The organism is Aminobacter anthyllidis (genome assembly GCF_018555685.1).
GTDB lineage: Bacteria > Pseudomonadota > Alphaproteobacteria > Rhizobiales > Rhizobiaceae > Aminobacter > Aminobacter anthyllidis.
The window spans coordinates 1-461,373 of record NZ_JAFLWW010000004.1 but is presented as its reverse complement, the minus strand read 5'-3'; the positions used below and the strand labels follow the sequence as shown (position 1 = coordinate 461,373).

At 62.3% G+C, this 461,373-nt stretch carries 405 protein-coding genes and 7 pseudogenes (1 of these 412 only partly in view); 184 read left to right on the top strand and 228 right to left on the bottom strand.

Annotated features, from left to right (window positions below; genetic code table 11):
- On the bottom strand, nt 1-386 hold the start of the coding sequence (locus J1C56_RS15995) for a helix-turn-helix transcriptional regulator (RefSeq protein ID WP_214391047.1). The gene continues 523 nt to the left of window position 1, outside the view; only the first 386 of its 909 coding nucleotides appear in the window; the start codon lies at nt 384-386; the stop codon falls past the left edge of the window.
- A gap of 402 nt (nt 387-788) precedes the next feature.
- Between J1C56_RS15995 and J1C56_RS15990 the strand changes: the two genes are divergently transcribed.
- The 3 genes from J1C56_RS15990 (at nt 789) to J1C56_RS33460 (ending at nt 5,329) form a co-directional block, all read left to right on the top strand.
- Nucleotides 789-3,050, top strand: a complete 2,262-nt coding sequence (locus J1C56_RS15990; RefSeq protein WP_338001448.1) for a TonB-dependent siderophore receptor — start codon at nt 789-791, stop codon at nt 3,048-3,050.
- Nucleotides 3,051-3,177: 127 nt separating this feature from the next.
- Entirely contained in the window at nt 3,178-4,218 is a 1,041-nt protein-coding gene (locus J1C56_RS15985; RefSeq protein WP_420797405.1) for an ABC transporter substrate-binding protein, read from the top strand.
- Between the two features lie 28 nt (nt 4,219-4,246).
- Nucleotides 4,247-5,329 (top strand): DUF2218 domain-containing protein, encoded by a 1,083-nt coding sequence (locus J1C56_RS33460; protein ID WP_338001447.1) that lies wholly within the window; start codon nt 4,247-4,249, stop codon nt 5,327-5,329.
- A 67-nt stretch (nt 5,330-5,396) separates the two neighbouring features.
- Here J1C56_RS33460 and J1C56_RS15975 read toward each other — a convergent pair whose 3' ends face one another.
- The 3 genes from J1C56_RS15975 to J1C56_RS15965 form a co-directional block, all read right to left on the bottom strand.
- The gene (locus J1C56_RS15975; RefSeq protein ID WP_214391045.1) at nt 5,397-6,875 is read right to left on the bottom strand and encodes an EAL domain-containing protein; all 1,479 of its coding nucleotides are present in this window, start codon (nt 6,873-6,875) and stop codon (nt 5,397-5,399) included.
- A gap of 229 nt (nt 6,876-7,104) precedes the next feature.
- A complete protein-coding gene (locus J1C56_RS15970) occupies nt 7,105-8,163 on the bottom strand; it encodes a GlxA family transcriptional regulator (protein ID WP_214391044.1) in 1,059 nt (352 codons plus the stop codon).
- Nucleotides 8,164-8,289: 126 nt separating this feature from the next.
- The gene (locus J1C56_RS15965; protein ID WP_214391043.1) at nt 8,290-9,153 is read right to left on the bottom strand and encodes a LysR substrate-binding domain-containing protein; all 864 of its coding nucleotides are present in this window, start codon (nt 9,151-9,153) and stop codon (nt 8,290-8,292) included.
- Nucleotides 9,154-9,277: 124 nt separating this feature from the next.
- Between J1C56_RS15965 and J1C56_RS15960 the strand changes: the two genes are divergently transcribed.
- The 4 genes from J1C56_RS15960 (at nt 9,278) to J1C56_RS15945 (ending at nt 14,819) form a co-directional block, all read left to right on the top strand.
- Nucleotides 9,278-10,477: an aromatic ring-hydroxylating oxygenase subunit alpha gene (locus J1C56_RS15960; protein ID WP_214391042.1), complete on the top strand. Its 1,200-nt coding sequence runs from the start codon at nt 9,278-9,280 to the stop codon at nt 10,475-10,477.
- A 23-nt stretch (nt 10,478-10,500) separates the two neighbouring features.
- A complete protein-coding gene (locus J1C56_RS15955; protein WP_214391041.1) occupies nt 10,501-11,457 on the top strand; it encodes a PDR/VanB family oxidoreductase in 957 nt (318 codons plus the stop codon).
- A gap of 77 nt (nt 11,458-11,534) precedes the next feature.
- Nucleotides 11,535-13,958 (top strand): GcvT family protein, encoded by a 2,424-nt coding sequence (locus J1C56_RS15950; RefSeq protein ID WP_214391040.1) that lies wholly within the window; start codon nt 11,535-11,537, stop codon nt 13,956-13,958.
- Nucleotides 13,959-14,030: 72 nt separating this feature from the next.
- On the top strand, nt 14,031-14,819 hold the full coding sequence (locus J1C56_RS15945; protein ID WP_214391039.1) for a DeoR/GlpR family DNA-binding transcription regulator: 789 nt from the start codon (nt 14,031-14,033) through the stop codon (nt 14,817-14,819).
- A gap of 50 nt (nt 14,820-14,869) precedes the next feature.
- Here the strand turns inward: J1C56_RS15945 and J1C56_RS15940 are convergent, their stop codons facing one another.
- Complete coding sequence (locus J1C56_RS15940) at nt 14,870-15,529, bottom strand: dihydrofolate reductase family protein (RefSeq protein WP_214391038.1); 660 nt, start codon at nt 15,527-15,529, stop codon at nt 14,870-14,872.
- 206 nt (nt 15,530-15,735) lie between these two features.
- Here J1C56_RS15940 and J1C56_RS15935 point away from each other — a divergent pair, with 206 nt between their 5' ends.
- Nucleotides 15,736-18,213, top strand: a complete 2,478-nt coding sequence (locus J1C56_RS15935; RefSeq protein ID WP_214391037.1) for a GcvT family protein — start codon at nt 15,736-15,738, stop codon at nt 18,211-18,213.
- A gap of 62 nt (nt 18,214-18,275) precedes the next feature.
- On the opposite strand, the gene J1C56_RS15930 is transcribed toward J1C56_RS15935, so the two are convergent.
- Entirely contained in the window at nt 18,276-18,605 is a 330-nt protein-coding gene (locus J1C56_RS15930; RefSeq protein ID WP_214391036.1) for a DMT family transporter, read from the bottom strand.
- 2 nt (nt 18,606-18,607) lie between these two features.
- Nucleotides 18,608-19,234 carry a glutathione transferase GstA gene (gene gstA, locus J1C56_RS15925; protein ID WP_214391035.1) on the bottom strand — a complete coding sequence of 209 codons (627 nt, stop codon included), beginning with the start codon at nt 19,232-19,234 and terminating at the stop codon, nt 18,608-18,610.
- 138 nt (nt 19,235-19,372) lie between these two features.
- On the opposite strand from gstA, the gene J1C56_RS15920 reads away from it, so the two are divergent.
- Together J1C56_RS15920 and J1C56_RS15915 are read left to right on the top strand one after the other, a co-directional pair.
- Entirely contained in the window at nt 19,373-20,284 is a 912-nt protein-coding gene (locus tag J1C56_RS15920) for a LysR family transcriptional regulator (protein WP_214391034.1), read from the top strand.
- 112 nt (nt 20,285-20,396) lie between these two features.
- The gene (locus tag J1C56_RS15915) at nt 20,397-20,777 is read left to right on the top strand and encodes a YciI family protein (protein WP_214391033.1); all 381 of its coding nucleotides are present in this window, start codon (nt 20,397-20,399) and stop codon (nt 20,775-20,777) included.
- Between the two features lie 395 nt (nt 20,778-21,172).
- Here the strand turns inward: J1C56_RS15915 and J1C56_RS15910 are convergent, their stop codons facing one another.
- Nucleotides 21,173-22,045 carry a LysR substrate-binding domain-containing protein gene (locus J1C56_RS15910; protein ID WP_214391032.1) on the bottom strand — a complete coding sequence of 291 codons (873 nt, stop codon included), beginning with the start codon at nt 22,043-22,045 and terminating at the stop codon, nt 21,173-21,175.
- Between the two features lie 141 nt (nt 22,046-22,186).
- Here J1C56_RS15910 and J1C56_RS15905 point away from each other — a divergent pair, with 141 nt between their 5' ends.
- The 8 genes from J1C56_RS15905 (at nt 22,187) to J1C56_RS15870 (ending at nt 33,463) form a co-directional block, all read left to right on the top strand.
- Nucleotides 22,187-23,854 carry a Na/Pi cotransporter family protein gene (locus tag J1C56_RS15905; protein ID WP_214391031.1) on the top strand — a complete coding sequence of 556 codons (1,668 nt, stop codon included), beginning with the start codon at nt 22,187-22,189 and terminating at the stop codon, nt 23,852-23,854.
- Between the two features lie 131 nt (nt 23,855-23,985).
- Nucleotides 23,986-25,188 (top strand): 2-aminoethylphosphonate--pyruvate transaminase, encoded by a 1,203-nt coding sequence (locus J1C56_RS15900; RefSeq protein WP_214391030.1) that lies wholly within the window; start codon nt 23,986-23,988, stop codon nt 25,186-25,188.
- A 27-nt stretch (nt 25,189-25,215) separates the two neighbouring features.
- Nucleotides 25,216-26,472 carry a phosphonoacetate hydrolase gene (gene phnA / locus J1C56_RS15895; protein WP_214391029.1) on the top strand — a complete coding sequence of 419 codons (1,257 nt, stop codon included), beginning with the start codon at nt 25,216-25,218 and terminating at the stop codon, nt 26,470-26,472.
- Nucleotides 26,473-26,485: 13 nt separating this feature from the next.
- Nucleotides 26,486-27,943, top strand: a complete 1,458-nt coding sequence (gene phnY / locus J1C56_RS15890; RefSeq protein ID WP_214391028.1) for a phosphonoacetaldehyde dehydrogenase — start codon at nt 26,486-26,488, stop codon at nt 27,941-27,943.
- A gap of 163 nt (nt 27,944-28,106) precedes the next feature.
- Entirely contained in the window at nt 28,107-28,943 is an 837-nt protein-coding gene (locus J1C56_RS15885; protein ID WP_214391027.1) for a DMT family transporter, read from the top strand.
- A gap of 227 nt (nt 28,944-29,170) precedes the next feature.
- Complete coding sequence (locus J1C56_RS15880) at nt 29,171-30,193, top strand: putative 2-aminoethylphosphonate ABC transporter substrate-binding protein (RefSeq protein ID WP_214391026.1); 1,023 nt, start codon at nt 29,171-29,173, stop codon at nt 30,191-30,193.
- Between the two features lie 77 nt (nt 30,194-30,270).
- A complete protein-coding gene (locus J1C56_RS15875) occupies nt 30,271-31,449 on the top strand; it encodes a putative 2-aminoethylphosphonate ABC transporter ATP-binding protein (protein ID WP_420797400.1) in 1,179 nt (392 codons plus the stop codon).
- 1 nt (nt 31,450) lies between these two features.
- Complete coding sequence (locus J1C56_RS15870; RefSeq protein WP_214391025.1) at nt 31,451-33,463, top strand: putative 2-aminoethylphosphonate ABC transporter permease subunit; 2,013 nt, start codon at nt 31,451-31,453, stop codon at nt 33,461-33,463.
- Nucleotides 33,464-33,465: 2 nt separating this feature from the next.
- Here the strand turns inward: J1C56_RS15870 and maiA are convergent, their stop codons facing one another.
- From maiA to hmgA, 3 genes are read right to left on the bottom strand one after another with little or no spacing between them, the layout of a single operon-like run.
- Nucleotides 33,466-34,101, bottom strand: a complete 636-nt coding sequence (gene maiA / locus J1C56_RS15865; RefSeq protein WP_214391024.1) for a maleylacetoacetate isomerase — start codon at nt 34,099-34,101, stop codon at nt 33,466-33,468.
- 5 nt (nt 34,102-34,106) lie between these two features.
- On the bottom strand, nt 34,107-35,123 hold the full coding sequence (locus J1C56_RS15860; RefSeq protein ID WP_214391023.1) for a fumarylacetoacetate hydrolase family protein: 1,017 nt from the start codon (nt 35,121-35,123) through the stop codon (nt 34,107-34,109).
- A 13-nt stretch (nt 35,124-35,136) separates the two neighbouring features.
- Entirely contained in the window at nt 35,137-36,486 is a 1,350-nt protein-coding gene (gene hmgA, locus J1C56_RS15855; protein ID WP_214391022.1) for a homogentisate 1,2-dioxygenase, read from the bottom strand.
- 84 nt (nt 36,487-36,570) lie between these two features.
- On the opposite strand from hmgA, the gene J1C56_RS15850 reads away from it, so the two are divergent.
- Nucleotides 36,571-37,026 carry a MarR family winged helix-turn-helix transcriptional regulator gene (locus J1C56_RS15850; protein ID WP_214391021.1) on the top strand — a complete coding sequence of 152 codons (456 nt, stop codon included), beginning with the start codon at nt 36,571-36,573 and terminating at the stop codon, nt 37,024-37,026.
- Here J1C56_RS15850 and J1C56_RS15845 read toward each other — a convergent pair whose 3' ends face one another.
- Nucleotides 37,027-37,494, bottom strand: coding sequence for an Lrp/AsnC family transcriptional regulator (locus tag J1C56_RS15845; protein ID WP_214391020.1), 468 nt, complete (start codon nt 37,492-37,494; stop codon nt 37,027-37,029).
- Between the two features lie 124 nt (nt 37,495-37,618).
- Between J1C56_RS15845 and hppD the strand changes: the two genes are divergently transcribed.
- A complete protein-coding gene (gene hppD, locus J1C56_RS15840) occupies nt 37,619-38,728 on the top strand; it encodes a 4-hydroxyphenylpyruvate dioxygenase (RefSeq protein ID WP_214391019.1) in 1,110 nt (369 codons plus the stop codon).
- Nucleotides 38,729-38,800: 72 nt separating this feature from the next.
- Here the strand turns inward: hppD and J1C56_RS15835 are convergent, their stop codons facing one another.
- The 10 genes from J1C56_RS15835 to J1C56_RS15790 all read right to left on the bottom strand — a co-directional run bounded on the left by J1C56_RS15835 (nt 38,801) and on the right by J1C56_RS15790 (nt 46,431).
- Nucleotides 38,801-39,064: a hypothetical protein gene (locus J1C56_RS15835; protein WP_214391018.1), complete on the bottom strand. Its 264-nt coding sequence runs from the start codon at nt 39,062-39,064 to the stop codon at nt 38,801-38,803.
- A 9-nt stretch (nt 39,065-39,073) separates the two neighbouring features.
- A complete protein-coding gene (locus tag J1C56_RS15830) occupies nt 39,074-39,772 on the bottom strand; it encodes a hypothetical protein (protein ID WP_214391017.1) in 699 nt (232 codons plus the stop codon).
- A 60-nt stretch (nt 39,773-39,832) separates the two neighbouring features.
- Nucleotides 39,833-41,230: an APC family permease gene (locus tag J1C56_RS15825; RefSeq protein WP_214391016.1), complete on the bottom strand. Its 1,398-nt coding sequence runs from the start codon at nt 41,228-41,230 to the stop codon at nt 39,833-39,835.
- Between the two features lie 10 nt (nt 41,231-41,240).
- The gene (locus J1C56_RS15820) at nt 41,241-41,408 is read right to left on the bottom strand and encodes a hypothetical protein (RefSeq protein ID WP_115734510.1); all 168 of its coding nucleotides are present in this window, start codon (nt 41,406-41,408) and stop codon (nt 41,241-41,243) included.
- Nucleotides 41,409-41,419: 11 nt separating this feature from the next.
- Nucleotides 41,420-41,803, bottom strand: a complete 384-nt coding sequence (locus J1C56_RS15815) for a hypothetical protein (RefSeq protein ID WP_214391015.1) — start codon at nt 41,801-41,803, stop codon at nt 41,420-41,422.
- Between the two features lie 10 nt (nt 41,804-41,813).
- Nucleotides 41,814-42,131 carry a hypothetical protein gene (locus J1C56_RS15810; RefSeq protein WP_214391014.1) on the bottom strand — a complete coding sequence of 106 codons (318 nt, stop codon included), beginning with the start codon at nt 42,129-42,131 and terminating at the stop codon, nt 41,814-41,816.
- 382 nt (nt 42,132-42,513) lie between these two features.
- Nucleotides 42,514-43,440 (bottom strand): esterase-like activity of phytase family protein, encoded by a 927-nt coding sequence (locus J1C56_RS15805; RefSeq protein ID WP_214391013.1) that lies wholly within the window; start codon nt 43,438-43,440, stop codon nt 42,514-42,516.
- Nucleotides 43,441-43,451: 11 nt separating this feature from the next.
- Nucleotides 43,452-44,264, bottom strand: a complete 813-nt coding sequence (locus tag J1C56_RS15800; protein ID WP_214391012.1) for a polyphosphate polymerase domain-containing protein — start codon at nt 44,262-44,264, stop codon at nt 43,452-43,454.
- The gene (locus tag J1C56_RS15795) at nt 44,242-44,826 is read right to left on the bottom strand and encodes a DUF4956 domain-containing protein (protein ID WP_214391011.1); all 585 of its coding nucleotides are present in this window, start codon (nt 44,824-44,826) and stop codon (nt 44,242-44,244) included. Before J1C56_RS15795 ends, J1C56_RS15800 begins: the two co-directional genes overlap by 23 nt.
- A gap of 228 nt (nt 44,827-45,054) precedes the next feature.
- The gene (locus J1C56_RS15790) at nt 45,055-46,431 is read right to left on the bottom strand and encodes a S8 family serine peptidase (RefSeq protein WP_214391010.1); all 1,377 of its coding nucleotides are present in this window, start codon (nt 46,429-46,431) and stop codon (nt 45,055-45,057) included.
- A 178-nt stretch (nt 46,432-46,609) separates the two neighbouring features.
- Between J1C56_RS15790 and J1C56_RS15785 the strand changes: the two genes are divergently transcribed.
- Together J1C56_RS15785 and J1C56_RS15780 are read left to right on the top strand one after the other, a co-directional pair.
- Nucleotides 46,610-47,149, top strand: coding sequence for an RNA polymerase sigma factor (locus J1C56_RS15785; RefSeq protein WP_214391009.1), 540 nt, complete (start codon nt 46,610-46,612; stop codon nt 47,147-47,149).
- Nucleotides 47,146-47,928 (top strand): anti-sigma factor family protein, encoded by a 783-nt coding sequence (locus J1C56_RS15780; RefSeq protein WP_214391008.1) that lies wholly within the window; start codon nt 47,146-47,148, stop codon nt 47,926-47,928. The genes J1C56_RS15785 and J1C56_RS15780 overlap by 4 nt, the downstream gene beginning before the upstream one ends.
- A 6-nt stretch (nt 47,929-47,934) precedes the next feature.
- Here the strand turns inward: J1C56_RS15780 and J1C56_RS15775 are convergent, their stop codons facing one another.
- The 3 genes from J1C56_RS15775 to J1C56_RS15765 form a co-directional block, all read right to left on the bottom strand.
- On the bottom strand, nt 47,935-48,582 hold the full coding sequence (locus J1C56_RS15775; RefSeq protein ID WP_214391007.1) for a LuxR C-terminal-related transcriptional regulator: 648 nt from the start codon (nt 48,580-48,582) through the stop codon (nt 47,935-47,937).
- Between the two features lie 80 nt (nt 48,583-48,662).
- Entirely contained in the window at nt 48,663-49,967 is a 1,305-nt protein-coding gene (gene glyA / locus J1C56_RS15770; RefSeq protein ID WP_214391006.1) for a serine hydroxymethyltransferase, read from the bottom strand.
- 40 nt (nt 49,968-50,007) lie between these two features.
- A complete protein-coding gene (locus tag J1C56_RS15765) occupies nt 50,008-52,716 on the bottom strand; it encodes a phosphoenolpyruvate carboxylase (RefSeq protein WP_246591432.1) in 2,709 nt (902 codons plus the stop codon).
- A 367-nt stretch (nt 52,717-53,083) separates the two neighbouring features.
- Here J1C56_RS15765 and J1C56_RS15760 point away from each other — a divergent pair, with 367 nt between their 5' ends.
- Complete coding sequence (locus J1C56_RS15760; RefSeq protein ID WP_214391005.1) at nt 53,084-53,458, top strand: BRA0787 family protein; 375 nt, start codon at nt 53,084-53,086, stop codon at nt 53,456-53,458.
- Nucleotides 53,459-53,618: 160 nt separating this feature from the next.
- Here the strand turns inward: J1C56_RS15760 and J1C56_RS15755 are convergent, their stop codons facing one another.
- The 8 genes from J1C56_RS15755 to J1C56_RS15720 form a co-directional block, all read right to left on the bottom strand.
- Nucleotides 53,619-54,251, bottom strand: coding sequence for a sarcosine oxidase subunit gamma (locus J1C56_RS15755; protein WP_214391004.1), 633 nt, complete (start codon nt 54,249-54,251; stop codon nt 53,619-53,621).
- Nucleotides 54,244-57,306 (bottom strand): sarcosine oxidase subunit alpha family protein, encoded by a 3,063-nt coding sequence (locus tag J1C56_RS15750; RefSeq protein ID WP_246591429.1) that lies wholly within the window; start codon nt 57,304-57,306, stop codon nt 54,244-54,246. Before J1C56_RS15750 ends, J1C56_RS15755 begins: the two co-directional genes overlap by 8 nt.
- A 2-nt stretch (nt 57,307-57,308) precedes the next feature.
- Nucleotides 57,309-57,617 (bottom strand): sarcosine oxidase subunit delta, encoded by a 309-nt coding sequence (locus tag J1C56_RS15745; RefSeq protein WP_214391003.1) that lies wholly within the window; start codon nt 57,615-57,617, stop codon nt 57,309-57,311.
- A gap of 16 nt (nt 57,618-57,633) precedes the next feature.
- On the bottom strand, nt 57,634-58,887 hold the full coding sequence (locus J1C56_RS15740) for a sarcosine oxidase subunit beta family protein (RefSeq protein ID WP_214391002.1): 1,254 nt from the start codon (nt 58,885-58,887) through the stop codon (nt 57,634-57,636).
- An 83-nt stretch (nt 58,888-58,970) separates the two neighbouring features.
- Nucleotides 58,971-60,314: a type III glutamate--ammonia ligase gene (glnT, locus tag J1C56_RS15735; RefSeq protein WP_214391001.1), complete on the bottom strand. Its 1,344-nt coding sequence runs from the start codon at nt 60,312-60,314 to the stop codon at nt 58,971-58,973.
- 27 nt (nt 60,315-60,341) lie between these two features.
- A complete protein-coding gene (locus J1C56_RS15730; protein ID WP_184773602.1) occupies nt 60,342-61,670 on the bottom strand; it encodes an FMN-binding glutamate synthase family protein in 1,329 nt (442 codons plus the stop codon).
- 8 nt (nt 61,671-61,678) lie between these two features.
- The gene (locus J1C56_RS15725) at nt 61,679-62,416 is read right to left on the bottom strand and encodes a GltB/FmdC/FwdC-like GXGXG domain-containing protein (RefSeq protein WP_214391000.1); all 738 of its coding nucleotides are present in this window, start codon (nt 62,414-62,416) and stop codon (nt 61,679-61,681) included.
- Nucleotides 62,417-62,420: 4 nt separating this feature from the next.
- Nucleotides 62,421-63,317, bottom strand: coding sequence for a class II glutamine amidotransferase (locus J1C56_RS15720; RefSeq protein WP_115734724.1), 897 nt, complete (start codon nt 63,315-63,317; stop codon nt 62,421-62,423).
- Nucleotides 63,318-63,630: 313 nt separating this feature from the next.
- Here J1C56_RS15720 and J1C56_RS32925 point away from each other — a divergent pair.
- Nucleotides 63,631-64,191, top strand: a pseudogene (locus tag J1C56_RS32925) (transposase); the annotation flags it as partial.
- Nucleotides 64,192-64,302: 111 nt separating this feature from the next.
- On the opposite strand, the gene J1C56_RS15710 reads toward J1C56_RS32925, so the two are convergent.
- Nucleotides 64,303-65,868, bottom strand: coding sequence for a methyltransferase domain-containing protein (locus tag J1C56_RS15710; RefSeq protein ID WP_214390998.1), 1,566 nt, complete (start codon nt 65,866-65,868; stop codon nt 64,303-64,305).
- Between the two features lie 97 nt (nt 65,869-65,965).
- Nucleotides 65,966-70,411: a glycoside hydrolase family 99-like domain-containing protein gene (locus tag J1C56_RS15705; protein WP_214390997.1), complete on the bottom strand. Its 4,446-nt coding sequence runs from the start codon at nt 70,409-70,411 to the stop codon at nt 65,966-65,968.
- A 685-nt stretch (nt 70,412-71,096) separates the two neighbouring features.
- On the opposite strand from J1C56_RS15705, the gene J1C56_RS15700 reads away from it, so the two are divergent.
- From J1C56_RS15700 to J1C56_RS15680, 5 genes are all read left to right on the top strand, one after another.
- Nucleotides 71,097-72,203, top strand: coding sequence for a DegT/DnrJ/EryC1/StrS family aminotransferase (locus tag J1C56_RS15700; protein WP_214390996.1), 1,107 nt, complete (start codon nt 71,097-71,099; stop codon nt 72,201-72,203).
- Nucleotides 72,200-73,138 carry a glycosyltransferase family 2 protein gene (locus J1C56_RS15695; RefSeq protein WP_214390995.1) on the top strand — a complete coding sequence of 313 codons (939 nt, stop codon included), beginning with the start codon at nt 72,200-72,202 and terminating at the stop codon, nt 73,136-73,138. The genes J1C56_RS15700 and J1C56_RS15695 overlap by 4 nt, the downstream gene beginning before the upstream one ends.
- Nucleotides 73,135-74,088 carry a WxcM-like domain-containing protein gene (locus J1C56_RS15690; protein ID WP_214390994.1) on the top strand — a complete coding sequence of 318 codons (954 nt, stop codon included), beginning with the start codon at nt 73,135-73,137 and terminating at the stop codon, nt 74,086-74,088. Before J1C56_RS15695 ends, J1C56_RS15690 begins: the two co-directional genes overlap by 4 nt.
- Nucleotides 74,089-74,200: 112 nt before the next feature.
- On the top strand, nt 74,201-74,455 hold the full coding sequence (locus tag J1C56_RS15685; protein ID WP_214390993.1) for a hypothetical protein: 255 nt from the start codon (nt 74,201-74,203) through the stop codon (nt 74,453-74,455).
- Nucleotides 74,449-75,963, top strand: coding sequence for a glucosyltransferase domain-containing protein (locus J1C56_RS15680; RefSeq protein ID WP_214390992.1), 1,515 nt, complete (start codon nt 74,449-74,451; stop codon nt 75,961-75,963). Before J1C56_RS15685 ends, J1C56_RS15680 begins: the two co-directional genes overlap by 7 nt.
- A 308-nt stretch (nt 75,964-76,271) precedes the next feature.
- On the opposite strand, the gene J1C56_RS15675 is transcribed toward J1C56_RS15680, so the two are convergent.
- Nucleotides 76,272-76,991, bottom strand: coding sequence for a hypothetical protein (locus J1C56_RS15675; protein ID WP_214390991.1), 720 nt, complete (start codon nt 76,989-76,991; stop codon nt 76,272-76,274).
- Between the two features lie 47 nt (nt 76,992-77,038).
- Between J1C56_RS15675 and J1C56_RS15670 the strand changes: the two genes are divergently transcribed.
- Nucleotides 77,039-78,382: a glycosyltransferase family 4 protein gene (locus tag J1C56_RS15670; protein WP_246591424.1), complete on the top strand. Its 1,344-nt coding sequence runs from the start codon at nt 77,039-77,041 to the stop codon at nt 78,380-78,382.
- 721 nt (nt 78,383-79,103) lie between these two features.
- Here the strand turns inward: J1C56_RS15670 and J1C56_RS15665 are convergent.
- From J1C56_RS15665 to J1C56_RS15655, 4 genes are all read right to left on the bottom strand, one after another.
- A complete protein-coding gene (locus J1C56_RS15665) occupies nt 79,104-79,337 on the bottom strand; it encodes a hypothetical protein (RefSeq protein WP_214390989.1) in 234 nt (77 codons plus the stop codon).
- Nucleotides 79,334-79,471, bottom strand: coding sequence for a hypothetical protein (locus J1C56_RS32920; protein ID WP_246591422.1), 138 nt, complete (start codon nt 79,469-79,471; stop codon nt 79,334-79,336). Before J1C56_RS32920 ends, J1C56_RS15665 begins: the two co-directional genes overlap by 4 nt.
- An 80-nt stretch (nt 79,472-79,551) precedes the next feature.
- Nucleotides 79,552-80,016: a glycosyl hydrolase 108 family protein gene (locus tag J1C56_RS15660; protein ID WP_246591420.1), complete on the bottom strand. Its 465-nt coding sequence runs from the start codon at nt 80,014-80,016 to the stop codon at nt 79,552-79,554.
- A 724-nt stretch (nt 80,017-80,740) separates the two neighbouring features.
- The gene (locus J1C56_RS15655) at nt 80,741-81,934 is read right to left on the bottom strand and encodes a polysaccharide pyruvyl transferase family protein (RefSeq protein WP_214390988.1); all 1,194 of its coding nucleotides are present in this window, start codon (nt 81,932-81,934) and stop codon (nt 80,741-80,743) included.
- Between the two features lie 769 nt (nt 81,935-82,703).
- Here J1C56_RS15655 and J1C56_RS15650 point away from each other — a divergent pair.
- From J1C56_RS15650 to J1C56_RS15640, 4 genes are all read left to right on the top strand, one after another.
- Nucleotides 82,704-84,650 carry an acyltransferase family protein gene (locus tag J1C56_RS15650; protein WP_214390987.1) on the top strand — a complete coding sequence of 649 codons (1,947 nt, stop codon included), beginning with the start codon at nt 82,704-82,706 and terminating at the stop codon, nt 84,648-84,650.
- Nucleotides 84,647-84,967: a peptidoglycan-binding protein gene (locus J1C56_RS33455; RefSeq protein ID WP_338001462.1), complete on the top strand. Its 321-nt coding sequence runs from the start codon at nt 84,647-84,649 to the stop codon at nt 84,965-84,967. Before J1C56_RS15650 ends, J1C56_RS33455 begins: the two co-directional genes overlap by 4 nt.
- Nucleotides 84,968-84,989: 22 nt before the next feature.
- Nucleotides 84,990-85,844: a methyltransferase domain-containing protein gene (locus tag J1C56_RS32915; protein WP_214390986.1), complete on the top strand. Its 855-nt coding sequence runs from the start codon at nt 84,990-84,992 to the stop codon at nt 85,842-85,844.
- A gap of 87 nt (nt 85,845-85,931) precedes the next feature.
- The gene (locus tag J1C56_RS15640; RefSeq protein WP_214390985.1) at nt 85,932-86,615 is read left to right on the top strand and encodes a ferredoxin reductase domain-containing protein; all 684 of its coding nucleotides are present in this window, start codon (nt 85,932-85,934) and stop codon (nt 86,613-86,615) included.
- A 246-nt stretch (nt 86,616-86,861) separates the two neighbouring features.
- Here J1C56_RS15640 and J1C56_RS15635 read toward each other — a convergent pair whose 3' ends face one another.
- The 7 genes from J1C56_RS15635 to J1C56_RS15605 all read right to left on the bottom strand — a co-directional run bounded on the left by J1C56_RS15635 (nt 86,862) and on the right by J1C56_RS15605 (nt 94,473).
- Complete coding sequence (locus tag J1C56_RS15635) at nt 86,862-87,602, bottom strand: helix-turn-helix domain-containing protein (protein ID WP_214390984.1); 741 nt, start codon at nt 87,600-87,602, stop codon at nt 86,862-86,864.
- 160 nt (nt 87,603-87,762) lie between these two features.
- A complete protein-coding gene (locus J1C56_RS15630; RefSeq protein ID WP_214390983.1) occupies nt 87,763-89,064 on the bottom strand; it encodes a glycerate kinase type-2 family protein in 1,302 nt (433 codons plus the stop codon).
- Nucleotides 89,064-90,032, bottom strand: coding sequence for a 2-hydroxyacid dehydrogenase (locus J1C56_RS15625; protein ID WP_214390982.1), 969 nt, complete (start codon nt 90,030-90,032; stop codon nt 89,064-89,066). Before J1C56_RS15625 ends, J1C56_RS15630 begins: the two co-directional genes overlap by 1 nt.
- 165 nt (nt 90,033-90,197) lie before the next feature.
- The gene (gene sucD, locus J1C56_RS15620) at nt 90,198-91,097 is read right to left on the bottom strand and encodes a succinate--CoA ligase subunit alpha (RefSeq protein ID WP_184770564.1); all 900 of its coding nucleotides are present in this window, start codon (nt 91,095-91,097) and stop codon (nt 90,198-90,200) included.
- Nucleotides 91,098-91,108: 11 nt separating this feature from the next.
- Nucleotides 91,109-92,293, bottom strand: a complete 1,185-nt coding sequence (locus J1C56_RS15615; protein WP_214390981.1) for a malate--CoA ligase subunit beta — start codon at nt 92,291-92,293, stop codon at nt 91,109-91,111.
- 13 nt (nt 92,294-92,306) lie between these two features.
- The gene (locus J1C56_RS15610; protein ID WP_184770562.1) at nt 92,307-93,272 is read right to left on the bottom strand and encodes an HpcH/HpaI aldolase/citrate lyase family protein; all 966 of its coding nucleotides are present in this window, start codon (nt 93,270-93,272) and stop codon (nt 92,307-92,309) included.
- Nucleotides 93,273-93,282: 10 nt separating this feature from the next.
- Entirely contained in the window at nt 93,283-94,473 is a 1,191-nt protein-coding gene (locus tag J1C56_RS15605; RefSeq protein ID WP_214390980.1) for an aminotransferase class V-fold PLP-dependent enzyme, read from the bottom strand.
- 285 nt (nt 94,474-94,758) lie between these two features.
- On the opposite strand from J1C56_RS15605, the gene J1C56_RS15600 reads away from it, so the two are divergent.
- A complete protein-coding gene (locus J1C56_RS15600; RefSeq protein ID WP_214390979.1) occupies nt 94,759-96,009 on the top strand; it encodes a S41 family peptidase in 1,251 nt (416 codons plus the stop codon).
- 5 nt (nt 96,010-96,014) lie between these two features.
- On the opposite strand, the gene J1C56_RS15595 is transcribed toward J1C56_RS15600, so the two are convergent.
- A complete protein-coding gene (locus J1C56_RS15595) occupies nt 96,015-97,340 on the bottom strand; it encodes an NAD(P)/FAD-dependent oxidoreductase (protein ID WP_214390978.1) in 1,326 nt (441 codons plus the stop codon).
- Nucleotides 97,341-97,475: 135 nt separating this feature from the next.
- Between J1C56_RS15595 and J1C56_RS15590 the strand changes: the two genes are divergently transcribed.
- The 3 genes from J1C56_RS15590 to J1C56_RS15580 are packed head-to-tail and all read left to right on the top strand — an operon-like array spanning nt 97,476 to nt 100,157.
- The gene (locus J1C56_RS15590; RefSeq protein WP_214390977.1) at nt 97,476-98,417 is read left to right on the top strand and encodes a nucleoside hydrolase; all 942 of its coding nucleotides are present in this window, start codon (nt 97,476-97,478) and stop codon (nt 98,415-98,417) included.
- Between the two features lie 10 nt (nt 98,418-98,427).
- Nucleotides 98,428-99,027, top strand: a complete 600-nt coding sequence (locus J1C56_RS15585; protein WP_214390976.1) for a TetR/AcrR family transcriptional regulator — start codon at nt 98,428-98,430, stop codon at nt 99,025-99,027.
- Between the two features lie 32 nt (nt 99,028-99,059).
- Nucleotides 99,060-100,157, top strand: a complete 1,098-nt coding sequence (locus J1C56_RS15580) for a pyridoxal phosphate-dependent aminotransferase (RefSeq protein WP_214390975.1) — start codon at nt 99,060-99,062, stop codon at nt 100,155-100,157.
- 106 nt (nt 100,158-100,263) lie between these two features.
- On the opposite strand, the gene secD is transcribed toward J1C56_RS15580, so the two are convergent.
- The 4 genes from secD to J1C56_RS15560 all read right to left on the bottom strand — a co-directional run bounded on the left by secD (nt 100,264) and on the right by J1C56_RS15560 (nt 107,154).
- Nucleotides 100,264-102,798, bottom strand: a complete 2,535-nt coding sequence (secD, locus tag J1C56_RS15575) for a protein translocase subunit SecD (protein WP_214390974.1) — start codon at nt 102,796-102,798, stop codon at nt 100,264-100,266.
- A 101-nt stretch (nt 102,799-102,899) separates the two neighbouring features.
- Nucleotides 102,900-103,289 (bottom strand): hypothetical protein, encoded by a 390-nt coding sequence (locus tag J1C56_RS15570; protein WP_214390973.1) that lies wholly within the window; start codon nt 103,287-103,289, stop codon nt 102,900-102,902.
- A gap of 140 nt (nt 103,290-103,429) precedes the next feature.
- Nucleotides 103,430-104,134 (bottom strand): response regulator, encoded by a 705-nt coding sequence (locus J1C56_RS15565; RefSeq protein WP_214390972.1) that lies wholly within the window; start codon nt 104,132-104,134, stop codon nt 103,430-103,432.
- Nucleotides 104,135-104,199: 65 nt separating this feature from the next.
- Entirely contained in the window at nt 104,200-107,154 is a 2,955-nt protein-coding gene (locus J1C56_RS15560) for an ATP-binding protein (RefSeq protein ID WP_214390971.1), read from the bottom strand.
- 353 nt (nt 107,155-107,507) lie between these two features.
- Between J1C56_RS15560 and J1C56_RS15555 the strand changes: the two genes are divergently transcribed.
- The 4 genes from J1C56_RS15555 to J1C56_RS15540 all read left to right on the top strand — a co-directional run bounded on the left by J1C56_RS15555 (nt 107,508) and on the right by J1C56_RS15540 (nt 109,775).
- Nucleotides 107,508-107,873, top strand: coding sequence for a hypothetical protein (locus J1C56_RS15555; RefSeq protein WP_214390970.1), 366 nt, complete (start codon nt 107,508-107,510; stop codon nt 107,871-107,873).
- Between the two features lie 115 nt (nt 107,874-107,988).
- On the top strand, nt 107,989-108,228 hold the full coding sequence (locus tag J1C56_RS33650; protein WP_214390969.1) for a DUF1127 domain-containing protein: 240 nt from the start codon (nt 107,989-107,991) through the stop codon (nt 108,226-108,228).
- Nucleotides 108,119-109,093, top strand: a complete 975-nt coding sequence (locus J1C56_RS15545) for an alpha/beta fold hydrolase (RefSeq protein ID WP_246591417.1) — start codon at nt 108,119-108,121, stop codon at nt 109,091-109,093. Before J1C56_RS33650 ends, J1C56_RS15545 begins: the two co-directional genes overlap by 110 nt.
- A 445-nt stretch (nt 109,094-109,538) precedes the next feature.
- A complete protein-coding gene (locus J1C56_RS15540; protein WP_214390967.1) occupies nt 109,539-109,775 on the top strand; it encodes a DUF1344 domain-containing protein in 237 nt (78 codons plus the stop codon).
- A 120-nt stretch (nt 109,776-109,895) separates the two neighbouring features.
- Here J1C56_RS15540 and J1C56_RS15535 read toward each other — a convergent pair whose 3' ends face one another.
- The gene (locus tag J1C56_RS15535; protein ID WP_214390966.1) at nt 109,896-110,342 is read right to left on the bottom strand and encodes a DUF983 domain-containing protein; all 447 of its coding nucleotides are present in this window, start codon (nt 110,340-110,342) and stop codon (nt 109,896-109,898) included.
- Nucleotides 110,343-110,703: 361 nt separating this feature from the next.
- Here J1C56_RS15535 and J1C56_RS15530 point away from each other — a divergent pair, with 361 nt between their 5' ends.
- The 4 genes from J1C56_RS15530 to J1C56_RS15515 are packed head-to-tail and all read left to right on the top strand — an operon-like array spanning nt 110,704 to nt 114,229.
- Nucleotides 110,704-112,134 carry a cytochrome ubiquinol oxidase subunit I gene (locus J1C56_RS15530; protein WP_214390965.1) on the top strand — a complete coding sequence of 477 codons (1,431 nt, stop codon included), beginning with the start codon at nt 110,704-110,706 and terminating at the stop codon, nt 112,132-112,134.
- Between the two features lie 4 nt (nt 112,135-112,138).
- Nucleotides 112,139-113,146, top strand: coding sequence for a cytochrome d ubiquinol oxidase subunit II (gene cydB, locus J1C56_RS15525; RefSeq protein ID WP_214390964.1), 1,008 nt, complete (start codon nt 112,139-112,141; stop codon nt 113,144-113,146).
- Nucleotides 113,146-113,289, top strand: a complete 144-nt coding sequence (locus J1C56_RS15520; protein ID WP_184770540.1) for a DUF2474 domain-containing protein — start codon at nt 113,146-113,148, stop codon at nt 113,287-113,289. The genes cydB and J1C56_RS15520 overlap by 1 nt, the downstream gene beginning before the upstream one ends.
- Before the next feature lie 16 nt (nt 113,290-113,305).
- Nucleotides 113,306-114,229, top strand: a complete 924-nt coding sequence (locus tag J1C56_RS15515; protein ID WP_214390963.1) for a hypothetical protein — start codon at nt 113,306-113,308, stop codon at nt 114,227-114,229.
- Between the two features lie 3 nt (nt 114,230-114,232).
- Here the strand turns inward: J1C56_RS15515 and J1C56_RS15510 are convergent, their stop codons facing one another.
- Nucleotides 114,233-115,621, bottom strand: coding sequence for an aminotransferase-like domain-containing protein (locus tag J1C56_RS15510; protein ID WP_214390962.1), 1,389 nt, complete (start codon nt 115,619-115,621; stop codon nt 114,233-114,235).
- 352 nt (nt 115,622-115,973) lie between these two features.
- Here J1C56_RS15510 and J1C56_RS15505 point away from each other — a divergent pair, with 352 nt between their 5' ends.
- Both J1C56_RS15505 and ftsZ read left to right on the top strand, forming a co-directional pair.
- Nucleotides 115,974-116,663, top strand: coding sequence for an alpha/beta hydrolase (locus J1C56_RS15505; protein ID WP_214390961.1), 690 nt, complete (start codon nt 115,974-115,976; stop codon nt 116,661-116,663).
- Nucleotides 116,664-116,866: 203 nt separating this feature from the next.
- Nucleotides 116,867-117,901, top strand: coding sequence for a cell division protein FtsZ (gene ftsZ / locus J1C56_RS15500; RefSeq protein WP_214390960.1), 1,035 nt, complete (start codon nt 116,867-116,869; stop codon nt 117,899-117,901).
- 53 nt (nt 117,902-117,954) lie between these two features.
- Here ftsZ and J1C56_RS15495 read toward each other — a convergent pair whose 3' ends face one another.
- Together J1C56_RS15495 and J1C56_RS15490 are read right to left on the bottom strand one after the other, a co-directional pair.
- On the bottom strand, nt 117,955-118,362 hold the full coding sequence (locus J1C56_RS15495; protein WP_214390959.1) for a group II truncated hemoglobin: 408 nt from the start codon (nt 118,360-118,362) through the stop codon (nt 117,955-117,957).
- 130 nt (nt 118,363-118,492) lie between these two features.
- The gene (locus J1C56_RS15490; protein ID WP_246591492.1) at nt 118,493-119,155 is read right to left on the bottom strand and encodes a 5-formyltetrahydrofolate cyclo-ligase; all 663 of its coding nucleotides are present in this window, start codon (nt 119,153-119,155) and stop codon (nt 118,493-118,495) included.
- Nucleotides 119,156-119,279: 124 nt separating this feature from the next.
- Between J1C56_RS15490 and J1C56_RS15485 the strand changes: the two genes are divergently transcribed.
- A complete protein-coding gene (locus tag J1C56_RS15485; protein WP_214390958.1) occupies nt 119,280-120,122 on the top strand; it encodes a LysR family transcriptional regulator in 843 nt (280 codons plus the stop codon).
- A gap of 25 nt (nt 120,123-120,147) precedes the next feature.
- Here J1C56_RS15485 and J1C56_RS15480 read toward each other — a convergent pair whose 3' ends face one another.
- The 4 genes from J1C56_RS15480 to J1C56_RS15465 form a co-directional block, all read right to left on the bottom strand.
- On the bottom strand, nt 120,148-120,468 hold the full coding sequence (locus J1C56_RS15480) for a hypothetical protein (protein WP_420797399.1): 321 nt from the start codon (nt 120,466-120,468) through the stop codon (nt 120,148-120,150).
- 47 nt (nt 120,469-120,515) lie between these two features.
- The gene (locus J1C56_RS15475) at nt 120,516-120,824 is read right to left on the bottom strand and encodes a hypothetical protein (protein WP_214390957.1); all 309 of its coding nucleotides are present in this window, start codon (nt 120,822-120,824) and stop codon (nt 120,516-120,518) included.
- 32 nt (nt 120,825-120,856) lie between these two features.
- Nucleotides 120,857-121,204, bottom strand: a complete 348-nt coding sequence (locus tag J1C56_RS15470; RefSeq protein WP_214390956.1) for a hypothetical protein — start codon at nt 121,202-121,204, stop codon at nt 120,857-120,859.
- A gap of 377 nt (nt 121,205-121,581) precedes the next feature.
- Nucleotides 121,582-122,433, bottom strand: a complete 852-nt coding sequence (locus J1C56_RS15465) for an alpha/beta hydrolase (protein WP_246591412.1) — start codon at nt 122,431-122,433, stop codon at nt 121,582-121,584.
- 283 nt (nt 122,434-122,716) lie between these two features.
- Here J1C56_RS15465 and J1C56_RS15460 point away from each other — a divergent pair, with 283 nt between their 5' ends.
- The 7 genes from J1C56_RS15460 (at nt 122,717) to J1C56_RS15430 (ending at nt 129,866) form a co-directional block, all read left to right on the top strand.
- Entirely contained in the window at nt 122,717-124,342 is a 1,626-nt protein-coding gene (locus J1C56_RS15460; RefSeq protein WP_214390954.1) for an AMP-binding protein, read from the top strand.
- Nucleotides 124,339-125,175, top strand: coding sequence for a tryptophan 2,3-dioxygenase (gene kynA, locus J1C56_RS15455; protein WP_275945153.1), 837 nt, complete (start codon nt 124,339-124,341; stop codon nt 125,173-125,175). Before J1C56_RS15460 ends, kynA begins: the two co-directional genes overlap by 4 nt.
- A 42-nt stretch (nt 125,176-125,217) precedes the next feature.
- Nucleotides 125,218-126,354 (top strand): ABC transporter substrate-binding protein, encoded by a 1,137-nt coding sequence (locus J1C56_RS15450; protein ID WP_214390953.1) that lies wholly within the window; start codon nt 125,218-125,220, stop codon nt 126,352-126,354.
- Between the two features lie 165 nt (nt 126,355-126,519).
- Nucleotides 126,520-127,440, top strand: a complete 921-nt coding sequence (locus J1C56_RS15445; RefSeq protein WP_214390952.1) for a branched-chain amino acid ABC transporter permease — start codon at nt 126,520-126,522, stop codon at nt 127,438-127,440.
- 29 nt (nt 127,441-127,469) lie between these two features.
- The gene (locus tag J1C56_RS15440; protein WP_214391245.1) at nt 127,470-128,441 is read left to right on the top strand and encodes a branched-chain amino acid ABC transporter permease; all 972 of its coding nucleotides are present in this window, start codon (nt 127,470-127,472) and stop codon (nt 128,439-128,441) included.
- Nucleotides 128,434-129,183 (top strand): ABC transporter ATP-binding protein, encoded by a 750-nt coding sequence (locus J1C56_RS15435; protein WP_214390951.1) that lies wholly within the window; start codon nt 128,434-128,436, stop codon nt 129,181-129,183. The genes J1C56_RS15440 and J1C56_RS15435 overlap by 8 nt, the downstream gene beginning before the upstream one ends.
- Nucleotides 129,180-129,866 carry an ABC transporter ATP-binding protein gene (locus J1C56_RS15430; protein WP_214390950.1) on the top strand — a complete coding sequence of 229 codons (687 nt, stop codon included), beginning with the start codon at nt 129,180-129,182 and terminating at the stop codon, nt 129,864-129,866. The genes J1C56_RS15435 and J1C56_RS15430 overlap by 4 nt, the downstream gene beginning before the upstream one ends.
- 46 nt (nt 129,867-129,912) lie before the next feature.
- On the opposite strand, the gene kynU is transcribed toward J1C56_RS15430, so the two are convergent.
- The 4 genes from kynU to J1C56_RS15410 form a co-directional block, all read right to left on the bottom strand.
- Complete coding sequence (kynU, locus tag J1C56_RS15425) at nt 129,913-131,160, bottom strand: kynureninase (RefSeq protein ID WP_214390949.1); 1,248 nt, start codon at nt 131,158-131,160, stop codon at nt 129,913-129,915.
- An 18-nt stretch (nt 131,161-131,178) separates the two neighbouring features.
- Nucleotides 131,179-132,102 carry an ABC transporter permease gene (locus J1C56_RS15420; RefSeq protein ID WP_214390948.1) on the bottom strand — a complete coding sequence of 308 codons (924 nt, stop codon included), beginning with the start codon at nt 132,100-132,102 and terminating at the stop codon, nt 131,179-131,181.
- 5 nt (nt 132,103-132,107) lie between these two features.
- The gene (locus tag J1C56_RS15415) at nt 132,108-132,887 is read right to left on the bottom strand and encodes an ABC transporter ATP-binding protein (protein WP_214390947.1); all 780 of its coding nucleotides are present in this window, start codon (nt 132,885-132,887) and stop codon (nt 132,108-132,110) included.
- Nucleotides 132,888-132,951: 64 nt separating this feature from the next.
- On the bottom strand, nt 132,952-133,938 hold the full coding sequence (locus J1C56_RS15410; protein WP_214390946.1) for an ABC transporter substrate-binding protein: 987 nt from the start codon (nt 133,936-133,938) through the stop codon (nt 132,952-132,954).
- 150 nt (nt 133,939-134,088) lie between these two features.
- On the opposite strand from J1C56_RS15410, the gene J1C56_RS15405 reads away from it, so the two are divergent.
- The 3 genes from J1C56_RS15405 (at nt 134,089) to J1C56_RS15395 (ending at nt 136,456) form a co-directional block, all read left to right on the top strand.
- Complete coding sequence (locus tag J1C56_RS15405; protein WP_214390945.1) at nt 134,089-134,868, top strand: GntR family transcriptional regulator; 780 nt, start codon at nt 134,089-134,091, stop codon at nt 134,866-134,868.
- Nucleotides 134,865-135,833, top strand: coding sequence for a pyridoxal-phosphate dependent enzyme (locus J1C56_RS15400; RefSeq protein WP_214390944.1), 969 nt, complete (start codon nt 134,865-134,867; stop codon nt 135,831-135,833). Before J1C56_RS15405 ends, J1C56_RS15400 begins: the two co-directional genes overlap by 4 nt.
- A 98-nt stretch (nt 135,834-135,931) precedes the next feature.
- Nucleotides 135,932-136,456 carry a MarR family winged helix-turn-helix transcriptional regulator gene (locus J1C56_RS15395; RefSeq protein WP_214390943.1) on the top strand — a complete coding sequence of 175 codons (525 nt, stop codon included), beginning with the start codon at nt 135,932-135,934 and terminating at the stop codon, nt 136,454-136,456.
- A gap of 7 nt (nt 136,457-136,463) precedes the next feature.
- Here the strand turns inward: J1C56_RS15395 and J1C56_RS15390 are convergent, their stop codons facing one another.
- Nucleotides 136,464-137,438, bottom strand: coding sequence for a GlxA family transcriptional regulator (locus tag J1C56_RS15390; RefSeq protein WP_214390942.1), 975 nt, complete (start codon nt 137,436-137,438; stop codon nt 136,464-136,466).
- 105 nt (nt 137,439-137,543) lie between these two features.
- Between J1C56_RS15390 and J1C56_RS15385 the strand changes: the two genes are divergently transcribed.
- From J1C56_RS15385 to pcaF, 9 genes are all read left to right on the top strand, one after another.
- Nucleotides 137,544-138,092, top strand: a complete 549-nt coding sequence (locus J1C56_RS15385; RefSeq protein WP_214390941.1) for a cysteine hydrolase family protein — start codon at nt 137,544-137,546, stop codon at nt 138,090-138,092.
- A gap of 175 nt (nt 138,093-138,267) precedes the next feature.
- The gene (locus J1C56_RS15380; protein WP_214390940.1) at nt 138,268-140,595 is read left to right on the top strand and encodes a bifunctional salicylyl-CoA 5-hydroxylase/oxidoreductase; all 2,328 of its coding nucleotides are present in this window, start codon (nt 138,268-138,270) and stop codon (nt 140,593-140,595) included.
- 2 nt (nt 140,596-140,597) lie between these two features.
- Nucleotides 140,598-141,374 (top strand): SDR family NAD(P)-dependent oxidoreductase, encoded by a 777-nt coding sequence (locus tag J1C56_RS15375; RefSeq protein WP_214390939.1) that lies wholly within the window; start codon nt 140,598-140,600, stop codon nt 141,372-141,374.
- 2 nt (nt 141,375-141,376) lie between these two features.
- The gene (locus tag J1C56_RS15370; RefSeq protein WP_420797398.1) at nt 141,377-142,219 is read left to right on the top strand and encodes an enoyl-CoA hydratase family protein; all 843 of its coding nucleotides are present in this window, start codon (nt 141,377-141,379) and stop codon (nt 142,217-142,219) included.
- A 3-nt stretch (nt 142,220-142,222) separates the two neighbouring features.
- Nucleotides 142,223-143,416, top strand: a complete 1,194-nt coding sequence (locus tag J1C56_RS15365; protein ID WP_420797397.1) for an acyl-CoA dehydrogenase family protein — start codon at nt 142,223-142,225, stop codon at nt 143,414-143,416.
- Nucleotides 143,417-143,426: 10 nt separating this feature from the next.
- Nucleotides 143,427-143,843 (top strand): acyl-CoA thioesterase, encoded by a 417-nt coding sequence (locus tag J1C56_RS15360; protein ID WP_214390937.1) that lies wholly within the window; start codon nt 143,427-143,429, stop codon nt 143,841-143,843.
- Entirely contained in the window at nt 143,836-144,231 is a 396-nt protein-coding gene (locus J1C56_RS15355; RefSeq protein WP_214390936.1) for a RidA family protein, read from the top strand. Before J1C56_RS15360 ends, J1C56_RS15355 begins: the two co-directional genes overlap by 8 nt.
- A gap of 6 nt (nt 144,232-144,237) precedes the next feature.
- On the top strand, nt 144,238-146,217 hold the full coding sequence (locus tag J1C56_RS15350; protein WP_214390935.1) for a 3-hydroxyacyl-CoA dehydrogenase NAD-binding domain-containing protein: 1,980 nt from the start codon (nt 144,238-144,240) through the stop codon (nt 146,215-146,217).
- The gene (gene pcaF, locus J1C56_RS15345) at nt 146,214-147,416 is read left to right on the top strand and encodes a 3-oxoadipyl-CoA thiolase (protein WP_214390934.1); all 1,203 of its coding nucleotides are present in this window, start codon (nt 146,214-146,216) and stop codon (nt 147,414-147,416) included. Before J1C56_RS15350 ends, pcaF begins: the two co-directional genes overlap by 4 nt.
- Nucleotides 147,417-147,704: 288 nt before the next feature.
- Here pcaF and J1C56_RS15340 read toward each other — a convergent pair whose 3' ends face one another.
- The 15 genes from J1C56_RS15340 to J1C56_RS15270 all read right to left on the bottom strand — a co-directional run bounded on the left by J1C56_RS15340 (nt 147,705) and on the right by J1C56_RS15270 (nt 165,512).
- Nucleotides 147,705-148,532: an HpcH/HpaI aldolase/citrate lyase family protein gene (locus J1C56_RS15340; protein WP_214390933.1), complete on the bottom strand. Its 828-nt coding sequence runs from the start codon at nt 148,530-148,532 to the stop codon at nt 147,705-147,707.
- On the bottom strand, nt 148,529-149,746 hold the full coding sequence (locus J1C56_RS15335; RefSeq protein ID WP_214390932.1) for a CaiB/BaiF CoA transferase family protein: 1,218 nt from the start codon (nt 149,744-149,746) through the stop codon (nt 148,529-148,531). Before J1C56_RS15335 ends, J1C56_RS15340 begins: the two co-directional genes overlap by 4 nt.
- A complete protein-coding gene (locus tag J1C56_RS15330) occupies nt 149,743-150,798 on the bottom strand; it encodes an ABC transporter ATP-binding protein (RefSeq protein WP_214390931.1) in 1,056 nt (351 codons plus the stop codon). Before J1C56_RS15330 ends, J1C56_RS15335 begins: the two co-directional genes overlap by 4 nt.
- 74 nt (nt 150,799-150,872) lie before the next feature.
- On the bottom strand, nt 150,873-152,981 hold the full coding sequence (locus J1C56_RS15325; RefSeq protein WP_246591410.1) for an ADP-ribosylglycohydrolase family protein: 2,109 nt from the start codon (nt 152,979-152,981) through the stop codon (nt 150,873-150,875).
- A 17-nt stretch (nt 152,982-152,998) separates the two neighbouring features.
- A complete protein-coding gene (locus J1C56_RS15320; RefSeq protein ID WP_214390930.1) occupies nt 152,999-154,183 on the bottom strand; it encodes an ADP-ribosylglycohydrolase family protein in 1,185 nt (394 codons plus the stop codon).
- Complete coding sequence (locus J1C56_RS15315; RefSeq protein WP_246591408.1) at nt 154,170-155,594, bottom strand: extracellular solute-binding protein; 1,425 nt, start codon at nt 155,592-155,594, stop codon at nt 154,170-154,172. The genes J1C56_RS15320 and J1C56_RS15315 overlap by 14 nt, the downstream gene beginning before the upstream one ends.
- Before the next feature lie 48 nt (nt 155,595-155,642).
- Nucleotides 155,643-156,539, bottom strand: coding sequence for a carbohydrate ABC transporter permease (locus tag J1C56_RS15310; protein ID WP_214390929.1), 897 nt, complete (start codon nt 156,537-156,539; stop codon nt 155,643-155,645).
- Entirely contained in the window at nt 156,539-157,516 is a 978-nt protein-coding gene (locus tag J1C56_RS15305) for an ABC transporter permease (protein ID WP_214390928.1), read from the bottom strand. Before J1C56_RS15305 ends, J1C56_RS15310 begins: the two co-directional genes overlap by 1 nt.
- A gap of 6 nt (nt 157,517-157,522) precedes the next feature.
- The gene (locus tag J1C56_RS15300) at nt 157,523-158,566 is read right to left on the bottom strand and encodes a LacI family DNA-binding transcriptional regulator (protein ID WP_214390927.1); all 1,044 of its coding nucleotides are present in this window, start codon (nt 158,564-158,566) and stop codon (nt 157,523-157,525) included.
- A 406-nt stretch (nt 158,567-158,972) separates the two neighbouring features.
- Entirely contained in the window at nt 158,973-159,887 is a 915-nt protein-coding gene (locus J1C56_RS15295; RefSeq protein ID WP_214390926.1) for a carbohydrate kinase family protein, read from the bottom strand.
- On the bottom strand, nt 159,884-160,921 hold the full coding sequence (locus tag J1C56_RS15290) for an ABC transporter ATP-binding protein (protein ID WP_214390925.1): 1,038 nt from the start codon (nt 160,919-160,921) through the stop codon (nt 159,884-159,886). Before J1C56_RS15290 ends, J1C56_RS15295 begins: the two co-directional genes overlap by 4 nt.
- The gene (gene argH, locus J1C56_RS15285; protein WP_214390924.1) at nt 160,921-162,435 is read right to left on the bottom strand and encodes an argininosuccinate lyase; all 1,515 of its coding nucleotides are present in this window, start codon (nt 162,433-162,435) and stop codon (nt 160,921-160,923) included. The genes J1C56_RS15290 and argH overlap by 1 nt, the downstream gene beginning before the upstream one ends.
- 3 nt (nt 162,436-162,438) lie before the next feature.
- Nucleotides 162,439-163,290, bottom strand: coding sequence for a carbohydrate ABC transporter permease (locus tag J1C56_RS15280; protein WP_214390923.1), 852 nt, complete (start codon nt 163,288-163,290; stop codon nt 162,439-162,441).
- On the bottom strand, nt 163,287-164,225 hold the full coding sequence (locus tag J1C56_RS15275) for a carbohydrate ABC transporter permease (RefSeq protein WP_214391241.1): 939 nt from the start codon (nt 164,223-164,225) through the stop codon (nt 163,287-163,289). Before J1C56_RS15275 ends, J1C56_RS15280 begins: the two co-directional genes overlap by 4 nt.
- Nucleotides 164,226-164,243: 18 nt before the next feature.
- On the bottom strand, nt 164,244-165,512 hold the full coding sequence (locus J1C56_RS15270; protein WP_214390922.1) for an extracellular solute-binding protein: 1,269 nt from the start codon (nt 165,510-165,512) through the stop codon (nt 164,244-164,246).
- 288 nt (nt 165,513-165,800) lie between these two features.
- On the opposite strand from J1C56_RS15270, the gene J1C56_RS15265 reads away from it, so the two are divergent.
- Genes J1C56_RS15265 through J1C56_RS15255 form a run of 3 tightly spaced genes read left to right on the top strand, consistent with a single transcriptional unit; the run spans nt 165,801 to nt 170,337 of the window.
- Nucleotides 165,801-167,015: an ROK family protein gene (locus tag J1C56_RS15265; protein ID WP_420797396.1), complete on the top strand. Its 1,215-nt coding sequence runs from the start codon at nt 165,801-165,803 to the stop codon at nt 167,013-167,015.
- Nucleotides 167,016-167,039: 24 nt separating this feature from the next.
- The gene (locus tag J1C56_RS15260) at nt 167,040-169,445 is read left to right on the top strand and encodes a PIG-L family deacetylase (protein ID WP_214390920.1); all 2,406 of its coding nucleotides are present in this window, start codon (nt 167,040-167,042) and stop codon (nt 169,443-169,445) included.
- A gap of 7 nt (nt 169,446-169,452) precedes the next feature.
- On the top strand, nt 169,453-170,337 hold the full coding sequence (locus tag J1C56_RS15255; protein WP_338001461.1) for a DMT family transporter: 885 nt from the start codon (nt 169,453-169,455) through the stop codon (nt 170,335-170,337).
- Between the two features lie 110 nt (nt 170,338-170,447).
- On the opposite strand, the gene J1C56_RS15250 is transcribed toward J1C56_RS15255, so the two are convergent.
- The 5 genes from J1C56_RS15250 to J1C56_RS15230 all read right to left on the bottom strand — a co-directional run bounded on the left by J1C56_RS15250 (nt 170,448) and on the right by J1C56_RS15230 (nt 174,648).
- Complete coding sequence (locus J1C56_RS15250) at nt 170,448-171,248, bottom strand: ABC transporter ATP-binding protein (RefSeq protein WP_214390918.1); 801 nt, start codon at nt 171,246-171,248, stop codon at nt 170,448-170,450.
- 38 nt (nt 171,249-171,286) lie between these two features.
- Entirely contained in the window at nt 171,287-172,051 is a 765-nt protein-coding gene (locus J1C56_RS15245) for an ABC transporter permease (protein ID WP_214390916.1), read from the bottom strand.
- A gap of 72 nt (nt 172,052-172,123) precedes the next feature.
- Nucleotides 172,124-172,666: a VOC family protein gene (locus tag J1C56_RS15240; RefSeq protein WP_214390914.1), complete on the bottom strand. Its 543-nt coding sequence runs from the start codon at nt 172,664-172,666 to the stop codon at nt 172,124-172,126.
- A gap of 26 nt (nt 172,667-172,692) precedes the next feature.
- Nucleotides 172,693-173,691 (bottom strand): ABC transporter substrate-binding protein, encoded by a 999-nt coding sequence (locus J1C56_RS15235; RefSeq protein ID WP_214390912.1) that lies wholly within the window; start codon nt 173,689-173,691, stop codon nt 172,693-172,695.
- A gap of 45 nt (nt 173,692-173,736) precedes the next feature.
- Nucleotides 173,737-174,648, bottom strand: coding sequence for a fumarylacetoacetate hydrolase family protein (locus J1C56_RS15230; protein WP_338001446.1), 912 nt, complete (start codon nt 174,646-174,648; stop codon nt 173,737-173,739).
- 129 nt (nt 174,649-174,777) lie between these two features.
- Between J1C56_RS15230 and J1C56_RS15225 the strand changes: the two genes are divergently transcribed.
- Complete coding sequence (locus J1C56_RS15225; protein WP_214390908.1) at nt 174,778-175,587, top strand: glutathione S-transferase family protein; 810 nt, start codon at nt 174,778-174,780, stop codon at nt 175,585-175,587.
- Nucleotides 175,587-176,198, top strand: a complete 612-nt coding sequence (locus J1C56_RS15220; protein WP_246591404.1) for a malonic semialdehyde reductase — start codon at nt 175,587-175,589, stop codon at nt 176,196-176,198. The genes J1C56_RS15225 and J1C56_RS15220 overlap by 1 nt, the downstream gene beginning before the upstream one ends.
- 90 nt (nt 176,199-176,288) lie before the next feature.
- Here J1C56_RS15220 and J1C56_RS33645 read toward each other — a convergent pair whose 3' ends face one another.
- The 3 genes from J1C56_RS33645 to J1C56_RS15205 form a co-directional block, all read right to left on the bottom strand.
- On the bottom strand, nt 176,289-176,414 hold the full coding sequence (locus J1C56_RS33645; protein ID WP_420797404.1) for a RidA family protein: 126 nt from the start codon (nt 176,412-176,414) through the stop codon (nt 176,289-176,291).
- Nucleotides 176,415-176,687: 273 nt separating this feature from the next.
- A complete protein-coding gene (locus J1C56_RS15210; RefSeq protein ID WP_214390904.1) occupies nt 176,688-177,602 on the bottom strand; it encodes a dihydrodipicolinate synthase family protein in 915 nt (304 codons plus the stop codon).
- 5 nt (nt 177,603-177,607) lie between these two features.
- Complete coding sequence (locus J1C56_RS15205; RefSeq protein ID WP_214390902.1) at nt 177,608-178,564, bottom strand: alpha/beta hydrolase; 957 nt, start codon at nt 178,562-178,564, stop codon at nt 177,608-177,610.
- Nucleotides 178,565-178,760: 196 nt separating this feature from the next.
- Between J1C56_RS15205 and J1C56_RS15200 the strand changes: the two genes are divergently transcribed.
- From J1C56_RS15200 to J1C56_RS15180, 5 genes are all read left to right on the top strand, one after another.
- Nucleotides 178,761-179,165, top strand: coding sequence for a VOC family protein (locus J1C56_RS15200; protein ID WP_214390900.1), 405 nt, complete (start codon nt 178,761-178,763; stop codon nt 179,163-179,165).
- A gap of 103 nt (nt 179,166-179,268) precedes the next feature.
- The gene (locus J1C56_RS15195; protein ID WP_214390899.1) at nt 179,269-180,204 is read left to right on the top strand and encodes a 2-hydroxyacid dehydrogenase; all 936 of its coding nucleotides are present in this window, start codon (nt 179,269-179,271) and stop codon (nt 180,202-180,204) included.
- An 81-nt stretch (nt 180,205-180,285) separates the two neighbouring features.
- Nucleotides 180,286-180,936: a GntR family transcriptional regulator gene (locus tag J1C56_RS15190; RefSeq protein ID WP_214390897.1), complete on the top strand. Its 651-nt coding sequence runs from the start codon at nt 180,286-180,288 to the stop codon at nt 180,934-180,936.
- Between the two features lie 334 nt (nt 180,937-181,270).
- The gene (locus tag J1C56_RS15185; protein ID WP_214390895.1) at nt 181,271-182,224 is read left to right on the top strand and encodes a sugar ABC transporter substrate-binding protein; all 954 of its coding nucleotides are present in this window, start codon (nt 181,271-181,273) and stop codon (nt 182,222-182,224) included.
- Between the two features lie 112 nt (nt 182,225-182,336).
- Entirely contained in the window at nt 182,337-183,140 is an 804-nt protein-coding gene (locus J1C56_RS15180) for a sulfite exporter TauE/SafE family protein (protein ID WP_214390893.1), read from the top strand.
- A gap of 18 nt (nt 183,141-183,158) precedes the next feature.
- Here J1C56_RS15180 and J1C56_RS15175 read toward each other — a convergent pair whose 3' ends face one another.
- Nucleotides 183,159-184,037 (bottom strand): MBL fold metallo-hydrolase, encoded by an 879-nt coding sequence (locus J1C56_RS15175; protein WP_214390891.1) that lies wholly within the window; start codon nt 184,035-184,037, stop codon nt 183,159-183,161.
- A gap of 3 nt (nt 184,038-184,040) precedes the next feature.
- Nucleotides 184,041-185,522 (bottom strand): aminotransferase class V-fold PLP-dependent enzyme, encoded by a 1,482-nt coding sequence (locus J1C56_RS15170; protein WP_214390889.1) that lies wholly within the window; start codon nt 185,520-185,522, stop codon nt 184,041-184,043.
- Nucleotides 185,523-185,630: 108 nt separating this feature from the next.
- On the opposite strand from J1C56_RS15170, the gene J1C56_RS15165 reads away from it, so the two are divergent.
- Nucleotides 185,631-186,101, top strand: a complete 471-nt coding sequence (locus J1C56_RS15165) for an Lrp/AsnC family transcriptional regulator (protein WP_420797395.1) — start codon at nt 185,631-185,633, stop codon at nt 186,099-186,101.
- 69 nt (nt 186,102-186,170) lie between these two features.
- Here J1C56_RS15165 and J1C56_RS15160 read toward each other — a convergent pair whose 3' ends face one another.
- Complete coding sequence (locus J1C56_RS15160; RefSeq protein ID WP_214390885.1) at nt 186,171-186,845, bottom strand: GntR family transcriptional regulator; 675 nt, start codon at nt 186,843-186,845, stop codon at nt 186,171-186,173.
- 243 nt (nt 186,846-187,088) lie between these two features.
- Here J1C56_RS15160 and J1C56_RS15155 point away from each other — a divergent pair, with 243 nt between their 5' ends.
- On the top strand, nt 187,089-188,120 hold the full coding sequence (locus J1C56_RS15155; protein WP_214390883.1) for a trans-3-hydroxy-L-proline dehydratase: 1,032 nt from the start codon (nt 187,089-187,091) through the stop codon (nt 188,118-188,120).
- A 3-nt stretch (nt 188,121-188,123) separates the two neighbouring features.
- Here J1C56_RS15155 and J1C56_RS15150 read toward each other — a convergent pair whose 3' ends face one another.
- On the bottom strand, nt 188,124-188,744 hold the full coding sequence (locus J1C56_RS15150; RefSeq protein ID WP_214390874.1) for a helix-turn-helix domain-containing protein: 621 nt from the start codon (nt 188,742-188,744) through the stop codon (nt 188,124-188,126).
- A gap of 226 nt (nt 188,745-188,970) precedes the next feature.
- Between J1C56_RS15150 and J1C56_RS15145 the strand changes: the two genes are divergently transcribed.
- The 7 genes and pseudogenes from J1C56_RS15145 to J1C56_RS33640 all read left to right on the top strand — a co-directional run.
- Nucleotides 188,971-190,545 (top strand): ABC transporter substrate-binding protein, encoded by a 1,575-nt coding sequence (locus J1C56_RS15145; RefSeq protein WP_214390872.1) that lies wholly within the window; start codon nt 188,971-188,973, stop codon nt 190,543-190,545.
- 65 nt (nt 190,546-190,610) lie between these two features.
- A complete protein-coding gene (locus J1C56_RS15140; protein ID WP_214390869.1) occupies nt 190,611-191,552 on the top strand; it encodes an ABC transporter permease in 942 nt (313 codons plus the stop codon).
- Nucleotides 191,549-192,418, top strand: coding sequence for an ABC transporter permease (locus J1C56_RS15135; RefSeq protein WP_214390867.1), 870 nt, complete (start codon nt 191,549-191,551; stop codon nt 192,416-192,418). Before J1C56_RS15140 ends, J1C56_RS15135 begins: the two co-directional genes overlap by 4 nt.
- Nucleotide 192,419: 1 nt before the next feature.
- A complete protein-coding gene (locus tag J1C56_RS15130; protein ID WP_246591399.1) occupies nt 192,420-193,433 on the top strand; it encodes an ABC transporter ATP-binding protein in 1,014 nt (337 codons plus the stop codon).
- Complete coding sequence (locus J1C56_RS15125; RefSeq protein WP_246591397.1) at nt 193,430-194,443, top strand: ABC transporter ATP-binding protein; 1,014 nt, start codon at nt 193,430-193,432, stop codon at nt 194,441-194,443. Before J1C56_RS15130 ends, J1C56_RS15125 begins: the two co-directional genes overlap by 4 nt.
- A gap of 29 nt (nt 194,444-194,472) precedes the next feature.
- Nucleotides 194,473-196,275, top strand: coding sequence for an aminopeptidase P family protein (locus J1C56_RS15120; RefSeq protein ID WP_214390863.1), 1,803 nt, complete (start codon nt 194,473-194,475; stop codon nt 196,273-196,275).
- Nucleotides 196,276-196,331: 56 nt separating this feature from the next.
- Nucleotides 196,332-196,810 (top strand): annotated as a pseudogene (locus J1C56_RS33640) (hypothetical protein); the annotation flags it as partial.
- Between the two features lie 47 nt (nt 196,811-196,857).
- Here the strand turns inward: J1C56_RS33640 and J1C56_RS15115 are convergent.
- Complete coding sequence (locus J1C56_RS15115; protein WP_214390861.1) at nt 196,858-197,739, bottom strand: LysR family transcriptional regulator; 882 nt, start codon at nt 197,737-197,739, stop codon at nt 196,858-196,860.
- A 90-nt stretch (nt 197,740-197,829) separates the two neighbouring features.
- On the opposite strand from J1C56_RS15115, the gene J1C56_RS15110 reads away from it, so the two are divergent.
- Nucleotides 197,830-198,243 (top strand): VOC family protein, encoded by a 414-nt coding sequence (locus J1C56_RS15110; protein WP_214390859.1) that lies wholly within the window; start codon nt 197,830-197,832, stop codon nt 198,241-198,243.
- Here the strand turns inward: J1C56_RS15110 and J1C56_RS33880 are convergent.
- Nucleotides 198,212-199,057, bottom strand: coding sequence for a Rossmann-fold NAD(P)-binding domain-containing protein (locus J1C56_RS33880; RefSeq protein ID WP_476561156.1), 846 nt, complete (start codon nt 199,055-199,057; stop codon nt 198,212-198,214). The genes J1C56_RS15110 and J1C56_RS33880 overlap by 32 nt on opposite strands.
- 147 nt (nt 199,058-199,204) lie before the next feature.
- On the opposite strand from J1C56_RS33880, the gene J1C56_RS15100 reads away from it, so the two are divergent.
- From J1C56_RS15100 to J1C56_RS15090, 3 genes are read left to right on the top strand one after another with little or no spacing between them, the layout of a single operon-like run.
- Nucleotides 199,205-199,540 (top strand): hypothetical protein, encoded by a 336-nt coding sequence (locus tag J1C56_RS15100; protein WP_214390850.1) that lies wholly within the window; start codon nt 199,205-199,207, stop codon nt 199,538-199,540.
- A gap of 6 nt (nt 199,541-199,546) precedes the next feature.
- A complete protein-coding gene (locus J1C56_RS15095; protein ID WP_214390848.1) occupies nt 199,547-200,278 on the top strand; it encodes a 2Fe-2S iron-sulfur cluster binding domain-containing protein in 732 nt (243 codons plus the stop codon).
- Complete coding sequence (locus J1C56_RS15090) at nt 200,278-200,499, top strand: ferredoxin reductase domain-containing protein (RefSeq protein WP_214390846.1); 222 nt, start codon at nt 200,278-200,280, stop codon at nt 200,497-200,499. Before J1C56_RS15095 ends, J1C56_RS15090 begins: the two co-directional genes overlap by 1 nt.
- Here the strand turns inward: J1C56_RS15090 and J1C56_RS15085 are convergent, their stop codons facing one another.
- Nucleotides 200,500-201,417, bottom strand: coding sequence for a DUF6929 family protein (locus J1C56_RS15085; RefSeq protein ID WP_214390844.1), 918 nt, complete (start codon nt 201,415-201,417; stop codon nt 200,500-200,502).
- A 66-nt stretch (nt 201,418-201,483) separates the two neighbouring features.
- Nucleotides 201,484-201,951 carry a homoprotocatechuate degradation operon regulator HpaR gene (gene hpaR / locus J1C56_RS15080; RefSeq protein WP_214390842.1) on the bottom strand — a complete coding sequence of 156 codons (468 nt, stop codon included), beginning with the start codon at nt 201,949-201,951 and terminating at the stop codon, nt 201,484-201,486.
- Between the two features lie 150 nt (nt 201,952-202,101).
- Here hpaR and J1C56_RS15075 point away from each other — a divergent pair, with 150 nt between their 5' ends.
- From J1C56_RS15075 to hpaI, 6 genes are read left to right on the top strand one after another with little or no spacing between them, the layout of a single operon-like run.
- A complete protein-coding gene (locus J1C56_RS15075) occupies nt 202,102-202,488 on the top strand; it encodes a 5-carboxymethyl-2-hydroxymuconate Delta-isomerase (protein ID WP_214390840.1) in 387 nt (128 codons plus the stop codon).
- An 11-nt stretch (nt 202,489-202,499) separates the two neighbouring features.
- Nucleotides 202,500-204,017, top strand: a complete 1,518-nt coding sequence (gene hpaE, locus J1C56_RS15070) for a 5-carboxymethyl-2-hydroxymuconate semialdehyde dehydrogenase (RefSeq protein WP_214390838.1) — start codon at nt 202,500-202,502, stop codon at nt 204,015-204,017.
- 15 nt (nt 204,018-204,032) lie between these two features.
- Nucleotides 204,033-205,013, top strand: coding sequence for a 3,4-dihydroxyphenylacetate 2,3-dioxygenase (gene hpaD, locus J1C56_RS15065; protein WP_214390829.1), 981 nt, complete (start codon nt 204,033-204,035; stop codon nt 205,011-205,013).
- Nucleotides 205,014-205,021: 8 nt separating this feature from the next.
- On the top strand, nt 205,022-205,894 hold the full coding sequence (locus J1C56_RS15060; protein ID WP_214390827.1) for a fumarylacetoacetate hydrolase family protein: 873 nt from the start codon (nt 205,022-205,024) through the stop codon (nt 205,892-205,894).
- Nucleotides 205,891-206,697 carry a 2-oxo-hept-4-ene-1,7-dioate hydratase gene (hpaH, locus tag J1C56_RS15055; RefSeq protein ID WP_214390825.1) on the top strand — a complete coding sequence of 269 codons (807 nt, stop codon included), beginning with the start codon at nt 205,891-205,893 and terminating at the stop codon, nt 206,695-206,697. Before J1C56_RS15060 ends, hpaH begins: the two co-directional genes overlap by 4 nt.
- An 8-nt stretch (nt 206,698-206,705) precedes the next feature.
- Nucleotides 206,706-207,512: a 4-hydroxy-2-oxoheptanedioate aldolase gene (hpaI, locus tag J1C56_RS15050; RefSeq protein WP_214390796.1), complete on the top strand. Its 807-nt coding sequence runs from the start codon at nt 206,706-206,708 to the stop codon at nt 207,510-207,512.
- A 115-nt stretch (nt 207,513-207,627) separates the two neighbouring features.
- Here hpaI and J1C56_RS15045 read toward each other — a convergent pair whose 3' ends face one another.
- The 6 genes from J1C56_RS15045 to J1C56_RS15020 all read right to left on the bottom strand — a co-directional run bounded on the left by J1C56_RS15045 (nt 207,628) and on the right by J1C56_RS15020 (nt 214,938).
- Nucleotides 207,628-209,031, bottom strand: a complete 1,404-nt coding sequence (locus J1C56_RS15045) for an aldehyde dehydrogenase family protein (RefSeq protein ID WP_214390794.1) — start codon at nt 209,029-209,031, stop codon at nt 207,628-207,630.
- Between the two features lie 69 nt (nt 209,032-209,100).
- A complete protein-coding gene (locus tag J1C56_RS15040) occupies nt 209,101-210,693 on the bottom strand; it encodes an ABC transporter ATP-binding protein (RefSeq protein ID WP_214390792.1) in 1,593 nt (530 codons plus the stop codon).
- Nucleotides 210,690-211,499: an ABC transporter permease gene (locus J1C56_RS15035; protein WP_338001445.1), complete on the bottom strand. Its 810-nt coding sequence runs from the start codon at nt 211,497-211,499 to the stop codon at nt 210,690-210,692. The genes J1C56_RS15040 and J1C56_RS15035 overlap by 4 nt, the downstream gene beginning before the upstream one ends.
- A gap of 3 nt (nt 211,500-211,502) precedes the next feature.
- Complete coding sequence (locus J1C56_RS15030; protein ID WP_214390790.1) at nt 211,503-212,483, bottom strand: ABC transporter permease; 981 nt, start codon at nt 212,481-212,483, stop codon at nt 211,503-211,505.
- An 18-nt stretch (nt 212,484-212,501) separates the two neighbouring features.
- Complete coding sequence (locus J1C56_RS15025; RefSeq protein WP_214390783.1) at nt 212,502-214,031, bottom strand: ABC transporter substrate-binding protein; 1,530 nt, start codon at nt 214,029-214,031, stop codon at nt 212,502-212,504.
- A 130-nt stretch (nt 214,032-214,161) separates the two neighbouring features.
- Nucleotides 214,162-214,938 (bottom strand): FadR/GntR family transcriptional regulator, encoded by a 777-nt coding sequence (locus J1C56_RS15020; RefSeq protein WP_214390781.1) that lies wholly within the window; start codon nt 214,936-214,938, stop codon nt 214,162-214,164.
- A 163-nt stretch (nt 214,939-215,101) separates the two neighbouring features.
- Here J1C56_RS15020 and J1C56_RS15015 point away from each other — a divergent pair, with 163 nt between their 5' ends.
- Genes J1C56_RS15015 through J1C56_RS14965 form a run of 11 tightly spaced genes read left to right on the top strand, consistent with a single transcriptional unit; the run spans nt 215,102 to nt 225,515 of the window.
- Entirely contained in the window at nt 215,102-216,541 is a 1,440-nt protein-coding gene (locus J1C56_RS15015) for an NAD-dependent succinate-semialdehyde dehydrogenase (protein ID WP_214391237.1), read from the top strand.
- An 11-nt stretch (nt 216,542-216,552) separates the two neighbouring features.
- Nucleotides 216,553-217,806, top strand: coding sequence for an amidohydrolase family protein (locus J1C56_RS15010; RefSeq protein ID WP_214390772.1), 1,254 nt, complete (start codon nt 216,553-216,555; stop codon nt 217,804-217,806).
- Nucleotides 217,807-217,817: 11 nt separating this feature from the next.
- Entirely contained in the window at nt 217,818-218,117 is a 300-nt protein-coding gene (locus tag J1C56_RS15005) for a hypothetical protein (protein ID WP_214390770.1), read from the top strand.
- The gene (locus J1C56_RS15000) at nt 218,114-218,524 is read left to right on the top strand and encodes a Rieske (2Fe-2S) protein (RefSeq protein ID WP_214390768.1); all 411 of its coding nucleotides are present in this window, start codon (nt 218,114-218,116) and stop codon (nt 218,522-218,524) included. The genes J1C56_RS15005 and J1C56_RS15000 overlap by 4 nt, the downstream gene beginning before the upstream one ends.
- On the top strand, nt 218,521-220,182 hold the full coding sequence (locus J1C56_RS14995) for an FAD-dependent oxidoreductase (protein WP_214390765.1): 1,662 nt from the start codon (nt 218,521-218,523) through the stop codon (nt 220,180-220,182). The genes J1C56_RS15000 and J1C56_RS14995 overlap by 4 nt, the downstream gene beginning before the upstream one ends.
- 41 nt (nt 220,183-220,223) lie before the next feature.
- On the top strand, nt 220,224-221,249 hold the full coding sequence (locus J1C56_RS14990; RefSeq protein WP_214390763.1) for an amidohydrolase family protein: 1,026 nt from the start codon (nt 220,224-220,226) through the stop codon (nt 221,247-221,249).
- A gap of 50 nt (nt 221,250-221,299) precedes the next feature.
- Entirely contained in the window at nt 221,300-222,316 is a 1,017-nt protein-coding gene (locus J1C56_RS14985; RefSeq protein ID WP_214390761.1) for a DODA-type extradiol aromatic ring-opening family dioxygenase, read from the top strand.
- The gene (locus tag J1C56_RS14980) at nt 222,313-222,975 is read left to right on the top strand and encodes an RraA family protein (protein ID WP_214390759.1); all 663 of its coding nucleotides are present in this window, start codon (nt 222,313-222,315) and stop codon (nt 222,973-222,975) included. Before J1C56_RS14985 ends, J1C56_RS14980 begins: the two co-directional genes overlap by 4 nt.
- The gene (locus J1C56_RS14975; RefSeq protein WP_214390758.1) at nt 222,972-223,628 is read left to right on the top strand and encodes an RraA family protein; all 657 of its coding nucleotides are present in this window, start codon (nt 222,972-222,974) and stop codon (nt 223,626-223,628) included. Before J1C56_RS14980 ends, J1C56_RS14975 begins: the two co-directional genes overlap by 4 nt.
- Nucleotides 223,625-224,293: a 4-carboxy-4-hydroxy-2-oxoadipate aldolase/oxaloacetate decarboxylase gene (locus tag J1C56_RS14970; RefSeq protein ID WP_214390756.1), complete on the top strand. Its 669-nt coding sequence runs from the start codon at nt 223,625-223,627 to the stop codon at nt 224,291-224,293. The genes J1C56_RS14975 and J1C56_RS14970 overlap by 4 nt, the downstream gene beginning before the upstream one ends.
- Before the next feature lie 46 nt (nt 224,294-224,339).
- Complete coding sequence (locus J1C56_RS14965) at nt 224,340-225,515, top strand: 4-hydroxybenzoate 3-monooxygenase (protein WP_214390754.1); 1,176 nt, start codon at nt 224,340-224,342, stop codon at nt 225,513-225,515.
- Between the two features lie 128 nt (nt 225,516-225,643).
- On the opposite strand, the gene J1C56_RS14960 is transcribed toward J1C56_RS14965, so the two are convergent.
- A complete protein-coding gene (locus tag J1C56_RS14960; RefSeq protein WP_214390752.1) occupies nt 225,644-226,828 on the bottom strand; it encodes an amino acid aminotransferase in 1,185 nt (394 codons plus the stop codon).
- Nucleotides 226,829-227,144: 316 nt separating this feature from the next.
- Here J1C56_RS14960 and J1C56_RS14955 point away from each other — a divergent pair, with 316 nt between their 5' ends.
- The 3 genes from J1C56_RS14955 to J1C56_RS14945 all read left to right on the top strand — a co-directional run bounded on the left by J1C56_RS14955 (nt 227,145) and on the right by J1C56_RS14945 (nt 231,041).
- A complete protein-coding gene (locus J1C56_RS14955) occupies nt 227,145-228,812 on the top strand; it encodes a thiamine pyrophosphate-binding protein (RefSeq protein ID WP_214390750.1) in 1,668 nt (555 codons plus the stop codon).
- A gap of 73 nt (nt 228,813-228,885) precedes the next feature.
- Nucleotides 228,886-229,851: a PDR/VanB family oxidoreductase gene (locus J1C56_RS14950; RefSeq protein ID WP_214390748.1), complete on the top strand. Its 966-nt coding sequence runs from the start codon at nt 228,886-228,888 to the stop codon at nt 229,849-229,851.
- Between the two features lie 14 nt (nt 229,852-229,865).
- Nucleotides 229,866-231,041, top strand: coding sequence for an aromatic ring-hydroxylating dioxygenase subunit alpha (locus J1C56_RS14945; RefSeq protein WP_214390746.1), 1,176 nt, complete (start codon nt 229,866-229,868; stop codon nt 231,039-231,041).
- A gap of 47 nt (nt 231,042-231,088) precedes the next feature.
- Here J1C56_RS14945 and J1C56_RS14940 read toward each other — a convergent pair whose 3' ends face one another.
- The 3 genes from J1C56_RS14940 to J1C56_RS14930 form a co-directional block, all read right to left on the bottom strand.
- Entirely contained in the window at nt 231,089-231,853 is a 765-nt protein-coding gene (locus tag J1C56_RS14940) for an IclR family transcriptional regulator (RefSeq protein WP_214390744.1), read from the bottom strand.
- Nucleotides 231,854-232,009: 156 nt separating this feature from the next.
- Nucleotides 232,010-233,089 (bottom strand): porin, encoded by a 1,080-nt coding sequence (locus J1C56_RS14935; RefSeq protein ID WP_214390741.1) that lies wholly within the window; start codon nt 233,087-233,089, stop codon nt 232,010-232,012.
- 314 nt (nt 233,090-233,403) lie between these two features.
- Entirely contained in the window at nt 233,404-234,096 is a 693-nt protein-coding gene (locus J1C56_RS14930; RefSeq protein ID WP_214390739.1) for an antitoxin Xre/MbcA/ParS-like domain-containing protein, read from the bottom strand.
- 481 nt (nt 234,097-234,577) lie between these two features.
- Here J1C56_RS14930 and J1C56_RS14925 point away from each other — a divergent pair, with 481 nt between their 5' ends.
- From J1C56_RS14925 to J1C56_RS14890, 8 genes are all read left to right on the top strand, one after another.
- Nucleotides 234,578-235,252 carry a Crp/Fnr family transcriptional regulator gene (locus J1C56_RS14925; protein ID WP_280222453.1) on the top strand — a complete coding sequence of 225 codons (675 nt, stop codon included), beginning with the start codon at nt 234,578-234,580 and terminating at the stop codon, nt 235,250-235,252.
- A 211-nt stretch (nt 235,253-235,463) separates the two neighbouring features.
- Entirely contained in the window at nt 235,464-237,443 is a 1,980-nt protein-coding gene (locus J1C56_RS14920) for an AMP-dependent synthetase/ligase (protein ID WP_420797394.1), read from the top strand.
- Entirely contained in the window at nt 237,440-238,219 is a 780-nt protein-coding gene (locus J1C56_RS14915; protein ID WP_214390737.1) for an ABC transporter ATP-binding protein, read from the top strand. The genes J1C56_RS14920 and J1C56_RS14915 overlap by 4 nt, the downstream gene beginning before the upstream one ends.
- 111 nt (nt 238,220-238,330) lie before the next feature.
- Nucleotides 238,331-239,305 (top strand): branched-chain amino acid ABC transporter permease, encoded by a 975-nt coding sequence (locus J1C56_RS14910; RefSeq protein WP_214390735.1) that lies wholly within the window; start codon nt 238,331-238,333, stop codon nt 239,303-239,305.
- A gap of 4 nt (nt 239,306-239,309) precedes the next feature.
- A complete protein-coding gene (locus tag J1C56_RS14905) occupies nt 239,310-240,386 on the top strand; it encodes a branched-chain amino acid ABC transporter permease (RefSeq protein WP_214390733.1) in 1,077 nt (358 codons plus the stop codon).
- Between the two features lie 48 nt (nt 240,387-240,434).
- The gene (locus J1C56_RS14900) at nt 240,435-241,763 is read left to right on the top strand and encodes an ABC transporter substrate-binding protein (protein WP_214390731.1); all 1,329 of its coding nucleotides are present in this window, start codon (nt 240,435-240,437) and stop codon (nt 241,761-241,763) included.
- 62 nt (nt 241,764-241,825) lie between these two features.
- Nucleotides 241,826-242,662 carry an ABC transporter ATP-binding protein gene (locus tag J1C56_RS14895; protein WP_214390729.1) on the top strand — a complete coding sequence of 279 codons (837 nt, stop codon included), beginning with the start codon at nt 241,826-241,828 and terminating at the stop codon, nt 242,660-242,662.
- Between the two features lie 83 nt (nt 242,663-242,745).
- Nucleotides 242,746-243,981, top strand: a complete 1,236-nt coding sequence (locus J1C56_RS14890; protein ID WP_338001444.1) for a phenylacetate--CoA ligase family protein — start codon at nt 242,746-242,748, stop codon at nt 243,979-243,981.
- Between the two features lie 357 nt (nt 243,982-244,338).
- Here the strand turns inward: J1C56_RS14890 and pdxR are convergent, their stop codons facing one another.
- On the bottom strand, nt 244,339-245,817 hold the full coding sequence (gene pdxR, locus J1C56_RS14885; protein WP_214390725.1) for a MocR-like pyridoxine biosynthesis transcription factor PdxR: 1,479 nt from the start codon (nt 245,815-245,817) through the stop codon (nt 244,339-244,341).
- Between the two features lie 159 nt (nt 245,818-245,976).
- Here pdxR and tauA point away from each other — a divergent pair, with 159 nt between their 5' ends.
- The 8 genes from tauA (at nt 245,977) to pta (ending at nt 254,611) form a co-directional block, all read left to right on the top strand.
- Nucleotides 245,977-246,996, top strand: coding sequence for a taurine ABC transporter substrate-binding protein (tauA, locus tag J1C56_RS14880; RefSeq protein WP_214390723.1), 1,020 nt, complete (start codon nt 245,977-245,979; stop codon nt 246,994-246,996).
- 85 nt (nt 246,997-247,081) lie between these two features.
- The gene (locus J1C56_RS14875; protein WP_214390721.1) at nt 247,082-247,894 is read left to right on the top strand and encodes a taurine ABC transporter ATP-binding protein; all 813 of its coding nucleotides are present in this window, start codon (nt 247,082-247,084) and stop codon (nt 247,892-247,894) included.
- Nucleotides 247,887-248,714 (top strand): ABC transporter permease subunit, encoded by an 828-nt coding sequence (locus tag J1C56_RS14870; protein ID WP_214390719.1) that lies wholly within the window; start codon nt 247,887-247,889, stop codon nt 248,712-248,714. Before J1C56_RS14875 ends, J1C56_RS14870 begins: the two co-directional genes overlap by 8 nt.
- A gap of 148 nt (nt 248,715-248,862) precedes the next feature.
- Nucleotides 248,863-249,255: a nuclear transport factor 2 family protein gene (locus J1C56_RS14865; RefSeq protein WP_214390717.1), complete on the top strand. Its 393-nt coding sequence runs from the start codon at nt 248,863-248,865 to the stop codon at nt 249,253-249,255.
- 23 nt (nt 249,256-249,278) lie between these two features.
- Nucleotides 249,279-250,679 carry an NAD(P)/FAD-dependent oxidoreductase gene (locus J1C56_RS14860; RefSeq protein ID WP_214390715.1) on the top strand — a complete coding sequence of 467 codons (1,401 nt, stop codon included), beginning with the start codon at nt 249,279-249,281 and terminating at the stop codon, nt 250,677-250,679.
- 47 nt (nt 250,680-250,726) lie between these two features.
- A complete protein-coding gene (xsc, locus tag J1C56_RS14855) occupies nt 250,727-252,502 on the top strand; it encodes a sulfoacetaldehyde acetyltransferase (protein ID WP_214390705.1) in 1,776 nt (591 codons plus the stop codon).
- 76 nt (nt 252,503-252,578) lie between these two features.
- Entirely contained in the window at nt 252,579-253,613 is a 1,035-nt protein-coding gene (locus J1C56_RS14850) for a YeiH family protein (protein ID WP_214390703.1), read from the top strand.
- Nucleotides 253,613-254,611 carry a phosphate acetyltransferase gene (gene pta, locus J1C56_RS14845; RefSeq protein ID WP_214390701.1) on the top strand — a complete coding sequence of 333 codons (999 nt, stop codon included), beginning with the start codon at nt 253,613-253,615 and terminating at the stop codon, nt 254,609-254,611. Before J1C56_RS14850 ends, pta begins: the two co-directional genes overlap by 1 nt.
- A gap of 21 nt (nt 254,612-254,632) precedes the next feature.
- On the opposite strand, the pseudogene J1C56_RS14840 reads toward pta, so the two are convergent.
- The 24 genes and pseudogenes from J1C56_RS14840 to J1C56_RS14725 all read right to left on the bottom strand — a co-directional run.
- Nucleotides 254,633-255,328 (bottom strand): annotated as a pseudogene (locus tag J1C56_RS14840) (helix-turn-helix domain-containing protein); the annotation flags it as partial.
- Nucleotides 255,329-255,386: 58 nt separating this feature from the next.
- Nucleotides 255,387-255,989: a HupE/UreJ family protein gene (locus J1C56_RS14835; RefSeq protein WP_214390699.1), complete on the bottom strand. Its 603-nt coding sequence runs from the start codon at nt 255,987-255,989 to the stop codon at nt 255,387-255,389.
- 45 nt (nt 255,990-256,034) lie between these two features.
- Nucleotides 256,035-256,910 (bottom strand): urease accessory protein UreD, encoded by an 876-nt coding sequence (locus J1C56_RS14830; protein ID WP_214390697.1) that lies wholly within the window; start codon nt 256,908-256,910, stop codon nt 256,035-256,037.
- A complete protein-coding gene (ureG, locus tag J1C56_RS14825) occupies nt 256,907-257,554 on the bottom strand; it encodes an urease accessory protein UreG (protein WP_214390695.1) in 648 nt (215 codons plus the stop codon). Before ureG ends, J1C56_RS14830 begins: the two co-directional genes overlap by 4 nt.
- 4 nt (nt 257,555-257,558) lie before the next feature.
- Nucleotides 257,559-259,271, bottom strand: coding sequence for an urease subunit alpha (gene ureC / locus J1C56_RS14820; protein ID WP_214390693.1), 1,713 nt, complete (start codon nt 259,269-259,271; stop codon nt 257,559-257,561).
- Between the two features lie 14 nt (nt 259,272-259,285).
- On the bottom strand, nt 259,286-259,981 hold the full coding sequence (locus tag J1C56_RS14815; protein ID WP_184773554.1) for an urease subunit beta: 696 nt from the start codon (nt 259,979-259,981) through the stop codon (nt 259,286-259,288).
- A gap of 15 nt (nt 259,982-259,996) precedes the next feature.
- Nucleotides 259,997-260,680 carry an urease accessory protein UreF gene (locus J1C56_RS14810; protein WP_184773556.1) on the bottom strand — a complete coding sequence of 228 codons (684 nt, stop codon included), beginning with the start codon at nt 260,678-260,680 and terminating at the stop codon, nt 259,997-259,999.
- Nucleotides 260,677-261,129, bottom strand: a complete 453-nt coding sequence (gene ureE, locus J1C56_RS14805) for an urease accessory protein UreE (protein WP_214390691.1) — start codon at nt 261,127-261,129, stop codon at nt 260,677-260,679. The genes J1C56_RS14810 and ureE overlap by 4 nt, the downstream gene beginning before the upstream one ends.
- Nucleotides 261,130-261,201: 72 nt before the next feature.
- A complete protein-coding gene (gene urtE / locus J1C56_RS14800; protein WP_214390689.1) occupies nt 261,202-261,897 on the bottom strand; it encodes an urea ABC transporter ATP-binding subunit UrtE in 696 nt (231 codons plus the stop codon).
- Complete coding sequence (gene urtD / locus J1C56_RS14795) at nt 261,890-262,684, bottom strand: urea ABC transporter ATP-binding protein UrtD (RefSeq protein WP_214390687.1); 795 nt, start codon at nt 262,682-262,684, stop codon at nt 261,890-261,892. The genes urtE and urtD overlap by 8 nt, the downstream gene beginning before the upstream one ends.
- A 3-nt stretch (nt 262,685-262,687) precedes the next feature.
- A complete protein-coding gene (gene urtC, locus J1C56_RS14790; RefSeq protein ID WP_214390685.1) occupies nt 262,688-263,794 on the bottom strand; it encodes an urea ABC transporter permease subunit UrtC in 1,107 nt (368 codons plus the stop codon).
- A gap of 25 nt (nt 263,795-263,819) precedes the next feature.
- Nucleotides 263,820-264,710, bottom strand: a complete 891-nt coding sequence (gene urtB, locus J1C56_RS14785; protein WP_214390683.1) for an urea ABC transporter permease subunit UrtB — start codon at nt 264,708-264,710, stop codon at nt 263,820-263,822.
- A gap of 71 nt (nt 264,711-264,781) precedes the next feature.
- Nucleotides 264,782-266,029: a transporter substrate-binding domain-containing protein gene (locus J1C56_RS14780; protein ID WP_214390674.1), complete on the bottom strand. Its 1,248-nt coding sequence runs from the start codon at nt 266,027-266,029 to the stop codon at nt 264,782-264,784.
- Between the two features lie 504 nt (nt 266,030-266,533).
- Nucleotides 266,534-267,142, bottom strand: coding sequence for an ANTAR domain-containing response regulator (locus J1C56_RS14775; protein ID WP_214390672.1), 609 nt, complete (start codon nt 267,140-267,142; stop codon nt 266,534-266,536).
- A 13-nt stretch (nt 267,143-267,155) separates the two neighbouring features.
- The gene (locus J1C56_RS14770; RefSeq protein WP_214390670.1) at nt 267,156-268,310 is read right to left on the bottom strand and encodes a transporter substrate-binding domain-containing protein; all 1,155 of its coding nucleotides are present in this window, start codon (nt 268,308-268,310) and stop codon (nt 267,156-267,158) included.
- A gap of 280 nt (nt 268,311-268,590) precedes the next feature.
- Nucleotides 268,591-269,853, bottom strand: coding sequence for an ArgE/DapE family deacylase (locus J1C56_RS14765; protein ID WP_214390662.1), 1,263 nt, complete (start codon nt 269,851-269,853; stop codon nt 268,591-268,593).
- Entirely contained in the window at nt 269,853-271,100 is a 1,248-nt protein-coding gene (locus J1C56_RS14760) for an allantoate amidohydrolase (RefSeq protein ID WP_214390660.1), read from the bottom strand. The genes J1C56_RS14765 and J1C56_RS14760 overlap by 1 nt, the downstream gene beginning before the upstream one ends.
- Nucleotides 271,101-271,125: 25 nt before the next feature.
- Nucleotides 271,126-272,034, bottom strand: a complete 909-nt coding sequence (gene puuE / locus J1C56_RS14755) for an allantoinase PuuE (protein WP_246591391.1) — start codon at nt 272,032-272,034, stop codon at nt 271,126-271,128.
- Nucleotides 272,035-272,078: 44 nt separating this feature from the next.
- Nucleotides 272,079-272,822 (bottom strand): aspartate/glutamate racemase family protein, encoded by a 744-nt coding sequence (locus J1C56_RS14750; protein ID WP_214390658.1) that lies wholly within the window; start codon nt 272,820-272,822, stop codon nt 272,079-272,081.
- A gap of 9 nt (nt 272,823-272,831) precedes the next feature.
- Nucleotides 272,832-273,548 carry an ABC transporter ATP-binding protein gene (locus J1C56_RS14745; protein WP_214390655.1) on the bottom strand — a complete coding sequence of 239 codons (717 nt, stop codon included), beginning with the start codon at nt 273,546-273,548 and terminating at the stop codon, nt 272,832-272,834.
- Nucleotides 273,545-274,315: an ABC transporter ATP-binding protein gene (locus tag J1C56_RS14740; protein ID WP_214390653.1), complete on the bottom strand. Its 771-nt coding sequence runs from the start codon at nt 274,313-274,315 to the stop codon at nt 273,545-273,547. The genes J1C56_RS14745 and J1C56_RS14740 overlap by 4 nt, the downstream gene beginning before the upstream one ends.
- Entirely contained in the window at nt 274,308-275,342 is a 1,035-nt protein-coding gene (locus tag J1C56_RS14735; RefSeq protein WP_214390651.1) for a branched-chain amino acid ABC transporter permease, read from the bottom strand. Before J1C56_RS14735 ends, J1C56_RS14740 begins: the two co-directional genes overlap by 8 nt.
- Before the next feature lie 7 nt (nt 275,343-275,349).
- Nucleotides 275,350-276,210, bottom strand: a complete 861-nt coding sequence (locus J1C56_RS14730) for a branched-chain amino acid ABC transporter permease (RefSeq protein WP_214390649.1) — start codon at nt 276,208-276,210, stop codon at nt 275,350-275,352.
- A gap of 115 nt (nt 276,211-276,325) precedes the next feature.
- Nucleotides 276,326-277,534: an ABC transporter substrate-binding protein gene (locus J1C56_RS14725; protein ID WP_214390647.1), complete on the bottom strand. Its 1,209-nt coding sequence runs from the start codon at nt 277,532-277,534 to the stop codon at nt 276,326-276,328.
- A gap of 175 nt (nt 277,535-277,709) precedes the next feature.
- Here J1C56_RS14725 and ehuR point away from each other — a divergent pair, with 175 nt between their 5' ends.
- Nucleotides 277,710-279,119: a MocR-like ectoine utilization transcription factor EhuR gene (gene ehuR, locus J1C56_RS14720; RefSeq protein ID WP_214390645.1), complete on the top strand. Its 1,410-nt coding sequence runs from the start codon at nt 277,710-277,712 to the stop codon at nt 279,117-279,119.
- A gap of 23 nt (nt 279,120-279,142) precedes the next feature.
- Here the strand turns inward: ehuR and J1C56_RS14715 are convergent, their stop codons facing one another.
- Nucleotides 279,143-279,514 (bottom strand): 6-pyruvoyl trahydropterin synthase family protein, encoded by a 372-nt coding sequence (locus J1C56_RS14715; protein ID WP_246591389.1) that lies wholly within the window; start codon nt 279,512-279,514, stop codon nt 279,143-279,145.
- 215 nt (nt 279,515-279,729) lie between these two features.
- Here J1C56_RS14715 and J1C56_RS14710 point away from each other — a divergent pair, with 215 nt between their 5' ends.
- Nucleotides 279,730-280,260 (top strand): putative pterin-binding protein, encoded by a 531-nt coding sequence (locus tag J1C56_RS14710; RefSeq protein WP_214390643.1) that lies wholly within the window; start codon nt 279,730-279,732, stop codon nt 280,258-280,260.
- Nucleotides 280,261-280,270: 10 nt separating this feature from the next.
- Nucleotides 280,271-282,688, top strand: coding sequence for a putative bifunctional diguanylate cyclase/phosphodiesterase (locus tag J1C56_RS14705; RefSeq protein WP_214390641.1), 2,418 nt, complete (start codon nt 280,271-280,273; stop codon nt 282,686-282,688).
- A 68-nt stretch (nt 282,689-282,756) separates the two neighbouring features.
- Here J1C56_RS14705 and J1C56_RS14700 read toward each other — a convergent pair whose 3' ends face one another.
- The 10 genes from J1C56_RS14700 to J1C56_RS14655 form a co-directional block, all read right to left on the bottom strand.
- Nucleotides 282,757-283,209, bottom strand: a complete 453-nt coding sequence (locus J1C56_RS14700; protein WP_214390639.1) for an urease accessory protein UreE — start codon at nt 283,207-283,209, stop codon at nt 282,757-282,759.
- Nucleotides 283,210-283,282: 73 nt separating this feature from the next.
- On the bottom strand, nt 283,283-283,975 hold the full coding sequence (locus J1C56_RS14695) for an ABC transporter ATP-binding protein (RefSeq protein WP_214390637.1): 693 nt from the start codon (nt 283,973-283,975) through the stop codon (nt 283,283-283,285).
- Complete coding sequence (locus J1C56_RS14690; protein ID WP_214390635.1) at nt 283,968-284,696, bottom strand: ABC transporter ATP-binding protein; 729 nt, start codon at nt 284,694-284,696, stop codon at nt 283,968-283,970. Before J1C56_RS14690 ends, J1C56_RS14695 begins: the two co-directional genes overlap by 8 nt.
- Nucleotides 284,693-285,724 carry a branched-chain amino acid ABC transporter permease gene (locus tag J1C56_RS14685; RefSeq protein ID WP_214390633.1) on the bottom strand — a complete coding sequence of 344 codons (1,032 nt, stop codon included), beginning with the start codon at nt 285,722-285,724 and terminating at the stop codon, nt 284,693-284,695. The genes J1C56_RS14690 and J1C56_RS14685 overlap by 4 nt, the downstream gene beginning before the upstream one ends.
- Nucleotides 285,721-286,587 carry a branched-chain amino acid ABC transporter permease gene (locus J1C56_RS14680; protein ID WP_214390631.1) on the bottom strand — a complete coding sequence of 289 codons (867 nt, stop codon included), beginning with the start codon at nt 286,585-286,587 and terminating at the stop codon, nt 285,721-285,723. Before J1C56_RS14680 ends, J1C56_RS14685 begins: the two co-directional genes overlap by 4 nt.
- A gap of 74 nt (nt 286,588-286,661) precedes the next feature.
- Nucleotides 286,662-287,909, bottom strand: a complete 1,248-nt coding sequence (locus tag J1C56_RS14675) for a transporter substrate-binding protein (RefSeq protein ID WP_214390629.1) — start codon at nt 287,907-287,909, stop codon at nt 286,662-286,664.
- Between the two features lie 82 nt (nt 287,910-287,991).
- Nucleotides 287,992-289,029: an alpha/beta fold hydrolase gene (locus J1C56_RS14670; RefSeq protein WP_214390627.1), complete on the bottom strand. Its 1,038-nt coding sequence runs from the start codon at nt 289,027-289,029 to the stop codon at nt 287,992-287,994.
- A 312-nt stretch (nt 289,030-289,341) separates the two neighbouring features.
- Nucleotides 289,342-289,911 carry an ANTAR domain-containing response regulator gene (locus tag J1C56_RS33305; RefSeq protein ID WP_214390625.1) on the bottom strand — a complete coding sequence of 190 codons (570 nt, stop codon included), beginning with the start codon at nt 289,909-289,911 and terminating at the stop codon, nt 289,342-289,344.
- Between the two features lie 145 nt (nt 289,912-290,056).
- Nucleotides 290,057-291,166, bottom strand: a complete 1,110-nt coding sequence (locus J1C56_RS14660) for a transporter substrate-binding domain-containing protein (RefSeq protein WP_214390617.1) — start codon at nt 291,164-291,166, stop codon at nt 290,057-290,059.
- 277 nt (nt 291,167-291,443) lie between these two features.
- Nucleotides 291,444-292,358, bottom strand: coding sequence for an ABC transporter substrate-binding protein (locus J1C56_RS14655; RefSeq protein ID WP_214390615.1), 915 nt, complete (start codon nt 292,356-292,358; stop codon nt 291,444-291,446).
- 153 nt (nt 292,359-292,511) lie between these two features.
- On the opposite strand from J1C56_RS14655, the gene J1C56_RS14650 reads away from it, so the two are divergent.
- The 3 genes from J1C56_RS14650 to J1C56_RS14640 are packed head-to-tail and all read left to right on the top strand — an operon-like array spanning nt 292,512 to nt 294,637.
- Nucleotides 292,512-293,315, top strand: coding sequence for a substrate-binding periplasmic protein (locus J1C56_RS14650; protein ID WP_214390613.1), 804 nt, complete (start codon nt 292,512-292,514; stop codon nt 293,313-293,315).
- Between the two features lie 27 nt (nt 293,316-293,342).
- Nucleotides 293,343-293,987, top strand: a complete 645-nt coding sequence (locus J1C56_RS14645; protein ID WP_214390612.1) for an ABC transporter permease subunit — start codon at nt 293,343-293,345, stop codon at nt 293,985-293,987.
- Nucleotides 293,984-294,637, top strand: a complete 654-nt coding sequence (locus tag J1C56_RS14640) for an amino acid ABC transporter permease (RefSeq protein WP_214390610.1) — start codon at nt 293,984-293,986, stop codon at nt 294,635-294,637. The genes J1C56_RS14645 and J1C56_RS14640 overlap by 4 nt, the downstream gene beginning before the upstream one ends.
- A gap of 329 nt (nt 294,638-294,966) precedes the next feature.
- Here the strand turns inward: J1C56_RS14640 and J1C56_RS14635 are convergent, their stop codons facing one another.
- The 8 genes and pseudogenes from J1C56_RS14635 to J1C56_RS14605 form a co-directional block, all read right to left on the bottom strand.
- Nucleotides 294,967-296,100: an aminomethyl transferase family protein gene (locus J1C56_RS14635; protein ID WP_214390608.1), complete on the bottom strand. Its 1,134-nt coding sequence runs from the start codon at nt 296,098-296,100 to the stop codon at nt 294,967-294,969.
- Between the two features lie 204 nt (nt 296,101-296,304).
- Complete coding sequence (locus J1C56_RS14630; RefSeq protein ID WP_338001443.1) at nt 296,305-296,922, bottom strand: HupE/UreJ family protein; 618 nt, start codon at nt 296,920-296,922, stop codon at nt 296,305-296,307.
- A gap of 50 nt (nt 296,923-296,972) precedes the next feature.
- The gene (locus J1C56_RS14625) at nt 296,973-298,019 is read right to left on the bottom strand and encodes an arginase family protein (RefSeq protein WP_214390606.1); all 1,047 of its coding nucleotides are present in this window, start codon (nt 298,017-298,019) and stop codon (nt 296,973-296,975) included.
- A 25-nt stretch (nt 298,020-298,044) separates the two neighbouring features.
- Nucleotides 298,045-299,118: an agmatinase family protein gene (locus tag J1C56_RS14620; protein WP_214390604.1), complete on the bottom strand. Its 1,074-nt coding sequence runs from the start codon at nt 299,116-299,118 to the stop codon at nt 298,045-298,047.
- A gap of 26 nt (nt 299,119-299,144) precedes the next feature.
- Complete coding sequence (hypA, locus tag J1C56_RS14615; RefSeq protein ID WP_214390602.1) at nt 299,145-299,534, bottom strand: hydrogenase maturation nickel metallochaperone HypA; 390 nt, start codon at nt 299,532-299,534, stop codon at nt 299,145-299,147.
- Nucleotides 299,535-299,544: 10 nt separating this feature from the next.
- On the bottom strand, nt 299,545-300,270 hold the full coding sequence (hypB, locus tag J1C56_RS14610; protein ID WP_246591387.1) for a hydrogenase nickel incorporation protein HypB: 726 nt from the start codon (nt 300,268-300,270) through the stop codon (nt 299,545-299,547).
- A gap of 42 nt (nt 300,271-300,312) precedes the next feature.
- Nucleotides 300,313-300,531 (bottom strand): annotated as a pseudogene (locus tag J1C56_RS32900) (hydrogenase nickel incorporation protein HypB); the annotation flags it as partial.
- 2 nt (nt 300,532-300,533) lie between these two features.
- The gene (locus tag J1C56_RS14605) at nt 300,534-301,286 is read right to left on the bottom strand and encodes a TetR/AcrR family transcriptional regulator (protein ID WP_214390598.1); all 753 of its coding nucleotides are present in this window, start codon (nt 301,284-301,286) and stop codon (nt 300,534-300,536) included.
- A 656-nt stretch (nt 301,287-301,942) separates the two neighbouring features.
- Between J1C56_RS14605 and J1C56_RS14600 the strand changes: the two genes are divergently transcribed.
- The 4 genes and pseudogenes from J1C56_RS14600 to J1C56_RS33630 all read left to right on the top strand — a co-directional run bounded on the left by J1C56_RS14600 (nt 301,943) and on the right by J1C56_RS33630 (nt 304,215).
- On the top strand, nt 301,943-302,134 hold the full coding sequence (locus J1C56_RS14600) for a hypothetical protein (protein WP_214390596.1): 192 nt from the start codon (nt 301,943-301,945) through the stop codon (nt 302,132-302,134).
- A complete protein-coding gene (locus J1C56_RS14595; protein WP_214390594.1) occupies nt 302,134-303,549 on the top strand; it encodes a purine-cytosine permease family protein in 1,416 nt (471 codons plus the stop codon). The genes J1C56_RS14600 and J1C56_RS14595 overlap by 1 nt, the downstream gene beginning before the upstream one ends.
- A 115-nt stretch (nt 303,550-303,664) precedes the next feature.
- A pseudogene (locus J1C56_RS33635) lies at nt 303,665-303,913 on the top strand (helix-turn-helix domain-containing protein); the annotation flags it as partial.
- 38 nt (nt 303,914-303,951) lie between these two features.
- Nucleotides 303,952-304,215 (top strand): cupin domain-containing protein, encoded by a 264-nt coding sequence (locus tag J1C56_RS33630; protein WP_420797393.1) that lies wholly within the window; start codon nt 303,952-303,954, stop codon nt 304,213-304,215.
- 93 nt (nt 304,216-304,308) lie between these two features.
- On the opposite strand, the gene J1C56_RS14580 is transcribed toward J1C56_RS33630, so the two are convergent.
- Nucleotides 304,309-307,494, bottom strand: a complete 3,186-nt coding sequence (locus tag J1C56_RS14580; RefSeq protein WP_214390589.1) for an efflux RND transporter permease subunit — start codon at nt 307,492-307,494, stop codon at nt 304,309-304,311.
- The gene (locus tag J1C56_RS14575; RefSeq protein WP_246591384.1) at nt 307,491-308,729 is read right to left on the bottom strand and encodes an efflux RND transporter periplasmic adaptor subunit; all 1,239 of its coding nucleotides are present in this window, start codon (nt 308,727-308,729) and stop codon (nt 307,491-307,493) included. The genes J1C56_RS14580 and J1C56_RS14575 overlap by 4 nt, the downstream gene beginning before the upstream one ends.
- 191 nt (nt 308,730-308,920) lie before the next feature.
- Between J1C56_RS14575 and J1C56_RS32890 the strand changes: the two genes are divergently transcribed.
- Nucleotides 308,921-309,487, top strand: a complete 567-nt coding sequence (locus J1C56_RS32890; protein ID WP_246591383.1) for a hypothetical protein — start codon at nt 308,921-308,923, stop codon at nt 309,485-309,487.
- Nucleotides 309,488-309,592: 105 nt separating this feature from the next.
- On the opposite strand, the gene J1C56_RS14565 is transcribed toward J1C56_RS32890, so the two are convergent.
- The 10 genes from J1C56_RS14565 to J1C56_RS14520 form a co-directional block, all read right to left on the bottom strand.
- Nucleotides 309,593-310,555 (bottom strand): dihydrodipicolinate synthase family protein, encoded by a 963-nt coding sequence (locus J1C56_RS14565; protein ID WP_214390587.1) that lies wholly within the window; start codon nt 310,553-310,555, stop codon nt 309,593-309,595.
- Between the two features lie 11 nt (nt 310,556-310,566).
- Entirely contained in the window at nt 310,567-312,282 is a 1,716-nt protein-coding gene (locus J1C56_RS14560) for an IlvD/Edd family dehydratase (protein WP_214390585.1), read from the bottom strand.
- 53 nt (nt 312,283-312,335) lie between these two features.
- Complete coding sequence (locus tag J1C56_RS14555; RefSeq protein ID WP_214390584.1) at nt 312,336-313,208, bottom strand: SMP-30/gluconolactonase/LRE family protein; 873 nt, start codon at nt 313,206-313,208, stop codon at nt 312,336-312,338.
- Complete coding sequence (locus tag J1C56_RS14550; protein ID WP_214390574.1) at nt 313,198-313,848, bottom strand: 2-dehydro-3-deoxy-6-phosphogalactonate aldolase; 651 nt, start codon at nt 313,846-313,848, stop codon at nt 313,198-313,200. The genes J1C56_RS14555 and J1C56_RS14550 overlap by 11 nt, the downstream gene beginning before the upstream one ends.
- A complete protein-coding gene (locus tag J1C56_RS14545) occupies nt 313,845-314,783 on the bottom strand; it encodes a 2-dehydro-3-deoxygalactonokinase (protein ID WP_214390571.1) in 939 nt (312 codons plus the stop codon). Before J1C56_RS14545 ends, J1C56_RS14550 begins: the two co-directional genes overlap by 4 nt.
- Nucleotides 314,784-314,790: 7 nt before the next feature.
- Nucleotides 314,791-315,573 carry an SDR family oxidoreductase gene (locus J1C56_RS14540; protein WP_214390570.1) on the bottom strand — a complete coding sequence of 261 codons (783 nt, stop codon included), beginning with the start codon at nt 315,571-315,573 and terminating at the stop codon, nt 314,791-314,793.
- The gene (locus tag J1C56_RS14535; protein WP_214390568.1) at nt 315,570-316,448 is read right to left on the bottom strand and encodes an aldose 1-epimerase; all 879 of its coding nucleotides are present in this window, start codon (nt 316,446-316,448) and stop codon (nt 315,570-315,572) included. Before J1C56_RS14535 ends, J1C56_RS14540 begins: the two co-directional genes overlap by 4 nt.
- A gap of 1 nt (nt 316,449) precedes the next feature.
- Nucleotides 316,450-317,400, bottom strand: coding sequence for an L-arabinose ABC transporter permease AraH (gene araH / locus J1C56_RS14530; protein WP_214390566.1), 951 nt, complete (start codon nt 317,398-317,400; stop codon nt 316,450-316,452).
- Between the two features lie 11 nt (nt 317,401-317,411).
- Nucleotides 317,412-318,923, bottom strand: coding sequence for an L-arabinose ABC transporter ATP-binding protein AraG (gene araG / locus J1C56_RS14525; RefSeq protein ID WP_214390564.1), 1,512 nt, complete (start codon nt 318,921-318,923; stop codon nt 317,412-317,414).
- A 68-nt stretch (nt 318,924-318,991) separates the two neighbouring features.
- Nucleotides 318,992-319,984, bottom strand: a complete 993-nt coding sequence (locus tag J1C56_RS14520) for an arabinose ABC transporter substrate-binding protein (RefSeq protein WP_214390556.1) — start codon at nt 319,982-319,984, stop codon at nt 318,992-318,994.
- A 198-nt stretch (nt 319,985-320,182) separates the two neighbouring features.
- Here J1C56_RS14520 and J1C56_RS14515 point away from each other — a divergent pair, with 198 nt between their 5' ends.
- Together J1C56_RS14515 and dgoD are read left to right on the top strand one after the other, a co-directional pair.
- Complete coding sequence (locus tag J1C56_RS14515) at nt 320,183-320,926, top strand: FadR/GntR family transcriptional regulator (RefSeq protein ID WP_214390554.1); 744 nt, start codon at nt 320,183-320,185, stop codon at nt 320,924-320,926.
- Nucleotides 320,927-320,958: 32 nt separating this feature from the next.
- Complete coding sequence (gene dgoD, locus J1C56_RS14510) at nt 320,959-322,107, top strand: galactonate dehydratase (protein WP_214390552.1); 1,149 nt, start codon at nt 320,959-320,961, stop codon at nt 322,105-322,107.
- Between the two features lie 60 nt (nt 322,108-322,167).
- On the opposite strand, the gene J1C56_RS14505 is transcribed toward dgoD, so the two are convergent.
- Nucleotides 322,168-323,349, bottom strand: a complete 1,182-nt coding sequence (locus J1C56_RS14505; protein WP_214390550.1) for a M20 aminoacylase family protein — start codon at nt 323,347-323,349, stop codon at nt 322,168-322,170.
- Nucleotides 323,350-323,504: 155 nt separating this feature from the next.
- On the opposite strand from J1C56_RS14505, the gene J1C56_RS14500 reads away from it, so the two are divergent.
- The 8 genes from J1C56_RS14500 (at nt 323,505) to J1C56_RS14465 (ending at nt 334,959) form a co-directional block, all read left to right on the top strand.
- The gene (locus J1C56_RS14500; protein WP_214390548.1) at nt 323,505-324,659 is read left to right on the top strand and encodes a M20 aminoacylase family protein; all 1,155 of its coding nucleotides are present in this window, start codon (nt 323,505-323,507) and stop codon (nt 324,657-324,659) included.
- A 224-nt stretch (nt 324,660-324,883) separates the two neighbouring features.
- The gene (locus J1C56_RS14495; protein WP_214390546.1) at nt 324,884-325,621 is read left to right on the top strand and encodes an IclR family transcriptional regulator; all 738 of its coding nucleotides are present in this window, start codon (nt 324,884-324,886) and stop codon (nt 325,619-325,621) included.
- A gap of 18 nt (nt 325,622-325,639) precedes the next feature.
- Nucleotides 325,640-329,491, top strand: coding sequence for a hydantoinase B/oxoprolinase family protein (locus J1C56_RS14490; RefSeq protein WP_214390544.1), 3,852 nt, complete (start codon nt 325,640-325,642; stop codon nt 329,489-329,491).
- An 82-nt stretch (nt 329,492-329,573) separates the two neighbouring features.
- Nucleotides 329,574-331,145, top strand: a complete 1,572-nt coding sequence (locus J1C56_RS14485; protein WP_214390542.1) for an ABC transporter substrate-binding protein — start codon at nt 329,574-329,576, stop codon at nt 331,143-331,145.
- Between the two features lie 57 nt (nt 331,146-331,202).
- A complete protein-coding gene (locus tag J1C56_RS14480; protein ID WP_214390540.1) occupies nt 331,203-332,210 on the top strand; it encodes an ABC transporter permease in 1,008 nt (335 codons plus the stop codon).
- Nucleotides 332,207-333,103, top strand: coding sequence for an ABC transporter permease (locus J1C56_RS14475; protein ID WP_214390538.1), 897 nt, complete (start codon nt 332,207-332,209; stop codon nt 333,101-333,103). The genes J1C56_RS14480 and J1C56_RS14475 overlap by 4 nt, the downstream gene beginning before the upstream one ends.
- Nucleotide 333,104: 1 nt before the next feature.
- A complete protein-coding gene (locus J1C56_RS14470) occupies nt 333,105-334,142 on the top strand; it encodes an ABC transporter ATP-binding protein (protein WP_214390536.1) in 1,038 nt (345 codons plus the stop codon).
- Nucleotides 334,135-334,959, top strand: a complete 825-nt coding sequence (locus J1C56_RS14465; protein ID WP_214390528.1) for an ATP-binding cassette domain-containing protein — start codon at nt 334,135-334,137, stop codon at nt 334,957-334,959. The genes J1C56_RS14470 and J1C56_RS14465 overlap by 8 nt, the downstream gene beginning before the upstream one ends.
- A 290-nt stretch (nt 334,960-335,249) precedes the next feature.
- Here the strand turns inward: J1C56_RS14465 and J1C56_RS14460 are convergent, their stop codons facing one another.
- Nucleotides 335,250-336,428, bottom strand: coding sequence for an RHE_PE00001 family protein (locus J1C56_RS14460; protein WP_214390527.1), 1,179 nt, complete (start codon nt 336,426-336,428; stop codon nt 335,250-335,252).
- A 197-nt stretch (nt 336,429-336,625) separates the two neighbouring features.
- Here J1C56_RS14460 and J1C56_RS14455 point away from each other — a divergent pair, with 197 nt between their 5' ends.
- Nucleotides 336,626-337,810 (top strand): site-specific integrase, encoded by a 1,185-nt coding sequence (locus J1C56_RS14455; protein WP_214390518.1) that lies wholly within the window; start codon nt 336,626-336,628, stop codon nt 337,808-337,810.
- Between the two features lie 8 nt (nt 337,811-337,818).
- Here the strand turns inward: J1C56_RS14455 and J1C56_RS14450 are convergent, their stop codons facing one another.
- The 8 genes from J1C56_RS14450 to J1C56_RS14415 form a co-directional block, all read right to left on the bottom strand.
- Nucleotides 337,819-338,337 (bottom strand): RES family NAD+ phosphorylase, encoded by a 519-nt coding sequence (locus J1C56_RS14450; RefSeq protein ID WP_214390516.1) that lies wholly within the window; start codon nt 338,335-338,337, stop codon nt 337,819-337,821.
- Nucleotides 338,330-338,701, bottom strand: a complete 372-nt coding sequence (locus tag J1C56_RS14445) for an antitoxin Xre/MbcA/ParS toxin-binding domain-containing protein (protein WP_214390514.1) — start codon at nt 338,699-338,701, stop codon at nt 338,330-338,332. Before J1C56_RS14445 ends, J1C56_RS14450 begins: the two co-directional genes overlap by 8 nt.
- Nucleotides 338,702-338,796: 95 nt before the next feature.
- Nucleotides 338,797-340,008 carry a plasmid replication protein RepC gene (repC, locus tag J1C56_RS14440; protein ID WP_214390505.1) on the bottom strand — a complete coding sequence of 404 codons (1,212 nt, stop codon included), beginning with the start codon at nt 340,006-340,008 and terminating at the stop codon, nt 338,797-338,799.
- A 259-nt stretch (nt 340,009-340,267) separates the two neighbouring features.
- Nucleotides 340,268-341,323, bottom strand: a complete 1,056-nt coding sequence (gene repB / locus J1C56_RS14435; RefSeq protein WP_214390503.1) for a plasmid partitioning protein RepB — start codon at nt 341,321-341,323, stop codon at nt 340,268-340,270.
- An 11-nt stretch (nt 341,324-341,334) separates the two neighbouring features.
- Nucleotides 341,335-342,528: a plasmid partitioning protein RepA gene (gene repA, locus J1C56_RS14430; RefSeq protein WP_214390501.1), complete on the bottom strand. Its 1,194-nt coding sequence runs from the start codon at nt 342,526-342,528 to the stop codon at nt 341,335-341,337.
- Between the two features lie 375 nt (nt 342,529-342,903).
- The gene (locus J1C56_RS14425) at nt 342,904-343,149 is read right to left on the bottom strand and encodes a WGR domain-containing protein (protein ID WP_214390499.1); all 246 of its coding nucleotides are present in this window, start codon (nt 343,147-343,149) and stop codon (nt 342,904-342,906) included.
- Nucleotides 343,150-343,246: 97 nt separating this feature from the next.
- Nucleotides 343,247-346,729: an indolepyruvate ferredoxin oxidoreductase family protein gene (locus J1C56_RS14420; protein WP_214390497.1), complete on the bottom strand. Its 3,483-nt coding sequence runs from the start codon at nt 346,727-346,729 to the stop codon at nt 343,247-343,249.
- 9 nt (nt 346,730-346,738) lie between these two features.
- Nucleotides 346,739-348,142 carry an FAD-binding oxidoreductase gene (locus J1C56_RS14415; RefSeq protein WP_214390495.1) on the bottom strand — a complete coding sequence of 468 codons (1,404 nt, stop codon included), beginning with the start codon at nt 348,140-348,142 and terminating at the stop codon, nt 346,739-346,741.
- 143 nt (nt 348,143-348,285) lie between these two features.
- Here J1C56_RS14415 and J1C56_RS14410 point away from each other — a divergent pair, with 143 nt between their 5' ends.
- Genes J1C56_RS14410 through J1C56_RS14400 form a run of 3 tightly spaced genes read left to right on the top strand, consistent with a single transcriptional unit; the run spans nt 348,286 to nt 350,878 of the window.
- Complete coding sequence (locus J1C56_RS14410; RefSeq protein ID WP_214390493.1) at nt 348,286-349,035, top strand: FadR/GntR family transcriptional regulator; 750 nt, start codon at nt 348,286-348,288, stop codon at nt 349,033-349,035.
- A gap of 29 nt (nt 349,036-349,064) precedes the next feature.
- Entirely contained in the window at nt 349,065-350,057 is a 993-nt protein-coding gene (locus J1C56_RS14405) for an MDR family oxidoreductase (protein WP_214390491.1), read from the top strand.
- Between the two features lie 11 nt (nt 350,058-350,068).
- Nucleotides 350,069-350,878 carry an enoyl-CoA hydratase/isomerase family protein gene (locus J1C56_RS14400; RefSeq protein ID WP_214390489.1) on the top strand — a complete coding sequence of 270 codons (810 nt, stop codon included), beginning with the start codon at nt 350,069-350,071 and terminating at the stop codon, nt 350,876-350,878.
- A 12-nt stretch (nt 350,879-350,890) separates the two neighbouring features.
- Here J1C56_RS14400 and J1C56_RS14395 read toward each other — a convergent pair whose 3' ends face one another.
- Both J1C56_RS14395 and J1C56_RS14390 read right to left on the bottom strand, forming a co-directional pair.
- Nucleotides 350,891-352,588: an AMP-binding protein gene (locus tag J1C56_RS14395; protein WP_214390487.1), complete on the bottom strand. Its 1,698-nt coding sequence runs from the start codon at nt 352,586-352,588 to the stop codon at nt 350,891-350,893.
- Nucleotides 352,588-353,346, bottom strand: coding sequence for a FadR/GntR family transcriptional regulator (locus J1C56_RS14390; protein ID WP_214390485.1), 759 nt, complete (start codon nt 353,344-353,346; stop codon nt 352,588-352,590). Before J1C56_RS14390 ends, J1C56_RS14395 begins: the two co-directional genes overlap by 1 nt.
- A 170-nt stretch (nt 353,347-353,516) precedes the next feature.
- On the opposite strand from J1C56_RS14390, the gene J1C56_RS14385 reads away from it, so the two are divergent.
- From J1C56_RS14385 to J1C56_RS14355, 7 genes are all read left to right on the top strand, one after another.
- Nucleotides 353,517-354,551 (top strand): ABC transporter substrate-binding protein, encoded by a 1,035-nt coding sequence (locus J1C56_RS14385; protein WP_214390483.1) that lies wholly within the window; start codon nt 353,517-353,519, stop codon nt 354,549-354,551.
- Between the two features lie 75 nt (nt 354,552-354,626).
- The gene (locus tag J1C56_RS14380) at nt 354,627-355,727 is read left to right on the top strand and encodes an ABC transporter ATP-binding protein (RefSeq protein WP_214390481.1); all 1,101 of its coding nucleotides are present in this window, start codon (nt 354,627-354,629) and stop codon (nt 355,725-355,727) included.
- Nucleotides 355,709-356,611 carry an ABC transporter permease gene (locus J1C56_RS14375; protein ID WP_246591380.1) on the top strand — a complete coding sequence of 301 codons (903 nt, stop codon included), beginning with the start codon at nt 355,709-355,711 and terminating at the stop codon, nt 356,609-356,611. Before J1C56_RS14380 ends, J1C56_RS14375 begins: the two co-directional genes overlap by 19 nt.
- A complete protein-coding gene (locus tag J1C56_RS14370) occupies nt 356,608-357,423 on the top strand; it encodes an ABC transporter permease (protein WP_214390479.1) in 816 nt (271 codons plus the stop codon). The genes J1C56_RS14375 and J1C56_RS14370 overlap by 4 nt, the downstream gene beginning before the upstream one ends.
- A gap of 238 nt (nt 357,424-357,661) precedes the next feature.
- Complete coding sequence (locus J1C56_RS14365) at nt 357,662-358,528, top strand: ABC transporter substrate-binding protein (RefSeq protein ID WP_246591379.1); 867 nt, start codon at nt 357,662-357,664, stop codon at nt 358,526-358,528.
- 63 nt (nt 358,529-358,591) lie between these two features.
- Entirely contained in the window at nt 358,592-359,515 is a 924-nt protein-coding gene (locus J1C56_RS14360; RefSeq protein ID WP_214390477.1) for an amino acid ABC transporter permease, read from the top strand.
- Entirely contained in the window at nt 359,512-360,315 is an 804-nt protein-coding gene (locus J1C56_RS14355) for an amino acid ABC transporter ATP-binding protein (RefSeq protein ID WP_275945151.1), read from the top strand. Before J1C56_RS14360 ends, J1C56_RS14355 begins: the two co-directional genes overlap by 4 nt.
- Before the next feature lie 134 nt (nt 360,316-360,449).
- Here the strand turns inward: J1C56_RS14355 and J1C56_RS14350 are convergent, their stop codons facing one another.
- The 3 genes from J1C56_RS14350 to J1C56_RS14340 form a co-directional block, all read right to left on the bottom strand.
- Nucleotides 360,450-360,617, bottom strand: coding sequence for a Thivi_2564 family membrane protein (locus tag J1C56_RS14350; RefSeq protein ID WP_214390475.1), 168 nt, complete (start codon nt 360,615-360,617; stop codon nt 360,450-360,452).
- Between the two features lie 58 nt (nt 360,618-360,675).
- Nucleotides 360,676-361,032, bottom strand: a complete 357-nt coding sequence (locus J1C56_RS14345) for an ElaB/YgaM/YqjD family protein (protein WP_214390474.1) — start codon at nt 361,030-361,032, stop codon at nt 360,676-360,678.
- Nucleotides 361,033-361,180: 148 nt separating this feature from the next.
- Nucleotides 361,181-361,978, bottom strand: coding sequence for a SapC family protein (locus tag J1C56_RS14340; protein WP_214390472.1), 798 nt, complete (start codon nt 361,976-361,978; stop codon nt 361,181-361,183).
- A 140-nt stretch (nt 361,979-362,118) separates the two neighbouring features.
- Between J1C56_RS14340 and J1C56_RS14335 the strand changes: the two genes are divergently transcribed.
- Nucleotides 362,119-362,418, top strand: coding sequence for a DUF6916 family protein (locus tag J1C56_RS14335; RefSeq protein ID WP_246591378.1), 300 nt, complete (start codon nt 362,119-362,121; stop codon nt 362,416-362,418).
- Nucleotides 362,419-362,423: 5 nt separating this feature from the next.
- Here the strand turns inward: J1C56_RS14335 and J1C56_RS14330 are convergent, their stop codons facing one another.
- The 6 genes from J1C56_RS14330 to J1C56_RS14305 all read right to left on the bottom strand — a co-directional run bounded on the left by J1C56_RS14330 (nt 362,424) and on the right by J1C56_RS14305 (nt 378,684).
- A complete protein-coding gene (locus J1C56_RS14330; RefSeq protein WP_214390470.1) occupies nt 362,424-362,981 on the bottom strand; it encodes a GNAT family N-acetyltransferase in 558 nt (185 codons plus the stop codon).
- A complete protein-coding gene (locus J1C56_RS14325; RefSeq protein WP_214390468.1) occupies nt 362,981-364,435 on the bottom strand; it encodes a DUF8189 domain-containing protein in 1,455 nt (484 codons plus the stop codon). Before J1C56_RS14325 ends, J1C56_RS14330 begins: the two co-directional genes overlap by 1 nt.
- A gap of 29 nt (nt 364,436-364,464) precedes the next feature.
- Complete coding sequence (locus J1C56_RS14320) at nt 364,465-364,992, bottom strand: phage tail protein (RefSeq protein ID WP_214390466.1); 528 nt, start codon at nt 364,990-364,992, stop codon at nt 364,465-364,467.
- Between the two features lie 9 nt (nt 364,993-365,001).
- A complete protein-coding gene (locus J1C56_RS14315; RefSeq protein WP_214390464.1) occupies nt 365,002-365,505 on the bottom strand; it encodes a phage tail protein in 504 nt (167 codons plus the stop codon).
- A gap of 12 nt (nt 365,506-365,517) precedes the next feature.
- Nucleotides 365,518-366,036, bottom strand: coding sequence for a phage tail protein (locus tag J1C56_RS14310; protein ID WP_214390462.1), 519 nt, complete (start codon nt 366,034-366,036; stop codon nt 365,518-365,520).
- Nucleotides 366,037-366,174: 138 nt separating this feature from the next.
- A complete protein-coding gene (locus tag J1C56_RS14305) occupies nt 366,175-378,684 on the bottom strand; it encodes an inverse autotransporter beta domain-containing protein (RefSeq protein WP_246591377.1) in 12,510 nt (4,169 codons plus the stop codon).
- A gap of 390 nt (nt 378,685-379,074) precedes the next feature.
- Between J1C56_RS14305 and J1C56_RS14300 the strand changes: the two genes are divergently transcribed.
- Nucleotides 379,075-379,563, top strand: a complete 489-nt coding sequence (locus tag J1C56_RS14300; protein ID WP_246591376.1) for an invasion associated locus B family protein — start codon at nt 379,075-379,077, stop codon at nt 379,561-379,563.
- A gap of 55 nt (nt 379,564-379,618) precedes the next feature.
- On the opposite strand, the gene J1C56_RS14295 is transcribed toward J1C56_RS14300, so the two are convergent.
- Nucleotides 379,619-382,078, bottom strand: coding sequence for a DNA translocase FtsK (locus J1C56_RS14295; RefSeq protein ID WP_214390457.1), 2,460 nt, complete (start codon nt 382,076-382,078; stop codon nt 379,619-379,621).
- A gap of 333 nt (nt 382,079-382,411) precedes the next feature.
- Between J1C56_RS14295 and J1C56_RS14290 the strand changes: the two genes are divergently transcribed.
- The 6 genes from J1C56_RS14290 (at nt 382,412) to J1C56_RS14265 (ending at nt 389,230) form a co-directional block, all read left to right on the top strand.
- Nucleotides 382,412-384,094 (top strand): putative bifunctional diguanylate cyclase/phosphodiesterase, encoded by a 1,683-nt coding sequence (locus tag J1C56_RS14290; RefSeq protein ID WP_214390455.1) that lies wholly within the window; start codon nt 382,412-382,414, stop codon nt 384,092-384,094.
- 150 nt (nt 384,095-384,244) lie between these two features.
- Complete coding sequence (locus J1C56_RS14285) at nt 384,245-384,754, top strand: ubiquinone biosynthesis methyltransferase UbiE (protein ID WP_246591375.1); 510 nt, start codon at nt 384,245-384,247, stop codon at nt 384,752-384,754.
- Complete coding sequence (locus tag J1C56_RS14280; protein WP_214390453.1) at nt 384,751-385,941, top strand: class I SAM-dependent methyltransferase; 1,191 nt, start codon at nt 384,751-384,753, stop codon at nt 385,939-385,941. Before J1C56_RS14285 ends, J1C56_RS14280 begins: the two co-directional genes overlap by 4 nt.
- The gene (locus J1C56_RS14275) at nt 385,938-388,310 is read left to right on the top strand and encodes a SpoIIE family protein phosphatase (protein WP_214390451.1); all 2,373 of its coding nucleotides are present in this window, start codon (nt 385,938-385,940) and stop codon (nt 388,308-388,310) included. Before J1C56_RS14280 ends, J1C56_RS14275 begins: the two co-directional genes overlap by 4 nt.
- Nucleotides 388,311-388,314: 4 nt before the next feature.
- Entirely contained in the window at nt 388,315-388,872 is a 558-nt protein-coding gene (locus J1C56_RS14270) for a slr1658 superfamily regulator (RefSeq protein ID WP_214390449.1), read from the top strand.
- A gap of 19 nt (nt 388,873-388,891) precedes the next feature.
- Nucleotides 388,892-389,230 (top strand): slr1659 superfamily regulator, encoded by a 339-nt coding sequence (locus tag J1C56_RS14265; RefSeq protein WP_214390447.1) that lies wholly within the window; start codon nt 388,892-388,894, stop codon nt 389,228-389,230.
- 81 nt (nt 389,231-389,311) lie between these two features.
- Here J1C56_RS14265 and J1C56_RS14260 read toward each other — a convergent pair whose 3' ends face one another.
- The 3 genes from J1C56_RS14260 to J1C56_RS33450 all read right to left on the bottom strand — a co-directional run bounded on the left by J1C56_RS14260 (nt 389,312) and on the right by J1C56_RS33450 (nt 393,939).
- Entirely contained in the window at nt 389,312-391,507 is a 2,196-nt protein-coding gene (locus tag J1C56_RS14260) for an esterase-like activity of phytase family protein (RefSeq protein WP_214390445.1), read from the bottom strand.
- 176 nt (nt 391,508-391,683) lie between these two features.
- The gene (locus tag J1C56_RS14255; RefSeq protein WP_214390443.1) at nt 391,684-392,589 is read right to left on the bottom strand and encodes a hypothetical protein; all 906 of its coding nucleotides are present in this window, start codon (nt 392,587-392,589) and stop codon (nt 391,684-391,686) included.
- Between the two features lie 264 nt (nt 392,590-392,853).
- Nucleotides 392,854-393,939, bottom strand: coding sequence for a helix-turn-helix domain-containing protein (locus J1C56_RS33450; protein WP_214390441.1), 1,086 nt, complete (start codon nt 393,937-393,939; stop codon nt 392,854-392,856).
- A gap of 488 nt (nt 393,940-394,427) precedes the next feature.
- On the opposite strand from J1C56_RS33450, the gene J1C56_RS14245 reads away from it, so the two are divergent.
- Nucleotides 394,428-395,855, top strand: coding sequence for an ISNCY family transposase (locus J1C56_RS14245; RefSeq protein WP_214390439.1), 1,428 nt, complete (start codon nt 394,428-394,430; stop codon nt 395,853-395,855).
- A 272-nt stretch (nt 395,856-396,127) separates the two neighbouring features.
- Here the strand turns inward: J1C56_RS14245 and J1C56_RS14240 are convergent.
- Nucleotides 396,128-397,638 (bottom strand): annotated as a pseudogene (locus tag J1C56_RS14240) (winged helix-turn-helix domain-containing tetratricopeptide repeat protein).
- 135 nt (nt 397,639-397,773) lie between these two features.
- On the opposite strand from J1C56_RS14240, the gene J1C56_RS32880 reads away from it, so the two are divergent.
- From J1C56_RS32880 to J1C56_RS14230, 3 genes are all read left to right on the top strand, one after another.
- The gene (locus J1C56_RS32880) at nt 397,774-397,980 is read left to right on the top strand and encodes a DUF1127 domain-containing protein (protein ID WP_246591374.1); all 207 of its coding nucleotides are present in this window, start codon (nt 397,774-397,776) and stop codon (nt 397,978-397,980) included.
- A gap of 101 nt (nt 397,981-398,081) precedes the next feature.
- Nucleotides 398,082-399,269 (top strand): MFS transporter, encoded by a 1,188-nt coding sequence (locus J1C56_RS14235; RefSeq protein ID WP_214390437.1) that lies wholly within the window; start codon nt 398,082-398,084, stop codon nt 399,267-399,269.
- 64 nt (nt 399,270-399,333) lie between these two features.
- Nucleotides 399,334-399,873 carry a chloramphenicol phosphotransferase CPT family protein gene (locus J1C56_RS14230; protein ID WP_214390435.1) on the top strand — a complete coding sequence of 180 codons (540 nt, stop codon included), beginning with the start codon at nt 399,334-399,336 and terminating at the stop codon, nt 399,871-399,873.
- Between the two features lie 54 nt (nt 399,874-399,927).
- Here J1C56_RS14230 and J1C56_RS14225 read toward each other — a convergent pair whose 3' ends face one another.
- The 5 genes from J1C56_RS14225 to J1C56_RS14205 form a co-directional block, all read right to left on the bottom strand.
- Complete coding sequence (locus tag J1C56_RS14225; RefSeq protein WP_214390433.1) at nt 399,928-400,662, bottom strand: 5'/3'-nucleotidase SurE; 735 nt, start codon at nt 400,660-400,662, stop codon at nt 399,928-399,930.
- 8 nt (nt 400,663-400,670) lie between these two features.
- Nucleotides 400,671-401,831, bottom strand: a complete 1,161-nt coding sequence (locus tag J1C56_RS14220; RefSeq protein ID WP_420797392.1) for an MBL fold metallo-hydrolase — start codon at nt 401,829-401,831, stop codon at nt 400,671-400,673.
- Nucleotides 401,828-402,907, bottom strand: coding sequence for an ABC transporter ATP-binding protein (locus J1C56_RS14215; RefSeq protein WP_214390431.1), 1,080 nt, complete (start codon nt 402,905-402,907; stop codon nt 401,828-401,830). The genes J1C56_RS14220 and J1C56_RS14215 overlap by 4 nt, the downstream gene beginning before the upstream one ends.
- Entirely contained in the window at nt 402,895-404,556 is a 1,662-nt protein-coding gene (locus tag J1C56_RS14210) for an ABC transporter permease (RefSeq protein WP_420797403.1), read from the bottom strand. The genes J1C56_RS14215 and J1C56_RS14210 overlap by 13 nt, the downstream gene beginning before the upstream one ends.
- Before the next feature lie 163 nt (nt 404,557-404,719).
- On the bottom strand, nt 404,720-405,706 hold the full coding sequence (locus J1C56_RS14205; protein ID WP_214390420.1) for an ABC transporter substrate-binding protein: 987 nt from the start codon (nt 405,704-405,706) through the stop codon (nt 404,720-404,722).
- A 287-nt stretch (nt 405,707-405,993) separates the two neighbouring features.
- Here J1C56_RS14205 and J1C56_RS14200 point away from each other — a divergent pair, with 287 nt between their 5' ends.
- Entirely contained in the window at nt 405,994-406,950 is a 957-nt protein-coding gene (locus J1C56_RS14200) for a sugar-binding transcriptional regulator (protein WP_246591373.1), read from the top strand.
- 17 nt (nt 406,951-406,967) lie between these two features.
- Here the strand turns inward: J1C56_RS14200 and J1C56_RS14195 are convergent, their stop codons facing one another.
- Both J1C56_RS14195 and J1C56_RS14190 read right to left on the bottom strand, forming a co-directional pair.
- A complete protein-coding gene (locus tag J1C56_RS14195) occupies nt 406,968-407,336 on the bottom strand; it encodes a hypothetical protein (protein ID WP_214390418.1) in 369 nt (122 codons plus the stop codon).
- Nucleotides 407,337-407,444: 108 nt separating this feature from the next.
- Entirely contained in the window at nt 407,445-408,461 is a 1,017-nt protein-coding gene (locus J1C56_RS14190; protein WP_338001441.1) for a sugar-binding transcriptional regulator, read from the bottom strand.
- A 161-nt stretch (nt 408,462-408,622) separates the two neighbouring features.
- On the opposite strand from J1C56_RS14190, the gene J1C56_RS14185 reads away from it, so the two are divergent.
- On the top strand, nt 408,623-409,402 hold the full coding sequence (locus J1C56_RS14185) for a hypothetical protein (RefSeq protein ID WP_214390416.1): 780 nt from the start codon (nt 408,623-408,625) through the stop codon (nt 409,400-409,402).
- A 12-nt stretch (nt 409,403-409,414) separates the two neighbouring features.
- On the opposite strand, the gene ptsP is transcribed toward J1C56_RS14185, so the two are convergent.
- From ptsP to J1C56_RS14160, 5 genes are all read right to left on the bottom strand, one after another.
- Entirely contained in the window at nt 409,415-411,397 is a 1,983-nt protein-coding gene (gene ptsP / locus J1C56_RS14180; protein WP_214390414.1) for a phosphoenolpyruvate--protein phosphotransferase, read from the bottom strand.
- Nucleotides 411,398-411,445: 48 nt separating this feature from the next.
- Nucleotides 411,446-411,826, bottom strand: coding sequence for a PTS glucitol/sorbitol transporter subunit IIA (locus tag J1C56_RS14175; RefSeq protein WP_214390412.1), 381 nt, complete (start codon nt 411,824-411,826; stop codon nt 411,446-411,448).
- A gap of 114 nt (nt 411,827-411,940) precedes the next feature.
- On the bottom strand, nt 411,941-412,948 hold the full coding sequence (srlE, locus tag J1C56_RS14170; RefSeq protein WP_214390410.1) for a PTS glucitol/sorbitol transporter subunit IIB: 1,008 nt from the start codon (nt 412,946-412,948) through the stop codon (nt 411,941-411,943).
- Between the two features lie 16 nt (nt 412,949-412,964).
- A complete protein-coding gene (gene srlA / locus J1C56_RS14165) occupies nt 412,965-413,723 on the bottom strand; it encodes a PTS glucitol/sorbitol transporter subunit IIC (protein WP_214390408.1) in 759 nt (252 codons plus the stop codon).
- Between the two features lie 52 nt (nt 413,724-413,775).
- A complete protein-coding gene (locus J1C56_RS14160) occupies nt 413,776-414,210 on the bottom strand; it encodes a transcriptional regulator GutM (protein WP_214390406.1) in 435 nt (144 codons plus the stop codon).
- A gap of 192 nt (nt 414,211-414,402) precedes the next feature.
- Between J1C56_RS14160 and J1C56_RS14155 the strand changes: the two genes are divergently transcribed.
- Entirely contained in the window at nt 414,403-415,041 is a 639-nt protein-coding gene (locus tag J1C56_RS14155; protein WP_214390404.1) for a hypothetical protein, read from the top strand.
- A 94-nt stretch (nt 415,042-415,135) separates the two neighbouring features.
- Nucleotides 415,136-415,804, top strand: a complete 669-nt coding sequence (locus tag J1C56_RS14150) for an HAD family hydrolase (RefSeq protein WP_214390402.1) — start codon at nt 415,136-415,138, stop codon at nt 415,802-415,804.
- Nucleotides 415,805-415,831: 27 nt separating this feature from the next.
- Here J1C56_RS14150 and J1C56_RS14145 read toward each other — a convergent pair whose 3' ends face one another.
- The 4 genes from J1C56_RS14145 to J1C56_RS14130 are packed head-to-tail and all read right to left on the bottom strand — an operon-like array spanning nt 415,832 to nt 419,798.
- Complete coding sequence (locus J1C56_RS14145) at nt 415,832-416,971, bottom strand: DmpA family aminopeptidase (protein ID WP_214390400.1); 1,140 nt, start codon at nt 416,969-416,971, stop codon at nt 415,832-415,834.
- On the bottom strand, nt 416,968-417,798 hold the full coding sequence (locus J1C56_RS14140) for an ABC transporter permease (RefSeq protein WP_214390398.1): 831 nt from the start codon (nt 417,796-417,798) through the stop codon (nt 416,968-416,970). Before J1C56_RS14140 ends, J1C56_RS14145 begins: the two co-directional genes overlap by 4 nt.
- A gap of 10 nt (nt 417,799-417,808) precedes the next feature.
- Nucleotides 417,809-418,702, bottom strand: coding sequence for an ABC transporter permease (locus J1C56_RS14135; protein ID WP_214391221.1), 894 nt, complete (start codon nt 418,700-418,702; stop codon nt 417,809-417,811).
- Between the two features lies 1 nt (nt 418,703).
- Nucleotides 418,704-419,798 carry an ABC transporter ATP-binding protein gene (locus J1C56_RS14130; protein WP_214390396.1) on the bottom strand — a complete coding sequence of 365 codons (1,095 nt, stop codon included), beginning with the start codon at nt 419,796-419,798 and terminating at the stop codon, nt 418,704-418,706.
- 152 nt (nt 419,799-419,950) lie between these two features.
- On the opposite strand from J1C56_RS14130, the gene J1C56_RS14125 reads away from it, so the two are divergent.
- On the top strand, nt 419,951-421,033 hold the full coding sequence (locus J1C56_RS14125) for a polyamine ABC transporter substrate-binding protein (RefSeq protein ID WP_214390394.1): 1,083 nt from the start codon (nt 419,951-419,953) through the stop codon (nt 421,031-421,033).
- A gap of 36 nt (nt 421,034-421,069) precedes the next feature.
- Complete coding sequence (locus J1C56_RS14120) at nt 421,070-421,924, top strand: MurR/RpiR family transcriptional regulator (protein WP_214390392.1); 855 nt, start codon at nt 421,070-421,072, stop codon at nt 421,922-421,924.
- Between the two features lie 59 nt (nt 421,925-421,983).
- On the opposite strand, the gene J1C56_RS14115 is transcribed toward J1C56_RS14120, so the two are convergent.
- The 16 genes and pseudogenes from J1C56_RS14115 to J1C56_RS14040 form a co-directional block, all read right to left on the bottom strand.
- The gene (locus J1C56_RS14115) at nt 421,984-423,345 is read right to left on the bottom strand and encodes an acetoin dehydrogenase dihydrolipoyllysine-residue acetyltransferase subunit (protein WP_214390390.1); all 1,362 of its coding nucleotides are present in this window, start codon (nt 423,343-423,345) and stop codon (nt 421,984-421,986) included.
- Between the two features lie 3 nt (nt 423,346-423,348).
- Entirely contained in the window at nt 423,349-424,347 is a 999-nt protein-coding gene (locus J1C56_RS14110; RefSeq protein WP_214390389.1) for an alpha-ketoacid dehydrogenase subunit beta, read from the bottom strand.
- Nucleotides 424,347-425,381, bottom strand: coding sequence for a thiamine pyrophosphate-dependent dehydrogenase E1 component subunit alpha (locus J1C56_RS14105; RefSeq protein ID WP_214390387.1), 1,035 nt, complete (start codon nt 425,379-425,381; stop codon nt 424,347-424,349). Before J1C56_RS14105 ends, J1C56_RS14110 begins: the two co-directional genes overlap by 1 nt.
- Nucleotides 425,378-426,703 (bottom strand): annotated as a pseudogene (locus J1C56_RS14100) (NAD(P)H-dependent oxidoreductase). The gene J1C56_RS14105 and the pseudogene J1C56_RS14100 overlap by 4 nt, the downstream one beginning before the upstream one ends.
- 384 nt (nt 426,704-427,087) lie before the next feature.
- Nucleotides 427,088-428,020: an ABC transporter permease gene (locus J1C56_RS14095; RefSeq protein ID WP_214390385.1), complete on the bottom strand. Its 933-nt coding sequence runs from the start codon at nt 428,018-428,020 to the stop codon at nt 427,088-427,090.
- Entirely contained in the window at nt 428,013-429,095 is a 1,083-nt protein-coding gene (locus J1C56_RS14090; RefSeq protein ID WP_214390383.1) for an ABC transporter permease, read from the bottom strand. Before J1C56_RS14090 ends, J1C56_RS14095 begins: the two co-directional genes overlap by 8 nt.
- Entirely contained in the window at nt 429,092-430,651 is a 1,560-nt protein-coding gene (locus J1C56_RS14085; protein WP_338001440.1) for an ABC transporter ATP-binding protein, read from the bottom strand. The genes J1C56_RS14090 and J1C56_RS14085 overlap by 4 nt, the downstream gene beginning before the upstream one ends.
- Nucleotides 430,648-431,667: a BMP family protein gene (locus J1C56_RS14080; RefSeq protein WP_214390381.1), complete on the bottom strand. Its 1,020-nt coding sequence runs from the start codon at nt 431,665-431,667 to the stop codon at nt 430,648-430,650. Before J1C56_RS14080 ends, J1C56_RS14085 begins: the two co-directional genes overlap by 4 nt.
- A 239-nt stretch (nt 431,668-431,906) precedes the next feature.
- Nucleotides 431,907-432,776, bottom strand: a complete 870-nt coding sequence (locus J1C56_RS14075) for an aromatic ring-hydroxylating oxygenase subunit alpha (protein WP_214390379.1) — start codon at nt 432,774-432,776, stop codon at nt 431,907-431,909.
- Nucleotides 432,777-433,074: 298 nt separating this feature from the next.
- The gene (locus J1C56_RS14070) at nt 433,075-433,866 is read right to left on the bottom strand and encodes an AraC family transcriptional regulator (RefSeq protein WP_214390377.1); all 792 of its coding nucleotides are present in this window, start codon (nt 433,864-433,866) and stop codon (nt 433,075-433,077) included.
- Nucleotides 433,867-433,998: 132 nt separating this feature from the next.
- A complete protein-coding gene (locus tag J1C56_RS14065; protein WP_214390375.1) occupies nt 433,999-435,039 on the bottom strand; it encodes a porin in 1,041 nt (346 codons plus the stop codon).
- A 332-nt stretch (nt 435,040-435,371) separates the two neighbouring features.
- On the bottom strand, nt 435,372-436,646 hold the full coding sequence (gene glyA / locus J1C56_RS14060; protein ID WP_214390373.1) for a serine hydroxymethyltransferase: 1,275 nt from the start codon (nt 436,644-436,646) through the stop codon (nt 435,372-435,374).
- A 75-nt stretch (nt 436,647-436,721) separates the two neighbouring features.
- Nucleotides 436,722-437,681: a 2-hydroxyacid dehydrogenase gene (locus J1C56_RS14055; RefSeq protein WP_214390371.1), complete on the bottom strand. Its 960-nt coding sequence runs from the start codon at nt 437,679-437,681 to the stop codon at nt 436,722-436,724.
- 9 nt (nt 437,682-437,690) lie between these two features.
- Nucleotides 437,691-438,896, bottom strand: coding sequence for an aminotransferase class V-fold PLP-dependent enzyme (locus tag J1C56_RS14050; protein ID WP_214390370.1), 1,206 nt, complete (start codon nt 438,894-438,896; stop codon nt 437,691-437,693).
- Between the two features lie 147 nt (nt 438,897-439,043).
- The gene (locus J1C56_RS14045; protein ID WP_214390368.1) at nt 439,044-439,919 is read right to left on the bottom strand and encodes a methylenetetrahydrofolate reductase; all 876 of its coding nucleotides are present in this window, start codon (nt 439,917-439,919) and stop codon (nt 439,044-439,046) included.
- A gap of 129 nt (nt 439,920-440,048) precedes the next feature.
- Nucleotides 440,049-441,305: an aminomethyl transferase family protein gene (locus J1C56_RS14040; protein WP_214390359.1), complete on the bottom strand. Its 1,257-nt coding sequence runs from the start codon at nt 441,303-441,305 to the stop codon at nt 440,049-440,051.
- Between the two features lie 46 nt (nt 441,306-441,351).
- Here J1C56_RS14040 and J1C56_RS14035 point away from each other — a divergent pair, with 46 nt between their 5' ends.
- Nucleotides 441,352-441,690 (top strand): hypothetical protein, encoded by a 339-nt coding sequence (locus tag J1C56_RS14035; RefSeq protein ID WP_214390348.1) that lies wholly within the window; start codon nt 441,352-441,354, stop codon nt 441,688-441,690.
- A 172-nt stretch (nt 441,691-441,862) separates the two neighbouring features.
- Here J1C56_RS14035 and J1C56_RS14030 read toward each other — a convergent pair whose 3' ends face one another.
- Together J1C56_RS14030 and recQ are read right to left on the bottom strand one after the other, a co-directional pair.
- Nucleotides 441,863-442,219 carry a cupin domain-containing protein gene (locus J1C56_RS14030; RefSeq protein ID WP_214390346.1) on the bottom strand — a complete coding sequence of 119 codons (357 nt, stop codon included), beginning with the start codon at nt 442,217-442,219 and terminating at the stop codon, nt 441,863-441,865.
- A 275-nt stretch (nt 442,220-442,494) separates the two neighbouring features.
- Nucleotides 442,495-444,294, bottom strand: a complete 1,800-nt coding sequence (gene recQ / locus J1C56_RS14025; RefSeq protein ID WP_214390344.1) for a DNA helicase RecQ — start codon at nt 444,292-444,294, stop codon at nt 442,495-442,497.
- A 1,600-nt stretch (nt 444,295-445,894) separates the two neighbouring features.
- Here recQ and J1C56_RS14020 point away from each other — a divergent pair.
- Complete coding sequence (locus J1C56_RS14020) at nt 445,895-446,356, top strand: Ros/MucR family transcriptional regulator (protein WP_246591372.1); 462 nt, start codon at nt 445,895-445,897, stop codon at nt 446,354-446,356.
- A 36-nt stretch (nt 446,357-446,392) separates the two neighbouring features.
- On the opposite strand, the gene J1C56_RS14015 is transcribed toward J1C56_RS14020, so the two are convergent.
- Nucleotides 446,393-447,115: a GGDEF domain-containing protein gene (locus tag J1C56_RS14015; RefSeq protein WP_214390343.1), complete on the bottom strand. Its 723-nt coding sequence runs from the start codon at nt 447,113-447,115 to the stop codon at nt 446,393-446,395.
- 629 nt (nt 447,116-447,744) lie between these two features.
- Between J1C56_RS14015 and J1C56_RS14010 the strand changes: the two genes are divergently transcribed.
- Nucleotides 447,745-448,497, top strand: a complete 753-nt coding sequence (locus J1C56_RS14010) for a thermonuclease family protein (protein ID WP_246591371.1) — start codon at nt 447,745-447,747, stop codon at nt 448,495-448,497.
- 80 nt (nt 448,498-448,577) lie between these two features.
- On the opposite strand, the gene J1C56_RS14005 is transcribed toward J1C56_RS14010, so the two are convergent.
- Nucleotides 448,578-448,778 carry a hypothetical protein gene (locus J1C56_RS14005; protein WP_214390340.1) on the bottom strand — a complete coding sequence of 67 codons (201 nt, stop codon included), beginning with the start codon at nt 448,776-448,778 and terminating at the stop codon, nt 448,578-448,580.
- Between the two features lie 645 nt (nt 448,779-449,423).
- Between J1C56_RS14005 and J1C56_RS14000 the strand changes: the two genes are divergently transcribed.
- Complete coding sequence (locus J1C56_RS14000; RefSeq protein ID WP_214390338.1) at nt 449,424-451,112, top strand: ABC transporter permease; 1,689 nt, start codon at nt 449,424-449,426, stop codon at nt 451,110-451,112.
- On the top strand, nt 451,096-452,307 hold the full coding sequence (locus J1C56_RS33445; protein WP_214390336.1) for a PAN domain-containing protein: 1,212 nt from the start codon (nt 451,096-451,098) through the stop codon (nt 452,305-452,307). Before J1C56_RS14000 ends, J1C56_RS33445 begins: the two co-directional genes overlap by 17 nt.
- A gap of 363 nt (nt 452,308-452,670) precedes the next feature.
- Here J1C56_RS33445 and J1C56_RS13990 read toward each other — a convergent pair whose 3' ends face one another.
- From J1C56_RS13990 to J1C56_RS13975, 4 genes are all read right to left on the bottom strand, one after another.
- The gene (locus J1C56_RS13990; RefSeq protein WP_214390334.1) at nt 452,671-455,775 is read right to left on the bottom strand and encodes an AAA family ATPase; all 3,105 of its coding nucleotides are present in this window, start codon (nt 455,773-455,775) and stop codon (nt 452,671-452,673) included.
- Nucleotides 455,772-456,473, bottom strand: coding sequence for an ABC-three component system middle component 1 (locus J1C56_RS13985; protein ID WP_214390332.1), 702 nt, complete (start codon nt 456,471-456,473; stop codon nt 455,772-455,774). The genes J1C56_RS13990 and J1C56_RS13985 overlap by 4 nt, the downstream gene beginning before the upstream one ends.
- Nucleotides 456,470-458,974, bottom strand: coding sequence for an ABC-three component system protein (locus J1C56_RS13980; protein WP_214390330.1), 2,505 nt, complete (start codon nt 458,972-458,974; stop codon nt 456,470-456,472). Before J1C56_RS13980 ends, J1C56_RS13985 begins: the two co-directional genes overlap by 4 nt.
- A gap of 857 nt (nt 458,975-459,831) precedes the next feature.
- Nucleotides 459,832-459,996, bottom strand: a complete 165-nt coding sequence (locus J1C56_RS13975; RefSeq protein ID WP_214390328.1) for a hypothetical protein — start codon at nt 459,994-459,996, stop codon at nt 459,832-459,834.
- Nucleotides 459,997-460,137: 141 nt separating this feature from the next.
- Here J1C56_RS13975 and J1C56_RS13970 point away from each other — a divergent pair, with 141 nt between their 5' ends.
- Complete coding sequence (locus J1C56_RS13970) at nt 460,138-460,791, top strand: hypothetical protein (protein WP_214390327.1); 654 nt, start codon at nt 460,138-460,140, stop codon at nt 460,789-460,791.
- Between the two features lie 110 nt (nt 460,792-460,901).
- On the top strand, nt 460,902-461,373 hold a 472-nt coding region (locus tag J1C56_RS13965), incomplete at its 3' end, for a transporter substrate-binding domain-containing protein (protein WP_214390325.1).

Here is a 461,373-nt window from a genome sequence, read left to right as displayed (position 1 = left end):
GCGAGATTGTCCTTGAGTAGAGCCTTGGCCTGGCGTTCGTCGCCGATCTCTTCCATGGCGTCGATGTTGAGCCATTCGGGCGTGGCTGTGACCACGAGATGGCGGACATGCTGACGTCCAGCCGACGCCCGCTTGAAACTCTCACGGCCGGAACTCATGATGGCGGCACCTTGCATTGCGTTGCGCAGGTCGCCCTTGAAAGCGAAACTGCGGTCGCCGATCCGAAGGTCGATCTCGCCATCGAGAAAGAAGATGCAAGACAGCTCTTCGCGCTGGCGCGAGGTTACGGTGAATTCGCGCTTCTCGACAGCGTCGCTGACATGCAGGAACAGACCTTGCCGAAGCTCCTGGTGCAGATATGCGCCCTCGATCAGCGTATCGTCCATGGACAACCGGTCATCTCGGCTATCCAGGACAACGCCGTCCATCCGCATGAAATCGCTGACCCGGACGCGCTTGCTGGCGTCTGGAGCCGAGGCATGCTGGTTTGAGCCCGACCTCATTGATTATGCCCTTTCTGTCACGAGCATGTTTAGCCTGACGTGGCCTAACAGGCCTGCGCGACCGTGGCTTTGCGGTGCGATTTCGTTGGACCGCAAATGTTTCTGATCGTCGCGCAAAGGTCGCTGCGTTGTCAGCCATGCCATGGTGCCTTAGTGAATAGGTTAACTTGATCACAATTGTCAAGTTTATGACGCAACGGCACCAAGGCCATGCGCAAAACGATGACGAGAGCGTTTGGGCGCGTCCGTATGGACACCCGGCGCTCTGAAGAAGGGCGACGACACGTGGGCGGTACAGAGACTTTGCAGGACCATTCGGCGATAGGTAAACAGGGCCGGCGCGCCAGCCGCGCGCTGCTTCTGGCGTCTACCGTGCTGAGCGCGATCCTTGCCCTGCCCGCCTATGCCCAGCAGGCCAAGCCTGCCAAAGCGGACGGCAATCCGCTGGTTCTCCAGACCATCGAGGTCGGCACGGAAAGCCCGCGCGGGCCGGACAGCGGCATCGTTGCCAAGCGCAGTGCGGCTGCATCCAAAACCAACACGCCGCTCCTTGAAACGCCGCAGGCAATCAACGTCGTCACCCGCGACCAGATGAGTGCGCAAGGCGTCAATTCTGTAGCCGAGGCGCTGCGCTACACTCCAGGTGTGTTGCCCGATCCCAATGGCTACGACCTGCGTTACGACTGGCTCTATGTCAGGGGGTTCAACAGCTATGGCACGATGTGGTTGGACGGCTTGGCCGTCGCGGGCGACCCGCTGAACTATGCCACGCCGAGCATCCATCCCTATGCGCTGGAGCGCGTCGAGGTCATCAAGGGGCCGGCCTCCGTCCTGTACGGCCGCGCCGTGCCGGGAGGGCTGGTCAACCAGGTGAGCAAGCGACCGCAGGCCGAGACCTATCGCGAGGTTTCGGTCGAGACCAGCGGCTTCGGCGGCATACAGGGCGCGGTGGACATGACCGGTGCGCTGACCGAGGACGGCGACTGGCTCTACCGCTTCACGGGCCTTGCCAAGAACATGAACACCCAGATCGACATGGAGCGCGATCGCAAGATCATGCTGGCGCCAAGCCTGACATGGAACCCCAGCGATGACACCTCACTGACGCTTTATGCCTACTACCAGCGCGACCGCGACATCTTCAGCCCGCGCTTTTATCCCGCTGTCGGCACGTTGCTGCCCAATCCGGCTGGCCAGATCCCGCGCGACCTCTTCCTTGGCGACACCAATGCCAATGAATTCAACCGCGACTATGGCCATGTCGGTTACGAGTTCTCGCACAGCTTCAACGAGACCTGGACCGTCAGGCAGAACCTGCGTTACGGCTATTCCCAGCAGGACATGTTCCTGGCGCTGGTCAACCCGGCCTTTGCCTATACCGGCGCGCCATCGAGTCAGCTCGACCGCGTGTCGGCCGTTTCCGATGACTGGACTTCGACCTTTGCCGTCGACAGCCAGGCCGAAGCCAGTTTCCAGACGGACGACGTCGCCCATACCGCCCTGTTTGGCATTGACTATGTCCGCGGCGTCTCCGACACCAATTTCGGCAACTCCCCCAGGGGGGTGCCCGTGCCCGGCATCGACTTCAACAATCCAATCTACGGCCTGCCAATCCCGATGGCGCCGGTAACCACCTCGGCCCATCAGCGGCAGAACCAGATCGGCCTCTACGCTCAGGATCAGCTGCGCTACGGCAACTGGGTCGGCACGTTCGGCCTGCGTTATGACTTTTCAGACATCGACACTGACAATCGCATCACCAAGGCAGCAGCGGTCGAGACCACGGATCGAGCTCTCACTGGTCGTGTCGGTCTGACTTATCTGTTCGACAATGGCCTGGCACCTTATGCCAGCTATTCGACCGCCTTCCTGCCACTCCTCGGCACCGACAAGGATGGCAATGCTTTCGTTGCCCAGGACGCCAGGCAGTATGAGATCGGCGTCAAGTACGAACCGGTTGACGGGCGAGGCCTGATTTCGCTGTCGCTGTTTGATATGACACTCGAAAACGCACTGACACCTGCCCTGACCGACCCGAACCCGACAAAACCGACGCTGTATGTCCAGACAGGCAAGCAGCGCGTGCGCGGCGTCGAAATCGAGGGCAAATATGAGCTGACGCCTGAAATCGACCTGCTCGCCTCCTATGCCTATTCGCACTCCGAAGTGCTGAGCTCCAACAATCCTGTCTCGGTCGGGCGCGAGATGCTGCGCCTACCCGAGCATCAGGGTAGCTTGTGGGTCCACTACAGCCCGACCTATGCCGAGGGACTGTCGCTGAGTGCCGGCGTTCGCGCCATGTCGTCCTACCAGACCGACGCCACTTATCTCGATAAGCTGCGCATCCCCGGCCGCGCACTGGTCGACATCGGCGCCGAGTTCGATTTCGGTGCGCTGAAAAAGGAATTCGAAGGCACGAGGCTGCGCGTCAACGTCACCAATCTGTTCGACGAGACTTATGTATCGCACTGCCTCAACATGACCGGTGGCAGCTGCAATTATGGCGCGGGACGCGCGATCACGGCGAACCTGAAAACCACGTGGTGATCGTGTGCTCGATGGACAGCTGAAGCAGATCACTGGCAGGCAAGCGGGCCGAAACCGTTTCGGTCTTGTTGCCGTGCTTTGCTGCCTGGCGGCGTTGGTTTTCGCGTCCCAAGTGCATGCCGAGGTAGTGTTGCGTGACGCCGCCGGCCGCCAGATACGGCTCGAAGCGCCGGCGAAACGTATCGTCACCAACGAAGCGCTGCTACTGTTGTCGCTGGCATTGATCGATCCAGAGCCGGTGTCCAAACTCGCAGGCTGGGCAGCACCGCAGCGCTTCGATCGCGGCATGTATACCGCCTTCCGAAAGCGCTTCCCTGCAATCGACAACATTCCCGTCACAGGGGAGGTGATGCCGGCCAATGTGTCGGTCGAATCCATCCTGAGTGCGGACCCGGATTTGTTCGTGGTCAGCCTTTGGCAACCCGGCTGGGAAAGTGCCGTGCAGCTGCTCGATGCCGCCGGCGTACCGGTGATCTTTCTCGACGGTCCCGAAAACGACGCTCGGGGCCCAGCCGAAGCGACTAGTTTTTCGATGCGGCTGTTGGGACAAGCTATCGGCCGAGAGGCCGAGGCCAACGCCTTCGCCGATTTCGTCGGGCAACGCTACCAACTGGTGACCGAAAGACTGAAGGGTGTTGTCGAGCGCCCGGAAGTGCTGATCGATGCCCATGCCGGCACACTGTGCTGCGCCATCCCCGGCGCGCACAACCGCATCACCGAAATGATGCGTTTGGCCGGTGGCCACAGCATCGGCTCGGACGATGTCCCGGGATATGACGGCCAGATCAATGCTGAGTTCGTGCTCGGTGTCGATCCACACGTCTATATCGGCACCGGCGGACCGCATCTTGCGGCACAAGGCGGGCTCGTTGTCGGCGGGGGTGTCGATGCAGCGGACGCGCGCGCCTCGCTGAAATCGGTGACTGGCCGCAACTTGCTTGGCCAACTCAGCGCCGTGCGCGATGGCCGCGCCTTTGGTGTCTCGCACCAGCTTTCGATCTCCGCTCTCTCGGTGCTGGTGTTCGAATGCTTCGCAAAATGGAGCCATCCCGAGCTTTTCGCCGATCTCGATCCGGCGCGAACGCTGGCCGAGATCAACAGCCGGTTCATGGCCGTGCCACTCGAAGGCAAGTTCTGGATCGGGCTCGACCAGACTACAGGGCCATGAAGCTGACAGCATTACAGACGGAGTTTCGGTGAAGGAATTTGTCACACAGGCCCGCATCGCACTGGCCGATCCCGACACGCTGATCGCGGCCTTCTGCGAACACATGGTCGAGCATGGCGCCAAGGTGGAGACTTCAGGCGACGAGCGTACTGTACGCTTTGACCGAGCCCATGCCCGTATCTCGCACGATACCGATGCCATCCAAATCGATGCCAGCGCTGGCAGTCTGGAAGATCTCTATTTCCTCCGCCTCACCGTCGCCTCGCACATTATCGAACTCGCCAAAAATGGCGCCCCCATCATTGCCTGGACCGGCGATGGCAACGAAACTGGGCGGCCACCAAACTTTCAGATCCTTGAGGTAAAGGCGGTTCGCGACGTGACGCCTCACATGCGCCGCATCACATTCGCCGGCGAGCATGTCAGCCGTTTCGCGCCGATGAGCGCGCTGCACCTCAACATACTGATCCAGCATCCTGACCTCGCCGCGCCGCAATGGCCAAGCGTCGGCAGCAATGGACTGGTCGCGTGGGAAGATCCCGCGCGGCGGCCCTCCTTGCGCAAATACACGGTCCGCGCGTTCGACCTTGCGGCCCGTACCCTCGACATCGATTTCGTGCTGCATGCCGATGCCGGGCCGGGGTCGGCCTTTGCCGAGGCTGCGCGCCCAGGCGACCGTGTCGGCATTTTCGGCCCCGGTGGCGGTGGGTTGGTCGAGGCCGACTGGTATCTTCTGGCAGGCGACGAGACCGCGCTGCCGGCAATCTCGCGCATGCTGGAACACCTGCCGGCAACGGCGTACGGAACCGCCCTGATCGAGGTGGCCGACGCAAGCGAGATTCAAGAGGTAGAGACTAAGGCGGCGATCCCCATCGAATGGCTCTGCCGCAATGGCTCAACGCCCGGCGCGCTGTTGACCGAAGCGGTACGCGGCGTGAATCTGCCAGGCGACGGCACCCGCGTCTTTGTCTGGGCCGGCTGCGAGTTCGACGCCTTTCGCGACATCCGCGCCTATCTGCGCAAGGAGCGCGGCCTGGCCAAGCATGAGCATCTGGTGGTGTCTTACTGGCGCAGTGGTAAGGCCGAAGACCAGAACGGAACGGAACAGTGACGGTGTCCGTCTACCAACGGGCACAAGTGTCTAACGTTCAGAAAGGCTCCACAGCGATGCCCGAAATCTATCCGGGGGGAGCCTGCTTCAGCGTCTGCAACAAGGGATCGATGGGCATCGGGCGACCGAAAAAATAGCCCTGGAGGTACTGCACGCCACGCTCGCTGAGATAGTCCCGCTGCTGGGTGCTCTCAACGCCCTCGGCCACGACATCGAGATTGAGCCTGTTGGCCAAGTCGATGATGTTGTCCAGTATATGCCGTGACAGCACGTCCGATCCGGCCATGGCCACGAAGCTGCGGTCTATTTTCAGGGCATCGATGTGGAATTTCTGCAGATAGGCCAGGCTGGACTGGCCAGTGCCGAAGTCGTCAATGGCGATCTTGACACCCAAGCCGCGTAGCTCGGCAAACAGCCGATCGGTCACATCGGTCGGTTCAATCAATTCGCGCTCGGTCAGCTCCAGCACCAGGACAATACTTCCGGCCGGGAAGGCACTGAGGAATTGCCGGCACTGATCGATCAGGCGCAAGTCCATGCAATGCGCGGCCGAGATGTTTATGCCAATATGGAAATCTGGCGGCAGCCGCTTTGCATGGGGCGCGAGTTCGCGGCAGGTTTGTATCATCAGATGCTCAGTCATTGGCACGATCAGGCCAGAGCGTTCGGCGTAGGGTATGAACAGGTCAGCAGGGATGAGCCCATCTGTTGGGTGCTTCCAGCGCATCAGCACTTCCAGTCCGCACCATTCATAGTCGTCACCCCGGACTAGAGGCTGGTAATACGGTACGAATTCGCCTGCCGAGAGCGCACGTCCCATTTCCACGCGCGGAGAAAGTGCGCGCAGTCCCAGCTTGTAGGCCCCAACACCCGCCAAGGTGCCAAGCAAGGCCAAAAGGCCGAGTTGCGGCAGATAGTGCTCCATCAGATAACGCAATCGCATTCCGTCAGGATTAGCCGCCTGCATCGTGAAAGGGTATTTTCGGGAGCTCGTCGCGATCGGTCTGACCAAATGCCGGTTCGGCGCGAATTCGCTGACCATACCATCGCCCCCCATCCTGCTATCTCCTATCAGCAGGCTGACTGTGGCAAAGTCGGCGCTTACCAACTGCAGTATGTTTTTGAGGTGTTGACCATCGATGCCAACAAGAACGCTTTTGGATTTCTCGGGCAACCTGTAGATCAACACCGCTCGGTCGGGGGTAACGTCGTTGCCAGCCATCAAGCGTAGGCGGCCACCTGCGTAGGCATTGGCCTCCTCGGCATCGCGAACGCTTCCGTTCAAGGACGTGCAATAAATCACGCCATTTTCTGTGAGATTGACGGAGCGTACGAAAGGGCGTGACGTCGCCTGCAATCTCAACGCCCGTTCGGCTTCGGCGCACGGTTTGCCCGAGAGTTGGGAAACCGCATTGGCTGCGAGATCGGCGCTGTCGAGCATTGTTTCGATGTGATTGAGCGCAAAACGGCTGGCTTCGATCGCACGGGCTTCCAAGGCGTTTTCAGACTGATGAATCATTAGCGGAAAGCCCAGCAACAGGGGCAATGCAGCAACCAGGCACGCCGCCAGTACACGACGTAATCGCCCGGCACTACCACTCGCTCCGGACCAGACACGCGCAGCTCTTGGTTGTGTGAAGCTTATGTTCAGCGCTCCCCTTTCCACGGGAATATTTGCCGTGCACGGTCAAACCTAGGTCAGCACGCTAAAATAAGCGTTTACGGCCTCCTCAGATATTTTGAATTGCTGGCGAGTCGCAATTCTTGCTGGCCACCTACACCACTGCGCGGACCTTGCTCGGCAGCACCTTGAAATGGTCGCGAAAGCTCTTGGAAAAATGCGATGACGACACGAAGCCGCAGGCAACGGCAACGTTCATGATCGGCATCGGCGTCAGCTCGATCAGCTGGCGCGCCTTGGTCAGCCTGAGTACCAGATAATGCTGCCACGGCGTGGTTGAGAGATGGCGTTCAAACAGCCGCTCGATTTGGCGGCGCGACAGCGACACCTGGCCGGAGATTTCCTCCAGCGACAGCGGTGCTTCGATGTTTTTTTCCATCAGCTGCAGGATGCGCAAAAGCTTCTTGCCGGTGCTGCCATAGCGCAGTCCCGGCGGCACCGACTGGCAGCTTGCACCATCGCGCCAGCGGTCGGCTGTGACATGCTGGCAGATACTGCGCGAAAGCTCGGTGCCGCAGCGCTCCTGAACCAGTTCCAGCGCGAGGTCGAAGGCGGCAAGTTCGCCGGCGCAGGTGACGATCTGGCCATCGCGGACAAACAGCGCGTCGTCAATGGCGAGGTCGTAGAAGGTCTCCTGGAGTGCCGCCATCTTGCCCCAGTGGATGGTGCATTTGATGTCATCAAGCAATGCCGCCTCGGCAAGCAGCCAGGTCGCGGTGCCCAGGGCGTAGATCGGAACATGGGCGCGAAAGGCGCGGCGCAAGAAAGCGCGCAGTTCGTGCGAACCGTGCTTTTCGACGCCTTCGCCGGCGCAGATGACGATCGCGCAGCGCGGGTCGAGCACCATTGTTTTCTGCTGCTCGACGAAGCTGGCTGATGCTGCGATGGAAAAGCCGCTGGCGCATTCGACCGGCAAGCCGTCGAGACTCATCAGCCGCCACCGGAACTGGCTGCGGCCTGACAGCGAATTGGCGATCCTGAGCGGGTCGATCAGCGATGACAGGCAGAGCTGGGAAAATCCGGACAAAACCAGCACCAGGAACTCGGCGGGGGCCTCAACGTTCGCCCCTAGGGGCAAATTGGCGGGCAATGCCCTGGCACCGGGCCAACAGGCCTCGACGTTGAAGGCTGAATGCTTGTTCGGTGCGTTCATGTGCCCCTCCGACTCCATCAGGAACCGATTGCCTCAAATGAGACTGCAGGATCACAAAATGGCAATAAATGACACAAAATGCAACATGGTAAAATGTGGCTTCAGTAGCGCTTGGTGCACTAGGGGTCAGCCGGCGGCTGTTTCGGTCGCCTGCACCATGCTCATCAGCCAGTCGCGGAAGGCGATGACTTTCGGGGTTTTTGCCTTCTGCGGCGTCGCCAGAAACCAGTAGGATCCGGCGCCGCGCAGTCTTTGTTCGAAAGGCGCAACCAACAGTCCTGTCGCCAGTTCGCGTTCAACCAGCGCCGAGCGGCCGAGCAGCACGCCCTTGCCTTCGATTGCTGCACGGATCGCCATGATCGACTGGTCGAAGAACGAGCCCGCTGAGGTGTCGATGCCGCTCACGCCGACATGCGCAAGCCAGGTGTCCCAGTCCTCGGCATAGCCAGGCACATGCAACAGGTTGCGCGCCTGCAGGTCGTTGGGCGAGGAAAGGCCGGCGGCATATTTCGGCGCGCAGACCGGGAAGGTTTCGTCGCGCAGCAAAAGCGTTGCCTCGCGCTTGGGCCAGTTGCCCCAGCCGAATTCGATTGCTGCGTCGACCTTGCCTTCGCCGTGGTCGAGCGCGGTCAGCCTCAGGTCGATGGTCGGATGCTGGGCGCGAAACAGGTCGAGCCGCGGTGCGATCCATTGGCTGGCAAACGAGGTCGGCACATGTACGACCAGCATTTCGCGCGTGCCCCGCCCAGCGAGCTTGGCTGTCGCCTCGTCGATCAGCGCAAAAGCCCGGCCAAGGTCTTCGGCATAGATGCGGCCACGGTCGGTCAGCCTCACGCCATTGGCATGGCGGTCGAACAGCTCCTTGCCGAGGCGCAGTTCCAATGCCCGGATGTGCTGGGATATCGCTGACGGGGTGACGTTGAGCTCGCTGGCAGCGCCGGCAAAGCTGCCGAGCCGAGCGGCAGCCTCGAATGCCCGGAGCCAGTTCAAAGGAGGTCGGGCAGCTGCCATAGTACCATTAGTTTTTCTTGGTCTTCCCCCAAGGTAATCGCGTTTGCCGGCACAGACAAGAACAATTCTAATCTGCCTCAAACAAGCACTGGGAAGCGCCGCAATGAATGTCCACTGGCTGAATGGCTACCGTCCGGGTTACGGCCTGCCGCGCGATTTCTACACCAACGCGGACATCTTCGCCGAAGAGCAGGAACGGATCTTCCGCAACAACTGGTTCTTCGCCGGGCATTCCATCGAGCTGCCCAAGTCGGGTGACTACATGACGCTGAATGTCGGCGGCGCGCCGGTTGTGGTGGTGCGCGATCGCGACGGCAAGGTACATGCCCACCACAATGTCTGCCGCCATCGCGGTTCGATCATCTGCACCAAGGAAAAGGGCAAGGCGACGCGGTTGGTCTGCCCCTATCATTCCTGGTCTTATGCCCATGACGGTCAGCTTGTCGGCGCCCCGATGATGGGAGAGAGCTTCGACAAGGCCGAGCATGGTCTCAAGGGCGTGCACGCCGAGGAGTTCGACGGGCTGATCTTCGTCAACCTCTCCGACACGCCCTCGCCGTTTGACGAGCTGCGCGACCACCTGTCGCCGATCCTGAAGTCGCAAGGCATGAACCGGGCCAAGATCGCGCTGATCCGCGATTACGAGCTCGACCTGAACTGGAAGCTCGTCGTCGAAAACAACCGCGAGTGCTACCACTGCGAGGCCAATCACCATGGCTATGTATCGGTGCAGTACGACACCGAAAACGACAACCCAGACCTCAAGGGCGAGATAACGGAGCGCCTCGCCGACTGCGCCATCCGTTGGGAAAAGGCCGGTCTCGACACCGCCCGCGTCAACACCTCGTCCGACTACACCGCCGAGTGGTTTCGTGCCAACCGCACGCCGGTGCGCAAGGGCATGGTCACCGAAAGCCCCGACGGGCAACTGGTCTGCGACGTGCTGATGGCCGGTTTCTCCGACCCCGACATGGGTACGGCACGCGCCAACACCAACATCAACTTCTGGTGCCACGCCAATTCCGACTATGCCCACACCGTGCGCATCACGCCGGTGTCGCCGACCAAGACCATCGTGCGCGGCTACTGGCTGGTCGACGAGAATGCGGTCGAGGGCCGCGACTACGATCCCGAGAAGGTCGCCGCCTTCCACGACGAGGTGATGTCGGAAGACTGGGAAATCTGCCGGCGCCAGTGGATCGGCGTGACCTCGCCGGGTTTCCAGCCCGGACCCTACTCGCCGCTGAAGGAGCAGAACGTCGACCGCTACGTCAGGTGGTACGCGCGCCAGATGGGCGCCTGATCCCGCAAGACAGGAGCCACGCCATGCTTTCCAGGCCGGAAATCCTGCTGCAGGTAGCAGAGGTCAGGACGCTCACGACAAGGGTCTCGGCCTATCGGCTGGTCTCGCCGCATCGCGAGCGCCTGCCGGCCTGGCAGGCCGGGTCTCATCTCAACTTCCGCCTGCCGAGTGGTCGCGCCCGCTGCTATTCGCTATGCGGCGACCCCGCCAACAAGTCGGAATACTGGATCGCCGTACAACGCGAGGAGCACGGCGAAGGCGGCTCGCTGGAGGTGGCGAAGGCCTTCGAGCGCGGCGTTGTGGTTCGCGCCGATCCGCCGCGCAACGGCTTTCCGCTCGTCGAGAATGGCAGGCACCATATCCTCATTGCCGGCGGCATCGGCATCACGCCTGTCATTGCGATGATCCACCATCTGAAGCGCGCCAAGGCGAGTTACTTCGCCCACATCTGCGCCCGCTCGATGAAAGAGACGGCGTTCCGCGAATTCATCCTCGATGAGGTCAAAGCCGGCCGCGCCGCTCTGCACCATGACGGCAACGACCCGGCAAAACGCCCTGACATGGCGGCACTCGTCGGCGCGGCGGCGGACGGCGTCCACGCCTATGCCTGCGGCCCGGCCGGGTTGCTCAAGGCATTCGCCAAGGCAACAGAAAACTGGCCGTGCGAGCAGGTGCATGTCGAAAGCTTCGCGCCCGAAGCCAAGATCGTGGAAGGTGACAGACCGTTCCAGGTGACGATTTCTTCGAGCGGCGCGGTCATCGACGTGCCGGCGGGCACGACCCTGTTTGCCGCTCTCAAGGCCGCCGGCCATGACATTGCTACCAGCTGCCGGCAGGGCATCTGCGGCTCCTGCATGGTTCCCTATCTCGACGGCGAACCCGATCACCGCGACACCGCACTTACCCAGGACGAACGCCGCGAATTCCTCACCGTGTGCTGTTCGCGCGCCCGCTCTGCAAACCTGACCCTCGACCTCTGACAAATCGGTCCGGCGAAAGCCGGCTGAACGAACCTGAACTCGCCTCGCAGCCGCGAGACCATCCGGAAAGTCAAAGCATGTCCAGCAAAGTTCCCTCTCACGCCCGCATCGTCATCGTCGGCGGTGGCGCCCTTGGCACCTCGATTGCCTATCACCTCGCCAAGGCCGGCGAAAAGGACGTGCTGCTGCTTGAAAAGAACGTGCTGACGGCAGGATCGACCTGGCACGCCGCCGGCCTGATGGGGCAACTGCGCAGCAAGGTGAATCTGACGCGCCTGATGCAATACAGCGCAGACCTCTGCGCCAGGATCGGCGCCGAGACCGGCCAGGATGTCGGCTGGAAGAATGTCGGCAGCCTGCGCCTCGCCGCCTCCGACGCACGCTGGGAAGAGCTCAAGCGCGCCCACACCGCCGCCAAGAGCTACGGCTTCGACATGGAACTTGTCGGCCCCAACGACGTCAAGAAGCTGTTCCCGCTGGTCGATACCAAAGATCTGCGCGGCGCGACCTGGATTGCCTCGGACGGCCATGTCGATCCCTATTCGCTAACCCATGCCTATGCCAAGGGCGCGCGGGCGGGCGGCGTGCGTATCGTCGAGGGTGTGACGGTCACCGGCTTCACCATCAGGGATCGCCGTATCACCGGGGTGAAGACATCAGAGGGCGAGATCGGCTGCGAGGTCGTTGTCAATGCGGCCGGCCTGTGGGCGCGCCAGCTCGGCGAACTCGCCGGCATCGACCTGCCGATCACGGTTGTCGAGCACGAATATTTCGTCACCGAGAAATCATCTTCCGTGCCCGACGATCTGCCGACGCTGCGCGACCCCGATGCCAATTTCTACGTCAAGCCGGAGCCGGGCGCGATGGCCATCGGCGGCTGGGAAAAGGAAACCCGCGCCGCCTATGGCCTTGGCAAACTGCCGATGAGCTTTGGCCAGGAGCTGTTCCCCGACGATCTCGAACGGATGTCGGAAGTGATCGAAGGGGCTGCGAACCGCATCCCGATCCTGAGCGAGCTCGGCGTGCGCGCCGTGGTCAACGGCCCGATCCCGATCTCCGCCGATGGCGAGCCGGTGATGGGCCTGGCCGGTGACTACGAGAACTTCTTCGTTGCCTGCGGCTTCACCTCTGGTATCGCGGCATCGGGTGGTGCCGGTCGCGCCATGGCCAACTGGATCGTTGAAGGCGATCCCGGCATGGACCTGTGGGCGTTCGACCTGCGCCGCTTCGGCAAGCCGCATGGCGGGCTGGCCTATCTCCGAGACAGCGCGATCGAGGCCTATTCGAAATACTACGCCATCGCCTGGCCGGAGGAGGAACGCTCTGCCTGCCGGCCGCTGCGCCGATCGCCGCTCTACCAGACCTTGACTGCGCAAGGTGCGGTCAACGGCGTCAAGTTCGGCTGGGAGAGACCCAATTATTTCCTGAAAGCGGGCGAGGCAAAGCCACCGCTCGAAACCTTCGAGCGCGCGCCCTATGCCGAGGTGATCGGCCGCGAGCATAGAACCGTGCGCGAGGGCGTGGCCCTTGTCGACCAGTCGTCATTCTCGAAATTCGAGGTCTCAGGTCCGGGTGCGTTCGCCTATCTGCAGTGGCTGGCTGCGGCCAATGTCGATCGCGGCGAAGGGGCTGTCATCTACACCCAGCTGCTCAACAAGCGCGGCGGCATCGAGGCGGATCTCACCATCATGCGGCCACGCGAGGACGTCTTCCACGTCGTAACCGGCTCGGCCTTCGGCACACGTGACGGTGGCTGGATCCGTCACCACATGCCGCGCGACGGCTCGGTAAGCGTGCAGGATGTCACCGGCGCCTATGGCGTCATCAACCTGTGCGGACCGCTTTCGCGCGACGTGCTCGCCAAGGTCAGCGAGGACGATGTCTCCAACGCCGCCTTCCCCTATATGAGCTGCCGCAACATCCGCGTTGGCTGGGCCCCGGTCATGGCGGCGCGCGTCACCTATGTCGGCGAGCTCGGCTGGGAGCTGCATGTGCCTGTCGAATACATGGCCTATGTCTATGAGGTGCTGAAGGATGCGGGGGCTGCGTTCGGCATCGCCGATGTCGGCTACAAGGCGATCTCCAGCCTGCGCATGGAAAAGCGCTATCTCTACTGGGGTGCCGACATCACACCCGACGACACGCCGCTGGAAGCCGGCCTCGGCTTTGCCGTGTCGATGAAGAAGGGCGACTTCCAGGGTCGTGATGCGCTTGTGGCGCAGAAGGAGCGCGGCCTGACCCGCAAGCTCGCCTGCTTCAAGCTCGACGAGCCGCTATCGGTCTATGGCGGCGAGGCAATGTCGGTGAATGGCCGCGTCGTCGGCATGACGACCAGCGGCGATTTCGGCCACAGCATGGGCGCCTCACTGGTGTTCGGCTACCTCAAGGGCGACGACATGGGCCTCAAGGAGGTCGAGGTTGAGGCCTTTGGACGCCGCAGCCGCGCCACCGTCGTCGAGCGCTGCGTCTACGATCCGGCTGGCGAAAGGGTCCGCATGTGAACCTGCATGCCGGTCTGCCACATATTGCAACATCCGCTTGCCCGATGAGGCCAATATCGCCACATTGGCCTCATGTCCGACTCGCAAAGTTCCAGTGCCCGGGCGCTCGCGCCGCGCCGCCATGACGAGATCCTGAGGCGGCTCGCCGCCGACGGCTCGGTCGGCATCACCGAGCTCGCCAATTTCTTCGACGTGTCGCGGGAAACCATCCGCCGCGACATGAAGCATCTAGCCGAACGCGGCCAGCTCGACCTTGTGCATGGCGGGGCGACGCTGTTTGAGGCAACCGAACCGGCGCTGACGGAGCGCAGCCAGGAAAACGCGGCCGGCAAGGCTGCGATCGGCCGCGCCGCGGCCAATCTGGTCGAGGACGGCATGGTGGTGTTTCTCGATTCCGGAACCACCACCCTTGCCGTGGCGCACGCGCTGACAGGCAGGCAGAACCTGACGATCTGCACAACGAGCCTGGTGATCGCGCTGCACATGTGCCGCCAGCCGCATGTGCGCGTGCACATGCTCGGCGGCGAAATCGACCCGTCGGAGGAGGCAGCAGTCGGCATCGATGCGCTCGACGCCATCGGCCGCTTCCGCATCGACGTCGCCTTCCTCGGCGGCGGCGCGTTGTCGCCCGACGGCGAGGTGACCGACTTCACCCGCAACGGCGCCGAACAGCGCTCACGCATGGCGGCCACCGCAGCCCGCGCCTATTTCGTGCTCGACAGTTCGAAGTTCGGACGGCTCACGCCGCTGCGCATCCAGCGTTTCGAACTCGCCGCCGGTATCATCGTCGACGCCCCTCCCCCCGCAGCGATGGTAGAGGCGCTGGAGCGCAAGGGACCGAAGGTGATTGTCGGCGAATAGCAGAGATGGCAGAGCAGCAAGACTGCCGCTCCGCTGGCCCGGCACAACGATCAGGTCAACTTCCGCCGCCGCTCCAGTTCCGCGTCGGTCGGGGTCTCGAACTCGAACGAGCCGGTGACGACGTCGCCGTCGCGGACGTATTTGTTGACCGTCACGCCGGTCCCGGAAGCCTTCGACGAAACCAGCTTCAACGCCGTCGGCATGGCGGCGTCGCCGAACAGCCGCTTGCCCTTGCCCAGCACCAGCGGGAAGATCGAGATGTTGAGCTCGTCAACGAGGTCGCCAGCAAGCAGGGTCTTGAGGAATTCCGTCGAACCCTGGGTCAACAGGTCCGGCCCGTCCTCTGATTTCAGCTTGCGCACGGCAGCGACGGCGTCGGGACCGAGCGAATGGCTGTTCTGCCAGCCGAGCTTCAGGTCCGGGTTGCGGGTCGCCACATATTTGTTGATGCGATCAAACAGCGGGCCGATGGGATCGTCTGCGTCGACATAGGGCCAGTGCGCAGCGAAAATGTCCCAGGTCTTGCGCCCGAGCAGCAGGTCGAACGGTTTGGCGAACATCTCGCCCACCCCCTCGGTCATCGTTTCGTCGAAATAGGGCGCGGCCCAGCCACCAAACTTGAAGCCGCCGATCGGATCCTCCTCCGGTCCACCCGGCGCCTGCATGACGCCGTCGAGGCTCATGAATGCACCCACCACGATCTTTCTCATGTCGTTCTCCTTCGTCGTCCCTGCCGACTCTACGTCTTGAAGACGTTCAGCGGCGACCCGTTCCGACAACGCCGTGAAAAATTGATGGCCGAATTCCCCGCCTTTTTCGGCCACCAACGATATGTGACTATTTGTTGCATTTAATGTTGCATTTTGTTGCGACGACGTTATGATTGCGACCATCACCTTTGGGAGATTGTTTCACTATGGCGCAGGAATTCCCGACGCAGGCACGCGTCGTCATCGTCGGCGGCGGCATCATCGGCTGCTCGGTCGCCTATCATCTGACAAAACTCGGCTGGACGGACGTCGTGCTGCTTGAGCAGGGCCAACTCAGCGGCGGCACCACCTGGCACGCGGCGGGCCTTGTCGGGCAATTGCGCAGCCACGCCAACATGACCAGCCTGATCAAATATTCGACCCAGCTTTACAGCGAGCTCGAGGCCGAAACTGGCCTTGCCACCGGCTGGAAGAACTGCGGCTCGCTGTCGGTCGCCCGCACCGCCGACCGCATGACTGTGCTCAAGCGCACAGCTGCCTCGGCCCGCGCGCAGGGCGTCGACATCGAGGTGATCTCGGCCAAGGAGGCGCAGGACCTGTGGCCTGTCATGGCGATCGACGACCTCGTCGGCGCCGTCTGGCTGCCGGGCGATGGCAAGGCCAACCCGACCGACCTGACCCAGTCGCTGGCCAAGGGCGCGCGCAATCGCGGCGCACGCGTCATCGAGCGTGTCCGCGTCACCGGCATCAAGACGAAGGACGGCAAGGCGACGGGTGTTTCGACCGACAAGGGCGATATCGCAGCCGAGATCGTCGTCAACTGCGCTGGCCAGTGGGCGCGCAAGGTCGGTGCGATGTGCGGCGTCACCGTGCCGCTGCACTCGGCCGAGCACATGTACATCGTCACCGGCAAGATCGAGGGCGTGCATCCAGACCTGCCGGTCATGCGCGACCCCGATGGCTTCATCTACTTCAAGGAAGAGGTCGGCGGCCTTGTCATGGGCGGCTTCGAGCCAGAGGCCAAGCCGTGGGGCATGAAGGGCATTCCTGATGATTTCGAGTTCGCGCTGCTGCCCGACGACTGGGACCAGTTCGAGATCCTGATGCAGAACGCGCTGGTGCGCGTGCCGCAGCTGGAAACATCAGAGGTCAAGAAATTCTACAACGGGCCGGAAAGCTTCACCGCCGACAACAACTTCATCCTTGGCGAAGCGCCGGAACTGAAGAATTTCTACGTTGGCGCCGGCTTCAATTCGATGGGCATTGCCAGCGCCGGTGGTGCGGGCAAGGCGCTGGCCGAGTGGATCGTCAACAGTGCGCCGACCATGGATCTGTGGCCGGTCGACATCAGGCGTTTTGCCGGCTTCAACAACAACCCGCGCTGGCTCCACGACCGCGTGAAGGAAACGCTCGGTCTGCACTACGCCATGCCCTGGCCGAACCGCGAGCTCGACACAGCACGGCCCTTCCGCCGCTCGCCGCTCTATGACCGGCTGGCCGCCAAAGGCGCCTGCTTCGGATCCAAGATGGGCTGGGAGCGCGCCAACTGGTTTGCGGCATCGGGCGAAAAGCCCGAAACGCAATATTCCTTCGGCCGCCAGAACTGGCACGACGCGGTCAAGCGTGAGATGAAGGCCACCCGCGAGGCCGCCGGCATCTTCGACCAGACCTCGTTCGCCAAGCTTCTGGTGCAGGGCCGCGACGCGGCTTCGGCGCTGAACCGTATCTGTGCCGCCGACATCGACGTCGAGATCGGCCGCTCGATCTATACCGGCCTGCTCAACGAGCGCGGCGGCTATGAAAGCGACCTGACGGTGATGCGCCTGGGCCGCGACAAGTTCCTGATCGTAACCGGATCGGCGCAAGCGGTGCATGACGCCGACTGGATCAACAAGAACATCCCCGACAATGCGCATGTCACGCTGACCGACGTTACCTCGTCCTATTCGGTGTTGGCGCTGATGGGACCACGCTCACGCGACGTCCTTGCCAGGCTGACCTCGGCCGACCTGTCCAATGTCGGTTTCCCCTTCGCCACCATTCGCGAGATCGACATCGGCTATGCCACTGCCTACGCCAACCGCATGACTTATGTCGGCGAGCTTGGCTGGGAGCTGATCGTCCCGAGCGAATTCGCCGTCGGGGTCTATGAGGCGCTGCATGAGGCCGGGCGCGAGTTTGGGCTGACCGATTGCGGCTACTACGCGCTGGAAGCGCTACGTATTGAGAAGGGCTTCAGGGCCTGGAGCCGGGAGCTCACGCCCGACGTCAATCCGTTCGAAGCCGGTCTCGCCTTCGCCGTGTCGATGGACAAACCTGGCGGGTTCATCGGCCGTGAGGCGCTGGTCGAGGCAAAGGCCAAGGGCAAGCTGACACGCCGCATCGTGCAGTTCACGCTCGATGACGAAGCACCGATGCTGTGGGGTGGCGAGTTGATCCTGCGCGACGGCAAACCGGTCGGCGAAGTGCGCTCGGCGGCCTACGGCCACACGCTCGGTTGTTCCGTCGCCCTTGGCCTGCTCGACCATGCCGACGGCGTCGACAAGGCGTTCATCGAAGGCGGACGCTACGAGATCGATCTTGCCGGCGAACGCCATGCGGCGACCGCCCATCTCAAGGCGCCCTACGACCCGAAGTCCGAGCGCGTGAAGGCCGACAGCACTGAACTGCGCGCTGCCGCGTAAAAGTTCATCTGCCCCCTCACCTGACCGCCCCTCCCATATCGGGAGGGGCTTTTTCTTGTCCGTCAGGCTTCAGCGAGCTTGAGCATGGCGATACCCAGGAGCACGACAACAACGCCGCCCAGACGCAGCGGACTGAGCGTCTCGCCGAACAGCACGACGCCCATGATGACGGTGCCGGCCGCCCCGATCCCGGTCCACACCGCATAGGCCGTGCCGACGGGCAACGCTTCCAGCACACGGCCAAGCAGGTAGACGAAGGCTGCCAGCAGCAGCACCGAGACGATCGACCAGCCGGGCCGCGTGTAGCCTTGGGCATATTTCATCGACACCGCCCACGCGACGTCGAGCACGCCGGCAACAACCAGCAAGGTCCAGGCAAGCCCCTGGCTCATCGTCAGGCCGCGAGCTTCATGCCTTCGGCCCGCATCGCCTCGCGCACCTTCGGCCGTGCACTGATGCGATCCATATAGGCGCGCAGCCGCGGGAAAGCGGAAAGGTCGACCTTGGCGAAGGCTGACCAGCCGACGATTGTGAAGAGATAGGCGTCGGCGGCGGTGAAGGTCTCGCCCAACAGATAGGAACCACTGCCCTCCAGGTGGTTTTCGACATAGGCAAGGCGTTCAGCGATCTTGCCGCGCGCCACCTCCTGCGCCTGGGCGCCATACTCGGGATGAAACAGCCACGGGCTGTACATCTTGTGCAGTTCGGAGGCGACGAAGTTGAGCCATGACTGCAACAGGTAGCGTTCGCGCGTGCCGGCCGCCGGCGCCAGCTTCGCCTCAGGCTTGAGGTCTGCGAGGTACTGGACGATCGCAGAACCCTCGGTCAGGAGCGAACCGTCGTCGAGTTCGAGCACCGGCACATAGCCGTTGGGGTTTACCTTGGTGAAGTCATGGCCGGAGCCGGTGACATGCGGCTTCCTGGAGATGTCGACCCGCTCGATGTCGAGCGCGATGCCGGCTTCGAGCGCCACAATGTGGGGCGAGAGCGAGCAGGTGCCGGTGTCGTAGTAGAGTTTCATGATCTGTCCTCTTGGGTTCTGACCGTGTGGTCGTTGCTTCCGGGGACAAAGTTAGTCGTTGCGCATTCGCAATACTCATTGGATATTTGCCAGCCGCGCTTGCATGACTACAAACTCGGGTCATGCTAGAAGGCTCGCATGGACGACTGGAACGAACTCAGGCTGGTGCTGTCTGTGGCTCGCGCGGGCAGCCTGACCGCTGCGGCAGGCTTGCTCGGCATCGACCACTCGACTGTCTTTCGTAGGCTCAATGCGCTCGAGCAGCGGCTGGCGGTGCGCGTATTCGAACGTCTTCCAGGGGGCATCTACCAGCTGACGTCAGCGGGCGAACGCATGGCCGCCGCCGCGGAACGCATGGAAGACGAGGCGCTGGCCCTGGCGCGCGACATCGCTGGCGCCGACGGCCGGCTGTCTGGCCGGCTGCGCGTCACCTCTTCGGAAACGCTGGCCTACTCCAGGCTGACCGGGCACCTCGCAGCCTTCCGGCAGGCCCATCCCGGCATCCTCGTCGAACTTGCCATCGAAAACCGCGTGCTCTCGCTGTCACGCCGCGAGGCCGACGTAGCGCTCAGGCCGATCCGGCCCAAGGAGGGCGATCTGTGGGGGCGCAAGCTCGCCGGCGTCGCCTGGACCTTCTTTGCCTCCCCCGCCTATCTCGACGCCCATGGCGGCGGGATCGAAGGCCCAAACGACATTGAACGTCATGCATTGGTCGGCTGGGAGGAGACGGCCGGCGGCATCATGGCCGCCGACTGGCTGGACCGGAACGTTTCGACTGAGAGCTTCGTCTACCGCACCAACAGCTTGGTCAACCATGCGGTCGCGGCAAAAGCCGGCATCGGCCTGGCGCTCCTGCCCTGCTATCTCGGCGACGGCGAGCCGGGGCTGGTGCGCGCGCTGGCCGAGCCATTGCCCGAACTTGCTGGCGAGCTGTGGATCGTCACCCATTCCGATCTCAAGGCGACGGCCCGCGTCCGCGCCTTCTTCGATGTCGTTGGCGAGGGACTGGCCCGCGAGAGGGACCTATTCGAAGGCAAGCTATGCTTGTGATCAGTGGCCATGCTGGAAGGTCGATAGCCGGGCAGCTTTTGGTACTTGCGGTCAGAACCAAACAATGGCTCGCTGGCCCAAATTGTAATGTGGAACGAAGGGAGGACCAGCCATGCTTTATGCCATCCTGGCGTATCACGCCGAGGGAGTGGTCGAATCCTGGACCGAGGAGGAAGACGCGGCACTGATGGAGGATCTGCTCGAGATCAACGATCGTCTTGTCAGCGAGAAGCATCTGGGACCGGCGGCGCGCCTCGGGCCGACCGACAGCGCGGTCACGCTGAGGGGAAAAGGACTCGGACTGGTCACCGACGGTCCGTTCGCCGAGACCAAGGAGCAGCTGCTCGGTTTCTACGTGGTGGACTACCCCAGCATGGACGGCGCAGTGGCCGCGGCACGCGAGTTGCGTTCAGCCAATCCGACCGCTGTCTATGAAATACGGCCGATCATGCTGTATGTACCCGGCGCTTCGATCGCCGCCGGCGACGGCTAGCAGGCATTCTCCTCAGGTCGCGGCGCGCTCTTCAGCGGCGACACCCTCACGCTTGCACCGCCAGGCATTCAGTGATCGCCTGTTGTCCCGCTCCCGCCATCGTCTGGAGGGCACGGCGCACTCCCGGCATCTGAAGGTCTCCCGCGCCAAGCACACGGGCAACGAGGCAAGCGCTCAGGGCCAAAAGCTGAAGGAAGGTTGATGCCGTTTTCATAGCCATCGCCAGTCAATAGCGTCCCGTCCGAAGCCTGGTGGCCTCGACACACGGTTCGGTTTCTTGGGTCTGCGAATGTTCGGATGGCGGTCGCATTGCCGATCTGATCCGAAGTCAGATAATTCCTACCATGAAATCTTGTTTCACACCAGAGGAATTTTCTGCTGGCGTGTGATTGGGTTCAACCCGCTGCGGCCATCGACCTGGCGATGTCGAGGAAGACCCGCACCAGCTTGCCACCGCTGCGTTCCTTGAGACAGATGAGCGCCTCGTCCATCAGCATTTCAGGCGCGGCGATGGGGATTCGCACCAACCGCGCATCCTGGCCGAACTCGGCGGACGAAACGAAGCCGACGCCAGCACCTGACGCCACGATCTCGCGCACCGCCTCTCGCCCCTCTGCCTCGATCGCTGGCTTGAACTCAAAGCCTTCCTTGGCGGCGAGGTCTTCCAGCTTGGCGCGGGTCTTCGAGCCGCGCTCGCGCATCACCAGCGGCAGCAAGGACAATTCGTGCAGAGACAGCGATTTGGCCGAGGCGAGCGGGTGGTCGGTGGAAACGAAAGCCACGATCGGCGTCGAATTGAGGTTCACCACTTCGAAATCGCGGCCTGTGGGGATTTCACCAAGCACGCCGATGTCGGCCTCGTAGCTGTAGAGGCTGGAAATCACGGTCTCGGTGTTTCCGGCGCGCACCGACACCTGGATGCCGGGATATTTCTGGCGGAACTGGCCGAGGATATGCAGCAGATGGTGGGCGGCATCGGCAACGATGCGCAACGTGCCCGAGCGCAATGCGCGAGACTCAGACAGAAGCTCCAGCGCCTGCTGCTCGGTGTCGAACATGCGCCGGGTGATTTCAAGCAGCTGCTGGCCGGCCACCGTCGGCGTCACCTGTTTCTTGTGGCGGTTGAACAAGAGCACATCGTACTCTTCCTCGAGCTTGCGCACCTGATCGGAAATTGCCGGCTGGGTGAGGAACAGCGTTTCGGCGGCGCGCGAAAAGCCGCCGCAAATCGCCACATAATGGAATGCCCGAAGCTGAACGTAGCGCATGTCTACTCCCTGACGTCGGGGTAGAATACCAATAAACTCAGCCAATACAAATATCGAAACTAACGATTTGATTTATATTCAAAACCACCGAGGATAAGGCAAGCGCCACAGTTGCGCGCTTGCAATCGGAGGCTCTCGGCCATGCATTTCATGTTCATCCTGCTGCAACTGGCTGGCGCCATCATGCTGCTGTTGTGGGCGGTACGCATGGTCCGCACCGGCGTCGAGCGCGCCCATGGTGCTGTGCTGCGCGAAGCGTTACGCGGCGCAACCAAGGGTCGACTGAAAGCGGCAACGGCCGGCACGGCGCTGGCCATCCTGTTGCAGAGCGCAACTGCGGTCGCAGTGCTTGCCGCAGGCTTCGCCACCACCGGTGTGCTGACCGTTTCAGGCGGGCTCGCCGTGATGCTCGGCGCCGATGTCGGCTCGGCGCTGGTGGTGCAGGCGCTGTCCTTTGATCTCAGCTGGCTGGTGCCGCTGCTGCTGTTTTTCGGCGCCACCATGTTCCTCAAATTCGAGGCGCGCATCGTCAAGCAGACAGGACGTACCTTGCTCGGCATCGCCTTCATCCTGATTTCATTGCGCATGGTCGGCGAAGCGACGGCCCCCATGCGCCATAGCGCGCTGTTGCCGATGGCCGTCGACTATCTGCGCAGCGATCCGGTCACCGCCTTTGGCGCGGCCGCATTATTCACCTGGTTGATCCACTCCAGTGTCGCTTCGGTACTGTTGTTCATGTCGATGGCAGCCCAGGGCGTGCTGCCGGCGGAAGTGGCGCTGCCGATGATCCTCGGCGTCAATCTCGGCGCCGGGCTCGTCGCCGTCGGGCTGACACGCGGCCAAGCCATCGAGGCGCGCCGCATCCCCGTCGGCAACCTGATCTTTAGGGCCGTGGCGGCCGTCGCGATCCTGGTTGCACTGCAACTTATCGAATTGCCAATGGGGTGGTTCGGCGCCAGCGCGGCGCGTCAGGTGGTCAACCTGCACCTCGCCTTCAACCTGGCACTGCTGGTGCTGTGCCTGCCGTTCACCGGGCCGATGGAGCGCCTGGTAGCGCTGATCCTGCCCGACGCACCCGCAGGTGCGGAAAGCTTCGACCTGATGTCGCGGCGGGTCAGCGCGCTCGACCGCACGGTGATCAAGATGCCGAGCGTGGCGCTCGCCAGCGCCACGCGAGAGGTGCTGCGCATGGCGGAAGTGGTGGAGATCATGCTGCGCCCGGTGATGGATCTTTTCGATTCCGGCGACCGTGCTCGCGTCGAGCAGGTGCGCAAGCTCGACGAGGAGGTCAACCGCGCCCACACCGACATCAAGCTCTACATCGCCGAGGTCAACAGGGGCACGATGAGCCAGGAAGAGGCGCGGCGCGGCATCGAGCTGACCGATCTTGCGATCAATCTCGAGCATGCCGGCGACATCATCGCCAAAAACCTCCTGGTTCTGGCACAGGAGAAAAACGACAAGCGGCTGAGCTTCTCCAAGGAGGGCTGGAGCGAGCTGACCGCCCTGCACGACCGCGTGCTGGCGAACATGCAGATCGCCATGAACGTGCTGGTCTCGGGCGACCTCGACGCGGCGCGCCAGCTGGTCGTCGAAAAGGAGCGCATGCGCAAGCTCGAGCGCGAAAGCCACGAGCGACACCTCAAGCGCCTGCAATCAGGCACGCCGCAAAGCATCGAGACCAGCGACATCCATCTCGAGGCCGTGCGTGCGCTCAAGGAGTTCAATTCGCTCCTGGTCTCGGTCGCCTACCCGATCCTGACCCAGAGCGGCGACCTGCTGGAAAGCCGGCTTGCCAAGATCGCCTGACGGGATTGCCTGTCATACAGGCATCATCGATCAGGCTTATGGATGAATACAAAATAACGATTTTACATATGGATTGCCTGTCAGCAAAGTGAAGCCGAACAAGACATCCGAAGACGGCCAGGAGAAAAGAAATGCTGTCCGAACACAAGCTTGCGGCTCAGGCCCCCTTCCCCGCACCGGCTCTCGGCGAACCCTATCTGCTGACGCCCGGACCGCTGACCACCTCTTATGCCGTCAAGCAGGCGATGCTGCGCGACTGGGGTTCGTGGGATGGTGACTTCCGGGCGATGACGGCGGAGATGCGCCAGCGCCTCCTCGCCATGCTCGGCGACGGGAGCGGCGAATTCGATTGCGTGCCGATGCAAGGCAGCGGCAGCTTCGCCGTCGAGGCGATGCTCGGCTCCTTCGTTCCACGCGACGGCAAGGCCCTGGTGCTGGTCAACGGTGCCTATGGCCAGCGAATCGTCCAGACGCTCGGCTATCTCGGCCGCGATCACGTGGCGATCGACAAGGGCGACTACATGCCGCCGCGCGGCGGCGAAGTGGCCGCAGCGCTCGATGCCGATCCTGCAATCACCCACGTCATCCTCGTTCACTGCGAAACCAGCTCCGGCATCCTCAACCCGGTCGCCGAGATCTCCGAGGCGGTCTACGCCAAGGGCCGCAAGTTCCTGGTCGACTCGATGAGCGCCTTTGGTGCGATCCCGCTTGAAGTCAGCAAAGTGCGCTACGAGGCCATGGTGTCGTCGGCCAACAAGTGCATCGAAGGCGTGCCCGGCTTCGGTTTCATCATTGCCCGCAAGAGCGAGCTTGAAGCCGCCAAGGGCCGCAGCCATTCGCTGAGCCTCGATGTGCATGCCCAGTGGGCGCACATGAACAAGACCGGCCAGTGGCGCTACACCCCGCCGACACATGTCGTCGCCGCCTTCCTCGAGGCGCTTCGCCAGCATGAGGTCGAAGGCGGCGTTGCCGGCCGTGGCGCGCGCTACACCAGAAACCGCGACGTCATGGTATCCGGCATGCGCGAACTGGGTTTCGAAACGCTGCTCAAGGACGGCTGGTTGTCGCCGATCATCGTCACCTTCTTCAACCCGGCCCATCCGGACTTTTCCTTCGACCGCTTCTATGAGCTGATGAAAGAAAAGGGCTTCATCATCTATCCCGGCAAGCTGACGGTGGTGGACAGCTTCCGCGTCGGCTGCATTGGACGCATGGACGAGCACGTCATGCGAAAGGTGGTCGAGGCCGCCGGCCAGTCGCTGCGCGAAATGGGCGTCGACACCGCTGCTCCCCCCGCAGCTGCCATCGCCGAGCGCGCCAAGCTCGCCGCCTGACAACAAGAAGATCACAAGGACCCTCCCATGAACAAGATGACCACGATCAACGTCAGCGCCAACGGCCGCAGCTATGAATGGCCGCGCGTGCCGGCGATTGCGATTTGCCTCGACGGCTGCGAACCGGCCTATCTCGACGAGGCGATCAAGGCAGGCCTGATGCCCTCGCTGGTGAAGATCCGCGCCAACGGCACCGAACGCACCGCCCACAGCGTCATCCCGAGCTTCACCAACCCCAACAATCTGTCGATCGCCACCGGCCGGCCGCCGGCAGTGCATGGCATCTGCGGCAACTATCTCTACGAGCGCGAGACCGGCAAGGAAGTGATGATGAACGACCCGCGCTTCCTGCGCGCGCCGACCGTCTTCCAGGCCTTTTACGATGCCGGTGCGCGGGTTGCCGTGGTCACCGCCAAGGACAAGCTGCGCGCTCTTCTCGGCAGCGGCCTGAAATTCGACGAGGGCCGCGCCATCTGCTTCTCGTCGGAGAAGTCCGATGTCTCGACCAAGGCCGAGCACGGCATCGACAATGCATCCGCCTGGCTCGGCAAGCCGGTTCCGGAAGTCTATTCGGCCGAGCTGTCGGAGTTCGTCTTTGCCGCCGGCGTCAAGCTGCTCAAGGAATTCAAGCCTGACGTGATGTATTTGACCACCACCGACTACGTGCAGCACAAATATGCCCCCGGCGTGCCGCAGGCCAACGCCTTCTACGAGATGTTCGACAAATATCTCGGCGAACTCGACGCGCTGGGTGCTGCCATCGTCATCACCGCCGACCATGGCATGAAGCCCAAGCACAAGGCCGACGGCACACCCGACGTGGTCTATGTCCAGGACGTTCTCGACGAATGGCTGGGCAAGGACGCAGCACGCGTCATCCTGCCGATCACCGATCCTTATGTCGTCCACCACGGCGCGCTCGGTTCGTTCGCCACCGCCTACCTGCCCGAAGGTGCCGACCAGGCCGACATCATGAAGCGCCTCGCCGCCATTGAAGGCATCGACGTCGTCATCGACAACGCCACCGCCTGCGAACGTTTCGAACTGCCATCCGACCGCATCGGCGACATCGTGCTGGTGTCCACCGAAAACAAGACCATCGGCACCAGCGAGCATCGCCACGATCTGGCAGCGCTCAACGAGCCGCTGCGCTCGCATGGCGGCCTGACCGAGCAGGCGGTACCGTTCATCGTCAACCGCAAGCTGCCGTCGCTGCCGAACGAACCGGTTCTGCGCAACTTCGATGCGTTCTATTATGCCGCCATGGCGGCAGCTCTGGCCTGAGGGAGGACTGACGATGGTCAAGGCTGAAACAACGTTCAAGGTGCGCCACGAACCGATGCGCATCGCCGGACGCAAGGTCGATGCCGATGGCGTCGTCAACGTCCATTACCCCTACACCGATGCGGTGATCGGCACGGTGCCTGCGGGGCGTGCCGAGCACGCCCGCCAGGCCTTCGAGATCGCGGCCAACTACAAGCCGAAGCTGACGCGCTACGAGCGTCAGCAGATCCTGTTTCGCACGGCAGAGGCGCTTGCCGCACGCAAGGAAGAGATCTCCGACATCATCACGCTGGAGCTCGGCATCTCGAAAGCCGATTCCTTGTACGAGGTCGGCCGCGCCTATGACGTATTCACGCTGTCGGCACAGATGTGCATCCAGGACGACGGCCAGATCTTTTCCTGCGACCTCACCCCGCACGGCAAGGCACGGAAGATCTTCACCACGCGTGAGCCACTGAAGGCGATCTCGGCGATCACGCCGTTCAACCATCCGCTCAACATGGTCTCGCACAAGGTGGCACCGGCGATCGCCACCAACAATTGCGTCGTGGTCAAGCCGACCGAACTCACCCCGATGACGGCGCTGATCCTCGCCGACATTCTCTACGAGGCAGGTCTGCCGCCGGAGATGCTGTCGGTGGTGACAGGCATGCCCGCCGACATCGGCGCCGAGATGATCACCAACGACAACATCGAACTGATCACCTTCACCGGTGGCGTTCCGGTCGGCAAGCTGATTGCCCGCACCGCCGGCTACAAGCGCCAGGTGCTGGAACTCGGTGGCAACGATCCGCTGATCATTCTCAATGATCTCTCGGATGACGATCTCGCCAAGGCGGCCGATCTCGCGGTGGCAGGTGCGACCAAGAACTCGGGCCAGCGCTGCACCGCGGTCAAGCGCATCCTGTGCCAGGAAAGTGTTGCCGACCGCTTCGTGCCGATGGTGCTGGAGCGGGCGAAGAAGATCAGGTTCGGCGACCCGATGGACCGCTCGACCGATCTCGGCACCGTGGTGCACGAAAAGGCCGCCGCACTGTTCGAAAGCCGCGTCTACATGGCCGCCGAACAGGGTGCCGAAGTGCTCTACGACCCCGGCCGCAAGGGCGCGCTCTTGCCGCCGATCGTCGTCGACCGCGTTCCGCATACGTCGGAACTGGTCATGGAAGAGACGTTTGGCCCGATCATTCCGATCGTGCGCGCGCCCGACAATGACGATGAACTGATCGCGCTGTCCAACTCCACCGCCTTCGGCCTGTCGTCAGGTGTGTGCACCAACGACTTCCGCCGCATGCAGAAATACATCGCCGGGCTTCAGGTCGGCACCGTCAATATCTGGGAAGTCCCCGGATACCGCATCGAGATGTCGCCATTTGGCGGGATCAAGGATAGCGGCAACGGCTACAAGGAAGGCGTCATCGAGGCGATGAAGAGCTTCACCAACGTCAAGACATTCTCGTTGCCCTGGGCCTAAGCGCACTTGTCTTGAGCCGGCAAATCAGATGAGTCTCGACGAGGGGGCGCTTGCGTCCCCTCGTCTGCGTCTGGAGGGTAAATGCACCTGTTCGATGCCGTTGCGTGGCGAGCTGCTTGCGCGCCACTGACCTTGCCCCTTCGCCGCAAGATGGCCTGATCGCATGTCCGGTTTCGCGCTGACCATCGTGCTGGTCGCGGCATTCCTGCACGCCAGCTGGAACGCTGTGGTCAAGGCGGCAACCGACAGGGCGATCGTGCTCGCTGCCGTCTCGGCCACGCACGCAACACTCGGCACGGTTCTTGTCTTGTCAGCGCCGTCGCCGTCGATGGAAAGCTGGATCTACATCTTCCTCTCGACCGTCATCCACTTCGGCTACTACGTCTTCCTGTTCCAGTCTTATCGGCTCGGCGATCTTAGCCAGGTCTATCCGATCGCGCGTGGATTGGCCCCCGCCCTGGTTGCCTTCGGCGCCTATGTGATGATCGGCGAAACACTGCCGCCGCTGGGCTGGGCCGGGCTTGCCGCAGTCACCTTCGGCATCGCCTTCCTGGCCTTCCAGCGCGGCGCGGCGAATGCTGATCCGCGTGCGGTGGGGGCGGCGGCGATCAACGGCGTGCTGATCGCCTCCTACTCTGTCGTGGACGGTATCGGCGTTCGCCTGTCCGACAGCCCGTTCGGTTACATGGGCTGGCTGTTCCTGCTCGAATTTCCGGTGACGTTGTTTGTGCTGTTCCGCCGGCGCGGCGCCACCCACACCATCGATCTCCGCACCGTCGGGCTGGGGCTGATCGGCGGGCTGGGCGCAGTCACCGCCTATGGACTGGTTATCTACGCCAAGACCATCGCCCCGCTCGGTGCGGTGTCAGCGGTACGGGAATCGAGCGTCATCATCGCCGCCCTGATCGGGTTGTTCATCTTCGGCGAGCGCCCTTGGCTGGCGCGTGTCATCTCGGCTGTCATCGTCGCTTGCGGCGTTATTGCGCTGGCCTTTTCCTGAGAATTCACGTGCCTGAAACAGGCTTGTCACACGCCTGTCGCAGGGCTGTGCAGTTCATAAGCTGAGCCTACAGTATCATAAAAAGAATAGATTTTACTTATTGACCCCCGGTTCCCAGTATCAGCCTTGGACGAGGCGCAATCGGGGCAATCGCGGCAAGCGCATCCCTGCTCAGACCTCTCCCAATCAGAATGTGCCTAAGCGATTCAAATGGGAGCCAGATATTCATGAACCACAAGAAATCCTTCGCGCTCGCCGCCTTCGCAACGATGATGATGTCGTCGGCTGCATGGTCGGGGACCGAGCTCACCGTCTACACGGCGATCGAAGCGGAAGACCTCAAGCGCTACGCCGAGTCCTTCATCCAGGATCACCCCGACATCAAGCTCAACTTCATCCGCGACTCCACTGGCGTCATCACCGCCAAGCTGCTTGCCGAAAAGGACAATCCGCAAGCCGACGTGATCTGGGGACTGGCGGCAACCTCGCTCCTGGTGCTGAAGAGCGAAGGCATGCTCGAGGCCTATGCGCCGAAGGGCGTGGAACAGCTCAAGCCCAACTTCATCGACAAGGACACGCCGCCAAGCTGGGTCGGCATGGACGCCTGGGCTGCCTCGATCTGCTTCAACACGGTTGAGGGTCAGAAGCTCGGCCTGACCGCGCCGAAAAGCTGGAAAGACCTCATCAAGCCCGAATACAAAGGCCATGTCGTGATGCCAAACCCGGCATCGTCGGGAACCGGCTTCCTCGATGTATCGAGCTGGCTGCAGCTGTTCGGCGAGAAAGACGGCTGGTCCTACATGGATGGCCTGCACCAGAACGTCGCCACCTACACGCATTCCGGCTCAAAGCCTTGCAAGATGGCTGCGGCGGGCGAAACGGTCATCGGCATTTCCTTCGAATTCCGCGCCGCAAAGTCCAAGGCTGAAGGCGCCCCGCTCGACATCGTCATCCCTTCCGAAGGCATTGGCTGGGACATGGAAGCGTCGGCGATCGTTGCCGGCACCGCCAACGAGGAAGCGGCCAAGACCCTGCTTGACTGGTCGATCAGCAAGAAGGCCAACGAGATGTACAATGTCGGCTACGCTGTGGTCGCCATGCCGGGTGTCGCCAAGCCGGTTCAGTACCTGCCGGCCGATATCGAAGACAAGATGATCAAGAACGACTTCGAGTGGGCGGCCAACAACCGCAAGGCCATCCTCGAGGAGTGGACCAAGCGCTACGACTCGAAGTCCGAGCCGAAGAGCTGACCACCGGCTTTTCCAGTTGAACCGGACGTCGCCGAGGGGCGGCGTCCGATCTCTTGCCCCCAAGCCGGATGATCACGATGAGACACGAAACCCTCGCCGGGCAGCCGCGAACTCCGACTGATGTGAGCGCCATGACCGCCGCCAGCCTGAACGTGAAGCCAGCCTATCTTGAGATCTCCAACGTGTGGAAAGCCTTCGGCGATTTCCATGCGTTGAAGGACATCTCGCTCGACATCCGCGAGGGTGAGTTCGTTTGCTTCCTCGGCCCGTCGGGCTGCGGCAAGACAACCCTGCTCCGCGCCATCGCCGGACTCGACCTGCAGACACGCGGCACGATCCGCCAGGGTGGCAAGGACGTTTCCACGCTGCCTCCGTCGCAACGCGACTATGGCATCGTCTTCCAGTCCTACGCGCTGTTTCCCAACCTGACGATCTCCAAGAACATTGCCTTCGGCTTGGAAAACACCAAGCGCCCGCGCGCCGAGATCGAGGCCCGCGTCACCGAACTGCTCAAGCTCGTCGGCCTGCCTGAACAGGGCAACAAGTATCCTGCACAGCTTTCCGGCGGCCAGCAGCAGCGCATCGCGCTCGCCCGGGCGATTGCCATTTCGCCGGGCCTGCTTTTGCTCGACGAGCCGTTGTCGGCGCTCGACGCCAAGGTGCGCACGCATCTGCGCCACGAGATCAAGGAACTGCAGCGCAAGCTCGGCGTCACCACCATCATGGTCACCCACGACCAGGAGGAAGCGCTGTCGATGGCCGACCGCATCGTGGTGATGAACCACGGTGTCATCGAGCAGATCGGCTCGCCAACCGAGATCTACCGCCATCCTGCAACGCTGTTCGTCGCCGACTTCATCGGCGAGGCGAACAAGTTCAAGGCAACGGCCGAAAAAGGCTCTGTCAGCTTCGGTTCGAAGACCTTCAAATGCGCCGCCCATTCGTTCGACGCCGGTGTATCTGTCATCGTGGCCATCCGGCCTGAGGATGTCATCCCGCACGGGCCCGGTGCCCGTTCGCCGGGTGCGCCCGATGTCGTGAAAGAGCCGGCGAACCTGCTCGACGTGACCATCGGCGAGATGGAATTCCTAGGTTCATTCTGGCGCACCCGTCTGCGTGGCGCGGATCTAGGCGACGAGACGCTGATTGCCGACTTCTCGATCAACGCCGCCCGCCGCCTGACACTGACGGAGGGAACAGCGCTTACGGTCGAGCTGCCGGAAGAACGCCTCCTGGTCTATCCCGGAGGACAATGACATGGCGATGGCAATCGACACCGCCCTGCCGGCCGGCCGCACGCTGAAGCTTGCCCTCGACAAGGACGAATTGATCAAGCGCGGCCTGATGGTGGTCATCGCGCTCTATCTCATCGTCGCGCTGGCTGCCCCGCTTTATGTCATGCTGTCGAAGTCGTTTTCGACCTACAGCTTCGATCTCGCCAGGTTCGAGTTCCAGGTTAGCGATGCCGCTGGCAACTGGAGCGAGCCGGTCACTGCCGCGGCACTCAACGACAAGATCGCCGCTGTCTCGCCGGAGGCGCTGGCAACCAATTCCGACGGCCGCCTGCAAGCGACGAGCTTCTTTCCCGATTTCAGCTTCCGCAGCCCTGTGAAATACAAGATCCGCGGCACGTCAGCGGATGCGAGCTATCTCGTCGGACTGCAATTGCACGGTGGCACAGAGTGGCGGGAGCTCGGTTCCAACGAATTCCGCCGGGTGATGCTCAGGCCGTCGCGGTCGATAGGCCTGGAAAATTACACAACCTATTTCTCGACGCCGACGCTGTTCCGTTCGATCGAAAACTCGGTCTTTATCGCCTTTATCAGCACCATCGTCACCGTCGGGCTCGCATTCGGCTTTGCCTATGCGCTCAACCGCAGCTGCATGCGCTTCAAGGACGCCTTCAAGCTGGTCGCCATGGTGCCGATCCTGGTGCCTTCGTTGCTGCCAGGTATCGCGCTGATCTACCTCTTCGGTAATCAGGGCATGTTGAAGGACCTGCTGATGGGCGCGTCGATCTACGGGCCGCTCGGCATCATTGTCGGCTCGGTGTTCTTCGCCTTTCCGCACGCCATGATCATCATATCAACCGCACTGGCAATCTCTGACCAGCGCCATTACGAAGCGGCGGCTTCGCTGCGTGCCAGCAACTGGCGTACATTCTGGACGGTCACCATTCCCGGCGCGCGCTATGGCCTGATCTCGGCGGCCTTTGTCGTCTTCACGCTCGTCATCACCGACTTCGGCCTGCCTAAGGTCATCGGCGGTCAATACAACGTGCTTGCCGTCGACATCTACAAGCAGGTGATCGGTCAGCAGAACTTCGAGATGGGCGCGGTCGTTTCGGTGATCCTGCTCGTCCCGGCCATCGCCGCCTTCATCGTCGACCGCATGGTGACGAAGAAGCAGGTGGCGCTGCTGTCGGCCCGGTCGGTGCCCTATCAGCCCAAACCAAGCCGCCGCTTCGACACGCTGTGCCTCGCCTGGTGTTCGCTGATTGCCGTCTTCATCGTGGGCATCATGGCCACAAGCCAGCTCGCAGCGGTCGTCAAGCTGTGGCCCTATGATCTCAGCTTCAGCCTCAGGCACTTCGCCTTCGACCGCATGGACGGCGGCGGATGGGCTTCGTACTACAACTCGATCCGGCTTGCCGGCCTGACTGCAGTCTTCGGCACGATCATCGTTTTCGTCGGCGCCTATATGGTCGAAAAGACCGAAGGTTTCCGCACGGGACGCTCGGCATTCCAGTTCCTCGCCATGCTGCCGATGGCCGTGCCAGGCATGGTTCTGGGTCTCGCTTACATCTTCTTCTTCAACGACCCGGCCAACCCATTGCATGCCGTCTATGGCACCATGACCATCCTGGTGGTCTGCACCATCACTCACTTCTACACGGTCGGGCACCTCACGGCGCTAACCGCGCTGAAGCAGATCGACCAGGAATTCGAGCCGGTGGCGGCGTCGCTCAAGCAGCCGTTCTACAGGCTGTTTGCCCGCGTCACGGTGCCGGTCTGCCTGCCCGCCATTCTCGAGATTTCGATCTACCTGTTCGTCAATGCCATGACCACGGTTTCGGCGGTGGTGTTCCTCTATTCGAAAGACACCGCACTGGCCTCGGTCGCCGTGCTCAACATGGATGACGCCGGCGACGTGGCGCCAGCTGCTGCGATGGCAATGATGATCTTTTACACCAATGCCGCCGCACGCCTGATCCACCTGTTTCTGTCCAAGGTGCTGATCGCTCGCACCCAGGCGTGGCGGATGCGGTAGGATTACGGTTTGGCCCTGTCGGGATGAGCCTTGGCGAAGGCATCAAGGCCTTCGCAGCGCCCGGCGATTTCGACAACGCGCGGCAAAGCCGAGATATCAACGTTCCAGCGCCGTGCATTGTAGACCTGCGGCACCAGGCAGAAATCGGCCATGCCAGGCGTGTCACCATGGCAGAACTTGCCACTCGCGGGATGGTCGAGCAGGTTCTCGAAGGCGATCATGCCCTCGCCAATGAATTTTTGCATCCAAGCATCGCGGGCCGCCTCGCCATTGCTGGTGATCCGCATCAGCTCGGCAACCACGCCGGTGTTGCAGACAGCGTGGATTTCCATGGCGATCGCATAAGACAGCTGGCGCACGCGCTGGCGCCCAACGGGATCAGCAGGCAGGAAACCGGCATGTCGCGTTTCGTCGAGATATTCGATGATCGCCAGCGACTGGGTGAAGACGTGGCCATCTATGTCGAGAACCGGCACCAACCCTTGCGGATTGCGCGCGAGATGTTCGGCTGACTTCTGGGTCTTCGCCAACAGATCAACGGATACCGGGCGAAATTCTTCACCCAGCATGTTGAGCGCGATACGCACGCGATAACTCGCCGACGAGCGCCAATAGTCAAACAGAACCGTATCGCTCATCGTACTCAGGCTTTCTCGTACTTCGCCACGGTCTGCTCGATAGCGCCGAAGATCGAGTGGCCCGATTTGTCGTGCATCTCGATGCGGACCTGGTCGCCAAACTTCAGGAACGAGGTCTTCGGAGCACCCTGGTCGATTGTTTCGATGGTCCGAATTTCGGCGATGCAGGAATAGCCGGCGCCACCGTCGCTGACTGGTTTGCCCGGCCCGCCGTCGAGCTTGTTCGAAACGGTCCCCGAACCGATGATCGTGCCTGCCACAAGCGGCCGCGTCTTCGCGGCATGGGCGACGAGCTGGCCGAAATCGAAGGTCATGTCGACGCCGGCGTTGGCCCGGCCGAACGGCTTGCCGTTGATGCCGGCCAAAAGCGGCAGACGCAGCTTGCCGCCGTCCCAGGCATCGCCCAGCTCATCGAGCGACACTGCGACGGGGGAAAACGCCGTCGAGGGCTTCGACTGAAAGAAGCCGAAACCCTTGGCAAGCTCGGCCGGGATCAGCCCACGGAGAGACACGTCGTTGACCAGCATGACAAGGCGGATCGCCTCAAGTGCCTCGTCGCGGCTTGCGCCCATGGCCACGTCGTCGACGATGACAGCGACCTCACCCTCAAGATCGATGCCCCAGGCCTCATCGGCCATGACGATCGGATCGCGCGGTCCAAGGAACGAGTCGGAGCCGCCCTGGTACATCAGCGGGTCGGTCCAAAAGCTTGCCGGCATCTCCGCGCCACGCGCCTTCCGCACCAGCTCGACATGATTCACATAGGCCGATCCGTCTGCCCACTGATAGGCGCGCGGCAAGGGCGAGGCCGCATCATGCTCGTGGAAGCGGATGGTCGGTTGCGCACCTGTCTCGATGCCTTCGGCGACAAGGGTAAGACGCGGGCCGACATGGGCCCAGTCGTCAAGTGCTGCCTGCAGCGTACGGGCGATGTGGCCGACCTCAGAACAGCGGGTCAAATCCTTCGAGACGACGACAAGCCTGCCGTCGCGGGTGGAGTCTTTCAGCGTCGCGAGTTTCATGATGTTCCCGTCTTCACTTGATGCCCGGAGTGCCGTCGAACTTGCGTTCGAGACCATCCCAGCAATCGATGTAATTCTCCTGCAAGGTCTCCAGCTCGGCGGCGAATTTCGTCAGCTGCTGGGGATACCTCGTCTCGAACATGAAGGCCATGGTGTGGTCGAGCTTGACTGGCTTGAGCTCGCCGTTCGACGCCTTCTCGAAGCCCATGGCATCAGGCCCGTGCGGCAGCATCATGTTGTGCAGGCTCATGCCGCCGGGAACGAAACCTTCTTCCTTGGCGTCATACTGGCCATAGATCAGGCCCATGAACTCGCTCATGATGTTGCGGTGATACCAGGGCGGACGGAAGCTGTGCTCGGCGACCAGCCAGCGCGGCGGGAAGATAACGAAGTCGACATTGGCGGTGCCCGCTTCTTCGGTCGGTGCGGTCAGCACCGTGAAGATCGACGGGTCGGGATGGTCGAACAGGATCGCGCCGACCGGCGAGAAGGTCCTGAGGTCGTATTTGAACGGTGCGTAGTTGCCGTGCCAGGCGACGACGTCGAGCGGCGAGTGGCCAATTTCGGTGACATGGAACTTGCCGCACCATTTGACCAGCACGCGGCACGGCGTTTCCTTGTCTTCATAGCTTGCCGTCGGCGTCTTGAAGTCGCGCGGATTGGCCAGGCAATTGGCACCGATCGGGCCGCGGTCGGGCAGCGTGAACTTGGCGCCGTAGTTCTCGCAGATGTAGCCGCGCCGCAGCTCGCCGTCACCGAGGCGCGACACCTTGAACATCATGCCGCGCGGGATCAAACATATCTCCGAGGGCTCGACATCGATGATGCCCATTTCGGTGAAGATGCGAATCGACCCGACCTCGGGCACGATCAGCAGTTCGCCGTCGGCGTTGAAGAAGTAGTCGTCGACCATGTCGGCGTTGAATGCATAGACGTGCGCCGCCATGCCGACCTGGGTCATAGCATCGCCCGCCGTGGTCATGGTGCGGATGCCCTGGACAAAGTTGAGCTTTTCCGCTGGCGTGGGCAGCGGCCCCCAGCGCAACTGGCCGAGCGCGAGCGAATGATCGTCGATGCAAGGTGCTGTCTTCCAGTGCGGGTAGCTCGCCGCCGAAAAGCGCTTGGTGTGGCGCACGCTCGGGCGGATGCGATAGAGCCAGGAGCGCTCGTTGGTGCCGCGCGGCGCGGTGAACGGCGAGCCTGAAAGCTGCTCGGCATAAAGGCCGTAGTTGCATTTCTGCGGGCTGTTCTGGCCCTGCGGCAAGGCACCTGGCAGTGCTTCGGTCTCGAAGTCGTTGCCGAAGCCTGGCATGTATTTCACGCCAGCTGCCGCGGCTACCTGCTTGTCGGTTTTGTCCAGCATCGCTTGCACCTCCCATCAGCACATGAGATCATCGAATTGGTTGCAAGTGTAACCGTCGATTTTGTAACTATCAAAGGCTGTTCGATGCCGGCCCCCTTCGATCTTGAGAGTTTCCTGCCCTATCGGCTGAACCGCGCAGCCGAGCTGATCAGCCTGAGCTTTTCCAAGGAATACAAACAGCGTTTCCAGATGACGCGACCTGAATGGCGTGCGCTGGCGGCACTCGGCAGTGTCGGCCGCATGACCGCCACCGACATCGGTGTCCATTCCAACATGCACAAGACCAAGGTCAGCCGCGCGGTGCACGCGCTGGAGGAGCGCCGCTGGCTGAAACGCAGCGAGAATGCAGCAGACCGCCGGGTCGAACATCTCGAACTTACCGCGCAGGGCCAGAAGGCGTATCGCGAAGTTGCCGATCTCGCCCGCACCTATCAATCCACACTCGAAAAGGCGCTCGGATCAGGAGCCATCGAGCGCATTGAGGCCGGGCTCGCCGATGTCGAGCAGGCCCTGCTGGCCCGCCCCCGAAAGCGGGCGTGATCACCCGATCGGCAGCGGTCCGAACTGCTTCAGCGTCGTCAGCACGATCGCTGTTTTTACATGCTGCACAGAATCGTGCGGCAGAAGCACTTCATTGACGAAGCGCGACAGGTCCGACAGGCCGCGCACCACGACCTTGATGTGGTAGTCCATCTCGCCAGTCAGCGAATAAGCTTCGAGTACCTCGGGCAAATCGTTGACCAATCGGGCGAAACGCTGGGCGTTGTCACGGTTATGGGTGGCCAGCGTCACCGAGATCACCACGAGAAGGTCGAGCCCCAGCCGTTCGCGGTCGAGCATCGCCTGATAGCCGCGAATGTAGCCGTCGGCCTCTAGCCGGCCGCGCCGGCGTGAGCATTGCGAGGCCGACAGCGCGATCTTTTCCGACAGCTCGTTGTTGGTCAGCCTGCCGTCGAGCTGGAGCTCGCGCAGAATCTTGACGTCGAACTTGTCGAGCACCTCATTCATTGCACCCAACTCCCCATCCATGCACGCTTCACGCATAGATCGGCTTAAATAGGCCCAGAATGCAAGCACATTGCATCAAATCGGGAGCACAATATGCGTCACCGAGATTTGAGGAGGAATTTCCATGGGCCCGTTCCCGCACGACGCACCGCCGGCCAAGATCAGTGCCGACAATCCCGCAGGCACCGACGGCTTCGAATTCGTTGAATTCGCCCACCCCGAACCGGATAAGCTCGAAGAGCTGTTCGCCCGAATGGGCTATGCGCCGGTCGCTCGCCACAAGACCAAGAACATCACCGTGTGGCGTCAAGGCGACATCAATTACCTGATCAATGCCGAGCCGGGCAGCCATGCTATGCGCTTCGTCGGCGAGCACGGCCCATGCGCGGCCTCGATGGCCTGGCGGGTCGTCGATGCCAAGCACGCCTTTGACCATGCGGTCTCCAAGGGTGCTACACCCTACACCGGCAACGACAAGGCACTCGACGTGCCCGCCATTGTCGGCATCGGCGGCTCGCTGCTCTATTTCATCGACAAGTATGGTGCCAAGGGCTCGACCTATGCGGCGGAGTTCGACTGGCTTGGCGAAGCCAATCCGAAGCCCGAAGGCGTCGGCTTTTACTTCCTCGATCACCTGACCCACAATGTCTATCGCGGCAACATGGACAAGTGGTGGGACTTCTACCGCGAGCTTTTCGGCTTCAAGCAGATCCACTTCTTCAACATCGATGGCCGCATCACCGGCCTCGTCAGCCGTGCCATCACGTCGCCCTGCGGCAAGATCCGCATCCCGCTGAACGAGTCCAAGGACGACACCAGCCAGATTGAGGAATATCTCAGGAAGTACAAGGGGGAAGGCATCCAGCACATCGCAGTCGGCAGCGACGACATCTACGCCGCGACCGACAGGATCGCCGACAAGGGCCTGAAGTTCATGCCCGGTCCACCCGAAACCTATTATGAAATGTCGCGCCAGCGCGTGCACGGCCATGACGAACCGCTCGACAAGATGAAGAAGCACGGCATCCTGATCGACGGCGAAGGCGTGGTCGATGGCGGCATGACCAAGATCCTGCTGCAGATCTTCTCCAAGACCGTGATTGGACCAATCTTCTTCGAATTCATCCAGCGCAAGGGCGACGAGGGCTTTGGCGAAGGCAACTTCCGCGCCCTGTTCGAGTCCATCGAGGAAGACCAGATCCGCCGCGGCGTGATCTCGCAGACTGCCGCATAGCCGGCGACATCAAGCAGGCCTCTGTTGGGGCGGGTTGCACGCAAGGCAACCCGCCTTCTTTTTTGTCTACGATCAGGCCCTTTCGACCATGGCCCAGCGCAGGCGCGCGCGCCGGTAGGCGTCCGGGATTGATAACGCCCAGACGAACAGTCCCCCGGCATGACGGCCGATGAAGGACGTTTCCGGCGTCGTCGTGGCGTAAGAAATCACTGAAAACAAAACAACAAAGAACGCGAAGGCCAGCCCACGCATGGCGTCGCGCGTGGCGACGTGCCCTGCCCCCGGCAAGATGATTGCCAAGGCGAGCACGAGGTAGGGATTGATCGGCTTGGCCATGGGTTGTCCTCAAGCTGCTTCGTAGGCAGGGATCGTATCGTCGTCTTCAGCCAGCAAGGCACTCAGCGTCTCGGCTTCGGCGATGGCCAAGCTCACCAGTTCGGACGGGATCGCCTTAAGCGGAAAACGCGCCTGCCGGAGAACCTTATGCGCGCCAGGATCGCCCTGAGCCGCCTGCCTGATGACGCGTGTGCCACGTGGCGTGATGACTGCTTCCTTGACCTGCGGGTCGGCAAACAGGCTTCTGAAAAGCGCCGAAACCCGTTCGGCCTGCCAGGCGGTCGCGCTACCGTCACCGCGCATCAGGAGTGATGTTTCGGTCTGGGGCGGCGTCATCCATTCCGGCATGTCGTGGACGAGTGAGTAATATTCAGCGCCTGTCGGGCGGGCGAGCGCACCGATTGTCGGCCTCGCACACTCCTTGCCTTCGCTAAGCGTGACCCTGAGCCAGAGCTGGGGCAGCCGGCGCGTGACCATGGTGTCGGCGATGAGCTCGACCTTGGCCCGCCTGCCGTCGTCGAGCCGGCCAACGAGTACGGGAAAATGATCGCGTCCGAAAGTAATCCGGGCATTGTCGAACAGCTTGGCCGCGTCGTCGAGCAGGCCCCTTCGTTCGGCAAGGACGGCGCGATGCTCGCGGACCGCACGCACGCCGATCCAGCCGCAGGAAACCGCGACGAAAGCTGAAAAAGCAAGCGTGGTGATCATGGGGAGTGCCTTGCTTGCGAAAATGGCGGCGCGAGGTCCGCGCCGCCATTCACTGTATGGTCAGTACCCGACCGGCTTCGGCCAAGGCATGGTGAACTGGTCGCCACGGCGCACGAACTGGTAACGCCGGAAGTGGAACCAGAGCGACGCCACGATGTAGAAGCACATCATCGCGCTGAGCTGCGTGCCATAGCCGAGGAACACGGCGAAATAGGCGGTCGAGCACAGGATCAGCAGGACGATCGTCGGCAGCGGGTGGAACGGATGCACATAGCCGCGCTTGATGGTGTCGAGCGGCCACTTGTTGCGGAACATAACCATGTTGAAGGTCATGAAGGTGTAGCCGAGCAGACCCGACAGGATCGAGAAGGTCACGACCTGGTCGAGCGGAGCGCCGAGCGCGAAGATAAGCGCGATCGGAACCAGGAACACGATCGACCGGTAGGGCGTGCGGTAGACGGGATGCACGGCGCCGAACCAGCTGGGCAGGTATCGGTCGCGGCCCATGGAGAACCAAGCCCGCGAAGCGTCGTTGATGCAGCCATTGGCCGATGCCAGCGTTGCGAAGGTCGTGCCGACGAAAAGCAGGATCATCAGCGAGGTGCTGCCGGTGACGCGCGCGGCATCAAACAGCGGAGTGCCGGCCTGGCCGAGATATTCCCATGGGATGAGGCCCGAGCAGACATACCAGGTCATGGTCGCCGCGATCAGCAGCGTCATGATGCCGGCCATGGTGCCGTAGGGCAGCGAACGCGCCGGCGAGCGCACTTCCTCGGCCGCCTGGCAGGTGCCCTCGATGCCTAGATAGTACCACAGGCCGAAGTGCAACGATGCGACGATGCCGACCCAGCCATAAGGCAGCGGATCGGAGGTGATCGCCGAGAAGTCGAGCGGCACGTTGGACGCGCCAAACTGCACCGAGATGAACAGCGTGATGATCGCCAGGAAGGCGATTGCGGTGATGACCAGATTGAAGGTCAGCGTCGCCAGCACGCCGCGATAGTTGAGCCACGCCAGGAACATGATGGCGAGGATGATGAAGGGCTGCTGGTTGAGCCCTGTATGGCCCTGCAAGCCGGCCACCGTGTCGAGCAGGAAGCCGACGGTGATCGCATTGGCTGCTTCCAGCATGGTGTAGGCCATGACCAGGAACAGCCCCACATTGAAGGCCATCAGCGGGCCGACGATGTGCTTTGCCTGGGCATACTGGCCACCAGCGGCGGCTACCGTCGAGGTCACTTCGGAGTCGATCATGGCGACGCAGGTGTAGAGCAGGCCGGCGACCCAGCAGGCGATCAGGCCGGCAATCATGCCGCCTTTGCCAACCGAGAAGTTCCAGCCCATATACTCACCGACAAGAACGATGCCGACGCCGAGTGCCCAGATGTGGGCGGGGCCGAGCACGCGCAGCAGCTGAAGCCGTTCCGGCTCGGCTGCGGTTGAAGTCACATTTGCCATCGTCGCCCCCTCAGATCTCGTGGCGTTCTGCAGTCGCCTCTATCTCGCCTTCGCGAGAGGAGATCAGCAGTTCGTTGTCGTAGGTGGTGTCGATGCGGACGAGGTCGATGAGCATCAGCACGCCGAAAAGTGCGGATAGTGCCCAGGCCGCGTATTCGAGATAATTCCAGGTATCCATTGTGGCCTCCCCTAGCGCTTCTTGTCGCCGAAGCGCTCTTCGATGACTTCGCGGTACTCACGGTCGGACAGGCGGACCACCATGACGAAATAGCCGATGACCAGCACGGCCATGACGATCAGCGCGCTCCAGCTGAAGCTGTAGTCGAAGCGGGCGGTGATGATGTCGTTGGCAGCGGCCGGGTCGGTGATGCCGAGGGCTGCCCACTGCTGCTGCTCGGCGGCGTTCTGGCCGAGCGCCTCCCAGGTCGGATTGGCGATCGGGTTCGGCACTTTGACCGCGCCCGCCAGGCCCAGATAGAGCGGAATATAAAGTGCGCCGATGGTCAGCACGAGCAAGGTCACGACGTCGAAAATCTGGCCGGCGAGGCCCTGTTTCGGTGGTTTGTAAGCCATTGTGCGCTCCTTAGCCCCGACGGCGACGCATCTCGTCGAGATGCTTGATGTCGAGGCCATAGATGAAATGTTTGTCTTCGACGTAATGGCGCAGCATGGCGACGATAGCCGCCGTGTTGAAGGCCAGCACCAGGCCGCAGGCAATCGACAGGATGACGCGGATGGCTGGGACCGAGATGTAGGACCAGATGTTGAACAGCGCGAACAACATGGTGCACCAGAGCACCGCAACGAAAACCACGAGGCCCGCTCGATCACGGCTATGCATCTTGTCGATGCGCTGCTCGAGAGTCGCGTCCCCGCGTTGCTGACTTATAGTCGCTTCCATATTTCCTCCTCCACCACGGCCGTTTTCGGCTTCATTTTGGTTTGCTTCTGCGGGAAATTAATTTCCCCTGAGGAATGTCTGGCAAAGTTAATTTCCTGTCAAGTGACGACCGCGCGCACTTGTCGCACTGCGACTTTCGACAAAGCCGAATGACATTGAATCGATTGGATTTTGTGGGTCCGACACGGTGTCGGAAATTTTACGCCAGAGGTCGCTAACGGGCGGTCCGCGTTGCCCAAAGGGGCGGGAACGGCACTGCACGTTATGTTTTTCCCGAGTGAGCGCCAAAGGAGTCGCGCAGGGCGGAGGCGGCCTCAAACGCCAGCGGCGGCAACCGGAATGTGATCCCGGTTACCGCCGCTGGCTGCTGTCAAAATGAGGGTCAGACGCCTGATTTGACCGAGACGAGAACGAAGTTTGCGGGCCCTTCTTTCTTCGTCTTGTCAGTGACCAGCAGATATAGATCGCCGCCCAAGGCGGTCAGCCCTTCGAAATTGTCGTTGAGCAACTGGCTGGCTCCGGGATCGAGATTTTCGACAGCACACGCATTGGCCTCGCCGCAAGTCTTGGGGTCGAAAACCCTGAGACGGCCGATGCTCGGCCCACCCTTTTGTTCGCGCGTGCGTTCAAGCAGCAATAGACGGCCGTCGGGCATGGGTTCGATGGCCTTGAGGTTGCTGCGCTTGGGCTGGAAGGTGGCGAAGCTCCAACGCTTGCCGTCGAGGCCGTGGATGGTGTGGGTATCGCCGGGCTCGCTCAGCAACGCTTCCTCCGGCGCCGTGACGACGCCGAGCGTGCCCGCGACCGCCACCGCCTCAAGGCGGCTGTTGGCCTCGCTGTATTTGGCAGCTTCGGCGAGTGCTTCGGGCAATTGCAGTGCGCCGAGCGACGTGCCGTCGGCCTTGAACCGATGGATAGCCGGCCCGTCCTCGAAAGCGACGAGAAGCTCGGTGTCGCCCTGCTTGCCATTGTCGCCATTGGTGACAGCAAGCCCCTCGGCGTTGACGACCTGAGGGGTTGCGCCTGTCTTGAGCGGTACCGAGAGGACAGGCTCCAGGCTTGATATCTTGCCGTCGGCGCTCTCGAGCCGGAAGTGATGCAGGATGCCGTCGTCGGAGACAGCGTAGAGCAGGTTCTCGTCGGCATCCCAGGCAAGGCCGGACAGCTCGTTGATCGACTGACCGTCCCGCGCTGCAACTGGAGCAGGCTTGCTGTCCAGCACGGCAAGTTCGGATGAACCAGCCATGACAGGGGCGGTGAGCACGAGGGTCGAAGCGCCGAGCAGCACGGCGGTGAAGTGCTTGATCATGTCTCTCACTCCTATTGGATGTTTGGCTGGTGGAGGGCTGGACGGGCGGGCATCCCTCCAAGCTTGCGCAGGGCCGGCAGGAAGCGATTGTGTTTGGTTCCGGGGTTCAGCAGCGCGGTGGCGACGCAGTATTTCGAGCAGCGCTTGGTCGGGTGCTGGTGCAGCGCCCTGAGGATGCCGTCGGCAACGCCATTGCCATTTGCCGACTTGGTTTCGAGGATGAACAGGCTGGGGTCGACGGCACGACGCGCGGCGCCGGCAAAGAACTCGAGGCCCGTGTCGATGGTCATGCGCTCGCCACCCTGTCGCGCCACCAGCGTCATGCGGCGGTAGCGCATGTCGAGAACGCGTGACAGTTCATGCGGAAAGGCCTGGCCGTACTGCGCGTGGTAGACCTTGTCGATGAAGGTCACTGCCTCGTCGTCGAGTTTTCCGAAGCTTCCGATATCGAGGTCGAGGCGCCTCTTGACGGTTATGCCGCGCTTGTCCTTGAGCTTCACTTCCAAAAAGCATAGCCCCGCCTCGACATAGCGCCTGATGCGCACCTTGGCGCGTTGCCGCCGGCCCTGGTGATGGTCGAAATAGCTGCGACGCCCGGCATCGTCGAAGTAGCAGGTCTCGTAGGTGAAGGCGCGCTTACCGTCGATCTCCAGCATGTCGAACACCTCGGTGAAGTCGCCGGCGGCCCGCATCAGCACGGTGCCGTCGACGACATACTTGTTGTCCAGCCGCTCGAGCATGGCGGCCTTGCCGTTCAGGGCCTTCAGGCTGATCGGTGCGAAACCACCAGAAATCAGCGCTTCAGTGCTTGCGATAATGGACATTGAGCTTCGCCATTTCCGTGATGTAGTCGAGCTGCAGCACCTGGTAGGACAGCACGTCGACGCCCAGTCGCTGGGACAATTCGGTGCGCATGGCGGCAGGGTCCGACAGCAGAGCGACGTTGATCTTGTCGAGCGAGACCTTGGTGCCGCTGACCGACTGCAGCATGCGGGGATGATCGACGACGAAGGCGCCTGCAAGCACGCAGGCCACCGTCACTGCCACGAAAGGCAAGGTCGTGCCCTGGACCGAACAGATGACGGCAATTGCCACGCTGCCGAAGAAATAGGTCATCTCGGTCTTGGAAAGTGGCTCCGAGCGAAGCGTAAACAGCGCCAGGATGGCGAACAGCCCGAAGCCGGCGGCAACGCCGAACTGTACCGTCGACAGTACCGTCAGCACAGCAAAGACAAATATGTTGAACAGGGCCGCCGCGGTGACCAGCTCCTTGTCGCGGTAGCGCCGGTAATACATGCCGAACAGCAGCGCCGACATGCCGGTAAGGTTGAGGCCGAAGCGAACGAGTTCGGCCGCGAAGGGCGTCTGGAAAAGCTGCGCGATCATCGGCCTCTCCCGGTCGTCGTAGAGGGCCTTCGTAGCGCCTGACAAGGCGGGCAAGGGATTGGCATTTCGGTTCTCCTGAATCGCGCCGCAGAGCGGCTACGTCAGGAAGAACGGGGGCTGCCGGAACCTATTCCATCGCCGGCAAACTATTTTCGATCTCCGCGCATAAGCTGAAAATCAACATGAAAACAGGATGATACGAGGCGCGTCCTGCGCCTCGAGTGCAGCTCAGCTCCGGCAGATCGTTCGCGCATTGAGCAGGCCCCAGCCAAACACCGGGTCCTTGCCGGGCTTGCCGAGATCTTCGGCACCTTGACGCAGCAAAGCCTCGACCTCGTCAGCCGTGAGCTGCGGATTGGCGGCCTTGATCATCGCGGCTGCAGCCGTAACGAAGGGGGCGGCAAAGGACGTACCGGTCTTGGATGACGCGCCTTTGACCGAGGCAGCCGTCCACACCTGAACGCCAGGTGCGGCGATATCGATATGATCGCCGGCTCCGGCGCGGCGATAGGCATTCTTGCGCCGGTCGATTGCCGTCACCGCGATCACTTCGTCATAGGCGCCGGGATAGAGCGGGGCCGCGCGCGGACCGCCATTGCCGGCGGCCGCAACCAGCACGATGTCGCGCTGCGTTGCCATCTCGACAGTTCGCTCAAGCAGAAGGTTTGCCGGGCCCGTCAGGCTCATGTTGATGACCAGCACGCCCTTGCCCGCCAACAGGTCGATTGCCCGAACGAGATCGTAGACGGCGGAACGGTCATCATTGCCACTGCGCTGGAAAGCATCCACCGCAATGAGTTCGCCGCCGGGTACGAGGCCAGGCGTTCGGCTTTTTGCCGAGCCGATAAGAAGTGCCGCCACCGCCGTGCCATGCTGGCGCGTAGATTCCGGAAGAGAGCCCTTTCCCAACCTGATCGTCTCAATGCGCCCGCCGGCAAAGGCGAGATGTTCGGCATTGATGGCCGTGTCGATAAGGCCGATCCGCACCGGCGCGGTGCAGCGATCCGGCATCGCCCCAGTCTCGGGCCAGCCAACGACATGGCGCGCCAAGCACTGATCGTCACCGCAAGGATTGGGACGGTCCTGATCGGGCCGGTAGAAATGGTTGAAGTCGACGACCGCGTTAGGTGCCGCAGCCGTCACTTGTGCGCGGGCCGCTTCGAGCGTCGTCCCGCTGGGAACGCGCAGCTTGACGATTTCGGCCCCGACGAGTGCTACATCAGCACGGTCGCTGACCGAATAGCCTGCGGCGGTCAGGTTGGTGATCGCACCCTGATCGAGACCGAGGGCCACGATCTCTTGCGGCGCCTGGCGTACAAGTGCGGCAGCCGGCCGCGCCGCTGCCTTCCGCCGTGGTTCCGGTTTGCGGAAAAGGTCGAAAAGGTTGCGCCCCTTTCCAACCCCTTGCCCCAGCGAGTTTGAGTCCCTGCTTCCGGCAGAACTTCCGCCACCACCGCCGCCGTCATCATCGTCATCGGCGATCGCAAGCCCGGTTCCGAAAACCTGCGTTGGCAACTCGTTTGCCGTGGGGACACCAAAGGTCGCTCCGCTCAAGGCCAACGCGAAAACAACCGCAAGGGGACCTGAAGGGCGCTTCAGAGGCATGGTTCGTCCTTTCCTGCCGATATGGCGCGCAGACGGCAATTGTTAGCGATCCACATAAGCCTTTCGGCATCCCATATCATTTTGACTACATTTGTGCATTTTGAGCCCAACGGACGAGGGGTCGGTTTATTCCGTGGCCTCGCCGATTTCTGCGGTGGGAGAGACAGGATACGACTGCATGAAGGGTGACGATGTTTCAGTCAGCGATCGCCTGATCGCTTTCCTGCCCAATCTGCGCCGGTTCGCGATTTCGCTGTGCCGGTCGCGCGATCTCGCCGACGATCTCGTGCAGGCGGCCTGCGAACGGGCTCTGGCCAGCCAGGACAGGTTCGAATCGGGCACGCGTTTTGACGCATGGATGTTCCGCATCCTGCGCAATTTGTGGATCGACCATATCAGGCGCACCAAAACGGCTGGCCCGCGCGAGGATATCGACGACCGCCAAGACATTGTCGGTTCGAGCGGCGAACGTGACGTCGAAGCGCGCATGACGTTGAAAAGCGTGGCTGTGGCGATCGACGAGCTTGTCGACGAGCAACGCGAGGTGCTGCTGCTCGTCTGCGTCGAGGATCTGTCCTACAAGGAGGCAGCCGAGGTGCTGGGCATCCCCATTGGTACCGTCATGAGCAGGCTGGCCCGCGCCCGCAAGAATCTTGCGGAGGCAGCCGGAATAAACCCTGCAGCCGACCGTTCACCCGAAAAAGGTGGGAAGACATGAGCAGGCGCGATTTCGACGACGAAACCCTGATGGCCTTCGCCGATGGCGAGCTCGACGCCGAAACCACGGCGGCGATCGAGGAAGCCATGAGCTCGGACGACGCGCTCATTGCCCGCGTCGCCGCCTTCATGGAAAGCCGCGTCCAGGCATCGGCTGCGCTGAAGCCTCTGATCGACGAGCCGGTGCCCGAGGCACTGACACAGTCGGTGCAGAAGATGATCGACGTGGTGCGCAAGCGCGAAGATGCAACTGCTGAAACAAGCCAGCAGCCTGCCGCCGATAACGTCGTGACCTTCCAGCCGAAGACAGCAGCACGCAAGGCCGGCTCGAGCTGGACGTTGCCGCTCGCGGCCTCGCTGGCAGCCGTCATCGTCGGCGCCGGCGGCTATCTCGCCGGCAAGGCAGGCGCACCCGTTTCAGGCGGGATGGTTGCCGCGATCAGTGATCCAGTGGTCGCCAAGGCGCTCGCCACCACACCATCAGGCGCCGACATCAATGCCGGTGGCACCACGATCAAGTTCGTCTCGAGCTTCCGCGACGAAGCAGGCGCACTCTGCCGCGAGTTCGAACTTCATCGTGTATCGGAAACGTCACTGGTTTCGGTCGCTTGCCGGGTCGGGCAAAACTGGGACCTCAGGCTTGCCGTTGCGGCACCGACTGCCGGACAGGACTATGTTCCGGCCGGCGCCTCCGAGACAGTCGATGCCTATCTGACCACGATCCACGCCGGGGCGCCGCTGTCGGAAGCGGAGGAGAAAAAGGCGCTCGGCCTGCCGTGACCGGCTCTATCGCGGGTTCGGTTGCGGACCGCGCTTGCGCTCGCTGGCATAGAGCGCAACCGCCATGGCGCGGTTGCGCACGCCCAGCTTGTCGTAGAGATTTTTGAGGTGATACTTGACCGTGTTCTCCGAGATCCCGGTCCTTGTCGCGATCTGCAGGTTGGTCCAGCCATCCGCCAGCACGCCAAGCAGCTCGAGTTCGCGCGTCGTGAGGCGCGACAGCGGCGTCTCGTTGATCTTTGCAACATCGATGTAGGGAATGCAGATGCGCCCGTTCGCGACGGCAAGCAGCGTGTCGAACAGGATACATGGATCATCGAACTGATAGCAGAAGCCTTGCACGCCCAATCGCACGCACTGCTTCAATATGCCGATGTCATGGTCGTTGGAAAAGATCACCATACGAGCAGTAAGCTGTCGGCGCTGCAGCTCGGTAAGAACTTCGCTGGCGTCCATGTCGGACAGCTTCCAGGCAACGATTGCGACGTCGAATGCCGGCTCTACTGCCGCGACAGCCTTGATGAAGGCGTCGCCGCTCTGCACGCCTTCGACGAAGGTAAACCGCTCGTCGCGGCTGATCATGTCGCGCAAAGCCGATATCACCAGCGGGTTGCGCTCGGCGATCAGGACGTTCAGCTTCTTTTGTTGCGCCATCAGCCCGCCATCTTAGGCATCGTGCCTTGGCGCATTCCACTCGAATTCGCCAAGGCGTGCCTGCTCTTCTACGACAAAAATCAGTCGTAGATTCGGAATCGGCTGACCAAATCGTGCGTTTCTTCACGAACGGCAGCCTCGATCTTGGCGTTGCCCTCCTCGCCATTAGCCGCAAGCCCGTCGATGACGGCCATCGTCATGCGGCCAACCTGGCGGAACTCTTCATTGAGGAAACCGCGCGTCGTGCATGCCGGCGTGCCTAAACGAACACCCGATGTGACCATCGGCCCCTGCGGATCGAACGGAATGCCGTTCTTGTTGCAGGTGATATGGGCACGGCCGAGCGAGGCTTCCACGGCCTTGCCGGTGAGGTTCTTGCGGCGCAGGTCGACAAGCATCAGATGCGTGTCAGTGCCGCCGGAGACGATGTCGACACCACCCTCTTGCAGCGTTTCGGCCAGCGCCTTGGCGTTGGAGACGACGTTGGCGGCATAGACCTTGAAGTCGGGCGTCAGCGCCTCGCCGAAGGCGACCGCCTTGGCGGCGATGACATGCATCAGCGGACCGCCCTGAAGGCCCGGAAAAACCGCCGAATTGATCTTCTTGCCGATCTCTTCGTCATTGGACAGCACCATGCCGCCGCGCGGGCCGCGCAAGGTCTTGTGCGTGGTTGTCGTCACGACATGGGCGTGTTCGAGCGGGTTGGGGTGCACGCCACCGGCAACCAGACCGGCGAAATGCGCCATGTCGACAAACAGCTTGGCGCCAACCTCGTCGGCGATCTCACGGAACGCCTTGAAGTCGATGATGCGCGGATAAGCCGAGCCACCGGCAAGGATCACCTTGGGCTGGTGCTTCTTGGCCAGGTCGCGGACCTCGTCCATGTCGATGCGATGCGTGTCGGGCTTGACGCCATAGGAGACGACGTTGAACCACTTGCCGGACTGGTTGACCGGCGCGCCATGGGTAAGGTGGCCGCCGGCGGCCAGATTGAGGCCGAGGAACGTGTCGCCCGGCTGCATCAGCGCCATGAACACCGCCTGGTTGGCCTGGCTGCCCGAATTGGGCTGGACGTTGGCGAAGCTGCAGTTGAACATCGTCTTGGCGCGTTCGCGCGCCAGATTCTCGACCTCGTCGACGTAAGCGCAACCGCCATAGTAGCGACGGCCGGGATAGCCCTCGGCGTACTTGTTGGTCAGAACCGAGCCTTGCGCCTCGAGCACCGCCCTGGAGACGATGTTTTCCGACGCGATCAGTTCGATCTCGTCGCGCTGGCGCTGGAGTTCGCGGTCCATCGAAGCGCTGACGGCTGGATCCGCCTGCGCGACGCCGGTGCGAAAGAAGTTGCGGGCACTGCCGATGCCGGGTCTGGTAGGGATATTCATAGGCTCCTCCTAGCAGCGCCTGAGGCGCCTGAAATCTGGGTCATCCGGTCCAGCCGAGGCCGGCGGAAATGCAGTTGATCGAAAGCAGGAGCGCGTTGACCGCGCGCTTGGGATTGACGGTGGCATCATCCTGGGCACGAACCTCGCGCAACAGCTGCACCTGCAGCCGGTGGATCGAGTCCATCTGCGGGCGGATGCGATCGAAATGCCGCTTGAAGGCTGGGAAGCGCTCGGACAATTTCAAGCCGCCATTGACCTCGGAGATCATCCGCCGCGTCAGCGCATATTCAGCTGAAATCTTAGCGTAGATGCGCTCGCCAACCTCGCGTTCCTGCACCAACCCGGCATAGAGCTTTCCGATGTCCATGTCGGACTGGTAGAGGCCCTTGTCGACCTCATCGATGACGAGCCGGAAGAAGCGTGAACGCTCGAACATCTGCTGGAGCAATTCCAGGCCGGCATCGCCGCGCACATTGACGAAAGAGTTCAGCGCGCTGCCGATACCGTACCAGTTGGTCAAGAGATGACGGTTCTGGCTCCAGGCAAAGACCCAAGGGATAGCGCGCAGGTCGGAGATGTCGCGAGCACCGAAACGCCGCGCCGGGCGCGAGCCGATCTTGAGCAGCGACAACTCCTCGACCGGACTTGCCTGGTGGAAGTAGTCGATGAAGCCGGGCTCGTTGATCAGGCCCGAATATGAGGCCTGCGACATGCCTGTCAGCGCTTCCAGTGCCTCGCTGAACTCGGGAATGTCCTTCAGCTCGGCTTCATTCGGCGACTTGACGCTGTGGGCAAAGACACTCGCGGCAAGGATTTCGAGCTGATAGAGCCCGGTGCCGCGATTGGCGAACTTCGACGACACAACCTCGCCCTGTTCGGTGACACGCATCGCGCCGCCGATCGTGCCAGCTGGTTGAGCGGCAATCGCCCTGCCCGTCGGCGCACCGCCGCGGCTGACCGAGCCGCCGCGACCGTGGAAGAAGCTGATCTTGACCTTGCGCTTGATGCCGAGCGCGGTGATGCGGCGCTGTGCCTTGTTCAGCTCCCAGTTGGAAGCAAGGAAGCCGCCATCCTTGTTGGAGTCGGAGTAGCCGAGCATCACTTCCTGGGCGTTGCCGAAATCGCGCACCGAGCGGCGCACGATCGAGACGCCGAACAGCTGGTCGAGGATTTCGGGCGCTGCGCGCAGATCGGTAATGGTCTCGAACAGCGGGACAACGCGGAGCGCGATGGTTCCGCTGCCGTCCATCGCCGTGGCCAAGCCGGAATACTGCGCCAGCAGATAGACGGCCAGAAGATCGTCGCTCGACCGCGTCATTGACAGGATGAAGGCGCCGACGGCACCGCCATTCAAGCCAGCCGAAGCCTTGCGGATGACATCGAACAGGTCGAGCAGTTCCTGTGCTTCTTCAGACAATGCCAGCCGGTCGACTTCCAGCTGTTCGCCGGAGTTCAGCGCCGCGCGTATACGCTGCGTCCATTGTGGCGTATCGGGTGCTGGCGCCGCAGCCGGATCGGCAAGCTTGAACAGTTCCGCCAGCACGCGATTGACGACGGTGGAATTCTGCCTGATGTCGAGCGAGACGGTACGGAAACCGAAGGTTTCGACTTGTTGGCGCAAGGGCCGGACGAAGCGTCTGGCGATCAGCTTGCCGCCGAGCTGGGCCAGCACGTTTTCAAGCTCGCGCAGGTCGGTCTTGAAGCCATCAGAGCGGGCATAAGGCTTGGCCGAGGCCTCGCCGCGCATCGCTTCCAGGCGATCTAGCATCGCGGCAGCGAACTGGCGCAGCGGCTCGTCGGGATTACGCGCGACGATCTCCGAGGCATTGCCACTGCGGTGCAGCGCATGCCCCAGCGCCTTGATGAAGGCATCAGGGACATCGACGACATTGGCGCTGATGCTGAGCACGGTGACCAGCTTGCGCACCTGGCCGATATACCAGCCGATGATCGCCTGGCGACACTCGTTGAGCGCATAGGCCGTGGTCTTGGCGGTGACATTGGGATTGCCGTCGCGGTCGCCGCCGATCCAGGAGGCATAGCGCATGAAGGACGGCACCTTCAGATCGTATTCCGGATAGTGGCGAGCGAGCGCCTCTTCGACCGAGTCGTAGAGCTTAGGTGTGGCCTCGAATATGACCTCTCGGAAGAAGTGCAGGCCCCAGGCGATCTCGCGTTCGACCGACGGGCGCTCGAGCCGAAGCTCGCCCGACATCCACAGAAGCTCGATCTCGCTCTTGAGATCGTCGATCAGCTGTTCGCGTTCGCGCGGCGCCCAGCGCTGCTGTTCGAGTTCGGTCAGCTTGCGATAGATACGGCGATGAATTTCGAGCACAGTGACGCGCTTGGCTTCGGTCGGATGCGCCGTCATTGTCGGCCCGACACTGAGCCCGTCGAGGGTAGTCTGGATCTCCTCGGCCGGGTAGCCGGCGGCGGCGATCTCGCCCACGACATTGGCGAAGGAGCCGATGACCTCGTCAGCGCCTCCCATCTGCTCCAGCTCACGACGCGACCGCATGGCCAAAAGCTCATTGGCAATGGCGACGAGCTGGAACCAGATGCCGGTTGCCTGCAACGCAGCGATGCGTTGCCCGCTTTCAAGCGCGTCGAGGCTCGCACGGCCGGTCAGCACCTCCGCCATATCGGGCTCGCGTTCGCTGACGACGGCCAAAAGCACCCTGAACAACAGGCTGCGGACGTCCTCGCGAAAGCTGAGTGGTCTGCTCTCCTCCAAGCGGCACCCATTCATCTCGAGTTGTTCCCGAACTTCGCCTTGTTGAGCCGGCTGTCCGGGAAGATGCAGTTTTCCTAACTGACAGCAGACAGTTTTTGTGCCGGCTTGAAAACGCCCCGGACGGGTAGATTTCCTATTCGTTCGGGTGGTGCCGACACTGGCCGAACGATGGTCGCAAAGCCCAAATTGGACTACCGCACCATATTGAAAATCAGGATCTTGCCGAGGATTGGTCCAGTGCGTTTTGCAGTGGACGAGATTTAACTCATGTGCAAATATGTTGCATATAAGGCAAGTAAGGGAGGCGCTTGAAAGTGAGGTCCACTATCGAATTCCGCATCGCCGCAGCACGATCCAATCGAGCTTGAAGAGGAACATGCCAATGCAGAAAGTGCTGCCGGAACTTTTCGAGGGCCACGCGCCCATTACCCTTCACAACGCTTTCCATGATGCGCTCGAAGCGCTGGAGGAATGGAAAGAAGGCAATGAAGAGCCTCTCGTAGCCGTCGATGGCTACAACGTCCCCATCAGTCACATCTTCGCTCGGATGAGCGCCTGCACCGACCTCTTGCCGCTGCGCACGCGCGACGTGCTCGAAACCATCGTCGACAAGGGTTCGTTCCGCGCCTCGGGCGGTTCGTTTTATGCGGATGGCGCCAAGCTGGTGATGCCGATCTGCGTCGAGCGTCTGACGCTGTCGCTGCTGCGTCCGACGGCATCGCTGATCCAGTTGCACAAGGCCTGCGTCGAGGCCTGATCCGGTCGGATCCCAATGAGCTCTGCCGCAGGCGCTCCCGCGCTTGGGGTGGAGCTTTTTTTGCGCCTGAATGTCTGCCTTGCCTGGCGCTGGAGCCAGCGCCAAATGAAAAAGCCCCGTCCGGTCGAACGGGGCTTTCCAGTTTGACGGGTAGCGTGCGTCAGGCCGCCCGGGCGCTCGCCGCCTCGACGCCATACTCCAGCGACGAATCCACGATGGTGTGCCACAGGCTGTCGGAAAAGCTGGTGAAGACCAGCATGTTGTAGACTGGGTGCCCGTCAGCGCCATTTGCCTCGCGCCACAGGTTCACCGCCGTGTGGTCGACCGAGGTGTTCGCCGCAGCGCCGACCGGAAAGGCCAGGTCGTGCAGATCAAGCGACGAGAACTTGGCGATGGCATCGCGGCCACGCGGGCCTGAAACCCTTATCAGGCAGCGGCCATCCGACTGGTCGGACAAAGATGCTGATCCGGCAAAGACCTGCGCCATGGCCGCAAGCTGCGAGGCCTCGTCTGTACGTGGTGCGATGACAGTGAACTGATCGGGGCCGGACCATATCAACGTGGCGGTTTTGCCAATGACAGCCTTCGGCGTGGCAGGTGCCTCCACGCCGAACAGCTTCTTGGCCGCCTTGCCGGTTTCCGCTGCCTTGCCGCGCCGTGCCATGACCTGCACCAGCACGATGTCGCGCACTTCGTTGAGCGTCACGCCTGCATGTGCTCCAGCTGCGCCATGACGGCCGGGAACAAGCGCCTTCTGCAGCGGTGATTGGGTGTTCCAGAGATAATCAACCACGCTGGCGCGCTCCTTCTGGATCATAGAAGACTGGGTTGCAGATTTCGGCTTCATAGTCTTCGTTGCGCAGCGGATCGTGGATGCGCACGATTTCGCCGAAGCGCTCGCGGCCGCGTTCGACCAGGCCAAGACCGATCCATTGCTCCAGCATCGGCGAATAGCAGACCGAGGTGACGTAGCCCTGGTCGGTCTCAGGACCAGGTATCGCCCCCTTGGGCAAGACATGCGCGCCGGAGCGCAGGCGACGCTTCTGGTCAAGCGGCTTGATGCCGACAACCACCTGGCGGTCGGGTGCCGTCAGCGCTTCGCGGCCAGCCATGACGCGGCCGATGAAGTCCTTCTTCTTCGACATCATCTTGCCAAGGCCAAGATCGTCGGCGGTCGTGGTGCCGTTGAGCTCTGGCCCGGCGACGTGGCCCTTTTCAATGCGCATGACGCCGAGTGCTTCGGTGCCATAGGGCGTGACGCCCAGATCACGACCGGCAATCATCAGGTTTTGCGCCATGGCACCGCCGTAGCGGGCGGGGACCGAGATTTCGAAGGCGATTTCGCCGGAGAACGAGATGCGGAACAGGCGCGCGGTGATACCGCCGCGCAGCATGACCTCGCGAGCGCCCATGAAGGGGAAGCCTTCGTTGGACATGTCTTCGGACGGATCGACGAGTTCCTGCAGCAGCTTGCGGGTGTTGGGCCCGGCGATGGAGAACTGCGCCCACTGATCCGACGCCGACGACAGCTGCACGTCGAGCTCGGGCCAGAGCACCTGGCGGCAGAATTCGAGATGCGCCATCACAGGACCGGCTTTGGCCGTGGTGGTGGTCAGGAAATAGTGGTCTTCGGCGATACGCGAGGTCGTGCCGTCGTCCATGACGATGCCGTCTTCGCGCAGCATCAGGCCGTAACGCGCCTTGCCCACGGCAAGCGAAGAGAAGGCATTGATGTAGACACGGTCGAGGAAGGTACCGGCATCCGCGCCACGCACGTCAACCTTGCCGAGCGTGGAGACATCGCAGAAACCAACGCCGTTGCGGACCGCGAGCACTTCGCGGGTAACTGATTCAATCCAGTCCTTCTCGCCAGGCTGCGGATACCACTGCGCGCGCTTCCACAGGCCGGTGTCGACGAAGACAGCGCCCCGGGCCGCTGCCCAGTGATGCGACGGGGTCAAGCGCCAGGCGTGGAAATTCTCGTCGCGGTGATGCCCGGCGAGCGCGCCGATCGCCACCGGTGCATAGGGCGGACGGTAGATCGTCGTGCCGGTCTGCGGGATGGTGCGGCCGGTGGCTTCGGCCATGATCGCAAGGCCGGTGATGTTGGAGGTCTTGCCCTGGTCGGTCGCCATGCCAAGCGTGGTGTAACGCTTGAGGTGTTCGACGCTCTCGAAACCTTCGCGCTGCGCCAGCGTCACGTCCGATGCGGTGACGTCGTGCTGGAAGTCGACGAACGCCTTGCCCTTGGCCTTGACCTGCCAGAGCGGTGAGATCGCATAGATTTCGTCGCCGGCCTCCGCCGCCTCGCCGGCATTGCCAGTCGCGCCGCATTCTGCGGCGGCTGCGACACCAGCCGCATGGCCATCACGCAGGCAGGCGCCGAGCGAGAATTCACCATTGGCGGCACCAGCCGTGGTCATGCCCTTGGGCGAATCCCCGGGAACAAAGGCTGCGATGTCGTCGCGCCAGACAGGCCGCCCGCGGTGGAAGCAGGAGAGCCCTACATTCGGGTTCCAGCCGCCTGAGACGGCGAGGCAGTCGGCGTCGATCTGCTGGGTGCGGCCGTTGCCGTCGGTGACGACAACACCACGTACACCGTCCACGCCGCCCTTGACGTCCGAGACGCCGCCCGAAAACACGCGCAGGTCGGAGAGCTCGGCCAGCGCCTGATATTCCGCCGGCACTTTTCCGCGCGGGTCAATGACAGCGGCGATGTCGCCGCCCGCCTGCTGGACGGCCTCGACCGTGCGCCAGCCGTCGTCATTGTTGGTGAACAAGGCAACCTTGCGGCCCGGCATCGCAGCGAAGCGGTGGACATAGGTGCGCACGGCGGACGCCATCATCACGCCCGGGCGGTCATTTCCCGGGAAGACGACCGGGCGCTCGATGGCGCCGGCTGTCACGACGGAGCGCTTGGCGACGATACGCCAGACGCGCTGGCGGACCTGATGCGGACCCGGCACCGGAACGTGGTCGTTGACGCGCTCGAGCGCGGCATAGACGCCGCCATCATAGACGCCGAACAGCGCGGTGCGGACCATGATGCGGACATTCGCAAGCGCTGTGAGTTCGTCGGTCGTACGACGCACCCACTCCTCGGCATGCATGCCATCAATCTCGCCGCCATCGCTGAGCAGGCGGCCGCCAAGGCGGCTGTCTTCTTCAACGAGGATGACACGCGAACCGGCACGGCCAGCCGCCAAGGCGGCCGAAAGACCAGCCGCGCCGCCGCCGATGACGAGCACGTCACAGTGCGCCCAGGCCTTGTCGTAGTGATCGGGGTCGGGCAGCGCCGCGCTTTTGCCGAGACCGGCGGCGCGGCGGATGATCGGCTCGTAGATCGCCTCCCAGAACTTCGCCGGCCACATGAAGGTCTTGTAGTAGAAGCCGGCGACGAAGATCGGCGAAAACAGTTGGTTGATCGACATGAAGTCGCGGCGCAGCGACGGCCAGCGGTTCTGGCTCTGGGCGACAAGCCCGTCATAGAGCTCCTGCGTGGTGGCGCGGGTGTTTGGTTCCTTGCGGGCGCCGGTGCGCATTTCCACCAGCGCGCTCGGCTCCTCGGAACCGGCGGTGATGATGCCGCGCGGGCGATGGTACTTGAACGAACGCGCCACCAGCTTGACACCGTTGGCAACGAGTGCGGAGGCGAGCGTGTCGCCGGCAAAGCCCGACATGACCTTGTCGTCGAAAGAAAACTGCAGTGGCTGCTGGCGATCGATCAGACCGCCGCTGCGCAGCCGGTGCGACTGGCTGGCCGATGCTGCCTGGCTGCGCGCACTTGGGGTTGTTCCCTCAAGTGCGGCCGTCCTGCCGAGCGGTTCGGATCCGGAATAGCCCGACATGTTTATTCTCCTGCCTGCACCGGCTTGGCCGCGCCAACGCCTGGGGCTGCGGTCACCGATCTGAATTCGTGCGTCACCGTGTTGCGCTCGGCTATCAGCCAGGAGCGGCAACCGCCGCCGTGGTACCAGTACTCGCGCATGTAGCCGGCGACGTTGTCGCGCAGATAGACATAGTCGTAGAAGGCGTCCTCGACGCCCCCAGGGCTTTCGCCGCTATCGACTGCGAAGTTGGGCCGCTTGGGCGAAGCGTCGCCGAGATAGGTGAACTCGCCATTCTCGCGTTCGCCGCAGAAAGGACATGCAATACGCATTCCGCCAGTCTCGCTTTCAGTGCAGGTTGGGTTGGGCGCCCTGGCCCTTTTCATCGATCATCGCGCCGCGGCGGAACCGGTCGAGCCGGAAGCGCGCAGCCTCTGGGTGCGGTTCGTCGCGCGCCAGCAGATGGGCGAAGACGAGGCCGGAAGCAGGCGTTGCCTTGAAGCCGCCATAACACCAGCCGGCGTTGAGATAGAGGCCGTCGATCGGCGTCTTGTCGATGATCGGCGTGCCGTCCATCGACATGTCCATGATGCCGCCCCACTGGCGCAGCATGCGGACGCGGCCGATCATCGGCATTACCGCCATGCCGCCTTCGCAGACGTCCTCGACTACCGGCATGTTGCCGCGCTGGGCGTAGGAGTTGTAGCCGTCGAGGTCGCCGCCGAAGACAAGGCCGCCCTTATCGGATTGGCTGATGTAGAAATGGCCGGCGCCGAAGGTGATAACACCGGGGATGAGCGGCTTGATCGCCTCGGAGACGAAGGCCTGCAGCACGTGGCTTTCGATCGGCAGCTTCATGCCGGCCATGGCGGCAACGCGCGAGGTGTTGCCGGCGACCGCCATGCCGACCTTGCCGGCGCTGATCTTGCCGCGCGACGTCTCGACGCCGGTGACCTTGCCGTTGTGATCGCGCACGAAGCCGGTGACCTCGCAATTCTGGATTATGTCGACGCCGCGCTGGTCGGCAGCACGGGCATAACCCCACACGACCGCATCGTGGCGGGCAGTGCCGCCGCGGCGTTGCATGAGCCCGCCCATGATCGGGAAGCGTGGGCTGTCATAATTGAGGAACGGAAGTTCCTTGCGGATCTGCGCCGCGTCGAGCAGTTCGGCGTCGATGCCGTTGATGCGCATGGTGTTGCCGCGACGGGCAAAGGCGTCGCGCTGGGCATCAGAATGGTAGAGGTTGATGATGCCGCGCTGGGAAACCATCGCGTTGTAGTTAAGGTCCTGCTCCATGCGCTCCCACAGCTTCATCGACATCTCGTAGAAGCCGGTATTGCCTGGAAGGCCGTAATTGGAGCGGATGATGGTGGTGTTGCGGCCGGCATTGCCGGAGCCGATCCAGCCCTTTTCAAGCACCGCGACATTGCGGATGCCGTACTCGTTGGCGAGGAAGTAGGCAGTGGCCAGGCCATGGCCGCCGCCGCCGATGATCACCACGTCGTAGTGGCTCTTGGGTGCCGGATCGCGCCAGGCCCGGGTCCAGCCCTTGTGGCCGGACAAAGCTGCCTTGGCGAGTGAGAAGATCGAGTATTTCATCGCATGTGTTCCGGCGAAATGTGAGGTGTGTCCGAGGCCCGCGCCCGATCTGGATGACCGGGCGCAGTACCTGTTTGGGTGCCTCAGACGTCCAGCGTGTGGTCGCGTTCCCACTGGGTGAAGTGGGAAGCGTAGGAGTTCCATTCCTGGTGCTTGAGCTTGACATAGGCGGCGGAGAACTCCTCGCCCATGGCAGCCTTCAGCTCGCTGTCTTCATCATAGGCGCGAAGCGCGTCGAGCAGGTTGAGCGGCAGCTTGGCACCATGCGTGACGGTGTGGCCCTCGCGGTACATGTCGACGTCGCTGCGCGGACCGGGATCGGCCTTGGAGCGGATGCCGCTGAGGCCGGCGGCGATGATGATCGCCTGCATCAGGTACGGGTTGGCAGCACCGTCGGGCAGACGCAGTTCGAAGCGGCCGGGACCGGGCACACGCACCATGTGGGTACGGTTGTTGCCGGTCCAGGTCACCGTGTTCGGTGCCCAGGTCGCACCCGAAACAGTGCGCGGTGCGTTGATGCGCTTGTAGGAGTTGACGGTCGGGTTGCAGATCGCGGCGAGTGCCGAGGCGTGCTTCATGATGCCGCCGAGGAAGTGACGGCCCTTCTCCGACAGGCCGAGTTCCATGTTCTTGTCGGCGAAGGCGTTGGACTTGCCGGCAAGATCCCATACCGAGATATGGGCATGGCAGCCGCTGCCCGTGAGCCCCTGGAAGGGCTTCGGCATGAAGGTCGCGCGCAGGCCGTGCTTTTCGGCGATCGAGCGAACCATGAACTTGAAGAAGGAATGCTTGTCGGCGGTCTGCAGAACGTCGTCGTACTCCCAGTTCATTTCGAACTGGCCGTTCGCGTCCTCATGGTCGTTCTGGTAGGGCTTCCAGCCAAGGTCGAGCATGGCATCGCAGATTTCGGCGATGACGTCGAAGCGGCGCATCACGGCCTGCTGGTCGTAGCAGGATTTTGCAGCCGTATCGTACTCGTCGGCAATCTGATTGCCATCCGGAGTCGTCAGGAAGAATTCCGGCTCGACGCCGGTCTTGACGCGCATGCCTTCCTTGGCAGCTTCGGCGACAAGACGCTTCAGCGTGTTGCGCGGAGCCTGGGCAACGCCCTTGCCTTCCATCAGGCAGTCAGACGCTAGCCAAGCCACTTCCGGCCGCCACGGCAGCTGGATGACCGAAAGCGGGTCCGGCACGGCAAGCATGTCGGGGTGTGCAGGCGTCAGATCCAGCCAGGTCGCGAAGCCGGCAAAGCCGGCTCCGTCCTTCTGCATGTCCGAGATGGCCTGGGCCGGAACCAGCTTGGCGCGCTGGCCGCCGAACAGGTCCGTATACGAGACCATGAAGTATCTGATGTTGCGAGCTCTTGCGAACTCTCTGAGATCGGTCACCTCTGACTGATCGATTTTGGCTTCGAAGGCCGTACCCATGAATTGCTCCTCCCAATCCTCGTGGTTTTAAAAGGGACCCTTACCAGGTACCCAGCTTGTCCCCGCAAGCGGCACGCCAGCCATGGCGGCAGCTTCGATCGAAAGAGCGCAGAGATCCTCAGGCTCGAGATTGTGCAGGTGATTTTTGCCGCAGGCACGGGCAATCGTCTGTGCCTCAAGCGTCATGACTTTGAGATAATTCGCCAGACGGCGACCAGCCGCGATCGGATCGACGCGCTTCATCAGCTCGACGTCCTGCGTGGTGATGCCGGCTGGGTCCTTGCCCTCGTGCCAATCGTCGTAGGCACCGGCAGTGGTGCCAAGCTTCTGGTATTCTTCCTCCCAACGCGGGTCGTTGTCGCCGAGTGCGATAAGTGCCGCGGTACCGACCGATACTGCATCGGCACCGAGCGCCAGCGCTTTGGCCACATCAGCACCATTGCGTATGCCACCGGAGACGATGAGCTGAACCTTGCGGTGCATGCCGAGATCCTGCAGCGCCTTCACTGCCGGACGGATACAAGCAAGCGTCGGCTGTCCGACATGCTCGATGAACACTTCCTGGGTCGCAGCCGTGCCACCCTGCATGCCGTCGAGCACGACGACGTCAGCACCAGCCTTTACTGCAAGCGCGGTGTCGTAGTAGGGGCGTGCGCCGCCAACCTTGACGTAGATCGGCTTTTCCCAGTCGGTGATTTCACGGATTTCGAGGATCTTGATCTCGAGATCGTCCGGACCGGTCCAGTCGGGGTGACGGCAGGCCGAGCGCTGGTCGATGCCCTTGGGCAGCGTGCGCATCTCGGCGACGCGGTCGGAGATCTTCTGGCCCAAAAGCATGCCGCCGCCGCCTGGCTTTGCGCCCTGGCCGACAACGATTTCGATGGCGTCGGCGCGGCGCAGGTCACGCGGGTTCATGCCGTAGCGCGACGGCAGGTACTGGTAGACCAGCTGCTTGGAATGGCCGCGCTCTTCCTCGGTCATGCCGCCGTCGCCGGTGGTGGTCGAGGTGCCGGACAGCGTTGCGCCGCGGCCAAGGGCTTCCTTGGCCGGGCCCGACAGCGAGCCGAAGCTCATGCCGGCGACCGTGATCGGGATCTTCAGCTCGATCGGCTTCTTGGCGAAACGGGTGCCCAGCACGACAGTGGTGTCGCACTTTTCGCGGTAGCCTTCGAGCGGATAGCGCGAGATCGAGGCGCCGAGGAACAGCAGGTCGTCGAAATGCGGGACCTTGCGCTTCGCACCGGAGCCGCGAATGTCGTAGATGCCGGTCGCTGCGGCGCGACGGATTTCGGACATCGCGTATTCATCGAACGTGGCCGACTTACGTGGCGTCGTCGGAGGATTGTGATAGCTCATTTTGTTCCTCAGTAAGCGTCGGCGTTGTCGATGTTGAAGTTGTAGAGCGTGCGCGCCGAACCGTAGCGCGAGAACTCTTCCGGCTTGACGTCGGTGATACCGGCGCGATCAAGCAGGTCCTTCAGGATGGCGATGTGCTCGGGGCGCATTTCCTTCTTGATGCAGTCGGCACCGAGGCTCTTCACCGACCCGCGCACGAACAGGCGGGCCTCATAGATCGAGTCGCCCAGCGCATCGCCGGCATCGCCGAGGACGACGAGGTTGCCCGACTGGGCCATAAAGGCCGACATGTGGCCGATGTTGCCACGGACAACGATGTTGATGCCCTTCATCGAGATGCCGCAGCGCGACGAGGCGTTGCCTTCGATGACAAGCAGGCCGCCGCGGCCGGTGGCGCCGGCGTACTGGCTGGCGTCGCCCTTCACGACAATCGTGCCCGACATCATGTTTTCACCAACGCCGGGGCCGGCGGAACCGTGCACGGTGATCGTGCTGTTCTGGTTCATACCGCCGCAATAGTAGCCAACGGAGCCCTGCACATCGATCGAGATCGCGTGTTCGGCGCCGACGGCAACGGCATGGCTGCCCTTGGGGTTGAGAACCTCCCAGTTCGATTCACCGGCGGCATCCTTCACATTATGAAGGGCCTGGTTGAACTCGCGCAAAGTGATCTTGGACAGATCGAAGGTCTTCGGCGCGTAGTTGGCCTGGTGCAGAGGCGCGGTCGCAAGATTTGTTGAATGCATAATCTCAGTGCTCCCAGAAATAGACGGTGGACGGCTCGGGCTCCCAGACCTTGGCGTCTTCGATGCCAGGCAGATTGGCGAGGGCGCGATACTCGGAGCCGAAGGCGACGTACTGGTCGGTCTCGGCCATGACGGCGGGCTTGCAGGAGATCGGGTCGCGGACGACGCCGAAGCCGTTCTTGGTTCCGACCACGAAGGTGAAGAAGCCGTCGAGGTCGTTCAGGCTGCTTTCCAGCGCCTCACCGAGGTTCTGGCCATGCGCGATCTTCGAGGACAGGTAGGCGGCGGCGACTTCGGTGTCGTTCTCGGTCTCGAAGCGCATGCCGTCGCGGATCAGCTCGCGGCGCAGGTTGTTGTGGTTCGACAGCGAGCCATTGTGCACCAGGCACTGGTCGGGGCCGGTCGAGAAAGGATGCGCGCCGAGCGTGGTGACGGCGGATTCGGTGGCCATGCGGGTATGGCCGATGCCATGGCTGCCGCTCATCTTGGTGACGTCGAAGCGCTTTACCACTTCGACCGGCAGGCCGACTTCCTTATAGATTTCGATCGCCTCGCCAGCGCCCATGACACGGACGTTGGGGCGCAGTTCGGCAAGTGCCGCGCGGGCTTCCGCGACCTTTTCGGTCGGCACGTCCAGCACCGCATGGGTGGACTTCACCGTCGATGAAACCTTGGCACCGATCTTCTTGCCGAGTTCGGCGTCGAGACCCTTGAAATCCGCGTCCGGGTTAGCCGACTGGATGGTGACCTTGGCATGACCCTTGGTGCCACCGCCGTAAATGGCGATGCCCGCGCTATCGGGGCCACGATCGGTCATGGTTACGAGCATTTCGGACAGCAGTGCGCCCAATTGGGGCTCCAGCGACTTGTCCTTCAAAAAGAGTCCTACAATTCCGCACATCCCGGTTTCCTCACCTGATTGGCTGCCTGTGACAAAAGCTAGCAGGTTCCGGACGCCAATTCAACTGTGATGAATTTTTTATTCCTGTAGAAAAACAACGAGCGGCTGACAAAGGGCTTACAGCCAACGCTGGCTCACCCGGCCGCGGCACTCTGCTTCAACCTTGCTGCGAGTGGATGACGGGACACTCAAGAGATGGAGTTGCGCGCAGCTCCGCCCGATGATGCCAACTGATCTGATCCCCGGAAACTGGATCGTTCAGAATTGGAGTTTTCCGCTGTAGTTTTCCGGCTGAGAGAGGAGCGGAGAGCTTTCGAAGTTTTCGAACGCACAGAAGGCGTTCATTTTGAAGCAGGGAGCGGACGGAATTCCGGTGGCGGAGATCTGTCGCCGCGCCGGGATCAGCCAGGCAACCTACTTCAACTGGAAAGAGAAATATGACGGGCTGCTGCCGACGCAGATGAAGCGACGGAAGCAGCTTGAGAACGAGAACGTCAAGCTCAGGAAGCTGGTCGCCGACCTGTCGCTGGACAAGGAGATGCTGCAGGACGTGATCCGCCGAAAACTGTGAGGCCTGGTCGCAAACGCGAGTTGGTGGCGGATTACCTGTACTGAGTGGAACGTGTCGATCCGGAGAGCTTGTCGGGTTCGGGAGTTCGACACCTCGACCTATCACTACCAGTCCCGTAGCCGCGATCAGGCCGGCATCGATGCTCGGAGCAAAGACATCTGTACGACGCGGGGGCGCGTGAAGGCGAAGCTACGAGACGATCGTTAGCCGGCCGTCGAGCCCAACGACGTGCGGGCCATGGACTTCGTTCACGACCAACTCGCTACGGGCAATAAAATCCGTGACCTGACGGTCGTCGATACGTAGGGCTGCCTAATCAAGACTTTCGTACGCATCTGCCCGCAGCTGTCAGCAACTCATGATAGAACCATTTAAGTAGGCACCGCTTGAGTTGAAAAGCATACTCGATCAATATTAGTCTCCAGCTGCCTTCATTTGGTTCCCCATGTGAGCAGCGGCGGAAGGCTTGCGGACGACGTAAAGATCCTGGTGTTCCCACCAACCGGCAGGTTCGTAGGTTAGGTACTCAGCACCGGATAGTTGTGCGATTTGCCCATCAACAAATTCCTTTGACGTGACCGTCTGGCCGTATTTTGCAGCTTCGAGATCGCCTTGCTCACTGCTCTGATCAAACCAGAATCCCGTGCCATCCAGCATCGCCTGAGGGAAATACTGCATGCTGGTCGTGCCGTGGGTCGTGAAGAGGAGGATGCCCCCGGGTTGGAGCCCGGCATAAAGCCGCTGGAGCCATCGTCCCCAAGTCGACCGAGGCATATGTGAAAAGAAGGACAGCGCAAAAATAACGTCATATTCCGTTGGCAGCAACAGCTCCTCCGGCACATGCGTCGACTGTACTGACTGGACCCCAAACACGCTGGAGAGAAAGTCGTTGGCTTGTGCGTCAACGTTCGAACTGTGGAGTATGTGCGGCACCAGTGCCGCCACGGCATGCCTGGTCACCGCGCCGAAGCCCGCAGCGAACTCCAGAATCGTCAGCGGAACTCCGGCAGGCACCCACTCGTCAACGATCCTGCGCACCTTGGCAGCAGATCGCGCACCATCCTTGAAGTAGTAGTCGATCGCCTCGTTCTTTGTAGGGAAGCCCGGATGATCGTGGAGAAAGCGGAAAGTGTGATCTTTCCCATGTACCTCCGGTGGCACGTTCAGCGCCCGAGATACGTCCTCGCATGTAGCGCGCAACTCGGCAGGCCACGTATGATCGACAAAGGGAGTTCCCGTCTCCTCCTGTGAGTGGGCAAATGGCTTCGTGGCCAAGTACACTTCGGTAAAGTCCCCAATAATGCCATGGCGGTGATCGTGGAAGCGCACCACCTGCACGTCCATTCCAGACCATTTGTGGATCAGTTCGGCGAGATCGTAGCCATAATGGAAAGTTACCAGCGATCCCGCATCGCTGATGGGGTTGCCGTGATACTCGGGTTCAGCATAGTGGTCGATAGTGCCGTCGGGCCCATACAGCGCTCGCCGCTCGCTTGTTACTCGTTCCTTATAGGTTGGGGCAGTGAAGAGAAAGACGCCTCCAGGCTTAAGAGTTCGCGCGACCTCGCACAATACGTCAGCGGGTTGGTTCACGTGTTCCATCACGTCTTGCGTAACGACCAGATCGAAGCTTTCGTCGGCGAATGTCTGAAGTTCCAGATTTTCGTTGCGGAAACCATTGATTTGTTTCCCGAGCGGCTTGTCCGGGAAGAATTGCGACGCCACGTAGCCAGCGCAATCCCGCTGCAACTTCGGGGAAATTCTGCGGAGACCGGGCGAAGATTCATGAATTGCGAGCGTGCGCCAATTCGGAAAGTGGCGTGACAGCACCAACGCCAGTGCCCGCTCACGCGGAATGGACCCACATTGCGCACAGTTCAGGTGGTCACGATACCAGTCGTATTGTGCCACGAAATTGGTAGCTGCCTCACAGATAGAGCAATAGCCGGCGCGGCTATAAACCGGAGAGCGTTGATTCATTAGGCGTTTCTCGTTACTGTTTTGCTGGTCATGCCGGACACAGCGCGAAGGTCAAGCAATCAAGGAGCTCTGACAACGGCCATCGACATTGACCTCTTCATGGGGCGCCCTTGGCCCTACCAGAAACATCCGACAACTCCGGATTCAAATCAAAGCGCGGATGCTTGCTCGTCGCCAACCCGAACTGCTCGTAGAGCCGCTGTGCGTATCGCTCTGATGCAAGTTTGGCCGACGCTCCGAGTTGGAACCGTCGGGTGGTGTCGCGCTGTACCTGCACGATCTCGCGTAGCTGCCCGAGGTTGAAATTGCCCACAGTGACGCTTCCCTGGTGCCGTCGGTGCGAATTGCGCGACTTGGGCGAGAAGGCTACAGCGCCACTTTCAAGCAGGCGCAGATAGGCCACCCAATCGCCCGCATGCCGGAACGATGCGATCTCGTCACCATGTGCGGCGAGCATCGTCTGTAGAGCATCCCGCCGGAAAAGCACCGCGCTGACATTCGGTATGGTGTTTTTGACGTGGAGGGACCGAGCTATCTCCTCACGGCCCTCGGTAACGTAGGGCTTGGTCCAGCGTTCGACGTCGATGTCGGCGACATAGTCGAGGTAGTCCTCGCTCAGAACCTTGCCTCCGCCGTCCATCTGACGCGACTGGCAGTAGCTCATGACCACGTCCGCCCGTGCAAATGCGGGCAGCAGTTCGGAGAGGAATTCCGGATCAGCAAGATCATCTGCCTCGGCGATCCATACGAAATCGCCGCGTGCCATTTCGACACCTCGCTGCCACTGGCGAAACACAGAGCCAGAATTCTCCCGGTTGACGATCAGCGTTGAGGGAATGGGGCAATCCGCAAGGAACTCGTCAATCGCCGCAACACTGGCATCGGTCGAGGCGTCATCGAGGACGATCAGTTCATACGGAACCACCGTCTGTGCCGCAATCGAGGCGAGGCGTTTGCTGATGTAGCGGGCGTAGTTGTAATTCGGTACGACAACCGAGACCCGCAGCAGCGGGCTACCCGCGAATGCCATCAGGTCATCCAGGTAGTGGCGGAAGCTAAATTCGCGTTCGACTATGGCTCTGCCATTGCGCCCGAGCTCCGCCGCGCGTTGCGGCTCGTTGAGCAGTTTTGCGATATCCGCAGCCATCGCGTCAGTATCGAAGGGCGGAACGAGGTGACCGCAACCACGCACGAGTAGGTCGGTGAAGCCGCCAGCACCGTCGAACGCCACCACTGGTATCTCGACATCAAGCGCCTCGAGTACAACTGAGGGGAACGGGTCTTCACGCGAGGTCAGAGCGTAGACGTCGGCGGCGGCATAATATTCCTGGGGCTTTTCGACCAGTCCGGTGAACGCGAACCGGTTGGCCAGCCCTGCAGACCGGATTCGCTTCATCTGCGTGTCCATGAGCTGGCGCTCCACATTGCCAACCCAGACAGCACATGCCCGTCGGTCACTTGCCATCAGGACCATGCAGGCGTCGACGAAGAGATCGAAACCCTTTCGGTTATCGCCGTAGCCAACGCCGAGTACGATAGAAGCGTCGGGAGCAAAGTTGAGCTTCTCACGCACCGTGCGGCGGGCTGTGTCCACATGAGCTGATCGGCGGAATGGAGTACGTTGGTATAGCCCCTGCGGCCGGATCACGGCCTGCTCAACCGGCTTGCCAACGAACCGGTTGAACCCATCCTGCACCTGACGGGCGGCAAAGACCACCTTGTCTGCATGTCCGGCGATAGCGCGAGCATGGTTCAGCAGCTTGTAGCTGTTCAGGATCCCCGGCAATTCATGCACGAGTGCAACCGTGCGGAATCCCGCACGCTTAAGCAGTGGAACCAGCAGGCCCGAAACGGTGGTATTGGCAATTGCGACTTCCGCGCCATTCTCGCGCAATTGCTCTAGTCGCCTGACCACTTCCGCTTCGGAGTGACTGTTCAGATCGATGCGGTGAACCTTTGCCACCTCCGCAAAGCGAGCCAGTAACGGACCATCGCCGAGTACGATCATGTCGGTGTCGAAACCGAGCTCGCCAAAGGTGCGCGCCATGTGTAACGCAAGGTATTGTGCCCCATGTGGATGCGCATCGTGTGATACCACAACAACCCGCGGCCTGCCGGCGGCGGGACCGGTCGTTGGGCCTTCCAACGCGTCGCGCGTGGCCTGCAGCCAAGCATAGCCATAACGGGCATCGGGCTCGAGATGGGCTCCTTCTGCCCACTCGTTCCAAGCATTGACGAAGATCAGCCGCTGGTCTGGGCGGGCGAAGCGCTTCTTGGTGTCTTTGATGGCATCGGCCAACCAACCGCGATACAGCTCGGGGGTGTTGTTGATAAAGGCTGTGCCAGCATTCTTGCGCCGTGCCGTATTATCCCAGCCGGGGCAGACGGTGCGGTACAACGAATAGCCAGGGTCGCCGTAAGATTCGCTGCGCTCCTTGAAAACACGCCAATCGTAGACCTTCATTGAGAACTCTGCATGCAGTGGCGTAACTGCTTGAGTCATGTCCGGCGGGTGTGACCGATTTGGTGGGAATTCGATCGCCGCGTCAAAGCCATATACGCTCGGGTCTACCTGCTCGAACGACTGCGTGTAAGCGAGATGGATATCGCCGATGCCATTTTCGGCGCACCATTTACGCCAACGTTGCGCGGTTTGTTTTGCTGACGGTAACTCGCTCGGACGATAGACCAATAGCAGAGGCTTGCCATCGACACGGATGTACCTTGGATCGCGCAGATAAGGCGCAACCTCGGCGATGAAAGCAATATCGTCTTCTGGCGAGTGTTTCTGGTCGATGAGAATTTCTGCGTCTAGCCCGTCCCAGCGACGCGTCCAGTTTTCGTTTGCCCAGCAAAGGCAGAACGGCAGGTCCAGACTCTTGTCGTTCAGCCAATTCTCGACGGGCTTCTCCAGCAACCTCTTGCTGCCGAACCAGTAGAAATAGAAGCAGAACCCTTCAACACCATAGAGCTTGGCCAATTCGATCTGCCTGCGCTGCACAGCAGTATCCAGGAGATTGTAGTAGCCAAGTTCCCCCGGCACGTGGGGCTGATAGTGACCTTTGAACTGGGGCTCGGCAGCGCGTACGTTCGTCCACTCGGTGAAGCCTTCCCCCCACCACTGATCGTTCTCGGGAATGGCGTGAAACTGCGGGAGGTAAAAGGCAATGACGCGCGCGGGCTTTGTCACGGGGGTGGCGGCCGTCAACAACGGCACCGGAACAACGGGCGCATCTTCCAACTCAACCAGTGCATTGGGTCGCCTGCCTTCAGCCCGTCCCTTCGAGACATAATGAACAAAGGGGTTCACCCCACGTGCCACGACGTCCGGATAGTTCTCGAGATAATAGGAGGTCGAGAAAGTGGATGTCGGATCGCGTCCCTCCCGCCAGCCGGTCCGAAGATAGTGCAGGAAGGGATCGACGCCCGCAGCGGCAACGTCAGGGTTCTGGCGGATGTAATAGGCGGCGTCGAACTGCCGCTTTGTCCGACGGCGACGCCAGAACTCTGACATCCTCCGCAGCAAAGAACGTCGCCGACGCTTGTCGGGTTGCGCGATAGTTGCGACTGATTGCAGCGTCGGTATCGCAACATTCTCACCATCTGCTTGCGTGTTTCCGACGCGCCATTGCTCCAGTGCAGCTCGTAATCCTCCCGCCTGTCTCTCAGCCCTGTCCAGTTGGAATTTCAACGTGGCGATTTCGCCTTCCGAGGTGCTAATGCGTTTGTTCAGTTCCTCAATCGTACTGTGCAAACTGCCTAGATAGGCGCCGCTAAACAGAAGGCTACTGGCAACGTCCGGCAACTCACCCATCGACGCAACGGCCACGAAATAGTGGGGCGAAGGTAATCCAGAATAATGGCCGTAGGCCAGCCCGTCGGGACTGTCGAGCCCCTCAATCTGCGTACGCGTAGGCGTTTCTGCGATGATGACCGAGCCGTCGATGGAACGCTGCTCGAACAGCACAACATTTGCGAACTTCAACTGCAGCGCCGAGCGGAACTCCTCCCGGTCAAGTTCGCGCGCGTGGAACGGATTGCTGTGTTGGTTCTCCTCGGAATAGATCGGGCGGTTCGGAGACGAAATAATCAGCAAGCCGCCTGGCCGCAGGACGCGCGCGACCTCGGCGAGAAACTTTTCGTGGTCGGAAAAGTGCTCGATGGTCTCGAAGCTCGTGACGATGTCGACGCTCTCGGCTGGCAGCGGAATGGCGGTTGCATCGCCGATTTCGAACCGCAAGCGTGATGATGCGTACTGTCCTTGTGCATAGCGGATCGTTTCGCCATCTATGTCGACGCCGACCACCGAACCTGCAATTTGCGCCAGAAGATGGCAGCCATAGCCTTCGCCGCATGCAATATCGAGTACGCTACGGTCACGGCAATATGGAGCCGCAAAAAGATAGCGATGATAGTGCTCATGCTGGATTGGCCCGGCCAGGCCTGTCACGTAGCGTTCACCAGTGAACTGAAACTTCTTTTCTGGGTTGGGAAACGCAAACTGGCCAAGCAAATTGGACACAGCGTGGTCGTTATCGTCCATAGGCAACTCTCGCGGGCTAGCCATTCACATCTGCTGCGGCAAAGCCAAAGCTGCAGTGTGTTCAGCTGACATCATTCCCAATAATGCAGTCACTAAACCCTCGATTCAGGAATCGGCCCTAGCTATCGAAAGGGTGAGGAAGTGCGCATGCCAGACGTCGGAAGCCATGTAAAGCTCCGAGGTTGCTTGCATGAACCTATTCCCCAGGTTGGTAAGATCAATCTGCGCAACCTACAGTAATGCGACGATCGTCGCCTCGGACGAAATATTGTCCCTAGAAGCTGGGAAAACTTTGGCCGTCACGTCCTGGGCTAGGCTCGTCGGTGCACGTCGCTATGCCGCGTTCCTTGTCGATAGTGCCGCGGGATTGTGCCCTTTCTGCGATAGTCATTATGGCGGAGCCTCGGGCGAAATCGCCAGCCACTTGTAGAATAAAGCCGTGTGACCTTTCCTCAGCGGGGCTAGTACTCGTCTCACGCGTCGAACATAGCAGCCGGCACCCTCACCAAGTCGCCGCTTGGTTGCTGCATCTTTTGTTGAAAACGGCGCGGCCGTCCCCGGCCCAGCCAAATGCAGCTGGCTTGTGCCGACAGCAGTTGAGATTGCATGGCTTTTCGACTAGCCAATTTAGACAAGCCTCGGCTGAACCTTTGAGTCGCAGATGACAAAACAAGAATCCATAGCTATGAACGATCTCAAGCGCATGTATCAGCGCTACCAGTCAGAGATCGAACGTGAGGTCATTGGTACGCTACGGACTGGCTGGTGGCTAAACGGTGCCATGGGCAAGAGATTTGCTGCCAATTTTGCTCGGTTCATCGGCGTCAGTGATTGCGTTCTTGTTGCCAACGGAACCGACGCTCTCGAACTTGCCTTGGCAGCTGTTGCCAATTTGACACCGGCACACGGCCGCGAGGTGGTCTTGGTCGCCAATGCCGGGGGCTATGCGAGTTGTGCCTGCTGGCACAATGGTCTCGTGCCGCATTTCGTTGACATCGAGCTCTCCAGTCAACTCATGAGTGTTCCATCTGCGGTTGCAGCAGTCAGCGAGAACACCGCGGCGATTGTCGTCACCCACCTTTATGGCGGTGCAGTCGATGTTCGCGCCATTCGACACGGCCTAGCCAAGGCCGGCTTTTCGCATATCCCGATCATCGAGGATTGTGCCCAATCGCACGGCGCTCGTATCAACGGTGAAATGACCGGTTCGCTCGGCGACGTCGCAACGTTCAGCTTCTATCCGACCAAGAATCTCGGAGCCATGGGTGACGGCGGCGCGCTGGTCACGGCCGATGCAGCGATTGCCGGGCATGTTCGACAGTTGCAGCAATATGGCTGGAGTTCAAAGTATCATGTCGGCGTGCCGAACGGCCGCAATTCCCGGATGGACGAGGTTCAGGCCGCGTTGCTGGACGTCTTGTTACCACAGCTCGACGAGCGCAACCAACGTCGTTGCGAAATCCTCAATCAATACAGATCAGCGGCGCAGCAGCGGCTACAATTCATCCATAGCGGCGTCGGCGAAGTCGCTCACCTTGCTGTCGCCCTTTGCGACGGACGTGACACGTTCCGTGCTTTCATGAAAGAGCGTGGCATTGAAACCGACATCCATTACCCCGTTCTAGATTGCGACCAAACCGGCTGGGCCCAGTTGCCAATGAAGGGGGTGGCCAACCTCTCTGTTTCACGAGCCAGTGTAGGTCGCCTGTGTTCTGTCCCATGTTATCCCGAGATGACCGCGGATGAAGTCACACACGTATGCTCCGCCATAGAAGAGTGGGAGACGCTGTGACAACTCGATCGATCGTCTTCCCGATCTATCGCAACCAAGAGAACATTCCGTCGCTCTTGGAGGCAGTTTCCGGCTTTGATGCGCTGTATCAGGGGGACATACAGTTCATTTTCGTTGTCGATGGTTCGCCGGACGAATCCGGTCCGCTGCTGGTCGCAGCGTTGAAGCCCTCTCGCTACGACTACAAGATCGTCTTTCACAGCCGGAATTTCGGATCGTTCACAGCGATCAGAACCGGGCTTGAACATGCCTCGGGCACCTATGTCGCTGCCATGGCCGCCGACCTGCAGGAACCGCCGGAGCTAATCGTCGAGTTCTTTTCGATTCTGGAGCGGGATGGCGCGGATGTCGTATTCGGCCAGCGGACCGGCCGCAACGACCCGCTCCTGAACCGTTTCCTGTCTAGAACCTTCTGGGGTGCCTATCGCCGCCTAGTCCTACCCAGTATGCCGAGCGGCGGCGTTGATATCTTTGCATGCAACCGCCAAGTCCTCTCGGCGATCCTGTCGATCGAAGAACCGAATAGCTCCCTGGTCGTGCAGTTATTCTGGGTCGGCTTCAGGCGTGAGTTCGTGCCCTATACGCGTCGCGAGCGCGAGCACGGAAAGAGTGCATGGGGTATCGGACGCAGGTTCAGATACATGATGGACAGCATCCTTTCATTCACCGACCTCCCCATTGTGCTGACGCTTTGGGCGGGCGTGATTGGCTGCTTGTTAAGCCTGCTGTTTGCGGGAGTCACCGTGATTGCGCGCCTGTTCGGCCATATCGATCCTGCCGGCTACACATCGCTGGTGCTGCTCATTACCGGCTTCGGCTCGGCGAGTCTGGCCGTTCAAGGCATTCTCGGCTGCTATCTCTGGCGGACGGTAGAAAATACCAAGACGCGGCCGCTCAGAATCATCAGCCGCGTCGTCGACGGGAAATCGAAATGACCGACAAGGCCTTCTTCGTTCATGAGCGCGGCATTTGCGAAAGCTCGCAGATCGGCCAGGGAACGCGTATCTGGGCCTTTGCTCATGTGCTTGCGGGCGCTACGATCGGTTCGAACTGCAATATCTGCGATCATGTCTTCATCGAAAACGATGTGGTCGTAGGCAACGACGTGACTATCAAGAGCGGAGTTCAGCTCTGGGACGGCGTCCGCGTCGGCGACCGGGTATTTGTTGGCCCGAACGCCACATTCACCAACGACCGGTTCCCGCGCTCGAAGCAATATCCTGACACTTTTCTGCTGACCACAGTTGAAGAAGGCGCGTCCATCGGCGCCAATGCCACTATCCTGCCCGGCATCACCATCGGCAGGCAGGCGATGATCGGCGCTGGCGCAGTCGTCACCAAGAACGTCCCGGCCAATGCAGTCGTGGTTGGGAACCCAGCCGTCATCGTAGGCTACCAGACCGGTCCGCAGGTCGAGCCGATGGTAACTCAGACGATGCCCGGCCGCGTCGGAGACAGGCTTGCGCTCGATGTCGGCGGCTGCGAGCTTTGGCGGCTGCCGCATTTCGGCGATCTGCGTGGCGAACTGGCGCCGCTTGAGTTTGGCTCGAACCTGCCCTTCACGCCACTCAGGTCCTTCCTCGTATATGGCGTGCCTTCGGACAAGGTTCGCGGCGAACACGCCCACCGCGAATGTCATCAATTCCTCATTGCGGCCCATGGCCGGCTGTCGGTCGTTGTCGATGATGGCAAGAACCGCAAGGAAGTGTCGCTGACCGAGCCGTCGATCGGGCTTTACATGCCGCCCGGCGTCTGGGGTATTCAGTACAAGTTTCTGGCTGACACCACCCTTTTGGTCATGGCCTCGCACACCTATGACGCCAGCGACTACATCAGGGATTACTCGCAATTCCTGCAGACGACACAGCATAATGGCAGGGGATAGGCTAACCGGTGACGCAGTCCGCTTCCTGGTCGCGGGCGGACTCAACACGGCACTGACCAGCCTCGTGTACTTCATTGGCCTGACAGTCGTTCCGTCAGGGGTTTCATACACAATGGCTTGGCTGGCCGGCCTTGCATTCGTGATGGTGTATTACCCCGAGCGGGTGTTCCTCGGTGGTCGGACGGGGATTGCCGACAGGCTGGCGATGGGAGCTTCGGTGATTGCCGTCTTCCTGATCGGACTGGCAAGCCTGCACCTGCTCGAACGCGCGCTGACAAATGCAACGGCTGCGTTTTTCATCACGCTGGTCATGACGACCATTCTCAATTTCGCTATTTCTCGCTGGATACTTCGAAGAACATGGTGATGCAGAGTCAGACTTCAGTTCGCCAAGCGTCGATCCTATTTGCGATATTCTGTGCGATATATTTCTTCGAGTTGGCGTCGTTTCCACTTTCGATCGATGAAGAATTAGCTGCGTTTAGAACTGATGCTTCGGTATGGGTCGCGCAAGGAAGATGGGGGGCATATCTCATCGAAACCTTCATTATGCCTCAACCAATCCTTCCCTTCATCACCCCAGCCATTTTTGGCGTTGGTTGTGTTGTCGCATACCTGTTGGTCATGGACATGATTGGACAGAGCGAGCTCTCTCTGACCGAGTACGCGTGTTTCGCCATCTTCTGCGGCTTCCCCACGTGGTTCTTCATCGTCGAGTTCTACTCGAATATCGCTGCCGTCGGCATCGCCTTTGCATTCATGACCTTTGCGGTTTGGCTCGCCATCCATCAAAATGGTTCGAAACCGATACTCCAATTCTGCTGCGCGATCGCGGCAGGTGCATTTGCGTTCTCGATTTACCAGAGTCTGGCGCCGGCGATGCTGACGATGGGCATTGCCATTGCCGTGCTGCGTGCCCTCCGCGGATCCGAAGAGTCCTTTCCGAAGAATCTCGTTCGGATCGGCTTCCTGCTCATCGGTTCGCTGATGCTCTATGCTGTCGGCCTCATCGCCTTCAAGGCTTTCATCACGCTCAAAAGCGAGTATTTTGACTCGCTATTACAACCTGCGGTTCTGCTTCAGCAGCCCTTGATGGTCGCCTCGCGCGCCTTCACCGCAATGGCCGATACTATCGGTTTGCGCGAACATGGTTATGGCGCGACCCTCTGGGCAATTCCACCATTGCTCGCCCTGGGTGGGGCGGCAATTTTCTTCGGACTATCGCGCCAACGGATGGTGTTGACCGCCGCGGCAGCGGTTTCCCTACTTGTTCCCTTCGGCCTGCATCTCGTATCGGCCGGGAACATGCCGATGCGCAGTCTTGTAGGGGTACCAATCGCTATCTGGCTTTTCACTTACGCTGCGGTGGACAGCCGACATTCCAAGCTGCGTGTTCCAGCCCGTGTCATGCTTATGGCGGCGCTGTTTCAGATACTGGTCATTCAGAATTCCTACCAAGCATCCAGTTATCTCGCTGGCAAGCATGACGCACTGCTTGCTGCATCGGTCCAGCAACGTCTGTCCCTGGCACCGGGATTTGATCCCAAAATCACGTATGCCTTGAGTACCTTTGGTTCCCGTCCATTCACAACGGTCTACCCGAGGCCGGATAATTCGACAGTCGGACATTCATTCTTCGAGTGGGACGGCGGCAATCCGTGGCGAATTGCCTCCTACATGCGGCTGCTCGGTTTCACCAATTTGACCGGAGCAACGCCCGAACAGGTCGATCAAACTATCGTACGACTTGCGACCCTACCTGTGTGGCCGGCGCCCGGTAGTGTTCAGATCGACGGCAGTATTGCCCTGGTAAGGTTGGGGGAGACGCCCAGCTATGCAAATCAACAGGCTCTGAAGCGGGCAGGCAATCGGTAGGCAAAAGATCGATGCCCGATCTACAGGCAGTTGCAGCCTCGCCCTCGCTTCCATTTGCCTTTCCGAAACGGGTGTATGTATGTGGCTGACAACTATTGTCGTATCGTCAGCGCCTGGGCCGTCGGGTACTCGGTGGTTGCGACAACTAGTGGTGGCTTGACCTTCTACGCTTAGCGCATGGGCCCGCGAAAGTCTGTCTATCGCACAGCAGTAAATGGTACTGGAAGCATAACCAACGTGGACCGAACTCCAAAAGATTCCCGCCAATATTAGGATGGGTGATTAGGATGGGTGACGGCCGTTCCCGCCTACCCCATAAGTAACCGTGCAATTGGCAACACGTGATCACGATAGGTGATTGCGTGTGTATACCGCCCGGTCGATACGCGATCGCGTGCTAACTTCTCCCAAAAAGGCACGAAGTCGTCCGACCAATGAAAGTCTTGTCGATGCAGCACTTCATGGGAAAACGAGTCTGGCGCTTCTGCCAGGACACGGCGCGCCTCGTCAGCCAAGGGTGCATAGGCGCGAACCGCGTTTAACTTCCGCTCGCGGGCATCGGCATCCAGCCTTACTTCCAGAGCTTCGCACCCAGTCACGCCGGGCACGGCTGCCGAAACAAGGTGGTCAGTCATTGCAATGCCAGCTTGCCTGAGCCGCATGCACACTGACGTGCCGATTGCCGATGTCAGATCGTGAACTGGATTGTAGCCATCGACTGCATCGGACACGACGGTTACGGCATCGGCTCCCTCCGCAGCGTTGAACACCGCGTCGGCAAATTGACGAAATGGATCTGGATCTTTGGCAAGGATCGCGTCATACCACAATCGATCGCTCATTGCGCCGAACGGCTGACCTGCCTTTGCCCCTGCACGAGCAACCACTTCCGCCGAATAGGACGTTCTCGGTGCCTGGCTTCCACCCGAGCCATCCGTGAGGATGAAAACCTCAGGGCTGACGCACTCCATCCAATGGAAAACTCGCAACTCATGCCCGGGGTGCGCTAGAACCAGCAGTGTCTTCATCGGATGCAAGCTTTTGTCCGTTCTGGTACTTGAGGGGGTGCTAAAATTTGCGTGTCCTAATAACCAACCTTTTCGTCAAGGGATACTCCGGGTCTGAAAACGTCGTCGAACTGCTAGCCACCGGACTGCGACGAGCCGGCCATCAACCCATGGTGTATGCGCCTCTCTTGGGTAGTCAGGCGGACAAGCTGCGCCAACACGGCATTAGCGTCGTCGACAGGGTGTCGCAACTAAATGAAATGCCGGATGTCATACACGCGCAACAAACAACGCCATGCCTGATCGCCATGGCGCGTTTCCCCAACGTACCAGTGGTCTATTCCTGCCACAGCTCATACTTCACTGTGGACGCCGTGATGCCACATCCACAGATCCGCGAAGTGATCGCAGTGGACGAACGATGCGCTGCCAAATGCCGGGAAGTTGGTGTCGCTCCCGAGCGGCTTTCAATCGTGCTGAACGCCGTTGATCTTGATCGATTTGCCCGACGAGGCCAGCTGCCCCAGACTCCACGGAAAGCATTGTTGCTCACCAAGAATCGCGGCCATCTAGAGAAGGTTCGCGGAGCTTGCGCAAAAGCCGACCTCCAACTCGACGAGTTGGGGCCGGGTACGCAAAACTTCAACCCAGCGATCGAAACCGTTTTGGGCGACTACGATATTGTCTTTGCCACCGCGCGCATGGCACTCGAGGCGGCCGCGGTCGGCTGCTCGGTGGTCGTCTGCGATGAACGTGGTTTCGCAGGAAGGCTGACCAACGCCAACCTCCCTAAATGGCGGCTGATGAATTTCGGCGTCGGGATACTAACGCAGCCAGTGACGCGGGATGGCCTCGCACAAGCAATCGCCCAATACGATGCAACTGACGCCAGCGCCGTTACCGACGAACTCCGTTTGAATGTCGGCCTAAACGACTTCATAGAAAGCCATCTCGACATCTACAGGCGCGCCCTTAGTCGGCCTAGCCCATCGCCTGAGGCGTCCACGCTGGCGACGGCCCAATGGGTCGAGGAGTTGGCCGTTACTAGTGCGACGCATCGGAAGTGGAAAGCTGTAGCCGCCGAACTCGGCATTTACGACCCACCGGAAGCTGCGATATCTGAACAAGTCATTGTCGAGATCATATCTCGCCAAACCGACAAGATTGCACAGGCCGAGACCCGGCAAAGTGTGGCCATCGATGACAAATTGGCTAAGGCCGAAACCAAGCAAGACCGTTTGCTCCGGGCGTTCGATGCTAAGTTGGCAGAGGGCGCGACCAGACAAAGCGACATGCTCTTGGCAATCGATTCAAAGTTGGCCGAGCTCGATAAAAAATTGACAGGTCAAAAAGCAGGTTTGGAGCTCGAGCGCAGGCTGAAACAAGTGTTTGTGCCCAAATTTCTGCGTTAGAAGGACGGGAGCAAGAGTGCAACCGCCACCAATCACGCCAATAACACAAAAAAATCCCGCCACTCGCGGAGTAACGGGGCAAGATAATCTGTCCAAAGCTCTGTTGGCAATCACCAATTAACATATTTCGGGCGTCGGTTGAAAACTATTCGCGTTGAGTACTGACCTGAAGTGTAGCTTTTTGGCGCTCAATTTCGCAACGAAATCGGCTCTTTCACCGCAGCTCAATATGCTACCCTTGGCGCCCTAGGCGTCGGCTTGCCGTGACTCTCCCACAAGCGATCAATGCGCAGATTGGTGCCCTCGACTGAGGTTTTCACCGCGCCAATAGCCTCAATCACTTGATCAGTCGCTCGCGGTGACCCGCCTTCGTGACGCAAGTCTCGGCGACATGCAGCTTATGCGCCGCCAAGTCGGTCTGGCCGCTTCCCCTTGCCTGCTGCCTCACGAATAAGGCCCCGGATACGCCACAGCGCTTCGAACAGCGCGCCGAAGAGCAGCAGCGCGAAGACGACCATGCTTTCGGTTAGGATCATCCCACCAGCCCTCGCAGCCCGACGGTGAGCGTCAGCGCCTGAACGTACAGCCAAACTCTCATGGCCGCACCCCGCACAGCTTCGGCACCTTCTCATTCTCGGCCAAAATCTGGCGCGCCGTACCTTCCGTTAGACGGTCATCGACGGACGGCCGCACTGGTCGCGCCACGTCACAATAGTTGCCGCTAGAAACGCATCCACTCGCGAAGACGAGTGTCGACGCCAGCAGGTTCGAGGCGATCCACTTCATCTTCGATTTTCCGTGCTTTCTTGATTGTCTCGAGGCGGTGCTCGGTCTGGGTCGCCGCGGCGTCCTGCCGCCCTTTGGTGTATGCAGCAAACAGGATGGCCAACACCACACCCGCAGCAGATAGCCAACCAGCAATGCGCGAGCAGGCTGCAGTCCACCGAGCAATCATGCAGTCGCCCTTTCACGCTTCACCAGGCGATAAACGCCATAGCCAACCGCAGCCACCAGCACGAAAGCCAACGCCCACTGCACCGGCCCTGCGCCAGCCGCCATGCCGCCAATCGCCGACAGCAGGCCGCCCAACGGCGCCGAGGCCTCCGGCTTCTTCGGCGTCTCAGTAACGCTGGTCTCGGCCCGCGGAGCCTTGGGTGAGCCAACAGGCGCTACGGGAAGATCAGTCGTGCGGCCTGCTGCCATACGACGGCATTGCCAACGACACCGAGAGCAGGCTGGTACTGGCCCTTCGGATCCTTGTCGGTGACCCGGATGGTCCAGCCTCGGCCGTGCTTGTTCCATGTCTTAACGCCTCGCAGGTAGCGCATGCGCTCTTCGGCGTAAGCCTTGATAAGTTCGGACAGACCGCCAGGGTATGCCTCGACAGCCGCAAGCGTCTGGCCGCCAACTATGCCATCCTGGTCGATGCCGAACACCTTCTGCAGGCGCTTGACGACCGTCGCCCGACCGGAGTTCACACCGTAGTCGAAGGACATGTAATCGAGGCCGACCGGAAGCAGATCGCCGCCGGACTGCGTCCAGTAGGACTTGCGGTAGACGTCTTCGGCCTCTGACAGGGTCAGCGCCTTGACGTCAGCCGCCGTCACTGTCTTGCCGCAGTGGGCCGCAAGCATCTTTCCGGTAACGCCATGTTTCGTGCCGACAAGCTGCCGTTGACCCAGTAAGCGCTGCAGGCAGAGTTTCTTTAGCCATTTCGTTGGCCCTTGTGGAATTGGTTGGTGCGCCAGACGTACCGAAACAGCGCAATACGCACGGCGAGCTAGGGAGTTAAGCGATCTTCACAGGGGGGCGAAAATGACGGCCGATCTGAAGTCGTCTCGCAGCGACAATGACCTTCAAAGACGCGCTGTATATTTCCGTGGTTCTGGGGGTCTCGGGTCGATCACATGGCACCTATTGACCATTTGAGCGACATTACAGAGCCCCGATGGACAGACCTGTTTACATTGCCGTGGCGCTCGGAACGGCCAGCGGCCTATTTTGGCTGGCCGGGTGTTAGGACATCTGGTTAATGATCCGATCAGCCTGGACGAGGGCAAGTGCCCGCGCGTCAGGAGCGCTGATCGCACCATTTTGGTAAGCCGCAAAAGCTCGAGTTGCCGATCGCTTGATGGTAAGCGTGTTCGACGGCATCTCGGTCAACATGGGAACCGGCACGCCTAACGTTGATGATGCGCCCCGGTCTGTCGGGATGACGATACACATCCCGCTAGGTGCCAGATCCGATGAATTCGCTCAGGATCAACAACGTTCGTCCCCCGGCGTTTTATTGTCGGAAGGGGTCACCTGGTCAAGCCAGCCTATGAAACTATCAACGGTGCCGGCGGCTATTGCGCCTTAGTGCAGCTTCGGCAGCAGGCGCGTCAGAACGCCGCGGAACTTCTGCCAAGTGGGCATCTGCGATGTTGCTACCGGAAGCTCAAGTCTATGACGCACACCATTCTGGGTGAGAAAGGCGACATAGCGATCAAACAATTGCGTGTAGCGCGACTCGAAGGCGTCGAAATCGGCCGAAGCGAACAATTCATCAACGTCAAATCTGTCGATGTGGTCGACCCGACGATGTGGGATCCGCATGAGTTCAGCCATTTCGCTCGTTCTAGAGTCGTGCGTAACGACAAATGCCGGTACGCCATTCGTCAACGCAATAAGGTTTCCATGAAACCGCGTGCCGATCGATGCATCAAAATTCTGTATATATTCATCCCAAGACTTCAGATCAAAAAAGCTTCTGAACTTCGAACGGATATGTGCAGCATATTCCTGGGGACTCGCACCAAGATCAAAACGGTTTACAAGCGTCCGCATGACCGCAAGGTCGTCAGTTGTTGGATCATCGCTAAGTTGGACCGTCATCTCAGGGGTTTCGTTCTGAAGGACGTAGTTTAGGCCTTTCTCCAACGAGAGCCGCAGCAGCGCGCGCTCCACCATCTTGGCGGCTTCAGGCGAAACTGAATGTTCGACAACATTGCTCGATCCATTCAAGGACAGCCTAAGGTCGTTAGCAGCGTGCGTGCGCTTGATCCTCAACTCACGTTTCTGCGTTCGATACAGACTGGGGCAACCGAGTGGTTCCACACTTTTGAAGCCCAGGTCATTCATGATCTGGGCGGTGAAGTCTCCACGAACACCGATCACCTTGCTGCGGTCCGCTACAAGCTGAAGCAACCGCATGGTGCCGGCAGGAATACCATCCATCCGCGTGCCATCGGCTGCCGGCGCCTGCGCGCCCAATCCAACCATCATGCAAGGCAGCGTGGTGGCCTCGACAAAATCCGCCAAGTAACCAAAATCGAAATCCTTAAACAAAAAATTTGCCGAAGGAATAAGAATCATATCGAAGCGTTCGGAGGCTTCCTTTGGGTTTATATCATGGCCGTGATAGAAATCAGATAAGCAAATCTCCTCTTTCAAAGACTGACCGATGAGAAGATTTCCAGCATTACTTCCATAATACTCGAACTGTTGCTGCCACGATATTGTAACATCGGAATGCGGGGCAATCGGCGCCCCGAGAAAAAGGACCTTCATTCAAAAAATTCCCACGGCTCAAACTCACTATCGCCACTGCACCTCACGCTTCCGCGTGTTAGAGCATTTTAGATAGTCATTGGAAACCCTCTACGGTTTCAGGTATCGGTGTCGCTTCAACGGGTTTGCCGCAGAAGTGGAGGACGCTTCCAAATGGACGATGAAGCATTCGAAGGTGTCATGTTGTTCCCCGTCCGGACGTCACGGAATGGGATCAGCATCCCGAACTGGACGTTGGCGGATGGCGGCCATTCATCTGCGCCGACCTTCGCTTGATCTGGGACACCTTCACCCCGGAGCAACGCCTCGTGGTTGCCGTAAACTTGCCCTTGGTGTCGGCTTGCCGTGGCTCTCCCACATACGATCGATGCGCAGGTTGGTGCCTCCGACTGCGGTTTTCACCGCGCCAATGGCTTCCAGGCTGAAGCCATTTAGGCCACAAAGACGCCTACGCCCCGCCTCGGTGGTCCAGGCAATCGCCTATTGCTTTTCGTTAGAAACTGCGACTAAGGATTGCATTAGAGGGGCAGCATACTCCCTGGGCCTTACTCTATGGCGTTGTACCAACTAGGGGCGGGGCATTCCCGCGCCGTCTCGAACAATCTGGCAATATCGCAGGTATTCGCATTTCGCTCGACTAGCGCGCGATCATCCGTACCTTGCGGCATTGACGATCGAACTTGATTTATCCGAACAGACGGTCGACGGGCTGTTCGTTGCAGCTGGCAAGATCATCTAGCCGCACGAATAGAAGCTATGATGACTTAGGATGCTGGCCAACCAAGTGCTGATGCGGTATCTCGCATCGATGCAGGGGGCACTTATGTTTCGGCCAGACATTCAGGGGCTGCGGGCTATCGCAGTAGTTGCGGTCCTGCTTTTTCACGCAGGGGTCTCGACCTTCCCAGGTGGCTTTCTAGGCGTGGATGCGTTCTTCGTGATCTCAGGTTATCTGATCACGCGAAACATTCACCGAGACGTGAATACCGGAGAATTCAGCTTCCTGGATTTCTACCGGCGCAGGCTTGTTCGATTGGCTCCAGCAGCTTTTGTTACCATCCTGCTTTCGCTCTTCGCTGCTTATCTGTTGCAATCGCCTGACCAAGTTATTGCTCTATCGCAATCGGCAATCGCGGCGGCATTCGGGCTATCGAATTTCGTTTTTTGGAGCCAAGTCGGTTACTTCGATCTCGCAGTTTACCAAAAGCCCTTGCTGCATACATGGTCCCTCGGCGTCGAAGAACAGTTCTACCTGATTTGGCCTGCAGTGCTCGTGTTAGGTCTACGCCGCAAGGGCTTGAAGTTCGTTGTTTGGTTGCTAGTCGGCGTCTCCTTGCTGTCACTTGCAGGAGCGCAGCTGCTGCTGAATATCGCCCCATCGGCGGTCTTCTACCTCATGCCGTTCAGGCTATTTGAATTTGGCCTCGGGGCATGTCTTGCGCTATCGCCTTGGACCCCAAGCCTAGGGCGTATCGCTGGGACCGTGCTGCAAGGAATCGGCTTGGCCCTCATTGGCTATTCATTGTGCGTGATGACCACCGAGACGCCGATGCCAGGAGTTCTGTCACTCATTCCTTGCGTTGGCACTGCGTTGGTGATCCTTGCTGGGCGTAGCAATCCAACATTCGTCCTCACCAACCCTCTTATGCAGTTCGTGGGAAAGGTTTCGTACCCGCTTTATCTCGTGCATTGGCCACTGGTTGTTTTCTTCCCGAACGTCCTGACAAATACCTTGGGATATGTCGCGTTGTGCCTCGCACTCGCGGCGTTGGTCCATTGGCTAGTTGAAGTACCTGCAAAACGACATTTCACCTCTGGTCGTCGTCTGGCGTTTCCGCTCTCGATGGTCTCTGCGGCGTCTGTTTCGTTGGTTGCTTTTCACGCGATCGCGACTGAGGGATGGAGATTTCGCCTGCCTCCGGAACTTCAGAAAATTCAGACCGCGCGAGATATGTGGCTGGAAAGAAATCCAGTTGTTCGGGTTGGGGAATGCTTCCTAGTGGAGGCCGCGAGTTTCGATGAGTTCAACCAGGCTACGTGCCTCGCACTGGCGAATGATCGGCCCAATGTGCTTATTGTTGGCGACAGCATGGCGGCTGACCTTTTTAGCGCACTGGGCACTGCGTTCCCTGGCGTAAATTTTCTTGAGGCGACATCGGGCAACTGCACGCCGGTCCTCGAAACAAAAAAGGGCGGCAACTGCAAGGAGCTACTTGATTTCGTTTTTCTCAAGTTCATCGACGACGTCCGGCTCGATGCAGTCGTCTTGAACGCTAGCTGGGGGTTCAACGAGCAGCACACCTTGGGAAAAACAGTGCAGCATCTGCGCGCCAGAGTCGGCAAGGTGATAGTAGCTGGCCCGCCAGTTCGGTTTAGAGACGGCGTCCCAAATCTGATCTATGAATCGGGACTCATTTCAGTGCAGAAAATCGAGGCCTATGTGCTCGAAAGACGACATCCTGGAGATCAGGTTAACCCGTTCCTTGGCGAGTGGGCCAACGATGCTGGTGCAAGCTACCTAGATATCCACGCTACGATGTGCGGGTCGAAGTGCCGGATTTTCGATAGCGAAGGGAAACTGATCTTTCTGGATTTTGGGCATCTGACGTTGGCCGGCTCTAAGTACCTGGCCGGTATCATTTCATCCCAATGGGCTGAGACGTTTACTTTTGTGCAGCCTGCCAAAGAGGGGCTAGAACTCAAGGCGTCTCAATAGCCGAAGACGTCTGTCGCAAGTCCTACTGGACGCAGTCTGGTGGCGACCTGCTGCCGGCTGGCCTCGACTATTCGTCTCTTGACTACGGCGTGAACTCTGGCCCTGCGACCGCGGTTAAGCGCCTGCAGAAGGTGCTGGGCATTGACCAGGATGGCGTTGTCGGCGGTCAAACACTCGCGGCGATCGACGTTTATCCAGGCCGTGTCTCAGAAAGCAAGCGAGGCAAAAGTTCAGGCAATTTTGCGAAGCAGCTAGCGTGTTCGCTCACTCTGTTTGCGGAAGGCGCCTCGACTGGCTATGTACGCATAAGTATCTGACGCAACCTGCCTGGAGATTATCGTGGAACATACCTTTTCGTTTTTGGCCGAGGCAGAGCGAGTTGCCACCGAGACACGCGATCCAGTCAAAGCAATGGTGCCGCTGCGTAAGTTGAGCCTCGATGATTTTGGCTTGTTCATGATCTCATTGCCGAACAAACGCTATCCTGCGCTCTCGAACGTCTTGCCAAACATGGCCAGCAACCACATTCAGGAAACGTGGACAGGCGCTAGCGGCGTCGAATTGCTGAAACAGACGTTGGCGTTTACCCGCATCGTCGAAAACATGGTCGTTCGCCACACGGGCAGAACTCTCCACGATGCCTCAATTCTCGATTTCGGCTGCGGATACGGCCGCATCCTTCGGATGATGTATTACTACTCGGATCCAGAGAAAATCTGGGGTGTCGACGCTTGGGACAAGTCCTTGGCTACTTGCAAGGAAGTTAGACTACTTGGCAACTTCGCCCAATCGGATCGGGTGCCTATCAATTTGCCGGTCGGAGACACCAAATTTGACGTGGCATTTGCATTCTCGGTCTTTACGCATCTAGCGCCAAGCGCAGCGATCGCCTGTTTAAATGCAGTTCGAGAACACATGGTCGACGGCGCAGTCTTCATTCTAACCATCCGCCCAATCGAGTTCTGGCCCTACATTGACGCGGCTCGAAAGACGAAACACCAGTCCACGTTAATGCAAGCTCATCGCTCGAGTGGCGTCGCCTACCTGCCCCATGGGGGCGTCGAAGGCGAGACCTATGGTGACACTTCCTTGACCTTTGATTTCTTCAAAGGACATGAGCGATGGCAGTTTCTAGGATACGACCGCTCTGTCTTCGACACCTTCCAGACTTCCGTGATCCTTGAGGCAAAGTGACGGCTATGTCTTGCCGGCGGCCACAAACAGCGCGTCGACCATCGCTTCTGATAGCCCTAGTTCAATCGCGAGCGCCCACAAGTAGGGATGGTCGCGCGCGATGTATGTCGCCTTTCGCCACCAGATGCGCACCGGTTCGCTGGCGGCATCGGGATTACCCCGTTTCTCTCATATTTGGAAACGATCGCCAGCCAGGCAGAGCCACCTGCCGTTTGGCTTTACTATGCAAATCGCAATTTGAGCAGCCAAGCTTTTGCTCAACGAATTGCTGAATTGAAGACGCACTTACCGACCCTGCAGGTGTTCAACGCGTGCGATGACCCCGATGTGAAAGGTGGGGATATCATTGGCCGGTTAACGGCCGACGTTGTTGATGATTCCCTCGTTCATCGGCGGGCGCGATTTTATTTTTGCGGGCCGGAGCCTATGATGAACGGCATAACCGCTCAGCTTCTCGCCAGAGGCGTGCCGTCCTTCGATATCTTTCGCGAAGCTTTCAAGTCACCGGCAAAGCCAACCGGTGATCCGGATCAGACTTTCCAGGTCACTTTTTCTAGGTCGCAGAAGGCAATCGTATGGTCACCCGACAAAGGAAGTTTGCTGGCATTCGCGGAGCGAAACGGCATTTCGCTCCCTAGCGGCTGTCGAGTGGGACAGTATCCTGAACTGGACCAAGCGGCAGGATGTTGGGTCTGCAAACAAAAACACTCCCGGAGCTGGGCTCACGGGAGTGTCGTTATCAATGGTTGCGGGACACGCAACCAACACTAATGGCGACTGGTTGAGCGCCCTGTCCCGAAGCTTGCCGTGCCTAGGCTGAGTGCTCTCGCAGCCAATCTCGGATGGAGCGATTCCACTTTGGACCAAATTCCTAATCTGCAGGCACAGATTCGATTCCTGTCGGGATCCACGATTCGGACCTGTGACCTCTGCCTTCGAGGCGCAGGTCGATAAAACCATAGATGCAAAGTGATCAGTGGGCGAGGGAGAAAAAGCTTCAATCTCGCCTCGCCGCCCTCAGTCGCCGCCGCGGCCGCGCGGATAAGAAATGATCGACAGATACTTGATCGGCAAATGGGTCAGCTCTTCCGGGCCATGCGGTGCGTCGGCGTCGAAGAACAGGCTGTCGCCGGGCGTCATGCGATAAAGATTGTTGCTGTGACGATAAACGACCTCGCCTTCCAGCATGTAGAGGAACTCCATTCCGTCATGCTGGAAGGTCGGGAAGACGTCCGAATCCTCCGACAGCGAAATCAGGTAGGGTTCGACCGTCACGCCCGACGTGTCGGAGCCGATATGGCCAAGCAGCGTGTATTGGTGCCCGGCGCGCGTGCCGCGACGTTCAACGTCGACCCCTTCGCCGGCCTTGACGAAGACGGCGTTGCGTTCTTCCTCGAAGCGGCGGAAGAAGGCGGTGACCGGTACGCCCAGCGCCCGTGACAGCGCCTGCAGTGTCGTCAAAGACGGCGAGGTGATGCCGTTTTCGATCTTCGACAGCATGCCAAGCGAAATGTCGGTGGCCGATGCAAGGTCGGCAACCGTAATGCCGAGCTTCTTGCGGAAGGCACGAACTTCGTGGCCGATCGCCACTTCGAGCACCTTTTCCCGGGTGTCGCGAACGGCATGCGGATCCTGGTGCAGCGGCGGCGAGACGTGAGCCAGAGCGGATTTCGCGGCGCCGGCTGAAACCGCAGCCGACAGCGCCTTGCCATTCTTCTTCGAATGCCCGTTCTTTTCTGCCGCCTTAGCTTTGCTCATATTGACGCCGCCTGCCTCTGCTCGCTGAATCTATTTCACCGACAGTAAACATTTTCAGTGTCGGGTTCAACAGATTCTGACAAACGCAGCGGATCGACGGCGGCCGGCGAAACGCAAGCTGGCCAGGCATTCGGTTGGAAGTTTTGACGGGTGAGCCCGGCTACTGCATCAGCAGTATTTGCAGGTCCGCAACATTGGTGCCGGTGGCACCGGTCATCAGCAGATCGCCGGATGATGCCAGTGCATGGTATGAGTCGTTGTTCTGCAGCAGCGCCACCGGATTGCAGCCGAGCTTGCGCATCCAGGTCGTCGACCCGGCGTCGACGATGGCGCCCGCCGCATCGGTGGGGCCATCGCGGCCGTCTGTTCCGCCGCTCAGAAAAACCCAGGGACGCTTGATCGACGTCCACTCGTTGAGCAGCGCAAAACGCAGCGCCAGTTCCTGGTTGCGCCCGCCCTTGCCGTTGCCGGCGACACGTACCGTCGGCTCACCACCAGCAACGATCGCAACGGGACCGCGCTGGCTGGCTGCAAACACCGCCATGCGGTGCAAGGTCTTGGCGACATCGGAGACATCGCCACTCAGCCAGTCGTCTGCCTTGACTACGACGGGATAGTTGGCTTCGGCGCTGTGCATCACCCTTTGCAGGCTGATGCCGTTACTGCCGATGACGAGGTTTTCGACATGATCGAAGCTGGGTGCGACCTCGTCGCGTTCGACGAGCAGGTCGAGATGCGCCTTGAGCGCCGGCGACAACGTCTTGACCAGATCATAGCGGTCGAGAATGGCGATTGCCTCGGCCTGCGTCGCCGAAGGCCGCGCGGTCGGACCACTTGCAACAGTGCCGACATCGTCGCCGGGCACGTCGGACAGGATGAGCGAAAGCACCTTGGCCCGTGAAGCGAGTTGGGCGAGACGTCCGCCCTTGAGCCGCGAGAACAGCTGCCTGACGGCATTGATTTCGCTGATGTCGGCGCCGCAGCGGATCAGCGTGTCGTTGAGCGCGATCTTGTCCGCGAGCGCGATGCCCGCGGCAGGAGCGCAGGTGAGCGCCGAACCGCCGCCGCTGACCAGCACCAGCACAAGATCGTCTGTTTCGGCCGACAAGGCGGCGCGCTCGATGACCTCGGCGCCCCTGATGCTGCCTTCGTCGGGCAAGGGGTGACCGCCTGATATCACTTCCACGCCTTCGATTTCGGCCAGGTTCTCGAAATTGGTCACCGCAACGGCGGTAACGAGCTTGTCGCCAACGAAAGGCAAGGCCGCGCGCGCCATCGGGCACGCCGCCTTGCCGAAGGCGATCAGGATGACCCGCCTTGCAGCGGCGATTTCATCCGTTTTCGTTTCAAGGGCGGAGATGACCGCCTGCTCGGGATCGGAAGCCGCGATACCTTCGCGAAACAGGGCCGTTGCCTGCGCGCGAAGCTTGACCAGTGCCGAGACCGAGCAGTCGAGATACATCACACCACCTTGTCGGGTAAGGCGCGGCCTTCGAAGAAGGCGGTCAGATTGTCTACCGCCTTCATGCCCATGGCCACGCGGGTTTCTTCGGTGGCGCTGCCCAGATGCGGCAACAGCACCACATTTTCCATGCGCATCAGCGCTCCAGGTACGTCGGGCTCGCCGTCATAGACGTCGAGGCCAGCGCCGGCGATGGTGCCGCTATCGAGCGCCGCGACCAGCGCTTTCTGGTCGACCACGTCGCCACGCGCCGTGTTGATCAGGAACGCGCCGCGCTTCATTGAGGCAAGCCGTTCGGCATTGATTAGATGCCGGTTCTCGGCGCCGCCAGGGCAATGGAGCGAAACGAAGTCCGATTGCGCTAGCACATCCTCGATGGTCGCCAACTGGCGCGCGCCCATGGCACGGGTTTCCTCGTCGTCGACCTTCGAGCGATTGTAGAAGACGACATCCATGTCGAAGCCGAAATGCGCCCGCTTGGCCATGGCTTTGCCGATGCGGCCCATGCCGATGATGCCAAGAGTCTTGCCGGTGACCTTGGTGCCGATCATGTGCGTCGGACACCAGCCGACCCATTGGCCGGCGCGCACCTGGCGTTCGCCCTCGCCAGCCCGCCGGGCGACCGAAAGCAGCAGGCTCATGCCGATGTCGGCGGTGCAGTCGGTCAACACACCTGGCGTGTTGGTAACGGCGATGCCACGGGCGCGTGCCGAATCGGTATCGATGTGGCTAAAGCCGACGCCAAAGTTGGCCAGCAGCTTGGTACGGATGTCGGCGTCAGGAAACACCGACGCCGGCAGCTTGTCGCTGACGGTCGGCAGGATCGCGTCAAAGTTCAGGAACGCCGCCTTGAGCTCAGTCGGGCCCAGAGGGGCATCGCCCTGGTTGAAGGTTGTGTCGAACCGCTCCGCCAGGATCTGTTCGACTGCTGCGGGCCAGCGCCGCGTGACGATAACGCGAGGTTTCATTTCAATTCCTTGGTCATGCTTGGAACACCGCACGCCCCGAATGGACGCGCAACAGGCATTCTAAGCAGTTCGAAACGACACATCATGCGATGGATCATCGATAATCGGCCGGCGCGCCGGTCGGATAGAAGGGAGCCGGTCGGCGCCGGCTCCCCGAAGGCCAGGTCAGGCGGCCTTCTTCTGTTGCTCCAGCACGCCCGCGACGGTCGGGCCGAACGCTGCTGGGGTCGGCACGATGGTCACGCCGGCTTCGCGCAGGATCTCGACCTTTTCCTGGGCGGACTCGCCGAAGGCCGAGATGATGGCGCCGGCATGGCCCATGCGCTTGCCCTTCGGTGCCGAAAGACCGGCGATGTAGGCGATCAGCGGCTTGCGCATGTTGTGCCTGGCCCATTCGGCGGCCTCGGCTTCCTGTGGGCCACCGATCTCGCCGATCATCACAACCGCATCGGTCTCCGGATCGTCCTCGAACAGCTTGAGAATGTCCTTGAAGGACGAGCCGTTGATCGGGTCGCCGCCGATGCCGACGGACGTCGAAACACCGATGCCGAGCGCCTTCATCTGCGAGGCCGCTTCATAGCCGAGGGTACCCGAACGGCCAACGATGCCGACACGTCCCGGCAGGTAGATGTTGCCGGGCATGATGCCCATCAGCGCCTGCCCGGGCGTGATGACGCCGGCGCAGTTCGGGCCAACGAGACGCATGCGGTCTTCGTAGCGGAAGCGGCGCATGTAGCGCTTGACCCGCATCATGTCCTGCGAGGGGATACCGTCGGTGATGCAGACGCAGAGCTTCAGGCCGGCCTCGGCCGCTTCCATGATCGAGTCAGCCGCAAAGGGCGGCGGCACGAAGACGATGGAGGCCTCGGCTCCGGTTTCGCGCACAGCACCGCGGACGGTGTTGAACACCGGAATGCCCTGGTGGACCTGGCCACCCTTGCCGGGGGTGACACCGCCGACCACGTTGGTGCCGTAGCGCTTCATGTCGTCGGCGTGGAACGAGCCGATCTTGCCGGTCAGACCCTGGACGATGACGCGCGTCCGGCGATTCAAGAGAACTGCCATTTCGACCTCCCTTAGTTCTTTTTGCTTTTCGAGAATGCACGCATCGCCTCGACCGACTTCTCGGCTGCCTCGGCGAGCGTGTCGGCGATAATCACCTTTTCGCCCGACTCGGCGAGGATGCGCCTGCCCTCCTCGACATTGGTTCCGGCAAGCCGCACGACCAGCGGCACATTGACGCCAACCTCGCGGATCGCCTTGATGACACCCTCGGCCACCCAGTCGCAGCGGTTGATGCCGGCGAAGATGTTGACCAGGATGGTCTCGATATTCTTGTCGGCCAAGACGGCACGGAATGCCTTGGCCACTCGCTCCGGCGAAGCACCACCGCCGATGTCGAGGAAGTTCGCCGGCTCGCCACCGGCAATCTTGATCATGTCCATCGTCGCCATGGCGAGGCCGGCACCATTGATGATGCAGCCGATGTTACCTTCGAGGCCGACATAGGAAAGGCCACGGTCGCTGGCGAAGGTTTCGCGAGGATCTTCCTGCGACTTGTCGCGCAGCTCCGAAATCTCGGCGCGGCGGAACAAGGCGTTTTCGTCGAACGACATCTTGGCGTCGAGCGCGATCAAGTTGCCGTCCTTGGTGATGACGAGCGGGTTGATCTCCAGCATCGAAGCGTCGAAGTCGCGGAACACGCGGTAGCAGCCGAGCAGCGTATCGACGGCCTTGCCGATCAGACTGTTGTCGAGCCCTAGACCGAAGGCGATCTCGCGGGCCTGGAACTGCTGCATGCCAGCGCCCGGATCGACGATGGCGCGGATGATCGAGTCGGGCTGCTTTTCAGCGATCTCTTCGATCTCCATGCCGCCGGAAGCGGACGCCACGATCATGACGCGCTCCGACTTGCGGTCGAGCACGATGCCAAGATAGAGTTCCTGACGGATATCGACGGTTTCTTCGACATAAAGCCGCGACACCAGCTTGCCCTTGGGGCCGGTCTGATGCGTTACCAGCTTGCGACCGAGCATGGATTCGGCGGCCTCGGAGACCTCATTGTCAGTGGAGCAGATGCGAATGCCGCCGGCCTTGCCGCGTGCACCGGAATGGATCTGCGCCTTGACAACCCACTTGCCGCCACCGATCTCGCTGGCGCGATAAGTCGCCTGCTCCGGGCTGTAGGCAAGACCGCCGCGCGGGATCTGCACCGAGTAGCGCGCGAGCAGTTCCTTGGCCTGATATTCATGAATATCCATGTCGAACTCCTCCTCAGTTTGGCAGGCCGTTGCGCGACCGCGCCGACTGCTCGATTGCGTCGTGCATGACCAGGACGTTGCGGGCCATGCGTTCGGATGCGGCGTCGATCATCTTGCCGTCGAGTGCTGCGGCACCCTTGCCCTGCTCCTCGGCTTCCTTCAGCACCTCGATGATGCGGCGGGCACGGGTGACTTCCTTTTCCGGCGGCGAGAACACCGCGTTGGCAAGCTCGATCTGCGAGGGGTGGATGGCCCACTTGCCTTCGATGCCGAGCGCTGCCGCACGTTTTGCGCCTGCGATGTAACCTTCCGGATCGGAGAAATCGCCGAACGGTCCGTCGATCGGGCGCAGGCCGTAGGCGCGGCAAGCGACTGTCATGCGCGACAGGGCGGCGTGCCACTGATCGCCGGGATAGTCGGGGTTGAGCCCGCCGATGCTGACGGTGCGTGCCTTGCAGCTCGCGGCATAGTCGGCGACGCCGAAATGCATCGCCTCAAGCCGGCCGCCATAGGCGGCGATGGCTTCGACATTGGCCATGCCGAGTGCTGTTTCGATCAGGGCTTCCAGGCCGACGCGGGTCTTGAAACCCTTTGCCATCTCGATCTGGCTGACCATGGCGTCGACAGTGTAGAGATCGGCAGGAACGCCGACCTTCGGCACCAGGATGGTGTCGAGCTTGTCGCCGGCCTGTTCCATCACGTCGACCACGTCGCGGTACATGTAATGGGTGTCGAGGCCGTTGATGCGGACCGAAATGGTCTTGCCCTTGGCGCGCCAGTCGATCTCGTTGAGCGCCTGGATGATGTTCTTGCGGGCGCGTTCCTTGTCCGGCGGTGCCACCGCATCCTCGATATCCAGGAAGATGTAGTCGGCCTCACCATCGGCGGCCTTGCGGATCATCTCCGGATTCGAACCCGGCACTGCGAGCTCGCTGCGCTGCAGACGCAGCTTGCGGAGGTGGTGGAGTGTATGGCTCATGCGATCCTCCTCAGGCTGCTTTTGCGACGGCCGGCTGGGCCGACAGGCGGTAATGCTCGAGCGCGGCACCAACACCTGAACCCGGCTGCACCTTGACGCCGACGTCGCGCAGCGACATTTCGGCCGCCGAGATCGCACCGCACATCATCACCTCATTGACCCAGCCGAGATGGCCGATGCGGAACACCTTGCCGGCAACCTTGCTAAGGCCGACGCCGAGCGAGGTCTGGTAGCCGTGATAGGCGCGGCGGACGACTTCGGCGCTGTCGACGCCTTCAGGCACGAGGATAGCGCTGACCGTGTCGGAGTGCCACTTCGCCTCCTTGGCGCAGACTTTCAGGCCCCAGGCGTCAACCGCCTTGCGCACGCCAGTTGCCAGTCGGTTGTGACGTTCGAAGATGTTGTCAAGGCCTTCTTCCTGGATCAGGTCGAGGGCTGCACGCAGGCCGCGCAGCAGCTGAACGGCAGGCGTGTAGGGGAAATAGCCGGTGTCGTTGGCGCGGATCTGGTCCTCGAAGGAGAAGTAGCAGCGGCTGAATTTCGCTGACTTGGCCGCGTCCAGGGCCTTCTGGCTGACCGACAGGAAGCCGAGGCCGGGCGGCAGCATGAAGCCCTTTTGCGAGCCTGAAACGGCGCAGTCGACACCCCACTCTTCCTGGCGGAAGTCGATCGAGCCAACCGATGAGACACCATCGACGAATAGAAGCGCCGGGTGCTTGGCGGCGTTCAGCGCTGCACGCACCGCGCCGACATCGCTGGTGACGCCGGTAGCGGTTTCATTGTGAGTGACGAAGACCGCCTTGATGCGGTGTTCCTTGTCCTTGGCGAGACGCTCGGCATAGATCTCGACCGGAACGCCCGTGCCCCATTCGGCATCGACGACATCGACATCGAGGCCGAAGCGCTCGGCCATGTCGACCCAAAGATGCGAGAACTGGCCGAAGCGCGACATCAGCACGCGGTCGCCTGGGCTGAGCGTGTTGGTGATCGCCGATTCCCAGGCGCCGGTGCCCGAGGACGGGAAGATGAAGGCGCGGCCGGTCTCGTTGCGGAAGACCTTCATCAGATCGGTGAACAGGCCGCGGGTGAAAGCAGGATAATCCGGCGCGCGCATGTCCTCCATCGGCATGTTCATCGCCTGCCGGACACTCTCCGGAACGTTGGTCGGTCCTGGAACGAAAAGCTGATTGAAGCCGGCCATGAAAAGTCCTCCCGAAAACTGTTGCGGCGTGGTGCCCTGTCTGTGGCTTTCGGGAAGATGATCGGTTTTGCACTGCCGGCTCACAACACCTGCCGGGATAGATTCGCGGACCTTTGGGCGTTGGACCGGGCCTACTCTTTCAGATGTGCCGGCGGCCTTTCGGATAGGGTGGAACCTACCCGGCAACCGCGCGATTGGCGCCAGTTCCGCTCACGCAAACTTGTAAGCGAGGGGGCTCGTTCTGCCGCCACTTAGGCCGATAATGGGCCGGAGAAGGAACCGCCCATGGACTTCAAGACCCTCGGCTTCCTCGCGGCGACAGCCCTCTATCTGCTGCAGCCTTTGCCGGCTACGGCGGATGACGCGCCGCCGAAATCGGGCAATCCCGTTTTCGACCGCGCCGTCGAACTCGTCGTCGACAATTTCCATGACGCTTCGGCGCTTCCGCGGTTCGGCTCTGCGGTCAGGCAGGAAATTGGCAGCGAGCCGCTGAACGCGAACAGTTCGGAGACGCGGGTCGACAAGGCGATCGACAGCGTGCTTGCCAGTCTTCAGGCGTCCCACACCGGCCGTTTCGAGCCAGACACGATCGCCTATTTCGAGCTCGCCGACATCTTCCGCTTTGCCATCCGTAATGACATGCGGCGGCTGTTTCCACCCGACGGCCAGGTCAGCTACCCCGGCATCGGCATGATCGCCGAACCGTTGGCAGGGACCCTGTTCGTCAGCGACGTCTATGACGGCTCGCCGGCCGCGCGAGCAGGCATCCAGACCGGCGATGAAATCCTCTCGGTCGACGGCGCGCCCTATCATGAAATCGCGTCGTTCAGCGACAAGGTCGGCCGCACCGTCGAGATCAGGCTACGCCGGAACGCCAACGCCGAACCCATCGCGGTCAAGGTCGGGGTAGAGCGGCTGCGCCCGCTCAGGACTTTCGAGCAAGCGATCGAGGCAAGCATTGGCGTCAGCGAGCGTGATGGAGAGCGGATCGGCTATGTCAGGCTGTGGACCCTTTCGGCGCCTGACGGTCTCGACATCGTTGCCCGCCAAATGGCGGATGGTCGCCTCAAGGAGGTCGACGGCATGGTCGTCGACCTGCGCGGACGCTGGGGCGGCGGCCCTTCCGATGCCGCCGAGCTGTTCGTTGGCGACACGCCGACATTCCGGCTCATCCAGCGTGGCGGCGAGGCAACGCTTGCCAATATGCGCTGGCAAAAGCTGGTCGTCGCCATCATCGACGAAGGGGCGCGAAGCGGGCTGGAGCTGTTCGCCTATGCGCTGAAGAGCAACGGCATTCCACTCGTCGGCGCCCGAACCGCCGGCGCATTGCTGGCGGGGCGCGCCTATCTCTTGCCCGATGACAGCCTTCTCGAAGTGGCGGTCTCCGACGCCGTCATCGGTGACGACGTGCGGTTGGAGGGTGTCGGTGTTGCGCCCGACATCCCGGTGGCCTTCAGCCTGCCCTACGCTGCGGGCCGGGACCCGCAGCGCGATGCCGCCGTGCAAGAGATGCAGCGCATCCTCGACAGCCGCTGAACTCCTTACACCCCCGTCGTCGGACGATGCTTGGTGCCGTCGATGAACCGCTCGTAACGGAAGGCCTGGGGATCGACGAGCGGCGTGTTGCCCCTCACCAGATCGGCCGTCAGCCGCCCGGCGGCCGGGCCAATGCCAAAACCGTGCCCAGAAAAGCCGGTGGCGATGACCAGTCCGGGCAGCGACCTAACAGGCGAAATCACCGGCACCGCATCAGGCGTTGCGTCGATGAAACCCGCCCAGCGCTGCAGCGTGGGCACGCCCTTCAACACCGGAAACACCTTCTCCATGTTGGCACGGGCAGCTTCGAGCGGGGCAACGGCCGGCGCCGGATCGAGCGTGCGGTGCCGCTCATAGACACTGCCCGCACCTTCCAGCTGGGGTGAAAGCCCGAAGGGGCCACCGAGGAAATCGCCGAAGCGCAGGCCGACCGAGCGCCATTCGCGCGAGAGAATCGGCAGGAAGTCGACGAAATAGCGGAAACTGTCAGGGTTCAGATGGTGATAGCTGACGGTGCCGTTGGCAATGGTGTAGCCGCCGTCGAGACGCTTGCGGTAGGCAAAGCCCTCGGTCCACGCGGCACCATCGGGGCCACCCTGAACAGGACCGGTACGCATCACCGATGAGCGCACGGCAAGTTGCGGCAAGCGGATGCCGACCGTTCGGCAGAGCTGGCTCGACCATGCGCCGCCGGCAACGACAACGGTGCTGGCGCGGATCGGACCGTTTTCGGTTACCACGCCTGAGACGCGACCGCCTTCGGTTTCAATCTCGCGCGCCGCGCAGCGCAGCAGGATGCGAGCGCCGGCGCGTTGGGCGGCGCGTGCAATCGCGGGCGCCGCCTTCTGCGGCTCGGCGCGGCCGTCACTTGGCGTGTGCAGTGCAGCCCTAAACGTCTTTTGCGCGCCCGGCATCAGCTTGGCCAGCTCATTGCCCTCGATCATCTTGCTGTCGAGCGCAAAATCGCCCGCACTTTTCACCCATTCGGCATGATGTTCGACGTCGCTTTCGTCCTGGCAGAGATAGAGAATGCCCGTGCGGCGGAAGCCGACATCTTCGCCGAGCAGTTCCTCGATGCCGCCCCACATCTTCATGGCCTCGACGATCAGCGGCAGTTCGCGCGGATCGCGGCCCATGCGCCGACACCAGCCCCAGTTGCGGCTCGACTGTTCGCCCGCGACGTGGCCCTTCTCGCAAACGACGACCGAGATGCCCTTGCGCGCCAGGAACAGCGCCGCGCTCACGCCAATGATACCGCCACCGACGATGACGACGTCGGCGCTCTTCGGCTGGATGTCGCCAGCGGGAACCGGATCGACTGGAGGCCCCATTCATTTCTCCCCAATGAGCGAACGGGGGTGGCGTCCCAGCCCGTCTTGAAAATAACATACAGTACTGTATGCACTGACGTCCAATGCTTGCAATGCCGCCGAAGCTATCCGGCGATCGAACCGGGGGGAAGAGCCATGTCGCAGCGAAAAATCATCATCGATACCGACCCCGGCCAGGACGACGCCTTTGCCATCCTGTTCGCGCTCGGTTCGCCCGAACTGGACGTCGTGGCGCTGACCACCGTCGGCGGTAACGTTCCGCTGGCGTTGACCTCGCGCAACGCGCTGCAGATCGCCGAGCTCGCCGGCCGCTCCGACGTACCGGTCTATGCCGGTTGCTCGCGCCCGATGGTCAAGGCGCTCAAGACCGCCGAATATGTCCACGGTCCGACCGGCATTGACGGCTGTGTCCTGCCTGAGCCGACCAAGCCGCTGCAGGACAAGCACGCCGTCAACTTCCTCGTCGACACGTTGATGGAAGCACCCGAAGGCGAGATCACCGTCTGCACGCTCGGACCCATGACCAATCTCGGCATGGCGATGGTGATGGAACCACGCATCATCCCGCGCATCCGTGAAGTGGTGTTGATGGGTGGCGGTTTCTTCGAGGGTGGCAATGCCACGCCCGCCGCCGAGTTCAACATCTGGGTCGACCCGCATGCCGCGGCTGTCGTGTTCGATTCCGGCGTGCCGGTGACCATGGCCGGCATCGACTGCACCTATACCGCCCAGATGACGCCCGAATGGCTGCAACAGCTGCGTGCGCTCGGTACCCGCTCGGCCATCGAAGCCGCCAACATGGCCGACTTCTACCGCCAGTACGGCTCGCACAAATTCCCGACCGAGGCCCGGCCGATCCACGACGCCTGCGTCACCGGCTACCTACTCGCACCGGAGCTCTACGAGCAGAAGCAGTGCAACGTCACCATCGAGCTGATGTCGCCGGAGACCATCGGCATGACCGTGGTCGACTGGTGGCATGTCACCGGCCGGCGCAAGAACTGCAACGTGCTGCGCCGCATCGACGCTGACGGCTTCTTCGCGCTGATGCTGGAGCGCTTCGGCAACCTCCCCTGAGGACGACGAGATGAGGCGCAGCCCAACTTCTCCCGAGCGGTCGGCCAAGTCCGAGACGCGGAAAACGCTGTCGCGCGAGGCCTGGATTGCCGCGGCTATCGCCACGCTGGAAAAGAAGGGCATCGCCAACGTCAAGATCGACCACCTGTCGAAGCAGCTGAAGGTCACGCGCGGCAGCTTCTACTTCCACTTCAGGAACCTGAAGGACCTGCTCGACAGCCTGCTGGAGGAGTGGCGCCAGCGCAATTGCAAGCCGTTCGAAGCCCTTATCGACCAGGAGGTCATCGACGGCCCCGCCTTCTTCGATGCGGTAACAGGCGTCTGGATCAGGGAGGACCCGTTCAGCCCACGGCTCGATCTGGCCATCAGGGATTGGGCGCGCAGCTCGGCGGTGATCGCCCGCAAGGTGCAGGCACAGGACGATTTTCGCATGGCCCTGCTCGTTCGGGCCTTTGCCGTGATGGGTTACGACCAGGACGAAAGCCTGATCCGCGCCCGCATCACCTACTTCCAGCAGATCGGCTACTACGCCACCCACTTCAAGGAGCCGCCGGCGGACCGCAAGCGCTTCCGCTCGCTCTATACCAAGATCCTGATCGGCTCCGAATGACGGCGCCAGCCCGTATGAACTGAGGAAATGAAATGTCCCTGCCCGTGCCTTACCTGTCCGCCCGAACGCTGACCGTCGTCAAGAAGATCGACACCACGGGTGCGGCACGCATCGTCAATCTCGGGCTCAACGAAAGCTGGCTCGGATCGGCCCCGGGCGTGGTCGAGGCAATTCGCGAGGCTGCGCCAAACGTCTACCGCTATGCCGATCCGAACTGCGGAACGATGCGCGCGGCGATCGGCAAGCAGTTCAACCTCGACCCCGCCCGCATCGTCTGCGGCAACGGCTCGGAAGAACTGCTCGATGCGGTCGGGCGCGTCTATGCGCGCGCCGGCGACGAGATCCTGTTTCCGGCCTATTCCTTCCTGCAGTTCGCCATCGTTGCTTATCGTCTTGGCGCCAAAGCAGTCGAGGCACCGCTTGGCGCCGACTTCTCCGTCGATGTCGACGCGCTGCTGGCCGCCGTCACGCCGGCGACGCGCGTCGTCTTTTTGGCCAATCCCAACAACCCGACCGGCTCGGTCGTGCCGATGGACGAGGTCGCGCGGCTGGCGCGCGAGCTGCCGTCGCATATCGTGCTGGTGCTCGACGCAGCTTACGCCGAATATGTCGACCCGGCCGAGGCGGTCGCGACCTTCGAGATCGCCGATCGCCATCCCAACGTCATCGTCACCCGCACCTTCTCCAAGGCATATGGTTTGGCGTCGGCGCGTGCCGGCTGGGCCTATGCCTATCCGGAGGTGGTTTCTGCGCTGAACAATGTGCGTGGCATCGGCAACGTCAACGGCCTGGCACAGGTAGCGGCAACGGTTGCAGTCGGCGAGCAGGAATTCGTCCAGCACGTACGCGCCCGCACCACCGAGGAGCGCGAATATCTCGAAGGCGAACTGCGCAAGCTAGGCTTCGAGATTTCGCCGAGTGCCGCCAATTTCGCCTTCGTCCGCCTGCCTGGCGCCTATGCCGGCTGGGCCCAGGCGACCGTGGCGCGGCTTGCCAGGCATGGCTTCATCATCCGCTCGAACGAAGATTACGGCTTGCCGGAATGGTTGCGCATCTCGATCGCCGATCGGGCCGATCTCGATGAAATGCTCGGCCTGTTGCGTATCGAAGTGCGGGCGGCCAACGGCTGAAGCGTCGGCCCATCACACAAAGAGCCGGCGAACCCTGTGGCTCGCCGGCTCTTTTTTGCCGGGAATGTTGCGTTCCGGAGCTGCCTAGAGACTACTCCGGCAAGGCTCAGGCCTTGGTTGCAGCCACCGCGGTTGATGGTTCGCGGCCGGCGCTACGATGCTGCCACCAGTCACCCAGCAGAAGCAGGATCGGTGCTGCGATGAAGATCGACGACGTCGTTGCAATGAACACACCGAACACCATCGGAATGGCGAAGTTCTCGACAGCACTACCACCCCAGATCGCCATCGGCAGCATCGACAGCAGGATGGCGACGGAGGTGTAGATGCAGCGCGCGAACACCTGGTTGATACTCATGTCGATGATCTCGCGCAGTGGCATCTTCTTGTACAGGCGCAGGTTCTCGCGCATGCGGTCATAGACAACCACCTTGTCGTTCACCGAGTAGCCGATGATGGTCAAAAGCGCTGCAATCGCCGTCAGGTTGAAGTCCAGCCCGAACAACGCGAAAAAGCCGACCATCTTGGTGGTGTCCAGCACAAGCGTCGCGATGGCGCCAATGGCGAAGTTCCACTCAAAGCGCCACCAGATGTAGACCAGCATGGCAAGTGCGGCCAACACCACGGCCAGGATGCCGGACTGCGCCAACTCGCCGCTGACCTTCGGACCCACCACTTCGGTGCGTTCGAACTTTACGCTCGGGTCGAGCTTCTGCACGGCGGCCTTGATGGTGTCGACAGCAGCGGTCTGCGCTGTTTCGCCACCTTCCTGGCGCTGGACGCGGATCAGCACATTGCCCTCGCCGCCAATCTGCTGCAGCGCCACCTCGCCGATGTTCAAGCCGCCCAGCGTGCTGCGCAATTGTGCTAGGTCGGCCGGTGTCGAAGTCGCGATCTCGACCTGGATGCCGCCCTTGAAGTCGATGCCGTAGTTGAGGCCCGGCTTGAAGAACAGGCCGATGGAGGCCAGCGACAGGAAGATCGACATGCCGATGCCGAGGTAACGCGCCTTCATGAACGAGATCGAGGTCTTTTCCGGGAAGAACCGGATCAGCGGTTCGATCGTGATCGTCTTCAGGCGCTTGCGGCGCACAACGGCCGCCATCAGGATGCGCGTCACCGAAACGGCGGTGAACATCGATAGGCAAGTGCCCAGGAACATGGTGATGGCAAAGCCACGCACCGGACCGGAGCCGAACATGAACAGCAGGCCGGTGGCGATGAGCGACGTCACGTTGGCATCGACAATTGTCGAATAGGCGCGCTTGAAGCCATTGTCCAAGGCAGCGAAGGCGCTGAGCCCCTTCTTCGACTCTTCCCTGATCCGTTCGTTGATTAGGATGTTGGCGTCGACGCCGAAGCCGATGCCCAGGATGATGCCGGCGATGCCGGGCAGCGTCAGTGTACCGCCGATCAGGGTCAGCACGCCGAAGGTCAGGATCAGGTGCAACAACAGCGCGAAATTCGCGATCATGCCCCAGGTGCCGTAGAGCGCCACCATGAACAGCACGACGGCCACGAAGCCGGCGATGCCTGTGTAGATGCCCATCTTGATGACGTCGCCGCCGAGGTCGGGACCGACGGTCCGCTCTTCGATGACGGTCAGCGGCGCCGGCAGCGCGCCTGCGCGCAGAAGCGCCGACAGCGTCACCGTCTCTTCAACGCTGAAGCTGCCGCTGATCTGGCCCGACCCGCCGGTGATCGGCTCCCGGATGCTTGGCGCCGACAGCACCTTGCCGTCGAGAACGATGGCGAACGGCTTGCCGACATTGGCGGCGGTGATCTCGGCGAACTGGCGCGCGCCGACGCTGTCGAAGCGGAACGAAACCAGAGGTTCCTGGGTGCGCTGGTCAAAGCCGGCGCGGGCATCGGTGAGGCGTGCGCCATCGAGCGCGACGCGATCCTCGACAGGATATTGCGCACCGGACTTGGCGTCGGGAAGCATGCTGACGCCGCGCGGCAACGGCTCACCATTGGCGACATTGGCCACCATGTGGAACGTCATCTTGGCGGTGCTGCCGAGCAGCTCGCGCAAACGTGTCGGATCCTGCAGGCCCGGCAGCTGGACGAGCATGCGGTCGCTGCCGACGCGCTGGATCGTTGGTTCTGCGACGCCGACCTGGTCGACGCGCTGGCGCACGATCTCGAGGCTCTGCTGGAGCGCCGCGTCGAGCTTGTCGCGCTGGCCGGCCTCGGTCAGTACGACCTTGATCTGCTTGTCGGCGGTGGTGACCTCGATGTCAGGCTTACCCCCACCAAGACCGAGGCCGCCGCTGACGGGCACAGCCAGCGACTGCAGCGTAGCCAGGGCTTTCGCCCGCTGAACATCGTCGGGAATGTTGACGACGATGGCATCGCCAGCGAGCCGTGCCGACGATGCGTTGATGCGCTCCTTGCGCAGGGCGCCGCGCACATCGTCGAGCAGCGAGCGCAGACGGTCGGTCTTGAGCGCCGCCGCATCGACTTCAAGCACCAGGTGCGAGCCGCCCTGGAGGTCGAGGCCGAGCGTGACCTGTTGTTTCGGAAACCAGCTCGGCAATGCTGCCAGTTGCTTTGATGTAAGGGCGTTGGGAAGCGCGGCAATGATGCCGGCCAAAATGATGATGGTGTACGTCACCACCACCCATCGGGAGGTCCGCATATGATTTATCCTGCAAAAGCAATCGCCGCGGCGCGATGCGCGGACGACGGCAGTTAGTTCGACGGCGCGGCACATCGGTGCCCGCGCCATTCACAGATGTTTCAGGAGAATGCGGGCGGCGCGCGCGCACCGTAGGTCGGCCCCGACGGTCGGACATTTGCCCGCAAGACCAGATCGGAGCGCGGCCTGGCAATGGCCGTTGTGGACATTTCCACCCCGGCCGGGATCAATGCCGACTTGCCGTCATCGTGCTGGGGCATCGCCTTGGCACTGCGCCAATCGACGACGACGAATGATCGCTCGGGAATGGCGGGGCCGGTACTCCGTCCGCGGACATCCATTTGGCCCGAAGCAGGGTCGGTGGCAGCAGATACCAAGGGCACGCTGTTAATCAGCGACCCGCCAACCATGGCAAGCATCACCGCCATGCATAACAGCACGGCCGGCAACATGCCGGTTATAGGCGATCTATATGCCTTGGTCTGCTGCATAAGGTGGTGGCGCGGTCCGTGATCTCTGGGGGCTGAGTTGCCCAAGGAGCCGACCAGTAAGGCATTTTAATGGATACGCCAAGCGAGTCTTGCCGCCGTCCAAAAGGGTGTCGGGGCAAACGCAACTGTCAGACACTGGGTTAGGCGAATAGGTATCCGACCCCACGAATGGTCTTGATCACCTCGGGCTTGGACGGATCGGTCTCGATTTTCTTGCGCAAACGCGAAATGCGAATGTCGATGCTGCGGTCAAACGGGTCCCAGCCCCGATCATGCGCAAGCTCGAGCAACTGGTCACGATTGAGTATCCGCCCCCTGTTCTCGGCGAACACCTTGAGCAACCTGAATTCCATCGGGGTGATCGCTATGTCTATGCCGTCAGCATCGAACAATTTGTGCGTCTCCAGATCAAGCCGACAAGTGCCGAACTGGGCACTCTGGGCGCCGATGGCATTTTCGGAAACACGGTCCCGGCCCGTTGTCCTGCGCAGCACGGCCTTCACCCGCGCCAGCAGTTCGCGCAGGTCGACCGGCTTACCGATGTAATCGTCGGCACCGATCTCGAGGCCGACGACCCTGTCGATGATTTCCGCCGAGCCGGTCAACATGATGATGGCCACCTGAGAATGCTCGCGCAGGTAGCGCGCCAGGGAGAGACCGTCTTCGCCGGGCATGCGGATATCGAGGATCACGACATCGACGGGTTGGCTCTCGACGAGCTGGCGCAAAGCCGGCCCGGCATCGGCTGTCGTCACGGCATAGCCGTGGCGCTCCAGATACTCCGCGACCATTTCGCGGACATCGGGCTCATCATCGCAAACGACGATCTGCGAGTTGGCAGTCACTAGGTCCTCACCTCGATTGGAAAAGTACCCCTCTTCGGCAAGGTCAGCAAATCAAACAGCGTCATTCAGGCCTGCCTGACGACCAGTCCGGAAACGAACCTGCGCAACTCGATAGGCTTCACCGGCTTTTCGAGATAGGGCCGCTTCGTCGCGCGCAGGAATATCTGCGCATCGGGGCTGATCGTATCGCCGGTCAGGAAAGCGAGCCTGTCGACCTCGGCTGGATGGTAGTCGGCGATGTAGTTGTAGAGGCGCCTCCCATCCATGCCCGGCATCTTCAGGTCGCTAAGGATGACGGCAAACGTGCGCTTCCTGAGCTGCGTCAAAGCCTCCTCGCCCGACCGCGCGACGACGACATTGAAACCATCGCGCTTGAGGACTTCGGCGATCAAGTCGGCAACCTCCCGCTCGTCATCCACCACCAGGCATGACAGGCCCGTGGAGTTGGCTGGTTCTTCATCGGACGGTCCCAAACTTTCGACGAGCCGATCGGAAGCCGGCAGCGAGACGACGAAGGTCGAGCCCCCGCCAGGCACGGTTTCGACCTCTATCGTCCCTTGGTGAGCCTGTATGATGCGATGGCAGAATGACAGGCCGATGCCCGTTCCGGCCCCAACCTCCTTGGTCGTGAAGAACGGCTCGAAGATGCGTGGCAGTATTTTTTCCGAAATCCCGGGGCCGGTGTCGGTGACGCTGAGGGTGATATTGCCGCATTCCGGGTGACGCCCCGTTGCAACCAGTATCTTCCTCGGGCCCTCCCAGTGATGCAGTGCATGCTCGGCATTGACCAGCAGGTTGATCAGCACCTGGCTGAGTTGGTCGGGGTCGCCCCAGATCGCTGGTAGATCCGATTCGAGATCGAGCATAAGCTGGATATCGGAAGAGCGGATCGAATAGTTGACCACTTCGAGCGCAGCGGAAACAACCTCGTCGATCGAGACATTTGTGGCGCGCGTTGGCTGTTGCCTGGCCATTGCCAGGAAAGTCTTGACGATCCGGGCGCAGCGCTCCGCCGCCCTGCTGATCTTATCGGCGCGGTCGACCGTCTTGGGGTCGGTCGAAGTCTCCTTCAGCGTCAGCGACATGCCCAGCACCACCGACAGCGGATTGTTCAACTCATGGGCAACGCCGGCAAGCAACCCGCCGAGCGCGGACAGCTTCTCGTTCTGGTGCAGCTTCTCACGCTGGTGTTCGAGCTGCTTCTGCAACTCGATGCGGTCGCTCAGATCGTAAGTGTGGGAAACGATGACCTGCTCGCCGTGGAAATCGATCAACCGCGACGAGATCGAACACCAGAATGTCTGGCCGTCATTGCGCCTAAGCTGGGTTTCGAACTCGTCGACCGCGCCGTCGCGCAACAGGCGTTCAACATATTCGTCGCGGTGCGCTGGATTGGTGAAATGTTCAAGGGCGCCGGCAACGTCGCCCAGAAGCCTTGTCGTCGCCGGGCTGCTGTACAGCTGCTTGCCGTCATGCGCCCGTGTCATCTGGATGCTGACGGGGCTGGCCTCCAGGACCCTGCGCACCAGATCGTCTGCCTCTTTGGCCGCCAGTTCAGCCCGCTTGCGCTCGGTGATGTCGAGACGGGTGACAACGAAGCCGCCCTCTCGTGTCGGGCTGTTCGAAACGAAGAACCAGCCGCCATCGGCATGCTGGAATTCCTGCTGCCGGTACTCGCGCCGATCCCTTGCCCGCTCGGCCAGCCACTCGTCGATCCTGTCGCCGGGAACGCGGAACTGGCTGCGTTCGGCGGTCACGCGAAGGAAATCGAACCAGTTCACCCCCGGGACCAGCACATCCGCGCAGATGGCATGCATCTTCCGATACTGGCTGTTGGCCAGCACCAGGCAATCGTCCTTGTCATACAGGGCGAACCCTTCGGCCAGCGACTCGATCGCGTCTGTCAGACGGTTGTTTGCCTGGCGCGTCTGTTGCTGCGCCATGATCATGCCGTTGATGTTCGTCGCGTTGGAAACGATCACCTTCTTGCCCTGGAAGTCGATCAGCCGCGCCGAGAGCGAACCCCAGAAGATGGTGTCGTCGGAACAATATTGCCGCACGCGGAAATCATCGATGCTGCCCTTGTCCAGCAGGGTGCGGACCAATGTCTCCCTGTCGCCGGGGTCGACATAGTAGTCCGCGATGTGGGAGCGATCGCCATAGAGTTCCCGGCTGGCGGGGTTGCAGTAGAGCGTTTCACCCTCGATCGTCGACATGCGTGTTGGCGAGGGGCAAGCGTCCAGCACCCGCTGCATAAGCGACGTCGCCTCACGTTCCGCAGCCTCAGCCCTCTTGCGCTCGGTGATGTCGAGGACGCCGATGACCAGCGACGGGCGCGAGCGGAATACGCTTCGCCGCCAATTCGTCGAGCACCAGACGCGCGACCCATCTTCCCGTTGCATCTGGATCTCGCAGTCGCGCAGGATGTCGTTGCCGTGGACACGGCAACACGCCTCATCGAATTCGTCCGGGTTCACAAAATGGTCGGTGAGCAGCTGCTGCTGTTGCGGCTGCCATTTGCGGCCAAGCAGGTGCGACCCGTCGAGGCTCTCATAGAGGATCTGCTTGCTTTGCTCGTCGACGACCCAGACCGGCAACGGGTGGCTGTCGGTGATACAGCGGAATATCTCGGCACTGTTGAGATGTGCAATCTGGGCAAGCTTCATTTCGGTGATGTCGGTGCTGATCAGCGCGATGCCGGCATCAAGGCGGGGATGGCTCGTCAGCAGCTTCCAACCACCATCGACGGTTTGTGCCTCGATCGGCGGCACGTTCGGCTGCCGCCAGCGCAGCGCGGCGCGCCGCACGAAGTCATCGGTCGTTTCCACGACGAGACCGTCGAAGCTGGTGAATTGCCGGAGGACCTTGGCAACGGCTGCAATGACATTCATCGGCGGCTGCTTACCGCGCGGCTGGATAATGCCGCCGAAAATCTCGACGTTGGCATCGACAAGAATGTCGTCGCTGTCGAAAAGCGCGTAGCCCGTCCGAACATTCACGGCCGGATCACCAGCTCGCATGATCGTCTCCTCAATCCTGAGCGCGGCCACATCACGGCGGCGTGAGCGCGGCGGATGATTACAAGCCCTCTGTTTCGGTATGAGGTCGAAACTCACTCACTTTGTTTCAATTGTTTCGGACTGAGCGCCTTTTCTGCGTATTTGCGCGAACAAACGAAACCTTTTCCCTGAACTCAGAAAAAGCGCCGAAACAGGCCTGAGCTAACTTCCGCCATGTCGACTTCTTTGGGTCGGCTCCCGGCATGCGGAAGCAGCCAGTCTATCAAAAACCCACGGGATGTTGATAGGCCGCCCTTCCACAGGCAAGGCGCCGGCAAAGTCGAGAACTCAAACGTCCCTCAAGGAGACATGAGATGCGATCGACCATTCTAGCCTTTTGCGCTGTTCTGCCGACCTTCGGCGTGGCGCATGCTTTCGACTTCGCTTCCACCTTTCAGTTCCCGCCCGCCGGGATGATGTCGTCACGGCCCGAGCCGTCGAACGCAACATCGTCGCGGATCGTGAAGAAGCAGCGAACCCACGTCTATTCACGCGCGTCGCTGGGCGCGAAACCGGGGCGGCTCACGTCGCACCGCCTGTTCGGGGTCCTGCCGCTGTCTTCAACATTCGACAGCGGGCACGGCTCGATCGGACTTTCGTCAGCTGCCTCGATGGCGATTGGCGGCCCTGCTCGTCCGGGCGGCCGTCGTGCGCCCTGCGGCAACTCGCAGATCGACTGAACATCACCACTGAAACAAACGAAACACTTCTCCCCGACGCCGGGAACATGCCCGAAACAGGAGAGGTCTAGATCAGTATCGCCGACTTCGGCACAGCTCAAAGGAGTTCCAGGATATGACTACTCTGACCATCCGATCCCCCGCCGCCGGCCTAGTCTCGTCGCTGGCTTCGCGGATCGCGGCTGCCCATCGGGCATTCTGGCTGCGTCGCGCCCATCGCCGCGCGGTTTGGAACCTTGCGGAACTTGACGATTACCTGCTCAAGGACATTGGCGTGGCACGTTCCGAAATCCAGTCGCTTGTCAGCGACCCATCGGCTGATCGGAACCGCGGCCATGAACACAATGTGGAATGATGCCAGCTGGAGGTCCGACCCTGGCAACGCCTGCCAGCATGTGCTGGGCCAGACTTTACTCGCCCCGCCTGTGCTCGCACTGCACGGCTCCGCGAGTACAAGCTTGCTGTGGCAAGGCACCGCGGACTACCTCCGAGGGCGCTACCAAGTAATCGCGCCTGATCTGCCCGGCTATGGCAATGCTTCCAGGCGAGCGTCCCGCGATATCCCCAATGTCGCGGGCGTCATTCTCGGCTCGATGGCAGAGCCGATGCATCTTGTCGGGCACGGGCACGGTGCGGCGGTGGCGCTGGAAATCGCGCTGTTGCGGCCGGAACTGGTGAAAAGCCTGACGCTGATCGAGCCAGCACTGTTTCATCTGCTGCGTGACGGCGATCCGTCCGATCTGGCCTTGTTCATCGAGCTTGCCAGCATGGCCGACCAACTGGCGACAATGGCAACTGCCTCCAGCCCGACAGCCGGCATGCGTGCCTATGTCGACTTCTGGCATGGCGCGGGAGCCTGGCGCCGGAGCAGCGAAAGCCTCCGGCAAGAGCTTGAGCTCCATGCGGAGCAATTGGGCCGGGATCTTGCCGCGGTGCTTGCTGCAACCTGGCCAGCAAGCCGCTGCCGCGAGCTCGTCTGCCCGACGCTTGTTATGATGGCACTGGAAAGTCCGATCACGAGCTTGCGCGTCACCGAAATGGTGGCCGAGGCTGTTCCAGGTGCACGGCTGGCCATCGTTCCCGATGCCGGACACATGGCGCTGCTGACCGATCCACATATCGTCAATCCGATGATTGCCGCACATTTGCGAGCCGCCGCCGGAGTACGTACCGTCCGAAAGTCGCGGCGTTCAACAGCGTCACTATCCCATTCGCTCTGACCGACCGGCGCTTGCCGGTCGGTGCGCTTGCGTCTCCAGCCGATCGACGGGTCGCGCCGGCGCTGCGGGATACGGACAAACCTCTCCGATCCCTTTCCCGATCCCATCGCGTTGCAGTCGGCTCGACAGAACCAAGAGTGCCCCTTGCGCTTGGCTGCAGTCATGCCGACGGTCACCTACCCAATTGAACCCACGCCAAATCCAATCGTTTTGCGCCTGTGCCTGGTCACAGGCCATCGCGCCTGCATGGCTGCAATGGCACGACCGCTATTCCAGCAAGCCTGCCCTTTCTGGCTGAAAAGCAGCGTAATGTTTCGCTTCCTACCGGCGACTGAAACAAACGAAACACTTATCGCCAGGTTCTGAAAACAGCTCGAAACGGGACGTCGCTAGAAATAGGGCGTCGCCGATGTTGGCGTCACCTCCCAAGAAAGGAACCTACCAAATGAAGAAGATCATCCTGGCTGCCGCATCCCTCGCCTTCATGTCGGGCGCCGCCCTGGCATCGTCGAACAACGGCGTGGTCATGAAGTTCAGCCCCGCATCTCGCGTCATCACCCTCGAGAACGGCCACAGCTTCACGGTACCACGTGACGTCGCCCTTCCGACTGTCCAGATCGGCGAGAAGGTCTCGATCGAGCTCAACGATGAAGGAGACAAGGTCACCAGCGTCCTGCGCTGATCGACACCTCCCCACCGCCACAGGGCAGCTTGAGCTGCCGCAAAGCCATGGGCCGCCCCTGCCCATGGCTTTTTGCTGTTTCCAGCGCGCAGCGCGATCGCGGGAAACAATTCTCGCCGACTAGGCAGCCGGCGTTTGGCCGTTCTTCTGCTGTCCCTTGGCCTTGTCATGCCAATCGAAGTCGATCGAGCCCTCCTCCGCCTTGTGGAAAAACTGCGAACACACCAGCCAGCCCTTGAGCGGCCGCAACAGCGCCATGCAGCTCAGCACGGTCAGTGGCAAGGTGATGAACAGGTGCACCCACAGCGGCAGGCCGAAGGCCGTCTGGAACCAGGCGCCGAATGCCAGCGCCGGCACCGCCGCGATAGTCATGGCAAAGAAGGCGGGACCGTCAGCGGGATCGGCAAAGGAATAATCGAGGCCACAGACCTCGCAGCGTGGTGCCAGCTTCAGGAACCCCTGAAACAGGTGACCCATCTGGCAGCGCGGGCAAAGCCCCCGGATGCCTGTCTTCATCGGATTGTCGGTCGGGGTGAACCCCTCCGCTGAATATCTGGACCGAGACATGCGCGTCTCCTCTTTGCGGGTCGCAAGCACGCGGGCAGCGCCACAGGGCGTCCCATCGCCTCAACACATAGGGCGCTCCACCCTTGCCGGCAAGGGACAATATACATATAATTCACATACATTCCGATCAATTCGCAATTGAATGGATACATTGTATGGAAATCTGCAAAGGCGAACGTCGCCTGTGCGGGTCCGCCACATGGGGCAAAATGTCCCCGGGGGTGCGTCGACTTTCCGCGCTGCGCAGATCAAGATGGGGGTCTATTGCAAGGCGTGAGCAATACCTGACGACGATCGACGAGTATTACGCTTCGACCGGCAATCGCGCTCAAGCCGATTGTACATGCAAGAGAGGTCCTTGATGTTCGGCCTAACCGCACTCGAACTGGCCCGTATACAGTTCGGCTTTACCATCTCCTTCCACATCATCTTTCCCGCCATCACCATCGGCCTCGCAAGTTACCTCGCAGTGCTCGAAGGCCTGTGGCTGTGGAAGCGCGATACCGTCTATCGCGATCTCTATCATTTCTGGTCGAAGATCTTTGCTGTCAACTTCGCCATGGGCGTGGTCTCCGGCCTGGTCATGGCCTACCAATTCGGCACCAACTGGAGTTACTTCTCGTCCTTTGCAGGCTCGATCACCGGCCCGCTGCTGGCCTATGAAGTGCTGACCGCCTTCTTCCTCGAAGCCGGCTTTCTCGGCGTCATGCTGTTCGGCTGGAACAGGGTCGGCCCTGGCCTGCACTTCTTCTCGACGATCATGGTGGCGATCGGCACACTGATCTCGGCCACCTGGATCCTCGCCTCCAACAGTTGGATGCAGACCCCGCAGGGCTTCGAGATCATCAACGGCATCGTCGTGCCCGTGAACTGGTTCGAGGTCATATTCAATCCCTCTTTCCCCTATCGCCTGGCGCATATGACGGTCGCCGCCTATCTGGCGACCGCTCTTTTCGTTGGCGCGTCGGGTGCCTGGCATCTGCTGCGCGGCAACGACAACCGCCACGTCCGCACCATGATGTCGATGGCGATGTGGATGGTGCTGATTTCGGCGCCGGTGCAGATCCTGATCGGCGACCTGCACGGCCTCAACACGCTGAAGCACCAGCCCGCCAAGATCGCTGCACTCGAAGGCCATTGGGAGAACAAGCCCGGCGAAGCCGTGCCGCTGACGCTGTTCGGCTGGCCCGACATGGAGAAGGAAGAGACGCTCTACGCGGTCAAGGTTCCGCGCCTCGGCAGCCTGATCCTGACCCATAGCTGGGATGGCCAGTTCCCGGGCCTCAAGGAATACGCCAGGGAAGACCGACCGAACTCGACCGTCGTATTCTGGAGCTTCCGGGTCATGGTCGGACTCGGCATACTGATGCTGCTGCTCGGCGCCTGGGGGCTATGGCTGCGCTGGCGCAAACAACTCTATGAAAAGAGGCTGTTCCTGCGCTTCGCCACATTGATGGGCCCGGCGGGCCTGATCGCCATCCTCGCCGGCTGGTACACCACCGAGATCGGCCGCCAGCCATGGATCGTCTACGGCGTCATGCGCACCAAGGATGCGGTTTCGAACCATTCGGTGCTGGCGATGAGCACCACGCTTATCGTCTTCGTCGTGGTCTATTTCATCGTCTTCGGCATCGGCACCAGTTACATGCTCAAGCTTGTCGGCAAGGGCCCTGAAGTGGACGAGCACGATCCGGGCGAGGACGATCAGCATGGCCGGCCAGCGCGCCCGCTATCCGCCGCCCACGAACAGATCGACATGTTCGCGCCGACCCACGCCGACAGGAAAGGCTGAACCAATGGGCATCGATCTTCCAGTTGTCTGGGCCATCATCATCGCCTTTGGCCTGATGATGTATGTCATCATGGACGGGTTCGATCTCGGCATCGGTATCCTGTTCCCCTTCGTTCGCGATCGCGAGCAGCGCGACACCATGGTCAACACCGTCGCCCCGGTCTGGGACGGCAACGAGACCTGGCTCGTGCTCGGTGGCGCTGCCCTAATGGCCGCCTTCCCGCTTGCCTATGCCGTCATCCTCAGCGCGCTCTATCTGCCGCTGGTACTGATGCTGCTTGGGCTGATCTGGCGCGGGGTTGCCTTCGAGTTCCGCTTCAAGGCCGACCAGCATCACAGGGCATTCTGGGACAAGGCCTTTGCCGGCGGCTCCTACGTCGCCACCTTCTTCCAGGGCGTTTCGCTCGGTGCCTTCCTCGACGGCTTCAAGGTCGAAAACAACGCCTATGCCGGTGGAGCGCTCGACTGGATCACGCCCTTCAGCCTGTTCACCGGCTTCGGTCTGATCGTCGCCTACGCACTTCTCGGCAGCACATGGCTGATCATCAAGACCGAAGGCGTGCTGTATGACCGCATGGTATCGCTCGCGCGGCCGATAACCATAGCCTTGCTTGCTGTCATTGGCATTGTCAGCCTGTGGACGCCGCTCGCCCACCCCGACATTGCCGAACGCTGGTTCAGCTTCCCCAACATCGCGTTCTTCTCCCCGGTGCCCATTCTCGTGCTTGTCGCCACCTGGCTGATCCTGCGCAGCCTGCAGGGCGCACCGCATGCCGGGCCGTTCATCCTGGCGCTGTTTGTGCTGTTCCTCGGCTATAGCGGGCTTGGCATCAGCCTGTGGCCGAACATCATCCCGCCTGACATCACTATCCGCGAGGCTGCCTCCCCACCACAGAGCATGGGCTTCGCGCTTGTCGGCGCGCTGTTCATCATCCCCTTCATCCTCGGCTACACTGCGTGGTCCTATTACGTGTTCCGCGGCAAGGTGAAGGCAGGCGAGGGCTACCACTGATGGCGGCCCCTTCCCAAGCGCCGGTTTCGTGGCCGAAGCGGATCGGCTGGCTGGTCCTCATCTGGACAGTCAGCGTTCTGGGGCTGGGCGCGGTGGCCTATCTCTTCCGCTTGCTGATGAATTTTGCCGGCCTCACCGTGTGAATTGTGGAATGATCTGATGTACAGCAACGTCACCCAGACGCTCGGCCAGCGCATGTTTCATGACCGGATCTATGCCGGCGACGTCCTGCGTTTCGGAGCACTTGTGCCGATGCGCGAGCTCGTCAGCTTCACCCAGGCTTTCCTGGAAGATGCGTTCGCGCCCTTCGCACCGACAGAGATCCATCGCCACCTGTCGCATCAAGAGCAGACGGAAAGCTTTGCGCAGCGCCAACGTGACTTCGCCCGTTCACCCGAGGTAAGGCTGTTGTGGCGAAATGTCTTTGAGGCCTGCGGCCTGGACGCGCAAGGGCTCGCCCGCGACGCGCTCTACCTCAGGTTCCAGCCGCACCAGGATCCAGGCACCGTCGTGCCGCGTGCCCGCACCACCGCAACCATCGCCTTCCACCGCGACACCTGGGGCTCCAACCTCTATGCCCAGACCAACTGGTGGGCGCCGGTCTACGACATCGATGAAGGGCGGACCTTTGCGATCTACCCCTCGCTTTGGGATCGTCCGGTCGCAAACACCAGCGCCGACTTCGACCTTTCCGCACTTCTGGAGCGATCGAAATCAGGTGGACGCAACGCCGTCGATGCCGATGCGGCTATACCTCACCTGACCGAGGAGCTGGAGGTCAGCGACGCGACGCCTGTGGTCATAGCACCGGGCGAAATCATCGCGTTTTCCAGCGCTCACGCCCATGCCGGCGTGCCGAATTCGACCGGCCTGACCCGTATCTCGCTCGAAACACGCACGCTGTGGATCGACGATGTTCGCTCAGGCCGTGGCGCGCCCAATGTCGACGGCCTTGCGCGCTGGATGTCGCCCGGCATGTTCCGCCGGGTGAGCGACGAGACCCCGCTGCATGAAATCCTCGGCATGAACCGTATCGAGCGTTTTGCCGGCCCGATGCCGGCCAACTTGGTCTCTGTTCTCTAGCGCTTACACCACCATCGACGACATGGTCGACTGCTGGCCAAGCAGGTCGGCGACGGTCTCGAGACTCGCAGCGAGCGAAGCCTGATTGGGCGCCGCCCCCAGACCGAGGCGAACCGCCTCGGGAGCGGGCCCTGAAACAGAGAAGGCGTCGCTGGTGACGACGCCGATACCGGCGGAGCGCAAGCGGGCGGCAAAGTCGCTCCGGTTCCAGTCTGAGGGAAGCTTCAGCCAGACGTGGAAACCTTCGGCATTTGCCTGCACGAGGCTGGACGGCAGCAGTTGCGACGCTATCGCCTGCCGCTGCGTGGCTTCGACGCGGATTGCCGCCAGCACAGACTGGGCAACCCCTGTTTCGATCCATCGCGTGGCGAGCGAAGCGGTGAGCGGCGAGGCCATGCCCGCGGTCGCCCGGATGGCGCCTGCCAGGTGGGCGACCGTGCGCTCCTGTGGCACCACCACGTAGGCCACGCGCAGGGCCGGCGCCAGGCACTTGGCCAGGCCGGCAATGTGGTAGGTGATTTCAGGCGCAAGTGCCGCAAAGGTGGCTACCGGATTGAGCGGCAGTGCGCCATAGGCATCGTCTTCGACGATCAGCACATCGTGCTGGCGCGCGATCGCCACGATGCGCTCGCGCCGCGCTTGCGACAATGTTGTCGTCGTCGGATTGTGCAGAGTCGGCGTGCAATAGAGCAGCTTGGGCGCGCGCTTGCGGCAGGTTTCCTCGAAGGCTTCGGGGATGAGCCCTTCCGCATCCATCGCGACACCGGTGACGCCGATACGCAGATGCTCGGCAACTGCCAGCAGGCCGGGATAGGTAAGTGCTTCGGCGCAGATCGTTTCGCCAGGCGCGGCCAACGCTCCCAGCAGCGCCAGCAACGCGCCTTGCGCACCGGGGCAGACCATTAACCGGCCTGGACCGATATCGCCCAGCCGAAGTGCTAGCCACATGGCTCCCGCGGCGCGGTCGCGCAACGTGCCTCCGGCTTCCTGGTAGCGCATCAGCAGGCCGAGGCCGTCGCCAGCCTGCAGTTCGGCGATGCCGTCCCACATCCTCGCCGCCAGGTCCGGATCATCAAAACGCGGCGGCAGGTTCATGCTCATGTCGACGACGCCGGTCACCGTCGCCTGCGAGCCGGACGGACGACGCATCCTGACATAGGTGCCCTGCCCAACCCGGCCTTCGACCAGCCCGCGCTTGCGCGCCTCGGCATAAGCACGGCTCACCGTGGTGAAGTCGATGCCAAGCTGGTCGGCAAGCGTCCGCTGCGGCGGCAGGCGGAAGCCGCCGGGCAGCCGGCCCGACGCGATGTCGACCGACAGGGCATCGGCTATCGCCAGGTAGAGCGGACCGTCGGCCTTCGAGATCGAAGGTGACCAATTGTTGACAGTCATGACGCCACAGGTTCCATCATCGTTTTCCATATATATGCATAATGTATGCCGATGACCACCATCCTGCCTGTTAAGAACGGGCCTTTCCTTTTGCGCCTCGGCGTCAGCCGGCAACCCGCATCACGGTTTTGTTTGCCACACTAGACCGGACAATAAATCGACGCGGGGACCGCACGGGCATAGGCTGGGCGTCGCATAGTCGTCACAAGGCAAACGCAGACTGCCCGTTGCTGCAGACACTGAAGGCGCAATCCGCCGGACCTTGCGATCGGTGGATACTCGCACTGCCATTTCTCGAAAGCGACCTGCAACCGCGCGCAAACGGCTCGAATTCAACAGAAGGAGACTGGTTATGCCATCGGTAAGGAATATCGTTCTTGTCCACGGCGCCTGGGGCGATGCCTCGCACTGGCGCCATGTCATTCCCCCGCTCCACACCAAGGGCTACAAGGTGGCTGCGGTACAGAACCCGCTGACTTCGCTGGCCCACGACATAGACCGCACGTCAAAGCTTGCCGCCGCACAGGATGGACCCACTCTGCTGGTCGGCCATTCCTATGGCGGCGCGGTCATATCAGGCGCAGGCCACGTCCCGAACGTCGTCGGACTGGTTTACATCGCCGCCTTCGCGCCCGAGGAAGGCGACAGCCTCGGCAGCATCTTTGCCCGTCGTGAACCGCCTTCGGGGGCTGCCAGCATCCGCCCCGACAAGGATGGCTTCCTCTGGCTCGCCCAGGACACGTTCCGCCAGAGCTTCAGCCAGGACCTGGACGAAACCGAAGCACTCGTGATGGCGGTGACGCAAAAGCCGATCGCGGCGCGTTGCTTCGAGGACAAGGCCGGTCCGGCGGCCTGGCACACCAAGCCGAGCTGGTATCAGGTCTCGAGCCGCGACAACATGATCCCGCCTGATACCGAGCAGTGGATGGCGGACCGCATCAAGACGCGCAAGACCATCACGCTCGATGCCAGCCACGCCTCGCTGGCCTCGCATGCCAATGAGATTGTCGCGCTGATCGAAGAGGCGGCAAAATCGTTCTGACCAACCGCAGCCAGTGCTGTCCGGTCGCTCTAGCCGCGGCCGGACATCAGATCGGACGCCCACCACTGTCACATACAAGTGCAAAAGCCTGGACCTGCCGGTTAAAAACCGCAATCGGCAGGCTATTCCTTGCAGCCTCCTCATCAATCTGATTCCCTGAGCCGGTCCGATTCGGGCAGGGGCGCTGCGCAGGAAACGGAACTATGAGCACTTCCAAGAAACCTGAGATCTCGGAAATGAGGCCGAAGCTGACCGTTATCGGTGTCGGCGGCGGTGGCGGCAACGCCGTCAACAATATGATTGCCGAAGGTCTCGAGGGCACTGAGTTCATCGTTGCCAACACCGACGCCCAGGCGCTGACCATGTCGAAAGCCTCGAAGCTGGTTCAGCTCGGCGCCGTGGTGACCGAAGGTCTCGGTGCCGGTTCCCTGCCAGAGGTCGGCCAGGCCGCAGCCGAGGAATCGATCCACGAAATCATGGACCAGCTTGCCGGCACGCATATGTGCTTCGTGACGGCCGGCATGGGCGGCGGCACCGGAACAGGTGCTGCACCAGTCATTGCAAGGGCAGCACGGGCGGCAGGCATCCTTACCGTCGCCATCGTCACCAAGCCCTTCACCTTCGAAGGCAAGCGGCGCATGCAGATGGCCGAACAGGGCATCGAGCTTTTGCGCCAGGCCGCCGATACGGTGATTGTCATTCCGAACCAGAACCTGTTTCGCATCGCCAACGCCAAGACCACCTTCGAGGATGCGTTCGGCATCGCCGACAAGGTGCTTTATTCCGGCGTCAGCTGCATCACCAACCTGATCGTCAAGGAAGGCCTGATCAATCTCGACTTCGCCGACGTCAAGACGGTGATGCGCGACATGGGCCGCGCCATGATGGGCACGGGCGTCGGCAGCGGCGAGAACCGCGCCAGCAAGGCGGCCGAAGCGTCGATCGCCAACCCGCTCATCGATGAGAACTCGATTAAGGGCGCCAGGGGCGTGCTGATCTCGATCTCCGGCGGCATGGACATGACGCTGTTCGAGGTCGACGAGGCGGCCACCCGCATCCGCGAGGAGGTCGGCGACGAAGCCGACATCATTGTCGGCGCGATCTTCGACAACTCGCTCCAGGGCCAGTTCAAGGTATCAGTGGTTGCCACCGGGCTGTCTGCGCCGACGTCGCAAGGCGAGCCGGTCGTCAACATGCGTGGCGAACCCGCGCCGGGCTCGATGCAGCCCTACCACTGAGGCTTAACGCCGGGACCAGCCGCCAAGGCGGCTGGAAAGCCAGCTTGACTGGCTCAATCCTGGTTTCTTGTCATCTCGGCGGCAAAGGTAAAGTGGCGCATCACCAATGCCTGCAGGTGCTCGGACAGGCCGGCCTTCTCCACCGCCTGGCGCATGCATGTCAGCCAGAGATCGCGTAGTTCCGGGCCGATCGCCACATGCTCGTGGATTTCCTTCAGGCGCGAATGCCCGTGCTTCTGGACATAGTAGCTCGGACCACCGAAGAAGCCTGAGAGATAGTTGAACTGTTCCTCGCGCGAATGCGCGACGCCATGTCCCCTGCGGTGCAACAGGTGCAGCTCGGCCGCGGCCTCGTCCTGCTCGACGATGTCGTAGAAGATCTCGACCAGCCGTCGGACGGCTTCTTCACCTCCGAGTTCGAGATAGAGCGAACGCCCCTTTGGCTGCACAGCTTCATTCACGACAGGCGACCTCCTCCCAGTTGCGATGCGTGTCGCACTGACTGTCCGGACATCCGGCATCGCATGATCAAAGCCTAACAGCAGAGCCCGTTAGGACAAGAGTGGGGTGCTGCGACCTATTAGCCATCGCTCATTCGTCAGTGACAATTACGTCCATCGGAATGTCGTGCGGCTGCGGATAGATCGTGGCGATACGGCTGCCGGTGTAGCCCACGCCGACGACCAGCGGGCGCTTCGGCATGGCGGCGAGCGTGCGGTCGAAGAAGCCGCCGCCGTAGCCCAGCCGATAGTTCGCATCATCGAAACCGACGACGGGCGCGATGACGACATCGGGCAGGATCGCCGGCCCATTGGCGGGAACGAGAATGTTCCAGACGCCCCGTTCCAGCGGATCGCCCGGCGACCAGGCGCGGAACTCAAGCGGCCAAGCCTTCTTGATGACCACGGGCAAGGCGATCCGGCCACCACGCCCGATCACCTGGACAGCCCAGTTGCGAAGATCCGGCTCGCCGCGGAAAGGCCAATAGACACTGACGATCCGGCCGCTGACCTTGCCGATTGCCAGGTCGAGTTCGGCGGCGATGAGTTCGGAGCGAGCCTTGCGCTCGTCAGGATCGGCAAGCAATCGCAAGTCGATCAGGCGCGCCCGCTCCGCCTTGCGCCATCGCGCGACATCGGCCCACGCGTCCATGGGAGCCGTTTCGGCCCGGTATCCCGGTTCGAGTTCATGCATGAAGCACGGTGGCGAGGCGTATTCCCGTGTATCGGCAGGAATGCTCTTTTCGTCAGACATCATCTTCGTGTCCCGTTTTCGCGGCGAGATCGATCGTCGGTACAGAAAAGTTGCGCTCCATCAATCCGGAAGGCAAACGGAATTAAATGCTGCATTGATGCAATTATTTTGCACTAATAAGACTATGGACATCGATCGCGCCCGCACGTTTCTCGAAATCGTTCATTGCGGCAGCTTCCTCAGGGCGGCAGATCGACTCCATGTCACCCAGACGACTGTCAGCGCCCGCATCCGCACGCTCGAGAATGAACTCGGGCGGCAATTGTTCGTGCGCAATCGCAACGGGGCGCAGCTGACCCCGGCCGGCCGCGAGTTCGAGCGCTTCGCCCAGTCCTTTGTCCAGATATGGGAACGCGCCCGCTACCAGCTGGCCATCCCGTCCGGGCGGACAAGCGTGGTTGCGCTGGGCGGCGAGCTCAGCCTGTGGAACCCGCTGCTGCTCGACTGGCTGGTGTGGATGAAGAAGACCAGGCCGGAGATTGCCGTTCACGCCCATGTCGGTGTGCCGGACCAGTTGCTCGACCAGCTCAGGAACGGTGTGCTCGACATCGCCGTGCTCTATGCGCCGAAGCTGCTGCCAGGCTTCAAGGTCGAGATCCTTCAGGAAGAACAGCTCGTGCTGGTCAGGACTAGGCCCGGCAATGACAGACCGGACGCCGACACCTATGTCTATGTCGATTGGGGGCCATTGTTTGCCGCCCAGCACGACGCCAGCTCGACGGCATTCGGCGAGCCAGGCCTTGTTGTCGGCCTCGGTCCGCTCGGCCTGAGCTATATCCTGCGCGCCGGCGGCATGGGCTATTTCCGCAAGGGCGTGGTTGCACCCTTGATCGCCGCGGGCGAGCTGGAAGCTGTCGAAGGCGCGCCGGAATTTACCTATCCGGTCTACGCCGTCTGGCCCGAAGCGAGCGAAGCGCGGGCCGACGTGCAGGAGGCGCTTGCAGGGCTGAGGCAGACGGTTCGCTAAAGGCGCGACGCCACCCGCCACCCGATCAGGCGCTGCCGATAACCCGCATCAAGCGCAGATCGTGGTTGCAACGGTGCTGCCGGCACGCAGCCGCTAGTGCCGCGCCAAGCACCTCTATGTCGGAAGCTTCATGTGGACGCCAGCCGCACGGGCAGCCATCGGGGCAGGCATGAACGTCGGCCACTTCGCGATAGATCGATCCGACCGCCTGGGCGGCAAGGCGCATCACCGCAATCGGTGACAGGCCCGTCTTATGCATGACTTCGCAAAACTCGTTCATGATCGTTGCGCGGATATGCGCTGACGCCTCTTCGCTGCGGCGTTCGATCTCAGCCATCTTTGACACTCGGCAGTCTCCAGCTATCTGTTGTCCCCGGACGATCCGACCTTGCCTCAAGCAGGGCGGCGCAGATCCATCGGGGCTGTTTTGTCCTGATCCATGGCGAAATCGGATGCGATTGCCCGCAGCGCCTGGCGCGCGGTTTCAAGCTTGCGCATCGCCTCGAACATCGTTTCGCGGTCGGCACGGTGGCGTTCGAATTCCACCGCGAAAACGGCATTGGCCGCACTGTGGGGTTCCGGTGCGGCGTTGACGCGCTTCAGGCTCAGATCAGCCTGCCGCCTCGTCCGGCGAACCAGGGCGCCAAGCGCTTCGACCTCGGCGAACGTCTCGCGATAACGGCGCATCTTGTCGCCCTGCAATCCGCCGGTATCCTTGTAGGGATTGAAATGCATCATGACCTGCTGGCCTCCGGCGCAAACTCGTTGTCGCGCATGCGCGAGAACGGCTCGCGGCCCGCGATGATGACCGGCTCTTCGGCGGCGTAGGAGTCTGTCGAAAGCGGCCAGGCCTCGACACCCTTGCCGTATTGCAGCTTCTGCCAATGCCCCGGCTGCGGACGAGCAATGTCATGGCGATCGCAGGCCTGCGCCACCTGCTGGTCGCGCACGCCAAGCTGGAGAGCAATTTCGGTCATCGGTCGTGACCAGACCAATCGGTGGAGTTCGGCCCGGGTAAACTCCAGAGCGCCGTTCGCCGCCTGCAAGCTCAACCTGCTGACCTGGCGCGTCCGGCCGTTCATTGCGTCTTGTGGCACAGCCTTCGTCCCGATCTGCCCGGCGACGGCCCTTCTGGCCGTTCACGTCCCGAACACGAAGGGACCATATAAAATATGACTATAAATATCAAGTTTAGTTTGGTCAGGTTTTTCCCCGTCAGCGAAGGCCACGACCCTCGCCGGCGAGGCATCACCGGCGCGCTAGAATTCAGTCCGCGTTGCCCGGCGCGTCGTCGTCTTCGACCGCCGGTTCCGACTGCTCGAAGCCGGCCTGCCAGGCAACGATCCTTCGGACGCGCGCTTCCCGGCAAGTCCCTTGAGGAACTGCCGCCAAAAATCATGGCAAGTCATCCTGGCTAATCGCCGGCACAAGCCGCCACGATTTCACGCTCGAGCGGGGTTCAGCCGAGCAAGGTCCTTGTCAGCGCATGGTCCTTGTCGACAAGTCCGTCGATGACACTGAAATGATGCCTATCGGGCTCAACCACCGTCACCGTGGCGGCACCAAGGCCGGTCCAGATATTGGCGAGCAAATCGTTCTGGCGCAGGAACTCCGCCCGTTCCCCGCCGCCGACCCAACAGGTGATGCGCGCGCCGGCGACCGGCCGCAGCAGAGCGGGGCTCTCGGCCAGCGCTTCGGCTTCGTCGATGTGCAGCGTCTTGTTCATGCCGGTGTTCATCAAGGACCTGAGGTCATGGACGCCCGAGAGCGAGACGACATGGCGGATACGGGACTGTACTTCAGGCGCAAGCGGCGAACTGGCTGCGACCATGCGGGAGACCAGATGTCCGCCGGCGGAATGGCCGGTCAGCATGATCGGGCCTTCGACAAGTCCGGCTGCTTTGCCAACCGCCGCGCCGACCTCACGCACGATGTCGCCAATCCTGACTTCCGGACACAAGGTGTAGGACGGCATCGCCACCGCGTAGCCGCTGTCGACGGAACCCTTGGCGAGATGCGACCAAAAACTCTTGTCCAGTGCCATCCAGTAGCCGCCATGCACAAACACGACCAGGCCTTTGGGCGCGCCTTCAGGCAGGAAAAGGTCGAACCGGTTACGCGGCTTGTCGCCATAGGCGATGTCTAGCCGCGCCCTACCAGCGGCCGACAGGGCTTGGCGAAACGACTGCGCCGGCTCGACCCAGGCAGCAGGCCAACGGTCGCCACCGGCGATGTTTGCGCCGTTTGTGTAGGCGTTGTCCCAATCGGTGATGTGACGTTCGAACACTCGGCCCCTCCCAGGCAATGACATTCGGCACCAAAGCAATGGCCAGCCCACCGGATCGCGTCAATGGGCCAGCACCAAAAACTTTATGCTTGAAATAATTTTGGTCCGGTGCAATTCTCAATCATCAACCGAGAACGTGGGAGGTCTCGCTGTGCCAAACGCCGGTCGCAGTTTCGATCGCGCAAGGGGTGCGCCGCTTGTCGGACGTGACCCCCTATTTTCGGCGCGAAGCCTCCCCTGAGTAACGCATTCAAACGCACGCACGGCCACTTGCCGGGGCGATCAGCAGGTAGGGGACAGCCGCAGAATGCTTGGACCGTCAGCGCATATCGACACTTTCACGCGCGACAACCTGCCGCCCGCCGAGCAGTGGCCGGACTTCCTGCTCGACGGCTTCGACTATCCCGAACACCTCAATGCCGGCGTCGAACTGACCGACCGGCTTGTCGAAAAGGGCCTCGGCGACCACACTGCCCTGATCGGCAATGGCCGCCGCCGTACCTACAAGGAGCTGTCCGACTGGACCAACCGGCTGGCGCATGCGCTGGTCGAGAACTACGGCGTCAAGCCAGGCAACCGGGTGCTGATCCGCTCGGCCAACAACCCCGCAATGGTCGCCTGCTGGCTGGCCGCCACCAAGGCCGGAGCAGTTGTCGTGAACACGATGCCGATGCTGCGCGCCGGCGAACTCACCAAGATCGTCGACAAAGCGGAGATCACCATCGCGCTTTGCGACACGCGCCTGATGGACGAGATGGTCGCCTGCGCCAAGGACAGTCCCTTCCTCAAGACGGTGATCGGCTTCGACGGCACCGCCAATCACGACGCCGAACTGGACCGTGTAGCACTCGACAAGTCCGTCATCTTCGAAGCGGTGAAGACCGGCCGCGACGACGTTGCACTGCTCGGCTTCACCTCGGGCACCACGGGTGTGCCGAAGGCGACGATGCACTTCCATCGCGACCTGCTGATCATCGCCGACGCCTATGCCAAGGAGGTGCTTTCGGTCACCTCCGACGACGTCTTCGTCGGCTCGCCACCGCTCGCCTTCACCTTCGGCCTCGGCGGCCTGGCCATCTTCCCACTTCGCTTTGGTGCGGCCGCGACCCTGCTCGAACAGGCGACGCCGCCCAACATGATCCACATCATCGAGACCTATAAGGCGACGATCTCGTTCACCGCCCCAACCGCCTATCGCGCGATGCTGAAGGCGATGGACGAAGGTGCCGATCTGTCGTCGCTGCGCGTCGCGGTTTCGGCTGGCGAAACCTTGCCCGGACCGGTGTTCGAGGAATGGCTGGCCAAGACCGGCAAGCCGATCCTCGACGGCATCGGCGCCACCGAGATGCTGCATATATTCATCTCAAACCGCTTCGAGGACATGAAGCCCGCCTCCACCGGCAAGCCCGTCGGCGGCTACGAGGCGCGTGTCGTCGACAGCGAGATGAACGAGGTGCCGCGCGGCACGGTCGGCAAGCTCGCCGTGCGCGGACCCACAGGCTGCCGCTACATGGCCGATGACCGCCAGCTCGAATATGTGCGGGATGGCTGGAATGTCACCGGCGATGCCTTCTTGCAGGACGCGGATGGCTTCTTCCATTTCGCCGCCCGTTCCGACGACATGATCGTCAGCGCCGGCTACAACATTGCCGGCCCGGAGGTTGAAGCAGCTCTGTTCTCGCATCCCGAAGTCGCCGAATGCGCTGTCATCGGGGCAGAAGACGGCGAGCGTGGCCAGATCGTCGAAGCCTATGTCGTGCTCGTCGCTGGCGTGGCCGCCGATGCTGCGACCGTCAAACGCCTGCAGGATCACGTCAAGGCGACGATCGCGCCCTACAAGTATCCACGATCGGTGAAGTTCATCGACGCCCTGCCCAAGACCCAGACCGGCAAGATCCAGCGCTTCCGGTTGCGTGCGGAGAAAATGAATTGAGCAAGCCGTACGATCCCTCCGTCGAAGGCGCGCAGATGTCGTTCAAGGACCGGATGTCCTACAGCGACTATTTGCATCTCGAAAAGATCCTCGACGCCCAGGCGCCGCTTTCGACCGCGCACGACGAGATGCTGTTCATCATCCAGCATCAGACGTCGGAGCTGTGGATGAAGCTTGCTTTGCACGAGATCGGCTCGGCGATCCGCTCGATTCGTGCCGACAAGCTCGAGCCGTCGTTCAAGATGCTGTCGCGCGTGTCGCGCATTTTCGAGCAGCTCAACAGCGCCTGGGATGTGCTCAGGACGATGACGCCAAGCGAATACACCGAGTTTCGCGACTCGCTCGGCCAGTCCTCGGGATTCCAGTCCTGGCAATATCGCGCCATCGAGTTCATGGCCGGCAACCGCAATCTGGCTATGCTTCGCCCACACGCGCACCAGCCCGAACTGGCCGAGAAGCTGGAAGCGGTGCTTGCCCAGCCCTCGCTATACGATGAGGCGATCCTGCTGCTTGGTCGCAACGGCTTCGACATCGGCGCGGATGGCAAGCGCACCGACTGGCGCGAGACCCGCAGCGAAAGCGAAGAGGTGCTCGTCGCCTGGCAGACGATCTATCGCGATCCGCAACGCTACTGGATGTTTTATGAGCTGGCCGAGAAGCTGGTCGACTTCGAGGATTACTTCCGCCGATGGCGCTTCAACCACGTCACCACGGTCGAACGCATCATCGGCATGAAACGCGGCACCGGCGGCACGTCTGGCGCTTCGTATCTGAAGAAGATGCTGGAGGTTGAACTGTTTCCGGAACTCTGGAAAGTTCGCACCCGGCTCTAGAACTTCAATTCAATAATCGGGAACACTTGGGAGGAGTACCTAATGAAGAAAATCATTGCGGCCGGAATTTTTGGCCTGTCGCTTGCGGCATCTGGCCTGGCATATGCCGAGCCGGTGAAGATCGGCGTCATCACCACGCTTTCGGGAGGCGGCGCGGGCCTCGGCGTCGATATGCGCGATGCCTTTGCGCTGGCGATGAAGCAGTCCGGCAACAAGGATGTTGAACTCGTCATCGAGGACGATGCCCAGAAGCCCGAGATCGCCGTTCAGCTCGCTGAAAAGATGATCCAGAGCGACAAGGTCGACCTGTTGACCGGCATCATCTGGTCGAACCTGGCGATGGCCGTGGTGCCGAACGCTGTGGCACAGGACGTCATCTACCTATCGCCCAATGCCGGCCCTTCGGCACTCGCTGGCGCCAAGTGCAACAAGAACTATTTCAACGTCGCCTATCAGAACGACAACTTCCACGAGGCGATGGGCCAGTACGCCAACAAGGACTACAAGAAGACCTTCATCCTTGCGCCCAACTATCCGGCCGGCAAGGATTCGCTGACCGGCTTCAAGCGCTACTACAAGGGTGAGTTGGCGGGTGAAGTCTACACCCAGGTCGGCCAGACCGACTACGCCGCCGAGATCGCCCAGATCCGCGATTCCGGCGCCGACTCGGTCTTCTTCTTCCTTCCCGGCGGCATGGGCATCTCGTTCATGAAGCAGTACGCCCAGTCGGGCGTGAACATTCCGGTCATGGGCCCAGGCTTCTCCTTCGACCAGGACATCCTGCCGGCCGTTGGCGACGCGGCACTCGGTGTCAAGAACTCGGCCAGCTGGTCGAAGGACCTCGACAACGAGGCCAACAAGCAGTTCGTCGAGGCCTTCAAGGCCGAATACAAGCGCCTGCCCTCGGTCTATGCCGCCCAGAGCTGGGATACGGCAAACCTGATCCTGTCGGCGCTCGGCAAGGCCAGCGTCAAGGACAAGGATGCCTTCCGCGCAGCACTCAAGGCCGCCGATTTCAAGTCGGTGCGCGGCGAGTTCACCTTCAACACCAACAACCACCCGGTGCAGAACATCTACGTGCGTGAGGTGATCAAGGAAGGCGACGTGCTGACCAACAAGATCGTTGCCACCGCCTTCGAGCACCACAAGGACGCCTACGCCGAACAGTGCAAGATGTGAGCTTCCTTCTCCCCGCATGCGGGGAGAAGGTGCCGGCAGGCGGATGAGGGGCGGTGCATACGCCTGCAAGTCCGATGCTACCCCTCACCCTTACCCTCTCCCCGTGAACGGGGAGAGGGAGGCGTCTTCGTCGCATCCTAAACCCCAGCCAGCGAAAGCGTCCCCTTGTCCATCGCACTGCTCCTCGAGCAACTTCTCAACGGGCTGCAGCTCGGGGTGATGCTGTTCCTCATGGCCGCCGGCCTGACGCTGATCTTCGGCGTCATGGGCCTGATCAACCTCGCCCATGGCTCGCTCTACATGGTCGGCGCCTTCGCCTGCGCGGCGGTTGCGGCTGCCACCGGCTCGTTCTGGATCGGACTGGCGGCGAGTCTCGTTGCGGCGGCGGCGGCCGGCGCGATCATCGAAGTGACCGTCATACGCCGCCTCTATGACCGCGACCATCTCGACCAGGTGCTGGCGACATTCGCGCTGATCCTGATCTTCTCCGAAGGCACGCGCTGGATGTTCGGCTCGTTTCCGCTTTATCTCGACATCCCGCCGCTGCTGCAGGGAGCAGTGCCCCTGCCAGGCGGTGGCCAGTACCAGCTCTACCGTCTCGCCATCATCGGCGTCGGTGTCGTGGTAGCACTGGGCCTGTATGTGCTGATCTCGCGCACGCGGCTCGGCATGCGTATCCGTGCCGGCGAGTCCGACCGCGAGATGATCGCCGCACTCGGCGTCGATATCCGTACCCTCTACACCGTCGTCTTCGCACTTGGCGCCGCGCTGGCCGGCCTTGCCGGCGCGCTTGTCGGCGCACTGCAGTCGGTTCAAGTCGGCATGGGCGAACCGGCGCTCATCCTTGCCTTCGTCGTCATCGTCATCGGCGGCATCGGCTCGATCAAGGGCGCGCTGTTCGGCGCCGTCCTCGTCGGCGTCGTCGACACGATGGGGCGTTTCCTGCTGCCCAAGGTCCTGGCCCTGATGATCCCCGCCGCCCAGGCCGGCCCGATCGGTGCCGCGCTTGCCTCCATGCTGATCTACATCGTCATGGCCCTGATCCTCGCTTTCAGGCCGAGCGGCCTGTTTGCGACGCAGTCGTGAGTGCCGCCGCCATGACCAATGCACCCCTCATGACCCGCGAAACCGTCATCAACACTCTGCTGGCGCTTCTCTTGCTGGCGATCCCGCTTGGGGCGTCCGCCATGGGCGAGCCGTTCTACATTACGCTCGCGACGCGCATCGCCATCCTGGCGCTCGCTGCTGTCGGCCTCAACATCGCGCTAGGGCTCGGCGGGCTGGTGTCGTTTGGACACGCCGCCTTCTTCGGCCTCGGCGGCTATGCCGCCGGCATCCTCGCCACCCATGCCTTCGACGGTGTGCCACTCTTCGCCGGCATCCCGGGCACGGCATCGATGCCGATCATCTGGCTTGTCGCGGTCGTGGTCTGCGGCCTGATCGCATTGCCGATCGGCGCCATCAGCCTGCGCACAACGGGCGTCTACTTCATCATGATCACGCTCGCCTTCGCGCAGATGATCTACTACTTCGCCGTGTCGTGGCCGGCCTATGGCGGCGAGGACGGGCTTTCGATCTATGTTCGCAACGAATTCCCCGGCGTGAATACTGCCCAGCCGCTGTCCTATTTCCTGATCTGCTATGTGGTGCTGATGGCAGCACTCGGGCTGTTCTGGCTGCTGCGCGGCTCGCGCTTCGGCGCGGCCCTGCAGGCAGCGCGGCAGAACGCGACGCGCCTAGCCGCAGTCGGCATCGCGCCGTTCAACGTCAGGCTTGTTGCATTCGCCGTCTCGGCCATGGTCACCGGGCTCGCCGGCGCGCTGTTCGCCGACCTCAACAAGTTCGTCAGCCCATCGATGCTGTCCTGGCATATGTCAGGCGAGCTGATCGTGCTCATCATCCTTGGCGGCAAGGGACGGCTGTTCGGCCCCGTCGCTGGCGCCATGCTCTACGTGCTGATCGAATATGCGCTTGGCGGCATAACCGAGCGCTGGCAGTTCTTCCTTGGCCTGATCCTGCTCGGCGTGGTGCTGTTCGCGCGCGGTGGGCTGCTGGGCCTGCTGGCCGGAAAGGCGCGTCATGGCTGAGCCAGTTCTCGAAATCCGCGATCTCAAAAAGACCTTCGGCGCACTGAAGGCCACCGACGGCGTAAGCCTCGATCTGAGACCTGGCGAGGTCCACGCGCTGATCGGCCCCAATGGCGCCGGCAAAAGCACACTGATCCATCAGATCTCCGGCTCGTTCCGGCCCGACAGCGGCACCATCCGCTTCCTCGGCCAGGACATTGCCGGGCTCGACATGGCCGCACGCGCCCGTCTCGGCCTCGGCCGCAGCTTCCAGATCTCGTCGCTGGCGCAGGAGTTTTCCGCCCTGCGCAACGTCATGCTTGCGGTACAGGCACGCCAGGGCACGAGCTTCCGCTTCTTCCGTCCCGTGATGAACGACAAGAGCCTGACCGAACCGGCAATGGCGATGCTGGAGCGCGTCGGCCTCGCCGGACGCGCCCACCTGCCCGCCGCCGAGCTGTCGCATGGCGAACGCCGCCAGCTCGAAATCGCGATTGCGCTGGCGCTCGGCTCAAAGGCGTTCCTGTTCGACGAGCCGATGGCCGGCATGGGTCCCGAGGGCTCGAAGGCGCTGACCAAGTTCCTCGACGGCCTGCGCCATGAAGCGCCGATCCTGCTGGTCGAGCACGACATGGATGCCGTCTTCGCGCTCGCCGACCGCATCTCGGTGCTGGTCTATGGCCGCGTCATTGCCACCGGCACTGTCGACCAGATCCGCAACGACCCCGAAGTCCGCCGGGCCTATCTCGGAGAAGCCGCGTGAGCCTGCTCGAACTCAAAGGCGTCGAAACCTTCTACGGCGCGTCGCAGGCGCTGTTCGGCGTCTCGCTTGACGTAAGAGAGGGCGAAGTCGTGGCGCTCATGGGCCGCAACGGCATGGGCAAGACGACGACGATCAATTCGATACTTGGCCTGGCGAAACCGCGCTCGGGCGCGATCAGCTTTGGCGGCCGCCAGGTTGCCGGCATGCGCCCGCATCGGATCGCCCGCCTCGGCCTCGGCCTGGTGCCGGAGGGCAGGCGCTGCTTTCCCAATCTGACGGTGCTGGAGAACCTGCTTGCCGCGGCTCGCGGCAACGAGTGGACCTTGGAAAAAGTGGTCGAGCTGTTTCCGCGCCTCGGCGAACGCCGCGACCAGTACGCCAACACGCTTTCGGGCGGCGAGCAGCAGATGCTGGCCATCGGTCGCGCGCTGATGACCAATCCAAGCCTGCTCATTCTGGACGAGGCGACCGAGGGCCTTGCACCGGTCATCCGCCAGGACATCTGGGCGGCGATCCGCAAGCTCAAGGCATCAGGCCAGTCCATCCTCGTCGTCGACAAGACGCTGTCGGAGCTTCTGCCGGTGGCAGATCGGTGCTTCGTGCTGGAGAAGGGCGTGACGGTTTTCGAGGGAACGCCGGACCGGCTGACGCCTGACATCCAGAACCGCTATCTCGGCGTATGAAAAAGGGCGGCAATTGCCGCCCTTTTCGTTTCCATTTGACCTGAGATCAGGTCACCGCCGACTTGACGGCGAAACGGGCTTCCTTCCAGGCGCCAGTCCGCATGATGTCTTCGAGGATCTCGACCGCCTGCCAGACGTCCTTGAAGCCGACATAGAGCGGCGTAAAGCCGAAGCGCACCGTAGCTGGTGCACGGAAGTCGCCGATAACACCGCGCGCAATCAGTGCCTGCATGATGGCATAGGCGTTGTCGTGCTCGAACGACACCTGGCTGCCGCGCTTGGTGCCGTCGCGCGGGCTTTCCAGCTTGAGGCCGTAGGCGCCGCACTTTGCTTCGACCAGCTGGATGAACAGGTCGGTCAGGGCGATGCTCTTCTTGCGCAGCGCCGCCATGTCGACGTCCTCCCAGTCATCGAGCGCGCCCTTGAGCGCCCGCATGGTCAGGATCGGCTGGGTGCCGCACAGGAACCGGCGGATGCCGGCGTCCGCCGCATAACCCTGCTCGAAGGCGAACGGCCTGGCATGGCCCCACCAGCCGCTCAAAGGCTGGCTGACGTCGGCGAGATGGCGGGTTGCAGCGTAGATGAAGGCCGGCGCGCCCGGGCCACCATTGATGTATTTGTAGGTGCAGCCGACGGCGAAATCGACATTGGCGCCGTCGAGGTCGACCGGCAGGGCGCCTGCCGTGTGGCAGAGGTCCCAGACGATCAAGGCACCGGCGGCTTGCGCCTTCTTCGTCAGCGCCGCCATGTCGCGCAGCTCGCCCGACTTGTAGTTGACGTGGTTGACCAGAACCACCGCAACCTTGTCGTCGATCAGCTCTTCGATGCTGGGCGCGTCGACGCCTTCTAGCCGCAGCACGGCACCAGCCCGTGTCGAGGCCACACCCTCCGCCATGTAGAGATCGGTCGGGAAGCTGTTGCCCTCGGCAACGATGACCGAACGGTCCGGCCGCATTGCGAGTGCTGCGTGCAGCACCTTGTAGATGTTGCTCGAGGTGGTGTCGCAGACAACCGTCTGGCCAGGTGCGGCACCAATCAGGCGGCCAATGCGGTCGCCCAGCTCTGTCGGCATGTCGAACCAGCCGGCGGTGTTCCAGGCGCGGATCAGGTCCTGCGCCCACTCCTTGGACGCGGCCGCCTGGAGTTCGCTGAAGGCGGCGTGCGAAGCGGCCCCCAGCGAATTGCCGTCGAGATAGATCACTCCCTCCGGCAGGATGAAGCGATCACGCATCGAACGCAGCGGATCGACAGCGTCCATCGCCTCGACAGCGACGAGATCGGGAATTGCAGTCATGATGCGGGCTATCCTTGCTTATTCGCGGATGGTTTCGCGTGCTTGCGCCGGTCCCCGGCTGCGACGCAGGCTCGGAAGAGCAAGCATGGCAAGCACGAACAGGCCGGTGGCGAGCTTCAGGTCGGGGGGCGGCATGCCGGCGGCGAGACAGAACGACACCAGCTGGTAGTAGACAACCGCACCGACGAACGGGGCGGCGAGCTGGCGCAGCACTGTCTGCTTGCCGACGATGGCTTCGCCGATCATTAACGCGGCAAGGCCGTTGATCAGGATGCCAAGGCCCATATTGACGTCGGCAAACCCTTGGCTCTGAACCATCAGAGCACCGCTGGTCGCCGAAAACGCGCTGGCAAGGCCGACGCCGCCGATTGTGGCGACCCAGACATTGATGCCTTGTGCTTCGGCCATATCAGGATTGGCGCCGACAGCGCGGATCGCGGTGCCCTTCTCGGTCTTGAAGAACATGTTAAGCAGGATGAAGACGATCGCCCCGATCAACCCCGCCACGATGATCTTGGCGACCGGGAAGCCCGGCTGGACGAACGGCGCCCAGTCGAAAACGGTGGGCGCGCCGAAGACTGAGAGGTTCGACTTACCCATGATGCGCAGGTTGATGCTGTACAGCATCGTCATCAGCAGGATGCCGGCGAGCAGCGTATGGATGCGGAACCGCAGGTGGATGAAGGCGGTGCAGCAGCCTGCGAGGAAGCCGGCGATGATTGCCACGGCAATTGCCGTGAGCGGCGAGGCACCGCTTGCCAGAAGCACGCCGCAGACGCAGCCGCCGAGCGGGAATGCGCCCTCGCTGGTGAGGTCAGGGAAGTTGAGTGTGCGGAACGGAATCATGATTCCGAGCACGACGAATGCCAGGATCAGGCTCTGCGCCAGGGTGACGGGAATGAGCGAGACGAAGCTCGTGAAAACGGTCTGGATAAAGTCCATGATGATCAGCTCGCCAGCAACATGCGGTCGGTTTTCACGGAGAAATGGCCGATCAGGTCGACAACAGTGACCTTGGCCTTTTCCTCGCCGGAGATTTCGAGCCGAAGCTTGCCGGCGTCCAGCATGATGACGCTGTGACCGAAATCGACGGCATGTTGCATGTTGTGGGTCACCATCAAGGTGGTGAGCTTCAGTGCTTCGACGGCACGCACGGTCGCCTTCATGACGATGTCGGCAGTGCGCGGATCAAGGGCTGCGGTATGCTCGTCGAGCAAGAGCAGATCCGGCGAGCCGCCAACGGCCATGATCAGCGACAGCGACTGCCGCTGGCCGCCCGAAAGCAGTTCGACGCGGGTGTCGAGGCGGTTCTCGAGGCCAAGGCCAAGGAGTTCAAGCCGCTCCTTGTAGGTGGCAAGGCGAGTGGCATTGAGGCCCTGGCGCAAGGTGCGCTTCTTGCTCCGCAGATCGGCCAGCAGCATGTTTTCGGCGACCGTCATCGAGGCGGCGGTGCCTTTCATCGGGTCCTGGAAGACACGCGCGAGGCGGATCGCACGCTTGTGGACGGGCATGTCCGTCACATCGTCGCCATTGATGAGGACCTGGCCGGAATCGAGCACCAGCGCGCCTGAAATGGCATTGAGCATGCTGCTCTTGCCGGCACCGTTGGAGCCGATGACGACGCCGAATTCACCGGTGGCAAGCTTGAGGTTGAGGCCGTCCAGCGCGACTTTCTCGTCGGCCTGACCTTTGTAGAAAACTTTACGTGCAGATCGGATTTCGAGCATCCGTCCCTCCCGGAAAAGGTAACGGCGTCCAAGACGCCGTTACCTGTTTTGACGAAGCTGAAGATTACTCGACGATGCAGCCGCAATCAGCCAGCGAAGCCGGGATTTCGATGCCGAATGCCGCCATCGCCTTCTTCGAGATCATCGCGGCGTGGTCCTCATAGGCCGGGCGCGAAGGCGCGATGGTCTTGGGGTCCTTGCCCTTCAGGATTTCGGCGGCGATCTTGCCAGCGTTGATGCCGACCTGCTCGTAGTTCACCGCGAAGCTTGCCGGCACGACGCCGTCACGCACGGCATTGTCGTCGGCATTGACGACCGGAATGCCGGCCTGGCGCGCTGCCGCCGAGACGGCCGGGATCGCCGGCTGGATCAGGTTCGAAGTCGGGCCGTAGATCACGTCGACCTTGCCAGCCAGCGAAGCGATGCGCTGCTGGATGTCGTTGACATTGTCGATACCGACTTCGACGACTTCGAAGCCTGCGGCAGGTGCCGCTTCCTTGATCTTCTCGACCAGGGCGACGTCGTTGGCTTCACCTGGATTGTAAGGCACGCCGAAACGCTTGGCGTTTGGCAAAAGCTTCTTGGTGAATTCCATCACCGCCTTGACGTCCTGGAGATCGGTGGCGCCGGTCATGCCTTCGTCGCCGGCTTCCCACGACGGAACCAGCTTGGCGGCGACCGGGTCGGTCACTGCGGAGAAGACGATGGAAATGCCTGAGCCGGCGAGCGCCTTCTTGGCGATCTGCGACACAGGGGTGGTGACGGTGTAGATCAGCTTGGGCTGTTCAGCCTGCAGCTTGGCGATCATCTGGGGAACCAGCGACGCATCAAAATTGGTGTGGCTCTCAGTGTAGACGACGTCCTTGCCGTCGACATAGCCATTGTCAGCCAGCGCCTTCTTGAAGCCGGCGACGGCTGCGTTGAGCTGCGGATGTTCACCGAAATTGGCAATGCCGATCTTGATCGGATCAGCGACGGCGGCACCGAGGCTGACGGCGAGAGCGCCAGCCAGAACCAGACCCGACATCAGACCGGACTTCAAATTTCTCATCTATTCCTCCCAGATTTGACAAGCGCCGCTCACGGAACGACGGCATGGGGTAATCATGAGCAGTCCGAAGGGGTCTGTCAAACATTATATATAATTCTTGCCACATGCGCCCATGATATATAATTTTGCGGCAGACAGGAACGGATAGCGATGCAGGACGACGAGCACTCGACCAAGACGGAAGCGGCATACCGGCTGCTGCGGCGCGATATCCTGACCACCCGGCTGATGCCAGGCGCGCCGCTGAAGCTGAGCGCGCTGCGCACTGCCTATGGCGTCGGCTGGACCCCCCTGCGCGAGGCGCTGTCGCGGCTGGAGGCCGAGCGGCTGGTGACAGCGATCTCCAATCGCGGTTTCACCGTGGCCTCCGTTTCGCGCCAGGAACTGGAAGACCTGGCGAGAGCCAGGATGGTGGTCGAACTGCCGCTTCTGCTGGAATCGATCGAAAAGGGCGGCAGCGACTGGGAAGAGGCTGTCGTGACAGCGCATTATCGCTTGTCGCGCTGCAAGACCGCAGTCGAGGATCCTTCCGACTCCTCCGTCGATGACTGGGACGAAAAGCACGAAGCGTTCCATTCGGCGCTCCTGAGCGCCGCGACGTCGAACTGGCTGCTGCGCTTCCGTTCGACGATCTCCGACCAGTTGCGCCGCCACCATCGTTTTCTCGGTCTGGCGCCAACGCTTCGAGCGGCCGAAGGCCAGAAGCAAGGCTACGAAGAAGCGATGGCCGCACTGGGCGAAGCACAGTCGATCGGACCGCACACCTCCCTTATGGAGGCCGCGCTCGACCGCGATCTCGACAAGGCGAAAGCGCTGATGATCGACCACATCGGCTACACGCTGCATGTCTATGTCCACACCGAGGACTACAGCGGCAACAAGCATGCCGCGCGCGCCGGCAGCCTGCGATCGAAATCGGCTGCCGAATGACCGCTCCCTACCGCCCGACACTGGACGAGATCGCCGCTGCCCGCGCCCGGATCGCGCCGTATGTTCCGCGCACGCCGCTTGTCCGCCTCGACCTCGGCCTGCCCGACCGGCAGATCTTCCTCAAGCTTGAAACGCTGTCGCCGATCGGCGCTTTCAAGCTGAGGCCGGCGCTCAACGCGCTTCTGTCTCGTGATGCCGATGCGCTCGCCAATGGCGTCGCCACCACAAGCTCCGGCAACATGGCCTATGGCATGGCCTGGGCCGCTAACAAGTTGGGCGTGCCGATGGCGGCCTACATGTATTCCGGTGCCCCGCAGACCAAGATATCAGGCGTGCGCCGCCTCGGCGGGGATGTCCGCTTCATCTCCATGGAGACATGGTGGCAGTACATCATCGGCGCTGACCGGCCCGATTTTCCAGAACTGCTGATCAATCCGGTCACCGATCAGGCGGTGCTATCAGGCAACGGCTCGATCGGCATGGAAATCATCGAAGACCTGCCCGATGTCGACGTGGTGCTCACGCCTTTTGGCGGCGGCAGCATGACCACTGGTGTCGCCAGCGCTGTGAAGGCACTGCGGCCCGATACGAAGGTCTTTGCCGTCGAGGACGAGAACGCGGCGCCAGTGACGGCCGCACTTGCGGCCGGTCGCATCGTCGACATCGAGACGCGCCCTTCTTTCATCAAAAGCATCGGCGGCCCGTCGCTGGTGCCGCAACTCTGGCCGGTGGCACGCGAGTTGATCGGCGGTGCCGTCACAGTCAGCCTCGACCAGGTGACCGCCGCGATGCGGCTGTTGTTCGGCAAATCCAAGGTGGTGGCAGAGGGTGCGGGCGCCGCCTCGCTGGCCGCCGCTCTTGCCAGTGAGCATGCCACCGGCAATGTCGTCTGCGTTGTTTCGGGCGGCAACATCGACGCCGAAGACTATTCGACGGTCCTGACGGGTGGCATCCCGGACGCCTGAACCTTTCAAGCTTGTACTATCACGCGAAACGGCACTACAAATGCCCGGTCGGATCGGCTTGTTCTCCGATCCACGTGGCGAGGAAGACCAGATAGCAGATGGATGAGCGCAAGGAAGCGGCGAATGCCGGCGGATGGGTGGACGGCGAGACGAAGGTGCTGGAAGCACCCGCCGACCACGGCACCGAACTGCGCCTGTGGTTGCGCCTGCTTACCTGTTCGACGCTGGTTGAAACAGAGGTGCGCCGGCGCCTGCGCGAAGAGTTCGATTCCACCCTGCCCCGCTTCGACCTGATGGCGCAGCTCGAACGCGCGCCCGACGGCATGGTGCTGGGCGAAGTGTCCAAGCGCATGATGGTGTCGCCCGGTAACATCACCGTGTTGGTTGAGCGCCTCGCCGAGAGCGGCCACATCAGCCGCACCACCTCGTCCACCGACCGCCGCGTCCAGATCATCGCGCTGACGCCCTTCGGTCGCGCCGAGTTCGAGAAGATGGCTGCGGCGCACGCCGAATGGATCGCCGATCTGTTTGGCACGCTGACGGCCAAGGACGGCGGGATCCTGCTCGATGAACTTGGCAAGCTGAAACGCTCGATCGTCGCGTCGCTCGCCAAGGGTGCCTAGTCGCGCGCTACGCGCGAAATCGGGCGCGATAGTCGCTGGGCGTCAGGCCGACGATGCGGGCAAAGACCTTGCGGAACGCGCCGGGATCGCCGTAGCCTACCTCCCACGCCACCTTGTCGACCGACTGCGTGGTGAACTGCAGCAATTCTCGCGCCTTGCCGACGCGCAGGCGCTGGCCATACTCGGTTGTCGTCAGGCCAGTCGCTTTCTGGAAGCGGCGCAGGAAGGTGCGCTCCTCCAGGCCCGCCAACGATGCCAGCACATTGAGGTTCAGCTCCCTGCCTTCGCCCGCCTGCAGCCAGTGCTGCACCTTGAGGATGGCCGCATCGCCATGGCTGAGCCGCGGCGCGAAGGCGCTGTAGTAGCGCTGTTCGCGCCCGGGCGGATCGAGCGCCAGAATCCGGGCCGTCTCGATCATCACGGTCGGCCCGAGGAAGCGGTCGACCAGCCTGAGGCCAAGATCGGTCCAGGCCATCAGGCTGCCGGCCGTGATGATGTCGCCATCGTCGATGAGCAGCCTGTCGGTATCGAGCTTCGCTGCAGGGAAGCGTACCCTGAACGCCTCGTCATAGACCCAGTTCGTTGTCACCGAGCGCCCGGCCAGCAACCCGGTTTCGCCAAGCACGAAGGCACCGGCGCAGACCGATGCCAGCACGCTGCCGGCACCGTGGCGCTCGCGCAGCCAGCCGGCGAGAGCAGCGACTGCCTCCCGCGAAATCGGATCGCCGAGCGCCGGCGGCACGACGTAGACCTCGGGCACACCTGAAGCATTCGGATGGCTGTCGAACACCCGTACAGGCACGCGTCCCGGATGCTCCGCCCGCCAGTGACTGGCGCGCAGCTGCTTCGCCGGCGCACCTTGGCTCTTGCGTGCGGCGGTGCGGTTGGCGAGCTCGAACAGATCGGTCATGCCGAGCACCGCCGACATCTGTGCGCCGGGGTAGAACACCAGCCCGATCTCGATGACGCCGGAATTTGCCATTTGTCGAAATCACCCCTTGTTATGTCGATATCGCCAATGGGCCGGCACCATAATCCATTGCATCTTCCGTGCAACATCCTTCCCAACAGCAAAGGCATCAGGGACATGAGCAAGCGCGCGGTTATCGCCATCGACATGCAGAACGAATATTTTCCCGGCGGCCGCATGCCACTCGTCGGCATCGAGAAGGCAACTGAAAACGCCGCCCGCGTCATCGAGTCGGCACGCGCCAAGGGCGACACCGTCATCCACGTCCGTCATGTCTCCAAGGGCGCGGACGCGCCGATCTTCGCACCCGGGACCGACGGCATCGAGATCAACGCCACTGTCGCCCCGGCCGATGGCGAGAAGGTCATCACCAAGAACTACGTCAATTCGTTCCGCGAAACCGACCTCAAGGCGACGCTGGACGCCAAGGGCATCGAGGAAGTGGTCATCGTCGGCGCGATGAGCCACATGTGCGTCGAAGGCGCCACCCGTGCCGCAGCGGATTTCGGCTACAAGGCGACCGTCGTCCATGACGCCTGCGCCACGCGGGATCTCGAATTCAACGGCAAGACCGTGGCTGCCGCTCAGGTCCACGACGCCGTCATGGCCGCGATCGCCTTCGGCTATGGCGAACTCGTGGATACCGCGACTTACCTGTCGCGTTAGTACATTCAGGCCCTATATGGCCCCGGTCGTGCGCCCGCAGACCGGGGGCCTTTTGCGCTCATTTCTAAAACAACTTTAAGCTTGAAGTTTTTTTGGAAAGCGTCCATGGTGCCTTCCATGGTCAGGGTCGGGCACGCATGTCCACTTGGCCGAACGGCTTCAGGAGGAGGACGGCATGCGCATTGTCTGTATCGGTGGCGGACCGGCCGGTCTCTACTTCGCGCTGCTGATGAAGAAGCAGCACCCCGCGCATCAGGTCACCGTCGTCGAGCGCAATCGTCCCTTCGACACCTTCGGCTGGGGTGTGGTCTTCTCCGACGCTACCATGCAGTCAATGCGCCAGTGGGACCCGCAGACGGCCGAAACCATCGAAGTCGCCTTCAACCACTGGGACGACATCGAGCTGGTGTTCAAAGGCCGCAAGATCCGCACCACCGGCCACGGCTTCGTCGGCATTGGCCGCAAGAAGATGCTCAACATCCTGCAGGAACGCTGCATCGAGCTTGGCGTCGAGCTGGTGTTCGAGACCGACGTTCAGGGCGACCAGGACTTCCCCGACGCCGACCTGATCATCTCTTCGGATGGCGTCAATTCGCGCATCCGGCACAAATACGCCGACATCTTCAAGCCCGACATGGTGATGCGGCCGAACCGCTACATCTGGCTCGGCACCGACAAGCGCTTCGACGCCTTCACCTTCGATTTCCAGCGCACCGAACACGGCTGGTTCCAGGCGCACATCTATCGTTTCGACGACAACACCTCGACCTTCATCGTCGAAACCACCGACGAGGTGTTCAAGGCGCATGGCATTGACGAGATGGACCAGGACCAGTCGATCGCGTTTTGCGAGAAGCTGTTTGCCGGCACGCTCGAGGGCCACAAGCTGATGACCAATGCGCGCCATCTGCGCGGCTCGGCATGGCTGAACTTCGGTCGCCTGATCTGCGACAAGTGGAGCCATTTCAACGGCCAAAGCCACGTCGTTTTGATGGGCGATAGCGCCCATACCGCCCATTTCGCCATCGGTTCGGGCACCAAGCTCGCCATCGACGACGCCATCGAACTGACGCGCCAGTTCGACATCATCGGCCACGACAAGGCCAGCATCCCGGCCGTGCTTTCGGCCTACGAGGACGTGCGCCGGGTCGACGTTGCACGCATCCAGAATGCGGCGCGCAACGCCATGGAGTGGTTCGAAGTCGTCGGCACGCGCTACGCCGACACGCTCGAACCTGAGCAGTTCATGTATTCGATGCTGACGCGCTCGCAGCGCATCAGCCACGAGAATTTGCGCCTGCGCGACAAGAACTGGCTCGAGGGCTTCGAACGCTGGTTCGCCGAACGTGCAGGCGTGAGCCCTGCACCCAACGGCTCGGTGCCGCCGCCGATGTTTACGCCCTTCACCATTCGCGGGCTGACGCTGAAGAACCGCATCGTCATGTCGCCGATGGCGATGTATTCGGCAACCGACGGTCTGCCCGACGACTTCCACCTCGTCCATATCGGCGCGCGCGCCATGGGCGGGGCAGCGCTTGTCTTCCCGGAGATGACCTGCGTGTCGCCGGACGCGCGCATCACGCCGGGCTGCCTCGGCCTGTGGAATGACGAGCAGGCCACGGCCTTCAGGCGCATGGTCGATTTCGTCCATAACCAGACCCAGGCCAAGATCGGCATCCAGATCGGCCATGCCGGCCGCAAGGGCGCGACCAAGCTCGCCTGGGAAGGCATTGACCAGCCGGTGGCCTCAGGCGGCTGGCCGCTGATTTCGGCGTCGGCGCTGCCCTATCTCAAGCATTCTGAAATGCCGCGCGCCATGACGCGGCAGGATATGGACCGAGTCCTGACCGACTTCGTCAGCGCCACGGAGCGCGCCCGCGACCTCGGCTTCGACATCCTCGAGCTGCACGCCGCTCACGGCTACCTGCTGTCGTCCTTCCTGTCGCCGCTGACCAATTTGCGCGACGACGAATATGGCGGCAGCCACGATAACCGCGCCCGCTATCCGCTCGAGGTGTTCCGCGCCATTCGTGCCGTCTGGCCTGAGGACAAGCCGATCTCGGTGCGCCTGTCGACTCATGATTGGTACGAAGGCGGTAACACGCCAGAGGACGCCGCGATCTTCGCCCAGATGTTCAAGGACGCCGGCGCCGACATGATCGACTGCTCGTCGGGCCAGGTGGTGAAGGAAGAGCAGCCGGTCTACGGCCGCCTGTTCCAGACGCCGTTCTCAGACAAGATCCGCAACGAGATCCAGGTGCCCACCATCGCTGTCGGTGCGATCTCGGAAGCCGATCATGCCAATTCGATCATCGCCGCCGGCCGCGCCGACCTCTGCGCTGTCGCCCGCCCGCATCTCGCCGACCCGTCCTTCGTCATGCATGAGGCGGCAAAGATCGGCTATGCCGAGCAAGCCTGGCCGAAGCAGTATCATTCGGCTCGCGGTCAGTATGTGAACAACCTGGCCCGCGCCGCGGCGACGGCACCCACGGGCAAGTCATGAGCATGGCCAAGCGTCACGCCCTCGTCACAGGCGCCGGCAGCGGCATCGGCAAGGCCATTGCACTAGCGCTGGCAGCCAACGGCCACAGCGTCAGCCTGTGCGGACGGCGTGCCGCGCCTCTGGAGGCCGTACGCGACGAGATCGCCAAGGCGGGCGGCGAGGCCTTTGTGCTTGCTGGCTTCGACGTCACCGATGCGCATTCGGTCGAGGCAGGCGTCGCCAAGGCGATTGCCCAGGCAGGCGACATCGCGGTGCTGGTCAACTGCGCCGGCGAAGCGCCGTCGGCACCATTCGACAAGACCGACCTGGCATTGTGGAACCGGGTGATCGGCATCAACCTCACCGGTACGTTCCTGGTGACACAGGCAGCATTGGCCTCGGTCAAGCGCGCCGGCAAGGGCCGCATTGTCAACGTCGCCAGCACCGCCGGCCTGACCGGCTATGCCTATGTCTCCGCCTATTGCGCATCCAAGCACGGCGTGGTCGGCATGACCCGCGCGTTGGCCCTCGAACTCGCCCGCACTGATGTGACCGTCAACGCCGTTTGCCCCGGCTTCACCGACACGCCGCTGCTCGACAATGCCGTCGAGACCATCACCGGCAAGACCGGCCGTTCGACCGAAGACGCACGCGCCACGCTCGCCCGCGCCAATCCGCAAGGGCGGCTGGTGACACCCGAGGAAGTGGCCGACGCCGTGCTCTGGCTCGCCTCGGAAAAGGCAACCGCAATTACCGGCCAGGCGATCCCGGTCGCCGGCGGCGAAGTTCTGGGAGGATGACGATGACCAACCCGATGCAGGACAAGAAGCGTCCGTTCCAGGGCCATCAGGCGACGCACTTCAAGTTCGAGACCGATGCCGAAGGCAAGGTCGCGACAATCACGCTGAACCGCCCCGAAAAGAAAAACCCGCTGACCTTCGAGAGCTACGAGGAGTTGACGGATCTGTTCCGTGCGCTCGGCCGCGCCAGCGACGTCCGCGCCGTGGTGCTCACCGGCGCTGAGAACAACTTCTCCTCTGGCGGCGACGTGTTCGACATCATCGAGCCGCTTACCAAGATGTCGATGCCTGACCTCATCGACTTCACCCGCATGACCGGCGACCTGGTGCGCCAGATCCGCGCCTGCCCGCAGCCGATCATCGCTGCCGTCGACGGCATCTGCGCCGGTGCCGGCGCGATCCTTGCCATGTCGTCGGACTACCGCATCGCGACGCCCGAGGCGAAGACCGCCTTCCTGTTCAACCGCGTCGGCCTTGCCGGCGCCGACATGGGCGCCTGCGGCATCCTTCCGCGGATCATCGGCCAGGGCCGCGCCGCCGAGTTGCTGTTCACCGGCCGTGTCATGACATCAGCCGAAGGCCATGCCTGGGGCTTCTACAACGCCCTGCACGAACGCCCTGCCCTGCTCGCCGCGGCGCAGAAATTCGCCCGCGACATCGCCGACGGCCCCTGGTTCGCCCACACCATGACCAAGAAGATGCTCGACCAGGAATGGGCGATGGGCATCGACCAGCTGATCGAATCCGAAGCCCAGGCGCAGGCGATCTGCATGGCTACGGGCGATTTCCGCCGCGCCTTCGAGGCCTTCGCCGCCAAGTCCAAGCCCGAATTCAAGGGGAACTGAGCCATGGCCGCGCATATGATGCAGACCAGTGCGCCGACCCGCGACCACCTCGACTGGCCGTTCTTCGCCGACAGCCACCGCGCGCTTGCGACTGAACTTGACGCCTTCATATCAAGGGGTGGCCTCGGCGAAATCGACCACGCCGACGCCGATGGCGCCTGCAAGAAGCTGGTCGCGGCCCTGGGTAGAGCCGGCATCCTGCGCAACTGCGTGCCGGCTGCATTCGGCGGCGTCTCCGAGCAGATCGACAGCCGCTCGCTGTGCCTGATCCGCGAGACGCTTGCTTATGCCGACGGCCTCGCCGACTTTGCCTTCGCCATGCAGGGCCTGGGCACCGGCGCCATCAGCCTGTCCGGATCGGACGAGCTCAGGCAGGCCATCCTGCCGAAGATCGCCCAGGGTGAGTTGATCTCGGCCTTCGCGCTCACCGAGCCCGACGCCGGATCGGACGTCGCCGCGATGGCCACCAGCGCCCGTCGCGACGGTGATCACTATGTCCTCGACGGCGAGAAGATCTTCATCTCCAACGGTGGCATCGCCGACGTCTACACCGTCTTTGCCCGCACCGGCGAAGCGCCTGGAACGCGCGGCATCTCGGCCTTTGTCGTCTATGCCGACACGCCGGGCTTCTCGATTGCCGAACGCATCGAAACCATCGCGCCGCATCCTCTGGCGCGCGTGCGCTTCGACAATTGCCGCATTCCGGCGTCGCAGCTTCTGGGCACTCCGGGCGAAGGCTTCAAGATCGCCATGCGCACGCTCGACATCTTCCGCCCGTCGGTGGCCGCGGCTGCCCTCGGTTTCGCACGCCGCGCGCTCGATGAGGCCGTGGCACACGCCAAGTCGCGCAAGATGTTCGGAGCGACGCTGGCCGATTTGCCGACGGCGCAGAGCACGCTTGGCGAGATGGCGACCGCAATCGACGCGGCAGCGCTCTTGACCGTGCGCACCGCATGGCGCCGCGACGTGCAGAAGCTGCCGATCACCCGTGAGGCCGCCATGGCAAAGATGACAGCGACGGAAAACGCCCAGTGGGTCATCGACCAGGCGCTGCAGATGTTCGGCGGGCGTGGCGTACGCGTCGGCGAGATCACCGAGCGGCTCTACCGCGAGATCCGCGCGCTTCGCATCTATGAAGGCGCAACCGAAGTACAAAAGCTGATCATCGGCCGCGAGCTGATGAAAGCCGCGAAGTAGAGGGCAAGCCTTGACCTTCAGCACCAGCCGCCCGTTACGCTTCGGGGACTGCGATCCCTCCGGGATCGCCTACTTCCCTTCCTATCTGAACATCCTCGTCGGTGTTCTCGAGGAATTCTTCGGCTCGGTCGGCTCGCCGTGGAAAGACATGATCGCTTCGCGCCGCATCGGCACACCGACGGTCAGGCTGGACCTCACTTTCGTTCACCCGGGCTTCCATGGCGACACACTCGATTTCGAGCTGTTCGTTCGCCGCATCGGCCGCTCGTCGCTCGACCTGGAACACAAGGTCTCGGCTGCCGGCACGCTGCTGTGGAGCGCCCGCCACAGCGTGGTCGCCACCTCGCTCGACACACACAAATCGATCGCATGGCCGGACGACCTCCGCGCCGCGCTGGAAACACTCTTGGAGACATCCGATGCATGAAGTCCTGCAACCTGAGGGCTGGGCCAAGCCGATCGGCTACGCCAATGGCGTGGCGGCAACGGGCCGGACGATCTTCGTCGGCGGACAGATTGGCTGGAACAGCAATTGCGAATTCGAGACCGACGACTTCGTCGGCCAGGTGCGGCAGACGCTGGAAAACGTCGTCGCTGTGCTGAAGGCCGGTGGCGCCGAGCCACGGCACATCACCACGATGACCTGGTACTTCACCGACAAGAAGGAATATACCGAAAACCTGCGCGGCCTCGGTCAGGCCTATCGCGACGTCATCGGCCGGCACTTCCCGGCCATGGCTGCGATGCAGGTGGTGGCGTTGGTCGAGGACCGCGCCAAGATCGAGATCCAGGCCACCGCCGTCATCCCCGAGTAAGGCCAAATGAGCGCAACGCGGTTCTCCGAGAGCGTTACGGGTGGCATCCGCGACGGCGTGCTCGTCGTCACGATCGACAACCCGCCTGTCAACGCCATCTCGGCCCATGTCCGCCAGGGTCTGGTCAAGGCACTCGACCATGCTGCCGCGCTCGCCATGGTGGTCGGCGTCGTGATCACTGGTGCTGGCCGTACCTTCGTCGGTGGCGCCGACATCAAGGAGTTCGGCAAGCCCCCTGTCGAGCCGGCTTTGCCCGAAGTCATCGAGCGCATCGAGTCCAACAGCAAGCCGGTGGTCGCTGCGATCAATGGCGCCGCGCTTGGCGGTGGCTGCGAGATCGCGCTGGCTTGCCATGGCCGCATATCAGGCGAAAAGGCGAGCTTCGGCATGCCCGAGGTCAAGCTTGGCATCGTGCCGGGCGCCGGCGGCACACAGCGCCTGCCGCGCCTGATCGGCACAATCGCCGCCATCGACCTGATTGGCAGCGGCCGGGCGGTCAAGGCGACGGAAGCGCGCTCTCTTGGCCTCGTCGATGGCGTGGCCAAAGATCATCTCGACGCCGCTTTGAGCCTCGTCCATGATCTCGCCGGCGAGCCGCTGCGCCGCACCGGCATGTTGGAAGTCCCCGCCGTCGAACCGGTGGCCGTCGAGGCAGCGGCGAAAAAGGTCCTTTCCAAAGCGCGTGGCCAAGCAGCCCCTGCCGAGGCCGTCCGCCTCGTGAAGGCAGCCGCAAATGTCGACCTGAAACAGGGCCTCGCCGACGAACGCGCGACATTCCTGCGCCTGCGCGATTCCGAAGAAGCGGCAGCCCTTCGCCACGTCTTCTTCGCCGAACGGCAGGCCGGCAGGGTCGACAAACTCGAGGGCATCGCCCCGCGCAAGATCGAGACTGTCGGCATCGTCGGTACCGGCCTGATGGGCGCGGGAATCGCGGTCGCAGCGTTGACAGCTGGCTACCGCGTCACCGGCATCGAGCAGACAGAGGCCGCCGCCGCCAACGGGCACGGGCGGATCGCAGGCATTCTCGACAAGTCGGTCCAGTCAGGGCGTCTGGCGGCAACTGTTCGCGACGAATGCCTGGCCCGGCTTGTAGTGACCGCCAATGCCGGCGAACTCGCCGCAGCAAACCTCGTCATCGAAGCTGTCTTCGACGATCTCACCGTCAAGACCGAGTTGCTCCAGCGACTCGACGGCATCGTCAGGCCGGACGCAATCCTCGCCACCAACACCAGCTACCTGAACCCCGACGAAATCGCTGCCGCGACAGCGCATCCCGAGCGCGTCGTCGGCCTGCACTTCTTCTCGCCGGCCAACATCATGCGCTTGGTTGAGGTCGTTGACTGCAAGGCGACAGCACCTGACGTGCTCGCCAGCGCCATCGCCTTCGCCAAGCGGTTGGGCAAGCTGCCGGTGGTCTGCGGCGTCACCGAAGGTTTCATCGGCAACCGCATCTTTTCGGCCTACCGCCGCGAAGCCGAATTCATGGTCGAGGACGGAGCTGCCCCGCACGAGATCGATGCCGCGCTCGAAGCCTACGGCTTTCCAATGGGCATCTTCACTGTCTACGACATGGCAGGCCTCGAGATCGCCTGGGCCCGGCGCAAGCGCCAGGCGACGACCCGCGATCCCAAGGCGCGTTATGTCGAAATCGCAGACAGGCTATGCGAAGCCGGGCGCTTCGGCCGCAAGACCGGGCGCGGCTGGTACGATTATTCCAGCGGCGAGCGCGCCGTCGATCCCGAGGTGACAGCACTGATCGAGGCAGCGCGCGCGGCCAAGAGCATTGTGCCACGCGACTTCACCTCAGACGAAATCGCTGCACGCCTGCTCAAGGCGATGGCCGAAGAAGGCGCTGCCTTGCTCGCGGAAGGCATCGCGGCACGGTCGAGCGATATCGATCTGGTCATGATCAACGGCTACGGCTTCCCGGCCCACAAGGGCGGGCCGGTGTTCGCCGCCGAAACGCACAAGGAAGCGACATCATGAGCGAAGCCTATATCGTTGGCGGCGTCCGCACCCCGATCGGCCGTTATGGCGGTGCACTCGCATCCGTGCGCCCCGACGATCTCGCCGCCCACGCCATCCGCGAGGCACTGGCGCGCTTGCCTGGCATTCCCACCGACCAGATCGACGAAGTCGTGCTCGGCTGCGCCAACCAGGCAGGCGAAGACAACCGCAATGTCGGCCGCATGGCCGCCCTGCTTGCGGGGCTGCCGGAGACGGTCCCTGGAACGACCATCAACCGTCTCTGTGGCTCCGGTCTCGACGCGGTCGGTTACGCCGCGCGCGCCATCAAGCTCGGCGAGGCCGACATCATCATTGCCGGCGGCGTCGAAAGCATGTCGCGCGCGCCTTTCGTCATGCCCAAGGCTTCGAGCGCGTTCCAGCGCAGCACCGAAATCTTCGACACCACCATCGGCTGGCGCTTCGTCAACCCGCTGATGGAAAAACAATACGGCATCGACTCCATGCCGGAGACGGCCGAGAACGTCGCGGCGGAATTTGCCATCTCGCGCGACGATCAGGACCACTTCGCCTTGCGCAGTCAGGCTCGTGCTGCCGCCGCCCAGAAGAGCGGCCGGTTTGCACGTGAAATCGCCCCGGTCACCATCAGGGGCCGCAAGGGCGAGGCGACTGTCGTCGAGCATGACGAGCACCCGCGCGAAACGACCATCGAAAAACTCGCTGGCCTTTCGACACCGTTCCGCGCCGACGGCACGGTGACCGCCGGCAATGCATCCGGTGTCAATGATGGGGCCGCAGCCGTGATCATCGTTTCCGCTCGCGCTGTCGAACGCTACGGCCTCAAGCCACTCGCCAAGGTCGATGGCATGGCCACCGCTGGTGTCGCCCCGCGCATCATGGGCATAGGTCCGGTCGCCTCGACACGCAAACTTCTGGAACGTACTGGCCTGAGCATCTCCGACATCGACATCGTCGAGCTCAACGAAGCTTTCGCCGCACAATCGCTCGCCTGCATGCGCCAGTTCGGCCTCGCCGACGATGCCGTCCACGTCAATCCGAATGGCGGCGCCATCGCGCTCGGCCATCCGCTCGGCATGTCCGGCGCGCGCCTGGCGCTGACGGCGGCGCTCGAACTCGACCAGCAAGGCGCAAGACGCGCGCTCGCCACCATGTGCATCGGCGTCGGCCAGGGCATCTCGCTGCTGATCAGCCGGCCGTAACTGGCGCCACCGGCTAGAAGTGGAAATTGGCGCCTATTCTGACGGTGTGAACGCGCAGGCGATGTTGATGGATTCCGGCAGATTTTAGCTGTCGCCGCCTTCCCGCTGCACAAGTGGATGGACGTGGCCAGCGACGTCACCAGCCGTCCTTTTGCCTCGCGCCCCCTGCCTCGACCACAGCCTTACCTGCTGCTGGCAGCCGCCCGCTCGCCGACAGGTGCAAGGTTGACGACAATGCCATGGGTTACCGTCAGGATTTTCAGGGCGCGCCCCAAGCCGGAGGGCGAGCTACGCCTTGGCCAAAATGGCGTGGGCGCGGGCGATGACGGGCGCGTCGACCATCTTGCCTTCGAAGACGAAGGCCCCATGGCTTTTGCGTTCCGCTTTTTCGGCTTCGGCAATGACGCGCCTTGCCCAGTCGAGTTCGGCCTCGGTCGGCGAAAAGCCGGCGTTCAAGACGGCGATGGCAGAGGGATGGACGCAAGTGGCGCCATCGAACCCGAAGGCTTTTGCTTCGGCCGTTGCCACCCGAATGCCGTCAATGTCGGCGTAATCGGCAATGCTGCGCAGCAACCCAAACGACAGCTTGTCCGAGGCCTTGGCTGCCATATGAACCAGCTGCTTGGGAAAGCGCAGCACCTCGGGCGTCGGCTCGGCGCCCATTGCGGTGGCGAAGTCCTCGCCGCCGAGCGCCAGCCCGATGACGCGTGGATGTGCAGCGAGCGAACGGGCGTCGAGCACGGCGCCGGGTTCCTCGACGAGGCCGATGAATGGTGTTTGTTCGCCTTCGAACGGCACAAGATGTGCTACAAGCCGGTCAAGGTCTTCGACCGCCGCCAGCTTCGGAACCATCAGCCCGGTTACACCTGCCAGAACGGCTGCAGCGGCGTCGTCAAATCGAAGATCGGCGTCCGCATTGATGCGCACGAAGACACGGGCGCCTGCCTGCCCGACATGCCGGACAGCAGCACTGAGGGCGTCGCGGGCAGCGAGCTTGCTGCCAACTGGCACCGAATCCTCGAGATCGAGAATGATCGCGTCGGCACCCCGCTCATGCGCTTTGGCAACAAACCGCTCGGCATGAGCCGGCACGTAGAGCAAGGAGCGCAGTCTCATTTGCCGGCTCCGGCGACGATTGTGGCAACGGCCTCTGGCGCGATGCCCGCCTCCGCCAGCACCTCGGCGGTGTGTTCCCCCAATCCTGGCGCCGGGCGGCGGAAAGTTCCAGGCGTCGTCGACAGACGCGGCACGATGTTGTGCATCGGCAGGGTGCCATGGTCTTCATCGTCCAGCGAAACGATCACTTCGCGCTCAGTGAAATGTGGGTCGGTGGCAGCGTCGGCGATGCTGTAGATCGGCCCGACGGTAGCGCCGCTGTCGCGCATAACGGCCAGTGCTTCGTCATGCGAGCGGGTGGCGAACCAGGCGCCGATCGCCTCGTCGACAAGCTCGCGATGCTTGAGGCGCTCGCTGTTGGTGGCAAAGCGCGGATCGGCGTTCATGTCGGCCCGGCCGATGATCTCGAAGATGCGGCGCGCCACAGCCGGCGTCGAGCCGGAAAGGGCGACATATTTGCCGTCGGCGCAGCGATAGACATTGCGCGGACTTGCGGTGTTCGAGGCACTGCCGACGCGCTCCTTGACCTTGCCGGTGAGCGCATGGATGCCCGCCTCGGGCCCAAGCACGGAGAAGATCGGCTCCAGCAGCGACAGGTCGACGACCTGGCCACGCGCCTTGCCCTTTTGGCGGGCGAAAAGGGCTGTCATCGTCGCCGACATGCCGTAGATGCCGGCGATCATGTCGGCCAGCGCCAGGGGCGGCAGCACCGGCTCGCGGTCGGGAAAACCGGTGCGGTAGGCGTAGCCGCTCATGCCCTCGACGATGGTGCCGAAGCCGGGGAATTCCGCATAGGGGCCGGTCTGGCCGAAGCCGGAAATGCGCACCACGACGAGATCGGGATTGCGCTTCAGAAGCTGGTCCGGGCCAAAACCCATCTGCTCCAGCGTTCCGGGCCTGTAATTCTCGATCAGCACATCGGCACCGTCGACCAGCGCCCACAGAGCCTCGCGGTCGGCGGGCTCGCGCAGGTTGAGGACGACCGAGCGCTTGTTGCGGCCATAGGTCTTCCAGAAGATCGACAGGCCGTCTTCCTTCCACTCGCGCAATGGATCACCGACCGGCGGTTCGATCTTGATGACATCGGCGCCAAAATCGGCGAGTTGCAGCGACAGCATGTTGCCGGCGACGAGCCGCGACAGGTCGAGCACCTTGATGCCCTCGAGCGGCCCTTGGGCGGCAGCATCCCAATGCATTTGGGCAAAGCCGGTCATCGGATACGCTCGCCGCTGTCCTTGTCGAACAAAAGTACCTTGGCCGGATCGAAGCCGAGCGTCACTTTCTGCCCCGGCTGCAAAGGTGCCGCCTCGCTCAGCACCATGGAGATGTCGCTCGACACGATACGCAGCAGCACCTCCTGCGCATCGCCGGTGGGCTCGACAAGCACCACCTCGGCCGCGACACCATTGTCAGCAAGGCCGATATGCTGCGGACGGATGCCGTAGACGATCCTGCGGCCCTGCGCGAGATCGATCTCGGTCGGCAGCAGCAGCTTCGCGCCGTCGGCAAGCCGCAGGCTCTGTCCGTCGACCTCGCCATGCATCAGGTTGATCTCAGGCGAGCCGATGAAGCCGGCGACGAACAGATTGCGCGGGTTCTTGTAGAGCTCCAGCGGCGGGCCCATCTGCTCGATCTTGCCGCCATTCAGCACCACGATCTTGTCGGCCATGGTCATGGCCTCGGTCTGGTCATGGGTAACGTAGATGGTGGTCTTGCCCAGGCGCTGATGCAGCTTCTTGATCTCGCCACGCATCTTGACGCGCAGCTTGGCGTCGAGATTGGACAGCGGCTCGTCGAACAGGAAGGCGCGCGGGTCACGCACGATGGCGCGTCCCATTGCCACGCGCTGGCGCTGGCCGCCGGAGAGCTCGCGCGGCAGCCGGTCGAGCAGCTTTTCGAGCCCGAGGATTTCAGCGGCCTCGGCGACACGCTTGTGGATCTCGGCCTTGGAGACGCCGGCGAGCTTGAGCGCGAAGCTCATGTTGTCGGCGACCTTCATATGCGGATAAAGCGCATAATTCTGGAACACCATGGCCAGGTCGCGCTCCTTGGCCGGCATGTCGTTGACGATCTTGCCACCGATAGTGATCTCGCCGGAACTGATGTCTTCGAGCCCGGCGATCATCCTGAGCAGCGTCGACTTTCCGCAGCCGGACGGGCCGACCAGGACGACGAATTCGCCGCTGCCCATGTCGAGCGAAATGTCGTCGAGCACCGGCACGCTGCCATAATTCTTGCCGACATTCCTGAGTTCGATTTCCGACATGGTATTCCTCCCTTTCGATACGCCCACGCGGGCTCCCGCTCCAGCCGCCAGGCCCAGAGCGGGGACCACCGTCTTTAGGCCGTCTCGATGATTTCGACCGTACCCACGCTCATGCGGCCGAGCGCGCCAAGGCGCAGGCCGGCCATGCCGTAGGTGTATTGGCCGTCCTTCGCCTCGATCAGCGTCTTGCCGTCGATGGCAAAGGACAGCGTGTCGCCGGTGACCGAAAAGGCGAAGGCATAGTTGTTGCCGAACACGCGCTTGAACGGCGCGCGGGCGAGAACGGTCGTGCCGAAATCCTCCTTGAGGATCACCACGTCGTCGCCGTCGAAGCCGGCGGCGTAGAACTGGCTGGTGCCTTGCGCGCGCGCCGTCACCAACTGCGATGCGCCGGCGAGCGGCTGGATGTCGGCAACAACCTTGACGTTGCGGGCATAATAGTGGCCCGCCCACATGTCGGCGTCGTTAGGCGTATGCGCATGGATGCGGCCGTTCTGCAGCGTCCAGTGGCCACGGTTCCAGGTGAAGCGCGAGATCGCTCCCCATTCCTGCACCTCGGTGCGTGGATCGATGACGGAATGGCCGGCACCTTCGACCTTGAAGTCGGCGAGGAACAGGCGGCCGAGGAACTTCACCCGGCCGAAATATTCGACCTGGATGCCGATCTCGTCGATCGCCTCCAGCCCTTCAGGCACGGTGAATTCGTAGTCCTGCCAACCTTCGTGATTGGGCACATGCCAGCCGCCGATCTCTTCGATGGCACCCGACATGGCGCGGCGCACGTATGGCACCACGCGCAGATTGCCGTCTCCGTTCCAAGGGTCGAGCCAGAGCTTGAACGAGACCTTCTGGCCGGCATCGACCAGCGGGGTGAACATCGGGCGATAACGCTCGTCGTCGAAATCCTCGCGGCGGTAGAACGGTTTCCAGAAGATGCGCCCGCCCTGTCCGCGCTCAAGCCGGTCGAGCTGGATTTCGAGCGCGCCGCGCGAACCTTCGACGTGCCGTTCGGTCGACGCCTTGACGCTGATCTGGTTGAAGCCCGCCGTCCGGAAGGCATGCGTCGAACCGGGCAGGTCGAAGTCGAAACGCACGCCGCGCCGGGTGAAATCCTCCAGCCAAAGTGCCGGCACCTCGTCGCCGCGCAGTTGCAGCGCAAGCACGGTCAGCTCACGCGCGAAGGACGGAATGTCGACGATGTTGAGCGAACCGACGACGCCGGAGGCGATGACAAAATCGTTGATCGGCTTGCGGTATTTGTCCCAGCCCGGCTGCACGCCCTGGAAGGTGCCGACGATGGCACCGGCATTGCCGGCATTGCAGTCGGTGTCCCAGCCGGCCATGGTGGCGATCTCGGCGGTGCGCGGCAGGTCGCCTTCACCGTAGAGGATCGCCATGACAGTCACGCCCGCATTGGGGATGATGTGGCAGACACCGGGATAACGGTCATAACCCCAGTCGGCGGTCAGCATGTCGCGGCAGGCGCGCCAGTTGCCGGGATTGGCCTTGTGGAAGGCGATCACCGCATTGGCGACGCGGGCATAAGTCGAGCGCGCGTCGATGGTGGCGAGCGCTGCCTCGATGATCTCGTTGATCGAGGTCGCCTCAAAGGCCTTGGCGATGGCGGCAGCGCAGAAGCGCGCGCCGTTCAGCCCCTCGCCGTCATGGGCGACGGACGCCGCGCGCGCCGATGCGTCAGCAGCCTTTTGCGGCTCGCCCGGATGCACCCAGCCCCAGCTGTCGATGAAGATCTGCCCGCCGATCTGCTCGGCGACGCTTGAGCCATTCTGGGCGATGGAGCCCGACTGCGGCGCGGGGATGCCGGCACGCAGATTGCGATAAGCGGTGTGTTCGGTCGACACGCCGAAACCGCCCCACCAGTACATGCCATGCTCTTCGGCGGCGTAATTGACCCAGGTCCTGCCGACATGCTCGGCGGTGGCGCCCAAACCGTAGTCGCGCAGCGCGCGGATGAAATAGACCGGGCCGTTGGTGTCGTCGTCAGCGGCGAAATTCTTGAAATCGCGCAGATACTGGGTGACTTCGCCATAGGTCTTCTGGATGCGCTCATAGCTCCAGATCGTCGGCTCGACCGGCGCGCCAAGCCGCACGCCGATGGCCTTGCCAATGAAGCCGGCATAAATCTTTTCGTAAATCGTCTCTTTGGTCAGCTTGGGCATCATCGGTCTTTCGTTGTCGTCTAGAGCGTAAGGGCGGCGCGGCGGGTAGTGCGCGTGTCGGCGGCGGCCTGGTCAGCAGCGAGGATTGCTTTCACCGTTTCGGTGAAGGCGTCGGCCGAGGCATTGAGGTCGAGCCGGTTGGTGGTGTCGAGCAGCTTGCGATCGGTTTCGGAGACGACGCTTTCGCCATGCATGGCGCCGAGGATCGCGCCGGCCATGACGCCGATGGAGTCGGTGTCACGGCCCGAATTGACGCCGTCTTCGATCGACTTGCGGAAATCACCATCGTTGAGCAGGCAAAAGCCCAGCGCCAGCGGCAGCTCCTCGATCGCGCCGAGGCGGCTCGGCTGGTAGGCGTTGGTCAGGCGCCCGACCTTGCCTGATGTGTGGTTGACGTCGTCGCCCATCGGCGAATAGGGCGCCATGGTCTTGTGGAATTCGGCAACGACAGTGGCGTAGTCGGCCTTGGATGCCTTCAGCGTCCTTGCAGCAGCGACTATGTCGGCGATGGCATTCTTGGTGCCGTCCTTGGCAAGGGTCAGCACCGTGTCGATCACGGTGTCGATCGACGTGCCCGGAATGAAGGCCGCGGCCACGGCCGCCGCGAACACGCCGGCGGCCTCCAGGCCGTAGCTTTCCTGATGGCCCGAGGCGAAGGCGATCGCCTCGTCATAGGCGGCCTTGGGATCGCAGGCATTGACCACGCCGATCGGCGCCACATACATCGCCGCACCACAATTGACCATGTTGCCGATGCCGCCCTGGCGCGGGTCGCAGGACGCCAGCTGGTGACGCTGGAAGATCCACTTCTCGGGATAAAACAGCCGCTCGATCAGCATAGCTTCGCGCTGCAGTTCGGGCACATAACGCGGGATCCAGGCGATCTGGCGCACCATGCCGTCGGCCATGTCCCAGGCGTCGAGATGCCTGCCGGTCTCGGCATAGATATCCATCAGGCACAGCGTCATCATGGTGTCGTCGGTGACGATACCGCTGCCGCGTACACGGCCGTTGCGCGCCGTCGCGTCGAGCGACATCTTGTGCCACTGCGTTTCGAGCGATGTCACCCGCCCGTAACGGGCAGCGATCTCGGCGGCGGATAGCTTTTCGATCGGCGCTCCGATGGCGTCGCCTAGGGCGACGCCATGGATGAGCGCGCGGACCCTGCCTTTCAGCGAGAGCCCTTGTGCATCACTTGGCAGCATCAAGAACGGTCCTTGCATGTTCGTTGAGACGCTTGCCGCCGGCGGCTTCCCATTCGGCGACATACTGGTCCCACTGGTCCATCTTGGCTTCGCCGGAGATGAACTTGTAGACCCAGGCGCGATAGACGTTTTCGGTGGCGTCAAGGTCGGCGGCATAGTCGCCGGGCCAGACGAAGGAGTTGTCGGGCTTGAAGTATTTCTGGATCGTTGAAAGCGACTGCTGCGCGGCTTGCGACTGCCAGACAACAGGCGGCTGCCAGTTCGCCGCCACCATGAAGCGGGCATACCAGGTCGAGATCTTGTCGGTGACCTTGTAGCTGTCGCCCTCCTTGGTAAATTCCTGCCCTTCGAAGCCCAGGCGATCCATCATCTGGCCTTCGGGGCTTGCCATGAAGTCGAGCAGCTTCATCACCTCGGCCTCGTGCTTGGACGTCGTCGAGATCGCAAAGCCACGCGATTCCTTGGACACGTCGACTGCCGACAGGCCCTGGCCGGCCGGGCCCTTGGGCGGCGACAGCAGCACCAGCTCGGTGCCCGGATGGACCTGGCGCATCTTGCCGCCATAGATGTCGATGACTTCGCCCGACGAGCCGAAGATCACGCCGGCTTTGCCGGTGTAGAACTTGTCTTCCTTCACGTCGAACTTGGTGGTGATGTATTCGGGATCGTAGAGCCCCTGCTCGCGCAGCGAGGCGTAGAAGGCGATCTTGTCCTTCTCCTGGCTAGTGATGCGCGCATGCACCCATTCACCGGCCGCATTCTTCATCCACGAACCGGTGATGCCGAATGCCTGGTTGAAGATCGAATCCAGCTCGTTGGTGTTGTCGGCCGTGGTCACGCCATAGGTGTCGGCCTTCCCGTTGCCGTCGAGGTCGCCATCCTTGATTGCCTTGAACAGCGTCACATAGTCTTCGACGGTTTCAGGCGCCTTCAGGCCGGTCTTTTCGAGCCAGTCCTTGCGGATCACTGGCTGCGGCCCGCGCACCGGATAGACGTAGAGCAGATAAGGATAGTTCTTCAGGCGCTCGACATTATGCGGCCAGAGCGCGTCCTTGACGTGCTTGGACTCGGCGATCATGGGCGTGAGATCCTCCAGCACGCCCTGCTCGACCATCTTGGCGTCGCCGCCCTGGAAGTAGATCAGGTCCGGAATGTCGCCCGACAGCAGCATCACCGACAGCTTGTCGGCATAACCCGACGAAGGCAGGTCGACGAGTTCGATGTCGAGATCGGTGCCCTGGGCGCGCAGCGCGTCTTCGATGCGCTTGACGTGCTTGACGTCGTCGGGATTGGTCGGCCCGAAATCCTTCGACACGATACGGATCTTGACCGGCTCGGCCATGGCGGGGACAGCCACGGCAAGGCTCAGCGCCAAGGCCGTCGATGTCATCAGGAACACTCGTCTCAACATTTCATCTCCTCCGTTTGGATAGGCTTTTTGGTTAGGCACTCTTCGCCATCAGCCCTTGAGCGCGCCGCTCATGGTGCCTTTGGTGAAGAATTTCAGGATCAGCGGGTAGATCGCCAGGATCGGCACGATGGTCAGAAGGATCATGCCGGCCTTGAGCGACCTGAGATCGATCTGACTGGCGCCGGTATTGTTGTTGGCGTTGTCGATGCCGACGATGGCAAGCTTGTCGCCGTCGATGACGAACTGGCGCAGCACCACCTGCAGCGGCCATTTGCTCTGGTCGTTGAGGTAGATCATCGCGTGGAAGAACTCGTTCCAATGGAAGACGAGGTAAAACAGCGAGATCGTTGCCAGCGCGGGCTTGGCCAGCGGCAGCACCACATACCAGAACACCTGGAATGGGTTGGCGCCGTCGAGCTCGGAAGCCTCGAGCAGCTCCTTGGGAATTTCCTCGAAGAAGCGGATCAGGATAATCAGGTACCAGGCGTTGACCGCCTTGTAGAGGATCACCGACCAGTAGCTGTCGAGCAACCCGAGCCGCTTGTTGACGAAATATTCGGGGATGATGCCGGGCTCGAAAACGATTGTGACGAGCACCAGGATGAACAGCGCCTTGCGCCCCGGCAGGCCGGGCCGCGACAGGCCCCAGGCCATCAGCGCGGTACCGATTACGCCGATCAGCGTGCTGACAAAGGTGATCAGGATCGAGTTGAAGATGCCGCGCTGCACATTGGGATGTTGCAGCAGGACGGTCCAAACCTCGAGCGAGAAGCCCCTCGGCAGGATGGTCAGTCCGCTCATGCCCGGTACCCTGCCCGGCTCGGACAGCGACACCGCCAGGAGGTTGAGGATCGGCTGCACCGTAACGACGACGAGCAGCAGAAGCGTCGAAACGATAATGGCGTATTCGATGCGTTCGAGCGGGGTCTTGCGCGACAAAGCCATCACCAGACTCCCTTGCCGGTCAAGCGCTTGGACACGAAATGGGCGGTGACGATCATCATCGTGCCAAGCACCGCCTTGAACAGGCCAGCCGCGGTCGCCAGCGAGTATTCGCCGGTCTGCAGGCCGATGCGGTAGACATAGGTGTCGACGATATCGATCTTGGAACGGACCACGTCGTTGGAGAAGTTGATGACCTGGTTGAGGTCGGCGTTGAGGAACATGCCGGCGTTGAGGATAAACAGCGTGGCGATCGTCGGCACGATGCCGGGCAGCGTGACGTGCCAGATCTTCTGCCAGCGGTTGGCACCGTCGATCTCGGCGGCGTCATAAAGCTGCTGGTCGATGGCGATGATCGCGGCGAGATAGAGCAGGCTGTCCCAGCCGGCCGAGCGCCAGATCTCGGTGAATACCAGCACCCAGCGGATGGCGCCGGTGTCGGTCATGAACGAGCGCGGCGCGATGCCGGCCATGCCCATCAGATTGTTGACCGCGCCGTCGGTGGGCGACAGTGCAGCGATGAAGACGCCTGCAATGACCACCCAGGACAGGAAATGCGGCAGATAGATCGCCGACTGGATGAACTTGCGCAGGCGTCCGCCGCGCACCTCGTTGATCAACAGCGCCACCAGGATCGGCACCGGCAGGAAGAAGGCCATCTTCATCGCCGAGATGATCAGCGTGTTGGCCAGCACCTGCCAGAACACCGGCGATGCAAACAACACGTAGAAATGCTTGAGCCCGACCCAGATGTTGGGCGGAACGATCCTGACCTGCTCAAAGGCGATGCGCGCTTCCCAGATCGGGAGGTAATGCAGCACCAGGAAGAACGCCAGGCCCGGCGCCATCATGACGTAGAACGGCCACCAGCGGCGCCAGCCATTGGCGAACGCCGTCGCCCGTTTCGGCTTGCCGCGAACCGCCGATTTGGGAACGTTCCCAATTCGCGGCGCATTCAGCGTCTGATCATGGTCCGTCATCGTCAGTTACCTCCCGTCCCCGACCGCGCGTTTGGGCTGGTTCAGCGACAGGTCGGCAAGCGACCCACGCTCGATCAGCCGGCACGGCAGGAACACCCGGCCGTGCTCCGAACGGCCGGCAATTTCATCGAGCAGGCAATCGAGAGAACGCACGCCCATCTCGCGGCCCGGCTTGGCGACTGTTGTCAGCCCTGGCCAGGAGAATGCACCGGCCGGCACGCCATCGAAACCAAGGATCGAAACATCTTCAGGGCAGCGCAATCCGGCTTCGCGCACGGCGACCATGGCCCCCAGCGCCATCAGGTCGTTGGCGGCGAATACCGCGAAATGGCCAACCCGGTCGCGTTTAAGCAGGCGTTTCATCGCCGTGCGCCCGCCCTCGACGGTGTATTCGCCGTCTTCCATTGGCAGCGCCGCCGGATCGACGTCGCGCTCGACGCAATGCTCATGGAAGGTGCGCAGGAACCGGGCGCGGGCGATGCGCGACTTGGGCCCGAGGATCAGCGCCGGCGCGTGGTGGCCCTTGGAAACCAGGTGATCCATGCCCAGCCGCACGGCCTGCGCGATGTCCGAGCCGACGCTTGAGGTCGAAGGGAAGCGCTCGGCACTCGAGCCGATAAGGACGAAAGGCAGGCCGAAGCGGTCGAGGTCGTCAAAATTGTCGGCCACTGGATTGATGATCGCACCATCAACGCGTGCCTGGCGCAGGGCGCGCAAATGGCTGGCTTCGCGATCGTGGTTCCAGTCGGAGGAAAAGACCAAAAGCGACGCGCCGTTTTCGGCGGCGCGGTCCTGGGCGCCACGGGCAACCTCGGCCCAGAACGGGTTGGTGATATCAGGAATGACGAGACCGAGCAGCCCTGTACGTCCCGAGCGCATGCCAACGGCGAGATCATTGCGCTCGTAGCCGACAGCCTTGGCAGCCTCCAGCACCCGTTCGCGCGCCTCGTCGGTCACGTTGGAGGCACCGGACAACGCGCGGCCGGCGGTGCTCTTCGAGACACCCGCCTTCTCCGCGACATCAATGATCGTCGGACGCCTCCGCTGCACCTGCACGCTCCTCCTCAGCGATGTTGTGGGAACGTTACCACGACAGCGATTGATCGGCAAGGTGGTGAACAAATGTTTGCCTGCCTGGCCTGCAAGGTCCGCAGCTACGCGCTCGCTGCCACCGGCCCGTTGAGGTGACACGGCGCCTTGGTGCGACTAATGCATATGGGAGCGACCTTCCCAGATTTCGGGAATACGTGCGAGCTCCTCAACCACCTTGCTTTAGAATTTCAAGGAATCTGAATGCATTGCGGTTGGGACAGCGTCGGTCACGCCGTCGAATTCCATTTCACCAACCACCGCGATCTGCCCGCCGTTGGGTTCCACGGCGAGGCGCGAGGAAATTCTACGGGTCAGCCCTGCACACGCCTTGGCAGGTCACATAGGCCTTACACGCCGGCAGCGGTCAGCCCGCGGCGCGACGCAGCGGCTGGCGCAGGATCGCCGAGCCTCCTGCCGCCTGGACGGCGAGGCTGCCATAAGTGATACCGGCGGCAAGGCAGGCTTCCTCGGACTGTCCCGACAGCCAGGCATCGACAAAACCGGCGTTGAAGGCGTCGCCCGCGCCCGTCGTGTCAATGACCGGAACCGCTTCCGCCCGCCGGTGCAGCAACTGGCCGCTGGCCTTCAGCCATGCGCCTTCGCCGCCCGCTTTCAGTGCGACGACCGGAAAGTCCTTGGACAGAATCTCGATCGCCGCGATCGGATCGTTCTCGCGGGTGATCGCGGTGGCCTCTTCCATATTGGGCAGGAAGAGGTCGACGCCCGCGCAGCGATCAAGCAGTTCGGCTTCGTAGATCAGCGTCTCGTCCCAGCTCGGATCGAGCGAGACGGTGAACCCCTTCGCCTTGGCACGCGTCACCAGATCGGGGATCTCGTGCAACGTGGCATACTCGGCGATGTGCAGATGGCCAGCATCGCTCCAGTCGAGCGCGGCATCGAGCGTTGACGGCAGGGCAGTTCCGGCACGCCGCGACAGGAAGGCGCGGTCGTTGCCGATCACTGAGGCGACCGTGACCTGCGGCCCCGCACCCGCTGAATGCTCGACGAAGCGCAGGTCGACATTGCTAGCGCCGAGTTCGGCTTCGATCCCTGATGACAGCGAGTCGGTGCCTAGGCGCGCGACCAGAGCGACCTGACGGCCGGCATGGGCCATGTGGGCAGCCGCGATGAACGCGCCGCCGCCGGCAGCCATCTTCATGTCCTGCGCAAACACCTCACGTCCCGGCTCCGGCAACGACGCCAGGCCGGTGAAAATCAGGTCGCAGTAAATCCGCCCGATGCTGAGCACTGCCGGACGCTTGGCATTTCCCGAAGTCATTGCCGGCCCAGGCTCTTCTCGGTCTTGGCATCGAAGAGGTAGAGGCTGCCGGGTGCGGCGCGGCAGGTCAGTGTGCTGCCCGTCGCCGGAATGAACTTGCTCGGCGCGGTGGCAATCACAGCATTGCCGTCGACATCGAGATGCACCAGCGTTTCTGGTCCAAGCGGTTCGACCGCCGTCACCGTGCCGGTGAGTTCCAGGCCGCCTTCGGCCTTTTCGATGGCCGCCGTCAGTTGATGCGGGCGTACGCCGATCAGGATGTCGCCGCCGGCAGCGGGCTCGATGCCCTTGCCGTTCTTGCGCCCCGGCACCAGGTTCATCGACGGGCTGCCGATGAAGCGGGCGGTGAACACATCGACGGGATTTTCGTAGAGATCGGTCGGCGTGCCCACCTGCAGGATGTGGCCATCCTTCATCACCACGATGCGGTCGGCCATGGTCATCGCTTCGACCTGGTCGTGGGTAACGTAGACGGTCGTCGTCTTGAGCTTCTGGTGCAGGCGCTTGATCTCAATGCGCATCTGGGCGCGCAACTGGGCATCGAGGTTGGACAAGGGCTCGTCGAACAGGAAGGCGGAGGGGTTGCGCACCATGGCGCGGCCGATGGCGACGCGCTGGCGCTGACCACCCGACAGGGCCGCCGGACGACGGTCGAGATACTTCTCCAGGCCAAGAATCTTGCCCGCTTCTTCGATGCGCTTGTCCTTTTCAGCCTTTGACAGCTTCGAGGTGTACAGCCCGAAGCCGATGTTCTGGCGTACGGTCAGGTGTGGATAGATGGCGTAGTTCTGGAACACCATGGCGATGTTGCGCTGCTTGGGATCGCGCTCGTTGACCACCTCACCGCCGATCTTGAGCGTACCGCCGGAGATGTCTTCGAGGCCGGCAATCATGCGCAGGGTCGTCGACTTGCCGCAGCCCGAAGGCCCGACGAAGACGACGAATTCGCCGTCTGCGATTTCAAGGTCGATGCCCTGGACGACGTCTACCTTGCCGTAGCGCTTGACCAGCTTTTCAAGTTCGATCGTCGCCATCAGCGCGCCCCTACCAGTGCCTTGAATTTCTCACCGAGTTCTTTCGCGGCTTTCGCCTCGCGCTCGGCATGGTTGTTGGCTGTCGCCGCAAAGGACGTAGCCTTGTCCCTGTAGACGCCAATCGCCTCCGCCATCGCAGCCGGTGCCGGGCCGCCGAAGCGGTCACGCACGGCAACGAAATGCTCCGGCGAGACGATCTCTTCGAACTTGTCGCGGCCGAAACTCGGTTCGCGCCCGGTCGAATGCCTGAAGGCATCGAGGAACGGCCCGTAGCCGTCCTTGGCAAGCCCGCCACCTGCCGCAACCACTGCCTTGGCAACTGTTGCCGCGATCTCGTGCGCCTCGCGGAAGGACAAGCCTTCGATGCGGACAAGCGAGTCGGCAAGTTCGGTGATGGTGATGCAGGAGCGGCGGATGTTTTCGGCCACCCGCTCCGGATCAATGCGGATCGCACTGATGAAGGCAGCGAGCAGGTCGAGCACGCGCGATGCCGCAGTGAACGCCTCATAACCCATCGACTGGGTTTCGCCCTCGCTGTCGTTCATGTCGGTGAACGGCGTGTTGTGGATGACGCCGAGGACCGTGCGGGCCCGGCCCATCGTCTGGCTGGCCAAAAGGCGCATATGCTCGATCGGCACCGGATTGCGCTTCTGCGGCATGATCGACGAGATCTGCACGAAGGCGTTCGGCACATAGACCTGGCCGACCTCGAAGCTCGTCCAGAACTGGAAGTCCTGGATCATGCGGCCGAGATGCAGGAACATCAGCTCGATAGCCGAATAGGTCGAGGTGATGTAGTCCGACGCCGCGATGCAGCTATAGGAATTGCGCAACGGCGCGGCAAAGCCGAGCAGATCGGCGACGCGCTTGCGGTCGATCGGAAAACCCGAAGTGGTGATGGCGGCGGCACCCATCGGCGACAGGTCGACGATTTTCCGCGCCTCTTCGAAACGCTCGATGTCGCGGATCAGCACTTCGATGGCAGCCGCCAGGTAATGCCCGAAAGTCGAGGGCTGGGCCGGCTGGCCATGCGTGTAGGCAACGATCAGCGTTGCCTTCTCGCGATCGGCAGCGTCGATCATCGCGCCCAACAGATGCCGCGCCTTGACCATCAGCGCATCGATGCGCTGCTTGAGCCCGAGCTTGAACAGCGTGTGGTCGATGTCATTGCGCGAGCGCGAAGTATGCAGGCGTCCGGCGACGTCGGCTCCGAGGCGGGCCTTCAGTTCCTTTTCGATGAGGAAGAAGAAGTCCTCGACTTCGCCGGTATAGACGAGCGCGGACGGATCGACCTCCCGGTCGATGGCTTCCAATGCCCCGGCGATCGCCGACGCCTGCTTGGCGTCGAGAATGCCCGTCTCGGTCAGCATCACCAGATGCGCCCGGTCGATGGCGCGGAAGCCGTCGACATGGTGGGTCTTAGCGCCGTCAAACAGCGGCTTCAGCACCGTTTCCTTGTAGACAGGATCGGGGAAGACCGATCTGTCGGCGAGCTTGGGGTTCAGTTCAGGCATGTCTTATCCTTTGAGCCCTGCCAGCATGACGCCGCGGACGATGTAGCGCTGCAGGATGATGAAGACGATCAGGGTCGGCAGCGTGGCGATCGCCGCACCGGTCATGATCATTTCCCACTGGATGGACTGTTCCACCGCGAAGCTCGATAGCCCCACCGGCAGAGTGTAGAGTTCGCGGCTGGTGGTCACGATCAGCGGCCAGAAGAACGCCGTCCAGTTGCCGAGGAAGGTGAAGATGGCGAGCGCAGACAAGGCCGGCGTCACCAGCGGCATTGCCACTTTCCAGAAGATCTGGAACTCGTTCAGGCCATCGACGCGCGCAGCTTCGAGGAAGTCGTTGGGCACGCCTTCGAAGAACTGCTTCATCAAGAAGGTGCCGAAGGCCGTCATCATCCCGGGGAACATGATGCCCCAGTAGCTGTCCAGCCAGCCGAGCTTGCTCGACATCAGGTACCACGGGATGACAAGCATCTCGGTCGGGATCATCAGCGTCGACAAAATCGCGAGGAAGATGAAATAGCGGCCGCGGAACTCGAATTTGGCCAGGGTGTACCCGACGAGACTGTCGAAGAAGACGTTCGACAGCGTCACCATCACCGCCACGAACATCGAGTTGAAGAACCAGCGCATGAAGCGCCCGTCGGCCAGGATAGCGATGTAGTTGGCGAGTGTCGGTGCCGCCGGAATGAGCCTGAGGTCATAGACCTGGCCCGCCGTCTTGAACGACGTCGAGAACATGAAGGCCAGCGGCGTCACCATGATCAGGCCGCCGATGAACAGCAGCGTCCAGGTGAGGATGCGACCGGGCCGAAGATTGGCGTGGGAAAGCGCCGGCGTTTGGGTGACGGCACTCATTTCTTTTCCCTCAGGATCCAGAGCTGCAACAGCGACACGAACAGCAAGATGGTGAACAGCACGACCGTCTGTGCCGCTGCATATCCCATCGCGTAGGACGAAAACGCCGTCTGGTAGATCATCAGCACCAGCGGCTTGGTCGAGCCGAGCGGGCCGCCCGGATCGTTGGTGGTCATGTTGTAGACCTGGTCGAAGATGCGCAGGAAGCCGATCGACGAGAATACGACGAGGAACACGGTCGTCGGCTTGAGCAGCGGCAGGGTGATTTTGCGCAGGATCGCCCATTCGCCGAGGCCGTCGATGCGTGCCGCCTCATAGAAGGTGTTGGGGATCGACCGCAAGCCGGCCATGAAGATGATGATCTGGAAGCCAAGGCCGGCCCAGATCGCCGTCAGCATGATCGACGGCAAAGCCTGGTCGACCGAGCGGATGAAGGGCTGCTGCGGAATCCCGATCGTGCCGAGCGCATTGTTGATTACCCCGATCGGTGCCGGCTGATAGAACCAGCGCCACACCCAGGCCATGGCGGCAGCCGTGGTCAGGTAGGGAAGGAAATAAAGACCGCGGATCAGCCCGTGCATGAAACGCACGCGGTCGAGGTGGTAGGCAATGACGAAGGACAGCAACAGGCTGATCGGCGTGCCGACGAGCAGATAGGCAAAGGTGTTCTTGAACACCTTCCAGAACTGCGGGTCGGCGAACAGCTTTTCGTAGTTAGCAAGGCCGATGAACTGCGGCGGCTTCAGAAGGTCCCAGTTGGTCAGCGAAAGCCAGAAGGCTTCGATTGTCGGGTAAAAGCGGATCACCGAATAGAACAGGATCGGCAGAGCGAGGAAACTCCACACCCACACCAGCCGCTTCGTCCGCATGGAACGGCGTTCCCAGAAGGTCCCGCCGGGGCGGCTCACCGCCGCCCCCTGTTGATCCGCTGTCACAGACATCAAGCCTTCGCCTTACTTGGGGGCTGCGGCGTCGATGATCGCCTGCTCGGCCGCTGCGGCCTGTGCGAGCGAATCCTTCACCGACTGGCCTTCGAGCAGCACGCGGTTGGCCATGTCGATGGTGGTCTGGCGCTGGGCTGCCTCATCAACGAACATGGTGGTGCGGGCGTATTCGAGACCCTTGAGGAACGGACCGTAGATCGGGTCCGCAAGGTTGGCCTCGGTCATCGCAGCAGTACGACGTGCCGGCAGTTCGCCAACCGTCTTCAGCCAGACGTCCATGGCCTCGGGCGAGGAGATGTAGGCCAGGAACTTCTTCGAGGCCTCGAGCTTTTCGCCGCTTGTCGTGGCCGAGATGCCGTTGGCGAAGTAGCTGGCATAGTTCGAGCGGGTGCCGTCGTCATTGGCCGGCAGTTCGGTCACGCCCCATTCGAAGCCTTCGATCGACTTGAACGCGCCGAGGCGGAAGGTGCCGTCGATGGTCATTGCCGCCATGCCGGCACGGAATGCCGCCTGGCCTTCGTCCATGAAGCCGGCCTGGCCGATCTTCTTTTCGGTCTGCAGGTCGGTGTAGAACTTCAGGGCCTTTTCACCGGCCTCCGTGTTGTAGGCCACCTTGCGGTCGCCGTCGGTGTAGGGCTGGCCGCCGAACTGGCGGACCAACACTTCACGCCACCACTGGTGGTCCTGGCCGGCCATGTCGAGGGTCGAGCCAGCGACGATCAGGTTGCCGGCAGCATCGCGCTTGGTCGCCTTCTCGGCGGCCGCGACAAACTCGTCGAGCGTCTTGGGCGGGTTCGCCGGGTCGAGACCAGCTTCGGTGAACAGCTTCTTGTTGTAGAACAGTGCCAGCGAACGCACCGCAGTCGGCAGGCCGTAATAATCCTCGCCGCGCTTCATGGCGCTGACGATCGGGAAGAATTCGCTTTCGATCTTGTCGTGCGGGAACGCATCGGTCGGCAGTGGCTGCAGCAGGCCACCGGCAACGAACTTGTCGAGCCAGCCGTAAAACAGCTGCATCACGTCAGGGCCCTGCCCGCCCATCTTCGCGGCGATCACGCGCGTCTGGTAGTCGGCATAGGGGAAGGTCGTCTGCTTGACGGTGATGTCTGGATTGGCCTTCTCGAAATTCTCGATCAGCTGGTCCATCGCCTTGACGCGCGAGTCGAAGACATATTGCCAATATTCGATCTCGACGGCCTGGGCCGCGTTGAGTGCCAGCGTGCTGAAACCAGCAATCAGTCCGGCAAATAGGGTTGCTCTGCGCATGTAAACCTCCATCTGCGCCCGCCGGAAAATCCGGGCTTCGGGCGGTGATTATCCCCTTGGACCGTAGCCTCGCATGCAGACGAAGCCCGGGCCGTCTCGTGACTCCGATGCCGTCGGACGCGAGCGGATCACGCTCGACAAAAACATGCACCAGCAAAGCTGCGGATCCTCCCCGCACACTGCCTATACGCTTTCCTGCCGGACGCCTTTTGTCAATAAGATAATTTACTTGAATTAATCTGTTGCGGGGTTCGGGCCTTCCGCGTTATCAATTTTGCAACTGAAGTCAGGATGCGCGAAATGGCGTTTCAGCCGGGCAGCACACATCAGGTCACTTTGGGTAACAACCCCGAGCGCAGCCGCGACCATAACCGTCGCGTGGTGCTCGACGTCGTGCGCCGCAACGGCGCCTTGGGGCGCATGCATATCGCCCGGCTAACGCATCTGACCGCGCAGGCCATCGCCAACATCGTCGACGAGCTGGTCAGCGAAAACCTGTTGATGGAGACCGGGCGCCTACGCTCCGGTCGCGGCCAGCCGCCGATCCAGTTCGCCGTCAACCCTGATGGCGCCATGACGATGGGCATCGAGATGGCCTCCGACCACATGGTGGCGACAGTGCTCGACCTGTCGGGTCAGCCGCGCTCCAGGCGGATCATGCCGGTCAGCGACACCAGCCCGAGCCAGGTCATCGCCCATCTGCGCGCCGAGCTGGACACGGTCAGGTCGACGTTCAAGTCACGGCTGCTCGGGATCGGCGTGGTCATGCCCGGCCCGTTCGAGATCGAGGGCATGACCTCGGTCGGCCCGACGACGCTGCCGGGCTGGGCCAATATCGATGCGGCGAGCCTGCTCAGCGAGGCGTGCGGCGAGCCGGTGACGGTGGAAAACGACGCCAATGCCGCGGCCGTCGGCGAACGCTTCTTCGGCGCTGGCCACGCCATCTCCAGTTTCTGCATGGTCTATTTCGGTGCCGGCCTCGGCCTTGGCATGATCCAGGACGGTGCGCCGTTCCGCGGCGCCTTCGGCAATGCCGGCGAAATCGGCCATGTCGTCGTCGTCCCGCGCGGCCGGGCCTGCCCATGCGGCCAGCACGGATGCCTTGAGCGCTACGCCTCGGTCCATGCGCTGCGCGAAAAGCTTTGCGACGCCGGCATCCCCGACTGCGATTTCGCCGACTTCGCCGACCTCCATGCCAAGCGCCATCCGGTGCTTTTGGAGTGGATGGACGAGACCGCGACCTATCTCGCGCCAATGATCGCGATGATCGAAAACATCCTTGATCCCGAGACGGTGATCCTTGGCGGCATGTTGCCCGATGCGATCATCGACGAGCTGATCGAACGGATGGGACCGTTGCCGATCTCGGTCGCCAGCCGGAGGACCCGCGCCCTGCCCCGCGTCATGCGCGGCCAGACCGGGCAATACACAGCGGCACTCGGTGCCGCCGCACTGCCGCTGTTTGAGGTGGTCACGCCCAAGCTCGGAACAGCCGCCACCTCGCATACCGAATAGCAGACTGAAATACCGGAGACCTGAATGCCGAGCGCTCGCGAACGTATTGAACGACAAAAGGCCAGCCCGTCGCTGCTCAGGCTTCACCGTGCCCTCAGCCGTCTCAAGTCCACCGTCACCATGATGAACACCGGCGCGCATCCTGACGACGAGCAGAGCGGCCTGCTTGCCTGGTTCCGTTTGGGCCTTGGCATGCGCGTCATCGTTGCCTGCTCGACACGCGGCGAAGGCGGCCAGAACTCGCTCGGGCCTGAGCGTCTGGGTGTGCTCGGCATGATGCGCACGCGCGAGATGGAAGAGGCCGCGCGCGAGCTCGATGCCGACGTCGTCTGGCTCGGCCATGGTCCCGACGACGAAGTGCATGATTTCGGCTTCTCCAAGGACGGCGACCAGACCTTTACCCGCTGGGGCGAAATGCGAACTGTCGAGCGGCTGGTGCGCGCCTATCGCAGCGAACGGCCTGACATCGTCATTCCGACCTTCCTCGACGTTCCCGGCCAGCATGGCCATCACCGCGCCATGACCCGCGCCGCCGAAAAGGCGATCAAGCTTGCAGCAGACCCGGAAGCGTTCCCTGAGCATTTCAAGGAAGGCATGAGCCCTTGGCAGGTGGCGAAATACTACCTGCCGGCATGGTCCGGTGGCGGCGATACCTATGACGACGAAGTTCCGCCGCCCGATGCCACGGTTGTCGTGGACGCACCCGGCCGCGAACCGGCGACAGGCGCGGAATATGACCGCATCGGCGAATGGTCGCGCTACTATCACGCCTCGCAAGGCATGGGTCATTGGCCGAGCATACCAAAATCACGCTGGCCACTGCACCTGCTGCTGGCCGCCAACGGCACCAAGGCCGAGGCGTCGGTGCTCGACGCCCTGCCGGCAACGCTCGCCGATCTCGCCGCATCACAAGACCTCTCCTCTGAAGCTGCACAGGCACTGAACGCCGTTGGTTTGGCCGTCGACAAGGCAATCGCAGCCTTCCCACACGCCGATGCGATCATTGCAACGCTTGCCGAAGCGGCCACCCAGCTCGACGCTGCCCGCAACAATGCCTCGCCCGCTTTCCTCGAACTCCATCGCCATCGCCTCGACCGCAAGGCACGCGAGATCGACGCCGCCTTGATCGAGGCCGCAGGCATCTTCGACCGTGCGACGCTGTCGCCGTCGACGGTTTCGCCGGGGGAAACGGCTGATCTCGTTGTCGACCTGTCCCCTGCCAGCGAGAGCCGCTCGGTGGAGATCGAAGCGGTCCTGCCCAATGCCCTCACGGCCAAGGCGGAGACCGTCACTGGACGCCGGCGCAGCCTGAAGGTAGCAGCCGCGGACGACGCTGCATTCACCAAGCTCTATCCGCCGTCATGGTCCGCGCTCGGCGGCAATGGCGATGCCCATGTCGTCATCTCGGCCAAGTTCGGCGATCACACCGCCCGCGCCACCTTCGACCTCGGGGAGCCATTTGCCGTGTTGCCGGCAAGCTCTGTCGTGATGGAGCCCGAAGCGCTGATCGTACCGCTTGAGGGCACCAGGCGCGAATGGCCGATCAAACCTGTCGTCGCCGGCAAGGACGCGGCCGTCTCGCTTAACATGGACGGCGGCTGGTCGCTGGCCCATGCGGAAGGCGGCCAGGTCATCCGCGCGCCCGAAGCACGCGTCGCCGGGCTTGCTACAATCACCCCGCTGGTCGGCGGCAGGCCTGCATTGCGGCTGACCCCGATTGCCTATCCGCATATCGGCCGCGTTACCCACCGCCAGCCGGAAGCGCTGCGCGTGCTCACGCTTGACCTCAAGCTGCCGCAAGGCGCTGTTGTCGGTTATGTCGGAGCAGGTGCCGACCGCGTCGGCCTGTGGCTGTCGCGCATGGGGCTCGACGTCACCGAACTCGACGCCAAGGCGCTGGCCGGCGACCTCAGCCGATACACCACCATCGTCGTCGGCATCTTTGCCTTCGGCATTCGCAAGGATTTGGCCGCCGCTACCGAGAAGCTGCACCGCTTCGTCGAAAATGGCGGCCACCTTGTCACCCTTTACCACCGCCCGACCGACGGTTGGGATCCACTAGCGACGCCGCCGAGGAAACTCGAGATTGGCTCGCCGTCTTTACGCTGGCGCGTAACGGATCCGACCGCCGAGGTTACGGTGCTGGTGCCGGACCACGTCCTGCTCAAAGGGCCGAACATCATCGGCCCGCAGGACTGGTCCGGCTGGAACAAGGAGCGCGGGCTCTATTTTGCCGCGCGCTGGGACGAGGCCTATCAGCCTCTGCTGGCCATGCACGACGCCAACGAGCAGCCACTGATGGGCGCGCTGGTCTCGGCTGCGATCGGCAAAGGCCGTCATACCCACACGAGCCTCGTCCTGCATCACCAGATGGACAAGCTTGTGCCGGGAGCATTCCGCCTGATGGCAAATCTTGTCCAGCCAGCCTGACAGCACGGTGACGCCCGAGGCGGGGGACGAGCGTCACAAGGCCAATCGCGAGGGCGTGGTCTGGGTGCTCGCCGACATGCTGCTGGTCTCCGGCGGCATGACGGCGCTCGTCAAGGCGCAAGGGCTGATCTATCCGGCGTTCCAGCTCGTCTTCATCCGGGCGATGATCGGCCTGCTGTTCATCCTGCCGCTGATCTGGCGCCATCGTCACCACATCCGCCACACCAAGCATCCCTGGCAGAACATCTCGCGCATCAGCTGCAACGCGATTGCGCTGACCAGCCAGTTCATGGCCTACACGCTGCTGCCGCTGGCGGTGGTCAATGCGCTGAGCTTTTCCAGGCCGCTCGTCACCATGGCCATGGCCGTCGCCTTTCTCGGCGAGACGGTGTCGCGGCTGCGCTGGGTGGGTGCTGCCTTTGCCTTTGCCGGCGTGCTCGTCATGCTGGCGCCCGGCGGTGTCGAATGGAACCTCGGCCTGCTCGCCGTGTTCGCCACGGTCGTCTTCGGCTCGCTCGCCATCATCCAGACGCGCATGCTGCGCGATGAAAACACCACCGTGATGATGGTGTTCTACACCGTCGGCCTCGCGGTCATCACCGCTGTTCCCGCCATCTTCGTCTGGCAGCCGGTCAAGATGTTCGACTGGGTGCCCCTGCTCGGCATCGGGCTTCTGGCGCAGGCCGGGCAATACTGCTTCCTGCGTGCCTATCGCCTCGCCGACGCCAGCGTGCTCGCCCCCATCGGCTATCTCTCGATCGTCGTGACGACGGCTGCCGGCTATGCCTTCTTCGACGAAGTGCCCGACCAGCGCATCGTCATCGGCGCGGTCGTTGTCCTCGCCGCGTTGCAGACCACTGCCTATCTCGAACGCCGCGCCAACAGGAAATAACGGCAGACCTGACTGTTTGGCTTGGTGATCACCATAAGCCGGCGATCACCAAGCTTCCCAAATCACCGGTCTTTGCCCCCAAGCGGAGGCGTAGCCGAGATCGGACGAAATCAGCTGGTGACGCCCATCACCTTGCCGAGATAGGCGACATATTCGCCGAATTTCGGCATTGCGCGCGTTGCTGCGGCGTTGCGCGGTCGCGGCAAGTCGATAACCACTTCCTCGATGATCTTGCCGGGCCGGTCGGCCATGACCAGCACCCGGTCCGACAAAAACACCGCCTCGGCGATGCTGTGGGTGATCAGCATCACGGTCTTGCGATGCTCCTGCCAGATGCGCAGCAGCTCGACATTGAGCTTGTCGCGGGTCAGCGCATCGAGTGCGCCGAAGGGCTCGTCCATCAGCAGGATCGGCGGATCGAGCACCAGCGCCTGGCCGATCGAGGCGCGCTGACGCATGCCACCCGACAGCTGGTGCGGATGGGCATCGGCGAACTTGGTCAACGACATTACTTCGAGGATCTTGTCGACGGCGCTGTCGCGCGCGGCAGCCGGCATGTTGCGGATGCGCGCGCCGAGCTCGACATTACCGCGCACGGTCAGCCACGGCAGCATGTTGTTGGTCTGGAACACGACGCCAATGTCTGGCCGCGGCGTCAGCACCTTCTCGCCCTTGATGGTGGCGATGCCGGACTCGTAGGGGATCAGGCCGGCGACGATGCGCAAGAGCGTGCTCTTGCCGCAGCCGCTCGGCCCGAGGACCGAAACGAACTCCTGGTTCCTGATGCCGAAGTTGATGTCTTCGAGCGCCTTGACCTTGCCGAAAGCCTTGTTCAGACCCTTGGCTTCGATGTGGATGGCAGCAGCGTCAGCGACCGGCCGTTCCTGGCCCGGATGGGGCTCGTGTTTCATGGCCGTCGCCGACATGTTTTCCTCCCGAAATGCAACGTTCATACCTGGATACCCCGCCACCAGACGGACTTGGCCGCGAATTCGATCAGGGCATAGAGCACCAGCGAGATCAGCGTAATGACGATGATGCAGCCGAACACCAGATCGGTGCGCGACGACGCCGTGCCCAGCATGATCAGGTTGCCGAGGCCGCGATCCGAGCCGACCAGTTCGCCGATGATCGCGCCAATCATGGCAAGCGGCATGGCAACGCGGCAGCCGTCGATGAAGCTCGGCAGCGCGCTTGGCAGCCGCAGCGTGGTGAAGGTCCGCCATGGCCCTGCATTCAGCGCGCGGAAGTGCTCCTCGAGGTTCTTCGACGTACCGGCGAAACCGCCGAGTGTCGCCACGACGATCGGGAAGAAGGCGAACAGGAACGCCATCGCCACCTTGGAGATGAAGCCGTAGCCGAACCAGACGATCATCAGCGGCGCAAGCGCGCTCTTGGGCGTCGTCTGCAAGGCAGTGACCAGCGGATAAATGGTGCGCTGGGCGAAGGGCGAGACGTAGACGATCATGCCGAGCAGAACGCCGACGATGACGGCGGCGGTGAAGCCGATCAGCACCTCGCCGAGCGTGTACATCGAATGCTCGAAAATTTGGTCCTTGGATTCCCAGACCGCGACGGCGATCGACGAGATGGGGGGCAGAATGTAGCTTTTTACTTCGAAGTAACGGACGCCATACTCCCAGAAGAGCAGAAACGCACCGAAAAACGAAATGACTTGGACATAGGCGGCAAGTCGTGAACTAACGCCTGACATAGAGGCCTCCGAAGAGCAATTGTTGGCATCCGTGGTGAATGGGCGCCGGCTGGTGGCCGACGCCCCTGCAGGTCATTTGCCCTGCTTGTCCTTCACCACCTGATGGGGTGGCGGCACGACGAAGCGCTTGAAGTGCCACTGGTCGAACGCATCGATGTTGCGTTCCCACACCTGCGGCGTATGCGGGCTGTCCTCTGTCACCTGGATCATGTCGCAATAGATCTCGCAGTTATTGCCGTCGGGATCCTTGAACACGAGGAAGCAGTTGGCTCCCGGCCCATGCTTGCCGATGCCGCGGACAATCTCCACACCGCGCTGCTGCAGCATCTCGGCCGCAGCTTCCATGTCTTCCAGGCTGTCGACCAGATAGGAGAAATGTTCGAGACCGGGCCGCGAATATTTCGGCAGATCGTCGCGATCGGGCGAGTCCTCCGGTATCTGCGACAAAGCGAGATCGTGGTGGTCGCTTCCCGCACGCAGGAACACCATCTTGTCCTCGATCCAGTCCGAAACCTCCAGTCCAACGACGCTTGTGTAGAACTCGACGGACTTCTTGATGTCGCGGACCATCAGGACCATGTGGCCCAGCTTCCTGACATTGATCTTCTTCTTCATGTGCCTCATCCAGGGCTGAGCCAGCCTTAGCGACTGATGTTGCGATACAGGTCGTCGGTCTTGATGGTGTCGTCGAGAACGAAGGCGTCACGCACGAAGCCCATCGTCTTTTCCATGCGGTCGGCACGGACAAAACCCAGGTCCTTGTTTTCCGCCTGCGCGTCTCGGACCAGCGTGTTGATCTGCTTGATTTGCTCAAGCACCACGCTCGTCTTCAACGTCGGATACTGCTTGACGATCAGGTCGGCTGCTTCCTCGGGGTGCTGCGCAATATATTCGTAGCCGCGATAAGACGCATCGAGGAACTTATCCACGACCTCGGGCTTCTCGGCCAGCATCGCCTCGGTGGTGACGAAGCCGCTGCCATACATGTCGAGGCCGAAGTCGCGATACTTGATCATGCCGATCTTCTTGCCCGTCTCCTTGGCGTTTTCGGTCAGGATCGGCAGGCTGGCGCCTTCCCAGCACTCGGCGAGGTCGACCTGTCCTTCGAGGAAGGCCGAAGTGATGACAGCCGGATTCATACGCAGAAGCTTGAGGTGTTCTTTCGGCAAGCCGTTCTGTTCGAGCCAGGTCGGAACGATGTTCTGTACCGGCGAGGTGGCGCCGCCACCGACCGACTTGCCGCTGAAATCGGCGAGCTTCGGTTCGGCTGCGCCTTCTTTCTGGAGGTAGCACAAGGCGCCCGGCCAGACGGTGTTGATCGAGCCGACGAACACGGCCTTGCCACCATTGGCGCGGTTGAGAATGACGCTGACCGGGTCACCGTAACCGATGTCGAACAGGCCCTGGTCGATCTCGTTGACGGTTCGCTGGCCGCCATAGCCCTGGTAGACAGTCACGTCGAGACCGGCCTCGTCGTAAAAGCCCTTGGCCTTGGCCACGAGAACGCCTCCCACGCTCCCTTGTGGCAGCCACGACATATTGAACGAAATGCTTTCCGCAGCCGATGCGGCTGTCGCCATCGAGGCGAGAACGCCTGCCAGCGCAAAACCACGCAGCGTCTTTCCAAAATCGAATGCCATACTGTCCTCCTCAGTGTTGGTCGTTGTTGGTATATTAGGTAGTTCTTATGTGATCTGACTACCCCGGATCGGGTTGGTGATGGCGCCGACCTTTTCGACCGCCGCCGTGACGACATCGCCACAGTTCAGGAACTCGCCGGTCCCCATGCCGACACCGTCGGGCGTGCCGGTGGCGATCAGGTCGCCCGGCCTCAGCGTCAGGATCGACGACAGATAGGAAATCTGTTCGGCGACGGAAAAGATCATCGACCCGGTGCTGTCGTCTTGCTTGCGTGTGCCGTTGACGTCGAGCGTCAGGCGCAGGTTTTGCGGGTCGCCAACGCAATCGGCCGGCACAAGCCATGGCCCGAGCGGCGCGAAGGTGTCGAAGCTCTTGCCGCGGAACCAGTCGAACTTGAAAGGAAAGTCGCTGCGGCGCGTCAGATCGCGCGAGGTGATGTCATTGATCACCGTGTAGGCAGCGACATGGTCCAGTGCCTTTTCGACCGGGATGTCACGGCCGCCGATGCCGATGACCGCCGCCAGCTCGACCTCCCAATCGACCTTTTCGGCGCGCTGTGGCAGGATGATCGCCTCGTCAGGGCCAATGATCGAAGAGTCCGCCTTCATGAAGACATATGGCTGGCTCTCGGCCTTTGACGCCAGCACCGTTCCCATCTCCTGTGCGTGCTCAACATAGTTGGACGCGGTAGCGAAAATCCGCACCGGGCGATAGGGCGCGCAGAGCTTCGTCCCCGTGCCAAGCGGCTCATATTTGGGGCCGGCCTCGACGACATTGGCGGCAAGCCCAGCCAAAGCCGGCTCGACATCGGTCCATCGATCCAGCATCGCGCCGACACCGCCGGCAATCCACTTCTCCCAGAGGGCTGCGTTCTTCCCCGCAAGGCGAGCAATCAGCTCAAGATCATAGACGCCCTGCTCCGTTACCAATACGGGCCGAACCTCGTCCCTGATCACTCGTTGTCCTAGCGCATGCCAAACCACCGGCTGCTCCTTTCATGCTGTTCGTCATCTTCTTGCATACATTTTCGTATCTGTGTATTCATGTCAAGCATAAGGTGCACACGAGGCGCGAGATTTCCAACAATGTCTGCGATCGAGCTTTTTCACGAATGGGGATCGATCCAGTCGTTCAAAGTCCGCATGTGCCTTGCCGAACTCGGCCTCCCCTGGACCTCGCACCGTGTCGACCTCTCCAGGTTCGAAAACCTCGACGCCGCCTATCTCGCGCTGAACCCCAAGGGGCTGGTGCCGGCGTTGCGCTGGAACGGGAACGTCTTCGACGAATCGTCCGACATCAACGAACTGCTCGACGACATCGCCAGCGGAGCGCTGCTGCCGGCCACCCTGGAAGAACGCGCACGCGCGCGAAGCTGGACGCGTTACGAGGACGAGGTTGTGCACCCGGCCGTCCGGCCGCCGACGTTCAATCTCATTCTCAAGGCGCGCGTGATCAGGCTAGACCGTGGCGATTTCGTTGAACTGATGGCCCGCCATCCCCTTCCCGCAAGACGGGACGCCTATCTGGCCGCAGCCAACGCGCCTTTCGATCGCGCCGCAGTGCTCGCCTCGGTCCGGACTTTCCGCACGGTGCTGGAGAGGATGGAGACGGCACTCACCTCCACCACCTGGCTGGCGTCGGACAACTTCTCACTCGCCGACGTAGCGATGGCGGCATTCGTCGACAGGCTCGACAGGCTGGCGATGGAAGGGCTGCTCACGCCGTTCCCCCTCGCCGCCAAATGGGCCACGCGCATCCGCATGCGATCTGCTTTCGCAATCGCCCAGGGCCCGGACAAAACACGCCCCGATCCGCTCGTCGACATCGGCCTCGTTGCCGGATTGCTCGCCGAGGCGCTCGGCCACAACACCACGACAGAAATGGAACCGCTTTGATGGACCACGCTATGCAGATCGATGTGCTGGACAACGGACAAGCCATGCTCGACCGGCTGTTCTTCGACGCCCGCAGCCAGAATGGCTGGCTCGACCGGCCGGTCGACCTCGCCTTGCTCGAACGCATCCACGACATCGCCAGGATGGGCCCGACGAGCATGAATTGTTCGCCGCTACGCATTGTCTACCTGACGACGGCGGTGGCACGCGAACGGCTGAAGCCGGCGCTCGCCCCGGGCAACGTTTCCAAGATCGTGACCTGCCCGGTGGTCGCCATCTTCGCCACCGACTACGCCTTCGCTGAAAAGATGCCGTACCTGTTCCCACACACCGACGGCAAAGGCCATTTCGAGCGCAACCCGCACATCGTCGACGACACCGCATTCCGCAATGCGACGCTGCAGGCGGCCTACTACATGCTGGCGGCGCGCGGGCTTGGCCTGGACTGCGGCCCGATCTCCGGCTTCAACCGCGCCACCACCGACGAGATCTTCTTCGCCGGAACCGCCCTCAAGGCGAACTTCATATGCGGCATCGGCCATGGCGACCCGGCCAAGCTGTTCCCTCGCCACCCGCGCCTGCCATTTGCCGAGGCATGCACCGTGCTCTGATGCCTGACTGAATGAAAAATGCCCCCGGCTAAGCCGGGGGGCTAGGCTATGGATGCAACAACTCGCTGGCTGGAAAAGTCCTGAAGTAAATCAGTCCGGCCGGCGGGCGACGACCTTGAGTTCGATCACCATGTCAGGATGCGGAAGCTGGCTGACGCCGACGGTGGTGCGGGCCGGACCGTCTGGCCCAAACCACTTGTTGTACTCGCCATTCATCGCCGGGTAGTAGGCCATGTCGGTGACAAAGATTGACGTCGACGAGATCGGCCAGCGTGCCACCCACCGATTGCAACGACTCCGTGATGTTGGCGATGATCGCCCTCAGTTGCGCGGCGACGTCGTAGTTTGCTTCGCCGGATTGCCTGATGACACCAGCGATCGTGCCGTCCTTCTGCCGGGCGCTGACGCCCGACAGGAACAGCAGCCCGCCGGCCTCGCGCAGGGACGGATAGTTGGCGAGCGGCTTCGGCCTTTCAGCGGCAGCAGCGCTCACGCCGCCTTCTCCAGCGCCCAGGGCTCGAAACCAAGTTCGTCGACGGCCGCCAGGAAATTCTGCTCGGCTGCCTCGTCGAGTTCAACAAGCGGGGCGCGTACCGTCCGCCATTCGGCCGCACCAAGTTCGCGGGCGATCAGCGACTTCATCGCCTGGATCATCGGGAACTTTTGGAACAGCGTGCGCACTCTCACGGCGTCGGCGAAAGCCTTCTCCGTTTCAAGTTCCGACGCGTTTGCGACGGCCCCGACCATGCCCCTGGCATTGACATTGGCCGTCGCAGAAATGCAGCCCACCGATCCCTTGGCGATCGTCTCGCCGAGCAGAATCTCCGAAGCCGGGAAAACCTTGAAGCCGTCGCCGACCTCGAGGTAGCGGGCAAGGTTTTCGCGATCGCCGGAGCTATCCTTGATGCCCACGACATTCGGAAAGCGACGGCGCAGGCCGCCGATCAGCTCGACGGTGATCGGCACACCGGTGAATTGCGGGATGTGATAGAGCACCACCGACAGCTTGTCGGAACCGACGGCCTCGATCAGGTGGCCATAGTGACGGATCAGCCCTTCGGTCGATGCCGGCTTGAAGAAGAAGGGCGGTAGCACCAGCACTGCAGGCGCACCGGCGTCGACAGCAGCGCGGCTAAGTTCGACCGTTTCCTCGAGCGAGTTGGCGCCCGTGCCAGGCATCAGCGCCGAGCCGGGGATGCCTGAAGCAACGACCTCGTCGAGCAGGCGACGCTTTTCCACCAGCGACAGCGAGGCTGCCTCACTATTGGTGCCGAAGACCGCAAGGCCTGCGCCCTGCTCAACGACCCAGCGGCAATGGCGCAGGAACCGCTGCGAATTGACGGAAAGATCCGCATTGAACGGTGTCAGCACGGGGGCGTAGACGGAGAGAAGCTCCTGATGCATGGATCTCACTTTCGCTTTTGACAGGACAGTCCGCAGGGAAAGAGACCGCATTCGTCGATGGCGAAGCGCATGATCTCATGCCCCAGTTCCTCTTCGTGCGTATCGAAATGCGCGACGATGGATGTGTGGTTGTGGCGGCTCATCTGGACGAAGCGCGGCGCCTTGCCGGTGCGCATCGCATGCCGCTGGACGAATTCAGCGCCATAGGCGTCGATGTAGCGGTTCTCGAACTCGGCTACGGCGACGAGCACCGGAAGCCTGGTTGACCCCCCATGGATGACCGGCGACACCGCCTCATAGGCCGCTTCATCGTCGCCGAAATACTGACGAACATTGTTGGCGTTGGGGTTGTCGGGCAGGCTGTCGGCCCTGAGCCGGGCGCTGATCAGCACCGCTCCTTTGACGTCCTTGGATGGCAACCGCCCGACATTGGGATCATAGAGATAGCTGGCGACATGGCAGCCGCCGGCCGAATGGCCAATCAGCAGGATCGAACGCGGAGCGCCACCAAAACGCTCAATGTTGGCGGCGATCCAGTCGATCGCGGCCGCAACGTCGCGCGCGCCCTCCGGGTACTGCGCGCCAGGCGCCAGCCGATACTCGACATTGACGCCAACCAGGCCCTGGCGGCTGAACCAGCGCAGCACGTTGTCGTAGATGAGACCGTCGCTGCTCTTCGAGCCGCGCGTGAACGCGCCGCCATGAACGAAGACAACAACGGGCCTGCCCCGGCCCGAGGCGCAACGGCTGCTGCTTTCGAAGACGTCGAGGCGATGGGCCGGATCAGCGCCATAGGCGATGTCGCGATGGACGACGATGCTGTCGCTCGCGGCCTTCTCCTTGTGGTGCAGGCGGTAGACGTCGAGCACCACCTGCCGGCTCGCACCGAGGTCGTCGTTCCAGACCTTGCCGACGGCATCCAGCCGCGCCCGGTCGGCGGCGGAAAGTCCCGCAAAACGCATCGCTGCTGCCTCAAATCTGTTTTGGGAGGACCAGCGGGCCAATCGCCCCGCCGTCCTCAATGGGTGCTGGATAACACCCGGAATCACACTTGACAACAGATTTGCATACACAGATTACTATTTGCATACACAGACTGGTTTATGTTTGTGTTGCGGGGCGTTTTGCGTTCCGCCATCAACGACGAAAGGAAACCAAATGGCAAAGTTGCGCCATCTCGCGATTGCCGTCTCCGATCCGGAAGCGGCGGCACAGTTCTTTGAAAAGGCTTTCGGCATGACCCGCGCCGGCCAGGCGATGCGCGGCGTCTACATGACCGACGGCATCATGAATGTTGCCCTGTTGAACTTCGGCGAAGAGCCGGTTCCGGGCTTCGAAACCGAGAAGGACTACAACGGCCTCATCCATTTCGGCATGTGGGTCGATTCGGTCGAAGAGACCGATGCGCTGGTACAGGCTGCCGGCGGCTCGTACATGACCGGGCGCAAGGAGGCCAACCCGAACGTGTTCTACGAGGTCAAGTATAAGACGCCCGAAGGCATCGTCTTCGACGTCACCGAAAATGGCTGGAAGGGCGCGGTCAAGAACGTCAATCCTGCCTGATCAGGCTCGACCATGCGGCGGGAACACTAGCACCCGGCGCCGGACCTGAACTGCACCGCCAATCTTGGGAGGCGGTGAGCATAAAACGACTGGAGCATGTGAGATGGCGCAACCAAAGATCGCGGTCACGATATCGGTGTCCGACAATTGCCTGTCGCGCCTGTCCAGCTCGTACGACGTGATCACGCTGCCCAATGGACTGGGCGGCGGATCACCCGACATTGCCCTCGACGACATCTGGGCCGTCGTCACCAATGGCAGCACCGGCCTGTCCGACGCCGAGATGGCGCGGCTGCCGAAGTTGAAGCTCGCCTGCGCCTACGGTGCCGGCTACGAGAATGTCGACATCGAAGCCGCGAAACGACGCGGCGTGCATGTCACCCACGCACCCAACACCAATATGGAAACGGTTGCCGACCATGCCATGGCGCTGATGCTTGCGGTGGCGCGCGACATCTGCGTGCGCGACCGGGCCCTGCGCCAGGGCGCCTGGGGAGCGATACGCTCCGCCCGCCCGACCCTGTCACGTGCAAGGCTTGGCATCATCGGCCTCGGCAATATCGGCAAGGCCATCGCCAAGCGCGGCGAGGCATTCGGCATGAGCATCGCCTACACCACCCGCAACAAGGTGGCCGAGGTGCCGTGGCAGCACCATGCCGACGCGGTCTCGCTCGCCCGAGACAGCGATTTCCTCATCGTCGCTTGCCCAGGTGGCCCCGCCACTCGCCATCTGGTCGGCAAGGCCGTACTCGACGCGCTTGGCCCGGAGGGCTTTGCCATCAACGTTTCGCGCGGCATGGTCGTCGACACCGAAGCTCTGGTGGTGGCACTCAAGCAAAACACCATCGCCGGTGCCGGCCTCGACGTGTTTGAGGGCGAACCGAACCTGCCCGAGGGGCTGCGCGACCTGGACAATGTCGTGCTGACCCCGCATATGGCAGGACGTTCGCCGACATCCGAAGAAGCGCAGATCGACGTGCTGCTGCACAACCTTCGGGCGTGCCACGAAGGCCGACCGCTGACGGCTCAACTTGCATAAATCCAAGGCTGTCACTAAATCGGTTTGGGTTTGCCGTGGGGGCAGCTCGCTATTTGTCGTGAAGACTGGAAAGCTGCGCGCATGACGACGATCGCCTCTCAGATCTATCACGCCCTGGCGGAAGAGATCGCCAAGGGCGTCATGGCTCCCGGGCAGAAGCTCGAGGAAAAGGTCATCGCTGAAAAGTTCGGCGTGTCGCGCACCCCGGTCCGCGAAGCCCTGCGCGAGCTTGGCGCCCGTGGCCTGATCGAGATGAACCCGCGGCGCGGCGGCGTCGTCGCCCGCATCGACGTCGAGCAGATGGCGGACATGCTGGAGGCGGAGTGCGAGATCGAGGCGTCATGCGCCCGGCTGGCGGCCCAGCGCATGACCGCAATGGAGCGTGAGCAGCTCTACGAACTGCACCGGCAATACACCGAATGCGTCGGCAACCAGGATCTCGACGGCTGCCGCGAGATCAATCGTAAGTTCCACGACGCCATCTGCCGTGGCGCCCACAATGTCACCATCGCCACCATGGCGGTTGAGTTGCGCGTGCGCCTCGCACCTTTCCGCCAGCATCAGGCCGGCCCCGCCGATGTCCGGCTGCAGCAGTCGCTGGACGAACACCAGAAGATCGTTGACGCCATCCGCGCCAATGACGCAGCCGGGGCCTATGCCGCGCTCTCCGAACACAATGCCCGCCTCAGCGCCGGCGTGATGCGCCGTTTCGTGGCTGCCGCAAGCCAGTAGACCGAATCCGCCATTCCGTCCGACATGTCTGGCTGGGCCGGCTGATCGCTGGCCGGGTCAATTTTGTGCGACCTAGACAGGCTTGCAGAGCTGTCGCAGGGCCACGCTCGGTCAGGCCAGCGCTACTCACCTTTACGCCTGTCAGCTACCCCGCGGATCACAGCGACAGCCCCGCCCTGCGACTTGTCAAAATGTGCACATTCCATCATTTGCATTCTTGCTATCATCTGTGCATACACTATTGTGGTATTGCATACTGGTATCGATACCTGACGTCGCCGGCGCGTATAAACGCCCCAGCGAAATTCACGACCCGAATTCTGGAGGAGAAATCATGGGCAAGAATGCACGGTATATGACATTGGCACTGGCGCTGGCGGCGACGAGTGCGCTGGCTACCCCCACACTGGCGGACTCACAAAAGACTATCGGCGTCACGGTCCCCTATTTTGCCTCACCGTTCTGGAAGGCCGGGCTTTATGGCGTCGAGACCGCCAGCAAGGAACGCGGCTACACCATCATCAAGGGCGACGCCAAGGACAAGGCTGAGCTGCAGATCGAACAGATCCGCAGCTTCATCGACAAGAAGGTGGCCGCCATCATCATCGGCGCGGCAGACGCAGCGGCCGTCGGCCCGGCAGTTGAAGAAGCCATCGACAAGGGCATCCCGGTGATCGCGCTTTCGGTTCCGCCGAAATCCGACCGCCTGACCTCCTTCGTCGGTGCCGACAACATCGGCATGGGCCGTCTGCAGGGCATCTGCCTCGGTCGCGCGATCGGCGGCAAGGGAGAGGTCGGCCTGTTTGCCGGCCCTGACGAGATCTGGGCCAAGCTGCGCGTCACCGGTTTCAAGAACACCATGGAAGCCGACTTTCCCGACATCAAGATAGTCGCCGAAAAGGCTGGCGGGACCAAGGACGCGGGCGTGGCGGCGGCCGAATGGGCCAAGGCCTATCCTGGCATGCACGGCATGTTCACGGCCGCCGACACCATGGCCGTCGAGTCGCTCAAGACCTTGGATGCCGCCGGTGCGGCAGGAAAGTTCAAGGTCTCGACGTCCAATCTCAACGACGATGCCCGTGCGGCCTTGCAGAACGGCACGCTGACCTGCGCCTCGCTGCAGCCGGCCGTCTCGATGGGTCGTGACTCCGTGCGCGAAGCCGTCGCTGCCATCGAAGGCGGCAAGGTGCTCGGTCGCATCGAGGCACCGGCACTGCTGGTGACAAAGGAAAAGGTCGCCACCTACGACTTCTCCAAGATCATCGCGCCGGCCGACTACCAGCCGTAGTCGCCACTCAGGCGTCGCTTCAAGACGACGCCTTTGGCCAACTTTGTCGAGGGGGAATCCAGGCACGCCCGGGTTCCCCTCATCTTTCACGCGTGAGAAAAGTGCACTCCCTATGCTGATGCTTGCCATTGCCCTTCTCGTCTCCGGCGCGATTGCCGGTATCCTCGCCGGCCTGTTCGGCATCGGCGGTGGCGCCATCCTGGTACCTGTCCTGGTGCAGGCGCTCGCGGTAATGGACGTCGACGAGAGCATTCGCATGCATCTTGCGGTCGCGACCTCGCTCGGCATCGTCGTGCCGACCTCGATCCGCTCCTTCATGGCTCACCGCAAGCACGGCGCGGTCGACATGTCGCTGCTGAAAAGCTGGGCCTTCGTCCTGCCGGTCGGCGCGGTTCTCGCCTCGGCCGTCGCGGCTGTCATTTCGGGCGCGAGCCTCAAATGGATATTCACCGTCATCGCCACCGTCGTCGGCATCAAGATGCTGCTCAACCGGCCGGGCTGGATCGTCGCCTCCGACCTGCCGGGTCAGCCAGCGCGTTCAGCCTACGGCCTGCTGATCGGCTTCTTCTCGACCCTGATGGGCATCGGCGGCGGCATCATGAACAACACCTTCATGATGTTGCATAATCAGCCGATCAAGCGCGCGGTGGCAACCTCGTCGGGCGTCGGCGTGCTGATCTCGATCCCTGCCGTGATCGGCCTGGTGATTGCCGGCTGGCAGCGGCCTGAGCTGCCGCCGCTGTCTTTTGGATACGTCAACCTGATGGCCGTGGCGCTCATCATGCCGATCTCGATCTTGACCGCGCCAGTCGGTGCGAAGATCGCCCACGCCGCACCCAAGCGCGCACTCGAGATCTCGTTCGGCATCTTCTTGCTGCTCGTGGCTACCCAGTTTGCCTGGTCGTTGCTTGACTGAGGCTCCACCACCGGGACTTCAGCCCCAGGCGGCACCGTCGAGCGCATTGAGCGGGAACTTGAGATAGCGCTGGCCGTTGGCTTCGGGCTCGGGAAGCCTGCCACCATTGATGTTGATCTGCAGCGCATGCAGGATCAGCTTGGGCATCGGCAAGGTGCTGTCGCGTTCATTGCGAAACGCCACGAAGTCTTCCTGCCGCTCATAACGCGTCAGGTGGATGTTCTGGCTTTTCTGGGCGGCGACGGTGCTCTCCCAGAGCGGTGCGCGGCCGCCAGGCTGGTAATCATGGCCGACGAAAATGCGGGTGTCGGCAGGCAGCGCCATGATATCCTGGATCGTCGACCACAACGCATTGGCACTGCCACCGGGGAAATCCGTGCGCGCCGTGCCACTGTCCGGCATGAAGACGGTGTCGTGGACAAAGGCAGAATCGCCGACGACATAGGTGACGGATGCCAGCGTATGGCCGGGCGAGAACATCACGCCCGTCCTGATGTCGCCGATCTCGAAGGTGTCGCCCTTGTCAAAAAGGCGGTCCCATTGCGAGCCGTCGGTGCGGAGTTCAGGCCAGTTGTAGATGCTGGCCCACAGTTTCTGCACGTCGACGATGCGCGCCCCGATCGCCGTCGGCGCACCGGTCTTCGCCTTCAGATAGGACGCTGCCGAGAAGTGGTCGGCGTGCGGATGTGTGTCGAGGATCCACTGGATCTCCAGATCATGCTCGCGGACATGGTCCAGCAGCTTGTCGGCGTTCACGGTTGCGGTAGCACCCGATTTCTCGTCGAAGTCGAGGACCGGATCGATGATCGCGCACTTTCGGGTTCGCGGGTCGGAAACGACATACTGCACCGACCAGGTGCGTGGATCGAAAAAGGCCGCGACATCGGGTCTTGCCATCTCTCAAGCCTCCGCCATTTCGGCAGCGCGCGGATAGAAGATCGCACGGCTGGCATCGAAGTCGTAGCGCTCCTGATACTGCACCGCGTCTGAAGCCAGCTTCAGGACTGCATCGAGGATGAACTGCACTTTCTCTTCCGGCAACAGCACACTGAAATTGAGCCTGACAAAGCCCGGCTTGCTGATCTCGTCGCCGGCGAGGATCGCCTCGCGCATGCGCTGCGATTCCGCCTCGCCGATCGACAGCAGGCGATGGACATAGGGGCCTGCGCAAGCGCAGCCGCCGCGCGCCTGGATGCCGAAGCGGTCGCTGAGCATTCGGGTGACCAGTTGCTGGTGGACATAACCGCCCTTGCCGTTCTTCACGCGGAACGAAAAGATCGGCAGCCTTTGCGGTAACAAGGCACCGAGCAGCTCGATGTTCTCGGCGCCGTTCCAGGCCGACATGGCGCGGCTCGTCAGCTCGGCGTTGCGAGCCTGCATTGCGTCCGCGCCGAGTGCTTCCTTGACCAGGAAGGCAAGAGCAGCACGAATATCGCCGACCACATTGGGCGTGCCCGCCTCTTCCCGCGCTTCCAGGCTGGCGCTGTAGTCGTGGCCGGAGGGCGAGACGAACTTGACGGTGCCACCGCCGGGCCATGAAGGCTTGTCAGTCGTGACCGCGTCGCGGCGGACGATCAGCACGCCCGAAGCGCCGGGCCCGCCGAGGAACTTGTGCGGCGAGATCACCACGGCATCTATGTCGGCACCGGCTGCGGGTGACATTGCAATCGGCATGTAGGGTCCGGCACCGGCATAGTCCCAGACCATCTTCGCGCCCGTCGCCTTGACCTGCCTGGTAACGGCAGCGACGTCGGTGATGATGCCGGTGACGTTGGAGGCAGCCGAAAACGCGCAAACGGTGAGGTCGGCCTCCCATTGCAGAACTTCGTCCAGTGCGGCGAGATCAGGCCCACCGGCAGCGCATTCGGCGATCTCGATCACCTCCGCCCCGCTTTCGCGCCAGGGCAGGATGTTGGAATGATGCTCATAGGGTCCGATGATGACACGGACCTGCTTGCCGGCGGCAACGGCATCGCTGACGCCCAGGAGCTTCACCAGCCGGTTGATACCGGCTGTCGCGCCCGACCCGGCGAAGATGACCGCATGCGCGGCGCTCGCGCCGCAGCATTCGGCGATCGCCGCACGCGCCTCGCGGCGCAGGCGGGTCATCATGCCGCCGCAGTAGGAAGCTTCGGTGTGGCTGTTGGCGTAGTAGGGCAAGACCTCTTCGAGGACGAAGCGCTCGATCTGCATCAGCGCGCGACCGGAAGCGACATAGTCGGCATAGACCATGGCTTTTGGCCCGAACGGCCCGTCGACCTTGGCGTCCTTGCCGACGAGACCGCTTCTCAGCTCGGCGACCACGTCGCGGACGGCGAGGCATTGCTTGAACTTGTCCAGCAAGCCGGTGCCGCCAGGCTTTTCGCAGCGCTCGGTCTTCATCGAATCTCTCCCGCAACCAACAGGTGGCGATTCTAATCGGATGCGGCAGGTGAAACCTTATCATTTTCGCGCGACTTTGGCGCAGACTTGGGTCATATGATCGGGGCAATGGAAAAAATCGACGAAATCGACCACAAGATTCTTGCGTGCCTGCAAAAGGACGGCGCGATCTCGCAGCGCGATCTGGCCGAGCGTGTCGGGCTTTCGCAAAACGCCTGCTGGCGCCGCCTGCAGCGACTCAACGCCACCGGCTTGATCCGCGGCACCCATGCCGACATCGACCTTGCGGCACTCGGCTACGACCTGACGGTGTTCGTAATGATCCGCACCCGCCACCACTCCAAGGAATGGGCGGACAATTTTCGCAAGCATGTCGAACGCATGCCCGAAGTGACCGACTTCTACCGTATCGGCGGCGACTGGGACTATCTGATCAAGGTAGTGACCAGGGGCATGTCCGGCTACGACGCCTTCTACCAGAAGCTGATCACCAACTTCGACCTGGCGACGGTGACCGGTTTCTTTTCCATGGAAGCGATCATCGAGAACCGCGCCGCGGATCTGGCCCGCCTGCGGTAAGCCGCCTCATGCCAGCACGTCGAGCATGGTCTAGCAGCCGCCGGAACCAAAGGCGACTTGCTCGACGTCTCAGTCGCCGTGGGCGCGCGTTTCCTCGAGGAAGACAATCAGAGCGCGGCCGGCGCCAAGAATGTGGTCGCGGGTGAGTTCGGCGGCCCTGTCGGCGTCGCCGCCGATGCAGGCGTCAAGGATGCCCTGGTGTTCGCGCCAGGCGCGGTTCATGCCGTCGGTCAACGTCAGTTGCGCGCGCAAATAGCGGTCGATGCGGTCGAGCGAGACGCGTACTATCTGCAGGTAATAGGGCCGCCGCGCCGCCTCGTAGAGGCTGTAGTGGAAGTTGCGGTTGATCTCGCCCCATTTGGCCGAATTGGGCTCGCCGCCGAACTCCTCGCAATGACGTCGGGCGATGTCGAGCGTCCTCGCGTTCATCTTGGGCACGGCAAGCCGGATGACTTCCGCCTCTACCAAAGCGCGGAACTCGAAGATTTCCTCGATCTCTTCGATCGACAGGCCGGCGACCACAGCGCCCTTGTAGCGCTCGGTGGTGATCAGGCCGTTCTGCTCGAGCCGCGACAGCGCCTCGCGCACCGGGATACGGCTGGTGTTGAACATCGAAGCGATCTGGTCTTGCCTCAGATTTTCGCCTTCGGCGAGTTCGCCTTCGATGATCGCCTTTCGCAGCGACTCATAGACGATATCGGCCGCCGACGCGGCCTGCCTGATATCGACGGTTTCCAGTTTCATGAAGGTCAACCTTGCGGGATTTCGGCGAACGGCCAGCCTCAGGTGATAGGTGCATTGCGCGCGAGGGGCAACATGCCAGCTTTCTCTTCCCATACAATCAAATATTTCAGATTGTATATTGGATCCGACTTTTCTATGGATGCCAAGCTTGCATTGCGGCCCGAGGAGAGTCGGAATGCTTGCCAAGGACGAACCCCGGCAAAGGTCTTGGCGCGGGTATGGCGAGTCGCGAGGAGGCGAAGGATGCGCACAAGCAAGGTGATCCACATCGTTTCGTGCCACGCCGAGGGCGAGGTCGGCGACGTCATCGTCGGCGGCGTCGCGCCGCCGCCCGGCAAGACTCTGTGGGAGCAGCGCCGCTTCATCGCTGAAGACAAGGCCCTGCGCGACTTCGTGCTCAACGAGCCGCGCGGCGGGGTGTTCCGCCACATCAACCTCCTGGTGCCGCCGAAGGACCCGCGCGCGGCGATGGGCTTCATCATCATGGAACCGGAAGACACGCCGCCAATGTCGGGTTCCAACTCGATCTGCGTTTCGACCGTGCTGCTGGATAGCGGCATCGTGCCGATGCAGGAGCCCGAGACGCGCTTTGTACTTGAAGCGCCCGGCGGCCTGGTCGATGTCGTGGCAACCTGCCGCAATGGCAAGGCCGAGCGGATCGCGGTGACCAATGTCCCGTCCTTTGCCGACAAGCTGGATGCAAAACTGGAAGTCGAGGGCCTGGCTACGCTGACGGTCGACACCGCCTATGGCGGCGACAGCTTCGTAATCGCCGATGCGCGCGCGTTGGGGTTTTCCGTCACGCCGGACGAGGCGCGCGAGCTTGCCGAAACCGGCATCAGGATCACCCGCGCCGCCAATGAACAGCTCGGCTTCTCGCATCCCGAGAACTCCGAATGGGATCATATCTCCTTTTGCCAGCTGACCCTTCCGGTCGAGGAAAGGGACGGCATCCTGCATGGCCGCAACACGGTGGTGATCCAGCCGGCCAAGCTCGACCGCTCGCCGACCGGCACCGGATGTTCGGCGCGCATGGCGGTGCTCCATGCGCGTGGGCTGATGAAGGTTGGCCAGCGCTTCAGCGGCCATTCGATCATCGATTCGACCTTTGACTGCCGTATCCTTGGCGAAACCACTGTCGCGGGACGGCCGGCAATCATTCCGGAAATCTCCGGGCGGGCGTGGATCACCGGCACGCACCAGGTGATGCTCGACCCCGACGATCCCTGGCCGGCGGGCTACAGGCTCGCCGACACCTGGCCGCGCAAGCAGTAGCGGTCAGGTCTCGGAGATGATGCGCGTGGTGCCGACCCAGAGCTCGCGTGCCGGTCCTGGGCCTACGTTGCGGGCGCGATGGGGCAGCGAGGCGGGGAAATGCAGCGTGTCGCCGGCCTTGAGCAGATACTCCTTGCCGTCGATCTCGTAGAGCATCTCGCCCTCAATCAGATAGAGAAAGTCCTCGCCCTGATGGGTCGTGATCTCGGAGGCATAGCCCTGCGGCATGTGGGTGATGCAACCATTGAGCTGGGCGCCCGGGAAGCCCCGTTCGAGCAGTTCGTAGACGCGTTCCTTGGTTTCGACATTGTAGCCGCGGCGTTCGCCGGCATGCGAAACCATCGAATGGGCATGCTCGGGCGGCTGCGACAGGAAGGTGTCGACGCTGGTCCCAAGCGCGTTGGCGACGTTGTAGAGGGAGATCAGCGACGGTGTGGAAATGCCACGCTCGATCTGGCTGATGAAACCTTCGGTCAGGCCGGCCTCGGCGGCCACCTGCTTCATCGTCTTGCCGATCAGCTTGCGGCGCGCGCGCAGCATCTGGCCGAGCGAGATGGCGGCAGGCAGGTCCGGATGCGATGCGTCCGCGTTGGCCGCGCCCGCAGCATCGATATCGAGAGCCATCAATGTGTTTCCGCTTGACTTCATTATTTCGATGAACTTTAGTCCAGCTAAAGTTGGTTGCGCAAGGGCATCACCAAGCCTGACCCGCTTTTGATGGGGAACTGCACAATGCCTTCGCGGCAATACGGACGCAAAGAAAAATGTCCGGGAAAATTGGATAAAATATCCAAACTAGTCGCCGAGGCGTAGCGCCGGCTCAAGCCGGCAGGCCAAGAGGAGAGAAAACATGAAACGTTTGTTGCCGTTCTTGCTGGGTGCAGCGCTGGGATTGAGTGCCGCGACATCCGCATTGGCGATCGAGCGCGGCGGTGCCATGAGCTTCGCCCGTTACGACGACTCGGCCGTGATCGATCCGGTCTGGGCTGACCGCAATCCCGATCTGTGGATGATCACCAGCCTGTATGAAACGCTGCTGCGCAACGGCGCGGATGGCTCGATCGAGCCCGGCCTTGCGGAGAGCTACGAGGTCTCCGGCGACGGCAAGTCGATCTCGCTCAAGCTGCGCGATGGCCTGAAATTCTCCGATGGCTCGGCGATCACCGGCGACGACGTGGTGTTTTCGCTCGACCGCGCCCGCAACCCCGATGGCCCGTGGGCCGGCCTGCTCGGCTCGGTCGAGAAAGTAACGGCCGAGGGCGGCAAGATCACATTGTCGTTGAAGCAGCCCGATCCGACCATCCCCTCGATCCTCGCCACCTTCAACACCGGCATCGTGTCCAAGGTCGCCTTCGAAAAGGCCGCGGGCGCCAACGACCAGGAAAAGGCCAAGGCCTATTTCGACAACAACCCGGTGACCTCAGGGCCCTTCACCATGAAGAGCCGCGTTGCGGGTTCAAGCATGAGCTTTGCCCGCAATCCGAACTACTGGCGCCAAGGTAAAGACGGCAAGTCGCTGCCTTATCTCGACGAGGTCGATTTCGTCGTCATCCCCGATGACGCCACCCGCATCCTCAAGCTGCAGGCCGGCGAAGTGGATGTCGCCGAGTTCATTCCGTTCGCCCGTGTCGGCGAGTTGCGCGGCGACGCCAACCTCAAGATGGAGCTGTTCCCCTCGACCCGCATCATCTACGCGCCGATCAACACCCGCGACACCCGCAAGGACGGCTCGAAGAACCCGCTCGCCGACATCAAGGTGCGCCAGGCGCTGAACTACGCCACCGACAAGAACATGCTGATCAAGCTGGTGACCTTCGACACCGGCAAGCCGATGACCTCGCTGATGTCGGCGGCAACCCAGCTGCATTACGGGCCGGAGCCGCTCTACCCCTACAATCCGGAAAAAGCCAAGCAGCTGCTCGCCGAAGCCGGCATCGATGGCGGCCTCGACATCACCTTCACCACGCTTGCCGGCAGCGCGGACGATGCGACGCTATTCACCGCCCTGCAGCAGATGTGGGCGCCTCTCGGCGTCAACCTGAAGGTAGAGCAGGTCGACAACCCGACACGCGGCGCCAAAAACCGTTCCGGCGAGTTCGACATCCACACCTATGGCTGGGCCAACGACGTCAACGACCCGGCGCAGGTGACCGGCTGGCTCGGCTATTACAAGCAGCGCCAGGCCGTCGGCACCGGCTGGAACAACGCGGAGTTCAACACGCTGTTCGAGGCTTCGAACTCCGAGGTCGACCAAGCCAAGCGCAAGGACGAGTACAAGCGCATGCAGGAAATCTACGCCGAAAACGCGCCGCTGCTCTTCCTCTATGAAACACCCTTCGCCGTCGCCGTATCGAAGTCGATTGAGGACTATGTCCAGACACCACTCGGCGCCAACGACTTCTCGGCAGCATGGCGCGCCAAGTGATCCCAAGATGACCGGTGGATGCCGGGCGGCAGAGGCTGCCCGGTATCCGACACAAGGTTCGGCTCATGCCTTCGATTTCCTACCTTCTGGCGCGGCTGTTGCAGATCATCCCGACCTTTCTGCTGGTCATGGTCTTCATCTTCCTGCTTGTGCGCATGCTGCCCGGCGACCCCGCAATCGCCATGGCCGAAGCCAAGGCGACTGACGCTCAGGTCGAGCAGATCCGCCACAATCTCGGCCTCGACAGGCCCTTGCCGGTGCAGTTCGTCATCTTCGTCAAGAACACGGTGACCGGCGACCTCGGCCGCTCGATCATGCTGAAAGCGCCGGTGACTGAGGTCATCCTCGACCGCCTGCCGACGACGATTTTCCTGGCGCTGTATTCGGTGGTGCTCGCCGTCTTCCTGGCAGGACCGCTCGCGTTCCTTGCCGCAGTGCGTGTCAACAGCGCGACAGACGTCGTCATCCGCAGCGTCTTTCAGATCGGGCTGTCGATGCCGGTGTTCTACATCGGCCTGGTGCTTTTGACAGTGCTGGCGGCGCAGTTGCGCTGGTTTCCCGTCGGCGGTTACGGCACGGGCTTCCTCGACAATCTGCACCACCTGATCCTGCCGGCGCTGAGTGTCGCGCTCTACACCTCGGCGATCATCCTGAGGAACCTGCGCGCGTCTTTGATCGAGGTGCTCGACGCCGATTACGTCCAGTTCGCCCGGTCCAAGGGGCTCTCGACGCGCATCATCATGACCCGTCACGTGTTGCGCAACGCGCTGGTGTCCACCGTAACCCTGCTCGGGCTGTCGATCGGCAATCTGATGAGCGGAACGCTGGTCACCGAGACCGTCTTTGCCATACCAGGCGTTGGCCGGCTGATGCTGGAGGCGATCTTCGCCCGCGACTATCCGCTGATCCAGGGCCTGACGCTGACCTTCGCCGTGCTGGTCTCGGTCGTCTTCCTGCTCACCGATATCGTCCAGTCATTGCTCGACCCGAGGCTTCGCAAGGCATGAGCGCCATCACCCACACCGAGCCGCATAGGCCCAGCCGTTTTCGCGCCTTCATCGGCCGCGCCTTTTCGCGCCCATCCTTCGCCATCGGCTTCACTATCATTGCGTTTTCGATCGCGCTGGCGCTGTTCCCACAGGTATTTGCGCCCTATGACCCGCTCGCCTTCGACATGACGGCGATCCAGCAGGCGCCGAGCGTTGCGCATCCCTTCGGCACCGACAATTTCGGCCGCGATGTGCTGTCGCGCGTAATCTGGGCCTACCGCGTCGACATGCAGATGGCACTTTTCGCGACCATTTTCGCGCTGACCATCGGCGTCACGGTGGGCGCGTTTGTCGGCTATTACGGTGGCATCGCCGATACGATCTTCGGGCGCTGCGTCGATGCCATCATCACCTTTCCGTTCCTGGTGCTGGTGATCGCCATCGTCGCAGTGCTCGGGCCTGGCCTGATCAACATGTACATCGCGATCACCATCGTGAACTGGGTCTACTATGCCCGGCTGACCCGCGCCGAGATCATGACGCAGAAGTCCAGCGACTATGCCGCCGCCGGCCGCGTGCTCGGCTATTCCGACCGCCGCATCATCTTCCGCCATCTTCTGCCCAACGCGATGTCGCCGATCATCGTCTACTGGATGACCGACATGGCGCTGGCCATTCTGCTCGGCTCCTCGCTCGGTTATCTCGGCCTCGGCGCCCAGCCGCCGGCGGCCGAATGGGGCGTGCTGATCTCGGAGGGTCGCAACTTCCTGCTGACCGCCTGGTGGATGAGCCTGATGCCCGGCCTCGCCATCGTGCTTACCGGCCTCGGCTTCAGCCTGCTCGGCGATGCGCTTGCCGACCTGCTTCGACCAAAGGGGCGCTGAGATGGTCAACGACAAGCCGGAAACGGTGCTCGAACTGCGCCATCTCAGGACCGAGTTCGGTTCACGCGAATATCCGCTCGTTGCTGTCGACGACATCTCGTTCGAAGTGAATGCAGGCGAAATCCTCGGTCTGGTTGGCGAGTCCGGTTCGGGCAAGAGCATCACCTTGCGCTCGATCCTCGGCATTGTTCGTCCGCGCGGCCGCGTTGCCGGCGAGATACTCTGGAAGGGCCGCGATCTCGCAGCGCTTGACGAGGCGGCGCTGCGAAAGGTGCGCGGGCGCGAGATCGCGATGATCTTCCAGGAGCCGATGTCGTCGCTCAACCCGCTGCTGACCGTCGGTTTGCAGATATCGGAAAACCTTGTCGCCCATACCGGTCTCGATGCCAAAGCCCGAAGGGCGCGGGCGACCGAACTGCTCGACATGGTCGGCATTCCCGGTGCGCGCGACCGGCTCGGAGATTACCCGCACGAGTTCTCTGGAGGCATGCGCCAGCGCGTGATGATCGCCATCGCCCTTGCCTCGAACCCGCAACTGCTACTGGCTGACGAGCCGACTACCGCGCTCGACGTCACCATCCAGGACCAGATCCTCAGGCTGATCCAGTCGCTGAGCCGCGATCTCGGCATGGCCGTGATCCTCGTCACCCACGATATGGGCGTTGTCGCCCAGACCTGCGACCGCGTGGCGGTGATGTATGGCGGGCGGCTGTGCGAAGTGGGCACGACCAGCCAGGTGATCGCTGACGCACGCCACCCCTATGCCCTCGGGCTATTGCGTTCGATCCCGCGCGACGTGGCGCCACGCACGCCGCTCTACTCGATCCCCGGCGCGCCGCCAGCGCTGAACGCTTTGCCGCCAGGCTGCGCCTTTTCTGCGCGCTGTCCTGTCGCCGGACCGGAATGCCTCGATCTTCGCCCGCCATTTGAAACCGTCGGTCAGTTTCACAAGGTGGCCTGCCACCATCGTTTCGAGGCGCTTGCGCATTTCAATCAACAAGAAGCGGCACAATGAACATGCTGACCGTGGAGCCCGCTGCGCCGCTGCTTTCGATCCGCGACCTGTCGATGCGCTTTTCCAAGAGCCGTTCGCTCTCCGACACATTGGCCGGCAGGCCGCGCCAGATCGTTTCCGCACTCAACGGCGTCGATCTCGACGTGATGCCGGCCGAGACGCTCGGCATCGTAGGCGAGTCCGGTTGCGGCAAGTCGACCTTGGCGCGCTGCATCGCGGGGCTGCATCAGCCGAGCAGCGGCGACATCCGTTTCGAGGGGCAAAGCGTCATCGGCCTCAAGGGCGCAAGCCGGCGCGCCTACAACAGGCGCGTGCAGATGATGTTCCAGGACCCCTACACATCGCTCAACCCGCGCATGACGGTGCGTGACACGCTGCGCGAGGCGATCTCGGTGCACCACATGCGCGAAGGCGCAGCGATCGACCGGCGCATCTACGAGCTGCTCGATCTAGTGCGCCTGCCTGATGGTGCGGCGGACAAGTATCCGCACGAGTTTTCCGGCGGGCAACGCCAGCGCATCGGCATCGCCCGCGCCCTGTCGCTGGAGCCTACCTGCCTAGTGGCCGACGAACTGGTCTCGGCGCTCGACGTTTCGGTGCAGGCGCAGGTGGTCAATCTGCTGCTCGAACTGCAGGACAATCTAGGACTGACAGTGCTGTTCGTCGCGCACGACCTCAGGCTGGTGCGCCATGTTTCGCATCGGGTCGCGGTGATCTATCTCGGTGCCATCGTTGAGGTCGGACCATCAGAGGCGCTGTTTTCGCGGCCGCGCCACCCTTATTCGCAAGCGCTGCTGGCAGCGGCTCCCTCGCTCGACCCGGCCGACCGCAGACGCGCGCCGGCGCTGTCGGGCGAACTGCCGAGCCCGCTCGCCATACCGCCCGGCTGTCCCTTCCATGTGCGCTGTCCGCACGCCGCCGAACGCTGCCGTACCGAAAAGCCGGTGCTGCGGCCTGTTGGCGGCGGCATGGCGGCCTGCCATTTCGCCGAAGCGATTTCCGGCGCTTGAACCCAACAAAAAGGACCAGGAAACAGAATATGACGCCGACGAACAGGATGGGGGCATCCGGCCGGGTTGAAGCGCTGCGCCGCAAGTTCGCAGAGGAAGGGCTCGACGGCTATGTCGTCCCGCGCTTCGACGAGCACCAGGGCGAATATTGCGCGCCGCATGATTGCCGGCTGGCTCATGTCACCGGCTTTACCGGCTCTGCGGGCGTGGCGATCGTCATGGCCGACAAGGCGGCAATCTTCGTCGATGGCCGCTATCAGGTGCAGGTGCGCGACGAGGTCGATCTCGACATCTTCGCCATCGAGCATTTCCACGACGCCCCCTTGAAGCAATGGCTGGCCACAAACGTACGTGCCGGCCAACGCATCGGCTTCAATGCGATGCTGTTGCCGTCGACCTGGGACCAGGATTGCAGCCGCGCAGTCGAGTCCGCCAACGGCGTCTGGGTGGCGACATCAGGCGATCTTGTCGATGCGATCTGGACCGATCAGCCGGAAAAGCCGCTTGGACAGATCATGGCCTTTGGCCGCGAGCACGCCGGTGAAAGCGTTGTCGACAAGAAGCGCCGCATCGCCGAATTGCTGGCAAATGAGGGTGCCGATCTTCTCGTTGAGGCCCAGCCCGACAATATCGCCTGGTTTCTCAACGTGCGCGGCCGCGACGTCGCCTTCAATCCGATGCCGCAGTCTTTCATGATCTTCGACAAAGACGGTCGCACCGAATGGCTGGTCGATCACCGCAAGCTGCCCAACGACCTGTCGGACTTCGAACTTGCCGGCATCGACATGACCGACCCGGCCACGCTCATCGACAAGGTGGGGGTGCTGGCACGGGGGCGAGTTGTGGTTGTCGACCCGGGTTTCGCGCCGTCGGCCGTTGCCCATGCTGTTCAGGCGGCGGGCGGTGAAGTCCGGTTGGCGCGAAGCCCGATCACGCTCGCCAAGATGCTGAAGAACGAAATCGAGCTGCAGGGCTTCCGTGATTGCCATCGCATCGATGGTGCCGCCTGGGTGCGTTTTCTCGCGTGGCTCGACCGCTATGGCGCAACGCGCGAAGCGCAAGGCATGCCAGTCAGCGAACTGGAAGCCGAAGAGCGCATCCTGACCTATCGCCGCGACAGCAGGCTGTTCGTCGAGCCGAGTTTCCGCACGATCTCGGCAGCGGCCGGCAATGCCGCGATGTGCCACTACAACGCCACTGTCGAGAGCAATGCACCAATCACCTCGGCTGGTGTCTACCTGCTCGATTCCGGCGGGCAGTATCTGACCGGTACCACCGACGCGACGCGCACCACCGCCCTAGGCGATGTCAGCCCCGAAATCCGCCGCGCCTACACGGCAGTGCTCAAGGGGCTGATTTCGATGCTGACGTTGAAATTTCCCAAGGGCACCTGCGGCCACCATGTCGATGCCTTCGCCCGCCGTCCGCTATGGGACCTGGGTCTCGACTACGACCATGGCACCGGCCATGGCGTCGGCCACTTCCTGTCGGTGCACGAGCAGCCGCAACGCTTCGACAAGCGCGTCAACGAGATCGAACTCAGTCCCGGCATGGTTACAACCATCGAGCCTGGCTACTACAAATCAGGCGAGTATGGCATCCGCCTTGAAAACCAGGTCGAGGTGGTCGACGCCGGCGATGGTTTCATGACGTTCAAAAGCCTGACGCAGGTGCCGCTTGACCTGAGGCTCGCCGACATGGACCTGCTCACCCCGGTTGAGAGGCATTGGATCGACAGTTACCATCACGATATTGGTTCGACGCTAAGCCCCATATTGGCTGCTGACGATCGCGAATGGCTGCGGCAAAGGTGCGCGCCATCATGCGGCTGATTGGCCGATCGAGCACCACGGTTCGCCACTGATCTGCAACCGCGTTGCCTACGATCATGACTGGACGCTCGACAGCCTGCGGCCGGTGGTCACATGACACGGTCGCGCGCGAACTGGCCGAGCGCGCCGGCATGAATGCGATCAGCCTGGCGAATTCCTATCACGCCGGCCGCTTCCTGCAGCCGCGCGGCCCGCGCCGCAAAGCCTATTTCCCGGAGGACGGAACCATCTATTTCCAGCCCACGGCCAAGCGTTGGGACATAGCTCACGATCCAGCCGAAGGTCGCCGATGTGACCTCGGAAGGCGGCGATGATCCGGCGGCGCGACGGCGGTGGCCTGAAAGTGTCCTGTTTGACCGTGTGCCCCACAACACGCGGCTGGGCATGCCGCACCCAAGCACTGTCACCCGCAATGCTTTCGGCGACCCGAACTACTACAGCCTGTGCCCGTCCAACGCCGACGCCCGCTGTCAGGACGCTGGTGGAACACATCAGCAGGACCAACCGGCCCGACATGATCGAGCTCGAAACCCCCGCCGCACGGCTGGACTGGATCGCCGCAGCCATCGGACGAGAAGCCACCTAGACCCGACGGCCGGGATCCTCTGCCTCTACGAGCAGCTCTCGCAACAGCCGGACGGCGTCCGGCTTCGGCGAAACATTCGGCGAAAGGCAGCACAACCGACGGGTATGAGCCTCGGCATCTGCTACGGGGACGATGTTGAACCCGTCCGCGACAAGGCCCGCCCAGTGCGGGACGAGCGAGTTGCCCATGCCCTTGGCGACGAGGATTGCAATGGTTTCCAGCGCATCCATGTCACAGCGGACTTCCGGAAACAGGCCGCTCCCGTCCATGTAGTCGGCGACGATCCGACCGCCCCACGAAGAAGGGTCATAGCGGATGAAAGGCGCGCTCTGGGCGTGGCCCGCGATTTCCTCCGGCGCAACGCTATCACGTGTCAGATACACCAGCGGCTCTCGCGAAATGCTGGTTGAGCTGACCGCCTTGAGAAGTGCGAATGGCGGCTCGACAAGAACCGCCGCGTCCAGCCTGCCGGCAAGCATCTGCTCGTAGAGCTGCTCAGATGTTCCCGGCGTCAGCCGCAGTTTCAGCAATGGCGCCCGTTCGGCAATGTTGCCCAGCACCGCCGGCATCAGCCCTGTCAGGACGGTTGAAATCGCCCCTACACGCAAGTCGCCGGAAAGCCCGCTAGCGTCCAGATCATCCACAAGCAGCGACGCGTCCCGAATGAGCGCACGGGCGCGTGGCAACATGGAGAGACAACCTTCCGTCGGGCGGGCTGTGTGAGCGCCGCGCACGAGAAGCAGACGCCCCAGGCTTCGCTCCAGGGATTGTATGCGCTGGCTGACGGCAGCGGGCGTCAGGCGTTCCCGCCGTGCGGCGGCAACGATCGATCCCGTCTCGACCACCGCAACCAGGCTCTGCAGAAACCGGATATCCAATAGATTTCCTTAGTCTCAGAGACAATATTAAATAGTTTTCCTTTCATAGCGAATATTTTAGACATCGGTCAAACCCTGGGGAAAATACCGATGAAGTCGCTGTTCCATCTGGCCCTCCATGTCACTGACCTCGACGCGGCACGCGGCTTCTATGGCGGCGTGCTCGGCTGTGTCGAGGGGCGCTCGACCGACAGCTGGGTGGATTTCGACTTCTTCGGCCATCAGCTGTCGCTGCATCTCGGCAAGCCGTTCGAGGTCACCCGCACCGGCAAGGTCGGCGATCACCTTGTGATGATGCCGCATTTCGGCGTCGTGCTGCCTCTCGACACATGGTTCGCGCTCGCCGATCGCCTGAAGCAGGGCGGTATCGCGTTCGATATTCCGCCTGTCATCCGCTTTGAAGGCGAACCCGGCGAACAGCGCACGATGTTCTTCTTCGACCCCTCGGGCAATCCGATCGAAGTCAAGGGCTTCAAGGATTTCGAGAGCGTCTTCGCCGCCTAGGCGGAACGCGATGCAGCTGGCGCATCGCCGCAATCAATGCGCGGCGATGTTGCCTTGCATGCGCAGCAGCATGCCGAACAGGTCGCGTGGCTCGTCGGGATCGGCGATGAGATCGAGCTCGGAATAGAGCCCGGTGGCGGCGAGCTGGACATAGCGCAGCGCCGAAAAGTCCTCGGTAGCAAATCCGACCGAGTCGAACAGGGTGATCTGCTTGCGCGCTGGTGCGACCGGGCGCCTGGTCCGCGATCACCTGCCATAGCTCGGTCACTGGATGGTCGGCATCGAGCTGCTGGATCTCGCCCTCGATCCGCGTCTGCGGCGTGTATTCGACGAGATGCCGGACCGCAGCAGGATGTCCCGGTGCAGCTCGGTCTTGCCGGGGGCAGTCGCCGCCGACGGCGTTGATATGGACGCCGCTGCCCACCATGTTGTCGGTGAGGATTGTCGCATACTGCTTGTCGGCGGTGACGGTGGTGATGATCTCAGCACCTTCCACCGCCTCCTGCACCGAGCCGCAGATGGCGATGTCAAATCCCAGCCCGGCGAGATTGCCGGCGCATCTGTGCGACGCAGTGACATCGATGTCGTAGAGACGCAGCTTCTCGACACCGAGCAGCGCCCGGAACGCCAAAGCCTGGAACTCAGACTGCGCGCCATTGCCGATCAGCGCCATGCAGGAAGCATTCTGCGGGGCAAGGTACTTTGCCGCAACCGCCGAGGTTGCAGCCGTGCGTAGCGCCGTCAGGATGGTCATCTCGCTCAGCAGCATGGGGTAACCGCTGCCAACATCAGACCGCACGCCGAAGGCTGTCACGTCGCCACCGCTCCGATGGACGGTCGAGTGAACCTGTCGCCCAAGGGCCTGGACACGCTCCGAGTGCTGGATGCGCGCACGGTGACTTAGCTCGACCTCACCGGCAGCGGCAATGAAACCGCCGCCCACGTCACCGAGAGCGGCCGCATGACGATGCTGTTTTGCGCCTTCACCGGCGAGGCGATGACGCTCAGGCTCTATGGCAAGGCAGATCTGATCCGCCCCGATCATCCGGAATGGGAGACCATGCTGGCACTGTTCCCTCGACTGCCCGGCACGCGCCAGATCTTCCGGCTCCACGTCGACAGCGTGGCGACATCGTGCGGCTGGAGCATCCCCGTCATCGGCGAGATGCAGGAGCGCAACGAACTGATCGAGTGGGCTGAGACTAAGGGCGAGGACAATCTCGAGGCTTACCGTCTCAGCAACAATTTCGTCAGCATCGACGGTCTGTCGACCGGCTACGTCTCCGACGATTTCTAGGTCGGCATGATGGACGGGATTTCGATCACCTTCGCCGATGGCGAAGTTATGAGCTTTGCACCGACACCTGGCGGTTCGGTGCTGACCTCCGCCGAACAGGCAGGCAATGCCCTGGCCCACAGCTGCCGTGAAGGCACCTGCCGGACCTGCGTGGCGCGCCGCCCCAACGGCGACGAGGTGTTGCTCTGCGTCGAACCGGCGCAGAGCGGTTTCGAGGCCGTGGTTCCCTATCGCCGGGCCGACGTGTCGCCGCCGACGCTGCGCCGCGCCAACATCAACAGCTTCCAGAAGCTGTCGCGCTCGGTCTGGGAAATCAGGTACCGGCTGCAGTTCCCGCTGCCATTCCTGCCTGGCCAGTTCGTCGAAGCGACCTTTCCCGGTATCGACGGTCCCAGGCGCTTCTCGATGGCCAACGGCCCTGCCGAAGCCGAACAAATCCTGCATGTGCGCGACATTCCAGGCGGGGCGATGGCGGATTATCTGGCGACTCGGGCCAAGCCGCAGGATGCGTTCACCGTGCGCGGCCCTTTCGGCATCTTCTATCTGCGCGCCAACCCGAAGCCGAAACTGTTCGTCGCCGGCGGCACCGGACTTGCGCCGATCATCGCCATGCTGCGCGGCATCGATCGGTTATCGTCACCACCGCTTAGCCTTGTACTCGGCTTCGCTGACGAGCAGGACGCATATGGCATCGACCAGCTCAAAGTGCTGGCAAACGACTACCGCTCGAGATCGTGATGACAGCCGATACGGCAAATCCAGGCTGGTCGGGAAAGACAGGAAATCCGGTCGCCGGCATCGGTCATGTCACTGGTGTGCCGCTGCAAGAAGGCACCGAAGCCTATCTTTGCGGACCGCCCGGGATGGTTGGTGCGGCGCGCAAGGCATTGCGCGAGCTTGGCCTGCATCAGGACGACATCTTCAACGAAGAGTTCGTGCATCAGACGCTACCGGCGTGATCAGATAGCGATCGTCGCCGAATAGAGCGCTGCTGTAACGTCCGGATCGTCGGCGTCGGCAACCGCGAGAAGGTCGATGTGATTGGCGGCAAGCTGGGCGTGAATGCCCTCGATCTTGTACGGCCGATCGAGCCGACGGACGAAACGCAGCCGGCCATCATTGCCCACGATACCGATGGCAGCCCCGACACATGTGCCGTCGTTGAAAGCGTCGTCCGTGTCTTCGGCAACCGCACTGAAGACCATGACGCCGCCCGGCAGCGGCGCAGCATCGGTGAAGCACAACGGCACATCGTCGATATGGCCGAGATCGAACCTGCCGATTTTCACCGACCGGAGCGCATCGGCACGACGGCCGGTCACGACATTGACGACCTCAGACAGCCGGTACCGGATCATTGCATTGTCCGCGTGCTGCTTGTTACCGCGCTGGAACAGGCACAGTTCGTCACCGACAACTACGGCGCCTTCGACATTGACCTCGGCGAAGGCGTCGGCGAGCGGAACCAGCATGGCCGACAGGTCAAGGATTCGTGGCGCGCCTGAAATGCGACCCAACGGATCAAGCCCAAGCAGGACACCCAGGCGCCGGTTAGGCCGCGAGCCCGAGCCGACAGCGAGCAGTGCACCATGGTGAAAACCCTCGAAAGCAGGCAGCAACGTCAGTGCTTCGAGGTCGGGCTTTTGCCGCTTGCGCGCGGCTTTCTCCTCCGGCAGCACACCGTCGAACAGCCTGACCAGCCGGCCAGGGCCGGCGTCGGTGGTCGAAAAGACACCAAGATGGAGCTCATCATCGGCAATGACATACATCGTCGAATCGAGGCAGACGAGGCCGCTTGCGGCGCTCAGATGCAATGGCCGCTCAGCACTTGTCGCAGCCGTCAGGGTCAATTCGCGCAGCTTCTTGAGGGCGATCATGCGGTAGTCATACCAGCTTGCGCGCGAATGACTCCTACCTGCCGCAACTTTGTGGCCGCGAGACCGTCATTTCTTTTCAAGATCGATCAGTCCCTCGAGCAGGTCGAGCAGCTGTTCGTAGCGCTCGTGTCCGATGCGGCGCTGGACCTCGTCATAGATGGCGCTGCTCTCGGGTGCGACCTCTGAGATCAGAACCTGCCCCTTGGGTGCAATCGCCAGCATGACGCGGCGCCCGTCACCGTCGACCTTGCCGCGGGTGATTAGCTTGCGCTCCTCCAGCGCTTTGATGATCCGCGTCAGGCTAGGCGCCAGGATCGAGGCTCGCTCGGCAAGTTCCGTCGCGTCGAGCGGGCTCTGCTCGCCCAACACACGGATGACGCGCCATTGCTGCTCCGATACGCCATGCTGGGCGAGTATGGGTCGGAACTGAGCCATCACCACTTCGCGCGCGCGCAGGAGCGACATCGGCAATGAACGTCGGGTGCTTTGCAGCAAAGGCGAACTCCTGATGGCGGACGGCGAATGAGCCGGCATTCCACTTCCCGATAATACCGACGCCGCAACGGATCAACGTTGCACGGCGCCAACCAGCGAAATCTCACGGCACAAGCGTCCTTGACAGCGGTCTGAAAAACTATTTAACATGTTAAATATCAAAACGCCATCTGTGCGGAAAGACGCGCCTTGCCTCACCTCACCCTCGAATATTCGGCCAACCTCGACGGTCGTGTCGATATGCCTGCACTATGCGGAGCGCTGTCGCAGACGATCCTTGACACCGGCCTGTTCGAGCATGGCGCGATCAGGGTGCGGGCGCTGCGTGCCGACGCCTACGCCGTCGCCGACCGCGTGGCCGAAAACGCCTTCATCGACATGAGCTTCAGGATCGGCGCAGGCCGGTCCACCGAGGAAAAGAAACGTGCAGGCGCCGCGATCTTCGCCGCCGCCAATGCGTTTCTCGCCCCACTTTTTGCCAGCCCGCATTTCGCGCTGTCGCTTGAGATTCGTCAGATCGATGCGGAGCTGAGCTGGAAGAACAACGCCATACACCCGCGCCTGCGCAACACGTGACGGAAACCCAAATGTCAGAATTCGAAAACAATCTGCGCAAGGCGCAAGCCTATCTTGAGCGCTTCAGGTCCGGCGGAGTGACCAACCATATCAATGGCGAAGCTGTCGCGGCACTTGATGGCACGACCTTCGAGACCATCTCGCCGGTCGACCTCAAGCCGCTTGCCCGGGTGGCGCATGGCAAGGCCGCCGACATCGACATGGCCGCCAAGGCGGCCAAGGCTGCGTTCCCCGCATGGGCGGCGCAGTCGGGCGATGCCCGCAAGAAGCTGTTGCATGCGATCGCCGATGCCATCGTCAAGCGGGCCGAGGAGATCGCCTTCGTCGAATGCATGGACACCGGCCAGTCGCTGAAATTCATGGCCAAGGCTGCCCTGCGCGGCGCCGAGAACTTCCGCTACTACGCCGACAAGGCACCTGAAGCGCGCGACGGCCGCACGCTGCAGGCGCCCGGCCAGCTGAACATCACCACCCGCGTGCCGATCGGCCCGGTCGGCGTCATCACGCCGTGGAACACGCCGTTCATGCTGTCGACGTGGAAGATCGCACCCGCGCTCGCGGCCGGCTGCACCATCGTTCACAAGCCGGCCGAGTTCTCGCCACTGACCGCGAGGCTGCTTGTCGAGATCGCCGAGGAGGCAGGCCTGCCGAAGGGTGTCTGGAACCTGGTCAACGGCCTCGGCGAAGATGCCGGCAAGGCGCTGACCGAACATCCTGATATCAAGGCGATCGGCTTCGTCGGCGAAAGCCGCACCGGTTCGATGATCATGCGCCAGGGCGCCGACACGCTGAAGCGCGTACATTTCGAACTCGGCGGCAAGAACCCGGTGATCGTGTTCGCCGACGCGGATCTTGAGCGTGCGGCGGATGCGGCAGTGTTCATGATCTACTCGCTCAACGGCGAGCGCTGCACCTCGTCCTCGCGCCTGCTGGTCGAAGCCTCGATCTACGACAAGTTCACCGCCATCGTGGCGGAGAAGGCCAAGCGGATCCGTGTCGGCCATCCGCTTGATCCGCAGACAGTCGTCGGTCCGCTGATCCACCCGATCCATGAGGAAAAGGTGCTGTCCTACATCGAGCTCGCGCGTTCGGAAGGCGCAACCATTGCCGCCGGCGGCAGCAAGGTCGAGGCAGCAGGGGGTGGTTGCTACGTCGCACCGACGCTTTTCACCGGCGCGCGCAACGACATGCGCATCGCCCAGGAAGAGATTTTTGGGCCGGTGCTGACCGCGATCCCGTTCGACAACGAAGCCGAAGCACTGGCAATCGCCAACGACACCCAATATGGCCTCGCCGGATATCTGTGGACTTCGGACGTGACACGCGCCCTGCGCTTCACCGAAGGGCTCGCGGCGGGGATGATCTGGGTCAACTCGGAGAATGTCCGCCACCTGCCGGCGCCGTTCGGCGGTGTAAAAAACTCCGGCATCGGCCGCGATGGCGGCGACTGGTCGTTCGATTTCTGCATGGAAACCAAAAACATCGCCTTCGCCACGACGGCCCACAACATCCAGAAGCTCGGCGGCTGAGCGGGAACAGACATCATGCCATTGCCCACACCCAATCTCTATCCCGCCTTCAACATCGTGCGGCTGAGCCATGTCGAGCTGGCCGTGACGGATCTGGCGAAGTCCCGCGCGTTTTATGTCGACACACTCGGCCTGCAGGTCACCGACGAGACGGCGGACACGATCTACCTGCGCGCCATGGAAGAGCGCGGCCACCATTGCATCGTGCTCAAGCAAAGCGACCGTGCCGAAGCCCGCGACCTCGGTTTCAAGGTGTTCTCCGAAGATGACCTCGACCGCGCCGAGCATTTCTTCAAGGCCAAGGAGCTGCCGGTCGAATGGGTCGAGCGGCCCTACCAGTCGCGCACGTTGCGCACCCGCGACCCGCACGGCATTCCGCTCGAGTTCTATTCCAGGATGGACCGGCTGGCGCCGATCCATCAGAAATACGCGCTCTACAAGGGCGTGAAGCCGCTGCGCATCGACCACTTCAATTGTTTCTCGCCTGACGTCGACCAGTCGGTGGCCTTCTACAACGAACTCGGCTTCCGCGTGACCGAATTCACAGAGGACGCTGAGACCGGCCGCTTGTGGGCGGCGTGGACTCACCGCAAGGGCGGCGTTCATGACATCGCCTTCACCAACGGGCTCGGGCCGCGCCTGCACCACGTCGCCTTCTGGGTGCCGACGCCGCTCAACATCATCGACCTGCTCGATCTGATGGCGACGACAGGCTATGTCGGAAATATCGAGCGCGGTCCTGGGCGCCACGGCATCTCGAATGCCTTCTTCCTCTACATCCGCGACCCCGACGGTCACCGCATCGAGATCTACTGCTCGGACTACCAGACAGTCGATCCCGATCTCGAGCCGATCAAGTGGGACCTCAAGGATCCCCAGCGCCAGACGCTATGGGGCGCCCCTGCCCCGCGCTCGTGGTTCGAGGAAGGCAGCACCTTCGCCGGCACAGAGCCGCGGCCGTCGGCGCTTGCCGCGTCGCCCATTATCGCACCGTGAGCAGCGACATGACCGAACGGCCTCGTTTCGCCACATACACCCACGCCGGCAAGACGAGCTACGGCGCGGTGACCGCACAAGGCATCGTCGACCTGGCACCGCTTTTCCCGCAATGGCCGACGCTGCGCGAGGTCATCGCGGACAACGGTTTCAATCAGCTGGCGGAAGCAGCGGCGAAACGAGCGGCCGACATCGCCGAAGATGCGATCACCTACCAGATCCCGGTTCCGGCGCCGGAGAAGCTGATTTGCGTCGGCGTTAACTTTCCCGACCGCAACGAAGAGTACAAGGACGGCCAGACCGCCCCTGCCAACCCGTCGCTGTTCATCCGCTTTCCACGCTCGTTCGTCGGGCATGGCGCGGCCATCGTCCGGCCACCGGAATCGCCGCAGCTCGACTATGAAGGCGAGATCGTCATCGTCATCGGCAAGGGCGGGCGCCGTATTGCCGAAGGCGATGCGCTCGACCACATCGCCGCGCTGTCGCTGTGCAACGAGGGCACGATCCGCGACTGGGTGCGGCACGCCAAGTTCAACGTCACCCAGGGCAAGAACTTCGACGCCACCGGCGCCATCGGCCCCTGGCTAGTGCCCTACACCGATGAAGCGCAACTTGCCGACATCCGGCTGACGACGAAGGTCAATGGCGAGTTGCGCCAGGACGACCGCACCAGCCGCATGATCTTCAGCTTCCGCAAGCTGATCAGCTATATCTCGACCTTCACGACGCTGGTATCAGGCGACGTGATCGTCACCGGAACGCCGACCGGGGCCGGCGCGCGCTTCGATCCACCGCGCTGGCTGGTACCAGGTGACATCGTGGAGGTCGAAGCCGAAGGCATAGGCACGTTGCGCAACACCATCATGGACGAACAACCATGAAGCTTTCGCCTCAGCAGCACCAGGCTGCCGCGCAACGCCTCGACCAGGCCGAAAAGCAGCGCACGCAGATCGGGCTGTTGTCGCTCGATCACCCTGAGATGGACATGGAGGACGCCTATGCCGTCCAGGCCGCATGGGTCCAGCTCAAGCTTGCCCAGGGCCGCCGTCGGATCGGCTGGAAGATCGGCCTGACCTCCAAGGCGATGCAGTATGCACTCAACATCGACATCCCGGATTCAGGCGTCCTGCTCGACGACATGATGTTTTCGGATGCCGCAACCATCCCGGCCGACCGCTTCATCCAGCCGCGCATCGAGGCCGAGATCGCGTTCGTCATGAAGGCGCCGCTGGAGGGGCCGAACACGACGGTCTTCGACGTGCTCAACGCCACCGATTTCATCGCCCCAGCCATCGAGATCCTCGACACGCGCATCCTGCGCAGCGATCCGGCGACCGGTCGCACCCGCACCATCGTCGACACCATCTCCGACAATGCCGCCAATGCCGGCATTATCACCGGTGGACGGCCGATGCGCCCGACCGACGCCGACATGCGCTGGATCGGCGCCATCGTATCGCGCAACGGCGAAGTCGAAGAAACCGGCCTCGGTGCCGGCGTGCTGAACCATCCCGCAGCCGGCATCGCCTGGCTGGCCAACCGGCTGGCCATGTTCGGCGGCTCGATCGCAGCCGGCGACATCGTGCTCTCAGGCTCGTTCATCCGCCCTGTCGAGGCGCGCCACGGCGACACTGTCATGGCCGATTTCGGCCCCTTCGGCACCGTCAGCGCCTATTTCGCCTAGAGAACCCAATGCCCGCACCACGAAATACATTCAAGGCAGCCCTGCAGAAGGGCGAAGCGCAGATCGGCCTGTGGCTCGGCCTGGCCAATGCCTACACCGCCGAGATCTGTGCCGGCGCCGGCTTCGACTGGCTGCTCATCGACGGTGAGCACGCGCCCAACGACCTGCCAACAATGACGGCACAGCTCCAGGCGATCGCCGCATCAGGAGCAAGTGCCGTCGTGCGCCCGCCGATCGGTGAAATCTGGATCATCAAGCAGCTTCTCGACATCGGTGCCCAGTCCATCCTGGTGCCTATGGTTGAAACCGCTGACCAGGCGCGCGAACTCGTCAAGGCCATGCGCTATCCGCCGCATGGCGTGCGCGGCGTGGGTGCCGCCCTTGCCCGCGCTTCGGCTTTCAACCGCATTCCCGATTATCTCGCGACCGCCAATGACGAGACCTGCCTGCTGGTCCAGCTGGAGAGCCGGGCCGGGCTTGCTGCCCTTGAGGACATCGCGGCGATTGATGGCGTCGACGGCATCTTCATCGGCCCGGCCGACCTTGCCGCCGACATGGGATACCTCGGCAAACCCGGTGCTCCTGAAGTTCAGGCCGCCGTGGAGGATGCACTCATGCGCATCCAGAAATGCAGCAAGGCAGCCGGCATCCTGACTTCCGACGCCAAGCTTGCGGCACGTTATCTCGAGCTCGGCGCGGCTTTCGTGGCTGTCGGCACTGACGTCACGCTCCTGGCGCAGGCCACGAGCACGCTAGCCAGCAAGTTCAAGGCTGCCCGCAACGACGAGCCCCAAGCGTCCAGCTCCGGCTATTGAGCGCTCCCAACATCTGAAACACGGAAAGGGCGGCCATGGGCCGCCCTTTCCTTTTGCTGTCCTGCGATCACCCGGCGCCAGCCGCAAAACCGCCTCGCACAGCTGAAGCCAGCGCTCAGCGCGTGATGTGAACCGTCTGCATCTGCATGTACTCTTCGAGCCCCCAATGGCCGAACTCGACGCCGATGCCCGACTGCTTGGCGCCGCCAAAGGGTGCCGCGGGCGAAATCGAGCTGTGGTCATTGACCCAGGCGGTGCCGCATTCGAGGCGCCGCGCGAGCTCTTCGCCTCGCTTGAGATCCGACGACCAGATCGAGCCACCTAGCCCGTTCTCACTGGCATTGGCGCGTGCGATCGCGTCATCGACATCGCTGTAGCGCACGATTGGCAGGATCGGGCCGAACTGTTCTTCGTCGACGATGCGCATGCCATCGGTCACTTCGGTGACGACCGTCAGCGGGAAGAAGTAGCCCCCTTCCCCTGAAGCAGCACCACCGGAAAGGAACTTGCCACCATTGGCCTTGGCATCGTCGGCAAGCTCACGCACCAGATCGAACTGCGCCTTGTTCTGCAGGGGCCCGAACTGGCTTGCCGGGTCGGTCGCCGGGCCAACCTTCGCGGCACGCGCCAGCCCGGCGATCTTTTCGGCAAGCGCGTCATGCAGGCTTTCATGGACATAAAGCCGCTTGAGCGCGGCACAGGTCTGGCCGCTGTTGCCGAAAGACTTGGCAAAGATCACCGGCGCGATAGCGTCGACGTCGGCGTCGGGAAGGACGATCGCCGCGTCATTGCCACCCAGTTCGAGCGTCAGCCGCTTCAGCGTCGTGGCCGCATTGGACATGATGTTGCGTCCGGTCGGCGTCGAGCCGGTGAACACGATCTTGTCGATGCCGGGATGGCCGGCGATCGCGCGGCCGATACCGCCTTCGCCGGTGACCGAATTGAGCACGCCGCGCGGTAAATGCGCATTGGCGAGTTCGACGAGCCGAAGCGTGCTCAGAGGCGTATAGGACGACGGCTTGATGACAACGCAGTTGCCTGCCATCAGCGCCGGCATGATGTGCCAGGTCGCGATCAGGATGGGGTGGTTCCAAGGCGTGATCGAACCGACCACGCCGAGCGGCTTGCGGTGGACCTCGATCCTGTTCTTCTCGTCATCGCGGATGATTTCGACCGCCGGCCGAAGCTTTGCAGTCTCGCGCATCCAGTGAATTGCGGCGCCGATTTCGCCATGAGCACTGGCGCGAGGCTTGCCTTGCTCGGTCGAAAGCAAGACGGCCAGCGCTTCCTTGTCGCCCTCGACCGCGTTGGCGATCTCGTTGAGCAGTGTTGCCCGCTCCTCAAGCGTCGTGTTGCGCCACTTGGAAAACGCACGGCGGGCAGCCGCGACCGCTGCATCGAGATGTTCAGGCCTCGCGGCGGGACACTGGGCGAAGACCTCGCCCCGCGCCGGATCGATCACCCCGAACGTCTCGGCGGCTTCAACCTTTTCGCCATCGATGATCATCGCATGGGCCATTCTTATCTCCTCGAATTTCGAGCCGGCGCGGATCTAGGCTTGTCCCAGCGCCAAAACCGCTTGTTTCATTCACGCAGCATTGCTGGAAAAGCCGTCCAACCAGCCTTCCCTCAGTTGCGGCACCGCGCGGATCAGGCTGCGCGTGTAGTCCGACTGCGGTGTCTCGAACACCGACCGTGTCTCGCCTTGCTCAACGATCCTGCCAGCCTGCATCACCGCCGTCATGTGCGAGAAGCGCAGCGCGAGCCCCAGGTTGTGGGTGATGAACAAGATGCTGAGCCCCTCATCCTCGATCAGCCGCGTCAGCAATTTGACGATGCTTTCTTCGACCAGCGGGTCGAGCGCGGAGGTGATTTCGTCGCATATCAGAATGTCAGGTTTTGCCGCCAGCGAGCGTGCTATGCACACCCGCTGCTTCTGCCCACCCGAAAGCGAGGCCGGGTAGCGGTCGAGATAGGCTGCCGGCAGCTCGATGGACTCCATCAGTTCGCGGAGCCGCTGATCGGCGGCCCCACCACGCAAGCCATGGAAGTAGGTCAGCGGCCGGCCAATGATGTCACGAATTGTCTGGCGCGGGTTGAGCGCAAGATCAGGCAGCTGGTGGATATACTGGATCAATCGCCGCTGATCGAAGCTGCGGCCTTCGACGACAGGCGCGAGCAGACTGTCGCGCATCCGGATCTGGCCCGTACGAGCCGGCTGAAGTCCGGCAATGCTGCGCGCCAATGTGGTCTTGCCGCTGCCCGATTCACCGACGAGCGCCAGCACCGCGCCGCTGCCGAACCTGATCGAGGCGTCCTTGACTGCGGCGACGCCACCATAGCCGACATCGACATTGCTCACGTCCAGCAAGGTGGTGTCGTTGCCATTGGAGCTGGCGTAGGTTCCATCACCCTGATTGGCGACGAGGCGCTGGGCGTATTCGGTCTGCGGTTTGTCCACCAATTGCCGCGTCGTGCCCTGCTCGACCATCTTGCCGTTGCGCATGACCACGATCCGGTCTGCCATCTGCGACACCACGGCGAGGTCGTGCGAGATGTAGAGGGCGCCGCAATTGTGCGTGCGCGCCACCTTCTTGATCAGCCTGAGCACTTCGATCTGGGTTGTCACATCCAGCGCGGTGGTCGGCTCATCGAAGATGATCAGGTCGGGCTGGTTGATCAGCGCCATGGCGATCATCGCCCGCTGCAGCTGGCCACCCGACACCTGATGCGGATAGCGCCGCCCGAAATTCTCGGGATCGGGCAGCTGAAGCTCTTCGAACAGCTCGACCGCCATGCGCCGGCGCTGTGCCGATGTCAGCTTCTGCGCCATGGCAGGGATTTCGGTAACCTGGTCTTCAAGCCGGTAGAATGGATTGAACGCGGCCGCGGCACTTTGGGCGACATAGGAGGCCTTGGTACGCCGGATCGTTTCAAGCTCGGCGGTGCCCATTTCCATCAGCGACTGGCCGCACAGCTCAATGGAGCCGGCGGTCGGCACGCAACCAGCCTTGAACAGCATGATCGAGCTCAGCGCCAGCGTGCTTTTGCCGGCCCCCGATTCCCCGATGATGCCCAGCACTTCACCGCGATCGACATGAATCGAAACGTCATCGAGCAGAACGCTCGAACGTGCCTCGACGCGTAGATTGTCGATGCTCAGGATCCGATTTCCGCTCATTTCACTTCCGGTTTGTCTGAGTAGCGACCAACAAGCCAATCAACGATCCCGTTCACGCTCAGACAGAAAAGCGCGATGCAGAACGCCGGTATCAGCGGTGTCAGACGGCCGGTTGAAAGGGCGAGCGCATTCTCGCGGACAAGTCCGCCGAGATCGGCCGCGGGCGGCTGGATGCCAATGCCCAGGAAGCTGAGCGAACTGATGAAAAGTGCCGCGGAGGAAAGCCCCAGTCCGAACTGCGCCAAAAGCGACGGCACCATGTTAGGCAGTATTTCCTTGAACAAATACCAGTGCAGCCGTTCGCCGCGCAGGCGCCCGACCTCGACATACTCCATCGCGGCAAGGTCGCCGGCGATGGGCCGGGTGACGCGGTAATAGGTGCTCGACTGCAGCACCGCCATGGTCAGGATCAGCGTCGTCAACGACACGCCGGCAATGGCCAGGATGATCAGGGCGAAAATGATCTGCGGGATCGACATCAGGATATCGATCGCGCGACCGATGACGATATCGACCCAGCCCTTGCTTAGGCCTGCGATGATCGCGAGTGTCACGCCCAGCATGCAGGCAAGCGTGGTCGCGATCAGCGTCGCCACGAACGTATAGCGCGTCGCGTAGAGGATACGGGACAGCATGTCCCGGCCCAGGCCATCGGCGCCCAGCGTGCCACCAACGCCAGGCGCGTCGAATGCGGCATGAACCATCTCATTTGGTGGAAAGGGCGCAAGTACCGGCGCGAAGATGGCGGCAGCCGCCATCGTTGCGAGAACTGCCACGGAAACGCCCAGCGTCACTTTGCTCGACACGGTTCAGTTCCCCTTCTTGGGCAGGCGCTGCCGCGGATTGACGAGCATGGCCAAAAGGTCGGCGGTAAAATTGAGCGAGATGAAGATCGTTGAAAACAACACACCGCAGGCCAGCACCATCGGGATGTCGCGATAGGCAACCGCGTCGACCATCAGCTTGCCCATGCCGGGATAGTTGAACACGGCTTCGATCACCACGACGTCGACGATCAGGTAGGCCATGGTGATCATGCAGATCGAAACGATCGGCGACAGCGCATTTGGCAAAGCATGCTTGAGGATGATCCTGTTGCGCGGGATGCCCTTGGTCTCAGCCATCAGGATGTAGTCCGAGCTCATCACGCCAAGCACGGCGGCGCGGGTGAGCTTCATCACATGGGCCTGGGCGACGAGCACAAGAGTCAGCACCGGCAAGGTCAGGGCCGAAATCCAGGTCGGCAGGCTGGCGCTGGAGCGGACCATCGACAAAGGGGGGAACAGCCCGAGCTTCACGGCGAAAATGAAGACCAGCAAGTAGCCGATCAAAAACGACGGCATCGACAGGAAGATCGCCGAGATCGAGCCCGTCGCTGTGTCGATCGCCTTGCCGCGGTTGATCGCCGCGAGCAGCCCCACGCCGACGGCCAGCGGCAGCACGATCGCCGCCGCCGAAAAAGCGAGGATCAGCGAGTTGATCAGCCGCGGCACCAACAGGTTGATGACCGGCTGGGAGTTGGAAAGCGAAGTTCCGAAATCGCCATGCAGCGCATTTCCAAGCCAATGGAAGTAGCGCACCGGCAAAGGTTGGTCGAGGCCCAGCTCGGTACGCAGGGCCAAGACCGTTTCAGGGGTGGCATTCTGCCCGAGCAACGCATTGGCTGCGTCGCCCGGCAGCATGGACGTTCCCAGAAAGACCAGGAACGAAATGAAGAAGATCGACACGAGTCCAGACGCAACCCTGGTTACTACGAACGATTTCACCGGGGAATTGGCGAATAGAGTCATGCCGTCCAGTCCTTGGTATCAGGCGAACCAGACCTGCTCGATGGCGCGGTAACCAGCCATCTGCAGTGCCGAGGGCACAAAACCGTCGAGATCGCTGGTCGTGCCTTCAACCGTGCTCGAGAAGAACGGAATGATGGTTCCGCCATCCTCACGGCAGATCTTCTGCGCGGTCGCGTAGAAGGCCTTGCGCTTTTCGAGGTCGGGTTCGGCACGGGCCGCGATGACGGCGGCGTCGAAATCCTTGTTCACCCACTTGCACTCGTTGTTTCCCGAGGTGCTGAGGAAGGCGACCGAGAAAATCGCGTCGGCCGTCGGCCGGTCGGAACGGGCCGAGACATGGAACGGCGTCTGGCCGACGATGGTTTCCCAGTAGCCGTCCGAAGGCTCGCGCTTGACCTCGATCGGAATGCCCGCCTTGGCAGCGTGCTCCTGGAAGATCACAGCCATGTCCACGGCACGCGACGAGATCGCTTCCGACGTCTGCAAAACGATTGGACCCTTGAAGCCGGTCTTGTCGAACAGCTCCTTGGCGCGTTTCGGATCGTATTCCGTCTGCGGCAGGTCGGCGGCGAAGACCGGGTCGCTCGGCGCAACCGGCGTGTCGTTGGCGATGCGGCCGACACCCACCGAAACGCGCTCGAGCATGTCGGGGCGGTTGACGGCGAGCTTGAGCGCCATGCGCATGTCGGGATTGTCGAACGGCGCCATGTCGGTGCGCATGTTGAAGCAGATGAAGCCGCGACCTTCGGTGTTGTAGATCTTCAGGTTCGGCATCTGGCGCATCAGCGGCGCGGTGCGCGCGTCGAGCAGCGTGGTCAGATGGATCTGGCCGCTCTGGAACGCGCTGCCCAGCGCGGAAGCATCGTTGATAGCGAGAAATTCGAGGCTGTCGACGAAAGCCGCGTCCGACTTGAAGTAGTTCTCGTTGCGCTCGGCTTCGAGAACTTCGCCCGGCGAAAACCTCTTCAGCTTGTAGGGGCCGGTGCCCACGCCATCAAAGGTGGTTGTTCCCGCCGGAACGATGCCGAGCGAGAATGCCGTCAGCATGGCAGGGAACATGTAGTTGGCTTCGGGCAGGTCGATGATGACGCGGTTCGGACCGTCGGCACGGATATCGGCCACACCCTTGATGATGCCGCGCATGTTGGAGCGCGATGCCTCTTCGGCATGGCGCTTCAGCGAGAACACCACGTCCTCGCTGGTGAAGGCCTTGCCGTTGTGGAACGTCGCACCCTCGACCAGATCGAAGATCCAGGTCTTGCCACCATTGGACGGCTCCCAGCTCTTGGCGAGGCCGGGACGCAACTCCATGTCCAGACCGTGCACCTCGATCAGCGAATTGTACGTGATGCCAGACATGACGGCCGTGTAAGGCGAGCCAAACGTGCGCGGATCAAGCGAGTCCGCCGTCGAGGCACCGCCGCTGGCCACCACAAGGTGCCCGCCGCGCTTGGGCTCGGCCGCCCATGCGCCGCCACCGGGCAATGCCGCCATCAGGCCCGAAGCCGCTGAAATCTTGAGCAGGCTCCGGCGCGAAATCGTAAACATCTTCCTCACTCCCTTTTTCGCAAAAATTCACCTGCAACGTCGCTTCTCTTGCGGCGTTCAGCAGGCATTCCCCTCTGCACCCGGCTTGAAACCAAAGCGGCAAGGCGCAGGCCTTACCGTTCCTCCATGGTCATTCGCCGGCTTCTCCCTTCGCCAGGTCGCCCAATTGGCGCGACTTGACGAACTGCAGGCGTCCGTAAACGAGATTTCTCGCCGCATCCGGCTCACGTGCCTCGATGCAGGCGATCAGCGCACGCTGGAACGCCACGGCGCGGCGAGCGACTTCAGGCGACGATCCGCGAACATAAAGCGGCATCAGGACGTGACTAAGCGCCCTGAACTGAGCCGTCAGCACACGATTGTGCGAACACCCGACAACGCAGCCGTGAAAATTGATCGCGGCCCATGTGAACTCCTCGGCGTCGTCGACAAGCCGCTCGGCCTCGGCCAGCGCTTCGTGCAGCGCCTTGATATCGGCGCTGTTGGCGTTGCTGGCGGCAAGGCCTGCCGCCATCACTTCGATGGCAATCTGGGTATCAAGCAGTTCTTCGGTACCGATGCCGATCAGCTTCAGCTGGATGGCGATGGTCTCTGCCAGCCGCTCCGAATTGCCTTCGGCGACAAAGATCCCGCCCTTGATACCAACCTTGACCTCAATCACGCCTGACGCCTGCAGCGAGCGCAGGGCATCGCGCATCGTCATGCGGCTCACGCCGAACTGCAGCGCCAGCGAGGCCTCGGAGCCCAAACGGTCCCCAGGCGCGAGACGACCGGCAAAAAGCACGGTCCGGATCTGGTCGATCACGTTCGCCGACAGCGTGCTCTGCTTGCCCGAAGACCACAGCCGCTCGGCCGGACCGACCATCTGGGTAAGACCGCTACCCTCAGCATCTGGTGCCTTTTGCATGTCGATCCCTTTGATAAGATATTTAGGACAAAAAAGAGCATTCCGAGTCAAATATCAAGCGAAAAATGCCGATTGCACGACCATTTTTTTTAAACTATCATATGTTTTGAAAGCGGCGGAGACGAGCTCTCGCCTTCAACAATTTCAATTAGTTGAGTGGAATATGATCATTGAAGGTCAGATAGATCGCTCGCTGTGGATCGGTTCTGAGCGGATCAGGGCGAGCAATCGCGAAATCCTGCCCGTCATCAATCCCGCCAGCGGCGAAACAGTCGGAGAAATCCCGGTTGCGACCACCGCCGACCTGGACAATGCCCTGGATGCGGCCAATGCCGCCTACAGGTCCTGGCGCAAGGTCTCAGCCTTCGAGCGCTACGCGATTTTGCGGCGAGCGGCGGTTCTGCTGCGCGAACGCGCACCCAGCATTTCCCACTTCATGACACTCGAACAGGGCAAGCCTGTCGGCGACTCCATGGCAGAAGTGCATGGCGCGGCCGACATCTTCGACTGGTACGCCGAGGAAGGCCGTCGTGCCTACGGACGCATCATACCTTCGCGCACGTCAGGCGTCCGCAGCCTTGTCTTCCGCGAGCCCATTGGCCCCGTCGCTCTGTTCACGCCGTGGAATTTCCCCATCACCATCCCGGCGCGCAAGATCGCCGCGGCCCTCGCCGCCGGATGCTCCTGTATCGCCAAGCCGGCCGAGGAAACTCCCTCTCCGACACTAGCGATCGCTCAGGCGCTCGCGGATGCCGGCCTTCCGGACGGCGTGCTCAACATCGTCTTCGGCGTGCCGGACCACATCTCTACGCACCTGATCGCATCGCCAGTCATCAAGAAGATTTCGTTCACGGGATCGACCCGCGTCGGAAAGCACCTCGCCAGGCTGGCGGCCGACGGCGTCAAACCGGCGACGCTCGAACTCGGCGGCCATGCGCCGACAATCGTCTTTGCCGACGCCGACATCGACAAGGCGGCCGAAATGACGGCGCGGTCGAAGTACCGAAATGCCGGCCAGATCTGCATCACGCCAACACGCTTTTATCTGCACGAGTCGATCCACGACAGGTTTGTAGCCAAATTCCGTGACGTCGCGGCGTCACTCAGGCTGGGCGACGGCCTCGATCCGAAAACGCAAATGGGCCCACTGGCCAATGCCCGGCGCATCGGCGCCATGGAAAGCCTGGTTTCGGATGCGGAACGCTGCGGCGCACGCATCGAACTGGGCGGCGAACGTCATGGCGAGCGCGGCTATTTCTGGCAGCCCACAGTCCTGACCGACGTGCCGAACGAGGCGCGGATCATGAACGAGGAGCCATTCGGCCCGGTCGCCGTGACGCGCCGCTTCCAGGATTTCGACGAAGTCGTCGCCGAGGCCAACAGGCTGCCTTTCGGCCTGTCTGCTTATGCCTTCACGCGAGACACAACCACGGCCACCCGCATCGGCGACGAGTTGGAGTCCGGCATGGTCGGCATCAACAACATGATGCTGACGACACCCGAAACCCCGTTCGGCGGCGTCAAGGAGAGTGGCTACGGCTCCGAAGGTGGGTCGGAAGGCCTCGATAGCTATCTCGTGACCAAATTCGTGACACAAGGCTGAAGCTTAGCAGTATGAACGAGAACTCCATCCCCAATTTCCGTGAAATCGGTGAGATCACCGGCTCGACGGACTCCCGCGACGTGCTGGCGCACGCCACCAGGCAGGCCGCGAAGAATTTCGACGATTACCTGATCGTCGATGTCGATGCCCATGTCTCGGAAGACCATTTCTGGTCCGAGATCATTGACCTGATCGACAATGACGTGTTGCGCCAGATCGGCCAGCACCAGGTCAAGGGCTTTGGCGGTTCGAACGCCCTGCTCAACATCTCGCCCGGCCTGTCACTACAAAGCGTCGGTGGCCGCATCGGCCACCAAGGCCGCCGCGAACCGGTGCAGGATGACGGCGTGCATCGCTTCATTTCGACGGCGCGGCGTTCGATGGACGCCATGGGCCTCGACTACCAGGTGGTCTTCCCCAGCGCCATGCTGCTGCTCGGCATGCACCCGCAGGACGAGATTGAAGTGGCGCTGGCCAAGGCCTTCAACCGTTGGATGATCGAGCGCATCCTGCCGATCGACACCCGCATGAAGGGCTTGCTCTACCTGCCCTTCAATACGCCGGAAGCCTGCGAGGAGCTGGTCGCCCAGTATGGCGCGACCGAAGGCATCATCGGCTTCACCGTCTGCTCGACGCGCAACAAGCCGGTGCATCACGACTGCTACATGCGGCTCTATTCAATGATCCAGGAACTGGGCAAGCCGCTGGCTTTCCACTCCGGCTACCATTGGGGCGATCCGTCCTTCGCGCAGCTCAACCGCTTCTTGTCGATGCATGCGCTGTCGTTCACCCACTACAACCAGATCCATGTGACCAACTGGATCATCAACGCCATGCCCGAGCGCTTCCCCAAGCTCAACATGCTGTGGGTCGAAAGCGGTCTCGCCTGGATTCCATTCCTGATGCAGCGCCTCGACCATGAAGTGATGATGCGCCCCAGCGAGGCGCCCGGCCTCAAGCGTCTGCCCAGCGATTACATGCGCGAGATGTACTACACGAGCCAACCGCTCGAACGCGGCAACATGAAGCTGCTCGAAGCGACCATGGAAGCCATGAACGCTGAGACCCAGCTGCTCTACTCGTCGGATTGGCCACACTGGGACTGGGATTCGCCGGCGACCATCGGTTCGATCCCGTTCCTCTCCGAGCAGGCCAAGCGCAACATCCTCGGGCTCAACGCCGCACGACTGTTCAACCTCGATACCACGCGCCGCAAGCCGCTGGCCGAGGACGTGCTCGCCAATCGCCCTAAAACCGCATCGTAGTGGCACAGACAATGACAACATCAGAACATGGCGCTGGTTTCAGCGCGGCGGCCGCGGCAATCGCGACGGCGGCAGACGAAGCCCTGACCTCCGGGTCTCTAGACGGCGTGACCGAAGCCGACATTGCCGTGGCGCTCGCCGCGCTGGGACGACTTTATTCCGCCAAGGTCGAGAAGTTGGACAAGATCTTCCCGCCAGTCGCTCAGGACGCGTTGACCGCCACCGAGACGGCGGTCCTGGTGAGCGAATTGCTGCGAGCGGCCGACCTCAACGTGTTCGATCTGGCCATGTGGTTCAGGAGGGCATCGTGAGCGCGCCGGCAATGACAACAGGTGCGTCGCGGCAGGTCGTCCTGGGCCGTCACGAAGAGCTCAAGATCCGGCAGCGCATGGTCATCGAAGTGGAGGGCGTCGGCATCGGCGTCTATTTCATCGGTGAGGAAGTGCGGGCCTATCTCAACATCTGCCCGCACATGGGTGGGCCGGTCTGTCAGGGCAAGATCATGCCCCGCACGCTGGAGCAGGTCGCTGACAGCGGCAAGAGCCTCGGCCTCGGCTTTTCCAAGGATCAGATGCATATCGTCTGCCCCTGGCATGGCTTCGAGTTCGACATGCTTACCGGCCGTCATCCGATCGACAAGTCGGTCGGGCTTACCCCAATCCCGGTCGAGGTAAGCAACGGCGAGGTGGTTCTGACAGTCGGGGAAACCCGGCCATGACCGCGGCGGTCGAGACGGACGTCCTCATCGTCGGCGCGGGTCCGGTCGGGCTGACGCTCGGCATGATCCTGGCGCAGCGCGGCGTAGCCGTGACCCTGCTTGAAACTCGCCATCGTGGCGAGCCACCGAACGTGAAATGCAATCACGTCTCGGCACGGTCGATGGAGATCCTGAGGCGCCTGGGCGTCGCAGACGCCGCCCGCAATGCCGGCCTGCCGGCCGACTATGCCAACGACATCGCTTACCGCACCAGCATGACCGGCAAGGCGATCACCCGTATCCCGATTCCCTGCCGCCGCGATCGCTTCACGGCAACCGGCGGCCCCGATACCGACTGGCCCACGGCCGAGCCACCGCACCGGATCAACCAACTCTTCCTCGAGCCGATACTCTTCGAGCACGCGGTGGCGATGCCCGGTCTGACCGTGCTCAACCGCACCGAATATCTCTCGCACACCGAAACCGCTGACGGCGTGCAGATCACCGCTCGCAACATCGACAGCGGCGAAGAGACGACAATCGCAGCCCGCTATCTCGCCGGTTGCGACGGCGGCCGCTCGCAGGTGCGCCGCGACATCGGTGCCAAACTCGTCGGCGATGCGGTGGTGCAGCGGGTGCAGTCGACCTACATCCGCGCACCGCAACTGCTCGGCCTGATGAACGATGCCCCAGCATGGGCGAGCTTTTCGCTCAACCCCCGGCGCAGCGGCAATGTCTACGCCATCGATGGCCGCGAAACCTGGCTGGTTCACAACTACCTGCGCGACGACGAGCCGGATTTCGACAGCGTCGACCGCGACTGGTCGATCCGCGAGATCCTCGGCGTCGGTCCGGACTTTTCCTACGAAGTCCTGTCCAACGAAGACTGGTTCGGGCGGCGTCTGGTCGCCGACAGCTTCCAGAAGGGCCGGGCGTTCATCTGCGGTGATGCAGCACATCTCTGGGTGCCTTACGCCGGCTACGGCATGAACGCCGGCATCGCCGACGCCGAGTGCCTGGGCTGGCTGCTCGCCGCCAACATCGCTGGATGGGGCAATGCAGGCATGCTCGACGCATATGCCGCCGAGCGCCAGCCGATCACCGAGCAGGTTTCTGTCTTTGCGATGAACCATGCACACGCCATGGCCAAGGAGCGCAAGGTGGTGCCCGCCGACATCGAGGACGACACGCCGGCTGGTGCTGCAGCGCGCAAGGTGCTGGGACGCAAGATCTACGACCTCAACGTCCAGCAATATTGCTGCGGCGGACTGAACTTCGGATATTATTACGACCGCTCCCCGATCATCTCCTATGACGGCCAGGCGCAGCCGGCTTATTCGATGGCCGACTTCACGCCATCAACGGTGCCAGGCTGTCGCACGCCGCACATCTGGCTGTCGGACAAGCGCTCGCTCTATGACGCGATGGGGCCCGACTACACCTTGCTACGGTTCGACCCTAGCCAGGACGCAGAGCCCTTGATGGCGGCGGCGGCGGCACGCGGGATCCCGATCAAGCTGCTAGACGTCGTGCCCGGCAAGGATGGCTCAGGCCCCTACGCCGAAGCCTTCGTTCTGTCGCGGCCCGACAGGCACGTCGCCTGGCGCGGCGATGCCTGCCCGACCGACCCCAACGCCCTGCTCGATACCATCACCGGCACTGCCGCCTCGGCGAACTGAGGCGGGCCAATGCGAACCTTTCTGGAATTCTGGAGTGCCCGATGAAGATCATCGATTGTCACGCACACATGGCTGTGCCGCATCAGCTTCCCGCCTACAAGGCCAGCATCCTGTCGCATCGCGGCGCGCATGGCCGCAAGGCGCCGCCGGTCTCCAATGAAGCGCTGGAACAGGCGTTCAACCGCGTCGAAATGGCGCCGATGGGTCACCTCGCCTGTCTTGACCAGGCCGGCGTCGACATCCAGCTTTTGTCGCCACGCCCGTTCCAGCTCATGCATTCGGAAGAGCCCAAGAAGCTCGTGCACTGGTACGTCGAATACGCCAACGACATCATCGCACAGGAATGCGCGCTGTATCCCGAGCGCTTCTATGGCGTTGCCGGCCTGCCGCAGACCGGCGACAGCCCAATCACCGAGGCGCTGCCGGAACTCGAACGCTGCGTGAAGGAGTTCGGCTTCCGCGGTTGCCTGATCAATCCCGATCCGTTCGAAAACAATGGCCGCATGGCGCCGCCGATGGGCGACCGCTACTGGTACCCGCTCTACGAGAAGCTGTGCGAACTCGACGTCGTCGGCCATATCCATTCGGCGAGCTCACGGTCGCCCGAACGCGAGCCCTACTCGCTGCACTTCATCAATGAAGAGACCACCGCCGTCTACGGGCTGTGCAAGTCGACCGTGTTGGAAGACTTCCCTGAGCTCAAGATCCTGGTCAGCCATGGCGGCGGCGCGATCCCCTACCAGCTCGGCCGCTTCGATGCGACCACGGTGCCGCGCAACGGCATGTCGACGTCAGGCGTGCGTTTCCGCGACCGGCTGCAGAAGCTTTACTTCGACACCGTGCTCTACTCGCGCGAGGCGATCGAACTGCTGGTCAAGGTGGTCGGCGCTTCGCAGTGCCTTTACGGCGCGGAAATGCCCGGCGTCGGCTCGTCCATCGATCCGGAAACCGGCGAGACCTTCGACACCATCATCCCACACATCAACGGTCTGTCGTTCATCTCGGATGATGAACGCAAGGCAATCCTGGGCGGCAATGCCGCGCGGCTTTTCAAAATCGAAGCCTGAACAACCCAGGTCACCTGAAGCGCAGCCTTGGCAAACATGGAGGCTACCCTATGGCGAAAATAGTCGGATTCATCTGCACGGCTCACGGGCCGCAACTGCACACCACGCCTGACAAGTGGCTGCTGCGCGTCCAGTCGGATCGGACGCGCATGCACCCGTTCCGCGGCGGCGTCTACTCGTTCGACCAGCTCTGCGAACTGCGCAAGGACGAGAACCTGGCCGAACGCAGCACCATGGAGGCGATGACCGCCAACTATGAAAAGTGCCACGTTGCCAGCGAACGCCTGGCCGACGCCTTCGACGCCATGAAGGCCGACGTCGCCATCATCTTCGGCAACGACCAGCACGAGATCTACGGCGAGGACCTGAGCCCGCCCTACATGATCTATTACGGCGACAAGATCCGCCATCATCCGGCCACCGAAGAGGGCCGCCGCCTGATGCCGCCGGGTGTCGCCGAGGGCGAGGCCGGCCACGCACCGGAAGAGTACCGCGAATACGATACGGTGCCGGAGCTCGCCAAGCACATCATCGGCAATCTGGTCGAAAACGAGTTCGACATCACCGTGTCGCCCAAGCTTCCGACGCACAATCCGCGCACGACGGGCATCAGCCACGCCTTCGGCCACATCTACCGCCAGGTGATGCGCGACAAGGTCATCCCCAACGTTCCGATCTACCAGAACACCTTCTTCCCGCCGAACCAGCCGACGGCAAAGCGCTCCTACAAGTTCGGCCAGGTCGTCGGCGAGGCCATCCGCTGCTGGAACAGCGACGCACGCGTTGTTGTCTTCGGTTCGGGCGGCATGAGCCACTTCACCATCGACGAGGACTGGGATGCCCGCTTCATGCAGGCAATGCGCGAAAAGGATGCCGAGTTCCTCAAGAACATCCCGCTCTCGGAACTCCAGTCGGGCACCTCGGAAATGAAGAGCTGGATCACCACCGCTGGTGTCATGGAAGCCTACGATACCGAGTTCCATGAAGTGGCCTACGTCCCTTGCTACCGTTCGCCTGCCGGCACCGGCACCGCGCAAGGCATGTACTGGTGGGGCGTCAAGTCATGAGCGCGGAGTTACTTGAACGGCTGCGCCAACTTGATGCCTGCTCGGTCTCCGATGCGCTCGACGCGCTCGGGCTGACCGGTGCCGTCACCGGCATCGCCCGCCGCTCCGGTGGGGGCGTCGTGGCCGGACGCGTCGTCACCGTCGCCCTCGCCGAGGGTCCGGCACCAGCGGGCGCGCCCAAGGTGCATCTCGGCGCCCGCGCCATCGAAGCCGGTGACGCCAACTCGCTGATCGTCGTTTCCCATCCCGGCATCGACGCCGGCGGCTGGGGCGGGGTGCTGACCCAGGCCGCGCGCCTTGCCGGCATTCAGGGCGTGATCGTCGATGGACCGTTGCGTGACGTGGACGAAGCCAACGGGCTCGACTTTCCAATTTTTGCCCGGGCGACCACGGTACGTACGGCGCGTGGCCGCGTCCACGAAGTCGCAACCAACGTGCCGGTGACCATCGACACGGTGACGATCACCCCCGGCGACTACGTCATCTCGGACGGTTCGGGTGCGGTGTTCATTGCCGCAGACAATGCAGAGAAGGTGATCCGGACCGCCGAGCGCATCGCCGCCAAGGAACGCCTGATGGTCGAGGCGCTGAAGACCGGCAAGCCGGTCTCCCAGGTGCTCGGCGCCGATTACGAAGACATGCTCGAGGTTATGCCATGACCGACCAGGCCGTAGAACGCGCCGGCAAACACGACTGCGCCACCCTTTCCGACGCTATGGACCGGCTCGGCATCGAGGGCGTCTGCCGGGGCATCAAGCCGCGCGACCACAAGTTCAGGCTTGTCGGCCGCGCCTTCACCGTCCGCTATGTCCCGGTCGATGTGCTGGCTCCCGGCAATGTCGGCGACTTCATCGATGACCTTCCAGCTGGAACGGTCGTCGTGCTCGACAATCGCGGCCGTGAGGATTGCACCGTCTGGGGCGATATCATGACCCAGCTGGCAAGCCATAAGGGCCTCGCCGGCACTGTCATCGACGGCGCCTGTCGCGATGTCGACCTTTGCCTCAGGCTTGGCTATCCGATCTATTCGCGCAGCTATTCGATGAAGACCGGCAAGGACCGCGTCCAGGTCGACGCCACCGGCATCACCGTTGAGATCGGCGGTGCGCTGGTTCGCCAAGGCGACATTCTCGTCGGTGACGCCGACGGCGTCGTCGTCATTCCGAGCGAGCGCGCCGAGCAGGTTCTCTACCTCGCCGACGAGATCGCCACCGCCGAGAACGCCATCCGGAAAGCCATCACCGAGGGCATGTCGCTGCGCGACGCCCGCGTGAAGTACCGTTACCACTCGCTGCAGACGCGCCAGCCATGAACAAGGTCGTCCGCAACATCGAGCGCGCCGACAGCGCGACAATCACCCGGCTGGCCAAGGCCGGCGTCGCCACCACCCATGAAGCTCTAGGCCGGACCGGCCTGATGAGTTCACGGATGCGGCCGATCTATCCGGGTGCGGCCATCGCCGGAAGTGCCGTCACCGTGCTGGTACCACCCGGCGACAACTGGATGATCCATGTGGCGATCGAACTGATCAAGCCGGGCGACATCCTTGTCGTTGCGCCGTTCTCGCCTTCCGACGCCGGCTATTTCGGCGACCTTCTGGCGACCTCCGTCATGGCGCGCGGCGGCGTCGGCCTCGTCATCGACGCGGGCGTCCGCGACATCCGCGACCTGACCCAGATGAAGTTCCCGGTCTGGTCGACGGCGATCTGCGCCCAGGGCACGGTCAAGGAAACGATCGGTTCGGTCAACGTGCCGGTCTCGTGCGCCGGTGCGGTCGTCAATCCTGGCGATGTCGTCGTCGCCGACGACGATGGCGTCGTGATCATCCCGCGCCAACTGGCCGATACCGTTGCGCAACTTTCCGAACGTCGCATCGCCGACGAGGAAGCCAAACGCACGGAACTGGCCAAGGGCGTTCTCAGCCTCGATCTCTTCAATCTGCGCGAGCGCCTGAAGGACAAGGGCCTCGAATACTGACGCCGGCAACGGCGCCGCAACCTAGCAAGCAGCAATGGGTGAACTCATGAAAACTCAGGTCGGTATCATCGGCGCGGGGCCAGCCGGCCTGCTCGTGGCGCGTATCCTCCAGCTCAACGGCATCGACTCGGTGATCCTGGAACGCCGCACGCGGGCCTATGTGCTCGAGCGCGTGCGGGCCGGCGTTCTTGAATCGGGCACCGTCGACACGTTGCGAACTTACGGCATGGGCGAACGCCTCAATCGCGAGGGCATTCCGATGCGCTCGATGCAGTTGTGCTGGGACAAGCAGAAAGCCGACATCTCGCTTGACGATGGCACCGGGCGGCACCTGACGACATATGGCCAACAGAAGATCGTCGAGGACCTGATTCTCCAGCGCGAGGCCGACGGCCTACCGATCATCTTCGAAGCGGCCGTGTCGCAGCTCGAAGGCATCGAGGGAGACGCCCCCCGCATCCACTACCGCCACAATGGCGAAGACAAGGTACTGGAGTGCCAGTTCATCGCTGGTTGCGACGGTTATCATGGCGTCAGCCGCAGGCACATTCCGGGATCGGACGAATATGTGTTCCTGACCGAGTATCCATTTGCATGGCTCGGCATCCTGGCTGAGGCGGCACCTCTTGCCGCCCGTCGCGGCTTTGCCCATTCGACGCGCGGCCTGGCCGTCGCCTCCGCCCGCTCGGCCTCGGTCGGCCGGCTCTATCTGCAGGTCGAGCCCGACGCCGATCCCAATGCGATGAGCGATCAGCAGATCTGGGACGAACTCGACATCCGCATGGACGACGGTACAGCCGCGCAGCTCAATCGCGGTCCGATCATCGAGCGCTCGGTGGCTCGCCTGCGCGGCTACGTCTGCGAAAAGATGCGCCACGGCCGGCTGGCCATTGCCGGCGACGCCGCACACATCGTGCCGCCAAGCGGCGGCAAGGGCCTGAACCTCGCCGTTGGCGACGCGCGCATCATGGCTGAGGCCATCAGGCGTTTGCTGAAGTCCAACGACTCCGCCCTGCTCGATAGCTATTCGGAGATGTGCCTGCGCCGAATCTGGCCGACCGTTCACTGGGCCTGCTCGATGTGCGAGGCCCTGCACATCTTCCCAGGACAGACGAGCTTCCAGACCAGAATGCAGTACCAGACGCTCAATCACTGGGGGAACACCGAGATCGGCCAGCAGCGGCTGCGCAAGGCCCAGCTCGGCCTACCTTACGAGATCTGACACGCGGCCAGGTCCGGGCCACGGCAACGCGCCGGTCCCGGCTGCAATCTACAAAACGAAAGGGCGGCGCTCCGATGGAACGCCGCCCTTCTTTCATTCACACGGACCAGAGCCCGCCGTCGACTATCTCAGCCGCAGACGGCCACGATGGCATTGGCGACATGGCCAACGTTCTTGTCGGTCAGGCCGGCAACGTTGACGCGGCCCGAGCTGGTGATGTGGACATGGTGATCGACCTTCATCCGCTCGGCATCTGCAGGGGTGATGCCAAGCATGGCGAACATGCCGCGCTGCTCGCCAAGAAAGCCAAAGTCGCGCGTGGTGCGGCCGGCAAGTGCCGACACCAGCTTGGTGCGCATGCCGTTGATGCGTTCGCGCATTTCGGCGACCTCGCCTTCCCAGGTCTTGCGTAGAGCCGCATTGCCGAGAATATGGGCGACGACCGATGCGCCGTGATCCGGCGGCATCGAGTAGTTGGTGCGGACGACCGGCAGCAGGTGACCATGCGCGTGCCTGGCGGTGGTTTCGTCCTTGGCGACCAGGGTAAGCGCGCCGACGCGCTCGCGATAGACCGCGAAGTTCTTCGAATAGGAGCTGGCTATCAGCATTTCCGGCAGGCGCTCGGCGAGGAGGCGCACGCCTGCAGCATCCTCGTCCAGCCCATCGCCAAAACCGAGATAGGCAAGATCGATCAGCGGCATAGCGCCGGTCGATGCGAGCAATTCGGCAATCTCTGCCCATTGCGCCAGGCTCGGATCGGCGCCGCCAGGATTGTGGCAGCAGCCATGGAACAACACCAGGTCGCCGGGACCCGCGGCGCGCAACGCTTCGATCATCCGGTCGAACTGCAACTTGCCCGAAGCCACGTCGTAGTAGGGATAGCTGACCACTTCGAGGCCAGCAGCCGCCAGCAGCGAGGGATGGTTCGGCCAGGTTGGATTCGGCAGGAACACTTTGCAGCCGGGCTTCAGGCGATTGGCGAAATCGCCCGCGACACGCAACGCTCCCGTACCGCCTGGCGTCTGGATTGCCTGCGACCGTGCAAGCAGGCCGCTGTTGGCGCCGAAGATCAGCTCCCGGGTCAGGCGGTTGTAGTCTTCATTGCCGGCCGAGGAGACATAGGCCTTCGATTTCTGGCTCTCCACCAGGAAAGCTTCCGCCTGCTTGACCGTCGCCAGCACCGGTGCGTTGCCTTGCCCGTCCTTGTAGATGCCGATGCCGAGGTCGACCTTGTCGGCGCTCGGGTCGTCGCGGAACTGCTGCATCATCCCGAGCAGCGGATCGGCCGTCGGCGTGGAGAGATTTGAAAACATATCACCCTCAATTGTCTCGTATTATGAGACTTTATCGCGCATTTTAAACGTGGTCAACTCGGACTCATCAAGCCGACCTCTTGTGGCGCGCGTCCTCTAGCATTTTTCCTGATGTTACACGACAGGCAGCCGGAGTGGGTCCCAACTTGGATTGAGTGTCGCGTTTTGTCGTTGACTAGCGAGACGATGTAACGCATTATGAGACGACTTTACATTTCATGTGACTATTCGCAGGGTTTTGGGACACTCCTCGGCTGGCAAGACGGCCTTGGGTCAGAGCCTGTCCTGCGATCAAAACCAATCGGAGAAGAGCGGCGTGAGCGGGAAGTACGAACCTATGGAGCTGACCGGAGGACAGGCACTGGTTGCGCAGCTCCTCGAAGAAGGCGTGACCGACATCTTCGGCATTCCCGGCATTCAGCTCGACTGGGCGGTGGACGCGATCCGCAGCCAGCCGGACCGCATTCGCTACATCATGCCGCGTCATGAACAGGCGACGTCCTACATGGCCGACGGCTATGCCCGCACCACCGGCCGTGAAGGCGTTTTCATGGTCGTGCCCGGCCCCGGCGTGCTCAACGCGCTTTCCGGCCTCGCCACCGCCTACGCCTGCAGTTCGCGCGTGCTCTGCATCTCAGGCCAGATTCCCTCGACCCTGATCGGCCAGAAGCATGGCATGCTGCACGAGATTCCCGACCAAAGCGGCATCCTCAAGTCGCTGACCAAGTGGCATGGCATCGCGCATCGCCCCGAAGACGTGCCCGCGCTCGTCCACGAAGCCTTCGTGCAGTTGCGCTCGGGCCATCCGCGCCCGGTCGCCATCGAACTGCCGCCCGACGTGCTGCAGGCCAAGGGCGTGACGACAATCCTGCAGCGCGCCGAATTCAATCGCCTCGAACCGCAGCCGAACACCATCGAGGAAGCGGCCGCAATCCTGGCCCAGGCGAAGTTCCCCGTCATCCAGGTCGGCGGCGGTGCCGCCGCATCCGGTGCCGGCAAGGCCATCCAAGCCCTCGCCGAGCGGCTGCAGGCGCCTGTCGTCATGACCGATGGCGCACGCGGCCTGCTTGATGACAACCACCCGCTTGCCCTGACATCACTTGGCGGACGCGCGGTGTTCCCGCATGCCGACGTGATCGTTGCGGTCGGGACCCGGTTCATCGACGGCATCGCCAAGCCGACCCATGCCAGCGGCGACACCAGATACATCTATGTCAATGTTGATGCGGGCGCTTCCGGAGCGCCACGCGCGCCGGGCTGCCTGGTGCTGTCAGACGCGACCGCCGCCGCCGAAGCACTGCTCGCGGCACTGCCGTCCGAAACACGCGCCTCGTCAACCGACAAGATTGGCAAGGTCAAGGCCTGGTCGGCATCGCAGACCGACGCGATCCAGCCGCAGACCGACTATGTCAGGGCCATTCGTTCCAGCATGGCCGATGACGACATCCTGGTCAGCGAACTGACCCAGGTCGGCTACTTCTCCAACATCGCCTTCCCGGTCCATGCCGCCAACTCCTACGTCACCCCTGGCTACCAGGGCACGCTGGGCTACGGCTTCAACACAGCACTCGGCGCTGCCCACGGCAATCCAGACCGGCGCGTGGTTTCGCTCAATGGCGACGGCGGCTTCGGCTGGGGCATGCAGGAACTGGCGACACTGGCACGCGACGGCTGCAACATGTCTGTCGTGGTGTTCGTCGACGGGCACTACGGCAATGTACGCCGCATCCAGCAGCGCACCTTCGGTGACACCTTCGCCGTCGAGCTTGCCAATCCCGACTTCGCCCATCTGGCAAGCGCCTTTGGCCTGCCCTTTGAAAAGGTGGACTCGCCGTCTGGGCTTCACGCCGCGCTGACACGGGCAAAAGATAGCAAGGGGCCTGCCCTGATTGCCGTCTCGGTCAGCGAAATGCCGAGCCCCTGGGCGCTGATCCACCCCTTTGTGCCCTCGCCCGTTACGCCACCAGCCAACCCTCTGGGCTAAATCTCACCAGGCCCGGCATCCGCGGACGCGCGGCCGGGCCCTTCCTTGATACGGCTTTGGGATGGCCGCTGACATGAACGACGGTCACCAGCAGACAACCGACGCGACGATCGAGGTGATCGTGCGTCGGATTTCCTACGAAACGCCCACGGTCCTTTCGTACGACCTAAGGCACCTCAATGGCGCGCCTCTGCCTTCCTTCGAAGCTGGCGCCCATATCGATGTCCATCTGCCCGATGGGCTGGTGCGGCAATATTCACTGATCGGCGCGCCGGATGCTTCATACTACCGCATCGCCGTCGCACTCGACCGGGCAACGCGCGGCGGTTCGCGCTGGCTGCATGCAAGCGCCCGGCCAGGCGATCGCATCAGGATCTCGCGGCCGCGCTCGACCTTCGCGCTTGCGGACACCAAAGCCGCTTCGATCCTGATCGCCGGCGGCATCGGCATCACGCCCCTGCTCGCCATGGCGCGACAGTTGCACGAGGCCCGGGCCGGCTGGACACTGCACTATGCAGTGCGCTCACGGGCCGAATGCGCGCTTTTCGACGAACTTTCCATGCTCGGCGACAATGTCCGCATTCATGTCGACAGCGAAAACGATGGCCTGCTCGATATCGCCAGGATCGTCGCTCAGGCAGCGCCGGAGGCCCAGCTGTATTGTTGCGGTCCCGCGCCGATGCTGGATGCGTTCCTGGACGCCGCTTCGTCCCGGGATCCCTCGACGGTGCATTCGGAATCTTTCACGCCGAGCGTACCAGCCGCCGACGATGGCGGCTTCACGGTCGTCCTTAACAAGTCGGGGCTCTCCATCCAGATTGGTGCTGACCAGACAATTCTCGACGCGCTCGAACAGGCCGGGGTGCACGCCCCCTCGTCGTGCCGCAACGGAGTCTGCGGTACCTGTGAAACCCGCGTTCTGGAGGGTGTGCCCGACCATCGCGACAAGGTGCTCAGCGACACCGAGCGCGCGGCGGGAAACACGATGATGATCTGCTGTTCACGCGCCACGACAGCGCTGCTGCGGCTCGACCGCTAGGGGAGGAACCTGCAATGACCAAAGACGGATCGGCCTACACCTTGCCGAAACCGACATACTTCGCCGAGTTGACCGAAGTCAGGCGCGGAACACCGATGGGCGAGATGCTTCGCCGCTACTGGCACCCAGTCGGCCTGTCGGAAGACGCCACGGCCGCACCGCGAAAAATCATGGCGCTGGGCGAAGAGCTCATCCTGTTTCGCGACGGTACCGGTCGACCCGGTCTTGTGCACCCACGTTGCGCCCATCGCGGCGCATCGCTCTATTACGGACGGGTCGAGGAAACTGGTATTCGCTGCTGCTATCACGGCTGGCTGTTCGACACCGAAGGCAACTGCCTGGAGCAGCCCTGCGAGCCTGAAATGGGCGCAAAGACGCGCGGCCAAGTCCGCCAGCCGCATTACCCGGTCGAGGAGAAGTACGGCCTGATCTTTGCGTATATGGGCCCTCTCGACCGCAAGCCAGTGCTGCCGAGCTATGACGTGCTGGAGAAGCTCGAAGCCGGCCAGTTTCTCGAAACCGACGACAGCAGCATCGGCAGCGGCGGGCCTGTCATCGTCGATTGCAACTGGCTCCAGCACTATGAAAACGTGCTTGATCCCTTCCACGTGCCGATCCTGCACGGTTCCTTCAGCGGCGACCAGTTCAATTCCAAGATGAGCCTGATGCCGCGCGTGACGTTCCACTACACGCCGCGCGGCGTCTCCAGCCTGCAGCTGCGCGACCTAGAAGCCGGCGAGCACCAGCGCATCACCGAGGCCGTTCTGCCGACCGTGCGCGCGGTGGCAAGTCCCGTCGCAACCGTCGACGGTCCGTGTAGCCTGCTAGGTTGGGTCCTGCCGATGGACGACACGTCGTTTCGCATCTATTCGGTCGGCCGCGTCAGCGAAGCCGGCACGCTGGCCAAGATCCGTTCGAAGTATGCCGGCAAGCTCTGGCACGAATTGTCGGAGCAGGAGCACCAGAAGCTGCCGGGCGACTACGAGGCGCAAGTCGGCCAGGGGCCGATCACCTACCACTCGGAAGAAAACCTGACCTCGACCGACCAGGGCATCGGCATGCTGCGCCGTGTCCTGCGCCAGCAGGTCGACGCGGTCGCCAATGGCAAGGATCCGATTGGCGTCGTCTTCGAACGGGCCAAGGCGCTGGTCGAGCTCGAGGCCGGATCGCGCGTCGTACCCAGGGCGTGATCGAGCTGCCGGCTCGGAGGTTTACCTGCGCGCCGGCAACATCGTGATCAGCTTGATTGCCGTGGCATCAGCGGCGGGTTGACACCGTCGGCGTAACGCCTCTGGATTTCGCTGGCGACCGACCTCACGGTCGAGAGCAACTGGACGTCCGGCTCGGGAACGAGCAGCGAAGAAGACAGGATGACACCCAACGAGGCACAGATCTGGCCGTCGGCCTCGAAGATCGGCGCGGCGATGCCGCCAAGCCCGTTGCCGCGCGTGTCGGTTTCGAAATCGACGCCATAGGCCGACAGGTTCTCCACCACCCGCGGCGGCACCGGCTTCTTGTTTTCGAAATAATAAAACAGCCGGGCTGCCGGCGATCCCGGCAAGCTCAGCACCATGCCAGGCTGCACCATGATACCCGGCTCGAACGGGTTGGGCACCGCGTGCACGACCATCGCGCCGCCCTTGATCGGCGTTGTCAGCAAAGCGGTATGGCCGGTCTGGGCGCAAAGCTCATTGAGATAGGGTCGCGCAATCTCGACGACATTGCTGCGGTAGACTGCGGCTCGGCCGAACTTGAACAGCTTGCGGCCGAAGACGTAGCCTTCGCCCTCGCGGGCATGGTCGACAAGGCCAAGCCGGGTCAACGTCTGCAAATGCCGCGATACCCTCGCTTTGGTCATGTCGAGCGAGCGAGCTAGCTCGGTCACGCGCACCGGACCCGGCGCGTCGGCCAGCGCATCGAGAATCTGGACCGCGACCTCGACGCTTTTTACCGTTGACGAGGATCCTTGCTCGTCGTCATTGTCCTGGTTCGACCGTCTCATGCTGTTCTTCCGCTGCGCTTGGCCTGTTATATGTCACGCATAGCAAGAAGTATTCACGAAATTCGAGACAGTCGTCCCGAAAATTCCCAGCGACAGCGCCGGAAAAAGACAAACCCGGCGACTGGAAGCCGGGTTTGCCAAGATCAGTTCAGCAGATCAGAACGAAGCGTCGAGACGCAGGAAGCCCGAGAACGAGCCGTCTTCCTTAACGGCGGTAAGCGGATTGTCCTTGTAGCTGTCGCCGTCGTTATAGTTGAGGGCCAGCTTGGCGTTCAGGTTCTCGACGATCTTGTAGTCGATAACCGCGCCGATGGCCCAGTCGTTGGCGTTCAGGTCGACGGTCTGGCCGGTGGCGAAGTTGCCAACGTGACGGTCACCGAAGTACTGGCCGCCGGCACCGACCGACAGGCTTGCGTTGACCTGGTACTTCACGTAGCCGCCGATCGACCAGTCGTAGCCCGAGTACGGGCCAAGCAGGCCGAGCCAGGTCGCACCCGACTCATAGGTCGCGATTGCCTGCAGCGTCAGGGCATCGGTTGCCTTGACATTGACGATGCCCTTCAGAGCGAACTCGGAGAAGCGGTCATCATAGGCGGCGTACAGGTTGACCGAACCCCAGCCCTGGGCAATCGACACCTTGCCGGTGACGAGCGGCACGTAGTCGAAGTTGTTGTCTTCCTCTTCCAGGCCGACCGACACGGCGATGCCGTTGCCGGCGTCGAAGGTGTAACGGATCTGGTTGATGAAGTTGCCGCCACCCTTGTCGAACTCGCCGTCGACGCCGCCGTCGAACAGCGTGTCGTTGCGGCCGATCATCAGGCCACCAACCTCGAAGTACGCATAGCGGATCCACATGTCAGTCGTGTCGGTGTACGGCCTCGGCGTGGTCGAGGTGGTACCGAACTCGCCGCCATTGTTCTGCCAATGCAGTTCGATGTAGCGGCGGAACGTGCCGTATTCGGTCTCAGAACGGGCATCGAGCTTGAGGCGGGCCGCCGAGTACTTCTTCCAGCCATTGTCGGAGTCAGCCCAATCGATCTGGTAGCGAACCAGGCCGCCTACCTTGAGGCAGGTCTCGGTGCCGGGGATGTAGTAGAAGCCCGCGCCGTATACGTCGCAGATGCGGACATATTCCATCGGCTCCGGCTCGGCGACGACGACAGCGTCGGCCGCACGGGCGCCAGAGACGGCGAGCAGGGCCGCAGCAGAGCCAAGAAGAACGCTCTTGATATTCATTATCCAACCTCCAGTAGAATTGATTCAAATGACACAGAGTACTTTCTTATATTGAAAGTACATTCAGTGCCGATCTGCCAGAAACATTTTGTGATATGGCGTTTCCGGTGAGTTTGAATATCCACAACTGGATTGATTGATAAACAACCAAATTCAACACTTCGTCAAAAATTCGATGAATCTAAACGACTAGTGATATTAAAACAACAACAATACTGTACAAATGAAACAACAAACACAAACGGCACAAATGGAACGTCATTTATACATAAAGAACGGACACCACTTCGATCCGGCAGGCAGGCGCTCGAAACTTATGACGCTAGTGAATGCTCTTTCGCGGCGGAAACGACGTCGTCGACCAGATCCTGCTTGAGCAATTCGATCGGGGTCCGACCGTTGAGCATCGGCGAGGGGTGTATCATCCAATGCCAGGCCTGCCGCGGATGCGTGATGTGCGCCAGCACTTCGCGAATGCCCGACGCAGGCCTTCCGTCGACGAACTGCGCCAGGGGGAATACGTGACGTTGCCGCCCCTTTCGCAACGCGATGACCTCGTTGCAACGAAACCACCGATGCAGGGTGGAGCGCGGTATGCGCAGATTCTCTTCCAGATAGGTGGCGCCCGCGACCCGGCCTGCCCACTCTTCGATGGTCATGGAGTCGAGATCCCCGCCACGGGGTTGGGCCGGCGACATCGCAAGGACCGAAGGCTGCGCCAGCATTCCGGGATCCCCGCCCTCATTCGCTAGGCACTGGCGGGAGGCCTCGACAGCGAGGGCACGGATAAATTGCGAGGCAAGATCAGGCAGCTCAGCAGAAATGCTGCTCGGTGGCTGCGCCGCTGGGGCTCGGGTCACAGCGCCGGTCGATCTTGGCTGCTGTGCCGGCCACCCAGTACTTTCAGCTTCAACCGTGAACATATTCTTCAATTCACTGAAGAAGAACTCAGTGTATTTGTTAACAAGATTTATTCCATGCGCATGAATGTCTTCAACCATTTCCATTCAATCCTTGCCAATGCATGAGAGCATCAAGCTGGAGATCCGATCGCGGAGCGCTTGTTGATTTCCGCGAAGCTGGCACCGCCAATCGACGAGAAGCCGGCTCAACGCCGGTCAATGCCAATGGTACGAGGCGTCGGGCCTGTTTGTCGGCCACGCGAATGCAAGACAGCTTTCATCGATACCCTCCCCTCGATGCGATCTGCGCCACGATCCGCTCCCCTTGGGGCTCCTCCGCGGTCGGGCTGATCGGCCAGGCACCTTTGTCCAATCGATGCCGTAGCGGATCATGCCTACAATGACTTCTGCACTGTTGGCATAGTCGATCCGGACGATGTCCCTGCCATTCCTTGAGCAGCCGCTAACATTCCCAAAAGGCATGACCGACAAGCCTGTGTGGGACATTGACGGGCAAGTCCCGCGGCATGGCGAGCGCCCCAAAGACATGGTACGCACAACTCCGTCATGAAGAGTGGGAGCGCGCGTGATAAGCTCGGAGCAATTTCTGGCGTCGGTATTCTGGGCGCGGGAACTGCCGGAGGATGAGCGTGAGCGTGCGCGTCGCGGCATCATGCTGCGCATGCTTGAGCCGGGGACCTATTTCATCCATCGCGGCGATCGCATCGACAACTGGATCGGCGTGGTCAGCGGACTGCTGCGGCTGGGTTCGATCACCACCTCGGGCAAGGCCGTGACCTATGCCGGGCTGCCGCCGAGCTGCTGGTTTGGCGAGGGGTCGCTGCTCAAGGGCGAGCCGCGCCAGTATGACGTCCTTGCCCTGCGCCGCACGCAGGTGGCGCTGCTCAACCGCTCAACATTTTTCTGGCTGTTCGAAAACAGCGTCGCCTTCGACCGGCTGCTGGTGCGGCTCATCAATGAGCGGCTTGGGCAATTCATCGCCCAGGTCGAGCATGATCGAACGCTCGATTCGACCGGCAAGGTGGCACGCAGCCTGGCCTCGTTGTTCAACCCGGTAATTAGTCCCTTCGTTGGTTCACACATCGACATCAGCCAGGAGGAGATCGGTCTGCTGGCCGGCGTGTCGCGGCCTGTCGCCAACCGAATCCTGCAGGAACTGGAAAAGGCCGGATTGATCCGCAACGAAAGCGGCGGCGTGACGATCCTGGATCTGGAAAAGCTGCGCGGCTACGGCGAGTAGCGCGTCTTGCACACGAATGCCCGACACCTGAAGTCAATAAATTCAATATGTTATGAGGATTTTTCCAGCGCAGGCATACAAGGCCGGTAGCCAAGACTGAACATTGGCGCCCTGTCTGTCAAGCCAGCCCTTGAAAAAGCCTGCCAAGGTTGCGAGCTTCCATCCAACGACCGGGAACACCCGGCGACCTACGAGGGAACGAACGGGAGGCGTGCCTTTGGCACAAGCGAGCGAGACGCGCGAACGCGATACGTTTGCCAAGCTGTTGTGTGAGCATGCACTGGTGCGGCCGGGCCGCCCGGCGATGCGCCACAAGGACCTCGGCATCTGGCGGACGTGGAACTGGAGCGAGCTGACCGAGACGATCCGCGCCTACGCTGCCGGGTTGCAGCAGCTGGGGCTCGAGCGCGGCGCGACAATCGCCGTCATCGGCGAAAACCGGCCGGCAATGTACTGGACCATTCTCGCCGCACAGTGGCTGGGCGCCATCCCCGTGCCTGTTTACGCCGACGCGGTTGCCGATGAGATGGCCTATGTGCTCGACCATGCCGACGTCGCTTTTGCAGCGGTGCAGGATCAGGAGCAGGTCGATAAGCTGATCTCGGTCCAGGATCGCGTGCCAAAGCTGCGTACTGTGATTTACGACGAGCCGCGCGGACTGCGCGACTACGACCACAGCCGGCTCCACGCGATCAACGATGTCATCGCAAAGGGGCGCGACCGGCTGGCGGCCGATCCTGGGGTTGCCGCCACCATCGATGCCGCCCGGGACAATGGCCAAGCCAGCGACATCTCGATCATCCTCTACACCTCGGGCACGACAGGCCGTTCCAAGGGCGTCCTGCTGACCGCTGGCGGCTCGATCGCCGCCGCGCGCGACACTGTCGCCTTCGACAAGCTGACCGACCGCGACGAAGTGCTCGCCTACCTGCCCCTTGCCTGGGTCGGCGATCACTATCTCAATTATGCCCAATCGCTGGTCGCGGGTTTTTGCATCGCCTGCCCCGAAAGCAGGGAAACGGCGGAAGCGGACACCCAGGAGATCGGCCCGAGCTTCTACTTCGCGCCGCCACGCGTGTTCGAGACGCTGCTGACCCGGATCACCATCCGCATGGAAGATGCCGGCGCACTCAAGCGTGGCATGTTCAACTACTTCATCGGCGTTGCGAAGCGCTGGGGCGAAAAGATCCTCGACGGCAAGAAGGTCCCGATTGGCGCCCGCATTGGCTACGCGATCGGAAATCTGCTGGTCTATGCGCCGCTCAAGAACGTGCTTGGCTTCTCCCGCATTCGCGTCGCCTACACCGCGGGCGAAGCCATAGGGCCGGATCTGTTTTCCTTTTACCGCTCGCTCGGGCTCAACCTGAAACAGCTCTACGGCCAGACCGAAGCCTTCCTCTATGTCACGGCTCAGCCGGACGGGCAGATCCGCGCCGGCACGGTGGGACCGGCGACGCCCAATGTCGACATCCGCATTGCGGACGATGGAGAGGTGCTCTATCGCTCGCCGGGCCAGTTCGCCGGCTACTACAAGGATGCTGAACGGACGGCCGAAACGGTCACGGCGGACGGTTATGTGAAGACTGGCGATGCCGGTTTCTTCGATCCCGACGGCCACCTGACCATCATCGACCGCGCCAAGGACGTCGGCAAGCTGAGCTCGGGCGCGCTGTTCGCGCCAAAATACATCGAAAACAAGCTGAAGTTCTTTCCCAACATCAAGGAGGCCGTGGCCTTCGGGCAGGACCGCGACTTCGCCACCGTCATGCTCAATATCGACCTGACGGCCGTCGGCAACTGGGCGGAACGCAAGAACATCGCCTACGGCTCCTACCAGGAACTGGCGCAGCGTCCCGAGGTCTATGAAATGTTCACCGGGCATGTCGCCGAGGTGAACCGGGCGCTCGCCGCCGAGCCGCGTATGGCTGCGGCGCAGATCAAGCGTTTCCTGATCCTGCACAAGGAACTCGACGCCGATGATGGCGAGATGACGCGCACGCAAAAGGTCCGTCGCAGCTTCATCGCCGAACGCTACAAGCCGTTGATCGACGCGCTCTACAACGGCACTGAAGCCGCCGACATCTCGACAGAGGTGACCTTCGAAGATGGCCGCAAGGGCGTCATCTCGGCGCGCGTGCGCATCGCCGATGCCAAGGTTGCAGCACCTGCGAAGCTTGGAGCCGCCGCATGAACGCCGCATCGGAAACTTTGCTTTCGGTCGATGGCGTGTCCTTGTCGTTCGGCGGGGTCAAGGCCATCACCGACGTCTCATTCGACATCCGCAAGGGTGAGATCCGCGCCATCATCGGTCCCAACGGCGCCGGCAAGACCTCGATGCTGAATGTGGTCAACGGCTTTTACCATCCACAGCACGGCCGCATCACCTACAAGGGCAAGACCCGTCCGCGCATGCGGCCCTACCAGGCCGCGAGCCAAGGCATTGCCCGCACTTTCCAGAACGTCGCGCTGTTTCGCGGCATGACAACGCTCGACAACATCATGGTCGGCCGCACGCTGAAGATGCACCGCGGGCTCTTCTGGCAGATGCTGCGTTACGGGCCGGCGATGCGCGAGGAGATCGAGCACCGGCGCGTGGTCGAAGACATCATCGACTTCCTGCAGATCGAGTCGATCCGCAAGACGCCGGTCGGCAAGCTGCCCTACGGCCTGCAGAAGCGCGTCGAGCTTGGCCGCGCGCTCGCGATGGAGCCGGAACTTCTCCTCCTCGACGAGCCGATGGCCGGCATGAACATCGAAGAAAAGGAGGATATGTGCCGCTACATCCTCGACCTCAACAAGCATTTCGGCACCACCATCGCCCTTATCGAGCACGACATGGGCGTGGTGATGGACCTGTCCGACCGCGTGGTGGTTCTCGAATACGGGCACAAGATCGCCGACGGCACGCCCGAGGTGGTCAAGGCCGACCCCAAGGTCATCGAAGCCTATCTTGGCGTGGGGCATTAGCCATGACGGTGTCTGGTGCAGGAGAGAAATTCCGCATGAACACGAGACGCACAGTCAGCACAACTTGCCGGCAGGCGCGTGCCGCCTGCTGGATCGGCTGAGGGGGAACAGATGCTGTACAACATCTTCATCGACCCCTTCGTGCAGATGGCGCAGATGCCCGACCTGCTGGTCCAGACCCTTTGGGAGGGGCTGGTATCGGGCGTGCTCTACGCGCTGATCGCACTTGGCTTCGTGCTCATCTTCAAGGCGTCGGGCGTGTTCAACTTCGCCCAGGGCATCATGGTGGTGTTTTCGGCACTCACCCTCGTCGGTTTCTACGAGAAATTCTCGGCCTACGGGTTTTCCGGACACACGGCTGCCTTCGTCGCGCTGATATTGACCGCGGGCGTGATGTTCGTGCTGGCCATGCTGATCGAACGCGTCGTGCTGCGGCCGCTGGTCAACCAGCCCGACATCATCCTGTTCATGGCGACGTTCGGCATCACCTATATGCTGATCGGCTTTGGCGAGATGGTGTTTGGCGGCGATCCCAAGCAGATGATCGCCAGCGAACTGTTTCTGCCGAGCGGTTCGGTCGATGTCGAGATGCTCGGCGGCATGGTCAGCTTCCAGAAGATCGACATCGCCGCAGCTGTCATCGCCTCGGTGATGATCGCCGGGCTCGCTTTGTTCTTCCAGAAGACCCGCATTGGCCGGGCTTTGCGTGCAGTGGCCGACAGCCATAAGGCAGCTCTTTCGGTTGGCATTTCGCTCAACCAGATCTGGGTGATCGTGTGGTTCGCCGCAGGCCTGGTCGCGCTGGTGACCGGCATCATGTGGGGCGCCCGCTCCGACGTCTCCTTCGCGCTCGAGATCGTGGCGCTGAAGGCACTGCCGGTGCTGGTGCTCGGCGGCCTCACCTCGGTGCCTGGCGCCATCGTTGGCGGGCTGATCATCGGCATCGGCGAGAAGCTCGGCGAGTTCTACTGGGGCCCGCTGCTCGGCGGCGGCATCGAGAGCTGGTTTGCCTACGCCATTGCCCTGCTGTTCCTGCTGTACCGGCCGCAGGGCCTGTTCGGCGACAAGATAATCGAGCGGATCTGACACCATGTTCTATCGCGAGACGGGCCAGTTCAAGCAAAGCTACGCGGCCGACCAGGCGGTGTTCCCGATCCTGCAGGATAGGATCGGCCTGGCCATTATCCTGCTCGTCGCCTTCGTCGTCGTGCCGTTGTTCGGCAACGAATTTCTGCTCGCGTCGGTGATGGTTCCGTTCCTGATCCTGTCGCTCGGCGCGATCGGGATCAACATCCTGGTCGGCTACACCGGGCTGCTCTCCCTCGGCTCGGCCGCCTTCATGGGTGTCGGCGCCTATTCGGCCTACAAGCTCTCGACGATCTTTCCAGGCGTCAACATCCTGGTCTGGATCCTCTGCTCGGGCTTCTTCGCCGCAGGTGTCGGCGTGCTGTTTGGCCTGCCGTCGCTGCGCATCAAGGGTTTCTACCTCGCTGTCGCAACGCTTGCCGCGCAGTTCTTCCTGCAGTGGTGCTTCGTGCGCATCAGCTGGCTCTACAACGACAATCCGTCGGGAGCCATCGAAGTGCCAGCACGTACGCTGTTCGGCATCGCCATCACCGGCCCCTCTGCCACGCCTGTCACGCGCTACCTGGTGGTGCTCGCCATCGTCGTTGTCATGACGCTGCTTGCCTCGAACATCGTCCATGGCAGGATCGGCCGCACCTGGATGGCGGTGCGCGACATGGACATCGCAGCGCAGTTGATGGGCATCCGCCTGTTGCCGGCAAAGCTTCTGGCCTTCGCGGTTTCGTCCTTCTACTGCGGGGTTTCGGGCGCGCTGATGGTCTTCTTGTGGCTTGGTGCCGCGGAACCGTCGGCCTTCGACATCAAGCTGTCGTTCCTGCTTCTGTTCATGGTCATCATCGGCGGCCTGGGCTCGATGATCGGCAGCTTCTTCGGCGCCGCGCTGATCCACATCCTGCCGATCGTCATCCGCATGTTGCCCGAAGCGCTTGGCCTGCCGATTGCCGCCGCAACAGTGGAGCACCTGACGTATCTGATCGTCGGCGGGCTCATCATCTTTTTCCTGATCGTCGAACCGCACGGCCTCGCGCGGCTCTGGCAGATCGCCAAGCAGAAGCTTCGTGTGTGGCCCTTCCCTTACTAGGGGCTGCCCACAAGACGGAAATGCACAGAAGTAAGGGAGGAGAACGAAATGTCGCTCAAGAACTGGTTGTACGCACTTTCTGCAGCAGCATCGCTGACCTTGCCGGCCGTCCATGATGCGCAGGCCGAGGACTCGATCTACGTGCCGCTGTTCACCTACCGCACCGGCCCGTTTGCCGGCTCCGGCACACCTATCGCCAACGGCATGCATGACTACCTGACGCTTCTCAACGAGCGCGACGGCGGCATCGGCGGCGTCAAGCTGATCGTCGAGGAATGCGAGACCGGCTACGACACCAAGAAGGGCCTCGAATGCTACGAGTCGGTGAAACCCAAGAAGCCGGTGATCGTCAATCCGTGGTCGACCGGCATAACCTTGCCGCTGATCCCCAAGGCGGCCGTGGACAAGATCCCCGTATTGTCGATGGCCTACGGCCTTTCGGCATCGGCCAAGGGCGACACCTTCCCCTGGATCTTCAACCCGCCGGCGACCTACTGGGACGGCTTCACCCAGATCCTGCAATACATCGCCACCCAGGAAGGCGGTGGCGTCGAGAAGCTCAAAGGCAAGAAGATCGGCTACATCTATCTCGACGCCAGCTTCGGCCGCGAGCCGCTGCCGCTGATCGAACAGCTGTCGAAAGAACTCGGCTTTGAAGCCAAGTTGTATCCGGTTGCCGCCGCCGACATGCAGAACCAGTCGTCGCAGTGGCTGAGCGTACGGCGCGACAAGCCTGACTACATGATCCTCTATGGCTGGGGCGCCCTGAACGCCACCGCCGTCAAGGAAGCGGTGAAGACCAACTACCCGATGGAGAAGTTCATCTCGATCTGGTGGCCGAGCGAGGATGACGCCAAGGGTGCCGGCGATGGCGCCAAGGGCTTCAAGACGCTGAACTGGCATGCCGTGGGCGCGGACTTCCCGCTTCTAGCCGACATCCAGAAGCACGTCGTCGATGCCGGCAAGAGCCAGGTATCGGGCAAGGACAAGGTCGGCCAGGTCCTCTACAACCGCGGCATCTACAACTCGATGCTTATTGCCGAGGCGATCCGCAAGGCCCAGGAAATCACCGGCAACAAGGTCGTCACCGGCGAGGACGTCCGCCGCGGACTGGAAGGCCTCAACATCGACGAGGCACGGCTCAAGGAAATCGGCCTCGAAGGCTTCACCAGCGCGGTCAAGCTCTCCTGCGCCGACCACAACGGTCACTTCTCGACCTTCGTCCAGAGCTGGAACGGCACCACCTACGAGAAGGTGTCCGACTATATCGCTCCACTGAGCGACAAGGTCGGTCCGCTGCTCGATGCCGACGCCAAGGCCTATGCTGAAAAGAACGCGCCGTGGCCGGCCCGTTCCGAGGCCTGCGACGCCTCCTGAGGCTGACCCTGAACCCAGTCCCTTCCCCTGATGGGGAAGGGACGATGCCCCGGAGCTTGCTGATGTCTGAACATGCTTCCAAAGCGGTCGAACCGGCCCGGCCGATGCTGACGGTAAACAACATCGAGGTGATCTACGATCACGTCATCCTCGTCCTCAAGGGCGTATCGCTCGCAGTGCCCCAGGGTGGCATCGTCGCTATCCTCGGTGCCAATGGCGCCGGCAAGACGACAACGCTGAAGGCGATCTCGAACCTTCTGCATGCCGAGCGCGGCGAGGTGACCAAAGGCTCGATCGAGTTCAACGGCGACCGCGTCGACCGCCTCAGCCCGAACGAACTGGTGCGGCGCGGCTGCATCCAGGTGATGGAAGGGCGCCACTGCTTCGGCCATCTCAGCATTGAGGAGAACCTGCTCACCGGCGCCTTCACGCGGCGCGACGGCAACCGCGCCATCCGCGCCGACCTCGAGATGATCTACGACTACTTCCCCCGGCTGAGGCAGCGGCGCTCGTCGATGGCCGGCTATACCTCGGGCGGCGAGCAGCAGATGTGCGCCATTGGCCGCGCCATGATGAGCCGGCCCAAGATGATCCTGCTCGACGAGCCATCGATGGGGCTGGCACCGCAGGTCGTCGACGAGATTTTTGAGATCGTGAAGGACCTGAACAGCAAGCAGGGCGTGTCATTCCTGGTGGCCGAGCAGAACACCAACATGGCGCTGAAATACGCCACCTACGGCTACATCATGGAGACCGGCCGCATCGTCATGGATGGCGATGCTGCGTCCCTGCGCGACAACGAGGACGTCAAGGAATTCTACCTCGGCATCGGTGGCGAGGGCCGCAAGTCGTTCCGCGAGGTCAAGAGCTACAAGCGGCGCAAGCGCTGGCTGGCGTGAAGTGCGTCATTCGCAGGCATGCCGGGCGCGGTCACACCCGCCGAGCACGTGAGCCTCATTGTCAAGAATCTAGGTGAACCATGGTGACGAACGCACATTACGATGCCGGAGAAATCCAGGATCCGGCCTCCCGCGAGACGGCACTTTTTGCCAGGCTGCGTTCGCTCCTCAATGAGGCGCAGGCCGGTGCCGCAGCACTGCGGCAACAGCTCGAGGGCGTTGCCACAGATACCCTCGTAGACCGCGCTGCGCTGCAGCGGGTCCCGGTCATCCGCAAGGGTGATCTCTTGGCACTCCAGGCCAAGAATCCGCCCTTCGCCGGCCTGTCGCCCGTCAAGCCTGGCACGCTGAAGCGCCTGCTCGTCTCACCTGGGCCGATCTTCGATCCCGAAGGCCGCGGCGACGACTGGTGGGGTTCCGCGCGTGCCCTGTTCGCATCCGGCATGCGCAAGGAAGACATCGTCCATAACGCCTTCAGCTATCATCTGACGCCGGGCGGGCACATGATGGAGTCGGGGGCACATGCGCTTGGCTGTGCGGTCATCCCGGCCGGCGTCGGCAATACCGACCAGCAGGTCGAGGCGATCGGGGTGCTCAAGCCGACCGGATACATCGGCACGCCGGACTTCCTGAAGATATTGATCGACCGCATGGCCGCCACTGGCACCGCCAGCCCCTTCCGCCACGCCGTGGTTTCTGGTGCCGCGTTCCCGGCCTCGCTGCAGCAGGAGATCGCCGGCGCCGGCATCGATGCCTATCAGGCTTATGCCAGCGCCGAACTTGGTGTCGCCGCCTATGAGACTTCGGCGCGCTCGGGTCTTGTGGTCAACGAGGGGCTGATCGTCGAGATCGTGCGCCCGGGCACCGACGAGGCCGCTGCCGATGGCGAGGTTGGCGAAGTTGTCGTTACCCGCCTCACCGCCGACTATCCACTGCTACGTTTCGGCACCGGCGATCTGTCGCGTGTGCTGCCCGGCCCCAGCGCCTGCGGCCGCACCAACATGCGGCTCGCCGGTTGGATGGGCCGCGCCGACCAGCGCACCAAGGTCAAGGGCATGTTCGTTGACCCGGCCCAGATCGCCGCGATCGGTCGAAAATTTCCTATGCTGGGCCGCCTCCGCCTCGTCGTCAGCCGCGAGGCCGAGCAGGATGTGATGTTGCTCAAGGCCGAGGCCGCGACGTCGGGAGATGGACTGCAGGCGGAGCTCGAGGCCGCACTCCAGGCCGCGACCAGAATGCGAGGAACTGTCGAGATCGTTGCTCCCGGCAGCCTACCCAATGACGGGAAGGTCATCGCCGACGAGCGGCTGGTCGCATAACTCGACAAACAGCCATCGGGAGAGCTTAGCTCAACAGTGGCAGTCTCTCAGCCTGAGGACGACGCATCCTGGCGGCCGGTCGGCAATGCAGGCGGCATCGGTGCTGACGAAGTCGCGAGCGCGCTGTTCGAAAGTTACCTGTCGGACACGCCCCTCGGCACTTGGTGAGATTGCTTCGACCTCGAAGGCCACCCATGTCGCGGGCGATTCCCGGCAGCTCGCTGTACCACCTCTGGACAGCCGTCGCAGAGTGTACTTATCGCGCCGACTCGGTGCCGAGCCCTTACTGTCCTGTTCAGACGTGACAACGTCCTGGCAGCCGGTGTCACGACGGGGGGCGTTCTCAGAGTGGTGACCTCATGCGAGCAGCCATTTCATGCGGGCAGCCGTCCGCGACACGCCCTCGGCGATGTTAGCGCGCGGGATGGATGAATAGCCCATGCGGAAGAACCGGCACGGACCGTCCGCATCAGGAAAGAAGGGCGAGCCGGATTCGATCAGCACCCCATCCTGCCTGAGTTCGTTCATCAAGAGATCGGCGTCCAACCCCTCGGGTCCCGCGACCCAGAACGAGGTGCCGCCAAAGGCTGATGAACCAGCGATAATGAAGCCTTCGTGCTGCAATGCCTCGGCCATGACGATGTGGCGCTTGTGATACTCGCTGCGCATGCGATGCAGCACCGCATCGTGATGGCCGAGCGCCAGGAAGTAGGCTGCCGTGCGCTGCAGATGGCCGGGCGGGTGGCGCAGCATCAGTGCCCGCAACGCCCGTGCCTCGCGGATGACGGGCGCCGGTGCCACGAGATAGCCCAACCGCAGGCCGGGAAACAGGGACTTGGAAAAGCTGCCTATGTAAAACACCCGACCGGTGCGGTCGAATGACTTGAGCGCCGGCGACGGCGGCGCCAGGAAGCTCATCTCGAACTCGTAGTCGTCCTCGACTATGATGAAGTCCTCGGCGGCGGCGGCGGCCAGGAGTGCGGCACGGCGTTCGACGGGCATGGTGGCACCGGTCGGCGAATGGTGGCTGGGCGTGACGAAAACCGCGTCGACTTTACCTGGCAGCGCCGCCGGTGGCAGACCTTCCTTGTCGACGTCGATGGCCGTGACATCGGCACCACTCAGCTTCAGCGACGCGCTCATGTCAGGGTGGCAGGGGTTTTCGCACACCGCATGCGCACCCTGCCGCAGCAGCAGCTGGGTGACGATCCAGAGCGCGTTCTGCGCCCCCACTGTCACCAGGATCTCGTCCGGCGTCGCACGGATGCCGCGGCTGGGCAGCGTCCTGGAGCAGATGTAGTTGACCAGTTGCACATCGTCTGCGGCGGCAAAATCGCCGGCCATGAGCTCAAAATCCTCGCGCGCCAGCGCGCGCCGGGCACAGTCGCGCCAGGCCCCAAGATCGAACAGCGACGGGTCCATCTGGCCATAGAGGAACGGATAGGGATAGCGCCGCCAGTCGAGCGGTTTGCGCATCTGTTTGGCGACGATGAAGCTCTTGCACAGCTTCGACGACCAATCGATCTCGTCGGCGCCGGTATCGGATGTCGCCGCTTCAAGCCCGCTTGTCGGCGGATTGCCGGCAACACGATACGAGCTTCGGCTGGCCGTTTCGACATAACCCTGTGACGCCAATTCTTGATAGGCAAGCGTCACGGTGATGCGCGAAATGTTCAGATATTCCGCAAGCTTGCGTGTCGAGGGCAGTTGAGCACCCGGCTGCAACCGACCAGACAACACGGCGGAGACGACCGTTTCGCGGATCTGCGCCTGCAGACCGATGCGACTCGTCCGGTCAAGGAAGAAGATCGTTTCCGAGACGGTCGCCTGAGCCATGGTCTCCCCACTCGCGTTAAATCTGGATTCATTCAACTTCCAATCTGGATATAAGGCAATCGGCGTGTCTCATTTAACCCTGTTAGTCAGAACCAAGACCGGCATCAAAGCCGGCAAGTTCCCGGAACAACCGGTGGCTAACAAAACAAGAGGGTAACGATGATACACTTTAAGCATTTCAAACATTTGGCCAGTGCCGCAACCGTCGCGGCCGGCGTCTTCACTTCCTGTCTCGCCTACGCCGAAACGACAGTCGTGGTCGGCTACCAGCAGATTGTAGGTCCGTTCGTCACAGCGATCGCCGACGGCCGCTTCGACGCAGCCGCCAAGGAGGCCGGCTACACCATCGACTGGCGCCAGTTCAGCTCTGGCGGTGACATCTCCACCGCCCTCGCCTCAGGCAACGTGCCGATTGGCGTCATCGGCTCGACTGGCACCACCGCCGCCGCCACCCGCGGCGTCGAACTTGAACTGTTCTGGATCCTCGACAATATCGGCAAGTCGGAAGCGCTCGTCGTACGCAACGGCTCGGGCATCGAAAAGCCGGAAGACCTCAAGGGCAAGAATGTCGGCGTTCCGTTTGTCTCGACATCGCACTTCCACCTTCTCGTCGGTCTTGAGCAGGTGTGGAAGGTCGATCCGCGCGAGGTCAACATCCTCAACATGAAGCCACCGCAGATCATCGCAGCCTGGCAGCGCGGCGACATCGACGCCGCCTATGTTTGGCCGCCGGCACTCACCGAACTGCTCAAGAACGGCAAGACAATCGCTGACTCCGAAGTCATCGGTGCCGCGTCGGTGCCGACCTTCGATGGGCTTGTGGCCGACAAGAAATGGGCAACGGAGAACCCGAAGTTCATGGCGGCCTTTACCAAGGTACTGGCCGACTCCTATGCCGACTACAACAAGAACAAGGCTGCCTGGACGGCGGACTCGCCGCAGGTGCAGGGTATCGTCAAGCTGATCGGCGGCGACGGCGCTGGTGCTGTCGAAGCGCTCAACCTGCTGTCTTTCCCCAACGCCGAGGAACAGGCCTCGGACACCTGGCTGGGCGGCGGCGCCATCAAGGCGCTGAACGAAAGCGCCAAGTTCCTCGTCGCACAGAAGCAGATCGACAAAGCGCTCGACGACTACGCGCCGTTCGTCAACAGTAGCTACGCCAAGGACGCGTCCAAGTAACACCGGGCGAGCCGCCGGACGCTTCGCTGCGCCGGCGGCACCCTCCTCCACCCTCGATTGCATTTTCTTCGAAAGGCTCGACGCGATGGAAACCCTCAACGTCAGCAATGTCAGCCTGACCTATCCAGGCCTCTACTCCGACCAGGCAGTGATCGCGCTCAAGGGCGTGAACCTCGAGGTCAAAAGCGGTGACTTCGTCGTCGCACTCGGTGCCTCCGGCTGTGGTAAGACCACGCTGCTCAACCTGATGGCCGGCTTCATGACGCCGACAGACGGCGACATCACGCTTGGTGGCCGGCAGGTCGTCGGACCCGGCGCAGACCGCGGCGTCGTCTTCCAGAAGCACGCCCTGCTGCCCTGGCTCAACGTCATCGACAACACCGAATTCGGGCTCAAGCTGCGCGGCGTCGACAAGGCGACCCGGCGTGAGCTGGCGACCAAGAACCTGGCCCTTGTCGGCCTGCAGGATTTTCACCGCCACATGATCTACCACCTCTCCGGTGGCATGCAGCAGCGCGTCGGCATCGCCCGGGCGCTGACCTGCGATCCGGCCATGCTTTTGATGGACGAGCCGATGGCAGCACTTGATGCGCTGACCCGCGAAACCATCCAGGAGTTGCTGCTCAAAGTGTGGCAGCTCACCAACAAGATGTTCTTCTTCATCACCCACAGCGTCGAAGAGGCGCTGTTCCTCGGCTCCCGGCTGATCGTCATGTCGCCGCGTCCGGGCCGCATCACCCACACCTATGAGCTCGATTTCAATCGGCGCTTCCTCGAGGAGGGCAACGCACGTGCAATCAAATCCAGCCGCGATTTCATCGACATGCGCGAGCAAATCCTTGGCATCATCTATGGCGACGAGCGCCAGTCCGGCAACCCGGAACTTCTCCATGCTTGAGCGCCTCTCCCGAGCCAAGTCCGTTCGCCCCGGCAAGATCTACGGTGCGCCAGGCGACGGCATGAGCGGGCATATCAGCCTGATCACGGCGCTGGTGCTGTTCGGCCTGTGGCTGCTGATCACCGAGATGGGCTGGGTCAAGCCACTGTTCCTGCCCTCGCCGCTCGCCGTCTGGGACAAGTTCGTCATCGCCATGACCGAAGGCGTCTCCAATTCGACGCTTGTGCAGCATACGCTGGCAAGCCTCGGCCGCGTGCTCGGCGCCTTCTTCCTGGCGTTGTTGACTGCCGTGCCGATCGGCATCCTGATGGGCGTCAACCGCGTGGTGCGCGGCCTCTTCGACCCGATCATCGAATTCTACCGGCCGCTGCCGCCGCTCGCCTACCTGCCACTGATCATCATCTGGCTCGGCATCGGTGAATTCCCAAAGGTGTTCCTGATCTATCTCGCAATCTTCGCACCGATGGCGATCGCCGCCCGGGCGGGTGTCCGCTCGGTCTCGACCGAACAGATCCACGCCGCCTACGCCATGGGCGCCACCCGCGCCCAGGTCATTTCCCAGGTGATCCTCAAGGCAGCCCTGCCCGAGATATTCACCGGCATGCGCATCGGCATCGGCGTTGGCTGGACCACGCTCGTCGCGGCTGAAATGGTCGCCGCCCACAGGGGTCTCGGCTTCATGGTGCTCAACGCCGCCGAATACCTCGCCAGCGACACCGTTATCATGGGCATCATCGTGATCGGGATCTTCGCCTTCGCCTTCGACCTGATGCTCCGTTACCTGGAGAAGGCGCTGATCCCCTGGAAGGGCAAGATCTGATGGCAAGGCTCGCGCACCTGGCGACTTCACCGCCCGGCTGATCTCAGACCTGCAACGACCAACAGACCAGAACCAGTTTGCCGGCTTGTCCGGCCACGGCGAAGCCATGCCTGCTCGGCATCGCCATGAAAGACACGAGGATCACGACATGGCGCTCACCGCCGACGACCTTGCCAACCTGTTCGACGCCTTTAACCGGCACGACATCGAAGGCGTCATGCGCTTCTTCGCCGAGGACTGCGTCTTCAACGGCGTTGCCGGATCCGAAGTCTTCGGCACCCGCTTCGAAGGCGCCGAAGCCATCGCCTCTGCCTTCAGTGGTGTCTGGAAGGCGATGCCCGACGCGCACTGGGCCCATCACAGCCACTTCGTCCATGGCGACCGCGCTGTGTCCGAATGGACCTTCTCGGGCACCAACGCCGACGGCAGCCGCGTCGAGGCGGAAGGCTGCGACCTGTTCACGCTCAGCGGCGGCAAGCTCGTGCGCAAGCAGGCATTCCGCAAGAACCGGCCGCTGATCCCGGCGCCGGCCAGAGGCTGAGCACGGGTCGAAAGGATCGGCAGATGGAACATCAGCTCACACGGCCCACCGCAACCAGAAAGCCCTTCGATCCGGCCTACGATCCGGTTCATGCGGCCAATCCGGGCGCTGGCAAGGACTATGCGCCAACCTACTGGATCGCCACTGCCGGCCCACAGCCGGAGGACGACGGTCCTGTCACACAAGACATCGACGTCGATATCGCAATCATCGGCTCGGGCTACACAGGCCTGTCCTGCGCCATTCATCTGGCCAAGGAGCACGGCATCAAGGCGACAGTGCTCGAAGCCAATGGCGTCGCCTGGGGTTGCAGCACGCGCAATGGCGGCCAGGCGCAGATTTCCGCAGGACGCCTCAAGCGTTCCCAGTGGATCGAGCGCTGGGGCGTCGATGTCGCCAAGAAAATGCATGTCGAGATCGCCGAAGCCTTCGACCTGTTTCGCGACCTGATCCGTTCGCCAGAGATCGACTGCGATCCACAGGACGGCGGCCATCTCTACATCGCCCATCGCGACAAGGTGCTGCCGGCGCTGGAGAAGGAAACGCGCCTGCTCAACGAGGTGTTCGGCTACCGCGCCCGCATGATCGGCCGTGACGAAGTCCACAGCGACTTTGTCCGCGATGCCGAAGCCAAGGGCGCGATGTATGAACCCGACGGCATGGGCATCCATGCCGCCAAGCTCGCCTTTGGTTATCTCAGGTTGGCCCGCAAGCTCGGCGCCAAGGTGCACACGTCGAGCCCCGTGCTCGGCAGCGAACTCAAGGGTGGCGTCCACCATCTGCGCACGCCGGGCGGTGTGGTCCGCGCCCGGGCCGTTTGCATCGCCACCGCCGGCTACACTTCGCCCGGCCTGCACGACGTGACCCGGCACCGGCTGATGCCGATCCTGTCCAACTCTATCGTCACCCGGCCGCTGACATCAGGCGAACGGCAGGAGCTGAACTTCCGGACACACATTCCGCTGACCGACACGCGGACGCTGCGCCACTATTACCGGATGTTGCCGGACGGCCGTATACAGATCGGCAGCCGCAGCGCCATTACCGGGCGCGACGCGATCAATCCAAAGCACCTCGATCGCCTGCTCGAAGGGCTCTACCGCAAGTTCCCGATCCTGCGCGGCATCGAGGTCGATTATTCCTGGTGGGGCTGGGTCGATGTCAGTCACGACATGATGCCGCGCGTCTTCCGCCCGGACCCGAAACAGCAGCTGTTCTACGCCATGGGTTATGGCGGCAACGGCGTCATGTACTCTGCCCAGGCCGGCCGCCGCATGGCCCAAATGGTCGCCGGCAAGGGCGGCGAACTCGACCTGCCGATCTTCACCTCCCCGCTGCCGAGCCACGGTTTGCTGACACCGTTCCGGCGGCTTGGACAGTGGGGAATGTACCGCTGGTATTACCTCAAGGACGAAATCCTCTAGCCCTCCCAAGGCCAGACCAGACCTGCCCCATCGAAAGGAACCATGAAATGAAGATGACCACCGAAGAAGCATTCGTCAAAGTCCTCCAGATGCACGGCATCGAACATGCCTTCGGCATCATTGGCTCGGCCATGATGCCGGTGTCGGACCTGTTCCCCAAGGCCGGCATCAAATTCTGGGACTGCGCCCATGAGACCAATGCCGGCATGATGTGCGACGGCTTCAGCCGAGCCACCGGCACCATGGCGATGGCCATCGGCCAGAACGGTCCCGGCGTCACCGGCTTCATCACCGCGATGAAGACCGCCTACTGGAACCACACGCCGATGCTGATGGTGACCCCGCAGGCATCCAACAAAACCATCGGCCAGGGCGGCTTCCAGGAGGTCGACCAGATGGCAATGTTCGAGGAGATGGTCTGCTACCAGGAAGAGGTGCGCGACCCCTCGCGCATTCCCGAAGTGCTCAATCGGGTGATCGAGAAGGCCTGGCGTGGCTGCGCGCCGGCGCAGATCAACATCCCGCGCGACTACTGGACCCACGTCATCGACGTCGACCTGCCGAGCATCGTCAGGCTCGAGCGGCCATCGGGCGGGCAGCAGGCCATCGCCCAGGCAGCGAAGTTGCTTTCCGAGGCGAAATTCCCGGTCATCCTCAACGGTGCCGGCGTCGTCATCGGCGAAGCCATCGCGGATTCGATGGCGCTGGCCGAACGCCTCGACGCGCCGGTCTGCTGCGGCTACCAGCACAATGACGCCTTCCCCGGCAGCCATCGTCTTGCCGCGGGCCCGCTCGGCTACAACGGCTCGAAGGCAGCGATGGAGCTGATCGCCAAGGCAGACGTTGTGCTGGCGCTCGGCACCCGCCTCAACCCGTTCTCGACCCTGCCCGGCTACGGCATCGACTACTGGCCCAAGAACGCTTCGATCATCCAGGTCGACATCAATGCCGACCGCATCGGCCTGACCAAGAAGGTATCAGTCGGCATCTGCGGTGATGCCAAGCAGGTCGCCCGCCAAATCCTCGAGCAGCTGACCCCGTCAGCCGGCAATGAGGGTCGCGAGCAGCGCAAGGCGGCGATCCACCAGACCCGCTCGGCCTGGCTGCAGCAGCTGTCGTCGATGGACCACGAGGATGACGACGTCGGCACCGAGTGGAACGCTACAGCCCGTCTGCGCGAAGCAGACCGCATGTCGCCGCGCCAGGCCTGGCGCGCCATCCAGGCAGCCCTGCCCAAGGAAGCGATCATCTCCACCGACATTGGCAACAACTGCGCCATCGGCAACGCCTATCCAAGCTTCGAACAGGGCCGAAAGTATCTCGCACCGGGCATGTTCGGCCCTTGCGGCTACGGCTTCCCGTCGATCGTCGGCGCCAAGATCGGCCGTCCCGACGTGCCGGTGGTCGGCTTTGCCGGCGACGGCGCCTTCGGTATCTCGATGAACGAGATGGGCGCGATCGGCCGCGAAGGCTGGCCGGCGATCACCATGGTGATCTTCCGCAACTACCAGTGGGGCGCCGAAAAGCGCAACACGACGCTGTGGTACGACAACAACTTCGTCGGTACCGAGCTCAATCCCAACCTCAGCTACGCCAAGATCGCCGATGGCTGCGGGCTGAAAGGCGTCGTCGCCGACACGCCGGCAGCGCTGACCGCGGCACTTCACAAGGCGATCGAGGATCAGACCAAGGGCGTGACCACCTTCGTTGAGGTCATCCTCAACCAGGAGCTCGGCGAGCCTTTCCGCCGCGACGCGATGAAGAAGCCGGTGCCGGTTGCCGGCATCGAGCGTTCCGACATGCGGCCGCAGCAGCTCGCCTGACCTGGCGACACCCCCTCGCCTGCCCGGTTCCGCCGGGCGGGCAGACCGCAATGCTCAGTGATCTGGGAATGAATTGATGAACACCGCCGCCGCAACCCAACGCTTCAATGGCCTGCCTTCGGTGGTGCAGACCTACTGGCCTGGCCTCGCGGTCACCGGTGCCGTGGCGATTGCCGCCCAGTTCCTATCCGACCACTACGGGGCGCCGGCTATGCTGATGGCGCTGCTGCTCGGCATCGCCTTCCACTTCCTGTCGGAGGAAGGTCGCTGCGTCGCCGGCATCGACTTCTGCGCCAAGAAGGTGCTGCGCATCGGCGTCGCTTTGCTCGGCATGCGCATCAGCGTCGACCTGCTTGTCGGGCTCGGCGCCGGCACCATCCTGCTGCTCGTCGCTGCCATTGCCGCGACCATCGTCTTTGGCCTGATCGCGGCCAAGCTGCTCGGTCGCGGCTGGCGGCTGGCACTGCTGACCAGTGGATCGGTCGCCATTTGCGGCGCTTCCGCTGCCATGGCGATTGCCGCGGTGCTGCCCAAGAACGAGTTCGCCGAACGTAACCTGATCTTCACCGTGCTGTCGGTGACAGTGCTGTCGACGCTCGCCATGATCGCCTATCCGATCATCGCACAGACGATGGGGCTCGATGCTAGAGCCACCGGCATCTTCTTCGGCGGCACCATCCACGATGTCGCACAGGTCGTCGGCGCCGGCTTTTCGGTATCGCCGGAGGCCGGCGAAACGGCAACGCTGGTCAAGCTGATCCGCGTCACCATGCTCGCACCGGTCGTGCTGATCTTCTCCATCGCCACGCGCAATGTTCCCCAGCCGGCAGGTGAGACCGGCAAGCGCCCGCCGCTGCTGCCGGGCTTCGTCATCGCCTTCCTCATCCTTGCCGCTGCCAACTCGTTCGGCCTCGTTCCCGAAGCAGTATCTAAGGTCGGCATGGAAGCGTCGCGCTGGGCACTGCTCGCCGGCATCGTCGCTGTCGGCATGAAGACGTCGCTGCGCCGCGTGCTCGAAGTCGGCGGCGACGCTGTCGCCCTGATCGTCGCCGAGACCATCTTCATCGGCCTCTTCATTCTCGCTGGCATCTACTATCTGGGGCACGCCTGATGAAACCGCTGGAACGCATCATCGAGACCGCGAAACAGGCACCCAGGCGCATCGTGCTCGCCGAAGGCGAGGACCCGCGCATCGTCGAGGCGGCGGTCCGGGCCAGGCGCGAAGGCATCGCCGAAATCACGCTGGTCGGCAATCGCGGCGTCATCGAGCGGCGGCTGGCCGACGTTGGTGCGGACCCGCAGGAATTCCGTATCGAGGACCCGCAAGCTTCGCCCCTCGCCTCCCGGCTCGCCGCTGCCTACCACGAGCTGCGCAAGGCCAAGGGCGTCGATGAGGCAGCGGCGGTCGGAGCGCTGCGCTCGCCATTGATCTTTGCCGCCATGATGGTGCGCGAGGGCGAGGGCGACGGCACGGTCGGCGGGGCAGTTGCCACCACCGCCGACACCGTTCGCGCTGCGCTTCAGACGATCGGTCGTGCACCCGGCGTTGGCCTGGTGTCGAGCTTCTTCCTGATGATGCTGTGCCAACCGCACCACGCCAAGAAGGGAGCCTTCGTCTTCGCCGATTGTGGCCTTGTCGTCGACCCCGATGCCGCCGGCCTGGCCGACATCGCGCGGATGTCAGCTCGCTCCTACCAGGCGCTGGCGGGTGGAGCTGCCAAGGTTGCGATGCTATCGTTTTCGACCAACGGCAGCGCTGCCCATGAACGCGTCTCGAAGGTCGTCGAGGCGACACGCTTGGCACACGCCGCCGACCCCGATCTCGTCATCGACGGCGAACTGCAGTTCGACACCGCCTTCGTCGAGGCCGTCAGCGCCTCCAAGGCGCCCAACTCGGCCTTGCACGGCGAAGCCAATGTCTTTGTCTTTCCCAATCTCGACGCCGCCAACATCGGCTACAAGATCGCCCAGCGCATCGGTGGGGCAGATGCCATCGGCCCGATCCTGCAAGGCCTCGCTAAGCCGGCCAACGACCTCTCTCGCGGCTGCACCGCAGAGGACGCATTTCACATGATCGCGGTGACGGTGGTACAGGCACAAGCGCGATAAGGCGTCACTCCTCTCCGCCAGCGGATAGGAGATGATCGACAGGAACCGGACCGGCAGCTTTGACAGCTGCTCGGGGCCATGCGGCGTGTCGGCTTCGAAGAAGAGGCTGTCACCTGGGGCCATGTGATAGAGCGTCGAGCCGTGGCGATAGGTGATCTCGCCTTCAAGCAGATAAAGGAACTCCATTCCCGCGTGCTGGAACAGCGGGAATGTGTCGGTGTGACTGGCAAGCGTGATGAGGTAAGGCTCGACGGACACTGCGCTGGATGCGGAGCCGATGTAGCCGAGCAGATTGTAATGATGACCGGCGCGTGTGCCGCGCCGTTCCACCTCGACCCCGGTTCCAGCCCGGACGAACACCGCGCTGCGCTCCTCCTCGAAGCTTCTGAGCAGCGCGGTCATCGGCACGCCCAACGCCTGTGACAAGGCTTGCAGCGTGGTCAGCGACGCCGAGATGACACCGTTTTCGATCTTCGACATCATGCCGACCGAGATGTTGGCGGCACAGGCAAGCTCGGTTGCCGTCATGCCGTGACGCTTGCGACAGGCCCGTACCTCCCGGCCTATCGCGGCCTGCAGCTCGTTCTCCCCCGGCACACGAACGGCGTGCGGGTCCTGTTGCAGCGGAACCGCACTGGCTTTCCGGCCAAGCCCAGCCCCGCCCTTTTCAGGGAAGCCAACGGGCCGAGCTTGGTGTAGGGGGATTGAAGCATTCATCGTGGCACCTCCGTTGAGCATTGCGTGCCGCCAGGCTCGCGCCGTAGCAGACGGCCTCTCAGACGAGGCCGCTCACCACTCCGACGCCGGCAATGGCTGCCACCGCGCCGAGCGAACGAACGAAGAGCGCCCCTTTCGCGCTTTCTTTTCCATCGAGCAGCAAGCCACAGCCAAGACCGGCCGCGTGCAGCGCTGCAGTCGCCAGCACAAAGCCCAAACCATAGGCCAGACCACTGGCACTCTCCGGCATCTCCGCACCATGGGCATAGCCATGAAAGACGGCAAAGAAGCCGACCAGCGCCATGGCGGCCGCTACTCCAGCTTGAAGGTTGAATGCAACAACACCGCCAAGGACGACGATGGAAAGTCCGATACCGAGTTCGACGAAGGGAATGGCAATGCCGGCAAGGCCAAGCATGCCGCCAAGCACCATCACCGATACAAAACTTGCCGGCACCAGCCAGCGCGCCCGCCCACCAAGCTGGGACGCGAACAGGCCAACCATCACCATGGCGAGCACATGGTCGAGCCCGCCCAGCGGATGGGTAAAGCCGTGGGCGAAGCCATCGACATGCCCGAGACCGGTATGGGCACTGGCAAGGCTTGGCGCCAGTGCGAAGGCGGTCAGTGCCGCTGTCCTTGCAAAAAACCTGGTATTCATGATCTGCTTCCTTTCATCGACAATGGGTCTGACACGAAGACGTACTCATTTGCGCCGCGGCACGGGTTGCTGCCCGAAGGCCGCCGCGACGGCGAGCATAAACAGGCTTTCGGCGATGCCGCGTGCCGCAATGGCGTCAGCCGCCAGGCAGCGTACGCCCCAGCCAGCTCCGTTGGGGAGCACGGTGATGCCTGTGACCTGGCGTTCCGGCCGGCTAAGGGCGGCAAGTTCGTCGGCTGTGGGAAGCCGGTCGGGTGCGCCGACAAGCATGAAGTTGGACACGACCTTCCAGCCGCCGACGGGCGATGCTGTCCCGGCGAGGTCCGCTCCGACGATTTCGAGATTGTCGCGCACGAGCAGCCGGCCGTCGGCGTCGAGAATGTCGACTCTCGCCTCCAGTCGCTCGAAAGGGCGGCCGCGGCCTTCGGGGTCGTGCCAAGCGAAGGCGTCGGATAACAGCAGAACGGCGCCAGGCGCGAGCCTGGCCTGAGTGAGGCTCGAACAGGCGGCACCGGGAAATAGCACCAACTGATCGGGCGTCAGCGCCAGGAACGCACCATCCGCCAGGATGATCTCTGTCCTCTGGTGCGCCGGCTGACCATGGCAGTCGTGCACCACTGTCGCGGCCTGTGTGGTGACGTGGCCGGCGGCACCCGCACCGACATCGAAACAACTCGAAAGCCTGTCGTCGCGATACAGCCCGCCCGACGAAGACTGCTGATAGACCGTGAGCAGCGACGGGATGGCGGCATCGAGCGCAAACGGCCGCGTCATGTGGAACGGGTAGGAAACGTACTGGCGGCCGATATGCGTGCGTGCGCCGTGGCGGGACAGCACAAGCTCGAAGCGGCCGCTGCGCGCGCCGGGCCGAGTTGGCTGCAGGGTTGGAGCGGTACGCGGTTGGGGCCAGTGGCTCGTCATCTGAACAACACGTCCGAGACAATGCGGTCGGCAATCGCGTCTACCCCGTCATTGCTGCGGCAATTGGTGAGCGCCATCGGCCTGCCAGCCCGCGCGGTCGCGGCTTGCGCTGCCATCGCCGCGAGATCGACGCCGACATAAGGGGCGAGATCGGTCTTGTTGACGACCAGCAGATCGCATTTGAGGACGCCGGGGCCGTTCTTGCGCGGAATGTCGTCGCCGCCGGCGACGTCGATCACGAACATCCACCAGTCGACAAGGTCGAGTGAGAAGGTCGAGGCCAAGTTGTCGCCACCACTCTCGATCAGGATCAGCTCGACATCCGGAAACAGGGCTTCCAGGTCATCGGCGGCGGCGATGTTGAGCGTTGGGTCCTCGCGTATCACCGTGTGCGGACAGGCACCTGCTTCAACGGCGGCGACACGCGCCGGGTCGATCAGGCCCGAGCGGCGGATGCGCTCGGCGTCCTCGGCCGTTACCAGATCGTTTGTGACGATCGCCAGCGACACGCCGCGTGCCGCAAAAGCCGGGATCAACCGTTCGATCAGCGCTGTCTTGCCGGAGCCGACGGGGCCGCCAATGCCGATGCGGGCAGCACCCACACGCGAGGGCAACTGTGAAAGGGAAGACGTCCTGGTGTCCATGGTGTCACCTCAGCATGTAGCGTTGGGTCAGCGGCAGTTCGTGCGCCGGCTCGCAGGTTGCCAGTTCGCCGTCGACAAAGACGTCGAAAGTCTGCGGATCGACGCGGATGTTGGGGCAGGCATCGTTGTGCAGCATGTCCTTCTTCGACAGGGCACGATTGCCGCGCGACGGCAGCAGGGCCTTCTTGAGGTCGAGCGTCGCGGCAAGGCCCCGGTCGATGGCCAGCGGATTGACGAAGCACGCCGAAAGCGCCTGCTTGGCGCGGCCGAAAGCACCCCATTGCGGGCGCAGCAAAAGTGGCTCGCAGGTCATCAGCGAGGCGGCACTGTCGCCCATTACGCCCCAGGCAATGAAGCCCCCCTTGATCACCAGCTCCGGCTTGATGCCGAAGAACGCTGGCCGCCAGATCACGATGTCGGCCATCTTGCCATCCTCGAGCGAGCCAACATGTTCGGCGATGCCGAAAGTGCGGGCCGCATTGATGGTGTATTTGGCGACGTAGCGCTTGATGCGTTCGTTGTCGCCAAAGCGCGTCGCCTCCTCGGGCAGGCGGCCGCGCTGCTTCTTCATCTTGTCGGCGAGCTGCCAGGTGCGGCAGATCACCTCGTTGATGCGGCCCATGCCCTGGCTGTCGGAGCCAAGCATCGAGATGGCGCCAATGTCGTGCAGGATATCTTCTGCCGCGATGGTCTGGGCGCGGATGCGGCTTTCGGCGAAGGCGACATCTTCCGGAATCGCCGGATTGAGGTGATGGCACACCATCGTCATGTCGAGGTGTTCGTCGAAGGTATTGACGGTGTAGGGGTTGGTCGGGTTGGTCGAAGACGGCAGGCACCACGGCACGCCGGCAACGCTGATGATGTCGGGCGCATGGCCGCCGCCGGCACCTTCGGTGTGGTACATGTGGATGGTGCGGCCGTTGATAGCGGCGAGCGTATCCTCGAGGAAGCCGGATTCGTTCAGCGTGTCGGTGTGGATCTGGACCGGGAAGTCGAGCTGATCGGCAACCGTCAGGCAGGTGTCGATTGAGGCCGGCATCGTACCCCAGTCCTCATGCAGCTTGAGGCCAAGGCAACCGGTTTCGATCTGCTCGACAAGCGAGGCCGGCTTGTGCGAATTGCCGCGGCCGAGGAAGCCGAAATTGATCGGCCACTCTTCGGCTGCCTGCAGCATCTTGCCGACATTGAACGGACCGCCGCAATCGATGCCCACGGTGATCGGTCCGAGCGAACCGCCGAGCATCGTGGTGATGCCCGAGGCAATGGCATGATCGCACAGTTGCGCGCTGTCGAAATGCACATGCACGTCGAGCGCACCCGCAGTGGCAATCAGGCCCTCGCAGTCGCGCACCGTGGTTGCCGCCGACACGATCAGGCGTGGATCTACACCGTCCATGATGGCCGGATTGCCGGCCTTGCCTATGCCAACGATCTTGCCATCGCGGATGCCGAGATCGCCCTTGACGATGCCGACGACGGCATCGATCACGGTGACGTTGCACAACAGGAAGTCGAGCGCGCCTTCAGCACTGGTGACGCCAGCGGCAAGGCCGGCTCCGTCGCGCAAGGTCTTGCCGCCGCCATGCAGGCACTCGTCGCCATACACCGCGAAGTCCTTTTCGACGACGGCAACCAGCGAGGTGTCGCCGAGACGAAAACCGTCACCGGTGGTTGGGCCATACATTGCCGCATAGTCGCGGCGTGAAAGGATTGCCATGATCGTTCCTCCCCTCAGGCGCCGCGGAAGCCGCGGGCGCGGGCGTTTTCAAGCGCAGCGGCCTTCACCGCCGCATCGTCGGCTGAGCCATTCGATAGCCCGTTGAGGCCGGAGAGCTGTTGCTGCCCGCCGAAGGTGGTGAGCGGAACATCCTTCTCCTGTCCCGGCTCGAAGCGCACGGCGGTGCCCGCGGCAATGTCGAGGCGCATGCCGAAGGCAGCCGCGCGGTCGAAGTCGAGCGCCTTGTTGACCTCGAAGAAATGGTAGTGGCTGCCGATCTGCACCGGTCGGTCGCCGGTATTGACGACCTTCAGCGTGAGCTTGCGGCGCCCGGCGTTCAGCTCGATGTCGCCGTCTTCGGTGATGATTGCGCCGGGCTCGAGATCGTCGGCCGCGGCACCGGCTGCCGGCCGTAGCGGCTCATGCACGGTGACCAGCTTGGTGCCGTCGCGGAACGTCGCCTCGATCTGCAGCATTGGCAGCATTGCCGCCACGCCGGGCATGACCTCGGCCTGGGTCAGGATGGCGGAACCGAACGACATCATGTCCGCAACCGAGCGCCCTTCCCTGGCGCCCTCGAGAATCTCGTCGGAGATGATGGCAACGGCTTCAGGATAGTTGAGCAACAGGCCTTTGGCCCGGCGTTTGCGCGCAAGTTCGGCCGCCGTGTAGATCGTCAGGCGTTCAAGTTCGGTTGGGGTCAGCAGCATGGCGTGCGCTCCTCATCAATTGGAAAACAGGCGCTGGCCCGAAGCGCCGTGCATCGCGACCGCGATCTCACAAAGGGGCGCGAACGAACGCAACGCTTCATCGTCGGCGACAGGCCTGCAAGCCGCCGCTTCGACCTCGGGCAGCGCCCGGGCGATCGAAGCCTGCGCGTCGATGGCGCCAATCAAGCCGAGCCGCACCGCGGCTGTCCCCAGCGAGGCGACCATCTGGTAGCCGCCGATCGCAACAGCCGTCGCCTCGTCGAGGCCGATTGCCTGCCACGCAAGACCCTGCACGACAGCAAGATGACCGCTGGCCCGGCCATCGCGAACCATCGCGCGATAGGCCGCTGCCCCCTTCGTCCCCAAGCGTCCGTGGGTGGTCAGAAGAGCAGCACCGTTGCGGCGCGAGCCCGACCGCAGTCCCTCCACGAAGGTCGAGGCTTCGACCTCGCGGTCCAGCTCGGCAAGCGCGTCGAGGTCGCCGGCAAGTCGAAAAGCCCGCACCAGCGCGACACGGTCCGCATTGGCCCAGCGATGGCGAATCTGGGTGTCGACGAAGCCAGCGAATTCGAACACGCCCAGCTTGCCGGCTAGCGATGACGACGCCTCGAGCCCTTGCGAGAAGGCAAATCCTCCTGACGGGAACTGCCCGTCGGCGTGCTGGAGAGCGACGAGCAATTGTATCGATGGCTGGTTCATTCGGCGACCTCGCTCATCTCGACGCGGCCGCTTGAGATAAGCGGATCGACGCGCGCGGCATAAGCCGAAGCAGGCCCATCCTGAGCAACGAGGAGGTCGTCGCCGTCGAAGCGGACACGCCAGTGAAGATTGCCGGCGTGGTAGCCTAGTTCCAGCGCATCGCTGGCCGAACGCGGGGTGAACCTCAGCCAGCGCTGCTCCCCAGCGCGCACGATCACCGCGCGATGATGGTCGAGCACAAGCACTGCACCGTCATGAAGCTTCTGGTCGCGTGGCAAAGTGATTGCCACCTCCTCGCCCTTGTCGGTTCGCGCCATCAGCCGCCGCCGGTCGAGATCGCCGACGGCCACAGTCACGAACTCCACGGCATGGTGATGCTCGAGATGGTGGATCGCCTCATGCAAGGCCGGATCGTTTCGGCTGCCAAGCACAGTTTCAACTCGGAGCATCTCAGTAACCTTTCTGCGCTGAACCCATGGTGGGCGTAGTCGGTGTCCGGCAGGCATAAGTACGCGGCAGCACTACAAGCTCATGTGCTTGTGGATCAGTTCATTGCTGAGATCGGCGGTTTGACCGGCCGCCGCGATCTGACCTTTTTCAAGGATGGCAAACCGATGCGCAGCGGTGCGCGCAAAGCGTATCTTCTGCTCGACGAGAATGATGGTCAAACCATAATCCCGATTGAGCGACACGATCGCCTGTTCGATGTGCTCGACGATGTTTGGCTGGATGCCCTCTGTTGGTTCGTCAAGAACAAGAATGCTCGGATCGGTGGCGAGCGCACGGGCAATCGCCAGCTGCTGCTGCTGGCCACCCGAGAGGTTGGTGCCGCGCCGGTTGAGATGGTCCTTCAGGAAAGGAAACAGCGTCCAGACCAGTGGCGGCACCGACGTCTGTCCATCCGCCCGCGCGTTGCAGCCAAGCAAGATGTTGTCGAGCACGCTGAGCCCGGGCACGATCTCGCGCCCCTGCGGGACGTAGCCGATGCCGCGCCGCGCCCGCTGATAGGTAAGATCGCGGCTGATCTCTGCTCCGTCGAGCTCGATGCCGCCTTTGGTCTGCACGCCGATGCCGAGCAAGCTGCGCAACAGCGTCGTCTTGCCAACGCCGTTACGGCCCATGATGCAGAAGACCTCGCCCTTGCGGATTTCAAGGTTGAGATCGTGGATGATATGGCTGGTTCCGTAGAACACATTGAGGTCTTTGAACTTAAGCATGGCTGAGCGTCGCCGATCCAAGATAGGCCTCGATCACTGCGGGATTGCATTCGATCTCCTCCGCAGTTCCCTCGGCAAGTACAGCCCCCTGGTGCATCACCGTGATGGTCCGGCAGATGCGGCGGACGAAGGCCATGTCGTGTTCGATCACCAGCACCGTATGGCCGCCAGCGAGATCAAGCAGCAGCTCGGCCGTCTTGTCGGTTTCAGCCGCCGTCATGCCGGCGGCGGGTTCGTCGAGCAGGATAATCTTGGGGTCCTGGCTCAGTACCATCGCCAGTTCGAGCCACTGCAGCTGGCCGTGCGACAGCTCCGATGCCTTGCGCTTCATCGAGCCAAGCAAGCCGGTCCGCTCGGCAACCGCGATCTCCTTGTCGCTCGGCCCTGACTTCACCCGCTCGAAGAGGTTCTGGAACACGCGGACCCGGCGACTGCTCGCCACCTGGAGATTTTCAAGCACCGTCATGTCCTTGAACACCGTCGGCGTCTGGAACTTGCGACCCACACCACTGCGGGCGATGGCCGCCTCGCCGATGCCGGTGATGTTGCGGTCATGCAGCCAGATCTCACCCTCGGAGGGCAAGGTCTTGCCACACAGCAGATCCAGCAAGGTCGACTTGCCGGCGCCATTGGCGCCGATGATCACCCTGAGTTCGCCATCGGCGATCGACAGGTCGACGTCGCGCACGGCGGGAAATTCGTCAAAGCGAACCGTCAGGTTCCGAGTCCGCAAGATGGGCGCCGCCGAAGCGGCTGCCACGTGTGATGTCTTATGGACGGCATTCATCGTTCACGCCTCCCTTGCCGAAAGCTCTGCCTTAGCGAAGCGCTCGGCCTTGCCGGAGCGTTCGATGAAGGCTTTGAAAATCCCAGCAATCCCGTTCGGCATGAACAGCACGACGACGACGAACAGCAGCCCAAGGATGATCGGCCACACCGGCTGGAAGGTCGCGCTTTCGCTGGCAAGCGAGCCGACGAAATTGACGATCAGCGCGCCGATGCAGGCGCCGAGCAGGGATGCGCGACCGCCGGTCGCGGCCCAGATCACCATCGAGATGCTGAGCGACGTCGCCATCAGCGACGGCGTGGCGAACTCCGAGGTAAGCGTGAACAGCATTCCAGCCAGGCCCGCGACGCCGGCAGACACGCAGAAGATGAAGAGCTTGTAGTTCTCGACGTCGTAGCCGAGGTAGCGGGCGCGCGCCTCGTCTTCGCGAATGGCCTTGAGCACTTGGCCGATGCGTCCGGCCAGCATGTAGCGGGCGAGCAGGATCACCACGATCAGCGTGAACGCGACAGCATAATAGGCGCTCGGTCCGTAGGGGTCGAACTCAAAGCCGCCGATCTCCAGCAGCGCCAGATCAGCCAAGCCGTTGAAGCCGCCGGTCAGCGGCTGGTTGTTGATGATGAGCAACTGACCGATCAACGCGAAGGCCAGCGTGATGATGCTGACATAGACGCCTGTCGTACGCCGCTTGAACATAACGTAGCCGATGCCGGCGGCCAGGATGCAAGGCACGACGATCCCCGCGATCATGCCGACGGCAACCGACCGGAACGGGATCCATAGGAAGGAGCCTGTCGTGACGCAGCAGAGATCGCGAACCGCATCCGGCTCCATGTTGAGCAGCATCAGCTGCGGTACCGGGTTGTTGTCCGGCACGGCGAGGGTCAGCGACATCGCCAGCATGTAGGCGCCCATGCCGAAGAACAGGCCCTGGCCGAGGCTCAGTATGCCGGCATAGCCCCACGACATGCTGATGCCGATCGCGCAGATCGAATAGACCAGGTAGATCGCGACGCGGTTGGTCCAGAAGCTGTTGAGCACCAGCGGAAGCGCCAGCACAACGGCGAAGAAGACGATGTAGGCGATGATGGAAGCGGTGCGGTATGTCATGCGCTCGTCCATGTTGCAGCCAAGCTCAGCGGCTCTTCGTGACGAAGAGACCCTGAGGCTTGAAGAGGAGAATGAAGATCACGACGGCAAACAGGACAGTTCGTCCGTAGACGTCATTTGCCCAGGTGGCGACGAAGCTCTGTACTTCGCCGAGAATGCCTGCCGAGGCGAAGGTGCCGAGCAGATGGCCGACGCCGCCGGCGACGACAACGAGGAAGGCGTCGACGACATAGGGCGTGCCCATGTCAGGCGAAACGGTCTTGAACCCCGACACCAGAACGCCAGCGATGCCGGCGAGGCCGGAGCCATAGGCGAAGGCCAGCATGTTGACGCGCTTGTCGTTGATACCGCAGGCAGCGGCTGTGTTCCGGGCGACCGAAACGGCGCGCAATTGGCTGCCGAAACGCGTCCTGAACATCAGGAGCCAGGTGATGGCGCCCAGTGCCAGTGCGGCGACGAATACGAAGGCCCGATAGACGGGAATGTTGGCGCCGAAGAGTTGAAAGGCCTGCTGCAATTCGGCGGGGACTGGGACGTTCTGCAGATCCGAGCCAAGCCCGTCGATCTCGACACCGAACAGCCCGAGCCCGAAGTGAATCCGGATGAGCTGCTGCAGGATGAGCGCGATGCCCCACGTCGCCAGCAAGGTGTCGAGCAGCCGGCCATAGAGCCTACGCACGACGGTGCGCTCGATGATCAGCCCGAATGTCGCCGTCACCAGGAACGCCAGCGGCAGGCAGAGATAGATGTTGAAGCCGAGATGCTTGGTTGCCAGCACCGTGGTGTAGGCGCCGATCATCACCATCTCGCCATGGGCGAGATTGATGACGTTCATGGTGCCGTAGATGATCGCCAGGCCGAGGGCGACCATGAACAATATCGATGCGATGCTCAGGCCGATGACAAAAGTTTCCATGCCGCTTCCATCCGCGTTGGTCGGGGGCGTGCCGGCGCAGGATCCGCGCCGGCACAGCTGGCAGTCCGTGACTAGAGCGTTGCGCCGCTCGTCGTGCAGACCCGCTTCTCCGCCGTCTCGCCGACGCTTGAGTACGGCAGCGGCACTAGCGGTTCGGCATACTGGTCGACGATATCGAGCAGGCCGTCGGCGCGGGTCTTGCCGATGCGCGGCGTCAGGTAGCTGTGCAGGTTGTCGGGGTCGATGGTGACCTTGCCCTGCGGTGCGTCGAAGGACAGCCCTCCGGCACTTGCCACGATCGCTTCCGGCGCAAGGTCGCCTGCCTTTTCCGCGGCCATCGCCCACATGTTGACACCGACATAGACCGCCTCCATCGCGGCGTGGGTAACGGCATCGGCGCCTGCATAGGCCTTGAAGGCCTCGACGAACACCTTGTTCTGAGGCGTGTCGACCGTCTGGAAATAGGGCAGCGAGACGTAGCTGCCGAGCGCATATTCGGGACCCATCGCCTTGATTTCGACTTCCGTCGTTGTCGACGAACACAAGGGCAGCTTGTCAAAGTCGTAACCCTGGTTGCGCAGCTCCCTGTAGAAGGCGACGATCGAGTCGCCGACGACGTTGGAGAAGATCACATCGGCGCCGCTGGAGCCGATCTTGGAGACCATCGACGCCCATTCGGTGTGGCCGAGCGGCAGGTACTCGTCACCGACGACCTGCATGCCGATCTTTTCGCAGATCGTCTTCGACGTCTTGGCCATGCCGCGTGGGAAGGCATAGTCGGAGCCGACGATAAAGACCTTGTTCTTGCCAAGGCTCTTCTGCAGCCACGGAAGCGAATTTTCCAACTGCTGATTGGGCACAGCGGAGCCAGCATAGAGCACGTTCTTGGAGCACTCCTCGCCTTCATACCAGGTCGGCCAGACCAGCAAGCCCTTGCGCCGTTCGACGACCGGCAGGACCGCCTTACGGCTTGCGGTGGTATAGCAGCCGAAGATCACGGGAACCTGGTCCTCGATCGTGAGCTTGCGCGCCTTTTCACTGTAGATGCGCGGTTCGGACGCCGGATCCTCGATGATCGCGCGCAGCTTGCGGCCAAGGACACCGCCCTTGGCGTTGATTTCGTCAATTGCCATCTGGGCGCACTGGTTCATCGATTTCTCGACGATCGCCGTGGTCCCGGTCAGCGAATACATGATGCCGACGGGAATCTCGTCGGCTGCCCAGGCCTTGTCGCCGAGACGCAGGATCGCCGGAGCGGCCAATCCTACAGCCGCGAGGCCCGACACTTTCAGAAAGGTACGCCTATCATGGTTCTTCATTGGTCCTCCTGTTCGCATCGTTGTGCGTTTGATTTTTTGTGAAGCCGCCCCATTCGCGACCAACTACAGGCTGTATTAGAAAATTATAATAAGCAACAGTTTTTAGTATATTTTTCCCTCCTCAAAACAAGTGTTTAAATAGAACCCCTCGCTATCACAAATGGCGAGCAATAATGCAATTCACTATTTCGATGAATTACTCATTTGTTCTTCTACAATCGCAATAATCTCCAGGCAGGAAGCGACAGACCCGACCGAAATCGAGGCGAGCCGCCGCCGAGCAAAGGCGATGTCGCGCACGCGTTCGCATGCGCTGACCAACGAGCGTCAAGAAGTGCTGCAGATCGAACCAACGGCTGCCAACGGCCTTGTCGGAAGCCGAAAAACAAAAAAGCCCGCCAACTCCGATAAGGAGTTTGCGGGCTACATAGCCACTCGGTGCAGACCACATTGTCTCACACCGTATCGACGCCAAGCTTCACCCGGCGTCAATTATGTTTCATACTAGTCACGCATATCCTTGTACGTCAAGAGCTCATGCGCGTTGATGATCGCGCTCGCCAGATCGTCCATCGGAACGCGTTTCGCCATCGCTTGCCGGCGAATGTTCTCATACGCATCCTGCTCGCTAAGGCCTTGCGTTTCCATCAGAATATTCTTCGCACGCAGGATGCGGTTGTTACCGGCCAGCTTCCGCTCCAGCTTGCGGATACGCTTGCTGGCATTCTGCCGCTCGAGCCAGAGCGCGCGCGCGATGGTCAAATTGGTCAGCAGGCCGAACGGGCGGATCGGCCGCTCGATAACCGCCAGCGCCCCGCACTCCAGCACCACCTGCAGCGTGCTCGGATCCTCATAGGTCACCACCGCCACCAAGGCGGGATCGGACGGCTGCACGGGCCGAAACAGGCTCAGGATCTTGTCGCGGTTCTCCTGCTCGATTGAAACGAGCACCACCACCGCGGAGGGGCTTATTGCGTCGGGCAAAGGCCAGGTCGTCTCGCAGCTGCAGCCGATGCGCCTGAGATGCTCGACCAAGGCCAGCCCCGCCTGATCCGGCGGATGGATGACTTGGACGCGCAAGCCCTTCAGATCGTGGAGAATACTGGTTGGCACCGAAAACGACCCGCTATGCTTTGCGTTTCAGTTGATGGGGCTTGCTCATCCAATCATCGAATGACGCAGTGACGAAATAAGGATCCGGCCTGATCCTCGTCTCGGACTGCCAGATAACGTCAAATTTGCCCTCCGCGTTGACTCGCCCGATGCGCGACCACAGTTCCGTATGGTGGTTGTCGGGGTCAATGCGTATCCGCCCTTGCGGCGCTTCGAACTCCAGCCCGGCGAGATGCTTGGCCAGCGCTTCCGGCTCGTCCGTGCCAGCCAGTTCCAGGGCCTTGGCGTAGAGATGGACCTGAAAATAGGCAGCCTCGGCGCCCGCCGTGACTGGCGCATCGGCGCCAAACCGTTGCTTGTAGGCCGAAACGAACCGCCGCGCCTGCGGTGTGTCGAGCGTTTCGAAGAACGACGCGGACGTCAGGTGCCCCGCCGCGATATCAGGCGCCATCTCGGCAACTTCGGCTTCGGTCGTCGTCAGGCTGGCTATTGGCATCGTCTCGACGTCGAAGCCGGCCTCCTTGTAGGCCTCGTAGAGCATGACCGCGCCAGTGCCGACAACGGTCGACACCACGATGTCCGGCTTCAGCTTGCCGATCTGCTTGATGACACGGTTGAAATCCTTGCGCACCGCTTCGACCGGCACATAAATCTCGTCGAGAATGGTCCCCTTGGCCCTGGTCACCAAATCCATGACGACGCGGTTGTACTCGTAGGGAAACACGTAGTTCGAGCCGACCAGCAGGAAACGTGTGCCGTAGTTCTCGATCAAATAGCGCGCAAGCTGGACTGCGTTCTGGTTCGACGACGAACCGGTATAAAAGCAACGCGTCGAATACTCGAACCCCTCGTAGAAGGTCGGGTAAAACAGCATGCCGCGATAGGCTTCGATTTCAGGCAGGACGGCTTTTCGGGCCGACGACATGTAGCATCCGAAAATGATCTTGATGCCATCCTCGGCGAGAAGGCGAACAGCAAGTTCCTGGTACTTCTTGGCCGAACATTCCGGATCGTAGAAGACGGCGTTTATCTGTCGCCCGCGCACACCGCCCGCTGCATTGATCTCTTCGATCGCAAGGCGCGTCGCGTTCGCTTCGGCCGTCTCGGCCGCAGCGGTCACCCCGCTGCTGGAAAACAGGACGCCAATCCGCCAGTCACCATTCGCCATGCGATATAAGCCACCTATTGAGCCGGTCAATACAATATACCCAGTCATCGGCGCGAGCCGGGCGGAGTCTGTTTTGGGAGATTTGGGAAACGCCACTGTTTCCAATCCCATAGAGATATCCTGACCGCTCGGGAAAGGCAACGCGGGCTCTGCGGCGCGACTACGCAGGCCGAGAGTGTCCATGAGCTGGAGTCGCACGTGTTCCCTGCCATAGCCGGCAAGAAGGCGATCGGCGGACCGCCTCCGTCAGCCATATTCAGGCGGCTTGTCCCATCAACCGTCAGGCGTTTCCGGTGAGCATGTCATAGAGGGCCAGCGTCACGACATTGGTCGCCAGGACAAGGTCATCGATCCTGAGCTTCTCATCGGCGCGGTGCGCATTGGCCTCGAGCATCGTCCGCGGACCGGCGCCGTACAGCACGGTCGGAATGCCGGCGTTGCTGTAGTGCCGCGCGTCTGTGTAGAGCGGCACGCCATGGGTCGGCACGGTCTCGCCGACGAGTTCCGAAGCATGCCGCTGCAAGGCGCCAGCCAGGCGCGCCTGTCCCTCGAGCGGCTTCAGCGGGTTGGCCAGCATGAGTTGGCGGACATGGCATTCGACGCCCGGCATCTCCCGCGCAGTGGCCTCAATGAAGGCGATCAGGTCGCGCGCCACCGCCGGGCCGTCCTCTTCCGGGATCATGCGGCGGTCGACGCGCATCACGATCTTGTCGGGAACCACATTGGTGTTGATGCCGCCAGAGATCAGCCCGACGACCAGCGACGGCGTGGTGATGCCTTCGACCGAAGAGCGTTGCTCAGCAAAGCCTGAGCGCAGCGAATAGAGCCGGCTCAGGATGTGGGTTGCAGCCTCGAGCGCATCGATGCCGGTTTCAGGCCGTGCCGCGTGGGCAGACTTGCCGCGGACATCGATGTCGAGATGCAGGCAGCCATTATGGGCAGTGACCACACCGTAGGACAGGCCGGCGCAGATCGCGTAATCCGGCTTGGTCAGCCCTTGCTGCAGAAGGTAGAGCGGCCCGATGTCGCCACCAACCTCCTCGTCGTAGGTTAAGTGAATTTCGATCGTGCCCGACAGCTTCTCGCCCAGCGAGCGCAGCGCCAACAGCGCATAGGCGTAGGTGACGAAGTCGGATTTCGAGGTCGCGACGCCTCGGCCATACATCCAGCCATCCTTGACCTCGGCGCCATAGGGATCGACCGTCCAGCCCTCGCCAGGTGCCACGACGTCGCCATGCGCGTTGAGCGCGATGGTCGGGCCGGGACCAAAGCTGTGCCGGACGATCAGGTTGGTGGCACTGATCATGCCGACGCTCGCAACCAGCGCGTCGGGCACCTTGTGCCGCTCGACCGTGAAGCCCAAGGCTTCATAGAGCTGAGCAGCTCGATCGGCATGCGCCGCACAGTCCCCGGGCGGATTGTCAGACGGCACCTTGACGAGTTCCGCCAGCATGCGCACCTGGTCGTCGCGATGCGCCCCGACGTAATCCAGCAGGCGCTCCGAACCGAGGCCGGGACTTTTTGCGATGGGGTTCGGTTCCATTAGGGTCTTCCCTGAAAATTCTCGATGAAATGCAGGAGCGTGGCCGCTCCCGTTGCGACGTCCTCGGCAGTGACCGACTCTTCCGGCGAATGGCTGATGCCGTCCTTGCAACGGACGAAGATCATGCCGATGCCGGTCATCGTGCTCATCGCCATGCCGTCATGGCCGGCGCCGCTTGGCAGGCGCAGGGGCCGCACCCCGGCTGCTTCGACCGCGGTCGCGATGCGGTCGACGAAATCGGGTGCGCACGGGCATGAATGGAGATCGAGTATCGTGTCGATGTTGATCTCCACGCCGCGCCGCGCCGCGATGTTTCCGGCAGCGATTCCAAGCTCGTCGAAGGCGGCGTGTCGAATGCCGTCGACCTGCGAACGCAAGTCGACCGTCAGCGAGACCTCGCCTGGAATGACGTTGATCAATCCGGGCTCCGCCTTGATGAAGCCGACGGTGCCGACCGTGTCCGGATAGGCAGAGGCGATTCGCTCGACCGCGAGCGCGATTTCGCTTGCGGCCAGAAGCGGATCCTTGCGCATGCCCATCGGTACCGTGCCGGCATGATTGGCCGCTCCATTCAGCCGCATCACCGCGCGCGTCTGTCCGCTGATCGCGGTCACCACGCCGACGGGCAGGTTGGCCGCCTGCAGTACCGGTCCCTGCTCGATATGCAGCTCGACGTAGCCGATCACCTCGTCGGGGCGGTGGGCAGCATTGCCGACGGCGCCGGGATCGAGCCCGAACGCGACCATTGCCTCGCGAACGCTGTGGCCGTCGGCATCCGTTGCGTCCAGCAGGTCGTCGCCGAACTGCCCGGTGATCGCGCGGCTTCCGGCAAGCGTCGTCCTGAACCGGGTGCCCTCCTCGTCGGCGAATGCGACGACTTCGACGCCGAATGGCAGGCGGCGACCACGGCCATGGAGCACGGCGACGCAGTCGAGCGAGGTCAGCACGCCGAGGGGGCCGTCATAGCGGCCGGCATGGACGACGCTGTCCATATGCGAGCCGGTGACGAGATAGGGGCCTCCGCCGCTCACGGAATGGTAGCGGCCGACAACGTTGCCGGCCTCGTCGATGCGCGCGTCCATACCGGCATCGCGCATCCATCCGGCAATGGTTTCGGCGGCTGAGCGGTGTTGCTGTGAAAGATAAAGTCGCGTCACGCCAGCACCCGGCACGCTGATGCTGCCAAGCTCGTTGCAGCGCCGCATGATGCGCTGCCCGGCGTCGGTCTCGCTGAGATAGTTCGACATGATGCGTTCCCGGGCCGCTGCGCCTCTACTGCCGCTCAGGTGCATGATGCTTGTGCCAGTGGCGGGCGATTTCATCGCGCCGGCAGATCCAGACTCCTTCGTGCTTCTGGACGTAGTCGAGGAAGCGCAGGAAGGCCGCCCAGCGCCCGGGACGACCGACGATGCGCAGATGGAGCCCGGTCGACATCATCCGCGGGGTCCTGTCGCTCTCGCGGTAGAGGACGTCAAATGTATCCTTGAGATAGGTGAAGTACTGGTCGCCGGAGTTGAAGCCCGCAGCCGCCACAAAGCGCATGTCATTGGCTTCGAGCGTGTAGGGAATGCGCAGGTGCTGCTTGCCGTTGACGTTCTCCCAATAGGGCAGGTCATCGGCATAGGTGTCGGAATCGTAGAGGAAGCCGCCCTCCTCGACCACCAGTTTGAGCGTGTTGGGGCTGCAGCGGCCGGTGTACCAGCCGACTGGTCGTTCGCCGGTCACGCGCGTGATGGTGTCTATGGCAAGCTTCATCTGGGCGCGTTCGGTGTCTTCGCCCATCCACTGGTGGTCGATCCACTTCCAGCCATGGCTGGCAATCTCGTGGCCAAGCGAGTGCATGATCCTGCCGGCTTCAGGGTAATGCTGCAGCGCCAGGCCGTTCGCCAGCACGGTGGTGTTGATACCGCGCTGCTTGAACTCGTCGAACACCCGCCAGAACGCCACGCGCGTTCCATATTCGTAGAGTGACTCCATGTTCATGTTGCGCACGCCGAAGAGCTGTGGTGCGCCGATGATGTCGGAGATGAAGTTCTCCGAATGGGCATCGCCGTGGAGGACGCAGTTTTCCGAACCCTCCTCGAAGGCGACGATGAACTGCAGCGCAAGCTTGGCGCCGTTCGGCCAGTTGGCCATCGGCGGCCGATTGCCGTAGCCGATCATATCGCGGGGGTAAGACATTGTTCGATCCTTTCTACCTGATCCGGACGGAGACTGACGCCGGCCTAGTCGCGCGGTGCGATTTCAAGATGCTTGACTGATCCGCTCAGCCGCTTGGGCAACGGATAGGCAAGGTCGCCGAACTTGCTGGTGCCGAGCCTCAGGGCAACGATGCCTTCGACCAGCTTGGTTGCGGCGGTGACGCCTTCGATGACCGGAACGCCGATCTGCTCTTGGATATGCTCGGCCAGGTCGGCCATGCCGGCGCAGCCGAGCACGATGGCGCCGATATCGTCTTCGGCGACAGCGCGGCGGCATTCCTCGACGATGTCGCGGCAGGCCGCCATGCCGGTCTCCTCGAGTTTGAGAACCTCGAGCCCGCAGGCCCTGACCTTTCGGCACTGGTGCTCGAAGCCGTGGACCTGCAGCAGGTGCTCGCAGATGATCTTGCTGCGGGCGAGCGTGGTGACCACCGAGAAGCGGGTCGCCACGATGCTGGCGACATGGAAGGCCGCCTCGGCAATGCCTATCACCGGCCCCCGCGCGATCTCGCGAGCGGCGAGATAGCCTGGGTCGCCGAAGCAGGCGATGACATAGCCGTCGACGCCAGCTGCCTCGCCCTCGCGGATCGTTTCCAGGATGCCAATCGTGCTGAGCGCCTCGTCGTAGTGGCTTTCGATCGACGGTGGCCCGCTCTTGACCGACACTGACAGAATCTCGGTACCCGGCGAGGCGACGCCTTGCGCGGCCGCCAGGTTTTTCCTCGCAAAGGCCGCGGTGGTCGTCGGATTGATGATCTCGATCTTCATGACCTGCCCCTAGCCGCCGAGATAGGCACGACGAACGTCGTCATTCTCGGCCAGTTCGTGCGACGGCCCCGACAAGGCGATCTTGCCTGTCTCGAGCACGTAGGAGTGGCTGGAGAGCTTGAGCGCCATGCGCGAGTTCTGTTCGACAAGAATGACACTGACGCCGTTGTCCCGGTTGATGCTGGTGATGAAACGGGCAATCTCGCGCACGATGATCGGTGCGATGCCGAGCGACGGCTCGTCCAGCAGCAAAAGCCGCGGCTTGGACATCAGCGCGCGGCCGATCGCCACCATCTGCTGTTCGCCGCCGGACAGGCTGCCGGCCTGCTGCCTGATGCGTTCACGCAGGCGAGGGAACCGCGTCAGGATGCCTTCGAGATCCGACGCGACACCGGCATTGTCCTTGCGGCGATACGCTCCCATCAAAAGGTTGTCACGTACGCTCATGAACGGGAAGATACGCCGCCCTTCCGGAACCATTGCCACGCCGCGCGCCACGATCTGGTCGGGTCCCTTGCCGTCGATCCGCTCGCCGTCGAACCAGATCTCGCCGCTCTCAGGCGCGGTCAGACCCGTGATAGCGCGAAGGATGGAAGACTTGCCGGCGCCATTGGCGCCAATGAGGGAAATGATCTGTCCCTCGCCGGCGGTCAGGGAGACGCCCTTCACGGCGCGAACCCTGCCATAGGACACAGCCAAGTCCCGGATCGAGAATTGCGCGCTCATAGCCCGATCTCCGTGTCTTCGGCACCGAGATAGGCTTCAATGACCTTCTCGTTCTGCTGGATCTCCGCCGGCGTTCCCTCGGCGATCTTGCTGCCGAAACTGACAACCACAATGCGCTCGCTGACCGACATGACCGCGGTCATGTCGTGCTCGACCAGGATGGGCGTGACGCCATCGTCGCGGATCTTGCGGATCAGCTCGACGCCGCGCTTGGTCTCGTCCGAGTTTAGGCCGGCGAACGGCTCATCGAGCAGGATGAGCTTGGGTCTGGCCGCAAGTGCCACCGCGATGCCGAGATTGCGCAGCATGCCGTGCGGCAAGGCCGCCGAAACCGTATTGGCCAGGCCTGTCATACCGAGCATGTCGAGCACGTGATCGGCATAGTCGCCGGCCTCGCGCTCGTCTCTCCTGGCTCGTGGCGACCGGAAGATCATGCCGGCCAGCGAGGCCTTACAATCCTTCTGGTAACCGAGCAGCACCGCTTCGCGCACGGTCATGTCCTGAAAACTGGTGTTTTCCTGGAACGTCCGCACTATGCCGTGGCGAGCCACCGCATGCGGTCCGATGCCGGTAATGTCCTTGCCGTTGAAACGGACGGTGCCAGTCGTCGGGTTGAGGAAGGAGGCGATCAGCTTGAAGCAGGTGCTTTTGCCGGCGCCATTGGGGCCGATGATGGAAAGAATCTCTCCCGCATCTAGCGTGAAGTTCAGATCCTTCACTGCCGTCAACCCACCGAAGATCTTGGTCAGTCCGCGAACTTCAAGCATTGGTTGCCTCCTCCGGCTTGCCGGAGCGATTGACGACGCTCAGGATTCCGTTCGGCATCAACAGGATGCACAGGATCATCAGCCCGGAGAAGATGACAGTCTGATAGCGCTGGAATTCGTGCAGCAATTCGAAGCTGATCATCATCACCAGCGCCCCGACCAATGGACCGATGACGAATTCCAGGCCGCCGACGAAGCAGTAGACCATGAAGTAGACGCTATCGAGGACCTGGAAGGTGGTCGGGTAGACGTTCTGCTGGAGCGTGGCGAAAAAGGCGCCGCCAACGCCCGCGTAGAAGCAGCTCACCATGAAGGCGACGACGCGGTACTTGGCGACGTTGATCCCCAGGCTGGAAGCGAGATCCTCGTTTTGCCTGAGCGAGCGGAACACCGCACCGACTCGGCTGGTATCGAGCAACCACATGAACCCGAGTCCGAGCAGCATCAGCGTGCCGGCTAGATAGAAGAACGGCAGCCGCGCGCCCTTTTCAAAGGCGGGAATGATGGTCAGCCCGAACAGCGACAGTTCGCCTGGAAGCGGCAGGTCGACAATGCCTTGCGCACCCCTAGTGAGTGCCGGAAAGCTCAGGGCGGTCAGCCGGCAGGCCTCGGTGATACACAGGGTAATCATCGCGAAGTAGACGCCCTTGAGGCGCAGCACCGGCCAGCCGATCAGTCCGCCGAGCAGGGCCGCGACGGCTCCCGAGAGCGGCAGGCAGATCCAGAACGAGACGCCGAGACGCGACACCAGGATGGCGGTGACATAGGCACCGATCAGCGCAAATCCCGCCTGGGCAAGATTGATTCGGCCAATAGCGAAGGTCAGCCAGACGCCGAAGCTGATGAAGCTGACGGCGGCCATGGTGGTGAACACGTTGAGCAGGTAGCCGTTGGCACCAAAGACCAGCGGAATGGCGATGAAATAGGCCGCCGCGATCAAGAGCCCCAGCCCGATGGGCTTAAGCGCGGAGCTTCGCTGCACGCTTTGGGGCAGGTTCACATTCGGCATGGAGATTGTCTTTTGCATGGTCGTCTCAGCCCCAGGGCTTACCCATGATCCCGTTCGGCCTCACGATCAGGAAGCAGATCACGATCAGGAAGATGATGAGAAAGGTCAGCGAGCCCGGCAGCAGCGCGTAGCCGACGGATTCGAGGAAACCCAGGACGAAGCCACCGAGAATGGCGCCGGAGAGCACGCCGGCGCCGCCGATCATGATCATCAGGAAGGCCTTGATCGAGATCGCCGTGCCGGCGCCGGTGTGGACGGCGAAGATCGCCACGAGCAGGCCGCCGGACAGGCCGGCAAGGCCGGTGCCGAGGCCGAAGCCCATGGCGGAGAGCCATTTGAGATTGACGCCCTGCAGGGCCGTCGCTTCGCGGTCCTGCGCCATGGCCCTGAGCGCCCGGCCGGTCTTGGTGTAGCCGATGAAGGCCATCAAGGCGGCGATCAGCATCGCTGCGACAACGATAACGACGATGCGTCCGGTGGGCAGCCTGGCACCGAAGAGTTCGACGATGCCGGTAGCAATCGGCGGCACCCCACGCTGCTTCTCGCCAAAGACAAGCAGCGCCAAGCTTTCGAGGAATACAGCCGTGCCCATGGCGAGCAGCATGGTCACCTCCTCGCGTTTGACGCGCAGCATCACTGGCCGGAACAGGAACAGTTCCATGGCCACGCCGAGCAGGCCGACTATGAGGAAGGACATGACGAGGCCAAACCAGAAAGGCAGGCCGAACACGACATTGAAGTAGTAAACGACGAACCCGCCGATCATGTAGAGCTGACCATGGGCAAAATTCACCACCTTCATGATGCTGAAGATGATGGTGATGCCGAGCGCGATCAGAGCGTAGGTCGTTCCGACGACAAGCGCGTTGAGCATAACCTGCGTCATGCGAAGTCTCCTGTGCGAGGACCGGCATTTTCGCCCATCCGGGCCCGCGCCATGCGGACCTCGTGCGAAGAAATGCGGGCAGCGGCCATGGGGGGCAGACCGCCGCCCGGGTTCGTCAGTCTGGGAGTTTTCCGACGAACAGCGGCTTGTATTCACCGTTTTCAACCGCCTGAACGACGATGGGCACGGAAACCTGGCGCGCCTGCCCATAGTCAGTTCGGCCGACATACTTCAGTTCGCCGCCGTCTTTGAGGAACGGGTTCTTGCCGACGAAGCCGGTTAGCGCAGCCTTGAATACTTCGGTATCTTCGAGAGCCTTCGGGCCTGCGCTCTGCAACGTCTGGATCATGATCTCCGGGCCGTAGACATAGAGGCCGGCGACATCGTTCCACTCGCCCCAGTCCTTGGTGTAGCGCTCGATGAACTTGACCATGAAGTCACTGCGGATGGCTTCGGTGCTCGCGCCGCCGGCCGCGATGAAGCCGTTCGAAGCATCGCCGGCCACCTCATAGATGGCCTTCGGATCCTGCCCGGTTTCGGTGCTCATGGTACCGGTGAAGCCCAGTTCGCGCGCCGCCTTGATCAGAGGGCCGACATCCGAAGGCGAAACGCCCGACAAGACGATGTGGTCCGGCGCGGTGCCGATCACCTTGGTCAGGATCGGAAAGAAATCCGTCGTACCGGACTCATAGGTCTCCTGGTCTGAGACGACCTCCAGGCCGAGCGCCTTTGCGCCGGCGGATCCCTCGTCGCGCTGCTTGATCGGATCGGCATTGTTTTCGGAAACAAACGCGATCTTCTTCACGCCCTTGTTTTCCATCAGCCATTTGTAGATGACCGGGCCAACCTGGTAGGACGCAACCATGCCGAGGATCGACTGGGAGGCCGGCGCCTTGTAGAGCGACTTGGAGAAGGCGTAGGGCATGTTGATCGTGCCGTTCGCCTCCATGACGGTCTTCGCACTTTCAGCCGTGGAGTCCGTGTTCGGCCCCTGGATGTATTTAACGCCTTCCGACACCAGCTTTTCGGCACCAGTCTGGGCGCCCTTAGGATCGCCCTTGTCGTCTACGCACACGACCTCGACCTTGTAGGTCTTATCGCCGATTGCCACGCCGCCATCGTCATTCCACATGCCAGCCCGAGACTTGAACGTCTGGCACATGACGCCGCCCCAACCGGCAAACGGCCCGCTCATTACACCCAGCGCGCCGATCTTCAGAGTTTCTTCGGCATACGCCGAAGTCCCAAAGGCCAACGCTCCGGCAGCCGCACCTAATATAAGCGCCCTGCGCAGGGCACTTTGTCTTTGCTGACGCAAAATCATCTTGTCCTCCATTGTGAAACTCGTCCTTCATCTGCAATTGAACCCGTGTCAATTGGTTCAATATGCTCAGATTTCGCAGTTGTGTTCCCTTGTTTTTGTTATTATTTGAGCGTAAGTCTGAGACCAGAAGGTGTCAATTATTTCATTGACATGGTGTCAAAGTAGCGAGAGCCACATGAACTGGAAGCCGGAGATCAGAAAGGGCGCCGGGCCGATCTACGTGGCGATATGTGATGCGCTGGAGCGCGGCATAGCCGAAGGCCAGCTGCAGCCCGGGGAGAAGCTGCCGCCACACCGCGACCTCGCCTATCGACTGGGCGTGACAGTTGGAACGATAGCGAGAGCCTATGCGGAGGCGGCGGTAAGAGGCCTCGTTGTCGGCGAGGTCGGTCGCGGCACGTTCATCAACGACTTCGATAACCATCGCGACGACATCACCCGGCTGGTGGTGCCGGAGAAGCCCCAGCCGGAGGTGATCGACCTCGGGCTGAACCTGTCTGCCATTGGCGAAGCGGACGAAATCCTCAGATCGACCTTGAAGGATTTGTCGCGGTCAGGGTCCCTTGACGCGCTTCTCACCTATCAGCCCAGCGCGGGGATGATCGCGCACCGGGCCATCGCGGCACAATGGCTGGAGGGCATCGGAATACGGGCTCATCCGGACAATGTGATCATCTGCAATGGGGGGCAGCACGGTCTGCTGATTAGCATGATGGCGCTGGCTGGCCATGGCGAGGCCATTGCCACGGAGCAACTCACCTATCCGGGTGCAAGGGCCATTGCCCATCAACTCGGCATCAATCTCGCAGCGGTTCAAATGGACGACCAGGGCCTGGACCCGGCAGCCCTTCGCGAACTATGCGAGACCAAGCGGCCGAAGGCCCTGTATTGCATGCCCGTCCTGCAGAACCCGACGACGATCACCATGTCCGAACAGCGGATGCGGGAGATTGCAGCGATCGTCGAGGAGTACGGCCTCTGGATCATTGAAGACGACGTCTACGGCTTTCTGGCCGAGCACAGGCCGCGGCCCTTTGCGTCCATCATTCCAGAGCGAACCGTCTATCTCACCAGCGCCTCCAAAAGCATGGCCCCTGGACTGCGGATCGGCTTTCTGGTGGTACCGGCCAAGCTGAGCCGCTCCATCCAAGAGATCGTCACCATGAGCAACTGGATGTCGCCACCGTTCATGGCGGCCGTGGTAACCAGCTGGATGGCAAACGGGTACGCCGACAAGCTGATCGCCTGGCACCGCAATCAGGCGCACGAACGCCAGGAAGTGGCCCACCGGATCCTCGGCCCGCATGCGGAGCACGCTTCCACGTCGTGCTATCATCTCTGGCTACAGCTTCCGGAACCCTGGCGAATGGATTCCTTCTCTGCGACAGCCTTGCGTGAGGGCGTCCGTGTGATCACCGCCGACGCATTTGCGGTCAAGCGCGACCATGCCCCTCATGCGGTCAGGCTCTGCCTGGGAGCAGCTCACTCCCTGCCGCAGATCGCGCTCGGCCTGAATCGGCTGATGGGCCTGCTCAACTCGCAGCCCAAACCCCACATGGATCTGCAATCGATCGGATACGTGTAGCTGGGCAAGTCGAGAGCTGCCGTTCAGGCGCCGGCCTTGTGTAGCGCGCGCCCGCTGTACACCGTGCCCTCGGCTTGCCCTTGTGCTCCCCGGCAAACCTCCACGCGATCAAGTTGCGGGAACTGCGATTCCAATTTATCCCAAATCCAGCGCGCGACGTTCTCAAGCGAAGGGACCGCCAGTCCCTCGATGTCATTGAGATAGGTGTGGTCGATGGTCTTGCGGACGACCTCTATCTGCTGCTCCAGCTCATAGAGATTGGCGGGCCAGCCATAGACGGGGTCGGGTTCGCCGACTAGGTGAACGCTGACCCGGAACGAATGACCGTGGAGGCCCGAGTAAGGCTGCAGCTGGTGCGCGGCCTCGAAGGTGAACTCCTTGAAAGTCTCGATCATTTCCTGTCCTGACCCTTGTCGCGTTCAACGCAGTGCTGGATATCTGCCACCAGCTCCTGAGTCGGTCAATTCGATCGAAGCAGGCAATACGGTCTGCTACTTGCAGATACACGATATCGTGCTGATTATTGTGGCATATTCAACGTCGTTAATGTGTTTTTCAGTGACCTTTGTCATCGTCCAATGCAAACTGACGGTGCCGGGGAGAACGCGCAATGAACCATCTTTTGTCTTCCATCGTACGAGCAGTGGCAATGGCAACGTCATTGGCACTTTTCGCGCTGTCTGCGGCTCAGGCTGAAGACGGCAAACTCCAAGCCCCCAAAGGCCCCCCAATCCTGATCATCGAAGGCAAGATCAGCGTCACAAACGGCAATGGCGTGGCTTCGTTTGACCGCGATATGCTCGAAGCGCTCGGCATCACCTCGATCGAGACGACGACGCCGTGGTTTACCGGCATGGTCAAATTCGAGGGCGTCCAGCTTCAAAAGATCATGGAGCTTGTTGGCGCCGACGGAAAGGAAGCCGTCGCCGTTGCACTCAACGACTACAAGACAACGATCCCGACAGAGGATTTTGCCCGCCACAACGTGCTGCTAGCCCTCAAGCGTGACGGCCAGTACATGGAGGTCAGCGACAAGGGTCCGCTGTTCATCGTCTATCCGTATGACAGCGAACCGGAGCTTCAAAGCCAGAAGTTCTATTCACGCTCGGTTTGGCAGCTGGCTCGTTTAATCATCCGGTAGGGAAGATGTCATGGCTGCTTTGTTAGCGCCTGGGTCCCGCCGTGCACTTGCGTTCCATCTGCTCAAGGCACTGCTGATCGGCACCATTGCCGCGTTCGCTATCGCCGCGGCTTATTTGTCCGTCGTCATCTTCGAACGTCAGGCATCTATTGGAAAGCTCTCGCGATACGACGTGGCGTGGAGTGCCAGCCAGGGCGTCAACGAATATCTGCGCCTCTACCAGCGGGTGGCCTCGCTGGCTGCTTCTCCAAACGATCAGCTCAAGGCCGACACGAAGCTCCGCTTCGAGATTCTGAAGAGCCGGCTCGGTGGCTTTACCACCGGCCAATTCGAGGCATTTGTCGACGAGGCGCCCGAGCGAAAGGCGATCATTGCCCAACTGTCCGCGTTTGTCGAAAACATGGACAGCGTCATTGCCCAGATCGACGAACCCGACCAGGCGCGATCCGTCCTCACCTCGATGCGCGCGCTGGAGGCCGAGCTTATCGGCCTGGCCTCGGAAGCCAACCAGTACAGCGCCGTGCAGGCAGCCAAGGTCGACGACGAGCTGCTGAGCCTGCATAGCAGCTTCTCTGGGGTGGCGATTGGCTTCTTCTTGTGCAGCCTTGCCTTCATAGCACTTCTGCGGTGGCACAACCGGCTGCTAACGCAGACTTCCGATGCCCTCAATGCCGCAAACGAGGATCTTCGCCGCACCTCCGATGACCTTGAAACGGCCAACGCCGCAGTGCTCGGCGCGAACCACGCCCTCGCCACCCAGAACGGCCTGTTCGATGCCGCCTTGAGCAACATGTCGCAGGGCCTGTGCATGTTCGATGCGGACCAGCGGCTTATCGTCAGCAACAGCAAGTTCGCCGCGATGTACGGCCTCCCCGACAGCAGCCTTGCGCCCGGGACCACCCCCCAACAGATCATGCAGGCATCGATCGACGCCGCGACGTCCACGCAACAAGGCGCCGACCTTGCCTATCGCTCCCAGCAGCAGCTGATCGAAAAGGGCCAGCCAGGCGTCCTGCTGCAGAAGCTTGTAGACGGCCGCATCGTCTCGATCCTGCATCAGCCAATGGATTCAGGCGGATGGGTTGCCACCTATGAGGACATCACCGAGCGCCATCTTTCGGAAGAGCGCATTGCCCACATGGCGCGCCATGATCCACTGACCGGGCTGCCAAACCGCCTGTTGCTGCGCGAGCGTCTGGAACAGGAGCTGGCGCATGGCCGCAGGCACCATCAGGACACCGCGGTTCTCTGCCTCGATCTCGACAACTTCAAGAACGTCAACGACACGCTAGGCCACCCCGTCGGAGATGCATTGCTGCGCGAGGTTGCCAATCGCATCTCTGGCATGGTCCGCGAATATGATGTCGTTGCCCGCCTTGGCGGCGACGAGTTTCTCGTCGTCCAGCCCGCAGTAGGGCGCGATGAGGCAGCGCATGTGGCACAGCGGCTGATCGAAGCTCTTGAAGAACCGTATCACCTCGACGCCCACCATGTCGTCATCGGCGCAAGTATCGGAATAGCGCTTGCATCAGATTGCGACGGCGTTGCCGATGACCTGGTGAAGAATGCCGATCTGGCACTTTACCGCGCCAAGAGCGATGGACGTGGAAGCTATCAGTTTTATGCGCCGGAGATGGATGACCGGCTCCAACGCCGGCGCATGCTCGAACTCGATCTCAGGGGAGCCGATTTCGACAAGGAGTTTGAGCTGGCCTTCCAGCCAATCGTCAATCTCCAGAGCAAGCAAGTCGCCGTGGTCGAGGCGTTGCTGCGTTGGCCGGGCTGCCAGCGCGGTCAGATCCGGCCCGACGAGTTTATCCCGATCGCCGAAAGCACGGGTCTGATCGTGCAACTCGGCGCCTGGGTACTCGAGAAAGCCTGCCGGGAAGCGGTGAAATTGCCGGGCCACGTGAGTGTTGCGGTCAATCTGTCGCCGGGTCAGTTCAGGCGGGGAAACATCGTCGGCACCGTTGCCAACGTGCTGTCGCTGACAGGCCTTGCACCCGAGCGCCTTGAACTCGAAATCACCGAATCCCTGCTGCTCGGCGACAACAAGGAAACCTTGCTCGCCCTGAACCGGCTGCACGCGCTCGGCGTCAAGATTTCGCTCGACGATTTCGGGACGGGCTACTCGTCCCTCAGCTACCTCAGGAATTTTCCCGTCGACAAGGTCAAGATTGACCGTTCCTTCATCGCCGAAATCGTCGGCAACCGCGACCATTGGGCGATTGTCAGCGCGATCGTGAACCTTTCACATGCACTGGAAATGACCACTGTCGCAGAAGGCGTCGAGACCGAAGAACAGCTGTTGATCGTCCGGGCGACCGGATGTGACGCCGTCCAGGGGCACTTCTTCAGCGCACCGATGTCGGCCGCACATCTCAGGCGATATCTCGAAGACCAGCGCGCCATGCTAACGCTGGCGTAAGAAGCGCCAACGGAACGTTCGAGGGTTGCCGATTTGGGATACCGTCGGCATTTCCTGATGGGCAGCCGTCACCTGTCTTCGCCGAGGAAAATCACGTCGCCCCTGTCGAGTACGTGGTGCAGCCGGTCGAGAACGTGGCCCGATCCAAGTTCGCCAACGACGTAGAGATGGTCGCCTTCGAAACGAACCGGCCAGTGCATGTTGCCGGCGCAATATCCAAGCTCGATCCCGGCCGCGGCATCGGCGGCCTTGAAGACCAGCCACCGTTCCGGCTCGGCGCGGACAACGATGGCGCGTTTGTCCTCCAGCAACAGCACCGCGCCATCGACAAGCCGCTGCGTGCGCGGCAGGGAAATCGCACAGAGCGTGCCACGGTCTGTTGTCACCGACAGGCGCCGGCGGGCGATTTCGGCGGTGTCGAGCATGATGAACTCGACACGGCCTTCGTGATCCAGCAGATGGAGCCGGGCGCTCAACTGCTGGTCAGCCGCCAATCCGACAATCGAATTCAGCTTCAACATTCAACGTCCCCTGGAACAATTGGCCACAAGTTCCGGACCCGTGGCGAACTCGCGCGGCAGCGGGCCGCCCATGTCAGATCCCCAGATGCGCGTCGACGACTTCCCTGTCGTAGAGCTGATCAGGAGAAATCTCGGCAACGAACGCGCCCTTCTGGATGATCAGCACGCGGTCGGCCAACTGGCGGATGAAGCGGATATCCTGCTCGACGAGAATGATGCCCAGGCCCAGACTGGCCTTTAGTTCGCCGAGCTTTTCGGCGATGAGATCGACGATCGAGGGCTGGATGCCTTCGGTCGGCTCGTCGAGCAGTATCAGCTTGGGCCGCCCGGCGAGGCAGCGAGCCAGCGCCAGGATCTGCTGCTGTCCGCCTGAGAGCCCACGACCGGGCCGCTCGAGCAGGTCTTTCAGCACCGGAAAATGGCCGAGCATCTCAGGTATCGCGCTTTCGCCGCCGCGCATGATCTCGCCCATCTTCAGGTTCTCCATGACGGAGAGCAGCGGAAAGATGTCACGCCCCTGCGGCACGTAACCGATGCCGGCGCGAGCGCGCTCGGACGGGCTGGCAAAAGTGACGTCGCGGCCGTCGAACTCGATGCGCCCCTGCGTCGTCTTGATCTGGCCGACGAGCGTCCGCAACAGCGTGGTCTTGCCCATGCCGTTGTGGCCGAGGATACCGACGACCTCGCCTGGCTTCATCGTGAAGTTGATGCCGTGCAGGATTGGGATCCGACCGTAGCCGGAGTGCAGATTCTTGACCTCAATCATCTTCTGACTTCCCCAGATAGACTTCGCGGACCAACTCGTTGCCCTGAACCTTTTCCATCGTGTCCTCGATCAGCACGCGCCCCTGGTGGAAGACGGTCACCGTTTGCGCGATCTGCTTGATGAACTGCATGTCGTGCTCGACCACCACGATTGCCGCCGATTTGTTGACCTCGAGGATGAGTTCGGCGGTCTTGTTGGTCTCATCAGCCGTCATTCCGGCGGCCGGCTCGTCGAGCAATATGAGCTTCGGTTCGAGCGCCACTACCATGGCGAGTTCGACCCATTGGCGCTGGCCATGGGCCAATTCGCCGACCAGCCTGCCTGTCAGGGCGGTCAGGCCCAACCGCTCCATGACATCCTTGCCCTTTGCCCCCGCGCGCGCCTTGCCATGACGAGAACGGGCGGCAACGGAGATGTTTTCCGCAACCGTCAGGTTGTTGAAGACATCGGGCACCTGGTTCTTGATGCCGATGCCCAGCCGGCTGACGTGATGCGGCTGGGCCCGGGTGATGTCGACGCCGTCAAACAATATCCGGCCGGTCGTCGGCTTGAGCTGTGCGGTGAGCATCTTGAAGAAGGTGCTCTTGCCAGCGCCGTTGGGGCCAATCAGGCAGCGCAGTTCACGCTGCTTCAGCGTGAAGTCGACGCTTGCGATGGCAACGACGCCGCCAAAGCGTTTTTCGAGGCCCCGGGTTTCCAAGATGCAATCGGGCGAAGTCATGGCACCCTCCTCTGCTCGACCAGCGGTGCGACATAGGGACAGAATTTCAGCCGCCGAAGAGCATCACCAATGGTCGGCACTACGCCCTTCGGGACCAGCAGGACAAAGCCGATCAGGATCGTGCCGAGCACCAGGTTGGCATTGAGGAGCTGCTGGGCGCCGAGCTTCGTCGCGATCCACTGGATGGCGAAGCATCCGACGATAGGACCGAGCAGCGTGCCGGTGCCCCCCACGATCACCCAGATGATGACCTGCGCCGACTGCGCCAGTCCGAAGACGTCGGGACTGATGAACATGCCCCAATTGGCGAACAGGCAACCTGCCAGGCCAGCGATCGCGCCGCCGATGGCGAAGGTCGCCAGCTTGTAGAACCGCGCGTCATATCCGAGCAGTTCGGCACGGCGTTCGTTTTCGCGGATGGCAACGACGACCTGGCCGAAGCGGCTCTTCAGCATCAGCCGAAGGCCGACATACACCGCCAGCAAGGTGACACCGGACAAATAGAAAAGGCCATCAAAGGACAGTGCCAGCTCGGGTCGGCCCGGAAAATTCAAGGGGGGGACAGCCGGAATGCCATTGTAGCCACCCAAGGGCGCAGCCCCGATGACATATTGAGAACCTGAAGTCGCACCCATGACCTTGTAGAGGATCAACGTCACCGTCAGCGTGATAACCCCGAAATAGACGTCGGTGATGCGCGCGTAAAACAGGAAATAGCCGAGCAATGCCGCAAACAGCCCGGGGACGATGATCGAAAGCAGCAGCGGAATGGTGCTGTCGCCGAAATTGATGACGGCGATGGCATAGGCATAGGCGCCGATGCCGAAGAAAGCCGACTGGCCAAAGCACAGGATACCGCCATAGCCCCAGATCAGCCCGAGGCTGAGCGCCAGGATCGCCATGATCACATAGGACGTCAGCTCGATCATCATGACCGGGTCAACGATCTGCGGCAGCGCCAGCAACAGCACCAGGCCCAATACAGTGGCGGCAACCAGTCCGCCGTTTCCTTGCCAATTCGCGGTCATGCCGCCCTCCTGAAGAAGCGCCCGGTGATGCCTTGCGGCATGAACCGCAGCAGCACGACGGCAGCGGCCAAAAGCGCCACCTCGCCGATAACCGGGGTAGAGAGATATGTGATGATCTGGTCGATCGCCCCGAACATGACGGAGGCCGAAACCGTGCCCGCGAGGATAGCCGGGCCGCCGCCGATGACGGTGATGAAAGCCTTGGCGACATAGGCAGCACCGATCGTCGGCACGATGCCGGTGATCGGTGCCATGACGCCGCCGGCGAGGCCCGCAAGCCCGGCGCCGACGCCGAATGTGACGGCATAGACACGCGATGGATTGACGCCCAGTGCGGCGGCCATGTCGGCATTCTGCATCGTGCTGCGTGCGATCAGCCCGTAGCGCGTGAAGCGGAAGACCGCCCAGATCGCGGCAAACACAGCAATTGCGATGACGATGATGATCAGCGAGTAGGCAGCGATGCGATAGTCGCCGATCTGTAGCGAGCCGGCCGGTGCCGATATGCCCTCGGTGGTATTGCCGAAAATGGTGGTGGCCAGACCGACGAGCAGAAGGCTCAGCCCCCAGGTTGCAAGCATGGTGTCGCGCGGCCGGCCATAAAGGAAGCGGATGATCGTCCGTTCGATCACCACACCGATCACCCCCACCACGAGCGGGCTGACAAGCAGCGTGGCGATCCAGATGTTGATCCCGGCCTTGGTGGCGACAATCGCCGCGTAGCCGCCAAGCATCAGGAACTCGCCATGGGCGAGGTTGATGACCCTCATCATGCCGAAGATGATGGCAAGTCCGACGCTGATCAGCGCCAGGCTTGCAACGGCTTTGAGAGCCTCAAAGGAAAGTACTACGAGCAGGTCCATTTCAGGCCTCCTGGAACGCTGCAGGGTCGTTCGCTCCAACGCGACCGAACGACCCGCAAGCTTTTTTGGGTCGCTCAGACCTTGATGACGTACATCGAGTTGTCGTCAGGGTTCTTCTTGAGATCGCAGACACCCGAGGTGTCGAGCGGCTGTTGCTGCGAAAAGCTCTCCAGGATGTTGATCTTGCGGTCCTGGATCTGGCCGATATTGATGTCCATGACGCAGTGATGCGTCTGCGGATCGATCGAGAACTTGCCGCTGGGCAGGTCGAGGCTGATGCCGGACTCGAGCGCTTCGATCACCGGCATGCGCTCGGCGGTGCCTGCCCTCTTGACACCTTCCGCCCACAGATAGACCGACTGGTAGGTCGCCATGGCCAGCTCGGTCACATAAGGGTAGTCGGCGCCAAAGCGTTTGTGGAAGCGCTCCAGGAAGGCCTTGTTGGCTGGTGTTTCGAGCGCCTCGAAATAATTGAAGCACAACAGGATGCCGTTGGTCTCCTCGGGCGAAAGCACCATCTGCTCGCCACCGATGGTCATCGTCGTCGACGCCATCGGGATCTGCTTGTTCATGCCGGCGGCCGCCCATTGCCGGTAGAACGACTGATGCGCGCCACCGACCAGGACGAGATAGAGGAAGTCGGGCTTGGCCTCCTGGATCTTCTGGATGGTCGATCCGAAGTTGGTTACGTCGAGCGGGAAGAAATCCTCGCCAACGATCTGTCCGCCGTTCTCAGTGCAGTATTTGCGGGTCCAGGCGGCGGTGATCTGGCCGTAATTGTAGTCAGCAGCCAGCGTGTAGATCTTCTTGCCCCATTTGTTCATGGCATAGGGCACGTGCTTGGATTGTTTCTGGGCCGGCGTAATGCCGGTACAGAAAATGTTGCGGTCGCAGACGCCGCCTTCATATTGGGTGTTGTAGAAATACAGCGTGTTGAGCCGCCGAAGTACCGGCCGCATCACCTCGCGGGAGGCTGACGTGATGCCGCCAAACACGGCGGACACCTTGTCCTTCAAAGCCGCCTGCTGGGAATACTGCGGATAGAGCCGCATGTCGGTCTGGGTATCGTAGGTGATCAGGCTGATCTGCTTGCCCAGCAACCCGCCTGCCTGGTTGATCTCCTCGACGGCGAAGGTGATGGCGTCCTGCATCGGCTTTCCGGCCGCATCGAGACCGCCGGAAAGATCGAGCAAGCTGGCGATCTTGATCGTGTCTTCTTGCGCGAAAGCGCGGCCACCCGCGCCGATCAGGCCCAGGCTTGCAGCAGCAGTTGCTGTCGTCTTCAGGAATGACCGGCGATTGACGCTTGAATTTATTATCATTTGCGTTCCCCTTTGCTTTGAGGCCTATCCGTGCGGATAGGCCCGGTCCAAGTTCATGATCGGAAAGGAAAGACGTTGCGGCTCAGCTCGCCAGCAACTCCCGCCAGGCTTCGTCAAGAAACTTCACATCCGCCTGCCTGAGGCCGGAGCCGCCGGCGAAGTGCCCGTGGCTCGAGCGGAAGGGGCGAAGTTCCGCATTCGGCATGTGTTCGACCTCGAACGCGCTGTCTTCCGGCGGAAAGTAGAGGTCGCAGTCGCCCGGCATGACGATCGCCTTGGCCTTGATGGCGCCGAGCGCCTTGCGGAAGTCGCCGTTGTAGAGCTCGTTGTCGCTGATGTCGCCGGACTGCCAGGTGCGGATCATCGCGACCATGTTGTTGGCGTCGCGCAGGTTGAACCACTGCTCCCAATAGCCGACGATGAAGTCCTCGACGGAGGCGTAGCCGAGCTCGAGATATTCCTCCTTACGGAAGAATTCCTGCGAGAAGCCCCAGCCGGCATAGACGCGCCCCATAGCGCGCAGGCCCTTGAACGGCTGGTCGTCATACCAGCCTTCCTTGAAGGAATCGTCGGCCGTCAGTGCCGCCTTCACGCCCTCCAGCATGACGTGGTTATGCTTTGCCGTCTTCGCTGAGCCGGCAGTCGGGCAGATGGTCTCGACCATGTCGGGATAGAGCGCGGCCCAATGGAACGTCTGCGCAGCGGCCATCGACCAACCGGTGACCATCTTGATCTTGGTGATGCCGAACTTCTCGGTCAGCAGGCGATGCTGGGCCTTGATGTTGTCGTAGTAGGTGACATGCGGAAAGCGCGCCTTGTTGTAGGGCGCCGGCGTGTTGCTCGGCGAGGACGACAGGCCGTTGCCGAAGACGTTGGGGATAATGATGAAATACTTGCTCGGGTCGAGCGCGCCGCCTTCACGGATGACCCACTGGTTGTCGTAGTGGGTCGAGGCCATGTAGGTCAGCAGGAGAATGACATTGCTCTTGTCGGCATTGAGCCTGCCAAACGTCTTGTATGCCAGCTTTGCGTTGGGAAGGGTCATCCCTTTCTGGAGTTTCAGATCTCCAAGCTCGAAGATTTCGTAGTCAACTTCCTTGTCTATCTTCCACTGCGCCATAGCTACCTCCTGCATTTGGCAATAGTTCAGGGTTCAGCCGCCCCACTCGGGGCAGCCGTTGCGATAGTTCCGATCAGGCAATAAGTATTCTTTCCGACCCGCGAGGGTCAGTTGATGCCTACCTCAAACCTCCTGGCGTATTTCTCCTGGCGCGAGCCACAGGCGGTAGAAAAACGCAAAAACCCCGCGCACTCAGAAACCTGAGTTTGCGCGAGGTCAATCTTGATCCTCTATGAAACGCAGCGCTTTTGCTGCGGAGATTGGCTCACTTGGAGCCTTCGGAAGCCACGAGGCCTCACGAACACTTTGATATTATTCCATCAGGCCGTAGGCGTCAACCAGGGCGGCGGAAATTGCGGCGACCGACATCTGCTTGGTCATGGCTTGCCGTCGCAGGTAGTCATAAGCCTCGTTGGCACGCAGCTTCTTCTGCGTCATCAGGATGAGCTTGGCCTGCTCGATCTGCCGCGAGGCATGCAGCGTCTCTTCGAGTTTCGCTACCTTGTTGAGCAACCGCCGTTCGTAGCTGAACACATTTCGCGCCAGCGCTAAGTTGGACAGGATCGCGGCTGGCTGGCATGGCTTGACTAATACCGCCTGAGCATTGGAAAGCCTGAGCACGTCGACAGGCACGCCCTTGTCGCCGTCGACGACTGCCACGACGGGCACCGGCGGCGCACCGGAAAGCCATGGGGCGGCCGCAAGCACTTCGGCATCGATTGCCACCAGTGCGAAGTCGAATCCGATTGGCGGCAGTGTTGGCGCTGGCCAGGCCATCTCGACGCGGCATCCAACTCGCCTGACCTCACGCGCGACGGCATCGCCCTCACTGTCGCGCGGATGGACAAGCAGCACTGTCGACTGGCGCAATTCCGCCTGCACGCTGCCCGATCCGCGCGTAGCCCTTGGTTGCGCACCGCTTGCACGCTGCGACCCATCGGCGCCCGCTCCGTGGTATCCGCGAGAAGCAGAAGGACCGCTCATGACCGAACCTCGTATGCTGAGCTCTCAGGCAAGTCGGTCACCCTCACGTCACGAGAAATGGGTCGGGCCGCAGCGCGACCATCGATTCCCGCAGAATGTCGAACCGGCCGTGGTCGTCTGCCTTACCGATCCGCGTCCAAAGCTCGGCATGGCTGTTCTTATAGTCGATGCCAATCCGCCCCTGAGGGGCTGCGATTTCCCGGCCAAGCACCGCCGGGCGCAAGGTGTCGGTGTCCATGCTGTTCGTCTCGGCGACGGCCTGGGCGAAGAGGTGAACCTGGAAATATGCAGCCTCGGCACACATGTTGGTCGACTCATCTTCGCCGAAACGCTGCTTAAAGAGGCGAACGAAGCGGTCGTTTTCTTCATTCTCCACGCTCTCGAAATAGGTCGCAGCGGTGATGTGTCCGGCCCCGACGTCCGTTCCCATGAGCCGCAGTTCCGCCTCGCAGGTGTTCAAGCTGCCGATGGGCATGTTGTCGGGGGTGAAGCCGGCGTCAGTGTAGGCCTGGTAGAAGTGAGAGATCGCCTGACCGACGACCGTCGAAAAGATGACGTCGGGCTTGTTGTTGCGCAGGTCGCGGATGATCGGTCGAAAATCGTTCGGGCTCGCACCGAAACCCAGATATTCCTCGCCGACGATCGTGCCACCCTGGCCACACACCAGATCGCGAACGATCCGGTTGGTCCGCCTGGGATAACAATAGTCGGTGCCGAGCAGGTAGAACCGGTTACCGTGGGTCGTGAGCAGGTAGTTGATCAGCTCGATGGTGTTCTGGTTGGGCGAGGACCCGGTGTAGATGATGTTGGGCGAGAATTCGAAGCCCTCGTAGCGCGTCGGATACCAGAGCAGCGCATTGACCCGCTCTACCAGCGGCAGCACGGCCTTGCGGCTTGTCGAAGTGTAGCAACCGAAGATTGTCGTGACGCGATCCTCGATCAAAAGCTTCCGCGCATAATGGGAATAGAGTTCGGTGCTGGATGTCGGATCATAGATGATTGGCACGATCTCACGGCCATTGATGCCGCCGGCCGCGTTGATTTCGGCGATGCCCAGCATCGTGCCCTTGAGCTGCGTCTCCTCGATCGCCCCGGTATCTCCGGATTGCGAGAAGAGGACGCCGACGCGCCAAGGCTCGCCCGTCGAGCCCATGCTCAACTGCCGTCCATGGCAAGATGAAATGCGAACATCTTATCCTCCGCCTTCCAGCCCCTCGTCAGCCGGCTTCCGGCCATGGCCGGCGCAACTTATGACGCTGCTGCCGAAAGCCACCCCTGCGAGGAATTAGTTATTCCTAACATACAAGCATGGTGGGACCAATCGAAAATGGGCTGCCCACACCGGGGCGTCCATCCGTTCGACGCCGACAGCAGGTACCGCGGACTTCGCAGCCCTACTCCAAAGCGCCCGGCGGATCGCTGCAATTTGCCTAGTTTTGGCATATAGCGGCCGCCAGCCCTTCGGCCGACCGACGCGCATCCCCACCAACCGTAAAGACCGCGCATTCGAGCGTGTCGGCCATCTTGGCACCTTCGAGATCGAATTCCATCCGCAGTGCCCCATTCGGGAATACCTGGCGCTCGAGGATCCAAGTCAGCTGGTTGCGGACGATTTCGGGATCCATGTCAGGCGAGCGCCTGATAACCGCTTCGACGCCGAGCTGCGGGTTTGCCCGGCAATCGTGCCAAGCCTGGCGGGTGATAGCCTGCAGCCTGCCGGCAAGGCCCGGCTCCGTCTCCAACACCGAGTTGAGCGCCACAAGCGCGCCTGAATAGGTGTCGAGACCGTTATCGGCGAAGTAGAGGAACTCGAGGGCACTGGTGTCATAGCCGCGCATCTGCATGGCAAACTTCAGCGTCGCATCGAAGCATGTGGCCGCAAGCACCGAACGCTGCGCCACCAGCCGGTCGCGTTCCTCCGGCTGGACGCCAAGATAGGTGTAGCTGTCCGGCGCAAGGCCGTTGCGCTTGAGCAGCAGCGGCAGCAGGCGCGCCGAGGTGTCGCCGTTCGGCCCGCACAAGGTGCTGCCAGGAATGTCAGCCAGCGTGAGGCGATTGCCGTCGGAGAGATAACCGAGGCAGCAAGGCGTGTGGTCGTAAATCGGCACGAGGCATGAGATCTCAGTCTCGCCAGTGCGCAGCGCGCGCTCGAAAACCGAGGATACATCACCGTATCCGATATCAGCTTCGCCGCCCACAAGGGCGCGTGTCACCAGCGACGAACTGAAGCCCTCGACGAACGTGCAAGACAGGCCATGGTCGCCGAAATAGCCGGCGTCAACGGCGTGCAGGAACGGCGAATTCTGCCCCTGAAACAGGTAGTTGAGCTTGAAACGCAGTTCCATTCCACAAAACCTCGAACTTTCGGAACGGCCGTTCTTGAGAAACAGATTCTCCAGAAAGTATCGTATCCAAATTGGCTGCCGCCTTGGTGGCTTTAGCGGTTTGTGATATAACCCAAACATTCTGTTTTCAAGCTACCCATCAAAGGAGTGATCATGGGATTTGCGCGGACAGCACTGCTGGCCCTCATCGCGGTTTTCGGCGTGAGCGCGGCAAGTGCGCAGGACTACAAGGCCGCCCTCGTCAACGCCGACACGATCACGGTCGGTACATCGGGTTCGGCGCCGCCATTCAGCATGACCAACGCCACGGGCGAGCTTGAAGGCTTCGATATCGACGTCATCAACCTGATCGCGAAATCGCTCGGCGTTACCGCCAAGTTCGAGAAGCTCGACTTTGCCGGCCTGCTGCCGGGGCTGACCGCCGGACGCTTCGATGCCATCGCCTCAGGCGTAAGCCGTACGCCGGAGCGGCTTGCCTCGAAGGACTTCTTCCTGCTGTCGCCCTACATCGTCAACGGCGTCGCCGTGACCCGCCGCGAGGCCGACACCGGCATCACAGGCTGGAAGGATGTTTGCGGCAAGACCATGGGTGCCGTGCGCGGCGGCTCGTTCCAGAAGGTCGCCAAGGAGAAGCTGCCGGCAGACTGCGTCACCGAGAGCCGCGAGTATCCCGGCTCGACGGAGCTATTCCTCGACCTCGAGAACCGCCGCATCGACTTCGCAGCGCACGACTTCCTCGGGCCAAAATATCTCGCCAAATCGGGCAAGCTCTCGGGCGTCGTCACGCTTGACGATCTGCTCTCCACCGTGACCCAGAGCGTCGCCGTCAACAACAAGAACAAGCCGCTGGCAGACGCTATCGACGCCCTGTTCGAGACATGGCGCAAGGATGGCACGCTGCAGGGCCTCGCCGACAAGTGGTTCGGCGCGTCGATCGATTGGTCAAAGGCTCAGTAGCTAGCGTAGCCGGAGGGGCGGCCGGACATGGAAATTGCGATTGCCTGGCTGCCGCGGCTGTTGACCGCGGCAGTTCTAACGATTGCGCTGTCGGCAGTGATCTTCACGCTGTCGGCGCTGTTTGGCCTCCTGCTGTCGCTCGTCCATTACGGCCGCGAGAAATCGCTGGCGCGCAAGGGCATCGAGGCATTCAGCGCCTTCTTCCGCTCGGTGCCGGAACTGGTCGTCCTGTTCCTGTTCTTCTTTGGCGGGCCACAGATAGGCATCGATTTTGGCCCCATCGGCTCGACCATCATCGCCTTCACGCTGGTCGGCATCGCCTTCGACTACCAGGTGTTCAAGGGCGCGCTGGCAACCATCCCGTTCGGCCAGTACGAGGCCGGCAAGGCGCTCGGCCTGTCGTCGCAAACGGTGTTCCGGCGCATTCTCATCCCGCAGGTATTGCCGCTGGCACGCAAGGGCTGGATCACCTACGCCATCGGCACGGTCAAGCGCATGTCGATCGCCTCGGCGGTGTCGGTCAGCGAAATCCTCTACGTCACCAAGCAGGGCATCGCCGCCACCAACGCGCCCTTCACCTTCCTGGCGCTTGCCGTCGGCCTGTACATCCTGATCGTGACGCCGCTGCTCGTCTTCAACGAGCGCAAGCCGACGCAGGCGATGGCGCGATGAGCATCCTTCTCGACCCCAGCTACCAGCACATGCTGCTCAACGGGCTCGGCATGACGCTGCTGATCTCCGTGATTGTCATTGTCGTGTCGAACCTTCTTGCGTTGCCGCTCGCCATCTACATGCAGCGGCCGGATGGCGTCTTCCGGCGCTTGATCATCGCCTACAGCTTCTTCGCTCGCGCTGCACCCGTGCTGGCATTGCTGTTTGCACTCTATTACGGGCTGCCCCGGCTCGGCATCTATCTCGAGCCGGTGCCCTCTGCGCTGATCGGCCTGATATTCGCTTCGACCGCCTACAATCTCGAATTCCTGCGCTCCGGCTTCGAAAGCGTGCCCGCGGGCCAGCTCGACGCGGCCAAGGCGCTCGGGCTGAAACCCTTCGCCATCTACTGGAAGGTGATGACCCCACAGGCTTATCGGCTCGCCGCACCGTCGCTGTTTTCCAACGCCATCCAGATGGTCAAGGGCAGTTCGTTGGCCAGCCTGGTCGCCATCGACGAGCTGACCGCAGCATCGACCACGATCATCGCCGAGACCTACAAGGCAATCGAAGTGCTGCTGGTCGTGTCGGTTTTTTATCTGCTGATCGCCGCAGTTATCATCTGCCTGCAATATCTCTACGAATCCCGCCAGCGCCTCCATCGACGCTAGGTCGTCGCCGGCGGCGTCATGGCTTTCCGCAATGGCGTCATGCGCCACTGGGTGCTCCACAGTGCTTGAGATACCCGGCTACGCCAAGCGGCTGATGGGCCATCAGGCGTAATAGCGCTGAGCAGCGGATTTCAGCCAGCATGTTATTTGATCTGGCTCGGTTGAAAACCAGTCGCGGAGACGACCAAGCCTGAGGTCCCAACTTGGACCTGGCCTATCCATTCCCGAAGCGGGCGCTTCGAAGTCGAAGTGCCCGCTTCGCTATCACACTGCGCCACAATCGACCGGGCGATCGAGCAGCGCAGCGATCAAAGCATCACCCGTGCGTCTCAGCCCTTTGCGGTACGCTTTTTCTTTTCCGGATCGTCGAAGGTCAGCGTGTGGGCGATGGCACTGGCATTGAGCGACTTGCCGCGCACCTCGAGCTTCACGCCCTGCCTGGCGTAGGGCACGTCGAGACGGGCAATCGCCATCGAACGCTTGGTCAGCTTCGAATAGGATGGGCAGGTGATGACGCCGACCTTCTTTCCATCGGCCCAGACCTCGTCGCCGAGATCGGCCATCTTGTCGCCTTCGATCAGCATGCCGAAGATCTTGAAGCGCTCGTTGCCCTTCTGGCGGTAATGTTCCTCGGCACCGCGGAAGCCGGTCTTGCCAGGCGAAACGGTGAAGTCGAGGCCGAGTTCCCACAGGCTGTCGCCGGCCGGTTGACCGGGAAGCGGGTACATCTGCGAGTTGTCGTAGGGGAAAAACAGCAGATAGCTCTCGACGCGCAGCAGGTCGAGCGTGCTGAAGCAGCACGGAATGATGCCCATCTCCTTGCCCTCGGACAAGATGGTGTCCCAGACAAGGCGTGCATCCTGGCCGCGTACGAAGATCTCGTAGCCGCGCTCGCCGGTGTAGCCGGTCCGCGAAATGGTCACCGGAGCACCAAACAGCGTGGTGTGAACGTGGTGGAAATAGTTGAGTTCGCGAATGCCTGGCACGTGCTTGGCAAGGAAATCGACCGCCACCGGCCCCTGCAGCGAAAGATCGTGCAGGTCGTCGTCGAACAGCACGGCGCAGTTGCGGCCCGCCGCCTGCTTGATGATCTCTTCATGCGCGGTGCCGGTGCCGGAGACCAGCATCCATGAGTTGGGGCCGTTGCGGTAGATCACGCAATCGTCGATCAGATGGCCGCGCTCGTTGAGCATGGCGGCATAGACCGAACGACCCGGCTGAATCTTTGCGACGCTGCGCGTCGTGACATACTCAAGAACCGCGATCGCATGCGGTCCAATCAGGTGCATCTTGCGCAAGCCCGAAACGTCCATAAGGCCGGCCTTGGTGCGGATCGCAACATGCTGGTCGAACGGGTCGGCATCGTAAGTCCACGCGGTGCCCATGCCGCTCCAATCCTCGAGATTGGAACCCAGCGCGCGATGGCGGTCGCCGAGGGCGGTAAAGCGCCAGCTCAAAGTCATTGTATCCTCCGGTAATTTTGGCAAACAGATTTCGTGCCGGCGCGGCAGACATGCGCCAGAACTTTCGTTCGTCGCTCCACATGAGTATGGCCAGCGACAGAATTTCAGGATTTTTTGTGGAGGCGATGGGCCTGAGCGCCCTCCAACGCTCAGGCCAGGCGGAGCGCGGCCGCGCCGGCTCCGCCGATCACCTGGTTCAACTGATCAGCCAGCCAGGCCGGCGGCCAGGGCAACGCCCGCTGCGGCGATGCCGCCGCCGCCCACCTTGAGCGCTGTGCGCCAGGACAGGCGCGCAACGAAGGTTGCCAACGAAAAGCCCATCGCATGCAGGACCACGGTCGAAGCGACAAAGCCCAGCCCGTAGAGGAAGGCATTGCTGGCGATTGGCAATTCCTGACCATGGGCAAAGCCATGCAGGCCGCCAAAGACAACGGTCATCGCAAAGGCCGCGCCGAACGGCACTCGGCTGCCCAGTGCAACGATTGCTCCAAGAAGAACGACCGATCCGGCAATGCCAAGTTCGACGAAGGGAAGCGACAGCCCGGTCATGCCAAACACCGCGCCGGCGATCATGCCGATGACGAAGCCCAGCGGCAGCCAACGGAACACCGGCTCGTTGTCGGCATTCTGCCCGGCCCAGATGCCGACTCCGGCCATGGCAAGGATATGGTCGAGCCCGGAGAGCGGGTGAGATAGACCCGCTCCAAGGCCGCCGGCTTCGGGCAGAAAATGCGCGTAGCTCGGCATCGTCGACGCGACATAGGCAACAGCAACCGCTGCAGCGAACTGCGTCATCTTCTTCGTGTTCGTTATCGTGTTCACCATCAACTCCTGTGGCCGGCCGCAGCCGGCCTTGTCCAAGTGTTTGTCTGTTACTCAGCGGCGACCAGGTCGGTGCGGCGCAGGTTGGCGTCGATCACGTCGCCATTTTGTGCCGCCAACGACGCCATCAACCGCATGATGACGCAGGCTGCGAGCCGCGCCGCCGTGCCGCTGATGTCGAAGATCGGGCAAAGCTCGGTGAGATCGATGACGCTGACACTGCCTCGCTTGGCGATCATGTCGGCGATGCGCATCATCTCCCGCGACTCGATGCCGCCTGGTTCCGTCGAGGTGACGCCGGGTGCTGCCGACGAATCCATGACGTTGAAATTGAAGCTGAGATACTGCGCGTCGGTATCGCCCCAGACCCGCTCGATCGAGCGCTCGACCAACGGGTAGATGCCCCCGTCAAACAGATCGAACATCGAGTCGAACTGAAGCCCCCTCTCCTTCGACAGGTCGATATGGTCCTTCGGGTTCATAGCATTGCGAGCACCCAGATGCGCGACATTCTTGATATCGAGGTTGGGCAGCTCTGTGATGCGGGCCATGGCGCAAGGGGCGAGATTGCGCTCGCCGGCCCAGCTGTCGGCCATGTCGAGCTGGGCGCTGAAATGCATGTAGCCCATCTTTTTGTTTGCGCCGATATGGTCTGAAAGCGCGCGCGCCGCGGCGATCGAGATCGAGCGGTCGCCACCGCAGATGATCGGCGTGAGGCCGGATTTCAGCACTTCGCGGACCGCACGATAGATGCGCTCGTGCGCCACCTCCGGGCTGACCTTCGGCATCGAAACGTCGCCGCAATCGACAGCCGCGCCGTGCAGGTCGACATTGTATTCGAACCAATAGGAGAAGTACTCCTGCGAGACGAGGCGGAATTCGCGCGGTCCGTCCTCCGATCCGGGCTTGCCGACATTGCCCTCATCGAAGGGCACGCCGACGAAGGCATATTTGGCGCCGCAGGCCTTGAGCGCTTCGGCGTTCAGCGGCACGTGGGCCGAACGCAGGAACGTGATCAGGCCAGGTGCGCGGTAGTTGTCACCAGCGTCGCCGCCTAGTGGCGAGAACAGGTGGGCGTAGGATTTTGCTGGGTTCATGACTGTATCTCCTCCCTGAGAATTCTTACGGTTGCTTGCCCTGCTGACGCAGCGTCTGGGCTCGCGAGCCGAGATAGTGGTAGATCATGTTGACCGTCATCTTGGCGCTGATCTGGCTCGAGTCGAAGTAAGGGCAGAGCTCGACGACATCGAGAATGTCGCAGCCGTGTCGGCCGGCGATCCGCGCGAACTGGATCGCTTCGCGCCCCTTCAGGCCGTAGCATTCCGGCGAAGTCGAGCCGGGCATGCAGCTCATGTCGATCGAGTCCGTATCCCAGGTGAAGTAGAGTGTGTCGGCGTCCTTCTTCACCCGTTCGAAAATCTCGTTGGCGCACACCTCCAGCCCGCGCTCGATCATCTCGGGCATGGTGACGACGCGGATCTCGTTGTCGACGTAGAAGTCCCACCAGTCCTTGGGATTGAGGCCGTTGCGCGAGCCCATATGCGCCATGTTTCTGGCATTGCAGTTGGGCAGGTCGAGAGCGCGCGGCGCGCCGGAGCAGTTGGTGATCAGATTGCCGGCCCAATCGGGTCCGGCGTCGAGATGGCTGTCGACGTGCAGGTAACCCATCTTGCCGGCGCCGGTGAAGCGCGACAGCGCCTTGGCGCCAGGGATCGGCAGAGAGTGATCGCCGCCGAACAGGATCACCTTGGCGCCACCTTCGAGGCATTCGGTGACGTAGTCGGTGGTGTATTCCTGCGACTTGATGTTGTTGCCGGGCACTGTCGGTACATCGCCGCAGTCGACGATGCGGAAATAGCTCAGCAGGTCGACGTCGTATTCGAACATGTAGGGGAAGTACTGCGTCGTTGCCTCACGCAGACCTGAAGCACCCTGCGAAGCACCGGCGCGCACGATCTGGCCCTGGTCCCAAGGCACGGCCAGAAAGCAGATCTTCGCGCCCATTTCCCGGATCTTGTGGCGGTCCGGCGGGCAATAGGGCGCGCCCATGAAGGTCGCGAGACCCCGGGATTTGAACGAGCCGTTGTGCAGTTTCGGGGAATAGATATGGTCGTTCTCGCCGAATTGCTCGGCAGGGCCACGATGTTGATGTGGCGTGAACTGCCACTTGGCTATGTCTGCTTTTCGATCAAGCATGCTGCTGTTCCTCCCAACAGATGTAACTACTGAAGTGTTTGCCCAACCGGGGCCAACGCCGGATGTGGAGCTTTTTCCTCAAGCTCGATATGGGTCAGTTCCATCTCGCGCCCGGACAGCACCTTGCGTGAAGGCCTCCCGCAGTCGGGGCAGCGAAGATTGGAAAGAGAGATCGGCGAGCGCGCCTCGGCGCAGTGCTCGCAGAATATTGTCAGCGGCACCTCTTCGATGTGCAGCTTGGCGCCTTCGCAAAGCGTGCCGCGCGTCGCCGGGCCGAAGCAGAAATAGAGCGAGCGGGCAATGCCGCACATGACGCCAAGGCGCACATGCATTCCGGTGACCCGCGCGCTGCCGTTGCGCGATGCGTGATCGCTGGCGAGATCAATCATGCTTGAGGCGATAGTGAGTTCGTGCATGACGCCAACCTCACGCGTGCAATGTATTGCGGATGGATTCGACCCGTGTCTGCAGGTCTCGCGCGAGGTCCTGCAATTGCTGTTGGCGGGCGCGGACAATCCAGTCGAGCCATTCCGTCATGCCCGTGCCGTCACGCGCCGAAACCACGATGGTTTCGATCAACGGGTTGACTTCACGAGCGCGGGCAACGCAGGCCTCGATGTCGAAATCGCAGTAGGGCGCCAGATCCGACTTCGAGATAACCAGAAGGTCGGCCGCGGCGAACGCCTCCGGATATTTGACCGGCTTGTCGTCGCCTTCGGTCACCGACAAGATGACCACCTTGTGCGCTTCGCCAAGATCGAAGCCGGCTGGGCACGCCAGATTGCCGACGTTTTCGATGAACAGTACTCCGCCCTGCTGCAGCGAAAGCGATGCAAGCGCGCGCTGGATCATATCGGCGTCCAGGTGGCAGCCCTTGCCGGTGTTGATCTGCACCGCCTGGGTGTCGGTGGCGCGAATACGGTCGGCGTCGTTGGAGGTTTCCTGATCGCCCTCGATCACCCAGGTCGGGAACGTGCCTTTCAACCGCTGCAGCGTTTCGACCAGCAAGGTGGTCTTACCCGCTCCGGGGCTGGCGATCAGATTGAGCCCAAGCACGCCATGGCCACAGAGTTCGCCTCGGACGTCGTCGGCAAACATGCCGTTCTTGGCTAGGATCTCCTGCTCGATCTGCACCAACCGCTTCTGGCTCATGCCCGGCACGTGGGTCTTCGCGGCGTCCTTGCCGAAATGCAGGTCGCTGTGGCGCGGATTTTCGACTTGGCGGGGATCGTTGTCGTGATGATGATCGCCATCATGACCATGATGATGGGAATGACCGTGGTCGTGCCCGTCATGATGATGGTGGTGGCCATCGTGATGGTGATGGTGATGCTCATGGCTTCCATCGAGCTCGGCATCGCCTTTGCCATCGATACGAATGTTCTCAGGCCCGCAGCCGCATACCTGGCACATGGCTATCTCCCGCTTTTGGTCGTGGACGGAGTCTTGGTCCTGGCATCTCCCGCATAATGCAGCAGGCCCCAGGTCACCTCCTTGAGGTAACGCATCGCCGCCGGGATCGGCGCGCCATGCGGCATGAAGCTGCCGAAGTAGATGCCGTCTATGTTGCGCGAGATGAATGCCGCCATCTCTTCGGGATCCGGGCAGGTAAACATTCCGATCTCGACGCCCTGGCGGATGCAATCTGCAAGAATTCGCTTTTCCGATTCATAGAAGTCCTCGACGAAGCTATCGATGAACTTGGGGCCGGCATCGCTGGCGCCCCCGGCATTGACGAACATGATGCGCACGAGGCTGCGTAGCGTTTCCGACATCTCGACATTGAGATCCAGGTAGGCACTCAGCAACTCGGCCGGACTGTCATGCCGTGCAACGACCTCGCCATAATTGGTCATCAGTCGGTCGAGCGCATGAAGCACCGAAGACTGGTAAAGCGAGTCCTTGTTCTTGAAGTAATAGTAGATCAGGGAATGGGCAACACCCAGCTTTTTGGCAATAAGCGGGATCGTCACGCTCTCATAGTCTTCTTCAGCGAAGCATTCGAGCGCCGCCTCCAGGAGAGACTCCGCCCGAACACCAGGATTGCGGTAGAAGCGGACCTTGGCCCGTTTGACCGATTTCACGCGATCTTCAAGATGAATGAGGGCAGCGGATACCATTGATGCTTCCTGACTTCGAGCAAGGTTCGACGCAGTGCGTCGCTTCAATATCTGAAGGAGGTCAAAGTACTGCCTCAGATGTCGAGGGCGGTAGGGCTTGCGATTGCTCTTTCGACCTTGACGCTACGTAGCTTTGACATCGGTGTCAACGACCTTTTTTGCTCAGCCTGGCGTTCGAGGTCCAAAGTGGCCGCCCCAAAAACGCGCCAATTCAAACTTCCCAGGATCCGGGCAAGCTGCGCTTAACTTGTCATGGCAGTTGAAATTACAGCGAAAATTGGCACCGTCCTGGTGTCAGTCTCCCCCAACGGAGTTACCCGCTCTCCATCGCACACTAAATGCAACAAGGAGCCCACGGCAGCTCCATATATGCACCAGCGCTAATCTTTTTACATCAATGTCAACGATATCGTTTGACAGCAAAAACAAACTGCCGCAACGTAATAGCCAGATGAGTGGCAACCCTGGCGACAGAGTTCGTGGTGCGCCCCTCATCCCAAAATCCGCTGGAAACTGGGGCCATTCAAACAAGGAGAACCCCGCCGCAAATTCCCGAACCCAAAACAGACATAGCTGCCGCGCAAGCCCCGGGTCAGCGCTATGCCGGCTCCGGCAGGTAGGGAACGCCTATCGATTTCGAAACAGGCCCGAAACAGCGATCGGATCCTGTATTCGTGTTCATTTAATCTTTGGAGGAGGATGAAATGACTATCGCTTCAGAAAATCCAGACAATGAAATACGTCGGGAATTGAACCGACGACTGAACATCATTTCAGCCCCCGGCTATGAAGATCCGGCCCGGGCCGACATATCGGGTCGGGAGATCGGCATCTGGTTCATCGTAACGGCGGCGATATTGATCGGCGCGCTCGCCATGTGGAGTGGAGGGAACTGATGGCCGCCCCCGCACCAAAATTCACCGGCGCCAGTGCCGCCTTCGGCACGCTGCCGGTGCTGAAAGAAGAGCGCGAGCTAGGTTTCATCGATCATTCATGGATCAATATCGGTCTCGCCATAGCCACATGGGCCTTCCTGCTCGGCGGCAGCACCGCCCTGGTCGTCGGAGCACGCGACGGCATCTATGCGATCATCATCGGCAACGTCATCGGCGTGTCGATCATGGCCGTCAGCGTCTGCATCTCGACCGGCAAGTTCGGCATCGAGCAGTTCACTCTGATGCGCAGCGTTTTTGGACCAACCGGCATCCTGATCCTTGTCGGATTTTTCCTGGCCATCTACGGCGTCGGCTGGTCGGCGGTTCTGTCGATCATGTTCGGGCGCGCGATCAGCGGCGTCATGAACCAGGTCGGCGGCACGCATATCGGCGAAAACGACCTCGGGGTCACGCTGTTCGCAATCCTCGCGATCGCGATCTCGTGGCTCTTGCTATGGAAGGGCCCAACCGCCGTCAAATGGCTCAACCGCTTTGTCGGCCCTGGCAAGCTCATCTTATGCTTCGGCATCCTGTTTCTCATCTTCAGCCACAAGAGCTGGAGCGACATCGCCAATGCCGCGCCTCTTGCGCCGTTTGATGACAAGCGGATCAACTTCATGATCGCGGTCGAATTCAATCTGGCGGCCGGTTTTGGCTGGTGGCCGGTGCTGGGCAACATCTCGCGGTTCACGCGCACCCCGCGCGCAGCGCTGTGGCCAAACCTGATCGGCATCTTCGCAGCAGCTGTGCTCGGCGAACTGGTTGGCCTGTTTGCAGCGCTCAGCCTGGGATCGCATGACCCTACCGCTTGGATGATCCCGCTGGGTGGCGCCTTTGTCGGCGTGACAGCCCTGCTGTTCGTTGGCCTGGCAAACATTACCGCCATCGTCAGCATCTTCTACGGCATGTGCCTGGCGATGCGGCAAGCGGGTGGGCGCTATTTCGAAGCGCTCCCATGGGGGGTGCTGACTGGCGCGCTGTTTCTTCCAGTCATCGTCATCGCCTTCTTCCCTGGCCAGATCTACGACAACTTCTTCAAGTTTCTGGCCTGGACCGCGCTCGGCTTTGCACCCCTTTCAGGCGTGACGGCGGTCGATTACCTGATCCTGCGTCGCGGCCGCATCAAGCAATGCGATGTCTTCAACGACGGTGCCGATTCCGACTACGCCTTCTGGGGCGGCATCAACCCGGCATCGTTCGTGGCTTTGGCCGCCGGCGGCGCTGTCTATTATGCGCTGTTCGATCCGCAATCGCTGGCAGCGCATGGTCCGTTCGTCTGGGTCAGCGCCTCGGTGCCCGCCTGCTTTGTAGCGGCGATCGTTCACTACGTCCTGACCAGGACGATGGTGATGCCGGCAAGGCGCGGCGGATATTGATCTCGATTTTGGGTGATCCGTTCATGTGACGGATCACCCAAGTCACCTGAACTTGCCAACGCCGCACCCCTGCATCAGCACATGGTTCCGGATTCCAGCGATCATGAAAAAAGCCAGGGAACCATTGTTGCACAACGCAATTGGTCGGGAGGTCCGCGCCTTTCGAACCAGGCACGGCATGAAGGTGAGCGACCTGGCGATGGCTGCCAACCTGTCGGTCGGCATGCTGTCGACAATCGAGAACGGAGGTATTTCACCCTCCCTGACGACTTTGCAAGCGATATCACGCGGCCTGGCCGTGCCGATTACCTGGTTGGTGAGCCGCTTCGAATCTGAGCGCACTGCCGTCTTCGTAAGATCCGGCAGCGACGCTGCTCCTGGCTTCGAGCCAGCCAGCCATGAATGCAAGTCCCTTGGCCCGGACTGCGTGTCGAGCCCTGTATCACTCTCACATGCGAGACCGACGTGTTCCCGGTAAGCAGTCATCAAGGCATGGTTTTCCTTTACATACTGCAAGGCGAAATCGTGTTCCGGCATGGGGCAATCCCCTACAGGCTGACCCCAGGTGACAGCCTGTTCTTCGACGCAGCGACCCAGCACGGTGCCGACGAGCTTGCCAAATTGCCCGTCCGCTGCCTGTCTATCGTGGCTCATCGCCAAGCGTAGCGCTCTCGTTCGTGCTTTGTCGTCACTCGCCAGGGCCGGCCGGAAGAATGTCGTCTTGGGCTTGCCACCAACACCAATGCCTGGACTCAACATCTAGTGAACGAGATCGCTGTCGGAGGCGGCCATCGTCGCTCCGATGTTGCGCTCGCGACGCAGCACGAGCCGTCTGATCACGACGTAGAAGACGGGCGTTAGCACCAATCCGAACACAGTGACGCCAAGCATGCCGGCGAACACGGCGATGCCCATGGCATGGCGCATCTCGGCACCGGCGCCGGTCGCGATGACCAAGGGCACGACGCCGGCGATGAAGGCAAGCGAGGTCATCAGGATCGGCCTCAAACGCAGGCGCGCGGCTTCGAGCACCGCCGCCAGAGGATCGCTGCCCTTCTTTTCCTCCTCATGGGCAAACTCGACGATGAGGATCGCGTTCTTGGCCGCAAGCCCGACAAGGACGACAAACGCGATCTGCGTGAAGATGTTGTTGTCGCCGTTCGAGAGCCAAACCCCTCCGATTGCCGAGAGCACGGCCAGCGGCGCGATGAGCAGGACAGCAAACGGCAAGGACCAGCTGTTGTACTGTGCCGCCAGGATCAGGAACGCCAGCAGGACTGCGAGCGGGAACACGATCATGGCGGTATTGCCGGCCTGTTTCTCCTGGAATATCAGATCGGTCCACTCGAACGCCATGCCGGCCGGTAGCGTCTCGCGCAAGATCTTCTCCATTGCCGCCGTCGCCTGACCGGACGAATAGCCGGCCGCAGGCCCTCCCGTAATGTCCACTGATGGATAGCCGTTGTAGTGCATCACACGGTCGGGGCCCGAGCTGGTAGCAATGGTGGCAAGTGCCGCAAGCGGCACCATTTCGCCGGCGGCATTGCGAACCTTCAGGCGTGCGATGTCGTCCACCTCGGCGCGGAAGGGCGCATCGGCCTGCACGATGACGCGATAGGTGCGGCCGAAGCGGTTGAAGTCGTTCGCGTAGAGCGAGCCGAGATTGACCTGCAGGGTCTCGAAAATCCCCGTCAGCGGAACGTGCTGCGTCTTTGCCTTGACGCGGTCGAGGTCGACATGGACCTGCGGCGCATTGACCTGAAAACTCGCCATCATGCCAGCGAGTTCAGGTGCCGCAGCCGCCTTGGCCATGATCTCGCCCTGCACCTTGGCCAGGGCCTCGAGCCCCATGCCGGCGCGATCCTCGACCTGAAGCTTGAAGCCACCTGTCGTGCCGAGCCCGGGGACAGGCGGCGGCGGGAAGATGCCGACGAAGCCGTCGGGGATCTGGCTGTATTTGCCCATCAAGCGCCCGGCGATGGCGTTGGCCGAAAGCGACGGATCCTTGCGCTGATCGAAGGGGTCGAGCATGGCGAAGACCACCGCGGCATTGGGCAGGTTGACGAAGCCGTTCACCGAGAGGCCTGGAAAGGCAACGATGCTTTCGACGCCGGGCTCGGCCAGCGCAATCCTGGACATCTCCTTGACGACGGCTTCGGTGCGGTCGAGCGAGGCACCCGAGGGCAACTGCGCAATGCCGACGAGGTAGTATTTGTCCTGCGCAGGCACGAAGCCGCTCGGGATGCTTTGAAAGCCGAGATACGTCGCCCCCAGAAGCCCCGCATAGATGACGAAGACCACGCCGCTGATGCGGATGGCGCGGCGCGCGGTTCCGACATAGGCATTCGACGCCCTGTCGAAGAAGCGGTTGAACAGCCGGAAGAACCTTCCGAACATGAAGTCGATGCCACGGGTCAGCCAATCGCGGCGGGCTCCATCATGATGCGGTTTCAGCAGCATGGCGGCCAATGCCGGCGAAAGCGTCAGCGAGTTGATCGCCGAAAGTACCGTCGAGATCGCGATCGTCACCGCGAACTGGCGGTAGAACTCACCCTGAAGGCCCGACAGAAACGCGGACGGAATGAACACAGCGGCAAGGACTGAAGTGATCGCGATGATCGGGGCGGTCACCTCATCCATCGCCTTGCGGGCCGCTTCCTTCGGCGTTTCGCCAAGACCGATGTGCCGTTCGACATTCTCGACCACAACGATGGCGTCGTCGACCACAATGCCAATCGAAAGAACCAGGCCAAACAGCGACAATGTGTTGAGCGAGAAACCCATGAGATACATCACCGCAAGCGTGCCGACGAGCGATATGGGCACGGCAACCAGCGGAATGATGGAAGCACGCCACGTCTGCAGAAACAGGACGACGACGATGACGACCAAGACGATCGCTTCGAGCAACGTCGTCATGACGGCGGCGAGCGACGCGCGTACGAAGACGGTCGGATCGTAGGCAATCCGGTATTCCAGGCCCTCTGGAAAACCTTGCTGCAACTGCTCCATCTCGGCGTGCACGGCGTTGGAGACATCCAGCGCATTTGCACCAGGCCGTTGGATGATCTGTATCGCGACGGCCGGCTCACCGTCGAGCAGGCTACGCAACGCATAGCCATCGGCGCCGAGACCAATCCGGGCAACGTCGCGCAGGCGCACGATCTGCCCGTCATCACCTGTCTTGATGACGATTTCGCCGAATTGTTCCTCGCGGGACAGTCGCCCCAACGTACTGACCGTGACCTCATAGCTGGCTGCCGCCGACGGCTGCTGGCCAACCGAGCCGGCTGCGACCTGGACGTTTTGTTCGCGAATGGCGGCGACGACATCGCTCGCGGTCATGCCGCGCGCGGCAACCTTGGCGGGGTCCAGCCAGACGCGCATGGCGTATTCGCCGGCGCCCCAAATGATGACGTCGCCGACCCCGGGCAGGCGGGCGAGCGTGTCGCGGATCTGGAGGGTGGCAAAGTTGGAGATGTAGAGCGGATCGTAGCGTTTGTCGGGTGATACGAGATGAACCACCATCAGGATGTCGGGGGACGTCTTTTGCGTGACGACGCCGATGCGCTGAACTTCTTCCGGCAGGCGTGGCAGCGCCCGCGACACGCGGTTCTGCACCTGAATCTGCGCCATGTCAGGATCGGTGCCCTGCGCGAAGGTGACGGTGAGCGTCATCCGGCCGTCGGTCGCGGCCTGAGAGCTCATATAGAGCATGCCTTCGACCCCGTTGATCGACTGTTCGAGCGGAGAGGCCACCGTCTCGGCGATCACTTCGGGATTTGCACCAGGATAGCTTGCCGTCACCTGCACCGTCGGCGGGGTGACGGACGGATATTCGCTGAGCGAGAGACGGAACAGCGCCATCGCGCCGGCGATCAGCATGAGCGCCGACAACACGATCGCAAAGATCGGGCGATTGATGAAAAAGTGCGGCAGACTCATCGACGTGCCTCCTGCGTGTTGCCGTCGGCAACGCCATCGACCGAACGCTGATCGGGCGCCATCGCGACCCGGTTCGGGGTCACCTGCATGCCGGGCCGGACGAGCCCCTTGATGATGATCGTGTCACCAGGGTTGAGGCCGCTTGCAACAACGCGCAGTCCATCGTTCATCGCGCCCAATTCGACAGGCCGGTATTCGACCATGTCACCGGCACCCAGCACCAGGACGTAGCGGCGCCCCTGATCGGTCCCGACTGCCTGGTCGTCGATGAGAACGGTTTCTTGTGGCGCGCTGGTCGCAAGTTTCACCCGCGCGAAAAGGCCCGGTGTCAGCCGGCCATCGGGATTGGCCAGCACCGCTCGGGCGCGGATCGTACCGGTGCCACGATCGAGACGATTTCCGAGGAAGTCCAAGGTACCCGAATGCGGGTAGCCGTTCTCGGTGGCGAGCCCGACTTCCACCGGGAACGAGGCGCCCTTGCGCCCGACCGCCTCCGGGCGAGATTGGCCCAGAAAGTTCAGATAAGTCGCTTCATCGATATCGAAATAGACATGGGCAGGGTCGACCGACACGATCGTGGTGAGCAATGTCGCGGCGCCTCCTGATGCGCCGGTGACGAGGTTTCCTTCTGTCACAAGTACCCTGTCGACGCGCCCGGAGATCGGTGCGGTCACGCGGGAATAGGAAAGATCGAGCCTGGCTGCGGCACTTGCCGCCTTTGCCTCCTGCACCTGCGCTTGCCGCTCCTGCTTCCCGGACACGTCGTCATCATAGGTCTTGCTGGCGATGGCTCCGCTAGGCAGCAGCCGCTGCGATCGATCGAGGTCGGTCTCGGCCTGGGACAGCAGAACCTCGGCACGTTGCAACTGCGCTTCCGCATTCTGGAGCGCGACTTCGAACGGCCTGGGGTCGATCTGGAAGAGCAACTGGCCGCGCTCGACGAGTCCACCTTCGGGAACACTGACCGTTTCGATTGCCCCGCCGACGCGGGAGCGGAGTTCGACGGTCTTGGCGGCTGCGACGACACCGGTAAACTCGGACGACGGCGCAAGCACGCGGGTGACGACTTCCGCCACCGGCACCTGCGGAGGCGGGGGTGTTGGCGCGGTCTGGTTCGCCTCGCCCGAGGCCAGAGCCTGTCTGACATAGGCCGGTACGCCATCGATGTAGGAGAACCATGCGGCGCCACTCAACGCCGCTGCGGTCACCAGCATTATTCTAGTCTTTCCAGTCATTTGAAACGATCCCGTCGACAATGCGCGAGGTCTATGACGACACCGCTGAATGATTTTCGGCGACGCTAGTGTTTCCGGTGACTGGAAGGTCAACCGTCTTTTGTTGCTGCGGCCAATTTGCATGCGTCGCCGCAGAAAACCTCTGATCGGCAACGAATCAACCGCGCTCGCATCCTCACGAGGATGGCCAGATGCCCACGCTTCGATGGTGCTTACTGCCGATTCTCAGAGGGATTTCTGCCGGCAAGGCCATCAGAAACAGCCATCCGTTGTCACGCTTGACTTTCCAGCAACTGGAAAGCGCAGCCTTCAACAACGGCTCGAAAAGCCGCCAACCAGGAAGGAAACGGAATGCTCTGCTGAATCGAACATGGCTTGCGGCCAGTCCGCAGGCCCGCATCACCGGTCATCGGACCGAGTCAGATCTCTACGAAAAAACTGGCGTGGACAATCCAGGCATCAAGCGATGCCGGGTAACGCCCCTCCATTGTACAAAAACAGAAGGCACACCTAAAATGAAGACCATTCTCCTCATCGCTTCGCCTCTCATTTTCCTTGCAGGCGCAGCATTTGCAGCCTCCTCGGACGGCGTTGTCGCTAGATACAACCACGACGTACGTGTCATCACGCTTGAGAACGGCAGAAGCTACACGGTGCCCCGCGATGTCGCCTTGCCCCCGCTCCAGGCAGGTGAGAAGGTATCGATCCAGCTAAACGGGGAAGGCGACCGCGTGACCGCCGTGCTGAAGTCGCGTTAGTCGGCCCGGCCAAAGCCTCCAATAAAAGTAGCGCCACGGGGACTCCCACCCCGTGGCGATACTCGACCAGGTGCTTGAACGCGCCCGCCGCGCGGAACGCCGCGACTAGCGTTGTGGCTGCCCTAGAACGGCCTTGCCGTTTCCGTGTACATGGGAGCATGACCGAAGCTGCAAAGGCCCCATCTCCGCGGCGAAGCGCTCGATCATGGCAAGGCCAGCCGCATTGGGGCGCAATGCCGGTCCACGATCATGCACAGACAAGCCGCAGCGCAGGGCGAAGAGACGCTTGCCGTAGCACAGCAAATTCTCAAGTCCCTGCATGGTCGAAACGACCGCCGGCAGCATCTGGCGGTAGGTCGCAAGCGCGCCAGCTTCGTCGCCGGCCTTGAAGCTGTCATAAGCCGCGACCGCATAGTCGATGCAATCCGGCGCCAGGATCAGGCCGCGGCAACCGATACGCAGGTTGTCGAGCATTTCCAACCCGGCACGCCCGTTGAAGATCGGCAGCTTGCCGCCGGTTGCCTCGACAAGGCCGGCAATGTCGACCACCGGACCCTCGCCCTTGACCAACTGGATGTTGGGATGTTGGCGCACGAGGTCGCTGATCTCGGTCGAGCTCAGCCCGCGTCCCATGAAGGCCGGCGCGTTCTGGATGGCGACCGGCAAATCCGTCGCCTCGGCCACGCGGCCGAAGAAGCGGATGTATTCCGCCGCGCCATGCTGGCCAACCATCGGCGGCTGCAGGATCAGCCAGTCGGCGCCGACGCTTTCGGCGTGACGCACCTGTGTGATCTGCTCGGCGACCGACGAACCGAAGATGGTGAGCGCCAGCGGCACCTTTCCGCCGGTGTCCTCGGCGATCCAGTCCATGACAGTACGACGCTCGGCCTCCGTTAGCTTCGACACTTCGGTAGCAAGACCGAGTGCCGCCATGCCATGCACGCCGACCTCGAGGCAAACCTCGACCTGGCGGCGCATCGCCGCCCGGTTCAGCCGTTCCTGGTCATCGAACAGCGCGTAGAGGATGGCGTGGATGCCATGCATGTCGGCAACGGCGAAACGTGACATCGCAACTTCCCTCAGTGGCTTTCGCGCGGAACGTCATGGCCGCGGCAGCCAACGAGAAAATCGAGGTCGGCACCGCGATCGGCCTGCATGACGCGCTCGACATAAAGACTCTGGTAGCCGCCCTGCATCTCGGCGACCGGCGGGGTCCACAGCATGCGGCGGCGTTCCAGTTCGTCGTCGCCGACTTCGATGTGCAGGCGACGGTTCTCGACGTCGAGTTCGATCATGTCGCCGTCCTGGACCAGCGCGAGCGGACCACCGACGGCAGCTTCGGGTGCCACATGAAGGACAACGGTGCCGAACGCGGTGCCCGACATACGCGCGTCAGAAATGCGGACCATGTCGCGTACGTCGTTTTCCAAGAGCTTCCGTGGCAGGGCCATGTTGCCGACCTCAGCCATGCCGGGATAGCCCTTGGGGCCGCAGTTCTTCAGCACCATGACGCAGGTCTCGTCGATGTCGAGCGCGGGGTCGTCGACACGCGCCTTGTAGTGCTCGATGTTTTCGAACACCACGGCGCGGCCGCGATGGCGCATCAGGTCGGGCGATGCCGCCGAAGGCTTGAGGATAGCACCGTTGGGCGCGAGGTTGCCGCGCAGAACGGCGATGCCGCCCTGCTGGGTCAGCGCCTGCGCGCGGGGAAGAATGACCTCGTGGTTGAAATTCTCGGCCGATGCGATGTTGTCACCGACCGACTTGCCGGTCACCGTCAAAGCGTCGAGATCGAGCAGGTCGGCGATTTCCTTCATCACCGCCGGCAGGCCGCCAGCGTAGCAGAACTCTTCCATCAGGAATTTGCCCGAGGGCATCAGGTTGAGGATGGTCGGGATGTCGCGGCCGAAATGATCCCAGTCGTCGAGGGTCAGTTCAGCGCCTATGCGGCCGGCGATGGCGAGCAGGTGCACGACCGCATTGGTCGAACCGCCAATGGCGCCATTGATGCGGATCGCATTGGCAAACGCCTTGCGGGTCAGGATCTGGGACAGCCGCAGATCTTCCTTGACCATCTCGACAATACGCCGACCCGACAGGCGGGCAAGCCGCGCGCGGTGGGCATCCACGGCGGGATAGGCGGCGTTGCCGGGCAAAGCCAGGCCGAGCGACTCGACCATCGACGCCATTGTCGAAGCGGTGCCCATTGTCATGCAATGGCCCGGCGAACGCGACATTGCGCTCTCCGCGGCGGCGAATTCCTGCTCGGTCATCAGACCGGCGCGAACATCTTCGGAGAACTTCCAGACGTCGGTGCCAGAGCCGATCGGCTTGCCACGGAAGCGGCCGTTGAGCATCGGGCCACCCGAAACGACGATCGCCGGCACGTCGCAGGACGCAGCCCCCATGACCAGCGACGGGGTGGTCTTGTCGCAACCGGCCATCAGCACCACGCCGTCCATCGGGTTGCCGCGGATCGCTTCCTCGACATCCATTGAAGCGAGATTGCGGAACAGCATGGCGGTCGGGCGCAGACTGGATTCGCCGCAGGAAAAGACCGGGAATTCGAGCGGCAGACCACCAGCCTCAAGGATGCCGGCTTTTACATGCTCGACCAGCCCGCGGAAATGCGCATTGCAAGGTGTGAGTTCGGAGAACGTATTGCAGATGCCGATCACCGGACGACCGTCGAAAGCATCGTCTGGCAGTCCATTGTTTTTCATCCAGCTGCGGTGGATGAAGGCATCCTTGCCGAAGCCGCCGAACCAGGCCTGTGAACGCAATTTCCGTGTCACTATCGTATTCCCGTAGTTGAACAGCCGCCAAAAGCGGCCGCACGGCCATGCCGCTAGATCAGCACATCAGGTTCCAGCCGGCCCTTGACCGACAGGTCGACCAGAAAAGTCCTGCCGGCATCCGGCTCGGCACGACGCGCGTCATCGCTTAGGCCGATCCAGGCGGAAGTCACCGCAAGACGGTCGGCATTTTTGCCGACGAATGCCGGGCATGACGGCTGGCTCACCGGCAGCAGGACCGCTTGGACAAGTTCGCCACCGGGCGCGTAGGCGGCGAGCCGCCCTTCGCCCCAGCGCGCGTTCCACAGGGTTCCGTCGGCGTCGACCACCGATCCGTCGAAGCTGCCCGCACTCTCGCTTTCGGCGAAGACCTTGGGCTCGCCTTCGGGCAGGCCGGTCCTTGCGTCGCAAGCGACGCGCATGATCCGTCCGACCGCGGTGTCTGCGTAATAGGCAATGGTGCCGTCGGGGGAGAACGCGATCGAATTGGGGATCGAGATGCCGCTGTAAAGTTGGCGCAATTCGCCGCGAAAAAACCAGTAGACGCTGCCGGCACCTGTCTCTGCCTGCTTGCCCATCGTGCCGAACCACAAGGCGCCGCAGGGATGCACGCGGGCATCGTTGGAGCGCGTGGCCGCGTTCGTCGCCTCCACCGATGTGTGAAGGACCAGGCGGCCAGACGTCCTGTCCCTGACATGAAGGCCGGTCTCGGTCAGGATCAGCTGGCGCTCGCCATCGATGTTCGCCTGGGCACTCGCCATCTGGCCGAGCTGGATTGTGGTGGTGCCGTCCTTGCCCAGGCACTTCTCCAGCAGCAGGCCGTTGACGATGTCGAACCAGTAAAGCGTGTCACTGACCGGATCGTAGCTCGGCCCCTCGCCGAGTTCGCAGGCATGGTCGGACAGTACCGAAACGTTAGTCGGCATTGCTGTTGCCCTCGAAAGCCTCGTCCCAGGCGGCAACCGCGGACCTTGCCCGCGCCGCCACCTCCTCGACGCCCATGCCAGGGCGGAACAGGCTGGTGCCAAGCCCGAAGGCGGTGACGCCGGCTGCGCGATAGCTGGCGAAGTCGCGATCTGAAACCCCGCCGACGGCGCCGACAATCGTATCTTTAGGCAGCACCGCGCGCATGGCGGCAATGCCACCGACACCGAGCACGCTGGCAGGAAAAAACTTGAGCGCCGAGGCACCCAGTTGCATTGCCTTGAACGCCTCGGTCGGGCTCATCACCCCGGGCATGGTCACCATGCGATGGCGGGCAGCCGCGGCCATGACTTCGGCATCGATGTTGGGGCTGACGACAAGACGACCGCCAACCTCAGCCAGGCTATCGACCTGAGTTGCTTCAAGGACCGTGCCCGCGCCGATGAGCGCGGATGCAGGCAGACTCTGGACGATGCCGGCAATGGATGTGAAAGGCTCCGGCGAGTTGAGCGGCACTTCGATCGCCTCGATGCCGGCCTCGTAGATCACGCCGGCCACTGCAACGGCCTGATCGGGAGTGAGGCCGCGCAGGATCGCGACCAGCCCGCGCCGCAGTTTCGGAAATTCCGCTGTCCTGGTCATGCCCGCACTCCTTGGATCATTTCGTTCTGGCGCGCGGCCTCACATAGACCGATGCGCACAGCGGCGTCGGCATCGATGTCGCGGACTTCGAGCCCGGCGATCTTGAAGACATGGCGATACAGGGTGGCGAGCGTGCCGGAAGCAACGAGGGTCACACTCCGATCAGCAAGGAGGAACTGTCGCCGAGCCGATGCTACCTCGCTGCCTATCATCAGGCCGGAAAGCATAGCCGCCGCGCCCTCAGGCGTCAGACCATGAAGCAGCGAACCGGCCCGGATCGAAAACAGACGAGACGCGAAATCGCCGCCTTCGGCCAGCGCGATCTCGCAAGCTCTTGCAAACACCGGGTTCTCTGCCCGGACGGGGGACGGCTGCTCGCCAATCGAATGGCGCAGGATGGAGTGGCTTGAAAGCAGCGCGAACAATTCACCGGTTGGCCACGTCCGGAAAGTCTCGACGACACCGCTGTCGACGACCACCCATTTGGAGTGGGTACCCGGCATGCAAACCACATGTCTGCCGGCATCCTCGAGCCTTGAGCCGGCGAGTTGTGTCTCCTCGCCCCGCATCACGTCGGGGGCGTCAGTACTGCGCTGGGCAAGGCCAGGCACAATGCGGATATCGCGTCCCGCATGGGGAACGCGGACAGCGCCCCTCAGGATCGCCGTAATCGAGGACGGGACGTCGACATAAGGCGCCTCGATCCATCCCTGGCGCGCGCCGGCCATGCCGCAGATGATGACAGGTAGACCGTCCGGCGCGCGCAAGGCAGCAAGGCATCGTTCGAGAATGGGCTCGAAGCCGACCGTCTGGGCGGTGGTCAGCCCTTCGTCGCTGCGATTTTCGGCAAGGGCGGCACCTTCGGTATCGAGGAGCCATGCCCGCATGCGGGTGGTTCCCCAATCGATCGCCACTATGACGGGTGATGTGCTCATCGTCCCCTCACTGCGCGGCGTGCTGGAGGACGCTCAACCCACCGTCGACGACCAGGCAGGCGGCGTTCATGAACGGGCATTCGTCCGAGATCATGAACACCGCTGCCTTGGCGATCTCGGTGGTGGTGGCAATGCGCTTGCCGGGATGGAGCGCCAGGGTTTCGGCACGTGCCTTCGCCGGATCGGCAAAGCTGTTCCAGTAGTCGATGTTCTTCTGCGTCTCGACATAGCCGGGCGCGAGCGCATTCACGCGCACGCCGGCAGCCGCATATTCGAGCGCCAGGGACTTGGTGAGACCAAGCAGCGCGTGCTTGGCGAGCGGATAGGGGAAGGTGTGCGGAATGATGGTGAAGGAATGCGTCGAGGCGATGTTGAGAATCGCCCCGCCGCCGGCCGAAATCATGCCTGGCAACGCTGCCTTGCAGCAATTCCATGCGCCCTTGAGATTGACGTCGAAGCAACGCTGCCACTCGGCATCGGTGGTCTCGAGCGGCGAATTGAAGACGTTGATGCCGGCATTATTGATCAGCGCGTTGACGGGGCCGATCGTTTTGTCGGCCTGCGCCATGGCGGCAGTGATAGCCGAAGCATCAGAGATATCGGCTTCGGCATAGCCAAGTGCGCCTTCGTCTGCATTGAGCCGTTCGACGGTCTCGCGCAGCAGTGGTCCATCGCGATCGACGATGAATAGTTTCGCGCCTTCCTTCAGACATTCCTGGGCTATGGCCAGGCCAATGCCCTGTGCTGCACCGGTCACGAAAATGCGTTTGCCGACAAGACGGTCGCTCATTGGAAATCCTCGCAGTCAGAAACAGTGATCGAGAAAACGCCGGAGAGCGTCTCGTCGGGCGCTAGAAGGTGCAGCGCTTCCGGCCCGGCAAGCGCCAGCGCATTGGGCGTATGCGACATCGGCTCCAGGCAGATGAAGCTGCGGTCGTCTACCGGCGCATAGAGCATGTAGCGCGAGAACAACGCATCGGCAGCGATGTCCGCCGCGAGCTTCATCTCGGGCCAGATGATCCGTGCCTGCCCGTTCCAGCCTTCGAAGCAATTGTTCAGCCTGCGGCGCGGCAACCGGCGCAGCGTCGCGAAATCGGCATTGTCCGGAATCGGCGTGCGCACGCCTGGCAGACAGCCCTCGCGCTCGGTCCACCAAGCTGTCGCCGGGGCCATGAACCGGGTGTCCTCGGTGCGGGGAAAATAGGGATGGAAGCCGATGCCAAACGGCAACGTCTCGCTACCCAGGTTCGTCACCGCAAGCCCAAGGGTTACGGTTGGACCGTCGAGTGTGACGGCCTGGACCGCGCGATAGACGTGTGGCGACTTCGCCGGCCGCAGCTGCTTGAAAGCGAGCTGGGCATGCGTGGCCGATGCATCTTCAATGTTCCATTCGGCCAGCCAGCCGTCGCCATGGATGTAGTTCGGCTCGGCCGTGTTGGGCTTGAAGCGATAGCTTCTGCCACCCAGCTCGAAACCGTTTCCTTCGACGCGATTGCCGACCGGAACCAGCGGAAAGCACGCCGAACGCAAAACATCGAACGCGCCGTCGCCGTGCCGGCGCAGGAAGGGCCGGCCATCGCTCGTCTGGCCGTCAACGACCGCCCCGCCCTTCAACCTCACCCGCAGCGACAGGCGGTCGTTTTCAAGCTCGACAAACCCTTGCATCTCAACGGCGTCCGAGCGCGCTGGACCTGAGGTTGTCGAGCAACACGGCGAGCAGCAGGATCACGCCACGGACGATGTACTGGTAGAAGGCCGGGATGTTGAGCAGGTTCATGACATTCTCGGCGATGCCCATGATCATCACACCGACGATCACCCCGGCAATGGCCGCGCGGCCACCGGCCAGCGAAACGCCGCCGAGCACGCATGCCGAGATGACCGAGAGCTCGAGGCCAATGGCCGCATTGGGCTGGCCAGAGGTGATGCGCGAGGCGAGCAGGATGCCGGCGATGGCGCAGACCATACCCTGCAGCGTGAAGATCCAGATGCGCGTCCAGTCGACATTGACGCCGGCAAGACGCGACGCTTCCGGATTGCCGCCGATGGCCAGCGTGTTCTTGCCGAAGACGGTACGGTTCAGAACGAAACCGAACACCACGAACAGGATCGCCAATACCCAGATCGGCGACGGAATGCCGAAGAGCTTGGACAGCGCGAGCTGGTAGAAGTTCGGATCATTGATACCGACCGCACGGCCGTCCGACGCAATCAGTGCGAGGCCGCGCACGATCTGCATGGTTGCCAGCGTGGTGATCAGCGCGTTGATGCGGAATTTGGCGATGACCACGCCGTTGATCAGGCCGACGGCGCCGCCGCAAAGCAGGGCTGCGAGGATTCCGACCATGATCGAACCGGTGGCATTCGAGGCCATGACGGCGACCATGCCGGCAAAGGCGACGATCGAGCCGACCGACAGGTCGAAATCCCTCGCGGCCAGGCAGAACATCATCGTGCAGGCAACGATGCCGACGGTGACGACCGACTGCAGCAGGCCCAGCATGTTGCGCTCGGTCAGGAAGTTCGGGACGAAGACCGACACCAGCGCAAAGGCCAGCACGAAGATCACGACGAGGCCCTGGTCGCCGAGCAGTATCTTCTTGAAAGAGTTTGTCATGCTCAGTCCCCTTAGGAAGCGATTGCGTCTGGCGTCTTCTTGTCGGGAAGCGCTGCCGCCAGGATTGCACGCTCGCTGAAATCGTTGCGGTCGATGTGTGCCGAGATGCGGCCGCCGCACATGACCAGGATACGGTCGCAGATGCCCATCACCTCGGGCAGTTCGCTGGACACGACGATGATCGCCATGCCTTGCTCAGCAAGCTGGTAGAGGATTTCGTAGATTTCGGATTTGGCGCCGACATCGATGCCGCGTGTCGGCTCGTCGACGATCAGGACGCGGACGCCCTGTTCGGAAAGCCAGCGGCCGAGGATGACCTTCTGCTGGTTGCCGCCGGACAGGTTCAGGATGTCCTGCTTGCGCGAAGGCGTGCGCACCTTGAGCTTCTTGATGTAGGTCTCGGCGATTTCGGCTTCCTTGCGCGGATTGAGGATGCCGAAACGCGTGTTGTGACGACGCGAGGAGATGTTGATGTTCTCCTCCAGCGAGCGCCCCTGGATGATGCCGTCATGCTTGCGGTCCTCGGAGCAGAGCACGATTCCTGCGCGGATAGCCTGGCGCGGATCGACTGCGCGTATTGCTTGTCCGTCAACGCTGATCGTTCCGCCGCTGCGTAGGTCAGCGCCATAGACCAGGCGCATCAATTCGGAACGGCCGGCGCCGATCAGTCCGAAGAAGCCGAGAATTTCGCCGGCCCTGGCCTCGAAGCTCGCCGGCTGCATGAGCTTGTCGCCCGCGATGGCTTCGGCCTTCAGCCTGACATCGCCCACGGTGCGGGCGCGCCAGCCCCAGACATTGGAGATCTCGCGGCCGACCATCTCGGCCACCACCTGTTCGCGCGTGACGTTTTCGAGGCTCGGATGATGGGCGGCCAGCTTGCCGTCGCGCAGCACCGTCAGGCTGTCGCAAAGCCGGAACACCTCGTCAAGGCGGTGGGAGATATAGAGGATGACCTTGCCTTCGGCGCGCAGGCGCTCGATCAGGGCAAACAGGATTTCGCTTTCACGCGACGACAGTGACGAGGTCGGTTCGTCGAGCGCGATCACGCGTGCATCGAGCATGATCGCCTTGGCGATCTCGACCATCTGGCGTTCGCCGATCGACAAAGTCTTGACCTTGCGACGCGGGTCGATGTCGATGCCCGCAGATTTCAGCTTCTCGCCGACTTCCGAAAACATCTGCCTGGCCTGGATGACGCCGGCGTTGGCCGGGAAGCGGCCGAGCCGCAGGTTTTCCGCGACCGTAAGCTCCGGAACCAGCTGCAACTCCTGGTGAATGACGATGACGCCGGCATGAAAAGCGTCGCGCGTCGAAGCGTATTTCTGGACCTGGCCGTCAATGACGATGTCGCCAGTGTCAGCGTGCTGGTCCCCGGAAAGCACCCGGATCATCGTCGACTTGCCGGCACCGTTTTCGCCCATCAGGCCATGGATGGCCCCCTTTGCGACAGAAAACGACACGTCGGACAGAGCCTGGACGCCAGGATAGGCCTTGGAGATGTGGGAAAATTCGAGAAATGACATCGACGGTCCTCCTGAATGTCCGGCGGCAGCAAAGCACCGCCGCCGGACACCGTTCAATGTTGCAGCGATTACTCGATGCCGAGTTCCGCACGGACCTTTTCGAAGTCGTCGCGCTTGGCAAGCGCACCGGCGGTCAGGATCAGCTTCTCCGGTTCCTTGCCGTTGGCAACCCACTCGTACATGTTGAGCGCGGTCTCATAGCCATGGCGCTTCGGCGAGATGATCACCGAGCCGATGAAACCGGTGGCCGCGGGCTTCTTGAACTCGTTGATCGCCGAGTCCGCGCCGCCGATGCCGACACCGATCATGCCGTCAGCCGCGATGCCAACGCCTTCCGATGCACGCACGGCACCCAGAACTGCCTCGTCATTGAGGCCGAAGGCGACCCACTTCTTGATGTTGGCGTTCTTGTTCAGGACAACCGTCGCGGCATTGAGCGCTGCTTCGGTGTCAGTCTTGGCCTGCGGCGCATCGAAGATGTTCTCGGCCTTGAAGCCATTGGCCTTGAGCACCGAGATCGCGCCCTCGACGCGGTCGACGGCGGTCGGAAGCTGGTCGTAGGAGACGCGGATGGCGCCAACCTCTTCGGCCTTCCAGCCACGGGCCTTCATTTCGTCGACGATGGCCTGGCCGACAGCCTCGCCAATTTTGGTCGCGGAGATGCCCATATGCGGGACCTCCTCGATCGGCTTGCCGTCGGCGCTGACAAGACGGTCATCGACCGTCATCACCTTGAGGTTGTTGGCCGCTGCCTTGGCGACGATGCCAGGCCCTAGCTTGACGTCGGGCGTGCAGACGATAAAGCCCTGCGCGCCCTGGGCGCCGAGGTTGTCGATCGCCGACATCAGCTTCTCGCCGTCCTCGGCGCCGATCTTGACCAGCGTAAAGCCTTTTTCCTTGGCGGCCTGGTCGGCAAACTTCCATTCGTCCTGGAACCAGGGTTCCTCGGGCTGCTTCACGATGAAGCCGATCTTGGTTTCCTGCGCATAGGCAGAAGCAATGGTGGTGGCAGACAGAACCGCAAGGGCGCCCGCGACGAGCGCCGTCTTCAACAATCGCATGTGAACTCCTCCCAAAAGTCCCGGGCGCTCAGCCCGGATGACAAACGCTAGCTTCTTTTATCATACCAGTCAATTGCACTGGTATGATAAATGAGCTAGCTTCTTTTTGCGACGCCGTCAGGGATGATCGCAGGGCGCATTGTCCGGCATGCGAAGCGGACATAAGAACGAGAAAACGCTCTTGGGGGAGGAGAACGCATGAACATCAAAGAGGCGCCAGCAGCGGCAGCGAAATCGCGCCGCCCGCGCGTGCTGCCTGACGTGGTGCGTGCGATTGCTGCCGAGGTCCTTGCCGGCAACTATCCGGTCGGCAGCTCGCTGCCGAGCGAGAACGATCTCTGCACCGAACACAGCGTAAGCCGCACCGTCATCCGCGAGGCACTCAAGACGCTCGCCGCCAAGGGTCTTGTTCTCAGCCGGCCGCGCATCGGCACCGTCGTGTGCGAGCGCGACAACTGGAACATCATCGACCCGCAGGTGCTCGAGTGGCACGCGCCGAACACACTCGACCCCAAATTGTTCGATTCCATCCTGGAAACCCGCCGTGCCATCGAGCCGCTGGTCGCCGAACTTGCAGCGACGCGCGCGTCGCTGCAGGAGATCGCCGACCTTGAGCTCGCATGGAAAGGCATGGAGGACGCCGGAAGCGACGTTGCGCGCTTTGCCCGCTCGGACGCCGCTTTTCACCAGGTGCTCTACGGCGCCTGCCACAACCCGATCTTCCGCCAGATCGGCGGCATGATCGAGACAGCATTGAATTTCGCGCTGGAGGCGACGGCCAATTCGGTCGACCGGCGCGACGAGGCCGTGAGGGTTCACTACGGCGTCGTTGAAGCGCTGCGCATGCGCGACGCCGCAGCCGCGCGCCGTGCCGCCAACGAGATTCTGGACCTTGCGGCACGCGATCTCGCGCGGGCGAAGAGCCAGAAGAAGCAAGACTGAGCGGGCGCATACATTGGAGTAGTGCCGACACCATGAAGATCACTGCACTCAAGACATTCATCGTCCCGCCGCGCTGGCTGTTTCTCAAGATCGAGACCGACGAAGGCGTCAGCGGCTGGGGCGAACCGGTCGTGGAGGGCCGCGCCCACACTGTCGAGGCCGCGGTGCATGAACTCGGCGACTATCTGATCGGCAAGGATCCCCGGCTCATCGAGGACCACTGGAACGTCATGTATCGCGGTGGCTTCTACCGCGGCGGTCCGATCCTGATGAGTGCGATTGCCGGCATCGACCAGGCGCTGTGGGACATCAAGGGGCGGGCGCTTGGCGTGCCGGTGCATGAGCTGCTTGGCGGACGTTGCCGCGACAGCATCAAGGTCTATTCCTGGATTGGTGGCGATCGGCCATCGGAAGTCGCGGCCGGCGCCAGGGACGTCGTCGCGCGCGGCTTCACCGCGCTCAAGATGAACGGAACCGAAGAACTCCAGATCGTCGACAGCCACGACAAGATCGATGCGGCGATCGAACGTGTCGCCATGGTACGCGAGGCAGTCGGCCCGCATATCGGCATCGCCGTCGACTTCCATGGCCGCGTTCACCGGCCGATGGCCCGGGTACTGGTCAAGGAGCTCGAGCCCTACAGGCTGATGTTCATTGAGGAGCCGGTGCTCAGCGAAAACCGCGAGGCGCTGAAGGAGATCGCGGCACTGTCGTCGGCGCCGATCGCGCTTGGCGAACGCCTCTACAGCCGCTGGGACTTCAAGAGCGTGCTCCAGGAAGGCGTTGTCGACATCATCCAGCCGGATCTTTCGCATGCCGGCGGCATTACCGAATGTCGCAAGATCGCCGCCATGGCCGAAGCCTATGACGTCGCCGTGGCCCCCCACTGCCCGCTCGGCCCGATCGCGCTCGCTGCCTGCCTGCAACTCGACGCGGTGAGCTACAATGCCTTCATCCAGGAGCAGAGCCTGGGCATCCACTACAACAAGACCAACGACCTGATGGACTACGCCAAGAACAAGGACGTGTTCCGCTACGAAGACGGCTATGTCACCATTCCCGACGGCCCTGGGCTCGGCATCGAGGTCGACGAGGAATACGTCAAGGAACGCGCCAAGGAAGGCCATCGCTGGCGCAACCCCATCTGGCGCCACAAGGATGGTTCGTTCGCCGAGTGGTGAGTCGAAGCGGCGGGAGGCCGTTGGCCGGCTATTTGGCCGGCCGAACCTCTTTCGCGGCTTCTACCGCTCCGCCGGCGGATCGAGCCGGTCACTGACGAGTGCCGTCCAGTAGCGAACGCCGTGGACAATGGCCTCGTCGTTGAAATCGTATGCGGGATTGTGAAGCCCGGCAGAGTCGCCGTTGCCCAGCCAGATGATGGCGCCGGGCCGCTTTTCGAGCATGTAGGAGAAGTCCTCCGCGCCCATCGTGCACTGGCAGTTGCCGTTGACCTTGTCGGCGCCGACGACATCGGCGGCGACTGCGATCGCCGCCTTCGTCATCTCTGGGTCGTTGACGGTCACGGGGTAACCGGGGCGCCACTCGATTTCGGCCTGAGCCTCGAAGAGACGCGCGGTGTTGGCAACGATATCCCTGAAACGCTGTTCGACGGCCTTGCGCGTTTTCGCGTCGATCGTCCTGATCGTGCCGCCTATGACGGCCGTCTCAGGGATGACGTTCAAAGCGCCGGTACTGCCTCCGGCGAGATAGGTGACCGACACGACAACCGGGTCGAAGGGATCGACGTTGCGCGAGGCGATCGACTGCAGCGCCAGCACCAGATGCGCGCTGATCAGAACGGGGTCGCGCGATTCGTGCGGCGAAGCGGCATGGGAGCCCTTGCCAGTCAGCGTGACCACGAAGCGGTCAGCGGCCGCCAGCATCGGACCCGGCCGAATAGCGAAGGAGCCGACAGGCAGGCCGGGCTCGTTGTGCATGCCGAAGACCTCGTCGATGCCGAAGCGTTCGAGCAGGCCTTCCTCGATCATCACGCGTCCGCCGGCGCCGCCCTCCTCGGCCGGCTGGAAGATGAGCACGGCCGTGCCGGCAAAATCCCTGGTCGAGGCAAGGTGACGTGCAGCACCGAGCAGCATCGCCGTGTGACCGTCATGGCCGCATGCATGCATCTTGCCCGGGTTCTTCGAAGCATGGGCCAAATTGGTCTGTTCGGCGATCGGCAGCGCATCCATGTCGGCCCGTAGGCCGATGGTGCGGCCGACGCCGAGCTTGCCCTTCACCACCGCGACGACGCCCGACGTGGCAATGCCGGTGACGACCTCGTCGCAGCCGAACGACCTCAGCTTGTCGGCGACGAAGGTCGACGTCGCGGGCAGATCAAACAAGAGCTCGGGATGCTGATGGAGGTGACGGCGCCACTGCGCGGCTTCTTCCGCAATCGTCTCGATCGTCTGTTTTGCTGGCATCTCGTCCTCTTTCAGGCGGCTGGATCTGGCGTGTCGACGCGCGGCGGTCAGTGGACCCGCGCCTGCGTTCACGTCTTCGACGCCTAGGACGAAACGCTTGCCTTCACAAGACGCCAGTGCCACAGACGGGCCAAAGCCACGAATGACGGTCCGCCATGCCTGTAATTGAACAGATCGCCCAGTTCGCCGACGATCTCACCGCGATACGCCAGGACTTCCACCAGCATCCCGAACTCGGCTTCGAGGAGCATCGCACCTCCCAGCGGGTGGCGGATCTGCTTGCCAGCTGGGGCGTCACCGTCGAGCGCGGCATTGGCGGCACCGGGCTGGTCGGCGTCATCGAGGGCAACAGGCCGGGGCGCAGCATCGGCTTGCGCGCCGACATGGACGCCCTGCCGATGGATGAGCTGACCAACCTTCCCTACGCCTCGAAGAACCCCGGCGTGTTCCATGGCTGCGGCCATGACGGACACACCACCATGCTGCTCGGCGCCGCGCGCTATCTCGCCGGCAATCGCGATTTCTCCGGTCGCGCCGTGTTGATCTTCCAGCCGGCGGAGGAAGGTCTCGGTGGTGCCAGAGCGATGCTGCGCGACGGCCTCTTCGACCGCTTCCCCTGCGACGAACTCTATGGAATGCACAATTCGCCCTACCAGGGACACTCCCAGCTGACGATCCGGCCGGGCAAGGCACAGGCCGGGGCGAGCTTCTTCGACATCACGCTGCATGGCCGCGGCAGCCACGGCGCCATGCCCCAGGCCAGCCGCGATCCGATCGCCATTGGCTCCGGCCTGATCAAGGAGATGCAGGAGATCGTGTCGCGCAACATGGACCCGACGCACCCCGCCGTCGTTTCGGTCACGCAGTTCCATGCCGGCTCGGCGTACAACGTCATTCCGGAAACTGCCGTGCTGCGCGGCACCTTCCGCTACTTCGACGAGGCCGACGGCGTGATGATCGAAGACCGCATTCGCAAGCTCTGTGCCGGCTTCGCGCTCGCCCACGAGATCGAGATCGTGGCCGATATCCGCAACATCTTCGACGTGCTGTCGAATGATCCGGAGCGGGTCGGCAACCTCATCGAGGTGGCTCAGGAGATCGTCGGCGACAAGGCACAGCCGAGCGCGGAACTGACGATGGGATCGGAGGACATGGCCGATCTGCTACGCGTGGTTCCGGGTGCTTTCTTCAATCTGGGGCATGGCGGAACCGTTCCGCTGCACAATTCCGGATTTATTTTCGACGACACGATCCTGCCTGTCGGCGCCAGCCTGCTGGCCCGGCTCGTCGAGGTGCGCGGCGCAGCCTGAGCGCGGCCGCGCCAATAAAATCAATTTCTTGATCTGAGGACTTCGCTCGATCCCGACATCGCTGCCGGGATGGGCGGAGCTTTGCCTTTGCGATCCGCGATGCCGCCAGCCCGGCGGCATCGGGAAGTCGGCTCATTTTTTAGCTTGACCGTATGCACGGACGAGAGCATTAGTTGCGCAAAGTGGAACTCGAGTTCCATTTAATGGAACGACTCGGAGGAGCAATGTCGGTCCTGAACAATGCCGCAGATGTGCTGAGGTGCTTCGGCAAGGACTGTCCTGACCTGACGGTTTCGGACGTCGTGAGACTGCTCGGCATGCCGAAGGCCAATGCGTCGCGCCTGTTGAAGGCGATGCGCGAGGCCAACATGTTGGAGACAATCGGCGACAGCCACCGGCACCGCCCGGGCCGCCTGATGCTCGACCTAGCCGCAGCCTACCGACGTTCCTCGCTGCTGATCGGCCGCGCCAGCGAAGTGGTCGCCGAAGCCAGCGCCATCTATGGCCACACCGGCTACATCTCCGTCCGCGACGGCAAGGAAGTGACCGCCGTTGCCGACTTCCAGGGCACCAACGCACTGCGCGTCGTCAGCAACATCGGCCGGCGCCTGCCTGCCCATCTCAGCGCGACCGGCCGCTCGCTGCTGGCGCGGCTTGGCGAAGAGGCCGTCCATGCGCTCTACGCTGGACACGGCGCGCTGGCTGATCTGACCGAGGAACTCTCGAAAGTACGGCACCAGGGCTTCGCCTATTCGAGCCAGGAGGCGACACCCGGCGTCGACGCCATCGCGATATCGATCGCCGACCCGCGCACTGACGAGGCCGTCAGCCTCTGCATCGTTTACCCCCACGCACTCGTGGACATCAAAGGCCGCGACGAGATGATCGCCGCCCTCGCCAAAGGGGCGGCCCGCATCGCCGAGGACCTGGGCGACAGCGCCTTCGTCGCCCCCCGGATTTGAAGAAAAAGGACATCAGTAATGAGTGATCTGCCCAACCGCTGGCGCGTCGGGTTCGACATTGGTGGAACCTTCACCGACTTCGTGCTCTATGACAGCCAGAACCATTCCGTCACGCTGCACAAGCGACTGACCACGCCGCATGACCCGTCCCAGGCCGCACTCCTTGGCCTGCAGGAACTGCTGGACCTGCAGAGCATCAAGCACGGCGACGTCGGCGAAATCGTCCACGGCACCACGCTGGTCACCAACGCTGTCATCGAACGCAAGGGCGCGCCGGTCGGCCTGATCACGACACGCGGCTTCCGCGACCTGCTCGAAATGGGCACCGAGCAGCGCTACGACATCTATGACCTGTTCGTTTCGTTCCCCGATCCGATGGTCAGCCGTGACCTGCGCCTCGAGGTCGACGAACGCATGACCGCATCGGGCGACGTGGAAACCGCGCTCGACGAAGCCCAGGTCCTGCTGGCAGCCAAGGCGCTTGTCGCACAGGGCTGCGAGGCGGTGGCCATCGCCTTCATCCATTCCTATGCCAATTCGGCGCACGAGCGCCGTGCCGCCGACATCATCCGCGCCGCCTTCCCCGAGCTGTCGATCTCGATGTCGAGCGAGGTCGTGGCAGAAATGGGCGAATACCAGCGCACGGTCACGACCTGCGCCAACGCCTTCGTGCAGCCGCTGATGCATCGCTACCTGACCAAGCTGGAGAAATCCTTGCGTAGCGTGGGTTTTGCGGGCCCGCTTCGTCTCATGCATTCCGCTGGCGGCCTGATGTCGCTGGAGACTGCACGCGACTTCCCGATCCGGCTGCTGGAAAGCGGCCCGGCGGGCGGCGGCCTCGCCACCGCGCTGTTCGGCAAGGCTGCCGGCCTGTCCGACGTCATTTCCTTCGACATGGGCGGCACCACCGCCAAGGCCTGCATGATCGAGAACGGACGCGCCGAAATCTCGCCGATGATGGAGGCCGCGCGCGTCCATCGTTTCGTCAAGGGTTCCGGCCTGCCGATCAAGGCGCCTGTCATCGAGATGATCGAGATCGGCGCCGGTGGCGGTTCGATCGCCGCCATCGACGACGTCGGCCTGTTGAAGGTCGGCCCTCACTCCGCGAGCTCCGATCCGGGCCCGGCCTGCTACGGCATGGGCGGCAAGCAGCCGACGGTCACCGACGCCAACCTCACGCTCGGCTATTACGATCCCAACTTTTTCCTCGGCGGTCGCATGAAGCTCGACCTTGAGGCGGCACGTGCTGCCATTGCGCGCGTGGCCGAGCCCTTGAACCTGACCATCGAGGAAGCTGCACTCGGCATCCACAAGGTGGTCGTCGAGAGCATGGCCTCGGCCGCGCGCGTGCATCTGGTCGAGCGCGGCAAGGATCCGCGCGAATATTCCATGGTCGGTTTCGGCGGCGCCGGCCCGGCGCACGCGGTCGACGTGGCGCGCGCCATGGGCATCAGCTCCGTGCTGATCCCGCCGGCATCGGGTGCCGCATCGGCGCTCGGTTTCCTTGCAGCTCCCTTGTCCTTCGAAGGCGTGCGCTCGCTGCGTGTCGAGCTGAAGTCCGGTTTCGACGCGGAAGCAGTCAATCGCGTGCTGACGAGCCTCGAAGACGAGGGCCGCCACCAGCTGTCACGTTCGGACATCGCTGCAGCGGATACTGTGGTCGAGCGCAGCGCCGACATGCGCCTTGTGGGGCAGATGCATGACATCAGCGTGCCACTTCCCGCTTCCGAGCTGAGCGAAGCCGATCTGCCGGCGATACGCGAGGCCTTTATACGCGCATATTCCGCCCGCTATGCCGCACCTTTCGAAGGCGCGCGCTTCGAGTCCGTCAACTTCCGCGTTCGTGTCGCAGGCCCCACGCCGCAGCTTTCGCTCACCGGCGCCACCGGCGGCGGCGACACCGCGGCCCGGATCAAGGGCCACCGCGTCTGCTGGTTCGACGAAGGCAAGTTCGAGACGGCGGTCTATGACCGCTACGCGCTGCGGACCGGCGATACCATCCCCGGACCTGCAATCATCGAGGAACGGGAGTCCACCACCGTCGTCGGCCCGTCGGACAGCGTGACGATCGACGCAGGCCAGAACCTCTGCGTTCAAGTCGGCGCACTCAAGGCCATCGATGCATTCGTGACCGCCGACATGACGCGGGCCGAGGCAGTGTCCCGCATCAAGGGCGACCCGATCGGCCTCGAGATCATGTGGTCGCGCCTCGTCAATGTTGTCGAGGAGATGTGGCTCACCGTGTGCCGGACGGCATTTTCGCTGGTTATCGCCGAGGCCCAGGACTTTGCCTGCGAACTGCTCGACAAGGACGGCGAAACGCTGGCTCACAGCCCGCGCGCAATGCCGGTCTTCAACCTGACGCTTCCCCGCGCGGTCAAGGCGCTGCTGGAGCGCTATCCGGCGGAGACACTCAAGCCCGGCGACGTTCTGATCACCAACGACCCGTGGCTCTGCGCCGGCCATCTCTTCGACATCGCCATCGTCACGCCTGCCTTCCGCAACGGCAAGCTTGTCGGCCTGATGGGTACTGTCGGCCACGTCTCGGACATCGGCGGCACCAAGGATTCGCTCCATGCCCGCGAGATCTACGAGGAGGGCCTGCAGATCCCGCCGATGAAGATCTTCGAGGAGGGTAGGCCCAACGAGACGCTGATCCAGCTCATCCGCCAGAACGTCCGTAACGGCGACCAGGTGCTGGGCGACATCTTCTCCTTCGTCGCGGCCAACAAGCTCGGGGCGGAACGGCTCGACGCCTTCATGCATGACTATGGCATGCATGATCTCGGCGCCCTTGCCGAAGTCGTTCAGGGCTTGTCGGAAAAGGCCATGCGCGACGCGATCCGGGCGCTGCCCGATGGCGAATACCGCTCGGTCATCACCAACAACCCGCTGGGCGAAACGATCAGCTATCCGGTTCTGGTCAAGGTGGAAGGCGACAGCATCTCGGTCGATTTCGCCGGCGCCCCGCCGCAGCTGCCGCAAGGCGGCTTGAACTCGACGCTGAACTACACGGCAGCACATGCGACCTACCCGCTGAAGTGCATGCTCACTCCGACGGTGCGCGGCAATGCCGGCTGCTATCGTCCGTTCACCGTGACCGCGCCCGAAGGTTCGATCCTGAACCCGACCTATCCGGCTGCCGTGAACCTGCGTACCCGTACCGGCTGGTATCTCGCGCCGAATATCTTTTCGGCGCTCGCATCGGCCTCGCCCGACATGGTCCAGTCGTTCACCGGACTTGCGGTTGCGGCGAACGTCTATGGCCAGACCAAGGACGGGCAGTTCTATTCGGACATGCTCTTCTGCGGCGGCGGCCAGGGCGGCTCCGAGCGCGGCGACGGCCACTCCTCGCTGCTGTGGCCGACTTCGGCGGCCAACACCTCCATCGAACTGATGGAAAGCCGCGTGCCGGTCCTGGTGCTCGAGAAGGCGTTCCGTGCGGACAGCGGCGGCGCCGGCAAGAAGCGCGGCGGGCTTGGCCAGGTCATTCGCTTCCGCAAGCGCGACGAGGACGGGTTGGAGATGCTCGTCTCCGTCTACCCCGAGGGCGTCGACAATCCGATCGATGGCCTATTCGGCGGACAGGCTGGCGGCGGGGCTCGTGGACGCGTGCTCTCCACAGACGGCCGCGTGCTGCGCGATTGCGGCACCGGCGAGCTGGTCTCGCTGCACCGGACCGACCAGGTGGTGGAACTCGTCCTCGCCGGTGGCTCCGGCTACGGCAACTCCGCCGAGCGCGACGCAGCCGCAATCTCCCGCGATCTGGCGCTCGGCTTCGTGACGCCGGACCACGTCGCGCTCAACTACCGCAAGGAACCGGGAACGCCGGGCACCGTGACGCCGCAAGAGAACGTGGCCTGGGCGTGAGCCCCATCGAGATCCGGCGGCGCCCGGCCATCTGGCGCCGCCCATTTGCAATGACGACCAGACATCCGACAGGAGCAATGCAATGACCTCTGACCAGTTCAACATCTCGCGGCGCGGCCTGCTGGCCCTGGCCGGCGTGGGCCTCGCCACATCAGTTTTTCCCCGCGCACTCTTCGCGCAGTCGGGCGGCGTCCTGATCATCGCCGCAGGCCAGGACATCCCCAATTTCGATCCGCACACCGCGACGGGCTATTCGTCCTCGTTCTTCATGCGCAACGTCTATGACCCGCTGGTGCGCATCTCGGGCAATCCGCCGGTGCCGGCACCCGGCATCGCCGAGAGCTGGACCGTCAGCGCCGACGGCACCGAGTATACCTTTGTCCTCAACAAGGCCGCCAAGTTCCACTCCGGCAATGCCGTCACCGCCGACGACGTCGTCTACTCCTTCGCCCGCGCCCTGAAGCTCGCCAAGGGCAACTCCTGGATGATCCGCGACATCGTCACCGCCGAAGGCGTGACAGCGGTCGACGCCGGCACGGTGAAATTCAAGCTCGCAACACCGTTCGCGCCGTTCCTGCAGGTGCTGCCGTGGATCTTCGTCGTCGAGAAGGCGGTGGTCGAGGCCAATCTCGGCAGCGATGCTGGCGAGACCTATCTCATGACCAATACTGCCGGCTCGGGTCCGTTCGCTGTCGCCCGCTTCGAGGTCGGCACGCTCTACCAGCTGGCACGCGCGCCCGAAGCGTGGCAGGCCGGTGGCGGCAACCTCGAGGGCGTGATCTGGCAGATCGTGCGTGAGACCGCCACCCAGCGGCTGATGATCCAGCGAGGCGAGGCGCATATCGCCACCGACCTCACCAGCGAAGACATGGACGCGCTGAAGGATGCCCCCGGCGTCGTCAGCGTCATCGAACCGGAATACCGCACCTTCTCGATCAAGATGAACACGCAGCACGGTCCCTGCGCCGACATCAACCTGCGCAAGGCGATCTCTTACGCTACGAACTACAAGGCGATTCTCGACGCCGCGGGTTATGCCGACCCTATGAATGGCCCGCTGCCCAAGGGCATCCTCGGCTTCAATCCCGACCTCGTCGCTTATGGCACCGATATGGCCAAGGCGAAGGAATACATGGCGAAGTCGGCCAAGCCGGAAGGCGGCTTCAAGCTCAAGATGTACCACGTCTCGGGTCTTGAGCAGCAGCGCCGCTGGGCGCTGATCATGCTCGACAGCCTCAAGCAGCTCAACATCGACCTCGAGATCGTGCCCATGAACTGGCCCGACATGGTCACCGCCTGCAAATCGCCCGAAACCTTCCCTGACCTGTTCCCGGTCTACCAGACGGCGAACTACGGCGATCCTGACAACATCGCCTATGCGGCCTACCACTCGTCGCGCAACGGCGCCTGGCAGAACGCCGTCTACAAGAACCCGGAAGTCGACGCTCTCATCGATGCCGGCCGCAAGGAGATCGACCAGGCCAAGCGCGTCGCGATCTACGGCGAATTCCAGAAGAAGGTCGTCGAGGACGCCCCTGACGTCTTCGGCGTGCTGGAGCGCCGCAAGCTCGCCATGCGCGACAATGTGAAGGACTACCACTTCACGCCGGTCGCCTCCAACGCGATCGAGGCCTGGGCCCTGTCGCTCGGCTAAGTCGAACATTTGGCGGGCCTTCGGGCCCGCCAAAGCTCCAAACAGAGGACATCGGCAATGCTGCATTTCATCCTGCGGCGGCTTCTGCTGCTCATACCGGTCATCGTCGGGCTGACGATCATCATGTTCGCCATCGCGCGCCTTCTGCCGGGCGATCCGGTGGCGCTCGCCGCAGGTCCAAACGCAACGCAAGCCGAAATCGCAGCACTTGCCGTGGAATACGGTCTCGATAAACCGATCTGGGTGCAATACGGCACCTATGTCTCCGGACTGGTCCATGGCGACCTCGGCACGTCGCTGCTGACACGCCGTCCCGTCGCCGCCGATATCAAGGCCTATCTCCCCGCGACCCTCGAACTCGTCTTCGCCGCGATGTTCATCGCAGTCGTGGTCGGCATCCCGCTCGGCCTCGTCACCGCCGTCTGGCGCAACCGCTGGCCAGATTATCTTGCCCAGGTCGGCGCCATCGGCGCGATCTCCATGCCGCGCTTCTTCCTCGGCCTGCTTCTGCAGCTCTGCTTTGCCATGTGGCTGATGTGGCTGCCGCTCGGCGGCCGCCTGCCGATCGTCGTCATCCCGCCGCGCTTCGTCACCGGCTTCCTGACCATCGATTCATTGATCGCGGGCAATTGGAATGCCTTCTTCATGTCGCTCCGCCATCTGGCGTTGCCGGCCATCGCCATGTCGCTGTCGCCGCTCGCCACGATCATGCGCATGATGCGTGCCTCGACGATCGAGGTGATGCAGCAGGACTATGTGATGACCGCGCGCGCGCTCGGCCTGCCCTCGCGCAAGATCATCACCAAATACGTCGCCCGCAACGCCGTCTCGGCGACGCTGACCGTGATCGGCCTCTATTTCGGCTGGCTGCTCGGCGGCACGGTGCTGGTGGAAACAGTCTTCGACTGGCCCGGTCTCGGCCTCTACGCCACCAAGGCCATCGTCTCGCAGGACATGATGCCGGTGATCGGCGTCGCCCTGGTGATCGGCCTGCTGTTCGTCTTCGCCAACCTCGTCATCGACCTGCTCTACGGCGTCATCAACCCCAAGGTCCGCTACTCATGACCACCACCGAGCACAACACCGCGGACGATTTCGCCACGCCGCGCCGCGACAGGCTGCGCCGCGCCTTCTTCCGCTTTTCGCAGAGCAAGCTGTCGATGCTGGGTGCCGTCATCGTCGCGGTGGTGGTGTTCTTCACCGTCTTCGGCACCGTGCTCGCCCCCTACCCCGAGCACATCGCCGGTGGCGTCGACACCGCCTCCCGCTTCATGGCTCCATCCGCCGCCCACCCGTTCGGCACCAACGAACTGGGCCAGGACGTGCTGTCGCTGGTCATGGCCGGCACCACCGTGTCGGTGCTCGCCGGCCTTGGTGTCGTGCTGATCGGCTCGGTGATCGGCACGCTGGTCGGCGCCGTTGCCGGCTTCGCCCGCGGCTGGGTCGACGAGGTGCTGATGCGGCTGACCGACCTCACCTTGACCATCCCCGGACTGATCCTTGCCATGGCGATTGCCGCGGCCCTCGGCTCGGGCTTCGGCAATATGGTGATCGCGATCGCCCTGTCATGGTGGCCTGGCTATGCGCGACTGGTGCGCGGCGAGGTGCTGGCCGCGCGCGAGGAAGTCTACGTGACCGCCGCTCGCGCGCTTGGCGCCACACCCAAGCGCATCCTCTTCCGCCATATCCTGCCCAACGTCGTCTCGCCCATCATCGTCAAGATGTCGCTCGACATGGGCTTTGCGATTCTCACAGTGGCGGGCCTTGGCTTCATCGGCATCGGCGTCCGCCCGCCGACCCCCGAATGGGGCACGCTGCTTTCGATCTCGCGTTCCTACATGCCCGACTACTGGTGGACGGCGATGGCGCCAGGCATGGCGATGTTCCTTGCGGTGTTCGGCTTCAATCTTCTCGGCGACGGCCTGCGCGACATCCTCGATCCGAAAGCGAGGCGCTGAGATGACTGTCCCTCTCCTTTCAATCCGCGACCTGCACCTTAGGATGTCGAGCTTCGACGGCCGGGCACATGTCCTGAACGGCATTAATCTCACCGTGAACCGGGGCGAGATCTGGGGCCTTGTCGGCGAAAGCGGTTGCGGCAAATCGCTGACCGGCCTGTCGGTCTCGCGCCTGCAGCCGACGCCGCCGGCGCATTACACCGCAGGGGAAATCCTGCTCGACGGCCAGGACCTTCTCAAGCTCAGCCCTGCCCAGATGCAGCGCCTGCGCGGCAACCGCATCGGCATGATCTTCCAGGACCCGACGACGAACCTTAATCCTGCGTTCCGCATCGGCGAACAGCTCGTCGACGTGGCATTGGCGGCAGCGCAGCACGATCCCGCGGTCATGGACTGCCCGCCCAACGCCAGCCGGCACGCACGCCGCCAGGCCGCGCGCAAGCTGGCAGGCGAGATGCTGGCCCGCGTCGGCATCCCCAACGCACTGGCCCGGCTCGACGACTACCCGCATCAGTTCTCCGGCGGCATGCGCCAGCGCGTGCTGATCGCCATGGCGCTGATCGGCCGTCCTGACCTGCTGATCGCCGACGAGCCGACGACGGCACTCGATGTTTCGGTCCAGGCCCAGATCCTCGAGCTCATCAAGAACAGCGTCAAGGACTTCGACATGGGCGTCGTGCTCATCACCCACAATCTCGGCGTTGTCGCCCAGACATGCAGCCATGTCGCTGTCATGTATGCCGGCAACATCGTCGAAAGCGGGCCGGTTGCCGCGGTCATCGGCAACCCCGTCCATCCGTACACGCGTGCCCTGATGTCGGCGATCCCGACCCGGGAAACCAAGCGTGGCGCGCTTCGCGGCCTGGCGGGCTCGGTCCCGAACCTCATTGTGCCGCCGCCGGGCTGCCGCTTTGCGCCCCGTTGCCAGTTCGCCCTGCCCGCTTGCGTTGCGGCGATGCCGGCGTCGGTACCCGTCGGCGACAGCCATGCCGTCGCCTGCATTCGCGCGACCGAGATGGAGGCGCTCGTCGATGACTGAGATCATGCTTGAGATCGACAACGTCTCGAAAATCTACCCCGGGCGTCGCGGCATCTTCGGGACATCGCAAGAAGTCCATGCGCTGAAGAATGTGTCGCTCAGCGTGCGCAAGGGCGAGAGCTTTGGCCTTGTCGGCGAAAGCGGTTCGGGCAAGACGACGCTCACCCGCTCCATCCTGCATCTGGAAACGCCGACTTCGGGCAGCATCCGCGTGCAGGGCCAGGACCTCGGAAAATTGTCCGATGCCGAGCTGCGGCGGCTGCGCGCGCGCGTCCAGATTGTCTTCCAGGATCCCTATGCCTCGCTCAACCCGCGCATGTCCGTTTACGATATCGTGACCGAGCCATTGGTCATCCACCACGAGACGCTGGGCCTGACCAACAGGCAGCGCAGCGACCGCGCAGCAGAGCTTCTGTCGCTCGTCGGCATGGGTCCCCAGCACCTCCACCGCTATCCGCACGAATTCTCCGGCGGCCAGCGCCAGCGCATCTGCATCGCCCGCGCCCTCGCCTCGGGACCGGAGCTACTGCTTCTCGACGAGCCGACCTCGGCGCTCGACGTCTCGGTGCAGGCGCAGGTTCTCAATCTGCTGTGCGAGTTGCAGGATCGCCTCGGCCTGACATATTTCTTCATCAGCCACGATCTGGCGGTGGTGCGTTATCTCTGTGACCGTGTGGCCCTGATCAACCGCGGCGAGATCGTCGAACAGGGCGATTGTGCCCAGATCTTCGACGCTCCGAAGAGCGAATATGCCCGCATGCTGATCGGCGCGATGCCGGAAGTGAAGGTGCCAGCAAGGACAGGCAGCAACACCTAGGCTGGATCGAGACGTGGGATAAGACCGGAGTCCGCGAGCCACCGAGCCGGTACTTTTGCCACGCCAATCAAAAGACCAGTTTGACTTGCGGAGCCGGCACTGGTTCCGCCAATGCCGGTAGCGGCAACCGTGAACATTCAGGCTTGTGCCGTCGGTCAGCCTCGTCCGCCAAGCTGTCCCGGTAGCGCGTGATGGCAATGTCGCGGTCGCCCTGCCGTCTCCACCCGTGGTGCCGGCGATGGCTGCTGGATGCTCGCGCCTGCCTGTGCAGTTAGCGTCACTGTGCCGGCCTAAATAATGCCCCAGGCGCGATAGCGTCCCCTGCCGGTGATTTCGCGCAGGTCGAGCTCACCGATGAGATTGAGCGCGCCCGCGGTGGTGACGCCGAGTTCCTTCTCGATCATGCCGCTGCTGACCAGCGGTCGCGACAACACCAGGTCAATGAGCTTTGGCAGTCTCGACGTCGAGCGCCGGCCCTTGAGCCGCCGCTCCATCTGCGCCCTGGCAAGCATCAGCCGGTCATGCTCCCTGATCCCCGCCGCCGCACCTTCGTGGGCACCGTCGAGAAAGGCGATCAATCTCGTCGTGCGGTCGCGCGATTGCCGGCGCTCGCGTCCAATAGCTCGCGCCCCGACATATAGCGCCGCAAGCTGGCCGGTGGTCGTGCCGGCCTGCCGCAACAATGCGCTGACGAGCAGACGTCCGAGCCACGGCGCGTGCTGCAGCGGCGCAATCGCGGTCCAGGCGTCAAAGGCGACCGCACCGCGCAGCATCGCCGGCAAACCCTCGACTTTGGCAAGCACGGCCTTCCACTCGGCCAGCCGCTCCGGCTCGTCCCAGTCGCTGTCATAGAGCAGCGGATTCCGGTCAGCTGCAGCATCGCCCTTCGTGGCGGTCCCCGCCTCTGCACGCACCGTTGCATCGCGTCCGGCCGTGGCGGGCGCCCGTGCCGCGTCGAGCACTGCATTGGCGCGGCCAAGCGCTGCATCCAGCGCCGCCAGTTCGGCGCTGAGGCTCCCTGAGCCGAGGCTGTCGTCCTCCGGTTCCTGCTCGTGATCCTGGCCGTCGGCAGCGCTGCCCTCCCCCGGCAACTGCGAATCCGGCCGCATCGGCCCCGCCGCAGCAAACCTTCCGCACAATACGGCAAGCCCGTCGCGGCCAAGAGCCCAGTCCGGCTTGTTGGCCAGGATCTGGCGCCTGAGCCGCAGGATTTCATGGGCGCGGGTGAGTTCATGCGTCGGCGCCCGCAGATCCATGTGGGCGTCGTGCAGCACCAGGTCCTCGACATGCACCAGTTCACCATCGAGCCACAGTGCCGAGACCGCATCGGCGAAGTGCGCGCGTTCGACAAAGCCCGGTCCGACCGGCGAGCGGCTGGTGCGTTCATCGAGACGCACCAGCGCCTCGGATGCCCGCATGGCGGGTCCGACGAGGTCTCCTAGAGGCAAATCGGTTAGCGCGTAAGGCATTGATTAACCTTAACACAATAGTCGATTATAAAGCCATCTCGCTGTTTACTTGAGTCATGCGGGATCGTCGATTTCTCGAAATTAACTAACGATAATGTCTTCTTATCGATAGTGATGGATTTCAGGCTCAAAATCGCTAGAATCAGGCCCGAACCCAGCCGTTTGCGGCACGAAATTGCGCTGAAAAATGGGGCCTCATGGCCAAACGTCCAAAACCCGGCACCAACCGCGACGAGGCGCAAAGCATCGCCCGCCGCGCCGAGGCACTCGATGCGCTTGACGGCATTCTGCCCTTCGACCGCCGCGACCGCCTGGCGTTGGTGCTCAGCGACGACGACGTCGCCACCTTGCGCCACCTCGCCAACCAGGGCCTGGGCGAAAACTCGCTGCGCGCTCTGGCTTCGGACCTGTTCTACATCGAGGCCTGGTGCCTGGCTGCGACCGGCACCGTGCTGCCGTGGCCGGCACCCGAGCCGCTGCTGCTGAAGTTTGTCGCCCACCATCTATGGGATTTTTCCCGCCGCGAAAGCGACGCGGCACACGGCATGCCCGCCGAAGTCGCTTCGGCATTGGCAGCTCAGGGTGTGTTGCGGGTAACAAAAAAGCCGCACGCTCCGGCAACCGTCCGGCGCAAGCTGTCGAGCTGGTCGACCTTGACCAGATGGCGCGGCCTGACGGGCCACTTCAACGCACCCGGGCTCAACAGCGCGATCAAACTCGCGGTCCGCGCCGCCGGCCGGCCGCGCCTCCGCAAGAGCCAGAAGGCGGTCACGGCGGACGTACTGGCAGCTGTCCTGCAGGCCTGCGCTGGCGACAGCATGACTGATTGCCGCGACCGGGCCCTGCTGCTTTTCGCCTTTGCCTCCGGCGGCCGTCGCCGCAGCGAGGTCGCCGCCTTGAGGCTCGAACAGCTGGTCGAGGAAACGCCGGTGCTATCCGACCCGCAAGATACCAACGGCGACACGCTGCCGTGCCTGAAGATCCGCCTCGGTCGCACCAAAACCACCAACGCCGATACGGATACGGCTGTATTCCTGATCGGCCGCCCGGTCCTGGCTCTCAAGGACTGGATTTCCCGGGCCGAACTCGTCGAAGGTGCAGTGTTCCGCGCCATCGACCGCTGGGGCCATGTCCAGCGCCGCGCGCTGACCCCGCAGGCAGTCAACCTCATCCTCAAGCGCCGCATCGCCGAAGCTGGACTGGATCCAGCCGAATTCTCGGCGCATGGCCTGCGTTCGGGCTATCTCACCGAGGCCGGCCGCCACGGCATCCCGCTGCTCGATGCCATGCAACAGTCTTTGCACCGCTCGGTCAGCCAGGCCTCGCACTACTACAACGACGCCGAACGCAAGCTTGGCCGCGCCGCGCGGCTGGTCGTGTAACCTCTGGTCTAAAGCCAGGATGCCGGGGTCTTTGGAAGACGCTGATCGGGATCGATGACCTTGAGCGATGGCTGGTCCGGACCGTTCCAGCGCCACAGGGCAACACAATTGCCGCCAGGCGACATGAAGGAGGGGTAGACGACGCCGTCGAAACCTTCGGCCAGCAGGCGCTGCCGCAGTAGGTGGGTTTCAGGCGTCCTGCCCTCGTCGAGATCGGCCCGCCACTCGCATCGGTGAATGGCCGGATCCACGCCGAGTTCCTGCAGCGCCGTCGGATCGGTCAACTCGGCCAGGGCCGCATCGGCAAGTTCGAGTTGTGCGATCAGCGCCGGATGCTGGACGAAACCCTGATTGTATTCGGCCCAGGCCGTCGACAACTCGCAGGCCGCATATAGCGTTGGCGCACCGACCGGATTCCAGCGCCCGCCAAAACGCGCTGCACCCTCGCCTGAAAGTGGCATATGGGCCCAGCGCGGCACGAAGGCCCGCCACAACGTACGACGCTGCCGCGAGCTCGCTTCAGGCATAAACGCCGGAGCGCACCGCCTCCAGATAGGCCAGGACCTTGTCGGCCTTGCCCTCGCCAACCAGGTCATAGGCGGTCTTGCCGGCCCAGCCGGGGATAGGCTGATGCTTGAACCAGATCGCCGCGCGGTTTTCGTCGCCGGCCATTTCGGCAGCCATTGCCAGGATGCGGACGACGGGGCTGAGTGCCTGGTCGACCTTGCGCGCACCCGAACGTGCCGTCAGCGTGTTGCGAGCAACGCCGACGAGCCGGGCCAGGTCTGCCTGGGTCACGCCCAGCAATTCCGACACGCGGCGGGCCGACAGGAACTGCGACCGGGCCTCACCGAAATGGGCCGCCGACATTCCCAGACTCTGAGCTGCCATGACACGCTCCTGTCTCAATTTGATATCCATGACGTCAATATGTGCTCATTTCGAGCGCAATTCAAGCTCAACCAGCCTCGCCTCGAGCGTGGATATCACCCTGCCCTCGCCCGTGCATCACCCCCCTTGCCGCGCAGCAGCGCCATCAGCACCGGCCCGATCGAGAATTCGCCGGCCCTTGCCTTGGCGGTCAGGCTGCGCAGATAGCCGCCGGGGCTCGCAATCGCCTCCCCCTTCTGCAGCATCGCCGCCACCATGATCGCGGCATCCACCGCCCCCATCGCCTCGCAGGCCTGGTTCCACGCATCCGGACTGACGCCGAGCGCGCCGCGCACCAGGTTTGCCGTTTCAACCAGATCCGCCCAGCCCGAAATGCCGTTGCGTGCGTAATCGGCAATATCAGGGCAGGCACGCAGCACCATGCCAAGCGGATAACCCGTTGGCGGCTGGCTCTTCGTCTCCAGTTTCACCGCAGCGGTCGTCCCTTGGCCTTTTTCGAGGCCGGGTTCAAGTTCATGAAGGTGTGTATTTGAATTCTGTATGTGGCGCTCGAAATGAGACTCATTGGCGCTTGTTTCTTCAGTTTTAACGTGACTTTCCAGCGTCTTGCGCACCTCCTGGGCAAGCAGAGCGAGTTCTTCGGCAATCGGCTCGAGCTCAAGCCGGCTCGCCGTGCGTGGAATCGTCGCCGCGATCTCGCGATATTCGAGATGCAGGCGCTGCCAGTCGGCCGCAATCCCCTCCTCAAGGCCAAAGGCGATCATCTTGGCGATGTCACGGCGCAGGATGGTGATGCGCTCGCGTACGAGCAACAGCGCCCGCCTTTCAGCCCTGACAGCCTCGGCCAAACGTTCGAACTCTTGCGCCCGGGCCAGTAGTGGCGTCAGGTCGAAGCCGAAGGCCTGCTCGATTGCCCCGTCATAGCCCTTGCGGGCGTAACGCTTCCCATTGGGGCTGTCGCGGCGCACCACAAGGCCGCAATCGACGAGCACCGACAGATGCCGTCGCAATGTCGCCGGCGCCATGCCATGCGCCCTGAGCGCCAGCTGGGCATTGGAAGGAAACACCACCAGCCCCTCCCCTTCCACGAGATCCGTGTCGGGATGGAAACTCAGCAGCGCGTTGAGTACGGCAAGCGCGCGATCGCTGGCGCCAAGCAATCCCTTGGCCTCGCAGACGGCGCGAAACACCTGCCATTTATTGGTGCTGGCGCCAGGCGCACAGCTGCCGGCCGCCATCTGACCTGCCACCATGGCAAGCGACAGCGACCGCCGCCCAAAGGGCGTCGTCGAAATATGCTCGATCATCTTCGTTTACCTCACTTGGAGGCAAGCCAAAGGCGTTCCGGAACGCGTCCAGTGGTTGACAAGTCAGCCCGGAAATGATTCTCTCACAATTGCTACATTGATGAGGGCTTCCGGAATGGCGACGTTTCGGGGGCCTTTTTCTTGCCGGTTATCCTTCTTATTCCGATCCTCTACACATTGGCACGGACGCTTTACGCTCCCCGTTTCGCGGGCGGCGCTGCGGTGAAGCATGCGCCTGTCTCGCTAGCCGTGAACAAATCTAGTCTTGCCCGGCCGCTGGGCCGCGCTCCTGTTTGAACCTTTCCAACAGCCTGGGCAGTTCCTCGCCGAGGAAATCCTCGAAGCCATCGGCAATCTTTTCCAGAAAATCGACCCTGGCCTTGCCCTTGGTAACAATCAGATTCGCCACCGCCCTGCCCTTGCCGTCACGGATTTCGCGAGCGGCGCCGACAACCGGCTGGCCCCTGCGCTGCAGCCGCGTGAACAAAAGGTTGAAGCGCTCGTCGCTCGTCGCTGCGCGAAACCGTTCGCTGGTGGTCTCGTCGTCGGCCTTGACGCGCGCCGCCTCGCCCTTCAGCAGCTCGGCGAGCGCCATCCAGCGCGGCCGACCGACCTTGGGCGCGGCGCCTATGGCGCGCACGATATGTTCCGGCACGGCATCCGCGACCTGCAGGAAGCGTGTCATCTCGGCCTTGTGCAGTGACAACGCATCCTGCACCAGGCCACGCTCGAAGCCTCGGCCGATCAATTCGTGCGCGAACAGCGCCCGCTCGATGAAGGACAGATCGCGCCGCTCGCTGTTTTCCTTGCCCTGGGCAAGCACCAGCTCGACATCGGACAGCGGCCGGACGATCGCCAGGACGGGAATGCCAAGCTTGCCTGCCGCGCGGACGCGACGATGGCCATAGGCCGTCTGGTAGCGCCCCGGCTTGTCGGGATGCGGCCTGAGCAGCACGGGAACCTGCTGGCCTGACGTCTCGATGCTGCTGACCAGTGCGTCGAAATCCGCATCCTGCGCGCCATTGTCGAGCCGGTCGGCAACAAACGACGCCTCGATGAGCGTCGCATCCACCTGGGACACGCGTTCGGAGGCATCCAGGCTTTCCTTCAGCCTGCGCGCCTCCTCGACCTCCTTGGACAGCCCCCCGAGCGACAGCCCCATCGCCTTGACGGCACCCGAAGCGCTGCGCGGGCGTGCCGCGTCCGGCTCGGCCGATTTCGTTTCCGGTGCCTTGTCGGCCGGAGCTGCGGGCACCGGTGCTGGTTCAACGGTGCCGAACAACGCCTTGAGCTGGTCCTTGCGGTTCAATGCCATGCCAGCCTCCCTCACGCTGCCCGGTTCCAGGCCTTGAGCATCAGGCCCTCGATCTCGCCGTTGACAGCTGTCAACGACTCCATGGCGCGGTCATAGGTGGCGCGGCTGAAGCTCTCGCGCGACACTTCGTAAAGCGTCTGTTTGGTCAGGCCGGCATCGGAGAACGCCGTCGACTTGACCAGAGGCGCGGTCAGCACGCGATCGCCAAACAGCGAGCGCAGGAAGCCGACTATCTGTGTCTGGGGGCCATCATTGGGCTCGTAGCGCGTGATCAAGTAGCGCATGAAATCGAAGTTAAGCTCACCGCCCGCCTCGCGCACCACCGACAAAAGGTCGGCGGTCATGAACAGGAACTGGCTCATCGACGCGACATCGAGCATCTGCGGATGGATCGTCACAAGCACCGACGTCGCCGCACACAGTGCCGACAGCGTCAGGAAGCCAAGCTGTGGCGGGCAGTCCATGACGACGATGTCGTAGTCGTCGGCCACTGTCCGCAGCGCCTCCTGCACCCGGGCGAAAAACATCGCCTTGCTGTCGCCTGCCTGGCGTGCCGCCAGCATCTGCGGCGTGGTGTGCTCAAACTCCTGCAGCTCGAGATTGCCAGGCACGAAGTCGAGCCCGTCGAAATAGGTGCGGCGGATGATGTCGCTAAGCGGCCGGCGCTCCTCGTCGTAGCGGATCGCGCCGTACAGCGTGTCATTGCCGTTCAAGTCGAGTTCGGGCTGATAGCCGAACAGCGCCGACATCGAGGCCTGCGGATCGAGGTCGATGGCTAGTACGCGATAACCGGCGAGTGCCAGATGCTGGGCGAGATGGGTGCTGGTCGTGGTCTTGCCCGAGCCGCCCTTGAAGTTGGTCACGGCGATGACCTGCATATGCTCGCCGCGCGCTGCATCGCGGCGCGGCAGGTAGTGGCGCGCCTTGGTCGGGTTCTGCTCGGCAAGGTGCCGGCGCAGTCCGTTGATGTCGTCGAGCGCGTAGTAGCGGCGCCCCCCTGCCCCGGTCTCGGGCTGCGGCCCCTCGCCTGCTATGGAGAGCTGGCGCAGATAACCGTCGGTGACGCCAATCAGACGAGCCGCTTCGCCGCTCGAGAACTTGCGCAAGGCCTTCTTCGACGTCGGCGAAAACAACCGGTCGCGCATCGCCTGCAATTGCGCCGACAACATCTCGGCGTCGCGCGCAATAGCACGATCAGTCGCCATGACCTCGGCCTCTTCGCTCGCGTTTTCCGCCCGTGCTTGAACTGCCCCAACCAAGTCTTTAGTCCCTTCTCGCCATCAGGCGGACGCATGAGCGACACGCAGTCAGGCTTCGTTAAGATTTATGCGCCGATTCGCTGCAGAATCCGAATCCGGGTTACGCCTTCGCACATTTTAACGTGACAGAGCGTGGATAACGGATTGATGAGGCGGTTACGCTGGACGCATCGAATTACGACCATTTACCGTAACAAGGGTGCGGGAGCGGCCGAGTCGAGTCAACTTGTTTATAGTTAACGGAAATTAACCATTGTGACGGAAGCGAAACGGCCGGCGACGGCGGACGTTTCGGAGCCGTCGTCAGGTCGTTGACAGCTGTCAACCGACTGAGCAGTAGCCGCGCAGGAACTTGGAGGCGGCCAGACGCCGCAAGGCCTCCTGCGCCTGAACGGCATCGGCGTAGAGATCGAGACGTCTCGTGCCCAGCGTGCCGATGCGGCCCCATTCCCGCACCAGCACCGCGTCGCCGAACAGCGAGCTTTCGAGCGACAGGCAATAGAACCGCGCCATGTTTCGGCTCGGATCACGGCGCTGGAGATGCAGTCGCGAGGTTGGCTGTTCCATGAAAGGCAGAATCGCGCGCTGCGATTCCACCGTCCAATGAAAGTGCTGAATCGATCAGCCAGGATCGATTCAGCCTGTTGATGCTACGGAGGGTAGTTCAGGCCGCCTGCCCCACTGGCGTGGCTCTCGACAAGGCGGTGAGCAATTCCGACTTGCGCTGTTCGTAGCGCTCGATGGCGGCAAGCTTTACATGGCCGTAGCCGCGGACACTTTCGGCCAGGCTGGCAAGTTCAGTGGCCATCGCCAGGTTCGAAGCCGACAGTCGGATGGCAAGCTCCTCGACGAGCGTGAAGTAATCAGCGGCCAGCCGCCGCTCCATCTTGCGCTCCGCGGTGCGGCCGAACGGATCGAAGCGCGTGCCGCGCAGGCCTTTGAGCCGGGCAAGCACGGCGAAGGCTGGCTCGATCCAGCGGCTGGCGATCGCGATCTTGGCGGGATGGCCGGTACGCGGATCGGTCCGAGTCAGCATCGGTGGCGCCAGATTGTACTGGAGCTTGAAGTCTCCTTCGAACTGTTCGGCAAGCTTTCGCCTGAACGCCGGATCGCGATGCAGCCTCGCCACTTCGTACTCATCCTTGTAGGCCATCAGCTTGAAGGCGGCGCTGGCGACGGCACGGCTGAATGCCTCCTGCCCCGGTGCGACCCTCGCCTCGGCTTCACGCGCGCTATCGACGAGCTTTCGGTAGCGCTCGGCATAGACAGCATTCTGATAGCCGGTGAGGAAGTCGGCGCGATGCCTCACGATCTCGTCCAGCGTCAAAGCGGGCGCAGGCGCCGAAACGCTGCCCGCCTGGCGGCTGACGAAGTCCATATCCTCGGCCGAGCGTCTTCCCCAGGCGAAGGCGGCACGGTTCATCGCGATGCCGGCGCCGTTGAGGGCGATGGCCTTTTCGATCGCCTCGCGGCTGATCGGCACGAGCCCCTTCTGCCAGGCATGGCCGAGCAGGAACATGTTGGCGGCAATCGCGTCGCCGAACAGTGCTGTCGCAAGCTTCATGGCTGGCAAGGTGGTCAATGCGTCCGCGCCGCCGGCATTGCGCAACCGGCGCATGGTGGCGCCTTCGCGGAAGTCAATCGCCGTGTCTTTCACGAAAGAGGCTGTCGGCGCGAAATGATCGTCGACCACTGTCCTGGTCCGGTCCTTGCCGAAGGTGGCGATGACATTCTGGGACGCGGCAACCACGAGGTCGAAACCCAGCACGAGATCGGCCTCGCCGGGTCCGATCCGAGCGGCGTTCAGCATCTCGGGTTCCCGCGCAAGCCGGATATGCGAAACCACTGCGCCGTTCTTCTGGGCGAGACCGGTCTGGTCGAGCGTGACCAACGACAGCCCGTCGAGATGTGCAGCTTGTGACAGGATGGCACTTACGGTGATGACACCCGTGCCACCGATGCCGGTGAGCAACACGCTGTAGGGCTCATTTCCAAGGGCAGGGCGAGCTGGCTCGGCAAGGCCGGCATCCACGCCGCCGACCGCCTTGGCCTGTGGCTTGCGCAAGCGCCCACCTTCGACGGTGACGAAGCTCGGGCAAAAACCCTTGATGCAGGACAGGTCGGTGTTGCAGCTCGACTGGTTGATGGCGCGCTTGCGGCCGAACTCGGTCTCGCGCGGTTCGATCGAGATGCAGTTCGACACGGCCGAGCAGTCGCCGCAGCCTTCGCAGACCAGTTCGTTGATGAAGGCGCGCTTGGGCGAGACGGGGTAAGTGCCGCGCTTGCGCCGGCGGCGTTTTTCGGCGGCGCAGACCTGATCGTAGACCAGGACCGTTACGCCCTCGACTTCGCGCAGTTCGCGCTGGACCTGATCGAGCTCGTCGCGATGGTGCACATTCACCGAGCGCGGCAGCTGGCCGGCCAGCAGGTGAGGGCGTTCGGAGACGACGACCACCTGCTTTGCGCCTTCGGCGAGAACCTGGCCGACGATGGAGGGCACCGACAATTCACCATCATGGCGCTGGCCACCGGTCATGGCGACAGCGTCGTTGTAGAGGATCTTGTAGGTGGCGTTGACCTTGGCAGCGATACCGGCGCGGATGGCCAGCAGGCCGGAATGGAAATAGGTGCCGTCGCCCATATTGACGAAGATGTGCTTCTCGTCGGTGAAGGGCGACAGGCCGATCCACGAGCCGCCTTCGCCGCCCATCTGGGTGAAGGTCGAGGTGTCGCGCTCCATGCCGATCACCATCATGTGGCAGCCGATTCCGGTGGAGGCGCGGCTGCCCTTGGGCACGACTGTCGAGGTCGAGTGCGGGCAGCCCGAGCAGAAATAGGGCTCACGGTTGAGCAACCCAGGTTCGGCAGGGGAGGGGAGCCCGACCGTTGACAGCTGTACAGCACGCGCGGCGAGGCCGGCATCTTTCGTGCCGAGCCATTGCAGGATGGCGCGCGCTACTGAAAGCGCGCCGATTTCGCCGATCGAGGGCAGGAGAGGGGACCCGTCCGGGCCAGACTTGCCGAACACCTGTGGCCGGCGGTCGCCTGGCAGGTTGAAGAGAAGCGACTTGATCTGCTCTTCGATGACGGGACGCTTTTCCTCAACGACGAATACCTGTTCAAGCCCGTCGGCGAACTCACGCAAGCCCTCCGGCTCCAGCGGCCAAACCATGCCGACCTTGTAGAGGCGGATGCCGAGTTCGGCGGCGCGGGCCTCGTCGATGCCGAGCAGCGACAGAGCGCCCTTGAGATCGAGCCATGACTTTCCAGTCGAGACAATACCGAGCCTGGCCTTGGGGGAGGGCCAGACCTGCCTGTCGAGATGGTTGGCCCGGGCGAAGGCAAGCACCGCCGCAAGCTTGGTCTCGAGCCGGCGCTCCATCGCCTGCTGCCCGTCGGGCCAGCGCATCGAAAGCCCGTCGGCGGGAAGCGGCAGGGCAGGGGTGACGATCTCCAGCCGGCTTGGATCGAGATCGACGGTCGCGGAGCATTCGACTGTTTCGGTCTGGCACTTGAAGCCGACCCAGGCGCCGGAATAGCGGCTCATCGCCCAGCCGAGCAGGCCGAAGTCAATGTATTCGCCAACACCCGCCGGCGACAGCAGCGGCACCATGGCCGAAATCAGATTGTGCTCGCTCTGGTGCGGCAAGGTGGAGGAGACCGCGCCGTGGTCGTCACCAACGAGCAGCAACACGCCACCATGCTGGCTGGTGCCGACCGCATTGGCGTGGCGGATGACATCCATGGTGCGGTCGACGCCGGGACCCTTGCCATACCACATCGAAAACACGCCGTCGTAACGCGAGCCGGGGAACATGCCGGTCTGCTGGGTGCCCCACACGGCGGTCGCCGCCATGTCCTCGTTGAGGCCAGGCTGGAAAACGATATGGCTGGCCTTGAGATATTTCTTGGCACTGCCCATCTCGCGATCGAAGCCGGCCAAGGGAGAGCCGCGATAGCCCGACACGTAACCCGCAGTATTGAGCCCGGCCGCAAGGTCGCGCTGGCGCTGGACCATCGGCAGGCGCACCAGCGCCTGCGTGCCCGACACCAGGATGCGGCCGCGCTCGAGCGTGTAGCGCTCGTCCAGCGCTGAGGGCATGTCGACCTGTTGGGCGCCATTATCGGGGGACTTCACTGCAGTCATGATGGATTCTCAGACGTTGAGCGGGGCAGGCGGCATGTCGAAGATACGGCCCGGATTGAGGATGTTGCGCGGGTCGAGCGCTGCCTTGAGCCGGCGCATCGCAGCCAGTTCGGCAGGGTCGCGCGTCAGGTGCAGATAGGCCTTCTTGTCGAGCCCGATGCCATGTTCGGCCGAGATCGAGCCGCCGTTCTTCGCGACGCAGTCGAACACGGCACTGGCGACCTCGTCGGGCCGGTCGGTGCGGACGACGTAGTGCAGGTTGCCGTCGCCGAGATGGCCGAAGACATAGTCCTGCGCCGCCGGGTCGGCACGCCCCTGGGCCGCCCGCGCCATGGCGAGGAAGGCGCCCATCCTGGGCAGCGGCAGGCTGACGTCGAGGCTGAGCATCGCGTCCTCGGCAAAGAGGAAGCGGTTGACGTCGTCGCGCAGCGTCCACAGCGCATGGAACTCGCGTTCCGACTGCGAGACCACGACGTCCTCGACCAGCCCGTTCTCGATTGCCTGAGACAGTGTCTCGACAAAAACCTCCTCGTCGGCGCCCGGAGTCATGCCCTGGATGTCGGCCAGCACATAGACCGGCGACGACAGTGCGACCGGCGAGGTGAAGCCGAGTGCCGCCACCATGTCGCCCATCAGCGGCGCCAGGATCACCTCGAAACCGGACAGCAGGTTGCCGAGGCGGCCGCGCAGGAATTTGAGCAGGCCAAAGGCAGCGTCGAGCGAGGGCAGCGAACAGAAGGCTGCCGACTGGGTGACCGGCTTGGGGTGAAGCTTGAGGCAGGCGCGGGTGACGACGCCGAGCGTGCCTTCGCTGCCGATGAAAAGCTGGCTCAGATCGTAGCCGGAATTGTCCTTGGCGAGACCCTTGAGCGAGGACAGCACTGTGCCGTCCGCCAGCACCGCTTCGAGCCCCAGCACCTGGGCGCGAAAATTGCCATAGCGCAGTACGCGGATGCCGCCGGCATTGGTGGCGATGTTGCCGCCGATGGTCGCGGTGCCGCGCGCGCCTATGTCGACGCCGAAAACCAGCCCCGCCGCATCGGCTTTTTCCTGCACGATCTGCAAGGGCACGCCGGCCTCGGCGATGATGGTGCTGGCGGTCGGCTCGACGTCTCCAAGGGCGGTCATGCGTTCGAGCGAAAGTACCGCCTCGCCGGCCAGCACCCTCGCCCCGCCTGACAGGCCGGTACGGCCGCCCTGGACGACCAGCGGCAGGCGGGCGGCGTTGCAGGCGTTGAGGATCTCGGCGACTTCGTGGGTGTTGCGCGGCCGCAGAACAAGTTCGGGCCTCGCACCTGGCACGCCGGAAAGATCGTCGCTGTAGCGCGGATCGATGGCATCACCTGCCAGGATCGCGGCCTTGTCGAGCCGCGTCTGAAGGGAGGATAGAACCTGATCGGTCGGTCGCGCCATGATGCCTGGATGGCCCGGAGGAAGCCTTTCCGGGCGCTGTCTCGGATCAGCTTATTTCGCTTGCAATATTTGTCAAACCTATATTGTTTATCTCCATGTCGAAACGGACGAGCGCCGATAGTGGTCGCGCCGACGGAGGACGAATGCCGATCGAATATCAGGACGTGGTGCGCACAGGCGTTGCCCGGCAGGTCGCCGACAAGATCCGCGCGGCCATTCTCGACGGCCGCCTGCAGATCGACGAGCGCCTGCCGACCGAAGAAGACCTGGCCAAGAGCTTTGGCATCTCGCGCCCGACCGTGCGCGAGGCGCTGAAACGGCTCGCGGCCCAAAACCTCATCCGCTCGCAGCGCGGACCGACCGGCGGCACCTTCGTCAGCCGCCCCGACCCTGAAGGCCTGTCGTCGGCGATCACCGGGGCTGCCACTCTTCTGGTTGGCGTCGGCGCCTTCGACATCGACGAGATCATCAGTGCGCGGCTGGAAACCGAAGCGATCTGCGCCCGGCTTGCCTGCGAACGCCGCAGCGAAGCCGACCTGACGGCGATGCGCGCCGAGATCGCAGTGCAGCGCTCCAAACTGCTCAGCGACGAGGATTTTTGTGCCTCCGACGTGCGTTTCCATCGCGCCGTGGTCAAGGCCGCGGGCAACGGCCCGCTCAGCCTGATGATGTACACGGTGGTCGAGGCCTTCATGCCGATCACCAACATGATCGTGTCGCACGTACGCGAGCGCAGCACGGTCGCCAATTTCCACGAGCGCCTCGTCGCCGCACTTGACGCGCGCGACGCAGCGGCAGCGACCGCCGTGCTCGGAGAACTCCTGGCCTATGTGCGCGACAGCTATGCCGTCAGCCTGGCACGACGCGCCGAACGCGAAGCCAAGCGCGGCTGACGAACTCTTACCCCTGACTGGAGACTTTCATGAGCGAGACTTTTACGGCGTTGATGCTGGAAGATGTCGATGGCAAGCCGCGCGCCGGCTTCCGCGAGATCACCAAGGCCGACCTGCCGGATCATGACGTGCTGATCGAGGTCGCCTATTCGAGCCTGAACTACAAGGACGGGCTCTCCGTTTCGGGCAAGGGCCGCATAGCGCGGCGCCTGCCGATGATCGCCGGCATCGATATCGCCGGCACAGTCGTCGAGTCGCGCTCGCCGGCGTGGAAAGTGGGCGACAAGGTCGTGGCCAATGGCTGGGGCATGTCTGAGACCGAGTGGGGCGCCTACACGCGCTTCCAGCGGCTGAAGCCGGAATGGCTGATCCGATTGCCGGACGCGTTTTCCATGCAGCAGGCGATGGCGATCGGCACTGCGGGCTACACTGCCGCCCTCTGCGTCGACGCGCTCGAGGCCTGGGGCAGCATCCAGCCCGGAAAGGGCGAGGTACTGGTGACCGGCGCGGCTGGCGGCGTTGGCTCGACGGCGGTCAGCCTGCTGTCCTCCAAGGGCTACACTGTCGTTGCCTCGACCGGCCGCACTGAGACGCACGACTATCTGCGGTCACTGGGCGCAACGTCCTTCCTCGACCGGGCCGAGCTCGCCGCCGAGGTCAAGCCGCTGCAAAAGGAACGCTGGAGCGGGGCTGTGGACTCGGTCGGTTCGACGACGCTTGCCAATGCGCTGGCCCAGACCGTCTATGGCGGTGCTGTCGCTGCCTGCGGCCTGGCCGGGGGCCACAACCTCCCCGGAACCGTGATGCCGCACATCCTGCGCAGCGTGGCACTGATCGGCGTCGATTCCGTCTTCGCGCCGCTCGCCAGGCGCCAGAAGGCCTGGCAGACGCTGGCCGAACATCTCGACCGCGCTAAGCTTTCGACAATGACCGAAGTTCACAAGATGTCGGAACTGCCCGAGCTCGCCAACCGCATCGTGGCCGGCCAGGTGCGCGGCCGCATCGTCATCGAAATCGCGTAAGGGGAGAGACCATGAGCAGCGAAGTCGTACTCTGGGAAAAGGACGCCGAGGACGCGTTCGTTACCCTGACGCTCAACCGTCCCGACAAGATGAACGCCATGAACCAGGAGCTCGGCGACGCGCTCGAGGCGGCGATCGATCGCGCGATAAAGGATCCCGACATCCGCGCGGTCATCATCACCGGCGCGGGGCGCGCCTTCACCGCCGGCTTCGATCTCGGCGGCGAGGATTTCGAGATGGACACCGAAGCCTGGCGCGAGGACATCGGCGCCAACATGCGCCGCATGAGGTTCATTCGCGAAGCGCCGATCCCGATCATTGCCGCCGTCAACGGCTTTGCGCTCGCCGGCGGGCTGGAATTGATGATGTGCTGCGACATGACGATCGCCGCCGAAGACGCGATGCTGGGCGAACCTGAAGTGCGCCACGTCTCGGCGCCGCCGACGCTGATGCTGCCCTGGACGGTGCCGATGATCCACGCACGCCACCTGATGTACACCGGCGACCTGATCGATGGCCGCGAGGCGGCGCGCATCCATCTCGTCAACAAGGCGGTGCCGCGCGACCAGCTGAAGGCGGAAGCCGAGAAGCTGGCGCGCAAATGCGCTCGCATGCCGGGCGCTTCGATCAAGTTCGCCAAGGCAGCGCTCAACCACCAGCAGCAGACCGCGGGCTTGGAAAGCTCGTGGACTTATAATCGCGAGACCACGGCGATCCTGCACGGCTCTGAAGAAGGACGTTACTGGATGCGGCTGCTCAAGGAGCATTCGCTGAAGGAGTTCCTCGACATCCGCGAGAAGCCGTTCCGCGATCTCGACTGAGCGTCAAGTGCGTCAGGCGCTCTTGGGCGCCTGACCTCCACCTGCCTGCAGTGCCTCGAACAGTTCGGCGTTGTTGCGCAGATAGCGCGACTGCACGATCTGCCCCTTGTCCGACAGTTCGCCCTTGGCGCGGTCGGCCGGTGTCGTCGCCAGACCGAAGCGAGCGATCGTTGTCGAGCCGCCTGAATTGGCGGCGTTCCAGCCAGCGATGCGCGCGCTGATCTCGTCGATGCGATCCCTGCCTGCCGCCGACGGAAAAACCAGCGCCACGAGCCGGTCGCGGTCCTCACCCGAAATGACGATGTCGTCGGCGAGCGGTGCGCACTGCGCCATCAGGCCGGCGCGCAGCGGGCCGGTGCGGACCTTGACCCCGCTCGACAGCTTGAAGTCCTCGGCAAGCCGGCCATCGAAACCGAACACTGGAATGCCGTCCGAGCGCGGGCGAATGACCGCAGCGTCGCCAGTGCGGTAGAAGCCCAACTCGTCCATCGGCAATTCGACCCTGCGGCCTTCGATCAGGTAGCAGGGCGCGATGTTAGGCCCTGAGACGCGCAATTCGCTTCGGCCGTCGACGTCGACCAGCGCGATGCGATGGCCGGGCAGGGGGTGACCGAGTTCGCCTGGGCGCTCCAGCGGCGCTGGCGACAGCGTGATCGTCGAGGCGGCCTCGGTTGCGCCATAACCGGACAGGATCTGGAAATCGCCATGCCTGTCGCGGAAGCTGGCCAGCCGGCGCCAGAGCCCGGCATCGATGCCGGCGCCGGCAAAGAAGATGGCGCGCAGATTGCGCGTGAAGGCTGCGGCTGCCACCTCATCGTTTTCCAGACGGTCAAGCAGCAGTTTCAAGCCGAGCGGCACGGCGATATGCATGGTCGGGGAGACCTCCGCCATGAGCACTATGCTTGCGTCCATGGTCGAGGGAGTGGGCGCCGAGTCGACGTGCATGGCGCCGCCGTTCCAGATCACCTTGAAGATGTTGTCGAGGCCGCCGAAGACGTGATGCCAGGGCAGCCAGTCGACAAGGACGGGCGGGGTTTCGGCCACGAACGGCCACATCGCGGCGATGGCGCCCTGGTTGGACGAAATCATGCCGCGCGTGATCGGCACGCCCTTGGGGGCTCCGGTGCTGCCGGACGTGAAGAAGATCGCCGCCCAATCATCGGGCGCGGTTTGTTCGTCGGCATCGAGCGCCGCTTCGCCAGTGCTTTCGCGCGCCAGATCGATTAGCGAAATCGCCCCCATGCCTTCGATGGCCGGATGGCCCGCCGGCGCGACAATCAGCTTGGGTTTGGCGGCGTCAAGAAATGGCCTTGTCGCTTCACCTTCGACGCCGTCGCGGAAAGGGAAGGGCGGCAGGGCGGCATGAACGAGCCCGCCCGACAGGCAGGCGAGCTTGAGCACCAGCGCGTCGACGCCCGCCGGACCCAAAGTCGCGACGCAATCGCCCTTGGAAAGGCCGTAGAGGCCCACCAGCAGCCCTCGCATGGCACGAGCGCGGGCAAGTGCCTCGCCATAGCTGATGGAGCGCCTGGCGCCTTCGCCGGGTTCGGACAGCAGCACCTTGTCCGGCTGCTCGACCGCCCATTTGACAAGCCGTGCAAGAATGTCGGGCAGATTGCCGGGCAGGGGGATCGCGCTGCGATAGACGCGGCGCCCGTCCGGCAGCTGCTCTTCGATCAGCTTCTGCCCAGGCGCCACGAGTTGGCTCATCAGGCTTCCTGCCTCTGGGCGGCGACATCCTGGCGAGCTGACAGCGCCTTTTCGTAGACGCTCGACTGATAGGCGATGAGTTCCTCGAAAGCCGCGGTGGCGGCCGAGGCGTCGCGGGCACGCAGTGCTTCCAGAATGTCGGCGTGCAGCGACACCACACGGCCACGCTCGCGGAAGCGGAAGGAGATCATGTTGGTCGCCGGGATCAGCGAATCGTTGACGACAAGCATGATGAAACGCAGTTCATTGTTGCCGGTCGCCTGGGCGATGGCGTGGTGAAAGGCGACATCGAGCCGGCAAAATTCCTCATCGGAAATGTCGTCGCGCTCGAAGGCCTCCAGCGTCGCTTCGATCGACTCAAGGTCCTCCGGCGTGGCTCGCTCAGCGGCCAGCTGGACGCAGGTGCGGCCCAGCAGCAGGCGCGCCTCAACAATCTCGCTCAAGCCGAACACGCCCAGGCCGACGAACCAGGTCGTCATCTCCTGCAGCATCTGGCTGGCGGCGGTCAGCGACGGCGCGTTGACGAAGACGCCGCCATTGGGACCACGCTTGGAACGCACAAGCTTCTTCGCAGCCAGGATCTTGAGCGCCTCGCGCACGGTCGGCTGCGAAACGCCGAAGCGCTGTGCGATCTCGGCTTCGGACGGCAGCCGCGCCTCGACACTGAGCGTACCCTGCACGATCTCCTGCTGGAGCGCCGTCGCGATCTGATGTGCCAGGCTCTTGGTCGCCTGGACTGCCTGCTTGGCGTCCTCCATGCCCTTAAACTCTCCCTCGTTGGCCGCTTCTTATTATTTCAATATTACAATATCTAAATTGTTGACCGCCTGATCGGAAAATGCAAGCCTTCGATCCAATAGGGCTGCGCTTTCGACCCGCGACGCAAGCCACAATAAGAACTTCAGTGGGAACATGGGAGATAATTCCGATGAAGCTGACAAGGCGTGAATTCGCCGTCGGTATGACGACGGCTATTGCCTCGATGACCCTGCCGCGGCTTGCCGCGGCGCAGTCCCCACTGGTCGTTCCGACCTATGGCGGGCTGTGGGCCAAATTCTGGGAAGAGAAGCTGCTGCCTGGCCTCACCTCGGCCACCGGCATCCAGCCACAGCTCGACGTCGGGCTTGGCAAGGACTTCGTCGCCAAGATCCGAGCCGGCGGCGGTCGCTCTCCCTACAGCATCTTCATGGGCAACGAGAATATCGCCGCGGTGCTGCGCGCCGAGGGTTTCTTCGAGCCCTTCGACCTCGCCAAGGTGCCGAACGCGGCGAAGACATTCCCGCAGTTCATCAACAAGGACGCCAAGGGCATCCGCGCCATCGTTTCGCCTATCGGCCTGGCCTACCGCACCGACCTGGTGAAGACCGCGCCGACCTCCTGGCACGACCTCTGGGAAAACCCCGAGTTCAAGGGCAAGACCGGCCTCTACCAGATCGGCAACACCGGCGCGGTGCTGTTCCTGCGCCTGGTCGCCGAGCTGTTTGGCAGCGGACCCGACGATTTCGACACCGCCTTTGCCAAGATCAAGGAACTGCTGCCCTTCACGCAGGCCTCGTGGAGCGGCGAGGTGGCGACCGCCCTGATCCGCGGCGACGCCATCATCGCCCCGGTCGACTGGACCGAGATCATGACGCTGCAGGACAAGGGCGCGCCGGTTGCGATCGTTGCTCCCAAGGAGGGCGTGCTGGCCTTCGAGCAATCGTTCAACCTGGTTGCCAGCGGCGCCGAGAAGGACGCCGCGCACGCCTACCTGAACTACATCCTAGACGCCAAGGTCCAGCAGGACATGGCCAAGGCCTTCTACACCTCGCCCAGCAACAGCGAGTCCGTGGTGGACGACGCGATGAAGGCACGCACCCCGATCGTCGGCCCGCGCATGGCCGAGATCAAGAGCTACGACTGGGACAGCTACGTCGACAGGGCGGCCGAAATCGCCGACCGCTGGAACCGGGAGATGGCGTAGCCACGCCACGACCGGCAACGACGTAATGGCCGGGAGGGGCCCCCACCTCCCGGCCGCGAACCGCGAGGACATCGGATGACCGCACTGACCATCGACCGTATCAACAAGCGGTATGGCAACCTGCACATCCTGAAGGACATATCGATCCCGATCGGCCAGGGCGAGTTCGTTTCCCTGCTGGGGCCAAGCGGCTGCGGCAAGACGACGACGCTGCGCTGCATCGCCGGCTTCGAGCAACCAGACAGCGGCCGCATCCTGTTCGGCGACCGCGACGTGACGCGCGCATTGCCCGAGCAGCGCGACATCGGCATGGTGTTCCAGTCCTACGCGCTGTTTCCACACATGACGGTTGCCGAAAACCTCAGCTTCGGGCTTGAAGTGCGCAAGGTCTCGGTGCCCAACCGCCAGCGGCGCATCGCCGACGTTCTCGCCATGGTGCGCCTCGAAGGCTACGACAAGCGCTATCCGCGCGAGCTTTCCGGAGGCCAGCAGCAGCGCGTGGCGCTGGCCCGTGCGCTTGTCATCGAACCCTCGGTGCTGCTGCTCGACGAGCCGCTGGCCAATCTCGACGCAACCTTGCGCGACGAGATGCGCTTCTTCATCCGCGACCTGCAGCAGCGCGTCGGCATCACCAGCATCTACGTCACCCATGACCAGGCCGAGGCGATGGTCATGTCGGACAAGATCGTGGTGATGAGTGCTGGCACGATTTCGCAGTTCGGCTCGCCGCGCGAGATCTATGAACGGCCCACCTCGCAATCTGTTGCCGGCTTCATCGGCCGCTCCAACACCATATCGGGCAAGATCGCCGAGGCGCTCGGCCAGGACAGCTACAAGGTCGACACGCCTTGCGGCAGCCTCGGCACGACAGGCCCGGCGGGCCTGGCCAAGGGCACCGACGTCAGGATCATGATCCGGCCGGAGAACATCCGCACGCTCAGGCATGAGGCCGGCACAGGCCATCAGCAAGGGGCAGGGGAGGCCGGCCACGGCGAGAACGCGCTCGCCGGCGCCGTGATCAACTCGATCTACCAGGGCAGCGCCAACCAGCTCGCCGTCAAGCTCGGCAGCGGCGACCGCATCGTCGTCGACGTCGGCGGCCGCAACCCGCTCGACGTCGGCGAACAGGTCACGCTGCGCTTCGCCGCGCGCGACACATGGCTGCTCGCATCATGAGTGCGGTCGGAGCAGCTCCGCGCCTCGAAGGCCGCGGCAATCGCGGCAGTGCCAGCTGGATGGTCGTGCCGGCGCTAGTGCTGCTCATCGGCTTCTTTGCGCTTCCGTACCTGACGATCATCACCATGAGCCTGCGCGAGGCCTCGACCCGCGCCGTCTATGGCGACGGCTTCACACTGGCGCATTACACCACCGCTCTTGGCGACCTCTACATCTGGGGCATCCTCGGCCGGACCTTGCTGATCGGCGCCACCGTCACCGTCATTTCGCTGCTGCTCGGCTACCCCGTCGCCTATCACCTCGCAAAGTCGCGGTCGCGCTGGACGAGCCTGCTCTACATCTTCGTCTTGTCGCCGCTGCTCGTCGGGCTGGTGGTGCGGACCTTTGCCTGGATGATCATCCTGTCCAACAACGGCGTCGCCAACCAGGCGCTTCAGGCAGTCGGCCTGATCAACTTCCCGCTCCAGCTGATGAACAATCCGCTCGGCGTGACAATCGCGCTGACGCATGTCTTCCTGCCCTTCATCATCCTGCCTTTGCTCGGCAACCTGCAGGCGATCAGCCCGGACCTTGCCATGGCGTCGCGCTCGCTCGGCGCCTCGCGCATGCGCACCTTCTGGAAGGTGACGTTGCCACTCAGCATGCCCGGCATCCAGGCCGGCACAATCCTGGTGTTCGTGCTGTCGATCAGCGCCTATGTCACGCCCGCCATGCTCGGCGGCACGGGTGGGCGCACCATGTCGGTGCTGGTGGTGCAGTATCTGGTCGACAATTTCCGCTGGCCGGCAGGTGCCGCGCTCGCCATCATCATGGCGGCGGTGGCCGTCCTCTTCGTCGGGCTCTATCTCCGGCTCACGGCACGTGCGATGCGGAGGCTGCCATGACACGCGCATCGAGCGGCGTCGAAAAGACCATCTGGGACCGGTTGTTCACGGCGCTGGTCGCGGCGATCTACATCTTCCTGATGTTCCCGATCGTGCTGGTGGTCGTGCTGTCGTTCAATTCGGGCGAGTTCCTCGCCTTCCCGCTCGAAGGCTTTTCGCTGCGCTGGTTCGAGGCGCTGTTTTCAAACAAGCGCTTCCTCGATGCCACGCTCTATTCGCTCCAGATCGCCGCGACGTCGACAATCGTCAATGGCGTCATCGGCACGCTGGCCGCGATCTACGTCGCGCGACATGCGACGGTCGCCCGCGATTACATCCGCCTGCTGATGACATCGCCGCTTCTGGTGCCCGAGATCCTGACGGCGATCGCGCTGCTGTTCTACTTCTACGAAATCCGCATTGGCACCGACTATTCGATCGGCATCCAGATCGGCCACATCGTGGTCACCTTCCCTTATGTCTTCCTCAACGTGTCCTCAGCACTGTTCAACTTCGACCGTTCGCAGGAGGAAGCAGCGCGCAGCCTCGGCGCCGGCGGCTGGATGACCTTCAGGCGCGTGACGCTGCCGGCCATCAAGCCCGGCATCATCACCGGTTGCCTGTTTGCCTTCGTCATCTCCTTCGACATCTTCAACATTTCGCTGCTGCTGAAATCGCTCGGCAAGAACACGCTGCCGCTCGAACTGTTCGACTATCTGCGCTTTAATTTCGATCCGACCGCCGCAGCCATCGCCTCGCTCAGCATCTTCATGACCTTTGCCGCGATCCTGATCATCGACCGGACGGTAGGACTGAGGTCGCTGCGGTTCTGACGGGCAGGCGAAGCGACAGGAAAACCGCGCGATCGCGGCGCGAAATATGGTGCCGGGCAGGGCTGCTCGCTTGACAATTCATCGACTGTAAAAATACATTTCAATATCAGAATTTAGTTCTGACGTGACGGCCACCAGACAAGAAGCGCGTTCCGCGCCGTTCGAGGGGAATGCAGTCACAAGGACGAAGCCAGGGGCAACCGCCGCCGGTCATCCCAGCATCATGAGGAGGAACTAGATGCATCAACTTTCGCTTCTGCGCGGCACGACATTTGCCGCGAAGGCTGCCACGGCCCTGGTTGCAGGCGCCGGCACGCTTGCCGCTGCCGAACTGCCGAAGTCGGCCGAGGTCAAGGACACCGGCAAGCTGATCATCGCCAATACGCTCGAATACGCGCCGTTTGAATTCATCGACGAGAACGGCAAGCAGGTCGGCATCAACATCGAACTGGCTGAGGAGACGGCCAACCTGCTCGGCGCCGAGCTTGAAGTCACCCGCATTCCTTTCCCATCGATGGTGCCCGGTCTTGCCGCTGGCCGCTTCAAGGTAGCCTGGGAAACCTTCGCCGCCACCGACGAGCGTCTGAAGCAGGTCGATTTCGTGATGTTCATCAAGTCCGGCATCGTCGCCTCGACGACCGCCGACAAGACGTCGCAGTTCCAGGGCGAGAACAATCTGTGCGGCAAGCGCGTCGGCGTCATCGGCGGCGCGGTGTCGGACTTCATCGCCGACCGGCTGAGCGGCGAATGCAAGGAAAAGGGCCTGCCCGAGATCGCCAAGAGCATCTTCCCGGAAGGCAAGGACATCATCCAGGCAGCACTTTCCGATCGCATCGACGCCCGCCTCGACGACGCCACCGCGTCGGGCTACTTCGAAGTGACAAGCAAGGGCCAGATGGTGGTCGTTCCGGGTCTGTATGACGTGGCCCCGCTCGGCATCGCCATCCCGAAGGGCGACAAGGAAACGGGCGACATGCTGGCCGCCGGCGTCAACGAGCTGATCAAGAACGGCACCTACAAGACGATCATGGCCAAGTACGGCATGACGAGCGCGATGATCGAGGAAGCCTACGTCGTCGACAGCGCCGACAAGATCCGCAAATAATCGACAAGGCCGGCGAGGCAGGACTGCTCGCCGGCCACCCATACTGTTTGAGAGGGCGGCTGAATGAACCGGGCCGAAACGCAAGCACCGCCGCCGGAGGCGCTGACCGTCGTTCCGCTGCGCCATTACGGCCTGTGGGTCGGAACCGCGATCACGCTGGCCATACTTGCGCTCATCCTCAAGGCGCTCGCCACCAACCCGGCGTTCGACTGGCCGACCGTCGGCAAGTACCTGTTCCATCCCTCGATCCTGCGCGGCCTTGGCCAGACGTTGGTGCTGACGGTCACCATTATGGTGCTGGCCATCATCATCGGCACCATTGTCGCCATCATGCGGCTGTCGCCGAGCCGCATCCTCAACGCATTCGCCAGCGCCTATATCTGGTTCTTCCGCGGCGCACCGGCGCTGATCCAGCTGATCTTCTGGTTCAACCTGTCGCTGATCGTGCGCGAGTTTTCACTCACGCTGCCGTTCGTCGGCACGCTGTTCACGGTCAAGACCAACGACTTCATGACGCCATTCGTTGCCGCGGTTGTGGCACTGTCGCTGCATGAAGCCGGCTACATGGCCGAGATCGTGCGCGCCGGCATCAACTCGGTGGCATCAGGGCAGACAGAGGCCGCCGGCAGCCTCGGCATGAACCACCGGCTGATCCTGCGCCGCATCACGCTGCCCCAGGCGATGCGCTTCATCGTGCCACCAACCGGCAATGAGACGATCAACCTTTTGAAGACGACATCGCTGGTCACCATCATCGCGGTCAACGACCTGCTTTATGCGGCGCAGAGCATCTATGCCCGCACCTTCGAGACGATCCCGCTGCTGATCGTGGTGGCGTTCTGGTATCTGTTCGTCGTCACCATCCTGTCGATCGGCCAGCACTACATCGAACAGTATTACGGCAGGAGCGACCAGCAGCAGGGCGTCTCATTGGCCGGTATGCTGAAACGCGCCTTCAGGTTCGGACGGGTGGCACAGCCGGCATGACATCGAAAGCAGAAAACCAGGCCCGCTTCGGCGTGCCCGACAATTCCATGGTGTTCGCCCGCGGCGTGCGCAAATCCTTCGGCGCGGTCGAGGTGCTGAAAGGCATCGACCTCAACGTGCCCACAGGATCGGTCGCCTGCGTCATTGGCCCGTCGGGTTCGGGCAAGAGCACGTTCCTGCGCTGCATCAACCACCTGGAGGAGGTCAGCGGCGGCGTGCTGCTGGTCGATGGCGAGTTCGTCGGCTACGACCTACGCCACGGCAAGCTCTATGAGGTCAACAACAGACTGCTGTGCCAGCGCCGCGCTGACATCGGCATGGTGTTTCAGTCGTTCAACCTGTTCTCGCACATGACCGCGCTGGAAAACCTGATTGAGGCGCCGATGATGGTGAAGGGCCTGTCCAAGGCCGAAGCCAAGGACAAGGCCCATGCGCTGCTCGAGCGTGTCGGGCTTTCGGCCAAGGCGGACGCCTATCCGCGCCAGCTCTCGGGCGGGCAGCAGCAGCGCGTGGCGATCGCCCGCGCGCTGGCGATGAATCCCAAGGTCCTGCTGTTCGACGAGCCGACCTCGGCACTTGATCCGGAACTTGTCGGCGAAGTGCTGGTGGTCATGCGCGACCTTGCCGAAAGCGGCATGACGATGGTCGTCGTCACCCACGAGATCGGCTTTGCCCGCGAGGTCGGCGACCAATTGATCTTCATGGACCGCGGTGTCGTCGAGGAGCGAGGCGAACCCCGGGAGATGATCGCCAACCCGCAATCGCCGCGGACGCGGGAGTTTCTGTCCCACGTACTGTGACAATAGGATCGACCGACGGATATCAGGTGAACCATGCACCAGCCCTGCGCGCCGCAGGGCAATATCTGACCTATGTTTGATTATGAAAAAGGCGGCTCGACAGCCGCCCCTTTTTATCGTCGTGCCGCTGCTGGCTAAAAGACAGCCAGGTATTTGAGCAGCGAGATGATGCCGATGATGATCACTATTATCTGAGCAATCTGCCGCATCTTGGCGTCGATCGGCAGGCGCTGAACCAGATAGAGCACAAGCACGATCACCAGGAATGTAATCAGAATGCCTATGAGGACTGATGAGGCCATGTGGTTCTCCTAGGGGAGTGAATGGATTGGCGCGCCTGCTCATGGCGCGGTGGTACGCTCAATACCAGCGGCCATGCTGATCGTTTGAGCCTTTCGCGATGGCAAAGCCGATCATGAACCCAACGAAACCCGCCAGGCCAACCACGAGACCAGTTGTGCCCGGGTTCTCACGGGCGGCCTCGGAAACGGACTGGGCCTGGGTACGAAGTTGCTGAGCCGCTCGCGACGCTCGCGTCGACGCCTCCTCAATGGCCACATTGGCGGTGTCGCGTGCTTCGGCGGCAAGCTCGACGCTGCGGTCGGCAAGGGATTTGTTGATTTTGGCGATCTCTTTGCGCAGCTCGGAGATTTGCTTTTCGACCGACTTTTGGATGCCATCGATGCTCGGGACTTCGGTCTTAGGGGTGTCAGCCATGATTTTTCCTTCTGCAACCAAATGGGAACGGTGCAGACAGGAATTCGTTCCGTTCAATGGCCGCGCCAACAAGCTTTGGGGATCAGTACGGCGCTAACAAGAGCCCGCTAGGACAGCAGCTCTTACAACTTCACCGTGACACCGAAAATCAGGCAGCAGTGCCCAGGCGCCGCAGCGAGGCCTGGAAAACAAGCGAGGTCCAGCTGTTGGTCGAAGCCAGGTGGCAATAGACCAGCCCGAGCGCACCGGACTTGCGCAGGTCAACGAACGCCTCATCGGGGAGCTTGTTGAACGCCGGCTCGTCGATGACCTGGAAATCGGTGACGTTCAGCACTTCGCCACCTTCCAGTGTGACAGTGCTCTGGCGCGGCGCGAACAGGCCGTGCGCGTCGATCTTGTCGACCATGGCGCGCGTGGCGTTGAAATCGATCTGGAACTGGTTGCAAAATGCGAGGGCCTGCTTGCTCGCCTCGCTGGCCCCCGAGCCGTCGAAAAAGGGCGCGACCTTGCTCGCGCCAGACGAAATTTCGGCGACGCGCTCGCTGGCGCGGTCGACGCACAAGGTCAGCCGACCGGTGCCCGCTCCCGCATCGTCCGCGAGAATGAAGGGATAGCGACGGACATAGGCCGGAATGTAATGCGGCTCGAGCCACTTGCCGCTTGCCTCGACGAAGAGGTTCTCGTTCTGGCGCAATCCGGTGATGACGACAGGCGCCTTGGCGGCTCCGATGAAGACGATCGGATAGGAGCGCATCGCCGCCGGCATTTCGGACGCCACGACAGGGATCGCATGGGCCTGGCGCGCGAAGGAAAAATCGCTGCGTGCCGCCAGGCCGAGCGAGCCGTGCCGTGCCGGGTTGAGCGCCTCGGGCCTGGAATAAAACAGCGGCAAGCCGGCGGCCGCGGCATCTTCCACGGCTTTCGTTTCGGTCGTCGATTCAGTCATCGTTCAAGTCCTTCGGCGGCTCGGATCGCAAGGCGACAGTGCGATCGTCTTGATATGCTCTCATGAGTTGGCAACGTCGCAAAACTGTACTGCGGCTATGGACAGGACACTAGCAAGCAGCAAGATTGGGTGTTTCGCAAATGATACGCTACAGGGCGGACCAGATGATTTCGGCTTCGGACTTCGAAAGCTCTGTCGGGCAGACATTCACCGTCGATACCGGCGGCACGCAGCTTCAGCTCGAACTGAACGCGGTCCGCTCGCTCTCCTCGAGTTCCCGCGCGGGTGGCGGCTTCTCGCTGCTCTTCAAGGGCCCCCGCGACGCGGCCCTGCAGCAGGCGACCTACCGGTTTGTCGGCAACGGTTTCGCCGACGACATCTTCATCGTGCCCGTGTCGGCTGACGCGACGGCTTTGTTCTACGAAGCCGTATTCAACTGACGTCGTCATGACGGCTGTGGGCCGGACGGGAAGCAGGCCATCAGATCGTAGACGCCCTTGTCCTCGATAACCTGGAAACCCAGCCGTAGATAAAGCCGCTTCGCCGGGTTGTTCTTTTCGACATGGATCGAGGCACGCTTGCCCGCCTCGAAAGCTTCGTCGAGGGCATCCCCGAGAATTGCCGTTCCATAGCCCCGGCCGCACGCCTCCGGCATCAGGGCAACGTCGACGATGCGGTGCTCGTCGTGCCAGCGCGCGAGATAGAGCCGGCCGATAGAGCTCCCGCCAACATTTATGACGAGCCGCTCAGCGCCGGCATAATGTTGCGTGTAGTGGCTGTGCTGGGCCGCGAACTGCTGAGCCAGGAAAAAGCGCTTCTGCTCCTCGGACCAGCCCGTCAACGCTAGCTCTTCACGGCGTGTCGAGGCGTAAAGCTGCGACAGGAAGGGCAGGTCCGCGTCGCCGGCTGGCCAAAAGCTCAGCCCGGCCTCTCGCGACCTACGCCAGGATTGAAGACCGCTCGCCGAACCCGCCTCGGCTTTGCGTGCCAGGCTCGCGGTCATCAGCTCGGCGGCGTCAGGTCGCGCACCACCGAGAAGCGACGGATACCGCCATCGGCCAGTTGCTCCCAATCGATGTCCCATTCCGTGCCGTCCAGCGCGGTCTGGCGTTTGGCCCACAATCCGCCCCCGGCCGGCGCCGCGGCCGCGTGGCTGAACAGCATCAGCCGCCCGTCGGCATTGTAGTCGAGCTTGAACTCGACACGCGCGTCCGACCTGGAGAAATCACGCCAGCCGGTCCAGTTCTGGGTGCGGGCGCTGTTTTGCGCGTTGAACTGGTGGATGAGGTTGTGATCGCTGGCGACAAGCACGATATCGTTGTCGCCCTGTATGCCGCTGGCGAGCGTGTTGATGCCGGTGCGCGAGAAACCCGGCGTCGCCCATGGCGTCCAGGTCTCCGAGCCCGCCGGCTGCTGCCTTGTGTGCACCACTTGGCCGTTACTGGTCAGGCCGAAGAAGTTGAGCCCTCCACTCGGACCGAGCACCGGCGCCATGGCGATGAACGTGCCCGTCGTGGGTGTGTTCATCATCACCCACGGCGTCCATTCGCCTGAATTGGTCGTGCGCGCGACTGATTGCTGGCAGCGGTAGAGATTGAGCGTCGAATTGATGCCGAACAGGACGATGCGGCCGTCGCCCTGGCGCCGGGCGGAAATGGCGACTAGGCCGCCCGGAATCTGCTGCCAGTCGCTCCAGGGCTTGTCGGGCGGCGCTTGCTCCTGAACCGTTACCGTTATCGGCCTATCGGTGCCGGGCGGCGTGATGGTGACCCGCTTGTCGACGAGCTTGGGCGGGTTCTGCCGTATCCACCAGATCTGCCCGACGCTGGTGACGACAAAGACTTCGATCAGGCCGTCGGTGTCCCGCGCCATCGACATGCTCTGATAGCCTATGGCGCCCGGCACAGCGCCGATGTTGACCGGCGCATTCCATTTCTCGACGGGGCCGACCTGGTTGGCATCTTCGGTGATGAAGACCAGCTGCGGACCACCCGATGGCTGTGCCACCACGGCAACGCGGCCATCGCGCGTCAGGCCCGTCGCCATGATCGCGTAAGTGCCCGGAGCGATCGGCTCCCATGCCTTGGCCCAAGGGCCGTTGGGCCCGCTTTGCGCCTTCTGGACCAGCTTGTTGCCGCCGTCGATGGCAACAACCATCAGCCGCGACAGCTCGAAGAATTTGGTTCCAGGCGGCAGGTGCCGCAGCGCCGGAACGCTCGACCTTTTCGCGCGTGCCGTTGGAGCCTTCCTGGGTTGGGGCGTTGCGGCTTTCGCTTTCGGGCTCGACGCCTTGAGAGCAGCCTTCTTCGTCGCCGAAGTAGACGCCGCCTTTGCGGTGGATGCCTTGGCTGCAACCGCGGTTGGTTTCTTCGCAGCAACCGCGGCGGCAGGAGCGGCCTTCTTGGCTGCGCCGGCCGTCACCTTCGACTTCAACTTTGGAGCTGCCTTCTTGGCCATGATGTTGGTCCTGCTTGGCTCGGAATTCGTCAGGTTCTCGGCGGGAAGACGCCCTGCAGCGCGATACAGAAATAGCAGGTAAGGTAGGGCTGCAGATTGTTGTGCGGCGCGTCGCCGCCGGCGGGAGCGAGGGCAGACGCATTCATGGGCGTCAGATTGCTGGAAACATTGGTCTGGTACAGCATGCCACCAACAGAGTTTGCCATCGTGACACCTGCCGTCAGCGAGCCCTGGGTACCGTCCTCGTTCGAGGCCATCAGGGCGTGCGCATGCATCGGAATCTCCGATTCGAGCAGCGTAACCGTCTCCGATCCACCAGTTTCGCCAAGATCATGGAGTGACAGACCCGGTCCCTGGCCAGGATGCATTGGCGTCCGCCCCTGAAGATCGGGCAAGGCGAAGTTGGACTTGCCATTGCCGCCATATGTGGTGCCAAGCAGCGAGAACAGGGCTGTGTTCTGCGAGAGCGGCAGCAGCTGGCCGTCGCACCACGCCCAGCCCCTGGGCGCGAAGTTGAAGGGAAAGATGCGGATTTCGGCGACGAAGGGGTCGGCCATTGCTTCCTCTCAGGTCGGCGACGGGAATATCCCGAAAAGCGAGATAATGAAGTTGATACAGAGGTAGGGCTGGAAATTGGTGTGCGGCTGGCTGCCGCCGATCGAAAGAACTGCTGCCTGGGCCATGGCAACATTCGCCGTTTCCGGAGCGTAAGGAGTTATGACTGTCGAACTGGCCAAAACAGCACCGTCGGGCGCGGCCTGTGCGCCATTCGCCATAGAGCCGAGTAGCGGGTGGCTATGCGCGGGAATCTGGCCGACGGTGAGATTGATCTCCTCGGCGCCACCGGTTTCCGCCAGGATGAAGCCGTTGCCCTGGTGCAGCGGCACCCGGCCGCGCAGGTCGGGCAGCGCAAACGTGCTCTCCCCATCGCCGCCATAGGTCGTGCCGATCAGGTTGAACAGTGTCTCGTTCTCGGAGATCGGCAGCAACTGCCCCTCGCAGAACATCCATCCCGCGGGTGCGAAGTTACCGGCAAACATGCGGACTTCGCCGACATAAGGCTGTGCCATAGCTGTGCCTCCTCAGGTAGGCGAAGGGAAGATGCCCTGAAGGGCGATGCAAAAGCTGAGCGTCAGGAATGGTTGCATGTTGAGATGCGCCTGGCTGCCACCGACATTGGCGACGCTGCCAGCATTCAACGCCACCAAATTTTGGGTGCTCGACGAGTAGGCATTGCCAGGATCCTTGGCGAAGACGGTGCCATTGCTGCTCTGCGGTCGTGGGTTGACCGCGTTGCCGTTCAAACTCGAACCATTCAGAACATGCGTGTGCTGGGGGATCTCGGAAATCGAGAGGGTGTGCGACGGCTCACCGCCGCGCTCACCAAGTGTATGGCTCGAACCGACATGTATCGGCAGACGTCCGCGATAGTCTGGGAGAGCGAAATTCACACGGCCGTCGCCACCGAACGTCGTTCCGAGCAGAGAGAACAAACCCTGGTTCTGATTGATGGGCAGAAGTTGCCCATTGCACAATGCCCAGCCCCTTGGAGCAAAGGCGAAAGACATAATGCGAATTTCAGATAGAAACGGTTCCGCCATTTCTTGCCCCTCAACTCACCAAAAACTATCGAAAACAATTAGCGTTGTCTATTGGAACCACCAGCTTGAAGTATCATGAAATAATATTTCACTTTTATTCTCTCTAGCATTCTCGTTCTTCCCCCAGAATTTGGCGGATCAGGGCAGTGGTGGTGGTGCGGCCCCAAAGGTAATCGTGCCGCCGATGCTGATGTCCGTTGGCGTCAGACCGTTTTGTGTCGCGAGGTCGGCAGCGCTGAGCTGCGTCAGATTGAAGGTTCCGCCGGCCAACTGGCGAAGCCGGATATCGGTGCCGTCGCCGACATTGCCCGCGACATTGGCGAAGGTGTTGCCGTGTATGGTCGCATTCATGATGCCGGGTGCCGTGGTGTTGTTCTGCTGGATGACGACGCCGCGACTGTTGTCCACGTCGGAAATGGTGTTGTTTCTGATGGTAACGTTCTGGGTGCGCGTAAACGTCTGGCCGACAATGCCCTGGTTGACATTGATCGCCGCGAAATTGGCGAGTTCACGGACGACGTTATTTTCAATCAGCACTGTTACCGCGTTGCTGGTGCTGGTGCTGCCTTCGTTCTGGACACGAATGCCGAAACCAAGGCTGGCGCCAGATCCGGTGACGCCGGCCGTACCGATGATGTTGTTGCGGAAGGTACCCGTGACCGCTCCCGTGCTCGATGCCGCAACGAACAGATTGAGGCCATGCGAGCGGTTTCCGGTCGCAGTGACGCCATTGATGTCGAAATCGAGACTGCCGCCATTGGCCGCCGACACCGACACGGCCACATTGTTGTTTGTGAACGTGCCGCCGTTGACGTTGGCCGTCATCAGTCCGCCGGTGCCCGAATGGTCGATATGCAGCCCCGTCGCAGTGTCTGGTGCCGCGCCGGTGTAGCTGCCGCCGCTCGCGTTCAGCGTCATGTTGGCGTTGCCGAGCCCCAGGAAGTTGACGAGGTTGCCATGCGCGCCGGCGGCCGGGCCGTTGCTGCTGATCGTGTTGGTGGTCAATCGGAAATCGGTAAGCGTGCCTGTCGTGTTCGTGACCTGGACTTCGAATTCGTAGTTGTTGCTGATGACTGAATCGACGATGCCGGTGGCGTTTGTCCCGCCAAAGGCGGATCCGGTCAGCTCGGAGACATTGACGCCGGATTCGTCGGTGGCCGCATTGTCGCCGTTGCCACTGATGTTGAACCGCTCGATCAAGAGACCATTGATAGTCGAGCCGCCGATGCCGTTGCCCAGATTGTTCGTGATGTTCATGCGGGCCAGCCGCACCTGCGCGGTGTTTGTCAGACTGATACCATCACCGGTCGAGTTCTGAATCGTTCCGCCCGAGCCGTTGTTGCTGCCGCCGCCATCGCCGGTCACCGTCAGGCCGCCAAGAGCGCCGGTGTTGTTGAGCACGATGCCGTTTGCCGCACCATTGGAAGAGAGGCTGCGGAAGGTCATGTCGCTCGCGCCAATCGTCGTGTTGGTGACGTTGAGCGCCGTGCCGGTCGTCGAGGAGATCGTGTTGTTCGAACCCTGGACGTTGATCGTGCCGCCACCCGTAGCGCTGAAGCCGGCGCCTGAGGTCGTCGAGATGGCCAGCCCGCCGGAGTTGAAATTGATCGTCGTGCCCGTGTTGTTTACGAGGCTGACTGCCGCGTTCGCGCCCGTCGTCAAGGTCTTGCTAGAGCCCGAGAAGGTGATCGTGCCGCCGCTGTTGCCGGCCACCGAGATGCCGTTCCCAACGGCGCCCGTCGCGCTGATGTTGCCTGACAGCGTCAACGTTCCGCCCGTGCGGCTGGAGACGTTGACGACATTGCCGGCCGTCGTCTTGGTGATGGTGCCGGCATAGTCGACATTGGCCAAACCACCGCTGACCATGAACGCCACGCCTGTGGCGCCCGAAAGGACCCCCGAACCCAGATTGACGGTGCCGGTCACGTTGGTCAGGCCGACATTGTTCGTGCCGCCGGACGACGTGGTCGAAACGAGGTTGACGTTGGCGGCAACGCCATTGAGCGAGATGGCCTGCGCCGAGCCGGCATTGATCGTGCCCGTCGTGACATTGATGGTGCCACCATTGCTGGCCGAGAAGCTCGTCGTGCCGCTGGTGACGATATCGAGATTGGCGAAGCTGACGGTTGACGTCTGGCCGTTGTTGTTGATCGCAACGGCGGTGCCGGTCATCGCAGTCGTCGTGCCGAGATCGACAGTCCCGGTGAAGCTGACCGAGCTTGCCGCCGTGGCGCCCGAGACGCTGATGCCGCTCGCGACACCGTTGGCGACGACCGAGCCGGCGAAGGTGAAGCTGCCGCCAGTGCGGTTGGTGATAGCGACCGCCGTGCCCGAGGTGTTGGCGATGGAACTTGCGGCGTCGAAACTGACCGCGGCGTTGCCGCCGGTGACGGCAAGCGCGTTTGCCCCGCCGATATCAACATTGGTGCCGGTGATCGTGCCGGCCGGGCCGGAACCCCCACCAAACAAGATGCCGCCAGTGCCGGCACCCGTGATCGAAATGTTGCTGAGCGTCGTCGTGCCGCTGGCATTGCGGATGTCGAAGGCGATACCGGTCGCCCCGGTGCTGGTGACATTGCTGATGGTGGTGTTGGACGCGTTGAGGACCGCGTCGGAACCGTTCGACGAGAACACCACGTTGTTGATCGTCGTGCTGGCGGACGGCGTGATCTCGATGCCGGCGGTCAGGAAATTCCTGATCGTCATGTTGGTGATGGCAGTACCGGAGGCGCCGGAGCCATCGTCCTTGATGCCGCGGACCGCGCCTGCCGGGCTGCCATCGAGGATGAAGCCGTCGATGATGTTGCCGCTGGCGCCAAGCGTGATGACATTGCTGCCGACGCTGCTTGTCAGCGTCGCAGCACCACTGCCGATGGCAGCGATGGAGATCGTGTTGCTGGCCAGTTGGATCGTGCTCGGCACCGTCATGGCGAGGTTGATCGCGCCGTTGCCGAAGCCGCGCACCTGCGTGCCGGCGGCGAGGTTCAGCGTGTTGTCGAGGTTGGTGCCGGCTGCGGTGATAACGCTGCCGTTGTTGATCAGCACGATGATGTCGTTGACGCTCGCCACAGCTTCGGCCGCCGCCAGTGTCATCGGATTGTTGCCGTCGATGCCCGAACCATTGCCGCCGCCGGTGGCGCCGTCGCTGTCGACGAAATAGACCTTGCCTATGCCGAAGCCGAGACCCGGGCTCGCCTGGAAATTGACATCCTGGAAATTGTAGCTGCCGGCCGCAGGCGCGCTGCTGGCGTCGATGGCGACATTGGCGCCGATCGTCGACAGCTGGTCGCCAGACTCGCCATCGCCATAGGTGAATGCAAGGTTCGTCGCGCTGTTCAGGAACACGCCGGTGTTGACCCCGGCGATGCTCGAACTGTTTCCACCCGCCACGGTATCACCCAGGCGCACGATCTGGCCACCTGTGGCACCGCGAAGGTCGACACCGATCGAGGTTCCGGCCGCCGCCGCATTGGTCACGTCGAAATCATTGGCCGTCACCGCCGAATTGATCACAGCACCATTGAGGTCGAAGGCGACTGCCGAACTGTTGTTCAGGCCGATATCGAGATCGCTGAAGGACAGGGCGGCACCGAGCGTGCCGGAAACGTCGACGCCCCGCGAGGTGATGCCTTGGAGGTTCACCGTACCCAGCGCGATGGCGCCGCCGCCGCTCGAACCGACATTGCCCAGCGAAATGCCGGTGGCCGCACCATTCGTCAAAACGGTTGCAAAGTTTAGGCCCGCTGAGCCGACGGTGACACCGTCAAGGTTCAGCGACGTACCGGTCGTTGTCGTGATCGTGTTGGCGTTGCCGCCGGTGCCGACACTGACCGTGCCGCCGCCGCTGGCGTTGAAACCGGTGCCGCTGGTGGTGTTGATCACCAGGCCGCCATTGCTGAAATTAATCGTCGCGCCGGTGTTGTTGGTCAGGTTGACGGCTGTCGCAACACCCGAGGTCAGCGTCTTCGTCACGCCCGAGAAGTCGAACGTGCCACCGGTGTTGCTGTTTACAGCGATACCGGTCGCACTCAGATTGCCGGACAACGTGATCGTGCCGGAGGTGACGGACTGGATGCCGGCGGCAAGGCCGGCGGTCGAGGTGATCGAAGAATTGATGGCGACAGTTGTGGCGCCGATGCCGCCAATGACATCGACACCTGTGCCGGCACCGGTGGTGATCGTGTTGCCAGCACCCGAGACGGTAACGTTGGCAGTGCCGCCGGTACCATTGACGACGATACCGCGCCCGGTCGTCGTATCGATGTCGAGGCCGCCATTGATGAAGCTGACCGCAGTCGGCGAGAACACCCGAACGGCATCGGTTGCGCCTGTGTTCAGGGTCTTCTGGGCACCCGAGAACACGACGCTGCCGCCGGTGCCGCCATTGACTTCGACGCCACGCAGCGCCTGGGTGATGTTGCCCGACAGCGTCACGAACCCGCCGGTGCGGCCAGTGATCGACGCACCAAGGCCGACGCTCGAGATGGATGCAGCGCTGCTGATCGTACCGTTGCCGCCAACCGCAAGGAATGCGGTGCCGGTCGAGGCGGTGGTGGTCAGGCTGCTCGAGGCATGCTGGATCGAGAAGGCCAGATTGCCGGTCGTGTCGTTGAGGTCGACGGCATTCAGGCCGGTGGTGACGTTCAGCGGACCGGTAAAGTCGACGGTCAAGCCCGCGCCCGTGTTCCTGATGTAGACGCCGTTGTCGTCGATACCGCCGGTGATGGTGGTGGTGCCGGCGAAGGTATAGGTACCGGTGGTGCCGCCACCGATGCTGATGCCGTATGCGGTTCCGACCGTCGCGGCATCAGGCGTCAGGTTGACGGTTCCAGCGAAGCGCATCGCGCCAGATCCGGCATTGACGTCGATGCCACCGCCACTGAGATAGCCGCTGGCGCTAACGTTGTTGAAGACGCCGGCGCCTGCAGCACCGTTGCTGACATTCGCGCCGTCGATGACCAGCGCACGTCCATTGGTGGTGGCAATATTCTTCGCATCGACACCTGAGAGCACGACATTGCCGTTCCTGGCGTAGAATCCAATGCCGCCATTGTTTTGGATGTCGAGGCCACCGGCGAATGTCAGCGTGTCCGCGTTGCCGACCGCTTGCTGCCATTTGACGCCACCGCCAGTGGCGTTGGTGATCGAAACTGCGCCGGCAAATGTCACCGACGTTCCATTGACGGCGCTGGTGAGATCGATGGCGTTGAGGGTGGTATCGCTGATCGTCACCGAGCCGTTGAACTGGATCGTCGGCGAAGCGATCAGGTTGAGCAGCTTGATGCCGTTCTGGCCGCCGGTCACATTGACAGCGCCAAACTGCGCCGAGCCACCAGAGCCGTTGGTGAGCGCGATGTTGGAGATACCCAGCGCGGCCTCGTCGACATTGAACGTATTGTTGGCGCTGGTGAAGAACAGTTCGCCGCCAGTAGCTGCGCCCCTGTTGGCGTAGAGGCCGCCGACACCGTTCGTGCCGGTGAAGCTGGTGGCGCCGGAGAACCCTATTTTGTTGGTGTCGTTGACGAGCAGATGAGCGCCGTTGAAGAAGCTGCCTGAGGATCCACTGCCTGAGACGTCGATCGTAGCTGTGCCAAAGTCCAGCCTACTGTTCGAGCCGTTGACGGCATTGGCATAGATGCCGAGCGCAACATTGCCGAGGAAGATGACGTTTGATGCCTGCTGGACGGCAATGTTCGTGGTGTCGAACTTGAGGTTGCCGGAGATCGTGTCGTCCAAGAGAAGGCCGAAGCCGCCAACACGATTGGCCGTGGTGCCCGCGATGAAGGCGCCGCCGTTGACCTGGTCAATGCCGGCCGTCGCCGCATTGGCGTCGAAGACGACGCCGCCGAGGATGAAGCCGCCAATCTCGCCATTGTTGCCCAGCAGCGTGATGTCGGAGAAGGCGCTGACCTTCAACACGCCCGCACCCACCGTACCATCAACCACGCCGACGTTGCCGCCGGTCGCCGACAGGATCAGGTCCGACAGTGCGATCTCGCCATTGGCCACGCCATCGGTCAACGACAGCGCACCACCGCCAGCGCCCGATACCGTCGCCCGGCTCAGGATGAGCTTGGTGATGTCAGAACCGGAAATGCCGATGCCCGAGCCCGTGTTGGCTATGATGACGTTGTCGATGCTGGCGTTGACTGTGAAGTCGATCGTGTTCCCAAGGGCCGTGGTCAAAGTCGGCAGCACGGTGTCGATGCCCGTCGGCGCATCGATGATCGTCGACGAACTGATACCGCTGAACTGGAACGCATTACCCAGGCCCCCGCCAACGGCGCCAAGCGGTGCGGTGTCGATGGATTCGCCGGCCTTGAGGCCTATGAGCACTTGGCCATTGGCAAGGTTGAAGGTGTTGTTCACGCCGTCATTGTGCTGCGCCTGCATCATGTCGATGAAGTCGCTGGTACCGTTGACAGTGGTGTCTATGAACACGATGACATCGGCGCCCGAGGCTTCGGCGCCGGCGATCGATCCGGGGTTCGCCGCGGTTCCATTGCCGTCGCCCTGGCTGTCGACGTAATAGACCGTCGGACCCTGCGCCTCGGAAATGTCGCCGACAAAGCCGCCATTGGCACCGTCGACGTCCTTGAAATTGTAGGTTCCGGCGGCAGGGAAGACGCCTCCCGGCGAAGCCATGATGTCGACGGCCTTGACCGTGGACAGCTTGTCGATGGTTCCTTCGCCATCGCCATAGGTGAAGTTGACGGCGGTCGTGCTGGTGAACTGGAAGCCGACGGCCGGACCGTTTCCGCTGCCGCCGATGGTGGCGGCCGTAGTGTTGCCGGGCGCGCCCGCGTCGCCGAGCTGGATCGTCCCGCTGCCTGTCGTTTTGGAAAGGTCGACCGCCGTCGTGCCGAGGGAGCTGTCGCTGGTCAGGTCGAAGTCCGTCGCCGTGACGCTGCCGTTGATCACCGCATTGGCGAAGCTGATACCGGTAGCACCATTGCCGGTCATCGCGATGTCGAGGCTGGCGAAGGACATCGTACCGGCATTGGTTCCGGAAACGATGACGCCGGTCTGTCCCAGCCCGACATTGGTCACGCTGGTGGCGCCGAACGCAACTGTGCCGGTATTGTTCGCAAGGCCGACGCCGTACAGGGCTCCACTGACTGTGACCGCGCCAAAAGTGGCACTGCCGGCGACATTGGCGACCGACAGGCCGGTTCCGGTCGTGTTGGAGATCGACAAGGGCGCGCTGGCGTTGAAGGTCGCGCCGGCGCCGAGCCCGGCAATGATTACAGTTCCGCCGCTCGTCGCGGTCAGCGCCGAACCGCTGAAGCTGATCGTGCCGCCTGTCGGCGCGGTGATGGTGCCGACCGCCAGAAGATCGCCGAAGCTGGTCGACGAGACAGGCCCGGTGAAGGCAACAGAACCGCCAGTAGTGCCGTCGATCTTGACCGCATTGCCGCCGATCCCGGCGGAGCTGTTGATCGTGGCGCCGATGGAGATTGCGGCGCTGCCGCCCGCAACGACGACGCCGTCGCCAGAGCCGCCATTGTTGATCGTGCCGCCGATCGATATCGTGCCGGTGTTGTTGGTCAGGCTGACATCGGCCCCGGCGACATTTGACGTGACGAGGTTGGTAACGTTGACGGTGGCGGCACTTTCCTGGACGGCAAAGCCCGGACCTGTCCCGCCCACCGTCGCAAGGGTCGTCGTTCCACCAAAGGTATAGGTGCCGCTCTGGACATTTGTCAGCCGGATTGCGTCGCCCATGACGCGACTGATGTTGACGGCACCAAAGGTGACGTTGCCGCCGCTGGTGTTCTCGATGAGGATGCCCGTTGGTACCGACCCGCCCGAACCGTCGACGGTCACGCTGGCGAAATTGATGCCGGCGGCACCTATCGTCAGGCCAGTGCCACCGAGCTGGATGCCGCGTTCCGTCGGGCCCGCACCGGTCCCGATTGTGTTGCCAGCCGCCGTAACCGACACCGTGCCGCCGTCGATGGCCCTGAAACCGAACCCGCCGTCGGTGGTGAGGCTGAGCGCTCCAGTGAAATTGATGCTGCCGCCAGCATTGCCGGTAAGGTCGATGGCATTCGCAGCGCCAGTATTGGCGGTGATCGCCCCACCGAAAGTTGCGCTGCCGCCGGTCATCGCATTGATGCGGACAGCGGTTGCCGCGCTGGTCTGGTTGATGGTGCCGTTGTAGGTCAGGTTGGGCGTAGCGGTATCGATGTTGAACGCGATGCCCGACGTGTTGGCGATCGAACTCGCCGCATCGAAGTTCAGCGTACCGGTGGAGCCGCCGGTTATGCCGATGCCCGTGGCCGCGCCGGTGATGTCGAGATTGGCGAATGTCGCGGTGCCGCTGTAATTGTTGAACGACAGCGCGGTTCCGGCAACGCTGCCAATCGTGTTGGCGCCGGTGAAGGTGACCGTCGTAGCCGAGTTGGCCAGCAAGATGCCGGCTTGCGCGGACTGGATGCTGAGATTGGCCACACCGATCGCGCCGGCAGCGCTGGTCAGGTCTATGCCGGTGACAGCGCTGGCGATCGTAACCCCTGCAACGTTCAGGCCGGAGATGCTCGTCCCGTCGATGGCCGCACCCGAACCGGCGTTGCTGACGGTCAGGTTCTGGATGAGGTTGCCATTGGCAAGGTTGATGGCGCTGCCGGCGCCATTGTTGAGCGTCGCGCCGCCGTGACTAAACGGATCCGCCTGCGTTGCACCAGTGACAACATTTGTGCCGGTCACATTGGCGGGCGGCGCGCCCAGATCCACGGTCGCGCCATTGGCGAAGGAGACGACCGACTGGCCATTGGCCAAGGTGAAACCGTCGCCGTCGGTGTTGATGACATCGACAGCCGAGGACTTGACGAGGACGAAGATCGTGTTGGCGTCCGTGGTGAGGTCATCGGCGGCGGCGGCATTGATGAGATTGCCAACGCTCGAGCCGTCGCCCGAGCCGGTGTTGCCAGAACCGACGAAGATGAGATTGGCGGTGTCGAACAGTTGCGGCCCGACCAGCGCCGTTGCGCCAAAAGCATAAGTGCCGCTGCCAGCCAGAAGACCGCGCATGTCGAGCGAGGCGGTCGAGCCGGTGATTGAACCGCCGCCAAACGAGAATGCCGTGTTGGCGCTCGCCGCACCCGCACCGTGGTCGCCCATCTGGACGCCGGTGCCGACGCCCGCAATGACGCCGCTACCGATTGTCACCGTCCCGCCGGTGGTACCCGACAGATCGATGCCGGTCGAAGTGCCGCCAAGGCCTGAGATATCGAGCGTCGTCGCGGTGAAGGTCGAACGGCTGCCCGACAGGTCGAGGCCGGTCGCGGTGGCCGACAGGTTGGTGATGTCGACGTTCCGGAAACTGATGGTCCCGTTGACGCCCTGGACGTCGATGCCGTTCTGGCCGGGCTGGCTGATTGTAACGTCGGCGAAGCTGATCGTACCCGTGTTGCCATCGAGCGAAATGCCGTTGCCGGCAGCGCCGGTGATGGTGGTAGCGCCGGCAAAGCCGACATTTGCCGAGCTGCCACTGATCACGATGCCGTTGAAAGCCGTGCCAGAGATTGTCGTCGCGCCTGAAACGGTAAAGTTGCCCGAAACGCCGGCGAGGCTGATCCCGGTCGAGCCGCCGGTCTGGCTCAGGCTGGTCAGCGTGACGTCAAGCCCGATGCCGCCTGCCAAAAAGCCGTTCAAGCCACCGCCGGAAATCGTTCCGCTGGCGATCGAAAGTTCGCCGGCCGACGTTCCCGAGGCACTAACGTTGTTACCGTCATTGCCGGTCGCGTTGAGCGTGTCGAAGCTGTAGGCACCGGTCCCGCCGCTGATCGCCAAGCCGCTTCCAATGTTGTCGGCGAGGGTGGTGGTACCGGTGAAAGTGTAGGTGCCGCCGCCCTGGATCGAAAGGCCTGTGGCGCCGTTGTTTGAAGACGTCAGGTTGCTGCCGGAAACGGTGCTGGTTCCGGCAAACACCAGGCCGCTGAGGTCGGCACCGGAAACTGTCAGGCCCGTCAGCGTGGCATTGCTGACGCCATTGCCATAGACGCCGTTGCCGCCACCAGCATTGGACAGTTTGAAGTCGAGCAGCGACGTGTTGCTGGCAAGGGTGACGGTGTCGCCGCTGCCGGTGTTGGTCAGCGTTGCAGCACCACCGGCATCCGAAATGGTGGTGCTGTGCTGGACATTTGCGCCCGTCACATTGATCGGCACGCCGCCGAGCGAGAACTGGCGGCCATTGCCAAACGACGCTAGCGTCTGGCCGGCACCGAGCGAGAAGCCGTCCGTGTCGTCGATGTCAGTGCCACGGTTGACCAGAACGAAGATCGCTGTGCCGTCGGTGTTGGCATCGGCAGTGGCGATCGAGGCGAGGTCAAGAAGCGACGAGCCCGTGCCCGATCCAGTGGCCGCCGCGCCGACGAAGATCAGGTTCTGGGCGTCGAACAGTTGCGCACCGACAAAGGTCGTCGATCCAAAGGCATAGTTGCCGAGCGTCTGGTTGAGACCGCGTGCGTCGAGCGAAGCGGTGACACCTGAAATCGATCCGCCGCCGAATGTGAACTGGGCATTCGCCGAATTGAGCAGCGAGCCGGAAATGCCGAAGCGCACGCCGGTGCCGACATTGGCAATCACGCCGCCATTGGTGATGACAATCGACGAGCCGCCGATGGTCTGGGCGAGGTCGATGCCGATCGAACCGGCGCCGGTGCCGGTGATGTTGACCGACTGCGCGGTGAAATTTGTCTGGCTGCCCGAGAAGTCGAGGCCGGTGTCCCCAGCACCCAATCCGGAAATGACGATGCCACCTGCAATCACCGCGGCATTGACGCCGGCAAACGAGATGCCGTCGCCGCCCGGATTTGTGATGTCGATGCCGCCGAAGCGGATGGTGGCCGGCGAACTGGATATCGCAATCGCCGAAGCTGAGGTGTTGGAGATCGAGGTCTGGCCGGTAACGGTGAAGCTGCCCGACACATTGTCGAGCACCACGCCCGACGTGCCGCCATTGTGACTGATCGACGTCAGCGTCACATTGGCGGCGATCGGGTCGATGAAGACGGCGACGCCTCCATTGCCCGAAACCGTGCCGCCGGTGGTGCTGAAGCTGCCGGTCGGCGCCGTGCCGGTAACATGGATGCCGGCATCGCCGTTGTTTGTGGCGTTCAGCGTGGCGAACGAATAGCTGCCCTTACCGGTGATATCGAGGCCATCATCGGTATTGCCTGACAGGAGCGTCGTGCCGGTGAAGTTGAAGGTGCCGTCGCTCTGGATGTTGAGGCCGTCGACACCATTGCCCGTCGAGGTGAGGTTCGAGCCCTTGATTCCAGTCGAGGTGCCGGTGAAGTGGGCACCGCTGCCGCCCACACCGGTAACGGTGACATTGGTGAGCGTCGCGCCAGTGACGTTGTTGCCGAAGATGCCGTCGGCGCCGCCGGTGACCGTAATCCCCTTGAGCGTATTGCCGTTGCCAAGCGTGATGACATTGCTGCCCGGATTGGTTCCCGCGATGGTGCCGTTGCTGCCGCCCAGATTGTAGGTGCCGGTGCCGCCACCAAAGAGCAGGGCCGTCACGCTTTCACCGCCGCCGATGACCGTCTGACCGTTGGCAAGTGTTACGCCCGCCGTCAGCAGATTGCCGCTGCCGCCAAGGGCGACCACGAAACCATTCGCACCGGCATCCGCTACCGCATCGTCCAGTGTGGTTGGGTCGCCGAATGTGCCGAGACCGAGCGTGTTGGCGCCGTCAGCGAAGAAGAACTTGCCAAACGCCGCGCCCGTGGCGGCATTGATCGCCACGCGCGTCGTCGAGCTGGCGAGTGTTTCATCGCCTTCGATGCGGACGCCGATATCGCCGCGCACGCGCTCGTTGACGCGTTTGCGCAAGCCCTCGCTCACCGCGTAGACCGGCTCATCCCCGTCGGCATCACCCTCGGCTTCACTGCCGGAGTTGAACGGGATCGTCAGCCTGACACTGCCGGCAAACTGGGTGTCGTCGCGATTGTCGTTGCGAACCTCCCCGGTGAAAGCGACGGACGCGCCGCTGCCGAAGACATCGCCGATCGAGTACTCGAAACCCGCCTTGCCGCCGGTGATGCTGTCGTCGTCGCCTTCGGGGTCGCCGAAGTGGTATGCGCCGACATCAAGCCGCAATGCGTGATGTTCAGGCAGAGCGACCGGCACCTGCACGCCGATTTCGCCCTCAATACCCCAGGCGGCATAGTTGCGCCGGTCGATGACGGATATCTGCTCGAGCAACTGGTTGCCGACCAGTGACAGGCTCGAATTGACCGACTGTTCGGCCTTGTCTCCGCTAATCGGCAAGTAGACGTTCACATGCGCGTCGAAATTCGCGGTGATCGCCTCGACTCCCAGTGTCGCTCCGGTGAACTGGTGCCCGTCCTGTCTCTGGGTGTTGATGTAGGCGTAGCCGCCTAGCATCAGGTCGGGATTGACGATCCGGCGAATGCCGAGGCCGAAATCCTGGCCAAAGCCGTCTTCAAAGTCGTGCTTGGCCCTGACATCGAGGAACAGAACGGATTCGGCTGTCTGCTTGAGCGGAACAAAACCCTCGAGGGCGGCGGTGGCACCGTCACTGTTGGCGCCGACGATGGCGCGGACCTGCGGCTGCCACAGCCCATCCTGCCCGCCATAAGCCGCCATGCCCGACAAGGCGAAGGCGATCGTCGACAAGGCCGACGTCCGCAAGAGATTTCTGGCGCGCCATGCCAGACTATACTCGAGCGAAACTTGCGGTCCGCTCGTCAGAGCGATAGCCGCATCGGTATGCCTTGCGTTGTTGGGCAGAAAACGCGAGTGCATCAAAGATCCATGCCAAGGGGGGCGTTCTTAGTTTTGCTGATAGGTCTACCAATGCGCGCGGCTTGCAAGAGGATTTTATGCCACCATTGCGTGCATTGGCATAAAAAGGAGTCATGTTGCAGTAGAGCAACAGAACCCGCACTTTTTTCAGCCTAAGTTGATCCAGGTCGAACCAGTTTATCCCCAGCGAAGGCAAGCAATATGAACTCCACACCCGTGCGAACAACAATGCCATGCCGAGCCATCAACATCGGCGCTGCTATGCTTTCGCTGTTGTTCACCAGCGCAGCTTTCGCCCAGGAGACGAAGCCCGCCGACCCCAAGCCGGCAGAAGCCAATCCTTGGGCGGTCAACTGTGCCAGCGGTGCGACGATCAACGAACTACAATGCCAGGTGTCGCAAAACCTGACCGAGTCGAAGACAGGTCAGCGCGTGTTGACGGTCACTATTCGCAAGGAAAACGACAAGGGCGGTCTGGCAATGCTGCTTGCGCTGCCACATGGCCTGTTCCTGCCTTCGGGCGCGTCCTACCAGATCGATCAGGGTGAAAAGGTCGTCATCGCGATCCAGACGAGCGACCAGAATGGCGCGTATGCCGCCGCGCCGCTGACGCCGGAACTGATCACGGCGATGAAGGCCGGCACGAATCTGAACGTCGGCATGGAATCAGTCACGCGCAAGCCGGTGGCGATACCGGTCTCGCTAGCGGGCTTCACCGCGGCGATCGACAAGCTGCAGGCCATCAAGTAGCGGCAAGCAGGAGCAGGGCGGTTCGTCCCGCCCTGCCTTTCAACAAGGCCTGCGATCAATCCTGATCGTCGTTCGTCTGCGCGTGGTCGCGGCGACCGGCCATGATCTCGCGCTTGCCGACATGGTTGGGCGCGCCGACAAGGCCTTCCTTTTCCATGCGCTCGACCAGAGAAGCGGCACGGTTGTAGCCGATGCCAAGACGGCGCTGGATGTAGGAGGTCGAGCACTTCTTGTCGCGCTGAACCACCTTCACCGCCTCATCATAGATCGAGTCGCCATCCTCGGCAGCGACAGCCCCCTTGTCGAAGACCGGCGTGTCTTCGACTTCCGGAACCTCATCGTCCTCGTCGGCGGTGACGGTCTCGAGATATTCGGGACGTCCCTGCGCCTTGAGATGGGTGACGACATGCTCCACCTCGGCGTCCGAGACAAACGGGCCGTGGACGCGGGAGATGCGGCCGCCGCCGGCCATGTGCAACATATCGCCCTGGCCGAGCAGCTGTTCGGCGCCTTGCTCGCCCAGGATCGTGCGGCTGTCGATCTTCGACGTCACCTGGAACGAGATGCGGGTCGGGAAATTGGCCTTGATGGTGCCGGTGATGACGTCGACCGACGGGCGCTGCGTCGCCATGATCAGGTGAATGCCGGCAGCGCGCGCCATCTGCGCCAGGCGCTGGATGGCACCTTCGATCTCCTTGCCGGCGACCATCATCAGATCGGCCATCTCGTCGACGATGACGACGATGTAGGGCATCGGCGCGAGATCGATCTCCTGCTCCTCGAACAGCGGCACGCCGGTGCCCTTCTCGAAGCCTATCTGCACCTGCATCACCACCGTCTCGCCCTTGTCGCGGGCGATCGCGGCACGCTCGTTATAGCCATCGATGTTGCGCACGCCGAGCCGCGCCATCTTGCGGTAACGGTCCTCCATCTCGCGCACCGCCCACTTCAGCGCGGTGACCGCCTTCTTGGGATCGGTGACGACGGGCGTCAAAAGATGCGGGATGCCATCATAGATCGAGAGTTCGAGCATCTTGGGATCGACCATGATCAGCCGGCACTCTTCCGGCTTCAGCCGGTAGAGCAGCGACAGGATCATGGTGTTGATGGCGACCGACTTGCCTGAGCCGGTGGTGCCGGCGACGAGCAAATGCGGCATCTTGGCAAGCTCGGCGATGACTGGCTCGCCACCGATCGTCTTGCCCAGGCAGAGCGCCAGCTTGCAGGAGGTGTTGCGGAAGCCGTCGGACTCGATGAGTTCGCGGAAATAGACCGTTTCGCGCGTTTCGTTGGGCAGTTCGATGCCGATGACGTTGCGGCCCGGAATCACCGCCACACGAGCGGAAATCGCCGACATCGAGCGGGCGATGTCATCGGCAAGGCCGATGACCCGCGAGGATTTGACACCGGGCGCCGGCTCGAATTCGTAGAGCGTCACCACAGGCCCCGGGCGAACATGGATGATCTCGCCGCGGACGCCGAAGTCTTCGAGTACGCTTTCCAGGAGATCGGCGTTCTGCTCCAGCCGCTCCTGCGACATGTAGAAGCCCTGGCCTGCCGGCGGCAGCTGCAGCAACTCCTCGGAAGGCAGCTCATAGGCATCGCCAGTGGTCGCCGGCACGATCCTGCCCATCAGCGGCAAGGGCGACGCTGCGCGCACGGGGGACAATGGCTCGGCTGCAATGGCTGGCTCCGGTACCGCTTCGACGACTGGAGCCGGCTGATCGCGCTTGGCACTCGCCGGCGCTTCGAGCCTCGCCTCGTTGGAATTGGCTGGTGCCGCTGGCGCAATGTTGGCCTGCTGGGGCGGAATGCACTCGATGACCCGGAACAGCGCGGTGATTTCCGCTGCGGGAATCTCGGCCTGCCTGGCGACGACGGGTGTCTGCGCAACCCGGACCGCCACGGGCGCGGGTCGGGCGGCAACAACCGAGGCTGCCGGCGAGGGACCGTCCGAAGTATTTGGCGCCATCAACTCGAAAAATGCATGGTCGGAAAGATAGGACCACCGTGCCTTCTTCGGCTGGGTCGCCGGACTTTCACCGGTGGCAGCTGGTTTGGCTGCGGACTGCATTGGCGCGGCGGTGGGTTGCTGCACGGCTGCGGCGGGCTGGTGCGCGGGCGAGGGTGCCTGAACGGCCTGTGCTGCGATCCTGCTGGCGATCTGCGCCTGCAAGGCTTCCACGACCTGGGCCCCCGTCGTAACGGTTGCCGGCCTGGCCGGAACATGTCTTACGACAGGCGCATCCATGCGCTCGGTCGCCTGTGGCTGAACGACGGCAACATTCGCCTGGGTTTCATTGTGGGCGGCCTCCGCCGCCTCGTATGCTTGGCGTTTTGCCGAATCATAGTCGGGCGTGCGGGTGAAGCGCACATTGGGCGCCAGGAAGAAATAGTCCTGCCAGCCAGGGCCGTCGGCCGGCGAAGGCAGCGGTGCGTTTTCCGGGCGATCTGGCCCGTCATCATGCGAGACTTGGTTCGAAAAATTCACTCGAGGCAACCGCGTGCTTCCCATACTCAAGACTCGCTGATGAAACGTCCCCCGAGCAATAGGAAGCGAGTGGTTAACAGTTCCTTCCAGCTTGCTGCTTTGTGATCTGGACGCGGCAATTGACGGACCCGATAAGAGGCCCGTCTCGAATTTTGTTAGAATAATGTAATATAATCGAAGACATCAAAGGATGGGCTGTGGAGTTCCCGCGCCGAGAGTTTGCAAGCCCTTGTTCTGCTGTGCTAACTTTACGTCATGCGGTAAGGAGATGCGGACTTGTACCGCTTTTGGAATTGGTTTGCGTATCCGAAGGCTGGGGGCAAAAGAGGCGAGAGGCCTGGGTCCTCGAATCTTTCCATGGTCCGCGATGCACGCCTTGCAGGCTTCCTGGCAAACACCACCGATCTTGTTTCATTTTATGACCACGACTTCCGACTGACCGACTGCTCGGCCAGGGTGAAAAGCATCCGCGGAAACGCCATGGCCCCAGGCGCGACGGCCTGGGAGATTTACCCGAACTTTGGCGAGAACGAGCTTCGCGCAGCAATGCAGCTTGCCGCGCGCGATGGCTCGTCAACAAAAATCAGGCTCAAGGCTTTACCGGGTCAGCCAGCGGGAACCATATTCTGCTTCGGAATGGCGGATGGCGTCGGCATCATTGAATCCGCGGAAGTGGGGCATGATGGTCGCGCCGCCGCCGAAGAAGCAGGCCGTGTGAAGTTGTTGCAGCATCAGGCGACACATGACGCCTTGACCGGATTGCAGAACCGCCGCCGTTTCAGCGAGCGCCTGGATGAAGTCCTGGCGGAAAGCGGCGATTCCCGGGACAGGTCGGCCCTGCTGCAGATTGATCTCGACGATTTCAAATCGGTCAACGACACGCTTGGCCATGGAACCGGCGACACCCTGCTGCAGCTCGCGGCAAACAGGATCCGGGGCGCCCTGCAGGACGGTGATGCTGCCTACAGATACGCCGGCGACGAGTTCGCGGTGATCCAGGGCGGCAAGCAACAGCCTGGCGCCGCAGAACGCCTGGCGCAGGCCATTGTCGATGCCTTCAAGGCACCCTTCATCATCAACGACATCCCGCTTTTTGTCGGTGCAAGCGTCGGCATCGCCTTCGGGCCCCAGCATGGGGTCGAAAGCGAAGAACTGATGAAAGCCGCCGACATCGCCCTTTACGCAGCAAAGCGCGATGGCCGGGGCTGCGCACGCACGTTCAATCGCTCGATGATGCTGTTGCTGGAGCAGCGGGAGAATCTGAGGCGAAGCCTTCGGATGGCGCTGGAGCGGCAGGAGCTCTATCTCGAATATCAGCCGCTCATTCGCCCGCCATCAACGGTGGTCGGGTTTGAGGCGCTGTTGAGGTGGCATCATCCCGAGGTTGGTCTCATCCCGCCGAACGTGTTCATCCCGATCGCCGAGGCCGATGGCCTGATGGATGACATTGGACGCTGGGTGCTTGAGGAAGCCTGTCGTCAGGCCATGACCTGGCCGTCTTCCCTGAGCATCGCGGTGAACCTGTCGCCGGCGCAGTTTCTCAGCGGTTCTCTCACCGATACCGTGGCACAGATAATAGACAAGGTCGGCATCAGGGCGGATCGTGTCGAGCTCGAAATAACGGAAACCGTTCTCCTGGAGCAGACGGTCGACAACCTCGACACACTCAATACGCTGAACGTCTTGGGAATACGAATTTCCCTGGATGACTTCGGGACACATTACTCATCACTGAGTTATCTCAAGAATTTCCCATTCGATACGCTGAAGATCGACCAGTATTTCATCAAGGACCTAGTTGCCGACCGCAAGAGCCAGGCCATTGTCCGGTCGGTCATGAGCCTGGCACATGGCTTGGGTATCAGTGTCACCGCCGAGGGGGTCGAAACAGCCGGCCAGGCACAATGGCTGGTCGAAGAGGGCTGCGATTGCCTGCAGGGCAACTTCCTCGGGCGGCCGATGGGGGCGGACGCGACGGGCGAATTTGCGGACCGTTCGCCCGCGGAGCAGAAAACGCCACAAGAACAAGACCGAACATGATAACTGGCAACACCCTGTAGGCTTGCCTCGACGGGGCAGGCGACGAAGACCATACATACGGATAGTGTCCCGGCAGACCGACAGACCGGACACCACAAATTTGCCGAGCGATGCTATTTTCGCGCCTGGCCAGAACGGTAAGAGGGTGAGATGCCAACGAAAGACGCGAATGCGGAACCAAGTTTTCGCACAATGATCCAGGTGGACATGGAGATCGCGTCTTTCCTTTCGAATTGGGCGCATTGCGACTACATCTCGAGTTATCTGGCGCGTACGATCAGTCACAACAGGCCGGACTCCGTCCTGTTTTCAAATCTGTTTTCGTCGGCACTTAATGAGCTGCTTGAGGTCACCTTCCGGACACGTCACTCCGGTGGCGCGCTCGAATGCAGGCTGTCCCGCCACGGCGAAACGGACCGGATCGAGCTGACATTTGCCTGCGGCCAGGAAGAGCGCACGTTCCTGGAAGACGCGGTGGCCCGGGTCCAGGGCGTCGACCGGCAGGCACGCTATCTGAGCTCGCTTTCAGGCGATGTCGCGCCGAGCCGCGACATGATGCTTCTCGAACTGACTGTTAACTACAATGCCACTCTTCGCCTTGAAGAGGTTGATGCCGATACGGTTACGATCGTGGTCGATCTCGGGGGCCTGGCAAATTGACCGCGCATCTTTCTCCTACTGGCACCGTAGGGCGCTTCAAGGCGCATTTTGACCTGAACAATCAGGAGTTTTCGATTGCCGGCTCGGTGCGCCCGCAAACCATTGACGAGCTTGCGCCCAGCCTGGCGCTGCTGAAAGAGTCGATCGATAACGTGCGTGGCGTGCTTTATATCAACGTCAGGCGCCTTGCGCAGATGAACAACACTGCGTTCCACGCATTCTCGCGCGTCATCATCGATGCGTGTCGTGTCAGGCCTGAACTTAGATTTGTGGTCATTACCTCCAGCGTTGTCGGCTGGACGACGCGCAAATTCGGCCGCCTCAGCAAGATCGAACCGAGCATCAGTGTCGAGGAATACGACAGCGAGTTTTATCCCGGGCAGAGCTTCCTTGAAGAGGGCGGCTTCATCCCGATCCTGCGGACGCAGACCAAGATGACCTGGCGCCACGAACGCTCGATCCTGCCGCGCCACGGCATGCGGCCGGGTATCGTCATGGCCGACATCTGCTGCGGCATCGGCGATTTCGCCGTTCTGGCGCAGAAGGAATTCGAGCCGGCACGGATCGTCGCGCTCGATCATTCCAAATCGAGCCTTGCCTACGCCAGGAAGGTAGCCAGCGAGTTCGACATCACGGGCATCGAATACACCTATGGCGACGCCTCCGAGATGCTGCTCGACGATGACCAGTTCGACCTCGTCACCTGCCGGCACTCGCTGCAGATCTTCAATCGCCCGGCGCAGATACTCAAGGAGCTTTATAGGATATGTAAGCCTGGAGGACGGGTCTACATCACCAATGAGAAGAACTCGCATTGCCTGGGCGAACCGCGCGCCGAAAGCATTCGCTGGACCTACAACGAGGTAGCGAAACTGTTCGAACACTTCGACATGGACGTCGAACTCGGGCCCAAGAGCCGGCGCTATCTGGCCGACGCGGGCTTCGACGACATACGCGTCGAGTCGTTCATGGTGACCAATCTCGACGGCGACCCAAAGGACTTTGCCGACATGATCTCCGCCTGGGAAGACGTCTATGCCGGCGACATGGCGGTCAAGCGGGGCGATTCCGAGGAGTTCATCAAGCAGTTCCGCCAAGGTTTCAAGGACCACATCTCCGCAGCCCTTCATCCGAAGGGTTATGCCGGTTGGCCGATCTGGGCTGCCTCTGGGCAGAAACCGCTATGAGCACGGATATGCAGGACACTCCACGTTTCGGACTGCATTCCTTCCGCGCGAAGTTCGTGCTGGTGGTGGGCGGCGCAGTTTTGTTCGACCTTTTGATGAGCGGCGGCCTGGCGTTGTGGAATGTGCAGCGGCTGTCGCAGGACGCAACTTCGGAGGTCGGTGCCGGCCTGACGACTGCAAATCAAGAGTATATCCGCTCCTATGCCGAGTCGACGGCATCGCGCGTCGACCTGTTGCTCGACCGCGTCCATGCCGACGTCAAGACGCTGGCTGGCGTGCTGCAGGGGCAGATCGACGATCCCGACAGGCAAAAGCAGGTCGGCGCCACGTTGGCAAACCAGGCTGCAGCCTCCGTCAATGTGGTCTACGACACCAAGGGGCAGTGGGCGCAGAACCTGCCCGGCGCGCCCTCGGTGGTCAGCGTCTGGGGCTATCTTCTTGGTCCCGACCACAAACCACTGCCGGCGGTACGCGAGGAGATCGACAACAGCGCTGTGCTGGACCTCGTCGCGCCGAGCCTGCTCACCAGCGGTTCGTCAAAGCTGCAGATGTATTACATCGGCCCAAAGGAGCGGCCGATCTTCAGGACAGCGCCCTACACCGACCAGGCCCAGACCTTCGATCGCCTCTACCCCGGTCACAACACATCCGAGTTCTGGGAATTCTTCTTTCCCGGCATTTATGGCTCGTGGCAGAAATGGGCGCTCGATCCGGCGTCGCGCTTCATCCCCGACAACGACATCACCCAGACTGCGCCTTACACCGACGCGATCACCGGCAAGCTGATCGTCAGCTTCTTTCATCCGCTGTGGACGCGCGACCGTGCAGGCGTTGCGGGTGCTGCCGGGGCCGATATCACGCTCGACCAGCTCGCCGAGATCGTCGAGAACGTCAAGATCGCTGAAACCGGCTTCGGTTTCCTGACCATGCCGAACGGCAACGTCGTGGCCATCAACCCCAAGAGCGAAGCGACGATCGGGCTGGTTTCTTCAAGCGACAAGGGAGCCCCCGACGGGGTGACCGGCGTAGAGCGATCACTGCGCGCCAGCACTCAGCCTGCCATCGCAACCCTCGACCTCAACAGCAGCAACGATGGCGTGATCCAGCATGTCATGCTGCAAGAAAAGGGCGAAAATGTTCCTTACATCGTCGTTCTGAAAGGGCTCAAGCCGACCAACCTTTGGAGTGCCGGGCCGATCGAAAAGCAGGCGATGTCAGTGGGCATTGTCGTACCCGAGCGCGAGATCTACGCCGCGTTGTTTGCGGCGCAAGACAGCATTTCGAAGGCGACGAACCGAATCCTGCTCTATCAGCTTCTGGCAATCATCGTTTCGCTGATGATCGTGTTTGCCGCGGTATTCGGGTTGTCGAAGCGTATCACGGCAGGCTTGAGCGCACTTGCCACCGCTGCCCGGCGGCTGCAGGCGAAAGACTACTCAGTCCGCGTCAACATCCCGTCCAAGGACGAGGTCGGCGAGGTCGGCGTGGCTTTCAACCGCATGGCCGAGCAGATCAGCTTCCATACCGAGAACCTTGAACAGCTCGTTGACGAACGCACGAGGGACCTCGAAAGCGCCAACGTCGAAATCTCGACGCTTAACGAAAAGCTGCGCAGCGAAAACGTCCGGTTGGGTGCCGAACTCGACGTTGCGCGCCAGATACAGATGATGGTGCTGCCCAAGCCGCGCGAACTGGCGCTGATCCCGGGCATCGAGATCGCGGCCTACATGCGGCCGGCCGACGAAGTCGGCGGCGACTACTACGACGTCCTGCAGGACGGGCACCGCCTGAAGATCGGCATTGGCGATGTCACCGGACACGGTCTCGAGAGCGGCGTGCTGATGTTGATGGTGCAGTCGGTTGCGCGCGCGCTGCAAGAGACCGGCGAAGACAATCCCCGGCAGTTCCTCGATCGGCTTAACCGCGCCATCTTCAAGAACCTGGAGCGTACCAACTCTGACAAGCACCTGTCCCTGGCCTTCCTCGACTATGAAGACGAGCGCCTGGTCCTGTCGGGCCAGCACGAGGAGGTTCTGGTCGTGCGTGCCGGCGGCAATGTCGAGCGGATCGATACCATGGACCTCGGCCTGCCGGTCGGTCTCGAACGCGACATTGCACCCTTTGTCGCGACACGCGACATCCCCTTCAGCAGCGGCGACGTCATCGTTCTCCACACCGACGGCGTGACCGAAGCAGAAGGTTTGGGCGGCAAGCTTTTCGGGCTCGACCGGCTTAGCGAAAGCGTGCGGACGCGGTATGGCAGCAGCGCCGAAGAGATAAAGACCGGAGTTGTCGACGATCTGATGGCCTACATCGGCACAAGGAAGATACACGACGATATTACACTCGTCGTCATGAGGCACAGGTGAGCACATGACAACTTTGTATGGACCGGCCGACATTGCGATCGGCATGAGAGACAATATCAGCCGCGTCAGGTTGTTTGATGGACCTCTGGATCTGAAATGGCATCACTGCGCAACGACCTCGGACTTCATTGCCGATCTTTTCGCGCTGCCTTTTCACGCATCGCGCAACGACTACAAGGAAGTTCGTCACAGCATCGGCTATCTGGTCAACGAACTGATTGAAAATGCAGTCAAGTTTCGTGAACCGGGCGAGATCATCGTCGAAGCGTCAATGGATTCCGACTGCTTCAAGGTGAAGGTCTCCAACATTGTCGGCGACAAGACCGCGGCGACATTTCAGAAGCTTCTCTCCGAGATTACCATCGGCGACCCGGGCGACCTGCTGATCCAGCAGATCGAGGCAAATGCCGCCGATCCCGACGCGACCGGCTCAGGGCTTGGATTGCTCACCTTGATGAGCGATTATGGCGCACGTCTGGCTTGGATCTTCAGCCCGGTTGAATCCAGCAATCGGGTTCATGTGGAAACCTACGCCACGATCCCGATCTCGCAATCTCACTAAAGAAAGAATGAAGGCGCCCATGGAAGTAAGAACCGATGACTATCGCGTCTGGACAGAAAACAGCGATGTCTATTTCGAAGGCTCCATGCGACTTGCCGGCTCGGAAGCTTATGCGCCCATCATGGCATTGATGACTGCCATTCTTGCTGAAACACCACAGACCATCACACTTAACTTGACCGACCTCGAGTTTCTCAATTCGTCCGGAATCAACCTTCTGGCGAAGTTCACCATCGAGGTGCGCAAGCACCCTGCCGTCCAGCTCGTCGTGCGCGGCAGCTCAGAGATCCCCTGGCAGTCCAAGTCACTGCCGAACCTGAAGAAGCTGCACCCGGCCTTGACCCTCCAGATCGACTGACGCGGCTTCTGAAAATCACTGCTCGACAAAAAGGGCCGCGGCACCCACGCCGCGGCCCTTTTGATTTCGGCCACACCAAACTTAGTTGATTGCAGCGATGTTGCCCAGGCGGATGAACAGCGTTTCGCCGGAAGAATCGTCGACGCCATCATTGTCCGTAACGACAAAGGCTTCACCTGAGGCATCGATGGCAAAGCCCTCGACCTTGTCGACGACGTAGCCGTTGGTCGTGGCCTTGAGGTCGGGCACGAGATCCCGCACCAAGGTCTTCGCCACCACCGGCAGTTCGCCACCGAGCTTAGCCGGCTTGAAGCCATCGAGCGTCACCGAATAAAGGCGCTTGTTGACGGCTTCCCGGCCGACCAGATTGTCGCGCTCGACGATGAAGAGCTTGCCTTCATGGGCGGATATTTCCGACAGGCCGACCCAGCCCTTTTCGGTCGACTCGAGCGGGTAGCGCACCGCTGACCATTCCTTGTCCTTGGGCTTGTAGGCCAGAAGCTTGACCTGCCCCTTGGGATCGTCGGCCCATTCGCGCTGGATCGCCATGACCAGGGTCAGGTCGTCGCCCTCGCCAAGCGTGGTGATGCCCTCGAGGCCGAAGCGGGTCTCGTGCGCCAGCAACTCCGCCGGGAACGCGATCTCTTCCTTGATCTCGCCCTTGGCGTTGACGTTGAAGATGGCGTGCGGGGTCAGCTTGTCGGTACGGCCTTCGGAGGCGAGCCAGAAGCCGCCCTTGCCGTCGGGCGCAAGGCCTTCGAGATCGAGCTTTTGCGCCGGCTTGCCGTCACGCGTGACGACGGTCTTTGCGGTGATCAGGGCAGGGGTCTTGGTGATGTCGATGGTGAAGATCGCCGGTGCCGAGCGGTAGACCGAATCCGAGACGGCATAAAGCTTTCCAGCTTCCTTGGGGTCGGCGGCGAGGCCCGAGAGCGCGCCCCAGCCGAGCGGCGTGCCGTCTTCGCTGGGAGCTGCCACGACCTGCGGATAGGCGGCTGCGCCTTCGCCGAGTTCATAGACCATGACATGCGAGCGCGCGAGACCGCCTTCGACGAGGTCGGTCTCGTTGGCGGTGACCAGCAGGTTGCGCTGGGGGATGGCGACGAGGCCTTCCGGACCGATGCCCGAGGGCAGGAGTTGGACGAATTCCGGCGCCTTGCCGGTGTCCTTGTAGACGCCGATCAGCGAAGCCCGCTCTGCGGCAACGAAGATGTACTTCTGATCGCCGAACTGAGCGAACTCCAGGCCTTCCGGCTCGATGCCCTTCTTGTTGCGGGCGTCGGGATAATGGCCAGCGGCGGCCGCCTGGTACTCGAAGGCCGGTCCGGACTCATAGAGCACTTCGCCAGTCTTGGAGAAGATGGTGAAGCCGCGCGCGCCGCCCTTGTAGTCGCCTTCATTGGCAACGACGAGACGATCGTTGTCGAGCCACTTCACCGCATCGGGTTCACGCGGCGCATTCTCGACCTTTCCGGCAAAGCTGAGCGCGCCGTCCTTTTTGGTATCGACGTTTTCGAGCGTCACTTCACCTGCCGAAAAATGCGAGACGACCTTGCCGCTTTCGGCGTCGACGATGGCGATGTGGTTGTTTTCCTGCAGCGTGACGGCAATCTCGCCGGCTTCGTTGAAGGCGACGAATTCCGGTTCCGGATCTTCCGGCGCGACAGTGGCGATGCCGGTCAGGTCAACCGTCTTGATCGAAGCGCAGTCCGGGGCTCCGTCCTTCAAGGCGACGATCTTGAGGTTGCCAGCTGGCAACTGCGGCAGCGCGCCTTCATTCAGTTCTTCGTCGCGCTCGTTTTCGATCGCAATGGCGAGGAATTTGCCGTCCTTGCTCAGCGCCACCGAGTCGGGCTGGCCGCCGAGATCGCAGGAAGCCTCGATCGCCTTGGCGGCGAGGTCGATGACGGTCAGGTTGCCCGAAGGCTCCTGCTTGGTCTTCGAGGTGTTGACGCCGGCGAAGACCTTGCCGCCCAGCACGGTGACGGAGGTCGGCTCGCCTTCGATCTTGACGATGCCTGCGGCCTTCGGTGCCTTGGCGTCGGTGATGTCGATGAAGCCGAGCGCGCCGAGCGGGCTGTCGGAATAGACCAGTGTCATGCCGTCTTCGGTGGCGGCGATGATCTCCGACGAAGTCAGGGTCGCCGCATCGACGCCAGCCGGCAGATTGGTGGCCACGGGGAAGGTGGCGATCCGGTTGAACGCCTGGTCGGCATAAGCAGGGAAGGCTGCAGACGCCGCGAGCGCGGACGTCAAAAGCAGGAGCTTGCGTGACATGGAAAACCTCTTTGCCTGAACGGAATTGCGGTCTTCGTTTGGGGCAATGAGATTTCAGCGCGATGACATCAGGATGATGGTTTCATGACAGGGGCGCGCCGAGCCCCAGGTCGATGATGCAGGTCATCCGGCAAAAACTTCCCGGGCGACGAGCGCCGCCCGGGAAGCCTTGCAGGTCAGGACGGAGTCGACCACTGGCCGCCCTTGTAGAGGCGCGTGGCGGTATTGGTCATGGTGAGGTCGATCTCGGTGTAGTTGGAGCGGGCCGAGCTGAACATCGTCGAGGTGGCGATGTCCTGCTGGAACCAAACCATCACGGTGTCGATGGGGGTCAGCGTGACCGTCCCCTGGACCATGCCCTGGGGCGCCACATAGAGCGGTGTCGTCTGCTGGACGCCGTTCAGCGTGGAGATCTGGCTGAGGGCCGGGTGGATCAGGCTGAACTGGTTCAGCATGGAAACCCCGGTGGCCGGCCCCCCGGTCGCCGGAGGCTGCAGGATGCCGTTCTGGTCGAGCAGGCACTGCTGGCCAAGCCCGAGCGCCCGCGCGTTGGTCGTGGCCGTTACCGTCACCGTGTCGGCGAAGACGTTGGTGCCGAACAGCGAGAACTGCGGCGTCCACGAGAAGGCGGTGCTGTAGACATATTTGGTCAGCGACTGCCACACGACGTTGTAGCTGCCGCTGTCGCCGCCCGAGGCAACCTTCTTGGCAAAACACATGGCGTAGTTGTTGGTCTTGAGCGTGGCCAGGTCGTCGAGATCGACAAGAATGGTTACTGCCTTGGATACGGCGTCCAGAGCCGAATAGAAGTTCGCCAGGCTCTGTCTCGCCGCGTCCCGTTCATAGGAATCCACCGCGTCGGCCGCCGCGCTGAAGGTCGCGTTCTTCCCGTTCACCGCCGTGCAATTGCACAGATCACCTGTTACCGACTGTCCTTGCCTGATGTCGTAGGTGTTTCCGCTGGTGACGGAACCGGATGAAATGGCAACCGTGAACGACTCGTCGGTGCTGACGGTGCCGTCACCGTTGGCGATCTTCGTCCAAGTATTGCCGACCTTCTTGTAGATGTGTAGCTTCGCCATCTTGGCCTCCTGGAACTCTGGTTGAAAAAATCAGGTGAAAGTTGAGAAAATCACCGCGCGACTTATTTATACTCTACGCAATACCCTCGACGATAACGTCGCTTATGGATACGTGCATAGTATTCTAAGTATTACTTCGACGCACGGCTGACTCTAATCTGTACCAGTTTCGATAACGCGTCCCATGGCTGGCGTCCCAAAAAGATGTCCGTTCGTCCCAGGCCGCACCCAGCCGTGTCTCGCCGGTAAACGACAGCGCCCCGGTCACCCAACCATCAGTTCCTTGAGCCAATGCTCCAGTTGATTGCTACCAGGCGCAGGGGAGGCGACCGTGTGCCATTCGGCGTCTCCGTGACGGCCGGCGGCGCGCGCGGCGCGGGGCGACTTCCCGAAGGCCTCGTGGAATATCCGGCTGAAATGCGCCTCGTTCCTGAAACCGAGGTCGTAGGCGATGTCGCCGATACGCCGATGGCGCAACGCCGGGCTGCAAATGTCGAGCAGTGCGCGGCGAAGGCGACGGCGGCTGATATAGTGCCGAACACCACCAGAGGCCTCGAACAGCCTGTAGAGCTGGCTTCGTGAAATCCGGAACGCGGCGGCCAACTCTTCGGGCGTCAACTCGGGCTGGTGCAGCCTTTCTTCGATGTAGCTGCGAATGGACCTGACAAGGCTGCGGTGAGATGCAATTGCCGGGGCGGGTTGCGAGGAAGCGCCGATGGCCAGGCAGGTGTCGGCAAGGTTTGCCGTAACCCGGGCAAGCGCCACGGCCTCATGGAGCCAGAGCCGCGGCGCCGTCTGACACAGGGTCATGATGTGCTGCCCCAGCAGACCGCCAACCGGCGTGTCCCGCAAAAGAATTCGGCCGTGCTGGCTGCCCAGGCCGCCAACAGCGGGAGACAACAGCGATCGCGGCAACACAAGGCTTACGCTTTCACCGGCGTAGGCCACAAAGTCGAGCGGACTTGCCAGGTCGACGATGCCGACGTCGAGGTGGTTCAGGCGCCTGTTCTCGCCGGAGCGGCGCAAATGTCCGCCATCTTGTCTGCAGACATGAATGAACAGATGGTCCAGGTCATCGCGCAGGGTCCGGGCATCGGATCGTGAATAGCGAACGGCATCGCTCTTTCCGTGCAGGACCAGCGCAAGGCCGAGGTGATAGACGGTCAGCGACGCGAAAAAGCTGTGCTTTCGCCGATGAAACGGCCTTGTCACCCTGAACAGCGAGGCCAGAAGTTCTTGCCAAGATGTAAAACGATCTGAATCCGTCGTGCCCGCAGCTGAATAATTGAGAGTTTGTATTTTTGAACCATTAGAACCGGCCTGCTGCATATCGGTAAAGATATTTGACACGACCACACCGCACCCCCATGCGACCTATGGAGGAAACCATTTATCAAATTGCCTTATATTCACAAAGTTACTTTTACGATATTTGGTAATTTAAGTATATTTTTACAGTATATATACTCGACACACTCGTTCAAAGACAGCAGATCGCGGCGGGTATCGATCGCCATCATCAGGCGGCCGGTTGAGCTCGCCGCTAGCGTGTCGGTCGCCGAGTGGCTGCGTCGTGCGCATGCCTGGAACAGGGGCTTTGATGGAAGACCGCTCCCTAGAGGGGCGGGCATGCCGAACCGCATCTGGGTGCAGCGCAACGGCATAGTTCCATAATGTTTGTTACCCGGCAATAGGTTGTAGGGGCTATTTAGTAATGCGACAGTTGGGCCAGTTAGAGATGCGGCAGTCTCGCCTCTCGACGTTCTGGTCAATGCCAACGTTAGGAGCAAGGATGACGACCTCCAGCCTGGTCGAGACCATGAGCGGTCGGAGTCGTCATGTCCTGTTTGATCACCATGTCGCAGAAAGAATTGCATCGCCTCGGAGTCATTCAGAAGATCCGTGATCAGCGCTTGAGCGTCGTCCAGGCCGCTGAGCTGCTTGGGCTCAGCCGAAGTCAGATGCACAGGCTGCTGCAGGCCTATGACCATTCCGGTGCGGCCGGCCTGGTTTCGAAGACGCGCGGCCGGCCGAGCAACCGGCGCCACAGCGAGGAGTTTCGCAATGCGGCGCTGGATCTCATCCGCGAACGTTATCTGGATTTCGGTCCGACGCTGGCGCGCGAGAAGTTGATCGAACTGCATCATATTTCGGTGGCGAAGGAAACGCTGCGTCAATGGATGACCGAGGCCGGTATCTGGGTCTCGCGCCGGGAACGCAAGAAGCGGGTTTTCCAGCCCCGTGGCCGGCGCGATTGTTTCGGCGAGCTCGTTCAGATCGATGGGTCGCATCACTGGTGGTTCGAGAACCGCGGCCCCAAATGCGCTCTGCTCGTCTATATCGACGATGCCACCGGCACGCTGTTGCATCTGCGCTTTGCGACTTCAGAGAACACCTTCGACTATCTACACGCGACGAAGGCGTATCTGCAGCAATGGGGCAAGCCGATCGCGTTCTACAGCGACAAGCATGGCGTCTTCCGCAGCACGCATGCGTCGCAGAAGGACAGAACCAGCGGCCTGACGCAGTTTGGGCGAGCGCTTTACGAGCTCAACATCGACATCATCTGCGCCAACACCCCGCAGGCGAAAGGCCGCGTCGAGCGTGCCAACCAGACGCTGCAGGACCGTCTGGTCAAGGAATTGCGGCTGCGCGGCATCGACACGATCGCGGCGGCCAATGCCTACGCGCCGGAGTTCATGGCCGACTTCAATCGTCGCTTTGGCAAGGCACCGCGTAATCCGAAGGATATGCACCGGCCGTTTGCCGATCATGAGAACCTCGATGGTGCGATGTGCCGCAAGGAGGTTCGGAAGCTGTCGAATTCGTTGACGCTGCGCTATGACAAGGTGATGTTCATTCTCGATCCGACAGATCGCGCAGCGGCGCTGGCGGGTACGAAGGTTGTCGTTTGCGACTATCCCGACGGACGCCTGGAGATCACAGACGGGGAAGCCACCCTGCCCTACAGAACCTTTGACACGTTGCGCTCGGTGCACCGCTCCGAGGTGGTTGAGAACAAGCGGCTTGATGACGTGCTCGCTCTGGTGGCCGAGATGCAGGCGGGACGAGAGCAACGGCGCAGCAAAGGCGGACCGAGCCGCTCCGGCCAGACGGACCATATGTTCGGCATTCGCGACGGCAGCCAAGGCAATGGCTACCAAAAGCGCGGCACGAAGCCTGGCAGGAAAACGGATTTTACCAATGACCCCGTGGTCCTCGCCCGGCGACAGCAAGCCCTCGCGCGGCTAAAGGCGGCGGAGTGAACGGGTTTATCATGCAGCTGAAGCCATCCGCTGCCGACCGGGTTACGCAACCCCGACCAGCTCCACCCGCTCGGCAGCTTCCGTCTGCGTATAACGAAAATATGTTTGGTTGAAATCACAGTAATAAACAATAGGATGATGTCGCGTTTCTAAATTGACTACGATGTCTCTTCTTTAAATAGCTGTGACATAGGTAATTAATTTGATTACCTCCATCGACTTCTCGACCGCCGGTTCACACTCCAATCGAGCACTGAAGGAACGATGGTACGTCACTCCGGGAGGCCGGCCTTGCGGAAGCCATCGATGAAATGCTCGAGCGTGGCCGTGTCGCGGAACGGCTCGGTCGCCACCCAGTGGCCGGTAGTGTATTCGGGGTTGCCGACGAGAAACAGTTCGGCTTCCGCACGCGCTTCGTCGATCCGGCCCAGTTGGGCCAAACTTGCCGCGAGGAAACGGCGCGAGCTCGTGCGGTAGGTTTCGTCCTTGAGCAATGTCTTGACGGCAGCCTCGTAGTCGCCGGCCGCATACTGCGCCTGGCCGAGCGTCAGATAGTACCAGCTTGCCGGAAATGGGTTGAGCCGGAACGCCTTGCGGATGTGATCGAGGCCCTCCTCGACCCGCCCGGCCAGGACCGAGATGTCGGAGAGTGCCGCCCAGGTATCGGCCTCGTTCGGGTCGAGTTCGATCGCCTTGGCGAACTCGGTATCGGCCTCGGCGAAGCTGCGTTCGTAGGCAAGCAGATATGCCAGGACCCAACGGCAGCCGGCATCGTTGGGATCGATCGCCACGCCCTTGCGCGCCAGTTCCAAGGCAACGTTGCGGGCAGCTTGAGTGGGCCCGCCCCAATGCACCCGTCCCATCCAGTGGTTCATGGCAAGCCATCGGTAGGCCTCGGCGTAGCCAGGATCGAGCGAAACCGCGCGCGTCAGCATCAGATGCGCTTCCTGTGCCATCTGCGGTGAATCGTCCATCAGCTTGCGCGCCCGCACGCAGAGATCATAGGCCTCAAGGTTTTTGGGCCGGTTGCGCGGCTGCGGCGACGTGCGTAGCCGGCCAAGCAAGGCCTCCACGATCTTGCCGGTGACCTCGTCCTGGACGGCAAAGATATCGTCCAGGCCGCGATCGAAGCGTTCTGCCCATAGCTGTTCGCCACTCGCCGCGTCAACGAGCTGGGCATTGATGCGCACGCGGCCCCCGGCGCGCCTCGCGCTGCCCTCCAGGAGGTAGCGCACGCCGAGCTCCTCGGCGATCATGCGCACGTCCATCGCCCTGCCCTTGTAGGCAAAGGTCGAGTTGCGCGCGATGACAAACAGGCCGGCGTGCCTGGACAGGTCGGTGATCAGGTCCTCGGTCAAGCCGTCCGCGAAGGCGCCCTGCTCGGGATCGTTGCCGACATTGACGAAGGGCAGCACAGCTATCGAAGGCTTGTCGGGCAGCGGCAGAGGATTTCGCTTCGCGCCGCCCAGCCGTTCGACAGCTCCGGTGAAACGGTAGCCGACGCGCGGGACCGTGGAGATCCATTCACCCCCGTCAGCGGCGGTACCAAGCAATTTCCTGAGCTGCGCGATCTGGACGGTGAGGTTGCCGTCCTCGACGAAGGTACCCGGCCACGCCGCGTCCATCAACTCGGCCTTGCCGAGGATTTCGCCCGGCCTCCCGACCAGCGCTGCAAGCAGCCTCAGCCCGCGGTGGCTGACGGCAACGGGACCATCGTTCCGGACAGCGTTCCAGCATCCGGATCAAGCACGAACGGACCAAAGGCAAAACGCGCTCCCTGCATGCGGCGCATCTATAGCCCGTTTGGAAGTTTTTGGAACTATTTGGCAGGACTTAAGGACGACGCGGTTCGAATTCTGCAGAAGTCATCCTCATTGAGGTCGAGGGGGCCAGCATCTCAAGGCCGGACGAGGTTGCCATGAACGATATTTGCAAGGTTGCACCGGCTCCGCCTCAGGCAAGGCGGGCGAGCTTGCTAGGCACCATAGCGACGTGGCGCTGGCGGATACGCTTCCGATGGGAACTCGAACAGAAATTGAAAGCCGATCCCCATCTGATCGACGATATCGGCCTGACACGACGCCAGGTCGAGACGGAGATCGCCAAACACCTCTGGCAAGCGTGAGGCACAGCTGCAATGACACCTGACCGCCAGTTTCTTCGCGCAGCTGTGGTTCGCAGGCCCGCCTATGAGCCGGAAGTGCCCTACCCTGCCTCGAGGTCCGCATGACGGCCGATAGCACGACATCGCGGCGACAGATCCCCTGGGCCGCGATGGCAGGCGTCATTGCGACCGTCACGGTATTTGCCGTGGCACAGGGACTGACCTACCCGCTGCTCAGCTTCATCCTGTCGCGGCAAGGGACGACGGCAGGCTTGATCGGCCTGTCAGCGGCGATGACGCCGCTGGGTTTCATCGTGTCTTCGCCGGTCATTCCTGGGCTGACCCGGCGCGTAGGGGCGGCACGGCTTGCGATCCTGTGTTCGGTGCTGGCTGCAGCCACCTTGGTCGCCATCGCCCTGATGCAGGACGTGTGGGCCTGGATGCCGCTGCGCTTCCTGCTCGGCTTCTTCGCCAATCCGCTCTACGTGATCAGCGAAACCTGGCTCCTGGCGATCACACCGGCATCTCGGCGGGGTCGCATCATGGGCCTTTATTCAGCGATCGTTTCTGGCGGCTTCGCCATCGGCCCGCTATCGCTCGGTCTGGTCGGCATCGAGGGCTGGCCGCCCTTCATGGTCGGCATCGTGGCATTCCTTGTCTGCGGCCTGATCGTACTTGCTGTGGTGCCGCGCATGCCAAAAATGCCGCCTGACGGCGAGGCAACGTCGATCGGCGGCTTCTTCGCACTTGCGCCGCTGCTATTATTTGCGGTTTTCACCGCCGCCGCCTTCGAGCAGACCTTGATTTCCCTGTTTGCGGTCTATGGCGCAGCGCTCGGCAGCACCGAAGGCAGGGTCGCTTCGCTCATCACCAGCTTCATCGCAGGCAACGCCTTGCTGCAGATCCTGCTCGGGCGCATGGCCGAGCAGCTAGGCTCGACGCGAACCATGCTGTTCTGTGTCCTGGCTTCACTGGCTGGCTGCCTGGTGTTGCCACACGTCTTCGACGCGTGGCTGATCTGGCCCGTTGTCTTCCTGTGGGGCGGGGCCTCGTTCGGGATCTACACCATGGCGCTGATCCAGCTCGGCGAGCGTTTTACCGGCCACACCTTGATCGCCGGCAATGCAGGCTTCGCGCTTGCGTGGGGCGTCGGCGGCATCGTGGGCTCGCCTACGACAGGATTCGCGATGCAACTGATCGGACATCAAGGACTGCCATTGGCGCTAGGCCTGGCATGCGCCGCGCTGGCGGTGTGTCTGCTGGCGGGGCGATGGCGTGGTCGCTTCGGCATGGACGACGCTCCAGAGTAAAGCGGTCATACGCCTGACATATCGCGGCAACAAAACGGCGCCGCAACAGGAGCCGAGGCATCACATGGCGCAGATCATTTTCCTGCATGGGGCATCCAGCAGCGGAAAGTCCACCATCGCAAGAGAACTGCAAGCCCGCATCGAAAGGCCGTTCTGGCACATTTCGATCGACCACCTACGCGACTCCGGCGTTCTCCCCCTCAGCCGTTTCCGCAGCGGGGAATTCGCCTGGGCCGAGTCCAGGAAGGCTTTCTTCGACGGCTTCCACGCGTCGCTTGTCGCCTATGCCGACACCGGCAACAACCTGATCCTTGAACACATTCTGGATACGCCAGGGTGGCTTGAGACCCTCTCTGGCTCTTTTGCGCAACACGACGTGTTCTTCGTCGCCGTGCACTGTCCGCTGGAACTGCTGATCGAACGCGAAAGCGCACGCGGCGACCGGCCGCTGGGAAGCGCCAAACGCGATTACGAAACAATCCATCTTGGCAAGACCTATGACCTTGAATTGAACTCGACGGATGGGGTGAATGCTAGTGTCGAGAAGGTACTCAAGGCCTGGCGTAGGGCTGAACGCTGCTCCAGCTTCAGCCACGGGAGCTAAGGCCGGAACTCCGCGCTATCGCTTTACGCGAATACCGGAGCCACCGACAGTCGGTCACAGCTTCAGAAAGCTGTCGCCCAGACGCGTTTCGCCGAACCAGTTGATGCGGTTGACAGTGATGTAGCCGGCATCAATGGCGCTGTTTTCGTCACCCTCGACGGTCGTCCGCTCGCGGCCCCGGGGCACGACGAGCACGGTGCGGTCGCCGTCCTGTTCGACGACTTCCGAACGCCGGGCGATCTTGTCGCGGCCAATTTTTGGCTGGCGGATTTCGGCCGGCAGCGCAGAAGGCAGGTTGATGCTGAGCCAATGCCCCTCCAGTACCCACTCCTCCCGCTTGCGCCACAGATCGGCGATCAGGCCGCCGAGCCAGGCATCGTCGCCGGGCTGGATGTCGGGCGACTTGACCTGCGAGAATCCGACGGCCGGAACACCCCAGAAGCTGGCCTCGCGGGCGATGCCGAGCGTGCCAGAATAGGCAAGGTCTTCAGCGACATTGCGGCCGTCATTGATGCCGCCAAGTACGATGTCGGGCCTGTCGTCGCCAGCAAGCAGCCAGGTCATGGCGGTGACGACGCAGTCCGCAGGCCGGCCGGAGCACGAGTACCAGCGCTCGGCGGTGCGGCGCATGGTTATCGGCTCGGCCATGGTCAGTGAAGGACCAGCGGCGGTATGTTTACGCTCGGGCGCGACGACCCAGACATCCTCACTGATGGTTTGCGCCGCCGCCGCCAGACGGGCCAGGCCCGGCGCGGCAATGCCGTCATCGTTGCAGATCAGGATTCTCATGGCGGACCTCAAGGTGCGAGGGTGAAGCTGGCGCCGGTGCGCAGGTCGGTGCGCAGCGACGGCATGTGCGGGGCAAGCTCTTGGAGTGCGTCGGGCAAGCAGGAATGGCCGAGCGCCTTTGGTCGTCCGGCCCCTTCCCAGATGGCAAGATTGCCCGACAGCGTCGGATGGGTCGGCATGCGTATCCAGCCGGCGCGGCCGGCTGCCTGCAGCATCTCGCCCGGTGAGCCGGCCGGAAGATGGCCGGTGAGCAGGACTGGGTAGCCGACGGCATCGGCCCGTAGCAGCAGCGTCGCCGAAGGCCCCGCCTTGCCCATGCCGTCATCGGCGAACAGCGGACATGGCGGCAACGGATCGCCGTCATGCCAATCGCAGGCGTCGGCGAGACGCCGCCGCAACAGCGGAACCATCGCAGGATGCAGGGCCGATGTCGCCTCGATCTGGGCGGCGAGCGAGGCCCGCATGGCGGCGTGTATGGCGATGGGACCAGGGAGAATAGCCATCAGTTCGAGCGACCGGCCCGACAGCGGCGTCGGCAGCAGGCAGCCTCCCGGCCGAGTAGCGACCCATTCGGCAATGGCTTTCGCGCGGGCCGCGCCGCTGACCGGGTCTGCGCCATAGGACGCATCGAAGACAAGGAGGTCGCAAGGCGGCATGGCGTCCATGACGAACACGCTGCTGTCGGGCACCACGTCAGCGGAGTAGACGACCTTGCGGCTGCCGTCGTCGACGGCGAACCAGACACCGCCGACGACATGACCGGAGCGGCCCGTCGCTATAGTCAACCCGCCAATGGTCAGGCTGTCGCCGGGCTCGAAAAGTTCTATCCGTTCCTCGGGCAGTGGGAAGCGCCTGAAATCGTTCGGATCGGCATATGCGCCGAGCGTTGCCGGAGCTTCCTCGCGCGTCTCGGCTGTCATCAGGATGCGACCACGATAGCCTTGCGCCAGCAGCCAGCTCAGCGCCCCCACATGGTCTTCGTGGGCATGGGAGATCAGCACTGCGTCGATATCGTCGACGCCACCGGGAAGCGCCGGGTAGTACTCCGCACCGGAAGCGCCGACCTTGATGCCGGCATCCAGCAGGATGCGCTGGTCACTGCCTGAAATGGCCACGCTGGTGCGCCCCTTCTCACCAAAGCCGCCGCAGAGGTCTATCCGCATGCTCATGCCGAAGCACCCCCGGGGATCAGCCAGCCGGAGGCGATGCGGACACGTGCCTTCGCCCCCGCCTCGAACGGACTGGGGTCGGGCTGCTCGAAATGCAGCGTGACGGTCGGGTCGGCATCGGGCGCGAACTCAATCCGCGCCACACCGCCCTTGTGGACCGCACGGCGGATCGTGCCGTCGATACCGGGTTCGCCGGGCGCCGCAGCCGAGATATCAGGCGCGCGGCAGCAGACCTTCGCTTCGTGGCGTGGCTTTTCGCCGTCGCGGCAGCGGACGACGACCTCCTGGCCAAGCACACTGACCTTGAGATGTCCGCTTTCGGCAGGGCTCAGCACCTGGGCCGGAATGACCATGCCCTCGGAAATGAAGGAGGCGACCATCTCGTTGGCCGGCTCACGATAGAGTTCACGCGGCGCCGCAAGCTGGGCCAGGCGGCCATTGTCCATGACGGCGATGCGGTCGGCCAGCGCCATGGCCTCAGCCTGGTCATGCGTGATGTAGACGATGGTCGTGCCGGTGCGCTTGTGGAAGGCGGCGAACTCGTCCTCCATCGAAGCACGCAGGTGGACGTCGAGATTGGCCAGAGGCTCGTCGAACAGCACCAGCGATGGTGCAGCGACCAGGCAGCGGGCGAGCGCGACGCGCTGGCGCTGGCCGCCGGAAAGATTGGCCGGCCGGCGGTCACCAAAGCCCTTGAGGTCGACCAGCGCCATGGCATCGTCGACCCTGCGCTTGCGGGTCTCGGCATCGACCTTGGCGACCTTGAGCGAATAGCCGATATTTTCGGCAACCGTCATGTGCGGCCACAGCGCGTAATTCTGAAAGACGATGCCGACGCGCCGCTTCTCCGGCGGAACGCAGCCTTGCGCGGTGGAGACAATCTCGTTGCCGATGCGGATATCGCCCGAGGTGACATTCTCGAAACCGGCGACAAGGCGAAGCAAGGTTGTCTTGCCGCAGCCCGACGGTCCCAGAACAGCCAGGAACTCACCGTCCTTGACCTCGATGGAGACGTCCTTGACGGCGTCGAAATCGCCGAAGGTCTTGGTGACGCCGTTGATGGTCAGTCCCGCCATGGGAGCACTCCGCTGGGTAGGTGGGCGGCAAGCAGGTTTGCCAGCAGCATCAGGACGAAGGTTATCGCCACAGTGATCGCGGAAATCGCCGACGCGTAGTTTGAATCGCCGCCCTGCTCGAAGGAGAACATCAGAACGCCGATAGTCTCGGAGCCGGACGACCACAGCAGTGCCGAAACCGTCAACTCGCTGAGCGCGGTCATGAAGATGAGCAGGCCGCCGGCAAGGGCCGCCGGCGCGACGAGAGGGAAGATGATGGTGCGCATGCGGGTGAAGAGACTTGCGCCGGCAACGCGGGCCGCCTCCTCCAGCGCCCGATCGATCTGGTGGTATCCGGCAATGGTAGGGCGCAGCGCCAGCACGAGGAAGCGGGCAAGGTAAGCGTAGAGGATGATCCAGATCGTGTTGTAGAGCTGCACGCCAGTGAACGGGATCGGCTTGAGGAACATCAGCAGCGAGGCGATCGCCAGCACCACTCCCGGTAAGGCGTAAGGCAGTTCGACTGCGAGGTTCAGGTACTTCACCCACTTCTTGCCGCTCCAGGCGACGAGGTAAGCGATGGGGATCGCGACCAGCACGGCAAAGGCAGCCGCGGACAGCGACAGCGCGAAGCTGTTGAGGAATGCGCGCCTGGCTGCGCCGTATTCGAAAAGGACGAACCGGTAGTTGTCGAGCGTGGCGGTAGCGGCGTTGAGCGGGATGCCATAGCCGGGCACCAGCGAGCTGAGCACGAGGCCGAGCAGCGGCAGGAACAGGATGAGCACGATCAGGCACCACATCATGACCTGCACAGGTACCCGCCATTTGCCCAATTCATAGGGCTCGGCAGGAAGCGACGTCGAGCTGATGCGATAATCGCGGCGGCGGCTCATCATTTCCTGGGCGAGGATACCGGCCATGGCGATGAGGCCGATCAGCACCGACAGGAAAGCTGCGTCTCCAAGCACGGCGGGACCGCCGCCGGCGAGCCGCTGGTAGATCAGCGTCGGTAGCACGAGATAGTTGGCGGGAATGCCGAGGAAGGCAGGGATACCGAAATTGCCGACGCAGGAGACGAAGGCGAGTGCTGCCGCGGCAACTATCGACGGGGTCATCAGCGGCAGCACGATCGTCCGCAGCACAGTGAACCAGCCGGCGCCGCTGGCGCGGGCGGCCTCAACCAGTTCGCGCGGCAGCTTCCTCAACCCGGCACGTACAAGCAGGAAGACCAGAGGGCCGTATTGCACGCCGAGCAGCAGGATGATGCCCTCGGGCGAATAGAGCGGATTGCGGCTGCCGAGCGGCGGCGCGATGCCGAGCAGCTTGAGCAGCGGGCTGGCCGGGCCGAACAGCTGCAGCCAGGCCAGTGCCGTCACCTGCGGTGCGATCATCAGCGGCATGACGTAGCAGAGCACGAAGGCGCTGCGGCCCCGCACGTCGGTGAGGGTCACAAGCAGCGCGACCGACGTGCCGAGGACCACCGCGAGCGCGGTACCGAAGAAGCCGACGACGAGCGTGTTGCCGGTGGCGACCCAGGTCGTCGCGTTGGTCAGGCCTGCGCTGATCGCCGCGGTGGACAGAGTGCCGCCAGGCGCGAAGATCTCCTGGATCAGGCGCAGCATCGGCAGGATGGACAGCAGCACGATGAGTGCGGCGACCACCACCGTCATGGCCCATTGCTGGCCGCGACCTTGATTCAGCCTGACAGACATTTATCGGTTCCGGAAAACAGGGCGGCTCTCCCATGCAAGGGCGCCACGCGATACTGGCACATCGGCCAGTTCAAATCTGGAGATTGGACCCGGAAGGCCAAAAGCCTTCCGGGTTAGACAATCAGCCGCCGAACAGGCCGGAGAACTTGGCCTTGTCGGCTTCGATCTTCTCGACGATCGCCTTGACGTCGAAGTTCATGACCTTGACCTCGACGCCTTCGGGTAGCCAGGCGGGCCGACCGACGGAGGGCTTGGCCGGCAGGTAGCCCTGCTCGAGCGCGAGCTTCTGGCCGTCGTCGGAGAGAATGAAGTCGACGAACTGCTTGGCGCCTGCAACGTTCTTTGCCGTCGAAAGGATGGCCACTGGCTCGGTCACCGCGGGCACGCCCTCGGACGGGAAGACGAACTCGATCGGCGAGCCCTTAGCCTTGGCGTTCATGGCCATGAAGTCAACCAGGATGCCGTAGGGCTTCTCGCCGCTGGCAACCGACTTCAGCACGGCGCCGTTGCCGCGAACCGAAATGGTGTTGTTGGCCTTCAGCTTGTCGAAATAGTCCCAGCCATAGTCGGCATTGCCGGTGAAACCCGAGAGCAGGTAGGCAGCAGCACCGGAGTAAAGCGGGCTCGGCATGACAAGGCCGTCGGCATAGGCAGGCTTTGCCAGATCGGCCCAATGCTCGGGTTTTTCGGCTGCGGCAGTGTTGTAGGCGATGCCGGTGGTGATCAGCTTGGAGCCGAAATAGGTCTTGTCGGCATCGTATGCGTCGGCCGAAAAGCCATCGAGCTTGGCCTCGGAATAGGCCATCAGCCGGGAGTCCTTCTTCAGCAGCTCCATGCTGACGGCATCGGCGATCAGCAGCACGTCCGGCTGCGGGCTGTTGGCGGCAAACTCGGCGGCGAGCTTAGCCAGGATGTCGCTGGTGCCCGAGCGATAGACCTGCACATCGACGTCGGGATGTACCTTCTTGAAGGCCTCGACGGTCTTGGTCGCGTCCGCTTCCGGCTGCGACGTATAAAGGGTCAGCGTTTCGGCGCTGGCTGCGCCCGCAAAGAGCGCAACTGCCAGGGCAAGCTGGCTCGCGGCGAGCCTGACGAATGTCGTTTTCATGAAACCTCCTATTGTGTCCACTCATGGCAAGTCGGCTTCAGATCCGCGTGCCACGACCTCCCTACACAGCGCGTTTGACACTTGGGTGACAGAACGCTGACACATTTATGATATGATCATTTGTTGTGTGTCAAATACAAATGAACATGCTGCATTGCGAAATTTCGGATGTGAAAAGTCGCCTCCGGACTGGTATGCAGCCCTTGCGCAAGGCTGCAGAAACGCCATTCTCCAGAATCGTTTTGGCGCCGAGGGGGAGACCGGACAGGATGCGTATGAAGCAGGAAATGCCTGTCGAACCTGGCGCGGCCATGGTCTCGTCCGACATCGCCGTGAAGACAGCATGGCTCTACTACGTCGAGGGACTGACCCAGGAGCAGATCGCCGACAAATTGAAGGTCAGCCGGGTCAAGGTAATGCGCACCCTCGCCGCCTGCACAGCTGACGGCGTGGTGGTGACGACGATCAACGCCCAGACCGCCAGGCAGGTCGAACTCGAACGGGCTCTGGAAAAGCGATGGAACCTCGATGCCGCAATCGTCGTGCCGACACCGTCGGCCGACGAGCATCTGGAACGGGCGATAGGCCACTCGGTGGCGCTCTATCTCGACCAGCAGATGCAGGACGGCATGACGCTGGCGATTGGCGGAGGGGCGACGCTGCATTCGAGCATCGGCTTCCTCAGCCGCAGGCACCTCAAGGGTGCGAGCGTAGTGGCCCTTGTCGGCAGCCTGCCGCATTCGCAATGGATCAACCCGTCGACGGTTGCGGCGAAGGTGGCTGAAGCCTTCAACGTCGACAGCTATCAGATCACCGCGCCTGTGATCGCACATAGCCGCGAGCTTCGTGACCTGCTGTGGGCCCAGCCGGAGTTGCTGGACGTGCGCAAGCGCGCGGCGAAAGCCGACGTCGCCCTGTTGACCGTCGGCGAGATGTCGGCCAATGCCACGATCTTTCGCCATGGCATCGTGCCGCAAAGCTTCGTAGCCCCGCTGAAGGCCAAAGGCGCTGTCGCCAACATGCTGTGCTACTTCATCGACGCGGAAGGCAGGATGGTCGAGCACGAGGTCAATGACCGGGTCATGGCGATCGACCTCGAGGCAGTCAGCGCAGTACCGAATCTTGTGTTGGCCGCTGGCGGCAAACGCAAAATCCCGGCCATTCGCGCGGCGCTGGCGGCGGTCAAGGCCAATGTCCTGATCACCGACAGTGACAGCGCGGTGGCACTGACCAAGCTGTCCTAGAGACAGCGCGCGGAAGCTTAGAGCAGTCCTCTTTCGCGCAGGAAGTCCTCGATGCCGACATGTGTCATCGCCTCGAATTCGGCGATGGCCTCAGCCATCTTCCTGCGCTGCGCGGCAAGCAAGGTAAACACCTGGCGCATTTCGCCCGATACGCCGAAGCGGCCCCAGCGCTCGGCGATATGGCCGGGAAGGCCGATATCGGCACAGAAGGCTTCGAGGCTGCCATAGCCGAGCTCTGCGACAAAGGCTCTCGCCGCCTCGGGCGACATACGCTCTTCGACGGCATGGTCACGCAGGCGTTGCGCAATCAACCTGACGTCAGACGGCGACGCCTTCATGACCTTGCTGACCAGGGAGCGGACATTCTCCGGATTGAATTCAGGCATGAAACCTCCAAAAGGAGCAAGGCTCGCGGCTCGTATCTTCGACTTGTCGATCCATCCCATGATCATGCAGGCCACGTCCAACAATGACAAGCACTGCGAGCGCGCGTCTCATCTGGGTGCCTCGATCATGCGCTTGGCGCTGTGCTCGTCAGTGATCAGCACCGTCGGCCGCACAAGTTTCATGGCGCCCAGCAGAGCGTCGATCTTGTCTGCGCCGCCCGAAGTCAGGATGCGCAGCGGCGCACGCAGGATGCGATCGACATCGACCGACATGCCGAGCTGGTTGATGGGATGGTCGACCAGGTTGCCGTCGCGGTCGAAGAAATGGAACAGAAGGTCGCCGACAGCGCCCTTGGCGGCCAGCTTCTCGCGCTCGGCCTCAGTCAGGAAGCCGCCGCGATAGAACGTCGAGGCCGAAGCGATGTCGCCGACGCTGACCAGCACCGCGTCGAGCTTGTCGGCCAGTGCGAAGACCTCGGACAGGCCGCAGCGTTCGATCAGCGCGCGCTTGGTCTCGACGCTGTCGACGACCGCAGGTGCCGGAATGAGGTAGCCGTCGCCCTGGAAGGCCTGGGCGAAACGCCAAGCGAATTCGGCCGGATTGGTGCGGCGGGCGACGCCGACGCCGCCGAGCAGCGAAATGACGCGGAAATCGCTGAGCGGCTTGCCGCTGACGAAAGGCAAGGTGCCGGTGAGCGTGCGGCCCCAGCCGACGCCGACGGACATGCCTGACTTCATTGCCTCGGAAAGGTAGGCGCCGGTTGCTGCCCCAATCGTCGGGATGGGATCCGCGCCCTCCCCGGACAGCGGTGCGACGATCGCCCGCTGCACGCCGAACTTCTGCTCCAGCGCGCGTTCCTGCCGCACGATGTCGGACAGATCGCCTTCGATGGCGATCTTGACCTCGTTGCGCAGGCGCGCTTCGGCCAGCATGCGCACGACGGTGACGCGACCGACGCCAAGAACCTCGGCAATGTCGTTTTGCGTCATCTGCTCGATGAAATACATCCACGCGGCGCGAACGCGCAGCCGGTCGGCCCGGCTGTCGGTCGGGGAGCTCTCAACATCCTGAGGTGTCTCGGCGGCACGCGATTTTCCACCCGACCCTTTGACACCCTTGCTCACGCCGCTCCCCCCGTTTCAGTTCACATCACTTTTCAAGGAACCGCGGCAAGGTCAAGCGGCGAGGTGTCGCGATTGAATTGCACCCCGTGCAAAACAGTGCTGCAATGCCCGAGTCTACGGCTTCGTCACGGAGCCGCAGCGATATCAAGGGAACGCGAAAGATGCTGAGAAGCCTGTCGGAAGATGTTGTCGTCAACATCAAGGATCGCCTTCGCGACGTACGGCATCTGCTTCGCGCCAGCCGTCACGACAATCCCGGCGGTCCGCGCCGGCCCCCTGTGGCAGAGCCGTTTTCCCCGCCCGTCGAGATCGAGCGCCTGCTCGGCCGTGCGGCGAGCGTGGTCGACGACACGCTGACGGTGGCCGAGACTGTATCGCGCACGCTCCTGCCTATCGTACGCGCCGGCGACGGTGCCCGGCTGCATGGCTTCGACACCTATTTCGTCACCGGACGCTCGGCCTCGGTCGAGGGCGAGCGTCTGTTCCGCCGCGACCTGTATGCCGCGTTCAAGGCCGCGCAAGGACAAGAAGCCAGCAATCGGGCGCCGCTGCACGAGGCAGGTTTCAGCCAGGCACATCTGGCCATCCGCAAGAAACACGGCGAGTTGCTCGCCGCGATGCACACAGCGAACCCGGACGCCCGGCTCGACGCTGTTGCCGCCGTTGCCGCGGCAACGCTTGTCGAACTGCTCGCCAGCCAGCCCTTGTCCGGCGACGAGGCAGCCGATGCCGGCTCGCGTCTCGTGCCGCTTGCGCCGATGACGCTCGCCGCGGCCATCTTGACGCTGTCGCCGTCGGGCATGAGCGACACCGACCTGATGGAGGCCACCGGCTTGGCGGTCGATGCCCGCCGCGAGCGCATCCTGCGCGCGCTCGACAGCACCGAACCCGTCAAGGAGCTTGGCGCTATCTTCCGGCTGCTGCTCGCTCATCTGCCCTGAGCCGCCAAGCAGCTAGGCACTCAGTTCGGCTATCCGCTTCTTGGCGCGCTGGATCGAGGCCGGGCTCATCGAGAGTTCGGTCAGGCCCATGCGCAGGAACTCGGGGATGAGGTCCGGCCGCCCGGCCGCCTCTCCGCACATGCCGACCATGATGCCCGCCGCTACACCAGCCCTTGCTGTCATCTCGATCGCCGACATGACAGCGACGTTGGTCACGTCGTTGAGCTTGGCAACGGTCGGGTTCAACCTGTCGGCTGCCATGATATATTGGGTGAGGTCGTTGGTGCCGATGGAGAAAAAGGCGACTTCCCTGGCGAGAGCGGGCGCGATCAGCACGGCCGCCGGTGTCTCGATCATGACGCCGAGCTGGAATTCGCCGAAGGCTACGCTCTCCGCCGCGAGTTCTGCCTTGCAGGTTTCGATCAGGGCGCGCGTGGCGCGCACCTCGGCGACGTCGGCGACCATCGGCAGCATCACCTTGACGTTGCCGTGGACCGCGGCGCGCAGCAGCGCCCTAAGCTGCGGCTTGAAGATGTCGGGTCGGTCGAGGCACATGCGGATGCCGCGCCAGCCGAGGAACGGGTTCTCCTCCTGAGGGAACTCGATGCCAGAGATCGGCTTGTCGCCGCCAATGTCGAGCGTGCGCACGATGACGGGATAGGGCGCGAACGCCTTGGCCAGCGCCGCATAGGTCTCGGCCTGCATGTCCTCCGACGGCAGGTGCATGTGGCGCATGAACAGGAGCTCGGTGCGGAACAGGCCTACGCCCATGGCGCCCGCATCACGCGCGGCGTCGATCTCCTCCAGCGAGCCGATGTTGGCGGCTACTTCGATGACGGTGCCGTCGGCGCGGCGCGGCGTGGCGTCTTTGAACACCTTCAGCGCCTCGCGCTCGCGGGCGGCTTCGTCGATACGGGCGCGGAAACGGTCGAGCACCGCGCCCTCGGGATTGGCGATGACGTGGCCGCGATGACCGTCGAGAGCGATTTCGCGCGCTAGGCGCAGCTCGTGGACCTGCGCGCCCATGCCCAGCACGGCCGGAATGCCATGGGCTCGAGCGATGATGGCGATGTGCGAGGTTGCACCGCCATGGCCGCAGACGATGCCGCCGATGCGCTTGAGCGGCGCACGGGCCAGATCCCAGGCGCCGATATCCTCGGCGATCAGGATCGCACCCTCGGGGATGTCGTCGAGGCTGACATCGGCCTGGCCGAGCAGCGCAAGGCAGATCTGGCGGCCGACCGCCTGCACGTCGTCGGCGCGGGCGTTGAGATAGGGGTCGTCGACCTGGCCGAACTGGGCGGCGATCCTGGCGGCGGCACTGATGACCGAGGTGACGGCGTCGCTGCCGGTGTTGATGGTGGCGACCACCTCGTCGCGCAGTTCGTCGTCGGCGGCAATGTCGCGCAAGGCGGCGATGATGCCGCGATCGTTTGCCGACAGCGTATCCGACGCCAGCGAGGCGTTCATGCGCGCCTGCACGGCTTCGACGGCGTCAGCGAAGCGAGCCAGCTCGGCGTTGATGTCGCCGACCGAAAGGGTCCGGCGCTCCGGCTTGATCTCGGGCGGGAAGTGGGCAAAGGCGGCACCCACGGCATACCCTTCGCTGGCAGCCACGCCCTTCAACGCGCCGGCGATCTCTTCCTCGAATGCTGCCGGCTTGGCCGGCTCGACCTTGAGGGTCATACCCGCCGCCGCGGCAGTGTCCGGCTCGGCCGGGACCTGTTCCTCGGCAAGACCGGCAAGGGGATTCTCAAGATAGCCGACAAGCGCTTCCACAGCCTCGATCTCGTCGGCACCTTTGGTGCGGATCGTGACCTCGTCGTTTTCCTTGACCGCAAGCAGCATCAGCTTGACCGCGCTCTTGGCGCTGGCCGACTTGCCGTTCTTGATGATCTCGACCTCGCTTTCGAAGCTCTTGGCGAGCTTGACAAAGCGGGTGGCGGGCCGGGCATGCAGCCCTTCATGCACTCTGACGATCGTCGAGCGTTCCATAGGCAGGTCTCTTGTTCCAGTTCAGTATAGCGGCGTTGCGCGTCGCGATCAGCGGCCGATGGTAATGGCAGCGCCGGTCTTGAGAGCGGCGACGAGCACCTCGCCCTCGACCGCCGAGGCGCAGATTTCGCCCGGTCGCTCGGCGGCGCTGGCGCCGTTGAAATTTATGACCACGTGGCCGATCTCGCGCACCTTGTTCCAGGCACTGTCGCCCATGGCGGTGATGATGCCCTCGAGCTCGCCGATGGCGATGGCGGCGCCGACGGCGGGTGCCGCGTCGCTGGGTCCGACCTCGGTCTTGTGCAGCACCGACACCTCGGCCAATTCAGGCGGGGCGCCGTCGGCGAAAAGGATCAGCACGCCGCCTTCGGCCAGCTCTGCCACTTCCGGTCCGATTGCCGTGATGTGCGTCTTGAGATGAACCGACATGATCAAAGCCTTTCTATGGATCCAGGCTGATATGCCTGCCTGGACGATGCTTGTGCCGGCCAGCGCCGGCGACGGAAGATGTCCGGCGGCAGCATGTGCCGCCGGACAAGGGTTTTAGAACACGACCAGGCTGACCGCCCAGGCGATGAGCACCGAGACCGGGCCCATGATCTGGCGGCTGATCAGAACGGCAGGAACGCCGATCTCGATGGTCTTCGGCTTGGCCTCGCCGAGCGCCAGGCCGACCGGGACGAAGTCGCAACCAACCTGGGTGTTGTAGGCAAACAGCGCCGGCAGCGCCATCGCCGGCGAGATCGTGCCATTGGCGATCTGCGGGCCGATGATGGCCACGCCGATGACCTGGGCGATGACAGCACCTGGTCCCAGGATGGGCGACAGGAACGGCAGGCCGCAGATGGCCGAGATCACCAGCAGGCCGACGATGTTGTTGGCCAGCGGTCCCATCGGCTGGGCAAGCACGTCACCGATGCCGGTGTAGAGGATCAGGCCGATCAGCATCGTCACGAACGCCATGAACGGCAGCACGTTGCGGACGACCTGGTCGATGGTGCGGCGGCCGGCATTGAAGAAGATGTTGACGACGCGGCCCATGACGCGGCCGACGCTGGCGATCAGGTTGATGAACCCGCCGTCATTGCTCGGCACGGGCGCCGCCTTTGCCGCGGTTGCGAACGAGGCATTGTTTGCGTTGGAGGCTGCGCCTGCCGATGTCACTGCTTCCGAACCGTCGGCCATGGTGATGTCGCTTTCCTTGACGCCCGACACGTAGATGTCCTCGGTGATGAACTGGGCGAGCGGACCCGCCTGCCCCACCGGGGTAAGGTTGACGGTGGGAATGCGCTTGCGCGGATAGACCCCGCAACGCGCGGTGCCGCCGCAATCGACGACGACGACTGCCATTTCGCCCTCGACCGGCGGCGACTTGAAGCCGTCGACGGCTTCGGCGCCGGTCATCTCGGCGATGCGGGCAGCGACCGGGTGAATGCCGCCACCGGTGACGGAGACGACCTTGTTGCGTTCCGGCGTCGGCTGGACGACCAGGGGACCGCCCCAGCCGCTCTTGCCGCGGGAAATCTTGACTGCCTTGTAAGACTTGGCCATGTGCCCCTCCCCGCCCTTACAGCTCGACGCCCTGGCGGCGTGCCATGATTGCGGTGATGCGCTCTGTCAGCATGCCCTTGAGCAGGATGACGACGAGGCCGACGATGGCGTACCAGATGGCAACCTGGATGTGGTAGCCGCCGGGAACAGCGCCCTTCTTCTCAAGCTCGAGCAACGCCACGAGGATGCCGCCCCAGACGAAATATTCGCCCGGATTAATGTGCGGGAACAGGCCGAGCGGCGGATGCACGTAAGACACCGCCGCGTCATAGAAGGCGGGCTTGTGCTTTTCTTCCAGGAACGAGCCGAAGGTGTAGGCCATCGGGTTGGTCAGGAAGAACACCGCGATCAGCGGCAGCACCGTATAGCGGGTCAGCGCGATGCGACCGGCACCGCGGGCGATGCCATGGACCCTTTCCTCGCCGACCAGCTCGGTCAACGCGTAAAAGGCGGTCATCAGCACGACAAGCGTCGGGATAATGCCGGTGACGAAGCCGGCAAAGACCTCGCCGCCCTTCTGGAAGATGCCGATGAAGTATTTGCCGATGCTGGTGAGCCAGCCGAGCTGCTCCTCCTGGGCAACGGTGTTGAGCTTTTCCTTGAACTGCTCGACGGTCAGGTCACCGCTCGCCTGGGCGAGCACGACGAGATCGTTCGTTGCTCCCTTGACGGCGAGCTTGCCGTGAATTGCAGCATCCGTGGCCATCGAACCCGCGACGTGCAGGTTCTGGACGGCCATGTCGGCGTGCTGCGCCAACATAGATAGGACTGACATTTCTCCTCCTTGATATCCTCACCCAAGAGATCGCGCCCGAAGGTGCTGTTCCCTACGTACCCACTGGCTTGAGGCCGGCGAGGCCGGGCCCCTTTGGCTCGAGCCGCGTGCGGTCGACCTGTTCGACCGCCTTCTTCACGGCTTCCGCCACACCGGCTTCCCCCTCTCCCAGTATCGCGGGATTGGACCGGAGCTGATCGAGGGAAATTCCCTCCAAATTTTCATGACGCTTGAATTTGGCGAAGACCGAACGCCCGGTCATGGTCAGCAAGCGCTGGACCTTGAGGTCCGGCGTGACCACGATCAGCGCGATCGTTCCCTTGCCGAGGCGGCCGCGGCAATTGCCGGCGCCGACATAACCGTCCTGGTATTTCGCGGTGATGCCCTTGAAGACGTCGGCGTAGTGCCGCATCTGGATCCACACGCCAAGCGACTGCAGCGCCCAGACGACGCCCAGAAGCAGCAGTCCCCACTGCCAGATTGCCATACGGCTCCTCCTCCCGAAGTCCTCCAGAGCGGCGATATGCTGAGCCGCTCACGTATCAATCAAAGAACATTTGTCTTTATGAATGTCAATATGTATAACTTTGGACACCCGCACGGCGGTTCCGATCCACAGCGGCATTTGGCATTTTGCCCGCCGATGGTATCTTCCGGACAGGGCAGGAGCACTGCGACGATGGACCTGATCTTCAAGAACGAGCTGGCGCTTGTGCCTGACCTCCGCCACAGGCTCAGGCAGCTGCGCTGGTTCCGCACAACGTTCCGCAACAGCGCGCGCGCGATCACAGCCCGCTATGGCATCCGCTTCGACATCGACGAGAAGAAGCTGACACGCATCTTCCTCGACTGGGTCGAGATCGTAAACGCCCAAAAATCATATGCACAGCTCGACCGCGCCGACTTCATCGTCTACGCCGCTGGCCTTGCGCTCAAGGAGCTGATCAAGCAGGCGCCTGTCCAGGCCGCTGAGGCGCCAAGCCCGAATGCCTCGACGCCAGCGCATCCCGCCCCCGAAATCGTGCGCTTCTGGCCGGAGGGTTTCGTCTACACCAATTTCTGCGTCTGCTCGATTGCGGTGCTGTTCGAACAGGAGTTTGGCGAGGCCCCTGCCCTAGACGCCTGCGCCGACGATCTCAGGACCTGGTGGTCCTACAAGGAGAACACGGCGGAGATGCCGAGCTATGCGGTGGCTTATCTCGACCGCTTCCTCGGCGCCGAGCCCAACTGGCTCGCGCCCGACCTGCCGGAAGAACGCAGCGCGATGCAGCGCGCGCTTAAGGCCTCGCCACGGCCCGAGGCGATCGGCCGGGACTAGATCTCAACCATCGTGGTTGTCGCGCGGCATCTCCGCCGCAGTCTCTTTTCGACAAACGACGGCCTGAGCGCCGCACATCTTTCTGGAGTTCGACTTGCCCAACGACAGCCTGGTGATTTTCGATTGCGACGGGGTTCTGGTCGACAGCGAGCCGCTGGCCGCTCTCGCCTATGTGCGCGCCTATGCCAAGAACGGGCTCAAAATCGAGGCGGAGGTGATTTCGCATTGCGTTGGCATGAAGCAGGCCGACATCATCGCCAAGATCCACCATCTCACCGGCCAGTTGCTGCCCGACGACGCCACCGACGACATCTGGGGCGAGACCAAAGCGCTGTTCACCGAACAGCTGGCATCGACGCTCGATATCGCCGCCTTCCTGTCCAGGCTCGAGGTCGCCCGCTGCGTCGCCTCGTCCTCGTCGGTCGAGCGCATCAACCACAGCCTCGAGGTTACCGGCCTCGCGCATTATTTTGGCCCGTCGATCTTCAGCTCGTCGATGGTGAAGAACGGCAAGCCGGCGCCCGATATTTTCCTCTATGCCGCCGAGAAGATGGGCTTTGCCCCCGAACGTTCGGTGGTCATCGAGGACTCGCGCTACGGCGTGCAGGGCGCGGTAGCGGCCGGCATGACGGCAATCGGCTATGTCGGCGGCGGCCATACCCATGACGGCCACGGCCCCGAGCTTCTGGCAGCGGGCGCATCGGCCATCTGCAGCAGTTGGGACGAGGTTTCAGCCGAGTTGCGCCAGCGCGGGTTCGTCTGACAACACCCCGCGCGCCTGTCGCTGCTGCTAGGCCATGCGGCCGTAATCGCGCATCACCGCGACCAGCTGGTCATGCGGCATCGCCTGGATTCGAAAACGGTCAAAGGCGGTGCCGCCGGCATCCTCGGCTGCCAGCATCGCATTTACGACGGCCTCCTCCACGCTGTCGACGGTCGCGGCGTAAACCAGGTCCAGTTTCTCGTCATTGACAATCTCCAGGCTCAGCTTTGCCGGCGCATGGTGCACCATGGGCTGCGGGTTGGCGGTCGAGAACGCCAGGAAGATGTCGCCGGAGTTGTTGCCTCCAGGCGTGCCGCCACGGCCGATGCCGATGGAAGCGCGCCGCGCCAGCCGCTGCAACTGGTGCGGTGCCATCGGCAGGTCGGTGGCGATAACGACGATGATCGACCCGCGTTCGGCAAGCTGGCTCTGGGGCGTGCCGTCGCGCATGTGCTCGCCGACGGGTACACCCCGGATCGTCAGCCAGTCGCGCTGGCCGTGATTGGCCTGGACCAGCGTGCCGATCCTGTGCTCGCGACCGCCGAACTCAACGACACGCGACGACGTTCCCGTCCCCCCCTTGAAGCCATAGGTAACCATGCCGGTGCCGCCGCCGCAGTTGCCTTCCTGCACCGGCCCGAATGATAGGTTGTCGAGAGCAGCTCTCACGTCGACCTCGGTCAGCGGCAGGCCGTTGATGTCGTTCAGGACGCCGTCATAGGTCTCAGCAATGACCGGCATGATCCAGAGGAAGCTGTCTGTGTCATAGGTCGAGGCGTAGCGCTCCAGCATCCATTTGACGGTCGCATGGTGGGCCATGCCGACGGCATGGGTGTTGGTGATCACGACGGGGCCGAGAAAGTAGCCGCCATCCTCGATCCAGTGGGTACCGGTCATCTCGCCATTGCCATTGAAGCGGTGCACCCCGGCATAGACCGGCACCGGCGTCGGCGAAGCCGCATGCGGCAGGATGGCGGTCACGCCAGTCCGCACCGGGCGCTTGCGGCCCGGCCGCGGCTCATCCTCGAAGATCGTCTGAAACCCGACGCCGATGCCCTCAACATCGGTGATGGCGTTAAGCGGGCCGGGCCGACCTGGAAATGGGAGGCCGAGATCGCGGGCCCGGGCTTTGGCGATTGGAGAATTCGTTTTGGTCATGGAGGTCATTTCTGCCGTGAGCGCAGGTAGAGGCCAAGCGAGGCCACGACGAAGGAGAAGGAGAGCATCATCACCGCGATGGCGTTGATCTCGGGTTTAATGCCGCGCCGGAGCATGGCGAAGATGAACATCGGCAGCGTCGTCACGTCGACGCCGGCAATGAAATAGGTGATCACGAGGTCATCCATCGAGATGATGAAGGCAAGCAGCGCGCCGCCGACGATGCCGGGCAGCAGCTGCGGGAACACCACCTTGCGAAAGGTCACCCACTCATTGGCGCCCAGATCGGCGGAGGCGTTTTCGAGCGTGCGGTCCATGCCGGCCAGGCGCGCCGAGACGACGATGAAGACATAGGAGATCAGGAAGGTGCACTGGCCGATGATAATCGTAGTCAAGCCGAGCGCGATGCCCGAATTGACGAAAAAGATCAGCAGGGCAATGCCGAGCACGATGTCGGGCATCAGCATCGGCATGAACATGACCGTGCGATAGAAGCGCTTGCCAAAGAAGGCGAACCGGTAGAGCGCAATAGCCACCGCCGTGCCCAGGACAGTAGCGATCACCGTGGTGGAACCGGCAATGATCAGGCTGTTCCAGACGGCCTGGACGAGTTGGTCCGTTGACTCGATATACAGCGCATTTTCGGAGATGGTCGTCTTGAAACCGAGGACCTGCGCGTACCATTGCGTGGTGAAGCCGGTCCAGGTCATCATGTTGACTGGGTTGGCATTGAACGAATAGACGCCGATCAGCACCAGCGGAATGTAGATGAAGGCGAAGAACAGCGCTGTGTAGGCAAACAGGCTACCGCGGAAGAGGAAGCGAGCGATCTTCATGTTCACTCCCTCAGTTCATCACGTCGGCGCCGCGACGGCCGGACGCGACGACATAGATGAAGAGCAGCACAAGCATCACGCTCATGACCATCATCGCCAGTGCCGAGCCGAAGGGCCAGTTGCGGGCGGAGAGGAACTGCTGCTCGATGAGATTGCCCAGCATCATCACCTTGGCGCCGCCGAGCACTGCCGGAACGACGAAATTTCCAAGTGCCGGGATGAATACGATGATGGCGCCACCGGCGATGCCGGGGGCCGTCAGCGGCAGGATGATGCGCACGAAGGTGCGGATGGGTCCGGCGCCGAGATCGAGGGACGCGCGCACCAGCGTCCAGTCGAGCTTTTCGACACTGGCGTAGACCGGCATGAACATGAACGGGATAAAGATGTAGACCATTCCGAGCACGATCGCGCCGTCGGTGTAGATGAGCTCCAGCGGGCGATCGATGATGCCGCCTGCCAGCAGCGCCTCGTTGACGATGCCTGTCTGGCGCAGGATGAGCACCCAGATGAACAGGCGCACGATCAGGCTGGTGAAGAAGGGCAGTGTAATCAGGAACAGGCAGAAATTCTTCCAGCGCTCCGACAGCCGGGCTATGCAGAAGGCCGCAGGATAACAGACGAACAGGGTGGCAATGACGGTGAACGCCGCGATCTTGAGCGAACGCAGGAAGATCGACAGGTAGACCGGGTCGAAGACCTCGAACGCCGGGTCGGCGAAACCGAGGATGCGGCCGTAATTGTGCGGATAGAAGACCCACTCCACCCCGCCATAGAGGCCGGGTGCCAGGAAGCTGGTGACGATCATGATCGTGAGCGGGCCGAGGAAGAAGACGGCGAAGAACAGCGATACGGGCGTGAGCAGCAGCGCCAGCTGGACACGGCGGCGACCGGCGAGAGACATGTCAGATGCCATCGGCGTCGCACCTGATGAGATGGACCGCGGCCGGATCGTAGGACAGCCGTGCTTTCCGCGTCTGTTCGACCTCACCGACGAAGCTGCGCCGGCCAGCTGGAATCTCGGCGATCACCTTGCGCCCCTCGGCCGTGTGGCCGAACAGCTCGAATGACGAGCCGACGAAGACAAGCTGCTCGACCTCGACATCGAGGAAAGGATGATCCCGGCCCTCCCTCGAAATGAAGAACTGCTCGGGGCGGATCAAAGCCCTGGCCTTGCCTGACACGTTCCCCACCGATGGCACGTAGCGGATCGCGGTACCGTCGCTCGTCAGCAGCCAGCCATTGTCCAGCTGACCTTCGAAGAGATTGCTGGCACCGACGAAGGTGGCGACGAAGCTGTTGTTTGGGCGATCGTAGATGTTGCGTGGAGTGTCCAGTTGCTGGATGCGCCCGCCGGAAAGCACCGCAACGCGGTCCGACATGGTCAGCGCTTCCTGCTGGTCGTGGGTGACGAAAATGAAGGAGATGCCAAGCTCGCTTTGCAGCGTCTTCAACTCGATCTGCATCGACTGGCGCAGGTTCTTGTCCAGTGCGGACAGCGGTTCGTCGAGAAGCAACAGCTTCGGCCGGGCGATGATGGCGCGGGCGAGCGCCACACGTTGCTGCTGGCCGCCAGAAAGCTGGCGCGGCCGGCGGCCTTCCAAGCCGGTAAGACCGACCATGTCGAGTGCGGCTGCGACCTGCTTCATCCGCTCGGATTTGGCGACACCGCCAACCTCCAGCGCATAGCCGGTGTTCTCGCCGACGGTCATGTGGGGGAAGAGCGCGTAGTTCTGGAAGACCGTATTGACCGGCCTGCGGTAGGGCGGGCGGGTGGTCATGTCCTCGCCGTCGATCAGGATGCGGCCGGCATCAAGCTCGACAAAGCCGCTGATCGCCTGAAGAAGCGTAGTCTTGCCGCAGCCCGAGGGACCAAGCAGGGTCAGGAATTCATTGCGGTCGACATCGAGGTCGATCGCGTCGAGCGCCGTCACGCTCAGGCCTTCCGGCGTGGGAAAGGTCTTTGCCGCCCCCTCCAGCCGGACAATGGAATCTCGCATCTGCCGTTCCCCGAATTGTTATTCAAATAACTCTTGTGCGATTTCGAGATTTGGATACCATTTGATCATCCAAGTCAACGGCCGCCAGAAGCCGTGTCCGGAGCCCTCGAAGGCTAGCTTGCGACGGGCAGAAACCAACAGAGGAGAATTCGATGAACAACATATGCCGTCCAGCAGCAGGTGCGGGGTTCCCCAAGCGAAGCCTGTGGGTCAGGTTTGCCGCCGCTTCAGTCGTGGCCGTCGTCTCGACGGTAGCCCCCGTCGCCGCTGCCGAACTCAACATCTACAACTGGGGCGAATACATCAATCCGGCTGTACTGAAGAAGTTCGAGGACGAGACCCAGGTCAAGGTCAACCTGTCGACCTACTCGTCGAATGAGGAAATGCTGGCGAAGATCCAGGGCGGCGCCACCGGCTACGACATCGTCTTCCCCTCGGTGCACATGCAAGACATCATGGCCAAGCTCGACCTGCTCGAGAAGACCGACATCAACACCTATGAGGGTTTCAAGAACATCGACCCGGCGTTCATGCGCGCCAAGAGCGACCCGAAGGGCGAGTATTGCCTGCCTTATGCATTCGGCTCGGTAGGCATCTTCTACAACCGCAAGATCCTCGGCAAGGACATCACCGGCTGGAAGGACCTGATCGCCACCGTCAAGGCCAAGGATCTGAAATTCACCCTGCTCGACGACATGCGCGAGGTGCTTGCGGTCGGCCTGATCCTCAACGGCCACAAGGTCAATTCCACCGACCCCAAGGAGTTGCTGCAGGCGGCCGACACGATCATCGCCATGAAGCCGGATGTGGCTGCCTTTACCTACGAGACCCGGGCGATGGTGCAGTCGGGCGATGTCGCGGCGGGACATTTCTTCGTCGGGGCCATGGTCGATGTGTTGGCCAACACAGCCGACCTCGGCTACGTCATCCCGGAGGAAGGCGCGACGATGTATCAGGAAGATATCTGCGTCCTCAAGACCGCGCCCAACAAGGACAACGCGCTCAAGTTCCTGCAGTTCTACACCCGCCCCGAGATCGCCGCACTCAACGTTTCACAACAGACAAACGGCACGGCAAACGTCCCGGCACGGCAATTGACCCCCGACAACATCAAGAATAGCAAGGAGATCAATCCTTCGCCCGAGACGATGCAGCGACTGCAGATCTTCGAGGATCTGGGTGCTGGTCTACGCCAGCTAGACCGGGTCTGGACCAAGGTGAAGACAGCCCAGTAGCTGAACTCCGCCGCAAGGCGGTTGGCCGGAGAGGACATGGCGCAGCGAATCCTGAAGCTCGTGCAAAGCGAGGAGCTGAGGCGGTCGAAATCCGACAAGCTGATTGCGAACTATATCGAGCGCAACCTGGCTGAAATCCCGTTCGAGACGGCGCGCTCCATCGCCACCCGTCTCGAACTCTCACCAATGACCGTCGGGCGCTACCTTCGCCGCATGGGCTTCGATGGCCTCGACCAGTTGAAGCATGAACTGCGGCGCGGAAATTCCAACCCGGCCTGGCAGGTCAAGGGACCGGTCGACCGTTTCAGGGAAGATATCCGCGAGGGCAAGCTGCTCGCCGGGCTCATCCAGCAGCAGATCGACAATCTCGGCCGGATCTACGAGCTGACCGCCGCACCTGAGTGGCAGCAGACGATCGACACCCTGGTTTCGGCGAGCGAAATCTATGTTGCCGCCTACCAGAACGTACGCGGCATCGCCCAGTATTTCGCCAGCCAGCTATCCTACACGCGGCCGCGCGTGCAATTCGTCGATGGGCTCAACGGCACCTATTCCGAACTTCTCGACGGCTCGGTCGAAGGTCGCGTGCTGTTCCTGCACGACGTCCGCCGCTTTGCTGCGAAGGCGCGCCCGCTTGCCATGGAGGCACGGCGCATGGGCGTCAAGGTCGTGCTGCTGACCGACGAGTTCTGCCCCTGGGGGCCGGAAGTTTCCGACATCTGCCTCGTCGTACCAGGATCGCACGGTCCCCTCTGGGACGGCTCGGCAACGATCATCGCGGTGATGGACCTGATGCTGAGCAACATTATCGTGCTGCTCGGCGACGAGGTCGGCGAACGCGTCGACCTGCTGACCCGGCTGCAGAATACTTTTGGCGATTTCGAGAGCTAATCCAGCATGCCGGAATGCAAAATCCCCGCGCAGGCAGCGCGGGGATCTCAAAAAATGCGCTAGGCGCGCGCCATTTCCAGCAGGATCTTCAGCACCTGCTCGCGCCGCTCGACATGCGGCATGTGGCCGGTAGCCGCAAAAGTATGCAGCGCCACTTCGCCGGGGAGCCCCTGCGACTGGCTTGCCGGGATGATCCGGTCGTTGGCGCCGACGATGACACGAACCGGAATGCGCAAGCCCGTGATCAGGCTTCTGATGTCAAAGGTTTGGGTGCCGTCGGCGAAAAAGCGGTCGGCTATATCGGCCTGTGCGGTGCGCAGCTCGGTATCGGCTGCCTGCGCCAGCGTGGCGTTGACGAAGGGTTTTGAGAGTACCTGCTCGTCAACTACAAGCTGCCTGAGCCAAGGCATCAGGCTTGCCTCGCTCTTTGCCCGGACGAAGCCCTGCAGGAAAGCGCCATTGATCTCGGGGCCGAGGCCGGCTGGCGCGATCAGCGCCAGGGCACGCACGTCGGCATCGCCACGTGCGGCCACCGTTGCGGCAACAGCTCCGCCAAAGGAGTGGCCGACGAGAAGTACCGGGCCGACATCAAGCGCTGCCAGCGTCGCTTCGACATCGACGGCAACAGCATCAAGATCGGCAGGCGTCTGGCGCGGCGATCCGCCATGTCCGGGCAGATCGAGCGCCAGCATGGGAGCGTCGACGGGACCTGCCGCCAGCATCGGCCGCCAGCTGTTAAGGTCGGCGCCGAAACCATGGAGCAGGACTATCGGACGCCCTTCACCTTGTCGCAGCCAGGCGAAGTTGAGCGGTGCCGCGCCAGCGGACAGCTGTGGCGCCGGCCGCGGCTGGGAGGATGCCGGCGGCCTGGAAATGATTTGGTCGGGCCAAAGAGCGGCCTTCACCTCGACCTTCGGCGCCGTCATGGCGCTTTCGACGTCCCTGCGCATGATGCGGCCCTTGGGGCCGGATCCTGCGATGGCGTCGAGCGCGAGCCCGGCTCCGGCAGCCAGGCGGCGGGCCAGCGGTGTGGCGCGCGTGCCGTTCGACGGCGTAGCGTTCACCGCTTTTGCGGATACGACCTCAGGCACGTTTGCCGTAGCAGCCGCTGCGGGCGCTGTTTCGTTCAGGGCTATTGGCCGAGCAGGTGCTTCCTGGGTCGGCTTTGCAGCCGTCGCCTCTCCCTCAGCATAGATCCAGGCAACGGCTTCGCCCACCGGGATGTCGATGCCTTCCTTGCCGGAGATGTCGCGGATGGTGCCCGAGGCCGGCGCGTCGATTTCCATCGCCGCCTTGTCGGTCTCGATTTCGAACAGCAGGTCGCCCTTCTTGACCGTCGCACCCTCGCCGACATACCAGCGCGAGATTCGCCCGGTCGCCATGTCCATGTCGACCTTCGGCAGGATTACTTCGACCGGCATGGCCTAGCGGCTCCCAGTGGCAAGGCTGCGCGCCGCGGCCAGGATGTCGGGCACCTGCGGCACGGTCGCCTTTTCCAGTTCCGGATTGTAGGGGATCGGCGTCTCGGCGCCGCCCAGGCGGACGATCGGCGCGTCAAGGAAATCGAAGGCTTCGCTCTCGGCGATCATCGCGCTGACCTCGGCGCCGACGCCGAGCGTCTTGACGCCTTCATAGACGCAGAGCAGCCGCGACGTCTTCTTGACGCTTTCGATGACGGTTTCCTTGTCCATCGGTCTGATAGTGCGCAGATCGACGACCTCGACGTCGATGCCCTCGGCTTCGAGCGTCTTGGCGGCATCGAGCGCTTTGTGCACCATGATCGAGGTGGCGACGATGGTCAGGTCGCGACCCTCGCGGCGGATCGCTGCCTTTCCGATCGGCACTGTGTAGTAGCCCTCGGGCACCGGGCCCTTGGTCTTGTAGAGCAGCTTGTGCTCGAAGATCATCACAGGGTCCGGGTCGGCCACTGCCGCAAGCAGCATGCCCTTGGCGTCGTAAGGCGTCGACGGTTGGATGACCTTGAGCCCCGGCACATGGCCGAGCCAAGCCTCGAGGCTCTGGCTGTGCTGGGCGGCGGCACCGGTGCCGGAACCAGCCGGGAAGCGCATGACCACGGGCACCGAAACCGCACCGCCGAGCATATAGCGCATCTTGGCTGCCTGGTTGACGATCTGCTCCATGGCGAGCGTGGCGAAATCAGAGAACTGGAACTCGAAGATCGGCCTGAGCCCGGTCACCGCGGCGCCCACGGCAACGCCGGCGCCACCGAGTTCGGAGATCGGCGTATCGATGACGCGGTCGGCGCCGAAACGCTCGACGAGGTCGCCGGTCACCTGGAAGGCACCGCCATAGACGCCGATATCCTCACCCATCAGGAAGACGCGTTCGTCGGTCTCCATGGCAATCGCCATGGCTTCCTGAATCGCCTGGGCATAGCTCAGCTCGCGCACGGCCTGATCCATTACACAGTCTCCGTGTAGACGTAGCGTTCGAGATTGCGGATCTCTGGCGACGGGCTTGCCTTGGCGAACTCGATGCCGTCGGCGATTTCCTTGGCGACCGCCTCGCGGATCGCCTCGACGCCAGCCTGGTCGATGATGCCGAATTCCATCAGTTCATTCTCGTAGCGGACGATCGGATCGCGGTTGGTCATCCAGTCCTCGATCTCTTCCTTGGTCCGGTAGCGGTTGCGGTCGCTCTTGGAGTGGCCGCGATGGCGATAGGTCTTGGATTCGATCAGTGTCGGCCCCTCGCCTGCCCTCGCACGCCGCACCGCCTCATGGCTGGCCTCGGCAACCTCGGACAGCACGTTGCCGTCGACGATCACGCCTGGCATCGCATAGGCGGCAGCACGATCGGCGACATTGGGCACCGCCGTCGAGCGGGCCATCGAGGTCGACATGCCGTAGCCGTTGTTCTCGCAGACGAAGATGACCGGCAGCTTCCACAGCGAAGCCATGTTGAGCGCTTCGTGGAAGGCGCCCTCGTTGTTGGCGCCGTCGCCGAAGAAGGAGATGACGACGCGGTCCGATTTCAGGCGCTTGGCGGTCAGCGCCGCGCCCACGGCGATCGGGATGCCGCCGCCGACGATGCCATTGGCGCCGAGATTGCCCGTGGTCACGTCGGCGATGTGCATCGAGCCGCCGCGGCCGCGGCAATAGCCCGTTGTCTTGCCGAAGAATTCGGCGAACATCTTCGACACTTCCGCGCCCTTGGCGATGCAGTGGCCATGGCCGCGATGGGTCGAGGTGATCTGATCGTCATTGGTGAGCGGCATGCAGATGCCCATGGCGCTCGCCTCCTGGCCGATGGACAGGTGCATCGTGCCGTGGATCAGGCCGCGCGTGTAGGATTCTTCCGCGCCCTCTTCGAACTGGCGGATGAGATACATCTTGTGCAGCGCTTGCTTCAGCCGCTCGGCGCTGTATTCCCGGTAGATGAAAGGCAGGTTCGCGCCCGCCGGCAGGTCCTTGGTCTTAGCCTGGGCCACGGTCATGCCTCCGCTCCATAAACCAGCAGGTCCTGTCGTGCCCTGAGTTCTGCGATCTTGGAGCCCGCGGCGACGGCAGCATTGGCAGTGGTGATGAGCTCACCCTTCCTGATCGGCGCGGTGACGACACCGCCCTGCAGCAGGCCGCAGGGGATGGCCTTGGCCGCACGTGCCTCGCCCACGGTCATGATCCAGGCACGGTAGCAATATTCGCCGATGGCATCGAGCGTCTCGCCCGGCTGCATATCCTTCTTGGCGACCGCGCAGACGTCGGCCACAGGCTTGGCCAGCGGCACCATGTCGGCCTTGCCGTAGAGCACGACACGCGCGCAGGTCAGCGGCACCTCGAGCGAGGTCAGATGATAGGGCCGGTGAAAGGTGAAATACGGGCCATGGCCCATCTTCAGGTCTTCCATGCGCTCGCGGATGCGCGGATGCGACATGTCGGCGATGACGAAGACGCCTGGCGCCACCCCCTTGCCGATCGAATAATCGACGACGCCGACCCTGGTCAGCACGCCGCCGTCCTTTTCGGGGACGAGAACCTTGTTGAGCTCGGGCAAGCTCGCGGCCGGGCCGTGCATGCCGGCCTTGTCGGGCACCAGACCTGTCGCATTGGCGATCGCCGCCATCTCGACCATGGTCTTGGAGCCGTCGACGAACTCGACGAGCATGCGCACGTTCATGTTGCGGCGCTGAGCTTCCTCGGCATAGTCGTGCGGCACGGCATCGATGTTGAGCGGGTTGTTCTTGCCCTTGCCGGCGGCAACGATGGTGTGGCCCATCGCCGAGACGAACTCGATCAGCTCCATGCACGACGACGGCTCGTCGCCAGCGCCGAGCGAATAGGTGACGCCGAGCCGGTCGGCCTCGGACTTGAGATAGGCACCGATGGTGACGTCCGCCTCGACATTCATCATCACCAGGTGCTTGCCATGCTCCATGGCGCGCAGGCCGATCTAGGCACCGACGGCGGGCACGCCGGTCGCGTCGATGACGACGTCGATCAGGCCGCTGTTGAGGATCAGGTCGGCATCGTTGGTGACGGCGACCTTGCCGGCCTCGATGGCTTCGCTCAGCGCCGAGCCGGACGCCACTTCACGGGCATGGCCCTTTTCCTGGTAGGCGATGTCGACGGCGCGATGCGCGTTGGGCAGGTTGAGCTCGGAGATCGCGCCGACCTCGATGCCGGGCATGTGCGCCACCCGCGCCACGATGTCGGTGCCCATCTCGCCCGAGCCGATCAGCCCGATGCGGATCGGCTTGCCCGACTTCTGCCGCTCCACGAGGTCCCGCGCCAAGCCGACTGGTGCGACGTTGATGGTCATCCGATGGTTCCTCCCGGATCAAGGCTCTGCAATTGCGCTCAGAGGTAATGAACATCTGTATTTGTGTCAATACGAATGTCCATGTTTCCACCACCCACAGACTTGGAACGACTTTTCCCGCGGCACCCGCCCCGCCATCACGGAACAGTCATAGGTCCGGTCACGGAAAGTCGTGCGCAGGCCTCGAACACCACTGAGGCAGCGGGTCACCTAGGACAGCGAGAGTCAGTTGCAGAAGGGATTGTCTGAGCCGGCAAAGCTGAGCAGTTGCGGCGCCGATTGGGAAGCACGAGGCTTTGCTCACACAGATCAGCGGGAACAGAAAATGCCCGGCCAAGCTCTCGCTTGACCGGGCTTAAGTAGCTGAAAGCCAGCCGTGCTCGCCTACTCCCTGCTATAGGGCACGCCGAGCGCTTCGGGTTGGTGCGTGCGCGACCTGAGGCCGGCGAGCAGGACCAGCGAGGCGACGTAGGGCAGGATCAGGAAGAAGTGGTGGGGGATGGAAACGCCGACCACCTGGGCATGGATCGCGACCGCCTCAAGCAGTGCGAAGATGAAGATCGCGCCAACCACGCGAAACGGCATCCAGTTGCCGGCGATGATGGCGACCACGACCAGCCAGCCACGGCCGGCGATGAGGTCGGGAACGAAGCGGTCGGAATAGCCGAGCATAAGGAATGCGCCGCCGAACCCCGACATCAGGCTGCCGAACATGATCGCCAGACATTGACGCCAGCCGACGCTCAAGCCCTTGACGTCGAGCGCCTTGGGATTCTCGCCAACGCAGCGAATCTCGAGGCCGTATTTGGTGCGGTAGAGGAAGAACCACACCGCGACCGGAAGCAAAAAGGCGAAATAGGTCAACAGCCGCTGCGAGAACAGGATCGGACCGAGGAAGGGAATATCCGACAGCAGCGGAACGTCGACCTGATCGAAGCCGGCGAACTTCGGCGGCTCGCGGCCGATGACATAGGTCTGGAACCAGAACAGGGTCAGGCCTGAAGCCAGGAGGTTGAGCGCCAGGCCGGCGACGAACTGCTCCGCCTTCAAGACGATGGTGACGAACGACATGATCAGGCTGATCAGAGCACAGGCGAGCACGGCCGCGAGCAGTGCAAGCCACGGCGAGCCGGTGGTGGAGGCGACGACATAGGCGACAACCGCACCGAGCAGCATCGTGCCCTCGACCGAGATGTTCCAGATGCCGGCGCGCTGAGTGACCAGTTCGCCCATGGCTGAAAACAGCAGCGGTGTCGCGATCCGGACCATGCCGGCCAGGATGCTGATCAGCAGCGGACCTTGCAGCAGCTCAAGCATGGACTTTCTCCTCGACGCGCACCAACTGAAGCTTTGTCGCGACAGCGGCACACAGGAAAAAGAGCAGCACCAGCCCTTCCATCGCCGACACCAGGCCGGCCGGTGTTCCGCTTTTCAGTCGCATGTAGATGGCACCGCTCTTCAGCGCGCCGAAGAAAAGGGCGGCCAACATCACACCGCTGGGGCGCAGGCCGCCGACCATGGCAACGACGATGCCGGAACTGCCGATGCCAAGCAGGGTTTCGGCGCGGAGACGATGCGAGGTCCCGAACAACTCGCCTGCCCCGGCAAGACCAGCAAGCGCACCCGACAGCAACATCACCACCAGCAACAGCCGCCGGATGTTGGTGCCGCGGAAGCGCAGCGCGGTCGGGTTGGAGCCGAAGGCACGGATTTCGTAGCCAAGCGACGTCCGTTCCAGGAGCACGGCGCAGAAGGCCGCGGCGGCGAGCGCCAGGATGAAGCCGATATGCATCTTGCCTGAGCCCTGGCCAAGCAGGATCGGCCATTCGAGCAGCGGGTTGACCGGCGACGACTGATGATAGGCAACGGTCAGCCCGCTCTCCATCCACGGCCCGCCATCGAGGAGATAGGCGAGGATGTAGATGACGATGTAGTTCAGCATGACGGTCGAGATGACCTCGCTGGTGCCGAAGCGGACCTTGAGATAGCCGGCGAGCAGGCCAAGCACGCCGCCGCCGACAAGCCCGGCAATGGCAATAAGCAGCCACGCCAGCCAGTAGGGCAGTGGTGCCACCCACAGGCTCATCCAGTAGGCTGCCATCGCGCCGGCGAAGACCTGGCCTTCCTGGCCGATGTTCCAGATCTTGGCCCGGAAGGCGATGACCGTGCCGAGCCCGACAAGCAAAAGCGGCGTCGCTTTTGCCAGTGAGCCATAGAGCGCGTTCTGGCTGCCAAAGGCACCTGTCAGCAGCGCCGAGAACGCCTTCACCGGGTCGCCGCCTGAGAATGTGAGCAAGGCCGCCGACGTCAGAAAGGCGCATATCATCGCCGCCGAGTAGCAGGTGATGTTCCAGCCCAGGCTGCTGCCCGAGCGTCGTTGAACTGAAATCATTGGACCGTCCGTTCAGGCTCTTTGGCGTCTCCCGCCATCATCATTCCGAGGTCGAGCAACGAGGTTTCCTCAGGACGCACGATGCCCATGATCCGCCCCTTGAAGATCACCGCGATGCGGTCACAGAGGCGCATCAGGTCGTCGAGTTCCTCCGATGCCAAAAGCACGGCAAAACCCGCTGCTCGTTTCTCCAGGATCTTCTCACAGACGAACTCGGAAGCCGCGACGTCGAGGCCGCGCGTCGGCTGGTTGGCGAGCAGCAGCCCGCGCGCATGCAGGAATTCGCGCGCCAGGATGACGCGTTGCGCGTTGCCGCCGGATAGCCTCTCGACCGGCAGGTCGGCCGATGCCGTCACCACCCTGAACTCCTCGATCTTCTTGCGTGCGAGCAGACCGAGCTTGCGCCGGTCGAGGAACGGCCCACGGCGATACTCGGGCGCACGCTGCCAGCCGAGCACCAAATTCTCGGCCGTCCCGAATTCCGGGATCAGCCCTTCGAGGAAACGGTCGTCGGGCACGAAGCCGACGCCACGATCCAGCATTTCGCGTGATGTCGGCGCGACGATCGCCTCGCCATCGAGTGAAAAGCCGCCCGAGCTCGCCGCGCGCACGCCCATCAGGACTTCGAACAACTCCTTCTGGCCGTTACCGGCGACGCCTGCCAGGCCAAGGACCTCATGCTTGGCGATGTCGAAGCTGACATCCTTGAGCACGTCCTCGCTCCAGTCGCCCTTGGCGCAGACATTGCGCAGGGAAAGGAACTCGCCAGCCGGCATGACCGAGCGGTCGCGGACATGCTTGGTCACCTTGTGTCCGACCATCAGCGCGGTGATCGACTCCGCCGTGCTGCCAGCCGTTTCGACTGTCGCCACGACCTTTCCCTTGCGCAGGATGGTGACGCGGTCCGATTGCATCACCTCGCGCAGCTTGTGGCTGATCAGGATGATCGACAGGCCGCGGCTGCGCATGCCCGAAATGATCCTGAACAGCTGGTCCGACTGCTGCGGTGTCAGCACAGCGGTCGGCTCGTCGAGGATCAGCAATTCGGCACCAAAATAGAGCGCCTTGAGGATCTCCACCCATTGCTGCTCGCCAACCGACAGCTGCCAGATCTCGCGATCCAGGTCGATGTCGATGCCACACTCCTGGCAGAGGGCAACCACCTTGCGGCGGGCTTCCGACTTGTTGAGGAAGACACCGACATCGGAGCTGCCGACGATGATGTTTTCGAGAACAGTGAAGTTGGACACGAGCACGAAATGCTGGTGCACCATGCCGATGCCGAGGCGGAGCGCGTCGGCTGGCGAGTTCAGTTCGGCGGTCTTGCCCTTGAACACGATCTCGCCGCTGTCGGCCCGGTAGTAGCCGTAGAGGCAGGCTGACAAGGTCGACTTGCCGGCTCCGTTCTCGCCAAAGAGGCAGTGAACCTCACCCTTGCGCACGTCGAGGCTGACGCCGTCATTGGCGGCGACAGCGCCAAAGCGCTTGGTGAGATTCCGGACCTTGAGCAGTTCTTCCACCACCACAGGCCGCACCATTTGTGCCGCGCAGTTCACTTGACTTCCGCCGTGTTCACCGCAACGACGAACTCGCGCGACAGGATCTTCTGCCGGGTCGCGGCAATTTCCTGCTTCACGGCATCGGGCAACTTGGCGTCGAACTCGTGGTAGGGCGCGATGTCGGTGCCACCCTCGGCCATCGAGAACCACTTCGGTTCCGCGTTGCCGCTAAACTGGCCACCGGCCTTGTGCTTCTGCCACTCGTCGACAAGCCACCGAAGGTCGGGCTCCCAATTGATGACCGCGCTGGAAGCAAGTGCTGTCGGTGCATTCTTGCTCTGATCGCTGATGTTGGCGAAGCACATTATGTTGTGCTCGACACAAGGCTTGAAGTTGTCGGTCAGCATGAACACGACGTCGGCGCCGGAGGCGATCTGCACATTGGCATGTTCGGCCGCCAGCGCATTGTCCGACCACGAGCCGATGAATGACACGCGATGCTGGATGTCTGGACGGACGAAACGCGCGCCTTCGAGATAGGCGTTGATCTGGTCGTTGACGTCGTCGGCGGCAAAGGTCCCGACCAATCCGATGACACCGGACTTCGTCGTGCGGCCGGCGAGCATGCCGAGCAGGTAGGACGGCTCGTGCAGGCGCTTGTAGAGCCAGTACTGGTTGGCGCCGATCGGCACATTGCCGGAGCCGGCCACCACGAACATGATGTCGGGGAATTCGGCGTTCAGCTTCTTGATCTGGTCGGAATAGCGGCCATGGCCCCAGATGATGTCGTACTCGCCGCTTTCGGCGTAGAGGCGCATCGCATTCTCGGCGTCCTCGTTCCACAGCGGATCGGTGTATTCCCAGGACAGGTCGATTGTCGGCGCGATCTCGCTCTTGATCTTGTTCAGGGAGTCGAGGAGCGTGCTGCACCAGCCGACGTCAACGCTGCTCTCCATAATGATGACCATCTTCAGCTTGGTCGGCTCCGCGGCAAATGAGCGGGCAAGACCCGCCAGCAGGATTGCTCCCGCTGAGCCGAGAAGTGCCGTGCGACGGGTGATGTTCGGTGCCATGTTGGTTCCTCCATTCCAGCTCGAAAACTGTCCCATTCCGCCGGCTGCTCGCGTTCGGCCTGCATCGGGCAGGCCGCAAAGCGGCGGAATTCCTGCACCAACGACATTCCCCTTGGTCTTATCTGTCGTCGGTTTTCGGTCTTGCAACCATTAGCTCAAGCTTTCATGCCGGCTTGGCTGCAACAATGGCTGCTATTTCAGTCAGGCATATCCCTGGTTAAACCCAGGGGCTTGCATGGTCATGCGGCGCGGCTGGCGTTGCCCAGGATGACGCCGTAGCGAAGGCCGCGATCACGGAGCCAGCGGCGATACGCAGCCGAGGCCGCGTCAGCCCGGATCGGCACTTCGGCGCGCGTATCGAGCGGCAGCCGCTTCGGCACCTGGTTTTCCAGGATCGGCTTGTCCTGGCCGAGAATGGTCTGGTGGAAGCTGCGCATCGCAGCAAGATCGGTCACGTCGTCGACAAGGCAGATGACGATATGGACCAGCACGCATTCCTCGCTGACCGGCTGGCCAAACAAGGCAATCACGTCGCGGCGGTTGGCATCCGTCGAACCGGTCTTGTAGAGCACCGCGCAAAACGGATGCGGGATGCGGTAGACATATTCCGTATCCACGCCAGTGTCAGAACCGGCATTGGCCTGCGGCTGGTAGAACTCGCATTCGGTGACCAGAATTTCCGGCGGCTCCGGATACACCGTGACCTTGTAGGGCTTGACCTCGGTGTGCGGCTCCTCGCCGAGGATGCCGGTATGGACGAAAGGGAAATGTCCCATATCGAGGAAGTTCTCGACCGCGCGTGGTGCCGACACGGCGACGCGTGTGACGCCCTGGACGATGATGCTGCGGTCGGGTTCATTGAATTCGACGATCTCGAACAGGTCGCGCGGAGGATTGCCCAGCGTCGTCCACAGATAGCCGAAGCGTTCGATCATCGGCAGCGCTTCATCGCCGCGCCATACACCGAGCGTGTTGTCACGCCGTCCAACCTGGACCGCCTGGCCGAGCAGGATCGTCGAGATCGTCGTCTGGGCAGGCAACTCGTCGAGGGATGCCACGACATGCCACTCGTCGAGAGCGATCGGATCTATCGAAGCGAGGTTTTCCATAATGGCCATCCGCAATACTCGTTCAGCACATTGCAGCCTCGAAACAGGCCGCAGGCGATAGTCGTTCGGTTCAGCGATTTCGGAGCGATTGCGGGCAGCATTTGCCCGGCGCCATGTCTGGCCTGCACCCTGGGTGCGTTGTTCAGTCGATCCTCCGCTGCCGGTCTGGCTGGTGTCTTGGGCCACAGCTCCGATCGGCAGGTGAAGAATTCCACGGATGACGCTCAATCCGCCATGCATGCGGTTGGCAAACGCATATCGCCAGTTCACCCAGCGGCAGGCATGCGCCGGGCGGCGTCTACGCGCCGCGCGCCTGCTCGCGCAACTCTGTCGGCGAACAGTCGAACGCCAGCTTCACCTGGCGCGAGAAGTGGTAGGGGTTCTTGTAACCGACCTTGTAGGCGATCTCGCTGATCGATAGCCCGGTCCGCTGCAAAAGGTGGGCGCCATAATCGACCCTGCAGCGCCAGAGATAGCGCGCCGGTGTCATGCCCATATGCTTCTTGAAGGCCGAGACCAGATATTGCGGGCTGACCCGCACCTGTTCGGCAACATGTTCGATGGTGAGGTCGCCGGCGAAATGCTCGTCGAGATACCGCCTGGCCCGCAGGATCGTCTGCGGCACCGGCTTCTCTGCCGCGAGGACCCCGGCTTCGTAGATATATGCATTGAGCAGCGCATTGGTCAGCGCCTCGCGCAGTCCGCTGCGGCTGTCGCGGTCGCCGATGCCGAGATCGACGCCAAGTTGCATGAGCGTCTGCACCTGGGGCGTGGCATCGATGAACGGCGCGAACTTGCCGGCTTCCTGGTAGAGCCAGCCGGCGTTCTGCGGGCGGCCGTCGCACCAGCTGACATGCGAGAACGTGCCCTCCTGCGCGATGTAGTTGTACCGTTCGTGCGTCAGCGAGAAGGCGCACTGCCCGGCCTCGAGCCGGGTGACCCTGTCGTCGGCCTCGATCGTGGCACTGCCGATATGGACGACGATGAAGGCGAGGTAGTCGCCCATGATCGGCCCGTACTGGCCACCGGTCTCATAGGTCAGTTCCCCGAAGGTGTTTTCGCGGCTGAGATCGATCGGGGGCAGACGCATACTGATCTTTCGCAATGTTCACGGACGCGAGCCAGAGCGCATCCTCGCCCCAATGCATGGCGCACATGATCATCGGAGCATTGCTCCGCCGGCGCAAGCCGGCGGAGCCGCGTCTGCTGGAACGGGCAAGCGCTAGAACGATGCTTCCATGCGCACGAAGCCGCCGATCATATCGGCGCCGTCGATGGCAAAATTGTCATAGAAGCCGATCTCCGGCGTGACCATCAGATCCGGGACGACCTGGTACGCGACATTGGCAACCGCAGCAAAGTTCTCGTCTTCGTCATAAGACAGCTGGAAGTTCACCGAGGCCTTGTCGGAAGCCTTGATCGTGGCCCCGCCCCACAACGCCCACCGGCCGCCCCAGATACCGTAGAACTGGGAATAGGGAGCGCTGTCGTCGCTCTTGAGGCCTGCCATCGCGAATGCGGAAACCGTATCGCTGACGGTGGCATCGAGGCGCAGCTTGCCTGACCACTCCTCCGACACCGAGTCATAGGCCGCGACCAGGGCCACCCCACCCCAGGATTGTGCATAGGAAAGGCCTGCCACGACATGCGGCATGTAGCTGTCGACGACAAACGGGTCGTAGCCGGTTTCGAGCGAAACGGCCGCGGTGAAGCCGTTTTCGTTCTTGTAGGTGTAGGCGATCTGCGGCGTGGCAAACGGCCCATAGCCGATCACGTCGTCCTTGGAGACATAGCCGGCATAGTTGACGAAGGTGATGAATAGCGAGTCGTTCACGCCGATACGCAAGCCACCCAGTTCGATGATGGCGCTTTCGATCTCCATCGCTTCGTGGCCGCCATCCGAGTCGATGTCATGCTGGAAGTTGATGTGCATGTAGCGGCGCAACGTGCCGAGCTCGGTTTCCGAGCGGGCATCGATCTTCAGTGCTGCGCGGGCGCGCTTGAAGTAGGTGTCGCCCCGTCCGTCGCCATCACGGTCCGCGCCAAACAGGTCGCCCACGCCGATCTCATAGCGGATGTAGCCACCGACGCGCAGGCAGGTTTCAGTCCCCGGCAGATAGTAGAAGCCGACGCCGTAGGTATCGCAGATCCTGACGTAGCCGATCGGCTCCGGTTCGGCTGCGACTGCGGCATCCGCCGCCTGAGCGCCATGGGGCGCGCCGATTGCCAGCACGCAGCCAAGCATGACTTTCCTGTAGTTCATTGTCCCGGTTCCCTCCCGAATTGTTGCTGTTTTGGTTTCCATGCCGGGGCGAACGTCCCCGGATGCAGGCGGCAATCGTCGCGATCCAGGCCGCTCCTCCCCGTCAGCGTCAGGCAACATGCCTCGGCCCCCATCGCCTGACGGAGGTGCATGCTGCCTGCCGATGAACGGTCGGCCTGGATGTTGGTGTGTGCGTCGATTGCGTTGTGACGTTAGGACAGGCGCGGCACTGTCCGAATGGCCCAGATACGCAAATCCATATCCACAGGTAATGCAAAAAGAGCCGATGCAGCAGCAATCATGCCGCTGCATCGGCGGTCGGCTGCCCAGGGTCAGATTGAGCGGCTTTCGTAGATCGGGAACTCGGCGCAAAGCCATTCCACGGCCGCGTGTACCGACCGCTCCTGCTCGGCGGCGCGCTCGGTGCCGACGGCATCGAGAACGTCGGCGATCAACGTGCCGACCTGGGCGAACTCGGCCTCGCGGAAACCGCGTGTCGTTGCCGCCGGCGTGCCCAGCCGAATGCCCGAGGTGACCGCCGGTGGCGCCGGATCGAACGGAATGCCGTTCTTGTTGCAGGTCAAGCCGGCACGTCCGAGCGCGGCCTCCGCGTCCTTGCCGGAGATGCCCTTGCTGCGCAGATCGACCAGCAGCAGGTGCGTGTCGGTGCCGCCTGAAACGATATTGAAACCGCGCGCGGAAAGGGTGGTGGCAAGCGTGCGCGCATTGGCGACCATCTGCCTGGCATAGTCCTTGAAGCCGTCCTCAAGCGCCTCGCCCAAGGCGACCGCCTTGGCGGCGATGACATGCATCAGCGGACCGCCCTGCAGGCCCGGGAAGACCGCCGAGTTCAGCTTCTTTGCGATGTCGGCGTTGTTGGCGAGGATCATGCCGCCGCGCGGACCCCGCAACGTTTTGTGCGTGGTCGTGGTCACGATGTCGGCGACTTCCAAGGGATTGGGATGCACGCCACCGGCAACCAGCCCAGCGAAATGCGCCATATCCACCATCATCAGCGCCCCCACGCTGTCGGCGATCGCCCGGATGCGCTTGAAATCGATGATGCGCGGATAGGCCGAGCCTCCAGCGATGATCAGCCTTGGACGCGTTTCGAGCGCCTTGGCCTCCAGCTCGTCATAGTCGATCAGACAGTCACTCGCGCGCACGCCATACTGCACGGCGTTGAACCACTTGCCCGACAGCGTCGGCCTGGCACCGTGGGTCAGGTGCCCGCCGGCGGCAAGCGAGAGGCCCATGAAGGTGTCGCCGGGCTTGAGCATGGCAAGCATGACCGCGCCATTGGCCTGGGCGCCCGAATGCGGCTGCACGTTGACATGGGCCGCGCCAAATAGCCGACTCGCCCTCTCGATGGCTGCTGCCTCGGCAAGGTCGACATACTGGCAGCCGCCATAATAGCGGTGGCCGGGATACCCCTCGGCATATTTGTTGGTCATCACCGAGCCCTGCGCCTCAAGCACGGCGGGCGAGACGATGTTTTCGGAAGCGATCAGTTCGATTTCCGACCTCTGGCGGCCGGTTTCGCGTGCAATCGCATCGGCGATCACCGGATCCTGGCGCTTGAGGTCGCGTTGGAAAAAGCCGGACATGCTTTCTTGGCTCCTGGCTACGAGATCGGCGGACGCAGGTGAGCGCCCGCCATTGCTGGTGTTGCGAGTAAAGGGTTAGTTGACGGCGTCCGGCGGTGAGCGACCCTCGAAGAAGGCGGTGAGGTTGTCGATCACCCTCATGCCCATGGCGACACGCGTCTCGTTGGTAGCGCTGCCGAGATGCGGCAACAGCACGACGTCGTCCCGTTCGGTCAGCGAGCGCGGCACCACCGGCTCGCTTTCGAACACATCGAGCCCCGCACCGGCGATACGCCCGTCGTCGAGCGCGTTGATCAGCGCCCGTTCGTCGACGATGTCGCCACGCGCGGTGTTGATCAGGAACGCCGATTTTTTCATACCGCTGAGGCGGCGGCTGTTGATCAGGTGCTGGTTTTCGCCGCCGCCAGGGCAGTGCAGCGACACGAAGTCCGCCACGGCCAGCACGTCATCGACAGTTTCCAGCTGGCGCGCCGGCATGCCGGGATCGGCGACCGGCTGGCTGTCGTAGAAGACAACGTCCATGCCGAAGCCATAATGACAGCGCCGCGCCATAGCCTGGCCGATGCGGCCCATGCCAATGATGCCGATGGTCTTGCCGGTGACCTGAGTGCCGCAGAGATGAGTCGGCCGCCAGCCTGTCCATTTGCCCGAGCGCAATTCGCGCTCGCCTTCACGGGCGCGGCGGGCACACATCAACAGCAATGTCATGGCAAGATCGGCGGTGGCGTCCGTCAGCACTGCCGGCGTGTTGGTGACGACGACACCAGCCGTTTTCGCCGCAGCGACGTCGATATGATTGTAGCCGACGCCAAAATTGCCAAGGATTTTTGCCTGGACGTTGTCCGTAAACAGCTCGGCGCCGAGCCTGTCCGACACGGTGGGCAGCACCGCATCGGCCTCCTGCAGCGCCAGCCGCAATTCACTGCGGTTGTATGGGCGGTCGGTTTCGTTGAGCCTGACATCAAACTGGATGGCCAGCCGCTCCTCGACTTCGAGCGGCCAGCGGCGGGTGACAATTACCTTCGGTCTGGTCATCAGGTCACCTCACGCAGCCTGGACTTGCAGCGGCTGCAGATTGCCGGCGATCTCGGCGCGGTACCATTCCTGGGCGGCGGCAACGCCGGAACCGGCTTCGACCTTGGCACCCGCATCGCGCAACGACATCTCGGCCGAGGCCAATGCCGCCAGGCACATCACCTCGTTGAGATCACCGAGATGGCCGATGCGGAAGACTCGGCCCGCGACCTTGCTGAGCCCAGCCCCAAACGAGGTGCGATACCTGGAGTAGCCATTGGCGATGACATGCCGGGCATCGATGTCGTCGGGCACGACGATCGCCGAAACGGTGTTTGACCACCACTTCTCTTCCTTGGCGCACAGCCTGAGCCCCCAGGCATGCACGCCATGTCTAACGCCCTCGGCGAGGCGATGGTGACGTGCGATGATGTTGTCGAGACCTTCGGAGAAGATCAGGTCGAGCGACGCCCTCAGCCCATGTAGCAGTTGGGTCGGCGGCGTGTAGGGGAAGAAGCCGGTTGTCGACGACGCCTTCATGTCTTCGAAGCTGAAATAGCAGCGCTCCATGCGCGATTGCTTGTGGGCCTCGAGCGCCTTTTCGCTGACCGAGAGGATGCCGAGGCCCGCCGGCAGCATCAGGCCCTTCTGCGAACCAGTGACGGCGAGGTCGACGCCCCATTCGTCCATGCGGAAATCGATCGAGCCGATCGAGCTGACGCCATCGACGAACAGCAGAGCTGGGTGGCCGGCCGCGTCAAGCGCCTTGCGTACCCCCGCGACATCGGACGTAACGCCGGTGGCCGTTTCGTTATGCGTGGCAAACACCGCCTTGATACGGCCTTGCCTGTCGTCGCCCAGGCGGCGCTGGTATTCCTCGACCGGCACGCCCTCGCCCCATTCGACGTCGATGCAGTCGACCTCAAGGCCGAGCCTTTGGGCCATGTCGACCCACAGATGCGAGAACTGCCCGAAGCGCGACATCAAAACGCGATCGCCGCGGTTCAGCGTGTTGGAGATCGCCGCTTCCCATGCGCCTGTGCCGGAACCGGGATAGATGAAGACGGTGCCGGTCTCGGTCTTGAACACCTTCTTGAGATCAGCAAACAGCGGCAGCGTGAGTTCCGGATAATCCGGTGCGCGCATGTCCTGCATCGATACATTCATCGCCCGCCGGACAGCGTCGGGGATATTGGTCGGACCGGGCACGAAAAGGTGCGTGGTTCCATTCTTCATCGGGTGTTCCTCCTGTTTGGTGTCGACGCGCGACGAGCTGCCAACGCCCCTCGCATCGGCGTCTGAACGGTGGGCTTGCGAGACGCGGCGACGTCCTCGACGCTCATCGAATGCTCACACGCGTTGTCCTGGTCGATGATCGGACCTTCATCGAGGGCGGCCGGCTCCCCGATACTCGCTGTGCCAGGCAAGCGTCTTTTCCCAGCCGCCGAAGGGGAAGAAGTGAAGATGCAGCGGCCCTTTTGGGTCGGGATAGCTGGTTACGATGGCTTCGATGACGTCGGCTGGATCGCGGTCGGCGATGACGTTGAAGATGCCGCTCGCCGACCGTTTCAACGCGGCGACCGAGGCGCCGACGCCACACATCATGGCAAACTTGACCAGCTTGGCCAGGCTGGTCACGCCGGCCAGTCCGACATGCACCGGAAGCTGCGGATACTGCTCATGCAGCCTATGAGCCCATGCGCCCATCGCTGCCCCATCGAAGGCGAATTGCGAGACGACCCTGGCATCGATCGAGCGGGCGTCGCAGATCTCGAGCTTGCGCCGAAGCGCATCCGCCAGATCGGCATCTGCGATAGCAGGATGTCCCTCGGGGTAGCCGGCAACAAAGGCCGTGCGGATCGAGCTGTTGCGAAGCACGGGATGCGCCAGCAGTTGCGCTGCCTCGCCCATCGGCCCTGGGAAAAGTGCCGGATTGCCACCAAGAAACAGCGCTTCGGTAATGCCGTTGCGGCTGTGTGCTGTGACGAGGTCGGCAAAGTCCTTCTCGGTCTTGAAGTTGCGCGCGCCGAGATGCGGCACGGCGATGTAGCCCATTTCCCTGATGCGCAGCGCCGCCTCCACCTGCATCGCCTCGGGCTTACCGGTGAGATGAGTGAGGAACACCCGTGAGCCGCGGGGGAAGTGCGAGACCTCGGGCGCAAAGCTGCGCGCCTGCTCCGGCGCAAGCTCGATCGACATGGCAGGCCCGACTGCACGGGCAGATGGCCTGTCGGCAACGGCTTCACTTGTTTCGGTCATGGTCTGCCCTTGGTCGATTGCGACCAGCCTGCGGCGTTTGCGGCCATGGCTGGCAACGCCGATTGTCTATATTGCCGGGCGGGTCAGGCCGCCCGGCGCTTCATCGGGGAGGATGCGATGCGTGCCGCGTTAGCCGTTGGCGCGCTTCAGCGACAGGAACGGCAGTTCGATGACGCGCGCGTTGACATCAATCACCTCGCCGTCCTTGTTCCAGCGCAGCGTCAGCTGCGAGCCAATCTCGGCTGCCTTGCCGCGCAGATGTCCGAAGCCGATCATCTTGCCGATCGACGGTGCCCAGGCGACGCTCGAGGCATGCCCCACTTCGGTCCCGTCGTGGAAGGCTGGTACCGGATACCAGCGTACGCGCCGGAGATTGCCCGGCGTGCCTCCTTCGAGGCCCTTGCCGCCGGCAGCCTGCGACCAGTCGATGTCGAGGCCAACGAGCTGACGGTGGTCGCCGGCTTCCGACATTCGCTGTAGCTCGGCCTTGCCGACGAAGTCGCCCTTGCGCAGATCGACCAGGCGGCCGAGACCGAGATCGTAAGGCGAAGCACGGAACTTGCCTGATGCCTGGATGCCGGCGCCGCCGTGGTCCGGGCCGGCGCTGGTGTAGTCGTAGCCGACGATCAGCAGACCGGCCTCAAGCCGGGCCAGGTCGAGTGCCCAGGCGCCTGCCGGCAGAATACCGAACGGCTCGCCCGCTGCCTCCACCGCATCCCATACGGCTGCGCCATCGGCGGCCTTGACCCAGAGTTCGTAGCCATGCTCGCCGGTGAAGCCCTGCCGCAGGATTTCCACCTGCCGGCCGGCGATCGTGACGAAGCCGAGCCGCGAAAACGGCAGTTCGTCAAAGGCATTGCCTGTCGCGGCCCGCAGCACGTCCCGCGAGCGGGGGCCCTGCAAGGTGAGGATGCCGTAGTCGTCTGTGATGTCGGTCACCACGACATCGAGGCCCTCGGCATGGCTCTTCCACCAGGTGAAACCGGGATCGGCCGAAACGCGGAAGGTGGTTTCGTCCATGCGGAAGACAAGGCCGTCGCCAACGATATGGCCATTCTCGTCGCACCACGGCGCATAATAGATCTGGCCGATCTTGAGTTTGGTGATGTCGCGCGGAATCAGCCTGTCCATCAGCTTTTCGGCGTCGGGGCCGGAAATGACGTATTTCGACAGCGGCGACATGTCGCCCATGGCGACACGATTGCGGATGGCGGCCAGTTCCTCGACCATGTCGGAATAGGCATCAACGACCATGTTCCTGTCCCAGCGCATCCACAGGGCGTTCTGGTTCAGCGGCGCGGTGCGCTCGACGAACGGTGTACCGCGGAACGCGACCCGGGCATCGGCGACGGCTGTCAGGCCAGTGATGAATTTGACGTCGTCCATAGAAGTCTTTCCTCCACGCGCCCCGAAAGCGGGGCAGCAATTGCCGATGTCGGTGCGCATCGGTTTTCCCGACGCGATCAAATTCACCTTGGCCTTGGAAGAATTGGTGCTGGCACACGCCCGGCACTGTTCCATCGCTGCTTTGGCGAAGCCCTTTCAACGGGCCATTTCAATCGCGTCTATTGCTGCCGAGATTTTCACGGAGGAACAAAATTCGGAATGCCCTGGGTTGCCGGAGGGATACCTGAGGTTCAAGCGCGGCAGGGATGGCTGGTGTAGATGTCGACATCCACAAACACTGCAAAGCGAGCTGCGGCCTTGGGGATCGAGCCGATCCAGTTGCTGGCGCCGCCGAACAATCTGGAGCGATCTTGAGCTGGCTTGAGGATGACAGCTGAGATCGAGATAGCGAAAGTCAGACGGAGACGGCGGGGGTGGACACTCCGCTCGGTCGGGTATTTCGCTGCCCCGGCTCGCCACCGGGGCTTCTGTTACGAACTGATCTCTAAGGGTTCGACGACGGTAGGCCTGTCTCAGGCGAACACGCTGGCGCGCAGTTACGATCCGACAGTTACGACGAAGTGCTTCGTCACCGGCTCAATGATCTTCCAAGTGCCCTTGAAGTCCGATTCCACGACAAACGCGTCGCCCGGCCCAACCTCGACTGGCTCGCCACCATCTGGCGTGATGATGATGCGGCCCGAAATCATGTGGACGAATTCGTAGTCCGTGTAGCTGGCGTGGTAGGTGCCGGGGGTCGCCTGCCATGTGCCCGACAGGACCTTGCCGTCCTTGGTCTTGTGCTGGACGGCGGTCTTCATCGTCGGCTTTCCTTCGACTACGACCCACCCCGGCAGATCGTCGGCGTCGGCGTTCTCCACTTTGCCGAATTTGAGGATTGTATTGTGTGTCATGGTAACTCCTCCGATTTTATCAGACACGTCTTGAATACCTGACACAACAACGATGGGCAACTTAGTTTCCTCTCATTGAAATTTCGCCACAGCTGTCGCACGCGCGCGCGGCGGTTTCCCTGCTTTGGTTTCAGAACATGACGCGGCGATAGCGGTCGAAGGCGCCGCTCGTGTCGAGGAAATCGCCGGCAATTCCGCGCTGACCTGCACATCGAATACAGGCCGGAAGCAGAAGGTCCGATGCCAGGAGCCATTCGTAGCTGACGAACGCCTCGTCAGGAGTGCTCGGCGATCACCATGAGGAAGGCTGGGCCGTAGCGCTCGAGCTTGGCTTCGCCGACACCGGGCACGTTCGCCATCTCGGTGCGCGACGCGGGTCGCACTGCTGCCAGCTCGATCAGGGTCTTGTCGTGGAAAATCACATAGGGTGGCACGTTCTGCGCGCGCGCCATTTCCGTGCGCTTCCGCCGCAGTGCTTGAAACAGGTCATTGTCCGCGCCGGCGATGGCAGGCTGCGCCGTGTTGCGCCCGACCTTGCCCCGTTTAGCGCGCGCTGGCGTCGGCACGCGCAGCATCAGCGTCGGCTTGTCGCGCAAGAAGTCGCGGCCGGCGGGCGCGATCGCCAAGCCGCCATGGCCGGCGAGATCGACATCGATAAGGCGTAGCGCGATCAACTGGCGCAGGATCGCCCGCCACATGCGGTTGTCGTACTCGGTGCCGATGCCAAAGGTGGAGATGCGGTCATGGCCGAACTGGGCAATGCGCTCGTTTTCCACGCCCAGCAGCACGTCGACAACATAGGCTTGCCCGAAACGCTCGCCGGTGCGGTAGATGCACGACAGTGCCTTTTGCGCTGCAATGGCGCCGTCGAACAATTTTGGCGGCTCCGCGCAGGTGTCGCAATTGCCGCACGGCTCGCTACGGTCGCCGAAGTAGGACAGCAGAACCTGTCGGCGGCAGCCCGCCGTCTCGGCCAGTCCCAGCAGCGCATCGAGTTTCTGCCGCTCCATGCGCTTGCGCTGGTCGGGCGCCTCCGACTCCTCGATGAAACGGCTGCGCAGCGCGATGTCGTCGTAGCCGTAGAGCATCAGGGTATCCGACGGCAGGCCGTCGCGCCCGGCGCGACCGGTCTCCTGATAATAGGCCTCGATGCTGCCAGGCAGGTCGATATGGGCGACGAAGCGCACGTCCGGCTTGTCGATGCCCATGCCGAAGGCGACGGTGGCGACCATGATGACAGCCTCGCCATGCTGGAAGCGCATCTGGTTGGCCTCGCGCGCCGCCTTGTCCATGCCAGCATGATAGGCGAGCGCATCGTAGCCGAGGCCCTGAAGCCAGGCCGCGGTTTCCTCGGTCCGACGTTTCGACAGGCAGTAGACGATACCGCTCTCGCCCTCGAAACGTTTGAGGAACTCTCTGAGCTGGGCGCGCGGATTATCCTTTTCCTCGATGGCGTAGCGAATGTTGGGACGGTCGAAACCGGCGACGAAGGCGTCGGTCTCGGCGATGGCGAGATGCGACATGATTTCCGCGCGCGTCGGCTCGTCGGCGGTGGCCGTCAGCGCCATGCGCGGGGTGCCCGCAAAGCGCGCCACGACCGCATCGAGCTGGCGATAGGAAGGACGGAAGTCGTGCCCCCATTGCGACAGGCAGTGTGCCTCGTCGATGGCGATCAGGGACAGCTTAACACCATCCAGCCGCTCCAGCACGTCCGGGCGCAGCAGTGTTTCGGGTGCGACATAGAGGAGGTCCAGCGCACCAGTGCGGACATCGCGCCACAGGATGCCACGCTCGTCGGGCGAAAGGTCGGAGTTTAGCCCGGCTGCCCGCACCCCTGCCTGCCGCAGCGCCGACACCTGATCTGCCATCAGCGCCAGCAGCGGTGAAACGATGAGTCCCATGCCTGGACGGACGATCGCAGGAATCTGGTAGCAGAGCGACTTGCCGCCGCCCGTCGGCATCAGCACGAAGGCGTTGTTGCCGGCCACGACATGCTCGACGATGCGCGCTTGGGGTCCCCTGAACGCATCATAGCCATAAACAGTCTTGAGGATTTCAAGGGCGGTGGCGGTCATCGGCAGCTATACACAGAGAATCATGACGAAGTCCTTCATAGCAGCTTCGCCGGGTTAAGCGCCTTGCGAAGCGCCGCAGAACCTGTAGCAAGTGCCTGCGGCCAACTCCTCAAAATCTGGGCTATCCTTGTGACCGGGACGGCGCTTGGTGGAACGACATTCTGCGCTGACGTGCCCTTCTGGAACGCGAAGGCAGCGACACGAACGGTCACGCGCTTCAAGCATGGTACCTGCGGTGATCGCGCTAAGGGCAGACCTTCTATACAAAAGGAGGTGTTGGCGGTTGACGCCTGCCACGGTGCCATGGCTAAGCGGGCATGTAGCCGGCACTGCTGGCAAACCACCCAATCGCCTTGGCCCTATCAGTGATGGGGCCTTTTTGTCGTTCCTCGCTTGCGAATGTAATCGACATCGGATTGCATCGGCCTATGGTGTCCGAGACCTTCCCCAAGGGACACATGATGAGGGCTGTAAGTTCTGCGGCAGAGGTGGCAGCCATAGAAGCCGTAGACGAGGTTATGGACGGTGAATCGACCGCGATTGTATCCGTTGCTGCGGTTGCGGCTGCCGCAAGACGAAGGTCTCCGCTCAACATTTCTGAAGAAAAGCTCGAAGAGATTATCATTGCAATGGCTCACGCACGATATCTGGCCGTACAATTCGACGGTGTCGTAGCCGATCCTCGCAAAGCGAAATAGCCCGCGTCGGCAGGCGGCTCCCGCACCTATAATTCGCTTCGATTGCCGGGTCGCGATGGCTTTGCCAGCTCTCCACGTTTCGGGCTTCGCTGGTGGTGCCCATGGCGCGGCCACCCGTCAGATTTGACGATTGATGTTGTCTGTGCCGTTGGAGGGTGGTGGCGCTGCTTTTTAACTTTGGCTAATGTTAATTGCTGACGATGCATCCTGAGCATCTGCGGGCGTGTAATGAGTACCGCGGCACGCAAAGTGCCCAGGCAACGGGTCCCGTCATCGTAAGGTGGCGGGGCCTTTGTCACTTATGCTTGGCGCTGCGCGCACCAGTTCGTGGGCAGATGTTTCGGTCTAGCCATGGCGAGGCCGACCCGAAGTGCCTCTTCCAAATCTGATGTAACGTATGCGGTCTCGGGGCCTCCTGAGAAATGATTGACCCGAAGGCTTTCCCCTCTCTTGCTAATCAGAATTCCGACAAGCCTGAGCTGCTCCTGGACCTCGCGATACCTCATTGGCCGTGCTCCCCGCCATTTCCAGAATACCCCCAACATTAGTCAGCACTAAAAGGAAGTGATGGGCAAGAGCTATGTCAATTGATGGGAAATCAAAAAAGGCGCGCCCGCGCTTTTGAGGGGGTTGGCGGCTCGAGCGCGGGCGCTGGCTCTGCAGCCTGTCCGGCGGGATGGCAGCAAGGGTTGAGCCTGGGTCGGACATTAGTCGGCCCTAACGTAGGGTCAAGCAACGAGCGCGCGCGGGTTCGAGCCGCGTTCAACCCCACATAGCGGGGCCTGCGACGCAGCGCACGCCAAGGTAATGTTTTGCGTGAACAATCAACCTGAAGTGCATCTTGCCATTGGGGAAGGCATCTTATAGGCATTGCCCATACAAAAATAAGCTGGAACAGAAAGATGGAAATGTTTTCTGTTAGGCGCGGCGTAGTGAGTCTACCCGTGGAACTCATCGCGAGGGTAGTTTCGGCATATGTATCAAATAATGCGGTCCCGTTGCGCGATATTGGCGATCTTATCGGAGTCGTTCACAAATCATTTGTTGATGTAAAGCCATCGAGAGAGCCGTTTTCTGACGCGCGATTTCTACGCCCAGCCGTTCCGACCAAAAACTCTGTGACAGGAGACTATATTATTTGTTTGGAAGACGGGCGTAAGTTTAAATCTATTAAAAACCACATCAAAACAACATACAATCTAAGTCCGGACCAATACCGTGCCAGATGGAATCTTCCTTCCGATTATCCCATGGTCGCACCCAACTATTCAGCATTGCGTTCTCGGATGGCCAGGGAATTAGGGCTCGGCCGCAAAACCAAGGCACCCACGCTAGCCAGGACAAAAGCAGCCGCACCAACATGACCCCACACGGCAGTCTTCGGTCGGCTCCCCGGAAAGCTATGCCGATTTGTAGGTGAAAGACACGCGGTTCTTACCTTGGAGTTTTGCCTCGTAAAGGCATCGAGAGGCTTGACGCAGGCTGTCTGCTATATCAGCCGAGCCGCGGATCTCCGCGCCGCCGATGCTGACCGTTGCCTTGACGCTTCCGCGACCGCTTTTCATCGAGGGGATCGTCTCAACTTGCCGTCTGATCATGTCTGCCCGCAACATCGCGCCATCTTTGTCGACGCCGCCCAGGATGACGCCAAACTCGGTGCCGCCGGTTCGGCCCACCACGTCGCCGGGGCGCGTTGCGTACATCAGAGCCTTGGCTATCCGGATTAAGGCCTCATCACCTTTGGCATGGCCATGCTGGTCATTGATCTTTGTGAAATCATCAGCATCGATCAGGAGAAGTGTGTCGCAATCTTCGTCGCAACGGACACGCGCGAGATAGCTGATGAAAGCCTCTCGATTGAAAAGCCCTGTCGCCGGATCGTGGCGGGTCGAATAGTTGAGTTTTTCGTGCGTCTTTTTCAATGCCGCGTGCGATTTCGCGAGAGCCTCACCGGCTTCTTTATACATCTCAGACTGACGGAAAATATACGAGGCGACTGGCATTGCGATGACAATAGGAACCACGGTGCATTCGACCCAGCTGAGCCAGTCGATCGGCATTCCAAGAGCTAGTCTAGTGGAGAACGAAAGCGCAAAGGTCGAAACAACCGCGATCGCGGTCACGACAGCTGACTTTGCGAGGATGAGTTTGCGCCGGATCATTTCAGTATATTAGCGCCAGCTTAGTAAAGCACACTTTACCATAACCAGTGTTGCGGCACTTGGTTCAAACGTCAGTTGCAAGTCTGGCCCACTGGGGCTCCTCCGATCGAATCTACTCCCGAAAAGCTGACCAATTCGCTCGCTCCATTCCGCCCTAACGTGTCGCTCGCGCCGTCTGCAAACACAGTTTTCGCGCTGCCCTCTGGTGGGGAGCTTCGCAGCGTCGAATGCTGTCGATGCGCCAGGCTTTTCAATAGCTTAATGTGTCGGACATTTCCCGCATACTCGACAGCTCGCTTAGACGATGGTTCGCAACAGAGCTCCGCAGATTATTGTCGCTTAGGCGCTAAGCACGTTAATCAAGCTACCGATAAAACAGCTCCGCGTGAAGTACGGAATCTTGTGATACTTAGACGCCTGAGCGAAGATTTAGGCACTGCATGTGACATGGCCTCTACTTGGCCAGCTGCACGACGCCGTCTGGAGGGGCTTTGACAGGCTGGGGGAGCCAACCATCGAGAAAATTGCCGCAGAGAGTGCGTCAGAGGCGGCGCAAGCTGCCCTATGCTGTGCGCAAACTGGTCCCAACGTTGGCGATCATCGGAGGGATCTTCGCCTATCAGGCTATCGAGCGAAGTGGCGCTCAGGTCGGCCGCATGTTCGAGAGCTTTGGCTCGAGCACGCCGCATACGACTGCAAGAGCCATCCAAGGCCGCGCCTCGGTGATCGATGGCGACACTATCGAGGTTGCTGGGCAGCGCGTCCGATTCAACGGGATCGATGCCCCGGAGAGCTCACAGTACTGCCAGGACGCAAAGGGCTTGGAGTACGCCTGCGGGCGCACCGCTGCGAAGGCGCTTGACCAATTCTTGTCAACATCTCGGCCGGTCAAGTGCGCGTTCGTCGAGTGGGATCAATATGACCGCTTCGTCGGCAACTGCTTTCGCGCCGATGGCAAATCCGTTGCCGGTTGGCTCGTCGAGAGCGGTCACGCACTCGATTGGCCGCGATATTCAAGGCTCGAGTATGCTGGCCACCAAGCCGCGGCAAAGAATGCCAAGCGCGGCATTTGGCAGGGCCAGTTTCAAAAACCATGGGACTGGCGGGCAAAACAGACTGAAGACATTGCGCCAACAGCAGTGGCGCCGAGCCCGAGCTTCACATTCCTGGGCACATCGTCGTGCGACATCAAAGGAAACATCAGTGCAGAGGGTGAGCGCATCTACCACGCCCCTGGTCAAAAGTTTTATCGCCAGACCAAGATTTCCGAGGCCAAAGGCGAGCGTTGGTTCTGTTCAGAGGCAGAAGCCAAACAAGCGGGCTGGCGCAAGTCCAAAAGATAACCCTCCGCATGTCTTGACGGATCTCCCACAGGAGGCAAGGATGAGCCTAGATCCGGGGGGATTTCGTGAAATCAATACTGTCAATCGGTCTGCTGGCGCTTGTCGCCGGCTGCGCAACTCCACCATCCAATATCAAGGCTGTCGCGTCCGATGGACGACAGTGCACGCAGGTCGACCGCGATCGCTTGGCCGACATCACGGCGCGGCAACAGCGCACCGCTAACAAGGACGCTTGGGGCGTGTTTATGATTGGTGTTCCACTCGGGGGCGACGATACTCACGAACCAGAGATTGCCCGGCTGAAGGGGCGTTGCAGTGTCAAATAGCAAACTTCGCCAAGCGTGGTTGTTCGAAAGGTCGCTTTGGCCTCTCGCAAGGGAGCGGGCATTGGGATTGAAGCCGACACTTCTTGTCGTTCTAGCCTTCTTGGCGATGTCTGAAACTGCCGCCGCTCATGGTGGTGGTTGCCGCAAGAGCTCGCCGCCCGGGCAATGCTGTCACATGGATAACAGCGCTGGGTCGGTGCATTGCCACTGACGCAACTCCGGCACGTCCTAGGCAATAAGTGAACGGGTTTGCTTCGATAGCATAGTCTTACAACGCGATGGCATTGCGATATGGCGCGCATTTGCCTTTCACTGCCAACCCTCAGCCGACTATTTCGAAAACGTCGCCGGGAGGCTGAAAGTATGTATCGGTGGCAACGAGATCGAGAAAATCCCAGATCGTCCGCTAGATCCGCCCAATAGAGGCCTTGCAGTCCTCTCGCCGCAGCCACGCTCCGAACCGCGCCTTCTTTTGGCAATTGCACCCGGGAGGCTTCGAGCCTCCTGTATTCTAGGCTGCGCTAGCGAGCAGCGCTCTAATTTTGCTGCAGACGCTCGCACTGCATGGCAAGATGGCCTCGTTTGGTGGGGGGGGGATGCATGAACGCGGCAATGAGCCAGAAGCTGGCGAACTACGGCCAGTGGACCTATCGCGGCGCATGGGCGCTCGAAATTGTTGCGGCAATCATCGGATTGGCAACCGGAATCGCGCTGAGCTATCGCGGTTTTGTTGCCAACGAGACGGCCGACTCCATGGACCTCGTCCTTGCAAGTGCGCCGTTCTTCATGATTGCGATTGCCGAACTGACGAAGATCCCGATCGCAACACTTCTTTTTGGTGCCTCGTGGATCTGGAAACCGGTCATCCTGGCATTTCTGCTGGTCTTGGCCGGCATTACCTTTGAAACAGTCCTGCTGGGACTGGAGCGCGCCAGCACAATGCGTGAGGTCCAGTACGCCAATTTCGCCACCCAAACCAACGCGCTTCAGCAAGAGAGCGCAAACCTTAAGACGGTGGCTGAAGGCCTGCGGAACACTGACGATGGGGCGGCGGCCCGACGTGATTTGGAGCAACTCAGCAGTTTGGCTGATGCCGAGCGTGATAAATTGCGTGCAAGGATCACTGAGGTTGATGAATTGCTGCAGGCAGCAACCACCCTTTCTCCCGCTGCGATGCGGGCAAAGGATTTATTGGAGGAGAAAAAGGCAGCGTTGAGCGCATTGGTGGAACGGCGCGACCGAGAGATCAAGGAGGCCGTTGATCAATTCGAACGACAGCGAGACAGCTTCGTCGAGCGCATAAAAAGCGCTCGCGAGGCCGGCGACCTGGCGTCGGTTCAACGCAGCGAAGAAGCCCTGAATAAACTGCCCAACCCGCGGCTCAAAAAGGAGGCTGAATTCGCGCCGAAATTGGCGGAGATGGAGCCATCGGTCACCGCAGCTCGCGTCGAGTATGAAGTGCTGCGGAAAGATAGCCCGGCGATGACGCCAGCAGACAAACAGCGACTCCAGGCAAGGCGGGACGATCTGGAGAAGCTCTACGACGACACCGCCAAAGATTGGGAGCGCAAGCTTGACGAGGCACGTACGGCGCTGGCGACCGCACAAGACGCGGGCGCACGTAAATTGGAGACCCTCGCGGAGAACCAACAGCGACAAGATGCCATCGCAACGAAACTGACCAGCCTCGAGACGGAGCGCCTTCCGGTCGCTCGAAACGATCAAATCCGTCGGCTGGCCGCTCGTTGGTACGGGGTGAAGCCAGAGGACGTCACCGACGCTCAAGCCGGTACAGTCTCGACCATCTGGTTTGCTTCGCTTGCTTTTGTTGCCGCATTGGCAGGGCCTATCACCGCGATGGTCGCCCTCGCCTTGCAACGTATAGGCACGCAGTCCGATGTTCAGCGCGATAGCAAACTATCGCGCCTGCTACGCCGAATGCTTCTTCATTGGCGGTGGCGCCGGATCCGGAAAGTACCGATACAAGTGCCAGTCGACAGAGAGGTGGAGAAGCGGGTCGAGGTTCCCATCGAAGTCGAGAAGGTCATCAAGGAGATCCTCTACGTACCCGTTCTTACCGACGATCCTGAGGCATTGCGTCGGGCATTGGGTAGGGAGCTACCGCCGGAGGTGGCCGATCTGGTCAAAGTGTCGGCAAGAGGCAATGGCCACCGCATGGACCTGTCGGACGCCACCATCGAGAAGGAACTCGAAGGCGAACTTGAGATAGGTCTGAGCGACCCGACGAAGGGAGCAAAACGAGGTAGCAGACGTGCTCGTACGCCATAACACTGAGCTTCTCGAACAAGCGATAGATCTGCAGGTGAAGCGATCGGCAATTCCCACTCTGCAGGCCGAGGCAGCTGCACATGAAACGATTGCTCGGGCCAACGCTTTTCGGCGGATGGCCACGGGAGCCGCCATCGCCGTCGCCGCAATAGGCATCGGTATCGGGACGTGGCTTGTCTTTGATCGCGATGCCTTGCCAGTTGCCCAAGCGCCAACGGTTGCGAAAAGTGAGGCTTCAACAAAAGAGCCCACCAAATCGGCGGACAAAAGCGTCGAGAGATTGCCACCTGACGGCGAGGTGGTCGCCAAGCAGGGCAAAACGAGCACTCCGACGTCGCCGGAGCCACAACGGCCGTCAACGGATCCTGCAAATCCTGACACCTTCGATTTCGTGAAGTTTGCAATTCGGAAAGTACCGTTTCAGGGCAGCACATGGGAACTTGAGTCTGGACATCATTTCGGCACTGAGAAAGACCCGATTTGGGACACGGCTTGGTGCTACACGCGGCGAGTGGCCAACAGCGGTGTTGAAGTCCAGGTAAGACTAGTGAACAGGCCCTCGCCGACGTCGAAGCCGCTAGCGCCAGTGTCATCGCCAGAAACCTTGGCATCGATCGGCCTTGACGACAGTACGGCGCGAGAATTGGCTAGCCATTGCCCTTGGCTCGACGACGCCACCTTCGTACCAAATGATTTCGATATGGACCGAGAGCGAAAAGACGCCTTGGCCACTGCCGACGTGTTGTCCGTACAGGACGGTTGGGACGTAATGGGTGGCGACCTGCCTGGCATGCCAGTCTGGAACGTCTCGATCGATCAGTGTCAAGCTCAATGCCAGGCAGATGGCCAATGCATGGCGTTCACGTATGACAAGAAACACGCTGCATGCTTCATGAAAAACAACGGTTCGATCCTCATAAGGAATCCAGATGCCGCAATGGGTGCGAAAAGGGCCATCCAGGGAAACCTTCAGTACTCCAGCCTTGTCTTTGCTAAGGGCACGGTAGTGATTGGCGGAGCTTACTCGAACGTGCGGGCGGGCTATGCCGATTGTGTGTTGGCGTGCGCCACAGATGAGCGGTGCTTGGCATTCAATTTTGATGGGCCCAACAAGATGTGCGCCATGCTGGACAGCGTGACCTCATCGTCGCCATTCAAGGGGGTCGAGTCGGGGCTCAAGGCAACGCGGGGCTAGAATAGTGTCACCCCCGCAGTCGACGCACTGCCAGTAGTCGCTGTTGCGCGAAACCGCCTTTAGCCGGTGCTTATCAGATGGTGCGCTCGTGGTCGTTGTCGCGCTATTGCCGGCGCCCACGATGGCTGTGCGCGTATCGCAGCTGCAGCTGCGGTGGGGCCGCCTTCTGCCTGTCCGGTTTCCAGAGGCGAGCGCTCGATAGCTGCCGTCTCCGCGCGGGGTCGCAAGCGGTAGGTAGCGCCTTACATCAGCCATTGGTCGGCGCGTCGATGCTTGATAGCCTTCCGTGCAGAAAGATATGGTGCGGTGCTTCGCGCTAGACCGATACTCCGTCTGAGGCGGCGAGTACCGGATGCTAAGCGATCATGCAGTATTGCCTAAGCGCGACTTCATAAGGGCATGTGCTGCGGCGTTGTATTGCGCTGGGTCAGTAAGGACACCCTCCTTAGACGGCGCCGTGAGTGTGATGACGGTGCAGGGCAAATTGGCCGCATCGAACTTCCGAGCCAAAAAAGCGCCTTCGGCGCGATCATGTGTTGACATAAGCAGTTGGTAGGACTGCATTTCGACCAGATTGCGCATCAGATCGACAAAGGCTGCAGCGTGGATGACATCATTGTGCTGGAGCGGATCGTCAAGCAGCAGGGCGCGCCAATTGGACCACGGATAGGCGGTACTCGCCGCGCACAATATGCTGAACCCGTTGGCGGCCATCTGGCCCTCGCTCAGTACCAGCTGGGGCGGCAACTGCCGGTTATACAGCTCGTTATCGATCTCATCGGCATAGCGCAATTGCATGTCCAACTGCGTGCGGTTGACCGCATGATCGGCGCTGAACTCGACTGTCTCCCCTGGCGTGCTGAGCAGCGCACGATTGAAATTTTCGACCATGTCGTTGAGCGGCTCAAGGAACTGGGTCGAGAACGCGTCGGCTTCACCCTGTAGCTTTTGCGAATAGGCCTTTACTGCCTCCTGAGTTGCCTTGGTGAGTTCGAGCGCCTTGCGTCTGGCAGCGATCTCATCCTGAAGCTGGCGTTCATGCGCAGCGGGATCGTCGGCGGCGCCGGCGCCCGCCTCGGTTTCCATGGCGGCGATGAGGCTCTGAAGATCTTCCTGTTTCTTCAAGCCCTCCAAATTGACCGCCAGCTGTTCGTGCCGATTGAGCATGGTCGCGAGATCGGCGGAAAGCTGCCTCAAGACGTTAGCCATTGCTTCGATTGCATCGTGCTTGGGCGTGCCGACGAGGCCACCGCCCGCCCAGTGTGCCGTCAAGGCCACCATATCCCGGTCGGCCGCGGCGATCCGCTCATCGAGGGCGTCTTGTTCATTCTGCACGGCGGTAAGACGCTGGCGGGCGACACCTTCGGTGGCATGCGCCGTCGCTAGCTCGGTAGACAGCTCGACCTGGCGCGCCTGCAATGATGCCAAGGTCTTTTGCTGCTCCATGATAAGGCCTTCGACGGCCGAGTAGACCGGCAATGGCTGGGGCAGTGCATCCAGATGCTCGGTGATGGCCTGCAGAGCGTTTCTGTTGGCGAGCGCGCTTTGATCGACACCGTTCCGGCGCTCGCGCAGCGCGTTGAGTTCCGCCGTCGACTTGGCGATGTCGGCCTCGGCCGAAGCAATCATGGCTTCTCCGGAGGTCCCGTTGGCCAGAAGGGATGAAAGGTCGGCCGCGATCTTTTGAAGCCGCGCCTCGGCGACGGCGGCCAGATCGCCGTCGATGTTAGTAGCGAGGCTTTGGGCAATATCGTCGCGCGCGCTAGACAGCAACGAGAGCGTCGCGGCGGCGGCGGCGATTTCGGCATTATGGCTGTCAACCGCCTGCTGGGCCGCAACCAGTTCGCTGTTCAACGCGCTGCGCCCATCAACCAAGATCTGATGCAGACGGGCTCGTTCGGTCAAAGCGCCATTTTGCTCGGCGGCGGCGGCATTTGCCAGCGACTGGAGTATGCCGGGTCCGAAGGCACTGGAGCAGACGGGGCATTCCTGATCATGCTCTCCGATGTGCCCGGCGAGGCGCGCAAGCGCATCGGCCATGTCGGAGGCCTTGGCACGCAGGGCGATCAACTCCTGCTCACTCGTCGCAATTTGGACGTCGAGCGCGCTGCGCCGCGAGCGAATCTCGGGCAACTTCGTGGCCGCCTCGTCGGCCGCGCCCTTCGTGGCCGCGACTGCGGCCTCGCGTGCAGCGTGCGTCGCGTTCAGCGCCGTGAGATCTTGAATGCGGAGGCTGATCTCGCGCAGCGCTGCCTGTTGTGCTTCCAAAGCCGTCCGTCGAACATGATTGTCGCGCGCGGTCGCTAGGCGTTCGGTCTGGTCGATAATGGAATTCTGTTTGGCTCCCTCCAGAGTGCTGATCTCGTCGCATTGCGCCGCGATTGCCTTTTGTTGGCCGCTGAGCCGCTCGCGCTCAGCGAACAGCTGTCGGAGAAGCATCAAGCGTTGGATCTCGGCTTCCGCGGCGGTCACCAGCCCAGCCTGCTCAGTCGATGAACGGCCGAGGCCAAGACCTGCGAGTTCGGCTAAGCTGAGCTCGGAAGTAGCTTCGGTTACCGCAGCCTTCGCCGCGGCCCGCTGCTGGCCAGTGGGATCGGACTGTGGAACAAGCGCGAGATAGCGATCGGCAATCGCACGCATTGGTTCGAGGCCAGCGCTCGTGGCGCTGGCTCGATCCATCGCTCCCTGGATCGCTTGTCTCAATACGATCAAGCGTCCGCTCAGATCAGCGCCGCCCTCGTCTATCGACGACCCCGTTCGGTTTTGGAATTCTTGCGCCAAGGCGGCAAACCGGTTTTCAAGTTCCGACGCTGGCAGCACACCGATGAGTGCGCCCCCCTCGCGGAGACGGGTCAGCCGGTCCGTGAGGTCGCGCCAGCCTATCAAAGTCGTCTCGGCCTGATCGAGGCGCAATTGCTCCTCTTCGAGCCTTTTGCGGAAAGCGTTGGTTGTAGGTGTGCCGCGTAGCGCGAGACGGATTTCTTCGAGCCGGTCGATACCGCTCGGTCCTTTCAAGGCCTCCCATTGTTCATTATGCTTGCGGCTCGTGAAGCGCTGCTGCGCCGCCTGGCCGAGAAAATGGGTGAATGCGAGATAGGGTCCGACATCGCTGATATCGCCCCAAGCTGGCGACTTGAGCAGATCGATCAAAGCCTGCTTATCTGGCTTGAGGGTCGCAGTTCGCGTGAGTGGGACGCCATGATTGAAGCGCAGCGTAGCTTTATGCGCGCCCTTTTCCGCATCTCGCCGTGTTAGATAGTCGGCTTCCTTAAGGCGTGCGATGTGATTCGAGAAGCGGCGCACTTCGCCTGTTAGGCACCATTCTATGCCGTCGAAAAAGCTGCTTTTGCCCAGTCCGTTGGTGCCGACCAAAAGGATAAGGCCCGGCGTCGGAGGAATATCCAGCGCGAAGTTACCGAAAGTTCGGAAATCCTTCAGCTCGACACGCGAGAGGTATAGCGGGTTCATGGCGTTCCCCTTTTCTCCCAAGATCTGACCAGCCCGTCGACGAGCGCAGCTGGATCGCCGCGATGCTCCGCCGCGAGCTTCACCCATTCACCGGCCGTGGTGCGCGGCATATCCTCGTCGGGTGCCGCCTGGCTGATATTGTCGAGCGTAGCCATCGAAAATCGGGCGTCATGCTTCCATGGGCGCGCAAGAAAACTGCGCTTGGTGAAATCGGCGAAACTCTTGATATCGTTGTTTGCATGGTCGGGACGGAGCCAGACAAGCTTGCGCGCGACCCGCTCGTCTCGCTCGACGAGCAGAGCAAGCGGATGCCAGGGTTCTGCGATCTCGCTTCCTCTGGGGCCAATCAGATAGAGTTGCAGGTCGAGCGCGGCGTTGGGGGCGATATATGATCGCGCCACGACGCATTGATTGCGGAACAGCCGCAGCGTCTCAAGGATATCCTCCTCTCGCGGGGCCTCGGGGAGAAGTCCGAGCAGGACATGATAGCGGCCGATCTCGAGTCCACCGCAGTTGACGGGCAAATCGCGGGAAGCGATGCTGGCGGCACTGGTTTCCGTCGCGCCCTTGAAGGCCGAAGAGGCCAACTCGGGCGCCTCCCGAAATGGAAGATCGGCCTCCTCGGCATATGCCTTGAGCGTGTCGGCTACCCAGCGCAGCGTGTCCTGAGCCGGGGATGGTGACGGCTGATCGGTCATGCTGGCACCTCTTGGGACTTTTCAATAGCTTTGGCCATATGCGCGAAATGCGCTGCCTCGGCGCCATCGAGGAGCGCGCCAAGAGCTGCGACGCTGATACCGACTGCCTCGATGAAGGCTTGATCAACGGTCAAAACGAGATTGGACGTTTGACCCGGCTCGGTGAGTCTCGGCACGATGAGCTCGGTCTTGATTAGCGAGGTATCGGCCATCGTTGAAAACCCGCTCGGGCTGTTCACCATCGGCAACACCACGAAATGAGTCCGCCACATGAATTTGAACGCCCGGATCGGCATGAGATCGCCGTCGAGGAACTCGGCGGCACAGCTATGACCGGTTCGGATCGCGCTGCCGGATGTTCGCATCAGATTGCCGGGAGGCGCGTCATGAGGCGCCATGACTTGCCACACGCTGGCGATCGCGAGCGTCACGGCAATGGCGCCGGTCAACTGCTTCATCAGCAGAGGGCCGACGAGGCATCGAGCCTCGTCTATAAGATCATCCGAGTCCTGAGCGCACAGCGACAAGCGGAGGAAGCGGGCAAGTAACGGAGGATGCGCAAGGAAGACCGCTCGCCATTCGGTCCAAGTAGCCGACATTGCCGCGCTGATATCAGCGGCTGCCTTGAACGGAATCAGGTGGCCCGGATCCTCGCCACGGGTCAAATAGCCGTCGAGATGACTGGAGATTTTGTCGAGGATCCATCGGTCCATCGCCTCATGCAACCGGGTGGCCATATCGGATGGCGGAAGTTCGGAGGCATTCAGGGCCGAGGCGTCGTTGCTTCTCGCCCGCAAGGTTGGGAGCGCCAGATTGGTAGCATGTCGTGACTCGCAGGATAGGCGTGTCAGGAAGGGCTGCCAATGCGGGATATCGACTTCGAACCAGGGTTGCTGGCAATGGAGGCCCAGCCGGGCTGTCGCGAAGGCCAGCGGACCCAACGGTTCCGGCGTTGCTTCGACAAGCAATTTCGAGGCCCGGGCATCACGGCCCCAAATGGTCGTCGCTTGGTCTAGGGTGATGTCGCCCGACCAGCGGGCCATTTGGCCGTGCTGAGCGACCTTAACCCGTAGAGGCATCACCTGGGCGGCGGCTTCATGACGATATCGCGGCAAGGGAAGCTTTTTGTCTTTGGACAAGCGGACGAAATGCGCCCGGGCGTCCTCGCTCAGCGTCGGTGCAATGCTATCGTCGGGGAACCGGCCGACCCAGACGGCATGTTCTGCTTCGAAATTCGCCAGCATGGCCGCAAACGGCGCCCGGGCCGCATCCCGGTTCGGGCCGCGCCTGGCAATCACCTTGTCGGCAGGAATTGGGCGCCCGTCGCAATCGAGCAAAAAGGCGGGCGCGTCGACATCGTTAGGCGGGTCGAGCGGAGTTACGTTTTCGCACACGACATGCTCGAACTGCCGCACCGGATCCTGCTTGCATGCCTTGATGACGAGATAGGTCGCCAGCCGATTTAGGGTGGCCGTCTTGACCGACATCAAATCGGGTTCGCGGGTCTGCAAGATGAGCTGTACCCCCGGTCGCAATCGCGCCGCGATTTCATCGATCAGGCCGAGCGCGGCTACCTGAGCGCCGATCCTATCGTCATAGGCGGCGACAAAATCGTAGCCATTGCCTGCGGCCTCCGCTGCGCGGGCCTCGCCATCGACCGCCAAAAGCTCGTCGCGAAGCGCCATGACGCCCTCCCTATGCGCGATCGTGCGGATCATCGCGTCATGGTCGAACGCTGCGCTGGCGGCGGCGACGAAGTCGATTAAACCGCCATCGCCATTCCCGCTGATGAAGAAGCAGGGGCGCGCCTTGCCGTCGATGGCCGCGCCGGGAATACCCCCATCCAACCAGTAACTCTCGGTAGGCGTGTGCTTGATCGGTCGAGGCGGCTCCAATCCAAATCCAAAGGTAAAGAACAGAAGATCGACTTCGGTTTGCGACTGCTCACGAGCGCCGTCGGCGCCATCTCGTTCGAAATCGATCCGATAGCCATGCGCGGTGGTGCTGACAGTCTCGATCTTGTGATGGAGGTGGGTCGTGATCTGGCTTCCGGTTGCAGCCCTCACAGCCTCGAATTCGCCGAGGACCGCCTGGCGCACATCGGCGGCCGAGCCAGATGTCCAGTCGAGGATTGGCAGTTCGGCTATTTCATGTTCGGCGTCGCTACGCGGCCATTCATAAATGCGCGGATCCAGCCGACGCCGGGTTGCCGTGCGTTGCAGCGGCATCAATACTTCCGATTTCTCGAAGAGCTGGATGACGGCATCGCTTTGCAACGCCAGCGCCGCAGCCAGCATCACCCCTGCTGCGCCGCCGCCGATAACACCGATGCGAGCACTCGGGCCGATATGATGCTCGACATGCAGCGCATGCGCCAGCGCCAGAGCGCGGACCTGCTGCGAATAAAAGGTGATCCGCGTATCGTAGGCGCCGATGACATAGGCCTTGGGGAAGCCCTCGATCTGGCTTCCTTGGATCAACTGGTTCGGATTGAGTGTCAACGACGCTTACCCATGGCCAATAGCCACTGCAGACGCGCTGCGATACATCGTATCCATTCGTTCCCCTCCCATGGCAAAGTTCCAACAGCCCAGTCGCGTCGGTTATAGTCCCCAATATTTTACTTCACTCGCATATTCTTTGCAGCGTTTCAGCCTCGAACTTCGACGATATGAAATGCGCCGGCATTTTGTCTATCGCACCTGTGAGCGACGATCAGTTAATCCGGTTGGGAGATGCGACGTGCGTGTCTATGGCAGCTATTCTGGATTTCCACGGCTGAAAGTCGGCAATGTCCCATATCCGTCATCTATTTTTGCTGGCAATTAGCTATGAACCAAAGGCGGGATTCGGGAATTCCGACTCTTGGGGGTGGACGACCGGATCGGGGCGCATTGCAGCCGTCGGGACGAGGAAAAGAAGGCGTATATTGCCAACTATGCCTATCCCCTGCTCTCACAAATGACGCTTAAACGCTGGTTATGTCGCCCACTGATCTGACCGAGCTGGTGATCCGATTTGCGTGGCGTTCCGGATTAAGCAGCACGGCTGAAAGCCAGATCTCGCGAGCCGCGCTTCGCTAAACCATGACAAGCTAGCGATGGCCGACATGGTGTTTGCCATGTCTAATTTGTTGGCAGCCGCGACCCGCCCTACCTGTCCGGCTTCAACGCGCTCACCAAGGATGCTTATTTCTTGCTGTAGCGAGAGCAGTCGCATGCCGGTTCTGCCGCCGCTCGAATGAGGTTGACGCCTGCTGCGCAGCTCACGCTGAAGTGCGCCGCACGCGAGTTGATTATTTTGCCAAACCCTTTTGATCGTACTGCGGCAACGTCTCTGCCAAAGTTCGACGTGCTACCTACGCCTTTGTGTCTTCCGGCACGCGAATGCCGCGACGTCCAGCATATTCAATGAGCGCAACCTCGATGACAGCAGTAATCGATCGACGGTCCACTTCTGCCAGCTTTTGAGCTAGTTCTAAAATTGCAGGATCAAGTCGGGTCGTAAAAGGTTTCTTGGTCATCGAATTCAGTGCTTGAACTTTCCGCTCGGCCGTGCATATTTCGCACGTGCAGTGCACTTGCATTGCACACTATTCAGCCAACCAGAGCGCGGTTACGCTCTGGCTGGCCTGACCAAACCCTAGCTGGTTGGAGCTCGGATCATGGCTGATTCCGACAATACCACAGCTTTGCCTTTCGTCACCCAAGGGGGACGAAGGAAGAGCTGTGTTGTGGATGACGATGGGGCAGTTGGCGATATTGTAAAGGCTGTGCGCTTACGGGCGCCGCTCGACCCATGCGTTGTCCTGCTGCAGGAGTGGGAACAAGCCCATCACATGGCAGTGGTTTTGTGCCGGCTGCAGCAACGTCTTGAGATAAGGATCAGGAACGCCCTGGCGACTTCCGAACCCGATGCTGGGCCTGAGGACGCCCGGCAGGGCACGCCGCAGGCTGCGGTGCTTAGCGATCGTCAGACCCGTTGGAACGAGCTTGACCAGAAGGTCGGATACTCGCGAGCCCGAGCAGCCGAGGCACAAGCCGTTGAGGCCGAAGAAGAGATCCTCGACGCTCTTGCAGCCACACCCGCTCAGTCACTTGCCGGGGTGATCGCCAAGCTGACGATCATTGTGGGCGGTGCCGAGAACTTGGGGGACACATCGGCATTCCCCTGGCCGCAAATTCAGTCGGTCCTGGCGGATCTCCAGGCATTGAGCGACCGCAGCGCGGAATTGCCGCCGCGACCGGCGGACGACCGGCTCCACGCCGGCAGTGAACGCGGCACCACAGCCGGCGAAAGCCTTCCACGGCGAAGCTGAACGCACTGCAGGTTCGCGGGAGGCGAGACTGCGATGCCACACGTCAATGCACGTCAGACGTCCCTGCATTGGCGGTCGACGCAACATTTTACAACAATGGGAGAGAGAGCATGAGCTTTAGAAGTCCTGTACGCCTGCGTCTTGCATTCATGTGGAGCGCTCTGCTTGCGCTGATCGTTGTCATGCCTGGCGGCACGGCCTTGGCCGAGACCACCAAAGAGCGTGTGCTGCGCGAAGGCAAGATCGTCATCGGCATCCACAACCGGACGCCATGGGGCTTTCGTGATGAAGCCACCGGCGAGGCCAAGGGATGGCATCCTGATCTGTTGCGGGCTGCCTTTGCCGAACTTGGCGTCAAGGAGATCGACATCAGGGTCACCGAGTTTGGCGCCCTGATCCCCGGGCTGCTGGCCGGCCGCTTCGATGCGGTGGCCTCTGGTCTCTCGATCACGCCGGAGCGCTGCCGGCAGGTTGCCTTCGGTGCACCCGATCTCAAGGTCCATGACGCAGCCATCGTGCTCACTGGTAATCCAAAACAGATCCATGGCTTCGACGATATCGTCAGCCAGAAGATCATCATGG

What these genes read in the sequence shown, in the direction of transcription:
- J1C56_RS14070 (WP_214390377.1), bottom strand. Translation starts at nt 433,866, where the DNA reads ATGCGTCTGCCCCCGATCGATCTCAGCCGCGAAAACACCTTCGGGGAA.
- J1C56_RS14135 (WP_214391221.1), bottom strand. Translation starts at nt 418,702, where the DNA reads ATGTCTCTCGCCGGTCGCCGCCGTGTCCAGCTGGCGCTGCTGCTCACG.
- J1C56_RS15395 (WP_214390943.1), top strand. Translation starts at nt 135,932, where the DNA reads ATGGATGAGCGCAAGGAAGCGGCGAATGCCGGCGGATGGGTGGACGGC.
- J1C56_RS14475 (WP_214390538.1), top strand. Translation starts at nt 332,207, where the DNA reads ATGACCACCACCGAGCACAACACCGCGGACGATTTCGCCACGCCGCGC.
- J1C56_RS14875 (WP_214390721.1), top strand. Translation starts at nt 247,082, where the DNA reads ATGGAAACCCTCAACGTCAGCAATGTCAGCCTGACCTATCCAGGCCTC.
- J1C56_RS15605 (WP_214390980.1), bottom strand. Translation starts at nt 94,473, where the DNA reads ATGGCCGGCTTCAATCAGCTTTTCGTTCCAGGACCGACCAACGTTCCG.
- J1C56_RS15585 (WP_214390976.1), top strand. Translation starts at nt 98,428, where the DNA reads ATGAGGCGCAGCCCAACTTCTCCCGAGCGGTCGGCCAAGTCCGAGACG.
- J1C56_RS14360 (WP_214390477.1), top strand. Translation starts at nt 358,592, where the DNA reads ATGAACCGGGCCGAAACGCAAGCACCGCCGCCGGAGGCGCTGACCGTC.
- J1C56_RS15850 (WP_214391021.1), top strand. Translation starts at nt 36,571, where the DNA reads ATGCCGGCCCCCTTCGATCTTGAGAGTTTCCTGCCCTATCGGCTGAAC.
- J1C56_RS14850 (WP_214390703.1), top strand. Translation starts at nt 252,579, where the DNA reads ATGAACACCGCCGCCGCAACCCAACGCTTCAATGGCCTGCCTTCGGTG.
- J1C56_RS14175 (WP_214390412.1), bottom strand. Translation starts at nt 411,826, where the DNA reads ATGTCGGTTCATCTCAAGACGCACATCACGGCAATCGGACCGGAAGTG.
- J1C56_RS14215 (WP_214390431.1), bottom strand. Translation starts at nt 402,907, where the DNA reads ATGGCGGGACTGACCATCAACGGCGTCACCAAGACCTTCGGCGATTTC.
- J1C56_RS14035 (WP_214390348.1), top strand. Translation starts at nt 441,352, where the DNA reads ATGTCGGTGCGCATCGGTTTTCCCGACGCGATCAAATTCACCTTGGCC.
- J1C56_RS15410 (WP_214390946.1), bottom strand. Translation starts at nt 133,938, where the DNA reads ATGAGAAATTTGAAGTCCGGTCTGATGTCGGGTCTGGTTCTGGCTGGC.
- J1C56_RS14690 (WP_214390635.1), bottom strand. Translation starts at nt 284,696, where the DNA reads ATGACTTCGCCCGATTGCATCTTGGAAACCCGGGGCCTCGAAAAACGC.
- J1C56_RS15660 (WP_246591420.1), bottom strand. Translation starts at nt 80,016, where the DNA reads ATGCTTGCGGCCCACTGCGGCAAGACAGTGACGGCGGCTGACGTCAAG.
- J1C56_RS14865 (WP_214390717.1), top strand. Translation starts at nt 248,863, where the DNA reads ATGGCGCTCACCGCCGACGACCTTGCCAACCTGTTCGACGCCTTTAAC.
- J1C56_RS15235 (WP_214390912.1), bottom strand. Translation starts at nt 173,691, where the DNA reads ATGGCATTCGATTTTGGAAAGACGCTGCGTGGTTTTGCGCTGGCAGGC.
- J1C56_RS15370 (WP_420797398.1), top strand. Translation starts at nt 141,377, where the DNA reads ATGACCAACCCGATGCAGGACAAGAAGCGTCCGTTCCAGGGCCATCAG.
- J1C56_RS14375 (WP_246591380.1), top strand. Translation starts at nt 355,709, where the DNA reads ATGGCTGCTCGCATCATGAGTGCGGTCGGAGCAGCTCCGCGCCTCGAA.
- araH (WP_214390566.1), bottom strand. Translation starts at nt 317,400, where the DNA reads ATGACAAACTCTTTCAAGAAGATACTGCTCGGCGACCAGGGCCTCGTC.
- J1C56_RS14460 (WP_214390527.1), bottom strand. Translation starts at nt 336,428, where the DNA reads ATGCCTTACGCGCTAACCGATTTGCCTCTAGGAGACCTCGTCGGACCC.
- J1C56_RS15060 (WP_214390827.1), top strand. Translation starts at nt 205,022, where the DNA reads ATGACCGAACGGCCTCGTTTCGCCACATACACCCACGCCGGCAAGACG.
- J1C56_RS14580 (WP_214390589.1), bottom strand. Translation starts at nt 307,494, where the DNA reads ATGAGTCTGCCGCACTTTTTCATCAATCGCCCGATCTTTGCGATCGTG.
- J1C56_RS14675 (WP_214390629.1), bottom strand. Translation starts at nt 287,909, where the DNA reads ATGATAATAAATTCAAGCGTCAATCGCCGGTCATTCCTGAAGACGACA.
- J1C56_RS15245 (WP_214390916.1), bottom strand. Translation starts at nt 172,051, where the DNA reads ATGTCAGGCGTTAGTTCACGACTTGCCGCCTATGTCCAAGTCATTTCG.
- J1C56_RS15290 (WP_214390925.1), bottom strand. Translation starts at nt 160,921, where the DNA reads ATGGCGACGATCGAACTTGAAAAGCTGGTCAAGCGCTACGGCAAGGTA.
- J1C56_RS15435 (WP_214390951.1), top strand. Translation starts at nt 128,434, where the DNA reads ATGGCTGAGCCAGTTCTCGAAATCCGCGATCTCAAAAAGACCTTCGGC.
- J1C56_RS14020 (WP_246591372.1), top strand. Translation starts at nt 445,895, where the DNA reads ATGGAAATGTTTTCTGTTAGGCGCGGCGTAGTGAGTCTACCCGTGGAA.
- J1C56_RS15630 (WP_214390983.1), bottom strand. Translation starts at nt 89,064, where the DNA reads ATGTATCTCGACTGCTCGGTCTCGGCACTGGTCAAGCTTCGCGCGCAG.
- urtC (WP_214390685.1), bottom strand. Translation starts at nt 263,794, where the DNA reads ATGACATACCGCACCGCTTCCATCATCGCCTACATCGTCTTCTTCGCC.
- phnA (WP_214391029.1), top strand. Translation starts at nt 25,216, where the DNA reads ATGAACAAGATGACCACGATCAACGTCAGCGCCAACGGCCGCAGCTAT.
- J1C56_RS14420 (WP_214390497.1), bottom strand. Translation starts at nt 346,729, where the DNA reads ATGACTGCAGTGAAGTCCCCCGATAATGGCGCCCAACAGGTCGACATG.
- J1C56_RS14415 (WP_214390495.1), bottom strand. Translation starts at nt 348,142, where the DNA reads ATGGCGCGACCGACCGATCAGGTTCTATCCTCCCTTCAGACGCGGCTC.
- J1C56_RS15625 (WP_214390982.1), bottom strand. Translation starts at nt 90,032, where the DNA reads ATGAAACCTCGCGTTATCGTCACGCGGCGCTGGCCCGCAGCAGTCGAA.
- J1C56_RS14520 (WP_214390556.1), bottom strand. Translation starts at nt 319,984, where the DNA reads ATGCGATTGTTGAAGACGGCGCTCGTCGCGGGCGCCCTTGCGGTTCTG.
- J1C56_RS15790 (WP_214391010.1), bottom strand. Translation starts at nt 46,431, where the DNA reads ATGCCTCTGAAGCGCCCTTCAGGTCCCCTTGCGGTTGTTTTCGCGTTG.
- J1C56_RS15380 (WP_214390940.1), top strand. Translation starts at nt 138,268, where the DNA reads ATGCGCATTGTCTGTATCGGTGGCGGACCGGCCGGTCTCTACTTCGCG.
- J1C56_RS15845 (WP_214391020.1), bottom strand. Translation starts at nt 37,494, where the DNA reads ATGAATGAGGTGCTCGACAAGTTCGACGTCAAGATTCTGCGCGAGCTC.
- J1C56_RS14940 (WP_214390744.1), bottom strand. Translation starts at nt 231,853, where the DNA reads ATGAGACGGTCGAACCAGGACAATGACGACGAGCAAGGATCCTCGTCA.
- J1C56_RS14930 (WP_214390739.1), bottom strand. Translation starts at nt 234,096, where the DNA reads ATGGAAATGGTTGAAGACATTCATGCGCATGGAATAAATCTTGTTAAC.
- J1C56_RS15470 (WP_214390956.1), bottom strand. Translation starts at nt 121,204, where the DNA reads ATGAACGGCCGGACGCGCCAGGTCAGCAGGTTGAGCTTGCAGGCGGCG.
- J1C56_RS14220 (WP_420797392.1), bottom strand. Translation starts at nt 401,831, where the DNA reads ATGAGCATGCGGATAGACCTCTGCGGCGGCTTTGGTGAGAAGGGGCGC.
- J1C56_RS15485 (WP_214390958.1), top strand. Translation starts at nt 119,280, where the DNA reads ATGGACATCGATCGCGCCCGCACGTTTCTCGAAATCGTTCATTGCGGC.
- J1C56_RS15600 (WP_214390979.1), top strand. Translation starts at nt 94,759, where the DNA reads ATGGACTTCAAGACCCTCGGCTTCCTCGCGGCGACAGCCCTCTATCTG.
- J1C56_RS14255 (WP_214390443.1), bottom strand. Translation starts at nt 392,589, where the DNA reads ATGGCGAAGCTACACATCTACAAGAAGGTCGGCAATACTTGGACGAAG.
- J1C56_RS14285 (WP_246591375.1), top strand. Translation starts at nt 384,245, where the DNA reads ATGCCAACGAAAGACGCGAATGCGGAACCAAGTTTTCGCACAATGATC.
- J1C56_RS14295 (WP_214390457.1), bottom strand. Translation starts at nt 382,078, where the DNA reads ATGGGAAGCACGCGGTTGCCTCGAGTGAATTTTTCGAACCAAGTCTCG.
- J1C56_RS14730 (WP_214390649.1), bottom strand. Translation starts at nt 276,210, where the DNA reads ATGACGCAGGTTATGCTCAACGCGCTTGTCGTCGGAACGACCTACGCT.
- J1C56_RS14765 (WP_214390662.1), bottom strand. Translation starts at nt 269,853, where the DNA reads ATGGAACCGAACCCCATCGCAAAAAGTCCCGGCCTCGGTTCGGAGCGC.
- J1C56_RS14355 (WP_275945151.1), top strand. Translation starts at nt 359,512, where the DNA reads ATGACATCGAAAGCAGAAAACCAGGCCCGCTTCGGCGTGCCCGACAAT.
- hpaR (WP_214390842.1), bottom strand. Translation starts at nt 201,951, where the DNA reads ATGCCGGCTCATTCGCCGTCCGCCATCAGGAGTTCGCCTTTGCTGCAA.
- J1C56_RS14660 (WP_214390617.1), bottom strand. Translation starts at nt 291,166, where the DNA reads ATGGGCTCGACGGGCGAGCCTTGGCGCGTCGGCGTCCTCTTCTCGCAA.
- ureE (WP_214390691.1), bottom strand. Translation starts at nt 261,129, where the DNA reads ATGCTCCGAGTTGAAACTGTGCTTGGCAGCCGAAACGATCCGGCCTTG.
- J1C56_RS14300 (WP_246591376.1), top strand. Translation starts at nt 379,075, where the DNA reads ATGCTTTCGCTGTTGTTCACCAGCGCAGCTTTCGCCCAGGAGACGAAG.
- J1C56_RS14935 (WP_214390741.1), bottom strand. Translation starts at nt 233,089, where the DNA reads ATGAATATCAAGAGCGTTCTTCTTGGCTCTGCTGCGGCCCTGCTCGCC.
- J1C56_RS15335 (WP_214390932.1), bottom strand. Translation starts at nt 149,746, where the DNA reads ATGACCGGCTTTGCCCAAATGCATTGGGATGCTGCCGCCCAAGGGCCG.
- urtE (WP_214390689.1), bottom strand. Translation starts at nt 261,897, where the DNA reads ATGCTTAAGTTCAAAGACCTCAATGTGTTCTACGGAACCAGCCATATC.
- J1C56_RS15440 (WP_214391245.1), top strand. Translation starts at nt 127,470, where the DNA reads ATGACCCGCGAAACCGTCATCAACACTCTGCTGGCGCTTCTCTTGCTG.
- J1C56_RS14310 (WP_214390462.1), bottom strand. Translation starts at nt 366,036, where the DNA reads ATGGCGGAACCGTTTCTATCTGAAATTCGCATTATGTCTTTCGCCTTT.
- J1C56_RS15405 (WP_214390945.1), top strand. Translation starts at nt 134,089, where the DNA reads ATGCAGGACGACGAGCACTCGACCAAGACGGAAGCGGCATACCGGCTG.
- J1C56_RS14335 (WP_246591378.1), top strand. Translation starts at nt 362,119, where the DNA reads ATGATACGCTACAGGGCGGACCAGATGATTTCGGCTTCGGACTTCGAA.
- J1C56_RS15205 (WP_214390902.1), bottom strand. Translation starts at nt 178,564, where the DNA reads ATGCGTTTTGCGGGACTTTCCGCCGCCGACCGGGCGCGGCTGGATGCC.
- J1C56_RS14540 (WP_214390570.1), bottom strand. Translation starts at nt 315,573, where the DNA reads ATGAGCGACCGTCTTGTCGGCAAACGCATTTTCGTGACCGGTGCAGCA.
- J1C56_RS15675 (WP_214390991.1), bottom strand. Translation starts at nt 76,991, where the DNA reads ATGAAGACACTGCTGGTTCTAGCGCACCCCGGGCATGAGTTGCGAGTT.
- J1C56_RS15120 (WP_214390863.1), top strand. Translation starts at nt 194,473, where the DNA reads ATGACGCCGACGAACAGGATGGGGGCATCCGGCCGGGTTGAAGCGCTG.
- J1C56_RS15930 (WP_214391036.1), bottom strand. Translation starts at nt 18,605, where the DNA reads ATGAGCCAGGGGCTTGCCTGGACCTTGCTGGTTGTTGCCGGCGTGCTC.
- ureG (WP_214390695.1), bottom strand. Translation starts at nt 257,554, where the DNA reads ATGGACACCAGGACGTCTTCCCTTTCACAGTTGCCCTCGCGTGTGGGT.
- urtB (WP_214390683.1), bottom strand. Translation starts at nt 264,710, where the DNA reads ATGGAAACTTTTGTCATCGGCCTGAGCATCGCATCGATATTGTTCATG.
- recQ (WP_214390344.1), bottom strand. Translation starts at nt 444,294, where the DNA reads ATGACCGCCACCGCCCTTGAAATCCTCAAGACTGTTTATGGCTATGAT.
- J1C56_RS13985 (WP_214390332.1), bottom strand. Translation starts at nt 456,473, where the DNA reads ATGACCGATCAGCCGTCACCATCCCCGGCTCAGGACACGCTGCGCTGG.
- J1C56_RS15810 (WP_214391014.1), bottom strand. Translation starts at nt 42,131, where the DNA reads ATGGAAGCGACTATAAGTCAGCAACGCGGGGACGCGACTCTCGAGCAG.
- J1C56_RS15130 (WP_246591399.1), top strand. Translation starts at nt 192,420, where the DNA reads ATGGTCAACGACAAGCCGGAAACGGTGCTCGAACTGCGCCATCTCAGG.
- J1C56_RS15910 (WP_214391032.1), bottom strand. Translation starts at nt 22,045, where the DNA reads ATGCGCTACGTTCAGCTTCGGGCATTCCATTATGTGGCGATTTGCGGC.
- J1C56_RS15200 (WP_214390900.1), top strand. Translation starts at nt 178,761, where the DNA reads ATGGCAAAGTTGCGCCATCTCGCGATTGCCGTCTCCGATCCGGAAGCG.
- J1C56_RS14320 (WP_214390466.1), bottom strand. Translation starts at nt 364,992, where the DNA reads ATGGCCGACCCCTTCGTCGCCGAAATCCGCATCTTTCCCTTCAACTTC.
- J1C56_RS15820 (WP_115734510.1), bottom strand. Translation starts at nt 41,408, where the DNA reads ATGGATACCTGGAATTATCTCGAATACGCGGCCTGGGCACTATCCGCA.
- J1C56_RS14595 (WP_214390594.1), top strand. Translation starts at nt 302,134, where the DNA reads ATGGCCGCCCCCGCACCAAAATTCACCGGCGCCAGTGCCGCCTTCGGC.
- sucD (WP_184770564.1), bottom strand. Translation starts at nt 91,097, where the DNA reads ATGGCAGTTCTCTTGAATCGCCGGACGCGCGTCATCGTCCAGGGTCTG.
- J1C56_RS15955 (WP_214391041.1), top strand. Translation starts at nt 10,501, where the DNA reads ATGCTTTCCAGGCCGGAAATCCTGCTGCAGGTAGCAGAGGTCAGGACG.
- J1C56_RS33650 (WP_214390969.1), top strand. Translation starts at nt 107,989, where the DNA reads ATGACTACTCTGACCATCCGATCCCCCGCCGCCGGCCTAGTCTCGTCG.
- J1C56_RS14680 (WP_214390631.1), bottom strand. Translation starts at nt 286,587, where the DNA reads ATGGACCTGCTCGTAGTACTTTCCTTTGAGGCTCTCAAAGCCGTTGCA.
- J1C56_RS15640 (WP_214390985.1), top strand. Translation starts at nt 85,932, where the DNA reads ATGGTCGCGCGCGATGTATGTCGCCTTTCGCCACCAGATGCGCACCGG.
- J1C56_RS14055 (WP_214390371.1), bottom strand. Translation starts at nt 437,681, where the DNA reads ATGACCAGACCGAAGGTAATTGTCACCCGCCGCTGGCCGCTCGAAGTC.
- J1C56_RS15320 (WP_214390930.1), bottom strand. Translation starts at nt 154,183, where the DNA reads ATGCTGCCAAGTGATGCACAAGGGCTCTCGCTGAAAGGCAGGGTCCGC.
- J1C56_RS14655 (WP_214390615.1), bottom strand. Translation starts at nt 292,358, where the DNA reads ATGGAACTGCGTTTCAAGCTCAACTACCTGTTTCAGGGGCAGAATTCG.
- J1C56_RS14130 (WP_214390396.1), bottom strand. Translation starts at nt 419,798, where the DNA reads ATGCGAGATTCCATTGTCCGGCTGGAGGGGGCGGCAAAGACCTTTCCC.
- J1C56_RS14275 (WP_214390451.1), top strand. Translation starts at nt 385,938, where the DNA reads ATGAGCACGGATATGCAGGACACTCCACGTTTCGGACTGCATTCCTTC.
- J1C56_RS15610 (WP_184770562.1), bottom strand. Translation starts at nt 93,272, where the DNA reads ATGAGCCATACACTCCACCACCTCCGCAAGCTGCGTCTGCAGCGCAGC.
- srlA (WP_214390408.1), bottom strand. Translation starts at nt 413,723, where the DNA reads ATGTCAGTCCTATCTATGTTGGCGCAGCACGCCGACATGGCCGTCCAG.
- J1C56_RS15710 (WP_214390998.1), bottom strand. Translation starts at nt 65,868, where the DNA reads ATGAATCAACGCTCTCCGGTTTATAGCCGCGCCGGCTATTGCTCTATC.
- J1C56_RS14125 (WP_214390394.1), top strand. Translation starts at nt 419,951, where the DNA reads ATGAACAACATATGCCGTCCAGCAGCAGGTGCGGGGTTCCCCAAGCGA.
- ureC (WP_214390693.1), bottom strand. Translation starts at nt 259,271, where the DNA reads ATGGCAATCCTTTCACGCCGCGACTATGCGGCAATGTATGGCCCAACC.
- J1C56_RS14230 (WP_214390435.1), top strand. Translation starts at nt 399,334, where the DNA reads ATGGCGCAGATCATTTTCCTGCATGGGGCATCCAGCAGCGGAAAGTCC.
- repA (WP_214390501.1), bottom strand. Translation starts at nt 342,528, where the DNA reads ATGGCGACTGATCGTGCTATTGCGCGCGACGCCGAGATGTTGTCGGCG.
- ftsZ (WP_214390960.1), top strand. Translation starts at nt 116,867, where the DNA reads ATGAGCACTTCCAAGAAACCTGAGATCTCGGAAATGAGGCCGAAGCTG.
- J1C56_RS15040 (WP_214390792.1), bottom strand. Translation starts at nt 210,693, where the DNA reads ATGAGCGGAAATCGGATCCTGAGCATCGACAATCTACGCGTCGAGGCA.
- J1C56_RS15465 (WP_246591412.1), bottom strand. Translation starts at nt 122,433, where the DNA reads ATGTCATTGCCTGGGAGGGGCCGAGTGTTCGAACGTCACATCACCGAT.
- J1C56_RS15935 (WP_214391037.1), top strand. Translation starts at nt 15,736, where the DNA reads ATGGCGCAGGAATTCCCGACGCAGGCACGCGTCGTCATCGTCGGCGGC.
- J1C56_RS15165 (WP_420797395.1), top strand. Translation starts at nt 185,631, where the DNA reads ATGGAAAAAATCGACGAAATCGACCACAAGATTCTTGCGTGCCTGCAA.
- J1C56_RS15655 (WP_214390988.1), bottom strand. Translation starts at nt 81,934, where the DNA reads ATGAAGGTCCTTTTTCTCGGGGCGCCGATTGCCCCGCATTCCGATGTT.
- urtD (WP_214390687.1), bottom strand. Translation starts at nt 262,684, where the DNA reads ATGAATGCCGTCCATAAGACATCACACGTGGCAGCCGCTTCGGCGGCG.
- J1C56_RS15150 (WP_214390874.1), bottom strand. Translation starts at nt 188,744, where the DNA reads ATGGCTCTCGATATCGATGCTGCGGGCGCGGCCAACGCGGACGCATCG.
- J1C56_RS14650 (WP_214390613.1), top strand. Translation starts at nt 292,512, where the DNA reads ATGGGATTTGCGCGGACAGCACTGCTGGCCCTCATCGCGGTTTTCGGC.
- J1C56_RS14200 (WP_246591373.1), top strand. Translation starts at nt 405,994, where the DNA reads ATGCCTGTCGAACCTGGCGCGGCCATGGTCTCGTCCGACATCGCCGTG.
- J1C56_RS15240 (WP_214390914.1), bottom strand. Translation starts at nt 172,666, where the DNA reads ATGAAGAAGAAGATCAATGTCAGGAAGCTGGGCCACATGGTCCTGATG.
- J1C56_RS15005 (WP_214390770.1), top strand. Translation starts at nt 217,818, where the DNA reads ATGACAACATCAGAACATGGCGCTGGTTTCAGCGCGGCGGCCGCGGCA.
- xsc (WP_214390705.1), top strand. Translation starts at nt 250,727, where the DNA reads ATGAAGATGACCACCGAAGAAGCATTCGTCAAAGTCCTCCAGATGCAC.
- J1C56_RS15785 (WP_214391009.1), top strand. Translation starts at nt 46,610, where the DNA reads ATGAAGGGTGACGATGTTTCAGTCAGCGATCGCCTGATCGCTTTCCTG.
- J1C56_RS15765 (WP_246591432.1), bottom strand. Translation starts at nt 52,716, where the DNA reads ATGAATGGGTGCCGCTTGGAGGAGAGCAGACCACTCAGCTTTCGCGAG.
- J1C56_RS15045 (WP_214390794.1), bottom strand. Translation starts at nt 209,031, where the DNA reads ATGGCCCATGCGATGATCATCGATGGCGAAAAGGTTGAAGCCGCCGAG.
- J1C56_RS14535 (WP_214390568.1), bottom strand. Translation starts at nt 316,448, where the DNA reads ATGCAAGGGTTTGTCGAGCTTGAAAACGACCGCCTGTCGCTGCGGGTG.
- J1C56_RS14635 (WP_214390608.1), bottom strand. Translation starts at nt 296,100, where the DNA reads ATGACTTTGAGCTGGCGCTTTACCGCCCTCGGCGACCGCCATCGCGCG.
- J1C56_RS14735 (WP_214390651.1), bottom strand. Translation starts at nt 275,342, where the DNA reads ATGCAAAAGACAATCTCCATGCCGAATGTGAACCTGCCCCAAAGCGTG.
- J1C56_RS13975 (WP_214390328.1), bottom strand. Translation starts at nt 459,996, where the DNA reads ATGACCAAGAAACCTTTTACGACCCGACTTGATCCTGCAATTTTAGAA.
- J1C56_RS15780 (WP_214391008.1), top strand. Translation starts at nt 47,146, where the DNA reads ATGAGCAGGCGCGATTTCGACGACGAAACCCTGATGGCCTTCGCCGAT.
- J1C56_RS15295 (WP_214390926.1), bottom strand. Translation starts at nt 159,887, where the DNA reads ATGACTTCGGGAAATGCCAAGCGTCCGGCAGTGCTCAGCATCGGGCGG.
- hpaE (WP_214390838.1), top strand. Translation starts at nt 202,500, where the DNA reads ATGTCAGAATTCGAAAACAATCTGCGCAAGGCGCAAGCCTATCTTGAG.
- J1C56_RS14395 (WP_214390487.1), bottom strand. Translation starts at nt 352,588, where the DNA reads ATGAGCCAACTCGTGGCGCCTGGGCAGAAGCTGATCGAAGAGCAGCTG.
- J1C56_RS15175 (WP_214390891.1), bottom strand. Translation starts at nt 184,037, where the DNA reads ATGGCAAGACCCGATGTCGCGGCCTTTTTCGATCCACGCACCTGGTCG.
- J1C56_RS15100 (WP_214390850.1), top strand. Translation starts at nt 199,205, where the DNA reads ATGACGATGCTGTTTTGCGCCTTCACCGGCGAGGCGATGACGCTCAGG.
- J1C56_RS14495 (WP_214390546.1), top strand. Translation starts at nt 324,884, where the DNA reads ATGTCGGTCCTGAACAATGCCGCAGATGTGCTGAGGTGCTTCGGCAAG.
- J1C56_RS15145 (WP_214390872.1), top strand. Translation starts at nt 188,971, where the DNA reads ATGAAACGTTTGTTGCCGTTCTTGCTGGGTGCAGCGCTGGGATTGAGT.
- J1C56_RS15330 (WP_214390931.1), bottom strand. Translation starts at nt 150,798, where the DNA reads ATGTCGGAAATCGAACTCAGGAATGTCGGCAAGAATTATGGCAGCGTG.
- J1C56_RS14405 (WP_214390491.1), top strand. Translation starts at nt 349,065, where the DNA reads ATGAGCGAGACTTTTACGGCGTTGATGCTGGAAGATGTCGATGGCAAG.
- J1C56_RS14985 (WP_214390761.1), top strand. Translation starts at nt 221,300, where the DNA reads ATGGCGAAAATAGTCGGATTCATCTGCACGGCTCACGGGCCGCAACTG.
- J1C56_RS15250 (WP_214390918.1), bottom strand. Translation starts at nt 171,248, where the DNA reads ATGAAACACGAGCCCCATCCGGGCCAGGAACGGCCGGTCGCTGACGCT.
- J1C56_RS15680 (WP_214390992.1), top strand. Translation starts at nt 74,449, where the DNA reads ATGGTGATGCAGAGTCAGACTTCAGTTCGCCAAGCGTCGATCCTATTT.
- J1C56_RS15155 (WP_214390883.1), top strand. Translation starts at nt 187,089, where the DNA reads ATGCGCACAAGCAAGGTGATCCACATCGTTTCGTGCCACGCCGAGGGC.
- J1C56_RS14550 (WP_214390574.1), bottom strand. Translation starts at nt 313,848, where the DNA reads ATGACCAGGACAGCGGAATTTCCGAAACTGCGGCGCGGGCTGGTCGCG.
- J1C56_RS14780 (WP_214390674.1), bottom strand. Translation starts at nt 266,029, where the DNA reads ATGAAGAACCATGATAGGCGTACCTTTCTGAAAGTGTCGGGCCTCGCG.
- J1C56_RS15940 (WP_214391038.1), bottom strand. Translation starts at nt 15,529, where the DNA reads ATGAGAAAGATCGTGGTGGGTGCATTCATGAGCCTCGACGGCGTCATG.
- J1C56_RS14700 (WP_214390639.1), bottom strand. Translation starts at nt 283,209, where the DNA reads ATGTTGAAGCTGAATTCGATTGTCGGATTGGCGGCTGACCAGCAGTTG.
- J1C56_RS15860 (WP_214391023.1), bottom strand. Translation starts at nt 35,123, where the DNA reads ATGAAACTCGCGACGCTGAAAGACTCCACCCGCGACGGCAGGCTTGTC.
- J1C56_RS14685 (WP_214390633.1), bottom strand. Translation starts at nt 285,724, where the DNA reads ATGACCGCGAATTGGCAAGGAAACGGCGGACTGGTTGCCGCCACTGTA.
- J1C56_RS15210 (WP_214390904.1), bottom strand. Translation starts at nt 177,602, where the DNA reads ATGCATCAGGAGCTTCTCTCCGTCTACGCCCCCGTGCTGACACCGTTC.
- J1C56_RS14620 (WP_214390604.1), bottom strand. Translation starts at nt 299,118, where the DNA reads ATGCTTGATCGAAAAGCAGACATAGCCAAGTGGCAGTTCACGCCACAT.
- J1C56_RS14625 (WP_214390606.1), bottom strand. Translation starts at nt 298,019, where the DNA reads ATGAACCCAGCAAAATCCTACGCCCACCTGTTCTCGCCACTAGGCGGC.
- J1C56_RS14745 (WP_214390655.1), bottom strand. Translation starts at nt 273,548, where the DNA reads ATGAGCGCGCAATTCTCGATCCGGGACTTGGCTGTGTCCTATGGCAGG.
- J1C56_RS14325 (WP_214390468.1), bottom strand. Translation starts at nt 364,435, where the DNA reads ATGGCCAAGAAGGCAGCTCCAAAGTTGAAGTCGAAGGTGACGGCCGGC.
- J1C56_RS14990 (WP_214390763.1), top strand. Translation starts at nt 220,224, where the DNA reads ATGAAGATCATCGATTGTCACGCACACATGGCTGTGCCGCATCAGCTT.
- hpaD (WP_214390829.1), top strand. Translation starts at nt 204,033, where the DNA reads ATGCCATTGCCCACACCCAATCTCTATCCCGCCTTCAACATCGTGCGG.
- J1C56_RS14960 (WP_214390752.1), bottom strand. Translation starts at nt 226,828, where the DNA reads ATGTTTTCAAATCTCTCCACGCCGACGGCCGATCCGCTGCTCGGGATG.
- hppD (WP_214391019.1), top strand. Translation starts at nt 37,619, where the DNA reads ATGGGCCCGTTCCCGCACGACGCACCGCCGGCCAAGATCAGTGCCGAC.
- J1C56_RS33645 (WP_420797404.1), bottom strand. Translation starts at nt 176,414, where the DNA reads ATGAATGGCGAGTACAACAAGTGGTTTGGGCCAGACGGTCCGGCCCGC.
- pdxR (WP_214390725.1), bottom strand. Translation starts at nt 245,817, where the DNA reads ATGGCTCAGGCGACCGTCTCGGAAACGATCTTCTTCCTTGACCGGACG.
- J1C56_RS15905 (WP_214391031.1), top strand. Translation starts at nt 22,187, where the DNA reads ATGCATTTCATGTTCATCCTGCTGCAACTGGCTGGCGCCATCATGCTG.
- pcaF (WP_214390934.1), top strand. Translation starts at nt 146,214, where the DNA reads ATGAGCGAAGCCTATATCGTTGGCGGCGTCCGCACCCCGATCGGCCGT.
- srlE (WP_214390410.1), bottom strand. Translation starts at nt 412,948, where the DNA reads ATGGCCAAGTCTTACAAGGCAGTCAAGATTTCCCGCGGCAAGAGCGGC.
- J1C56_RS32890 (WP_246591383.1), top strand. Translation starts at nt 308,921, where the DNA reads ATGCCCACGCTTCGATGGTGCTTACTGCCGATTCTCAGAGGGATTTCT.
- J1C56_RS14515 (WP_214390554.1), top strand. Translation starts at nt 320,183, where the DNA reads ATGAACATCAAAGAGGCGCCAGCAGCGGCAGCGAAATCGCGCCGCCCG.
- J1C56_RS15720 (WP_115734724.1), bottom strand. Translation starts at nt 63,317, where the DNA reads ATGTGCGGAATTGTAGGACTCTTTTTGAAGGACAAGTCGCTGGAGCCC.
- J1C56_RS15420 (WP_214390948.1), bottom strand. Translation starts at nt 132,102, where the DNA reads ATGGACTTTATCCAGACCGTTTTCACGAGCTTCGTCTCGCTCATTCCC.
- J1C56_RS15920 (WP_214391034.1), top strand. Translation starts at nt 19,373, where the DNA reads ATGGACGACTGGAACGAACTCAGGCTGGTGCTGTCTGTGGCTCGCGCG.
- J1C56_RS15090 (WP_214390846.1), top strand. Translation starts at nt 200,278, where the DNA reads ATGACAGCCGATACGGCAAATCCAGGCTGGTCGGGAAAGACAGGAAAT.
- J1C56_RS15730 (WP_184773602.1), bottom strand. Translation starts at nt 61,670, where the DNA reads ATGAGCTATCACAATCCTCCGACGACGCCACGTAAGTCGGCCACGTTC.
- J1C56_RS14120 (WP_214390392.1), top strand. Translation starts at nt 421,070, where the DNA reads ATGGCGCAGCGAATCCTGAAGCTCGTGCAAAGCGAGGAGCTGAGGCGG.
- J1C56_RS14860 (WP_214390715.1), top strand. Translation starts at nt 249,279, where the DNA reads ATGGAACATCAGCTCACACGGCCCACCGCAACCAGAAAGCCCTTCGAT.
- J1C56_RS14370 (WP_214390479.1), top strand. Translation starts at nt 356,608, where the DNA reads ATGACACGCGCATCGAGCGGCGTCGAAAAGACCATCTGGGACCGGTTG.
- J1C56_RS14740 (WP_214390653.1), bottom strand. Translation starts at nt 274,315, where the DNA reads ATGCTTGAAGTTCGCGGACTGACCAAGATCTTCGGTGGGTTGACGGCA.
- J1C56_RS15280 (WP_214390923.1), bottom strand. Translation starts at nt 163,290, where the DNA reads ATGAGTGCCGTCACCCAAACGCCGGCGCTTTCCCACGCCAATCTTCGG.
- J1C56_RS14895 (WP_214390729.1), top strand. Translation starts at nt 241,826, where the DNA reads ATGTCTGAACATGCTTCCAAAGCGGTCGAACCGGCCCGGCCGATGCTG.
- J1C56_RS15325 (WP_246591410.1), bottom strand. Translation starts at nt 152,981, where the DNA reads ATGATGCCCAAGCTGACCAAAGAGACGATTTACGAAAAGATTTATGCC.
- pta (WP_214390701.1), top strand. Translation starts at nt 253,613, where the DNA reads ATGAAACCGCTGGAACGCATCATCGAGACCGCGAAACAGGCACCCAGG.
- J1C56_RS14640 (WP_214390610.1), top strand. Translation starts at nt 293,984, where the DNA reads ATGAGCATCCTTCTCGACCCCAGCTACCAGCACATGCTGCTCAACGGG.
- cydB (WP_214390964.1), top strand. Translation starts at nt 112,139, where the DNA reads ATGGGCATCGATCTTCCAGTTGTCTGGGCCATCATCATCGCCTTTGGC.
- J1C56_RS15800 (WP_214391012.1), bottom strand. Translation starts at nt 44,264, where the DNA reads ATGTCCATTATCGCAAGCACTGAAGCGCTGATTTCTGGTGGTTTCGCA.
- J1C56_RS15830 (WP_214391017.1), bottom strand. Translation starts at nt 39,772, where the DNA reads ATGATCACCACGCTTGCTTTTTCAGCTTTCGTCGCGGTTTCCTGCGGC.
- J1C56_RS14245 (WP_214390439.1), top strand. Translation starts at nt 394,428, where the DNA reads ATGTCCTGTTTGATCACCATGTCGCAGAAAGAATTGCATCGCCTCGGA.
- J1C56_RS15450 (WP_214390953.1), top strand. Translation starts at nt 125,218, where the DNA reads ATGAAGAAAATCATTGCGGCCGGAATTTTTGGCCTGTCGCTTGCGGCA.
- J1C56_RS14340 (WP_214390472.1), bottom strand. Translation starts at nt 361,978, where the DNA reads ATGACTGAATCGACGACCGAAACGAAAGCCGTGGAAGATGCCGCGGCC.
- J1C56_RS15870 (WP_214391025.1), top strand. Translation starts at nt 31,451, where the DNA reads ATGGCGATGGCAATCGACACCGCCCTGCCGGCCGGCCGCACGCTGAAG.
- J1C56_RS14705 (WP_214390641.1), top strand. Translation starts at nt 280,271, where the DNA reads ATGGCTGCTTTGTTAGCGCCTGGGTCCCGCCGTGCACTTGCGTTCCAT.
- J1C56_RS15750 (WP_246591429.1), bottom strand. Translation starts at nt 57,306, where the DNA reads ATGTCGGGCTATTCCGGATCCGAACCGCTCGGCAGGACGGCCGCACTT.
- J1C56_RS14815 (WP_184773554.1), bottom strand. Translation starts at nt 259,981, where the DNA reads ATGCTGCTGACCCCAACCGAACTTGAACGCCTGACGATCTACACGGCG.
- J1C56_RS15515 (WP_214390963.1), top strand. Translation starts at nt 113,306, where the DNA reads ATGTACAGCAACGTCACCCAGACGCTCGGCCAGCGCATGTTTCATGAC.
- J1C56_RS15960 (WP_214391042.1), top strand. Translation starts at nt 9,278, where the DNA reads ATGAATGTCCACTGGCTGAATGGCTACCGTCCGGGTTACGGCCTGCCG.
- J1C56_RS13970 (WP_214390327.1), top strand. Translation starts at nt 460,138, where the DNA reads ATGGCTGATTCCGACAATACCACAGCTTTGCCTTTCGTCACCCAAGGG.
- J1C56_RS14140 (WP_214390398.1), bottom strand. Translation starts at nt 417,798, where the DNA reads ATGAAGATCGCTCGCTTCCTCTTCCGCGGTAGCCTGTTTGCCTACACA.
- J1C56_RS14210 (WP_420797403.1), bottom strand. Translation starts at nt 404,556, where the DNA reads ATGACGGTGGTGGTCGCCGCACTCATCGTGCTGCTGTCCATCCTGCCG.
- J1C56_RS14315 (WP_214390464.1), bottom strand. Translation starts at nt 365,505, where the DNA reads ATGGCACAGCCTTATGTCGGCGAAGTCCGCATGTTTGCCGGTAACTTC.
- J1C56_RS15635 (WP_214390984.1), bottom strand. Translation starts at nt 87,602, where the DNA reads ATGAGCAAAGCTAAGGCGGCAGAAAAGAACGGGCATTCGAAGAAGAAT.
- J1C56_RS14975 (WP_214390758.1), top strand. Translation starts at nt 222,972, where the DNA reads ATGACCGACCAGGCCGTAGAACGCGCCGGCAAACACGACTGCGCCACC.
- J1C56_RS14075 (WP_214390379.1), bottom strand. Translation starts at nt 432,776, where the DNA reads ATGGAAAACCTCGCTTCGATAGATCCGATCGCTCTCGACGAGTGGCAT.
- phnY (WP_214391028.1), top strand. Translation starts at nt 26,486, where the DNA reads ATGGTCAAGGCTGAAACAACGTTCAAGGTGCGCCACGAACCGATGCGC.
- J1C56_RS14265 (WP_214390447.1), top strand. Translation starts at nt 388,892, where the DNA reads ATGGAAGTAAGAACCGATGACTATCGCGTCTGGACAGAAAACAGCGAT.
- J1C56_RS15540 (WP_214390967.1), top strand. Translation starts at nt 109,539, where the DNA reads ATGAAGAAGATCATCCTGGCTGCCGCATCCCTCGCCTTCATGTCGGGC.
- J1C56_RS14105 (WP_214390387.1), bottom strand. Translation starts at nt 425,381, where the DNA reads ATGACCGTGGCCCAGGCTAAGACCAAGGACCTGCCGGCGGGCGCGAAC.
- J1C56_RS15740 (WP_214391002.1), bottom strand. Translation starts at nt 58,887, where the DNA reads ATGAAATACTCGATCTTCTCACTCGCCAAGGCAGCTTTGTCCGGCCAC.
- J1C56_RS15180 (WP_214390893.1), top strand. Translation starts at nt 182,337, where the DNA reads ATGCTGATGCTTGCCATTGCCCTTCTCGTCTCCGGCGCGATTGCCGGT.
- argH (WP_214390924.1), bottom strand. Translation starts at nt 162,435, where the DNA reads ATGCCTGAACTGAACCCCAAGCTCGCCGACAGATCGGTCTTCCCCGAT.
- J1C56_RS15365 (WP_420797397.1), top strand. Translation starts at nt 142,223, where the DNA reads ATGGCCGCGCATATGATGCAGACCAGTGCGCCGACCCGCGACCACCTC.
- ehuR (WP_214390645.1), top strand. Translation starts at nt 277,710, where the DNA reads ATGAACTGGAAGCCGGAGATCAGAAAGGGCGCCGGGCCGATCTACGTG.
- J1C56_RS15805 (WP_214391013.1), bottom strand. Translation starts at nt 43,440, where the DNA reads ATGATCAAGCACTTCACCGCCGTGCTGCTCGGCGCTTCGACCCTCGTG.
- J1C56_RS14330 (WP_214390470.1), bottom strand. Translation starts at nt 362,981, where the DNA reads ATGACCGCGAGCCTGGCACGCAAAGCCGAGGCGGGTTCGGCGAGCGGT.
- J1C56_RS14490 (WP_214390544.1), top strand. Translation starts at nt 325,640, where the DNA reads ATGAGTGATCTGCCCAACCGCTGGCGCGTCGGGTTCGACATTGGTGGA.
- J1C56_RS15135 (WP_214390867.1), top strand. Translation starts at nt 191,549, where the DNA reads ATGAGCGCCATCACCCACACCGAGCCGCATAGGCCCAGCCGTTTTCGC.
- J1C56_RS14465 (WP_214390528.1), top strand. Translation starts at nt 334,135, where the DNA reads ATGACTGAGATCATGCTTGAGATCGACAACGTCTCGAAAATCTACCCC.
- J1C56_RS15950 (WP_214391040.1), top strand. Translation starts at nt 11,535, where the DNA reads ATGTCCAGCAAAGTTCCCTCTCACGCCCGCATCGTCATCGTCGGCGGT.
- J1C56_RS14410 (WP_214390493.1), top strand. Translation starts at nt 348,286, where the DNA reads ATGCCGATCGAATATCAGGACGTGGTGCGCACAGGCGTTGCCCGGCAG.
- J1C56_RS33630 (WP_420797393.1), top strand. Translation starts at nt 303,952, where the DNA reads ATGCAAGTCCCTTGGCCCGGACTGCGTGTCGAGCCCTGTATCACTCTC.
- J1C56_RS14345 (WP_214390474.1), bottom strand. Translation starts at nt 361,032, where the DNA reads ATGGCTGACACCCCTAAGACCGAAGTCCCGAGCATCGATGGCATCCAA.
- J1C56_RS14400 (WP_214390489.1), top strand. Translation starts at nt 350,069, where the DNA reads ATGAGCAGCGAAGTCGTACTCTGGGAAAAGGACGCCGAGGACGCGTTC.
- J1C56_RS14910 (WP_214390735.1), top strand. Translation starts at nt 238,331, where the DNA reads ATGCTGTACAACATCTTCATCGACCCCTTCGTGCAGATGGCGCAGATG.
- J1C56_RS14450 (WP_214390516.1), bottom strand. Translation starts at nt 338,337, where the DNA reads ATGCCTGAAGCGAGCTCGCGGCAGCGTCGTACGTTGTGGCGGGCCTTC.
- J1C56_RS15760 (WP_214391005.1), top strand. Translation starts at nt 53,084, where the DNA reads ATGCAGAAAGTGCTGCCGGAACTTTTCGAGGGCCACGCGCCCATTACC.
- J1C56_RS15970 (WP_214391044.1), bottom strand. Translation starts at nt 8,163, where the DNA reads ATGAACGCACCGAACAAGCATTCAGCCTTCAACGTCGAGGCCTGTTGG.
- J1C56_RS15400 (WP_214390944.1), top strand. Translation starts at nt 134,865, where the DNA reads ATGACCGCTCCCTACCGCCCGACACTGGACGAGATCGCCGCTGCCCGC.
- J1C56_RS14645 (WP_214390612.1), top strand. Translation starts at nt 293,343, where the DNA reads ATGGAAATTGCGATTGCCTGGCTGCCGCGGCTGTTGACCGCGGCAGTT.
- J1C56_RS14835 (WP_214390699.1), bottom strand. Translation starts at nt 255,989, where the DNA reads ATGAATACCAGGTTTTTTGCAAGGACAGCGGCACTGACCGCCTTCGCA.
- hpaI (WP_214390796.1), top strand. Translation starts at nt 206,706, where the DNA reads ATGCCCGCACCACGAAATACATTCAAGGCAGCCCTGCAGAAGGGCGAA.
- J1C56_RS15170 (WP_214390889.1), bottom strand. Translation starts at nt 185,522, where the DNA reads ATGAAGACCGAGCGCTGCGAAAAGCCTGGCGGCACCGGCTTGCTGGAC.
- J1C56_RS15490 (WP_246591492.1), bottom strand. Translation starts at nt 119,155, where the DNA reads ATGTCTGACGAAAAGAGCATTCCTGCCGATACACGGGAATACGCCTCG.
- J1C56_RS15535 (WP_214390966.1), bottom strand. Translation starts at nt 110,342, where the DNA reads ATGTCTCGGTCCAGATATTCAGCGGAGGGGTTCACCCCGACCGACAAT.
- J1C56_RS15305 (WP_214390928.1), bottom strand. Translation starts at nt 157,516, where the DNA reads ATGACGGACCATGATCAGACGCTGAATGCGCCGCGAATTGGGAACGTT.
- J1C56_RS14900 (WP_214390731.1), top strand. Translation starts at nt 240,435, where the DNA reads ATGTCGCTCAAGAACTGGTTGTACGCACTTTCTGCAGCAGCATCGCTG.
- hmgA (WP_214391022.1), bottom strand. Translation starts at nt 36,486, where the DNA reads ATGCTGGACAAAACCGACAAGCAGGTAGCCGCGGCAGCTGGCGTGAAA.
- J1C56_RS15195 (WP_214390899.1), top strand. Translation starts at nt 179,269, where the DNA reads ATGGCGCAACCAAAGATCGCGGTCACGATATCGGTGTCCGACAATTGC.
- J1C56_RS14950 (WP_214390748.1), top strand. Translation starts at nt 228,886, where the DNA reads ATGAACGACGGTCACCAGCAGACAACCGACGCGACGATCGAGGTGATC.
- J1C56_RS15825 (WP_214391016.1), bottom strand. Translation starts at nt 41,230, where the DNA reads ATGGCAAATGTGACTTCAACCGCAGCCGAGCCGGAACGGCTTCAGCTG.
- J1C56_RS14050 (WP_214390370.1), bottom strand. Translation starts at nt 438,896, where the DNA reads ATGAAGAATGGAACCACGCACCTTTTCGTGCCCGGTCCGACCAATATC.
- J1C56_RS14715 (WP_246591389.1), bottom strand. Translation starts at nt 279,514, where the DNA reads ATGATCGAGACTTTCAAGGAGTTCACCTTCGAGGCCGCGCACCAGCTG.
- J1C56_RS14970 (WP_214390756.1), top strand. Translation starts at nt 223,625, where the DNA reads ATGAACAAGGTCGTCCGCAACATCGAGCGCGCCGACAGCGCGACAATC.
- J1C56_RS14160 (WP_214390406.1), bottom strand. Translation starts at nt 414,210, where the DNA reads ATGGCAATCTGGCAGTGGGGACTGCTGCTTCTGGGCGTCGTCTGGGCG.
- J1C56_RS14505 (WP_214390550.1), bottom strand. Translation starts at nt 323,349, where the DNA reads ATGCCAGCAAAACAGACGATCGAGACGATTGCGGAAGAAGCCGCGCAG.
- J1C56_RS15020 (WP_214390781.1), bottom strand. Translation starts at nt 214,938, where the DNA reads ATGCAAAAGGCACCAGATGCTGAGGGTAGCGGTCTTACCCAGATGGTC.
- J1C56_RS15555 (WP_214390970.1), top strand. Translation starts at nt 107,508, where the DNA reads ATGCGATCGACCATTCTAGCCTTTTGCGCTGTTCTGCCGACCTTCGGC.
- J1C56_RS15355 (WP_214390936.1), top strand. Translation starts at nt 143,836, where the DNA reads ATGCATGAAGTCCTGCAACCTGAGGGCTGGGCCAAGCCGATCGGCTAC.
- J1C56_RS15875 (WP_420797400.1), top strand. Translation starts at nt 30,271, where the DNA reads ATGAGACACGAAACCCTCGCCGGGCAGCCGCGAACTCCGACTGATGTG.
- J1C56_RS15945 (WP_214391039.1), top strand. Translation starts at nt 14,031, where the DNA reads ATGTCCGACTCGCAAAGTTCCAGTGCCCGGGCGCTCGCGCCGCGCCGC.
- J1C56_RS14350 (WP_214390475.1), bottom strand. Translation starts at nt 360,617, where the DNA reads ATGGCCTCATCAGTCCTCATAGGCATTCTGATTACATTCCTGGTGATC.
- J1C56_RS15690 (WP_214390994.1), top strand. Translation starts at nt 73,135, where the DNA reads ATGACCGACAAGGCCTTCTTCGTTCATGAGCGCGGCATTTGCGAAAGC.
- J1C56_RS15505 (WP_214390961.1), top strand. Translation starts at nt 115,974, where the DNA reads ATGCCATCGGTAAGGAATATCGTTCTTGTCCACGGCGCCTGGGGCGAT.
- J1C56_RS15835 (WP_214391018.1), bottom strand. Translation starts at nt 39,064, where the DNA reads ATGGCCAAGCCGATCAATCCCTACCTCGTGCTCGCCTTGGCAATCATC.
- J1C56_RS14185 (WP_214390416.1), top strand. Translation starts at nt 408,623, where the DNA reads ATGCTGAGAAGCCTGTCGGAAGATGTTGTCGTCAACATCAAGGATCGC.
- J1C56_RS15530 (WP_214390965.1), top strand. Translation starts at nt 110,704, where the DNA reads ATGTTCGGCCTAACCGCACTCGAACTGGCCCGTATACAGTTCGGCTTT.
- J1C56_RS14365 (WP_246591379.1), top strand. Translation starts at nt 357,662, where the DNA reads ATGCATCAACTTTCGCTTCTGCGCGGCACGACATTTGCCGCGAAGGCT.
- J1C56_RS15510 (WP_214390962.1), bottom strand. Translation starts at nt 115,621, where the DNA reads ATGACTGTCAACAATTGGTCACCTTCGATCTCGAAGGCCGACGGTCCG.
- J1C56_RS14600 (WP_214390596.1), top strand. Translation starts at nt 301,943, where the DNA reads ATGACTATCGCTTCAGAAAATCCAGACAATGAAATACGTCGGGAATTG.
- J1C56_RS15095 (WP_214390848.1), top strand. Translation starts at nt 199,547, where the DNA reads ATGATGGACGGGATTTCGATCACCTTCGCCGATGGCGAAGTTATGAGC.
- J1C56_RS14725 (WP_214390647.1), bottom strand. Translation starts at nt 277,534, where the DNA reads ATGATTTTGCGTCAGCAAAGACAAAGTGCCCTGCGCAGGGCGCTTATA.
- J1C56_RS14945 (WP_214390746.1), top strand. Translation starts at nt 229,866, where the DNA reads ATGACCAAAGACGGATCGGCCTACACCTTGCCGAAACCGACATACTTC.
- J1C56_RS14205 (WP_214390420.1), bottom strand. Translation starts at nt 405,706, where the DNA reads ATGAAAACGACATTCGTCAGGCTCGCCGCGAGCCAGCTTGCCCTGGCA.
- J1C56_RS14470 (WP_214390536.1), top strand. Translation starts at nt 333,105, where the DNA reads ATGACTGTCCCTCTCCTTTCAATCCGCGACCTGCACCTTAGGATGTCG.
- repC (WP_214390505.1), bottom strand. Translation starts at nt 340,008, where the DNA reads ATGATCGAGCATATTTCGACGACGCCCTTTGGGCGGCGGTCGCTGTCG.
- J1C56_RS15815 (WP_214391015.1), bottom strand. Translation starts at nt 41,803, where the DNA reads ATGGCTTACAAACCACCGAAACAGGGCCTCGCCGGCCAGATTTTCGAC.
- dgoD (WP_214390552.1), top strand. Translation starts at nt 320,959, where the DNA reads ATGAAGATCACTGCACTCAAGACATTCATCGTCCCGCCGCGCTGGCTG.
- J1C56_RS15685 (WP_214390993.1), top strand. Translation starts at nt 74,201, where the DNA reads ATGGCTTGGCTGGCCGGCCTTGCATTCGTGATGGTGTATTACCCCGAG.
- J1C56_RS14040 (WP_214390359.1), bottom strand. Translation starts at nt 441,305, where the DNA reads ATGGACGACGTCAAATTCATCACTGGCCTGACAGCCGTCGCCGATGCC.
- J1C56_RS14290 (WP_214390455.1), top strand. Translation starts at nt 382,412, where the DNA reads ATGGTCCGCGATGCACGCCTTGCAGGCTTCCTGGCAAACACCACCGAT.
- puuE (WP_246591391.1), bottom strand. Translation starts at nt 272,034, where the DNA reads ATGTCTTACCCCCGCGATATGATCGGCTACGGCAATCGGCCGCCGATG.
- J1C56_RS15315 (WP_246591408.1), bottom strand. Translation starts at nt 155,594, where the DNA reads ATGTTGAGACGAGTGTTCCTGATGACATCGACGGCCTTGGCGCTGAGC.
- J1C56_RS14870 (WP_214390719.1), top strand. Translation starts at nt 247,887, where the DNA reads ATGCTTGAGCGCCTCTCCCGAGCCAAGTCCGTTCGCCCCGGCAAGATC.
- J1C56_RS15885 (WP_214391027.1), top strand. Translation starts at nt 28,107, where the DNA reads ATGTCCGGTTTCGCGCTGACCATCGTGCTGGTCGCGGCATTCCTGCAC.
- J1C56_RS14065 (WP_214390375.1), bottom strand. Translation starts at nt 435,039, where the DNA reads ATGAACTACAGGAAAGTCATGCTTGGCTGCGTGCTGGCAATCGGCGCG.
- J1C56_RS32880 (WP_246591374.1), top strand. Translation starts at nt 397,774, where the DNA reads ATGAACGATATTTGCAAGGTTGCACCGGCTCCGCCTCAGGCAAGGCGG.
- J1C56_RS15880 (WP_214391026.1), top strand. Translation starts at nt 29,171, where the DNA reads ATGAACCACAAGAAATCCTTCGCGCTCGCCGCCTTCGCAACGATGATG.
- J1C56_RS13990 (WP_214390334.1), bottom strand. Translation starts at nt 455,775, where the DNA reads ATGAACCCGCTATACCTCTCGCGTGTCGAGCTGAAGGATTTCCGAACT.
- J1C56_RS15915 (WP_214391033.1), top strand. Translation starts at nt 20,397, where the DNA reads ATGCTTTATGCCATCCTGGCGTATCACGCCGAGGGAGTGGTCGAATCC.
- glyA (WP_214391006.1), bottom strand. Translation starts at nt 49,967, where the DNA reads ATGAATATCCCTACCAGACCCGGCATCGGCAGTGCCCGCAACTTCTTT.
- J1C56_RS14030 (WP_214390346.1), bottom strand. Translation starts at nt 442,219, where the DNA reads ATGACACACAATACAATCCTCAAATTCGGCAAAGTGGAGAACGCCGAC.
- J1C56_RS14965 (WP_214390754.1), top strand. Translation starts at nt 224,340, where the DNA reads ATGAAAACTCAGGTCGGTATCATCGGCGCGGGGCCAGCCGGCCTGCTC.
- J1C56_RS14225 (WP_214390433.1), bottom strand. Translation starts at nt 400,662, where the DNA reads ATGAGAATCCTGATCTGCAACGATGACGGCATTGCCGCGCCGGGCCTG.
- J1C56_RS14445 (WP_214390514.1), bottom strand. Translation starts at nt 338,701, where the DNA reads ATGGCAGCTCAGAGTCTGGGAATGTCGGCGGCCCATTTCGGTGAGGCC.
- J1C56_RS15520 (WP_184770540.1), top strand. Translation starts at nt 113,146, where the DNA reads ATGGCGGCCCCTTCCCAAGCGCCGGTTTCGTGGCCGAAGCGGATCGGC.
- J1C56_RS14235 (WP_214390437.1), top strand. Translation starts at nt 398,082, where the DNA reads ATGACGGCCGATAGCACGACATCGCGGCGACAGATCCCCTGGGCCGCG.
- J1C56_RS14485 (WP_214390542.1), top strand. Translation starts at nt 329,574, where the DNA reads ATGACCTCTGACCAGTTCAACATCTCGCGGCGCGGCCTGCTGGCCCTG.
- J1C56_RS15580 (WP_214390975.1), top strand. Translation starts at nt 99,060, where the DNA reads ATGTCCCTGCCCGTGCCTTACCTGTCCGCCCGAACGCTGACCGTCGTC.
- J1C56_RS14575 (WP_246591384.1), bottom strand. Translation starts at nt 308,729, where the DNA reads ATGACTGGAAAGACTAGAATAATGCTGGTGACCGCAGCGGCGTTGAGT.
- J1C56_RS15795 (WP_214391011.1), bottom strand. Translation starts at nt 44,826, where the DNA reads ATGATCGCGCAGCTTTTCCAGACGCCCTTCGCGGCCGAACTCGTTCGC.
- J1C56_RS15375 (WP_214390939.1), top strand. Translation starts at nt 140,598, where the DNA reads ATGGCCAAGCGTCACGCCCTCGTCACAGGCGCCGGCAGCGGCATCGGC.
- J1C56_RS14090 (WP_214390383.1), bottom strand. Translation starts at nt 429,095, where the DNA reads ATGATTTCAGTTCAACGACGCTCGGGCAGCAGCCTGGGCTGGAACATC.
- J1C56_RS15260 (WP_214390920.1), top strand. Translation starts at nt 167,040, where the DNA reads ATGCCGAGCGCTCGCGAACGTATTGAACGACAAAAGGCCAGCCCGTCG.
- J1C56_RS15725 (WP_214391000.1), bottom strand. Translation starts at nt 62,416, where the DNA reads ATGCATTCAACAAATCTTGCGACCGCGCCTCTGCACCAGGCCAACTAC.
- J1C56_RS15270 (WP_214390922.1), bottom strand. Translation starts at nt 165,512, where the DNA reads ATGGAGGTTTACATGCGCAGAGCAACCCTATTTGCCGGACTGATTGCT.
- J1C56_RS15225 (WP_214390908.1), top strand. Translation starts at nt 174,778, where the DNA reads ATGTCTGCGATCGAGCTTTTTCACGAATGGGGATCGATCCAGTCGTTC.
- J1C56_RS14455 (WP_214390518.1), top strand. Translation starts at nt 336,626, where the DNA reads ATGGCCAAACGTCCAAAACCCGGCACCAACCGCGACGAGGCGCAAAGC.
- J1C56_RS15415 (WP_214390947.1), bottom strand. Translation starts at nt 132,887, where the DNA reads ATGCTCGAAATCCGATCTGCACGTAAAGTTTTCTACAAAGGTCAGGCC.
- araG (WP_214390564.1), bottom strand. Translation starts at nt 318,923, where the DNA reads ATGTCATTTCTCGAATTTTCCCACATCTCCAAGGCCTATCCTGGCGTC.
- J1C56_RS15015 (WP_214391237.1), top strand. Translation starts at nt 215,102, where the DNA reads ATGATCATTGAAGGTCAGATAGATCGCTCGCTGTGGATCGGTTCTGAG.
- J1C56_RS14810 (WP_184773556.1), bottom strand. Translation starts at nt 260,680, where the DNA reads ATGAACCAGCCATCGATACAATTGCTCGTCGCTCTCCAGCACGCCGAC.
- kynU (WP_214390949.1), bottom strand. Translation starts at nt 131,160, where the DNA reads ATGACTGCAATTCCCGATCTCGTCGCTGTCGAGGCGATGGACGCTGTC.
- J1C56_RS14545 (WP_214390571.1), bottom strand. Translation starts at nt 314,783, where the DNA reads ATGAGCACATCACCCGTCATAGTGGCGATCGATTGGGGAACCACCCGC.
- J1C56_RS14155 (WP_214390404.1), top strand. Translation starts at nt 414,403, where the DNA reads ATGGACCTGATCTTCAAGAACGAGCTGGCGCTTGTGCCTGACCTCCGC.
- J1C56_RS14565 (WP_214390587.1), bottom strand. Translation starts at nt 310,555, where the DNA reads ATGTCACGTTTCGCCGTTGCCGACATGCATGGCATCCACGCCATCCTC.
- J1C56_RS15340 (WP_214390933.1), bottom strand. Translation starts at nt 148,532, where the DNA reads ATGAGACTGCGCTCCTTGCTCTACGTGCCGGCTCATGCCGAGCGGTTT.
- J1C56_RS14390 (WP_214390485.1), bottom strand. Translation starts at nt 353,346, where the DNA reads ATGGAGGACGCCAAGCAGGCAGTCCAGGCGACCAAGAGCCTGGCACAT.
- J1C56_RS15010 (WP_214390772.1), top strand. Translation starts at nt 216,553, where the DNA reads ATGAACGAGAACTCCATCCCCAATTTCCGTGAAATCGGTGAGATCACC.
- J1C56_RS14695 (WP_214390637.1), bottom strand. Translation starts at nt 283,975, where the DNA reads ATGATTGAGGTCAAGAATCTGCACTCCGGCTACGGTCGGATCCCAATC.
- J1C56_RS15650 (WP_214390987.1), top strand. Translation starts at nt 82,704, where the DNA reads ATGCTGGCCAACCAAGTGCTGATGCGGTATCTCGCATCGATGCAGGGG.
- J1C56_RS14710 (WP_214390643.1), top strand. Translation starts at nt 279,730, where the DNA reads ATGAACCATCTTTTGTCTTCCATCGTACGAGCAGTGGCAATGGCAACG.
- J1C56_RS14380 (WP_214390481.1), top strand. Translation starts at nt 354,627, where the DNA reads ATGACCGCACTGACCATCGACCGTATCAACAAGCGGTATGGCAACCTG.
- J1C56_RS14385 (WP_214390483.1), top strand. Translation starts at nt 353,517, where the DNA reads ATGAAGCTGACAAGGCGTGAATTCGCCGTCGGTATGACGACGGCTATT.
- glyA (WP_214390373.1), bottom strand. Translation starts at nt 436,646, where the DNA reads ATGTCCGGCTTTTTCCAACGCGACCTCAAGCGCCAGGATCCGGTGATC.
- J1C56_RS14000 (WP_214390338.1), top strand. Translation starts at nt 449,424, where the DNA reads ATGAACGCGGCAATGAGCCAGAAGCTGGCGAACTACGGCCAGTGGACC.
- J1C56_RS15190 (WP_214390897.1), top strand. Translation starts at nt 180,286, where the DNA reads ATGACGACGATCGCCTCTCAGATCTATCACGCCCTGGCGGAAGAGATC.
- J1C56_RS14555 (WP_214390584.1), bottom strand. Translation starts at nt 313,208, where the DNA reads ATGCCGACTAACGTTTCGGTACTGTCCGACCATGCCTGCGAACTCGGC.
- repB (WP_214390503.1), bottom strand. Translation starts at nt 341,323, where the DNA reads ATGGCATTGAACCGCAAGGACCAGCTCAAGGCGTTGTTCGGCACCGTT.
- J1C56_RS15025 (WP_214390783.1), bottom strand. Translation starts at nt 214,031, where the DNA reads ATGTTTACGATTTCGCGCCGGAGCCTGCTCAAGATTTCAGCGGCTTCG.
- J1C56_RS15350 (WP_214390935.1), top strand. Translation starts at nt 144,238, where the DNA reads ATGAGCGCAACGCGGTTCTCCGAGAGCGTTACGGGTGGCATCCGCGAC.
- J1C56_RS14500 (WP_214390548.1), top strand. Translation starts at nt 323,505, where the DNA reads ATGCCTGTAATTGAACAGATCGCCCAGTTCGCCGACGATCTCACCGCG.
- J1C56_RS14095 (WP_214390385.1), bottom strand. Translation starts at nt 428,020, where the DNA reads ATGCTTGAGCTGCTGCAAGGTCCGCTGCTGATCAGCATCCTGGCCGGC.
- J1C56_RS15310 (WP_214390929.1), bottom strand. Translation starts at nt 156,539, where the DNA reads ATGGCTTTGTCGCGCAAGACCCCGCTCGAACGCATCGAATACGCCATT.
- J1C56_RS15745 (WP_214391003.1), bottom strand. Translation starts at nt 57,617, where the DNA reads ATGCGTATTGCATGTCCTTTCTGCGGCGAACGCGAGAATGGCGAGTTC.
- J1C56_RS14080 (WP_214390381.1), bottom strand. Translation starts at nt 431,667, where the DNA reads ATGGCACCGAACATCACCCGTCGCACGGCACTTCTCGGCTCAGCGGGA.
- J1C56_RS14760 (WP_214390660.1), bottom strand. Translation starts at nt 271,100, where the DNA reads ATGTCGAACTATCTCAGCGAGACCGACGCCGGGCAGCGCATCATGCGG.
- J1C56_RS14905 (WP_214390733.1), top strand. Translation starts at nt 239,310, where the DNA reads ATGTTCTATCGCGAGACGGGCCAGTTCAAGCAAAGCTACGCGGCCGAC.
- J1C56_RS15390 (WP_214390942.1), bottom strand. Translation starts at nt 137,438, where the DNA reads ATGGCAAATTCCGGCGTCATCGAGATCGGGCTGGTGTTCTACCCCGGC.
- J1C56_RS15160 (WP_214390885.1), bottom strand. Translation starts at nt 186,845, where the DNA reads ATGAAACTGGAAACCGTCGATATCAGGCAGGCCGCGTCGGCGGCCGAT.
- J1C56_RS14270 (WP_214390449.1), top strand. Translation starts at nt 388,315, where the DNA reads ATGACAACTTTGTATGGACCGGCCGACATTGCGATCGGCATGAGAGAC.
- tauA (WP_214390723.1), top strand. Translation starts at nt 245,977, where the DNA reads ATGATACACTTTAAGCATTTCAAACATTTGGCCAGTGCCGCAACCGTC.
- hypB (WP_246591387.1), bottom strand. Translation starts at nt 300,270, where the DNA reads ATGAGCCAGAAGCGGTTGGTGCAGATCGAGCAGGAGATCCTAGCCAAG.
- gstA (WP_214391035.1), bottom strand. Translation starts at nt 19,234, where the DNA reads ATGAAACTCTACTACGACACCGGCACCTGCTCGCTCTCGCCCCACATT.
- J1C56_RS15560 (WP_214390971.1), bottom strand. Translation starts at nt 107,154, where the DNA reads ATGCGAGCTGGTGATCCGGCCGTGAATGTTCGGACGGGCTACGCGCTT.
- J1C56_RS14045 (WP_214390368.1), bottom strand. Translation starts at nt 439,919, where the DNA reads ATGACCGAAACAAGTGAAGCCGTTGCCGACAGGCCATCTGCCCGTGCA.
- J1C56_RS14915 (WP_214390737.1), top strand. Translation starts at nt 237,440, where the DNA reads ATGAACGCCGCATCGGAAACTTTGCTTTCGGTCGATGGCGTGTCCTTG.
- glnT (WP_214391001.1), bottom strand. Translation starts at nt 60,314, where the DNA reads ATGGGTACGGCCTTCGAAGCCAAAATCGATCAGTCAGAGGTGACCGAT.
- J1C56_RS14480 (WP_214390540.1), top strand. Translation starts at nt 331,203, where the DNA reads ATGCTGCATTTCATCCTGCGGCGGCTTCTGCTGCTCATACCGGTCATC.
- J1C56_RS15140 (WP_214390869.1), top strand. Translation starts at nt 190,611, where the DNA reads ATGCCTTCGATTTCCTACCTTCTGGCGCGGCTGTTGCAGATCATCCCG.
- J1C56_RS15595 (WP_214390978.1), bottom strand. Translation starts at nt 97,340, where the DNA reads ATGGGGCCTCCAGTCGATCCGGTTCCCGCTGGCGACATCCAGCCGAAG.
- J1C56_RS15125 (WP_246591397.1), top strand. Translation starts at nt 193,430, where the DNA reads ATGAACATGCTGACCGTGGAGCCCGCTGCGCCGCTGCTTTCGATCCGC.
- maiA (WP_214391024.1), bottom strand. Translation starts at nt 34,101, where the DNA reads ATGAGCGATACGGTTCTGTTTGACTATTGGCGCTCGTCGGCGAGTTAT.
- J1C56_RS14750 (WP_214390658.1), bottom strand. Translation starts at nt 272,822, where the DNA reads ATGAAGATCGAGATCATCAATCCGACGACCACCGCGGCCTTTGCGAGG.
- J1C56_RS15570 (WP_214390973.1), bottom strand. Translation starts at nt 103,289, where the DNA reads ATGCAGCAGACCAAGGCATATAGATCGCCTATAACCGGCATGTTGCCG.
- J1C56_RS15110 (WP_214390859.1), top strand. Translation starts at nt 197,830, where the DNA reads ATGAAGTCGCTGTTCCATCTGGCCCTCCATGTCACTGACCTCGACGCG.
- secD (WP_214390974.1), bottom strand. Translation starts at nt 102,798, where the DNA reads ATGCGGACCTCCCGATGGGTGGTGGTGACGTACACCATCATCATTTTG.
- J1C56_RS15085 (WP_214390844.1), bottom strand. Translation starts at nt 201,417, where the DNA reads ATGATCGCCCTCAAGAAGCTGCGCGAATTGACCCTGACGGCTGCGACA.
- J1C56_RS15590 (WP_214390977.1), top strand. Translation starts at nt 97,476, where the DNA reads ATGTCGCAGCGAAAAATCATCATCGATACCGACCCCGGCCAGGACGAC.
- J1C56_RS15775 (WP_214391007.1), bottom strand. Translation starts at nt 48,582, where the DNA reads ATGGCGCAACAAAAGAAGCTGAACGTCCTGATCGCCGAGCGCAACCCG.
- J1C56_RS14145 (WP_214390400.1), bottom strand. Translation starts at nt 416,971, where the DNA reads ATGACCTCCATGACCAAAACGAATTCTCCAATCGCCAAAGCCCGGGCC.
- J1C56_RS14830 (WP_214390697.1), bottom strand. Translation starts at nt 256,910, where the DNA reads ATGACGAGCCACTGGCCCCAACCGCGTACCGCTCCAACCCTGCAGCCA.
- J1C56_RS15705 (WP_214390997.1), bottom strand. Translation starts at nt 70,411, where the DNA reads ATGGACGATAACGACCACGCTGTGTCCAATTTGCTTGGCCAGTTTGCG.
- J1C56_RS14195 (WP_214390418.1), bottom strand. Translation starts at nt 407,336, where the DNA reads ATGCCTGAATTCAATCCGGAGAATGTCCGCTCCCTGGTCAGCAAGGTC.
- J1C56_RS15615 (WP_214390981.1), bottom strand. Translation starts at nt 92,293, where the DNA reads ATGGATATTCATGAATATCAGGCCAAGGAACTGCTCGCGCGCTACTCG.
- J1C56_RS15220 (WP_246591404.1), top strand. Translation starts at nt 175,587, where the DNA reads ATGGACCACGCTATGCAGATCGATGTGCTGGACAACGGACAAGCCATG.
- J1C56_RS14995 (WP_214390765.1), top strand. Translation starts at nt 218,521, where the DNA reads ATGACCGCGGCGGTCGAGACGGACGTCCTCATCGTCGGCGCGGGTCCG.
- J1C56_RS15700 (WP_214390996.1), top strand. Translation starts at nt 71,097, where the DNA reads ATGAACGATCTCAAGCGCATGTATCAGCGCTACCAGTCAGAGATCGAA.
- J1C56_RS14115 (WP_214390390.1), bottom strand. Translation starts at nt 423,345, where the DNA reads ATGCCGGTCGAAGTAATCCTGCCGAAGGTCGACATGGACATGGCGACC.
- J1C56_RS14770 (WP_214390670.1), bottom strand. Translation starts at nt 268,310, where the DNA reads ATGGCGAATGGTGACTGGCGGATTGGCGTCCTGTTTTCCAGCAGCGGG.
- J1C56_RS14980 (WP_214390759.1), top strand. Translation starts at nt 222,313, where the DNA reads ATGAGCGCGGAGTTACTTGAACGGCTGCGCCAACTTGATGCCTGCTCG.
- J1C56_RS15900 (WP_214391030.1), top strand. Translation starts at nt 23,986, where the DNA reads ATGCTGTCCGAACACAAGCTTGCGGCTCAGGCCCCCTTCCCCGCACCG.
- J1C56_RS15385 (WP_214390941.1), top strand. Translation starts at nt 137,544, where the DNA reads ATGAGCAAGCGCGCGGTTATCGCCATCGACATGCAGAACGAATATTTT.
- J1C56_RS15665 (WP_214390989.1), bottom strand. Translation starts at nt 79,337, where the DNA reads ATGATTGCTCGGTGGACTGCAGCCTGCTCGCGCATTGCTGGTTGGCTA.
- hypA (WP_214390602.1), bottom strand. Translation starts at nt 299,534, where the DNA reads ATGCACGAACTCACTATCGCCTCAAGCATGATTGATCTCGCCAGCGAT.
- J1C56_RS14670 (WP_214390627.1), bottom strand. Translation starts at nt 289,029, where the DNA reads ATGGCGCAGTGGAAGATAGACAAGGAAGTTGACTACGAAATCTTCGAG.
- J1C56_RS14260 (WP_214390445.1), bottom strand. Translation starts at nt 391,507, where the DNA reads ATGTCACGCAAGCTCCTGCTTTTGACGTCCGCGCTCGCGGCGTCTGCA.
- J1C56_RS15185 (WP_214390895.1), top strand. Translation starts at nt 181,271, where the DNA reads ATGGGCAAGAATGCACGGTATATGACATTGGCACTGGCGCTGGCGGCG.
- J1C56_RS15265 (WP_420797396.1), top strand. Translation starts at nt 165,801, where the DNA reads ATGGCGTTTCAGCCGGGCAGCACACATCAGGTCACTTTGGGTAACAAC.
- J1C56_RS15030 (WP_214390790.1), bottom strand. Translation starts at nt 212,483, where the DNA reads ATGACTCTATTCGCCAATTCCCCGGTGAAATCGTTCGTAGTAACCAGG.
- ptsP (WP_214390414.1), bottom strand. Translation starts at nt 411,397, where the DNA reads ATGGAACGCTCGACGATCGTCAGAGTGCATGAAGGGCTGCATGCCCGG.
- J1C56_RS15460 (WP_214390954.1), top strand. Translation starts at nt 122,717, where the DNA reads ATGCTTGGACCGTCAGCGCATATCGACACTTTCACGCGCGACAACCTG.
- hpaH (WP_214390825.1), top strand. Translation starts at nt 205,891, where the DNA reads ATGAAGCTTTCGCCTCAGCAGCACCAGGCTGCCGCGCAACGCCTCGAC.
- J1C56_RS14110 (WP_214390389.1), bottom strand. Translation starts at nt 424,347, where the DNA reads ATGGATCAGGCCGTGCGCGAGCTGAGCTATGCCCAGGCGATTCAGGAA.
- J1C56_RS14425 (WP_214390499.1), bottom strand. Translation starts at nt 343,149, where the DNA reads ATGGAACAGCCAACCTCGCGACTGCATCTCCAGCGCCGTGATCCGAGC.